Source organism: Paenibacillus sp. YSY-4.3 (assembly GCF_054767475.1).
Genome location: NZ_BAABMC010000002.1, coordinates 228,641 through 690,013, shown reverse-complemented (window position 1 = coordinate 690,013; position 461,373 = coordinate 228,641). Strand labels below are relative to the sequence as shown.

The 461,373-nt window shown below is 49.8% G+C and carries 357 protein-coding genes, 1 pseudogene and 1 riboswitch (3 of these 359 cut by a window edge); of the genes and pseudogenes, 270 read left to right on the top strand and 88 right to left on the bottom strand.

Annotated features, from left to right (window positions below; translation table 11 throughout):
• The 8 genes in view from ACYUJT_RS09770 to ACYUJT_RS09735 are tightly spaced (at most 51 nt apart) and all read right to left on the bottom strand, a layout consistent with a single transcriptional unit that may run on beyond the window.
• On the bottom strand, positions 1 to 426 hold the beginning of the coding sequence (locus ACYUJT_RS09770) for a glycosyltransferase family 2 protein (protein ID WP_460321114.1). It extends 738 nt beyond the left edge of the window; 426 of the gene's 1,164 nt are visible here — the first part of the coding sequence; the start codon lies at positions 424 to 426; its stop codon lies beyond the left edge, outside the window.
• Positions 423 to 1,517, bottom strand: a complete 1,095-nt coding sequence (locus ACYUJT_RS09765) for a hypothetical protein (RefSeq protein ID WP_460321111.1) — start codon at positions 1,515 to 1,517, stop codon at positions 423 to 425. The genes ACYUJT_RS09770 and ACYUJT_RS09765 overlap by 4 nt, the downstream gene beginning before the upstream one ends.
• Positions 1,514 to 2,344 carry an HAD family hydrolase gene (locus tag ACYUJT_RS09760; RefSeq protein WP_460321109.1) on the bottom strand — a complete coding sequence of 277 codons (831 nt, stop codon included), beginning with the start codon at positions 2,342 to 2,344 and terminating at the stop codon, positions 1,514 to 1,516. The genes ACYUJT_RS09765 and ACYUJT_RS09760 overlap by 4 nt, the downstream gene beginning before the upstream one ends.
• Positions 2,345 to 2,358: 14 nt before the next feature.
• Complete coding sequence (locus ACYUJT_RS09755) at positions 2,359 to 3,975, bottom strand: amino acid adenylation domain-containing protein (RefSeq protein WP_460321107.1); 1,617 nt, start codon at positions 3,973 to 3,975, stop codon at positions 2,359 to 2,361.
• 49 nt (positions 3,976 to 4,024) lie between these two features.
• Positions 4,025 to 5,080, bottom strand: coding sequence for an iron-containing redox enzyme family protein (locus tag ACYUJT_RS09750; RefSeq protein ID WP_460321105.1), 1,056 nt, complete (start codon positions 5,078 to 5,080; stop codon positions 4,025 to 4,027).
• Between the two features lie 51 nt (positions 5,081 to 5,131).
• Positions 5,132 to 6,277, bottom strand: coding sequence for an acyl-CoA dehydrogenase family protein (locus ACYUJT_RS09745; RefSeq protein ID WP_460321102.1), 1,146 nt, complete (start codon positions 6,275 to 6,277; stop codon positions 5,132 to 5,134).
• A 19-nt stretch (positions 6,278 to 6,296) separates the two neighbouring features.
• The gene (locus ACYUJT_RS09740) at positions 6,297 to 7,463 is read right to left on the bottom strand and encodes an acyl-CoA dehydrogenase family protein (RefSeq protein WP_460321100.1); all 1,167 of its coding nucleotides are present in this window, start codon (positions 7,461 to 7,463) and stop codon (positions 6,297 to 6,299) included.
• A gap of 26 nt (positions 7,464 to 7,489) precedes the next feature.
• Positions 7,490 to 7,756 (bottom strand): acyl carrier protein, encoded by a 267-nt coding sequence (locus ACYUJT_RS09735; RefSeq protein WP_460321098.1) that lies wholly within the window; start codon positions 7,754 to 7,756, stop codon positions 7,490 to 7,492.
• Between the two features lie 189 nt (positions 7,757 to 7,945).
• On the opposite strand from ACYUJT_RS09735, the gene ACYUJT_RS09730 reads away from it, so the two are divergent.
• The 5 genes from ACYUJT_RS09730 (at position 7,946) to ACYUJT_RS09710 (ending at position 11,908) form a co-directional block, all read left to right on the top strand.
• Positions 7,946 to 8,203, top strand: coding sequence for a prolipoprotein diacylglyceryl transferase family protein (locus ACYUJT_RS09730; RefSeq protein WP_460321096.1), 258 nt, complete (start codon positions 7,946 to 7,948; stop codon positions 8,201 to 8,203).
• A gap of 84 nt (positions 8,204 to 8,287) precedes the next feature.
• Entirely contained in the window at positions 8,288 to 9,019 is a 732-nt protein-coding gene (locus ACYUJT_RS09725) for a PspA/IM30 family protein (RefSeq protein WP_460321094.1), read from the top strand.
• A 34-nt stretch (positions 9,020 to 9,053) separates the two neighbouring features.
• Positions 9,054 to 10,085, top strand: a complete 1,032-nt coding sequence (locus ACYUJT_RS09720) for a TFIIB-type zinc ribbon-containing protein (protein ID WP_460321092.1) — start codon at positions 9,054 to 9,056, stop codon at positions 10,083 to 10,085.
• The gene (locus ACYUJT_RS09715; protein ID WP_460321090.1) at positions 10,082 to 10,873 is read left to right on the top strand and encodes a TPM domain-containing protein; all 792 of its coding nucleotides are present in this window, start codon (positions 10,082 to 10,084) and stop codon (positions 10,871 to 10,873) included. The genes ACYUJT_RS09720 and ACYUJT_RS09715 overlap by 4 nt, the downstream gene beginning before the upstream one ends.
• A 21-nt stretch (positions 10,874 to 10,894) precedes the next feature.
• A complete protein-coding gene (locus ACYUJT_RS09710; RefSeq protein WP_460321087.1) occupies positions 10,895 to 11,908 on the top strand; it encodes an SPFH domain-containing protein in 1,014 nt (337 codons plus the stop codon).
• Positions 11,909 to 12,732: 824 nt separating this feature from the next.
• Here the strand turns inward: ACYUJT_RS09710 and ACYUJT_RS09705 are convergent.
• Positions 12,733 to 12,930, bottom strand: a complete 198-nt coding sequence (locus ACYUJT_RS09705) for a hypothetical protein (protein WP_460321085.1) — start codon at positions 12,928 to 12,930, stop codon at positions 12,733 to 12,735.
• A 382-nt stretch (positions 12,931 to 13,312) separates the two neighbouring features.
• Positions 13,313 to 13,480, top strand: a riboswitch (cyclic di-AMP (ydaO/yuaA leader).
• A 167-nt stretch (positions 13,481 to 13,647) separates the two neighbouring features.
• Here ACYUJT_RS09705 and ACYUJT_RS09700 point away from each other — a divergent pair.
• The gene (locus tag ACYUJT_RS09700; protein ID WP_460321083.1) at positions 13,648 to 15,468 is read left to right on the top strand and encodes an APC family permease; all 1,821 of its coding nucleotides are present in this window, start codon (positions 13,648 to 13,650) and stop codon (positions 15,466 to 15,468) included.
• A gap of 23 nt (positions 15,469 to 15,491) precedes the next feature.
• On the opposite strand, the gene ACYUJT_RS09695 is transcribed toward ACYUJT_RS09700, so the two are convergent.
• The 3 genes from ACYUJT_RS09695 to ACYUJT_RS09685 form a co-directional block, all read right to left on the bottom strand.
• Complete coding sequence (locus ACYUJT_RS09695; RefSeq protein ID WP_460321080.1) at positions 15,492 to 16,766, bottom strand: MFS transporter; 1,275 nt, start codon at positions 16,764 to 16,766, stop codon at positions 15,492 to 15,494.
• Positions 16,767 to 16,803: 37 nt separating this feature from the next.
• Positions 16,804 to 17,418, bottom strand: a complete 615-nt coding sequence (locus ACYUJT_RS09690) for a TetR family transcriptional regulator (protein WP_460321078.1) — start codon at positions 17,416 to 17,418, stop codon at positions 16,804 to 16,806.
• A gap of 216 nt (positions 17,419 to 17,634) precedes the next feature.
• On the bottom strand, positions 17,635 to 18,282 hold the full coding sequence (locus tag ACYUJT_RS09685) for an SGNH/GDSL hydrolase family protein (protein ID WP_460321076.1): 648 nt from the start codon (positions 18,280 to 18,282) through the stop codon (positions 17,635 to 17,637).
• A 326-nt stretch (positions 18,283 to 18,608) separates the two neighbouring features.
• Between ACYUJT_RS09685 and ACYUJT_RS09680 the strand changes: the two genes are divergently transcribed.
• From ACYUJT_RS09680 to ACYUJT_RS09630, 11 genes are all read left to right on the top strand, one after another.
• Positions 18,609 to 20,144: a sodium:solute symporter family protein gene (locus ACYUJT_RS09680; protein WP_460321073.1), complete on the top strand. Its 1,536-nt coding sequence runs from the start codon at positions 18,609 to 18,611 to the stop codon at positions 20,142 to 20,144.
• A 5-nt stretch (positions 20,145 to 20,149) separates the two neighbouring features.
• Positions 20,150 to 20,473: a hypothetical protein gene (locus ACYUJT_RS09675; RefSeq protein WP_460321071.1), complete on the top strand. Its 324-nt coding sequence runs from the start codon at positions 20,150 to 20,152 to the stop codon at positions 20,471 to 20,473.
• A 46-nt stretch (positions 20,474 to 20,519) separates the two neighbouring features.
• Positions 20,520 to 21,848: an LLM class flavin-dependent oxidoreductase gene (locus tag ACYUJT_RS09670; protein ID WP_460321068.1), complete on the top strand. Its 1,329-nt coding sequence runs from the start codon at positions 20,520 to 20,522 to the stop codon at positions 21,846 to 21,848.
• 215 nt (positions 21,849 to 22,063) lie between these two features.
• Complete coding sequence (locus ACYUJT_RS09665) at positions 22,064 to 23,119, top strand: sulfonate ABC transporter substrate-binding protein (RefSeq protein WP_460321066.1); 1,056 nt, start codon at positions 22,064 to 22,066, stop codon at positions 23,117 to 23,119.
• Between the two features lie 30 nt (positions 23,120 to 23,149).
• Positions 23,150 to 24,295 (top strand): FMNH2-dependent alkanesulfonate monooxygenase, encoded by a 1,146-nt coding sequence (gene ssuD, locus ACYUJT_RS09660; RefSeq protein ID WP_460321608.1) that lies wholly within the window; start codon positions 23,150 to 23,152, stop codon positions 24,293 to 24,295.
• A gap of 15 nt (positions 24,296 to 24,310) precedes the next feature.
• A complete protein-coding gene (ssuC, locus tag ACYUJT_RS09655; RefSeq protein WP_460321064.1) occupies positions 24,311 to 25,105 on the top strand; it encodes an aliphatic sulfonate ABC transporter permease SsuC in 795 nt (264 codons plus the stop codon).
• Positions 25,057 to 25,986, top strand: coding sequence for an ATP-binding cassette domain-containing protein (locus tag ACYUJT_RS09650; RefSeq protein ID WP_460321062.1), 930 nt, complete (start codon positions 25,057 to 25,059; stop codon positions 25,984 to 25,986). The genes ssuC and ACYUJT_RS09650 overlap by 49 nt, the downstream gene beginning before the upstream one ends.
• 171 nt (positions 25,987 to 26,157) lie before the next feature.
• Entirely contained in the window at positions 26,158 to 27,471 is a 1,314-nt protein-coding gene (locus ACYUJT_RS09645; protein ID WP_460321060.1) for an MFS transporter, read from the top strand.
• Positions 27,464 to 28,378: a polysaccharide deacetylase family protein gene (locus tag ACYUJT_RS09640; protein WP_460321058.1), complete on the top strand. Its 915-nt coding sequence runs from the start codon at positions 27,464 to 27,466 to the stop codon at positions 28,376 to 28,378. The genes ACYUJT_RS09645 and ACYUJT_RS09640 overlap by 8 nt, the downstream gene beginning before the upstream one ends.
• 342 nt (positions 28,379 to 28,720) lie before the next feature.
• Entirely contained in the window at positions 28,721 to 30,991 is a 2,271-nt protein-coding gene (locus ACYUJT_RS09635; RefSeq protein ID WP_460321606.1) for an EndoU domain-containing protein, read from the top strand.
• 19 nt (positions 30,992 to 31,010) lie between these two features.
• Entirely contained in the window at positions 31,011 to 31,466 is a 456-nt protein-coding gene (locus ACYUJT_RS09630) for a hypothetical protein (RefSeq protein ID WP_460321056.1), read from the top strand.
• A 154-nt stretch (positions 31,467 to 31,620) separates the two neighbouring features.
• On the opposite strand, the gene ACYUJT_RS09625 is transcribed toward ACYUJT_RS09630, so the two are convergent.
• Positions 31,621 to 32,226: a pentapeptide repeat-containing protein gene (locus tag ACYUJT_RS09625; protein WP_460321054.1), complete on the bottom strand. Its 606-nt coding sequence runs from the start codon at positions 32,224 to 32,226 to the stop codon at positions 31,621 to 31,623.
• A gap of 267 nt (positions 32,227 to 32,493) precedes the next feature.
• Between ACYUJT_RS09625 and ACYUJT_RS09620 the strand changes: the two genes are divergently transcribed.
• The 7 genes from ACYUJT_RS09620 to ACYUJT_RS09590 all read left to right on the top strand — a co-directional run bounded on the left by ACYUJT_RS09620 (position 32,494) and on the right by ACYUJT_RS09590 (position 42,227).
• Positions 32,494 to 34,296 carry a cache domain-containing sensor histidine kinase gene (locus tag ACYUJT_RS09620; protein ID WP_460321052.1) on the top strand — a complete coding sequence of 601 codons (1,803 nt, stop codon included), beginning with the start codon at positions 32,494 to 32,496 and terminating at the stop codon, positions 34,294 to 34,296.
• On the top strand, positions 34,293 to 35,930 hold the full coding sequence (locus ACYUJT_RS09615; protein ID WP_460321050.1) for a response regulator: 1,638 nt from the start codon (positions 34,293 to 34,295) through the stop codon (positions 35,928 to 35,930). Before ACYUJT_RS09620 ends, ACYUJT_RS09615 begins: the two co-directional genes overlap by 4 nt.
• A 222-nt stretch (positions 35,931 to 36,152) precedes the next feature.
• Positions 36,153 to 37,457 (top strand): ABC transporter substrate-binding protein, encoded by a 1,305-nt coding sequence (locus tag ACYUJT_RS09610; RefSeq protein ID WP_460321047.1) that lies wholly within the window; start codon positions 36,153 to 36,155, stop codon positions 37,455 to 37,457.
• A gap of 96 nt (positions 37,458 to 37,553) precedes the next feature.
• Positions 37,554 to 38,483 carry a carbohydrate ABC transporter permease gene (locus tag ACYUJT_RS09605; RefSeq protein ID WP_460321043.1) on the top strand — a complete coding sequence of 310 codons (930 nt, stop codon included), beginning with the start codon at positions 37,554 to 37,556 and terminating at the stop codon, positions 38,481 to 38,483.
• Between the two features lie 9 nt (positions 38,484 to 38,492).
• Positions 38,493 to 39,368, top strand: a complete 876-nt coding sequence (locus ACYUJT_RS09600) for a carbohydrate ABC transporter permease (RefSeq protein ID WP_460321041.1) — start codon at positions 38,493 to 38,495, stop codon at positions 39,366 to 39,368.
• Positions 39,369 to 39,383: 15 nt separating this feature from the next.
• Positions 39,384 to 40,862, top strand: a complete 1,479-nt coding sequence (locus tag ACYUJT_RS09595; RefSeq protein WP_460321038.1) for a sulfatase — start codon at positions 39,384 to 39,386, stop codon at positions 40,860 to 40,862.
• Between the two features lie 108 nt (positions 40,863 to 40,970).
• Positions 40,971 to 42,227: an anaerobic sulfatase maturase gene (locus ACYUJT_RS09590; protein ID WP_460321036.1), complete on the top strand. Its 1,257-nt coding sequence runs from the start codon at positions 40,971 to 40,973 to the stop codon at positions 42,225 to 42,227.
• A 23-nt stretch (positions 42,228 to 42,250) separates the two neighbouring features.
• Here ACYUJT_RS09590 and ACYUJT_RS09585 read toward each other — a convergent pair whose 3' ends face one another.
• Both ACYUJT_RS09585 and ACYUJT_RS09580 read right to left on the bottom strand, forming a co-directional pair.
• Positions 42,251 to 42,787 (bottom strand): chromate transporter, encoded by a 537-nt coding sequence (locus tag ACYUJT_RS09585; RefSeq protein ID WP_460321034.1) that lies wholly within the window; start codon positions 42,785 to 42,787, stop codon positions 42,251 to 42,253.
• Between the two features lie 25 nt (positions 42,788 to 42,812).
• On the bottom strand, positions 42,813 to 43,448 hold the full coding sequence (locus ACYUJT_RS09580; RefSeq protein WP_460321032.1) for a chromate transporter: 636 nt from the start codon (positions 43,446 to 43,448) through the stop codon (positions 42,813 to 42,815).
• A gap of 314 nt (positions 43,449 to 43,762) precedes the next feature.
• Here ACYUJT_RS09580 and ACYUJT_RS09575 point away from each other — a divergent pair, with 314 nt between their 5' ends.
• The 12 genes from ACYUJT_RS09575 to ACYUJT_RS09520 all read left to right on the top strand — a co-directional run bounded on the left by ACYUJT_RS09575 (position 43,763) and on the right by ACYUJT_RS09520 (position 64,681).
• The gene (locus tag ACYUJT_RS09575) at positions 43,763 to 44,962 is read left to right on the top strand and encodes an ROK family protein (protein WP_460321030.1); all 1,200 of its coding nucleotides are present in this window, start codon (positions 43,763 to 43,765) and stop codon (positions 44,960 to 44,962) included.
• A gap of 958 nt (positions 44,963 to 45,920) precedes the next feature.
• Complete coding sequence (locus ACYUJT_RS09570) at positions 45,921 to 46,235, top strand: SunI/YnzG family protein (protein WP_460321028.1); 315 nt, start codon at positions 45,921 to 45,923, stop codon at positions 46,233 to 46,235.
• Between the two features lie 126 nt (positions 46,236 to 46,361).
• Positions 46,362 to 47,345, top strand: coding sequence for an aldo/keto reductase (locus ACYUJT_RS09565; RefSeq protein ID WP_460321025.1), 984 nt, complete (start codon positions 46,362 to 46,364; stop codon positions 47,343 to 47,345).
• Between the two features lie 190 nt (positions 47,346 to 47,535).
• Positions 47,536 to 49,056, top strand: coding sequence for a glycoside hydrolase family 30 protein (locus tag ACYUJT_RS09560; protein WP_460321023.1), 1,521 nt, complete (start codon positions 47,536 to 47,538; stop codon positions 49,054 to 49,056).
• A 593-nt stretch (positions 49,057 to 49,649) separates the two neighbouring features.
• Positions 49,650 to 50,570: an ABC transporter permease gene (locus tag ACYUJT_RS09555; RefSeq protein ID WP_460321020.1), complete on the top strand. Its 921-nt coding sequence runs from the start codon at positions 49,650 to 49,652 to the stop codon at positions 50,568 to 50,570.
• A 15-nt stretch (positions 50,571 to 50,585) separates the two neighbouring features.
• Positions 50,586 to 51,524: a carbohydrate ABC transporter permease gene (locus tag ACYUJT_RS09550; protein WP_460321018.1), complete on the top strand. Its 939-nt coding sequence runs from the start codon at positions 50,586 to 50,588 to the stop codon at positions 51,522 to 51,524.
• A 74-nt stretch (positions 51,525 to 51,598) separates the two neighbouring features.
• Complete coding sequence (locus ACYUJT_RS09545; RefSeq protein WP_460321015.1) at positions 51,599 to 53,161, top strand: extracellular solute-binding protein; 1,563 nt, start codon at positions 51,599 to 51,601, stop codon at positions 53,159 to 53,161.
• Between the two features lie 89 nt (positions 53,162 to 53,250).
• Entirely contained in the window at positions 53,251 to 54,642 is a 1,392-nt protein-coding gene (locus ACYUJT_RS09540; RefSeq protein ID WP_460321013.1) for a glycoside hydrolase family 30 protein, read from the top strand.
• 78 nt (positions 54,643 to 54,720) lie between these two features.
• Positions 54,721 to 60,405: an S-layer homology domain-containing protein gene (locus tag ACYUJT_RS09535; protein WP_460321011.1), complete on the top strand. Its 5,685-nt coding sequence runs from the start codon at positions 54,721 to 54,723 to the stop codon at positions 60,403 to 60,405.
• A gap of 138 nt (positions 60,406 to 60,543) precedes the next feature.
• The gene (locus ACYUJT_RS09530) at positions 60,544 to 61,251 is read left to right on the top strand and encodes a DinB family protein (RefSeq protein ID WP_460321010.1); all 708 of its coding nucleotides are present in this window, start codon (positions 60,544 to 60,546) and stop codon (positions 61,249 to 61,251) included.
• A gap of 97 nt (positions 61,252 to 61,348) precedes the next feature.
• Complete coding sequence (locus ACYUJT_RS09525; protein ID WP_460321008.1) at positions 61,349 to 62,386, top strand: LacI family DNA-binding transcriptional regulator; 1,038 nt, start codon at positions 61,349 to 61,351, stop codon at positions 62,384 to 62,386.
• A 12-nt stretch (positions 62,387 to 62,398) separates the two neighbouring features.
• The gene (locus ACYUJT_RS09520) at positions 62,399 to 64,681 is read left to right on the top strand and encodes a helix-turn-helix domain-containing protein (protein WP_460321006.1); all 2,283 of its coding nucleotides are present in this window, start codon (positions 62,399 to 62,401) and stop codon (positions 64,679 to 64,681) included.
• Between the two features lie 92 nt (positions 64,682 to 64,773).
• Here the strand turns inward: ACYUJT_RS09520 and ACYUJT_RS09515 are convergent, their stop codons facing one another.
• Positions 64,774 to 65,211, bottom strand: a complete 438-nt coding sequence (locus tag ACYUJT_RS09515; RefSeq protein WP_460321003.1) for a MarR family winged helix-turn-helix transcriptional regulator — start codon at positions 65,209 to 65,211, stop codon at positions 64,774 to 64,776.
• 45 nt (positions 65,212 to 65,256) lie between these two features.
• Complete coding sequence (locus tag ACYUJT_RS09510; protein WP_460321001.1) at positions 65,257 to 65,733, bottom strand: glutathione peroxidase; 477 nt, start codon at positions 65,731 to 65,733, stop codon at positions 65,257 to 65,259.
• 175 nt (positions 65,734 to 65,908) lie between these two features.
• Between ACYUJT_RS09510 and ACYUJT_RS09505 the strand changes: the two genes are divergently transcribed.
• The 10 genes from ACYUJT_RS09505 to ACYUJT_RS09460 all read left to right on the top strand — a co-directional run bounded on the left by ACYUJT_RS09505 (position 65,909) and on the right by ACYUJT_RS09460 (position 76,700).
• Complete coding sequence (locus ACYUJT_RS09505) at positions 65,909 to 66,505, top strand: LysE family transporter (RefSeq protein WP_460320998.1); 597 nt, start codon at positions 65,909 to 65,911, stop codon at positions 66,503 to 66,505.
• A gap of 5 nt (positions 66,506 to 66,510) precedes the next feature.
• On the top strand, positions 66,511 to 67,302 hold the full coding sequence (locus ACYUJT_RS09500) for a helix-turn-helix domain-containing protein (protein ID WP_460320996.1): 792 nt from the start codon (positions 66,511 to 66,513) through the stop codon (positions 67,300 to 67,302).
• An 85-nt stretch (positions 67,303 to 67,387) separates the two neighbouring features.
• On the top strand, positions 67,388 to 68,275 hold the full coding sequence (locus ACYUJT_RS09495) for a lysostaphin resistance A-like protein (RefSeq protein ID WP_460320994.1): 888 nt from the start codon (positions 67,388 to 67,390) through the stop codon (positions 68,273 to 68,275).
• Positions 68,276 to 68,413: 138 nt separating this feature from the next.
• Complete coding sequence (locus tag ACYUJT_RS09490) at positions 68,414 to 69,391, top strand: LacI family DNA-binding transcriptional regulator (RefSeq protein ID WP_460320992.1); 978 nt, start codon at positions 68,414 to 68,416, stop codon at positions 69,389 to 69,391.
• Between the two features lie 265 nt (positions 69,392 to 69,656).
• On the top strand, positions 69,657 to 71,003 hold the full coding sequence (locus ACYUJT_RS09485) for an ABC transporter substrate-binding protein (protein WP_460320990.1): 1,347 nt from the start codon (positions 69,657 to 69,659) through the stop codon (positions 71,001 to 71,003).
• Positions 71,004 to 71,104: 101 nt separating this feature from the next.
• Positions 71,105 to 71,989 (top strand): carbohydrate ABC transporter permease, encoded by an 885-nt coding sequence (locus ACYUJT_RS09480; protein WP_460320987.1) that lies wholly within the window; start codon positions 71,105 to 71,107, stop codon positions 71,987 to 71,989.
• Positions 71,989 to 72,819, top strand: coding sequence for a carbohydrate ABC transporter permease (locus tag ACYUJT_RS09475; RefSeq protein ID WP_460320985.1), 831 nt, complete (start codon positions 71,989 to 71,991; stop codon positions 72,817 to 72,819). Before ACYUJT_RS09480 ends, ACYUJT_RS09475 begins: the two co-directional genes overlap by 1 nt.
• 21 nt (positions 72,820 to 72,840) lie before the next feature.
• Positions 72,841 to 74,322: a glycoside hydrolase family 32 protein gene (locus tag ACYUJT_RS09470; RefSeq protein WP_460320983.1), complete on the top strand. Its 1,482-nt coding sequence runs from the start codon at positions 72,841 to 72,843 to the stop codon at positions 74,320 to 74,322.
• Positions 74,323 to 74,349: 27 nt separating this feature from the next.
• Positions 74,350 to 75,330, top strand: a complete 981-nt coding sequence (locus ACYUJT_RS09465; RefSeq protein ID WP_460320981.1) for a carbohydrate kinase family protein — start codon at positions 74,350 to 74,352, stop codon at positions 75,328 to 75,330.
• Positions 75,331 to 75,470: 140 nt separating this feature from the next.
• Positions 75,471 to 76,700, top strand: a complete 1,230-nt coding sequence (locus ACYUJT_RS09460) for a CynX/NimT family MFS transporter (RefSeq protein WP_460320979.1) — start codon at positions 75,471 to 75,473, stop codon at positions 76,698 to 76,700.
• A 75-nt stretch (positions 76,701 to 76,775) separates the two neighbouring features.
• Here the strand turns inward: ACYUJT_RS09460 and ACYUJT_RS09455 are convergent, their stop codons facing one another.
• From ACYUJT_RS09455 to ACYUJT_RS09445, 3 genes are read right to left on the bottom strand one after another with little or no spacing between them, the layout of a single operon-like run.
• Positions 76,776 to 77,417 carry a DUF1266 domain-containing protein gene (locus ACYUJT_RS09455; RefSeq protein ID WP_460320976.1) on the bottom strand — a complete coding sequence of 214 codons (642 nt, stop codon included), beginning with the start codon at positions 77,415 to 77,417 and terminating at the stop codon, positions 76,776 to 76,778.
• Positions 77,418 to 77,436: 19 nt separating this feature from the next.
• Complete coding sequence (locus ACYUJT_RS09450; RefSeq protein WP_460320974.1) at positions 77,437 to 79,560, bottom strand: tetratricopeptide repeat protein; 2,124 nt, start codon at positions 79,558 to 79,560, stop codon at positions 77,437 to 77,439.
• Positions 79,557 to 81,263 carry a molecular chaperone HscC gene (locus ACYUJT_RS09445; RefSeq protein ID WP_460320972.1) on the bottom strand — a complete coding sequence of 569 codons (1,707 nt, stop codon included), beginning with the start codon at positions 81,261 to 81,263 and terminating at the stop codon, positions 79,557 to 79,559. Before ACYUJT_RS09445 ends, ACYUJT_RS09450 begins: the two co-directional genes overlap by 4 nt.
• A gap of 236 nt (positions 81,264 to 81,499) precedes the next feature.
• Here ACYUJT_RS09445 and ACYUJT_RS09440 point away from each other — a divergent pair, with 236 nt between their 5' ends.
• Entirely contained in the window at positions 81,500 to 82,846 is a 1,347-nt protein-coding gene (locus tag ACYUJT_RS09440; protein WP_460320970.1) for a sodium-dependent transporter, read from the top strand.
• Between the two features lie 73 nt (positions 82,847 to 82,919).
• Here the strand turns inward: ACYUJT_RS09440 and ACYUJT_RS09435 are convergent, their stop codons facing one another.
• A complete protein-coding gene (locus tag ACYUJT_RS09435; protein WP_460320968.1) occupies positions 82,920 to 83,933 on the bottom strand; it encodes a DMT family transporter in 1,014 nt (337 codons plus the stop codon).
• Between the two features lie 144 nt (positions 83,934 to 84,077).
• Between ACYUJT_RS09435 and ACYUJT_RS09430 the strand changes: the two genes are divergently transcribed.
• From ACYUJT_RS09430 to ACYUJT_RS09420, 3 genes are all read left to right on the top strand, one after another.
• Positions 84,078 to 84,947, top strand: coding sequence for a LysR family transcriptional regulator (locus ACYUJT_RS09430; protein WP_460320966.1), 870 nt, complete (start codon positions 84,078 to 84,080; stop codon positions 84,945 to 84,947).
• Positions 84,948 to 85,114: 167 nt separating this feature from the next.
• A complete protein-coding gene (gene ald, locus ACYUJT_RS09425) occupies positions 85,115 to 86,233 on the top strand; it encodes an alanine dehydrogenase (RefSeq protein ID WP_460320964.1) in 1,119 nt (372 codons plus the stop codon).
• A gap of 152 nt (positions 86,234 to 86,385) precedes the next feature.
• Positions 86,386 to 86,562: a hypothetical protein gene (locus ACYUJT_RS09420; RefSeq protein ID WP_460320961.1), complete on the top strand. Its 177-nt coding sequence runs from the start codon at positions 86,386 to 86,388 to the stop codon at positions 86,560 to 86,562.
• Here the strand turns inward: ACYUJT_RS09420 and ACYUJT_RS09415 are convergent.
• Complete coding sequence (locus ACYUJT_RS09415; RefSeq protein WP_460320958.1) at positions 86,559 to 87,353, bottom strand: DUF6597 domain-containing transcriptional factor; 795 nt, start codon at positions 87,351 to 87,353, stop codon at positions 86,559 to 86,561. The genes ACYUJT_RS09420 and ACYUJT_RS09415 overlap by 4 nt on opposite strands.
• 147 nt (positions 87,354 to 87,500) lie before the next feature.
• Here ACYUJT_RS09415 and ACYUJT_RS09410 point away from each other — a divergent pair, with 147 nt between their 5' ends.
• Positions 87,501 to 87,950 (top strand): SRPBCC family protein, encoded by a 450-nt coding sequence (locus tag ACYUJT_RS09410; protein ID WP_460320956.1) that lies wholly within the window; start codon positions 87,501 to 87,503, stop codon positions 87,948 to 87,950.
• A gap of 56 nt (positions 87,951 to 88,006) precedes the next feature.
• Here ACYUJT_RS09410 and ACYUJT_RS09405 read toward each other — a convergent pair whose 3' ends face one another.
• Positions 88,007 to 88,219 carry a helix-turn-helix transcriptional regulator gene (locus tag ACYUJT_RS09405; protein ID WP_460320954.1) on the bottom strand — a complete coding sequence of 71 codons (213 nt, stop codon included), beginning with the start codon at positions 88,217 to 88,219 and terminating at the stop codon, positions 88,007 to 88,009.
• 223 nt (positions 88,220 to 88,442) lie between these two features.
• Between ACYUJT_RS09405 and ACYUJT_RS09400 the strand changes: the two genes are divergently transcribed.
• The 9 genes from ACYUJT_RS09400 (at position 88,443) to ACYUJT_RS09360 (ending at position 98,120) form a co-directional block, all read left to right on the top strand.
• On the top strand, positions 88,443 to 89,819 hold the full coding sequence (locus ACYUJT_RS09400) for a helix-turn-helix domain-containing protein (protein ID WP_460320952.1): 1,377 nt from the start codon (positions 88,443 to 88,445) through the stop codon (positions 89,817 to 89,819).
• 252 nt (positions 89,820 to 90,071) lie between these two features.
• On the top strand, positions 90,072 to 90,281 hold the full coding sequence (locus tag ACYUJT_RS09395) for a Spo0E family sporulation regulatory protein-aspartic acid phosphatase (RefSeq protein WP_460320950.1): 210 nt from the start codon (positions 90,072 to 90,074) through the stop codon (positions 90,279 to 90,281).
• 96 nt (positions 90,282 to 90,377) lie between these two features.
• The gene (locus tag ACYUJT_RS09390) at positions 90,378 to 91,430 is read left to right on the top strand and encodes an RDD family protein (protein ID WP_460320948.1); all 1,053 of its coding nucleotides are present in this window, start codon (positions 90,378 to 90,380) and stop codon (positions 91,428 to 91,430) included.
• 140 nt (positions 91,431 to 91,570) lie between these two features.
• Positions 91,571 to 93,322: a cache domain-containing sensor histidine kinase gene (locus tag ACYUJT_RS09385; RefSeq protein WP_460320946.1), complete on the top strand. Its 1,752-nt coding sequence runs from the start codon at positions 91,571 to 91,573 to the stop codon at positions 93,320 to 93,322.
• Entirely contained in the window at positions 93,319 to 94,107 is a 789-nt protein-coding gene (locus ACYUJT_RS09380) for a response regulator transcription factor (protein ID WP_460320944.1), read from the top strand. The genes ACYUJT_RS09385 and ACYUJT_RS09380 overlap by 4 nt, the downstream gene beginning before the upstream one ends.
• Positions 94,108 to 94,216: 109 nt before the next feature.
• Positions 94,217 to 95,539: an extracellular solute-binding protein gene (locus ACYUJT_RS09375; RefSeq protein WP_460320942.1), complete on the top strand. Its 1,323-nt coding sequence runs from the start codon at positions 94,217 to 94,219 to the stop codon at positions 95,537 to 95,539.
• A gap of 119 nt (positions 95,540 to 95,658) precedes the next feature.
• Positions 95,659 to 96,540: a carbohydrate ABC transporter permease gene (locus tag ACYUJT_RS09370; RefSeq protein ID WP_460320940.1), complete on the top strand. Its 882-nt coding sequence runs from the start codon at positions 95,659 to 95,661 to the stop codon at positions 96,538 to 96,540.
• Positions 96,541 to 96,553: 13 nt separating this feature from the next.
• Entirely contained in the window at positions 96,554 to 97,438 is an 885-nt protein-coding gene (locus ACYUJT_RS09365; RefSeq protein WP_460320938.1) for a carbohydrate ABC transporter permease, read from the top strand.
• A 553-nt stretch (positions 97,439 to 97,991) separates the two neighbouring features.
• A complete protein-coding gene (locus tag ACYUJT_RS09360; RefSeq protein ID WP_460320936.1) occupies positions 97,992 to 98,120 on the top strand; it encodes a hypothetical protein in 129 nt (42 codons plus the stop codon).
• A 144-nt stretch (positions 98,121 to 98,264) separates the two neighbouring features.
• Here ACYUJT_RS09360 and ACYUJT_RS09355 read toward each other — a convergent pair whose 3' ends face one another.
• The gene (locus ACYUJT_RS09355; protein ID WP_460320934.1) at positions 98,265 to 99,872 is read right to left on the bottom strand and encodes a glycoside hydrolase family 43 protein; all 1,608 of its coding nucleotides are present in this window, start codon (positions 99,870 to 99,872) and stop codon (positions 98,265 to 98,267) included.
• 229 nt (positions 99,873 to 100,101) lie between these two features.
• Between ACYUJT_RS09355 and ACYUJT_RS09350 the strand changes: the two genes are divergently transcribed.
• On the top strand, positions 100,102 to 100,986 hold the full coding sequence (locus ACYUJT_RS09350) for a helix-turn-helix transcriptional regulator (RefSeq protein WP_460320932.1): 885 nt from the start codon (positions 100,102 to 100,104) through the stop codon (positions 100,984 to 100,986).
• Positions 100,987 to 101,104: 118 nt separating this feature from the next.
• Complete coding sequence (locus ACYUJT_RS09345) at positions 101,105 to 102,223, top strand: RDD family protein (protein ID WP_460320929.1); 1,119 nt, start codon at positions 101,105 to 101,107, stop codon at positions 102,221 to 102,223.
• Positions 102,224 to 102,284: 61 nt separating this feature from the next.
• On the opposite strand, the gene ACYUJT_RS09340 is transcribed toward ACYUJT_RS09345, so the two are convergent.
• Entirely contained in the window at positions 102,285 to 103,130 is an 846-nt protein-coding gene (locus ACYUJT_RS09340; protein WP_460320927.1) for an AraC family transcriptional regulator, read from the bottom strand.
• A 255-nt stretch (positions 103,131 to 103,385) separates the two neighbouring features.
• On the opposite strand from ACYUJT_RS09340, the gene melA reads away from it, so the two are divergent.
• Positions 103,386 to 104,684, top strand: a complete 1,299-nt coding sequence (gene melA / locus ACYUJT_RS09335; RefSeq protein WP_460320925.1) for an alpha-galactosidase — start codon at positions 103,386 to 103,388, stop codon at positions 104,682 to 104,684.
• Positions 104,685 to 104,941: 257 nt separating this feature from the next.
• Complete coding sequence (locus tag ACYUJT_RS09330; protein ID WP_460320923.1) at positions 104,942 to 105,628, top strand: hypothetical protein; 687 nt, start codon at positions 104,942 to 104,944, stop codon at positions 105,626 to 105,628.
• A gap of 742 nt (positions 105,629 to 106,370) precedes the next feature.
• Here the strand turns inward: ACYUJT_RS09330 and ACYUJT_RS09325 are convergent.
• Genes ACYUJT_RS09325 through ACYUJT_RS09315 form a run of 3 tightly spaced genes read right to left on the bottom strand, consistent with a single transcriptional unit; the run spans position 106,371 to position 108,921 of the window.
• Positions 106,371 to 106,556, bottom strand: a complete 186-nt coding sequence (locus ACYUJT_RS09325; protein ID WP_460320920.1) for a hypothetical protein — start codon at positions 106,554 to 106,556, stop codon at positions 106,371 to 106,373.
• Positions 106,537 to 107,682, bottom strand: coding sequence for a hypothetical protein (locus ACYUJT_RS09320; protein WP_460320918.1), 1,146 nt, complete (start codon positions 107,680 to 107,682; stop codon positions 106,537 to 106,539). The genes ACYUJT_RS09325 and ACYUJT_RS09320 overlap by 20 nt, the downstream gene beginning before the upstream one ends.
• 45 nt (positions 107,683 to 107,727) lie before the next feature.
• Positions 107,728 to 108,921, bottom strand: coding sequence for an MBOAT family O-acyltransferase (locus ACYUJT_RS09315; protein WP_460320915.1), 1,194 nt, complete (start codon positions 108,919 to 108,921; stop codon positions 107,728 to 107,730).
• 331 nt (positions 108,922 to 109,252) lie between these two features.
• Between ACYUJT_RS09315 and ACYUJT_RS09310 the strand changes: the two genes are divergently transcribed.
• Both ACYUJT_RS09310 and ACYUJT_RS09305 read left to right on the top strand, forming a co-directional pair.
• Positions 109,253 to 109,987, top strand: a complete 735-nt coding sequence (locus tag ACYUJT_RS09310) for a protein-glutamine gamma-glutamyltransferase (protein ID WP_460320913.1) — start codon at positions 109,253 to 109,255, stop codon at positions 109,985 to 109,987.
• Positions 109,988 to 110,137: 150 nt separating this feature from the next.
• Positions 110,138 to 110,350: a TM2 domain-containing protein gene (locus ACYUJT_RS09305; RefSeq protein WP_460320911.1), complete on the top strand. Its 213-nt coding sequence runs from the start codon at positions 110,138 to 110,140 to the stop codon at positions 110,348 to 110,350.
• 128 nt (positions 110,351 to 110,478) lie between these two features.
• Here the strand turns inward: ACYUJT_RS09305 and ACYUJT_RS09300 are convergent, their stop codons facing one another.
• Positions 110,479 to 111,144, bottom strand: coding sequence for an oxidoreductase (locus ACYUJT_RS09300; RefSeq protein ID WP_460320908.1), 666 nt, complete (start codon positions 111,142 to 111,144; stop codon positions 110,479 to 110,481).
• 187 nt (positions 111,145 to 111,331) lie between these two features.
• Between ACYUJT_RS09300 and ACYUJT_RS09295 the strand changes: the two genes are divergently transcribed.
• The gene (locus ACYUJT_RS09295) at positions 111,332 to 112,225 is read left to right on the top strand and encodes an aldo/keto reductase (protein WP_460320906.1); all 894 of its coding nucleotides are present in this window, start codon (positions 111,332 to 111,334) and stop codon (positions 112,223 to 112,225) included.
• 68 nt (positions 112,226 to 112,293) lie between these two features.
• Here ACYUJT_RS09295 and fabF read toward each other — a convergent pair whose 3' ends face one another.
• Entirely contained in the window at positions 112,294 to 113,532 is a 1,239-nt protein-coding gene (fabF, locus tag ACYUJT_RS09290) for a beta-ketoacyl-ACP synthase II (RefSeq protein ID WP_460320903.1), read from the bottom strand.
• Between the two features lie 121 nt (positions 113,533 to 113,653).
• On the opposite strand from fabF, the gene ACYUJT_RS09285 reads away from it, so the two are divergent.
• From ACYUJT_RS09285 to ACYUJT_RS09275, 3 genes are all read left to right on the top strand, one after another.
• The gene (locus ACYUJT_RS09285; RefSeq protein WP_460320901.1) at positions 113,654 to 114,508 is read left to right on the top strand and encodes a helix-turn-helix transcriptional regulator; all 855 of its coding nucleotides are present in this window, start codon (positions 113,654 to 113,656) and stop codon (positions 114,506 to 114,508) included.
• Between the two features lie 130 nt (positions 114,509 to 114,638).
• Positions 114,639 to 116,552: an LTA synthase family protein gene (locus ACYUJT_RS09280; protein ID WP_460321604.1), complete on the top strand. Its 1,914-nt coding sequence runs from the start codon at positions 114,639 to 114,641 to the stop codon at positions 116,550 to 116,552.
• A 279-nt stretch (positions 116,553 to 116,831) separates the two neighbouring features.
• A complete protein-coding gene (locus tag ACYUJT_RS09275) occupies positions 116,832 to 119,915 on the top strand; it encodes a copper amine oxidase N-terminal domain-containing protein (protein ID WP_460320899.1) in 3,084 nt (1,027 codons plus the stop codon).
• Between the two features lie 181 nt (positions 119,916 to 120,096).
• On the opposite strand, the gene ACYUJT_RS09270 is transcribed toward ACYUJT_RS09275, so the two are convergent.
• Entirely contained in the window at positions 120,097 to 120,711 is a 615-nt protein-coding gene (locus ACYUJT_RS09270; RefSeq protein ID WP_460320897.1) for a GNAT family N-acetyltransferase, read from the bottom strand.
• Between the two features lie 194 nt (positions 120,712 to 120,905).
• On the opposite strand from ACYUJT_RS09270, the gene ACYUJT_RS09265 reads away from it, so the two are divergent.
• Both ACYUJT_RS09265 and ACYUJT_RS09260 read left to right on the top strand, forming a co-directional pair.
• Entirely contained in the window at positions 120,906 to 121,934 is a 1,029-nt protein-coding gene (locus ACYUJT_RS09265; RefSeq protein WP_460320895.1) for a phosphotransferase, read from the top strand.
• Positions 121,906 to 122,904: a glycosyltransferase gene (locus ACYUJT_RS09260; RefSeq protein ID WP_460320893.1), complete on the top strand. Its 999-nt coding sequence runs from the start codon at positions 121,906 to 121,908 to the stop codon at positions 122,902 to 122,904. The genes ACYUJT_RS09265 and ACYUJT_RS09260 overlap by 29 nt, the downstream gene beginning before the upstream one ends.
• 42 nt (positions 122,905 to 122,946) lie before the next feature.
• On the opposite strand, the gene ACYUJT_RS09255 is transcribed toward ACYUJT_RS09260, so the two are convergent.
• The 4 genes from ACYUJT_RS09255 to ACYUJT_RS09240 all read right to left on the bottom strand — a co-directional run bounded on the left by ACYUJT_RS09255 (position 122,947) and on the right by ACYUJT_RS09240 (position 128,136).
• The gene (locus ACYUJT_RS09255; RefSeq protein WP_460320891.1) at positions 122,947 to 124,119 is read right to left on the bottom strand and encodes an ABC transporter permease; all 1,173 of its coding nucleotides are present in this window, start codon (positions 124,117 to 124,119) and stop codon (positions 122,947 to 122,949) included.
• A complete protein-coding gene (locus tag ACYUJT_RS09250) occupies positions 124,116 to 124,826 on the bottom strand; it encodes an ABC transporter ATP-binding protein (protein WP_460320888.1) in 711 nt (236 codons plus the stop codon). Before ACYUJT_RS09250 ends, ACYUJT_RS09255 begins: the two co-directional genes overlap by 4 nt.
• The gene (locus ACYUJT_RS09245; protein ID WP_460320886.1) at positions 124,823 to 126,169 is read right to left on the bottom strand and encodes an efflux RND transporter periplasmic adaptor subunit; all 1,347 of its coding nucleotides are present in this window, start codon (positions 126,167 to 126,169) and stop codon (positions 124,823 to 124,825) included. Before ACYUJT_RS09245 ends, ACYUJT_RS09250 begins: the two co-directional genes overlap by 4 nt.
• Before the next feature lie 233 nt (positions 126,170 to 126,402).
• The gene (locus ACYUJT_RS09240; protein ID WP_460320883.1) at positions 126,403 to 128,136 is read right to left on the bottom strand and encodes a putative bifunctional diguanylate cyclase/phosphodiesterase; all 1,734 of its coding nucleotides are present in this window, start codon (positions 128,134 to 128,136) and stop codon (positions 126,403 to 126,405) included.
• Between the two features lie 383 nt (positions 128,137 to 128,519).
• Between ACYUJT_RS09240 and ACYUJT_RS09235 the strand changes: the two genes are divergently transcribed.
• From ACYUJT_RS09235 to ACYUJT_RS09210, 6 genes are all read left to right on the top strand, one after another.
• A complete protein-coding gene (locus ACYUJT_RS09235; protein ID WP_460320880.1) occupies positions 128,520 to 129,869 on the top strand; it encodes a glycoside hydrolase family 30 protein in 1,350 nt (449 codons plus the stop codon).
• A gap of 260 nt (positions 129,870 to 130,129) precedes the next feature.
• Complete coding sequence (locus ACYUJT_RS09230) at positions 130,130 to 131,065, top strand: ABC transporter permease (protein WP_460321602.1); 936 nt, start codon at positions 130,130 to 130,132, stop codon at positions 131,063 to 131,065.
• An 18-nt stretch (positions 131,066 to 131,083) separates the two neighbouring features.
• Positions 131,084 to 131,971, top strand: coding sequence for a carbohydrate ABC transporter permease (locus ACYUJT_RS09225; RefSeq protein ID WP_460320877.1), 888 nt, complete (start codon positions 131,084 to 131,086; stop codon positions 131,969 to 131,971).
• A 140-nt stretch (positions 131,972 to 132,111) separates the two neighbouring features.
• Entirely contained in the window at positions 132,112 to 133,782 is a 1,671-nt protein-coding gene (locus tag ACYUJT_RS09220) for an extracellular solute-binding protein (protein WP_460321600.1), read from the top strand.
• Positions 133,783 to 134,301: 519 nt separating this feature from the next.
• Positions 134,302 to 136,218, top strand: coding sequence for a cache domain-containing sensor histidine kinase (locus ACYUJT_RS09215; protein WP_460320874.1), 1,917 nt, complete (start codon positions 134,302 to 134,304; stop codon positions 136,216 to 136,218).
• The gene (locus tag ACYUJT_RS09210) at positions 136,193 to 137,791 is read left to right on the top strand and encodes a response regulator (protein ID WP_460320871.1); all 1,599 of its coding nucleotides are present in this window, start codon (positions 136,193 to 136,195) and stop codon (positions 137,789 to 137,791) included. The genes ACYUJT_RS09215 and ACYUJT_RS09210 overlap by 26 nt, the downstream gene beginning before the upstream one ends.
• Before the next feature lie 18 nt (positions 137,792 to 137,809).
• Here the strand turns inward: ACYUJT_RS09210 and ACYUJT_RS09205 are convergent, their stop codons facing one another.
• Positions 137,810 to 138,643 (bottom strand): hypothetical protein, encoded by an 834-nt coding sequence (locus ACYUJT_RS09205; RefSeq protein ID WP_460320868.1) that lies wholly within the window; start codon positions 138,641 to 138,643, stop codon positions 137,810 to 137,812.
• Positions 138,644 to 138,837: 194 nt separating this feature from the next.
• A complete protein-coding gene (locus ACYUJT_RS09200; RefSeq protein WP_460320865.1) occupies positions 138,838 to 138,990 on the bottom strand; it encodes a hypothetical protein in 153 nt (50 codons plus the stop codon).
• 232 nt (positions 138,991 to 139,222) lie between these two features.
• On the opposite strand from ACYUJT_RS09200, the gene ACYUJT_RS09195 reads away from it, so the two are divergent.
• A complete protein-coding gene (locus tag ACYUJT_RS09195) occupies positions 139,223 to 140,053 on the top strand; it encodes a formate/nitrite transporter family protein (RefSeq protein WP_460320862.1) in 831 nt (276 codons plus the stop codon).
• A 74-nt stretch (positions 140,054 to 140,127) separates the two neighbouring features.
• Here ACYUJT_RS09195 and ACYUJT_RS09190 read toward each other — a convergent pair whose 3' ends face one another.
• Both ACYUJT_RS09190 and ACYUJT_RS09185 read right to left on the bottom strand, forming a co-directional pair.
• Positions 140,128 to 141,783, bottom strand: a complete 1,656-nt coding sequence (locus tag ACYUJT_RS09190) for an FAD-dependent oxidoreductase (RefSeq protein WP_460320860.1) — start codon at positions 141,781 to 141,783, stop codon at positions 140,128 to 140,130.
• The gene (locus ACYUJT_RS09185) at positions 141,780 to 142,070 is read right to left on the bottom strand and encodes an ArsR/SmtB family transcription factor (protein WP_460320857.1); all 291 of its coding nucleotides are present in this window, start codon (positions 142,068 to 142,070) and stop codon (positions 141,780 to 141,782) included. The genes ACYUJT_RS09190 and ACYUJT_RS09185 overlap by 4 nt, the downstream gene beginning before the upstream one ends.
• Before the next feature lie 261 nt (positions 142,071 to 142,331).
• Between ACYUJT_RS09185 and ACYUJT_RS09180 the strand changes: the two genes are divergently transcribed.
• The 13 genes from ACYUJT_RS09180 (at position 142,332) to ACYUJT_RS09120 (ending at position 158,413) form a co-directional block, all read left to right on the top strand.
• Positions 142,332 to 145,100 (top strand): sensor domain-containing protein, encoded by a 2,769-nt coding sequence (locus ACYUJT_RS09180; protein ID WP_460320854.1) that lies wholly within the window; start codon positions 142,332 to 142,334, stop codon positions 145,098 to 145,100.
• Between the two features lie 37 nt (positions 145,101 to 145,137).
• Positions 145,138 to 146,052 (top strand): nucleoside hydrolase, encoded by a 915-nt coding sequence (locus tag ACYUJT_RS09175; RefSeq protein WP_460320851.1) that lies wholly within the window; start codon positions 145,138 to 145,140, stop codon positions 146,050 to 146,052.
• A gap of 186 nt (positions 146,053 to 146,238) precedes the next feature.
• Entirely contained in the window at positions 146,239 to 147,612 is a 1,374-nt protein-coding gene (locus ACYUJT_RS09170; RefSeq protein WP_460320848.1) for an ABC transporter substrate-binding protein, read from the top strand.
• Between the two features lie 93 nt (positions 147,613 to 147,705).
• A complete protein-coding gene (locus ACYUJT_RS09165; RefSeq protein WP_155611640.1) occupies positions 147,706 to 148,587 on the top strand; it encodes a carbohydrate ABC transporter permease in 882 nt (293 codons plus the stop codon).
• Entirely contained in the window at positions 148,587 to 149,411 is an 825-nt protein-coding gene (locus ACYUJT_RS09160; RefSeq protein ID WP_460320844.1) for a carbohydrate ABC transporter permease, read from the top strand. The genes ACYUJT_RS09165 and ACYUJT_RS09160 overlap by 1 nt, the downstream gene beginning before the upstream one ends.
• Before the next feature lie 71 nt (positions 149,412 to 149,482).
• Complete coding sequence (locus ACYUJT_RS09155) at positions 149,483 to 150,472, top strand: LacI family DNA-binding transcriptional regulator (protein WP_460320841.1); 990 nt, start codon at positions 149,483 to 149,485, stop codon at positions 150,470 to 150,472.
• A gap of 111 nt (positions 150,473 to 150,583) precedes the next feature.
• Complete coding sequence (locus tag ACYUJT_RS09150; protein WP_460320839.1) at positions 150,584 to 151,525, top strand: alpha/beta hydrolase; 942 nt, start codon at positions 150,584 to 150,586, stop codon at positions 151,523 to 151,525.
• A gap of 41 nt (positions 151,526 to 151,566) precedes the next feature.
• Positions 151,567 to 152,526, top strand: a complete 960-nt coding sequence (locus ACYUJT_RS09145) for a carbohydrate kinase family protein (RefSeq protein WP_460320837.1) — start codon at positions 151,567 to 151,569, stop codon at positions 152,524 to 152,526.
• Between the two features lie 11 nt (positions 152,527 to 152,537).
• Entirely contained in the window at positions 152,538 to 154,007 is a 1,470-nt protein-coding gene (gtfA, locus tag ACYUJT_RS09140; RefSeq protein ID WP_460320834.1) for a sucrose phosphorylase, read from the top strand.
• A 29-nt stretch (positions 154,008 to 154,036) separates the two neighbouring features.
• The gene (locus ACYUJT_RS09135) at positions 154,037 to 154,849 is read left to right on the top strand and encodes an alpha/beta hydrolase (protein ID WP_460320832.1); all 813 of its coding nucleotides are present in this window, start codon (positions 154,037 to 154,039) and stop codon (positions 154,847 to 154,849) included.
• Between the two features lie 396 nt (positions 154,850 to 155,245).
• A complete protein-coding gene (locus ACYUJT_RS09130) occupies positions 155,246 to 156,544 on the top strand; it encodes an ABC transporter substrate-binding protein (RefSeq protein ID WP_460321597.1) in 1,299 nt (432 codons plus the stop codon).
• Positions 156,545 to 156,645: 101 nt separating this feature from the next.
• Entirely contained in the window at positions 156,646 to 157,539 is an 894-nt protein-coding gene (locus tag ACYUJT_RS09125) for a carbohydrate ABC transporter permease (RefSeq protein ID WP_460320830.1), read from the top strand.
• Between the two features lie 16 nt (positions 157,540 to 157,555).
• Positions 157,556 to 158,413 (top strand): carbohydrate ABC transporter permease, encoded by an 858-nt coding sequence (locus tag ACYUJT_RS09120; RefSeq protein ID WP_244996406.1) that lies wholly within the window; start codon positions 157,556 to 157,558, stop codon positions 158,411 to 158,413.
• On the opposite strand, the gene ACYUJT_RS09115 is transcribed toward ACYUJT_RS09120, so the two are convergent.
• Complete coding sequence (locus ACYUJT_RS09115) at positions 158,345 to 159,199, bottom strand: helix-turn-helix transcriptional regulator (protein ID WP_460320827.1); 855 nt, start codon at positions 159,197 to 159,199, stop codon at positions 158,345 to 158,347. The genes ACYUJT_RS09120 and ACYUJT_RS09115 overlap by 69 nt on opposite strands.
• 520 nt (positions 159,200 to 159,719) lie before the next feature.
• Here ACYUJT_RS09115 and ACYUJT_RS09110 point away from each other — a divergent pair.
• The 11 genes from ACYUJT_RS09110 to ACYUJT_RS09060 all read left to right on the top strand — a co-directional run bounded on the left by ACYUJT_RS09110 (position 159,720) and on the right by ACYUJT_RS09060 (position 174,698).
• Entirely contained in the window at positions 159,720 to 160,703 is a 984-nt protein-coding gene (locus ACYUJT_RS09110; protein WP_460320824.1) for an ABC transporter permease, read from the top strand.
• 17 nt (positions 160,704 to 160,720) lie between these two features.
• On the top strand, positions 160,721 to 161,602 hold the full coding sequence (locus tag ACYUJT_RS09105; protein WP_460320822.1) for a carbohydrate ABC transporter permease: 882 nt from the start codon (positions 160,721 to 160,723) through the stop codon (positions 161,600 to 161,602).
• A gap of 58 nt (positions 161,603 to 161,660) precedes the next feature.
• Positions 161,661 to 163,226: an extracellular solute-binding protein gene (locus ACYUJT_RS09100; RefSeq protein ID WP_460320820.1), complete on the top strand. Its 1,566-nt coding sequence runs from the start codon at positions 161,661 to 161,663 to the stop codon at positions 163,224 to 163,226.
• A gap of 104 nt (positions 163,227 to 163,330) precedes the next feature.
• The gene (locus ACYUJT_RS09095) at positions 163,331 to 164,755 is read left to right on the top strand and encodes a family 43 glycosylhydrolase (RefSeq protein ID WP_460321595.1); all 1,425 of its coding nucleotides are present in this window, start codon (positions 163,331 to 163,333) and stop codon (positions 164,753 to 164,755) included.
• A 108-nt stretch (positions 164,756 to 164,863) separates the two neighbouring features.
• Positions 164,864 to 166,600, top strand: coding sequence for a sensor histidine kinase (locus ACYUJT_RS09090; RefSeq protein ID WP_460320818.1), 1,737 nt, complete (start codon positions 164,864 to 164,866; stop codon positions 166,598 to 166,600).
• A 2-nt stretch (positions 166,601 to 166,602) separates the two neighbouring features.
• Positions 166,603 to 167,337: a response regulator transcription factor gene (locus tag ACYUJT_RS09085; protein ID WP_460320816.1), complete on the top strand. Its 735-nt coding sequence runs from the start codon at positions 166,603 to 166,605 to the stop codon at positions 167,335 to 167,337.
• A gap of 62 nt (positions 167,338 to 167,399) precedes the next feature.
• Positions 167,400 to 169,508 carry a glycoside hydrolase family 36 protein gene (locus ACYUJT_RS09080; RefSeq protein ID WP_460320814.1) on the top strand — a complete coding sequence of 703 codons (2,109 nt, stop codon included), beginning with the start codon at positions 167,400 to 167,402 and terminating at the stop codon, positions 169,506 to 169,508.
• A gap of 49 nt (positions 169,509 to 169,557) precedes the next feature.
• The gene (locus ACYUJT_RS09075) at positions 169,558 to 170,397 is read left to right on the top strand and encodes an amidohydrolase family protein (protein ID WP_460320811.1); all 840 of its coding nucleotides are present in this window, start codon (positions 169,558 to 169,560) and stop codon (positions 170,395 to 170,397) included.
• 19 nt (positions 170,398 to 170,416) lie between these two features.
• Positions 170,417 to 171,379 carry an aldo/keto reductase gene (locus tag ACYUJT_RS09070; protein WP_460320809.1) on the top strand — a complete coding sequence of 321 codons (963 nt, stop codon included), beginning with the start codon at positions 170,417 to 170,419 and terminating at the stop codon, positions 171,377 to 171,379.
• A complete protein-coding gene (locus ACYUJT_RS09065; RefSeq protein WP_460321593.1) occupies positions 171,379 to 172,398 on the top strand; it encodes a zinc-binding alcohol dehydrogenase family protein in 1,020 nt (339 codons plus the stop codon). Before ACYUJT_RS09070 ends, ACYUJT_RS09065 begins: the two co-directional genes overlap by 1 nt.
• Before the next feature lie 50 nt (positions 172,399 to 172,448).
• Positions 172,449 to 174,698 carry a glycoside hydrolase family 95 protein gene (locus tag ACYUJT_RS09060; protein WP_460320806.1) on the top strand — a complete coding sequence of 750 codons (2,250 nt, stop codon included), beginning with the start codon at positions 172,449 to 172,451 and terminating at the stop codon, positions 174,696 to 174,698.
• Positions 174,699 to 174,785: 87 nt separating this feature from the next.
• Here the strand turns inward: ACYUJT_RS09060 and ACYUJT_RS09055 are convergent, their stop codons facing one another.
• From ACYUJT_RS09055 to ACYUJT_RS09035, 5 genes are all read right to left on the bottom strand, one after another.
• Positions 174,786 to 175,763: a DUF4179 domain-containing protein gene (locus ACYUJT_RS09055; protein WP_460320804.1), complete on the bottom strand. Its 978-nt coding sequence runs from the start codon at positions 175,761 to 175,763 to the stop codon at positions 174,786 to 174,788.
• 26 nt (positions 175,764 to 175,789) lie between these two features.
• Positions 175,790 to 176,995: a DUF4179 domain-containing protein gene (locus ACYUJT_RS09050; RefSeq protein ID WP_460320802.1), complete on the bottom strand. Its 1,206-nt coding sequence runs from the start codon at positions 176,993 to 176,995 to the stop codon at positions 175,790 to 175,792.
• Positions 176,982 to 177,530 (bottom strand): sigma-70 family RNA polymerase sigma factor, encoded by a 549-nt coding sequence (locus ACYUJT_RS09045; RefSeq protein ID WP_460320800.1) that lies wholly within the window; start codon positions 177,528 to 177,530, stop codon positions 176,982 to 176,984. The genes ACYUJT_RS09050 and ACYUJT_RS09045 overlap by 14 nt, the downstream gene beginning before the upstream one ends.
• 203 nt (positions 177,531 to 177,733) lie before the next feature.
• Entirely contained in the window at positions 177,734 to 178,342 is a 609-nt protein-coding gene (locus ACYUJT_RS09040) for an ATP-binding cassette domain-containing protein (protein ID WP_460320797.1), read from the bottom strand.
• A gap of 48 nt (positions 178,343 to 178,390) precedes the next feature.
• Positions 178,391 to 179,590 carry an ROK family protein gene (locus ACYUJT_RS09035; protein ID WP_460320795.1) on the bottom strand — a complete coding sequence of 400 codons (1,200 nt, stop codon included), beginning with the start codon at positions 179,588 to 179,590 and terminating at the stop codon, positions 178,391 to 178,393.
• A 227-nt stretch (positions 179,591 to 179,817) separates the two neighbouring features.
• On the opposite strand from ACYUJT_RS09035, the gene xylA reads away from it, so the two are divergent.
• From xylA to ectB, 23 genes are all read left to right on the top strand, one after another.
• Positions 179,818 to 181,134: a xylose isomerase gene (gene xylA, locus ACYUJT_RS09030; protein WP_460320793.1), complete on the top strand. Its 1,317-nt coding sequence runs from the start codon at positions 179,818 to 179,820 to the stop codon at positions 181,132 to 181,134.
• Positions 181,135 to 181,525: 391 nt separating this feature from the next.
• On the top strand, positions 181,526 to 183,025 hold the full coding sequence (gene xylB / locus ACYUJT_RS09025; protein ID WP_460320791.1) for a xylulokinase: 1,500 nt from the start codon (positions 181,526 to 181,528) through the stop codon (positions 183,023 to 183,025).
• Positions 183,026 to 183,195: 170 nt separating this feature from the next.
• Positions 183,196 to 185,019 carry a sensor histidine kinase gene (locus ACYUJT_RS09020; RefSeq protein ID WP_460320788.1) on the top strand — a complete coding sequence of 608 codons (1,824 nt, stop codon included), beginning with the start codon at positions 183,196 to 183,198 and terminating at the stop codon, positions 185,017 to 185,019.
• Positions 185,012 to 186,532, top strand: a complete 1,521-nt coding sequence (locus tag ACYUJT_RS09015) for a response regulator (protein ID WP_460320785.1) — start codon at positions 185,012 to 185,014, stop codon at positions 186,530 to 186,532. Before ACYUJT_RS09020 ends, ACYUJT_RS09015 begins: the two co-directional genes overlap by 8 nt.
• 259 nt (positions 186,533 to 186,791) lie before the next feature.
• Positions 186,792 to 188,282, top strand: a complete 1,491-nt coding sequence (locus ACYUJT_RS09010) for an ABC transporter substrate-binding protein (protein ID WP_460320782.1) — start codon at positions 186,792 to 186,794, stop codon at positions 188,280 to 188,282.
• A gap of 121 nt (positions 188,283 to 188,403) precedes the next feature.
• Positions 188,404 to 189,294, top strand: a complete 891-nt coding sequence (locus tag ACYUJT_RS09005; RefSeq protein ID WP_460321590.1) for an ABC transporter permease — start codon at positions 188,404 to 188,406, stop codon at positions 189,292 to 189,294.
• A gap of 18 nt (positions 189,295 to 189,312) precedes the next feature.
• Positions 189,313 to 190,230 carry a carbohydrate ABC transporter permease gene (locus tag ACYUJT_RS09000; protein ID WP_460320779.1) on the top strand — a complete coding sequence of 306 codons (918 nt, stop codon included), beginning with the start codon at positions 189,313 to 189,315 and terminating at the stop codon, positions 190,228 to 190,230.
• A 31-nt stretch (positions 190,231 to 190,261) separates the two neighbouring features.
• On the top strand, positions 190,262 to 192,568 hold the full coding sequence (locus ACYUJT_RS08995) for a glycoside hydrolase family 3 N-terminal domain-containing protein (RefSeq protein ID WP_460320777.1): 2,307 nt from the start codon (positions 190,262 to 190,264) through the stop codon (positions 192,566 to 192,568).
• 2 nt (positions 192,569 to 192,570) lie between these two features.
• Complete coding sequence (locus tag ACYUJT_RS08990; RefSeq protein WP_460320775.1) at positions 192,571 to 195,912, top strand: alpha-mannosidase; 3,342 nt, start codon at positions 192,571 to 192,573, stop codon at positions 195,910 to 195,912.
• A 127-nt stretch (positions 195,913 to 196,039) separates the two neighbouring features.
• Positions 196,040 to 197,359: a glycoside hydrolase family 125 protein gene (locus ACYUJT_RS08985; RefSeq protein WP_460320773.1), complete on the top strand. Its 1,320-nt coding sequence runs from the start codon at positions 196,040 to 196,042 to the stop codon at positions 197,357 to 197,359.
• Entirely contained in the window at positions 197,356 to 200,505 is a 3,150-nt protein-coding gene (locus tag ACYUJT_RS08980; RefSeq protein ID WP_460320770.1) for a beta-galactosidase, read from the top strand. The genes ACYUJT_RS08985 and ACYUJT_RS08980 overlap by 4 nt, the downstream gene beginning before the upstream one ends.
• Before the next feature lie 24 nt (positions 200,506 to 200,529).
• A complete protein-coding gene (locus ACYUJT_RS08975; protein WP_460320767.1) occupies positions 200,530 to 203,295 on the top strand; it encodes an alpha-mannosidase in 2,766 nt (921 codons plus the stop codon).
• Positions 203,296 to 203,525: 230 nt separating this feature from the next.
• On the top strand, positions 203,526 to 203,843 hold the full coding sequence (locus ACYUJT_RS08970) for a PadR family transcriptional regulator (RefSeq protein WP_460320764.1): 318 nt from the start codon (positions 203,526 to 203,528) through the stop codon (positions 203,841 to 203,843).
• On the top strand, positions 203,840 to 204,382 hold the full coding sequence (locus ACYUJT_RS08965; protein WP_460320762.1) for an HAAS signaling domain-containing protein: 543 nt from the start codon (positions 203,840 to 203,842) through the stop codon (positions 204,380 to 204,382). Before ACYUJT_RS08970 ends, ACYUJT_RS08965 begins: the two co-directional genes overlap by 4 nt.
• A gap of 6 nt (positions 204,383 to 204,388) precedes the next feature.
• Positions 204,389 to 205,150, top strand: a complete 762-nt coding sequence (locus tag ACYUJT_RS08960; protein WP_460320759.1) for a DUF4097 family beta strand repeat-containing protein — start codon at positions 204,389 to 204,391, stop codon at positions 205,148 to 205,150.
• 167 nt (positions 205,151 to 205,317) lie between these two features.
• The gene (locus ACYUJT_RS08955) at positions 205,318 to 206,094 is read left to right on the top strand and encodes an ABC transporter ATP-binding protein (RefSeq protein WP_460320756.1); all 777 of its coding nucleotides are present in this window, start codon (positions 205,318 to 205,320) and stop codon (positions 206,092 to 206,094) included.
• A 3-nt stretch (positions 206,095 to 206,097) separates the two neighbouring features.
• Positions 206,098 to 208,509, top strand: a complete 2,412-nt coding sequence (locus ACYUJT_RS08950) for an ABC transporter permease (protein ID WP_460320754.1) — start codon at positions 206,098 to 206,100, stop codon at positions 208,507 to 208,509.
• A 411-nt stretch (positions 208,510 to 208,920) separates the two neighbouring features.
• Positions 208,921 to 210,156 carry an ACP S-malonyltransferase gene (gene fabD, locus ACYUJT_RS08945; RefSeq protein ID WP_460320752.1) on the top strand — a complete coding sequence of 412 codons (1,236 nt, stop codon included), beginning with the start codon at positions 208,921 to 208,923 and terminating at the stop codon, positions 210,154 to 210,156.
• 31 nt (positions 210,157 to 210,187) lie between these two features.
• Positions 210,188 to 226,129 carry an amino acid adenylation domain-containing protein gene (locus tag ACYUJT_RS08940; RefSeq protein WP_460320750.1) on the top strand — a complete coding sequence of 5,314 codons (15,942 nt, stop codon included), beginning with the start codon at positions 210,188 to 210,190 and terminating at the stop codon, positions 226,127 to 226,129.
• Between the two features lie 74 nt (positions 226,130 to 226,203).
• Positions 226,204 to 233,979, top strand: coding sequence for an amino acid adenylation domain-containing protein (locus tag ACYUJT_RS08935; RefSeq protein WP_460320748.1), 7,776 nt, complete (start codon positions 226,204 to 226,206; stop codon positions 233,977 to 233,979).
• A 26-nt stretch (positions 233,980 to 234,005) separates the two neighbouring features.
• Complete coding sequence (locus ACYUJT_RS08930; protein WP_460320745.1) at positions 234,006 to 245,171, top strand: amino acid adenylation domain-containing protein; 11,166 nt, start codon at positions 234,006 to 234,008, stop codon at positions 245,169 to 245,171.
• Positions 245,168 to 246,445 carry an MFS transporter gene (locus ACYUJT_RS08925; protein ID WP_460320743.1) on the top strand — a complete coding sequence of 426 codons (1,278 nt, stop codon included), beginning with the start codon at positions 245,168 to 245,170 and terminating at the stop codon, positions 246,443 to 246,445. Before ACYUJT_RS08930 ends, ACYUJT_RS08925 begins: the two co-directional genes overlap by 4 nt.
• Positions 246,446 to 246,490: 45 nt before the next feature.
• On the top strand, positions 246,491 to 247,750 hold the full coding sequence (ectB, locus tag ACYUJT_RS08920; protein WP_460320741.1) for a diaminobutyrate--2-oxoglutarate transaminase: 1,260 nt from the start codon (positions 246,491 to 246,493) through the stop codon (positions 247,748 to 247,750).
• 179 nt (positions 247,751 to 247,929) lie between these two features.
• Here ectB and ACYUJT_RS08915 read toward each other — a convergent pair whose 3' ends face one another.
• The 3 genes from ACYUJT_RS08915 to ACYUJT_RS08905 all read right to left on the bottom strand — a co-directional run bounded on the left by ACYUJT_RS08915 (position 247,930) and on the right by ACYUJT_RS08905 (position 250,861).
• On the bottom strand, positions 247,930 to 248,796 hold the full coding sequence (locus ACYUJT_RS08915) for a sugar phosphate isomerase/epimerase family protein (protein ID WP_460320739.1): 867 nt from the start codon (positions 248,794 to 248,796) through the stop codon (positions 247,930 to 247,932).
• Positions 248,797 to 248,850: 54 nt separating this feature from the next.
• On the bottom strand, positions 248,851 to 249,729 hold the full coding sequence (locus ACYUJT_RS08910; RefSeq protein ID WP_460320737.1) for a sugar phosphate isomerase/epimerase family protein: 879 nt from the start codon (positions 249,727 to 249,729) through the stop codon (positions 248,851 to 248,853).
• Positions 249,730 to 249,802: 73 nt separating this feature from the next.
• Entirely contained in the window at positions 249,803 to 250,861 is a 1,059-nt protein-coding gene (locus ACYUJT_RS08905) for a Gfo/Idh/MocA family protein (RefSeq protein ID WP_460320735.1), read from the bottom strand.
• Positions 250,862 to 251,003: 142 nt separating this feature from the next.
• Here ACYUJT_RS08905 and ACYUJT_RS08900 point away from each other — a divergent pair, with 142 nt between their 5' ends.
• A complete protein-coding gene (locus tag ACYUJT_RS08900; protein ID WP_460320733.1) occupies positions 251,004 to 251,864 on the top strand; it encodes an AraC family transcriptional regulator in 861 nt (286 codons plus the stop codon).
• 939 nt (positions 251,865 to 252,803) lie between these two features.
• The gene (locus ACYUJT_RS08895) at positions 252,804 to 253,118 is read left to right on the top strand and encodes a thioredoxin family protein (RefSeq protein ID WP_460320730.1); all 315 of its coding nucleotides are present in this window, start codon (positions 252,804 to 252,806) and stop codon (positions 253,116 to 253,118) included.
• On the opposite strand, the gene ACYUJT_RS08890 is transcribed toward ACYUJT_RS08895, so the two are convergent.
• Entirely contained in the window at positions 253,115 to 253,243 is a 129-nt protein-coding gene (locus tag ACYUJT_RS08890) for a hypothetical protein (RefSeq protein ID WP_460320728.1), read from the bottom strand. The genes ACYUJT_RS08895 and ACYUJT_RS08890 overlap by 4 nt on opposite strands.
• 248 nt (positions 253,244 to 253,491) lie before the next feature.
• Here ACYUJT_RS08890 and ACYUJT_RS08885 point away from each other — a divergent pair, with 248 nt between their 5' ends.
• The 10 genes from ACYUJT_RS08885 to ACYUJT_RS08840 all read left to right on the top strand — a co-directional run bounded on the left by ACYUJT_RS08885 (position 253,492) and on the right by ACYUJT_RS08840 (position 267,187).
• Positions 253,492 to 254,661, top strand: a complete 1,170-nt coding sequence (locus ACYUJT_RS08885; protein ID WP_460320725.1) for a hypothetical protein — start codon at positions 253,492 to 253,494, stop codon at positions 254,659 to 254,661.
• Between the two features lie 181 nt (positions 254,662 to 254,842).
• Positions 254,843 to 256,939, top strand: a complete 2,097-nt coding sequence (locus tag ACYUJT_RS08880) for a BglG family transcription antiterminator (RefSeq protein WP_460320723.1) — start codon at positions 254,843 to 254,845, stop codon at positions 256,937 to 256,939.
• A complete protein-coding gene (locus ACYUJT_RS08875) occupies positions 256,936 to 257,229 on the top strand; it encodes a PTS sugar transporter subunit IIB (protein ID WP_460320720.1) in 294 nt (97 codons plus the stop codon). Before ACYUJT_RS08880 ends, ACYUJT_RS08875 begins: the two co-directional genes overlap by 4 nt.
• Positions 257,230 to 257,502: 273 nt before the next feature.
• On the top strand, positions 257,503 to 258,768 hold the full coding sequence (locus tag ACYUJT_RS08870) for a PTS ascorbate transporter subunit IIC (protein ID WP_460320718.1): 1,266 nt from the start codon (positions 257,503 to 257,505) through the stop codon (positions 258,766 to 258,768).
• Between the two features lie 173 nt (positions 258,769 to 258,941).
• Positions 258,942 to 260,015: an ABC transporter substrate-binding protein gene (locus ACYUJT_RS08865; RefSeq protein ID WP_460320715.1), complete on the top strand. Its 1,074-nt coding sequence runs from the start codon at positions 258,942 to 258,944 to the stop codon at positions 260,013 to 260,015.
• Between the two features lie 35 nt (positions 260,016 to 260,050).
• Complete coding sequence (locus ACYUJT_RS08860; protein ID WP_460320712.1) at positions 260,051 to 261,706, top strand: ABC transporter permease; 1,656 nt, start codon at positions 260,051 to 260,053, stop codon at positions 261,704 to 261,706.
• Between the two features lie 104 nt (positions 261,707 to 261,810).
• Entirely contained in the window at positions 261,811 to 262,872 is a 1,062-nt protein-coding gene (locus ACYUJT_RS08855) for an ABC transporter ATP-binding protein (RefSeq protein ID WP_460320709.1), read from the top strand.
• 30 nt (positions 262,873 to 262,902) lie between these two features.
• Positions 262,903 to 263,955: an ABC transporter substrate-binding protein gene (locus tag ACYUJT_RS08850; RefSeq protein WP_460320706.1), complete on the top strand. Its 1,053-nt coding sequence runs from the start codon at positions 262,903 to 262,905 to the stop codon at positions 263,953 to 263,955.
• A 256-nt stretch (positions 263,956 to 264,211) separates the two neighbouring features.
• A complete protein-coding gene (locus ACYUJT_RS08845) occupies positions 264,212 to 265,276 on the top strand; it encodes a hypothetical protein (RefSeq protein WP_460320704.1) in 1,065 nt (354 codons plus the stop codon).
• 765 nt (positions 265,277 to 266,041) lie between these two features.
• On the top strand, positions 266,042 to 267,187 hold the full coding sequence (locus tag ACYUJT_RS08840) for a hypothetical protein (protein WP_460320702.1): 1,146 nt from the start codon (positions 266,042 to 266,044) through the stop codon (positions 267,185 to 267,187).
• Between the two features lie 280 nt (positions 267,188 to 267,467).
• Here ACYUJT_RS08840 and ACYUJT_RS08835 read toward each other — a convergent pair whose 3' ends face one another.
• Positions 267,468 to 267,740: a hypothetical protein gene (locus tag ACYUJT_RS08835; protein ID WP_460320699.1), complete on the bottom strand. Its 273-nt coding sequence runs from the start codon at positions 267,738 to 267,740 to the stop codon at positions 267,468 to 267,470.
• A 155-nt stretch (positions 267,741 to 267,895) separates the two neighbouring features.
• Here ACYUJT_RS08835 and ACYUJT_RS08830 point away from each other — a divergent pair, with 155 nt between their 5' ends.
• The 5 genes from ACYUJT_RS08830 (at position 267,896) to ACYUJT_RS08810 (ending at position 272,425) form a co-directional block, all read left to right on the top strand.
• Positions 267,896 to 268,108: a helix-turn-helix domain-containing protein gene (locus tag ACYUJT_RS08830; RefSeq protein WP_460320697.1), complete on the top strand. Its 213-nt coding sequence runs from the start codon at positions 267,896 to 267,898 to the stop codon at positions 268,106 to 268,108.
• Positions 268,109 to 268,323: 215 nt separating this feature from the next.
• Positions 268,324 to 269,571, top strand: coding sequence for a DUF5677 domain-containing protein (locus ACYUJT_RS08825; protein WP_460320695.1), 1,248 nt, complete (start codon positions 268,324 to 268,326; stop codon positions 269,569 to 269,571).
• A 153-nt stretch (positions 269,572 to 269,724) separates the two neighbouring features.
• The gene (locus ACYUJT_RS08820) at positions 269,725 to 270,219 is read left to right on the top strand and encodes a hypothetical protein (protein ID WP_460320692.1); all 495 of its coding nucleotides are present in this window, start codon (positions 269,725 to 269,727) and stop codon (positions 270,217 to 270,219) included.
• Positions 270,220 to 270,560: 341 nt separating this feature from the next.
• Positions 270,561 to 271,475 carry a toll/interleukin-1 receptor domain-containing protein gene (locus ACYUJT_RS08815; protein ID WP_460320690.1) on the top strand — a complete coding sequence of 305 codons (915 nt, stop codon included), beginning with the start codon at positions 270,561 to 270,563 and terminating at the stop codon, positions 271,473 to 271,475.
• 596 nt (positions 271,476 to 272,071) lie between these two features.
• A complete protein-coding gene (locus ACYUJT_RS08810) occupies positions 272,072 to 272,425 on the top strand; it encodes a hypothetical protein (RefSeq protein WP_460320688.1) in 354 nt (117 codons plus the stop codon).
• Between the two features lie 73 nt (positions 272,426 to 272,498).
• On the opposite strand, the gene ACYUJT_RS08805 is transcribed toward ACYUJT_RS08810, so the two are convergent.
• Both ACYUJT_RS08805 and ACYUJT_RS08800 read right to left on the bottom strand, forming a co-directional pair.
• Positions 272,499 to 272,762 carry a type II toxin-antitoxin system RelE family toxin gene (locus tag ACYUJT_RS08805; protein WP_460320686.1) on the bottom strand — a complete coding sequence of 88 codons (264 nt, stop codon included), beginning with the start codon at positions 272,760 to 272,762 and terminating at the stop codon, positions 272,499 to 272,501.
• Positions 272,746 to 272,982 carry a hypothetical protein gene (locus ACYUJT_RS08800; protein WP_460320683.1) on the bottom strand — a complete coding sequence of 79 codons (237 nt, stop codon included), beginning with the start codon at positions 272,980 to 272,982 and terminating at the stop codon, positions 272,746 to 272,748. The genes ACYUJT_RS08805 and ACYUJT_RS08800 overlap by 17 nt, the downstream gene beginning before the upstream one ends.
• Before the next feature lie 181 nt (positions 272,983 to 273,163).
• Here ACYUJT_RS08800 and ACYUJT_RS08795 point away from each other — a divergent pair, with 181 nt between their 5' ends.
• The 5 genes from ACYUJT_RS08795 to ACYUJT_RS08775 all read left to right on the top strand — a co-directional run bounded on the left by ACYUJT_RS08795 (position 273,164) and on the right by ACYUJT_RS08775 (position 276,110).
• Positions 273,164 to 273,733 carry a hypothetical protein gene (locus tag ACYUJT_RS08795; RefSeq protein ID WP_460320681.1) on the top strand — a complete coding sequence of 190 codons (570 nt, stop codon included), beginning with the start codon at positions 273,164 to 273,166 and terminating at the stop codon, positions 273,731 to 273,733.
• A gap of 117 nt (positions 273,734 to 273,850) precedes the next feature.
• Positions 273,851 to 274,234 carry a hypothetical protein gene (locus tag ACYUJT_RS08790; protein WP_460320679.1) on the top strand — a complete coding sequence of 128 codons (384 nt, stop codon included), beginning with the start codon at positions 273,851 to 273,853 and terminating at the stop codon, positions 274,232 to 274,234.
• An 86-nt stretch (positions 274,235 to 274,320) separates the two neighbouring features.
• A complete protein-coding gene (locus ACYUJT_RS08785) occupies positions 274,321 to 275,004 on the top strand; it encodes a metallophosphoesterase family protein (protein ID WP_460320676.1) in 684 nt (227 codons plus the stop codon).
• 103 nt (positions 275,005 to 275,107) lie between these two features.
• Positions 275,108 to 275,575 (top strand): hypothetical protein, encoded by a 468-nt coding sequence (locus tag ACYUJT_RS08780; RefSeq protein WP_460320674.1) that lies wholly within the window; start codon positions 275,108 to 275,110, stop codon positions 275,573 to 275,575.
• Positions 275,576 to 275,630: 55 nt separating this feature from the next.
• Positions 275,631 to 276,110 carry a hypothetical protein gene (locus ACYUJT_RS08775; RefSeq protein ID WP_460320671.1) on the top strand — a complete coding sequence of 160 codons (480 nt, stop codon included), beginning with the start codon at positions 275,631 to 275,633 and terminating at the stop codon, positions 276,108 to 276,110.
• 171 nt (positions 276,111 to 276,281) lie between these two features.
• Here the strand turns inward: ACYUJT_RS08775 and ACYUJT_RS08770 are convergent, their stop codons facing one another.
• Positions 276,282 to 276,710, bottom strand: a complete 429-nt coding sequence (locus ACYUJT_RS08770) for a tautomerase family protein (protein WP_460320669.1) — start codon at positions 276,708 to 276,710, stop codon at positions 276,282 to 276,284.
• Positions 276,711 to 276,809: 99 nt separating this feature from the next.
• The gene (locus ACYUJT_RS08765) at positions 276,810 to 277,565 is read right to left on the bottom strand and encodes an SDR family NAD(P)-dependent oxidoreductase (RefSeq protein WP_055106872.1); all 756 of its coding nucleotides are present in this window, start codon (positions 277,563 to 277,565) and stop codon (positions 276,810 to 276,812) included.
• 234 nt (positions 277,566 to 277,799) lie between these two features.
• Between ACYUJT_RS08765 and ACYUJT_RS08760 the strand changes: the two genes are divergently transcribed.
• Positions 277,800 to 278,183, top strand: a complete 384-nt coding sequence (locus tag ACYUJT_RS08760) for a MerR family transcriptional regulator (protein WP_460320667.1) — start codon at positions 277,800 to 277,802, stop codon at positions 278,181 to 278,183.
• Positions 278,184 to 278,534: 351 nt separating this feature from the next.
• Here the strand turns inward: ACYUJT_RS08760 and ACYUJT_RS08755 are convergent, their stop codons facing one another.
• A complete protein-coding gene (locus ACYUJT_RS08755; RefSeq protein WP_460320665.1) occupies positions 278,535 to 278,864 on the bottom strand; it encodes a DUF3221 domain-containing protein in 330 nt (109 codons plus the stop codon).
• Between the two features lie 608 nt (positions 278,865 to 279,472).
• Here ACYUJT_RS08755 and ACYUJT_RS08750 point away from each other — a divergent pair.
• The 11 genes from ACYUJT_RS08750 (at position 279,473) to ACYUJT_RS08700 (ending at position 289,612) form a co-directional block, all read left to right on the top strand.
• Entirely contained in the window at positions 279,473 to 280,324 is an 852-nt protein-coding gene (locus tag ACYUJT_RS08750; protein WP_460320663.1) for an SDR family oxidoreductase, read from the top strand.
• 90 nt (positions 280,325 to 280,414) lie between these two features.
• A complete protein-coding gene (locus tag ACYUJT_RS08745) occupies positions 280,415 to 280,675 on the top strand; it encodes a hypothetical protein (RefSeq protein ID WP_460320661.1) in 261 nt (86 codons plus the stop codon).
• A gap of 307 nt (positions 280,676 to 280,982) precedes the next feature.
• A complete protein-coding gene (locus ACYUJT_RS08740; RefSeq protein WP_460320658.1) occupies positions 280,983 to 284,105 on the top strand; it encodes an Ig-like domain-containing protein in 3,123 nt (1,040 codons plus the stop codon).
• Positions 284,106 to 284,738: 633 nt separating this feature from the next.
• The gene (locus tag ACYUJT_RS08735) at positions 284,739 to 285,353 is read left to right on the top strand and encodes a hypothetical protein (RefSeq protein ID WP_460320655.1); all 615 of its coding nucleotides are present in this window, start codon (positions 284,739 to 284,741) and stop codon (positions 285,351 to 285,353) included.
• A 76-nt stretch (positions 285,354 to 285,429) separates the two neighbouring features.
• Positions 285,430 to 286,095 carry a hypothetical protein gene (locus ACYUJT_RS08730; protein WP_460320652.1) on the top strand — a complete coding sequence of 222 codons (666 nt, stop codon included), beginning with the start codon at positions 285,430 to 285,432 and terminating at the stop codon, positions 286,093 to 286,095.
• Between the two features lie 167 nt (positions 286,096 to 286,262).
• A complete protein-coding gene (locus tag ACYUJT_RS08725) occupies positions 286,263 to 286,742 on the top strand; it encodes a hypothetical protein (protein WP_460320649.1) in 480 nt (159 codons plus the stop codon).
• Positions 286,743 to 286,825: 83 nt separating this feature from the next.
• Positions 286,826 to 287,332 (top strand): NUDIX hydrolase, encoded by a 507-nt coding sequence (locus ACYUJT_RS08720; protein WP_460320646.1) that lies wholly within the window; start codon positions 286,826 to 286,828, stop codon positions 287,330 to 287,332.
• Between the two features lie 45 nt (positions 287,333 to 287,377).
• Positions 287,378 to 287,866, top strand: coding sequence for a hypothetical protein (locus ACYUJT_RS08715; RefSeq protein WP_460320643.1), 489 nt, complete (start codon positions 287,378 to 287,380; stop codon positions 287,864 to 287,866).
• 204 nt (positions 287,867 to 288,070) lie between these two features.
• A complete protein-coding gene (locus ACYUJT_RS08710; RefSeq protein ID WP_460320640.1) occupies positions 288,071 to 288,661 on the top strand; it encodes a TetR/AcrR family transcriptional regulator in 591 nt (196 codons plus the stop codon).
• Between the two features lie 27 nt (positions 288,662 to 288,688).
• Positions 288,689 to 289,150: a DUF2269 family protein gene (locus tag ACYUJT_RS08705; RefSeq protein WP_460320638.1), complete on the top strand. Its 462-nt coding sequence runs from the start codon at positions 288,689 to 288,691 to the stop codon at positions 289,148 to 289,150.
• Positions 289,151 to 289,162: 12 nt separating this feature from the next.
• Positions 289,163 to 289,612, top strand: coding sequence for a DoxX family protein (locus ACYUJT_RS08700; RefSeq protein WP_460320635.1), 450 nt, complete (start codon positions 289,163 to 289,165; stop codon positions 289,610 to 289,612).
• Between the two features lie 49 nt (positions 289,613 to 289,661).
• On the opposite strand, the gene ACYUJT_RS08695 is transcribed toward ACYUJT_RS08700, so the two are convergent.
• Positions 289,662 to 290,150, bottom strand: a complete 489-nt coding sequence (locus ACYUJT_RS08695; RefSeq protein WP_460320632.1) for a hypothetical protein — start codon at positions 290,148 to 290,150, stop codon at positions 289,662 to 289,664.
• Between the two features lie 394 nt (positions 290,151 to 290,544).
• On the opposite strand from ACYUJT_RS08695, the gene ACYUJT_RS08690 reads away from it, so the two are divergent.
• Complete coding sequence (locus tag ACYUJT_RS08690; RefSeq protein WP_460320629.1) at positions 290,545 to 291,759, top strand: hypothetical protein; 1,215 nt, start codon at positions 290,545 to 290,547, stop codon at positions 291,757 to 291,759.
• A 128-nt stretch (positions 291,760 to 291,887) separates the two neighbouring features.
• Here the strand turns inward: ACYUJT_RS08690 and ACYUJT_RS08685 are convergent, their stop codons facing one another.
• On the bottom strand, positions 291,888 to 292,145 hold the full coding sequence (locus ACYUJT_RS08685; RefSeq protein ID WP_460320627.1) for a hypothetical protein: 258 nt from the start codon (positions 292,143 to 292,145) through the stop codon (positions 291,888 to 291,890).
• Positions 292,146 to 292,147: 2 nt separating this feature from the next.
• Between ACYUJT_RS08685 and ACYUJT_RS08680 the strand changes: the two genes are divergently transcribed.
• Positions 292,148 to 292,642: a DUF2628 domain-containing protein gene (locus tag ACYUJT_RS08680; RefSeq protein WP_460320625.1), complete on the top strand. Its 495-nt coding sequence runs from the start codon at positions 292,148 to 292,150 to the stop codon at positions 292,640 to 292,642.
• 19 nt (positions 292,643 to 292,661) lie between these two features.
• Here the strand turns inward: ACYUJT_RS08680 and ACYUJT_RS08675 are convergent, their stop codons facing one another.
• The gene (locus ACYUJT_RS08675; protein WP_460320623.1) at positions 292,662 to 294,260 is read right to left on the bottom strand and encodes a GMC family oxidoreductase; all 1,599 of its coding nucleotides are present in this window, start codon (positions 294,258 to 294,260) and stop codon (positions 292,662 to 292,664) included.
• A 668-nt stretch (positions 294,261 to 294,928) separates the two neighbouring features.
• Between ACYUJT_RS08675 and ACYUJT_RS08670 the strand changes: the two genes are divergently transcribed.
• From ACYUJT_RS08670 to ACYUJT_RS08660, 3 genes are read left to right on the top strand one after another with little or no spacing between them, the layout of a single operon-like run.
• On the top strand, positions 294,929 to 295,465 hold the full coding sequence (locus ACYUJT_RS08670) for a hypothetical protein (RefSeq protein WP_460320621.1): 537 nt from the start codon (positions 294,929 to 294,931) through the stop codon (positions 295,463 to 295,465).
• 5 nt (positions 295,466 to 295,470) lie between these two features.
• Positions 295,471 to 296,034: an NUDIX hydrolase gene (locus ACYUJT_RS08665; protein WP_460320619.1), complete on the top strand. Its 564-nt coding sequence runs from the start codon at positions 295,471 to 295,473 to the stop codon at positions 296,032 to 296,034.
• A gap of 44 nt (positions 296,035 to 296,078) precedes the next feature.
• Positions 296,079 to 297,200 carry a DUF1835 domain-containing protein gene (locus ACYUJT_RS08660; protein WP_460320617.1) on the top strand — a complete coding sequence of 374 codons (1,122 nt, stop codon included), beginning with the start codon at positions 296,079 to 296,081 and terminating at the stop codon, positions 297,198 to 297,200.
• A gap of 79 nt (positions 297,201 to 297,279) precedes the next feature.
• On the opposite strand, the gene ACYUJT_RS08655 is transcribed toward ACYUJT_RS08660, so the two are convergent.
• Entirely contained in the window at positions 297,280 to 298,023 is a 744-nt protein-coding gene (locus ACYUJT_RS08655) for a GTP cyclohydrolase II (RefSeq protein WP_460320614.1), read from the bottom strand.
• Between the two features lie 33 nt (positions 298,024 to 298,056).
• Positions 298,057 to 299,151 (bottom strand): LLM class flavin-dependent oxidoreductase, encoded by a 1,095-nt coding sequence (locus tag ACYUJT_RS08650; RefSeq protein WP_460320612.1) that lies wholly within the window; start codon positions 299,149 to 299,151, stop codon positions 298,057 to 298,059.
• A gap of 410 nt (positions 299,152 to 299,561) precedes the next feature.
• On the opposite strand from ACYUJT_RS08650, the gene ACYUJT_RS08645 reads away from it, so the two are divergent.
• Complete coding sequence (locus tag ACYUJT_RS08645) at positions 299,562 to 299,882, top strand: hypothetical protein (RefSeq protein WP_460320609.1); 321 nt, start codon at positions 299,562 to 299,564, stop codon at positions 299,880 to 299,882.
• Entirely contained in the window at positions 299,879 to 300,622 is a 744-nt protein-coding gene (locus tag ACYUJT_RS08640) for an ATP-grasp domain-containing protein (protein ID WP_460320607.1), read from the top strand. The genes ACYUJT_RS08645 and ACYUJT_RS08640 overlap by 4 nt, the downstream gene beginning before the upstream one ends.
• A 77-nt stretch (positions 300,623 to 300,699) precedes the next feature.
• Here ACYUJT_RS08640 and ACYUJT_RS08635 read toward each other — a convergent pair whose 3' ends face one another.
• Positions 300,700 to 301,842: a glycosyl hydrolase family 8 gene (locus ACYUJT_RS08635; RefSeq protein WP_460320604.1), complete on the bottom strand. Its 1,143-nt coding sequence runs from the start codon at positions 301,840 to 301,842 to the stop codon at positions 300,700 to 300,702.
• Positions 301,843 to 302,153: 311 nt separating this feature from the next.
• Here ACYUJT_RS08635 and ACYUJT_RS08630 point away from each other — a divergent pair, with 311 nt between their 5' ends.
• The 7 genes from ACYUJT_RS08630 (at position 302,154) to ACYUJT_RS08600 (ending at position 310,489) form a co-directional block, all read left to right on the top strand.
• Positions 302,154 to 304,193 carry an RICIN domain-containing protein gene (locus ACYUJT_RS08630; protein ID WP_460320601.1) on the top strand — a complete coding sequence of 680 codons (2,040 nt, stop codon included), beginning with the start codon at positions 302,154 to 302,156 and terminating at the stop codon, positions 304,191 to 304,193.
• 120 nt (positions 304,194 to 304,313) lie between these two features.
• On the top strand, positions 304,314 to 306,248 hold the full coding sequence (locus ACYUJT_RS08625; RefSeq protein WP_460321588.1) for a carbohydrate-binding protein: 1,935 nt from the start codon (positions 304,314 to 304,316) through the stop codon (positions 306,246 to 306,248).
• A gap of 127 nt (positions 306,249 to 306,375) precedes the next feature.
• Positions 306,376 to 307,170 carry a hypothetical protein gene (locus ACYUJT_RS08620; RefSeq protein ID WP_460320599.1) on the top strand — a complete coding sequence of 265 codons (795 nt, stop codon included), beginning with the start codon at positions 306,376 to 306,378 and terminating at the stop codon, positions 307,168 to 307,170.
• A gap of 25 nt (positions 307,171 to 307,195) precedes the next feature.
• A complete protein-coding gene (locus ACYUJT_RS08615; protein WP_460320597.1) occupies positions 307,196 to 307,471 on the top strand; it encodes a hypothetical protein in 276 nt (91 codons plus the stop codon).
• A 43-nt stretch (positions 307,472 to 307,514) separates the two neighbouring features.
• Positions 307,515 to 307,913, top strand: coding sequence for a hypothetical protein (locus tag ACYUJT_RS08610; RefSeq protein WP_460320595.1), 399 nt, complete (start codon positions 307,515 to 307,517; stop codon positions 307,911 to 307,913).
• Positions 307,914 to 308,076: 163 nt separating this feature from the next.
• Entirely contained in the window at positions 308,077 to 309,240 is a 1,164-nt protein-coding gene (locus ACYUJT_RS08605) for an ankyrin repeat domain-containing protein (RefSeq protein ID WP_460320592.1), read from the top strand.
• Between the two features lie 7 nt (positions 309,241 to 309,247).
• Positions 309,248 to 310,489: an allantoate amidohydrolase gene (locus ACYUJT_RS08600; protein WP_460320590.1), complete on the top strand. Its 1,242-nt coding sequence runs from the start codon at positions 309,248 to 309,250 to the stop codon at positions 310,487 to 310,489.
• Positions 310,490 to 310,553: 64 nt separating this feature from the next.
• Here ACYUJT_RS08600 and ACYUJT_RS08595 read toward each other — a convergent pair whose 3' ends face one another.
• Together ACYUJT_RS08595 and ACYUJT_RS08590 are read right to left on the bottom strand one after the other, a co-directional pair.
• Entirely contained in the window at positions 310,554 to 312,176 is a 1,623-nt protein-coding gene (locus tag ACYUJT_RS08595) for a response regulator (RefSeq protein WP_460320588.1), read from the bottom strand.
• Between the two features lie 30 nt (positions 312,177 to 312,206).
• A complete protein-coding gene (locus ACYUJT_RS08590) occupies positions 312,207 to 314,003 on the bottom strand; it encodes a sensor histidine kinase (protein WP_460320585.1) in 1,797 nt (598 codons plus the stop codon).
• A gap of 284 nt (positions 314,004 to 314,287) precedes the next feature.
• Between ACYUJT_RS08590 and ACYUJT_RS08585 the strand changes: the two genes are divergently transcribed.
• The 7 genes from ACYUJT_RS08585 (at position 314,288) to ACYUJT_RS08555 (ending at position 324,236) form a co-directional block, all read left to right on the top strand.
• Entirely contained in the window at positions 314,288 to 315,631 is a 1,344-nt protein-coding gene (locus tag ACYUJT_RS08585) for an ABC transporter substrate-binding protein (protein WP_460320583.1), read from the top strand.
• A 99-nt stretch (positions 315,632 to 315,730) separates the two neighbouring features.
• Positions 315,731 to 316,669 carry a carbohydrate ABC transporter permease gene (locus ACYUJT_RS08580; protein WP_460320581.1) on the top strand — a complete coding sequence of 313 codons (939 nt, stop codon included), beginning with the start codon at positions 315,731 to 315,733 and terminating at the stop codon, positions 316,667 to 316,669.
• A gap of 14 nt (positions 316,670 to 316,683) precedes the next feature.
• The gene (locus ACYUJT_RS08575; RefSeq protein WP_460320579.1) at positions 316,684 to 317,523 is read left to right on the top strand and encodes a carbohydrate ABC transporter permease; all 840 of its coding nucleotides are present in this window, start codon (positions 316,684 to 316,686) and stop codon (positions 317,521 to 317,523) included.
• 109 nt (positions 317,524 to 317,632) lie between these two features.
• Complete coding sequence (locus ACYUJT_RS08570) at positions 317,633 to 319,645, top strand: DUF2264 domain-containing protein (RefSeq protein ID WP_460321586.1); 2,013 nt, start codon at positions 317,633 to 317,635, stop codon at positions 319,643 to 319,645.
• Positions 319,646 to 320,158: 513 nt separating this feature from the next.
• On the top strand, positions 320,159 to 322,171 hold the full coding sequence (locus ACYUJT_RS08565; RefSeq protein WP_460320576.1) for a heparinase II/III family protein: 2,013 nt from the start codon (positions 320,159 to 320,161) through the stop codon (positions 322,169 to 322,171).
• A gap of 33 nt (positions 322,172 to 322,204) precedes the next feature.
• Positions 322,205 to 323,335 (top strand): glycoside hydrolase family 88 protein, encoded by a 1,131-nt coding sequence (locus ACYUJT_RS08560; RefSeq protein ID WP_460320574.1) that lies wholly within the window; start codon positions 322,205 to 322,207, stop codon positions 323,333 to 323,335.
• Positions 323,336 to 323,636: 301 nt separating this feature from the next.
• Positions 323,637 to 324,236, top strand: coding sequence for a hypothetical protein (locus tag ACYUJT_RS08555; RefSeq protein WP_460320572.1), 600 nt, complete (start codon positions 323,637 to 323,639; stop codon positions 324,234 to 324,236).
• Between the two features lie 228 nt (positions 324,237 to 324,464).
• Here the strand turns inward: ACYUJT_RS08555 and ACYUJT_RS08550 are convergent, their stop codons facing one another.
• The gene (locus ACYUJT_RS08550) at positions 324,465 to 325,397 is read right to left on the bottom strand and encodes a macrolide 2'-phosphotransferase (RefSeq protein ID WP_460320569.1); all 933 of its coding nucleotides are present in this window, start codon (positions 325,395 to 325,397) and stop codon (positions 324,465 to 324,467) included.
• A gap of 478 nt (positions 325,398 to 325,875) precedes the next feature.
• On the opposite strand from ACYUJT_RS08550, the gene ACYUJT_RS08545 reads away from it, so the two are divergent.
• The 22 genes from ACYUJT_RS08545 to ACYUJT_RS08440 all read left to right on the top strand — a co-directional run bounded on the left by ACYUJT_RS08545 (position 325,876) and on the right by ACYUJT_RS08440 (position 348,135).
• On the top strand, positions 325,876 to 326,334 hold the full coding sequence (locus ACYUJT_RS08545) for a GyrI-like domain-containing protein (RefSeq protein WP_460320566.1): 459 nt from the start codon (positions 325,876 to 325,878) through the stop codon (positions 326,332 to 326,334).
• Between the two features lie 40 nt (positions 326,335 to 326,374).
• A complete protein-coding gene (locus ACYUJT_RS08540) occupies positions 326,375 to 326,857 on the top strand; it encodes a DinB family protein (RefSeq protein WP_460320565.1) in 483 nt (160 codons plus the stop codon).
• Between the two features lie 86 nt (positions 326,858 to 326,943).
• Positions 326,944 to 327,633, top strand: a complete 690-nt coding sequence (locus ACYUJT_RS08535) for an MOSC domain-containing protein (protein WP_460320563.1) — start codon at positions 326,944 to 326,946, stop codon at positions 327,631 to 327,633.
• 159 nt (positions 327,634 to 327,792) lie between these two features.
• The gene (locus ACYUJT_RS08530; RefSeq protein ID WP_460320561.1) at positions 327,793 to 328,599 is read left to right on the top strand and encodes an aminoglycoside phosphotransferase family protein; all 807 of its coding nucleotides are present in this window, start codon (positions 327,793 to 327,795) and stop codon (positions 328,597 to 328,599) included.
• Between the two features lie 33 nt (positions 328,600 to 328,632).
• Complete coding sequence (locus ACYUJT_RS08525; RefSeq protein ID WP_460320559.1) at positions 328,633 to 329,016, top strand: VOC family protein; 384 nt, start codon at positions 328,633 to 328,635, stop codon at positions 329,014 to 329,016.
• A 17-nt stretch (positions 329,017 to 329,033) separates the two neighbouring features.
• Positions 329,034 to 330,053, top strand: a complete 1,020-nt coding sequence (locus ACYUJT_RS08520) for a 5'-nucleotidase (RefSeq protein WP_460320556.1) — start codon at positions 329,034 to 329,036, stop codon at positions 330,051 to 330,053.
• Between the two features lie 581 nt (positions 330,054 to 330,634).
• Positions 330,635 to 331,579, top strand: a complete 945-nt coding sequence (locus ACYUJT_RS08515) for a serine/threonine-protein kinase (protein WP_460320554.1) — start codon at positions 330,635 to 330,637, stop codon at positions 331,577 to 331,579.
• Between the two features lie 534 nt (positions 331,580 to 332,113).
• Entirely contained in the window at positions 332,114 to 333,172 is a 1,059-nt protein-coding gene (locus tag ACYUJT_RS08510) for a carbohydrate ABC transporter permease (protein ID WP_460320551.1), read from the top strand.
• An 11-nt stretch (positions 333,173 to 333,183) separates the two neighbouring features.
• Positions 333,184 to 334,086: a carbohydrate ABC transporter permease gene (locus tag ACYUJT_RS08505; protein WP_460320548.1), complete on the top strand. Its 903-nt coding sequence runs from the start codon at positions 333,184 to 333,186 to the stop codon at positions 334,084 to 334,086.
• Positions 334,087 to 334,107: 21 nt separating this feature from the next.
• A complete protein-coding gene (locus tag ACYUJT_RS08500; RefSeq protein ID WP_460320546.1) occupies positions 334,108 to 334,953 on the top strand; it encodes an HAD family hydrolase in 846 nt (281 codons plus the stop codon).
• Positions 334,954 to 334,973: 20 nt separating this feature from the next.
• Positions 334,974 to 336,389: an MBL fold metallo-hydrolase gene (locus ACYUJT_RS08495; RefSeq protein WP_460320544.1), complete on the top strand. Its 1,416-nt coding sequence runs from the start codon at positions 334,974 to 334,976 to the stop codon at positions 336,387 to 336,389.
• Positions 336,390 to 336,403: 14 nt separating this feature from the next.
• Positions 336,404 to 337,807: an ABC transporter substrate-binding protein gene (locus ACYUJT_RS08490; protein WP_460320542.1), complete on the top strand. Its 1,404-nt coding sequence runs from the start codon at positions 336,404 to 336,406 to the stop codon at positions 337,805 to 337,807.
• A gap of 24 nt (positions 337,808 to 337,831) precedes the next feature.
• Entirely contained in the window at positions 337,832 to 338,614 is a 783-nt protein-coding gene (locus ACYUJT_RS08485; RefSeq protein ID WP_460320539.1) for a DeoR/GlpR family DNA-binding transcription regulator, read from the top strand.
• A 24-nt stretch (positions 338,615 to 338,638) separates the two neighbouring features.
• Positions 338,639 to 339,934, top strand: a complete 1,296-nt coding sequence (locus ACYUJT_RS08480; protein ID WP_460320537.1) for an alkaline phosphatase family protein — start codon at positions 338,639 to 338,641, stop codon at positions 339,932 to 339,934.
• Positions 339,935 to 340,047: 113 nt separating this feature from the next.
• On the top strand, positions 340,048 to 340,797 hold the full coding sequence (locus ACYUJT_RS08475; RefSeq protein WP_460320535.1) for an SDR family NAD(P)-dependent oxidoreductase: 750 nt from the start codon (positions 340,048 to 340,050) through the stop codon (positions 340,795 to 340,797).
• Positions 340,798 to 341,057: 260 nt separating this feature from the next.
• Positions 341,058 to 341,771 (top strand): ABC transporter ATP-binding protein, encoded by a 714-nt coding sequence (locus ACYUJT_RS08470; RefSeq protein WP_460320533.1) that lies wholly within the window; start codon positions 341,058 to 341,060, stop codon positions 341,769 to 341,771.
• Entirely contained in the window at positions 341,768 to 343,129 is a 1,362-nt protein-coding gene (locus ACYUJT_RS08465; RefSeq protein ID WP_460320531.1) for an ABC transporter permease, read from the top strand. Before ACYUJT_RS08470 ends, ACYUJT_RS08465 begins: the two co-directional genes overlap by 4 nt.
• 34 nt (positions 343,130 to 343,163) lie before the next feature.
• Entirely contained in the window at positions 343,164 to 344,246 is a 1,083-nt protein-coding gene (locus ACYUJT_RS08460; RefSeq protein ID WP_460320529.1) for an efflux RND transporter periplasmic adaptor subunit, read from the top strand.
• A 363-nt stretch (positions 344,247 to 344,609) separates the two neighbouring features.
• Positions 344,610 to 345,458 (top strand): MBL fold metallo-hydrolase, encoded by an 849-nt coding sequence (locus ACYUJT_RS08455; RefSeq protein WP_460320526.1) that lies wholly within the window; start codon positions 344,610 to 344,612, stop codon positions 345,456 to 345,458.
• 817 nt (positions 345,459 to 346,275) lie between these two features.
• The gene (locus ACYUJT_RS08450; protein ID WP_460321583.1) at positions 346,276 to 347,226 is read left to right on the top strand and encodes a helix-turn-helix transcriptional regulator; all 951 of its coding nucleotides are present in this window, start codon (positions 346,276 to 346,278) and stop codon (positions 347,224 to 347,226) included.
• A gap of 51 nt (positions 347,227 to 347,277) precedes the next feature.
• A complete protein-coding gene (locus tag ACYUJT_RS08445; RefSeq protein WP_460320523.1) occupies positions 347,278 to 347,790 on the top strand; it encodes a hypothetical protein in 513 nt (170 codons plus the stop codon).
• Positions 347,791 to 347,814: 24 nt separating this feature from the next.
• Positions 347,815 to 348,135 carry a hypothetical protein gene (locus tag ACYUJT_RS08440; protein ID WP_460320520.1) on the top strand — a complete coding sequence of 107 codons (321 nt, stop codon included), beginning with the start codon at positions 347,815 to 347,817 and terminating at the stop codon, positions 348,133 to 348,135.
• 123 nt (positions 348,136 to 348,258) lie between these two features.
• Here the strand turns inward: ACYUJT_RS08440 and ACYUJT_RS08435 are convergent, their stop codons facing one another.
• Positions 348,259 to 349,140 carry a DMT family transporter gene (locus ACYUJT_RS08435; protein WP_460320517.1) on the bottom strand — a complete coding sequence of 294 codons (882 nt, stop codon included), beginning with the start codon at positions 349,138 to 349,140 and terminating at the stop codon, positions 348,259 to 348,261.
• A gap of 136 nt (positions 349,141 to 349,276) precedes the next feature.
• Between ACYUJT_RS08435 and ACYUJT_RS08430 the strand changes: the two genes are divergently transcribed.
• Complete coding sequence (locus ACYUJT_RS08430) at positions 349,277 to 349,663, top strand: VOC family protein (protein ID WP_460320514.1); 387 nt, start codon at positions 349,277 to 349,279, stop codon at positions 349,661 to 349,663.
• A gap of 61 nt (positions 349,664 to 349,724) precedes the next feature.
• The gene (locus tag ACYUJT_RS08425; RefSeq protein ID WP_460320512.1) at positions 349,725 to 350,303 is read left to right on the top strand and encodes a nitroreductase family protein; all 579 of its coding nucleotides are present in this window, start codon (positions 349,725 to 349,727) and stop codon (positions 350,301 to 350,303) included.
• Between the two features lie 86 nt (positions 350,304 to 350,389).
• On the opposite strand, the gene ACYUJT_RS08420 is transcribed toward ACYUJT_RS08425, so the two are convergent.
• Complete coding sequence (locus ACYUJT_RS08420) at positions 350,390 to 351,715, bottom strand: hemolysin family protein (RefSeq protein WP_460320510.1); 1,326 nt, start codon at positions 351,713 to 351,715, stop codon at positions 350,390 to 350,392.
• A gap of 206 nt (positions 351,716 to 351,921) precedes the next feature.
• On the opposite strand from ACYUJT_RS08420, the gene ACYUJT_RS08415 reads away from it, so the two are divergent.
• The 4 genes from ACYUJT_RS08415 (at position 351,922) to ACYUJT_RS08400 (ending at position 358,606) form a co-directional block, all read left to right on the top strand.
• On the top strand, positions 351,922 to 354,042 hold the full coding sequence (locus tag ACYUJT_RS08415; protein WP_460320508.1) for a DUF6359 domain-containing protein: 2,121 nt from the start codon (positions 351,922 to 351,924) through the stop codon (positions 354,040 to 354,042).
• A gap of 192 nt (positions 354,043 to 354,234) precedes the next feature.
• Entirely contained in the window at positions 354,235 to 355,173 is a 939-nt protein-coding gene (locus ACYUJT_RS08410) for a LacI family DNA-binding transcriptional regulator (protein WP_460320506.1), read from the top strand.
• A gap of 94 nt (positions 355,174 to 355,267) precedes the next feature.
• Positions 355,268 to 357,232 carry a type I pullulanase gene (pulA, locus tag ACYUJT_RS08405; RefSeq protein ID WP_460320504.1) on the top strand — a complete coding sequence of 655 codons (1,965 nt, stop codon included), beginning with the start codon at positions 355,268 to 355,270 and terminating at the stop codon, positions 357,230 to 357,232.
• A 795-nt stretch (positions 357,233 to 358,027) separates the two neighbouring features.
• Entirely contained in the window at positions 358,028 to 358,606 is a 579-nt protein-coding gene (locus ACYUJT_RS08400; RefSeq protein WP_460320502.1) for an LOG family protein, read from the top strand.
• 232 nt (positions 358,607 to 358,838) lie between these two features.
• Here the strand turns inward: ACYUJT_RS08400 and ACYUJT_RS08395 are convergent, their stop codons facing one another.
• From ACYUJT_RS08395 to ACYUJT_RS08385, 3 genes are all read right to left on the bottom strand, one after another.
• Entirely contained in the window at positions 358,839 to 361,157 is a 2,319-nt protein-coding gene (locus tag ACYUJT_RS08395; RefSeq protein WP_460320500.1) for a glycoside hydrolase family 65 protein, read from the bottom strand.
• 89 nt (positions 361,158 to 361,246) lie between these two features.
• A complete protein-coding gene (gene pgmB / locus ACYUJT_RS08390) occupies positions 361,247 to 361,909 on the bottom strand; it encodes a beta-phosphoglucomutase (RefSeq protein ID WP_460320498.1) in 663 nt (220 codons plus the stop codon).
• 92 nt (positions 361,910 to 362,001) lie between these two features.
• On the bottom strand, positions 362,002 to 363,033 hold the full coding sequence (locus tag ACYUJT_RS08385) for a LacI family DNA-binding transcriptional regulator (RefSeq protein WP_460320496.1): 1,032 nt from the start codon (positions 363,031 to 363,033) through the stop codon (positions 362,002 to 362,004).
• 468 nt (positions 363,034 to 363,501) lie between these two features.
• Between ACYUJT_RS08385 and pulA (ACYUJT_RS08380) the strand changes: the two genes are divergently transcribed.
• Positions 363,502 to 371,796, top strand: coding sequence for a type I pullulanase (gene pulA / locus ACYUJT_RS08380; protein ID WP_460320494.1), 8,295 nt, complete (start codon positions 363,502 to 363,504; stop codon positions 371,794 to 371,796).
• Between the two features lie 1,316 nt (positions 371,797 to 373,112).
• Here the strand turns inward: pulA (ACYUJT_RS08380) and ACYUJT_RS08375 are convergent.
• Positions 373,113 to 374,860: pseudogene (locus ACYUJT_RS08375) on the bottom strand (alpha-glycosidase).
• Between the two features lie 707 nt (positions 374,861 to 375,567).
• Between ACYUJT_RS08375 and ACYUJT_RS08370 the strand changes: the two are divergent.
• From ACYUJT_RS08370 to ACYUJT_RS08350, 5 genes are all read left to right on the top strand, one after another.
• Positions 375,568 to 376,899: a sugar ABC transporter substrate-binding protein gene (locus ACYUJT_RS08370; RefSeq protein WP_460320491.1), complete on the top strand. Its 1,332-nt coding sequence runs from the start codon at positions 375,568 to 375,570 to the stop codon at positions 376,897 to 376,899.
• Between the two features lie 90 nt (positions 376,900 to 376,989).
• Positions 376,990 to 378,291, top strand: a complete 1,302-nt coding sequence (locus tag ACYUJT_RS08365) for a carbohydrate ABC transporter permease (RefSeq protein ID WP_460320489.1) — start codon at positions 376,990 to 376,992, stop codon at positions 378,289 to 378,291.
• Positions 378,288 to 379,133, top strand: coding sequence for a sugar ABC transporter permease (locus tag ACYUJT_RS08360; protein ID WP_460320486.1), 846 nt, complete (start codon positions 378,288 to 378,290; stop codon positions 379,131 to 379,133). Before ACYUJT_RS08365 ends, ACYUJT_RS08360 begins: the two co-directional genes overlap by 4 nt.
• Positions 379,134 to 379,247: 114 nt before the next feature.
• A complete protein-coding gene (locus ACYUJT_RS08355; protein WP_460320483.1) occupies positions 379,248 to 379,592 on the top strand; it encodes a hypothetical protein in 345 nt (114 codons plus the stop codon).
• Between the two features lie 103 nt (positions 379,593 to 379,695).
• On the top strand, positions 379,696 to 381,120 hold the full coding sequence (locus ACYUJT_RS08350) for a methyl-accepting chemotaxis protein (protein WP_460320481.1): 1,425 nt from the start codon (positions 379,696 to 379,698) through the stop codon (positions 381,118 to 381,120).
• Between the two features lie 100 nt (positions 381,121 to 381,220).
• Here ACYUJT_RS08350 and ACYUJT_RS08345 read toward each other — a convergent pair whose 3' ends face one another.
• Positions 381,221 to 381,535, bottom strand: coding sequence for a helix-turn-helix transcriptional regulator (locus ACYUJT_RS08345; protein ID WP_460320480.1), 315 nt, complete (start codon positions 381,533 to 381,535; stop codon positions 381,221 to 381,223).
• Positions 381,536 to 381,902: 367 nt separating this feature from the next.
• Here ACYUJT_RS08345 and ACYUJT_RS08340 point away from each other — a divergent pair, with 367 nt between their 5' ends.
• The 3 genes from ACYUJT_RS08340 to ACYUJT_RS08330 all read left to right on the top strand — a co-directional run bounded on the left by ACYUJT_RS08340 (position 381,903) and on the right by ACYUJT_RS08330 (position 384,147).
• A complete protein-coding gene (locus ACYUJT_RS08340) occupies positions 381,903 to 382,589 on the top strand; it encodes a MerR family transcriptional regulator (protein WP_460320478.1) in 687 nt (228 codons plus the stop codon).
• 182 nt (positions 382,590 to 382,771) lie between these two features.
• A complete protein-coding gene (locus tag ACYUJT_RS08335) occupies positions 382,772 to 383,602 on the top strand; it encodes an SDR family NAD(P)-dependent oxidoreductase (protein WP_460320475.1) in 831 nt (276 codons plus the stop codon).
• Between the two features lie 23 nt (positions 383,603 to 383,625).
• The gene (locus ACYUJT_RS08330; protein ID WP_460320473.1) at positions 383,626 to 384,147 is read left to right on the top strand and encodes a hypothetical protein; all 522 of its coding nucleotides are present in this window, start codon (positions 383,626 to 383,628) and stop codon (positions 384,145 to 384,147) included.
• Positions 384,148 to 384,428: 281 nt separating this feature from the next.
• Here the strand turns inward: ACYUJT_RS08330 and ACYUJT_RS08325 are convergent, their stop codons facing one another.
• Complete coding sequence (locus ACYUJT_RS08325) at positions 384,429 to 384,614, bottom strand: GrpB family protein (RefSeq protein WP_460321581.1); 186 nt, start codon at positions 384,612 to 384,614, stop codon at positions 384,429 to 384,431.
• 149 nt (positions 384,615 to 384,763) lie between these two features.
• Here ACYUJT_RS08325 and ACYUJT_RS08320 point away from each other — a divergent pair, with 149 nt between their 5' ends.
• From ACYUJT_RS08320 to ACYUJT_RS08305, 4 genes are all read left to right on the top strand, one after another.
• On the top strand, positions 384,764 to 384,889 hold the full coding sequence (locus ACYUJT_RS08320; protein WP_460320471.1) for a hypothetical protein: 126 nt from the start codon (positions 384,764 to 384,766) through the stop codon (positions 384,887 to 384,889).
• A gap of 450 nt (positions 384,890 to 385,339) precedes the next feature.
• Positions 385,340 to 386,731: an L-cystine transporter gene (locus ACYUJT_RS08315; RefSeq protein ID WP_460320469.1), complete on the top strand. Its 1,392-nt coding sequence runs from the start codon at positions 385,340 to 385,342 to the stop codon at positions 386,729 to 386,731.
• A 280-nt stretch (positions 386,732 to 387,011) separates the two neighbouring features.
• The gene (locus ACYUJT_RS08310) at positions 387,012 to 387,446 is read left to right on the top strand and encodes an NfeD family protein (RefSeq protein WP_460320467.1); all 435 of its coding nucleotides are present in this window, start codon (positions 387,012 to 387,014) and stop codon (positions 387,444 to 387,446) included.
• Positions 387,446 to 388,381 carry an SPFH domain-containing protein gene (locus tag ACYUJT_RS08305; protein WP_460320464.1) on the top strand — a complete coding sequence of 312 codons (936 nt, stop codon included), beginning with the start codon at positions 387,446 to 387,448 and terminating at the stop codon, positions 388,379 to 388,381. Before ACYUJT_RS08310 ends, ACYUJT_RS08305 begins: the two co-directional genes overlap by 1 nt.
• Positions 388,382 to 389,055: 674 nt before the next feature.
• On the opposite strand, the gene ACYUJT_RS08300 is transcribed toward ACYUJT_RS08305, so the two are convergent.
• Positions 389,056 to 389,721 (bottom strand): PspA/IM30 family protein, encoded by a 666-nt coding sequence (locus ACYUJT_RS08300; RefSeq protein WP_460320461.1) that lies wholly within the window; start codon positions 389,719 to 389,721, stop codon positions 389,056 to 389,058.
• 62 nt (positions 389,722 to 389,783) lie between these two features.
• Positions 389,784 to 390,029: a PspC domain-containing protein gene (locus ACYUJT_RS08295; protein ID WP_460320459.1), complete on the bottom strand. Its 246-nt coding sequence runs from the start codon at positions 390,027 to 390,029 to the stop codon at positions 389,784 to 389,786.
• A 192-nt stretch (positions 390,030 to 390,221) separates the two neighbouring features.
• Here ACYUJT_RS08295 and ACYUJT_RS08290 point away from each other — a divergent pair, with 192 nt between their 5' ends.
• The 3 genes from ACYUJT_RS08290 to ACYUJT_RS08280 all read left to right on the top strand — a co-directional run bounded on the left by ACYUJT_RS08290 (position 390,222) and on the right by ACYUJT_RS08280 (position 393,034).
• The gene (locus ACYUJT_RS08290) at positions 390,222 to 390,773 is read left to right on the top strand and encodes a flavodoxin family protein (RefSeq protein WP_460320457.1); all 552 of its coding nucleotides are present in this window, start codon (positions 390,222 to 390,224) and stop codon (positions 390,771 to 390,773) included.
• A 274-nt stretch (positions 390,774 to 391,047) separates the two neighbouring features.
• Complete coding sequence (locus ACYUJT_RS08285) at positions 391,048 to 391,785, top strand: glycerophosphodiester phosphodiesterase (protein WP_460320455.1); 738 nt, start codon at positions 391,048 to 391,050, stop codon at positions 391,783 to 391,785.
• Positions 391,786 to 391,789: 4 nt separating this feature from the next.
• Entirely contained in the window at positions 391,790 to 393,034 is a 1,245-nt protein-coding gene (locus ACYUJT_RS08280) for an SLC45 family MFS transporter (RefSeq protein WP_460320452.1), read from the top strand.
• 80 nt (positions 393,035 to 393,114) lie between these two features.
• Here the strand turns inward: ACYUJT_RS08280 and ACYUJT_RS08275 are convergent, their stop codons facing one another.
• On the bottom strand, positions 393,115 to 393,891 hold the full coding sequence (locus ACYUJT_RS08275; RefSeq protein WP_460320449.1) for a YcnI family copper-binding membrane protein: 777 nt from the start codon (positions 393,889 to 393,891) through the stop codon (positions 393,115 to 393,117).
• Between the two features lie 49 nt (positions 393,892 to 393,940).
• Entirely contained in the window at positions 393,941 to 395,767 is a 1,827-nt protein-coding gene (locus ACYUJT_RS08270) for a copper resistance CopC/CopD family protein (RefSeq protein WP_460320446.1), read from the bottom strand.
• A gap of 264 nt (positions 395,768 to 396,031) precedes the next feature.
• On the opposite strand from ACYUJT_RS08270, the gene ACYUJT_RS08265 reads away from it, so the two are divergent.
• The 13 genes from ACYUJT_RS08265 to ACYUJT_RS08205 all read left to right on the top strand — a co-directional run bounded on the left by ACYUJT_RS08265 (position 396,032) and on the right by ACYUJT_RS08205 (position 409,976).
• Positions 396,032 to 397,009, top strand: coding sequence for a diaminopimelate dehydrogenase (locus ACYUJT_RS08265; RefSeq protein ID WP_460320443.1), 978 nt, complete (start codon positions 396,032 to 396,034; stop codon positions 397,007 to 397,009).
• Positions 397,010 to 397,077: 68 nt separating this feature from the next.
• Complete coding sequence (locus tag ACYUJT_RS08260) at positions 397,078 to 397,200, top strand: hypothetical protein (protein WP_460320441.1); 123 nt, start codon at positions 397,078 to 397,080, stop codon at positions 397,198 to 397,200.
• Between the two features lie 1,163 nt (positions 397,201 to 398,363).
• On the top strand, positions 398,364 to 399,311 hold the full coding sequence (gene qoxA / locus ACYUJT_RS08255; protein WP_460320438.1) for a cytochrome aa3 quinol oxidase subunit II: 948 nt from the start codon (positions 398,364 to 398,366) through the stop codon (positions 399,309 to 399,311).
• Between the two features lie 58 nt (positions 399,312 to 399,369).
• Entirely contained in the window at positions 399,370 to 401,313 is a 1,944-nt protein-coding gene (qoxB, locus tag ACYUJT_RS08250; RefSeq protein ID WP_460320435.1) for a cytochrome aa3 quinol oxidase subunit I, read from the top strand.
• Complete coding sequence (gene qoxC, locus ACYUJT_RS08245; protein ID WP_213591001.1) at positions 401,310 to 401,906, top strand: cytochrome aa3 quinol oxidase subunit III; 597 nt, start codon at positions 401,310 to 401,312, stop codon at positions 401,904 to 401,906. Before qoxB ends, qoxC begins: the two co-directional genes overlap by 4 nt.
• Before the next feature lies 1 nt (position 401,907).
• Positions 401,908 to 402,192 carry a cytochrome aa3 quinol oxidase subunit IV gene (gene qoxD / locus ACYUJT_RS08240; protein ID WP_460320431.1) on the top strand — a complete coding sequence of 95 codons (285 nt, stop codon included), beginning with the start codon at positions 401,908 to 401,910 and terminating at the stop codon, positions 402,190 to 402,192.
• A 235-nt stretch (positions 402,193 to 402,427) separates the two neighbouring features.
• Positions 402,428 to 403,096 carry a hypothetical protein gene (locus ACYUJT_RS08235; protein WP_460320429.1) on the top strand — a complete coding sequence of 223 codons (669 nt, stop codon included), beginning with the start codon at positions 402,428 to 402,430 and terminating at the stop codon, positions 403,094 to 403,096.
• Positions 403,093 to 404,508 (top strand): contractile injection system protein, VgrG/Pvc8 family, encoded by a 1,416-nt coding sequence (locus ACYUJT_RS08230; protein WP_460320427.1) that lies wholly within the window; start codon positions 403,093 to 403,095, stop codon positions 404,506 to 404,508. The genes ACYUJT_RS08235 and ACYUJT_RS08230 overlap by 4 nt, the downstream gene beginning before the upstream one ends.
• Positions 404,509 to 404,536: 28 nt before the next feature.
• Positions 404,537 to 405,751: a pentapeptide repeat-containing protein gene (locus tag ACYUJT_RS08225; protein ID WP_460320425.1), complete on the top strand. Its 1,215-nt coding sequence runs from the start codon at positions 404,537 to 404,539 to the stop codon at positions 405,749 to 405,751.
• Positions 405,752 to 405,763: 12 nt separating this feature from the next.
• A complete protein-coding gene (locus ACYUJT_RS08220) occupies positions 405,764 to 406,300 on the top strand; it encodes a hypothetical protein (protein WP_460320422.1) in 537 nt (178 codons plus the stop codon).
• A complete protein-coding gene (locus tag ACYUJT_RS08215) occupies positions 406,300 to 406,716 on the top strand; it encodes a DUF4280 domain-containing protein (RefSeq protein WP_460320420.1) in 417 nt (138 codons plus the stop codon). Before ACYUJT_RS08220 ends, ACYUJT_RS08215 begins: the two co-directional genes overlap by 1 nt.
• A gap of 42 nt (positions 406,717 to 406,758) precedes the next feature.
• Entirely contained in the window at positions 406,759 to 409,527 is a 2,769-nt protein-coding gene (locus tag ACYUJT_RS08210; protein ID WP_460320418.1) for a hypothetical protein, read from the top strand.
• A 65-nt stretch (positions 409,528 to 409,592) separates the two neighbouring features.
• The gene (locus ACYUJT_RS08205; RefSeq protein ID WP_460320416.1) at positions 409,593 to 409,976 is read left to right on the top strand and encodes a hypothetical protein; all 384 of its coding nucleotides are present in this window, start codon (positions 409,593 to 409,595) and stop codon (positions 409,974 to 409,976) included.
• Positions 409,977 to 411,183: 1,207 nt separating this feature from the next.
• On the opposite strand, the gene ACYUJT_RS08200 is transcribed toward ACYUJT_RS08205, so the two are convergent.
• The gene (locus ACYUJT_RS08200) at positions 411,184 to 411,543 is read right to left on the bottom strand and encodes a helix-turn-helix domain-containing protein (RefSeq protein WP_460320415.1); all 360 of its coding nucleotides are present in this window, start codon (positions 411,541 to 411,543) and stop codon (positions 411,184 to 411,186) included.
• An 803-nt stretch (positions 411,544 to 412,346) separates the two neighbouring features.
• Between ACYUJT_RS08200 and ACYUJT_RS08195 the strand changes: the two genes are divergently transcribed.
• Together ACYUJT_RS08195 and copZ are read left to right on the top strand one after the other, a co-directional pair.
• Positions 412,347 to 412,697 carry a metal-sensitive transcriptional regulator gene (locus ACYUJT_RS08195; protein WP_460320413.1) on the top strand — a complete coding sequence of 117 codons (351 nt, stop codon included), beginning with the start codon at positions 412,347 to 412,349 and terminating at the stop codon, positions 412,695 to 412,697.
• A 237-nt stretch (positions 412,698 to 412,934) separates the two neighbouring features.
• Positions 412,935 to 413,135 carry a copper chaperone CopZ gene (copZ, locus tag ACYUJT_RS08190; protein ID WP_460320411.1) on the top strand — a complete coding sequence of 67 codons (201 nt, stop codon included), beginning with the start codon at positions 412,935 to 412,937 and terminating at the stop codon, positions 413,133 to 413,135.
• An 82-nt stretch (positions 413,136 to 413,217) separates the two neighbouring features.
• Here copZ and ACYUJT_RS08185 read toward each other — a convergent pair whose 3' ends face one another.
• Together ACYUJT_RS08185 and ACYUJT_RS08180 are read right to left on the bottom strand one after the other, a co-directional pair.
• Positions 413,218 to 413,889, bottom strand: coding sequence for a hypothetical protein (locus tag ACYUJT_RS08185; RefSeq protein ID WP_460320408.1), 672 nt, complete (start codon positions 413,887 to 413,889; stop codon positions 413,218 to 413,220).
• Positions 413,890 to 413,983: 94 nt separating this feature from the next.
• Complete coding sequence (locus ACYUJT_RS08180) at positions 413,984 to 415,435, bottom strand: aminotransferase-like domain-containing protein (RefSeq protein ID WP_460320406.1); 1,452 nt, start codon at positions 415,433 to 415,435, stop codon at positions 413,984 to 413,986.
• Between the two features lie 138 nt (positions 415,436 to 415,573).
• On the opposite strand from ACYUJT_RS08180, the gene ACYUJT_RS08175 reads away from it, so the two are divergent.
• Both ACYUJT_RS08175 and nfsA read left to right on the top strand, forming a co-directional pair.
• Positions 415,574 to 416,182, top strand: a complete 609-nt coding sequence (locus ACYUJT_RS08175) for a LysE/ArgO family amino acid transporter (protein ID WP_460320403.1) — start codon at positions 415,574 to 415,576, stop codon at positions 416,180 to 416,182.
• A gap of 45 nt (positions 416,183 to 416,227) precedes the next feature.
• Positions 416,228 to 417,007 (top strand): oxygen-insensitive NADPH nitroreductase, encoded by a 780-nt coding sequence (gene nfsA, locus ACYUJT_RS08170; protein WP_460320402.1) that lies wholly within the window; start codon positions 416,228 to 416,230, stop codon positions 417,005 to 417,007.
• Positions 417,008 to 417,017: 10 nt separating this feature from the next.
• Here nfsA and ACYUJT_RS08165 read toward each other — a convergent pair whose 3' ends face one another.
• Positions 417,018 to 417,797 (bottom strand): TatD family hydrolase, encoded by a 780-nt coding sequence (locus ACYUJT_RS08165; protein ID WP_460321579.1) that lies wholly within the window; start codon positions 417,795 to 417,797, stop codon positions 417,018 to 417,020.
• Between the two features lie 188 nt (positions 417,798 to 417,985).
• Between ACYUJT_RS08165 and ACYUJT_RS08160 the strand changes: the two genes are divergently transcribed.
• The 3 genes from ACYUJT_RS08160 (at position 417,986) to ACYUJT_RS08150 (ending at position 419,746) form a co-directional block, all read left to right on the top strand.
• Complete coding sequence (locus ACYUJT_RS08160) at positions 417,986 to 419,002, top strand: EAL domain-containing protein (protein WP_460320400.1); 1,017 nt, start codon at positions 417,986 to 417,988, stop codon at positions 419,000 to 419,002.
• A 211-nt stretch (positions 419,003 to 419,213) separates the two neighbouring features.
• Complete coding sequence (locus ACYUJT_RS08155; RefSeq protein WP_460320398.1) at positions 419,214 to 419,414, top strand: cold-shock protein; 201 nt, start codon at positions 419,214 to 419,216, stop codon at positions 419,412 to 419,414.
• 101 nt (positions 419,415 to 419,515) lie between these two features.
• Positions 419,516 to 419,746, top strand: a complete 231-nt coding sequence (locus ACYUJT_RS08150; RefSeq protein WP_460320397.1) for a cold-shock protein — start codon at positions 419,516 to 419,518, stop codon at positions 419,744 to 419,746.
• A gap of 635 nt (positions 419,747 to 420,381) precedes the next feature.
• Here the strand turns inward: ACYUJT_RS08150 and ACYUJT_RS08145 are convergent.
• Both ACYUJT_RS08145 and ACYUJT_RS08140 read right to left on the bottom strand, forming a co-directional pair.
• On the bottom strand, positions 420,382 to 421,191 hold the full coding sequence (locus ACYUJT_RS08145) for a response regulator (RefSeq protein WP_460320394.1): 810 nt from the start codon (positions 421,189 to 421,191) through the stop codon (positions 420,382 to 420,384).
• Positions 421,192 to 421,216: 25 nt separating this feature from the next.
• Entirely contained in the window at positions 421,217 to 422,347 is a 1,131-nt protein-coding gene (locus ACYUJT_RS08140; protein ID WP_460320393.1) for a sensor histidine kinase, read from the bottom strand.
• 209 nt (positions 422,348 to 422,556) lie between these two features.
• Between ACYUJT_RS08140 and ACYUJT_RS08135 the strand changes: the two genes are divergently transcribed.
• Genes ACYUJT_RS08135 through ACYUJT_RS08125 form a run of 3 tightly spaced genes read left to right on the top strand, consistent with a single transcriptional unit; the run spans position 422,557 to position 425,854 of the window.
• A complete protein-coding gene (locus tag ACYUJT_RS08135) occupies positions 422,557 to 423,492 on the top strand; it encodes an ABC transporter ATP-binding protein (protein WP_460320390.1) in 936 nt (311 codons plus the stop codon).
• 18 nt (positions 423,493 to 423,510) lie between these two features.
• Positions 423,511 to 424,704: an ABC transporter permease gene (locus ACYUJT_RS08130; RefSeq protein ID WP_460320389.1), complete on the top strand. Its 1,194-nt coding sequence runs from the start codon at positions 423,511 to 423,513 to the stop codon at positions 424,702 to 424,704.
• Positions 424,697 to 425,854, top strand: coding sequence for an ABC transporter permease (locus ACYUJT_RS08125; protein ID WP_460320387.1), 1,158 nt, complete (start codon positions 424,697 to 424,699; stop codon positions 425,852 to 425,854). Before ACYUJT_RS08130 ends, ACYUJT_RS08125 begins: the two co-directional genes overlap by 8 nt.
• Positions 425,855 to 426,019: 165 nt before the next feature.
• Here ACYUJT_RS08125 and ACYUJT_RS08120 read toward each other — a convergent pair whose 3' ends face one another.
• Positions 426,020 to 426,511 (bottom strand): CcdC family protein, encoded by a 492-nt coding sequence (locus ACYUJT_RS08120; RefSeq protein ID WP_460320384.1) that lies wholly within the window; start codon positions 426,509 to 426,511, stop codon positions 426,020 to 426,022.
• 140 nt (positions 426,512 to 426,651) lie between these two features.
• Between ACYUJT_RS08120 and ACYUJT_RS08115 the strand changes: the two genes are divergently transcribed.
• From ACYUJT_RS08115 to ACYUJT_RS08090, 6 genes are all read left to right on the top strand, one after another.
• On the top strand, positions 426,652 to 427,086 hold the full coding sequence (locus ACYUJT_RS08115) for an Rrf2 family transcriptional regulator (RefSeq protein ID WP_460320382.1): 435 nt from the start codon (positions 426,652 to 426,654) through the stop codon (positions 427,084 to 427,086).
• A gap of 28 nt (positions 427,087 to 427,114) precedes the next feature.
• Positions 427,115 to 428,272 (top strand): lactonase family protein, encoded by a 1,158-nt coding sequence (locus ACYUJT_RS08110; protein WP_460320380.1) that lies wholly within the window; start codon positions 427,115 to 427,117, stop codon positions 428,270 to 428,272.
• A gap of 1,289 nt (positions 428,273 to 429,561) precedes the next feature.
• On the top strand, positions 429,562 to 430,590 hold the full coding sequence (locus ACYUJT_RS08105; protein WP_460320378.1) for a sulfate ABC transporter substrate-binding protein: 1,029 nt from the start codon (positions 429,562 to 429,564) through the stop codon (positions 430,588 to 430,590).
• A 73-nt stretch (positions 430,591 to 430,663) separates the two neighbouring features.
• The gene (gene cysT, locus ACYUJT_RS08100) at positions 430,664 to 431,494 is read left to right on the top strand and encodes a sulfate ABC transporter permease subunit CysT (RefSeq protein ID WP_460320375.1); all 831 of its coding nucleotides are present in this window, start codon (positions 430,664 to 430,666) and stop codon (positions 431,492 to 431,494) included.
• A gap of 135 nt (positions 431,495 to 431,629) precedes the next feature.
• A complete protein-coding gene (gene cysW, locus ACYUJT_RS08095) occupies positions 431,630 to 432,490 on the top strand; it encodes a sulfate ABC transporter permease subunit CysW (protein WP_460320373.1) in 861 nt (286 codons plus the stop codon).
• A 58-nt stretch (positions 432,491 to 432,548) separates the two neighbouring features.
• A complete protein-coding gene (locus tag ACYUJT_RS08090) occupies positions 432,549 to 432,773 on the top strand; it encodes a YezD family protein (protein ID WP_460320370.1) in 225 nt (74 codons plus the stop codon).
• Positions 432,774 to 432,895: 122 nt separating this feature from the next.
• On the opposite strand, the gene ACYUJT_RS08085 is transcribed toward ACYUJT_RS08090, so the two are convergent.
• Positions 432,896 to 433,852, bottom strand: a complete 957-nt coding sequence (locus ACYUJT_RS08085) for a hypothetical protein (RefSeq protein WP_460320369.1) — start codon at positions 433,850 to 433,852, stop codon at positions 432,896 to 432,898.
• A gap of 132 nt (positions 433,853 to 433,984) precedes the next feature.
• Here ACYUJT_RS08085 and ACYUJT_RS08080 point away from each other — a divergent pair, with 132 nt between their 5' ends.
• From ACYUJT_RS08080 to ACYUJT_RS08055, 6 genes are all read left to right on the top strand, one after another.
• A complete protein-coding gene (locus tag ACYUJT_RS08080) occupies positions 433,985 to 434,686 on the top strand; it encodes a DUF421 domain-containing protein (RefSeq protein WP_460320367.1) in 702 nt (233 codons plus the stop codon).
• A gap of 1 nt (position 434,687) precedes the next feature.
• Entirely contained in the window at positions 434,688 to 435,107 is a 420-nt protein-coding gene (locus ACYUJT_RS08075) for a GNAT family N-acetyltransferase (protein WP_460320365.1), read from the top strand.
• A gap of 61 nt (positions 435,108 to 435,168) precedes the next feature.
• Complete coding sequence (locus tag ACYUJT_RS08070; RefSeq protein WP_460320362.1) at positions 435,169 to 436,002, top strand: sulfite exporter TauE/SafE family protein; 834 nt, start codon at positions 435,169 to 435,171, stop codon at positions 436,000 to 436,002.
• 3 nt (positions 436,003 to 436,005) lie between these two features.
• A complete protein-coding gene (locus tag ACYUJT_RS08065; RefSeq protein WP_460320359.1) occupies positions 436,006 to 436,389 on the top strand; it encodes a DUF1634 domain-containing protein in 384 nt (127 codons plus the stop codon).
• A gap of 403 nt (positions 436,390 to 436,792) precedes the next feature.
• Positions 436,793 to 437,431 carry an NAD(P)-dependent oxidoreductase gene (locus ACYUJT_RS08060; RefSeq protein WP_460320356.1) on the top strand — a complete coding sequence of 213 codons (639 nt, stop codon included), beginning with the start codon at positions 436,793 to 436,795 and terminating at the stop codon, positions 437,429 to 437,431.
• Between the two features lie 147 nt (positions 437,432 to 437,578).
• Complete coding sequence (locus ACYUJT_RS08055; protein WP_460320353.1) at positions 437,579 to 439,264, top strand: NAD(P)H-hydrate dehydratase; 1,686 nt, start codon at positions 437,579 to 437,581, stop codon at positions 439,262 to 439,264.
• Between the two features lie 167 nt (positions 439,265 to 439,431).
• On the opposite strand, the gene ACYUJT_RS08050 is transcribed toward ACYUJT_RS08055, so the two are convergent.
• Positions 439,432 to 440,355, bottom strand: a complete 924-nt coding sequence (locus ACYUJT_RS08050; RefSeq protein WP_460321577.1) for an SDR family oxidoreductase — start codon at positions 440,353 to 440,355, stop codon at positions 439,432 to 439,434.
• Positions 440,356 to 440,808: 453 nt separating this feature from the next.
• Here ACYUJT_RS08050 and ssuE point away from each other — a divergent pair, with 453 nt between their 5' ends.
• Entirely contained in the window at positions 440,809 to 441,363 is a 555-nt protein-coding gene (gene ssuE, locus ACYUJT_RS08045; RefSeq protein WP_460320350.1) for an NADPH-dependent FMN reductase, read from the top strand.
• 1,071 nt (positions 441,364 to 442,434) lie between these two features.
• Here the strand turns inward: ssuE and ACYUJT_RS08040 are convergent.
• The gene (locus ACYUJT_RS08040; protein ID WP_460320348.1) at positions 442,435 to 444,252 is read right to left on the bottom strand and encodes a hypothetical protein; all 1,818 of its coding nucleotides are present in this window, start codon (positions 444,250 to 444,252) and stop codon (positions 442,435 to 442,437) included.
• The gene (locus ACYUJT_RS08035) at positions 444,242 to 445,192 is read right to left on the bottom strand and encodes a hypothetical protein (protein WP_460320345.1); all 951 of its coding nucleotides are present in this window, start codon (positions 445,190 to 445,192) and stop codon (positions 444,242 to 444,244) included. The genes ACYUJT_RS08040 and ACYUJT_RS08035 overlap by 11 nt, the downstream gene beginning before the upstream one ends.
• Positions 445,193 to 445,635: 443 nt before the next feature.
• Between ACYUJT_RS08035 and ACYUJT_RS08030 the strand changes: the two genes are divergently transcribed.
• The 9 genes from ACYUJT_RS08030 to ACYUJT_RS07990 all read left to right on the top strand — a co-directional run.
• A complete protein-coding gene (locus tag ACYUJT_RS08030; RefSeq protein WP_460320342.1) occupies positions 445,636 to 447,447 on the top strand; it encodes a VWA domain-containing protein in 1,812 nt (603 codons plus the stop codon).
• Between the two features lie 19 nt (positions 447,448 to 447,466).
• Positions 447,467 to 450,856: a tubulin-like doman-containing protein gene (locus tag ACYUJT_RS08025; RefSeq protein WP_460320339.1), complete on the top strand. Its 3,390-nt coding sequence runs from the start codon at positions 447,467 to 447,469 to the stop codon at positions 450,854 to 450,856.
• Positions 450,856 to 453,279 carry a transcription initiation factor TFIID gene (locus ACYUJT_RS08020; protein WP_460320336.1) on the top strand — a complete coding sequence of 808 codons (2,424 nt, stop codon included), beginning with the start codon at positions 450,856 to 450,858 and terminating at the stop codon, positions 453,277 to 453,279. The genes ACYUJT_RS08025 and ACYUJT_RS08020 overlap by 1 nt, the downstream gene beginning before the upstream one ends.
• 98 nt (positions 453,280 to 453,377) lie before the next feature.
• Positions 453,378 to 454,664, top strand: a complete 1,287-nt coding sequence (locus ACYUJT_RS08015) for a vWA domain-containing protein (protein WP_460320333.1) — start codon at positions 453,378 to 453,380, stop codon at positions 454,662 to 454,664.
• 20 nt (positions 454,665 to 454,684) lie between these two features.
• Positions 454,685 to 455,332, top strand: a complete 648-nt coding sequence (locus ACYUJT_RS08010) for a beta-mannanase (protein WP_460320331.1) — start codon at positions 454,685 to 454,687, stop codon at positions 455,330 to 455,332.
• Positions 455,333 to 455,358: 26 nt separating this feature from the next.
• On the top strand, positions 455,359 to 456,621 hold the full coding sequence (locus ACYUJT_RS08005; RefSeq protein WP_460320328.1) for a TRAFAC clade GTPase domain-containing protein: 1,263 nt from the start codon (positions 455,359 to 455,361) through the stop codon (positions 456,619 to 456,621).
• Between the two features lie 2 nt (positions 456,622 to 456,623).
• Positions 456,624 to 459,920 carry a GAP1-N2 domain-containing protein gene (locus tag ACYUJT_RS08000; RefSeq protein WP_460321574.1) on the top strand — a complete coding sequence of 1,099 codons (3,297 nt, stop codon included), beginning with the start codon at positions 456,624 to 456,626 and terminating at the stop codon, positions 459,918 to 459,920.
• Between the two features lie 177 nt (positions 459,921 to 460,097).
• A complete protein-coding gene (locus ACYUJT_RS07995; RefSeq protein WP_460320325.1) occupies positions 460,098 to 460,694 on the top strand; it encodes an AAA family ATPase in 597 nt (198 codons plus the stop codon).
• Between the two features lie 238 nt (positions 460,695 to 460,932).
• Positions 460,933 to 461,373, top strand: the 5' portion of a protein-coding gene (locus ACYUJT_RS07990; RefSeq protein WP_460320323.1) for a copper amine oxidase N-terminal domain-containing protein. 90 nt of this gene lie beyond the right edge of the window; only the first 441 of its 531 coding nucleotides appear in the window; the start codon lies at positions 460,933 to 460,935; its stop codon lies off the right edge, out of view.
• Positions 461,346 to 461,373, bottom strand: partial view of an ammonium transporter gene (locus tag ACYUJT_RS07985; protein WP_460320321.1) — the 3' end only. The gene runs 1,328 nt beyond the window's last position; only the last 28 of its 1,356 coding nucleotides appear in the window; its start codon lies off the right edge, out of view; it ends in the stop codon at positions 461,346 to 461,348. The two genes, ACYUJT_RS07990 and ACYUJT_RS07985, sit on opposite strands and share 118 nt — an antisense overlap.

Below are 461,373 nucleotides of genomic sequence, written 5' to 3'. Positions count from 1 at the left end.
ATCCTCATGGAATCCCGCCTTCAGCTTCTCCAGATCGAAATCATTCGACGTTAAGTAATTTCGGAAGCCGATTACCACGAGATCATCCCGCTCCCGATGATACTTCAAATGCTCTTGGACAAAATGCGGAGGCACCAAATGGTCGCCGTCCAAAAATATAATGACCTCGCCTTCCGCCTCCGTAAGGCCAAGGTTCCGGGCCGCAGCCCGGGATGAGGCGAGAGACCTGTCGCTATAGAAGTATTTCAGCGCATATTCGGGGACGAGTTCATGTATGGCTTCGCCCGTTCCGTCGTTTGAGCCGTCATCCACGACAATAACCTCGAAGCTGTCCCCCTCCTCCAGAACCTGATGGCTTAATGAGATCAGGCAGGGAATAATTAATTCTACGCTATTGTAAGTCGGCATAATAATGCTGGCTTTCATCTTATTCCCCCTTTAAAATGCGCATCGGAAGAGCTCATCACAGCCAGCATCCGTTCGAGCAAGCTTTTTTCCAGTGGCGCCGTTTCTTGAAGAGTCGCAATCATCTTGGAAATTAGCGCAGGATCCTGGTTCTGTTGATACATCATGAGCATGAAGCGTACCGTTCTTATCCCCTTCTCGATCTGGGCGTATTCGGCGGCGATATCCCGCAAATCCTCAAGCCCCAATCTGGTGATCAGATGATCCAGCCTTGCCTGCATGCAGGTTTTGTGCTCCCACATAATATGGAACGGGCGTATGTCGAAGGTGATGCGGTCCTGCCTCAACTCCTCGAGGTAACGCTCCAAGCAGCGATAGGATTCCATACCGTATGCCAGATCGATGGGCGGCTGCATATTTCGCATGTCGTGATATGAATTCTCGGAATTCACGTAAGCGGAGAGCTGACGACAGGCGTGCTGCAGATCGAATGGATAAACGGTATGAGGCCTGTAACGCAGCAAGTAGGTATACTGGCGATGCTCTCCGGCCAATTCGACTTGGCTGAATCCCTGGGCCATATGTTCATAGGGCACGTCAAATTGGGTATACTTCGTCTGGTTCCTGTCTTGTATGAAATCCGCTACCTGAAAAGTCCCGGCCTGGTCGTCATAGCCGAATATCAAAACTTGATGTGCGAAACGATTCTTCTGATAGAAAGGAGTGTGGGGGATAAAAAACTCATCGATGTAGGTGAAAACGTAACATTCCGCATGAATGCATTCTTTTAAGAAAGAGACGCAATCCCGTCCCATTTGGAGTATCCTCTGCCTGGATATTTTCTCCGCGCTCAGCCAGGGAATGGAATTCAGATAATGGCTTAATCCCGTCGTATAACGCTGCTTGCTGGCTTCATAGATGAGTTCGTCGTAAATGAAGAAGTTGAAAGGTACGCTGCTATCCTTAAAATTTCGATGGCAATATAATTGAATATAATTGCTGTAGAGCCAGTCCGAGCTCTCAGGATAATGGGCCAGGATGCTAAGCACATGGCCATGATGGACGTAACCAGTGATCATCGGCGGCTTTATGGGCAATAGGACCGCGCTCAACTGATTAACTCTCCCAAATATTTAGCAACGCCGTCCTCGTCGTTGCTGAGAATAGATTCGTCAGCGATCTGCATGACGCTTTCATGTGCATTGCCTACAGCGATCTTACGCCCAGCTACAGCAAACATAGAGAGATCGTTCACATGGTCACCGAATACAGTCGTTGCGGATAAAGGAATTCCTAAGAAAGCAGCCAGTTCCTGAACCATATGTCCCTTATTCCCCCTTGGATTGGAGATTTGGAGATTGAAGAATCCTTTATTATAGGAATCTTCGAATATGAGCACATCTACGCTGTCTCTATAGGTGGAATCGATCCATTCTTGAAAGGGAAGCAATTGTTCGTAGGGAGCGATGAAGAATAAATTCAACAAGGTGTCGGAAGGCATAAGCTTCGATTGCTGGGAAACGGGGTGATGCCACGCTTTCAATTGCTTTATTAAATTGCATTGGGCATTATTCTGCAGCCCGAAATGCATCACAGTCTCTTGTATATTATCATAATTTAGGACTATTGGTAACAAATTATAATTCTTTCCTTTATCTATGATATCCCTCGCGATTTCGAATGCGAGATTATTGCAAATGATAGGTTTATGCTCGATGGGATCTATCATTATGGCGCCATTTAATAAAATGGCAGGGAGGCGAAAATGGATTCCGTTCAATAAGCTTTTGGCTGCCGTATACGTGCGAGCCGTACAGTACGTCAAATTTACCCCCTCATGAATCGCTCTGTTCATGACCGTTCGGGTGTAATCGGATAATTTCAAATCTGAGCGGAGCAAGGTACCATCCAAATCCGTTATATATAAAGGCTTCAACATATCAATCCCTCCAGTTATGGCCAATCTGCGGCCTGCAAAAGCAAGGACGCTTTGTTATGTTTGATCTGTTCCTCGATATACCGGGCGATTCTCTTTGCGTCCGTTTTGCCGGACGGCAGCTTGGGAAAGCAAGTGCATAGCAGCAAGTAACGCGGAACCATGTAATCTAAAAGCTTGTCTTTAAGCATCTCCTGAATATCGGCGAGCTTGCCGAGTTCCGTGGCACCGTCTTTCAGAGTGATTGCAGCCGCTAATACTTTGCCCCGGCCTTCCTCATGAATGATGCTCAGGATGAAATCCTTCACTAAGGGAATTTCTCCGAGCGCTCCCCTGATTTCATTTAGATTAATGCGGTAGCCGAGTATTTTGACCTCGTCATCGCCTCTGCCGATAAAGTGATATAAGCCCTGTTCATCCTGCTGACAAATGTCCCCGGTCCGGTAATAAACCTCCCCATGGATTTCGACGAGCCGGGACTTGGTTTCCTCAGGATTCGACCAGTAACCGCGCATGAGCTGATCTCCGGCAACCAGCAGCTCTCCGCTGCCCCCCGGAGTCTCTATGATCTCTCCCGCTTGATCTATCAATAATGCTGTTATGCCGGTCAAAGGCCGGCCGATCGGAAATAAATGATGGTCGTCCGCATTGGCGGCTGTAATCGGATGAGCTAGGCACACGCATGTAGCCTCTGTCGGCCCATATCCGTTGATGATCGTTAAGGATGGAACCTCCTGGAGCCATTTTTGTATCGATTTGACGTTCAACACCTCTGCTCCCGTCATGATCCGTTTTAGGCTGGATAAATCCTCCCGCCCGAAATGGGGATCCTCGGAGAGCAACGATAGAATCGGCGCTACTGCCGCAAAGTGGGTAATCCTCCGTCTGGCGATATATTGGAGAACCAGGGAGGGAATCATGAATTCGTCGTACAAGTATACGCTTGCCCCGCAATACAGCGGCAACAGGGTATCTACGATGGATACATCGAAATAAAAAGGGGAGGTGTTCATGCAAACCGATTCCTCGGCAATGTTCATGAATTCATTGACCGCTGCAAAGAAGGCCAGCATGCTTCGATGCTCAATCACCACCCCTTTGGGTGTGCCCGTCGATCCTGACGTATACATGCAATAAGCCATATCGGAGATATCTATATCAGGCCATGCTTGGCCTGATATAGATTCTTCCGTTGGATGGTAAGGTCCTGCGTGGAGAGGGGAGAGCGATTCAATGGTAATCCGCCTGATCTCCGGGTCCAGCCCGGCCGCCTCTGCCAGCATTTTTTCCGGTAGAATTACAGCCTTAGGGGCGATTTCCCGAGCGATGTGCTGCAAGCGGCCCGGCGGGTTTTTAGGGTCTACAGGGACATATCCCACCCCGAGACGCAGGCAGCCGATGATTGCGGCCACCAGAGAGACTTCCTTTTGGGCAAAGCATATGACCCGATCCCCGCGGGTTATTCCCCATCGGGATAGAGCGGCAGCGCAAGCCAAGCTGTGCTTGTCCAATTCGGCATAAGTCAATGAATGCCGGCTGCCCTCGACTGCCATTTTATTCGGATGCTTCCTGGCATAGTAAGAAATGCGGCTGCCCAGCGAATCTACAGGCTTCCCTGTCAATGCATCGAGCATGGAAGAGACCTCCCACCTTAATAGAATGGATGCTAATATAAGTTATCCTTTATACGCTTACTTTTGAGAATTGGTCATAAATTTTATTGCAGTAGTCCATTGAAGTGTTTAAGCGCAAGAAGGCGCCCTTCACGATCTCGATTCTGGCTTCTGGATTGTCCTTAATGATCGGAATAATCGCGTTTTTGACCCATCCATGCCCATGACGGGTGTCAATTTGGATATGCAGAGTATGGTATTCCCGGCCCTTTTCGCTGATTCCGAGGCGCTTGAATCCCTTGACCAGTCTGCTGAAGCGTTTTGGCGCAACTAGCTCGACCGCCCCCAGGCAGCCCAGGGCACGATACAGATTTTTGCGGTACAAGGCGGAATACAGCAGGGTATTGCCTACAGCCAGGGACTGCCAGCCTGCTCCTTCCACTAAAGACAATGTGTTCGTGTCATTTAGGAGCCCCAATTCGTCCAGCAAATAGTTGAACATGACGGTGTGGACTTTATCCATTTCGCCATTGCCCATTTCATCCCAGTAATTCTCGGCAAGCTCCATCTTGATCACATCGCTGGTGCCGACCTGTGCAAGGGCAACGAGATCGTCAAAACGGCTGTCTACCGTAATCTCTTGAGAGAAGAAGTAACTCATTTCCTCTCTTGAGCAGCGTTCCTCCAAATAGGCATACAATTGATGGTTGGCTGCTTCATGATCCAGGATCGTCCTCATGAACCAGCGCTGAAACTCCTTGGTGTCCGTCGGAATATCGATGTCGGGAAAACGGCTGTCCTCGTAAGCCTCCCAAGCTTCTTCCAATTCTTTTTGGATGCGCATAAGCGTAGGATCATACTGGTTGAACACCGGCTTTTGCTCCATCGGGTGAATATTTATGCTGTATAGGAGATCCAGAGCCCGGTGCAGGCTATAGTAAGCAGCTTCCTTGCCTGCTTTGTAATCCTCCACGGTTTGCAAAGTAAGCTTTACAACTACACTTGCATTCTCGGGATTTTGTTTCATATGCGGATACAATTCTGGCCACTCAATCAATGCATGGATAAGATCATGAAATTGGACGCTCGAATCGAAGATCATTTCAGGCAAATTGCGGTTAGACATATGGATTATCCCTCACTATTCTTTTGATTTTTTTTGGATGAATAACATATCCTAGCACTCAACCCTGGCAATCATATTCAGCATCATTTCATCCGTTCCCCCAGCCAATGACAGGGCTCTGGCATCGCGGAAAAACAGCGAAATAGGATGGTCGTCCAAATAGCCTTCCCCTCCGAACAATTGCAGGCACTGGTCGGCGACTTTCCTTACCAGCTTCCCGCCGGCGTATTTGGCCATCGCGGCATCGGCCATATTCTCGTTTGGCGTTGACATTTTTCGAATGCATCCATAGCTGAATTGTTTGACTAATTCGATTTCGGTGATTAATTGTGCGAGAGTGAACTGAACATGCTGGTTGGAGCTGAGAGGCTTGCCAAATGTGCGGCGCTTCTTGGAGTGTTCGATGGAGAGGTCAACATGGTAACGTGCCATAGCGGCCATCCGGATCGCTATTATCGTGCGTTCCTGGAAAAACTGCTTCATTTGAATAAAAAGGCCGAATCCCAATCCGCCTATAATCTGCTGCTGGGTAACCTTAACCCGATCAAATTCAATTTCTGCGATATCCCCCTGATTGCCTAAGGTCGGCAGGTTCCTGACTACGGCAACGCCGAGCGAGGATTTAGGCACAAAAAACAAAGTAAGCGCGTGATCTCCTTGTTTATTGGCCGTTTTGGCAAGGACACAGTAAGCGTCTGCCGATACGCCATTGCTGATGAAGGTCTTGCGGCCTTGAAGGACGTAGCCGTCCCCTTCTTGCACGGCAGTCGTCAGCACACTGTTCAGATCCGATCCGGCATTCTCTTCCGTCAGGGCCAGGGCCAATAACGATTCGCCTTGAATAGCGGAAGGGACCCATTCCGCTGCCAATTCTTTATGGGCGTACTTGGCTACTAGGCTTGTCGCTATATCCAAGTGGCTGGCAACGGACATCCCGATCGCCCCATTAGGCAATCTGGCCAATTCTTCGTGTAAAATGACGTTATACCAGTAATTCAGCGCTGCCCCGCCATATTGTTCGGGGAACGTTGCTGACAAATAACCTGCTTCGCCTAATTTGCGAAGGATATTTTTGATTGGGGGAGGATGGCCAGCGGTTCTCCATTCGCTTAAATGGGGCCTGATCTCTTGATCGAGAAATTGGCGAAGGCCGTTTCGGTACGATTCATGCTCGTGAGTAAACGGATTTATACTCATTTTATCCACCACCTGCAGTTCAGCTTATTTTGCTTATTTTTGCAATTTTGGTAAGCATCATTTCATCAGAACCGGTAGAAATGGAGAACAGGCGGCTGTCCCGATAGAATCTCCCTATGACATGGTCATCGAGATAAGCGTTCTTACCGAACAGCTGCAGGCATTCGTCGGCGACCTTGCGAACCAATCTGCTAGATTGCAATTTGGCCATTGCGGATAACAAGGAGATGTCTCCCTGCTCCTGCCAAATGGATGCCGCGACATAGTTGCACTGGCGGCTTAGCTCGATTTCCGTGCGCAATTCCGCTATCTTGAATTGGATCCATTGATTCTTGATGAGGGGCTCGCCGAAGGTGACTCTGGAGCGGCAGTGCTGAACGGTTAAACGAAGCACCTCGTCGGCCATCGCGGTAGCCCGGCAGGAGGAGATAATATGCTCTTGCGCGAACTGGTTCAATTGGGCGAGAAATCCTCCGCCTTCGTTACCGATCCGATAAGACGTGGGAACTTTGACCTCCTGAAACGAGACGCTGGCAACATTGGCGGTACGGTGGCCCATCATGCCGATTTCTTCGCTAATTTCGATGCCGGGCAGGGAGCGGGGCACGAATAACAGCACCATCCCCGTCAACGGGTTGCGGTCCGGCATGGCCGCAAGCACGCAGTACACATCCGCGTCCGGTCCGTTCGTGACAAAGTTCTTGACGCCGTTCAGTACATAGTATTCGCCTTCGCGAACCGCTGTGGCTTGGATTGCGGCCACATCCGATCCGGCGGAAGCCTCTGACACAGCATGGCCAAAAACCAAATCGCCCCTAAGTGCAGGGGATAGCAGCTCTTCGCATTGCGCGGCAGTTCCATAGTCGGCTACTAACGGTGCGACCATGTCGTTATGAATGATGATGGCCATGCTGATCCCGGCGGAGGGGATTTTGCCCAGCTCTTCAGCAAATACGATATGCGAGAATATATCTTGATCTTGTCCGCCATATTGTGAGGGATAGCGCAGGCCTAGTAAATCCTGTTGCCCTAGCTTCTTGAGAATGCTTCTTAGCGGGAACCGGCGTTGCTGTTCCCAATCTTCTACGTTGGGGAGAATTTCTTCCTTCATGAAGGTGTGCAGTTTTTGCCGAATCAGCAGGTGATCTTCCGAGAAGAAGGAATTTGTGTTTTTTTGTGGATTCAATATTGGGGACTTTTCCGTAGCGGGACTCATAGCTCACTCCCTAACGTCGACTGAACTGCATTTTGCTTAATGTAGTCAGTCAGTCTTCCAAATTCATTCAAGATGTCGATATCGATTTGATTACCAAAGAAATCAAGGCTGAATTCATGCTGTATCGCAACGATAACTTGAATGATATCCATGGAATCCATGCTCAGCTTTTCAATAAAATTGTCTTCGGCACAGAATTCGGCGTCGGTACCTTTAACTTGATTGATAATTTGACTCAGCTTGTACTCGATTTCATGATCCACAACATAGCTCCCTCCTTTAAAAAATACATTATTAATTCAAATTTTTGAATTTTATGTTATTTAATATAATACTTACTAGAATCATGGTTGGCAACGACTATATTTGTCGTTTTTTGGTAAATATTCACTCCATTCCTGTTAGTATGAATCCTTTTATTTTCATGTAATTGGGTGGATAATTATGCTAATATGTGTCACAGGGATACCACTTCGGCTATTGCCAAAAGGGTGCGCCAGACCGGGCTCATAGCCAGTTTGTATCTGCTCTTGTATAGTGCGGGGAGATTCGTCATTGAGTTCTATAGAGGGGATATCATCCGGGGGAGTGTCGGTGTTCTGTCAACCTCGCAGTGGATTGCGATCGTTGTATTTATATTTACTTGTGTTGTCTTGCTGCCGATGTTATTTAAATCTATGAAAGCCGCCCGTCAATCCACAACCGAATGAGGTTGTGGATTTTGCGTTAAATGAAACCTTTTGGCCAGAATTCAAGTATTATAGGTAAATGCAACATCGAGGGGGGAGCTCTATATGGGAATCTTGTCGAGGTTTCGGGATATTATGAGAGCCAACGTCAACTCGTTCGTCGATCGGGCGGAGGATCCGGCGAAGGCCATGGATGAATATATGCGGACCCTGCTCAGCGATCTGGGCAAGGTGAAGGCGGAAGCTGCAGCGGTGCTTGCGGATGAGCGAAGGGCCAAGGCATCCTTGGATGAATGCCAGGCCGAGATCAAGAAGCTGCAGCGTTACGCCGAGAAGGCCGTGGAAGCGGGCAGCGAGGACGACGCCCTGAAATTCCTGGATCACAAAGCACAGCAGGCCGCGAAATTGAACGAGCTGCAACAGGCGCATGAGCTGGCTGCCGCCAAGGCGGTAAGCATGCAGCAACTGCAGGAGAAGCTGACGTCCGACCTCGGGCAGTTGGAGGCCCGGCATTCCGAGGTGAAGGAGAAGCTTGCCCTTTCCAGGGTACAGCAAGATTTCGGTATGGGCAGCAGCTCATCATCCGGCTCATTCGAGGAACTGGAGGAGAAAGCGTATTTTGCCGCAGAAGAAGCGTTGGCTTTAGCCGAGCTTCGGGCCGGAGAAACGCTGGACAATGCTGCCGATCCGGCGGCACATTTGGAGCAGGACGTTAGCGTGAAGCCGGGTGTGAATTCTAGCACGAACTCTAGCACGAACTCTAGCGCCAGCACTCCTGCGAGCGTCGAAGATGAATTAGCAGCAATCAAAGCAAGATTGAACAAGAAAGAATCATAATGCAAGTTATTTATTAGGTACCTGAGGTGAGCAAATGGCGATAATCGACTACAAATGTCCCAATTGCGGCAGCGGTATGGTCTTTAACGGAAGAACCGGAGCATTGACCTGCCAAGGCTGCGGCAGACAAGACAATATTGAACAGCTTCCTGATCCACTTATGCAGCAGTCATTTTCCGAGCATCGGGAGAGAGGGTATAACTGCAACAGCTGCGGTGCGGAGGTTATGGCCGATGCGGAGACGACCGCGACGGTGTGCAGCTTCTGCGGTACGGCCGTCGTTCTCGGTGACCGTCTAACCGGAAATCTGGCCCCGGCGAAGGTGCTTCCTTTTCTGATCAGCAAAGAAGAGGCGATGGCGGCTTTCCGGAAATGGTGCAGGAACGGCCTGCTTACTCCCGACGGATTTATGACCGCGGATCGCGTCAAGGGAATCACCGGAGTTTATGTCCCCTTCTGGCTATATGATCTGCACAATCGGGTTGAGGTTCATGGCCATGCCACAAAGGTAAGGAGCTATACTCGGGGCGACTACCAGTATACGGAAACACAGCATTTTGCGATATACCGCAAGCTCCGCCTGAATTACGTCAATTTGCCGGTCGATGCTTCGGAGAAGATGAGCGATAAACTGATGGATAAGCTGGAGCCTTTTCCGTACGAGCGGCTGAAGGGCTTCAAGAGTCCCTACCTTGCCGGTTATATTGCGGATAAATACAGCTATGATGATCGGGAGCTGCTTCCGCGGGCCAAGGAGAAGATCCAAAGCTATATCGAATCCTCCATTTCATCCGCTGTGACCGGCTATACATCTGTCAGCTTCACCAATAAGCAGATTGAAACGACCCAGAAGCGGGCTGATTATTGCTTGATTCCGGTATGGATGGTGAAGTACGACTATAACCGGTCGGAGTATCTGTTCGCGATGAACGGCCAAACAGGGAAGGTGGTCGGCAAGCCGCCGCTCAGCAAAGCAAAGGTCACCGCCTGGTTTGCTGGCGTTTCGGGCGTAACCCTGCTGTCCCTGAAGCTGATCTCCTGGATGATGGGGGGAGGGTTCCTGTGAAAAAGCATTATGCGATATTAACCGTTCTATTTTTCCTCGCCGCATATCTCGCTATTCCCTATGGGACGACCGCGGCAGCGGAAGCGAAAAAGCTGATCTATGACGAAGCAAACCTGCTCAGCGAAGAGGAATATATAGAGCTGAATGCGATGGCGAATGAGTACGGAGCCAAGCGGGAAACGGATATTATCATTATTACTTCTAACAATGTGGACAATGTCGATGTCGTGCTAATGACGGAGGACTTTTACGATGAGCAGGCCCCGGGTTACGATAAACCCCATGGCAACGCGGTGATCCTGACGCTGGACATGCAGAACCGGGACGTCTATTTGGCAGGGTTCTACAAGGCGGAGGAGTACCTGGATGACGGCAGGCTCGATCGGATACGCGAGAAAATTACGCCGAATTTATCAAATGGAGACTATAAGCTGGCTTTTGAAAAATATATTAAAACCGCCCATAAATATATGGGCATTAAACCGGGCGTAAACCCCGACAACCCGCTGTTCAACACTGGTTTTCAGCTGATTGCGGCCATAGTCGTCGGAGGGATCGTCGTGGGAATTATGACTTACCGCTCCGGCGGCCGCGTCACAGTCAACAAGCGCACCTATGAGGATGCCAGCACTTCAGGGGTCGTGGATCGACAGGATAATTATCTGCGGACGACGACTACGAAGCGGAAGATCGAGCGGAGCACGAGCAGCAGTTCGCGCGGCGGTGGCGGTGGCGGTGGTATTACCGGCGGCGGCCATTCGCACAGCGGCAGCAGAGGGAAATTCTAATCGAAGGGACGGGAGAGCAAGATGGGATTCTTAAGAAATCAATTCGCCAACGTCGTAGAATGGGAAGAGTTCAGAGACGATATGATCTTCTGGAAGTGGAGCAACCGGGAGATCAAGAAAGGCAGTAAACTAATCATCCGCGCTGGCCAGGACGCGATTTTCGTGAATAATGGCAAGGTCGAGGGGATTTTTAAGGATGAAGGCTCATACAACATCGAGTCGGAGATCATCCCTTTCTTATCCACGTTAAAAGGCTTCAAATTCGGCTTCAACAGCGGCATGCGTGTAGAGGTTCTATTCGTCAATACGAAGGAATTTACGGTTAGATGGGGAACACAGAATCCGATTCTGATACCGACGCCTCAGCTGCCGGGCGGCATGCCGATTCGCGCCAACGGAACATTCCACTTTAAAGTCAGCGATTACGTGTCGCTGATCGATAATATCGCCGGAATGAAAGGCAGCTACCTCGTGGAGGATGTCAAAATCCGCATCACTTCCGTACTGGATCAGCTGCTCATGAAATGGATTAGCCGGGAAGGCAAGGACATGTTCAATCTGCAGGCAAATGCCTCGGAAATTGCCAAAGGTATTCGCGAAGACCTGGATATGGAAATGCTGGGCAACGGAATGACGATTACCGGCTTCCAGGTGATGAGCTTCAACTATCCTCAGGAAATTCAGGACATGATCACGAAGACGGCATCCCATGAAATGATCGGCAATCTGCAGAAATACCAGCAGGTCAGTATGACGGACGGCATCGCTTCCGGCAAAGTACAGGGCGGCGGCATGGCCTCGGACATGGCGGGCATGATGATGGGCATGACCATGGCGAACGAAATGATGAAGAATATGAATATGAACATGAATCAAAACCAGAATCCAGGCCAGAATCAGCACCAGCAGCAAAACCAACAGCCTCCGGCGGCTCCTTCCTCCGAAGGCGGCAAGCGCCCTAACTTCTGCCCGAACTGCGGCGCTAAGAACGAAGGTGCAAACTTCTGCCCGAATTGCGGCCAGAAGCTGAACTAAATAATTTTTATGGCATACAAAGAATTAGACGATGGACAGTGATGATGGCTCATGCGTTTATGAAAAAATTGAGAAAAGTACATTGCTATATTTGCAAGAGAATAACATAACTAATGTTGAAGAAATATGGATTAAACGTACTCAGATTAAATAAAGAGATATTACCCTACCGAGAGACTTTTTTAAAGTGTCTACTCGATAGGGTAATTTTGCTTTAATCGAGTCTGTAATGTGTAAACTCCTAAACCCATTAAAATGGAAGTTATAGAAAGGTTGGGAGAACACATGGGACTTTGGTAAAAAGAACAACTGCGGGCTTTCATTAAGGAAAATCAGCTGGTTACTGCCCAGGAGGTTGTGGGTGGAAGTGAGCGGAAATCCTGATGGTTGTGAGCGGCAAATTCTAACGGTTGTGAGCGACGTTATTTGGGCAAAAACGGGGTTTAACAAAATGTAACGGTTGCCAGCGAGCCTATTTCCGTTTTTTCGTAGGCAGAGGGGCAATTTCGTCCAAATAAGCGCTCATACAAACGTTAGAAAAGCCCCCCCTTTTTTTAGGGACGATTAAGCACAATGACAACCGTTAGCGTAGCCTCTTCCAAAGTCATCGTCGTATTACTGACTGCTTGAATACTAGGTTTCTCGTCGTACGACGATTACTAGGTCGAGTCCAAAACTGGGGACAGATGCGCTGGAGTTCTCCGTCTTTTTCCCGGAACGCATCGGTAACCATTTACGTTAAGCAGGCTAATCCCCCTCGGGAGATTACTTGAAATGAGTTTACACAAAAATCTTGATAGACCCCTTTAATCTGACTTACCGTCCTACAATTCCGTCCATGTCACGTTTAGCTCAATGACCCCTTCACTCGAGGACAATCGTCCGCCAATCATGGACCAGCTTTCATTTTTATCGGGATTATCGCCTTGAATAATAATGTTCTTATCGTCAATGGTCTGACCGGAATCATCCAAGTTTTGCGTTTTGAAATACTCCTTGTACAGCTTGGTAATCGTCACCATGTCTTCTTCAGTTGAGAAAATAAGCAGCACCGATTTCTTGCCGTCATTGAATTCAGAGTGAGATGTGCTGATCTTGGCATCGTTTATTATGTTTTGGCATTTTCTCCTACGGTTGATAGGCCCATTTATGAATCGGGTTCAGGGTTTTGGGGGTATACTTTAGACCCGTGTGTAAGCTTCCTTCCTCCTAGTCTACGTGAAATCTACCTCACGATGCGAAACGCAGAAAAAAAACGAGCCAGTCAAAGAGCGCGGGTAATGTAAGCGTACTCTTGGCACAGAAGGGGTTATTTTTGCGTCAAATCCGAATTCTTTATTTGTTTACAGATACTTTTTTTGGGAGTAAGATTTCATTCATGACGAACTGGTTTATGAAATGAATAATCCTTTATCGCTGAATTCTGCAGTCAGGAACGGGGGAACCAAAGGGATGAGCTTGTATCCGTCCCAGGGGTGAATCGCTTGATTTGAACTAGGTAATATCAAGTGTAGGGCTACTTTCAGGCCCGAATCCGTCAGCTAACCTCGTAAGCGTTACGAAAGAGGAATTTGTCGCGTGCCCACGTTTTTTTGAGCTGCCGCGGGAAAGGCCAACTTTCCTGCGGCTTTTTTTGCGCTAATGGAGTCACAGGGATTGCCGGTTTGTACGGATAATGGTTAAACCAAGAGGGTACGATACAAAATGTCCCATATCTCAAACTGGTGGTGGAAATTAGGATGACTGTAAAAAGACTGTTGATTGGGCGGCCGTTGAAATCGACGGAATTAGGGGAGCAAAAGCTGAATAAGAAGAAGGCGCTGGCCATTCTTTCTTCCGATGCTTTATCGTCCGTGGCTTATGGGCCGGAGCAAATTTTGCTCGTGCTGGTGACCGTCAGCACAGCGGCGTTTTGGTATTCGATTCCGATTGGGATCGGCGTATTGGTATTATTGACCGCTCTTATTTTATCCTATCGGCAGATTATTTTTGCTTACCCGCAAGGCGGGGGAGCTTATGTGGTTTCCAAGCAGAACCTGGGGATTTTCCCCGGCCTGGTTGCGGGAGGCTCCTTGCTGGTCGACTATATTCTAACCGTTGCCGTCAGCGTGTCTGCGGGTACGGATGCGATCACGTCGGCCATTCCGAGCTTCCACGAGCATAAAGTCATCATCGCAGTCATTTTTGTCATTCTCCTGACCTTGCTGAATTTGCGGGGTATTACTGAATCCGCGACGATTCTAGCTTATCCTGTGTATTTATTCGTTGTCGCTTTATTCATTCTGATTGCCGTAGGGCTTTACGATATTGCGATGGGCCATGTCTCGCCAAGTTTACATGTACCGGTCGGTACGCCAGTGGCGGGGATGACGCTATTCTTGGTGTTACGGGCTTTTGCCTCGGGAAGCTCGGCTTTGACCGGGGTGGAGGCGATCTCCAATGCGATTCCGAACTTCAAGAATCCCGCGCCGAATAATGCAGCCAAGACGTTGATGGCGATGGGCATCTTGCTTGCGATCCTGTTCTCGGGCATTGTATTTCTGGCTTATTATTACGGGATTGTGCCTTCCCCGGAGAAGACGGTGGTCTCGCAAATCGCCGAGCATACCTTCGGCAGAAATGCCGTGTACTATTTTATCCAAGGCACGACGGCCTTGATTCTGATATTGGCGGCTAATACGGGTTATTCGGCATTTCCGCTGCTGGCTGTAAACCTGGCTAACGACCGGTTCATTCCAAGAATGTTCACGGTACGGGGTGACCGGTTGGGTTACTCCAATGGCATCATCAGTCTGGGGTTGCTATCGATCATCCTGATTATCGCGTTCCAAGGGCAGACGGAGCAGCTGATCCCGTTGTACGCGGTCGGCGTGTTCATTCCGTTTACGCTATCGCAGACGGGGATTATGATGAAATGGATTCGTGAGAAGCCGACGGGCTGGGTGCCTAAGCTGATCATCAACTCCATCGGCGCTTTGATTTCCTTAACCGTCTCGTTGGTGTTCTTCCTGACGAAATTTACGCGGGTCTGGCCGGTACTGATCTTTTTGCCGTTGATCGTTTGGCTGTTTTATCGGATCAAGAAGCATTATGAAGCGGTTGGCGAACAGCTGCGGCTGACGACCTGCGAGCCGGCGGTGCCGATTACGGGGAACGTCATTATTTTGCCTGTGTCAGGGATTACGCATGTCGTCGACCATTCCTTGAATTACGCCAAATCCTTGTCACCAGATCAGATTATTGCCGTGTATATTCCGTTTGAGAGAGAAGATATTGCCCGCTTTGAGGAGAAGTGGAATAAATGGAGACCTGATGTACGGCTGGTGGTGTTATATTCCCACTATCGAAGCATTATCACTCCGCTCGGCAAGTTCATCGATACGGTGCACCGGAAAGCGAGCGAGAAGAATTACCAGGTGACGGTCATCATTCCCCAATTCATTCCGAAGAAGGGCTGGCATAACTTCCTGCATAACCAAACCAGCTTAATGATCCGCACCTACTTGCTTTATCGCAAGGACGTCATTATCACGACAGTTCCTTACCATTTGAAAAAATAATACTCTAGGCGCGGCGGTTCGTATCAGCTATGAGATGTTGCTGCATCTTGCTCCTGCTCCTGCTTGGAGCGTTTGCGCACGAGGGCGGGCAGAGCAAGCAGATAGTAGGCGCTCACGCCGAGCGTACAAACGCCAAGAAGATAGTGCAGCCAGGTAATGGAGACCCAGGCTGGGAAGGCTAAGGCGACGAACCCTAACGCTAATGAGTGTCCGAACATCATGACAGGTTCGATTAGGGCGTTTACCCTACCCATATTTTGCGGGGGAACGAGTTCCGGCATCCAGCTGCCGAGAGCAATGTTGATGGGGGCGATGGCGATCCCTTCTATAAACACAAGCAGAAGATAGATCTCGATCCGGTCGGTGAAACCCAGCCCTCCAATAAGTGCACTAGAGATGAACAGCCCTGCAATGAGGATGGGGGTTCTTGTATAGCGACGGATCAGCTTGGGGCCGATGATGCTGCCGATTAGGAAGCCCACGCCGAGAAATATCGTAGTTAATGAAGAATGGATAACATAATTGTCTGGACTAAGCTTATATTTCATGGAGAAAATCGGCAGGATGGCGAACACGCCGTTGACGATGCCAAAGAATAGAAAACCAGAGATGAGAACTAGTAGCAGCCTGTGGCCCATAATATAACGGAGCCCTAGCCAAAAGTCCTTGAGAAGTAGGGGGATCCGGATGTCGCGGATGCGGTTTCGGCCGTTAGGCATGCGGGCATGTTCGGGAAAATCGCCTTTGGTAATTAGAAGACCGGAGAAGATAAAGCTTGCACCATCAATCATGATCGCTCCTTCGATTCCGATGAAATGATAAGCCGCTGCGCCGAGACTCATGCCGAAGAGCATAAACATGCCCATCATCATCTGGTTCAGGCCTGAGGCCTGCACATATTGATCCTGGGAGATGCTGCCTTGCAGCAATCCCATTTCTGCCGGTCCGAAGAACTTGGATATCGAGCTGCGCAGAAACAGAATTAAAAAGCAAACGAACAATACATCGTAATGGACGAATACAAGCAGCAGCAGCGTTAATCCAGCTCGAATCCAGTCACTGTAGGCGGCGATGAATTTGCGGTCGATCCGATCGGCAATGACGCCGACGATCCAGAATACCGCGAGAGTCGGCAGGGAATACATTAGCTCCGCCGTGGTTGCCAAGGCCGGCCGGTCGCTGTACCGGTCTATCAAATAGTAGGCGAAGGCCATGTTGCCCACAACGGTGCCGAGCTGCGAGGCAAATGCGGCAAGGAATAGCTTGGTGAATGTTCCGTTCCGAAAGAGTGAGATCATCACATCAATCCTCCTAAATATGGTCTTATTTCAGGCATTAGGAATGCAGCAATCGGTGCAGGTACTGAATCAGCGCCTCTTGCTGCATTTGCGTATTGGCCGTCTCCGGTCCTACGGTGATCGTATGAGTCAGAATGCCTTCCTGGAAAGAGGCGGCAAGCTTTGCGATGTCCAATACGCTCATGACGGGCGAAAATTCTCCTTGATTTACTCCCTTTTGCAGCAGCGCCGTGAACCGGGCAATTCCTTCTTCGTAACGCCGCAGCAGCAGTTCGCTGCGCTCCGTATCCCGCCAGCCGATCAGAAAATACTCGTAGAAGGCAGGCAGCAGCCCGCCCTTAGGAGGCTTCATCAGTTCCTCTTGCTGCTGTGAATATAAGGTTGTGATGACATCCCAGACGCTAGCCGAACTCTCGAGTAATTCCTCGATGTACTGTTCATGCTCCGCATCCTGATGGTCTAGCAAGGCTTCGAAGATCTCTTCCTTCGTCTGGAAATATAAATAGATCCAGCCCCGGCTCATCCCGGTTTCCTCGATAATGTCCTTCAGTGTCGCTGCTCCGTAACCTTTTTCTGAAAACACTCGTTTGGCAGCATCGAGAATTTGCTGCTTGCGCCGTTCTCTTTGGCTGTCTGAAATTTTAGGTGACATCAATCCTGCTCCTTTACAATAAAATGAACCTCATGTCATTTATTTTATAATAATGACACGAGGTTCATTTTGCAAGGGCGAATATCCGGGCTGAGAAGATTTATGTTTGAAGATGAGGATGATCATTAGTCTTTTGAGTTGCAAACATATGAAAAAAACGCCGAGGGAAACCGGCGTTTAGTTAGAATATATACCTTTATCAGGTGTTTTTCCTTATTACTTCCCTGCCGCAAGATAAGGAGCCAAACCCTTTGCGATAACCTGATGGCCCCGGTCATTGGGATGGATGGGCAGAGAGCCCCCCAAGGCATCCTCAATCTTCCCTTTGCGGTATCCATAGATCAGTTGGCCTTGCTTGCCTTCAAACCAAAGATGGACGGGAGCAACTTTCGCATTGTAGCTGTGAGCGACTTCTTTCGTCATTTGATTCAGGCCGGTGATCGCTTCGGCAGAAAGCGGGCTGTTCGGAAAAGGATTATATTGCGTACAGCAGATGATTCGAGCATGGCTAGTATTTTTAATCTGAGCCAGGATCGCATGCAAATTTCGTTTATAGCGCGCTATAAATTGTTTTGCATCTAGAGTTTGCTTGCTGGCAAGCGTAGATAGAGCTGCATTTGCCAAATCCACGCCTCCAATCCAGACCGAGACGACGGCAGACCGGCTGATTACGGAAGAGCCCTGCCATACCACGGCATCCAGCAGATCATAGGTGGTCCAGCCAGGCTGGGCCAGGATAAGTCCAACCATCTTGCCGGAGCCTGAAGCATTGGCCATCGACGTAGCTAATTGCGGATAAGCTTTCGCGAAAGAGGAAGCATTCTCCCCGAATGTAATCGAATCGCCAAGAGCGGTATAGATCATAGGAAGATATCCCTTTCTTTATTTATAATTGCGTATCTTATAGATATAATATGGCGTTCGCATATGGGGTGTGTGCACGAAGATGCATACGCTTCACGACACCTTATGACATGATTCCAGAAGAAAAGACAAAACTCACACGAAAGACGTTGACATAAAAAAGGGATAAGACTATGATGAAAATCATAGTAATTATATATACTTACTAAGTTTAACGCATAGCGCGTCCACTGGACCACCAGAGACAAAGACTATCCTGCTTGAGGATTGTCTTTTTTTGTTGCCTAAAATAGCGCATCATCATTTCACTGTATTGGAGGTCTACTATGCTGCAAGCAAATCATATTCCAGCCTATATCGGATATGTCCTGATGGCGGGACTCGGTTTGGCTATGCTGTTCATCGCCTTATCCGTGCGGCGCTCCCTCGTGCGCAACACGCATGATTACATTATCGCGGACCGCAAGATCGGTCTGGGGTTCGGGGTCGGGTCGGTCATTGCCGTCTGGACCTGGGCCATGGCGGTTATGATGTCCTCGGGGCAAGCCTACACCTGGGGGCTGTCGGGATTATTCTGGTTTACTGTGCCCAACGGCATCGCGGTCATGGCGATGGTTCCTTTCGCGGTCAAGCTGCGGAAGGTGATTCCGAACGGTTATACGATAACGGATTTCATCCGTTCTCGGTTCCAGAACCGTCCCGCACTGGTCATTGCCGTTATGGGCATGATCTTCGGCATTTTTCTCGAAATCATCATTAATCTGAAGGGCGCAGTGCTGCTTATTCAGACAATTTTCGGCATCAAGGAAATCATCATTCTTGCCGTAATCATATTCATCGTCACCGTGTATTCATATTTCGGCGGAATTTGGACGTCGGCGATTACCGCGACGATCAACACCTTGTTTATTACGGTTCCGGCTGCGGTAGTTACGCTGTACGTGCTGCATCAGGTCGGCGGGGCAGGCTTCATCTTCGAGTCGATCGAGCGGCAGGATCCGCAGCTGCTATCCATATTTCGCCCAGAAGCCGCGGCAGGCTTCGGTGTTACCTTAGCACTTGGTCTGCTTGCCTCTACGGTTGCCGATCAGACGTTTTGGCAGAAGGTATGGGCCATCAAGCCGAATCACGTTAAGCGAACCTTTATTTGGGGCGGAGCCTGGTTCTATCCCATTCCTATTGCCCTCGGTTTGCTTGGTCTGGTAGCGCTAGGACTCGGGCTGAATCTGGACGAGATCGGCGGCGATGCCGCGGCGGTTGGGCCCTACCTTATATCCCACTTAGGCTTGCCGCTGATTATTGTCATCCTGTACGTGCTGCTCGTCTTGAACGCTTGTTATTCGACGATCGATGGCGCGTTCTCGGCCCTGTCATCGCTTGTGGCTGTGGATATCGTCAAGCCGCTGTGGCCGAACCTGCCGGAGAAACGGTTATTTGCGGTTACTAAACTTAGCATTATTGCCTGCGCCCTTGTAGCTGGACTGATTGTCATGTCAGGCGTGGACTTTGTCAGTCTCGTTCTGACGACATACGCGATTAAGACGTCGCTGTTGATTCCTTTGATTTTAGCTATATTTTGGCGTAGATTAACGAGCCGAGGCTTTCTTTGGGGCATTGTGCTAAGTATTGTCATCGGCCTGCCGGTGCGCATCATTTATGACGAGCTGATTGGAACGCTGGTGATTTTCGGAATTAGTGCAGCGGTTCCTGTCGTGTTAAGCCTGCTGTCCAGGGAAAGACCGTTTGATTATTCCGCTTTGAAAAATACAAGGCAGCTGATAGACGATGCTGCAGATCATACAGTGTCTGCTGGCGTTGGATCAACGGTTGGTCCAAATCAGCCCGTTCAAGGGGAGGCGTGATTCACATGGCATATGTTATTGCGGCTTCGTTTATTTCTCTTGTAGTGAGCCTGATCTATTTGGGGTATGTCGGAGCTTCGTTTCGGCAGGTCAAGAACGACAGGAGAAGGGAGCTGCCGGCTGCTGCGGCTTCAACCGAAGATGCCTCCGAATGGGAGAGCGAAGCGCCCTTTAGCTGGAAGGCGATGATCAGCATCCTTTTATCCAGCGTTATCCTTTTCTTGATGGGCAAGTCGGCGGCGTTCTGGAACTATGTACCTTTTATCGCGATTGGTTCGGCGGTAGCGGTAATCTTCGCATTTACAATCGATCTGCGCAAGAAGGTTTAGATGCGGGTCAGACCTTATATAACAATAGAGAGGAAGTAACATTCAAATGAATACCTCATCATCCAAAAAACATGCGCATTTGTTAGGATTTATTCAGCATGGCGTAAACAGTCACGCCATCGGCATGTGGCGGCATGCCAGGGATAAAGTGAATTGGGACTGGAGCCGGCCGGCCTACTGGCAGCATATGGCCCGGACGATGGAGCGCGGCTTGTTCGATGCAATGTTCATCGCCGATGAATTAGCGCCCTATAACACTTATCAGGGCAGCTCGGACGCCATCGTTAAATATGCCGTGCAGTGCCCTACGCATGAGCCGTCTACAATTGTCCCGATTATTACGGCAGCAACCGAGAAACTAGGCGTCGGAGTTACGCTATCAACGGCGTTTGAACATCCGTATTCGATGGCGCGGCGGTTGTCCAGCCTGGACCATCTATCCGGAGGAAGGATCGCCTGGAACATTGTCAGCTCCTATTCCAAGAGCGAGTGGGATGCCTACGGCCAGGAGATGACGATGCGTTCGGATCGCTACGACCGTATGGAGGAATACGTGGACTTGTGCTGCCAATTATGGGATTCCTGGGAGCCGGATGCCATCGTTGCGGATCGATCCAGCGGCATATTTGCCGATCCGTCAAAGGTGAAAGTGATAGATTTTGAAGGGAAGTATTTTAAAAGCAAAGGTCGGCATTTCTGTGCGCCCTCTCCGCAGGGGCGTCCAGTGTTCTGGCAGGCCGGCTCGTCCGACCGGGGCCGGGACTTTGCGGCTCAATATGCTGAGGCCATTTTCGCGGTACATCCGAATGTGGAGCGGATGAGGCAGTATAGCGACGATATAAACGCCAGGCTTATGAAGTTTGGCCGCCCTGAAAATTCCGTGGTGCGCATCTATGGCCTGCAAACCGTCGTAGGAATGAGCCGCAGCGAGGCGGAGGAGAAATATGAGCGCATGAAAGCTTGCATTCATCCCGAGGCGGCTCTGGCTTGGATATCGGGACATTTCGGGTTGGATTTTTCCCAGTATAGTCCGGACGAGTACATTCAGAATATTGAGGTTCCCGGCATTCAAGGCCTCTTTGAATCCGTCATTTACGCCAAGGGTGGAGCCCCGGTGACGATTCGCGAAGCCGCGCTTCACTATGCCCAGGGTATGGGAATGCCTGTCGCGATAGGAACCCCGGAGGATATTGCTGATCAGATGGAGCACTACATGGATGAAGGCGGAGCAGACGGCTTCATGCTGATTGCGACGAATACGCCGGGCTGCTTCGAGGAGTTTGTGGACCTTGTAGTGCCGGAGCTGCAGCGGCGTGGACGTTATCGTACATCCTATCCGGGCACGACATTGAGGGAGAATCTTTTGAACGATTAAAAATCCTTGACACCATTATGCCCTGATGATATCATACAAAATAATCCAAGTTAATTGATGTGAATTAACAGAATTAAATCGACTTTACCGGACCGCCGGAGGGTCTCTCTTATCGAATAGAGGCATGTATTATGCCTTTCGATCAGGGGGACCTTTGTGTTTTTTTAGGGATTTTTTGAGGATCTGGGAGAGGAAGAGAAGGGGGAGAGTTTTATATGGAAAAGAGAAAGTCTAAACGGGCAGCACAGGGAGTTATCGCGGCGGCTTCGGCCTTGCTGCTGGCGGTGGCATTGTCCGCTTGCAGCGCAAACGGCAGCGGCGGCCAGGCAGGGGGCCAGTCGGCTTCGGGGGAAGTGCCAGCCACGGCATCATCAGATGCAGCGGCGGCGGATGCGCCGTCCGAGACGAGGGATATTACGATCCGCATCGGATATCAGAAATACGGGACGATCAATATTCTGAAGGCGGACGGAGCACTGGATCGCCGGCTGGAGGAAGATCGCAACATTAAGATTGAATGGACAGAGTTCCCGGGAGGACCGCAATTGCTCGAGGCATTGAATGTGGGGAGTATCGATGTTGGGCATACGGGAGAAGCGCCGCCGATCTTTGCCCAGGCTGCCGGCGCCAAGCTGGTCTATCTGGCGCATGAACCGGCCAGTCCCCGCAGCGAGGGAATCATCGTGCCGAAGGATTCGCCGCTTCAATCCGTCGCCGAGCTGAAAGGGAAGACTGTTGTGCTGAATAAGGGCTCCAATGTTCATTATCTGCTAGTGGAGCAGTTGGAGAAGAACGGCGTGGCCTATAAGGATGTCGATGTAAAATACCTGCCACCCGCTGATGCGCGCGCCGCATTCGAGAAGGGGAGCGTAGATGCTTGGGTGATTTGGGATCCGTTCCTCGCCGCTGCGGAGACCGCCACGGGGGGCAGGGTCATTGCCAACGGGGAGAGCGTCGTCTCCAATCATGAATTCTATCTGGCCACCCGCGAATTTGCCGAGAAGTATCCGGATCTTGTAGAGATTTTGCTGGAAGAGGCAGATAAGATCGACGCCTGGTCCAAAGACCATCCGCGGGAGCTCGCGGAGAAGCTATCACCCCAGCTTGGCATTGACGTTGCATCGCTTGAGCTGGCCGCGGGCCGTAGAGCCTACGGTATTCAGCGGATCGACGAGGAGTTGGTCCAGGCCCAGCAGTCGATTGCCGATACTTTTTATGAGCTAGGGCTGATCCCGGCCAAGCTGGATATCCATGATGCGATTTTAAAATAAACAAGTGAACGGACTAGGAGGGGAAGAATGATGAAAGTATTTTGGTTCATACCGACCCATGGGGATGGGCGTTATTTAGGTACCAGCCAAGGCGCGCGTGCGGTGGATCTTCATTATATGCAGCAGATTGCCGTCGCGGCCGACCGGCTCGGATATGAGGGCGTATTGATCCCGACAGGCAGCTCCTGCGAGGATCCGTGGGTAGTCGCTTCTTCGCTAGTGCCTGTTACGCAGCGGCTGAAGTTCCTCGTCGCGCTTCGCCCGGGGCTGACTTCGCCGACGCTCGCGGCACGGATGGCCGCGACATTGGATCGTATTTCGAACGGCAGGCTGCTGTTGAACGTCGTGGCCGGGGGTGATCCCGTAGAGCTGGCCGGGGACGGCTTGTTCCTGGATCACTCCGCCCGCTATGAGCTGACGAGTGAATTTCTCGATATTTGGCGCCGGGAACTTTCCGGAGAGACTGTTGATTATGAAGGGAAGCATCTGCGGGTCGAGGGCGGGCATATTCTGTATCCTGGCATTCAGCAGCCTTATCCGCCGCTCTGGTTCGGCGGCTCGTCGGAGGCGGCGCAGCAGGTTGCCGCGGATCATGTCGACGTCTACTTGACCTGGGGCGAACCGCCAGCCGAAGTCGCGAAGAAGATCGCCGAGATGCGCAGGCTGGCCGAAGCCCGGGGGCGCACGATCCGGTTCGGCATCCGCCTTCATGTCATCGTTCGCGAGACGGAGGACGAGGCCTGGGCTGCGGCCCATGATCTCATCAAGCATTTGGATGAGGAGACGATCGCGGCGGCGCAGAAAATTTTTGCCCGCTTCGACTCGGTCGGACAGAAGCGGATGTCCACGCTGCATGGCGGCAGCAAGGAGCAGTTGGAGATCAGCCCGAATCTATGGTCAGGGATCGGCCTCGTTCGCGGCGGCGCAGGCACGGCACTAGTCGGCAGCCCGGAAATCGTCGCTGAGCGGATGCAGGAATATGCGGATCTCGGGATCGAGACATTTATTTTCTCGGGATATCCGCACTTGGAGGAGGCCTACCGTGTGGCGGAGCTGCTGTTCCCGCTGCTGCCGCTGCAGCAAAGAAGCGAGGCGGCAGGACCGTCCTCCATCAGCCCGTTCGGTGAGCTTATAGCAAACAATGTGCGGCCAACGCCGAAGGCATCCGCGCACTAAAAGGAGTCGTTAGGAATGGGAAAGAAGAAATGGCATTTGCAGGCCCTGCCTTGGTATATCCCTCTGCTCATTCTGATCGTCTGGCAGGTGCTCGGCAGCACGGGTCTTATGCCCGAACGCACGCTGCCGTCGCCGGTTGAGGTGTTCCAGGCCGGCTGGAAGCTCACGACGAACGGGGAATTGGCGGCGGCGATCGGCATCAGTACATGGAGAGCGCTGATCGGTTTTATCATCGGCGGCTTGCTGGGTTTCATATTGGGATTGTTGAACGGAGTTATCCCGCTGGCAGAGAAGCTGACGGATTCCACGATCCAGATGATCCGGAACGTTCCGCATTTAGCGATGATTCCGCTCGTGATCGCCTGGTTCGGCATCGGGGAAGAGGGCAGAGTTTTTCTCGTCGCGCTGGGCGTGTTCTTCCCGATCTACATTAATACGCTGCATGGCATCCGCTCAGTCGATCCAAGCCTGATCGAAATGGGGCAGGTGTATGGGCTGCGCCATTGGGAGCTGTACCGGCGGGTTATTCTGCCAGGCGCGCTGCCGTCGATTCTGGTGGGCTTCCGCTTCGCTCTCGGCATCATGTGGCTGACGCTGATCGTGGCTGAGACGATCGCGGCCAATTCCGGCATCGGATATATGGCGATGAACGCGCGGGAGTTCTTCCAGATGGACGTTGTGGTGCTCAGCATTTTGCTGTATGCGCTGCTTGGCAAATTATCGGATCTGATGGCTAAAGGGTTTGAAAGGAGGTGGCTGAGATGGCATCCGCACTTCGCCAAAGAAGGCTCGCCATTCAAGAGCGTTTAAGAAAGGACGCGGGCCGGGAGCCATATCTCGACGCGCCGCAGGGGGAGCTCTCCCGGCAGGCCGAAGTGAACGAGAGGCGAGAGAGTATTGCACAGCAGGATAGCGCGTCGACTAGCGGCGTATCGATCGAGCTGGATGCGGTGTCCAAGCAATTCGGCAGCAAGCAGGTGCTGCGGAACATTCAACTCTCGGTGCAGCCCGGCAGCTTCGTCGCCATCGTCGGCCAGAGCGGCTGCGGCAAAAGCACGCTGCTTCGCCTTCTATCGGGGCTCGACCAGGCGAGCGGCGGCTCGTTGAAGCTACAGGGGCAGGAGGTTCAGGGTATTCACCCCGCTACGAGGTTTATGTTCCAGGATTCGCGCCTGCTGCCGTGGAATACCGTGCTGGACAACGTGAAGCTGGGCCTGACCGGCTCGGGTTCGGACGATCCACGGAGGAGAGCCTATGAAGCCCTTGAACTAGTCGGGCTGGCAGACCGTGCGGGGGAGTGGCCATCCGTCCTGTCCGGTGGCCAGCGGCAGCGGGTTGCTCTGGCCCGGGCCTTGGTGGGGAAACCGCGCCTGCTGTTGTTCGATGAGCCGCTCGGCGCACTGGACGCGTTGACCCGGATCGAGATGCAGCGCCTGATCGAGCATTTATGGAAGCGGCGGGGTTTCACGGCCGTCATGGTTACGCATGACGTGAGCGAGGCGGTGGCTCTGGCGGACCGGGTCATACTAATTGAGCAGGGGCAGATTGCGCTGGATCTGCAAATTACGCTGGCTCGACCGCGCAATCGGGATGCGGGCTTTGCTCATTTTGAACAGATCATTCTCGACCGGGTATTGGCCCGGGATGATCGGGAACTGCACAACTCTCAAGTTCCTTTATACGATATTTGATGCAAATTTCATTCCCGGCTTGTCCGGTTCTAAAAATAAACTAGCACGCATAGAAATGAAGCATGCTCCATACGGAATCATTCATCAATCAAGCGATCCTGTCCAGGATCGCTTGATTGATTTCTAAAGATACAATCACGGGGCGATTTGCTCTGCGGGAGTGTGGGGGACATGCGCGACAAAGGAAAATGGATCAACTCGCCGTACACGTATGCGCTGGGGATGTTCGCGATGATGGTGCCGAGTCAGGCCTTCAGCTCGTTTTACAGCTATTTCTATGTGGAGAAGCTGGGGCTGGGCATTTGGCTGGCTACTTTGGCGCGGACGATTTTTCTCATCTGGGATGCCGTGAACAATCCGCTATTCGGGTATTGGTCGGACCGGACGCATACCCGTTACGGCCGCCGCAGGCCATGGGTGTTCGGGGCGATGCCTTTTTTCATGCTGTGCTTTGTACTGGTGTTCTCCCCTCCAAGTGGACTAACGGAGCAAGGGCTGTTCATCTGGTTTCTTACTATGCTTGTTCTCTTCGAGGCCGTAGCTACGGTGCTGTGGGTGAACTACGGGGCCCTGTTCCCGGAGCTGTTTCGCGGAGACCGCCTTCGTGCCAAAGCCTCTGCGATCCAGCAGGGTTACCAGGTTGCGGCGCTGCTTGTCGGCACGGCATTAACGCCTGTTATTTTCACGGCGAGGGGCTTTTCCGATATGGCTATCCTGTATGCCGGTGTATTCGCTGTATTTATGTTCCTCTGTATGCTAGGTGTGCGGGAAAGAGAGGAAGCGGGCGAAGGGGAGCCGCTGCGGCTGATGGCCGCTTTTCGGGAAACGCTGCGGAATACGAAGTTCTGGGTGTTCAATATAGCCAATTCATTTGCCCAAACGGTGAATGGGCTGGTCAGTTCGATCATTCCTTTCTATGCTAAATACGTCCTGCGGATTCCAGAGGCATCCGTATCTATTCTGCTGGCCTCCGTGTTCGTATCGGTCATTCCGATGGTGTTCTTATGGTACTGGATCATTCGCAGCATGGACGGTGTCAAGGCTTGGCGGTTATCGCTGATTGCATACGGCATATCCGTCATCCCTCTCTGGTTTGGCCATAACTTGATCAGCGGCATGCTGGCCGGCATCGTGTTTGGCTTCGGGCTGGCCGGCTTCCTGGTGACCCCGGCACTGGTCGGAGGCCGAATTATTGATGAGGATGCCGTCAAAACCGGCTTAAGGAGAGAAGGCATATATACCGCGGTGAGTGGGTTCATAACGCGTTCGAGCGGGCTGATTTCGGCGTTGGCTTTTTTCGTGGTCGGGCTCATTTTCGGTTATGAGAGCGGAGAGCGTCCGGGGCCTGAACCGGCGCTGGCGTTTCAATGCTTAATCAGCGTCGTACCGCTATGTCTGCTGATGATTTCCATTATCATATCTTATACGGTGAAATTCGATTTTCGGGAAAATCGCACGGAGGGGGAGCGCGGCAGTCATGAGTAGAAAATTGATCATTAACTGCGACGATTTTGGGCAAAGCCCGGCTATGAATCAGGCGATCATGCACCTGTTGGAGGAAGGCAAGGTGTCATCGGCGACGATGATGGCCGTGGCTCCCGGCTTTGAAGAAGCCGCAGCATGGAGCGCGCGCCGGAGGCAGCCCAATGTCGGGCTTCATTTAACATTGACGAGCGAATTCGAGGCGCTGCGCTGGGGAAGCTTAACCGGCGATATCTCGCTCCAGGATGAGAGCGGCCATTTGTATAAGACCGTAAGGGAGTTTGAGCAAAAGGCGCGAACCAGAGCGGTGGCCAAAGAGCTCGATGCTCAGTACGAACGGGTCAAGAAGGCGGGGATCACGATCAGCCATGTCGATAACCATATGGGCAGCCTATACGGCATAGCAACGGGACGCAGTATGCTGCCGCTCCTGTTCTGGAAGGCATCGCGTTGGAAAGTGCCGGCGCGGTTCTTTCGCTGCATTGTTCCTGATGACCCGCTGCTAAGTTCGTTGTCCGGCATTGAGCGTCCGGTCGCACGTGCTTCCGCGCTGGCGGATGCGCTGGGAGTGCCGATTCCGGATTATCTGTTGTCGCATCCCTTTGGCTTGCAATCCGGGGAGACGTACGACAGCTTCAAGCGATCGATTATTGACAAGCTCTACAGGCTTCCATCCGGGGTAAGCGAGATGTATTTTCACCCGGGGAGAGAGGATGCGTGGATGATGGCGTATATTCCCGATTGGCAGAAGCGGGTATGGGAGTTTCGCTTGCTGCTTGACGATGATTTTGCCTACGCGATGCAGGATGCCCGAGTGGAAATGGTGGACTATCGCTACGTACGGAAGAAGCTGCGGCGTCCCTGGATCAGGTCAGGGATCAAGCTTGTGCGGGAGCTTGCGAGGAAATGATGCTGATTCTGGCTTGCTGTTGATCATGGGGTGGAATTTTGCTGAGGCTTGAACATGGCTTTGGCATGTCTGTGGTTGGAAGAATCGCCTAATTCTTAAGGCCTAAAGTTGGAAATGTTCATAGGGGGCTTTTAGGAAATTCATAGGCAGATTATGATTAAAGACACCTTTCGTGGCTCCCCTCTACCATTTATTTCATATTAGTGATTTATATAGATTTCATTAGCCTATTGCCATCCTGTCCCTTATAGGTATACCGGTTTATTCCTTAAAAGTAGGCATTTTGGTAAAATATCAGACACTAATATTTTCCTGAAATGAGGTTGGACAAGCTTGAATAAAGTGGATCCTGGCCGAGTCGGGGGCTTGGCACGCGACCTGGAGCGTTTGGAGCGCACGATGGAGAATGGAATCACGGGAATGTCCAGGGAACTAACCCGGCTCATAAGCGATGTGGAGGCGGCCTATTCCGATCCGTCCGAGCATTACGTGCGATCTGCGGCACGCGAAGCCAGCGGCTTGTTGCGGGAAATCGGCAAGCTGGCCGAGCGGATTGACGAGCAGATGAGGAAGAAGGTTCAGGCCTTACGTTATGCGGAGAATGAATACATAAAGGCAGAGAAGGATTCAGCAAGGGCGACCGTCGTGAAGAAATCGACGACGTTTACGCTCAAGGGGACGATCCAGAGCTGGTTTCAGCGATTTTTGGAAAAGGGGAGGCAGAATGTCGCTGATCCAGGCGCGGTTTCGTCTGCGGAGTCGCGGCCATCGCTGGTGCAATGGATCAAGGGAAACTTGCTGGAGCTTCAGGACGCCTCTTTGGTACAGCGTCTAGACCTGGTGAAGGAGGATGAGCGAATCGCCTCACTTCTACAAATTTTAGACACCGGGACAGCGAAGGATCAGGCGTGGGCGCGTGAGGAGCTCGAGGCGATCGCCTCAAGCTTCAAGGAAATTGCCCGCAACCAAGCGGCCTATAAAATATATGCCATTTACAATAATGAACTGTACATGGGATACGCGCATCGGTCCGCTCAGCAGCAAAGAGAGCGGCTGGCGAAGCTCGGCGTCGCTGAGGAATGGTATAAATCTGGGGTCAGTTTGGCCGTGTTCTATAAAGGCTCTCCGCTAGATGCCTGTGAATATAATCCACTGAAGCAGAATCTATCCGCGATGCCGAAAGAGAGCGAGCTGCGCTTGATTATCGCGGCTGGTATGATCAATCCCTTCTACCGGGAGTGGGCGAGACTCAACTATGACACTATTGCGGCGGCGGTTCATCAAGCAGCAGAGCGGCGCAGGGAAATGCAGGCGCTGCTGGATGAGTACAACCAGGCGATTCCAGCGGAGGATATCCGCAACATGCAGCAATATTTGAAGGACATGAACATCTACCAAGGAGAGATTACGGGCGAATATAATCAGGAATTCCTGATCGCCGTAGCCGGCTACCAGCATATCGCGAACACGGTAAGCGCCATGGCGGCGGTTAGGCGCGAGTGGTTCGGATGGGAGATGTTCGAGGTAGATGGGAAGATCACGAAGGAGCTGCTGGATTTGGCCCGTTCGGAAAGAGGCTCGGGCATGCGCAACAATCCGAACCTGAAAACCGGCGGATTGACGGCTGCCGTAACGATCGTAGGCGTAGGGGATGGCATTGTCAGTCAATTGTTTGAAGACGTAAAGGACTTAGCTGAATTCGCCATCAATTCCAATCCGGCAAACCTGGGATTCTGGACAGATACGGTGCCCGGATATTACGCTATAGGTGAAGCGATTGCGAACGGCGAACTGACGATTGACGATATGAGGAAATTGCTCGGCGACGCAGTGGCAGAGGAATTCGTTGTTCCTTTCCAGAATATCATCGAGCTGCAGCCTAAGGTTCTTTCCGGAAAAGCGACCTATGAGGAGAGCGTAAAATACGGACGAGCCGTAACGAAGGCCTTCTTCGCGATCACGGTAGTAGAAGGCGCCGCCAGAGCGGGAGCCAAATTCTCCGGCAAGACCGTGAAGGAGCTCGTGAAGAATGTGAAGGAAGCGGCGCAAACGCGGCCGCAAGCCTCTTTGACAACACCCGATGGCCTTACAGTCCCTGTTCGGGATTTGGACATGCCGAAGACAGAGCCGCAATTTTCCCAATCTAAGCCTGATTCGGGATCGGGCGGCGGGAAGTTGGATTCTGTTGAGGGGAAGAGTAATAATAGTTGGAAACTAGAGGATTTAAACAATACAGATAACTTTAAAAAAGGAACGACTAGTAATGCGGTGGATCATATTTTCGAGGGTGAAATTATTAAAGGACAAGCAGTTGGATTTCATTATGAAGGTATGCCAAGCAGTAAGGGAAAGGTTATTGGAAATATCGACCCTCCTAATGAGTTTGGTGTGTACAGAGCAAATATAGAGGTAGATGGAATACCAAAAGGTGCAAGGTCTACTTTTTTTCCTAAGGATTGGACACCGCAACAAGTTATTGACGAAATAAATATTGCCTTCAACAACAAGGTTGTTCACAAGAATAATAGATATAGAGGAACTGCTAGTACAGGAATGAAGATTGAGTTTATTATAAAAAATGGGAAAATTACATCGGCATATCCGTTGTATTAAGGAGAGTGGAGTTAATAACATGATTAAGTATTTTTATACAACTGAATATAGTGAGGAATATACTGAAGTCATTTTGGATTTTGGTGTGGACAAGTCATTGAAGAATGGTTATCTGATCAATAATTCTTTGGGTTCGGATATTTTTGGGGATTTCGCTATTATTAAAGAAGAAGTGGGTAAACTGCTCGAATTGCTAAAAGGAAAAATAACTTCATATGAAGGTGGAGGAAATGTAAATTTAATAAACGCTGACAAGCATTTTACAACTATTGAAGATATTTTTGCTGAAGAGGGTGAGGAGGACGGTATATGCAAAATTGAAACGGTAGAATTTGTAAAGATAATATTAGTCTGGGCAAGGGAGAACTTTCAGTACAAAAGTCAGTGCGGTGTTCTAACAGGAGAAGAAACAGAAATAGCAATTAACTGGATCAATGAAAAATGCAATGAGATATCCAGATTTAGACTTGAATAGACATATTCAAATCGCTGAAAGTTATATAGATTAAACTTTATTTGGATTGTCAACTGACAGGCGTTCGACCTAGCAACAAATGGATTCAAATACTTGATAAACTATCAAAAGCTCTTCCCCACTTGAACTATGAAGTAGGAAAGAGCTTTTTCATTTAACCTATCTTGGCTCCATGAGAACGCGCAAATAGCACAGACTGCTCTTTATCCATTCGCATGCCTGTAATGGTGAATGTCGTGAAATCCACGCCTTCCATGTTCGCTCCTCTTATATCTGTCCCTTGCAGCTTCGCTTTTGCCAGTAACGCCATAGTCAGCTCGCAATCCCTTAAATCGGCATTTTCTAAATTGGCTCCTGACAGGTCCGCTTCATAAAATTTAATCCCACGTAAACTCTGTTTAACTAATCTAGCATATCTCAAATTGGTATATGACCAATCGCCTTGAAAAATGGTGATCCCGTCCATATTTGTGCTGGAAAAATCCGAACCCGTCATTTTGCAATTTTCAAATTTCGAGACAAAAAGATTTGCTCCGCTAAAATTACAATTCTCAAACGCAGATTCTTTATGAATGGAACCGTTTAACAACGCTCCGCGAAAATCACACTCTATGAAACGACAGTTGTTGGACGTAATCTCCTCTAGGGATACGTTGGAAAACGAGCAATGGCTAAATGTACAACTTATTAGTTCGCCATACCTTAAATCTTGAGTGCCAAAGTCTATTTCTGTAAAATTTTGATTGATGTGCTGAAACATTAGATCCTCCCATGCATGGTTATTATCCCCGCAATATATGAAGCGACAATCGCCTCATTAAACCTTAATATAGCACACGGCTGTCAAGTACCCGCTTAACCTCAGTCAAAAGTCAAGCATTTAATTTTTTGTAATCCATGCCGATCCAAACCAACAAATGAAAGCGGAATCACCATGGACAGACGAATTCAATCCTAGCTATAATAGATAAAATAATTTGGCCTACCGCGAAGCGGGAGGTTTCTAAGCATGAGGATGTGAGCGGGAATGTTCCGGAAATGGTTTATTCGCAACAGCAGTGTACAGAATAAGTTTCTGCTCTCGACCCTGTGTCTGATTATTATTCCACTGGGGCTATTCGGGATTATCTCGTTTCAGGTTTCCAAGCAATCGATCGAGTCGCAGGTCAGCCAATTGAATTTAAGAATATTAGGGCAGATTTCCGAAAAAGCGGATATGCTGCTGGACGACGTCATCTCGCTTTCCAACACTTTTTACTTGAATAGAGAGGTCAATTATGGCTTCACAGCGCAAATTTCCCCGAACAGCTATGAAGAGGTTGAAATCCGCTCCGAGTTTGACCGGCTGCTGACGAGCTCGATTTATTCCTTCGCCAATTTGAAACCCGACATTACCTTACTAGGGTTGAATGGCCTTACGCTATCGACGAATCCGCTGGATACCAAGCCGAGTATGCAAATCATGGAGCAGCAGGATTGGTACCACGCGGCGACGGAGGCCAAGGGGCAAATTCTATGGATCACAGAGCCGATCCCGGGTCTGGTGACAAAGGGACATGACGATCGTTCGGTCTACGCGGTGCGGTCGAGCAATCGGTTCGAGAGCTGGGCTCCTATCGGACTGGTCATTATTCGCATCGATGAATCCACCTTGAAAAATTTATACGCCGGTTCACTGGACGAGAATCAGGAGATCATCATTGTGAATGATGGCAAAGTCATTTCCTCGAATAACCTGGATTTTGCGAGCGAAGATCTCAAGACGCGCGGATATTATGAGAAAATCGATCAATATGAATCCGGTTTTTTCGTGGACCACGAAATGGGGACGGATCAGCTGATCGCGTTCCAGACCATCGGTAAAACCGGCTGGAAGCTGGTCTCCTATACGCCGACCCGGACGGTGCTTGCTAACATAAACAAAATTCAGACGGTAGTGATCATTGTTTTTGCCATCGTTGTCCTGCTCTCTTTTGCCGCTTCTTATTTCATGGCCCGCCGCCTGGCGATTCCGATCAAACGCTTGTCTAAGGATTTCGGCCGCGTCGAGGATGGGGATCTGACAGTCCGGTCGCCCGTGTACAGCGAAGATGAAATCGGTCTGCTAACGCAGAAGTTCAACCAGATGGTGGAGAAGCTCAAAGCCTCGATGGAGGATGTGAAGCGCGAGCAGCAAAATAAGCGGCAAGCTGAAATTCAGACGCTGCAATCCCAGATCAATCCGCATTTCCTGTACAACACGCTGGCCTCGATTCGGTTTATGCTGTACAAGCACGAGCAGGAGACGGTCGATTCCGTTATCGTGGCTCTCGTTCGGCTGCTGAAGCAGTCCATCTCCAAGGAGGATGAATGGATTCCTGTCGAAGAGGAGCTGGATATTCTGAAGAACTATATCTATATTCAGCAAATCCGCCAGGGTGATATGCTAGAGGTGCGATATGAGGTCGAGGACAATATTCTGGCTTACCGGACGATTAAATTAATTTTGCAGCCACTGGTGGAGAATGCGATTTTTCATGGTATCGAGCCGAAAAGAGGCAAAGGGACGATCGTGATCAAAGGATATCTTCAGGACAGGGACATCATCTTTGAGGTGATAGACGACGGCGTCGGGATGGATCAAAGCGCTTTGCAGCCATTTCCAAAGGAGCAGTCCTTCGGTCATACAGCCCTGTCACATGGCGGAGGATTATTTAATGTGCATGAGCGCATTCAGCTCCATTTCGGACGGCAATACGGGGTGACCCTGGAATCCGCGGTGAATGACGGGACGAAGGTCACGCTGCGCATTCCGGCATTTTACAAACGGGAGGACATACAGCAGCTATGAATATTCTCATTGTCGATGACGAACGGATTATCCGCGAGTGGTTTCGGATGACGGTGGACAAGCTGGGCGGGGACTGCCGGATCATTGGGGAGGCCGCCAGCGGCGAAGAAGCTCTGGAATTTTGCCATCAGCACCCGGTAGATCTCGTCGTTACGGATGTAAAGATGCCGGGGATGGATGGGCTGGAGCTGATCAAACGGCTGAAAGAGGAGCGGCCAACCGTGCGATCGGTTATTTTCAGCTCCTATAGCGAATTTCATTTTGCAGCCGAAGCGCTAAAGCTGGGAGCTAACGAATATATTCTCAAAGCCGAGGTTACCTTGCCCGGACTTGAGGAGATTTTGAAGAAAATCAAAAGGGATATTGAATTGGAGCGTAGTAAAGCGGTTGAACTCAATTCTCTGCGCCATGTGTTGAATCAGAACGAACAGGTGCTGCGGACGGCTTATTTTCGTGAACTGCTTCAGGGCAGTGGGCAAGCCGCGCAACAATTTGTGTCAAAGATGTCTTACTTCGGCATAGGGCTGAAGGAGAAGAATCTTGCCTTGATGGCTTTCGGCATCATTCCCGAACCGGAGAAGAATCAGCGAATCAGTGATCCCGATTTGCTTCAGCAAGCGATAATTAATATTATCAACGAAACGCTGTTAACCGAGACGGGCGGAGGATGTTCTTTTCTATACATGAATGAGGTCTACATGCTGCTCGTGAACGCTTCCGCATCAGGCATGAAGTCGCAGCGTGAGCTGCTCCTGCTGACGGCGAGCCGGGTGGCGGAGAATGCAAGGCGCTTCCTTGGCGTCGAGTCGGCGATTGGCATCAGCATGACCTACAGCAGCCTCTCCTATCTTCCCGAGCAGGCGCGCGAGGCGCTGGAAGCACTCGATCGAAAAAGATTCTACGGCGACAGAAGTGTCGCATATTTCCAGGATTCGGACAACTTGAGCCTTCACCCCGATCACCGGACTCAACCGCTTAAGCCGCACGTCGATTCCTTTCATCGCTTATTGGGGGACGGGAAGCCGCAAGAGGCGCTGCAGCAATTCGGCCATGTACTGACGAAGGCGGGAGAGGAAAAGTCTCTATCCCCTAAGCAAATGAAGGCCATTGTATTAGAGCTGATCTACTCGGCAATCAATTGGGCACGCAGTTTGCAGGTGCCGGTGGACAGGCTTGAAGCGTTGTCGGCGGAGGTCACGGGGCAGATCGTGCAGCAGGAGAACTATCATCAGCTTGCAGCTTGGGCAACCGGAGCAATTCGCGATCTGATGGACTGGCTGGAGGCGTCTCGCCCGCGGTACGCGGAACCGGTGGAAAAGGCGTGCGAGTACATTCGTTTGAATTATGCCGGGGAAATCACGCTAAAGGAAGTCTCCATGCATGTCCATCTCAGCCGGACTTATTTCAGTGAATTATTCAAGAAAGAGACCGGTCTGAACTTCAACGAATATGTGATGCAGGTCCGTATGGAACAGGCGAAGAATATCCTCAAGCACCAGCAGATGCGAATTTCCGATGTCGCGGCACAGGTGGGGTACGCCAATCCTAGCTATTTCATCAAATTGTTTAAAAAATATGCCGGAGTCTCTCCTTATGAGTACATGGAGTCTTATAGCAGCTTCCGGGCTCGCTAAACACTTCGAACACCTCGCCTTGCGGGGTGTTTTTGCTTATATCCGAATAATTTGCTATGTGGCAGAAATATTTTGCTATTCCTTTTAGAGCGGATTATTTAGATTAATAGAGAAGGCGTTTTTTGTTGAAAAAAAGCGGAATTACGTGTCACTGGGCAGTAAGGCCTTTTTCTATAATGAAATCAGCAACAACAAGAAGATAGGAAACAGGGAGGTCTGAACATGAAGAAGAAATGGCTGGCGACCGTGCTGGTGACCGTTCTGGCCGCTTCCGTGCTAAGCGCTTGCGGAGGGAGCAGCGGAACGGAGCAGTTGAACAAGAAGAAGGCGGACGGCAGCGGAGAGACGACGCTTACCTTCTGGAGAGCAGGTACCGATGCGCAGGAGAATGCGTATTGGAAACGGGTGATCAGCGAATTTGAAGCCAGTCATCCTGGAGTCAAGATCGAGCTGAGCGAAGCGCCATTCGGCAATGATATGGAGACGAAGCTGAATGCGGCTTATGCCAGCGGCACGTCCCCTGACGTTCTGTCCTATACGCTGGCTTCGGTAGCGCAGCGGGCCAGCTTAGGCCAATATGAGCCGCTTGATGGATATCTGTCCACTTGGGACGGCAGAAGCGACATGATGGAGAATATTTTGGATACCGGAACGTATAACGGCAGTCTGTACGGGGTGGGTTTCATCCCGGATCCACGCGTCCTGCTGTGGCGCAAAGATCTGTTCAAAGAAGCGGGTCTTGATCCAGAGAAGCCGCCAGGAAGCTGGGAGGAACTGGCGGATTATGCCCGCAAGCTGACGAAGAAAGACGGCAATACCACGACACTGGCTGGATTCGCGATTCCGACGGCATCGGCATGGACGCTGTGGCAATCCTTTGTTTTGCAAAACGGTGGACAGATCATCGACGAGCAGACGAACACACCGTTGTTTGATTCGCCGGAAGCGATTGAGGCAACAGAATATTTGGCGGAGCTTGTATTAGATGGCATCACGATTCCTAACAATTCCGACAAATCGAATGAGAACCTGTTCCCTAACGGCAAGGCGGCGATCGCCTATGACAGTCCGGCAGCCTACACGAACCTGCAGAAAGAGAATCCTGAACTGGTCGGACAAATCGGCGTTTCCGGACCGATCGCAAGGAAAGAGAAGGCAACCTTTGCGGGCATGCGCTTGCTGTTCATGAGCTCGCAGAGCAAGAATAAGGAACTCGCAGCGGAGTTCATCCAGCACATCATGTCCAAGGAAGAGACGTGGAAGCGGTATACGGAGCTGGGAACTCCGGTGGTCCTGAAATCGCTGGAGCAGGATTATATCAATGACAAGCCAGAGATTAACCAAGCGATCTTCGATGCGGTTTCGTACGGTAAAGGCGCTGCGAAGGTAACTTATGCCGGGAAGCTGAGCGAGATTATTAGCCAGAACCTGGAGGGCGCCTTCTACGGGAAAATTTCGGCTGAGGCAGCGATGAAGCAGGGAGTAGAGCAGTTGAATCGGGAGCTCCCTAACTTGATCGGAAAATAGAGAGATTTATGGAACGAAACGCCTGTTTGCTTCATTGACGCACAGGCGTTTCGTATAGGATGAAGAAAACCAGACTTCAGCGAGGTGGTTAAACCTATGAAATCAACGCTATCCCGTTCTATGGAGACGAATGGGAAGATGAGATCCAAGCAGCGGCTGAGCATCGACTATGTAGGTTACGCGATGATCGCGCCCGGCTATTTAATTTATTTTCTATTTATTTTCATTCCCTTGGTAGTCGGCATATATTACAGCTTTACGAATTATAACTTCTATAGTACGCCGGAGTTTGTCGGTTTGCAGAATTATGCCCGGCTCCTGCAGGATGAACTGTTCGGCAAGGCGATGTATAACACGTTCATCTATGCATTATTTACGATTGTACCCCAATTGTTTCTCGGCTTGATTCTTGCTGTTTTGTTGAACGGCAAGCTCTTTGGCCGCGTATTCTCCCGGGCCAGCATTTATATTCCTAACGTCACCTCGATGGTGGCCGTTTCGATGATCTGGCTGTGGATTTATGACCCGGCCCTCGGTATTTTGAATCGGATGATCAAGGTGTTTGGCATTGATCCGATTCAGTGGCTATACAATCCGAACACGGCGATGATGGCCGTCGTCATTATGAGTATCTGGAAATCGCTGGGTTATACGATGATCGTTTACCTGGCGGGCCTGCAGTCGATTCCGTCCAGCCTGTACGAGGCGGCGCATATGGACGGGGCATCGAAGATCCGGCAATTTTTCTCGATCACGATTCCAATGCTGAAGCCAACTACATTTTTTATTCTGGTCATGTCTTGCATTAACTCGTTTATGGTATTTGAACAGGTCAATATTATGACGGCCGGCGGACCGTTAAATTCGACAACGACCGTCGTGCATCAAATCTACCTCCGCGGCTTTCAGGACTTCCAAATGGGGTATGCTTCGGCAATGGCCATTGTCCTCTTTCTCATCACGCTGGTCATTACCTTGATTAATTTCAAGTACGGCAATCAGGGGGATGATTTGGATGTGGATTAATCGATGGGGGTGGGCAAATTGAGAAGCAAAAATGTTGGCTTGGTAGTGATGTCCGTCGTTTTGTTGGCGGTATCGCTGGTGATGCTGCTGCCTTTCTTAATCATGGTGCTGACCTCGTTCAAAACGATGGGGGAGATCCAGTCACCGACCTTTTCTTTGTTTCCGAAGGTATGGCATTTTGACAATTATGCCGAAGCGCTGTCGCGGGGCGATTGGCTGAAGTATTTCTATAATTCCTTTGTCGTCACGATCATTACGGTTGTGGTTAGTCTGGTGCTGAACTCCATGGCGGGATACTCCTTCGCACGGCTGAGATTCCCTGGAAGAGACCTTCTGTTCTTCTCGGTGCTGATCGGGATCATGGTGCCGGCCCAGACGACGATGATTCCTACCTTTCTGATGATGAAGCAGTTCCCGCTGGCAGGCGGCAATAATCTGCTTGGTCAGGACGGGATCGGATTCATTAACAGCTATACAGGGCTAATTCTGCCGTTTATCGCAGGCTCGTTCGGTATTTTTCTGTGCCGGCAGTTTTTCCTCAATTTCCCTCGAGCTTTGGACGAAGCTTCGCAAATTGACGGGGCCTCCAAGTTCCGGGTGTTTTATCAAATATATTTGCCGCTGAGTAAGCCTATTTTGGCGACGCTGGCTATTTTTAAAACGACCTCGGCCTGGAATGATTATATGTGGCCTTTGATTATGACGAATACCGAAGGAATGAGAACGGTTCAGCTCGGGTTAACGATATTTCGTGGAGAGACGAACGTGGAATGGAACTTGCTGATGGCGGCGACTACTCTTGTCGTTTTGCCGCTTGTAGTGCTATTTTTGGCGGCGCAGAAATATTTTGTACAGGGTATCGTGACGACAGGGTTAAAAGCTTAAGTAGGAGGTGTTGGCATGAAGACCATTATGGTGTTGTTGGATACGCTGAATCGGCGCAGCCTTCCGGCATATGGCGGTGAAGCGAGTACGCCGAATATTGACCGTGCCGCAGAGAAATCCGTCGTATTCGGGCAGCATTGGTCCGGATCGCTTCCTTGCATGCCGGCAAGAAGGGATCTGCTGACGGGACGGGCATCGTTTCTGGAGAAAGGCTGGGGCGGCATCGAGCCGTTTGACCGGACTTTGCCGGAAGTACTGCGCGAGGCCGGAATATTCAGTCACATCATTACCGATCACTATCATTATTTCTCCCGGGGCGGGGAGAATTACTGTCAGGCGTTTACCACCTGGGATTTTCACCGGGGACAGGAGGGGGATCCTTGGCATTCCGTCATTGCGGAGCCGCCTAGGCCGGAGAAGTATTATGGCCGAACCGAGGATCAGTATGAGCATAATCGCAGCCGCTTTGAGAAAGAGGAAGATTATCCGGGACCGCGGACATTGTCTGCAGCATGCGATTGGCTGGAGCGCAACAAGGATGAGGACAACTACTTCCTGTGGGTTGAGGCCTTTGACCCTCATGAGCCGTTTGATTGCCCGCAGCATTATTTGGAGCAGTATAAAGATGCTTATAACGGACCGAGATTTGACTGGCCGATTTATGGGGATGCTGATGTTCCCGAGGATGCGCTTCGTCATCTAAATGCAAGATATGCCGCCAACCTGACGATGATCGATCATTGGTTCGGCAAGCTGCTGGACACGATGGATCGTCTCCATTTATGGGAGGATACCTTGTTCATCTTTACAACTGATCACGGCTTTTTGCTCGGCGAGCATGAGCTGCTCGGAAAGAACCAGATGCACGTCTACAATGAATTGGCCCATATTCCGCTGATGATCCGCCCGCCGGGCGGTCAGGGAGAGGCCATGCGAGTCAATGCTTTATCGCAAAATATCGATTTAATGCCGACGATTCTTGATTATATGGGCGTCCAGGTTCCCGAAGATGTGAAGGGCTACTCTCTTCGAGGGCTGCTGGAAGGACAAGAGGATCAGGTGCGCGAAGCGGCGATCTATGGATATCATGGCATGGCGGTTAACGTGACCGATGGCCGTCATACTTACATGCGCTCTCCTAAGTCAGTGGATAATCATCCGTGTAATATTTACACGGCGATGCCGACGACGTTCCGTTCGTTTCTTGGCGGCGGCCAAGAGAAAGAGATCGAATGCGGCCGTTATTTAGAGCGTACGGATTATCCTTTATTCAAAATTCCGCTGACCGCGGAAGGGAAGCCTTATACGGGCAATCGGCGGGTGATGCAATCGCAGCTATTCAGTCTTGAAGAAGATTATGCCCAGCAGCATCTTTTGCAGGATGAGGCGGTGGAAGAGCGTATGATCGACTTGCTTCGGACGGAGATGGAGCGGGTCGATGCGCCGGAAGAGCAATACATCCGGTTAGGGCTGGAGAAGAGAGTGGACGATTAATATGATTTCGCTTGGAAATCGGCGATTCGGCCGGTTTCCAGGCCTATTTTTATTTACTGGCCCTAGCATAACTGCTACGGAAACGGGATACCCGTGAAGGAGGACATGATGAATCAATCTTGTGCAGCGGCCGCCTATGGCGATGTCGGCGTCATGTGGAAGACGGTTTCGGAGGACTGCAATCTCGCCTGCGACTATTGCTACTATAGTACTTGTGCCGGTAAACCAGGTCCTAAAATTAATAGAATAGATTCTTCCGTTCTGGAGAAATTCATTCAAGAGTATATGAGCATCAGCAAGGGAAGGGCTTCATTTACTTGGCAGGGCGGCGAACCATTGCTGGCAGGCCTGTCTTTTTTTGAAGAGGTGGTGGAGCTGCAGGTCAAGCATGCGCCCCCGCGCACCTCGATCAGCAATTCCTTGCAAACGAACGGGACGATGATCAACGAGAAGTGGGCCGCCTTTTTTAAGACGTATCAGTTCCTAATTGGTGTCAGTCTGGACGGTCCGCAGCCGATTCATGACGCCAGAAGAGTGGATTCCCGGGGAGCAGGCAGCTTCGATCGCGTGATGAAGGGGATTGGATATTTACGAGAGCATGATGTCGATTTCAATATTCTTACGGTTGTGCATAAAGGAAATGTCGGCAAGGCGCAGGAGCTGATGCGCTTTTACGAGGAGCAGGGCTTTGCGTATATCCAGTTCATTCCCTGCATGTCTTTCCGCTCCCAGCAGATCGGCATGCCAGGTGTTTATGAAATCACGCCTGAAGAGTACGGCAACTTCCTGTGCGAGGCATTTGATTATTGGTATAACGAAGGGAAGCCGCGTACATCCATCCGCTTCTTCGATAATATGCTGAGCTCCTATCTGTACCGGGACCCGGAGCTATGCATTCTCAGTGCCGGATGCAGCACGATGCTTGTACTCGAGCAGAACGGGGACGTATATCCTTGCGATTTCTATATTCACGAGGATTGGAAGCTGGGGAATGCGGCCACGCATAGCATTGGTGAGCTGTTGTCACACCCTTTGCGCGATAAGTTTCTCGGCATGAAGCCTACACTTCCCGAGATGTGCCGAACTTGCGAATATCAGCGGCTGTGTCATGGGGGCTGCCCTCGTAACCGAAAATGGACAGAGGATTTAAGCTCTTCCGAAGTTGATTATTTCTGTGCGAGCTACAAGCAGATTTACGGGTACGCGGAAGAACGGATGAAGAAGCTTGGAGCTGAATTAAGACAGCAGCTGTTTGAACGGAACCTGAAGCTCTACTTCAAAGGAAAACTGCCGGGACGAAATGATCTCTGCGCCTGCGGCAGCACCAGAAAATATAAGCATTGCTGCGGGGAAAATGCAGTATAGCCGGACCTAAGGCCGTGTAGATATCAAAACAACACAATCCCTGCACAGGCAGACAAGCCGATCACCATGAGCGGGTGGACTTTGTATCTTACGATAGACAGGAAAGCTGCGCCTCCGATCAACAGGGTTGCGAGCGTCGTCCAATTGAGCAGACTGCTCGTCAGGCTGGGGAAGCCGAGGTGAATCGCGGCATAGATGATGAGCCCGATAATAATCGGACGCAAGCCGTAGAGGGAATATTGTACCCAGGACTTGGTATGAATCTTGTAAAAAAATTTTGCAGCCAGCACGATAATAATTAACGATGGCAAAATAATTCCTGCAATAGCGGCAATCGCCCCCGGCATTCCAGCCGTGTCCAGGCCGATCAGCATGGCGGCATTTACGGCGATGGAGCCGGGGGACATGCCTGCCAAAGCAACAATATGCTGAAAACGTTCCGGAGTAATCCAGCCGTACTGGCTCACTTCATAATGGATCATGGAGATGACGGCATAGCCGCCTCCAAAAGACGCAAAGCCAATTTTTATGAAAGTAAGAAACAATTTCCACAGCAGCACGCAATTCACCTCCTATCAAAAGTCATTAAATATAATACTCTATGAATTCCGTCCCAGAGCTTGTGGCCTGGGATTCTTTGTCTGTATGAAGCGGCAATCCGAGCGCCTTCTTGACACCCATAATGACGTTGCCCGCAACAAGTCCGATCAAGATCAGGAATATCGGGTTCAACCCGGTGAACAGCAGCAGCAGAAGCGAAGCGATGGTCACCAGTTTGGTCGAAAGGTCGAACAAGGAGGTCTTGCTCATTCTGTAGGCAGCGACAGCAATCAAGCCGATGACCGCGCCGTTGATGCCTTTGAAGGCGGAAATCATTTTCGGCTCATTTTGCAGCAGGGCGTACCCGGCGCTTAAGCCGATTAAGATCAGAAAGGTAGGCAGCGTGATGCCTAGAACCGCCGCCACCGCTCCGGGGATTTTGCCCAGCCGGTAGCCGATAAAGGCCGAGGAATTGACGCCGACCCCACCGGGAGCCGATCCGGCAATGGAGAAAATATCGCTCATTTCCCGTTCATCCATCCACTGTCGCTTCTCCACTACTTCATGTTCAATCGTCGAAATCATCGCATAGCCCCCGCCAAAGGTAGAAGGCCCGATTTTAAAAAATGTCCAAAACAAATCCCGCAGTATGATCAACTTACCTATAAATCCGGTTCGCATGCTTCATTCTCTCCCTAATTGCTTGATGTCACAGCATACTTGTGGTGAATTCGTTGTATCCTAATTCAATTATAACAACTTTTTATCAAAATGGAATTAAGTTTTTCGGATTTATTCAAAAAATGTTTGTGATCGATGTAATATAATAGTGATAACCGAAAAATCGACATTTTTCTCATAGTAATCCTATAGGGTATTAAATACTTTTTGTCTAATTGGATAAAAGTCTGGAACTGGAAAATTTACAAGCAAGTAGATATAATGATTAATAGATATCCGATAAGAATAATATGAATAAAACGAGGCGACTCTTGATGAATAAACTAAGCCAAGCAGCCCTAAGTGTAAAAAGAGCGGTGTTTGAGCGAATCGCCGGGCAGAATCATGTCTCTAAAGCCGAGCTGTTGGATGAATTCAGCTTGACCAGCAGCAGTCTGACGAGACTGCTTGATGAACTGACGAATGAGGGATGGCTGGCGGAGGCAGGCTTCGGAGAGTCTACGGGCGGCAGAAAGCCGATTCTGTATCAGGTCAACCCTACGCATAAAGTTATTTTCGGATTGGAAATATCCCGGCTCTATTCTGCGCTGGGTTTGTTCGATTTGAATATGAAGGCCCTCTCCTATTGCCGTTGGACGATGGATGAAACGATGACACCGGAGACGCTGGTGCGCCATGTCAGCGGGAAGATCGATGCCATGCTGCAGGAGAACGGCTTGGATAAAGATAAGGTGGCGGGAATCGGAGTAGGAGCCGTAGGGCCGTTGGACAGGCATCGCGGGGTTATTTTGGAGCCGCGGTATTTTTCCGCTGCGGGCTGGGCCCATGTCCCGATTTGCGAGCAGTTGGAGAAGGAGACGGGCATTCCGGCCACCCTGGAGAATGGAGCGAATACGGCGCTGATCGGTGAGCACTGGGCTTTGCGCGGCGAGAACGTCCAGCACATGCTGTATATTCACGCCGGGTCGGGGCTGCGGTCTGCCATGATGTCAGGCGGCTCCCTGGTCCATGGGGCGATGGATATGGAGGGCTCCATTGGGCAAATGATTATCCAGACGGATGGGCCGAGATTGCATAATGAGGGGAATTACGGAGCGCTGGAAGCATTTGTTTCGGTGCAAGCTTTGGAGAAGCAGGTCAGAGAGCAGCGCAAAATGGGTAGGAACCAGCTGGCCGGAGCCGAGAATTTTCAGCCGGACGGCATTCATTTCGATATGCTGGTAGAGGCGCTTAACGAGGGAGATTCGTTTATCCGCGAGCTATTTACGCAATCCGCTGTTTATATGGGGATCGGCCTAGCTAACTTGATTAACATTCTCCACCCGGAAACGGTCATATTGGGGGGAGCGCTCATCAACGCCCACGGGCTTTATTATGATACCGCGATTTCCGTCGCACAGAAGAATATCTACTATTATCCGGAATATCAGCCTGTTTTCTCGAAAGGTGTCCTCCAGGAAAATGCCGTTTCCACGGGCGCTGCGGTCATGATGTTCAAGCAACTATCGTTGTGAGGGGAATGGCCGGGGAAGGAGTTCCTAGCGTGCGATCGACGGCCAGCGTGTGCTAGACCGCTGTCGTGTGCTGGGTGACCGTCATGCGATTGAGCGCTGTCGTGTGCTGGGTGACCGTCATGCGATTGAGCACTGTCGTATGTTGGGTGACCGTCATGCGATTGACAATCACCGTGTGCTAGACCGCCGCCGTCGTGTGATTGGCGACCAGCGTGTGATTGCCGACCAGCATGTAATCGGCGGCCATCAATGTGCTGGCCACCGTCATGCGACACCAAACACCGGTTAAGCGCTGGGAGCGCTGTTGTAAGGTTGTAAGAATGCTGCAATAGTACAGGAATTATCACACGTTACCCGACTTATTAGCTACATTGATGCAAATGTGCAGGATTTTCTCTCGTATGAGGGCAAAACCAGCAGTTACGTTGGTAAAATACTGTACTTTCGCAGCAATATCAACTCTGAGGACTTAGGCTAGTTAAAAATGATGTACTTTCGCAGCAATTTCCTAATAAAAGCGGAGTCCTTCCCTCCAATAATTAAACTGCTGATTTATGCCTGTTCCTAGATGGTCTGGCTAAGGTAACTAGATGTATTTCCTGCAGTTAGTTCAGCGGTTTTGGCCGTGTTAGAGGGGACTAACTGCAAAACCTACATTTACTTTTAAGCCATTTCGGCGATTTCGCTCTATTCAGGCAAACTAACTGCATGTTTTGCATTTAGCGCATGTATTTTTGATAAAAGAGCTTAACTAGTTGTATAAAATACATTTAGGTTATAAATAATCCATGAATGGTTCCTTGAGCTTTTGGAAGCGCGAAACCCTCAATTTGTGAATGATTTATTTGGTGAGATATGCGAGAGGTTGGGCGATGCAATTAAGGAATGTAGGATTTTCTCACAGGTTCTGGCCTTGCCCGGCTTTTTGTTATATTGTTGAAAAAAGGGGAGATGCCAGATGTATATCGTTCTGTCTTTAGGGATTGCGGCCGCTGTCATTTTCATTTTCGCCTGGTTATTCAGCGTAAGTGTCTCGTTCCAAGGAGAGCATATCGTCATAAGACATATATTTAATAAGCTTGCCTTCAGCAAGCAGGAGATTGACCGGGTAGAGATCACGGATCAATATTTGCCGGACAATGTCACGCCGGTCGGTTTTAACCGCTCAGCGGATAAGATCATCATCCATACTAAAAGCCAGCGATACCTGGTTCCCGTCCAGAGCATCGAAGCGTTTATGGAGAAGTATGAACAATTTGCTGCAGCTAAGTAGGATTCATAGGGGATAAAATAACAAAATCGTTTAATATTCAGTGCTTTTCCGCCGTTCAGGTTGCGGGAAAGCGCTTTTTTGACTATTCTCATATTGAGAGATTAGTGGTACTAAGGAGGATGGACGATGAATTATCGGCAATTAGGAGATACAGAATTACGAGTTAGCGAGCTGAGCTTTGGAACATGGGCGATCGGCGGCAGCTGGGGGCATTCCGATGACCAGGAAGCATTGCGCGGTCTGGCGACGGCGATGGAGCAAGGCGTTAATTTTTTTGATACAGCGGATGTATACGGCTCAGGCCATGCGGAAGAGCTGCTGGCGAAAGCGACTAAAGGCAAAGAAGATGAGATCCACATCGCCACCAAGTTTTGCCGGGCGGGGGACATCCATGATCTGAATACGTATTCAGAGGAATCGGTTCGCGCCTACTGCGAAGGCAGCTTAAAACGGCTGCAGCGCGAGCGCATCGATCTGTACCAAATCCACTGTCCGCCGCTTGCGGTGCTGAAGGACGGCAAGGTGTTCGAGGTGCTGGATAAGCTGAAAGCGGAAGGCAAAATCCGCCACTACGGCGTCAGCGTGGAGACGGTGGAGGAAGGATTATTCTGTCTAAGTGTGCCTGGCGTTAAAGCGCTGCAGGTCATCTTTAATATATTCCGCCAGAAGCCGGCCGAGGAATTGTTCGCAGAGGCCAAGGCGGCAGGAGTCGGAATCCTGGCAAGGCTGCCGCTGGCGAGCGGTTTGTTGACAGGTAAATTTACGAAGGATACGAAATTCAGCGAGGACGACCATCGGAATTTCAATGCCAACGGGGAGCAATTCAACGTAGGCGAGACATTCGCAGGTTTGCCTTTCACCAAAGGCGTCGAATTAGCTTCCCAGCTGTCCTGGATCGCCGAGGGGCGCGGGGATATGGCCCGGGCTTCGATGCGCTGGATTCTCGATCATCCGGAAGTGACCTGTGTCATTCCAGGATTCAAAAATGTCCGCCAAGTGGAAGACAACCTGGGAACACTGCAGATCCCGGCGTTTCGTCCCGAGGAGTTGGAGCGCCTTCAAGCGTTTTACCGCAGCGATGTAGCTCAGCATATCCGCGGAGCGTATTAATCGTTGCAACTTTGAAAAAAAGAGCGATACCTTCGGTTCATTCCGGACCGGGGGTATCGCTTTTTTGCGCGAATATCAAAGCTAGTCGTTTAGACTCAATTTAGCCGACCCGAAATTTTGTTCCTTTTAAAGCGGAAATAAACATGCTATCATCCAAATGAAATCGATTTCAAAGGGAGGAATTGGAAATATGTCAATCGCGGTTTTGTCGAGGAAAGTAGTTAAAAGGAGTTTATGCATCGCTTTGGTAGGTGGACTGGCATTATCTTCCCTGCTGGCCTCAACGCAGGTACACGCAGCCGGGGAAGCGGTAGAAGTATGGATCTCCACGTCCGATCCTTCGCAAGCAGATTCGGGTCTCAGCACCTCAGCCAGACTTACTCGTAAAGGGGATGTATCCTTTGGCGCCGATACGGGCAGCGTGACTTACAGCATCCGCATCGACGAGAATGCGACCAGGCAGCAAATGGACGGCTTCGGCGTTTCGATTACTGACGCTTCGGCCTGGCTGCTGAACTACAAGCTGGATTCCTCCAAGCGCGCGGAGGTCATGGAGAGATTGTTCGGCCAAACCGGCATCGGATTGAGTGTGCTCCGCCAGCCGATCGGGGCCTCCGATTTTAACTGGGAAGCCTACACATATGCGGATACCCCGAACGATAACAACTTGAACAACTTCTCCATCGCCAGGGACAAGCCGTACATCATCCCGATGGTGAAGCAGTCCTTGGCCACGAACCCGAACATCAAAGTGTTCGCCTCCACATGGAGCGCCCCGGCCTGGATGAAGTATTCGGGCACGCTGAACGGCGGCAAGCTGAAGGCGGAGAATTACCAGACTTTTGCTGATTATTTGAAAAAGTTCGTGCAAGCCTATCAAAACGAAGGCATTCCAATTTACGCAATTACGGTGCAAAATGAGCCGTTGCATGAAACGAACACCTATCCGACGATGAAAATGAGCGAGCAGGATCAAGTCGGTGCGATTGGCGATTTCATTGGCCCAACGTTCCGAAACGCCGGACTGAACACGAAGATCATTGCGTTTGACCATAACTATCTGGATTGGAACTTCCCTAACAAAGTGATCACGGATTTGAAAAATGCCGGGAAAGGCCAGTTTGTTTCTGGAAGCGCTTTCCACCATTATGACAGCGGAGACGGCTCGCAAATGACGAGTCTTCATAATGCCCACCCGGATAAGGACATCTGGTTCACCGAGGGCGGCTTTGGTACGTGGAATGATCCGGAGAACGGCACTCATTCCGGCTTCGATAACATGGCCAACGAATTCATCAACATTACCCGCAACTGGTCGAAATCGATCATTACGTGGAATCTCGCACTGGATCAGCGAAGCGGCCCGACGCTGCTAGCGCCGAACAACAGCAACCGCGGCATGATCACGATTCAAAATTCGGACAACCGCAACGATCGGCCGGAGAATGCCGTCACTTACAAGAAGCAGTACTATCTGTTGGGGCATTACAGCAAATTCGTCGTTCCGGGCTCGTACCGGGTTGAATCCAATACCTATGGGGACATGAAGAACGTGGCGTTCAAAAATCCGGACGGCTCCAAAGTCGTTGTCGTCTATAACCCGCAGTCCTCAAATCAGAACATTAAAATCCAATGGGGCAAACAAGCCTTCACCTATAATATCCCGGGTAAATCGGTCATGACCTTCAAGTGGCACGGCACGGTATCCTAAAATAGGAAATCGATCAAAGCAATATTGATAACCAATCCAGTTAAACCTCCGCAACTAGTTGCGGAGGTATTCTTATTTATTCCATGGAATTAAATGAGGATTTAACTGCATTTGTAGTCATTAATTATTGCAAATTCATGAGAGGAATCGGTTTAAATGCATTTATGGTAATTAAAATAATCCGTTACTGGGCTCGATAAGAAAAAGTAAGTTTTAAATACATGATTTACAGTTTTTTTTCTAAAACGGAGAATTGCTATGAAATAGATACATGAAATGCATTAATTTTGCTAAGTAAGTTCAACAAAACAAATGAATGAGAGCCGGATAAATATATGGTTTTGGTTACCCAAAACCCTTGATATGACTGGGCTGTGACGGAAAAAGAGAGTTAGTGCGGAATTGCATAGTCCCCGCTTAAAGGCAAAAGTGAGTCGATATCGGGGATAGTTAGTTGTCAGTATAAGGATGATGGCCTAACATGAGCAATGCAACCAAGGCGCGCCGGATATGCTGCGGCGACATATACGGCGACATATACATGACGAGCTGATCACAGCTCGATAAACAAAATGAGGGAGGGGGCCGCTACCATGTCAGAAAAACGCAGCTTTCTTAAAGAGTTAAACAAAAATAGGACGTTGTTTCTGATGATTGCTCCTACGCTGCTGTTTTTTATCATCTTCAGCTACATTCCGATGATCGGCGTGTATTACGCGTTCACGAACTTCGACTTTGAGGGCGGATTGTTCGGAAGCGAATTCGTCGGCTTTAAGAACTTCGAGTTTCTGTATAAGTCAGGCATCCTGTGGAATCTGACGAAGAATACAGTGCTGTACAACCTGGCGTTCCTAATTATCGGCAATATTATGCAGATCGTCAGCGCGATTTTCCTGGCTCAGTTAGCCAGCAAATGGTTCAAGAAGACGGCACAATCGCTGATGTTCCTGCCGTACTTCCTGTCCTGGGTACTCGTTGGGGCGTTTGTGTTCAATATGTTCTCCGACCTGGGGGTCGTGAACACGCTGCTGAAGCAGATCGGCTTGCAGCCGTACGATTTCTATCTGAATTCGGCACCGTGGAAGTACATCATCGTCTTCTTTAACGTATGGAAAGGCATCGGATACGGGACGATCATTTATTTGGCGGCCATCATGGGCATCAGCGATGAGCTGTACGAAGCGGCCAAGATCGACGGGGCGAATATTTTTCAACAAATCCGCAGCATCACGCTGCCGCTGCTTAAGCCGACATTCATCCTGCTGATTCTGTTCAGCCTGGGCGGCATTCTGAAGGGGCAATTCGACTTGTTCTATCAAATTATCGGCAACAACGGCTTACTCTACGATGCAACGGATATCATTGATACGTTTGTGTTCCGGTCACTCACCGTCAATTTCGATATCGGTATGGGAACGGCAGCGGGATTATACCAATCCTTCTTTGGCTTCGTCCTGATCATGACGGTCAACTACATCATTAAGAAAACCCGCGAGGAGTACGCACTGTTCTAAAGGAGGGGAAGTAGCATGAACGTTCAAGCAGAGGAGCTGCCGATAGTTCGAAAGACGAACAAGGGTACCAAAATCAAACCAGATAAAGCGACCATTGCATTCAATGTGATTGGATATACGCTGCTTACAGCGATTTCTATAGTTTGTCTTATTCCATTCTGGCTCATTGTCGCCGGCTCGTTTACGGATGAGATGGAGATTATTGCCGAAGGCTTTAAGCTGTTTCCGAGCACGATTTCATTCGAGGCTTACAAGTCGGTATTCGCCACGCCGGAGCAAATTTACCGCGCTTATGGGGTGACCATCGGAGTTACGGTTGTCGGCTCATTGCTCGGCCTGCTGCTGACGTCGATGGCTGGTTATGTCCTGTCCCGCAAGGACTTCATTTACCGCAACAGCTTGTCGTTCTTCATTTACTTCACGACGCTGTTCAGCGGAGGACTGATTCCGTGGTACATCATGATGACCAAGTATTTGGGGCTGAAGGACAGCTATTGGGCTTTGATATTGCCGCCGCTGATTAGCGCCTGGAATATCATCCTGATGCGAAACTTCATGAAATCGATTCCAGATTCGGTCATCGAATCGGCGAAGATCGACGGGGCCGGAGATTTCCTAATCTACCGGAAGATTATCCTTCCGCTGTCTACACCGGGCCTAGCCACCATCGGACTGTTCCTGGCTCTCGGTTACTGGAACGACTGGTTCAACGCCAACGTGTTTATAACGTCGGATTATAAATATCCGCTGCAATTTTTGCTCTATAAAATATTGTCCAGCGCCGCGGTGCTGCGCACCCAAACGGGAGCCTACCTGGCAGCCAACGTCGTCCCGCCGACCGAAACGCTTAAAATGGCGGTGGCGGTCGTCGCCACGGGACCGATCATTCTGCTCTATCCTTTCGTCCAGAAGTACTTCGTGAAGGGTTTGACGATTGGAGCCGTCAAAGGTTAGAACCGGGATACCGGCTAACATAGATTCTCAGCTTGAAGGAATTACAGATTAGGTAACCAAAAGGAGGAGTCAACATGTTAAAAACCAAGAAACGCTTGTCGCTGCTGCTGGTGCTGTCATTAATGATCACTTTGCTGGCGGCCTGCGGCGGGGGCACAGCGTCCGATTCGCCAGGAAATAAAGGTACAGAGAAAGCGGCGAATGGGGAAGGAGCGGCTGGAGAGAAGCTGGAAAAGGTAAAGCTGTCCTGGTATCTCGTCGGTGATGCGCATAAAGATCAGAGCAAAATCGTCGCCGAATGGAACAAAATGCTGGAAAGAGATCTTAATACAACCGTTGATCTTAAGTTTACAACCTGGAACGATTGGAAGACAAAATACAATCTGCTGCTTACTTCTGGCGAGAAAATTGACATGATATTTGCATCGAGCTGGGCCGATTTCTATAAGTTGTCCAAACAAGGGGCCTTCCTCGATTTGAAAGATCTTCTGCCGGAGTATGCTCCAACGACTTGGGGGAACGTGCCGCAGGAGGATTGGGACTCGGTAACCGTCAGCGGCGGAATCTACGCGGTTCCGAATACCAATCCGGAATATACGCCGCTTGGCTACGTGTATCGTGAAGATTGGCGCAAGGAATTTGGCCTCCCTGAATTTACGGATCTGGATTCCATCGAGGCTTATCTGGATGCGGTGAAGACGCAGAAGAAGGTCATCCCGATTAACGGCGCGGCCTATGAGAATATAAACAGCTTGTATAGATTCTGGAATGACTTTCAACTGATTGGCGGCGACGTCATCGGCGCAACGTCCTATGATAATCCGCGTGATATTCAGATTCTGCCATACACCGAGGAATTTGAAGTCTGGGTGAAGAGAATGAAAACTTGGGAGCAAAAAGGCTACTGGAACAAAAACGCTCTTTCCTCCAATCAGGAAGCGGGCGACTTCATTAAAACGGGTCAAGGCGCGATTTACTGGCGCAACCCATCCAGTGCGGGTGGATTTATCAATGAAGTAAAAGCGAAAAATCTCGACATGGAAATCGGTTATTTCCCATTCAGCCGCTTCCATAACTACGTTATTCCGACGCTGCCAAGCTCCAACGCAATGGCAATTCCAAAGAGCTCGGCCAATCCGGAGCGTTCACTGATGGTGCTGGATAAGCTGCGCAATGATCCGGAATATTTCAACCTGATGACGTATGGCATCGAGGGTACGCACTGGGCGAAAGGCGAGGACGATAAAACGATCGTTATTCCGGCCCCAGGTGTGAATTTGGATGAAACACCACGCTATGATATTACCAGCTGGGGATGGCGTTATGAGCCGAACATGAAGAAAGAGAAAGGCGGCTGGGACGGTCTTGATATTCTGAAGGAAGAATTCAAGCCGATCAGCAAGCCGGATATTTTCGGACCGATTTATCTCGATTATGCACCTGTTAAGGCAGAGCTGGCAGCCGTAAACCAAGTCTTCGAACAATACGGCAAACCGCTTATGCTTGGACTGACCTCGGATGTGGACGCTTCCCTGAAGACGTACCGCGAGAAGCTGAAGACAGCAGGCGTCGACAAGCTGCTGGAGTATATCCAGGAGGAAGCGAACAAGTATTTTGACGAAAGAGGCATCGAGTAATTGAAGTTGGAGGAAGCGGCGATTATTCGTCGCTTCTTTATTACCGGGAAGCGATAGATCGAAACGAAAGAGAGAGGAGAACACCTGCAATGCCTAACACAAAACAACCCTCCGATGTCGTTGAAGTATGGTGGAGCTCAGAGGTGGAGCCAGGGAAATTGAAATGGTTTGAAGGCCCGCTCGATAATCTCTACAGATTGAGCCGGCAGCCGGATATTACCTTAACGGCGCCGCAGGTCATGGAGACGGCCCGTATTACGGTCACGCCAAGTCATGTTGGTCAGCAAATGCTGGGCATGGGTACCTCGATAGAGGATACGACGATCAGCAATCTCGCGAAAATGAACCCCGCCCAGCGGGAGGAAGTTTTGCGGCTATTGGTCGATAAGGAAGTTGGTATTGGTCTCAATTTGCTGCGGATTACGCTGGGGACCTCGGATTTCACTGGACAGGCCTTTTATACGTATAATGATATGCCCGAGGGGGTAACCGATTTTGAGCAGCGGTATTTTTCTATACAAAAGGATGTTGAGCTCGGGATCGTAGAGACTGTTCAGCAACTGATCGCGCTGGCACCTGAGGTTAAAATTTTTGCCTCCTCCTGGAGTCCGCCGGCCTGGATGAAGACGAGCGGCAGCCTGAAGCGGGGCAGCTTGAAGGAGGGGGCGGAGTATACTGCAGCCTTGGCTAGGTATTATCGGTTGGCGATTCAAGCGTACCGGGAGCACGGGATTCCGATCTATGCGATGACCCTGCAGAACGAGCCGTTGTTCGAGACGGACTATCCGAGCTGCTATATGCCGCCCGAGAGGCAGAGAGAGCTGGCTATCGCTTTGCGGCAGGAGCTGGATCACCATGGGCTGGATACGAAAATATGGATTTTCGATCATAATTTCAGCGATGCTTGGGCGTACGTCACGCCTATTCTGAACGATGAGGCCGGATACAGCGTCGCCGACGGCATTGCGCTGCACGACTATGAAGGCTCGCCGGAGGTGATGAGCGAAATCCATGCCGCTTATCCGGACAAGCCGATCTATTTGACGGAGCGCTCCTTGTGGGGAACGGCCGGCGTTGACCGGATGGCCCAGTATTTCCGCAACTATGCTTGCAGCTACAATGCATGGGTGACGATGCTGGACAGCAATATCAGTCCGCATCAATGGCTCGGAACGCCGGGACCTACGATGATGATCCAGGATGCGGCCGATGTCGATCACTATTGGATCATCCCGGAATATTACTTGCTGGGGCAGTACACCCGGTTCGTGGAGCCGGGGGCGTATAGAGTGGCGAGTGATTACGGCTCCAAGGAGACCGTGACGAACGTCGTCTTCCGCAATCCGGGCGGCGATCTCGTTGCCGTCGTGATCAATCAGAGCGAATCGGAGCAGGAATTCTGCGTCCTTTGCGAAGGGCAGCAGTGGACGGCGAAGCTTCCGGCGAAGACAGTAGGAACGTACCGTTGGCAAGCAGGCTAGCATTGATTAAGGGAAGGAACAGCTTTTGCTGGACCTGGAATGTAAGCGTTATTATTCTGAGGGGAGCTGAGGATTCGCATGAAAAGCATGAGGATTACGAAACAGAGCAAGTTTGTCTTATCCATCATCTTAAGTACTTCACTCGTCTTGTCGATGTTGTCAGGGTTGTACGCCAGTTCTGCCGGAGCGGCGGCAGAGCCGGTCGAGGTATGGGTTACGACGGGCGACAAGTCCAAGTTGCTCAGTAAAGAGCCGGATATCGCATTTGGTCCGGCGGGCGGGGCAAGCCCGTATACGATTCATGTGGACGAGAATACGACTTATCAGGAAATCGACGGCTTTGGAGCGGCGTTAACCGACTCATCAGCCTGGCTATTGGGGGAGGTACTGACCGACGCAGCGCGTAATGAAGTGATGGAGCAGCTGTTCGATGTCAACCAGGGCATCGGCTTCAGCTATATTCGGCTGCCGATGGGCTCCAGCGACTTCGCCCGCTCGCACTATACGTACAACGATACGGCGGGAAATGCGGAGGATCTTCCATTAAGCCAGTTTTCAATCGATCATGACCGGCAGTATATTATTCCGGTATTAAAGCAGGCTCTGGCGATCAATCCTGAAATCAAGATCATGGGCTCTCCATGGAGCGCCCCGGCCTGGATGAAGGATAATAAGTCGCTGGCTAAAGGCAAGCTGAAACTGGAGTATTACGATGCATACGCCCGATACTTCGTAAAATTCATCCAAGCTTATGCCGCGGAAGGCATCGAGATCGATGCGGTCACGATTCAGAATGAGCCGCATCACGAAGCCGACAACTATGCCAGCATGCGCATGGAGGCGGCGGAACAGGCCGAGTTCATTAAGAACCATTTGGGCCCGGCGTTTGCGGCGGCAAATATTGATACGAAAATTGTGATTTGGGACCATAACTGGAGCGACCCGGATTATCCGATCGAGGTGCTGAACGACCCGGAGGCAAAGCGGTACATTGCGGGTTCAGCCTTTCACGGATATGCGGGAAAAGTAGAAAATCAGGCCCAGGTGCATGATTTGCATCCCGACAAAGGCATTTATTTTACGGAGAGCTCCGGCGGAGATTTCGCGCCTGTCTTCGGCGATAACTTGGCCTGGGATGTGCAGAACCTGATCATCGGCTCGACCCGCAATTGGGCGAAGACGGTGCTCAAATGGAATCTGGCTCTCGATGAGGATTACGGTCCGCGGGTGGGCGGCTGCAAGGACTGCCGCGGCGTGGTGACGGCGGATAAGCCGTCGAAGACGATAACCTCTTTGAACGAAGAATATTATGCGTTCGGGCATGCCAGCAAATTTGTGCGGCCAGGCGCGGTTCGCATCAAATCGAATACGCTCGGCAGCGGCAGCATTGAGAACGTGGCTTTTAAGAATAAAGATGGCTCTAAGGCGCTGCTCGTGCTCAATTCCGCCAAGTCACAGCGGGAGTTCACAGTGCAGTGGGGCGCGCAGAGCTTCACGTATACTCTTCCAGCTGGGGCAGTAGCTACCTTTACGTGGAACGGGGCACCGACCGGAAGCGCTGGAGTGAACCCTTACGGCCGAATCGAAGCCGAGGACTACGTGAATGCCAGCGGCATCCAGACTGGAGTGGCCGCCGATGCGGGTGGAGGCTCCTACGTGGCGCCTGCGGGCAGTGAAGGCTATATCGCCTTCGACGATGTGCAGTTCGTGGACGGAACGGCAACCGTGAAGGTCCGGGCTACGGCGGAGCAGGATGCCGCGATCGAATTCCGGCTCGGCTCGCCGCAAGGGCAGCTGCTGGGCGAGGTGCGCCTGGCGAATACCGGAGGATTGCAGAAGTGGGTGACGAAGAGCGCCGCGATTGAGCACGCTGCTGGTACCCATCCGCTGTATGTGGTGCTCAAAGGACAGGTGAATTTGAATTGGTTCCAGTTCTCATTCGAGCATAATCGCGATACGCTGAACTATTTGTCCTTTAATGGAGGCTTTGAGGAAGGCTCGCTGGAGGGCTGGGAGGAATGGATGCCGGCCGGTCAGGAAGCTGCGCATAAGGTTGAAATGGGCGATGCCCGCAGCGGCGAATACAAGCTCACCCACTGGGCGGGCCAAGCTTACGAGCAGAAAACCTACCGCACGGTGCAGGTTCCGAACGGAACTTATAAAGCCTCGGTGTGGCTCCGCAAGGGGGATAACATCGAAATTCAGCTTCAAGCGAAAAATTACGGCGGATCAGACCGCTCTGTGACGGCGAATACGGGATTCATCGGCGACTACAGGCAGTATGTGCTAGACGATATCCGAGTCACGAATGGCCAGCTGGAAATCGGTGTCCATTCGAAAGCTACGGTGGGCGAATGGGCGACCTTCGATGATTTCGAGCTGATGCCCGTGACGACGAACGCGCCTGCTGCGGGAGCGGGCTCCGGTGCCCCGGCGGTACCGGGCCAGGTCAGCGCAGGGGTGACGGGAGGATTCAATGCTGAGCTGCGGTGGGATTCCGCGGGCAGCGACGTTGCCGGCTATAAAATTTATCGTTCCGTTAAGGATATCGCTGGCGCGACAGTCATCGACGGCGCGTATGTCGATTTCGTTGAAGCGGGCATGACGGGAGCGGCCAGCCTGACCTTTACGGATCAAGGCCTTAGAGGAGACACAACGTATTATTATGTTGTGACGGCTTTTAATGATCATGGCGAATCTGGCGTGTCGCAGCAGGTCAGCATCACTACGGCTTCAGGCGCCGACACCATTCCGCCTGCTGTGCCTACGGGCCTCAAGGCGGAAGCCGGGGTAGAGCAAGTTTCCTTAAGGTGGAATTATAATCTGGACGGCGACTTCGCGAGATACCATGTGTATCAAAATGGTACCAGAATCGCATCCGTCGAGCCGGCCACTGAGTCGAGATTTGTGGCAAAAGGCTTGCAGCCTGGAGCGGAATACCGATTCGCGGTGACGGCGGTTGACCAGGCCGGCAATGAATCGGCGAAGTCCGCCGAGGTTGCGGTAATCGCGTTGTCCGCCGGCACATTAGTCCCATTCGAGAATATGGACTTCGAGCTCGGCACCTTTGCAGGATGGTCGGAGTGGCACCCGGATCAGCAGCCGATCGCTCAGTTCGTCGACAATGACAGCCCAAGAGGACAATACAAATTAACGCATTGGGGCTCAGGGAACTACATCCAATCCACATACCGCACGCTTGAGGTGCCAAACGGCAAGTACAAGGTGCAAGTATGGGCCCGCACGGGCGGAGGCCAGAACAAATTCCAGCTGGAGGTTAAAAATTACGGCGGGGAGAGTCTGGCCAGAGATATGCGCAAAGCCGACGGGGGAAGCTGGACGCCGTTCTTCCTCGACAACATCCAAGTCACGAACGGTCAGCTGGAAATCGGCGTATATTCGGACGCTAAAGGTAGCAATTGGGCCGCAATCGATGATTTCCAAGTATTCAGCTATGCGCCGTCCGCGCCAACGGGAATCAAAGCAATCGGCGGCGATCAAAGCGCTTCGCTGCAGTGGACGCGGAACACGGAATTCGACATGGCATCCTATAATGTGTATCAGGACGGCAGATTGGTGCACAATGTAACTTCGCCTACCGTAGTGATCGACGGTCTGACGAACGAACAAGCTTACATCTTTGCAGTGCGGGCGGTAGATACAGACGGAAACGAGTCGCTATCGTCCCGTTCTGTCACTGTAACGCCACGGGTCCCCGTGCCTGTGGAGAATGCGGGCTTCGAGCATGGCGACACGACGGGGTGGGACAGCTGGAACCCCGGCGGAAATGCCCAATTTGTCGATAGCGACAATCCGCGTACGGGAAATTATAAGCTCACGCATTGGGCGGGAGCCGATTACATGCAGAATACGTATCGAACGATCGGCTTGGCCAGCGCGACAGATGATACCTATCAAGCATCGATCTGGGTGAGAACCGGGGCTGACCTAAATGCCCTCCGTATGGAAATCAAGAAATACGGCGGCCCGGATTTGGAGATTGACTTAAGCTCGGCCAGTTCTTCCGATTGGGCGCTGTTCATCAGCGAACCATTTAAAATAACGAGCGGGGAAGTGGAAATCGGCTTGTTCACAGACGCCAAGGGCGGCAATTGGACGACGTTCGATGATTTCCAACTGATCCAGGTCAATCATGAGGATAGCGTACCGGTGACCGGAATTACGCTCGTCCCTAGAGAACTGACGCTGAATCTTGCGAATCATCGGACGCAGGCGCTAACGGCCGTTATTACGCCGGACAACGCTACCCACCGGGAGGTAGAGTGGAGCAGCGATAACGAGGCGGTTGCAGTCGTGAACGGCGGCGTAGTCACGGCGGTAGGCGCCGGAGTGGCGACCGTTACGGCGGCCACGGTAGATGGCGGCTATTCGGCCAGCGCAAGGGTTACGGTGGTCGCAGGCACGGTTAATCCTGATCCGTCGCCAAGTCCGACTCCGGGTTCGTCCGGGGGCAGCTCGGGAAGCTCCGTAAGCTCCGGGCAGTCCACTGGGCAGCCTGCAGACAAGGAGAGCAAGCCAACCATTAACCAGATTGGCCGTACTGCAGTGATCGGGAACTTCCCTAACCAGGCGTCATCCATCCAGGTTAGCGGAGAGCTGTTGAAGGAAGCGGCTTCCGGCGATGGGGTAATGAGACTGCTGTTGGATCTGACCGGGGCGTCCGAGTCCGGGACGCTCGACATTGAGCTGCCAGTGCAGGCGCTCTATGAGATCGCCGCGGCAACAAGCAGCCTGTCTCTCGCGTTCCAAACGAGACACGCGGAATACGAGGCGAGCTTGTCCGCCATGCTGCCAGCCGTTCAACCGGCAGACGATCAGGCTGTACTGCGGATTGAAATCGGACAAGCTGGGGATATCGCCAATTTGTTGAGCGATTCCGTAAGAAGCTCGCTGATCGCAGCTGTTCCAGCATTTAATATCCAGCTGCAATCCGGCGGGGTCAGCACCGAGGTTAACCGCTTCGGCAAGGCTTATCTCTCCCGGACATTAAAGCTGGATTCTAAGGTTGATCCGTCTAGAATGACGGGGATCGCCCTTGATCCTGCTACGGGACAAATGAGCTTTGTTCCGCTGACCGTGCTGCATACGGAAGATGGCCAGGTGCAGGCGGTGTTGAAGACGAATTATGCCGATCACCGGATCATCGCCATCCTTGCCGTTCAGGCCAAGACCTTTGCCGACGTTCAGGAGCATTGGGCTAAGGCGGATATTGAGGCTCTCTCGACGAGATTCATTATTCACGGTACGGCAAGCGGCACTTTCGATCCCCAGCAGCAGGTAACCCGCGCGGAATGGGTCTCCATGCTTGTTCGGGCGCTAGGATTGGCGCAAGAGGGAACGCAAAGCACGCATTCGTTCACCGATGTACCGGAGGCGGCATGGTATAGCGGCTCTATCCAAGCTGCCGTCGAAGCGGGTTTGATTCAAGGCTTCGCGGACGGTACCTTTAGAGCGAATGAGGCAGTCACCCGAGAGCAAATGGCGGTTACCCTGCTCAAAGCGATGGAGCTTGCGGGCGGGCCGCACAATGAGACTGCTAGCAGACTCTCGCAGCTGGCCACATTCAAGGACGTGGAGAACGTCTCTGGATGGGCTGTAGAAGCCATGTCCAAGCTGACAGGAGTGGGAATTTTTACGGGAGATGACCAGGGTCTGCTGCAGCCAAGCCGGCAAGCCTCCCGGGCGGAATCGGCTGTGGTGTTTCACAAGCTGCTGCAGGAATTAAAGTTCATAACCGAATAAATGATTTGCACTAAAAGAGCGGGTGGATGAAAATCCATCCGCTTCTTTTTTATCAGGCTTTGTTGCAGCAAGGAATATGACAATACAGCATCGAATTAGAAATATAGGTTTGGTACTTTTATTTTGGAGATGATTTCAATGGATTTAGAGCAAAGAAGGCTTTGGAATGAAAACCATAAGAAGTTAACTGAAGTCATATTAAATCCAAACGAACATGATCGAGCGATTGAGCTATTTCTCAATCACCATGCTTTGTTGTACTCAGCGAAAATGAGTAACGACTGCATAAATACTTTGGAGGATTTCGTTCTGGAGAGTTTGGAGGAAGGCACACTAAGGAAGTACCCAGTAAATGCTCCAGATACAAAGAATTCAATCGCATGGCATCTCTGGCATATTGCGAGAGTCGAGGACATGACGATGAATATTTTAGTTGCAGACAGTCAGCAGGTACTTCATTCTGATCGTTGGCTTCAAAAAATGAACATCGGATTTCCCTATAGCGGAAACAGCATGAGTGATGACGATATCGCAGAACTAAGTTCAGTTATTAATATAGACTCACTATTAGAATATAGAACAGCTGTGGGAAAACAAACCCGGCAAATAGTTTCGTCACTGCAACCAGGCGAGTTCAGAAATAAAGTTCAAAATTGTAGAGTCAAAAGGTTGTTTGATGAAAATGCCATTCTTCAAGAAGCAAGCGGTATTGCCGATTATTGGAGTAAAAAGACTATTGCCGGACTTGTGCTAATGCCAGCAACGAGACATAATTTTTTGCACTTGAATAAATGTGCCCGTATAAAGGATAAGCTGCAAAAGGAAATGAAGAAATCAAACGAATAGGCTCAACAAACTGAATACGTTAGCCTTTATTAGAATTAGAATAGACCTATAAAAGTGATTGAAATCGATTTCATTAAATTTTATAATAGAGTTAATAATGATCGAAAGTTGGGAGCTCGCGGTTATGAAGGAGAGCAAAATCATTGATGTGGCCAAGAGAGCCAATGTGTCGCCTGCTACGGTATCACGCGTGCTGAACGGCAGCAATCTCGTGAATGCAAAGACGGAGGAAAGGGTGCTGCAGGCTATCCGGGAGCTGGACTATATCCCCAATAATATGGGAAAGCAGCTTCGTTCCCGCAAAACGATGAACCTGGCGGTCGTCGTCTCCGATGTGCGCGTATCTTATTATGCGGAAATCATCAAAGGCATCGAGAACATGGCGAATTCGCTCCATTACAACGTCCTTATTTGCGATGCACAGAACGAGAAGGCGAAGGAGCGGGAGTTCCTCTCTCTGTTGATGAACCGGACGGTGGACGCTCTAATCCTTGTGACGCCGAATTTGTCGGATGAGGAGATCGCGGTCTATGCCGATAACGGGTACATGGTAGGCCTGATTGGACGGAGAATCGAGCACGCGCGCATTCCTTGTTCTTTTACGGACAATATCAAGCTAGCCCAGGAGGTGGTATTCCATCTTGTGGAGCAGGGGCATCGGAAAATCGCTTTTCTTAGCGGATATGCGGATGCGACGGACAGCATCGAACGCTTGGAGGGATATGTGAAAGCGCTTAAAACTTGCGAGATCCCGTTTGAACCCGCTTTGGTCGAGAACGGCAATTTCTCGGAGGAGGGAGGCAGCGAGGCCTTCCACAGATTGCGCAGCAGCGGGGCCGATTTTACGGCAGTGTTCGCTGCAAACGACGAGATGGCGCTTGGGGTGTATAAAGCTTGCGCCGAACTGGGTATATCCATTCCCGATCAATTGGCAGTCGCCGGGGTGGATAACATCAGGCTGACCAACTATGTTACGCCGAGGATCAGCTCGGTGGAGCAGCCGCTTTATGCCATGGGAGCCGTGCTGGCCGAGAAGCTGATCGATCAGATGAACGACAATGTGTGGGCAGAGAAACGGTGTTTTAAAGTTGATGCGAAGCTAGTGGTGAAGGAGTCTTCCAAAGGGTCGGAATAAGGGGGAATAGGATTGCTCAGTAGAAAAGATACGGGCTACTATGGGAAAATTTTTCTGGGGATGACTTTGTCGATCGTAGTTACCATCACGGTTCTTTCCGGTATTCTCTACATCAGTTTTGAACGGATTGCGCTTCAGCAGTCCTACGATCAGACGATGAACAGCCTCTCCCAGACGACGCAGGAGGCCTCGGTGATGGCGGTCACGGCTTCCACATTCGCCAAGCAAATATACAGTGATCAGCATATTGCCAATCTGTTGAATTTTGCCGATGTCAATCCGATGGAGATCTCTACGGCCGTCAGACAGCTGACCAATTACCGGGAGACTTCGCCGTTCATTGATTCGATTTACGTCTACAATGCTAAGGCGCATACGTTTTATGTCAGCACGGATATGAGTGTAGCTACGGTATTCGATGAGTCCGAGTTTTACGATCGTGAAATGCAGGAGATGCTTAGCAATCTGGAGGCCTATGAATCCTTGATGCCGATTCCCCGCAAGCTCAGCATTGAAGGGCTCGCTGGAAATATTGCCGAGAAGCAGCGGGACGTATACAGCTTCCTGTTATACGATACATTGATGCCGAAGGCGAACAGGAATGCCATTGTCGTCAATATTAAAGAAACTCAATTACATAAACATATCGATGGATCGCTGACGAGCGACCCGGCGAACACTTTCTTGCTGGATAAGGGCGGTTATCTCGTCTCCAGCAGCTGGAAATACCCTATGCTCACGGATATGAAGGGAACCTCGTATATCGACCGGGTTCTGGCCGATCCGGATTCCTCGGGCTATTTCGCCGAAGAAGTGGATGGCGTGAAATCTTTGGTTACTTACACGGAGCCGGACTACTTGGGATGGCGGTATGTCCGTATTCTCCCTTATACGGTCATCTCTGAACGCATCGACAGCCTGCGGGGGAAGACGATTGTTATTACGGTCTCCATTCTGCTTGTCGGGTTGGGCATTTCGCATTTCGTATCGCGGCGATTGTTCTCCGGGCTTAGCAAGAAGCTGTCCCGCCTAGGCAATTTAGAGGCCGAGCAGCGAAACAGCCTGCAGTCGATGAAATACGAATATTTGCGCAGGCTGCTGCACGGGGATGCCGACCGGAACCCGGATCGCGTCCAAGCCGGCTTTGCCCGTTACGGGATTGAGCTCGATCCGTACTCCCCGGTCCGCGTGCTGCTGATGACGGTGGATGACTACCGCTCCTTCATCGAAGCTTATACTGTGGAGGATCGGCAGCTGCTGCGGTTCGGCGTGCTTAATATCGCCCAGGAGATGCTGAACGAGGCCGGGTTCACGGCTGCCGCCGTCGTGCTTGGGGATGATCGCATTGCTGTTATCGTGCAATCCCGGGCCGAGGGAGCAGAGAATGAACGGGAAGCGATTCTTGAGCACGCTGGGCGGATACAAGCGGCGGTCACCCAATACTTGAAGCTGTCGATCACGGTTTCTACCAGCATGATCGGCGAGGATATCCAGTCCGTTCACGGGCTATGCCTGCAGGCGATCGAGGCATCTTTCTCCCGCGTATTCCATGGCTCAGGCAGCATTATCGATTCGGAGACCGTAGAGCTGAAGAAAGCAAAGCCTTATGAATATCCTCTGGATAAGGAGAAGCAGCTGATCGATGAGCTGTATCTCGAACGGATTTCTGCCGTAAAGGAGTTGTTCAGTGACATTATCAGGGATACGGAGAATTACTCCTATATGTCGTTCCAGCTTGCGGTATCGCATTTATCCTTCGCGCTGCAGAACGCGATTCGCACGATGGGACGGCGCCTCTCCGTTGCTGGAGAGCTGGCGATTCCTTCGATGCCGCTGTATCAGCATGAATGGAACGAGACGCTGGAGGAGTTCATGGAGCGGTACATGCATTTATTCGACCGCCTGGAGAAGCACATGGAAGAGAACAAGGGAAGAACGAGGCAGGAGGATGTTTCGGAACGGATCATGATGTTGATCGACGAGAAGTATATGGAATCAAGCCTGTCGCTGGATTTGCTTGCGGATGAGCTCGGGCTGTCGGCCGATTATATCGGGCGGATTTTCAAGCAGACGACGTCGAAGACGATTCTCAGCTATATTCAAGAGGTCCGGATGAATAAGGTGCGGGAGCTGCTGGTCGAGACTGAGGATCCGATCGGGGAAATTGCTGAACAGGCCGGATTTTCCAACAATCCGTATTTTTATAAAGCCTTCAAGAAGCATAATGGTGTAACTCCGGCCGAGTACCGCAGAATTAACGGCTGGCAGGCCGAGCAGGAGCAGGAACTGGTTTGATGGCAGTGATTGCGAATGATAGTGCAAATACAGTATGCAAAAAAAGACGCTAACCGTGGGGTTGGCGTCTTTGTCATTTCGAGCTCCCAAATTTATGACTTTCGCTCCTTCAGTTTCTGGTGCAGATCGTTCAGCTGCCGCATCAACTGCTCGTATTCCTCCAACCCGATTTGGCAGGAACGAATTTCTTCGCTGATCCTCAGCGTAATATGCGGCTTCTCCTCGAAGGCTTTGGGCTGAAGGTGGATAAATACTTTCCTTTCATCGACCTGGGAGCGCCGTTTCTGCAGCCAGCCGTTCGCCTCCATTCGGGTTAGCATAGGGGTCAATGTGCCGGTTCCGAGATCGAGCTTCTCGCCAAGCTCTTTTACGGTAATCCCATCGGTCTCCCATAGAGACAGCAGCACCAGATATTGAGGGTAGGTTAACCCGAAGGGCTGAAGCACACCGGCATAGAGCTTGTTGAATTCACTGGCTGTTTCGTATACAGCGAAGCAGAGCTGTTTTTTGAGCGTCAAAAAATCTTCCACAATGTTCACCCTGTTTATGCGTAAGTTTTATAATCTAGCGAATTGTTACAGCAAAGCGACTAAGTCCTCTTCGATTTTGCTTGGCGGGGTCGTAGGGCCGTATCTTTTGACGACGTTCCCTTCGCGGTCAACGAGGAATTTGGTGAAATTCCATTTGATCTTGCTGGATAGCATGCCCTTCTGCTGCTCCTTCAGAAACGTGAATAATGCGTCCTCGTGCTTTCCATTGACATCGACTTTGGCGAAAATCGGAAAGGTTACGCCATAGTTGATCTGGCAGAATTGCGTGGTTTCCTCGATATTATCGTATTCCTGGTTGTTGAATTGATCGCTGGGGAAGCCCAGAATGACCAATCCCTGTTCCTTGTACTTGTTGTATAACTCCTGAAGTCCGCCAAATTGAGGGGTAAACCCGCATTTACTTGCCGTGTTCACAATAATTAAAGGCCGGCCTTGGTACTCTTGAAGCGATTGTTGCTCCCCATTCGTCATTTTAACCTGGAAATCATACACGGTATTCACGGCGAATCCTCCTTAACTTAATCGTACACGATTTAATCGTACAAGATTTAGCTAGGTTTGGCAAGAGGAGAACCGTCGGGGAGTACAGGTGCAATAATATACTATGCCGAATGTCATATGCAGCTCTATAATGCAAGGTAATTTCCCTTGTAAAGGAGCTAAGGAGCGGCGCTTTATGAACATGACCTCATTTCTTATTTACTGTGCTATCGTTACGTTTACGCCCGGGCCAACCAATATTCTCATCCTGGCTGCGGTTAACCACTATGGAACGAGAAAAACGATGAAATATATCGCCGGGGCATCTCTCGCCTTTTTCCTGCTAGTTGCGGCGTCTGTTATACTGAACCATGTGCTGGCAGCGAGCTTGCCGCCATTTCTGTCCGTGGTGCGGGTGGTCGGCAGCTTATTTATGCTCTATCTCGCTTACCAAATATATAGAATGGATGTATCCAACGAAGCGGCTGGGCAGGCCATAACGTTTGCCTCCGGCTTTGCGATGCAGTTCGCCAACCCGAAGGTCGTCCTGTTTACGCTGACCGTGATTCCGGCCTATGTGATGCCTTATTATACATCGAGCCTGGTGCTGTCCGTTTTTGTCGTGATCGTATCGCTCATCGGGGTAGCAGCTTATGTCACTTGGGCGGTATTCGGTACTCTTTTCAAAAAATACATGCAAAAATATCAGAAAGCGGCGAATATCATAACAGCTTTGTTTCTAGTCTACTCTGCGTTCTTGGTGTCCGGGATCGCTGAGTTTGCAAAGGGGTGAAGGAAGTGGAGCGGTTTATATACAGGAAATCGGCGGGGATTACCGTATTATCGGCCAGCATTGCCGATTTTCAATATAAGAAGCACAGTCACGAGGAGTATGCCCTTGGCGTAACCTTGCGCGGCATTCAGGAGTATCATCTGGACGGCAGCCTGCAGTCCTCTTACCAAAACGGCGTGATGCTGTTCAACCCGGAGCAGAATCATGACGGGCGGTCACAGGAAAGGTCGGGGATTGATTATGTGATGGTTTACATTCATCCCACACTTTTTCTGGACATGTTGGGAAAAAAGGAGGTTGTCCTGTTTGATAAGCCGATCGTGTACCATGCCGGATTGCGCCAAAGCATTCTGAATTTGACGAGCGCGATTTTTAACGGCGGGCCGGAGGCGCTTTGCCATGAATTGCTGCTGGGGCTGGCGGGTCATTTTTCCGAGGTGGAAATGCGGACGGTAGCCCAGCAAGATCATGCGTTTGCTCGTAAGGCCAAAGAAGTGATCCAGAGTAATGTGGCCCAAGTATTGAAGCTGGATGATGTCAGTATGCTGTTCGGCATGTCGAAGTATCAATTCATTCGCGCGTTCAAGGCGAGTACGGGAACGTCCCCGTATCAGTATTATTTGAACTGCAAGGTGGAGCATGCCAAGCAGCTGATCGAGAAGAGCAAGGACATTTATTTGGCGGTAAGCGAGTGCGGATTCGTGGATCTAGCCCATTTAAACAGGCACTTCAAGAACATTTACGGGACGACAGCCTTCGAGTACATGTCGCATTTGGTCCCCCATAATTTGGATTGACAGCATAAAGCACCCAAGGATATAGTTGTATCGAAAAAAAATTTGCAGCGATCCTTGGATTGCTGGGTGCTAAGGAAGGTGGCGTATGAAAACTCATGCCTCTGTAGCAGGCAAGATTGCATTAAGCTTCGTCATGGTCATGGTTGTTATGCTGTTCATCTCTTTTATTTATGGGGTCATAGGCGTAGCTAGAGGGATGAACCTGGCTGAGCTGGAGGGTTCGATCGGCGAGAGCCTGCTTGTTCAGTTTATGCAAATGATTTTGTTTATAGCGAGCTCTTATGCGATGTATGCGTTCTTTGAACGGAAGAAGGGATGGGCGATCGGGCTCAGGCAACGGCGGGGAGCAGCGTATGCTCTGCATGGTGCCGTGGCGGGCGTTATTCTTATTTCAGCCTCTGCTGTCCTGATTTGGGCTTTCGGCGGGGTTTCCTGGCAGCCGTCCGAATGGGATCAGGAAATGCTGGTTCCTATGCTCAAAGGAGTCTTCCTTTTCGTCGGCGTCGCAGTCTCCGAGGAAATCTACTCCCGCGGATATATTCAAGGGCTGCTGCGCTATCATTACGGAAGCACGGCAGCTATCGTGGTGAGTTCCATTCTATTTGCGCTTCTTCATAGCCTGAATCCGGGTGTGTTCAGTTCGCCGCTGCCGCTCATCAACCTGATTATGGCTGGCGTCATTATGGCGGTGGCTCGCGAGGTTACGGGCGGTTTATGGTGGCCGATTGGACTGCACTTAACCTGGAATTACTTCCAAGGCTACATTTATGGCTTCAATGTCTCGGGTACAACACGGGATTACTCCCTGCTCCATACAGTTGATCAAGGTCCGGCTTGGCTGTCGGGAGGGAGCTTCGGCATAGAGGGGAGCGCGTTGTCTATCGTTCTATTAATCCTTGGCACCATCGCTGTGTACATGTTGTATAGGAACAAGAATAAGAAATTTGATGCAAATTCCGTAACTTCGTTATAATTTATACCTTGAAGCAGCCCTGTTTCTCTAAGAAACAGGGCTTGTTGACGCTTGGAATAGGAGCATTTTCTTGTCCGCGCGTAACCCTTCGGTTATAGTTGAGTATAGACGAATACGGTTAGACGAAAGAGGAAGATCATGGCAACAATTCACGATGTAGCACTAAGGGCGGGGGTATCGGTCACGACGGTATCTCGCGTGATGAATAACAGGGGATATATTAGCGAAACCACCCGCAGCAAAGTATTTGCCGCTATGGATGAGCTGGGATACCAGCCGAATGAGATCGCTCGTTCCTTGCTTCGCAAGCAGTCGAATATTTTAGGCCTTATTGTGCCCAGCGTATCTCATCCGTTCTTTAGCGAATTGGCGGATCGCATTGAATATTACGCCTATCTGAAGGGCTATAAAGTGCTGCTGTGCAATTCTCAGCTTGATCCTGTCAAGGAACGGGACTATATTGAAATGCTGCGCCGCAATCGAGTGGACGGGATCATTATGGGAAGCCATACGCTGGAGGTCGATGAATACCGCAATCTCCGTTCGCCGATCGTTACGTTTGATCGCCAGATCGGGGAGGATATTCCTTATATAAGCTCGGATAACTATGAAGGAGGCAGGCTGGCGACTGAAAGGCTCATCAGCCAGGGCTGTCGCAAGATTGCCCACATATGCGGCAATTTGCAGCTTGATTTGCTGGCAAATCGCAGGACGGATGCATTCAGGGATGTTGTTACGCGGCATGGTGTCGAGCATCTTATTATCCAGACGGATATGAACGTATTTGACCAAGCAAGATATGGGCAGCTGCTGCGTGAGCTGTTGATGGAGCACCCCGAAATTGACGGGATATTCGCGACAAGTGATATTATTGGGGCTTTCGCGATGAAAGAATGCGAGATTGCAGGCAAACGGGTGCCAGAGGATGTCAGAATCATCGGCTACGATGATGTGAACGCGGCGAGCTGGCTGATGCCGGAGCTGACTACCATCCGGCAGCCGATCGACGAGTTCGGAAGGATGGCGGTAGAAGTTCTTAGCAGGCAGGTAGAAGGGGAGGCGGTGGAGATCGCCAATTCACTGCCCGTGGAATTGATTGTGCGAGGTACAGCATAATATTGGATCTTAATAAACGCGTTCATTTGGCATCATCAAATGGATGCGTTTTTTTGTGGCATTCATAATCGCGAACGGGACTTTCGACAAAATCAGATAAATTTCTATAAAAGTTTATGTCAAACGATTGACATATGTTAAACGTTTGACATACAATCTTAATTGCAAGCATGCTGCAAGCGATTACAATGCGGCAAGTGATTCAAGCACCTGCCAACACCAAACACCATTTAATTGCTATTAACTTAAAAACGGGGGGAAAGCAATGAAACGATTGAATTGGTTGAGCGTGACAGTGATTTTTGTACTTATGGCAATGATTGTGTCAGCCTGTGGAGGGAGTGGCGGCAATTCTGGCAGCGGCGGTGAGGCCAGTTCCACAAGCACTAACGGAGCTAACGCATCAGGCAAAGCCGTTAAAATCTCACTACTGAACTCAAAAGGTGAAATCCAGACTCAGCTTGAAGAAGCGGCAAAGGCGTTCCATGAAGATAACCCGAATATCACCTTGGAAATCATGGCTGCTCCGGCAGGCACCTCTCCATTTGAACGGGCTTCTACCTTGTATGCTTCCGGGAATCCGCCAACGATGATGATGCTGGATACGGGAGATGTAGATAAGTTTAAGGATCGCATTCTCGACTTGAGCGAGGAGAAGTGGAATGCGGATGCGGTTGAGAACGCTACCAACTTGACGACATTTGACGGCAAGAACTATGGCTTCCCGCTAGCGATCGAAGGCTATGGGTTCATTTACAACAAAGCTGTTCTTGATGAAGCGGTTGGCGGAAGCTTTGATCCGTCTACGATCAAGACCAGAGATGATCTGGAGAACTTGTTTAAGCAGATTGAAGCGTCCGGCAAAAAGGCGCTGATCATCTCTCCAATGGATTGGTCGCTCGGCGCTCACTTCCTGCCTCTGGCTTATGCCGGACAAAATAAAGATATGGCTGAAGTAAACCAATTCATGGATTCACTGAAAGCTGGCACGGAGGATCTATCGGGTAATGCCGTACTGAATGGGCTCTTGGATACGTTCGATATGATGAGAAACTACAACATCGACAAGAAATCCCCGCTAGCGGGTGTCTATGAGCGCGGCCCTGAAGTACTTGGCAAAGGTGAAGTCGGCATTTGGTTCCAAGGCAACTGGGCATGGCCGCAAATTAAAGATTTTGACACCGCGAACGAAGCATACGGTTTCCTGCCGGTACCGATTAGCAACAACTCGGATGACTACGGCAACCAGGAAATTTCATCTGCCGTTTCCAAGCGGATCATTGTAGACAAAGAGAAGAGTACGCCTGAACAGCAGGAAGCTGCGAAGAAGTTCCTGGATTGGATCGTATATGAGGAGAAAGGTCAGGACTTCCTAGTCAACCAAGCGAGCATTATTCCGGCGTTTAAGAACATCACGATTCCGGCCGCTGATCCGCTCGGCCAGTCCATTCAGGACTACATCGCCAGAGGAAAATCCCAAGAGTCCATGAGTACTCTTCCCGCGGATCACTGGGCCAAGGTCGGTGCTTCGATGCAGAAATATTTAAATGATTCCGGCGATCGGGCTACATTGATTAAAGAAATCGAAGTGTATTGGACAAGCGTGAAGTAATCTATTTACATCAGATGACAAGATGATAGTGATGGGTAAGAGCACATCGTGTATCTTATCCATCACTATCTTCACAATGACAGAGGAAAAGAGGAATCGTTATGATCAAAGAAAAGGAATGGTGGCCACGGCTTCGGACGAGATTGCTGTTTACCGGTCCGACCTTATTCGCTTTTCTTACCGTAATGATCGTTCCATTTATATACGGTATTTATCTGACATTCACAAATTGGGACGGCATTGCGACGACGCATGCGCTGGTAGGGTTCGAAAACTATGGAAAAGTGTTTCAAGACAAGGTCTTCTGGAAGTCTTTCGGATTAACGTTGAAATATGTACTGTTTACTGTCATTTTGGTCAACGCCGTTGCCTTCTCTCTCGCCTTCGGTCTGACGAGGGGTTTGAAAGGCCAGAATATATTCCGGGCCGGATTCTTTATACCGAATCTGGTTGGCGGCATCGTGCTCGGCCTGATCTGGCAGTTTATATTTTCGAATGTTCTGGTATACGCGGGAGAGAAGGCGGGGATTCCGCTATTCAGCACAAGCTGGCTGGCTGATCCGCAGAAGGCCTTCTGGGCTCTCATCATTGTGACGATTTGGCAGTACGCCGGATATATGATGGTGATTTATATCGCTGGACTCATGAGTGTACCTAACGATATATTGGAGGCAGCGAGCATCGATGGTGCTAACGGTTGGACGAAGCTGCGGACGATGACTTTGCCGCTGATGGTTCCTTCGTTTATCGTTTGTGTATTTTTAACGCTGCAGCGCGGTTTTATGGTCTATGACGTGAACCTGTCCCTAACGAAGGGCGGCCCTTTCAAAAGCACGGAGATGGTGTCGATGCATGTCTATGAAAAAGCGTTCCTATCCCGTGATTATGGTTTGGGGCAAGCGGAAGCATTAGTCCTTTTCCTCCTTGTCGCAGTCATTACACTGCTTCAGGTGTACTTTGGGAAGAAGCTGGAGGTGGAGGCATAATGGAAACCGCTCGCAGTTCGACGTCGGTATGGATTAAGACTCTCGGATTGACATTGGTGCTGGCGCTGTTCATCTTCCCCTTTGTCTTCTTGCTTATAAATTCGTTCAAGGCCAATACGGCGATTACTTCAAATCCGCTGTCCCTGCCGCAGAACTTGGATTGGACGAACTATCGCAACGCATTTGAGAAAATGAATTATACTGCTTCGTTCATGAACTCACTGACCGTAACTATTCTAGGCGTCGCGTTAATTTCGCTTTTTGCGGCAATGACAGCGCATTACTTCGTGCGCAATCAGACTAAATTTAATCAGTATACCTTTATGATGATGGTTGCTGCGATGATTATTCCTTTCCAGGCGATTATGATTCCACTGGTCAAAATTTATGGAACGCTAAACATGCTGGACAACAAGTGGGCTCTCATCTACATGTACTTAGGATTTGGCAGCCCGCTGGCGGTGTTCATCTATCATGGATTCGTAAAGGGCGTACCCGCAGAGCTGGAGGAAGCGGCTTTGATCGATGGCTGCACGCGCACGCAAACATTTTTTCGGATCGTATTCCCGGTGCTGGCGCCGACAACCGCGACGATTTCAATCTTGAACGTGTTGTGGATCTGGAATGACTTTCTTCTGCCGTCCCTTATTCTCGTATCTCCGCATAATCGGACGCTCCCGCTGTCGACGTTCAGCTTCTACGGGACGTATTCCGTGGATTACGGGCCGTTGATGGCCGGATTGGTGCTTACTATATTACCGGTAATGCTCGTTTATCTATTCGCTCAGAGATATATCATTCAAGGGGTTATGCAGGGCTCTATTAAATAAAGGATTTGTATGGGAGGAACTATGACTACTCAGAGGACGTATTCGTTGGATCGCGCTAACGAGTTCATCAGGGATTCGAAGCATCTGCTGAAGGAAGATTACCGATTGAACTACCACCTTATGGCGGAATTCGGCTGGATGAATGATCCGAACGGATTTATTCATTATAATGGGGAATATCACTTGTTCTATCAGCATTATCCCTATAAACCGGTATGGGGACCGATGCATTGGGGCCATGCCGTCAGCCGGGATCTTGTGCACTGGAAGTATCATCCCGTGGCATTAGCGCCGGATCAAGAATATGACCGTGATGGCTGCTTCTCGGGCAGCGCGATTGTCAAGGACGGAAAGCTTGCGCTCTTGTATACGGGTCATGTAGTGACCGGTCCGAACCAGGATCAGGACTATGAGCAGGTTCAGGCACTGGCGATCTCGGAGGATGGGGTACATTTTCAGAAATATGAGGGAAATCCCATCATTGGCCGTGATCAAATTCCGGAAGGGGTTAGTCTTAAGGACTTCCGTGATCCTAAGGTGATGGAGTACAATAACCAGTACTATATGGTTCTAGGCTCGAATGATGCGCAGGGCAATGGGCTCGTACTGCTATATCGTTCGGATGATTTGCTGGGCTGGTCGTATGTTAACATATTAGCCAAAAGCGATGGCACCTTTGGCGACAACTGGGAATGCCCAGATTTGTTTCTGCTTGGGGACAAGGCTATTCTAATGATGTCTCCGCAGCGCATGCCGGCGCAGGGCGAGCAATACAACAATCTTCATTCCAATATGTATATGGTGGGTGAATTCGACTCCGCGGCTGGGACGTTCACGTTCGAGTGTTATGCCCAGGTCGACCATGGTTTCGACTTCTATGCATCCCAGTCTACGGTCGATGACCGGGGAAGACGTATTGTGATTGGCTGGATGGATATGTGGGAGCAGGACATGCCGACTCAGCAAGGCCATCATTGGGCTGGCGCGATGAGCTTGCCGCGCGTTGCAGTGCTGGATGGCGACCGGATCTTGTTCAGTCCGGTGGAAGAGATCGAGACGATGCGCAGCAATGCGTATGAGGTGGAGAATATTGGATTGAACGGGGAGCAGCAATTAGGAATATCCGGCGACAGCTATGAGCTGCAAGTCGAGTTCGACGCAGGAAACGCCGAGGAATTTGGTCTTAAGCTCCGGACGGATGCGGCAGGCCAAGAAGAGACGGTCATAGCTTATCATAAGGAAGACGGAATGCTGCTGCTCGATCGGGAGCGGGCAGGCATTGGACCTGGCGGCCAGCGTAAAGCGGCTGTACCTCTTCAGGAGGGCAAGCTATCTCTGCGGATTTTCGTGGATAAATCCTCGGTGGAGGTATTTGCTGGGGATGGGGAAGTAGTAATGACGGCACGGATTTATCCAGGCGCCGATTCCCAGGGCATTAAGCTGTTCTCGACAGGAGAGAGCAGAGTAAACATGCTCCGCAAGTGGGATATTAATCCGGTTTAGAGCATGACATTAAGGAGGCACTTGCAAATGGCGACAGTGTATACGATCGGGGAAGCTTTAATCGACTTCATTCCTGACAGGAAGGGAGTAGAGTTGAAGCAAGTGGAGAGCTTCTCGAAGGCGGCTGGCGGAGCGCCGGCAAATGTGGCGTGCGCGGTAGCCAAGCTTGGCGGCCATTCGGCGTTCATCGGCAAGCTGGGAGCGGACGCCTTCGGCGACTTTCTCGTCGAGAAGCTGGCGGCTAGCGGCGTGGATGTATCTCGCGTGCTGCGCACGAGCGAAGCAAACACTGCGCTGGCATTCGTCAGCCTCAAGGAGGACGGGGATCGGGACTTCTCCTTCTATCGCAATCCAAGCGCCGATATGCTGCTGAATGAGGAGGAGATTGGCAGCGGCTGGTTCGCGGCTGGAGACCTTCTGCACTTTTGTTCCGTGGATTTAATTGAGGCTCCGGTGAAGTATGCGCATCGAAAAGCGATTGAACTGGCAAGGCAAGCGGGCACAGTCATCAGCTTTGACCCCAATGTCAGGCTGCCTCTGTGGTCTGATGCGGAGTCATGCCGCCGGGCCATCCATGAATTTCTTTCGCTAAGCCATATCGTTAAGATCAGCGACGAGGAGCTATCCTTCATCACTGGACATGAGGATGAGAAGGAGGCGATTGCCTCGCTGTTCGTCGGAGATGTGCAGCATGTCATCTATACGCGCGGTGCTGCGGGTGCAACATGGTTCTCGCGCAACGGCCTGGAGGTGTCCGTGCCCGGTAATCGTGTGGAAGTCGCGGATACGACCGGAGCCGGCGATTCCTTCATCGGAGGTGTGCTGTATCAACTGCAGTCGGTACCGCAGCTTTTGACGCAGCTGGAGCAGCTGAGCCATGAACAGACCGAGGACGTGCTAAGGTTCGCTAATGCTGCTGCGGCCCTTACGGCGAGCCGCCCTGGAGCGATCGATGCGCTGCCGTCTTTGCAGGATGTCGAAACGTTCCTATCAAGCGCAGAAAACTAACTAGACCATGAAGACCCTGACCAATCCGGCAGGGTCTTTAAACGTCGATAGACAGACAAGGTCCCCTAAGTGTAGTATAATAATCCGTTATTGAATGCATCCATGAACAGCAGATGCACCAAGATGGAGGACATAACGTAATGAAAAAATCCATAGAAACTCATTCCCGCAACCATCTGGACTCTGATTCCCGAGTATGGCTGCTGGTTTTGGGCATTATTTTTATCGCCACAAATTTGCGAGCTCCTATCACCTCTATAGGTCCCCTAGTTGAGACCATCCGTACCGACCTAAGCATATCCAACACGCTGGCCGGATTGATCACTACGCTGCCGCTGATCGGCTTTGCACTGTTATCACCTATAGCTCCAAAGCTGGCTCGGCGTTACGGCATGCCGCTCGTTCTCTTCATTTCTGTTATACTGCTTGGCGTTGGCATCCTCATAAGATCGTCGTGGGGCATCGGGACGCTTCTGATTGGAACGGTAATTCTCGGGCTGGCTATATCCGTCTGCAACGTTCTTATGCCCAGTCTGATCAAAGAGAAATTTCCACTGCGCACCGGGCTTATGATCGGCCTATATTCGGTTTCCATGAATCTGTCAGGCGCGATCGCATCCGGGGTCAGCGTACCTGTTGCCGAAGGAGCCGGCTTGGGGTGGAAGGGTGCGCTGGCGATTTGGGCCGTGCTGGCCTTGATCGCTTCCGTGTTCTGGGCACCCCAGCTGCGGCGCGAGCGCCAGCAGGCGCATATTTCAAGGCAGCGGGACAAGCCAACCAACGTGTGGAAATCCGCACTGGCCTGGTACGTCACTTTATATATGGGATTACAATCCTTGTTATTCTACGTCGTGGTGACCTGGCTGCCAGATATCTTGAAAAGCCAAGGCATGTCAGCCGATTCGGCGGGCTGGACGCTCTCGTTCATGCAGTTGTCCGTGCTGCCGATTACCTTCATTATGCCGATTGTCGCAGGGCGCATGAAGAGCCAGGTCGGCTTGATGATCATAACGGTATCTTTTTTCTTTATAGGCATGGGCGGAATTTTGTACGGCAGCGACCGGTTGACGATGCTCTGGGTAATCATGATTGGCATTAGCTTAGGGAGTTCCTTTAGCCTGGCGATGATGCTATTCGGCCTTAGAACGAGCAATGCTTACGACGCGGCTGAATTATCCGGAATGGCCCAATCGGTCGGATACCTGCTGGCTGCAATAGGTCCAACATTCGTGGGCTACTTACATGATGCAACCCAAGGATGGCGGTGGCCAATGTTTTTCCTGATGGGGGTAGCCGTACTTGTACTTATATTCGGCGTAGCTTCCGGACGGAATCGGCTCATTGGACGGCCGCCCGTGGGTGAATCTTGATTTTAGCGCATAAGAGCGTCCCTATGTCGATGGGGACGCTCTTTAATATGGATTGAGGTTGTACGATGGCAGTAATTACAGTTTTAGTTGATGCATTGGATTTTGGTTGCTGTTCATCATCTGCATAATAATTTTACGGTTCCTGCTCACAAAGTTTAAGGAACTTTCCTGCGGGAAATACTGCTGGCCAGCGGCATAGCTGGTAACATAGGTTTCCCAGTCCGAGAAATCTGCCTTAATCGAAGAAATGACTTGACCGATATAATCCCACATTTCATTTTCCGATAAATAGCCTGCCTCTTTGCCGGCAAAGCAATTCAACATCGTCCATGAGTAGTCGTACGCTCCGATCCCTGCGGTGGAGAGGCTCCATAAATAACGGTTGACGACCATGAACTGGCGTTTTCTTCGCTCGTCCGTCAAAAGCTCGATATATCGGCTGCGCTCGTTGGCGGACAGTGTCGAAAGCTGGCAGTAATCGCGGTAATATTCGCTGCGGCGGCCCGTCTCAAGGAACCACTCGATTGTGGCGGCGAGCTTTTCTTTATCGTGAATATCCTGCTGTTTCAGGAAGCCGCGCATGCGCCCCCACATGCGATAATGCATCTTCGGGTTCATGACGAAGTAGCCGACCTCCTGGCCGATGGCGCAAAGGGAGATTACGGCGTTCACGTAAGGCATCCAGGCTTTGCGTTCCTCTGGCTTATCCATGTTCATTGGCCCAAACCCCCTGTAATCAGTTGTAGCGCATGTATCTCCATTGTCTCCGTGCCTCCTGGATGAACGGAATGTAGAACAGGATCAGGAGGACCGTCGGGAACATGACTGTTGACGGCAGCTTGTCTGCCGGAGCGGTTGTCCTGATCATATCGTCTGCGACGATATAATAATCGGATAGAGGGTGGTCGCTCAAATAATTGTCCGACATTCGGTTTAACTGTATTAATTGATCCATCTTCTGCTCGAGCTCCTGCGGATGAGATATCCTCATTTCACCCGAGATTTCCACGGTTTTTCCATTGAATACTTCCATAGCTTGCTTGTAACTTCCGATCATCATCACGGAAGCATTACCCGAATATCCGATGCAGACATACCCGCTTAGCCGATCCATTAGCCCGAGCTCCCTCGCTTCTTCCGCGTGTAGGTACCGATATGAGGAGGAGCCCTTGGCATCCTTGTCCTCGATTTCCAAAATACCCGTATATAAGGCGTTCGTTAGCTTTATTCGCACGTAATGCGTCCCAACCGGGAGACTATCCATGGCAGCGGCATCATGAACGGTGATGATCTGCGGAGGAACGAACATCGATTGCACATAAGCCCAGGCAGATTGCCCGGTATGCTTGACGATGGACTGGTTAATGATGAGATGAAGAATAACAATGATGGTCAAGACATGCCATCTCCGGGAAAAAAGCAGAACCGCGGCTCTTTTCAATCGGCTAAGCAATGGCAGCCGACCCAGCTCCATGTTGATTTCCCATCGCGCTTGCTTACGGGCAGAGCCTTTCAGATGATTAAAGGTACTCTCGGTATGGCGGTGAACTTCGGCTAGTCCAAGAACGGCCTCGATATCTTCCCCGTCAATCGCCAGCACCTGGTTGAAGTTTGTTTTAGCCTGATCCATGTTCCCCAGTCTCATTTGACATTGTCCTGCCAAGGCGAGGGCCTCGGCATGCTCCGGAGTTTGGTCCAGAACCTGATGCACATCTTCTAACGCCTCGGAAAATCTATTCATGCCGAACAGCAAACGGGCTCTCATCAGGAGCGCTTCACTATTCGCAGGGGCGAGCCGCATATAATCGTTGCAGGAAGCAAGGGCTTCCTCGCCATTTCCGGTTCGGCGATAGAATTCGGTTTGCAGCCGGAGCAAATCTTTATCGTCCTTAAAAATATCCAGTGCCTTGATGAGATTAACATGGGCGGTGCGTCTGTCGTCTTCGATAAGCGCAATGGCGACGGCCTCACGATAACGGAGAAAGTCCTCACGGCGCTCGTCCGCCATGTCCTGCGCTTGCAGGATGGCCGAGTAATCCATATGGAGTCCGGGAAAGTCCATGATGGCATAAGTATCTATTTTATGATAATCCTCGGCAAAATCCTCATCCTCCATGCTTCGTTCGCGCCAGCGGAAGTGCTCTTCAAGGATTCTCCAGACATCTCTTGGCAAAAAGTAATTTTGCTCGCAATAATCGAGCATTCTCTCGGCAACCGCCCGCTGGTAATCGATGTTCCACAGCACATCCGAGCCAAGGAGCTCCAGCCAGCGATGGGTGTCCATTCGGGCGGTGAAGTCCGAATATAATGCATGAACATCCGCCATGAATTCATCTACCGGATAGGCAGGCTCCTCGTATTCTTCATCAAAATCAAAATCATGGTCGGCATCAAGATCCTCATCAGGATCCTCATCATCGTCATCCCAATAGTTATCTTCGTTATGCTCTTCAGGCTGCTCGTCGCGGCCAAGGGTATCCCACTTTGGAAGGCGTGGAATGCGGAGGGGCTCCACATCCAACTCTTCAATGCTTTCTGAAGGATCCTCTTCCTTTGTGTCATCGGGATGGTCTTCTTCCTCTGAATTATGGGGAATCTCACTGAAAATCGGCCCTTCAAAAGAGAAGGAATCCGCATTCTGCTCCAATTCCTCATCATCATCGTCATCTTCTTCATATAGAATCTGTTCCTGCTGATGCTGTTTCGCCAGCTTCATGGCCCGGTCATAGGCCTCCCTTAGCCGCTGGTAGCCTTCGGGGTCATCTTCAGGGTGATGAATCTTCAACTGCTTGGCATAGGCTCGTCGAATGATGGTAGTGTCATAGGTTTGCTCAATGCCGAGAATTCCCCAGATGCTCAAAAGTAGTCACTCCACTTCTCCAGATGATCAAGCTGCTTTCTGAGCTTCGCAGCAGCTTTCTTGACCTCTTGTTCATTCTGGGAAGTAAGCACCCTCTCGAACTCCAGGAGTAGAAAAGCAATTTCTTCTCTTTTCTCGCCAAGCGCCTCTTCATACAGACGTTCGCCCCTGGCGAGCAGCAGCCGGTTTTCGCTGCGCTCGCGCGGATGGATTTTAATCCCCTTCAATTCATCCAATCGTCTGGCGATATCCTCCGGCGTAAGAACCCCCGGGTTCTTCTCGATGATCATTGTTTTCTTCATTCCGGTGCTCTGTGTCGTTACCTCAACCTCTAAAATTCCGTTAATATCGTATGTAAAACGTACGTCAATGGATTGCTCCCCGGCCTTATCGGGCGGGACATCGACTTCCAGCTCTCCCAGCTTGATGTTATTGGAGACTAGACGGCTTTCTCCTTGGTAGATATCTACGGCAATGATTTTTTGCTGATCATAAAGGGTGCAGTAGGATTCCACTTTACTAACCGGGATAGGCGTATTTCGCTCAATAATCGGCGAGAAATGACCATGCTCGAATTGATTGTTCCCGCCCATTCGTTTGGAGGTCTCGATCCCAAGCGTATATGGGCATACGTCCGTCAACACTACTTCCTTCAGGCTCTCGTTTCGCTCCTTGAGTGCGACCTGGATGGCCGCTCCAAGGGCAACGGTCTCATCGGGATTCACGCCGGCAAAAGGCAGACGCCCGAACATTTTCGACACGATCGACTTGATGACAGGCATTCGGGTCGCGCCCCCGATCAGAATGACAGCATCCATATCCCGTGGCGAAAGAGCTGCATCCCGCAGCGCGCGTTCGATAGGGTGGCGCAGACGCAGCATGAGCTGGGCGGCGATTTTCTCGTATTCGTTGCGATCGAGGGTGGTTTCATAGGTCGCATCCTCAATGGTAAAGGTCATTGTTCCGGTCGGATCTTGGCCAAGCGCCCGCTTGCACATCTCCGCCTGCTTGAACAGCGCGGAACGGGCTTTGAGATCCAGGGAGGTATAGTCGAGGCCCTGCTTTTGCACGAAATAAGAGACGAGCAGTTCTGTGAAATCCTCGCCGCCTAAATAGTTGTCTCCCGCAATGGACTTGACCTCCATGACGCCCTCAAAAAATTCGAGGATCGACACGTCAAAGGTGCCGCCCCCAAGGTCAAAGACCAGGAATTTGGTCTCCGATTCTTCCTGGTGCAAGCCATAGGCAATCGCCGCCGCCGTTGGTTCGCTGATCAGTCGCTCTACCTTCAAGCCTGCGAATTCAGCGGCGCGCTTCGTCGCTTTTCGCTGGGTGTCGTTGAAGTATGCCGGCACGCTGATGACGGCCTCGGTCACCTCTTCGCCAAAGAAAGCTTCGGCATCGGCCTTGAGCGATTTGATGACAAACGAAGAGAGCTCTTCCGGGCTAAAGGTATACTTGCCCAGCCGGTACAGCTTCTCTGTGCCCATATAGCGTTTAAAAGTCGAGGCAGTCAGATCAGGGTGTGTCATTAGCCGTTCTTTGGCGATTTGTCCGATTAGGATCTCGCCGTTATCGTCTACCCCGACGACGGAGGGAGTCAGATGCTCTCCGTAAACATTCGGTATTATTTTTGGACCTTCTTCCGTCCAATAGGCCACCAGACTATGGGTGGTTCCTAAATCGATCCCAATCATTGTCATTTAGGAAACCTCTTTCTTTAATAATATGTATTAATCTATAGGTATATATCGACAGATTTTATCATAAATTTCATAATTTGCTGATAGAAGAATTGTGCCGTTGGGATCATGTCCCCGGCACCTTAAATGTGGTAGTATTCAGATTCAGTATATAAATTGGAGAAATATATTATATGACCAAAGCGAAATAATGATATATAATGATCTGGAAATTATAGATAGATGGAGTCGATATGATGAGTGTTCAAAGTAATAATAACGAACGGAAGAAAGACCGATTTTCTTCTACCGGGTTTATAATGGCCGCGATCGGGAGCTCCGTGGGCCTGGGGAACATGTGGAAATTCCCTTACATTACCGGTGAAAACGGCGGGGCTGCATTTTTCCTGCTCTTTATTATCTGTTTGTTGATTATAGGGCTGCCAGTGCTTCTAGCTGAGCTGGCGATCGGCCGCAGCGGCCGGGGCAGCGCTGCAACGGCCTTCGTAAGGGTCGGCGGGAAGCCTGGATGGAAGGGCCTGGGTATTCTGCAGGTCATCGCTCCCTTTATGATTTTGTCGTTCTACATCATCGTTGCAGGCTGGACGCTGCACTATGCGGTGACGGCTTTTAGCGGGAATTTGTTCAGCGATACGGATTTTGCCGGGCAATTCTCCCATTTCGTATCCGGTTATATGCCGCTCTTCTGGCAATTCGTTGCTCTGCTGATCACAGGCGGCGTTGTTATTCTCGGGATTTCCGGGGGGATTGAGAAATTCAATAAAATCCTGATCCCGAGTCTCGTTGTTCTGTTGATCGTCCTAATGATTCGGGCAGTGACCCTTCCGGGAGCTGAGGCTGGGGTATCCTTCTTCCTCAAACCGGATTTCTCCCAATTGACCGCGGAATCGGCATTGGTGGCGCTGGGCCATGCATTCTTCTCTTTGTCGCTCGGGATGGGTATACTGTTGACGTATGGTTCCTATGTGCGGAAGGAGCAGTCCCTTGGCTCAGCGACGCTGGCTATCGGAGCGGGCGATTTGATCTACGCGTTCATTGCCGGGCTGATCATTTTCCCGACGACCTTCTCGTTTGGGATCGCTCCGGATCAGGGGCCGTCGCTCGTATTTATTGCGTTGCCGGCTGCGTTCTCGGCTATGCCGTTTGGAGCGTTCTTCGGGGGATTGTTCTTCGTCCTGCTGGCCATCGCTGCCTTGACGTCGGCAGTATCCCTGCTGGAGGTTCCTGTATCATATACGATGGAGCGCTTCGGCTGGAGCCGCAAACGGTCGGTCTGGATTCTTATCCTGCTACTCTTCCTGCTTGGGGTGCCTTCTTCGTTGTCTCTGGGCATGGTTCCTGAGCTTACGTTTGGCGGGAAAGCCTTCTTTGATTGGGTGGATTTCATAACATCCAACATCATGCTGCCGATCGGCGGGCTGGCGATTACGATCTTCGCAGGGTACTTCTGGAAGGGGGCGGCGGAAGCTTCCGGCCTGCGTGCTGGCTGGTTCCGGGTGTGGCTGTTCATGCTGCGCTACATCGCGCCGATTCTTGTATTCCTAGTGCTGCTGCATACTTCGGGCATTATCAAGTTTAAATAAGAAAGAAGCTCTCCCTGCAAACCATTCATTCTTGGTTTCGGGAGAGCCTTTTTTTAATTTGAGAGGTTTACAATTAGAGAGCGTTTAGGTTGGAGTCTTTCTGGCGGCCGGGCCGACTCGCGACAGCTCGGGTGGTTGCCTTCGGCTCTGCGGGTTGCCTGCGTTCCTTCTGACCTTTGCGCTGAACCAGATTGTTGCGCACGATGGCAAAAATGACAAGCAGTGTACCGCAGATTTCGAACATCGAAACATGATACCCCTGGAAGGCCATAATGACCAAGGTGGTAACCGGAACGAAGTTGATATACAGAATTCCGTTCAGCGGCGTCAGCATCTTCAATCCTGCGTTCCAGCTTAAGAGAGCCACGATGCCCGGCAGCAGGATCATAAAGGCCATTTCCCATTTAACGGCGTCCAGTGTCTGCATGGAAGGAGCAGGCAGCAAGCCTGACAGCGTAGCGAAGAATACGATAACCAGCGATACCAAGCTGCCCAAGATACAGGTCAAGGTTGAGTACCGTAGAACCGACCATTCCTTAAAGCGGCTTCCTCCCATCGAATACAGCACCCATCCTGTAACCCCGAGCAGAATAAGCAGCAGCGGGAACAGCGATTTGCCAGCTGCCGCAAAGAAGGCAAGTTTGCCGTTGGTAATAACGAGCACGGCACCTGCTAGACATAGGAGCATACTGACGATTGTATACCCGGGCGGTTTCTCCTTCGCGGTAATCCAGACGAATAGGACTGAAATCATCGGCATGAGTACTTCGATTAATGAGGCGGTGATCGTGCCGGTATCCCCCATTAGATGCTGCCCCGTGAAGACGAGCATATTATATACGACAAAAGCCATTATGCCGTAAAAGAGGAGAGCCTTCCCCTTTCCCTCCAGGCGAAAAGCTGCTTTTCCCTCCTTCATCCACAGAATGGCTGTGAGAATGACGGCAACGACGCCATAACGGATAAAAGAGAAATAGAATGGATCAATTTTCTGCAAAGCGACATGCGCGACGGGGAACATCGCTCCCCAGGACATACTTGCGATAAGACATAGGGCCGATCCCATGATGACTTGCTTCTTATTCATTTCATCGTTCTCCTTAACCATTTCCGGACTAGTATTTATTACAAATGATAAATTAATCACAGACAGCAGTAAAATGATTGTAAATCAATTTATCCATCATTTATAATGATATCTAAATAGGGAGTCAGATGGAGGAGAACGGGAATGGACTTGAATGACTTGCGGATATTCCAGTGTGTTGCGCTTCACGGCAGCATCAGCAAAGCCGCACAGGAGCTAAGTTATGTGCAGTCTAATGTCACGGCCAGAATCAAGCTGCTGGAGCGTGAGCTGCATACCGAACTATTTTACCGGCATAACCGGGGAATGATTCTTAATACGGAAGGGAAGCGGCTGCTGGAGTATGCGAATGATATTCTAGCTAAATTCGATGAGATGAGGAAAGTATTTCAGGGCTCGGCCACACCGTCCGGCATACTAGAGATCGGCATCGTGGAGACGGTAATCGCGCTGCCGGAGCTGTTATCCTCTTATTTGCAAAATTACCCCAACGTTGATCTGTCTCTGAAGGCGGGCGTCACCGAGCAGCTGCTTCAGGAAGTGATTGACTTCAAGCTGGACGGCGCGTTTGTGACAGGCCCTATCCAGCATCCGCTGATTGAGCAGTACGAGGTGTTCCAGGAGGAGCTGGTGATCGTCTCTAAGGGAACGAAGTTTTCAATCGACGATATTACCGCTAAACCTCTCCTGCTATACAATAAAGGCTGCAGCTACCGCGAAAGATTGGAGAGCTGGCTTAGGGAAGAGGGCATCGTTCCGAAGAAAATCATGGAATTCGGCACGTTCGACACGATTATCGGCAGCGTGGCCGCCGGCATCGGACTGACGATCGTACCGGAATCCACAGTCGGATACGTGGTTGCGCAGGGAACGCTCCACTGCCATCGGGTGCCGGACCCTTATCGTGAGGTTACCACAGTTTTTATTCGCCGGAAGGACTCTCACATCACGAGCTCGATCCAGGCTTTTATCGATGAAATTATTAAAGTGGGAAACGCGCTGCCGATGGTTTGATAGGCCATGGAACTCGGCAGCGGATTTTTGTGCATATAAAATACATGGATTTTGATGCTTTTGGAGCATTTGTGAACTTTAATTAGGTAAAGTCAGTAATTATGCATTATAATTTAGTAATTATACATTCGGCGCTTGCTGATATAAAAATAAAGGATGGTGTATATATGATTGTAGGGGTGCCTAAAGAGATTAAAAACAATGAGCATCGCGTTGGCATGACGCCTGCTTCGGTATTGTCCTACGTCCAGGCTGGGCATCAGGTATGGATCGAGAGCGGGGCAGGACTTAGCGTCGGATTCACGGATGAGGATTATGGGGCCGCAGGCGCTAAAATCGTGCCCACGGCAGCCGATGCCTGGTCGGCAGAGATGATCGTCAAAGTGAAGGAGCCGGTAGCCGAGGAGTTTCAGTACCTCCGTGAAGGCCTCATTTTGTTTGCTTACCTCCACCTGGCTCCCGAGCCTTCGCTAACCAAGGAGCTTACCGACCGCGGCGTGACCGCTATCGCTTACGAGACGATTCAGCTAGAGACGGGCGCATTGCCGCTCCTGTCGCCGATGAGCGAGGTTGCGGGACGGATGGCGATACAGATCGGCTCTCATTTCCTGGAGAAATCCAATGGCGGCAAAGGCGTTCTGCTCAGCGGTGTGCCTGGCGTGGAGCCCGGCAGGGTAACGATTATCGGCGGAGGCATGGTCGGCGTTAACGCGGCCAAAGTCGCGCTTGGCCTTGGGGCCGACGTGCGCATTATCGACTTGAATCTCGACCGGTTGCGCCAGTTGGATGATTTGTTCCAGGGCCGGGTCAAGACGCTCGTTTCCAATCCGTTCAGCATTGCCGACGCTGTCAAGCAGGCCGATCTTCTGATCGGAGCCGTTCTGATTCCGGGAGCGCGTACGCCAAGGCTCGTTAGCGAAGAGATGGTGAAGACGATGTCTCCGGGCTCCGTTATTGTCGATGTGGCCGTAGATCAAGGCGGTTCCATTGAGACGATCGACCGGATTACGACGCATGATCAACCGACTTACGTCAAGCATGGGGTAATCCACTATGCTGTGGCGAACATGCCTGGGGCGGTAGCACGCACCTCGACATTGGCATTGACGAATGTGACCACGCCGTATGGCTTGCAAATTGCCAACAAGGGATATGCACAAGCAGCTCTGGACAACACCGCATTGGCAAAGGGCATTAACGTCCTAAGCGGCCACGTGACCTACAAGGCTGTAGCCGACGCGCAGAATCTGTCTTATACAGACGTATACAGCTTACTGAATGCGTAGACTGCACAACTTAAGATTTATGTAAGATATGCGTAAGGAAAATGAGAACACCCCTCTCTATGATGGTTTCATAAGAGGGGTGTTTGTTGTTTATACGGCAGCGGCAGCCTCAAATAAATACGGATGAGTGATGAGGGGAGGAGCGTATTATTATGAGGAAGCATCAGGTCTTGAAGTGGATTTTTTATATTTGCGTCGCTTCATTTCTTTTAAACGGCATGATTTATTTGGCGACAAAATCAAATGATTCGCTAATCAGCTTGCTGTGTGCGACGGGGCTCGGACTGATTATGGGGATCGGCGCGCTGCTGACGCGCAAATCGAATTAGAGGGATTCCCGGTTTTGGCGTCGTCGCCGGATATATTCCTCAGGCGTGCTGCCGATGATCGCCTTGAAGTCCCGGATGAAATGAGATTGGTCGAAATAACCCAGCTCGGCAGCAAGCTCGGGGAGCGGCGAGGCATAGCCGTAATCAAGCAGCTCGGCGGCATTTTGCAGACGATACAATTGAATGACCCATTTCGGATGTACGCCCACGTATTGGTTGAACAATCGCTGCAGTGTGCGGATGCTCATTTGCGCGTGCTCGGAAAGCTGCTTCACCGCCGTAAGTTCGCGATGATGGTTAATGTGATCGATCAGATCGTTAAGCAGCGTAACATTAGGATCCTGCTGTGGCAGACGCTCCAGCAATAAGGCGTCCATGGCGCCAATCATGTCAGCGGTGCCTGGAAGCTGGAGGAGGCTGTCCTCCAATTGCCGCGGGGCAATTCCGAGAATATCCAGCGTGCTCATGCCTCCTCCGCTCAGTTTGGACACAGGGCTCTTCATAAAGGGGTAGAATCCGCCCGGCTTGAATTTAACCCCGAGCACCTTGCCTTTCCCTTCGAGCAGATGGGAGTATTTCACTGTAGAGACGCCGAAGATCGCGGTCTTCCGATGCTCTACCACCATATTGACGCATGGATTGGGGAGCACATCCTGCTGGTAGGAGGGTTGTCCGCTCAAGTCCCATTCAATGATCCAGTAATGCTTCACGAAGTAGCGAAGCGCTTCTGCCGGGGCATGGCGTGTCAGCTGGAACTTCTTCTCTCCTTCTGGCAGATTTAATACTCCCATACTGGGCCTTGGCGGTTTAGAAACCTGCTGCATCGTATCACTCCTGACATTTGGGTTGCTGTGTCGCGTTTTTACAATACCTGGTTGTCTACCATGATTATAATAACGTTAGCCGTGGCGCAACAAGCTAAAAAGGAGTGATTTACATTGGAATTGAAATACGAGTTTTATATCAACGCCGAGCCGGGGAAAGTGTGGGATGCGCTGATTCAGCCGGGAGGAACCAAGGCTGCCTTTTTTGATTGCACTCTGCGTTCTACCTTCGAAGAGGGGGCTTCTTTCGCTTACGTAGGGCCTGGAGCTGAGGGGGAGGAGACAGTCCATCTATACGGGGAGGTGCTGGCCTTCGAACCGCATAAAGTATTCAGCTGCAGAGAGCATCCTGGTCCCGCCTATTATGACAATCATGCTGAGTTGGAATCGCGGTTTACCTTTACGCTTGACGCTGTGGGCAAATGCACGAAGCTGACTTTGGTCAATGACCAGTTTACTCCGAACCATCCTAGTTTCCAGAAGGCAGAACAGAGCTGGTGGATGATTTTGAGCAGCATTAAAACCTATGTGGAAACAGGAAACACACTTGATTTTGGCTGGTAGTTTGGCCTAAAGCGGCATAATGATGAAGAGAGAAGGGCGTCCCTTGAGGGGCGCCCTTAGTTTTTTGATTTCAATTTCCACTCATCTATATCTTTAGCATCAATATGGAGTATACTGCAAATCAGCAACGCCAGCGTTACGGAAGGAATACCTACTCCATATTCAATATTTTGATAATTCCGCAACGTACAACTCATGCTTTCATTGATTTTGTACACCAATGATTCTTGAGTGTAACCGGCTGCTTCTCTAGCATCTCTAAGCTTCAATTCATTGGCTCCTTAATTAGTATCACTTTGTAAAATTTATGATACCTAAGAAAGGAAAAATATATCACGTAAATTAAAACATGTATTATAATTGACGTAGTATATTTCACGAAATAAAATTCGTTTAAACAATTGACCATTGTAAAATTTAAACTTATTATTACATATAAGAGGTTAATTTTCCTTAATTTTGTATTTTAATGATTTGATAGGTGGGTTTGATATGAAAGCTACAACCACAATTCAAATTGAATTGGATAATTATCTGAAAAGAAATGGTTATACGTTACAGTATTTTTCTGAACAATCGGGAATCAATGTTGGTACATTAAGCCGCATTGTAAACGGTAACCGCCCGATTTCTATGGAACAATTGGATCGCTTAACAGCAGGTATGGGTCTTGAAGAAGGTACCCTATATGATTTGTTCGTTGATGATTTCTTTGTACATCATTCACTTAATTGGCGACGGTTGCGGCCATTTTTACTTCGGTGTGCAGAGTTAAAGAAGTATGGTTGTATTCAAAAAATATTATCCTATTTACTGGATGACTTGAAGCAAATACCTAATTTATTTATTACAGCGGAGATCATGTATGAGAATGGCTGGAAAGAGGCCGCCGCGATTCTTTACTCCTGTGTCGTTGAGACTGAAAAATATCAGCATGCAGAGCGATTGGCAATTAGTCAGTATAGGTTGTTTCAATTGTCACTAGGATCAGATACAACAATAAATCTTCGAGCAGCTATAAAATTTGAGCCGTATAAAGATAGAATACCTTTAAACTTACGACTTGATGCGTTATTGCTATTGGCTAACATAGCTTTTACGTTGCAGGACTGGGCTAAAATGGAGTATATTGCTGATGAACTTCTTGCTCTTGCTCAATTCGTGTATTCTGATAGGGAGTTAAAAGAAGAGCAGACATTTAAAACTGAACGTCATTTGGTAGTTTATTATGGTCAAGGCTATCTAATAAAAAGCTCCGCTTTAGAACACCAGGGCCGCTACGAAGAAGCAAAAGAATTTATTTATGGTTATGCTGACCTTAGCTGGTTTGAGGGCTTAGATGATGAGGGGGTAAAGGAAGTTGAAAAATTTAAATTGTTCGCTGAGGCTAATTTACATAATATAAATTTACTAATGGGTAATTTTGAGGGTTTAAAAGATTATCTTACATTTCTAACAAAGTATCCTCATGAAGTTCTTCCAAGCTCTGTTATTATACTTATGGCTGCTAATAAATATCATGTTCGGATTGATAAAGTACTTGATCAATTACTTGGGTTAATTAGGGCACATAAGAATAATTATTACCACGAAGCGAATTATACGAACCGGTATATTAACTTTTACTATCAGCTAGCACTATACCAATTAAATGGGATGGAAGAAGACGGGATTGATAATATTCTTCGTAGTCTTCAAATTTCGATTAAAGTAAATAATACAGGTCGAATATTGGATTGCATTTCATTATATGAGAAGCATAAAAGGTTTTGTACAAATGAGCAGAGACTAACATATGAAAAGATGGTCAAGGAGGCAAATCATAATGAGAAGGTTAATAGTTTCATTGATGTTACTAGTCAGTCTTAGTGTTGTTGCAAATGTTGCATTAAATCCACCAGTTAGTAGTAGTATTACTGCTTTAGATAACGGCATTGGAAGTTAACAATCAAAAAAATTTAAGAGCAATGCTTTGTCGTTGTAACTCAAATAGCATGTAGAAGGTAATCCCAATTTTAGGGCTTACCTTTTTTGTTTTTAAATAAATAAAACTATGTGTTGATGATCAATCTGTAAAATACGACATAACCTTCTAGAATATTACAGTAGGAGGTGTGGATTATGGCGCAACCTGTAATAATTCTTAAAAAAAGAATTGAAGAGGCAAGGCAAAAGTTGCATCGCTTAGAATTACTGTATGGAGGATTGCAGCATCCTAAGGTACTAGAGCAATCCATACTATTGGATGAACTTATTAATAAATATAATAGAATAACATACCGAAATCGTGTGAAGGCGAATTGTGAACAAGATATACAGGTCGTTCCATGATCGCGAACAAATTTGCACAAAATGATAGGATGGCATATACTTTGAATGTTCTGAAATGGGAATATACGGAAAAGGAAATAGGGAGTGTCGATATCCTTGAAGCAGGGTCTTGAAGAATTGCCAGTGCCGCCCTATCGGCCTGTATCGATGTTGCTGAGGCGCGCAGGGGCAACCCTAATCGATTATATACTGTTCGCCGCACTGGTTCGTTCGGCGATGAATATAGATCAGCTATTTATGATGCAGCACACGCATACTTTTATTGTACAACTGGGTGTTATCGTTCTGATATTGTCTTACTATGTACTGCTTGAAGGCTTGACGGGCTGTACGATCGGCAAACGCGTTATGCGCATCCGCGTGGTCGACCGATACGGGGAGCCACCGGGGCTGTCAAAAGCGTTCATCCGCAGCGTGCTCCGCGTGCTTGACTGTAATCCGCTGCTGCTTGGCGGTCTGCCCGCTGCTCTAGGTATTGTTATGACGGAACGGGGACAACGGCTTGGGGATGTGGCAGCGCGGACCTATGTGGTCAAGGCGGGGGATTTGCCCGCATATGCCATGAACCGCAGCAAGGAGGTTATTGCCATCACCTTTGCGGCAGCACCGATTGTGCTGGCGGCGGTGCTCCCGATGATCGTCCGGTTCAATCCGCTTTCGGAAGGGAACGGGTTTAAAAAAGAAGCAAACTACAGCAATGAGAAAATACATATCAGTCATAATGGAAAGTTCAAAATTACGACGAGCCCCGACTGGCTCTTCGATCCTAATCTGGACAATGAGGCGGAGATTTCGATTTCCAACCGGTTCTCCAATAAATATTTAGCCCTTTTCTCTGAGTCTAAGAAGCGCTTCAAGGGTGACTGTACGCTGGAGCAATATCAGAAATACGCCGAGCAAAGTTTTGCTTCAGGCCTTGCCCATTCGCCAATATATAAGCCGCGGGCTACTGTAATTAACGGATATCCAGCTTATCAGTTTGCCGTTGAACAGGAAGTGAACGGGGTAAAGGTTGCATATATTGTGACCACGATTGAGACGAAGCAGTATTATCATTGGATCACAGTATGGACGGATGCCGCAAAATATAAGGAATATCAGCAGGAGCTGCATTCTGTGATCAGAACTTTTAACAATTTCACTACTTAGTTCCGTCGTTTAACCTGAGGTTGGACGAGCGGAACTATTTTTTTGGCTTTCTCAAAAGCTTGCCTTGACTTTTTGAACCTACATTTTTAGATAATTGTGTATAGTAAATACTAGAACGCTATGGCGAAGGATGTGTAGTCTTGTCAAAACTTTTGCGGATTAATACGCTGCGTAACCAAATTTTACTCGGCTTCATGCTGGTCATGATCATCGTGTTGGCTTCTGTAGGCTATATTACGTTCGGTCAAGTCTCCGTCCTGCTGCGCAACAATGCGGAGAAGCATATTCAGCAAACCGCAGTTCAAGCTACGGGCAAGCTGGATGCTCTTCTGCAGCAAATCAATACGCTGACTGCCCAGGTGGCGATGAGTGCAACGACCCAGCGGCTGCTCTCCGATGAGATGGCAGGGATGCCGATCAGCTTCGCAGATCGCCAGCTTCTCCAGCAGGAGGTGCGCAAATATGAAGCTTATGCGACAGGCATACGCTCGCTTGAGTTATACACGGCCGATTACCAGAGGCTGCTTCCGCTAGATGACTTTAGATTAACCGAGCGGGTGTCCAGCGGGTGGATTGACCAGGTCGATGAGCAAATGGGCCGGCTGGTGTGGTTTGGACTCGATCCCCAGAATCCGGATGGAGTCATTGCGATTCGCAGTATCCGGCTGATCGACAAGTCGTTCTCGCATGCCGGGTATTTAATGGTTCATATTGAGAAAAGCTACTTCGAGCTCGCCGAGGCGACGGAGCGCGAAATGCGCGAGTCGATGGGGCTCTTCGACAAAAACGGACGAACGATTTTCTCCGATTTCCCCCAAGAGGTGGATTCGAGGGCGCTGCTCAGCCATGTAGGGGAAAATATTACGATTGACGGCAAAGCCTATATCGCTATTCAGAAGCAGTCTGAAGCCACGGGTTGGACGCTAGCGATTCTGACTCCGATGGGTTACGTCACCGAGGGAATTTCGGTGCTTCGTACTACGATTCTCGTATCGGGTATGGTTGGCGGCTTGCTCTTTCTGATTTTTACCCTTATTCTATCCACGATGATTACACGTCCTATTCTGAATCTGATCAAGGCGATGCGCGGTGCTCGCTTCGGTACGTTGAAGCCCAGCCCGATTACGTCTACGACGATGGAGATCCATGAGCTGAACAACTCTTACAATCAAATGGTTGTCGATCTGAACGAACTGATTGAAGTCGTCTATGAGAAGGAAATCATCCAGAGCCGGACGGAGCTGAAGGCGCTCCAGGCTCAGATCAACCCGCATTTTCTGTTTAACACGCTCGAGGCGTTCTACTGGGAGCTGGAGGATAAAGGGGAAGAAGAGCTGGCCCAGATCATTGTGGCGATGTCCGGACTATTCCGCTACGTCATTAATAAGACGGATGAGGATGAGTGGGTAACGCTCGGCGATGAGCTGGATCATGCGGAAAGATATTTGAAAATTATGGCCATGCGTATGATGGACAGGCTGTCGTGGCGAATTGAAGCCGATGAGGACTGCCGCCGGGTACCTGTACCGAAGCTGCTGATTCAGCCGCTTGTTGAAAATGCCATATTGCACGGCGTAGAGCAGCGAGTAGGACCGGGCACGGTCGTTTTGCGGGTAGAGCAAGCCAGCCGACCCGGATTTACCAGGGTAATCGTACAGGACGACGGCCCAGGCATGGATCAGGAGAAGCTCCGCTCCTTGTACGCCGTGATGCGAAAGGGGCATGTGAGCGCCACGAAGGGACATGGCATCGGCATGGTTAACGTAGAGCGGAGGCTGCGGCTCAGCTTTGACTCCAACACGGATGGACTTGAGATTAAGAGTGAGAAGGGACAGGGGACGACGGTGTCCTTTGAAATACCGACTGAATATGGGAGTGACAATGAGTCATGAAGACGATACTTATCGTAGATGATGAACCAAGGACAAGGGACGGCGTCCGCAAAACATTGGAGGCCTGGTCCTCAGGCCGTTACCGGATCGAGACCGCATCCAGCGGCGTGGAAGCTTTGGAGTGGCTGCAGGAGGACGAAGCCAATCTGCTCGTGACTGATATACGGATGCCGGAAATCGGGGGTCTTGATCTTATTGAGCGGCTGGAGAATTTGAAGAATCCGCCCGTCGTTATCGTCATCTCCGGTCATCCAGAGTTTGACTATGCGCAGAAGGCGCTCAAATTCGGCGTAATCGAATATTTATTGAAGCCGCTGGATAAAGTAAAACTCATTCAGGCTGTCGAGCTCGCTCTGCAGCGGGAGGAGAATATTCACCGGATCGAGCGGATGGAGAAGCTGGTCGATCCGAAGCTCATGGAGACCATGGAGCATGAGAATGCATACAGCACCCCGGTGCGCGATGCGATCCGTTATTTGGACGAGCATTTGCACGAATCTGTATCCATGCGCGACCTGGCGGATCACCTTCATATGAACGCCAGCTATTTCAGCGTGCTGTTCAAGGACCAGACGGGCCTTACATTCAGCGAATATTTGACAAAGCAAAGAATCCAGAGGGCGAAGGTGCTGCTTACCACAACGGCTCTTCCTATCGCCGAGATTGCGGAGAGGGTCGGATACCAGACGGCCAGATATTTCGTCAAAGTCTTCCGCGAGACGGAGCTGGTAAGCCCTGGGCAATATAGAAGCAGCGTGAAAGACTCGGACGGCACAATCCAATAATAGTGGCATAAATCCCAATCCCTCTATCATTACGGCATGATCCTACCATTGTTACAATTTAATTAAGCGGAATGAAACCGCTAGCATTCGTAGAAAAGGGGTTGTAAACGTGTTCAAGAAAAAATGGACGATGCTGCTATTAACATCATTGTGTTTGGCTTTAGTTTTGGGAGGCTGCGGTGCAAAAGGCAATAGCGGTGCATCTCAGGGCGGTGGCGAAGCCAAGGGTGATCAAGTCACAGTTACCTTTATGCACCTCTGGCCTGAAGGCGTATCTGCCGGTCAGAACAAAATCGTGAACCAAATCATTACCGAATATCAGAACGAGAACCCTAACGTTAAAATCAAGCAAGAGGTATTGGATAACGAGCAGTACAAAAACAAACTAAAAGTACTGTCCGCATCCAATGAACTTCCGGATGTTGGTGTAACCTGGGCGGCGGGATTCCTGAAACCTTATGTTGAAGGCAATCTGTTTGCTCCAGTAGATGATCTGCTAAGCGGCGAGCTGAACGGTAAATTCGTTGCCGGCACGACCGAGGCATACAATATTGACGGAAAAACGTATGCGCTTCCACTTGAGTTCAATATCGCGCCTGTATATTACAATAAAGCGATTTTTGCAAAATACAATCTTGAGATTCCCCAAACGTACGAGCAATTTAAACAAGTTGTGAAAACGCTGTCCGACAACGGCGTAGCGCCGATTGCACTGGGCAACAAAGACCGTTGGACTGGTTCCCTGTGGTACATGTACATGGCTGACCGGATCGCGGGACAACAAACGCTGGCTAATGCGATCAGCGGATCGGCATCCTTCAAGGACGAAGGGCTGCTTAAGGCAGGAACCGAAATTGAAGCACTCGTAGACAGCAACGCTTTTGTCAAAGGCTTCAACGGCTTGTCCAATGAAGAAGCGAAATCCGAGTTCCTGAATGACAAAGCAGCAATGTACATGATGGGCTCTTGGGATCTTCCGAACTTTACGACGAACGAAGAAATTCCACTGGAGTTCCGTAATAATGTTGGCTTCTTTAAGTTCCCGACTGTGGAAGGCGGCAAAGGCGACATCAACAGCTGGGTTGGCGGTCCGGGCGTAGGCTTGTTCGTGGGTGAGAACTCCAAAGTGAAGGATGAAGCTAAGAAATTCGTAGAATACTTCGTCACCAAATGGGGCGAGCAATCCGTAACTGGCGCAGGCGTTATTCCAGCTACGAAGGTAGATACAACCAACCTAGAGCTGCCTCAACTGTATATTGATCTGTTCAACGAAATGAACCAAGCAAGCAGCGTCACATTGTTCGCAGACGTACAAATGCCTGCGAATGCGGCAGAGACACACCTTAACATGATCCAGGCTCTCTTTGGCAAGGCGGTAACGCCGGAGAAATTCTCGGAAGAGCATGACGCGGCAATCGCCAAAGGTCAATAATAGCTGTTCTTTAAAGGTACTTGTGCAGCAAGATGAAGAGATCTATCCGGCGGTAATGCCGGATAGACTTTTCTTAACAGCGGCTTAGAAACGACTATGGAGGAAAGGAGTCGGACAACGTGGATAAGGTGCTCTCAAATAAAAAGATAATCGCACTCTATGTACTGCCATCACTGCTTCTCATTTTGGGCGTCGTGTACATTCCAATCATACTTACCGGCTACTACGGCTTAAACAAATGGAATGGCATCAGCGCCATGAGTTACATCGGCTTTGAAAACTATCTGGCTCTAGCGAAAGATAGCGCTTTTTGGAGCAGTGCCTGGCACTCGCTTCTGCTGGCTTTGTTCTCTACGCTCAGCCTTGTGATTTATTTGGCTGTAGCTATGGTTCTTGCTACCCGCATTAAGGGGGCGAACCTGTTCCGTAAAATTTATTTGATCCCGATGCTGTTATCGTCGGTTGCGATTGCGCAATTGTGGTTGAAAATTTACCACCCGACCAACGGGATCGTAAACAGCTTTTTGGAATCTATCGGTTTTGCTAATCCTCCTGCATGGCTTGCAGACACATCGTTGGTATTGCCTGCACTGTTCATTCCGATACTGTGGCAATATGCGGGTTTCTATATTCTGATCTACTACGCAGCTCTGAAGAATATTCCGGCTTCCCTGGAGGAAGCGGCAAAGATCGACGGTGCGAATGCACTGCAAATCGCCTGGAAAATAAAGCTTCCGCTTGCGATGGAAGTGATCAAGGTTACGATCGTTCTTGCTGTTGTCGGGTCGCTGAAATATTTTGACCTGATCTACGTCATGACCGATGGTGGACCGAACGGAGCCAGTGAGGTTATGGCCTCGTACATGTATCGCGTAGCTTTCCGGGCCCATGATTTCGGCTACGGCAGCGCGATCGGATTTTTCCTGCTCGTCATTTGTCTTGTGATTACGTGGGGTATTCGCAAATTAACCGCTACGAAAGATACCATTCAATATTCCTAAGGAGGGACGCTTCATGATGTCTGGAACCGCAGGACAGCTTCAGAGCGGGCCGGCTAGCCCGGGGGCAGCCCTTGTACGCAAATTAGGCTATGGCCTTTTGTATATCATTTTGATTCTGGTGGCTGTTCTTCAATTGCTGCCGCTCGTATGGCTGCTGTTCTTCTCGCTAAAAAACAATCAGGAAGTGTTCAACCTTCCGCCGTTCTCGCTCCCTATGGACCCTAAATGGGCGAACTATACCAAGGTATGGAACGCGGGGAATATTAATGTGTACTTCTTGAATAGCGTATGGGTTACCGTACTGGCGACCGCGCTGACGGTCATTCTGGCCAGTCTGGTCACATATGCCGTGACGAGAATGAAATGGAAGGGAAGCTCCTTCGTGCTTGGCTTGTTCATGGTCGCGATGATGATTCCCGTCCACTCGACGTTGATTCCTTTGTTTAGCGTATATAACAAAATCGGTTTGACGGATCATCCATTATCACTCATATTCTCGTATGTTGCGTTCAATATGCCGATTACGATCATGATCTTGCTTGGCTTCTACTATGCGCTGCCGCGCGAGGTAGAAGAAGCCGCCGTCATCGACGGCTGCTCCGTGAACCGGATGTTCGCGCAAATCGTATTCCCGATGACCAGCTCCGTGCTGGCCACGACAGCGATTATCAACATGATCTATAACTGGAATGAGTTTATTTTCGTGAATACGTTCATCAGCTCCGATATCTACAAGACTTTGACGGTCGGCGTTCAGAACTTCATCGGTCAATATACGACCGACTGGGGTGCTATCGGTGCTACCCTGATGATCAGTATTCTGCCGATCCTCATTACCTTCCTGTTCCTTAGCGACAAGATCGTCGAAGGGATTGCGGCTGGTTCGGTTAAGGGTTAAGTTGAAGTAGTAAGAAGTCGTGAATAAAGTATTGTTATAGCTGCATTTGATAAAGAATCTGGGCGAGCCCAGGTTCTTTATTCATTTTGGAGAGCGAGGGTAAGTTTGGGGATGAGGGCGTGGAAGCAGTGTGTAGGTAGATGGGCGATGAGGCGTAAGTAAGTACTATAGCATGACCAGCCAGGCAACATGTGCGAACGTAACGGTGGCACGGGGGGCGAAGTGAGTAGCGGGGTAAGTGAGTGAATGAGTAACAAAATAGCTGAGTAGCAGGGTGAAGTAACTAATTGTCTGGCGACAGGATTGCATAAATAAGGTGGGGTAGCATGCTAACGGACATTGGTTCCGCTATAGCTCCAAAATTGGCGGATTTGCAGATCTAGCGGACACAGGGGGCCCTCTTTGAGCCCAAATACCTCAAAATGAGGGCGATTAAGGGCAAATAACGTCCCTGGTGTCCGTTAAGGTTGGCAAAAGTACCACTTTTGCGGAAATAGCGTCTCCTGTGTCCGTTAGGATTCAAGGTTAGAGAGTTATCCACGTGTTCTTCGCGGTGCATTCAGTACACATTGTTATCGCACTGTCTGATGGTGAGGTCGTGGTCGATTGTACGAGCAAGCTGCTGGCAAACAATGATCAAGCGCCGGACGAGCAACGTACAAACATCGAGCAGGCCTCATAGCGTCGAATGAGCCGCGGACAAGCCACATCCAGACCGCATCCAAACCACTGCCAAATCGCAAACCAACTGCGGGCTAGCCACCCTCAACCACAAAACAAGCCGCCCCAGGATAAAGTTATCCTTGGGCGGCTTGTTGTTCATATATTAATTGTTCTTGTAGATAAAGTAGTCGAAGTCTGCCGGTTCGTTCTGGCCGGAGGTGTCCTGGCACTGCATGCCCACGAACGCTCCTGTGAAGAAGCCTCCGCCTTGGATGTAGTCGTCCGACAGCTTGTAGGAGTAGAAGTTGATCGGAATGACGGTCCAGTTGGCTCCATCGAAAGAATAGGAGTAACGGTACACGTCAGTCTCTACGTCTACGCGCAGGTATACGTACTGGACGTCCTCGGGAATCGCGATTTCGTTGCCTTGCAGCGGTGCGGAGAACGTAAAGTTGTCGCATGCCACGATCTCCAGAATTCTGCCCTTGTCCTCATTCCAGGAGATTTGGCAGGAAGTCCAGTTCTGGGTGTTGTAGTAATTGACTAATCCAGCAGACTGCTGGAATGTCGTCGGATTGAACGCGACTTTGGTTTCCGCGGTGAATTCGAAATGCTGCCAACGTCTGGCGATGAACGCCTGTGTAAATTTAGACGTCAGCGATTCCTTACCGTACAGGCGCAGATGACCTGGCTTGTCGGTAAGCGATACGATGTTGTCTCCGAGCGGAATCCGCAGGCTCTGGAAGTGCAGATTCAGCTTATCGCTGTCGAAATCATCCTTTTCCGGGAAATCGGGTTCCCATTTCACTTCCGGAATGTTAGGCCCTTCGATTTGCAGGGAAGGCTGATTGCCGCCAACGACGTAAGGCCAATCGTTCTTCCACTCCAAGCGCTGAATAGCCGTCTCTCTTCCCAACGGGCAGTAGCCGCGAGGGTCAAGCAATGGCTGCCCTTCCCGGGACAACGGTCTTCCCGTCAGGTGAACGAGGAACCATTCGTCGGTATGCGTCTGTACGATTGAGGCATGTCCTGCCTTTTGCAGTGGGTTGCGCGGTACGGCAAACGATGAGATCAGCGGGTTGTCCGGATGCACCTCGTAAGGGCCGCGCAGGTTTTTGGATCGTGCAAGGGTAGCACAGTGATCGTACTTGGTACCGCCTTCGGCCGTCAGCAAGTAATAGTAGCCGTTGATTTTGTATAAGTGCGGCGCTTCTGTCAGCTTGATGTCGGTTCCTTTGAAAATAACTTCCCGTTTGCCTACCAGCTTTTTCTCACTGGCGTTATACTCTTGCAGCACGATGCCATAGAAATTGTGATGGCCGAGACGTTGATCCCACAGCATGTTGACGAGATATTTCTTGCCGTCCTCATCATGGAACAACGATGGATCGAAGCCGGAGCTGTTCAAGTAAATCGGCTCAGACCATTCGCCGTCGATGGTGTCGCAGGTCACGAGATAGTTGTGGCAGTCTTTCCATTGGCCTTCGGTCACTTTCACATCCGTGTAGATGAGCCAGAATTGACCGTCCGCAAAGGACAATTGAGGCGCCCAGATTCCGCCGGAATCCGGATTGCCCATCATGTTGAGCTGGCTTAAGCGGTTCAGAGGTCTCGTCACCAGCCGCCAGTTTTTCAAATCCTTCGAGTGGTAGATGCCTACGCCAGGGAACCATTCGAAAGTGGATACGGCAATATAGTAGTCTTCTCCAACGCGACAAATGCTCGGGTCCGGGTTGAAGCCCGTCAAAATCGGGTTTTGAATGATAGCCATGCCTATTGCTCCTTTATAGGTTATTTGGAAAAGATGGGAGTCGAATATTGAAGTTAACACAGATAAATTACCCATTTCTTCGAAATGCTTTTACGGGCCATATCTATGCTACAATAACTATATTGTAACAATTATATACGGGGCGTCCCATATCCATTGCATGATGGTTTTTACCCAAATCGATCAACTTTGTTGGCTGTGATGAATATTTGCAAAGGAGTTAGGAGTTATGGAGGTCAAAACGGATCGGATGAGAAGAGAAATGATGCTGCCCGATATGGAATCCACCTTCCGCGTATTCGCTGCCCACTGGCGTACCGTCGATCGGGATTGGAAATATCCTTCCCATAAACATCCGCTATTCGAGGTCAATCTGGTTCTGTCTGGCACGCAGGAAATGAAGGTCAATCGAACGGTATATGTGCAGCAGCCGGGCGATTTACTCTTGCTTGGACCGGATGACTTGCATGAAAGCCGGGTGCTTGGCGAGGAGGAAATGACGTATTATTGCGTGCACTTTGACGTGGATGAACGAGCCTTCCGCGAACTGCTGTACCGCAATAAAGCCTGCTATCATGCTGCGGAAAGCGAACTAGCGACCGTGATCCGGCCTGCGCTGGACAAGCTGATTGCTCTGACGTCGGAGGAGGCCGTTGTCCGCGTAGAATCCCGCATGGCAGCGTTGTCTGCGTTGTTCGAGCTGTTTGCGGGAATTAGCGGCACGCTCGGCAGGCGGGATGGAGATGCTTCGCCATCGCGGATGTCCCATACCGCTTCTCAAGTTGCTGCCCTACTGGAGCAAGCTGTGGATGAAACAGCCGAAGGCAACCACGACGGGCGGGACATAGAAACGATCGAATCGATCGCTGCGGCGGTAGGCTATAGCCCATCTTCAGTGAACCGCATGTTTACATCGGTTTTCGGCATGTCGCCGCGGCAGTACATGTCCAACTTAATGCTCAAGAAGTCCAAGCTGCTGCTGATGGATCCCGAGCTAACGATCGAAGACGTTTCGCAAAGGCTGGGCTACAAGAATATCGCCCATTTCAGCCGTCAGTTTAAGCGCTGGACTGGAGAATCGCCAAGCCGTTTCCGGGGGCGTTTTCATAATTAGGGCTTTTATGTCTGATTCAGGAATTAATATTTACAGAAGTAAGAAAATAACATATACTCCTTACTGTTTGGCACTACATAAGAAATGACCTACAAATGGGTAAGGAGTGATTTTTTCGTTGGATCAAAACCAAATACCTAGTCCGAGTCCCAGTTCGGACCCGAATTTCAAAGCCCCAGTTCCTGGGCCGCCGCCATGGGGTAATTACAACGGTCCCCCGGTTCCTCCGGAGCCGCAGTATTCGCGGGTAGAAGCAACCGCTCGCAGCTATGGATCTAACATCGTTTTTAGACGTTGGGCCGCTACGATGATAGATCTGGTTACTTTTGTGGGGGTACTCTTTACGATGCTTTCTTTTAACAATCCGAATTTGGCCCCGGTCTTTATTGGTTTCTTGCTGCTGTATCATCTTTTGCTTGAAGGCTTTACAGGTTTTACGGTGGGAAAATTTATTGTACGCATTCAGGTTGTTAGAGAGGATGGAAGGACGCCGGGATTGCTTAAGTCCTTGATACGGACGCTGCTCCGCCTGGTCGAGACGAATTCTGTGTTATTTGGGGCAATACCTGCGGGAATAACCGCCCTGGCCACAAAGAAGAAGCAGCGTCTAGGGGATATAGCCGCCAATACATATGTGTTAAAAGTGTCGGATTTAAAGTTTAAGGAGCCGAGCCGCAGGGCCAAAATTACGCATACGGTCATATTCTCCGTCATTATTTGTCTGGCGGTAATACCGAACGTAATCGCCTTGACTGTAACCGGTTATCCAGATTCCGAGCCGCAAAGTGTTGTACATAGAAGTGAGGATGGTAGATTTCAAATGACGGATGAAGCAGGGTTAAAGCGTGATTCTTCGACAATCAAAGAGATTGACGCGAACATGGCATTATCCGATTATCTGGACAGAAAAGGTATCGTTGTATTTACATATCCAAAAGAGGAATTCGATTCTGATGTCACACTAGAGGATTTTTACTTCGGCATGAAGGAGGAAGGGTTGGATGCAACATCGACCGTTATCCAGGACCGGATGGTTCGAATAAATGGGGATTGGGCTTACGAATTGACCTACCGTGGGAAGGTCGACAGAGATGAATACATTTATATCGCGACAGTTGTGGACACGTCGGAACATTTTCATGAAGTCATCGGCATTACGGAAAAGCGGTATTACGAGGAAGATGGGGCTAAGCTTCGAGCAACCATAGCTACCTTTACAGAAACGAAGGACGAATAAATTTTACGGCAACCAGGCTGTCCCAGGGTCAAGATAAAGACCCATTGGGGCAGCTGTTTTTTTAACCTATAGGTTTGTTCCCTTCACGTTTCCTGGAGGCACGGGGCGAATGGCCGGTCACCTTCTTGAACATTTTCGAGAATAGAAACGGGTCGGTATAACCCACGGAGCGCGATACGTCGCTGACGGTAAGGTCGGGATTTCGGAGCAGTTCGATGGCCCGATTCATACGATATTCCAGCAAAAAGGTCTGCAGAGAGATGCCGAATTGCGCCCTGAACAGCCCGGATAAATAAGTCCGGTCGAGCCCGACGGAACGGGCGATATCCATGACGGTTATTTTCTGGCTATAGCTCAGCTCAATCCATTCAATCGCTTTGCGGACATAGACCTCTTTGGAGTAAGAGGCCTTTGGTTCTAGCGCTGCATCTGGTGAGCAGGAGATCAAATCGGCCATTATACGGTAAACGATACTCTGAATCAGCACGTCCCCGCCGCGGTTCGAGCGGGCTGCTGCGAGATCGTCGTAAAAGGTTTTGAATAGGCGGCTGCTTGATTGAAAGACGGGACTGGCCGCAGAGAGGCTTGCTCGCTGCAGCAATGATTTGACATGAAGTCCCCTAAAGCCGATCCAGGAATAAGTCCATGGGCTGACCGTGTCAGCTTCATAGTGGACAAGGGTATCGGGAGGAATAAGGAAGCCGTGGCCGGATTGCAGGTCATAGGTTTGTTCGCCGATATGAAACCGCCCCGCGCCCTCATGGACGTAGTGGATAATGTAGCAATCGCGCAGTCCAGGCCCCCAGGCATGGCCGGACAGGCATTCCTCCATGCCGAAGAACAGCAGGCTGAGATCCATTTGGCTCTGGAACGTTTCGTTAAAGTGGACGATGTTAATACGGCTCATTTTTGCTGTTTCTCCTCTTTTTATACCGACTCGCCGTTTCCAACGCATAGTATTGCGCTGCATGATGGTGGCCAGCCGGCTGATCCATATAACGTGTTACATGCATTATAACAGGTGTGATATTGAATATAAATGCAGTAACTGCATTAGGAAATGGGATTATGACATGTTTAAACAGGAATGAACCATGTTCAGCCTGCCGCCTTCGCGCATATAGTTAAGTTACATTTAACGAATGATGGAGGCGATGGGGCAATGGCTAAAATTACATTTTTGGGCGCGGGAAGCACAGTGTTTGTCAAGAACGTCCTCGGTGACGTTATGCTGACCGAATCGCTACAGGGCTTTGAACTCGCATTATTTGATATCGATATGGAGCGGCTGAAGGATTCAGAGAACCTGCTCAACAGCATGAAGCAGTCACTTGGCAGCACCTGTGTTGTGAAGGCTTACAGTGATCGGAAGGAAGCGCTCCGGGGCGCAAAATATGTCATTAACGCAATTCAGGTGGGCGGATACGATCCTTGTACGATTACCGATTTTGAAATTCCGAAGAAATATGGACTGCGGCAGACGATTGCCGATACGCTTGGGATTGGCGGCATATTCCGCAACTTGCGGACGATTCCAGTCATGCTCGACTTCGCCAGGGATATGCGGGAGGTATGTCCGGATGCTTGGTTCCTGAATTATACGAACCCGATGGCGGTATTGACGAATGTTATGAATACGGTAGGCGGAATTCAGACCGTCGGCTTGTGTCATAGCGTGCAGAAATGTATTCCGGAGCTGTTCGGAGCGCTTGGCTTGAGCGAGGAGGGTCTGGAGACGAAGATTGCTGGGATCAATCATATGGCCTGGCTGCTCGAAGTGAAGCGGGACGGCAAGGATCTGTATCCGGAAATTCGCAGGCTCGCCGCCGAGAAGCAGAAGGAGAGCCACCATGATATGGTGCGTTTCGAGCTGATGCTGCGTTTCGGCTACTACGTTACGGAATCCTCGGAGCATAATGCCGAATATCATCCGTATTTTATTAAACGCAATTATCCAGAGCTGATTGAACGCTATAATATTCCGCTAGATGAGTATCCGCGGCGCTGCATAGCCCAGATCGAAGGTTGGAAGGAGCAGCGGGAGAGGCTGTTTGCTAGCGAAAGTATCGAGCATGCCCGCAGCTTGGAATACGCTTCGTATATTTTGGAGGCAATGGAGACGAACCGGCCTTACAAAATCGGGGGCAATGTCATGAACACGGGCTTGATTACCAACCTGCCGCAAGAAGCTTGCGTGGAAGTCCCGTGCCTGGTCGATGCTTCGGGCGTTACGCCGACCTATGTTGGGGCGCTGCCGCCACAGCTTGCTGCCTTGAACAGGACGAATATCAATACGCAGCTGTTGACGATTGAAGCGGCTGTTACCGGGAAGAAGGAGCATATCTATCATGCGGCGCTGCTTGATCCGCACACGGCCGCAGAGCTCTCGATCGATGATATCGTGGCGATGTGCGACGATTTGATCGAAGCCCATGGAAGCTGGCTGCCAAAGTTTCAATAGTAGCCTGCCAAGGCGGGTAGGTGTGTATGGGATAGGGTGAGATCCTGCATAGAGCTTGCACAGACCCAACATAGACCAACATAGACCCAACATAGGCCAACATAGAGCCTCTGCATATTCACCTTTAACTATTGACGCTGCCAGACAACAGCTGGTATTATCTGGTTGATTGGCGAAGAACGTCCTCAATCACCTTTGGGTGGTTTGAGGGCGTTTTTATTTTTAATAGCTCGGTGAATAGAAGGAGTTGTCTGAGAATGATGAGTTTTAAGGAAGCGCACGCAGCTTTTATTCAAGATCATTTGTGTCGTCGGACGGGTGAGCGAAGGAGCAGGTTGGAAAGAGGGCATGGACATGGGGAAGTCCTTTTTGCGGAAAATGTATGGTGGCCCTTAAAAGGAGAATTTGAAGGTCTTCATCCTGAATACGAAGTGCTCGATTGGCGCGGGAGGTCGTATTTTGCCGATTATGTCTTTGATCCAGCGATAAGCAGGCTGTTGATCGAAATTAAGGGATTCGGCGAGCATGTCACCAATATGGATCGGCAAAAATATTGCAACGAACTCAATCGTGAAGCTTTTTTGGCCGGTATGGGATTTCAAGTAATTTCTTTCGCTTATGATGATGTTGCACATCGGCCGGATGTCTGCATCTACTTGCTGCGTATGGTACTCAGCCGATTCGAGTCGGCCAATAAGCAAGTGGAGCGAATTTTTTTCGCGGATCAAGAGATCATTCGCTACGTGATCTTTCTAGCTCGACCGGTTCGTCCCATCGATATTGCAAAGTATTTCTCGATCAATCATCGCACCGCGATCGTCCATTTGAAGCGGTTATGCCAGAAGGGTTGGTTAAAGCCAGTCTATCGTGGGACAGGACAACGCATTTTGTACTATGAATTAACGAGGCAAGGGTTCGAAGGGTTGGATAAGGGACTAATATAGTCTGGTAGGTGTCATTACGCTAGGGTATACTCTTGTACCGAGCATATAGTACATGAGGGATGCTTGTGCATGTGGCATGCTTGTACTGAGGATACTTGTATATAAGAGGTGCTGTGCTGGTATATGGGTTGCTCGTATGGCTATCCTCCTACATGAGGCATGATAATTATTTGAATAACTTAGTCCAGTCGCCGGGTTTTAGGATGGGATCGAGTACTAAATGCATTTTATACAACTAGTTAGCCTCATTTGTTAAAAAGTATAGGTGCTAAATGTAGATCATGCAGTTAGTTTGGCTGAATTTGGGTTGAATCGCCATAGTAACCCCAAACTAACTGTAGGTTCTACAGTTAGTTGCCGCCGACTCGGCAAAAATCGGTGAACTAGCTGTATGAAATGCATCTAGATACCTCGCCATTAACGCCGTCACGCCATCCTAGCTCTACTGGTCTTACTCGCCATTAACGCCATCACGCCATTCTAGCGAGCTAGTCGTACTCGCCGTATTCACCATCATCGTCATACTACCCAAACTACTGACTTGGCACATCCCCATAATGCCAATATTGCTGATGCCTACTTTACTTGCAATATTTGCGATAGAGCAGCGGCTAAGTGATGGCCAAACTAAACTATAATAAATAAAAAAAAGGGCTCCCGCACTCTACAAACGAGCGAGGAAGCCCTTATCCCTATGATAATAACGTATGAACGTGAGCGAAATGTACTCCTAATCTTTCATTTAGAAATTCATATAGATGAATTCCTGCGTCTCGCCGGAGAAGAACAAAATGCCTATCACGATAGCTATGATGACAATGGCTCCGCCGACCGCTGTTCCCAGCATCATCAGTGCTCGGCCGATCCGATGGCTGAGGCGGTTGGCTTTGGTTTTGGCGAGCTTGGCGCTACGAGTTTGTAATTCCATATTGCGTCAACTTCTTATATAGGATTTCGCCGAACATTTTGTTGCCTTCATCCAGCATATGGGACGGATCGCGATAAAATTTATGCGGAATCGTATTGTCCTTCCCGTTGTTGAATTCGATGTAGGAATAGCCTCTGGACTCGATCAGCCCTTGATAGGCCCCCATCACTTTGTTGTAGTCTTCCCAATTCAGCAGCTTCTTCTTCGTAATATGCTCCTTATCCAGCGGAGCCGAGTAGAAGACGGCCTTCTTATTATGCTCTTGCAGCAGATCCAGCGTCTTCTCAATCATGAACAAGCCGAAGCTGTCATCTTTATTGAACGGTTTGTTCCATGTGTATAGCTTTTTGAAGTGCTCTTCGATTTCCTCTTTGTGTTTGTCCTGCATTTTATCGAATGCCGTGTACATCGGAGCATAGCTTGGCGTCACGCCGTTTTTCTTGTCCAGCTCGCTTTTGACTTCCCGGCGAACCTTCTCCATCGGAGTACGCGTCTTGAACAGCTTGTAGCTGATGACGTCGCGATCGTGGTACAGCGTCCAATTGCTCAGGAAGTGGGACGTTGCCCAGTTATGGATGTCGCTTGGAAGCGACTGCCGGTTCTTATCGGGAAAATCGTTCAGCCAGCTCCGCGGAATGTTCTGATTCAATTTCGTAATGAGAGACGGGTATACCGTTACGCTAGGCTCATTATCTGAGACGGTAACAATCCCGTAGTTGATTTCATAGACGACATAATCGACTTTGTCGATAATGGAGGCCAGCACGGCGTAGGTCTCTGTAAATCTGCCGCCTGTAAGGCCAAAATTGAGCACATGTTGGTCCTTGAGATGAACCTGCATCACGCCGGCGGAGGTATTGGCTCCCTTCATGACGGTCGTGCCGTAAACGGTAGACGGACCGAAAATGCCGACCACTTGCTTGCCGTCGTCCGGCTGCTCATTCAAATATTCGATCCATAGCGGGGTATAGACGATGGAGTCGTAAGCCGGTACGCGCAGTTCCTTCTTCGCGTGAGTCACGACGTCTTCCTTCATATGGTCGACAATCGGGCTCGCTCCGTCGCTGATTCCGATCAAGCCCGCGATCGCAAGCGAGACCATCATGACGGTAACCGTCTTGTTCATGAATAAATTAGTCATTGGTAATCCTCACTTTCATTCTAAGCTATTTTAGCGCAAGCCCAGCAGCCGCAGCATGAGATCCCATCCGTCAACGATCGGCAGAATGAAGAACACCCGGCTGATCGTCACGCCAAAGAAGGTGATCAGAATAGCGATTACCGTCGTTCCCGGCTTCAGCCACTTAGGAACGGGCTTTAATTTCGGCTTGATTTGCTTCACGTGGAAGCGATGGATGCATAGCATGACGCCATGGAACATTCCCCAGACGACGAAATTCCAGGCTGCCCCGTGCCAGAGTCCTGACACGGTCATCGTGGCCATCAGGTTCAGATAGACCCTCGGAGCTGATACGCGGCTGCCCCCCAGCGGGAAGTACACATAGCGTGTGAGCCAGGAGCCAAGGGAGATATGCCACCGGTTCCAGAACTCGGCGACGCTGCGGGCCAGATATGGAAACCGGAAGTTCTCGGGAATGACAATCCCGAACAAGCGCGCCGTACCGATAGCGATGTCTGAATATCCCGAGAAATCGAAATAGATGACAAATGTATAGGCGATCAGCGAAATCCATAGCGTTCCGGTATCGGCACCGGCAATCCCGGCTTTAGAGTATACCGGCTGGGCGAGCAGATCGATCGTTCCGGCCAGCACAAGCTTCTTGAACATACCGAATCCGATTCGGGTAATTCCGATCAGAATATGGTCGATATGGAACTTCGCTTTGATCTGCGGGTAGAACACCTGGAATTGCTTGATCGGTCCGGCCACCATCGTCGGGAAGAAGAAGATGAATGACAGCAATCCTTCCGGTCTGTGCTCCGGCAAATTTCCGCGTTTGCGTTCCACCAAATAGTGAATGAGCTCAAAAGTGAAATATGAAATTCCTAAAGGGAGAACGATTTGCTCGGCCTTCGGGAAAAAAGGTTGCTGCATAAAGGCGAACAGGTCATTCAGTGTATCCAACAGCATGTTCGTATATTTGAAGTAACCGAGCACGAGAATGACCCCGATGATCGCAGCGGGGTAAATCCAGCGTTTACTCCACTTGGCTGCGGCCTTGACGATGAGAATCGCGATGACAACCTCTGCCAGCAGCAGGAACAGGTAGGAGCCTGCGTAGTAGTAATAAAAGGTGACGCCTGCGGCGAACAGCACCCAGGGTCTGATTCGATGCGGCATAATGTGATACGTGACGACAGCCACGAGCACGAACAGCCAGTATATCCAGTCCGTATAAATCATAATGTTTTGATTCCACCATCCAAGTTATATGCTGTCTCTACTATTACTGCTTGTTCATGATAGCACAACATCAGTGCATCCGGTTATATCAAAATTCGCTAAATGCTCCAAATACCTGAAAGATGAACGCACCCTAGCATACAAAATTCGCCAATTTGCAAGGGGATTCCTTCTTTTTTGATAGAAAAAGATGGCTCTTGCGTTTGGTCTATAAATTAGACGCTTTTTCGGAATAAAAGTTTCCAATATTTGCGGGCTGCTATGGGAGGTATGTGCACGAAAACGTGCCGCCCCGCATACAATACGAGTATTACGCCTAGGAGGTGGGGCCGTGATTATTACGTTCAATATGAGGGCTGGCCGGCTCGACCAGCTTGCATCGTCGGAATTGTACCGGAGCATTATTGCCCAAAAGAGACTGAATCAGGCCGTGTATACGTATCGCTCGCCGGAGGCGCTGGATTTCGAGCTGGCATTAAGAGGAGCGATCGTACAGGCCGCAAAGGATTTTTACTCGGGAGGGGCAAAATTCGCGACCTTCAAAAATTCAAGGGGCAATGAGAGCTTTTGGACTCGTATGCCGAATGGCGGCCTTCGGCTCAGGGAGGAGGTGCTGCCATCAGACGCGATTAAGGATATTTTTAATAACGGCTCGAGATACGCCATGGAGTGCGCAACGGCGATGGTTGTAATTCTCTATAAAGGCGTGCTGGATACAATCAGCGCTACAGCTTTCAATAACCATTTTAATAATTTGGTGCTTTACGATTGGCAATACGACAGCGATCTGCAGTTGACCCGTACGCCGCAGGCCGCAGCCGGGGACGTCGTCTATTTCGAAAATCCGGATTTCAATCCGGAAACCCCTGAATGGCAGGGAGAGAACGCGATATTATTGGATAATAACCTTTATTTCGGCCATGGGCTGGGCATTAAATCGGCTGACGCCATAATCAATGCTTTGAACGGGAGGAGAAAGTCTGGAAGCGCGACCTCTGCCTATCTGTCCGATTTAGTTGTCCATCCGGATTTTGAATATATTCAGCGGCTTAAAGAACGGACATAGAAGTTCGACCTTAATCGACAAAAAATTAAGAAATTATTAACAAATATGAAAATAAAGTTCATTATATGAAATGTTTTTCTAGACCGAACAAGAGTGTTATGTTATACCCATAATAAGTCAAGAAAACTTATAGTTGTAGGGGGAAGTATCGTGGAAAAAAGTGATAAATCGTTTGTGGCTGCACTGCTATTAGCGTTCTTTCTGGGTTCTTTGGGAGTTCACCGTTTCTATGTAGGTAAGGTTGGAACGGGAATCATCATGCTGCTTACTTTGGGCGGGCTTGGAATTTGGACATTAGTTGACTTCATTGTCATCGCTGTAGGCAGCTTCAAAGATAGCGAAGGCAGAGCGATCAAGGCCTAGGTTCATACATAGGACAGTCTGTACGGGCTTATAAAGCGCCGGCTGCTTGGATGCGGCACTTTATAGGACATTCGTACACGCAGAGCGACCGCACTTTGGCATACAGCCGAGGTGCGGTCGCTCTGGCTTCAGGCCCCTCCGGCGTATTGCTCGATTTGCCGGGAGGAATATACGGTCGTCCCGTGGGAGCCGTTTACGGCCAGAAGGTACATGGCACGGGCTACGGTTCTGGCTTCGATCGCTCTATATTTGCTTAGAGGGCCCGTGAACAGAAAGGGAAGCGCTCGGAATATGGCTCCCGCTGAGCGTTCACCCAATCGATATTCCCGGCGGTCGCCGAGCAGCAAGGACGGACGAAGAATGGATAGGCTGCCGTAAGCCATTTGGCGAAGCTCCCGCTCGGCAATACCTTTGATCCGGGAATAGAAAATGCGGGAGTCCGGATTGGCGCCCAGTGAGCTGATGAATAGAAAATGCCGCGCACCTTGCCGGAGCGCCAGTTTGGCGGCCGTCAGCGGGTATTCGACATCGATTTTGTACATAGCATCCTGCGTCTTGGCTTTTTTGATCGTAGTGCCGAGGCAGCAAAATACGTCATCCACGCTGAAGGTTCGCTCGTATTGCTCCAACTGATCAAAGTCGATGATGAGCTCCGTGAGCTTGGGATGCTCTAGATGAAGAGGGGCGCGAACCACCGCTACCACGGCTTCGTAATGCTCCCCATTCAGCAGCATATTGAGCAGCTTGCGGCCAACGAGGCCGCTGCCTCCGATGATCAAGGCTCTTTTTCCCATGGAAATGCTCCTCTCCTATAGAATGATTGCGGTCATCTTGCATGCATATAGTTTACTATAGTTGCAATTGTTTTATTGGATTTGTTTTGCAGCGCTGGCAAGTGTACAATGTGGACGAAAGAAGGTTGGACTGGCCCATTGCAAGGCAATGTGGATCAGCCGCCAGTTATTTCAAGGAGGGATCAGGTTGAAGTATCGGAGACTAGGCAAAACAGAATTGAACGTATCCGTCATCGGCATCGGAACATGGCAGTTTGGCGGTGAGTGGGGAATGCAGTTCAATCAGGATGAGGTTGATGCCATCCTCGATAAAGGCCAGGAATGCGGCATCAATCTTATCGATACGGCAGAATGCTATGGCGACCATCTCTCGGAGTCGTTTATCGGCGATTATATCAGCCGGCGCAAGCGGGAGGACTGGGTTATCGCGACGAAATTCGGCCATCACTTCCATGAGCGGTTTACCCGCACGGACGTATTTGATGCCGACGATGTGCTGAAGCAGTTGGACGCTTCGCTCAAAGCGCTGAAAACGGATTATATTGATTTATACCAATTCCACTCGGGGCCCGATGCAGTATTCGACAACGATCAACTGTGGACGATGCTGGACAAACAGGTTCAAGCCGGCAAAATACGGCATCTGGGTACCTCGATCGGCAGCAATGACAATCTGCACCAGACCGATGCGTCAAGCCAGGTGAACTCCAAGGTGATCCAAGTCGTGTATAACCGTCTGGACCGCGAGCCGGAGAAGCGCGTCTTCCCATCCTGTGAACGTCAGGATCTCGGGGTGCTAGCCCGCGTTCCGCTGGCCAGCGGCTTCTTGAGCGGCAAATATAAGCCTGGCGCTCAATTCGATGCAACGGATGTGCGGCATCGTAAGGATGCAGAGGACGTTCGCCGCAAGCTGGAGGAGGTCGAGCGGATTCAACGGGAGGAAGTTCCGGCGGGCGTGGATATGGCGCAATGGGCGTTGGCCTGGTGCCTCAAGAACCCGATCGTAAGCTCGGTCATTCCCGGCTGCAAAAACCCGGAACAAGTGGCATCCAATGCGGGTGCAGCCGATTTAGTAGAATAACGATCTATGCTATAAGCCCCGCTGGCCTTTGTGCTGGCGGGGCTCCTTTATTTTAAGTGTAGCTAAAGCTATTCCTCATAGGCCTTCAAGACGATCACCGCATTATGGCCGCCAAATCCGAAGGAGTTGGATATTCCGATGCGCAGCTTGGCCTGCCGCGCCACATGGGGCACGTAATCCAGGTCGCAAGCCGGGTCGGGATTGTCCAGATTGATCGTTGGCGGAATGATGCCCTGCTCCAGCGATTTGACAAGGGCTACGGCTTCCACGGCGCTGGCCGCACCAAGCATATGTCCGGTCATCGATTTGTTGGCCGTTACCGGAATATGGCCGGCATGCTCGCCGAACAGCTTCTTGATCGCCTTCGTCTCCGACCAGTCGCCGACCTCGGTGCTTGTGGCATGGGCGCTAATCACGTCCACATCCTGAGGCTCGATACCCGCTTCCTTGAGCGCAAGCTTCATCGCCCGATAAGCCCCGATGCCTTCCGGATGGGTTGCGACGATATGGTAGGCATCCGAGGTAGCCCCGTAGCCGATCACTTCAGAGTAGATATGTGCATTTCTCCGCTTGGCATGGCTGAACGACTCCAGAATGAGGATGCCGGCGCCTTCTGCCATGACGAAACCGTCCCGATCCTTATCAAACGGCCTGCTTGCCTTGGCCGGCTCGTCATTGCGCGTCGAGAGCGCGGTGGCATTGCCGAAGCTGGCGACGGAAATGTCCGTGATCGCAGCCTCCGTCCCTCCGGCAATGACGAGATCGGCACCGCCGGAGGCGATGAGGCGATAGGCTTCCCCGATCGACGTATTCCCGATCGAGCAAGCAGTGACCGGCGATAGCGTGGGTCCGGCGGCCCCGTATTTAATGCTGATCATCGCCGCGGCCATATTCGAAATCATCATCGGAACGAGCACCGGGCTAATTCGTTCAGGCCCCCGTTCCTGCAGCAGCCTGCTCTGTTCGAGAAGGGTGCCGATTCCTCCTGTGCCGGAGCCGACATATACCCCCATGCGCTCCTTGTCGATTTGCTCCAAATCTAGCCCAGCATCGGCAATGGCTTGATCGGCAGCAGCCAGCGCAAATTGGCAGAAGCGGTCCATTCGCCGGGCCTCCTTGCGGCCGAACAGCGCTTCGGCATCGAAGTCCTGTACCAGCCCGGCGATCTTCGTTTTATGTCTGGATGTATCGAAAGTATCAATGCTGGAAATGCCTGATTCCCCATGAATCAGGCGATTCCAGAACAACTCCGCCTGATTGCCGAGCGGTGAGATCACACCCAGCCCCGTAATTGCAACTCTTTCCATGAGAACCTCCTTTAGAGCTGTTATGGGAGCTATTGTGTCATACGAGTTATCCTATTACAAGTTGTTGTTTATTATAGTATAATCAGTACCACTTTAAGTTTTCGGCAAAGGAGGAGCAGGGGTGAAGCAGGAGACGAGACTACAGGAGCTATCCGCATTTTTGAAGACGCAGCGGGCCAAGATCGTTCCCCAGATGGTAGGGCTGCCGGCAGGAACGCGGCGCAGAACACCCGGATTGCGCAGGGAGGAGGTTGCCCAGCTCGCTGGTGTGAGCACGACCTGGTATACCTGGCTGGAGCAGGGAAGGGACATTAAAGTTTCCGCTTCCGTCCTGGATAACATTGCGGCAGCATTGCAACTGACCCGGGATGAGCGCAATTATTTGTATGCTTTAGCGATGGACACCGGAGGAGGGCCGATCACGGCGGGCCAGCTGCTGCAAGAAGGGCAACCGGAAATAAGTCCCTCTTTGCAGACGATTTTGCATGAGCTAAAATACTGTCCTACAATTATTTCTGACCGAAGATGCCAGATTGTCGGCTGGAACGAGGCGGCCTCGCATGTGTTCCTCGACTTCGAACAGATTCCGGTGGAGCAGAGGAACATGATTTCCCTACTGTTCACGAGGCAGGAATTTCGCAGGTTGGCCGTCAATTGGGAGCAGTTTGTACGGGGGTTCCTGGCGATTTTTCGCGCCTATTATGGCCAGTACGTGGAAGATGAATGGTATGAACACTTCTTGAGGGAGATGAAGTCGGCTCATCCGGACTTCAATCAGCTGTGGGAGCAAAGCGAGGTCAGCTCAGCCCCGGAGGTTATTCTGGAGTTCAGGCACGCGAAAGGGGGCAAAATGCATTTTCAGCTCACGTCGCTGCAGGTGCACGGAAATGTGGATTTACGCTGCAGTATTTATACTCCTGCTCCGGACACTTCTACGGAGTATAAACTGCGCCAAATGATGGAGAAACAGGAATAAGCGCTCAGTTCCGTAATAGCCCATTAATTACCAAATTTTTTAGGCTAATGTTATAATGTTCAGTGCACTGTTTAGATAAGTATAGGCAAGTAGTTTTTTAGACATATCAGGCAAGGGGAAAGGAATGAATATGGACCGAATTAACGTATGGTATAAATCGAAGCTGGTCATGGCCGGTACGCTGCTGATTCTCAAGCTGCTGCTGCTGCGGACTTTCTTTTTTGGCACAATCGAATGGAGCGGTCTGCCCGGGGAATTGTTGTCCGTCCTGGGGCTGTTATGTCTTGTTGAACTGGTAACGCCGGCCCGAGGCAAAAGAGTTGTATTTTGGAGCCTGAATGCGGTATTTTCTTTTCTGTTCTTCTCATCGGCTCTGTATTACGCCCATTTCGGTACGGTGCCTACGTACGCCGTCCTTAGCGGATTAAACCAGGTTCCCCAGGTACGGGCCAGCGTTGGCGCACTGCTAAGGCCAGAGCAGTTTTTGTTTTTTGCGGATTTTGTATTTGCCGCATGCTGGCAGATCGTCCGAATGGTTAACCGCCGCCGAAGAGGTGTGGTATATACGTTCTTTACCGAGCAGCGAAAGAGCCGGAATTGGATTTGGAATACGGCCGTGTCCGGGCTGCTGCTGATCAGCGCAGTCTGTTCCGCATACTATGTACTGCAGGGCAGGCTGATCGACAATGAGCTCGTCCGGGCGGAGAAGATTGGATTCCTGAATTATCAGGTCGTCGCCGCTGTCAACAATCGGGAAGAGGACCGGATGATCACGGAGGGAAACATCAAAGAGACGCGGGCCAATATCGCCAAGCTGCAGAGCAGCTATCCTTATCGAACCAAGGCGGATGCTGCTAAAACTCCCGAATATTTCGGGATCGCCCACGAGATGAATCTAATCGTCATCCAGATGGAATCCTTTCAAAATTTCCCGATTAACTTAAAGCTGAATAACGGGGCAGAGATTACGCCGGTATTGAATAAGCTGGCGGAAGAAGGCATTTATTTCCCGCACATGTATCAGCAAATCGGACAAGGCAATACGTCGGATGCCGAATTTATGTTCAACACCTCCATTTATCCGACGGCGGCGGTAGCGATGTCTACCGGCTATGGCAACCGTGAGCTGCCCAGCCTGCCTAGATTGCTGCAAGAGCGGGGGTATTCGGCCAATACGTTCCACGTTAACAAGGTCACGTTCTGGGATCGGAATAAGCTGTATCCTGCGCTCAACTTTAACCAATATTACGACAAGCCTGCATTTAATAATGATCATTTCAATGACTACGGGGCTTCGGATGAGGAGATGTACCGGGTCGGCGTGGAGAAGCTGGCGGATCTGCATGCGCGGAACAAGCCGTTCTATGCCCAGTTCATAACGACCTCAAGCCATTCGCCGTTCACTGTTCCGGAATCGTTCCAGCAAATTGAGCTGCCGGACGAGCTGAAGGGAACAAATTTGGGGAATTACATCAATGCTATTCATTATACCGATTATGCCATCGGCCAACTGATCGAGCAGCTGAAGGAAACCGATTTATGGGACAGCACAATGCTCGTGTTCTATGGTGACCATTTCGGGCTTCAGCCTCACGAGACGAGTAAGGAGGAAATTACGGCAAGCCTGGGTATCCCTTATGATGATACGGTCAGCCGGTTCAACATTCCTCTGATCATCCATGTGCCCGGCAAGGAGCTCGGCATTGTGTCTGAGCGGGCGGGAGGCCAGGTCGATATGCTGCCGACCGTTGCCAACTTGCTTGGGGTCTCCTTGGCTAAAGAGCAATTTACGGCTATGGGCCAGGATTTGCTGAACATTGACCGCAATGTGTTCGGTGTCCGCTACTATTTGCCAACGGGCTCCTTCTTCAATGATGAAATCATGTTTACCCCTGGACAAGGCTTTGAGGACGGACAAGCCGTATCGATCAAGACGCTGGAGCCGGTTGCGGATTTTGCCCGGTATCGCCAGGATTATGAGTACGTGACCTCGCTTATGAAGCTGTCGGACGAATACGTGAAGCTGCTGCCGAAGCGTCGCTAAATGAAATGTATATACGCTTTTTTGAAAAAGCGCCTTTCGGGACTGTTGACCCGGAAGGCGTTTTATTTTTGACGGGGATTGGAGCGAATTATCGCTTATGGGCGGCCTGCAGGCGCCTATTTAAGCAGGGGCAAATGTCTTGTCCCGATAGGCGATTTATGCATTTACAAGAAAAAAATAGACATCCTAAGAAACTTTTGCTCGTCTAGACACGTCAAATAGTCAAGGCAATGCCAACATGGGTAAGAAATATATACCAAGACATAGGAGGTTAAGCATGTGAGGAAATTTTGGGCTACTATACTATCAGCACTCTTAATTTTTCCATTAGTACTACAGACACCAGCTCAAGCAGCGCAAGCAATCAGCATTTATATTAACGGGGTCAAACTGCCGACGGATCAAGCACCGGTTCTAGTTGGCAGTCGGGCAATGCTGCCTCTGCGCGCCATATTCGAGGCGCTGGATGCAGAGGTGGATTGGAACAATAAGACGAAGACTGTGTCCGCGTGGAAAGACGGCACGACCGTCGTACTGAAGATCAATGCCAAGACGGCTACGGTCAACAACCAAACGTTGAGCCTTGACGTACCGGCGCAAATTCTGCAGGGAAGAACGTTGGTTCCGGTCCGTTTCGTCAGTGAGGCTCTAGGCGAAGATGTCGTATGGGATGCTCCCAGCAAAACCGTGTATATAACGACGAACAGCAATCCGGTGGCAGCCGATCCGGTCACATACGTATCGGCGAGTGATGTCGCCGATAACGGGGACGGCCGCGATCTGCAGATTAGCTTCTCGCGGGCTTCGAATCAGTCCTCCATCGATCATTACCGGGTAATGGTCGTTAAGGCGAACAAAACGTCCGGGTTTAACCTGGCCGCCGCCCTGAAGGTACCTTCCGCCAACTATACGAGCGCAGCGGTCGGAAGCATCGATCCGACAATGACGTTAACGGCACAGTCCCGCGATGTCGAAGGGGATTTGATCAAGGCGGGCCAATCTTACGTAGTCTACGTGGTTTCGGTCGGCAAGGGCAACTTGGCTAGCGCCCTGTCTTACCCATCGTCTTCCATCACGCTGGGCACCAAGAATTCAGTGGAGGCGGTATCGAACGTGAGGGTCACTGACGTCAGCGACCATGGAGACGGCAGAGATCTGTACGTAACTTTTACGAGACCTTCCAAGGATAGCGATATTTCCAGCTACCGCATCTTTGTCGTCAAGACGAAGGATGCAAGCAAGTTCGATCTTGCAACGGCCAACGGGCTGTCCAGCCAGTATTACAGCGTCGTCAACAAAACATCAAACAGCACGTTGTCGACAGCGTTAAGCTCAAGCACAAGAGATACTTCCGGAGACTATATCAAGAACGGCGTGCCTTATACCGTATTTGTACAGTCGATCAGCAACAATACGGGTAACGCAGCGCATAAGCTGTCTTCCGCATCATCTTCGATTACGCTGAGCACGGGCTCAGTTGCGGCACCAGTCATTACGCAGGTACTTGACGAAAGCGATTATGGGGATGGCCGTGACCTGCGCATTAGCTTCACGAGACTGTCGGATGAATCCAAAATTAGCGGATACCGCGTGTTCGTCGTGAAAGCCAGCGATTACGGTTCCTTTAATCTGACGAAAGCAAACAATGTATCCAGCGCGAATTATACCGAATGGAACAAAGACGGTTATAACTTTAATCGCAACTTGCCTTCGGGGGCGAGGGATGTAGACGGTGCGACTATCCGCAATGGGGTCAACTACCGGGTATTCGTGATGGCGGTAGGCAGCGGCGCTTATGCAGGCAACAATGCGCTGTCCAGCCCGTCCTACTCGGTTACACTGCTTAACAATTACAGCGTAGGCAAGGTTTCGAATCTGAACGTCAGCGATGTCAGCGACTATAACGACGGCCGCGACCTACTGGTGTCGTTCAACCGGGCTTCGGATGAATCCAATCTGAGCCATTACCGCGTTCTTGTTGTCAAAGCTTCCAATGCGGGCAACTTCGATTTGAAGAAAGCGAATGCCGTATCCAAAGAGAACTACACACAAATTAACAAAGGTAGCAATAGCTATGTAACGCAGGCGTTGTCTTCCAATGCGAAGGACGTCGACGGTGCGGCTATCCGCAACGGGGTCAGCTACCGGGTGTTCGTGCTCTCGGTAGGCAGCGGCAATTATGCGGGCAGTAACGCTCTGTCTGCAGCATCCTCCGCGATCACGCTGAGCAACAACTATAACATTGGCGCTGTCAGCGGCCTGGATGTAAAAGATGTGAATGACAATAACGATGGCCGGGATTTGCAGGTCTCGTTCACCCGCGCTTCTGATGAATCGAATATTAGCCATTACCGCGTATTTGTAGTGAAAGCCGCGAATACGGGCAGCTTTAATGCTTCTAAGGCGCTCGGGGTTTCCGCTGCAAACTATACCCGCGTCGACAAAGCCGGCTCCTACTTGAGCTTTACGCTTCCTTATAACGCGCGGGATGTGGACGGAGCGGCCATTCGCAACGGTGTAAGCTATCGCGTATTCGTGCTCTCCGTAGGCTATGACGGCTCCGCAAGCCCAAGCGCATTATCCGCTGCTTCCGCGGCAATTTCGCTTAGCGGCAACAGTGCAGTAACGCCTGTCGGGAATTTGACGGCGACAGTCAACGGGAATAATGGCGACGGACGGGATATCGTCGTTAACTTCACAAGATCTGCCGCCGAGAACAATATCTCCGAGCATCGCATCCTGGTTGTGCCGACAAGCCAATTTTTCGGCAAGGAAGAAGCCAACGCAGTGAGATCGCCTAACTATACAGTGGTCGCGGCAGGCAGAGATGTCTCCCAGGCTTTGACGGCTTCTACGCGTGACGTGAACGGTAATGGACTGAAGACGGGCGAAGCCTACCGGGTGTACGTTCTGTCCGTTTCCAAGAGCAACACGGCTTCATTGAATGCCCTGGCCGGTCCGTCCGGCGAAATCCGCTTAACGGTTGTTGATCCTGCTGCCCCTACAACAACAGGCGTCAGCGTCTCGGCTGACGGCAACTCGGCAAGCCTCATCGTCAGCTTTACCAAGCCGGCGAACGAGAACGGCGTTTCCTCTTATGCGGTTTTGCTTGTGCCTGCAGGCGAGGGAATGAACGAAGTACGGGCAAGCGGATTGGAGTCGCGGTTGTATAGAACCGTCGGCAAGGGCGGAACGCCTATCGTGACGTTCACCGAGGCCGATGTGGACGCCTCCGGCAATGCGATCACAGCAGGCACGGCTTACCAGGCCTACGTGCTGTCCATTGCTGACGGAACGAACGCGACTGTGAACCGGTTGTCCGATCCGTCCAACTCCGCAGCCCTGACGATTGCCAATCCTTAAGCAGATAGGAACGGCTGCGCGAGGATGACCAGGCCAACAGTAGTAGGCAGGAGTGCCGAAAGTGTTGGGCGCAGCCACCGAAAACATTAGAGCATAATATTAGCTGTAACTCACCCATACAAAGAAAGAACCTGAGGCGTTGCCTCAGGTTCTTTGCGTTTATGTCGATTTGGAAGGCTCTTCATTTGACGAGATGCACAGGCGGCGGGCCATCGCTCTTTAGCAGGCTGAAGCAGGCGATATCGATGAATTCGCCGTCCTCGAATTCGGCCTCCCGTTCGATGCCCTCGTGGCGGAAGCCTAATGATAACAGCGTGCGATGGGCGGCCTGGTTGCTGCCCTCAACCCGTGCTTCGATCCGGTTCAGCTTCATAGTATCGAAGCCAAAATTAAAGAGGGCGTTTAGCGCTTCTTTGAGCAGGCCCCGCTTACGGAATTCGGGATGAAGCTCAAATACAAGCTCTGCCTTATAATGAGCTTTGTTCCAATGGCAAAAGCCGCAGGAACCGATCAGCCGATTGCTGTGTTTAAGATAAATGCCGAAGCGAATTCCCCGCTGTTCCTGGTGGGGGGTCATAAACCATTCCTGTATGCGGTGTGCAGCGGCCTCCCGTTCCGGGACTGACGTTCTGCGGGTTTCCTTGCTCGGCTGAATGTCCAGGTGCTTCTCATGTCCCTGGAAAGTCTTAATCATCATGGAATTTCCATAAAGCTCTGCAGCCGCGTCCATATCCTGCAGCGTCACTTCTCGCAATTGAAGGCGCGCGGTGGATAGGGCGGGGAAGCGGTCAAACATGTTGATCCTCCTTGGCAAATCATAATTCTCAGGGTCTAGTATCCATATCCTATATATTATAACCCATGATTGCCATAATCGCTTCTTGAGACGGATTGAAAACCCCCTCTTTTCCAGAACAATTCTCTTGTTTGACAATCAATCTCAGGGTTAGTACCCTTACAATAATAAACTTGTACCCGAAAGGTAACATGATGAACGATATGCAAGAGACGAACGATGTCCTTAAATATGTATCCGAGAGCGGCGAGCTGAATGACCGCTATGTGTGGAGAAGGGAAAAACTTTATCAGGGTATGAACGGCAAGTTCGTGGAGCGCTTCTATGCCTCCCCCGAACGAAGCTACGTATTCAAGCCGGTCACCCACGAGGGGAGCGGGGATCGCGAGGCCTGGGTGCATGAGCATATCCTATCCTCCTTCCCGCCTATATATCCGCAGTTGATTGCGTGTTCTGAACCTGGCCAAGGCGAGGCGGGCTGGGGGATCTTTGAGGATTTGGGAGCGATCAGCCATTGCTTCGACGTCAGGCACGCCCTGCTTGTGGCCAAACAGATTGCTTGGTGGCACTCTTATCCCGCAGAGCATTGGGGTGATGTCCCGGATACGGGGCAGAAGCCGGGATTGCGGCAGTTGGCCGCTGACCTGCGCTTGCGAAGCGAAGAGACGGAGCTTGCCTTGGAAGCAGCGGGGCTGCCTTGCAGGTGGGCCGAGGATATTTTGAGCGAGCTGGACCAAGCGGGCTTTGGCCTGTTGACGGAGGAAGCGAAGGTATTGTCGCACGGGGATTTGCATCTTGGCAATTACACGGTAACGGAGAGCGGCAAGTTGTACATCCTGGACTGGGAGCACGCTCATTTGAACGTTCCTTATTGGGATTTGTATTATTTGATCGATATGGCGCATCCTCGGTACCCCAAGCAGATGACGCTGGCCTATCGTGAGCAGATATTGCGGCATTACTTGAAGCAGTCTGCTTATTACGGCAAACCGTGGGAGGACGAGGAGGCATTCATAGAAGCCTACAGCTTGTTTGCGGTGGTATTCTCGCTATGGATGCTAATGCTGATCGCGAATGATCTGCGGCAGGGCGGAGGCGTTTGGTCCGAAGCGGAGCTTTTGGCTCAACGCGGTGAGGTAAAGGCCAGCTTGCACGATTGCTGGAACAGAATTACACGGAAAGGACGGCAAGCCAGTGAAAAAGATCGGACTAATTATGCGTAAAATCCAATTTGCCGAAGCCCAGGGGCCGCGCGTGTTTGCTGAGCGCCTTAAGGCTCTGGCGGCTGAGCTTGGAGTAGAAATCATCTTTATTTCGCCGGAGCGCCATGTCAGCGGTCATGACTGGATTCCGGGTTACGAGCATGAAAAAGGGGATTTGGTCAATTACGATATCGTACTTGACCAAATTTACGCCCAGGGAATCGAGCATGTCATCTTCACGGTATCCGGATTTACTTATTTGAAGATGTTTATCAAGAATAGCGTCCTGTTTCCGCACAGCTTTCCGGATCCGGCCCTGACGGGGTACGAAATGATGAAGCCCTTCTACAGCATCGTAGACAAGGCCATCGTACAGACCGAGTTCCTGAAAAAGCAGCTGGACAGCGTGTTCGGCGTAACCGACGTCGATGTGATTCCGATTGGCTTCAGCGAGGAGCTGGCGCATCGTTATTTCGATCCGGATGCGATCGTGCATAACCGCGTGCTGTGGATCGGCCGGGATGAGGAGAACCGCCGGCCGGATTTGGTGCTGGAATATGCCCGGCGCAATCCGGACCGGGAGGTGTACATGGTATTTGGCGGCGAACGCTACCGGGAGAGCATGAAGAAATATGATATTCCGGGCAACGTCAAGCTGCAGTTTGCCTTGTCGCAGGCCGAGATTTTTCAGCTGATGAATTCAGCCAAAGTATATTGGAGCTGCTCCAAGTTCGATACGTTTGCGATGCCGCTGACCGAAGCACTGGCCATGGGCAAAATCGTGGTGAAGCCGGAGCATCCCTGCTATGACCATATCAGCTCGCGGCATGCCTTCGCCGGGAATGAGCGCAATTGGTTTGAACTGGTCAATATGGCGCTGGACTCGCCGTTCTCCCATTCCTTGGATAACCGGGAATATGCTTTTGGCAAATTCTCGAGCACGGTGATGAAGGAAGGGTATCGTAAGTTTTTTGATGGATGGTTAAAGTAGTCTATTACAATAATCTTCTTGTGAGCTGGATCGAAATGCAGCTTAGTCGGTGCGCAAAGCGTAAATAGGCCGCAGCTTGGCCGCTTTGTTGGCCGGAATCACGCCGAATACGATGCCGATGAATAGCGAGAAGCTGAAGGAGACGGCCACAATCGACATGGATACTTCGGTATTTAAGGTGGACATGCCGGCGATCAGGGCGCTGGCTCCATAGCCGAGCGCGACGCCGATCAGGCCGCCGAAGCCGCTCAGCGCGGTAGATTCGATCAGAAATTGGAGCAGAATGTCTCGCTTCTTGGCCCCGATCGCTTTGCGCACACCGATTTCCCGCGTTCGTTCGCTGACGGACACAAGCATGATATTCATGATGCCAATTCCGCCGACGAGCAGGGAAATGCCTGCGATCCCTCCCAAGGCCAGCGAAAGCATCTGCGTGGTCGAATTCAGCGTGTCCATCATCTCCTGAGCGCTAAAGACGCTATACGCATTGTCGGTATACATGAACTTTTCGTCCAGCCAGGCCTTCAGCCGCTCCTGCGTGCTTGGGACGAGATCAGTCGAAGCAGCCTGTACGGTGAAAGAACGAATGCCCCGGCTCTGCAGGAATCGTTCGGCCGTCGAAATCGGGATGAGGATTTTATCGTCATTGGAGCCCGTCGCGCTGGTACCGATCGTCTCCAGCAGGCCGACGATTTTGAAGCTTACCCCGTTCAATTGCAGCGTCTGACCTACGGGATCGTTAGTTCCAAAAAAATCACTGGCGACCTCGGAGCCGATTACAGCTACCTTCATCCGGTATTCATTATCGATATCCAGAATGTAGCGCCCGGATTGGACGTGGAAATTCTTTACCTCTTCGTAGGCCGGCGTAATACCTTCCACGGAATACGTATCATTAACGGTTCCTTTCTTCACTGTTGCATTCCCGGAAATGACCGGGGAGACGGTTTTCACCCCGCTGATCTCCTTCAATTCCATAACCTCTTCATAGCTCAGCGAAGTGGTCGCCCCGCGGCCCATAATATTAACGGTGAGCAGATCGGTGCCGAGCCCTTGGAGCTGCTTGGTGATGGAGGACGTCGTGCCTTGGCCGACAGAAACCAGCGTGATCACGGAGGATACGCCGATAATGATGCCCAGCATCGTCAGGAAAGAGCGTGTTTTGTTGCCTGTTATGCTTTTAAAGGCCATTTTGATGCATTGGTAAATGTTCAAGGCTCATTCCCCCGATCTTCGACGATTTTGCCGTCCATGATCCGGATGATGCGTTTGGCCTGCTCGGCAATGCTCAGGTCGTGAGTGATGATGATAATTGTATGGCCCAGCCGGTTGAGCTCCTGCATTGTGGCCATCACCTCGGCGCCCGTCTTACTGTCGAGCGCTCCCGTCGGCTCATCGGCCAGCAGCATCGGCGGCTTGCCCGCGATGGCCCGGGCGATCGCCACGCGCTGCTGCTGACCGCCGGATAATGCCGAAGGGCGGTTGTGCATACGGCCCTCGAGTCCGACGAGCCGCAGAGAATCCTCGGCGGCCTTGCGCCGTTCCTTGTGGGGAACGTTGCGGTAAATGAGCGGCAGCTCTACATTCTCGAAAGCGGATAATTTGGGCAGCAGGTTGTACTGCTGAAAGATGAAGCCGATTTTTTCATTGCGGATTTGCGCCAGCTTATTGTCGGATAGTTCGCGGACATCCAGGCCATCCAGCAGGTAGCGGCCCTCATTCGCGATGTCGAGACAGCCGAGCATATTCATCAGGGTGGATTTACCCGAGCCGGAGGGCCCGATGATGGCGACAAATTCTCCATGATGGATAGTAAAAGTAATATTTTGCAGCACCGGCATCATTTCTCCAGCCATGATGTAGCCGTGGCCAAGCTCCTTAACCTCGATTAACGGTTGCGGCGATTGCGCGGTCAATGTCATTGGAAGCCGCCTCCGCTTCTGCGCATAACTCCTCCGCCGGACATGCCGCCGCCCGTACTTCCGCCACCCATATCTCCGCCCATTCCGCCGAAGCCACCGCCCGGCATGCCACCGCCAGGCATCATTTGCTGTCCGGCTTGATTGTTGGAAGCAGCGGCTCTTCGAACCGTCGGGATGACGACCTCATCGCCTTCCTGCAGCCCGCTCACAATTTCGATGCGTGTCTCGTCGTGAACTCCGACCTCCACCTTCTGCATCTGCCTTCCAGCCGGGTTCCCGCTGCTTCCTTGCTGTCCCTGCTGTCCTTGGCGGCTTTGCCGTCCTTGCTGCCCTGATTCAGGCGACGATGCATTCGAATTCGGCATGTTCCGTCCAGTGCTTGCCGGTGCTTCCGGGTTGGAATCCGTCTTGTCAGTGGAAGGAAGGATAACCATATAGTCTTCTCCGAACTGCTGTACGGCCTCGATAGGCAGGGTCAGCACATCCGTTTTCTCTTCCAGGATAATCGTGACCTCCGCCGACATGCCTACGCGGATGCCCTCGGACTCATCAAGCTTTACCGTTACATCAAATAGCGACACCCCTCCTGAGGCTTTTCCTTCATTGGCAATGTCGGTAACGACGCCAGCAAATGTCTGGTTGGGGATCGCATCGAGTTTGACCTCGGCCCGCATTCCCGTCTGCACCTTGGGGATATCCAGTTCATCGATGCTGACGGTCGCGCTTAGTGCTTGATAATCAATAAGAGTGAAGAGCTCGTTCCCTTCCTTTGCCCGCTCGCCGGAAGAAATATTGACCTTCGTTATCGTCCCGCCGATCGGTGCGGTTAACGGGTCCGGGGCGACCATATCTTCTTTTAGTGAGGCGATCTCATCCCTAATTGTCTGGATGCTCTTCTCCTGTTTGGTTATGGACAGTTTGATGGAGGAGAGCGATTCTTCGTTTCCTCCGTTGTAAACTTCGCGTTTGTACTTGTCCTGCAATTCCTCCAGATTCAGCTGCTCAGTTTCTAGGGAGGATTCCTTGGCGGCAATGTTGTCGCCGAGATCATTGTCCTCAAAGGTCAGCAGCGTTTGTCCCTTTTGGACGACATCGCCCTCCTTGACCTTCACTTCGGCAACGACGCCTTCGTCTTTTGTACGAACCGTCTCTTCTTCCGTGGAAATAATGCTGCCGGCTCCGGAGACGCTGACGACGATATCTCCTTTGGCAACCCGGGTTGTGTTCTGCTCCATAACTGGCTGCTGCGCCTGCTTGTCCTTCGCCAATATCATGTAAAGCGAGGAAGCGATGATCAGGATGGCAGCTACTCCAAGACCGAGCCATAGCCATTTTTTCTTCATCAGGCCATTCCAACTTTCTTTAAAGTTATGTATATCCTAAAATTAAACAGCTTCAAGAATAGTTTACAGAGCGTAAATTAAACAAAGCTGAAATCAAACTGAACGTTTGCTGAAAGTATAGTGAGCGGCTGCATGCCACAAGTCAGCGCAAAAAGGCCTATCGCGAAATCGCTTGAACGATTTCGCAATAAGCCGTCTTAAGCCCTTGGGGCGTTTATTTGCTATGTTGCTTCCTAAAGCGCCAGTTCTTCTCTGCCGTTTGCTGACTTCAGCAACTGCTCGGCAGCCTGTTCTTCCAGTGGCCGACTGTAATAGAAGCCTTGAATTTGATCGCAGCCGATTTCCTGCAGGAATTTGAATTGCTCTTCAGTCTCGACGCCTTCCGCCAGTACGGTCATACCTAAAGATTTGCCCAGCTCGATAATCGAGCGGAGCAGCGAGCTGTCCCGCTGGGAGGAGGGTGTTTCTTGAACGAACGTGCGATCGATCTTTAACACCTGCAAAGGCAACGTCTTTAAATAATAAATGGAGGAGTAGCCTGTACCGAAGTCGTCCAGTGATAAGCTGATGCCTTTTTCCTTAAGGGAATCGAGCTTTTCCTTAATCATCATCGGGTTGTTGATAAGCGATTCCGTCAGTTCCAGCTCCAAATACTGCGGGTCTAGTCCCGTCTGCTCCAGCACATGCGTGACCATATGAACAAAATGGGGATGCCGGAACTGGACCGCGGAGACGTTGACCGAGATCGGCAGCTTCGGATATCCGGCGTTCTGCCACTTTTTGTTCGTGTGGCAAGCTTCCCACAGCACCCATTCTCCCAATTGCACGATAAAGCCGGTATCTTCGGCGATCGGAATAAACGAGGCGGGGGAAATACGCCCTAGTTCGGGATCATTCCAGCGGATCAGTGCCTCTAGTCCGGTAAGCGCCCGGGTGGCCGCATCGATTTTCGGCTGATAATGGAGCTCGAATTCCCCCTCAGCCAGTGCCCGCGGCAGCTTTTTCTCAATATTGACCCGCTCTAGCAGCTTGTCCAGCAAGTAATAATCGAAATAATGCGGTCCGTTGAGCACCTCTATTTTGGCTTCCTTCATCGCAAGCTCGGCGTGCTTAAGCAGAATGGCCGATTCGCATCCGTCATCGGGATAAAGGCTGATCCCCATCCCGAATCCCAGCGTGATTTCCTCATCAGAGAGAAAATACGGCCGTCTTAGGACGTCGTTCAGCTGAATTGCGATCTCATGAACCTGCAGCGGGTCGGTAATGCTGGAGAGCAGGACGATGAAATCATCCGCGAAGCTGCGGCAAATCGACGTTCCTTCCGTCAAGGTATTCTTAAGTCTCCGCGCTACTTCCTTAAGCAACTCGTTGCCAGTGCCTTCACCGTAGCTTTCATTGATGTAGCGGAACCGGTTTAGGTTCAAGCGGATAACAGCGGCAGTACGGGCATTCATTTCCGATGCCTGGAATTCCCTCTTCATCGCTTCCCGGAAGCCATTATTGTTCAGAAGTCCGGTGAGAGGATCGAAATTAGAGAGCATTTTGATTCTTTGCTCGGAGGCGTCCCGTTCTTCCATCTCCTTGGTGACATCGAATTGCAGGCCGATGAAATAGGTCGGCTCGCCCTCCGAATTGATGACAGGGCAAATAATAAACTGATTCCAGAACGTGCTTCCATCTTTTTTGTAGTTTTTAATCGTCACAGTATCGGTCCGGCCTTCCTTGATCGCCTGCCGGATAACCTTCAAATGAGCTTCATCCGTCTCTTCGCCTTGCAGAAACCGGCTATTTCGCATGAGCACTTCTTCGCGAGTATATCCGGTTATCATTTCAAAGCCCTGATTGACGTAGACGAGCGGGTTATCCTTTAAATTAGGATCGGTAATGGCTAGGCCGATCCCCATCTTATCAATGGATCGCAGCAGTGTGGCCGAATCGATCAGTGATTCGATACCGGAATGACTCAAAATATTAGCCCCCTCAAGTTGACCGCGAATTAATGTAGGACTTATGGAATAAGTAATATGGATTATGTCTTAAAAATATCATATTGCGGAAGTTGCAGGAAATCAATGGATAGTGTATATGAAAATCAGGAAAAATGGAGCTTTTTGTCGAATTTTTTCAATCTCTTTGGATAATTGAGGAAGGCCGGGCCATTTATAGCTGCCGGGCAGACCGAAATTTCGTTTGAGGTCACTAAATTTTGTATTGGTTTGACGGGGTAATTCGCTTCATTTTAAGATTTAAGCAAGTTTCTGAGCTTCAAGGCGAAAGCGCATACGAAAGGGCCCCCTATCCCTGGAGTAGGCGCTTTTCTCCATGATATTAAACAAGGAGTGGATAGAGCATGACCAGACAAGCAAAATGCATTGTGACCTCCAAGCAAACGAATGATCGTCTCAGGGATCAGGGCAGGGTGTCATTTCAACCGAAGGCTGAAGGACTGAGCGCCGATTTAGAGCTTCAGCCTAGTGTCCGCCACCAGCGGATTCTTGGGTTCGGTGGGGCGTTTACGGAGGCGGCAGCTTATACGCTGTCCCGCATGAGCCCGGATAAACGGGAGGAGGTCATTCGCAGCTATTATGATCCGCAAGAGGGAATCGGTTATACGATTGGCCGCGTGCACATTCATAGCTGCGACTTCGCTCTGGAGAACTATACTTACGTGGCGGATTACGATACCGAGCTGAAGACGTTCGACATTTCCAGGGATCGCAAATGGGTTCTTCCCTTGGTCAAGGATGCGGCCCGTACCCGAGGTGGGGATATTACGATGCTGGCCTCACCATGGAGTCCGCCGGCCTGGATGAAGACGAACGGGGATATGAATCATGGAGGAGCGCTTAAGCCGGAATACCGCGAGGCATGGGCGCGTTACTATACGAAGTTTATCGAAGCCTACCGCGCGGAAGGCGTGCCGATCTGGGGCATCACCGTTCAGAACGAGCCTGCGGCGGTTCAGACCTGGGATTCCTGCATTTACAGCGCCGAGGAGGAGCGGGACTTTATTAAGGATCATTTAGGTCCTGCGATGCATGCTGCCGGCATGAAGGACGTGAACATTCTCATTTGGGATCACAACCGGGATATCATGGTGGAGCGTGCCAGCGTAGTGCTATCCGATCCGGAGGCGGCGAAGTACGTCTGGGGGACGGGCTTCCACTGGTATGTCAGTGAAGATTTTGACAATGTCGGCAAGGTACATGATCTGTTCCCGGACAAAGGCCTCCTCTTCACGGAAGGCTGTCAGGAGGGCGGCGTGAAGCTGGGCGAGTGGTTTACCGGCGAACGGTATGGACGGAATATGATTGGGGATTTGAACAATTGGACGGAGGGGTATCTCGACTGGAATATCGTGCTGGACGAGACGGGCGGACCGAACCATGTGAACAATCTATGCGACGCACCGATCATCGCCGACACCGTCACGAATACGCTCCATTATAACAGCTCCTATTATTACATCGGCCATTTCAGCAGATACATCGCCCCGGGGGCGGTACGCATCGGCCTGGAGACGCGGGTGGCAGGCGTCCTCTCCACAGCGTTTGCAAATCCGGACGGGACGATCGCCGTCGTTGTCATGAATGAGGGTGAGGAGCAGCGAAGCTTCACGCTCGGCCTGCAAGCCGATGTGCTGGAGGTCCGGCTCGAGCCGCGCTCTATCATCACTTATGTCATCGATCATCATGAGTAGATAGAACTCAAATCCCTCTTTGCAGTGGCCTGTCGAGGAACAGGCCTTGTAAGCACAAAGGGGGATTTTTTCTTTTTTGACGGCCGAAATTTAGGGCCCCTCATACGAAATCTGAAGCCTTACGGCTTAGCGAGATAGATCGTACAATAAATTCAAACAGATGAAAATGCTTTCATGAATGCACATGGGAACGAAACGAACAGCTTGGAGGTCAAACTATGGAACTAGAGCAGAGTGCCGAATCGGCCGCATTGTCAAAGATGGAGAATATGCGCCCCGAGCCGCCGCGCCGGGACTGGCTGAGGAAGCTGCACAGGCAAAGGCATATTCAGGTGATGGCTCTGCTGGGCATCGCCTGGATCATTCTTTTCAATTACGTACCGATGTACGGTATCATTATCGCCTTTAAGGACTACAGGATTATCAAATCCATTGCCGAGGCGTCCTGGGTAGGGCTCGAGCATTTCAAAGCTTTCTTCGAGGACGATAATTTCGTGAACGTCATGAAGAACACATTGGGTATCAGCTTGATTAAGCTGATTATTGGTTTTCCACTGCCGATCATTTTTGCCTTATTTTTGAATGAAATACGTTCGCTTCGATACAAGAAGGCGATCCAGACGATATCTTACTTGCCGCATTTCTTGTCCTGGGTCGTTCTGGGCGGGATATTGGCGACATGGCTGGCGGACGTGGGCATCATCAACAATTTGTTGATGGCGCTGAACCTGATTAAAGAGCCAATTTCGTATCTTGCCGAGCCGGACTATTTCTGGGGGATCATCATTACATCCGATATCTGGAAGGAATTGGGTTGGTCGGCGATTATTTATCTGGCGGCAATCTCCAGTGTATCACCCGATTTGTATGAAGCCGCGACGATTGACGGTGCGGGAAGGTTCCAGAAAATGTGGTACGTCACGCTGCCATCGATCAAGGGAACGATTTCGATCCTGTTCATTCTGGCTGTCAGCGGCGTGCTGAATTCCAACTTTGATCAAATCCTGGTACTGCGCAACGCTCTGAACGAGAGCGCCAGCAATGTCATCGATATTTATGTGTACCAGACAGGGATGCTGTCCGGGCGCTTTTCCTACTCCACTGCGGTTGGTCTGTTCAAATCGGTGATAGCCCTGTTCCTGCTGCTGATGGCGAACAGCGTAACCAAGAAGCTGAATAATACATCACTCTTCTAGAGAAGGAGCCGAGCGGACATGCTGAGTCTCAATCGAAAGACCAAGGGAGAAGCCCTCTTCGACCTGTTGAACAATATTGGAATGCTGTTGATATGCTTCGTGACTTTATATCCGATCTGGTATGTCCTTGTAAACTCGCTGAACGAGGGCATGGACGGCATGCGCGGTGGGATCTACTGGTGGCCCCGGATATTCAGCTTCGAGAATTATACGGCTGTCTTCCGGAACCCCGGCATCATGACGGCGATGGGCGTTACGGTCGCGAAGACGCTGCTGGGCACGATACTTCACGTGTTCTTTACAGCAATGGTCGCTTACGCCTTCTCCAGGCGGGAGCTGATCGGGGGTAAAATTTATATTTTTATCGGCACGGTCACGCTGTTCTTTGGTGGGGGATTGATACCTACCTACCTGCTGATGAAGGATTTACACCTGCTGGACAATTTCCTAATATATATTATTCCGGTCATGTTCAGCTTCTTTGACCTTATCATCTTCATGACCTTCTTTCGGGAAATTCCAGATGGTCTGGAGGAAGCGGCAGAAATTGACGGGGCCAACGATTGGTCGATCTTCGTCAGAATCATCATTCCGGTGTCGATGCCGGTTATCGCTACGATCTCGCTGTTTCACGGCGTGTATCAATGGAATGATTACTTCACCGGAGTCATTTACATGAACAATATGGATCTGCAGCCGATCCAGACCTATTTGTACCGGGTCGTGGCCCAGTCGAGCTCAAGCCAGATGGTGGCTCAAATCCCGGGTGGCGTTGGCAAAACCGTAACGACGCAATCGATTAAGCTAGCGACGATGGTCGTCACCACGCTGCCGATCGTCTTCGTCTATCCATTCCTGCAGCGCTATTTTGTTAAGGGAATGATGATCGGTTCGATCAAAGGGTAAGGCTGAAGGCGGGAGGCAGCTTACGGATGTCAGAAGCCTTCCGCTTCCAAGTGGTAGTCCCTCTTGCTGAATTATAGTGATCCATTAGCGAGAGTCATATTATACTTATTTCTAACGAAGAAAAGGGGTAATTTTACATGATGGCGAAGCCTAAGACAAAGAGTTTTGCAATGCTTCTCTGTGCGCTGCTGCTAGTTTTGTCGACAGCCTGTTCCAGCGGAGGCGGAAGCAAGAACGGGAACGGCGCCCAGCCGAGCGGGGAGCAGCCGGCAGAGGAAGTGAAATTAACGGAAAATGATCCGGGCTGGAAGGTAGATACGTCGCCGATTACGTTTGATTGGTATATTAACTTTGCCTGGTTCCCGAACAAATGGGGCGTAGACATTACGAGCCAATATGTGACGGAGAAGACGGGAGTCAACGTGAACTTCATCGTTCCGGCCGGTAATGAGGCGGAGAAGATGAATACGATGATCGCTTCCGGCAACCTTCCGGACTTCATTACGCTGGGCTGGTATGAAGACGCTGTCAAGCAAATGATCGAAGGCGGTCTGGTGCTGCCGCTCAATGAGCTGGCCGATCAATATGATCCTTATTTCTACAAGGTAACGGATCCGGCGAAGGTTTCATGGTATACGCAGGATGACGGCAATGTTTATGGATATCCGAATTCGTCCTCCTCGCCTGAGGACTATAAGAAGTTCGGAGATAACCTGACTTCGACGCAGACATTCTTGGTGCGCAAGGATATGTATGAAGCGCTGGGCAGCCCGGATATGCGGACACCGGAAGGATTCCTGAAGGCGCTTGATGATGCGAAGAAGATGTTCCCGAACATTAACGGGCAGCCGCTGATTCCGCTAGGCCTGTACGATTTCCACGAAAAGGGCAACGCTTCTTTTGAACATTATATTCAGAACTTCCTGGCGGTGCCTCACGAGAAGGACGGCCAATTGAACGACAGATTCACCGATCCTGATTATGTAAAATGGCTGAAGACGATCCGCAAAGCCAATGAAATGGGACTGCTGGCTAAGGATGTCTTCATCGATAAGCGTCCGCAAATGGAGGAAAAGATTGCTCAAGGCCGTTACTTTGCGATGCTGTACGCGAGAACGGACTTAGCGGCCCAACAAAACGCATTGTATGCTGAAGATCCAAATTCCGTATATATTGCGGTAGACGGACCGGCCAACTCTAACTTGGATCAGCCTACGCTGGCGGGGCCATCAATTTCTGGATGGACGGTCACTTTGATTTCCAAGAACGTGAAGGACAAAGCTCGTGCCATCCGTTTCCTTGATTACATGATTTCGGAGGAAGGCCAGCGGGATACGTTTCTCGGGAAGCAAGGCGTAACCTGGGATACGATCGATGGCAAGGATCAGTTCCTGCCGGAAGTCGAGGATATGCTGAACAACGACCGCAGCGCATTCGATAAGAAATATGGGGCTTCCCACACGTTCTGGATGCTGATGGATACGAACATGACTCCGGCCTGGGCACCGCCTGCGGTTGATCCGTTCAAGCAAATGGAAGACTGGACTCGCGGTAAGACGGTGAGCCTCTCGCAATATGACCAGATCGATCCGCTCGGCAACTCCGACGAAGGCATAATGAATACGAAAATTTTGCAGGAGTGGGGCAAGGTATTGCCTAAATTGCTGCTAGCCAAATCGGATGAGGAGTTCGATAAAATCTGGGAGGCCTACTTGAAGAAGCGCGACGAGCTTGGCTTTGCTAAGGTTCAGGCATACAAGCAGCAGAAATTCGAAGAGAATGTGAAGAAACTTGCCGAATTTATTCAATAATTGCATAGCTTATTTTGCTACGGGGTACCCCATGTCCGGCTTGGCCGGATGGGGGCCCCTTTGGCCGTATTTTCGAGTATTATAGCTTTTGGCAAAAAGCTGCTTTATGAACCTGTATCATCCAAGGAGAATCAGCCTTTTTATTAGTTCAACTTATATAAATGGATTTATAGTAGTTAGTTTTTGGGGCAGAGAAGAGAAGGTAGATTTAAATGTATTTCATGTCGTTAGAAGTGGGGAAATTACCAATCATGGGCTGGATTCTTGATTTTAGTGCGTGGAATCCATCTAATTTCCTGAAACATTCGCGTAGGGCGTAATTAGATACATGAATTCCATTTAGTGCACGACAGTTTGGTATACGCATTGTATTGTACGACATAGCTAAATACACTCAGCTTATATTAAGATGAACTAAAGACCGGATTACTGCCACTTATAAACCTATATCATCCCGAAACAAACGGGGCAACAGTTATCTTATATAGCGTATTTTGCGAAGAACAGGAAGTGCAGGGGATGAAGCAGCGTATGATTTCGGCTTGGCAGCAGAGCATATATTGGCTCAAGCGCAGGTCGATGCAAAGCCGTTTGGTAACCGCGTATATTGTCATTATTTTGATTCCGAGCATTATTATCTCCAATTATTTCTTTAATGAAATCAGCAAGACGTATACCCGGGATGCGGTGAAGCAGAGCCAATTTATGCTGGAGCTGGAGAAATTCCATATCCAGAAGCAGATCGAGGTGATGGAGTCCGCTGCACAGATCACGATACTGGACCAGGACTTGATCGATTATTTAAATCTGAGCGAGGAGCTGGGAACGATTGAATTGATGGAGCTTTCGCGGGGAACTTTTGCCGACTTTAGCCGGATTCAATTTAATAATCCCAGTATTCTGCATTGGCGGCTGTTCGGCAACAATTCTCTGATCCAAGAAATATGGCCGATTGTGTTCCAGGAGACACGGATTGAGAATGAAGCCTGGTTTGCCGAGGCGAGCGCGTTGGGCGGGGCGGAAATGTGGGTATTCCAGAACGGCGATCGGGACATTATGAAGCGCTATACGTCCGAGCCGAACGTCGATCAGCCGAAAATTTCCTTGCTGCGGGAAATCAATGAAGGAGGCAGGCATGTCGGCATCATCAGCATTGAAATGCTGCTGAAGGAATTTTCTCCGAAGACGTTTGCGGGCATCGGCGATGTCGATTATCAGATGATGATCATGGACGATAGCGGAACGCTGTTCATGGATCAACGGCGCAGCATCTCCAGCGATAATGAGGCGTTCGTAAAGGAAGTGCACCGGCAGTTTGGCGAGCTGCAGCAAAGCGGCGAGGAGACCAGCAGGTTCAATATCGATGACCGGTCGTATTTGATTACGGCCTCCCCGGTAGAACGGGTCGGGGCTCATTTGATCAACGTGATCTCTATGGAGGAGCCGATCAACCACATTTCGCAATTGAAGAAGCAAATTATCGCCGCCAATATTGTCCTTATTCTTGTATTGTCGATCATTACATATTTTTTGAATTCTATGATTCTAAAAGGCTTAAGACGACTGACGGACGCGATGAAAAAGGTGCGCAGGGGCGAGCTCAATACGACAGCCCCACGCCTTGAAGAGAGCGGAGAGGTCGGGGAACTGGCGCATCATTTCAATAAATTGCTGCAAACGATCAACGAATTGATCGCTCAGGGCGTACGGAAGCAGGCGATTACGAAAGAGGCGGAACTGCGGACGCTGTACAGCCAGATCGATTCGCATTTTCTGTACAATACGCTGGAGAACATCAAGATGCTGGCCGAGATCGAGAATCAGCGGACGATTTCCGATGTGCTGACTTCCCTGGGCGGGATGATGCGCTACAACTTTAAATGGACGGGAGAATATGTCAAACTTAAAGACGAAATTCGTCATATTGAGAACTACATCGAAATTATGAATATCCGTTTTGATGAGCCTGTAGCATTGTCATTGGACATACCGCCGTATTTTATGGAGTTGGAAGTGCTGAAGATGTCGCTGCAGCCACTCGTAGAGAACTGCGTTAAATATTCTTGGCCTGACGGAGGAAGCCAGAAGCGGGAAATTAAGATTACGGTGAAGGATTGGGAGGATAGCGGAGTTGTCATCAAAGTGGCTGATAACGGAATCGGCATTGATGAAATCCTTGTCAGCCGGATTAACGCCAGCATCGTGGACGCCGGACTGCAGGAAAGGGAGCGGGTAGGCTTTGAGCGGGGCGAGGAGAAGACGGAAGGGATTGGGCTCAGAAACGTCCATGAGCGGATCTTGCTCTACTACGGCAAACCGTATGGCCTGGAGGTCTTCAGCGTGCAGGGACAATATACCGAGGTCGTCATGAGAATCCCGAAGGTGCTGCTAACAGGAAGGGGGATGGACATTGAGAAAGCTGTTGATCGTGGATGACGAGAAGAATATCCGGTTAGGATTGAAATTGATGATTGAGCGCGAGTTCCCAGGCTCATATGCTATCATGATGGCCAACCAGGGTGAGGAAGCCCTCGCGCTGTACCGCAGCGAAGGAGCGGATATCGTCATTACGGATATCCGTATGCCAGTCATGGACGGCATCGCATTGATCGAGAAACTGAGCGACACTAACGCGCAGGGGGAGGAACGTCTCAAGCCGAATATTATCATTCTTAGCGGTTATGAGGATTTCGAATATGCGCGGGCCGCAATAAAATATCAGGCGCAGGAATATTTGCTGAAGCCGATCCGGCGGGATGAGCTGTTTGTGGCGCTGCGCAAATGCGAGGAGGATCTTGGCCGGCGCTCCCGGTTAGCCGAGACGATTGCCGGGGCGGAGTCTTATCGCCGCAAGCTGCAGTCCAGCCGCTTGCAGGAGCTGCTGCTTCAATGCGAGCTTGCCGATCATGAGCGGCAGGAGCTGGAGCGGGAAATTGATTTTGCGAGTTATGCGACTCCTTTTCATGTCGCCGTCGCAGCTTATAAGTATGAGAATGGGCGTGAGATGAAGCGCGGCGAATTGATGGCGCTGGCCGAGGAACTGCTGCAATGCGGGGTTGGCCTGACACTGAACGCGGTCTTCCATGACCGGGAGGGCCGGGTCGTGCTGATCGGCAGCTCCGGGGAGAAATTCGCTGAGCTGGCGCAAATGGCGGAGGGCAAGGGTCTCAGCGGCATGCTATTCGGGCTAAGCGAGGAAGGGGTGCGTCTGGAGGACATCCCGAAATGCTATGGCCAAGCGCTGGAGGCTTTGCAGTATTCCTTCATTTACCCCCATGTCCAGTTGATCCGGCATCAGGACATTCAAGAGCCACGACTGAACTATGCCGTGCCGGAGGAGGAGATCCGCAAGCTGGGCAATATTCTGGGGACGAACCGCGAGAAGGAGATTAGTCCTCTGCTGCATACCATCTTCCATAGCGAGCAGCTGGCCGAGCTGGATATTCATTATATCGAGCGGATTAGCCAAAGGATCAATGAGCAGGTGCTGGATGAAGTGTTCCGCGTATACGGAGAAGCATCTGTGGAGGTGCTTAAGCTGTACCGCAAGGTCGGGACGATGAGTCGTTTTCGCCACTTTCATGATTATTTCAGATCATTGGAGCAGCTGTTGTTCAGCTTGCATGATTACATTAAGGGCATTCGCTCGGCCCACTCTGAGCATGGCGACATGAAGGAAGCGGTGGCCTATATCGAAGATAACTATCATCGCTCCCTGAATATGGCCATCGTCAGCAATCACGTGTCCTTGAACTATTCCTACTTCAGCGAGGCTTTCAAGGCCTATACCGGAGAGAGCTTCGTCGTATATTTGAAAAAAGTAAGAATTCGCAAGGCCAAGCAATTGCTGCACGACCATACGCTCAAGCTTGCGGAGATCAGCACGGCAATAGGCTTCGAGACAGCGAAGCAATTCTCCCGCGTGTTCAAGGAACTGGAAGGAATTTCGCCGTTCGAATACCGGGCAAAATTGCTGTCATGTCAGGATCAGCCGCACTGTCAAGTATGAGGAGAACGCGACAGGCGTTCATTTATTTGAATTTATCTTGGCGGCTGCCTTTGTAATAATGTCGGAAATTTGAGTCTCCAGCTTATACATGCTCTGTTTATGAGCCAGTATCTGATTCGATAGGGTGAGTAAGCGGTTCAAGGTATCCGAAGCCCGGCCGGCGTCTTTATTTTTCAAGGCTGTCTTGAAATTTTTCCATTCCGTGGCTATGCTCTTATTTTTGCTGCTGACTGCGCTTCGTTCTGCCTTTATTTTGATTTTGACGGCGTCGATTTGGGAGAGTACGTCACGAATTTCTTTCGTTTTTCTCGTCTTCTCGCTCTTAGCAGCCTTTAGCTCTGCTTCCCGGTTGCGAATGTGGAGACGGGCAAGCTCGATCGCCGGCTTCATTGCGTCGGCCTGCTGCTTCAGCGACTTATGCAAGCTCTTGTCCTTGAGCGATTTGACCGCTGCGGCCTGCTTGTTCAGGGAGCTGTGCAAATCTAGCAGCGGCTGCAGCTTGCTCCGCGCCGACTTGGCTTGATTGTCCAGCTTGAGGATTTTGTCCGCGTCGATATTAGCAATTTGCTTACGGGTCTGGATGAGCCGGGCCTCATTGTTGAGCCGAAGGCTGTTGGTCTTGGTATCCTGGGCTGTTAGCTGCTTATCGAGAGCCGCTAAGTCGTTATACAGCTTCTTCAGGCGTGTTTCCGTGCTGCCGCCCGCAGCCTCCGCCGTTTTATTTAGGGCGGCTTTCACGGAATCCGTAAATTCCATGGAAGCTGCCTTGGCAGAAGGTGAGGGAATGATAACACCTTGAATAAGAGCTGCAGTAAACAACAAAGCCAACCATCTGGTACTGCGAATAACCAACTTTCATCATCTCCTTCTTCATTAAGTCATGCGAACGACAAAAAAAGCACCCGCAAGAATAGGCGCTGGCGCCTGCTCTTACGGGTGCTTCCGTCGTAAGCCGCTGCTTATGAATGATTTCTGTCCAATATACACGATACAGGATAGAAATGTCAATAAGTTCCTTTTTTTTCGTGTATCTTGGGTCTCTATATTTAATGCTTCATTTCCGCCACGGTATGCCGCATGTACTCCAGCTTGCGTAAAATCTCCTTTTGCCATTTCACGTCGCCCAGACGTGTGGCCAGATTCAGCAAATCCAGGTAGTCGTCGACTTGGAGCGAAGCTTTGCGCACTGATAGATTCATAATCGTTACTCTCCTTATGTTAACGTAAATCATATATCATTCTAAGATGCCGACATAACAATAATGATAATCATTATCATATACTCTATTCTCATTATGCACAATTACCCGCCAAAAGTAAATAAGAGAGCAAGGATATCGTACAAAAAAATCGGCAGCGCATCCCAGTCATTTCCTTGACAAGGACCGGGATATATGGAGAATGAGTAAATATCATGATTCGGGAGGCACTATGGAAACAGAATCGCTATATAAAGTGGAGGAGCTGGCGCTCAAGAAGCATAAGATTTACAAGCAGAACCCGCTTCATTACATCGCCAGATCCATGCTCGCCAGTATGTTCATCGGATTCGGGGTCATTGTCGCTTTTAAAACGGGGAATTTCTTTTATATGGAGCATTCGCCACTGACTTATCCGATGGCCGCGATTACGTTTGGTGCGGCTATTATTCTGATCGCTTATGGCGGAGGGGACCTCTTCACGGGAAATACGTTCTACTATTCATTTGCTGCGCTGCGGAAGCGGTTGAAGTGGGTGGAGGCGGCCAAGCTGTGGGTGCTTAGCTACGCAGGCAATATTATGGGAGCGGGAGCTTTTGCACTTCTGATCTTCTTGACCGGATTATTCACCGATTCGTCGGTAAACAGCTTCCTGCTCAATGTGGTCGAGCATAAGATGACGACGTCAACATCCGAGCTGTTTTTCCGGGCCATACTATGTAACTGGCTCGTCTGCCTCGCCTTTTTCATTCCAATGTCGTTGAAGGGCGACGGGGCCAAAATGTTCGCGATGATGTTGTTCGTGTTCTGCTTCTTCATCTCTGGGTATGAGCACAGCATCGCCAATATGTGTACTTTTGCGATTGCGCTCGTCTTGAACCAGTCGGTTACGATTTCCTTTGCCGGCGTGCTGCACAACCTGATTCCGGTTACAATTGGCAACCTGATCGGCGGCGTCATATTCATGGGGTTCATGTATTATTACGTGAATAAACCGTACCTGGACGCGGAGGATAAAGAGAAGCTATTGATGAAGGGCCCAAAAGACGGCAAGCAGAAGTAATAGATCGTTTGAGTGAAAAATAAACCGGCCTTGCCTCCGATAACGGAGGGAAAGGCCGGTTTTTGTTCGAGCCGTTACTGTCCGGGCTGGTACGTGTACGTTTGGTAGGTTACATAGCCGCCCGTCAGATTCCGGGTCCGGAATCCGCTTTGGTTCAGGATACGGGAAGCGGTATAGCCGCGAAGGCCAACCTGGCAATACACCCAGATTTCCTTGCTTGCATCCAGCTCGCCCAGACGCTCGCGCAGCTCATCGACAGGAATGTTGATGGAGCCCGGAATATGCCCGCGTGCATGCTCGGTTTCCGTTCTCACGTCGACGAGCAAAGTGCTGCTTTCATCCCGGTCCTCCAGTTCTCTTGGCAGGAATACATGCGTCTTGCCGGTCAACACGTTCTCGGCTGCGTAGCCGGCCATGTTGACCGGGTCTTTCGCGGACGAATACGGAGGCGCATAGGTCAGCTCGAGCTCGGTCAGATCCGCTACGCTTCCTTTGAAGCGAATGGCCGAGGCAAGGACGTCCATCCGTTTGTCTACGCCGCTTTTGCCGACGGCTTGTGCGCCAAGCACGCGGCCTTCAGGGCTGAACAGCAGCTTGATCGTCAGCGGCGAGGCGCCCGGATAGTAGGTGGCATGCGAGCTTGGATGCACATAGATCGCATGATAAGGCGTGCCGAGGCGCTGCAGCGTCTTCTCGTTATTGCCGGTGGATGCACCGGTCAGGCTGAACACTTTAATAACGGAAGTGCCTTGAGCCCCTTTATATGTCGTTCCCAGCCCGCAGATGTTATCCGCAGCAATTCTGCCCTGCTTGTTAGCGGGACCGGCCAAGGGAGCTGCCGTTTTCGCGCCGCTGACGAAGTCCGTTGTCTCGACCGCGTCGCCGACCGCATAGACATCCTCCAGATTCGTCCGCATATGCTCGTTGACAAAGATATGCCCTTTCGGGCCGAGCTCAATGCCGCTGGATTGCAGGAAGCGGGTGTCGGGTGCTACGCCAATCGCTAAAATGACGAGGCCTGCCTGGACTTCCGTACCGCTGGCCAGCATCACTTTGACCTCGCCGTCTGCGTCCGCGAAGGCCGTTACGCTGTCGCCAAGATGCAGCTTGATGCCCTGCTGCTCCATTTCCTTCGCCAGCATATTCGACATTTCGCCGTCAAATGGCGCCAGAATTTGTTGACCCGCTTCGACGAGAGCAACGTCCAGACCGAGCTCCCGCAAATTCTCCGCCATTTCGACGCCGATGAATCCACCGCCGATGACGACAGCGGAGCGCCGGTCTGCCGATGTAACCTGCTCTTTGATCCGGTCGGTATCTGGAATATTGCGCAGCGTATAAATTTGCGGATGATCGATCCCTGGCAGCGCCGGCCGGACTGGCTTCGCTCCCGGCGAGAGAATGACCGCGTCGTAGGACTCCTCGTATTCTCCGCGCTCTTCGCTCCGCACTTTGATTGTCCGTGCGGCCGGATCGAGAGAGAGCACCTCGCTGCCTGTACGGACATCGATATTGAAGCGCCGGCGCATCGCCTCCGGCGTCTGCACGATCAGCTTCGAACGCTCTTTAATCGTATCGCCGATGTAGTACGGCAGCCCGCAATTGGCAAAGGATATATACGGATCGCGCTCGAACAGCACGATATGGGCTTCTTCATCCAGCCGGCGGAGCCGGGCAGCCGCTGACGCGCCGCCTGCTACGCCGCCGACGATCAAAATTTTTCTCTTCATGATGATTCCTCCCCGAATAATGTAAGTATGAGCTGCTTGACCACTTCATTTTCGATGGTGTAATGAACTTCATGCCTGTGGCGCTCAGCCTTCACGATACCGCTGGTTCTCATCTTCTGCAGATGCTGTGAGACCGTGGATTGCGGAATTTCCAGGCAATCCTGCATGTATGAGACATTGCAAGGACCATGCTTCAGCAGCCCGCGGGCAATACAGAGGCGGACCGGATGGGCCAGTGCTTTAAGCATTTCGGCAGCATCTTCGTAAGCTTTGAAGTTGTTATCCATAAGCAACCTCCAAATTCGACAATATCATAATATCGTAATATTACGATATTATGATATTAATTGCAAGGTTGTGATTTTGTACACAGGACTAGAGAAAAGGATAGGTAAAAATTGCCCCTGGTTCCATATATCATATGTTAATATTAGTCAATATAGGGAGAAATTCTACATAGGTACAATGGTCATAGCTCTATTTTCCCCATTATATATCCTCTCCTTGTAGTGATTAGACATTTTATGCAGCATAAAGGAGGAGCCCGGGTGCTAGAATTACATATGTTATTTTTACTCGGCATAACAACGCTCGGCATGGTTTGTTCGCTCGTGCTAACGCATCAATTCAGAAAAAAAATGGTGGCTGAAAGAGCCTTGTTCCATGATGTTTTTGACCATGCCCATGTGTGTATTTGGACGGTCAAGCTGGACAAGACCATCGTCAGGCTTAACAGCTACGCGGAAAGGCTGATCGGGGTCAACGACAGCGAGGTCATCGGCCGCAAATATGATGAGATCGCTGTACTTCGCAACGGCTGGCAGGAGGTCATTGCGCTATTGAATGATGCGCTTGCGAATAAATTCGTTCACGATAAGGAGGTTATGATCAGCTTCGAGAGCGGGGAGCGGTTTAGGACGTTCTCGTTCAGGACTTCGACGATCGGCGGTGGGAGCAACTCCGCCGATCCGAGCCGCATCGTATTAATAGGAATGGATATACATGAACGCAGAATGTCCCAGGACAAGCTGCAGAGCAGCTACCAGGAGCTGGAGGCAACCTATGAGACGCTGACGGCCACGCAGGAGGAAATGCAGCGCCAGTTCGACGAACTGGTGATGAACCAGGAGAGGCTTAGAGTCAGCGAGGAAAGATTCCGGCTGGCAACCCGCGGATCGGGTGCCGTGATCTGGGATATCGATCCGGCGGTAGGCGTGTATTTCGTCTCGGACCGGTTCTATGATTTGACGGGCTATGACCGCAGCGATATGGATTTGACGGTTCATGGTTTGAATAAGGTTATACATCCTGACGACTGGGCGAACATGGAGCGTGCGCGGCAGGCTTGCTTAAACGGATATACGCCCGTGTACGAGAGCGAGTATCGGATCAGGAAGAAGGATGGAGCCTATTTATGGATACAGGCGAGGGGGATTACAAGAAGGAACGGCGAGGGTCAGGTCGTTCGCTTTGCCGGCTCCATGATCAATATTACGGAACGGAAAAAGTATGAGCTAAAGCTCGAGGAGAGCTGCCGCGAGCTGGAAGCGGCATTCGAAGAGTTGAAGAGCACCCAGAAGCAATTGCTCGAAAACTATGAGAAGCTGGTTGAAAACCAGGATATGCTTAGCCGGAATGAAAAACAGCACCGGCTTGTGATCGAGGCCTCAAACGCCGGCATATGGGAAATGGATCTGCTCCGTAACAAGAGATTTTATTCGGCCCGTTGGTTTGAACTGCTGGGTTATACGAAGGATGATCATGTCTCTAGCGATATTCTGGACAATCTCACCCATCCGGACGATCACGAGGCGGTGCAGAAGGCGATGGAGGCAGCGACGAAAGGGGAGACGGAGCTGTTTGAGTGCCGGTACAGGCTGCGGGTAAAGAGCGGAGAATACCGCTGGTTCCTGGGGCGGGGCAAAGCGCTGTTCGACAGGCGGGGACGGGCATACCGCATGGCCGGAACGCTTGAGGATATCCACGAATTGAAGCTTTCTCAGGAGAAGCTGCATCAGTTGGCGTATTATGACACTTTGAGCGGCTTGCCGAACCGGCTGTATCTGTTGAAGGAGCTGGAAGATTATTTTGCTGTATCGGAAGAGAGGGCGGCAGTGTTTTTTGTTGATACGGATAATTTCAAATACGTCAATGATACGATGGGACATAAGTTCGGCGATCAATTACTCATTGAAGCTAGCCGAAGGCTGTCTGCCATGGTCGGCCAAAGAGCCATGCTGTTTCGCCTTGGCGGCGATGAGTTTGTCGTGTTCATGCGCGGTATTAAGGATGAAGCGGAGGCGATCGCTGCGGCGGAAAGGGTAATCACAGGCTTCAAGGAGCCGTTCAGGATCAATGGAACCGATTTGCAGGTATCGGTAAGCGTGGGAATTTCCTTCTATCCGAAGGATGGCCGCACGCTGGAGGAAATATTGAGAAATGCGGATGTGGCGATGTATAATGCCAAGGAAGCGGGTAAAGGTAAATATGTGTTGTTCGATCCGGCTTATCTTCGGACATTCAACAAGCGGGTTCAGCTGGAGACGCAGCTTCGCCATGGCATTGAAAATAAGGAGTTCATCCTGCATTATCAGCCCAAAATCAACCTCAAAACAGGCCGGATTATGGGCTTTGAGGCCTTGATACGCTGGAACAGCTCGGCGCTTGGTTTACTCTCGCCGCTGGCTTTCATCCGAGTCGCAGAAGACAGCAGATTAATCGTTCCGATTGGGGAATGGGTACTGGCGGAATCCTGCAGATTCGCGGCACAATTACAGATCGAAGCTTATGGCCAGCTGCGGATATCGGTGAACATTTCCATTGTCCAGCTCGTACAGGAGGATTTCGTCGAAATGGTGCTGCGCATCTTGAAGAATACGGGATTGGCTCCGGAGCATCTGGAGCTCGAAATTACGGAATCCGTGTCCGTGGGCATAATAGCGCCCGACGTACTGATCGCGAAGCTGGAAAGGCTGCAGGCAGCAGGGGTGCATCTTGCCCTGGACGATTTCGGGACGGGGGCCATTTCCCTCAGTTACTTGCAGCAGTTGCCTCTCACGACGTTGAAGGTCAGCCGTTCATTTATTGCGCAAATATCGGATCAAGGGGACGAGCGTCCGCTGGCCCGGGCTATGGTGCTGATTGGCAGGCGGATGGGCTTGAATGTCGTGGCCGAAGGCGTAGAGACGATGAAGCAGCTGGAGCATGCGAAGCAGTCAAAGTACGATCTTATTCAAGGCTTTTACATAAGCAGGCCTTTGCCTGAAGAGGAAGCGTTGTCGCTGATCAGAAGCAATAAAGTATATAACATGTGTTGAATTTAGCCACTTCAACTTAGCGAAGGGGGAAGATGAAATGAAACCGATCATCATGGATGTAGACACAGGCATCGACGATGCCCTGGCTATAGCCTACGCAGCACATTCTCCTGAATTGGAGCTCATCGCTCTCACGACCTGTTTCGGGAATATTTCCGCTCAGGAGGCTACCCGTAATTCTCTGTACGTACTGGAGAAGCTGGGCAAGTCTGTTCCTGTATACGAAGGGGCGGAAGTACCGATAAGCGGCAATCTGAAAAAGGCCTACGCCAGGCATATTCATGGGCAGGACGGGCTAGGCAATGCGCTCCGGGAGGAGCCCCATGGCCATAAAGCCAGTCTGGGAGCGCCCGACTATATCATTCGGCAAGTAAAGGAACGGCCGCATGAAATAACGATCATCGCCGTAGGGCCGCTGACCAACCTGGCGCTGGCGATCGAGAAGGCGCCTGATATCATCCCGCTGATCGGCGAGGTTGTCGTCATGGGCGGAGCGGTGACTGTCCCCGGCAACGCTACGCCGTACGGTGAGGCGAATATCGTGGCCGATCCGGAGGCGGCTGCTGCCGTCTTCGCATCAGGCGTACGGCTGACGCTGGTCGGGCTGGACGTGACGATGCAGACGCTGCTGTCCAGTGAACATTTGCAGAATTGGCGCAATTCCGGTGATGAGCTGGGACGGCTGCTTGCGGAGATGACGGAGTTCTACATCGGCGCATATGAATCGCGTTTTCCCGGCATCGGCGGCTGCGGGTTGCATGACCCGCTTGCGGTAGGTGTGGCGATAGATCGGAGTTTTGTGTCATCCGAACGAATGCGGGTTGCTGTTGTAACCGAAGGAGAGGCCGCAGGCCAAACGGTAGGATCGGCTGATGGTGAACTGAGAATCGAAGTATGTACGAAGGTAGACGCTGACCGCTTCCTGCAGCATTTTTTAAGTCGTGTTATATAAGCTATAGAAGAACCCATAGAAGAACAACCCTCGTGATCATAAGCATGGGGGCTGTTCTTGATTCATGGTAATTAACCTGTGCTTTTATTTGTGACAACCGGTTGACACAATGTATGTCAATCGTTTATCATAAAATCGAAACATGCATGAATGCGCATTCAATTCTAGGCTAAGGGGGAAATGATTTTGAAGAAATTTAAGGGTGTCAGATGGACAGCAATGCTATGCTTCGTCCTGGTTATTTCTTTATTAACGGCTTGTTCCTCGGGCAATACGTCCAAGAATCAACAGTCCACCGGCAACAGTCAACAGGAAGGGGGACCAAGTTCTCAAGCCGCTAAAAATGTTAAGCTTACGTTTTTTAACACCTCAGCTGAAGTAAATACGGTGTTTGAGGAATTGTTCAAGAAATATCACGAACTAAATCCAAATGTAACGATTGAATTGATTCCGACGCCAATCGGCGGCGCCCAAATTCAGAAATTCCAATCTTTGCTGGCGTCCGGCAACCCGGCAACCATTGCCAACCTGGATGCGGGAACGATTTTGCAATATAAAGATAAGTTCCTGGATTTAGAGCCGGAGAAAGCGAAATACGAAGAGTTGACGAAAGAAGGAGCTGTAGAAGGAGCTCTGCTGGAGGGAAAATTCCTTGGTATTCCTTGGTCAGCTCAAGGTTATGGACTACTGTATAATAAGCGGGTCGTTGAAGAAGTGATCGGTGGACCATTCGATCCATCTACGATCCAAACGCGGGATGCACTGGAAGATCTGTTTAAGAAAATTGAAGCAGCCGGTAAAGCGCCAGTTATGGTCCATGGGGCAGATTGGTCTTTGGGCGCTCATTATCTAGGTCTGACTTATTCGTTGCAATCTGATAACGTAGACGAAAATCGCAAGTATGTGGATAGCCTGATGGATGGCTCTGTTACGCTTGCGGACAACCCGCAATTCAATGGTCTGATCGATACCTTTGATTTGTTAAAGAAATACAATGCAAGAAAGAACGACCCGCTTGTTGCAGACTACAATAAAGATAGCGCTGACTTCGCCAAAGGGGATGCAGCTTTCTATTTCATGGGAGACTGGACTTGGGCGGTTATCGGAACGCTGGAGAATCGTGATGAAGAATTCGGCTTAATTCCAGTCCCAATCAGCAATAACCCCGAAGATTTCGGAAACACTCAAGTAGCGTACAGCCAGCCTAAATTGTTCGCGATTGATGATTCTGGTTCTTCCGTAGAGCAGCAAGAAGCAGCGAAAGCATTTCTTGAGTGGCTGGTTACCAGCCAAGAGGGTCAAGAAGCTATTGTCAGTCAAATGGGATTAGCCCTGCCTTACAAGGATGTAAAAGTAACAAGCACAAATGTGATCTCCAATGCGGTTGAGCAATACGTGGACCAAGGAAAAGTGATCAACATTGGAGTAATCAACTATCTGCCGCAAGATTATTGGTCTATGACTGGAGCATCGATGCAGAAATATCTGTCTGACATCATTGACCGCAACGCGCTTGCAGGGGAAGTACAGGCTTATTGGACAGATCAAGCTCGTAAATAAGAAGTCTATTCACAAAGGAGGACGGGACTGGGGTTTACTTTGGCCCGTCCTTCATCTAAAAGGCTAAACATGGACATATAAAGGGGCAGCAACATGATTAAAAAAAATTTTCTAAGGAATACGGGCACGTTTCTAGTTTTTGGGGGACCCTCCATCTTCGCCTTTATCGCTGTCATTGTAATTCCTTTCTTTGTTGGAATGTATCTGACGTTCACCAACTGGGATGTTCGATCGGCTGACACTGCATTTATTGGGCTTGCCAATTACATTGAAGTGTTTAAAGATAAAGTATTTCTCGGCCAGTTATGGTTTACGCTGAAATACGTTTTTTTTACGGTGTTGATTGCTAACGGCTTTGCCTTCTTTATTGCACTTTTGCTTACAAGCGGGGGAAGAGGAGAGCAGTGGCTGCGCACCGGATTTTTCACCCCGAATCTGATCGGCGGTATCGTTCTCGGATATTTGTGGCAGACGCTGTTTTCACAGGTGCTTCCTTATATGGGGCAAAAATACGGCTGGTCCTTGTTCCAGACTTCGTGGTTAACAAGTACAAACACGGCGTTTTGGGCGTTGGTCATTGCAACGGCCTGGCAATTGATCGGTTATTTGATGATTATTTATATCGCGGGCTTCTCTGGTGTTCCTACGGATGTGCTGGAAGCAGCATCCATCGACGGAGCCAGCCGGAAGGCGACGATTCAGAAGGTCATTCTGCCTCTAACGATCCCGGCGATTGTCATCTGTGTTTTCATCTCATTATCTCGCTCCTTCCTAACCTACGACATCAACCTTGCCTTAACTAAAGGTGGTCCGTTTGCCTCGACGGAGCTGGCTACCTATCATATTGTGCAAAAGGCATTTTTGTCGAACCAATATGGAGTCGGTCAGGCGGAAGCAGTTGTATTGTTTGCCGTAGTGGCGATTATTGCACTTACGCAATCATACCTGCTTAAGAGATTGGAGGTCGAATCTTAATGGATACGCATCGCAGAGGTTCAACGGTTAAAAACATACTATTGTATTTGCTGCTGCTCGTTTTTTTAACTCCATTTTTGATGATTATCATGAACTCTTTCAAAACGACGCAGCAGTTCGTTGAAAATCCGTTATCCTTCCCGAAAAGCTTGAAATTCGAAAACTATGTCAGTGCTTATCATAATATGGATTTTCTGAGCAGTTTTTTGAACTCCATGATTATTACAGTTGTTGCTGTGCTGTTGATCTTGTTTTTTTCGGCGATGACCGGATATCTGTTCGTTCGGTTTAATTGGAAGATTAACGCTATTATATTTTTTGCGATGCTGGCCTCAATGGCTCTGCCATTTCAGGTCATTATGATTCCGCTCGTAATGTTGTACGGCAATATGAATCTGCTGGATATGAAAACAACGTTGTTTTTCATGTATTTAGGTTTTGGAGTTCCATTTGGCGTGTTTACTTTCCATGGTTTCATCAAAGGGGTTCCTTTTGAGCTGGAGGAGTCAGCATTCATCGAGGGCAGCTCCAGGCTTCGGACCTTTTTTCAAATTGTTTTGCCGCTGTTAAAGCCTGTTTTCGTAACGCTAATGGTGCTCGATGTGCTGTGGATCTGGAACGACTACTTGCTGCCAAGCCTGGTTCTTTTATCGCCGTCACAGAAGACGCTGCCTCTCTCTACGTATAATTTCTTCTCGTCGTATGCTGTGGATTTTGCTCCTTTGATGGCAGGGTTAATTATGACAATTATTCCAGTTCTTATATTGTATCTATTCCTGCAGAAGCATATCATTAAAGGGATTACGGAGGGTGCTTTGAAGTAATTATACTAGCGATGTTTGCTGAAATAGAGATGGACTATTTATAATGGTTGTAAAAAACAAGGTGGTATTTCATGCCTAAAATTGAAGATGTGGCTAAAAAGGCAGGAGTGTCTGTCACGACGGTTTCCCGAGTGCTTAATAATAGAGGCTATATTAGCGAGAAGACAAGAGCTAAGGTAAATCAGGCCATAGAGGAGCTTAATTATCAGCCTAATGAAATGGCTCGGGCTTTGTTTAGAAGAAAATCGAATATGATCGGCCTTATTATTCCTGCTGTATCGCATCCTTTTTTTAGCGAGCTGACCTATCATCTTGAGCACTATGCCGATCAGCAGGGATACAAATTGTTATTGTGCAATTCGAACCGGGACGTCGCTAAAGAGCTTCAATATATCGATATGCTGAAGAAGAACCAGGTCGATGCCATTATTATGGGAAGCGCAGTATTGGATGTCCAGCACTATTTGAATTTGAATCTACCAATCATTTCATTTGACCGCACCATAGCTGATGATATACCCATTGTAGCCTCTGATAACTTCATGGGAGGCAAGCTTGCGGCAAGATTACTTCTGGACAATGGCTGCCAGAATCCGGCCTACCTTTATCGAGGGATTGATGGGCCGCATCACCAAGCTTTGTTGGCTAGCGAAAGAGCGAAGGGTTTTGAAGAAGAATTTCTCGCCATTGGAACGAAAACTGTCCATTTGCAATTGGAGGTAAATAGGGGGGAGGATTCCGAACCCGACAATGAAATCATTCGTTTCTTGCAGCAGCATCCGGAAGTGGATGGTATATTTGCCAGCAGTGACTTTATTGCCGCCGAGGTGCTCCAGGTCTGCCATCAATTAAAAAGGAGCATTCCAGACGAAATTAAAATCATTGGATACGATGATGTTAAAATAGCCTCGTTAGTTTATCCCCGGCTCAGTACGATCCGGCAGCCGATTAGGGAAATGAGCAAATGTAGTATTGATTTGATCGTTAGGCAAATTAACGGGGAAGTCGTGCCTAAGATCAATGTGTTTCCCGTTTCCTTGATAGAGAGAGAAACGACTTAAAATAAGTCAGGTATGGCAGAGTAATTTTAGAACCAAACATGTCAACCGGTTGTCATATTGATTGGACTTCATCGGGTTTTCATACAGGAAGGAATCAGGAGGAATAGTCATATGGATTTTATCAATAGAGTAGCTCCGGAGTTGCGGAAGGGATTGGAAAGTGTTCCTGTCTTCAGACTCCCCGAAGATTTGCAAATGATGAGAGAACAACCTCGGAAGCCCGTACAATCCGAGCATGTCCACATCAAGAAACGCTGGATAACCGGTGCGGATCATCAAGAGATGCTTGTAAATATATATGAGCCGATTCACAGAGCCAGCAAGGAATTGCCTGCGCTTCTTTGGCTTCATGGCGGGGGATATGTCATGGGACATCCGGATATAGATGACATCATTTGTATCAGCTTTGCTGAGAAGACCGGTTGCGTCGTCGTATGCCCGGATTATCGGCTTGCCCCCGAGCATCCATTTCCGGCGGGGATCAATGATTGTTACAAGACATTGGTCTGGATGGTACAAGCAGCAGAAGAATTGAGCATCGACACCTCCCGTATCGCGGTCGCCGGCGCTAGTGCTGGTGGAGGCTTGACGGCGGCGCTAACCCTGATGGCACGTGATAAAGGAGGTCCGGCCATTTGCTTCCAAATGCCGTTATACCCGATGATAGACCATCGGAACGAGACTCCTTCGAGTTATGAAATTACCCATCCCATGGTGTGGAATAGACACAATAATTTGGAAGCATGGAAAATGTATCTTGGTGATGAGCAAACCGATGAGGAGAAAATATCGCCATATGCCGCCCCGTTTTGGGCGACAAGCTTCGAAGGCTTGCCTCCGACCTATACATGCGTAGGGCAGCTGGATCCATTTCGCGATGAGACCATCCAATATGTTGCGCGGCTTGCCCAGGCTGGCATTGATGTGGAATTTCAACTCTATCCAGGAGGCTATCATGCCTTTGAATATACCGCTCCGGACGCGGAGATCAGCCGGCGTACAAAAGATGGGTATATTCAGGCACTGGCGAGGGCATTTAACGCTACCAAATAATCTTTTCCCTTAATTTAAATATAAATATCGGAGGGAAACGCATGTTTGAATTAGACGATATCATTCCGCTCGGAGATAAACCCAATGATTTGCTAGCAGTAGGGGAACTGCTTGTTGATATGATTTCCAATGAATACGACGATGGCAGCTTCGAATGCGATGGATATACCAAGTTTTCCGGAGGAGCTCCCTCCAACATCGCGATGAATGTCAATCGGTTAGGTATTCGTTCCGAAATCGTCTCGGCGGTAGGGAATGATGGATTTGGAACATACCTTCTGCGGCGATTGCAGCAAGAAGGTATGGACACAAAAGGCATACAGAGGGTAGATGTTTCCACGAGCCTGGTGGTGGTTACAAAAAGCAGGACAACCCCAATCCCTATATTTTATCGCGACGCCGATTATCAAATGACATTCGATGCCTCGTTGGAGCAAAGGATAGCCAACTCTAAAGTCGTTCACTTTTCCTGTTGGCCCATCTCCCGAACGCCGGCTCGGCACACGCTTGAAAGGGTAATCGAAGAAGCCCGCTCTCAAGGTCTGCTCATCGGCTTTGATCCGAATTATCATCCGATGATTTGGCAGCGGGGCGAGGATGGGGCGCAATATGTTAAATCCATCATATCTAAGGTGGATGTGATTAAGCCATCGGAGGATGATGCTGAACGCTTGTTTGGCAAAGATGAACCCGTCAAACAATTGGAGAAATTTCTTGAATTAGGCGCGAAGCTTGTCATTATGACTTTGGGTAAGGATGGGGCCATTGTATCCAATGGCAAGGAGACGCTCTCCTTCGACTCTTTAGCTACCGAGGTCGTGGACACGACAGGAGCCGGGGATGCGTTCTGGTCTGGATTTTATGCGGCATTAATCAAGGGCCACAGCATCAGGGAGGCGCTTCATCTTGGATTTGCAGTCAGTGCGTACAAGTTAAGATTTACGGGTGCAGTGGTGCATTTGCCGAGGCTGGATGTTATTAAAGAACAATTTAGTTTGTAGGAGGTCTAGAAATGGCAATTAAGAACCAAGTACAACTTATTACGTATCCGGATTCCATGGGCGGGGATTTAAAAACACTGAATCAGATGTTAAACAAGCACTTTTCAGATATTTTTGAGGGTGGCATTCACATCCTTCCTCCATTTCCCTCCTCTGGGGACCGGGGCTTTGCCCCGTTGACCTATTTGGAAATCGAGCCGAGCTTTGGCACGTGGGACGAGATTCGGGAGATCGGGGAGAAGTTTGATGTGTTGCTTGATCTAATGGTCAATCATATATCAAGGCAGTCGCCCTATTTTCAAGACTTCCTCGCCAAGGGGCGCGACTCGCAGTATGCCGATCTCTTTCTGACTCTCGACAAGGTTTGGGAGGACGGCGAACCGGTACAGGCTGATATTGATCAAATGTTTTTGCGCCGCCCGCAGCCCTACTCGACCTTCCAAATCGGGAAGGATGGCAAGGAAGAAAAGGTATGGACGACGTTTGGTAAAACAGATCCTTCCGAGCAAATCGATCTGGATATCCAGTCCCCACTGACGCGGCGGCTTTTTGAAGAGTTTTTTGAAAATTTCAAGAAACAAAACGTCAAGATTGTCAGGCTGGACGCTGTCGGCTATGTCATTAAGAAGCTGGGAACCAGCTGCTTTTTCGTTGAGCCGGAAATCTATAAGTTCCTCGACTGGGTCAAGGAGCTCGCTGATTCGTATGACATTGAATTGCTGCCGGAAGTGCATGCGCATTACTCCACCCAATTCAAGCTTGCTGAGCATGGCTGCTGGATTTACGATTTTATTCTGCCTTATCGGGTTCTAGAGGCTTTGATCAACCGCTCGAGCGCGGAACTTAACCAATACCTGAAGATTCGTCCGCATAAGCAGTTCACGATGCTAGATTGCCATGACGGCATTCCTGTAAAGCCGGACTTGGATGATCTTATCGATACAACGGAAGCAAGAAAGCTGGTGGACGTCTGTCTTGAAAGAGGCTCCAATCTAAGCCTGATTCTATCGGATGAGCATAAAGCGGCAGATGGGTTTGATGTTCATCAAATTCGCTGCAGCTATTATAGTGTCCTTAATCATGATGATGACGCCTATATGGCGGCAAGAGCCATTCAATTTTTCGCACCGGGCATTCCGCAGGTATATTATGTAGGATTGCTGGCTGGCGAAAACGATATGGAGCGCGTTCAAGAGACTGGCGAAGGGCGCGAAATCAACCGGCACAATTATACCGAGGAGGAAATTGAACAGGCTTTGGAGAAAGATGTTGTTCAACGATTGCTGAAGCTGATTCGTTTCCGTAATTCGTTTGATGCCTTCAACGGGGAGTTCCGTGTGCTGGATTCGCCAGATGATGAAATTCGTCTTCAATGGCAAAAGGGCGAGAAAAGCTGTGAGCTGGCGATTAACCTGAAAACCTACCGCTCCGTGATCAAGTACGCAGATGACAAGAATCATATAGTTGAGTACATTGTCTAAGTTCACTTCATGAGGAAGGAGTTAGATCCATGGCGACGATACAAGTTAACTTTTTCTCCAAGTGTCTGCGCAGAGAAGTGACATTTAATGCTCTATTGCCGTTGGATTCCCCGGTTATTCCTGGGCAGACGGAGGAAGAGCACAGAATCAAGCCGCTCAAGACGTTGTATCTGCTTCATGGGTATTCAGGCAGTCATGGGGACTGGCTAAGCTATTCGAGAATCCGTGAGCTGTCGGACAAACATAAAATCGCTGTGATTATGCCGTCTGGGGAAAACCACTTTTATGTAGACGACGAAGATCTGGGCGCGCTTTACGGGGAGTTTGTAGGCAAGGAGCTGGTAGAGTTTACGCGAACGATGCTTCCGCTTTCTACTGACCGGGAAGATACCTATATCGGCGGCTTGTCGATGGGCGGTTACGGAGCTATTCGAAACGGCTTGAAATATGCTAGCCATTTCAGTAGAATCATTGCGCTGTCATCGGCGATTCTACCTTATAAAATCGCAAATGCGGCTCCAGATTTTAAGGACGGTATTGCTGATTATAAATATTTCAGACGGGTGTTCGGCGACTTGGATCAACTCCTAGGAAGCGATAAAGATCCCGAAGCGCTTGTTATGGGCTTGAAGGAATCGGGAGAGCCTATTCCTCAAATTTATATGGCTTGCGGCACGGAAGACTTCTTGTTGGATGTCAACCAGCGATTCCGCGATTTTCTAGTTCGGGAGAATGTTCCGCTAACTTACGTGGAAAGAGCCGGTGCCCACACCTGGGATTATTGGAGTGAATATATCGTGTATGCCATAGAATGGGCTTTGGGGAATAAGTCCAACACATAATTTAATGATTACACAGCCATGCCTCTACAGAGCGAATCGCTCTTGTAGGGGCTTTTTTTGACTTGGTTATGTAAACGAGGGGAGACATACGATATTAGAATAAATCAATATTAAATTAGAATATGTCATTGAATCAAATCGTTCAAAGTTTTAATGTTAGAATATAATGAAAACGCTAACAATCGAGGTATCATATGGAAAGGGGGATTGTCTAGGGAGTTTGCTGATTGACAAACGAACACTAGCATATTTCCAAAGAACGACATGAAATAAGAATATATCAATAATGATCTCGGTTTTTGTCCTTAGTCAGAAGATTATGTTAACTCATCGATTCACGACACTTTGATCAGCGTGCAATAGAAGAGGGGGATGCATATGAGAAGATTTTTGGCAATGTTGTTGGTCGGGATTGTAATTATGACCCTCGTGGCATGTGGAGGGAATAACACACAGACGAATAGCCAGCCGGCCGATCCGGACAAGAAGGGTCAGGAGATTTCTGGGGAAATCACGGTATTTGGATGGGGTGGCGGGGAAGAGCTTCAGAGCCGGAAGGAAGCCACCAAAATTTTCAAAAAGCTGTATCCAAGGGTGAAAGTGAATGAAATTTGGCTGCCGGCGGATAACATTGACGTGAAGCTGGATGCGGCTTTGGCCGCAGGGAATGCAGGCGATGTCATCATGATGTCTCCTGACTGGAAGGGGCTTCGCTCTAAATGGTTTGAAGATTTGAATCCTTATATCGAGCGGGATAACCTGGATCTCGAGGCTCTGCTCACGCAAGGGGTTGACGGGGGATATGTAGATTCCGATGGAAAAAGGGAAGGAATGCCAACCACAGCCTCCGATTTTATGATTGCATATAACAAGGGAATTTTCGATAAAGCCGGTGTACCGTATCCGACAAATGAATGGACCTGGGATGATTTCGCCGAGATTTCCAAACAAGTTTCTTCAGGCGAAGGGGCAAACCGGGTTTACGGCATCGTGTCACACTGGATTCTGCAGAGCTTGGCCCCGTTTGTGTACGGTGGAGCGCCGTATAACGAAGATTGGACGAAGCAGACATTAGATGACCCGAATACGATTAAAGGTTACCAATTGTTTGGCGACCTCGTTAAGGCCGGGGCGATGCCGGATGATGCCGCCGCCAAGAGCATGCCGATGGACCAGATGTTCGCGGCTGGAAAAGCAGCCATGTACCCGATGGGCTTGTTTGAAGCATCGACGATCGCAAAAAATGTCGGAAACAACTTTGAATGGGGGATCGTGATGCCTCCGAAAGACCCGTCGGGGAAAACCGTGAACATTAAATTTCAAACGGGATTCGCGATGAACAAGGCCTCCAAGAACAAAGAAGCGGCGTGGGCTTATATTAAGACGGTGTCCCTGAATAAAGAAGTAGGCGATTTGTACAGCAAAGTAAACCTTCCTGCAGCCAAGGAAGCAGCCGAAAGCACCTTTGTAAACATGAAGATTGAAAATACAGATATCTCCATGGTGGATTTTGTGACAGGGCTGCAAGATGCCATTACCTTCCCTTGGGGAGGCGCGATATCCAAAGCGGGAGACCTGTATGCGCAAATGTGGCAGCAGGTGACGATTCAGGGCAAATCGGCTGAAGAAGCGGCGAAGGAATATGCATCGCAAATTCAATCCGCCTTTGATTCCATCCATCAGAACAGGAAGTAAATGGGTATGACAGCTAGAGTTGCGGGAGGGTATTTACCTCAAGTATCCTCCCAAGCTTTACAATTCAGAGTCTCCTAGGGAGGCTTCAGGGAGGCGAAATAATGAAGGCGCGAAAAAACAGCATTGCAAAAAGAGAAGAAAGGCATTTTTTCTTCTTTATCTCGCCATGGCTTTTGGGCTTTTTGATATTTACCCTGTATCCCATGATCTTTTCGGTCATATTGGTCTTTACGAATATGGATATGACAGGCACTGGAAAATTCATCGGCTTTGCCAATATCATCCGGGCTTTTGTGCAGGATCCGCTGTTCTATAAGTCTCTGCTGAATACGCTGTACTTCGTGCTCGTTTCCGTCCCGATCAGTCTGATATTAGCCTTCCTGATCGCACTACTGCTCAATCAAAAGATCAGAGGAGTAGGATTTTTCAGAACCAGCTTTTATATCCCGTATATCACTTCCGGCGTTGCAGTTACGTTATTGTGGGGATGGATTTTTAACGCGCAATATGGACTTATTAATTATTTCCTATCCCTGTTTGGAATCTCGGGACCAAGCTGGTTGAGCGACACCAAGTGGGCGATGCCTGCGATCATCATCATGGGGGTCTGGACGATCGGTAATTCGATTATCATCACCCTCGCGGGGCTGCAGGATATTCCGGAGCAATTATATGAAAGTGCTGAAATAGATGGGGCAAATGGTTTGGTGAAGGTCATGCGCATAACGCTGCCGTTGGTAACCCCCACGCTGTATTTCAACTTGATCATGGGGATTATCGGCGGATTTCAAATCTTCATGCAGCCTTACATTCTGACAGAGGGCGGCCCGAGTTACGCCACATACACCTACATGATGCACATTTATAACAATGGGTTCAAATATAGTGAGATGGGCTATGCATCCACCTTGGCATGGTTATTGTTCATTGTCATTATGATCATAACCCAGATTGTAAACCGGACCTCCAAATACTGGGTCTACTACGACAATTAAGTTGGGAGGTATTACTGTGGACACTTACTATAAGAGTAAAAGAACCGGCGATTTAATTCGATACAGTCTGAGTTATGTGGTCTTGATCATTTGTGCGGGTATCTTCATTTTTCCATTCCTATGGATGCTTTCCACGGCCTTTAAAATACCGTCCGAGGCTTATACCTTGCCTCCGAAGTTGTTTCCCAAGACCTTCACACTGGATAACTTCATCGAGGGGTGGAAGTATGCGGACTTCACGCGTTATACATTAAATACGTTAACCGTAACCCTACTCGCCACGCTGGGAACGGTCCTCTCCGCATCCTTCGTGGCCTATGGGTTTGCTAGATTCAAATCACGGTACAACAACCTGCTGTTTACTGCCGTGCTCGCCACATTGATGCTGCCCAGTCAAGTTACCCTAGTTCCTACTTACCTCTTGTTTACCAAAATGGGCTGGCTGGATACACTGAAGCCGCTTATCGTACCTTCCTTTTTTGGCGGAGGCGCGTTTAATATTTTTCTGCTGCGGCAATTCTTTAGATCGATTCCGAAGGATTTGGATGAAGCTGCATATATTGATGGCGCAAACGCCTTCCAGATCTATTATAAAATTCTGCTGCCGGCTATCAAGCCTGCTTTGATTACGGTTGCCCTCATGTCTATAACGTTTCATTGGAATGACTATATGTCGCCGTTGATTTACCTGAACAGCGATCAGAACTTCACCTTGGCGATCGGTTTGCAGTTCTTCCAGAATTCCTTTGGTTCGTCGCAAATTCAGATGCTGATGGCCGTCTCCTTAATTACGGTGATTCCCGTACTAATTCTGTTCTTCGTGGGGCAGCGGCATTTTGTTCAGGGCATTACGATGACGGGAATTAAGGGATGACACCTCTGCTTTGCCGGTCAGACTGCGGGCATGCTTGTGAAAGTTTTTTGGGGTGTACCCGGTTATCTGTTTAAACTGCCGGCAGAAGTGCTCCACATTGTGGTACCCGCATCGATCGGCAATTTCGGCAACTGTGTGTGTACCATGGATCAGATATTCTTTAGCAAGGCGAATACGGCTACTGATGACATCGTCCATACAGGAAATCCCGAAGTTTTTTTTGTAAATCCATTGAAGATAACCCGGGCTGATGCGAAGAATCTCCGCCATTTTTGGAACCGACCAATGTTGGCCGGGGTCATTGTGAATGGTGGCCCGGAGCTTTAACAGGCTATAGTGCTGCGGAGTAATCTCATCCTGGAAGTAAGACTCCAGAAGTTTATTGAACAGCGTTCGAAGTAAGCAGTCGATAGACGATTCTCTATAATCATTGCTGAATGAATTTTCACTTACGAGCAGTTGAAATAACTTGTGACAATACTCCGGGTCATCTAAAGCGAAGGGAACACCGAAGGGAAGCGCTGTTTCGGTCACATAGGGCTCGTCGGATTCGAAACGAATCCAATTGTTGATGTATTGCTGGGAACAGGCCCGGTAGTAAATTTTCTGCTTCGGCTGATAGAGCACAGCGCTGTGAGCCGGGTATTCCTTCAGTTCGCCGTCCACCCAAAATTGAGCCGGAGTTTGCGTAATCACTAAAAGCCAGCAGTCATGTCCTTCGGGAATATCAAAAATAAACTTGCTATTGTGTGCCGCATCATATTCCACATAGAAAATCTTGGTCATGCTCCTCACCTCAGTCAAAGGGAATAAAAGGTCTACCGCGATTAGCAGCAGCAAGAGGCCTTTCAAGCTCATCTCATATGCTGGTGACCCGTGCTCATAGGTGATCAGGGGCCGTCGTATGCAGTCCAGTACTGTGGAAAGGGTCTCGGGACAGGGACAACAAGGCGGGAAGTCTAGCATATGCGTGATACATGGTAGATATTGCGCTAGAAACGATAATATCATTATATTTGATCAACCCCAATAGGTAACAAGTCTGCATCCATGATCGTCGCTTCTCCTCATGGCCGAGCGATGCCGAACGATCGCTTCTCAGCTGAGCTCTCGGCAATAGTTGGTTAAAGGCTGGGGCCTCCCGTCCATTTACGGCGATTGGGAGACCCCAGCCTTTTATAAGCTGCAATTAAAGGCATGGCATGCATAACCGAGCAATATTAAAAAATGACAACACATTCTTAAGAATGTTGGCTTACCGAGGCTCTTCCCAAGAGTGTAAACTCAAAACAAGGGAGGGACATGTATGGATCTTGATACACGAATTACAGGCCCAGCCGCAATGAGCGAGCGTAAATCACAATTTTGGAAGCGGTTTAAAAAGCAGAAAGTCCTCCATCTTTTTGTTGGACTGGGTATGGTCTTCTTGCTAATTTTCTCTTACACGCCGATGTTCGGCATTATCATGGCGTTCAAGGACTACTCTATCTCCACCGGCATCAAAGGAATTTTCACAAGCGATTGGGTTGGGATCAAACATTTCGATGAGTTCGTGAACGACTACCAGTTTGGCACCATTGTCCGCAACACGCTGGTTCTGAGCTTTCTTAAAGTGATCTTTGCCTTTCCGGCTCCAATACTGCTGGCAATCTTGTTGAATGAAATGAAGAATTTGCGGTTCAAGCGAATTGTCCAAACCATCAGTTATCTGCCGCACTTTATTTCGTGGGTCGTGGTAGTTGGTATCGCTTTCTCTTTTCTGTCTGCTGATATTGGACTTGTTAACAAGGCGCTAATGGGCCTTGGGATTGTTGACAAACCGCTGGATATCCTTACGAATCCCGACTATTTCTGGGGATTGGCTGTCGGAAGCGCTGTGTGGAAGGAGATGGGCTGGTGGACGATCATTTTCCTGGCTGCCATCGCAGGGATCGACCCTACCCTGTACGAGGCTGCACAAATTGACGGTGCCGGAAGGCTGGGGCGCATTCGTCATATTACATTTCAAGGCATGAAAGGAACGATCGTCGTGGTGCTTATCCTCACGATTGGAAGCATCTTGGGCGGAGGATTGGTAGGCTCGAATTTCGAACAGGCTTACTTGTTCGGGAACAGCATCAACAATCCGACCTCGGAGATCGTGCAGACTTATGCATTTAAGGTTGGCTTGAGGGACGGGCGGTTCTCTTATGCAGCGGCCATTGACCTGATCCAGTCCGTCATCTCGGTCGTACTGATCTTCTCCAGTAATTTCATCGCCAAGCGAACGTCGGGATCAAGCTTATTCTAGGAAAGGAGAGATCGGTAATGACGCTGAGCCAACGGCAAAAGGACCGAATTATGGATAGCCTCATCACGGTCATATTATTCGTAATCATGTTGTCTATGCTCTATCCGTTCTATTACGTTTTGATCTTATCGTTTAATAAAGGAACCGATTCACTTCTTGGGGGAATCTATTTCTGGCCTCGAAATTTTACATTGGAGAACTATGTGCAGTTTCTGAGCGACCCGCATTGGTATCAAGCATTTCTGGTGACGATCGTGAGAACGGTAACGGGTACCGTGTTGGGCGTCCTATTCACTTGTCTTGTTGCGTACGGACTGTCGCACCGTGACCTGCTATTCCATAAAACGTATTTTACAATCATCATTTTCGCGATGTACTTCTCTGGGGGCTTAATTCCTTACTATGTGGTGCTGCGTTCGATTGGGCTGCTTAATACGTTCAGCGTATATATCATTCCTTCCATGCTCAGCACGTTTTTTCTGCTGATCGCCATCTCGTTCTTCCGCGAAATACCCGGGGAGTTGAAGGAATCGGCCTACATCGACGGGGCAAACGAATTCGTCATTTTCTACCGGGTCATTCTTCCAGTTTCAATGCCGGTGATTGCCACCATGGCACTATTTATGGGTGTCGGCCAATGGAATTCCTGGCTGGATTCCGCTTACTTCGTGCAATCCGAGAGCTTGCGGACGCTTGCGTTTCGGATGATGGAAGTCATCAACAAGAGCAATGCACCGATGGACGCTATCGCCATTGCGAATAGCGCGTCGGCAGGCGTGACGAGCTATTCGCTTCAAGTCGCGGCCATGGTTATATCCATTGCACCAATCGTATGCGTATATCCGTTTCTGCAGAAATATTTTATTCAAGGAATCATGTTGGGTTCCGTAAAAGGCTGATCACCATGATATTAAAGTGCCTGCTTTAATATAAAACATTATTCGTGGAGGGGTTAGTATGAACAGAAACAGGAGAAAGAAGGCATTGCTTTTATCGCTGGCTGTTGTGCTGGTGCTGGCGTTATTGTCGGCATGCGGTAAAGACAATGCCGGCCAGAAGGAAAGCACCGGAAACGGAAATAATACACCGGCAAAGAGTGGAGAGGTTAAGGAGCTCTCGTTATTCATAGACGCGCCTTGGTATCCGGTTAATGAATGGAAGGGCCCGGTGGCCGAGAAAATCACGGAAAAAACGGGCGTTAAGCTGAAGGTTACCGTCGCTGCCGACGATAAGCAGCTTCCACTGATGATTTCCTCTGGAGATCTTCCTGACCTTGTCTTCACCTATGCCCATATTGATCGGATGTCGGATTCGAAGCTGTCCTATCCCTGGAATGAGCTGATTGAGAAATATGTGCCGAATTTTAAAATCGATAAGACAAGAATTGCAATTCATACGATGGATGACGGCAATTTCTATACCGTGCGAAATGCCTTCGCGACGAAGGAGGAAATGGCTCAAAACAAATACGCGATCGGCAATGACGGCAATCCCGGTATTGCCGTGCGGGAAGATATTCTGGAGGAACTCGGCAATCCGACAATCCATTCGCTAGACGATTTCGTGAAGGTCCTGGGCATGGTTAAGGCTAAGTATCCCGATATGATACCTCTTATCATGGACAAAGAATGGATTGAACAATATTTTCTGCAGCAGTTAGGAGTTGAAGCCCTGTTAGATGGCTGGTACGAACAAGATGGAAAGATAGATTATGCCATCAGACAGCCGGAGATGCTGGAATTTTTCAAGTTTATGAACAACCTATATCGCAAGGGATACATTCTGGCGGAAAATTTCGCGTACACGAACGACCAGATTGACGATCAATACGCAACAAGTGGAAAGGCGTTCGCTCATAGCCATACAGTCAGCACGGCGGACACGGACAACATCAAAGTTAAAAACAGCGGAGAATCATTCACGTTCAAAATGCTGCCCAGCGGCTTGTCAAAAGACGCGAAGGTCGTCAGTACAGGGCTTGGCTTTGCAGGCACTTTTATTACCAAGAAAAACAAGGATCCGGAAGCGTCGATCAAATTCATTGAATACCTGGCAAGCGATGAAGGTAAAAAATTGACCATGTTCGGTGTCGAGGGGGAGCATTGGACATGGAACGAAGAAGGGTATCCGAATCTGAAATACGATCCGTCTGATGCCGATTTCATTAACAGCAACGGCATCAAGTGGTGGTATCTGTATAACGATGGAGTCATGGAAGGCATGCAGGGATATGTTCCTGGTACGCAGAAGACGCAGGCGTTGATGGAAAGGAAAGACATTACAGTCTATAAGCCTGAGATCGGCCTGATCCAGACGCAGCCGGATTCTCAAGAGAAGACGATCAAGACCAAAATTGACGAGATGGTTAAAAATGAGAAGGTCAAAATTTACTTGGCGAATTCGGAAGAGGAGGCCGTTGTAAATTATGAGAACATGATAAAGACCGCCGAGAAAATGGATTTGCAGAAGTTGGTCGATTGGGCAAACGAAACGTATCAGAAGAAGAAGGTCCTGTTTGAGTAAGGGGGACAATCCGGTAGAGACGCCAGCGCCTTTACCGGACTTTGCTGGCTTAAGGTATACAGTTCTTTGAAACATCGAGTGGACAAGGAGTGAATAAAATGAATATGAAAAAACAAGGGTTGAATCCTTACCTTCCATCATGGGAATACATTCCTGATGGAGAACCGCATGTCTTTAATGACAGAATTTATGTTTATGGCTCTCATGACCGTTTTAACGGACATGTTTTTTGTTTGAACGACTATGTATGCTGGTCGGCACCTCTGGCGGATCTGGCTGACTGGCGGTATGAGGGTATAATTTACAAAAAAATAGATGATCCGCTTAATTCTGACGGCAGCATGTGTCTCTACGCACCGGATGTCACTGTGGGATCGGATGGACGGTACTATCTGTACTATGTCCTTGATAAGGTTCCCATCGTTTCGGTTGCCGTCTGTGATTCTCCGGCTGGCAAATATAAGTTTTATGGCTACGTAAGATATCCCGATGGAACGCGTCTGGGAGAAAGAGAGGGCGATGAGCCTCAATTTGATCCGGCCGTGATGACAGAAGGGGGGCGAACTTATCTGTATACCGGCTTTTGTGCAGTTGGGGACAAATCAAGAAAAGGTGCCATGGCTACGGTGCTCGGTCCAGATATGCTCACGATAGTGGAAGAACCGGTGTTTGTTGCCCCAAGTGAACCTTACAGCAAGGGCAGCGGATTTGAAGGACATGAGTTTTTTGAAGCGCCATCCATTAGGAAGAGAGATGATACTTATTATCTGATCTATTCCTCGGTCGTCATGCATGAATTGTGTTACGCCACCAGCCAATTTCCGACGAGAGGTTTCGTATACCAGGGGGTTATTGTAAGCAATAATGATCTTCATATTGATTCCTATAAACCGGCAGACAAACCTATGTATTACGGCGGCAATAATCACGGCAGTGCGGTTGAAGTTAATGGGGAATGGTACATTTTTTATCACAGACATACCAATGGCATCGCTTTTAGCCGACAGGGCTGCATCGAGCCCATTTCATTCCGGGAGGACGGAACCATCCCCCAGGTGGAGATGACCTCCTGTGGCCCGAACGGGGGGCCGCTTGTAGGGCGCGGTGAATATCCTTCATATCTGGCATGCAACCTGTTCTGTAAAGACGAAGAGCTGTATACAGGAGGTTTTGGTGCTTCTGGTGCCTGGATGGACAGCCGGTTTCCGAAAATAACCCAGGATGGAAAAGACGGAGATGAGGAGATTGGCTATATCGCCAATATGACGGATTCGGCCACAGCCGGGTTTAAATACTTTCAATGCAGCGGAATCCGGAAGGTTACAATCAAGGTGCGCGGATATTGCCACGGTGCCTTTGAAGTAAAAACCACATGGGACGGCCCGGCTATTGGAAAGATCCCGGTTGAATTTTCGAATATATGGAAAGAGTACTCTGCCGAGCTCGTCATTCCCGATGGCATCCAAGCACTGTATTTTACGTATACGGGCACGGGAGGCGCAAGTCTAGCTTCATTTACACTGGAATAAGGTAAAGGCAAAAAGCCTGGTAGAGATGCCTGGCGTCTCTACTAGACATTGCTTGCTCATGGTAAGGTATGTATACAGTTCTAGTGATCGGGGGAGGGAATTGTAGCCATGAGCATCATGCGTAAAATTATTCTGGGATATGTAATTCTCATATTCATCCCTTTCATCGCTTTTGGTTACCACTACTATACGCAGATCTACGGTAACCTGACCAAACAGTTCATAGAAAGCCGGCAGAAAATTCTGGAACAGGCATACGCCAATTTGAAAACGGACTTTGCCCGAATCCAATCGGTGCACCGGATGCTGCAATACAATCCATACATTACCGATTATCTGGATGGTGAATATCAGTTGGAGTCGGATAGCATCTATGCATTTATTCGTTACATCCGGCCGTTATTCGCGCAATCGTCGTTTGCCCATCCGGAGATCGAATCCCTCGTCATTTACAAGATGAAGGACCAGGTGCTTCCAATTACGGATCAATTTCTGGACTGGTCATTGCTGGATTCTCGACTGGAGGAAGCTATCCGACCCTTGAAGCCCGGCCGAGGGGTGTGGGTTCGTTCTGATCCCGAGGTGTCTGATCCGGAGTTAATTTATTACCAGTATATTTACAACACTCAGATCACGGAGAAAATCGGACTCCTCGAGATACGGATTAGCAGCAACCTGATCAAGAAATTTTACGAGGCTGCAGGAGTGGAAGATAACTGGAAGGCATTTCTTCTGTCAGAGCAAGGCAAACCTCTGATTGCCGAGGAGGCCGGGGCCGAGCTTGACGATAAGACGCTGCGACTCTTGCAATCGCAGGAAAACACGTTTTTTATTAACCGAAAAACCATCGTGAACCAGTTGAATCTTGAAGAGTTGGGCGTTCGCGTAATTGTGACCGGGCAGGTTGGAGATGTATTTCATTCCATCAAGCAGAGAGAGATCGTCCTGGTGACGATAATCATTCTGCTATTGGCCGGATTATCTATTGCGTATTATGTGATGGCTTCCACGATCACGAAGCGTATCCTTAGGCTAGCCAGACATATGCGTACTTTAAACGACGACAATCTGAGACAGCACATCATCAAGCACGACAGGCTGAACGAAAAAGATGAAATTGGCTTCCTGACCACAACTTACAATTCGATGCTCCAACGCATGGACGAACTTATCAACAATGTCCATCGCGCCGAGCTGCGCAATAAAGAAGCCGCTTACAAAGTGCTGCAGGCTCAGATCAAACCGCATTTTCTCTATAATACACTCGAAACGATACGGATGGTTGCTGAATCCAACAACGACAAGGAAGTTGCCGATATTTCCTTCTGGTTCGGGAAGCTCATGCGCTACAGCCTTTCGTCAGAGCAGGATGAAACCGTTCTGGCGAGGGAGATCGAAATGATCACCTTCTACCTCAACATTCATAAGATGCGGCTTCAGAGCAGACTAACCTATGAAATTCACGTTGCCGTCGACGCGGAGCGCATAGCCTGCCCCCGCTTCATACTGCAGCCGCTCGTTGAGAACTGCGTTGTCCATGGAGCATCTGCTGTTCTCCGCCCGGTTCATATTCGTCTTCAGGCGGCGGAGTCGGAACAGGAAATCCGTATTGCCGTCTCTGACAATGGAAACGGCATCCCCCCGGAGGAGCTTCTTGTCATACAGTCCCGGCTCATGGGGTTCGTTGAGACAAGGGAAGCAAAATCTGGAGGCGGTGTAGGGCTGATTAATGTGAACGAAAGGATTAAAGCATTCTTCGGTGGAGCATCCCGGCTGGAGATTACAAGCGAACAGGGCAAGGGAACGAGTCTGTGCATCATCATCACGAAAAGGATGGGGAGCTGACGATGAGGGTAATGATTGTAGACGATGAACCGTTAATCCTGAGCGGACTGGTTAAGATTGTCAGGGAAGTCGCGCCAGTAGGAACCGAGGTTAGTGAAGCGTTGAATACCTTTGAAGCGCTCGAAGCCATGAAGGACTGTATGCCGGATGTTACGATCACGGATCTCAATATGCCCGAGAAGAACGGATTCGAGCTAATCGGGGATGCCAGACGGGGCGGATGGTGTGATCGCTTCATCATCTTGACCGGTTATGATGAATTCGAGTATGTGCGAAAAGCGCTGCGTGTCGGTGTGGTGGACTATCTATTAAAGCCGATCGACAAGGATGAGATCGCTTCGCTGCTCGAACGTATCAGAGAGGAGCTCCCGTCCGTATCCGATTCGGAATACACCCGGCATGCCCGGCGCATTCTCACTTACATGCAAGCCAATTTCCAGAAAGATCTTTCATTGGATCACCTCGCTGATTTGATGAATCTTCATCCGAATTACATCTGCAGTTTATTTAAGAAAGAAATAGGCGACACCTTCGTCAACTACCTGAATATGATGCGAATTCAGGAGGCACAGAAGCTGCTGATGACGCAGAGCGATATTCCCGTCAGCGCGATTGGGCAGCAGGTCGGCTATGACAATAAGCATTACTTTACGAAAGTATTTAAGAAATATACGGGCACGACGCCAGGCGCCTACCGGAACAGCGATCATGTGGCGGAACGAGAATTGGCGTTTTAGGTGCCGATGTCATGCGGAATTGAAAGTGGGGGTAATAACGGATGATCAAAGGTAGGGATTAAATGAAGGTATGGACAGACTATAGCTTCGACGATATGATTGCGCGCTACATTAAAGACTCCCGAACTGGGCAACTAGGTTTGGTCTTATTGCCGAAATCCATGGTATCCCGCGTCTGTGAGAAGACATTCAAAGTGGATTCTTTAGTGCAACTCAAACTGGTTGGGAGTGCGTATCCTGGCGGATTCGCGCATGGTCATTCCATGCGTAATAACGGAACTGTTGATACTCTGAAATTTGATGAGCAGTACAAAATTCAGCGCGATGGTACCGTAACGGTAGTATCAGTATGGCGCAATTCAAGTTCATGCAGGATAGAACATCATTTAACCTGGTTTTCGGGTTATCAAGCATTGGAATCTTCCGTAAACATTAGTAATGAAGGTGATATACCCGTTACGGCAGAAATGATATCATCCTTCTCTTTAACGGGACTCACCCCGTTTGCTGAGGATGATGCTCCCGACTCGCTAGTCCTCCATCGTATCCATAGTGCATGGTCCGCGGAAGGACGCTTGGTTTCTAGTAAAATAGAAGATCTACACCTTGAACCAGCCTGGGCGCCCTATGGAACACGAAGCTTGCGATTTGGGCAAGTTGGATCCATGCCGGTTCGGGGATTTTTCCCGACGGTATATTTGGAGGATGCACGCCATGGTGTATTATGGGGAATTCAAATCGCCCACCCCGCATCGTGGCAGATTGAGATTGGAAGACAGGATGACGCCCTGTACATGTCAGGCGGATTGGCGGACAGAGAATTCGGCCATTGGACCAAGATTATTAGGCCTGGAGAGTCATTTCAAACACCTAGTGCTTACCTCACTACAGTAATGGGGGATGTTGATTGTGCAGCGAGTCGATTAACCGGAATGCAGAAACGTCCCCTATTACATGGACCAGCTATAGAAGAAGATTTGCCCATTATTTTTAACGAGTATTGTACAACATGGGGGGCACCATCGGCTTCGAGTCTTTACGCGATAGCTGAACGGCTCAGAGACAAGGGAGTACGCTATCTTGTCATAGATTGCGGATGGTATAGGCGTGAAGGGACGAACTGGTTTACCAGTATGGGCGATTGGGAAATTAGCCAAAATGATTTTCCTGAAGGTCTGAGGCAAACACTCGAACATATAAGAAAATGCGGTATGATTCCCGGTATTTGGTTCGAAATGGAAGTATGCGGCGTAGAATCCACGGCATTTCACATGGTTAATCATCTTTTAAAACGGGATGGTCTGCCAATTACGAGCGGTAACCGACGATTCTGGGACTTTTGTGATCCCTTTGTTATCAACTATTTAAAAGAGAAAGTGATATCCTTTTTGAAAACCCATGGATTCGGATATTTAAAAATTGATTATAACGATAATTTAGGCATCGGTTGTGATGGCGCAGAATCGCTCGGAGAAGGATTGCGCAGACAAATGCAGGCGGTTCAGGAATTTATCAGGCTAATTCAACAAGAAGTGCCCGATATCGTAATTGAAAATTGCGCATCTGGCGGACATCGCTTAGAACCCTCTATGGTTACACTCACGAGTATGTCATCATTTTCAGATGCGCATGAGTGTGAGGAAGTTCCAATTATTGCTGCGAATCTTCATAGAGTCATTCTGCCAAGGCAAAGTCAGATTTGGGCCGTGCTTAGAAAGGATGACTCCTTGCAGCGTATGGTCTACTCACTAGCGAGCACGATGCTTGGCAGGATGTGCTTGTCCGGTGATATCCATGAGTTGAGTGAAGAACAGTGGGGAATTGTTGGGGAAGCTATTGCCTTCTATCAACTTGTTTCTCCGATTATTAAGGATGGCAAGACAAATAGATTCGGAAGTCCGATACAGAGTTATCGTCATCCAAAGGGATGGCAGGGAATTATACGCACATCCAGAGATGGATCGCAGATGATGATCGTTGTACATAAATTTGGAGGTGACGCTAGCGATATTATAAAACTGCCGCTACCTGCATTTGGATGTTACGAAATTGTTCAAGTGTTTTCGGATCACACCGTTGATGTACGCTTGGAACATGATCACTTTTTATGTGTGTTGGAGAAACCATTTTCGGCAGTGTGCATTCTTCTTCGAATAACTATGCTGATTTAAGCCATTTTTATTCTTGTCGAATGTTAACTATGTTAACGGAGGTGACTCAATGCGTATTGACGCTCATCAACATTTTTGGAAAATCGGCAGAAACGATTACGGTTGGATTGCGCCTGAAATTCCGGTGCTTTTCCGCGACTATTTGCCTTCTGACCTTGAGCCGCATTTGAACAATCATGGAATCGGCAAAACAATTCTGGTACAGGCGGCACCAACGATTGAGGAGACCGAATTTATTCTTGAATTAAGCGAAACAGCTGATTTTGTCGCCGGTGTGGTCGGGTGGCTGGATCTTGAAGACCCTTCATTTAAGCAACAGTATGAGCGGTTCTGCAAGCATCGAAAATTTATCGGATTTCGCGTGATGATACAGGAAATGGAGAATCCAACAGCCGTTTTATCGCCCGCTTATATAGAAGCGCTTTCATATTTTGCAGAACAGGACGTACCAGTTGACTTGCTTGTGCTGGCTGACCAGCTTCCGCAGCTTGTTCAATTATTGGAGCGGATTCCGCGGCTGAGAGGCGCTGTCGACCATTTGGCGAAGCCGCCGATCGCTTCGGGCATCATGGAGCCATGGAGAAGCCATATGGCTGAAATTGCACAATTTCCGAACATATATTGCAAGCTGTCGGGGATGGTGACGGAGGCCAAGCATCAGGACTGGATTAAGGAAGATTTCACGGCATATGTCCATGAAACGCTTGATCTATTTAGTCCTGAAAGGGTGATGTTTGGAAGCGATTGGCCAGTGTGTCTTCTGGCGGCAACATATGATGAAGTCGTTGACGTATTGCGGCATACACTTAATGACCGGCTTCCGCCGGAAGCGATAGAGCGTATTTTCGGCGCCAACGCCGCGAGATTTTATAAGTTGAATACACAATAAAAAATGGGGGCTCGAGTCGATGAAATACAGAAGGTTGGGAAATACGGGACTGGATGTATCAGCGTTAAGTTTCGGCGCGTCTTCGCTCGGAGGTGTATTCCGGGACGTTCCAAAGGCTGAAGGGATTCGTACGGTTCATACCGCCATCGACATGGGAATTAATTTGCTCGATGTTTCGCCCTATTACGGCCTGACGAAAGCGGAAACGATGCTGGGTGAAGCGCTGCGGACAGTTTCGCGGGATCGGTATATTCTATCCACGAAAGCAGGACGTTACGGGCAGGAGGAATTCGATTTTTCGAAGGATCGGGTGATTCGGAGTGCGGAAGAAAGCATGCGGCGGCTGGGAACAGATTACCTCGATATTTTGCTGCTTCACGATATCGAATTCAGTTCCTTAGAGCAGGTGTTAGAGGAAGGAATTCCGGCGCTTGAGCAGTTGAAAAAATCCGGGAAAATCCGTTTCTTCGGCGTATCCGGCTTACCATTAGATATCTTCGAATCCGTGCTGTCCCGGACTGCTCTGGATATCGCTTTATCGTACTGTCATTACTCTCTCAATGATACATCGCTGCTCGGCCTCCTTCCGTTAATGGAGTGGCGAGGAGCAGGGTTGATCAACGCATCGCCGCTGTCCATGGGTCTGCTGAGCGGCAGTGACGTGCCAGGTTGGCATCCTGCTGGCGAGGATATCAGGGCAGCTTGCCGGCTTGCCGCCGAACATTGCAGAAGCAGAGGAGCGGATATAGCAAAGCTGGCGATCCAGTTCTCTACAGCGAATGAGCGCATTCCAACGACGCTGGTCAGCACGGCGACTCCAGAAAACATTCGCAATAACATTCTGTGGATGGAGGAACCGCTGGACGAACAATTGCTGCAGGAAGTACTGGAGATCCTCAAGCCGATAGAAGGCAAAACGTGGCCGAGCGGAAGGCCCGAATGGAGCGGTGCGTGGACCGGGCAGAATGGGGGGCAATCCTGATGAAGGGCATCATTTGCGAGGACATCGGGCGTTTCGTTTTTCGTGAGGATTTGCGGGAGCCCCAAATGCAGGAGGGCGAAGCCATAGTAAGGATTCGGCGGATTGGCATTTGCGGCACCGATTTGCACGCTTATCGTGGTCATCAACCTTATTTTACATACCCTCGTGTGCTGGGGCACGAACTCTCGGGGGTCATCGAGCGAATTGAGGACAATGGTGAGGGGCTTCAGATTGGCGATCGGGTCAGTGTGATTCCCTATATTCATTGTGGTAATTGTAGGGCCTGCAGCAGCGGTAAAACCAACTGCTGCCAGAGCATGAGGGTGCTTGGCGTACATGTGGACGGGGGAATGCGGGAGCGAGTGGCCATTCCTATTTCGAATCTCATCAAGGCGGCGGAGCTTACATTAGACCAGGCGGCGATGCTGGAGCCCCTGGCGATTGGCGCGCACGCCGTCCAGCGCTCGGGGCTGAACGCTGGTGATCAGGCACTGATTATCGGGGCCGGACCGATCGGGCTTGGCGTTATGGCGATGGCCAGCTACGCCGGAGCCAAAGTGATCGCGATGGATGTGAATGATGAGCGTTTGGATTTCTGCAAGGTATGGGCCAAGGTTGAGCATACGGTGAACGCGCTCCGGGAACCTAAGCATCAACTAGCCGCACTAACGGACGACAACTTTCCGGCAATCGTCATCGATGCTACCGGCAACGTTTCGTCGATGGAAAGCGCCTTTGGATTTGTCGGTCATGGCGGATCTTTGACCTACGTCGGATTAGTAAAAGGTGCCATCACTTTCAACGATCCTGATTTTCATGCGCGCGAGATGACGCTTCATGGCAGCAGAAATGCTACGCGAGAGGACTTTGAGAGAGTGCTGGCGGTTATTAAGGAAGGTTGTATCGATGTTGGCAGTTACATTACTCACCGCTGCTCGTTCGAAGATATGATTGGTAACTTCGATAGTTGGCTCAAACCTGAATCGAAGGTGATCAAGGCTTTGGTGGAACTGAATTAGCTACTAGCTAATATATATTCGTGATCAATCTAACAGATTGGAGGAGAAGCATGACTGCGATGGAACAGAAGCATGGTTTGTGGTATAGAGAACCGGCTGCGGAATGGAACGAAGCTCTGCCTATCGGAAACGGTCGGCTTGGAGCAATGATCTTCGGGGGTACGGCCGAAGAGAAGCTGCAGCTCAACGAGGATTCGGTATGGTACGGCGGTCCGCGTGATCGCAACAATGAAGATGCGCTGCCTCATTTGTCCCAAATACGCGAACTGATTATGGACGGACGGCTGCGGGAGGCGGAGGATCTGGCAGCGATGACGCTGACGGGGCTGCCCGAAGCGCAGCGCCACTATTTGCCGCTAGGCGACCTATTACTGGCGTTCGCGGATCATGAGCGGCCTGCGGAAGACTACATCCGGGAGCTTGATCTCGAGCACGGCGTATCTCGCGTGAGCTATCGGATTGGCCAGGTGCGATACAGCCGCGAGATGTTCGCCAGCTATCCGGACCAGGCGATCGTCATCCGGATTTCCGCCGACAAGGAGAAAGCTATATCCTTCAGAGCCCGGTTCAACCGACAGAACTGGAGGTATTTGGAGAAGTCGGAGAAATGGGGGCAAAGCGGACTGGTTATGCGAGGGGAATGCGGGGGGAAGGGGGGCAGTTCCTTTTGCGCCGTACTGAAGGCGATCCCGGAAGGCGGCGACAGCCGCACTCTTGGCGAGCATCTGGTAGTGAGCGGAGCGGATGCAGTTACGCTGCTGCTCGTTGCCGGTACAACCTTCCGGCATCCAGATCCAGAGCTTTACAGCAAGCGGCAGGTGACGGCGATAAGCAAGTCCTCTTATAGCGAGCAATTGGCCCGCCACATTGCCGACTACCGGGAGCTGTACGGGCGGGTTGACATCGAGCTGCCGAAAAACCCAGACAGAACCACACTCCCGACCAATGAACGGCTAGCGCTAATCCGGAAGGGAGAAGAGGATCATGGCTTGATAGCAACTTATTTTCAATTTGGCCGCTATCTGCTCATTTCTTCCAGCCGCCCTGGCTCCTTGCCTGCAAATTTGCAGGGGATATGGAACGATAGCTTTTTGCCGCCGTGGGACAGCAAATTCACGATCAATATCAATGCCCAAATGAATTATTGGCCCGCGGAAAACTGCAATCTGAACGAGTGCCACGAGCCATTATTCGATTTGATCGAGCGGATGCGGGAGCCTGGCCGGGTAACGGCCAGGGTGATGTACGGCTGCCGGGGCTTCACGGCGCACCATAACACGGATATATGGGCGGATACGGCCCCGCAGGATATGTATCTCCCGGCTTCCTACTGGCCGATGGGTGCGGCCTGGTTATGTCTGCACTTGTGGGAGCATTACCGGTTCAGTCAGGATCGCTATTTCTTGCATCGGGCGTATGAGACTATGAAGGAAGCTGCACAGTTCCTTCTCGACTATTTGATCGAGGACGGGGAGGGCCGTTTGATTACTTGCCCGTCCGTCTCTCCCGAGAACAGCTATAAGCTTCCCAATGGGGAGACGGGCGTGCTGTGTGCTGGGGCTTCCATGGATTTTCAGATTATCGAGGCGCTATTTAGCGCCTGCATCCGCAGTGCGGAGATCATCGGACGGGATGAGGCGTTCCGGGAGGAACTTGCCACTGCCCTGAGGCGGCTTCCTAAGCCGCAGATCGGCAAATACGGCCAGATCCAAGAGTGGATGGAGGATTATGAAGAGGTGGAGCCGGGACACCGCCATATTTCTCATCTATTCGCGTTATTCCCGGGCGAAGCTTTTTGTGTAGAGCGCACGCCGGAGCTGGCCGAAGCCGCTCGGACGACGCTGGAGCGCAGGCTGGCGAATGGCGGCGGCCACACCGGCTGGAGCCGGGCGTGGATTATCAATTTCTGGGCCAGGCTGCAGGATGGATCTAAGGCTTATGAGAATGTGAAGGAACTGCTCAGTCACTCCACGTTGCCCAACCTTTTTGACAACCATCCGCCGTTTCAGATCGACGGAAATTTCGGCGGGACGGCAGGTATTGCCGAGATGCTGCTACAAAGCCATACCGGAATGATTCGATTGCTCCCCGCTTTGCCTGAAGGGTGGAGCGAAGGGAGGGTCAAAGGGCTGCGAGCCCGGGGCGGGTACACCGTCGATTTCTCTTGGGCGGAGGGCCTTCTTACGGAGGTTGTCGTGAGCTGCGCGGTTGCCGGACCCTGTCGGTTGGAGGGGCCAGGGATCGGCATCATTTCGTTTGATGGTGAGGCCGGAGGCTCCTATACGTTTGGCCAATCCTAGTTCCAATGTTGTCGTATAAGAACTTAAATATAAAAAAACCTTGCTCCGCGCCCAGAATACAAGGCGCGGGGCAAGGCTTACAAAGGGTTACTTTACCTTTACAGTCATTTCGAGATTTTTGATATAATTTTTCACCAAATCGCCGTTTGCATCTCGTTTAAAGCTGCCTGATGTTGCTCCTGGTGTTTCCATTTCAGGAGTAAAAGCTTTGACCGTGATCGACTCGGTATTTTTACTCAGGGCATCGATCACGAAATTGTGGTACCAGTGCCCATTTTTGTTGTTGTCGTTTGTTCCAAAGCTGGAGATTTGTTCGATCATGTTGCCTTCGTCATCTACGAACTCATAAATGATGCCCGAATGCTTGTCTTTGTCTAAGCCTTTCTCAATCAATTGAATACGGGAAGAATCTGAGGTTAGATTAAGCTTGCTCAAGGTGACGCTTAGGTTTCCGTGTTTTTTGGTCATATTTGGCTTCAAGGCCGTCGCTTTCTCTACGCTTTGCTGGATCGGCATTTCTAAGGTATACGGATTGTCTACACCTTCCAGCGTGATCTTGACGGTAAGCTTGAATTTATTTGAAAAAGCGAGCTCGTTGAGATGATCCCCCAGCCAGGATGGATCGACAATCTTAATTTCCGCTGTATCCGGATTGGAGCCTTGCGCCCAACCGAGACTAGGTCTTTTATGCAGCTTTCCGTCGCCCATGTCATAAATATTTTTGCCATTCATGAAAATTTGAATGTCCTTAATGGCTCCTTTTGCCCATACATAATCCTCGGCCTGTTGATCAAAATGCCCTTCGGTTATTCCTGAAGTCAATCCTCCGCCGCTTCGATTTACGGTAATACCGATATAGTTGCCGTCATACAGCGCCTTACTTACGCTCAGCGTAATGCCGTTGTGGGTTACACTAGGATTTTGCACCGACGCTTGTGCCGCCACGCTCGTAGGGGTAAGCAGGGGGGTATGGGATACATTCGCTGTCGCTGTTCCTAAAGCCGCTCCACCCAAAATCAAACTTGCTAAAGCTGCTGTTGTCATCACTTTATATACCTTTTTCATTTTAAACTCCTCCATATATGGTTTTATTATTTAGATAGGTTGTACAGTTTCTCTATTTCGTTCTGATTTACTTGTACGCTCATTTCAAGCTCTTTCAGATAGTGTTTGATAGGTTCTCCATTCTGATCAAGCTTGAACAAGCCCGTTTTGGCTGAAGGGTCGGCCATTTGTGGGACAAATGCTTTCAGTGTTACTGTACTTGGAGCTTCCTTGAAGCGGTCAAATAACAGTTCACTCCGGCTTTCTCCAGCTTCTCCGAGCGCCCCCATGCCGCCGACAAAATTCAAGAGATTTCCTTGCCCATCCCATAGCTCGAATTTTAAGTTCTGATAAGCTTCTCTCGACCCATCCTCTGGTTCCAGATTTAAAGTCACCTTCGTTGTCAGGGGGGTAAATTGAATTTCGTCCAGTGTGACGGTAACATTTCTCCAGTTTCTCGTTTCTCTAGGGGAGAGACTCGTTGTCTTTGTCTGCTTGCGAACAGGCAGCTCGAATACAAATGGTTCCTTGGTACCCTCCAGCCAAAATTGAGCTGTCAGTGTAAATTGATCTGGTAGAAAATATGCCGATTCCCCCGGACCGGAATGGGCAGTTAACCGGAAAATCGCTGAATGAGGATCTTCTGTCGGCAGCCCGCTCAAACCGATGCGTTGGTTTCCCTTATATTCGTGGGTAGGTTTGCCGTTAATGAACATTTTGAAATCTCTGATTTCGCCTCTTTGGTGGATCACTTTCGCATTCTCCCCTTCTCCGACGACCTCGGAATCCAGAATAGCGCTGGGAAAATGATCGCCTTCTCGCTGAACCGCCAGAGATAAGCGAAGTCCGTCAAAGATGACCTGGGGCACATGCAGAGTAACTCCCTCATGGGTCACACTGGCTTTTGTTTCCTCGACCAGTCCTTGCTCCTCCGCTGTTTGTAGTCCCAAATCGTCAACCAGTTTGAAGATATTGCTGATGAGCGGCAGGTTTTTCAATGAATTTGCCAACGCTGGAGACATCATTACACCGCTGAGTCCCCCGATAAAGACAAGGATGACGGCAGCGGCTGTCGCGACGATAAATTTGCGCATGATCCGGCTGCGAATGTTATGCCCGGTTTTGTTCTCTATCGGATGATGGGGCAGGGAAGCGTAAACTTGATCCTGACGTTGACGAATGATCTCCGGTACTTCGTTTAGTTCTTCTCTGCCGATTTCCCGAAGCTTTTTATCGAGATCATATGCTTTCATAAGTCAGCTTCCCCTCCTGTTTCCGCTTTATTTCATCGGCTAATATCCCGCGAGCCCGGTGCAGACGCGTTCGGACGGCTCCTTCGGAAATGTCCAGCACACTCGAGATTTGTTTAATTGACAAGTCTTGAAAATAAAACAAATGGATGACGATGCGCAATGACTCGTCCAGATGATCCACGGCCTCATGCAGATCCAGCTTGCTGCTGTCCTCGTAGTAATGGAACGGAGGCTCCGCTTCCGGGAGTTCTGCCATAACCACCGTCTTACTGCGCAAACGAAGCAACTGATTGCATTCATTGATCAGAATCCGGATGACCCAGGTTTTAAAATATTTTGGCTGTTGTAATGTGGCTAAGCCTTTGTACGCTTTAAGCGTAGTTTCCTGAAATGCGTCCGCACAGTCTTCGTCACGTCTGACAATGGACTTGGCCAAGCTATATAACTGAGGCTCCAGCATCCGGAAGAGCCGGATGAACGCTTCCCGGTCACCTTGCTGCGCCCGCTTGACGTCCAGTACTATATCTTGCTGCAAGAATTTCAACTCCTTTTGAGGGCCCTCTATAGAATTAGATCGGGGAGTGGGCGAAAAGGTTACAGGCTATGACCGACTTATTTGGAATAGGATGGATTGCAGTGATGTTTGGATTTTTCCATAAAAGTACCCTGACCAGGATTTGTGCCCTGGTCAGGGTCATTTGTTTTTTCTAGGTTTACTATGATGGGAGCGTGTATCAATCACGGGGGGCTGTTCGCGATAAAAGATATGCATCCTGCAATCTCCGGGATCACCTCTTCTTCGTCGAGCTCAATCTCAACATAAGGGGTTTTACACTGCACGGCACCAGCCATCTGCTGCAACCGATCCAGCCATAGGCTTTCTTGAGATTGATCGCTGGCTTGGTATTTGATAGTTATGTTTATGCTGCGGGTATGTGCCTCGCGAAGCTGTTCCAAGGTTCCTATTTTTTCAATTTTTCCATGGTTCAGAATAGCCACCCGATCACAGATGCGCTCAATTTCTTCGAGGTTATGGGACGTCATAAATATAGTAATGCCTTTGGATGCTAGCGTACCGATCAATTGACGAATTTGCAGTGCGGACTCGACGTCCAGCATCGAGGTGGGCTCATCTAGAAAGATTAGCTCGGGAGAGCCGATCAAAGCTTGAGCGATGCCTAATTTTTTTCTCATACCAAGTGAGAATTGCCCGACCTTTCGGCCTAAATCCTCTCCTAGACCTACCGATTCAAGCAGGTCAACAAGCGAGTCCTTTCGGGCAGAAACCCCTTTAACTCGAGCGAAAAATTTCATATGCTGTATTTGCAAAAATATGGATTGAAACAATAAAAAGCCCTGACCGGGTTGAGTGTCCTGGTCAGGGTTTTATGAGGTTTAAGGCTGGGTTTTCACCGAAGTGACATCCGGATCGGCCAGAAAGGAAGTGATTGGCATCGAGGCTGCGCCAAGGGCGGTGCTGCGAATGCCCAACTCAGCGAAGGCGACCTGTGTCTTCTTCATATGATAGGACAAGCTGCGGCTCTCCAGCGTGTGCAGCATCGGCTCCTGAAGCAGATCTCCAGCCATCGACAGACGGTTGCCGATGACAATCAATTCAGGGTTCAGAATATTTACGAGGTTCGCTAGGCCGACGCCCAGATGCTTCCCCGTCTCTTCCAGCAGGGAGAGCGCATCGGGATCGCCTGCCCGGGCAAGGTTTAGCAGGCGATCCAGCCCTTCCTCATCGGAAGCGGCCGAGCTGTCCTTCCAGCGCTGGGCTGCACGATCAAGCAGCGCCTTCTCCGAAGCGAGCGTCTCCCAGCAGCCGCGGTTGCCGCAGCGGCAAAGGGGGCCGTTCTCGCTCACCGTCATGTGGCCCACTTCGCCGGAGAAATTGGAAATGCCGCGGTATAGCTCGCCGCCGACGATCATGCCGGAGCCGATTCCGACGCCGATGCTGATATAAATCAAATTGGCGGCATCGCGTCCGGCTCCGTAGAGCTTCTCGCCGATCGCTCCCGCGTTGGCTTCATTGTCTATATGAATATTATCTCCGAATTCGGAGATGAGCAGTTTCTGTACAGCGACATTGTTCCAGCCCAGGTTCGGGGCGGAGACGATTCGGCTTTTCTCATCGACCAGCCCCGGAACGCCAATTCCAATGCCGACGACGCCGTAAGGCGATTCAGGCGCCTTCTTGCTGAGCCAATGGATCATTTTGCGGATCTGGTCAAGCGCGTGATCAGGCGACGAATCCTCCAGGGGAACCGTTCGTTCCTTAATGACGTTCCCTTCCAGGTCTACGAGCAGCGCAAACAGATCATTGACGCGGATATCGATCCCGACGGCATATCCGGCGCCACGGTTGAACAGCAGCAGCGTAGGCTTCCGCCCGCCGCTCGATTCGCCGGGGCCGATCTCGGTCACCAGTTGGCTCTCGATCAGCTCGGAGACGAGCGAAGATACAGTGGCTTTATTCAGGCCCAGCGTAGCGGCGATGTCGGCACGGGACAAGGGCTGCTGCTGGCGGATCGTATCCAGGACGAGCGTTTTGTTCATTTTCTTGATCAGTTGCTGATCGCCCGTAATTTTCATGATGAGTACCCCACAATTCTACGAAAAGATAATTACATCATACACATAACGATGATGCTAAATCAATAACTTAGTTAGTTTACTAGACAAACTAAGTCGGCCGTGTTAGGATAAATATATCAAGCAGCATGGCTCGTCTAAATTTAGGTCATGCTACTAATAATCATCATGATGTAAAGGCTTACTTTCCACAAGTAATTCTAAATCAGACTGGGAGGATTTCAAGCATGAGTTATTTCAAAAACATTAACAAAATCCAGTACGAAGGTTCAGGCTCCAACAATCCGCTGGCATTCAAACATTATAACGAGAACGAAGTCGTTCTTGGCAAAACAATGAAAGAGCATCTTCGTTTTGCGGTTGCTTACTGGCATACCCTGACGATGGACGGAAGTGATCCATTCGGTCAAGCAACTATGATCCGTCCATGGGAGACTCGCACAGGTCTTGATCTTGCGAAGGACCGCGTGGAAGTAAACTTCGAATTCCTGGAGAAGCTCGGCGCTCCTTACTTCGCGTTCCATGACCGCGACATTGCTCCTGAAGGCGCAAACCTGAAAGAGACGAACGAAAACCTGGACGTTATCGTTGCTAAAATCAAAGAAGGCATGAAAGCTACAGGCACGAAATTGCTCTGGAACACAGCGAACATGTTCTCCAACCCGCGTTTTGTTCACGGCGCTGCGACGACTTCCAATGCTGACGTATTTGCTTATGCAGCTGCACAAGTGAAGAAAGGTCTGGAAACAGGTCTTGAGCTTGGTTCTGAAAACTATGTATTCTGGGGCGGCCGTGAAGGCTACGAGTCTCTATTGAATACAGATATGGGTCTTGAGCTTGACAACCTGGCAAGATTCTTCCAAATGGCTCTGGATTATGCAAAAGAAATCGGCTATACAGGTCAATTCCTGATCGAGCCTAAGCCGAAAGAGCCTTCCAAGCACCAATACGACTTCGATGCGGCTACAACGATCGCATTCCTGCAAAAATACGGCTTGCAAGACCACTTCAAGCTGAACCTGGAAGCGAACCATGCTACGCTTGCTGGACATACGTTCGAGCATGAGCTGCGCGTTGCACGCCTCAACAACATGCTGGGTTCCATCGATGCCAACCAAGGCGACTTGCTGCTTGGCTGGGATACGGATGAATTCCCGACAGATCTGTATGCAGTTACGCTTGCTATGTACGAAATCCTTGAGAACGGCGGACTTGGCGCCGGCGGTGTGAACTTCGACGCGAAGGTAAGAAGAAGCTCCTTCGAGCCGGAAGATCTGTTCTACTCTCACATTGCAGGTATGGATACATTTGCAAAAGGATTAAAAGTTGCAGCTAAATTGATCGAGGACAAATTCTTCGACAACTTGCTGGATGAGCGTTATGGCAGCTTCAAGAGCGGAATCGGAGCCGACATCGTATCCGGTAAAGCTAACTTCAAGACGCTTGAAGCTTATGCGCTGCAAAACAGCGAGATCCGCAACAAATCCAGCCATCTGGAATTGGTTAAAGCTCGCTTGAACGAATATATTTTCGGTACTAAATAAGATCACTACGAAATAAAAGCAATAATACAAGGGGACGCTGGACGTCCCCTTTTGAATATGAGAAGTAGTTCAAAAAGTCAATCTTTGATCACGAAGTAGCACAGGTGGTTCATTCGACATCGAATCTTGAATTCAGCCGAGCTGAGCCTATGCTTTCGAAGCATGTTTCCTTCGGAAACATTTTAGGTGCTCACGTAGGTTTTGCCAAGCATATGCTTTTGGAGTCGTTTTCTTCGAAAACGTGCGGCTCCGCTCCTCAGTCTCTAGCTTCATTCGACCTAAGGCGTTTTGAAAAAACGCACATCGGAAGCATACGCCTCGGTGCTGAAAGATTTACTTTTTGAACACTTATTATAAGAAAAACTTCTAATTGGTGAAGGGAGAGTCACGGATGAAATACGTAATCGGTATCGATCTGGGTACAAGCTCGGTAAAGACGCTGCTAGTAGGCCAAGACGGGGAGATCAAGGGAGAGGCAACTGCAGCTTATCCGCTTATTCACGAGCGTCCCGGGTACAGTGAACAAGATCCTGAAGAATGGGTAAAAGGCACGATCACCTGCCTCAAAGAGCTAATGAAGAGCAGCGGCATCGCTGCTGAGGATATTGAAGGCGTTTCGTTCTCCGGCCAAATGCACGGCCTTGTGCTGCTGGACGACAAGAATGAAGTGCTGCGCCATGCCATTCTGTGGAATGATACCCGCACAACGAAGCAATGCCGGGAGATTGAAGCCAAGCTCGGCGACAAACTGCTGGACATTACAAGAAACGCTGCATTGGAAGGCTTCACATTGCCGAAAGTCCTTTGGGTGCAGGAGAACGAGCCGGAACTGTTCGCCAAAGCGGCCCGCTTCGTACTGCCGAAGGACTATTTGCGTTACCGTATGACAGGGAACGTAGCGATGGAACTGTCCGATGCCGCAGGCACGCTGATGCTGAACGTACCGGAAGCGAAATGGAGCGAGGAAATTCTGGAGGCATTCGGGCTGTCCAGCAATTTTGCGCCTCCGCTGGTCGGAAGCACCGAAGAGACGGGAACTTTGCTGCCGGAATTCGCGGAGCTGACGGGCCTTTCCACGAGCACGAAGGTGTTCGGCGGCGGAGCGGACAACGCTTGCGGCGCAGTTGGAGCCGGGATCGTGCGTCAAGGCGATGCGCTGTGCAGCATCGGGACGTCTGGCGTTATTTTGTCATATGAGGAAGATAAAAACAAAGATTTCGCTGGTAAAGTGCACTTCTTCAATCACTCCCATCCGGGAGCGTTCTATGCAATGGGAGTTACGCTGGCGGCAGGCTACAGCATGAGTTGGTTCAAGGATTCACTGGCGCCGGAGATGAGCTTCGACGAGCTCTTGAAGCCGGTGGCGGATATCGCTCCTGGAGCGGAAGGGCTGCTGTTCACTCCGTATCTGGTCGGCGAGCGTACGCCGCATGCGGACAGCGTAATCCGCGGCAGCTTCATTGGGCTGTCTGGCACGCATCGCCGCGAGCACCTTGCTCGTGCCGTAATGGAGGGCATCACGTTCTCGCTGGCGGAATCGCTGGAGCTGTTCCGTCAAGCGGGAATTACCGTGGAGCGCATCATCTCGATCGGCGGCGGTGCCAAGAATCCGGTATGGCTGCAAATGCAGGCGGATATTTTCGGTACGCCGGTCGTCGCGCTGAACAATGAGCAAGGTCCAGCCATGGGTGCAGCCATGATGGCAGCAGTCGGCAGCGGCTGGTTCGACAGCCTGAAAGACTGCGCAGATAAATTCATCGGATACCGTGCTACGTACGAGCCGAATGCAGCGAATGTTGAGAAATACGGGCGGTTGTTCAAGCTGTATCAACAAGTGTATTCGGCAACCCGTTCCCTGAACGAAGGCTTGCAGGAGTTTAGAGAGCAGTAAGAGAAGCGATAGTGGAGGAGAGCACCTGAGAGGTGCTCTCTTTTGCGTGAAATGAAAAAAATTAATCCAGTCCATCCGCGTATTTTGACAGTAGTATAGATCAACGGAGCCCCCTATGAGAAATTTGCCTGCAGCCGTGTTATAATAAGCGATATTCTGAGGAGGTTACCATGATCATCGGCAATGTGTATCGAAAATATTTCAAGAACAATCTGTTTTTGAAAATGATTCTGTTCTTTTCGATTATCATGATTGTGACAATTATAACGTTCTCGTACTTGATGTTCTTATCCATGTCGGAGGCTGCGGTGCAGCGCCAGATGAACATCCAGAAGCGGGCAGTTGAAAGCGTTAGCAGCTATGTCAGCGGGAAATACGAATCGGTGCAAAATATGATGCGCGATGTTTACCGGGACAGCGAGCTGGCCAGCAACACCTCTTTTTTTATGGAGCATCCTTATGAAGAGTATGTCCGATTCAGATTGGATAAGTTCTACAGTGATATCGGGGCAACGACCGATGCGGTTCAGTTCTTCCGCAATAAGATGGAGGATGACCCCGACATTCGCAGCTTGATGCTGTACAGTGCGGATCTGCAGCAATTATATGTCTACAATCAGCATAAGCAGTTCAAAATCATCCCGACGAACGCGGCCCGTTCCTTCGTGCCGGATGCGATGTACCTGGACGAAGAGGCCCAGGTGTCGATCCCGAACATTTGGGTGCGGAAAATCGTTAATTTGCCGGAGCAGCCGATGTATTCGCTTCGCGTCCCGGTGAACAACAAGCAATCGCTGCGGAATGTCGGGCAGCTGCTCGTTTATTTTGACGGGGAGAAAATTTGGGAGAGCCTGGGGAATTACCGCGACGATTTCAAAGGGACGATCGTCGTGCTATCTGCGGACGGCGACGTCTTGTTCGACACTTCAAATACGTTGTATGGCCGCAAGTATCCGTATTCAGAGCAGATCAGCTCCATTTATGACACCGGGGTGATCGGTGAAGGGATGACCATCACGAAGCTGACCCAGAGTCAGGGAGGATATACTGTGCTCAGCGCGGTTCCCAAGGAGGAGCTTGCCGCCACCTACCGGGGAGTGCGGAATTCGATCATCACGATCGCCTCGATTTGCATACTGGTCGCCATTATCGTTCCGTCCTTGTTCATCGGCAACTTTGCTAGACGGATCTATAACATCATTCGTTTGATGCGAAAAGTGAAGAAGGGCGACCTGAAAGCGCGTATCGTCGATCCCCGGGAAGACGAGCTTGGACAAATTTCCAAGAGCTTTAACGATATGCTCGACGAACTGAATTTGTATATCGACCGCGGACTCAAGGCGGAAATCAAGCAGAAGCACGCGGAGCTCGCCGCGCTGGAAGCGCGGGTGAATCCCCACTTCTTGTACAATACGCTTGAAGTCATCCGCATGCGGTCCATATCTCACGGAGCCAACGATGTTGCGGAGATGATCTACAGCTTGTCGGTGCTGTTCAAGAGCTATGTCCAGCAGAAAAGCAACTATACGCTGAAGGACGAGCTGGAGGCTTGCCGATTGTATCTGGAGCTGTTTCGCATACGGTATAAGGATAAGTTTTCCTACAGCATCCGATGCGATAAGCCGCTCGAGAGCATTCCGATTTTCAAAATGTCGCTGCAGCCGATCATTGAAAATTACATCCTGCATGGCATGAGGGCGGACAGGAATGACAATCATATAGAAATATCCGTACAGCCCAGCGGCGAGGATTGCATCGTTCAGGTCAGGGACAATGGCAAAGGCATTGCGCCGGAGCGGCTGGAGCAAATCATAATAGGGCTGTACCATCCGGACAAGAATGCGGAATCGTTTGGGCTGCGCAGCATACATGAAAGACTGGAGCTGCTCTTTGGCGACCGTTACGGCCTCGAAATAGACAGCGAGGAAGGGCAGGGTACCACACTCACCATTCGTTTTCCCCGGCAGGGAGAGGGGGTAATCAAGCATGTTTAAAGTGTTTATCGTAGATGATGAGCCGTTTATTATCGAGGGGCTTTACGATATCGTGGATTGGGCCAAGCTTGGCATGGAAATTGTAGGCTATGCGGAGAATGGCGCACTTGCGCTCGAAGCGATGAAGGTAACGCCGGCCGATATTCTGATCACGGATATCTCCATGCCCGTAATGAACGGATTAGACCTGATTCGCAATGTCCGGGCCATCCACCCTGAGCTCAAGGTCATCGTCCTTAGCGGGTATAATGAGTTTGATTATTTGAAAGAAGGCATGTCGCTCGGGATTGAGAATTATCTGTTGAAGCCGATCAATTTGGATGAATTCAAGGGAACCTTGAGAACGGTTGCGCAGAAATTGAATGTGAACCAATCGGAGCTTGCCTTGACGGAGCAGAGCAAGCGAATATTGAGGGACAACGTGATGTATCGCTGGCTGCAGGATCAGATCAGTCCGAAGGAGTTCCGGGAGCGCGCCGACCTGCTGGGCATTGAGCTCGATCAGCGGTATGTGCAGGTATCGGTATTGCGGGCCGAGCATTCCATGGCAGAGGTGTTCGATTCTGTGACGAATCAGCTGAGTTCGTCGGAGAATGTTGTGCCCTTCCGGGATATGGACGGCGACATCGTGCTGGTGTTCAATGCGGATGATGTATCGTCGTGCAGGGAGGATGCGGAACGAATCAGCGACAATCTGCGCCTGCTCCTGTCCCCCCATAACAAAATTTGCGCATCGCTCGGCAGCGCGGTGAACGTAGAGGATGCCTCGCAAAGCTACAGCCATGCCAAACGGGCGCAGGAATATTTCATGGTCAGATCAGCCGACCGGATTTTGCGTTATGAGGATTTGGCCAGCCGGCAGCAGGAGGCGCGGGTCGGAGATTGGCCGATCGATTGGAATGAATACAAGAAAGAGGTTATGGCGAAGGATACGAAGGCGCTGTTGCTTCGCATTGAGGAGGACTTCGCCTATTTGCAGCAATTGGAGGGCATGACGCCGGATCTGCTCCAGGAGATTGCGATGGAATGGCTGATTCGCTTCAAGATGCTGCTGCAGGAAATAACCCATACCGATGATCCGGAGCCGTACAAGGGAGGGCTTAGCCAGATTCGGAAGGCGACGACCTCGGCCCGGCTGATGGAGATGATCAAGGAAGCGGCGGCCATGACGGTGGATCTGCTTGAACGCGACGTGAAGAGTCCGGTCGTCCAGCAGGTGCTTAATTATATTCATGAAGCGTACAATCAGGATTTGTCGCTGAAGGTGCTCGGCTCGATGTACAATATCCATCCGGTGTATCTGGGACAATTATTCCATAAAGAAGTCAATGAGACGTTTACCGAGCATATTAACCGATACCGGATCGAGAAAGCGAAGGAACTGCTGCGGACGACGAACATGAAGGTGCAGGAAATCGCACGGAATGTCGGGTATTGGGAGACGGGTTATTTTTATAAACAATTCAAAAAATACGTCGGCATATCGCCGACTGAATTCAAAGGGCTTAGCTAGCGGAAGATGCCGCTGGAAGTCCTTTTCTTTATTTTATACATGATTTATTTAATTTCGCTTCTATTTGAAAATGCTTTCATAAATTACAGTAAAGATAGTCCTACTAAGGAATTCAAGGCGAAAAGCCAGCCGCGAATGACAGTCCGGCCGCTTCCTCCATCAGTGATCGCATCATGAATAATTTGGAAGCCCGGAGGAACGATAGCGTAGTTATGCTGCAGATCATTCGGAGGCTACACCAAAGGGAGGTTCATAAGTAATGGCTAAACAAAGAAAAAGATTTTCTCTGCTTCTCGCATCCCTGATGGCGCTTACACTTGTGGTGAGCGCGTGCGGAGGCGGCAAGACGAGCGACAATGGAGCGGCTTCGGGCGCTGGAGGCAGTTCCGGCAAGCCGGTTGAATTGATTTGGTACACGATCGGTACACCGCAGAAAGATGTCGACAAAGTCATGGAGGAAGTCAACAAATACACCACGGAAAAAATCAATGCGACAATCAAAATGAAAATGCTCGACTTCGGTGATTATACGCAAAAAATGCAGGTTATGGCCGCATCCGGCGAGCCGATGGACATTTTGTTCACCAGCTCATGGGCTTTTGATTACGTGCAAAATGCGCGCAAAGGCGCATTTATGGAAATCGACGATCTGCTAGAGACGCATGGCCAAGGCATCAAAGAAGTACTGGATCCTGCTTTCCTGGAGGGCTCCAAGGTTGACGGACATAACTATGCGGTTCCTGCCAACAAGGAATTGCCAGCTCAGGAAGCGTACCGTTTCAACCAAGATTTTCTTGATAAATACAACTTAGACATTTCGAGCGTTCGCTCTCTTGAGAGCCTTGAGCCTCTGCTGAAGGTCATCAAGGAGAATGAGCCGGGCATCACGCCGTATGCTATCGTGAATGACCATGTGCCGCTTATGCCGTTCGACTATGTCATTGAAAAAATGCCGATGGCTGTCTACATCGATACTCAGGACTATAAAGTCGTGAACATCCTGGAAACGGAGGAAACCAAGGCCATATTGAAGACGATGCGTAAGTTCTATCAAGCCGGCTATATTTCTCCAGAGGCAGCAACCACGACTTCAGTAGATGATTTGTATAAATCCGGAAAATGGTTCTCGGACCGTGCTGCTACACAGCCGATGGCTAATAACCTTTGGTCTGCAAGCTATGGTTATCCTGTAACTTCAACGGCGGCTGGCGATGCTTATGTATATAACTGGTCCGTCATGGGTTCGATGCAGGCGATTTCCGCAAACTCGAAATACCCTGAGAAAGCTATGGAATTCTTGAACCTGCTCAACACAGACCCTGTGCTTCGCAACATGATCGATTCCGGTATTGAAGGCGTCCATTATGAGAAAGTCGGCGACAACGTCATGAGAAACCTGGAGGAATCCAAAAACTATGACATGCCTACCTTCTCCTTGGGTAACATCCTGATTACGTACTTGAACGAGAACGATCCTGCCGACAAATGGGAGCAATTCAAGGAGTTCAACGCTCAGGGTAAAAACGCGCCGCTGCTAGGCTTCAACTTCGATGCGACGAATGTAGCCAGTGAAATTGCCGCTGTTCAGAACGTGAAAGATGAATTCTGGGCATCTCTTATGACCGGTACAGTAGATCCGGAAGAGTACCTGCCAAAAGCAAACGAGAAATTCAAAGCCGCAGGTCTGGATAAGATTATCGCGGAAGCTCAAAAACAGATTGACGAGTGGAGAGCTGCAAACAACAAGTAGGAACGAATCGAAGATCGGGCGGGTGAATGGCCCTCCCGGTCTTTTTTTACAATAACCAACAGGAGGGGTAAGCGTGAGAAAAATCGGCAGCTTTTTTAAAGACATTGCGAAAAATAAAGTAATGCTGCTCATGGTTTTGCCGGGTGCATTGTGGTTTCTCTTCTTCTCCTATCTGCCGATGCTGGGTACCGTCATTGCCTTTAAGCAGTATCGTTTCCATAGAGACGGCTTCTGGGCGAGTATCGTGAACAGTAAATGGGTCGGATGGGACAATTTCAAGTTTCTGTTCAGCACGAACGACGCTTTCGTAATTACGCGCAACACGCTGCTGTATAATCTAGCCTTTATTTTTATCGGTTTAGCATTGTCTGTTTTATTGGCCATCGTACTATCTGAAATCGTAAACAAACGCTTAGCGAAAATATATCAAACCGGCATGTTCCTCCCGTATTTTTTGTCCTGGGTCATCGTCGGCTATTTTGCATTCAGCTTCCTGAGCTCCGAGCGCGGGCTGCTGAATCAGGTGTTCAAAGGTCTTGGCATGGATCCTGTCCAATGGTACGCCGATCCGAAATATTGGCCGTTCATCATTATTTTGGTCTACCTGTGGAAGGCGGTCGGCTACAACAGCGTCGTCTATCTGGCGGCGATTATGGGGATCGACAGGTCGCTATATGAAGCAGCGATGATCGACGGTGCGAACAAATGGCAGCAAATTCGCCGTATCACGATACCGATGCTTGCTCCGATCATTACGATTATGACGCTGCTTGCGGTCGGAAAAATATTCTACGCGGACTTCGGTCTCTTCTACCAGGTGCCGAGAAACTCCGGAAGCCTGTATGCCGTCACGAATGTCATCGATACGTATGTATACCGTGGTCTGAAGACGACAGGCGAAATCGGCATGAGTACCGCAGCTGGCCTGTATCAGTCGATCGTCGGCTTTACGCTCGTTATGACGTCAAACTACATCGTGCGCAAGTTCGATAAGGACAACGCATTGTTCTAGAAGGGAGTGAGAAGCAATATGGCTCAAAGTGCTATAAAAACAAGGGATTTTCACCATTTATCCAAGCCTTGGAATTTCATATTCAATCTGGTTGCCGGCATTTTTTCCTTTGTATGCGTATTTCCATTTCTATTCGTAGTCATCATTTCCTTCACGGATGAAGGAGCATTGGCGCGTGACGGTTATCGTCTTCTGCCTGCCAAATGGAGTTTAGGAGCCTACAAATACGTGTTTCAGACGGGGGATACGCTGCTTCGTTCATACGGAGTAACGATATTCGTCACCGTCGTAGGGACGATTATCAGTTTATTGTTTATCGCATTTTATGCTTATGCCATCTCGCGCAAAAGCTTTAAATACCGCAATTTTTTCTCTTTCTTTGCTTTCTTTACCATGCTGTTCAACGGCGGACTCGTTCCGACATATATCGTTACGACGCAGCTGCTAGGCCTGAAAGATACGGTTTGGGCGCTGATTCTGCCGCTGGCCGTTAATGCGTTCTATATTATGATTCTGCGCACCTTCTATAGTACGAGTGTTCCGGATGCGATTCTGGAATCGGGAAAAATCGACGGCGCAGGCGAATTCCGTATTTTCCTTAAGCTTGTATTGCCGCTGTCTCTGCCGGGCTTGGCTACGATCGGGCTGTTCAGCACGCTGGGCTACTGGAATGACTGGTTTAACGCCTTGCTCTATATCGACAATCCTAATCTGGTTCCGCTGCAGTCGATGCTGATGCGGATCGAGACAAGCATGCAATTCATTATGCAAAACTCTCAGAATAGCTCACTTAGCCTGGAGGCACTGCGTTCGATGCCGCAGGATACATCCCGTATGGCGATGGTTGTTCTCGCGACGGGGCCGATTATTTTCGCTTATCCCTTCTTCCAGCGCTATTTCATTCAAGGTCTGACCATCGGCGCTGTTAAAGAATAAGATCATCGAGATAGAGGAGAGAGTGGAGACGATGACCAAGATCTATAAAGATATCAGCAAACCAACGGAAGAACGGGTAGAGCATCTGCTCGGGCTTATGACTTTGGAAGAGAAGGCAGGACAGCTGATTCAAAATTTCGGCTGGCATGCCTATGAGAATATAGATGGAGAAATCAGTCTTGCGGAATCCTTTAAGGAACAGGTGAAAAACGGAGGGATTGGCTCTCTCTATGGTACGCTTCGGGCCGACCCATGGACAGGGGTTACGCTGGAAACGGGGCTGTCTCCCCGGGAAGGTGCCGAGGCAGTGAACGAAATTCAGCGATACGCCATTGAGAATTCCCGGCTTGGCATCCCGATTCTGATCGGGGAGGAATGCTCTCACGGACATATGGCGATTGGCGCGACGGTGTTCCCTGTGCCGCTGTCCCTCGGCAGCACTTGGAATGTGGAGCTGTATCGTGAGATGTGCCGGGCTGTCGCATTGGAGACAAGAAGCCAAGGCGGCGCGGTCACTTATTCTCCCGTGCTGGATGTCGTTCGCGATCCGCGCTGGGGCCGGACAGAGGAATGCTTCGGAGAAGATCCGCACCTTATTAGTGAAATGGCGGTCGCTTCGGTGGAAGGGCTGCAAGGAGATTCGGTAGATCGGGAAGACGCCGTTGCAGCTACCCTCAAGCACTTTGTCGGATATGGCAGCTCCGAAGGCGGAAGAAATGCCGGGCCTGTACACATCGGCATGCGGGAGCTGCTGGAAGTAGATATGCTGCCGTTTAAGAAGGCGGTTGAAGCGGGCGCCTTGTCGATTATGCCAGCTTACAATGAAATTGACGGTGTGCCTTGCACGACGAATCGGGAGCTGCTGGATGATGTGCTTCGCTCGGAGTGGGGCTTCGATGGCATGGTCATTACCGATTGCGGGGCGATCGATATGCTTGCGGCGGGGCATGATGTGGCTGAAGACGGAATGGATGCCGCGATTCAGGCTATTATCGCAGGCATTGATATGGAAATGTCCGGCGAAATGTTCGGCAAGTATTTGGTGGAAGCGGTACGCCAAGGCAAGCTGGATGAGGAAGTGGTCAATACGGCCGTGCGCCGGGTGCTGACGCTGAAGTTCAAGCTGGGCTTGTTCGAGCGGCCGTATGCCGACCCGGAGCGGGCGGCGGAGGTGATCGGCAGCGATAAGCATAAAGAACTGGCGCGCCAGATCGCCGGCGAAGGCATCGTGCTGCTGAAGAACGAGGGCGGCATTCTGCCGCTGTCGACAACGGCAGGCAAGGTCGCTGTCATCGGGCCGAATGCTGACGTGGGTTATAACCAGCTCGGGGATTATACGTCCCCTCAGCCGAAGGATAAGGTGGTCACCGTGCTGGACGGCATTCGCAGCAAGCTTGCCAGCCAGCCGGAGCGAGTGCTGTATGCGCCAGGATGCCGTATTAAGGGAGATTCAAAGGAAGGCTTCGAGTATGCATTATCTTGTGCGGAGCAGGCCGATACGGTCGTTATGGTCGTTGGAGGCTCCAGTGCCCGCGATTTTGGCGAAGGCACGATTGATCTGCGGACGGGAGCGTCCAAGGTGACGGAAAGTTCATGGAGCGACATGGACTGCGGCGAAGGGATTGACCGCGTCTCCCTGCAATTGTCGGGCGTTCAGCTGGAGCTTGTTCAAGAGATTCACAAGCTGGGCAAGCCGGTCATCGTTGTCTACATTAACGGACGTCCGATAGCCGAGCCATGGATCGAAGATCATGCTCATGCCGTCGTAGAGGCTTGGTATCCGGGACAGGAGGGCGGCCATGCGGTCGCGGACGTGCTGTTCGGCGACGTGAACCCGTCAGGTCGTCTGACGATATCGATTCCTAAGCATGTCGGTCAGCTTCCGATCTACTATAACGGCAAGCGCTCGCGGGGCAAACGCTATTTGGAGGAGGACTCCCAGCCGCGTTATCCGTTTGGCTACGGGCTAAGTTACACGGAATTTGCGTATTCTGATTTGCGCGTAGAGCCAGCGGTCATTTCGGCGGATGAAGAAGCTGTCGTCAGCGTCACCGTGACGAATGCCGGTCAGCTTGCGGGAGCAGAAGTCGTGCAGATGTATGTTTCCGATGTGGCGAGCAAAGTAACAAGACCGGCCAAGGAACTGAAGGGCTTCGAGAAAATCCGGCTCGCTCCGGGAGAAAGCCGGGAAGTAAGCTTCAAGGTTGGCCGGGAACAGCTGGAGTACATCGGGCTTGATCATAAACCGGTCGTGGAGCCGGGGCAATTCAAAATTTATGTCGGCAAGCATGTGAACGACGGGGAGAGCGTCGATCTGAGAGTACGGGAGGAGGAATAGCGATGGAGCGGATCAGGAGATTCATTCGCGAGCTGTCTGAGCGTCAGTGGCTGGAGTCTCGCGAGCTGGCGAATTGGGATATTTCCTATGCGACGTATCATTTGCCTGGCCAGTACGAGCATTTTGGAGCGTATGCTGAAGGGCAGAATTTGCAGCGGTTCCCGAGTACGCAGGGGACGACGTATTTTTTTCGGCAGCGGCTTGAAATTCCTGCTGCCTGGCTTAGCGGGGATAACGACCATAATGGGCGTACCGCGCCTGGCGGACGTAAAGAGGATATCGAGCTGACTGGGATTGACGAGCATCATCCGCGGAATGGACATAACGGGCAGAGCACGCACATCGGCCTCGTCTTCGAGTCGGGCGGGGAAGGGTTGCTCCGGGTAAACGGCGCCTCTTATCAGGGGCTGGATCGCAACCATACATTCGTTACGCTGCGGCCGGAGCGGGATGGCAGCGTCCTCAATCTGGAAATTGAGCTATTCGATCCGATCCCCGAGCCGGTAGATCCGTTGAATCAGCAGGCGGTCATCCAACCGCCGATTACGTCGATCCGCAGCAGTCTAGTTCTGGTAAATCGCGCGGTGCAAAGTCTGATGTATACGGCTGTGATTGTCCGTGATTCCATGCTGCTACTGCCGGAGCAGGATTTCCGCCGCACCCGGCTAATCGAGGCGCTGTATCGGGCGATGGATCAGTTCGTCGCTTTGCGTGAGGCGGAGATTCGTGACGGCGCAGCTATAGAACATATAGAGCAACAATTAAGGGAAAGAATTCGGGAAATCGGCGGCAATGCGGAAGGTACGCTGCATATGGTCGGGCAATCGCATATCGATATTGCTTGGCTGTGGCCGGCACGAGAGACGGTCCGCAAGACGAGCCGTACGTTCTCTACTGTAGACGCCTTGATGGACGAATATCCACAGTATCAATATGCACAGAGCCAGCCGCTATTGTTTGCTTATTTGAAGGACAATGACCCGGAGCTCTACGAACGAGTCAAGGCTAGAATCCGGGAAGGGCGTTGGGAGCTGGTTGGCGGCATGTGGGTCGAACCGGATTTGAACATTCCGAGCGGCGAATCGCTGATGCGGCAAATGCTGTATGGCCAGCGGTTCTATCAGGAGGAATTCGGGATGACCTCGGATATCGAATGGCTGCCGGATACGTTTGGATATTGCGCCTCGCTGCCCCAAATTTTGCAGCACGGCGGCATACGTTACTTCATGACTACGAAGCTCGGCTGGAACGATACGAATGTGTTCCCATATGATCTGTTCAACTGGGTTGGCATAGACGGTACGGCGATGCTGTCCTATCTTAACCATGGCGTGAACGAGAATACGCTGCCGAAGGATGTCCATGAACACTGGCAGTCCTACCGGGAAAAGGCCAAGCATAATGAGCAGATGCTGCTCTACGGACATGGGGACGGCGGGGGCGGAGTGACCCGCGAAATGCTGGAGTATAACGACCGCGCAGAGCTGATGGTTGGCCAGCCGGCCAGCCGCTACAGCACGGCGAAGGAATTTTTCGCCGGGATCGCGGGGGCTCAGCCGACGCTGCCGGAATGGCATGGCGACTTGTATTTGGAGCTGCACCGCGGAACGTATACGACCCATGGCCGGAACAAGCTGAACAATCGCAAGGCGGAGATATTATACCGCGAGGCGGAATTGTGGAATGCGCTGGCGGCCCAGGCCATGAAGCCGGAGCTGCGGCAAGAAGCGGATCAGCGCCTCCATGACGGCTGGAAGCTCATCCTGTTGAACCAGTTCCATGATATTATTCCGGGTTCGGCGATTACCGAGAGCTACGTCACGTCGATGAAGGAATACGCCGAAGTCTTCGAGCACGGCGAGACTGCGCTGGAGCATGGAATCCATGCGCTGGCAGAAATGATTACGACCCTGCCGGTTGATGGTACAGACTATGGCATAGGTTCAGGCGCAGGCATAGGCAAGCCTTACGTCATATTTAACAGCCTGGGCTGGAGCCGCAGTGAGGTCGTTGCCATTGAATTAGAGGAAAGCGATTCGGAGGGCACTCCACTTTCTGCCGGGATGGCTGCTTATGATGCGGCAGGACATCGCCTTACGGTTGATGTCTGTACCGATGAACAAGGCAAGCGAACGGCATGGGTCTCGGTGAAGAACATTCCCGCTTTTGGTTATACGACGATTTGGCTTGAGGCTGAGCTGGATACGGCTGCGGGTGCTGATGTGGCTTCACCAGGCCAAGATGAGCGCCAAGATTCAGCGGCGCATGAAAGTAAGCTGCAAGACGATGTGCTGCATGAAACCGGACTACAAACGTGGGAGACAGGGTATTACCTTGTCCGTTTCAATGATCGGGGAGAAATCGTCAGCCTGTTCGACAAGCTGGCGAGCCGAGAGATCGTTAAGCCAGGGGAAGCGGCCAACCGATTCCACTTCTTCCATGACCGTCCGACATTATGGGATGCGTGGGATATCGATGAACGCTATGAGCAGCAGCCGGCAGGAGAAGCCGTGCTGCTGGAGAAGCGCATCCTGTGGACGGGTGCGACCAAGGACGTGCTTCGATTCCGCTGGAGCATGAGCCAGTCGGTCATTACGCAGGATGTAATTTTCTATCACGATAATCCGCGCGTTGACTTCAAGACGCATGTCGACTGGAATGAAGCCCATAAGCTCCTTAAGGTCGGCTTCCCGATCGATGTCGTCACCGACAAAGCGACCTATGAAATTCCCTTCGGGGCTCTGGAGCGCACAACCCATCGCAATACAAGCTGGGAGCAGGCCCAGTACGAGGTGTGCGGCCATCGTTTCGCTGATGTGTCCGAGCGGGGCTACGGCGTAAGCCTGCTTAACGATTGCAAATACGGCTACGACGTTCAGGGCAGCACGATCCGCCTGTCCTTGCTGCGGGCGCCAAAATGGCCGGATATTAGCGCGGATCTTGGCGAGCATGAGTTTACCTACTCGCTCTACCCTCACCAGGGGGACTGGCAGTCTGCGCACACGGTAAGGCAGGCGTCCGAACTGAATCATGCTTCCGTCGTTGCGGCCGCAGAGCCGAGACAAGGGAAGCTTCCTGCGGAGCATTCATTCATCTCTTTTATGGGACAGCATGTCATTGTTGATACCGTCAAGCCGGCAGAGGATGGGAGCGGGACGGTTCTGCGTTTTTACGAATCTTCCGGAGGCCGGGAGGACGTGGAGCTCCGCTGGGTGCAGCCTGCGCAGGACGTCTGGCTGTCTAACGCGCTGGAAGAAGAAACGGAACGGATGAACCATGACAATGGGGTCATTGCTCTGTCTTTTGCGCCATATGAAATCAAGACTATCAAGATCAAGCATTAATTTAATAACATCAGCAACAACATATGAATAAGCAGCCGCCATAAAGCATTCACGGCTTTATTCCGTTCATAGTTCTGATCACACTCATGAAGCCTATATTATTCGACATTTGAAGGAGAGAAACGACATGGAACAATTCAGATTACCGAAAATTCCAATGCCGAAGCTGGAGCTGCCAAGGGCTGTGCTGGAGGTATTGCAGGAAGCCGAGGAGAAGCTGGCACACCGTCCTAAGCTGCTGAAGCTGTTCAAGAATACTTTTCCGAATACGCTGGAGACGACAACGAAGCTGATGGACGACGGCACGACCTTTGTGATTACGGGGGATATCCCGGCCTTGTGGCTGCGCGACTCCGTGGAGCAGGTTATTCATTATGTGCCGCTGGCCAAAGATGACGCTGATTTGCAGCGGATTATCGGCGGGCTGATCAAGCGCCACATTCAATATGTCCATATTGATCCGTACGCCAACGCGTTTAACGAGACTGCCAACGACTGGCACTGGAATACGACGGACGTTACGGAAATGTCGCCATGGGTGTGGGAGCGGAAATTCGAAATTGACTCGTTATGCTTCGTGGTACGGCTCGCTTATATGTATTGGAAAGAGACCGAGCGCACCGATATTTTCGATGCCGGGTTCAAGGCCGCGATGCGGAAGATCGTCGATGTATTCAAAACAGAGCAGCGCCATTTCGAGCAGTCTCCTTATCGCTTTACCCGCAATAACGGGATACCGGAGGATTCCCTTCGCAACAATGGGCTGGGAATGCCAGTCAACTACACGGGGATGATCTGGTCCGGCTTCCGTTCCAGCGACGATGCCTGCGATTTCCACTACAACATTCCGGGCAATATGTTTGCGGTCGTCGCGTTGCGCCAGATGCAGGAGTTTGCGGAGTGGGTGTTCCGGGATATGGACTTTCTCGCGGAGCTTAAAGAGCTGGAGTTCGAGGTCGATCACGGGATCAAGCTGTACGGCATTTACCGCCATCCGGAGTTCGGGCCGATTTATGCTTACGAAACCGATGGCTACGGCAACTACTGCCTGATGGATGATGCGGGCACGCCGGGATTGATGTCGATCCCGTATCTCGGTTATGTGACGGCAGACGATGAAATTTATCAAAATACACGCCGCTTCGCGCTGAGCAAAGAGAATCCGTTCTACTTCGAAGGCAAGGCGGCCCGCGGAATCGGCAGCCCGCATACGCCGAAGGATTATATCTGGCATATGGCGCTGTCTATGCAGGGCATTACCGCTCTGACGAAGGAAGAGAAGCTGGAGATGATTGCCATGCTGGAGGCGACCGATGCGGATACAGGATTCATGCATGAAGGCTTCCATGCGGATGATCCAACCATCTTTACGCGGAGCTGGTTCGCCTGGTCGAACAGCCTGTTCTCCCAGCTCGTGTACCGTGCGATGAAGGAGGAGATTTTGTGAGCAAGCTGAAGCAGGTCATCCTATTCGGTGACCCTGCGTTCCCTGGCGGGGCCTCATTGCCAAGCACTGAGGCCGCTATGGCCGGGCTGAAAGGCCTGGGCCGCCTGGTAGGCGCGGGCGAGCTGACTGAGGCGCTGGATGCTGCGGAAGGCGGATGCTTCGTCAACATGCACGCGCCTTATTTTCCTAAAGAGGCTTGGGGCGCGATTCTCGGCTTTTTGCAGCGCGGGGGGAGCCTGGTAAGCATCGGCGGCGCGCCATTCAAGCATCCGGTTCGCCAAGCGGCTGGAACATGGCTCATCGAGCCGGAGCAGACCGCTTATCATCGGCAGATTCACATTCATGAAGCACTGCGAGTCGATGGGGGCCGGGTGCAGCGGTATAGCGCTTTTACGGATATTCCGCTCTTCGAGGGCGATGAATCGTTATTTGCTGTCGCCGATACTTGGAATTTGGTGCCGCATGTGACGAAAAGCAGTGATCTGCCGGAGCAAATGGGCTCGGCTGGGCCGATGGATACGCGCATTTATCCGTTGCTTAAAGGGATTTCAGCGGAAGACCGCGAGTTGTCGGCTCCCGTCGTGCTGTGGGAGCAGGTCGGCGGGCCGTTTAAAGGAAGCCGCTGGCTGTTCATCGGCCAACCGCTGGACGCGGGATTTTGGGACAAGGGCGGGGCGGCTGCGCTTCGCCGCTGGGTTTCTTTCTCTGTGAGAGGTGTCACCGAGCTATGGATCAAGCCAGGGTATGCATCGTATGAGTCCGATGAGCGAGCTATGTTGACGCTGCAGTTTCAGCGCCTTTTGCCGGAAAGCGTGTCATACAAGCCGGAAGCGGCGGTTAAAGCGAAGTGGACGTTCAACTTGACCGTAGAGCGGAAGGACGGGCGGGGCCAAGCATACACGCATCGTTTTCATGAAGAGGTTACGCCGGAACTGAACATCGTTCGCCTGCCTGTTCCTCTGGAGCTGCAGCCGGGATTGTACAAGCTCGCTTGCCGGGCAGAGTCTGCCGATGGCGAGGTGCGCGTGCTTCGTCAAGGCTTCTGGGCTCATGATGCCGAGATGCTGGCCCAAGGCAGTCTGCTTGAAGTGGACAGAGACTATTTCCGCAAGGACGGCAAGCCGCTTCCGGTCGTGGGCATGACCTATATGACATCGGATGTAGCCCGTAAATTTTTGTTTCTGCCGAACGTAAGCGTATGGGACCGTGATATGGCTGCGATGAAAAAAGCAGGAATCAACTGGATTCGCACCGGAATCTGGACGGCGTACCGTAACATTATGCAGGTTGACAGCCATGCCTCGGAGGAAGTGCTGCGCGCCATCGATGCGTTCATTCAGACCGCGAAGCGTCATGATTTGCAGTTGACGTTTACGTTTTTCTCCTTCACCCCGGAGACATGGGAAGGAAGCAATCCTTATCTCGATCCGCGGAGCGTGGAGGCGCAGAAACGCTTCATTCGCTCGATCGTGTCCCGTCACAAGGCGACGACGAACATCGATTGGGATCTCATCAACGAGCCGTCGATGTTTGATCCGCCGCGCATTTTCTCGGACGGGCCGCGTTCGGCACGTGATCCGTTTGAGCGGAAGGCGTTCAGCGAATGGCTGAAGGCTCGCCACGGCTCGATTACCGTGCTGCAGGAGCGCTGGAACATGACGCCTGACGAACTGCCGGACTTTGCTGCGGCGGAGCCGCTGGAGCCGGAGGATATCAACTTTAGCGTACAGGATATCCATACTGGCAAGCGCGGTACGCGCTGGCTGGATTATGTCCTGTTCTCGATGGATATGCATAACCGCTGGGCGGAGCAGTTAGTTGGGACGATCAAGGAAATGTGCCCGCAGCATACAGTTACGGTCGGGCAGGATGAAGCGCTTGGTGCGCAGCGTCCATCGCCGTACTTCTATGAAAAAGAAGTGGATTACACGACGGTTCACTCCTGGTGGCTCAATGATGATCTCGTATGGGACGGAATTTTTGCCAAGACGGCGAACAAGCCGAACCTTGTGCAGGAGACCGGGATTATGTATGTCGAGACGCCGGACGGCCGGGCGAAGCGGAGCGAGGAAGAGCTGCGCTCCATATTGGAGCGCAAGTATGCCTACGCCTTCTCGACGGGCGGCGCTGGGGCGATTCAATGGATTTGGAATACGAACTTCTATATGAACAATGCCAATGAATCGCAAATCGGAGCGCTGCGCGCCGATGGCACGGAGAAGCCGGAGGCGGATGTGTCTTACGATTTCGGCCGGTTCATGGGCGGAATCCGTGAGCTGTTCGAGGGCCGGGAGCTGGAGGAGGTTGCTGTGGTGTTCCCTTACAGCAACGACTTCTCGAACCGGAAGCTCGCCTATGACGCCACGACGCGGTTGACGCGCGCGCTGGCGTACGACTTGAAACTCCCGTTCCGCGGAGTTTCCGAGTACCACCTGGATGCGCTGGAGCAGCATCCAGCGAAGCTCATTGTGCTGCCGAGCGCGCACAATGTAGACGATGCCGCGCTGGCGAAGCTGCTCGGCATCGTGGAGCGGACCGGGGCGACGCTGGTCGCCACCGGGCCGCTGGGCATTGATGCGTACTGGCGGCCGACGGCGCGCCTGGACGCATTGCTGGGCCGCCGCGAGCTGCGCAATGTGCGGCGGGAGGAGCGGCTGTGCATCGGCGGGCAGGAGCTGCCGGTGTCCTTCGGACGCCGGCGGATCGCCGAGGTCGCCAAGGAAGTGCCGGCCGTGGCCGCCGCAAATGCTCACGCCGACACGCTGCTCGAGCTCCCGCTGGGGCGCGGCCGCCTGATCTGGACGGCGCTGCCGCTGGAGCTGAATGAGCGGGACGAGCCGATTCACGCCTTGTATCGCTACGCGGCGGAAGCGGCGGGCGTAAGCACTGAACTGGAGTGGCGCGCTGGCGGCGACCTGCCGGGCATTTATGGGCGGAAGCTGAGCTTTAAGGAAGGTTCGCTGTTTGTGTTCGTGTCCGAATATGCATGGGACAGCAAGATTGAAGTGAGAGATCCGCAGACGGACTCACTTTACTCTTTTGAAATAGAGAAGGAGCGTTCCGTGCTGTTCGCAGCGGATAAAGCGGGACGTGTAACGGCGGTATACCGTCCGAATGAAGTTGAGATTTCCTGTCACCAGGAATAAACGAATAGAAGGGAGTGCCTTGGATTGGCGACGACAAAAAAAACAGCGCACATCATTTCCCACACCCACTGGGACCGGGAATGGTATTTGCCTTATGAGAAGCATCATGTAAGACTGGTGCAGCTTATCGATGCCTTGTTGGATAAGTTGGACGGAGACAGCGAATTTCGCAGTTTCTATCTCGATGGACAGACGATTATTCTGGAGGACTACCTCCAGGTTCGCCCGGAAAATCAAGAGCGGCTGCAGCGGCATATTACCGACGGACGCCTGTTGATTGGTCCTTGGTATATTTTGCAGGATGCGTTCCTGACGAGCGGGGAAGCCAACGTGCGGAACATGCAGATTGGACATCAGGATGCCAAGCGTTACGGAGAGGTAGCCAAAATCGGCTACTTCCCGGATACGTTCGGGCTGGTGGGCCAGACGCCGCAGCTAATGCAGCAGTCCGGGATTACGAATGTGTTCTTCGGCCGCGGTGTAAAGCCGACCGGATTCAACAATACGGTGTCGGACGACGGTTATGAGTCCTCCTTCTCGGAGCTGATCTGGGAAGGGCCGGACGGCTCCAAGGTGCTCGGCATTTTATTTGCGAACTGGTACTCGAACGGAAATGAAGTGCCGGTAGACGAAGCGGAAGCAAGAGCGTTCTGGGACCGCAAGCTGGCGGATGCGGAGAAATACGCCTCGACGAGCGAGCTGCTGTTCATGAACGGCTGCGACCATCAGCCAGTGCAGTTGGACCTACCGGAGGCGATCGAAACGGCGCGGAAGCTGCACCCGGATACGGAGTTCATTCATTCGAATTTCCCGGATTACTTGCAGGCGGTGGAGCAGGCGATAGATAACGACAGTCTGTCGACCGTAAAAGGCGAGCTTCGAAGTCAACGCACGGACGGATGGGGCACGCTGGTCAATACAGCGTCGGCCCGCATCTACTTGAAGCAGATGAACCAGGCAGGTCAGGCGCTGCTGGAGAAGGTCGCAGAACCGCTCGCTTCGTTCGCCCAGGTGTTAGGCCAGGACTATCCGCATCACTTGTTCACCTACGCTTGGAAGACGCTGATGCAGAACCATCCGCATGACAGCATTTGCGGCTGCAGCGTAGATGAGGTTCACCGGGAAATGGTGACGCGATTCGATAAGAGCCGCCATGTTGCCGAAGCGATCATCGACGATAGCAAGCAGGCGATTGCGTCTAAGGTGGATACTTCAGTGTTCGCATCCTTTGGCGAAGATGCGCTGCCGCTTGTAGCGATGAACACGACAGGCTGGACCCGCAGCGGTACGATCAGTGTAGAGCTTGACGCAGCGCGCCTGTATTTGCGGGAAGGCTTCACGCTGGAGGAGACGGCTCGCCGGATGAAAGAGGTCGACCTCTCTGGCCGCGTACTCGTGGATGATCAAGGGAATACGCTGGATGTGACGGTAGAGGATCTTGGTCTTCTGTTCGGCTACGATTTGCCGGATGACAGGTTCCGTCAGCCTTATATGTGCCGCCGGGTGAAGCTGACTTTCCTAGCAGAGCAAGTGCCTGCGCTTGGGCTGCGTGCGTATGCTTGGGTACGCCGAGCTGAGTCTGCAACTTCTAGTTCAGGCGCTGCAGATTCCCGCGTCGGCTCGTCCCTACTACGCGGCGAACGCATTGTGGAGAACGAGCTGCTTCATGTCGAAATTGCTGACGACGGTTCGTTCTCGCTCACCGACAAGGCGACAGGCCGTGTCTACCGCGATCTTGGCGTGTACGAGAACACCGGAGATATCGGGAATGAGTACATGTACAAGCAGCCAGAAGGAGAAGCGGCGTTGACGACGAAAGGACTTCCGGCTCGTATTTCCGTATTGGAGGATACGCCGTATCGCGCCTCCATCGAGATTGCGCATGATTGGGCAATTCCAGCTTCGGCGGATGCTAAGCTGGATGAGGAGCAGCGTGCGCTTGTGTATTATCCAGAGCGTAAAGCACAGCGGAGCCGTGAGACGGTAATCCTGAAGCTGCGGACGATCGTGTCCATGGAGCGCGGCGGCAAAGGAGTTCATATCGAGACAACGCTCGATAACCAGGCCAAAGATCACCGGGTGCGGGCCTTGTTCCCGACGGATTTGTCAGCGTCTGTGCACCATGTCGATTCGATGTTCGAAATCCCAGTACGGGATAACGAGCCGGCTCTGGAATGGGCCAACCCGAGCAATACTCAGCATCAGCAAGCGTTCGTGGACGTGAGCGATACAGAGGCTGGAGCAGGACTAACCGTGGCTAACCTTGGCTTGAATGAATACGAGGTGCTGCGTGATGGCCGCAACACGATTGCGATTACATTGCTGCGCAGCGTAGGTGAGCTTGGTGACTGGGGCTTGTTCCCGACGCCGGAAGCGCAGTGCCTTGGGGAGCATACGGTACGGATGGAGCTGATCCCGCATTCCGGGGATGGCATGACGTCTGGCGCGTATGCGGAAGCATACCAGTTCCAGATTCCATGGACAGTGTGCCAGACTGACGTGCATGATGGAGTGATTGCGCCGAATTATACGCCGTTCCAATGGGAAAGCACGGAGCTTGCGTTCTCTTCACTGAAAATGAATGAGGAGACAGGAGATCTGCTGCTGCGCTGGTACAATATGGGGCATCAGCATGCAGAGCTTGCGATGACATGTGAAATTCCCCATCAGTATTTCTATAAGACGACGATTCTGGAAGAACCGCAGGGGCCGATTTCCGGCAATACTGGGGGAGGATTGTCCATGCTGGTGTTCCCAAGTGAGATTGTGACTGTGGGCATACGCCGATAAGTGAAGCTAGGTTTGTCTGATAAGACTGTCTTCAAGGCCGTTGGGCTAAGGGGGCAGTCTTTTTTTAGATGCTGCTTGTCAGCACTTCAGCCCGTTATTCTAGATTTGGGCTTAAAATGGGAAAAAATATAATAACAGGTATCTTGCAATATACAGTACTGAATGTTAATATATGTATATCCTAACTACTGTTCATTGAGTAGTACTGAGTAAAGCGGTGGTGAGAAACGATGAATATCCAATTCAAGAAAGGTGTCTTGGAGCTTTGTGTTCTCGTCTTGACGGCTAAGAAGGATCGTTATGGTTATGAGCTGGTGGAGCAGATCTCACGCAGATTCGAAATTGCGGAAGGAACTATTTATCCCCTGCTTAGAAGGCTCGCCTCAGAAGGCTTATTTTCAACCTATCTTCATGAATCATTGGAAGGCCCTCCAAGAAAGTACTATAAGATTACGGAACAAGGAAGGGAAGTCATGAATGAGCTTGTATCGGAATGGAGCAAATTTGCTGTAGGAGTACAAGAGATGATCGAGGAGGGCTTAGAATGAATAAAGAGGCGTATTTAAACGAACTGCTTCAATATTTAAAGCCGCTTCCTCCAGCCGAAAGAGAGGATATCTTGGCCGACTACATGGAGCATTTTGAGCAAGCCGAGCTCAGCGGACGATCCGAAGAGGAAGTGATTCTTAGGCTAGGGGAGCCGCGATTGGTTGCCCGCGAGGTGCTTGCCCAGTCCCAAATCCAGAAGGCGGGAAAATCTCCTTCGCTCCCCAATGTGACTAGAGCGGTTATGGCAACGGTGAGCTTAGGTTTGTTCAATTTAATCATTGTATTTCTGCCATTTATCGCTTCCTTAACTGTGCTTGCCGGATTGTATGGATTTTCCCTCTTCTTGATCATATCTCCCATCCTGCTCATTATTCAGCATCAATCGGTTTCGATCCTCATCAATGATTTCTTCCTTATGCTTGGCCTAGTCGGTGCAGGACTATTATTCATGATTGGAGCGTTAAAGATTACCCGTCTTTATTACAAGCTGGTAATCCGGTATTTATGGTATAACTTGAAAGTTATAGGGAGGTTATGATTTATTTTGACTAAAAACATGCGAAATATATTAAGACTTTCGATTATTCTGATTGCTGTTGCGGTAATAGGTAATGTAGTGATGTATTTGATGGGGAATTCCCCATTCAACGTAGAGAAGTTTGACATTCAAAGATCCGTTAGTACGGAGCAAGTCAAAGAGCTGTATATTCGTGCAGAGACTGGGACTGTGAAGATAATCCCGATTGAAGGAAATGAGATTAAGGCGACTTTGGAGGGAACAACAACGAAGAAATGGCTGAAGGACTATCACTTAGTCGTGGAGGAGGAAGGGGAGCGGACCCGGATTGAAATCGTACAGGACAGCAGAATGCGCTTGTTCGACCTCTACACGAAGCTTGAGTTAACGGTAGGCATACCCGCTGTTAAGCTGGATCAACTGCAGGCCGTTACGGATACGGCGAGTATCCATGTAGATTCGGTGCAGGCGAATGAATATGAGCTGGCTAGCGATACAGGCGCTATAGGCATGAATATAGCCGAGGGTCTCCTGAACGTAAAGTCGGACACCGGGGCAATCGATATAGCCCTTGAACGAATTAACCATGACATTAAGGCTGTAACAGATTCGGGCGACATCACAATACAAACGGCTGAGGCACCTGAAGCACTTCGCACCAAACTAGAAGCAGATTCCGGACAAATCAACGTCACATTACCCCACTACGCAGATGGTTATATCGGCGAAGGAGGACCATTAGTGCATCTTTTCTCCGACACCGGCAACCTCATTATTGAACATAAATAAACATCCCTCTCGTTATACACCTGCCTACTAGATATGCAAAATAACCATTCACCATGATCATAACAATAATTTTGTCAAATGAGATGAACCCGTTGGCCACTTGCGCGCTTTGAATGTAAAAAAATGATATTTAAAATATAAAATGTAATTTTGAAGGAGGAGTACTTATGATTACGGCCAATGCCAAAAAGGTTGCTATGATCGAGGCGGTTAATTTGTGTAAATCCTATTCCACGGGAACTGAACAGTTTCATGCGGCCAAAGGCGTAAATCTTGAATTGTATGAGGGGGATTTCACGGTCATTATGGGCAGCTCGGGTTCAGGTAAATCAACGCTGCTATATCTGCTAAGCGGTCTGGATACGCTAACTTCCGGAGAGGTATATTTCAAAGGCCAGCGAATCGACCAATATTCGGAGAAGGAAATCACGGATTTTCGATCCAACAAAATCGGCTATGTGTATCAGTCTATCAACTTAATCCCGGATTTCACCTTGCTGGAAAATGTCGCTTTTCCAGGATATGTGGCCGGTCGAGGCAAGAGTGAAATTAATATCCAGGCCATGAATCTGCTGCAAATGATGGGCATTGCAGAGCAGGCGGACCGACTGCCGTCTCAGGTATCCGGCGGACAGCAGCAGCGGGCAGCCATCGCCCGGGCGTTGATCAACTCCCCTGAGGTTATTTTTGCCGATGAGCCAACGGGGGCACTTAGTCAGGAGCAAGGCACGATCATTCTGGATATTTTGACGCAGATGAACCAAAAATCCCAATCCATTGTTATGGTCACTCATGATATTAAGGCAGCCTGCAGAGCGGATCGCCTGATTCTGGTGAAGGACGGAAACATAGACGGGATTCTGGACCTTGGCAAGTATTCTCCGGATCAATTGAAAGCGAGGGAAAACCAAATCTTTATGTTTATGTCAGGAAAGGGGCGGTAACGGATGTATGCGATATGGAAGCTATGCTGGTCGAATCTAAAAAATAAAAAAGTACAAAACAGCTTCATGGCCATCATCATCATGTTATCTGCCCTGCTTCTCTCCACGGCAATATTGGTCATCAACAACACGAACCGGGTATATGAGGATATGCATGCCAAGGTTCATGGCGCCCATCAGATTCTGCGCCTAGAGAACGGTATTCATGACCCTAATCAGGTTCATCAGTGGTGGGCGGAACAAAAGGGAGTTACGGCCTCGGAGATGATGCGGTACCGCTATCTTTCCAGCATGTCTCATGCCGGTGAAGAAATTCCTAATGTCGATTTGTTTATGATGGATACGCCGGATGGTCCTTTTCCTGTCGATAAGCTCTTGTTTGTGCAAGGGAGAGAGACGCAGGCTCCTAAGCCTGGAACGGCCTGGATTCCGACATCTCTCGCTTATTCCAACGATATACAGGTAGGCGATCCGATCGAATTCAAGACGGACAAAGAAACCTTCAGCCTGCAGGTCGCTGCGGTAGTTGTGGACATCTCGTACTGTTCACCATTTGCGACCAGCGGGAGAATATGGATGAATGGCCAGGATTACAATACCCATATGTCCTCGCTGCAAGGCAACAACATGTACATGACAGGGCTGCGTTTTGATGATTATAGCCAAAATCGTGCTTACTGGGAAAGTTTCGAGAAGTTCCTGGGCACGCCTTACCTGGAGTCGGTGAAAGACTTCGAGAGCATCTCCTCCTATTACATGATCGCCAATCAAGTCATCAGCTTTATTATGGTCTTTCTTGCGGTAGTCATGATATCGGTTGCTCTGTACACGCTTGGATTTACGATTTCAGATGCGATTTTGTCGAGCTATAAGACGATTGGTATTATCAAATCTGTTGGCTTATCTTCTCGCAAGGTGGTTGCAGCTTATGTGACGCAATATACGCTGCTGGCAATCGTCTCGGTCATTCCGGGAATTTTGCTAAGTTACATCTTCTCGAACAAAATCGTTAGCAGCTCGATGGCCTATCTCAATACAGGCACAGCGGATATGAATGTTCAATTTTCGGCCATTGCGATATGGGTCGGTTTAGCGGTGATCGCGGTCATATACCTCTCAGCCCTGCTGTTCTCGTATAAAGCCCGCGGTATTGAGCCGGCACAGGCGATTCGTTACGGCATGTCGGAGAAGGATAGTTCTAGACAATCAAGCCGAGGAGGCATTTGGAAGAAGAAGCTGCTGAAGTTGGGTTTCCTCCCCACGGAGATGATTATCGGACTAAGGGGCGTGACGAAAAATATACGGGGTTCTGTACTGATCATTTTGATCTCAGCGTTGTCTACTTCGGTGCTCGTTTTCGGATTTTTGTTCGTGTACAGCATCTCCTCCATTCATGGCACGATTGCGAAATGGGGGTATGATTCGGCTGACCTATCGGTAAGAATTGATAATCCAGTAAAATTGACCTATGAACAGCTTCGCGAAGAAGTGCTATTGGATCAAAGGGTCAAGAACTATAGCCGATACGGAGACGCCAATGCCGTATTGCCGATCAACAAAGAATTGGCGGCCGGAATGGAGCAGGATACGATGGGGATTTTGCTTACGGTTGCTGAGGGAAACTATGATGAGATTGGTTATGAGAACGTTAAAGGGCGCAATCCGATGAACGACCAAGAAATTTCAATCGGCGTCAATATCGCTAAAAGTTTGAACATCGATGTAGGCGATCCGCTCGACATTTACATTGAAGGCGCAAAGCATACGCTTACCGTGACGGGGATCTATCAGGCAATCGCGAACATGTCCTATACGGGACGAATAACGGCTGACGTTGTTAGAGAGGTTAACCCCGACTATGGGGCCGTAATGAATACGACCTTCATCAACCTGCAGGACGGCGTCTCCATCGATCAATTCGTAAGCGAACTGCACGATAAATACGGCAGCGCAATCTGGACGGCAAGCCAAGCGACGCTCGTTGATGAAGTGTTCTCTCAGGCAGTTACAATATTGATATTGCCGATGTCTGTTATGGCTCTGTTGTTCATCGTAATTACGTTCGTCATTATCTATAGCATCTGCCGTATCAACATGAAGAAGGAGAGCCGAACCTATGGCATTTACAAATCGATTGGCATGACTTCCAGGCAAATTCGCATGTCGGTGACTGCTGGAATATTAGTAGTTTCGGCGATTGGGGCTTTAGTGGGAGTTCCCCTCGGATTAATAGGTCTTCCTCCTCTGCTTAACTTCATTCTGGCCGATTACGGTATTGTCGAAGTACCGTTGATTATGAATGGGGGAGGGATTGCCGCGATGATTCCTCTGAGTATCGTGGCTGCATGTCTGGGATCATGGTTCGCCTCCAGATCTGTTCAAACGACATCGCCGCGAATCTTGACGGTCGAATAAATAAATTTTTTTACTAGTCCAAAATTCATGAAAATAAATGTTTGCAAAAAACGGCTTGCTGGCCTGTCCAGCGGCCTTTTTGCTTCTTCTGAAAAAAATCATAATACAACATTTTTAACATGAAACTTACAAAATTCTTACATTATTTGGATTGACTTTGAAAAAGAACATGGTTAATGTTATTTTATGGGAAGCAAACTCAATTATGTATTTATGTAATTTTAAAGGTTAAATGACATTAAAACCCTCAACTTTAGAACTCTGTTTTCTAACCACTTTGATACACCCACGACTCAACATTAATCGCTAAAACAACCTACTCGAAATGCAAGTAACTCTCTAACTCACAATTCAATTCACTCACAAAATTTGGAAAAATGTCAAAAAACAATAGGGAATTGAGGTCTGCTTATGACAAAAACGGCCTTTTTGTTTCCGGGGCAAGGATCCCAATATGTCGGTATGGGAAAAAAATTGCGGGATCAATTCACTACAGCAAGACATCTGTTTGAGGAAGCAAATGATACATTAGGCTTCGATCTGGCAAAACTATGCTTCGAAGGCAGTCCATTAGAACTTATGCAGACGATGAACACGCAGCCGGCTATTATGGCGGTTAGTGTCGTCGCCTTTGAGATCGGCAGACGGGAGTTAGGCTGGGAGCCCTATTTGCTGGCTGGACACAGCCTTGGCGAGTATTCCGCTCTTGTGTGCAGCGGCGTCATTTCGTTCTCGGACGGGCTTCGTATCGTCAGAAAACGCGGAATGCTGATGCAAGCAGCAGTATCTTCCGGTCTTGGGGCCATGGCAGCCGTGATCCGTGCCTCTCGAGAGGAATTGGAGCTTTTGTGCCGTCAGGTTTCAACGGAAACGAAGCAGGTTGTCGTTGCCTGCTGCAATTCACGGTATCAGCATGTGATAGCCGGCCATCAGGAGGCGGTCCGTACCGTTGTTGAGAGGCTGGAAACCGTGCCAGGCGTTAGCGTGAAGTATTTAAATGTCAGCGCTCCGTTCCACAGCCCGCTAATGCAGTCGGCGGCGGATCAGCTGATTATTGAATTGGAGCAATATAAAACCCAAGATGGGAAATGGCCCATTGTTTCCAACGTCACTGCTCGGCCCTACCAACGGCAGGAGCTGAATGGGCTGCTTTATCGCCAGATGACCCACCCGGTTCGCTGGCTTGAGACGATGGAGTATATGTATCGCAATGGAGTCGACCGGACGGTCGAAATCGGACCGCGCCAGGTTCTGACTCAGCTTATGAATGAGAGCTATCCTACCATAGAAACCCACCATTTTGACAATCCACTAGAAATAGAGCATTTAAGTTCCGTGTTCAGCGCAGAGAATAACCGTACAGCAATTATCACCAGCCTCCAGGGGGCTTTGACGGCAGCTATCATTGCCCGGAGCCGCAATGAAGATGCCGATCAGCATATGAAGGGCGTTATTTCGCCAATCCACCAAGTTAGAAAACTTATAGAACAGATTGACCGTGATCGAGGCCTGAATATGTCTCAGGCGATACAACAGATCAATGAGCAGCTGCAACTGATCTTGACGACCAAGCGATTATCGTTGGATGAACAGATAAGGATTACTAGAAAAATACCATCAAGCTGTACGGAAGCGGCAGTAAATTAATCGATAATACTTTTTTTCTGGGGGGAAGAATGTGTTTACGAAGCAATTTACAACACTTATTGACGTAATTCAGGAGCGAGGCAAGTCAGAGGACAGGGGCATTATCTTTATTGAGGGAGATGAGCAAGAGGCTCGATTGACCTATAAGGAACTGTATGAGGAAGCTTGCGGATTTTTAGGCTATCTCCAATCACAGGGCGTAAGTCAGGGGCAGGAAGTCGTGTTTCAAATCGAGGACAATCGACATTTTGTCATTGCCTTCTGGGCCTGCATTTTAGGTGGGATGATTCCGGTACCCGTCAGTACGGGGAACAACGATGAGCATAAGATAAAGGTGTTTAGAATTTGGGGGGTGCTGCACCGGCCTTATCTCATAACAGAATCAAAAATATTGCTAGATTTAGAGAAATATACGGGGAAGAGCGGGCAAACCCATTTATATGACTTAATTCGTGACAACGTTACACTCGTTGACAATAACGAGGTATTCATGCGGCAGCATAATCCGCAAATACATAGTGCCAGGGCTGAGGATATCGCGTTTATTCAATTCTCATCAGGCTCCACGGGCGATCCGAAGGGAGTCATGCTGACGCACAGAAACCTGATTTATAACACCAATGGCATAATCAACGGTTCGAAAATCACCGCCGAGGATTCCTATTTGCAATGGATGCCCTTGACGCATGATATGGGACTGATCTGCAATCATTTGACTCCGCTAGTAGCTGAGCTAGAGCAGTATATCATGCCTACGTCCTTATTTATTCGACAGCCTGTCTTGTGGATCAAAAAGGCTAGCGAACATCGTGTTAGTGTTCTTTCGTCGCCGAACTTTGGTTATAAATATTTCCTGCAATTTTTCAAAACAGAAAAGGCCAGCGAATGGGATTTATCGCGAATTCGCATCATCTATAACGGTGCAGAGCCGATATCGACCGACTTATGTGACTCTTTTTTGAATACGCTCGCGCCTTACGGATTGAAGCGAACCGCCATGTGCACCGTTTATGGTCTGGCCGAAGCCTCTGTAGGAGTTGCTATTCCCCCGGTTGAGGATGAATTTGTGACCCTTTACGTTGATCGCGAGCAATTAAACATCGGCAGCCGGGTTGTTGAAGTGGACAAGCACTTTGCTGGAGGACTGTCCTTTGTCGAGGTGGGGGTCCCTCTTGATTACTGCCAATTCCGGATTTGCGATGAGGCGGATCATGAACTAGACGATGGTATCGTTGGTCATATACATATCAAGGGGCATAACGTTACCCAGGGATATTACAACAACCCTGAGGCGACGCGGAATATATTGACGGATGACGGCTGGGTGCGGACGGGGGACTTAGGGTTTCTACGTAACGGCCAGCTGGTTATTACGGGGCGGGCTAAGGATATTATTTTTGTAAATGGGCAGAACGTATATCCTCATGACTTGGAGCGGATCGCCGAGGAAGTAGAAGGAGTAGAGCTTGGCAGGGTGGCTGCAAGCGGGGTTTACAATGCGGAGCTCAAGAAAGAAGAGATCGTTTTATTTGTCGTATCCAAGAAAAAAATCGAGAAGTTCTACCCGACTATGCTGGAATTGAAGCGGTTGTTGAATCAACGAGGCGGTTGGGAAATCGCCGATATCGTTCCTATAAAACGGATGCCCAAAACAACCAGCGGCAAGGTGCAGCGCTACAAGCTAGCGCAGCAATATAAGGACGGTGAATACACCGAGGTATCGCAGGAATTAAGGGAGATAGCCCGCACAATTGAAGCGTCAAAGCTGGAGATGGCAGAAAAGACTGAAAAGCCGGAGAGAACTGAGGATCTGGGGAAACAGGAGCATGTGAACAAGCAGGATGGGCCCCTGCCGAAGACCCAGGCTCTGCCTGGCAATACGCTGCTTACGCAAAGCGAGATTGAGCGAACAATTCAGCGAATTTGCCGGGAAGTGTTGGAGAAGGACGGAATTGGCATTCGGGACAGTTATTTCGATATGGGGGCAAACTCTCTTCATTTAGTGCAAATTGCCGACCGGATCGAGAAGCAGTTTTCGATTCAACTGGAGGTCGCCGATTTATTCGCCTACCCCTCGATTGCTGAACTCGCCAAGTATCTTAAAACAGAAGCGAACGTGCAGAGCAGTAAAGATGTGGAAGAAGGCGAATCAGCTCAATACGGGAGGGACATTGCCATTATCGGAATGTCCGTGTATTTGCCAGGCGCTGAGACCCTTCAAGAATATTGGAGCAATTTGACGGCGGGCCGGGATCAGATCGGTGAATACCAGGCCAACAGACGGGAGGATGCCAAAGATTATTTGTCAGTTATCGGCTGGAATAAGAATGAAGCCGATTTTAGGGTCGGCGGCTATTTGGACGAAATCGATAAGTTCGACTATGCCTTCTTCAAGCTGACTCCAAATGAAGCCAAGCTAATGGATCCGAACCAGCGGCTATTTACACAGCAAGCTTGGCATACGCTCGAGGATGCAGGATATGCGGGGAATCAGCTGCGCGGTCGCAATGTAGGGGTGTATGCCGGGTTTTCCAAGGTAGGCTATGATTATGAGCGTTTGATTTCCAAACATGAACCAGAGCGGATTTCGAATTATGTCGTTGGGAATTTACCGTCGGTTCTAGCTAGCCGAATCGCGTATTTTCTCGATTTGAAAGGGCCAGCGGTCACAATCGATACAGCCTGCTCCTCCTCCTTGGTCGCCGTACATATGGCGTGCCAAGCGATTCGCAGTGGCGAATGCGAAATGGCACTCGCCGGCGGTGTCAGAACATCGCTGCTGCCATTATCGCTGGGACTCGATATGGAATCGGAGGACGGATATACCCGTGCCTTTGATGCGGCTTCCGATGGAACGGGAGTTAGTGAAGGTGTAGCATCGGTGCTGTTAAAGCCGCTTCATCAAGCAATTCAGGACGGGGACCATGTCTACGCCGTCATTAAAGGCAGTGCGATAAATCAGGATGGTACGACGGTAGGCATTACCGCTCCTAACCCTGCTTCGCAGACGGAGGTCATTCAAGCTGCCTGGAAGGACGCCGGGCTTGATCCGAATACGCTCGCCTTTATCGAAGCTCATGGAACGGGGACAAAGCTCGGCGATCCTGTCGAATTTTCTGCTTTGGAGAAAGCATTTGCCAGATATACGGATAAGAAGCAATATTGTGCGCTTGGTTCGGTGAAGGCGAACATCGGGCATACCTTTGAAGCGTCCGGTATCGCCAGCTTGATTAAATCGGCATTGATGCTGAAACATCGGCAAAACCCGCCGTTGGTTCACTTCCGGGAACCAAATAACAACATCAAATTGGAACAATCCCCTTTTTATATCAATACAGAGCTTGCATCATTCGATGATACCCGGCAGCCTCTGCGCTCCGGCGTGAGCTCCTTCGGCTTCAGCGGCACGAATTGCCACGTCGTTATGGAAGAGTACGTGGATCAGCTGCCGCAGACAGCAGATCTCGACAATGGACAGTCTTATATTTTCGCTCTGTCGGCGAAGAATGAAGCTTCGCTTCAGCAACTGGTTCACAGGTATATTAGCCACTTAGCCATGACACCACATCAGTTAATCGGAGATATTTGCTATACGGCAGCTGCCGGGCGGGCTCATTTGGAGCATCGAATTGCCTTTGTATGCGCATCGCGGGAGGAGTTGTCCCGCAAGCTGGAGAGTATTGCCGCAGACAGCGCAAAGGACGGAATATTCAGGGGTGTGTACCGGGTAGTTCCGGAGTCGGGAAGGCAGCGCATGTTAGGTGAGATCACGGAGGACGAACTGAACGCAATCAGCGAAGAAGCGGCTGAGAAACTGCTGGATATCTCCACCACCGGTTTGGCAGTCCAGGATCGGTTAGAGCACATATGCGAGCTGTATGTTCAAGGCGCCCGCCTGAACTGGGAGGCACTGTACCTGCAGCAATCCGTCCGTAGAATACCTTTACCGTTATATCCTTTTGAACGGAAACGCTGCTGGATAGAAATTGAACGTATCGATAATCAAGAAGTGGAGGAGAATTCGATGTCTAATCCCGGTGAACTGCTGGTGACGGCTGTTGAAGCCTCTGATCTGTCGGCTGAGGTACAAAATACGATTACGAAAATGGTAAGCGAAGCTTCAGGTTTGGATGAAGCTGAAATCGACGAGCATGCTCATTTCCTTGAGATGGGACTGGATTCTATCATGCTTGTGCGAATCCGTAAGGAAATAGAAGAGATTTATAGCTTGGATATTGCGATAGAGCGCTTTTTCGACTCGATTACAAATGTGTATAGCTTGACTCAATATATTCTCGAGAATGCCGCTGTCCGCCAGACGACAGCTGTGACGGCGGTAGCCGAAGCCAATCTCCTTGAAGAGGCATCACAGCAGCATTCGATGCTGCAAGGGGCGGAAGAGCAGCAGCGGCAAGCGGCGGCGACGGCAACCCTAGAGCTGGAGAGAGTGAGATCCCCGCAGGTGGGAGAATTAATAACTCCGCTCGTCGGCAGTTCGGCGATGGAACGGATAATAGCTCGGCAAATTGAGCTTATGAGCCTTCAGCAGCAAAGTGTATCCGATATTCTTGGGCGCCAGCTTGATCTGCTAAGCGGAACGAAGGATGCCGCCGAAGGTACTCATGCTGTAGCAGGCGTTCAAGCAGCGGCAAGCGTTCAAACTGCCGTGCGGCCTACTCAAGCGGCGCAATCCGCTCAAGCGATCCAAGTTGTTAAAGCCAATAAGCCTTCACAGGACGAACCTAAGCCGTTCATTCCTTATCAGCCGATGATCATCGGAGAAGACGGTAATTTTACTGCGCAGCAGCAGGCATATTTAGACCGTTTCTTTATCGAATACATGAGCCGTACCCGGGGCTCCAAAGCTTATACCCAGCAAACTCGTGATGTACATGCCAATAACCGCAATGTTTCGGGGTTCCGCTCTTACTGGAAAGAAGCAATTTATCCGATCGTGGCGGAGCGATCCTCCGGGTCGAAGATGTGGGACGTGGACGGTAATGAATATATCGATTTGACGATGGGATTCGGTGTTAACCTATTGGGTCATAATCCTGATTTCATCGTAGAGGAGATGAAGGCTCAATCGTCCTCTTCGCTGCCGCCTTTAGGGCCCATGTCCGATCTGGCCGGCGCAGTGGCAGAGCGCATTAGCCGGATGACGGGGGTCGATCGAGTAGCTTTCTACAATTCGGGCACGGAGGCCGTTATGGTGGCCTTGCGTACGGCGAGGGCAGCTACGGGGCGTTCGAAAGTCGTGATTTTCTCCGGTTCTTATCACGGTACTTTTGATGGGGTATTAGGAGTAGCTAATCCGGAGTCCGATGAGGCATCCGCGCTTCCGATGGCGCCAGGCATCCAAGGGAATTACGTTCGCGACGTATTGATGTTGAATTACAATAAGCCGGAATCATTGGAGATTATCCGCAAGCATGCCCATGAGCTTGCCGCGGTAATCGTGGAGCCTGTGCAAAGCCGCAGGCCGGATTTGCAGCCGCGCAAGTTTTTGCAGCAACTCAGGGAAATTACCTCTCAATCAGGCACCGCGCTTATTTTTGACGAAGTAATTACTGGTTTTCGCATCGGTCTAGGCGGAGCTCAAGCTTGGTTTGGCGTGCAGGCGGATCTGGTCGTTTACGGCAAGGTGGTAGGTGGAGGCCTGCCGATTGGCATCGTTGCGGGCAAGGAGCAATTTATGGATCCGATCGACGGCGGAAAGTGGAATTTTGGCGATGCTTCCTACCCGACGAAGGCCGCGCAAAAGACGTTTGTAGGTGGCACCTTCTGTACACATCCGTTAACGATGCGCGTAGCTCTGAAGACGATCGAATATTTGGAATCACAAGGTGCTGCTCTTTACGAGGAGCTGAATCGCAAAACGGATTATTTGGTACGGGAATTGAACTCTTTCTTTAAGGAAAGAAGCATTCCGATTTATCTGGTCAATTACGGTTCGTTGTTCCGCTTCGTGTCCTTCGGGGACATCGAATTGTTCTTCTATCATTTGATCCATAAAGGGCTTTACGTTTGGGAAGGCCGCAATTGCTTCTTGTCTACAGCACATACGTTGGAGGATATAGACACGATTATTCGTATCGTCAAAGAAAGCGTCGGCGATTTGCAGCGCGGCGGGTTCCTGCCGGGCACGCCGCAACCGCCGGACGATGATGACGGGAAGAGGACGTCGAAATTGTCCAATGAGCAGAAGCAGCTATGGATTTCCTCGGTCTCCAGCAGCCCGGCTTCCGCGTCATTAAACGAATCTGTTCTGCTCAAAATGGAAGGTGCGCTAGACGTACAGATATTACGGCAAGCAGTAAGTGTATTGATGCGGCGGCATGAGGCTTTGCGAACAGTGATTGATCCTAGCGGAGAGTTTCAAACGATTCTGCCGGAGCTCCCGGCTCCGGTTGCCGTGGAAGATCTTCGTTCTCGCTCCACGAGCGAGAGCAAGGCTAAGCTGGACAATTGGCTGGCCGCGGATGCTTCCAGAGCATTCAATCTGCATGCCGAGCAGCCGTTGTTTCGTATAACGGTGCTCCACATGGCCGATGAAGATTATGTTTTGGCGCTTGCCTTCCATCATATCGTCGTGGACGGCTGGTCGATCGCGGTATTTGTAGGTGAGCTGGAGGAGGTATACTCGGCCATTTGCGTTCAGCGTGCTCCTGGGCTGCCGCAGCCGGTTCCGTTCCACAAATATTTGCAATGGCAGGAGCGGCTGCAGCATGAGCCCGAGGCCGATGAGGCCGCGGCATTCTGGTTGGAACGCTTCTCCGAACCTATCTCGACCCTGCAATTGCCTTCGCCGGACGGGCATTTGGCGAGGAAGACGTTCAGCGGGGACAGGCAGACATTGAAGCTGGATCGCGCGCTCACGAAGGAATTACGAGCCTTGAGCATAAGGAGCAAGAACAGCTTGTTCATTACAATGCTTGCTGCCTATGGCCTGTTCCTGCATCGGCTTGCCGGGCAGAGGCAAATTGTTGTCGGCATTCCAACGGCCGGACAGTCTCATATGGGCGAGACCCATCTCGTGGGAAATTGTGTGAACATGCTTCCGGTATATACAGAAATTCATGGCAGCGACTCGGCGGCGGATTATCTTCTTACCGTGAAAACGGCGATGCAGCAATTGGATCGATACCAGAACTATTCTCTGGCGAGTTTGGCCGAACGGATACCCGGGGCGCATATGCCGGCTATGAACATTTTGTTCAATATGGATCGACCTGTTCGAAAGCTGAATTTCAGCGGGCTGGATACGGAGCTCGTGCCGTACCCGGTTCAGCATTTGCATTATGATTTATTCCTGAACATAACGGAGGTTCAGCAGGAGTTGTGGCTTGACTTTGATTACAGCACGGATTTGATCAAGCCGGAGGTTATGCAGCACTGGGTGGAGGGATATCGTCGATTATTGCTCTCGATAGTTCAGGATTCCTCTATGAAAGTTTCCCGGCTTTCGGTCATTACGGATGAGCAGGCTCATTTCTTAGCGAAGCTTGAAAATAGCCACGGGGGAAAGTGTATTCTGGATAATTACGGGGAGCGAGTCCCCCTTGGCGTTACAGGTGAACTACATATACCGGAGACGGAGGGTATGGTCCTGACGGGACAATTAGCGATGTTCATGCCGTCCGGAGAACTGAAAATTTGTGGTGATGCAGACCGCATTGCCGAGCATCGAGGATACCGTATCAATTTAGTGCAGCTGGAGGAAGCGCTGCTGGAGCTGCCGAGCTTAAGGCATACCCAAGCAGTTGTACGAATGGTCGCCGGACATCACGCCCCGGAGCTCGCAGCATATATTGCTGCGCCAGCCAAGACGATCGATGAGTCGCTGGTCAGGGCCGAAATGACAGAGCGCCTGCCGGATTATGCGATGCCAACTCATGTTATTGTGCTGGAATCGTTTACGCTGCTGGAGGACGGGTCGATTGACGAGAGTTCGCTCCCGGTTCCGGATATAATGCGGCAGAAGCAGGGGCCTTTAAGTGAGACGGAGGCTGGGCTTGTTCGACTTTGGAGCGAGCTCCTGGGAATAGAGAGGATCGGCGTCCATGACCATTTTGCCTCGCTAGGAGGCAACTCACTGAAAGCGACGGTCATGCTGTCGCGAATCTATCAGGAATTCGGCATTCAAATTCCAATCGGGCAATGGTTCCAATACCCGACGATCCGCAAGCTAGCCGGACTTATTGATGGCGGGTCGGCAGAATCATTCCAGCCGATTCCGGTGCAAGAGCCGCGGGATACTTATGAGATCTCGGCGGCGCAGAGGCGCATTTATATTTTGGAGCAGCTGGATGCTGGTACGCTAGTTCACAACATTCCTGGACAAATCTCGCTTCGAGGCATGCTTGACGTTGAGCGGCTGATCGCGGCTCTTCGGCATATCGTTAGTAGACATCAGGTGTTCAGAACGTCGTTTGAAATCGAGGGACATGAAATCGTTCAACGTATAGGCGAGGAGGTTGTATTGAACGTACCGTGTACCGAGCTGTCTCGTCCGGAGGAAGCGGAACAGAGATTCCAGCATTTCGTGCAGCCGTTCGATCTGACCAAAGCGCCGTTGTTCCGGGCTGAGCTTGTGAAGCTGTCGGCTGTTGAGCATATTTTGTTTGTCGATATGCATCATCTGATCTCGGATGGCTATTCTATGGCCGTGTTTATGAAGGAGCTTGTGGAGTTGTACGAAGGGCATGCGCTGCCGGAGTTAAAAGTACAGTATGCCGATTTTTCTGTCTGGCAGAATCAGACTGTGAATGATCTGACAATAAGTGAGCAGGAAGCATACTGGCTTCACCAATTCGAAGGAGACTTGCCTGTCCTAAATTTACCGACCGATTATCCGAGACCCAGTCAACTTAGCATGGAAGGACAGCGGCTGTCTGCCCGCTTGGACGAGCGGTTGACGAAGCGGCTCCGCCGGTTGGCGAACGAGACCGATACAACCTTGTTCATGGTTATGCTGTCCGCTTATAAAATTTTGCTTCATAAATATACCGGGCAGGACGATCTGGTCGTAGGGACGCCGGTATCGGGACGCAATCATCCAGACATTGAGCCGCTGATCGGTGTGTTTATCAATACAGTCGCTATTCGCAGTTATCCTGCCAAGGATAAGGCGTACCGCGAGTACTTGGAGGAAGTACGGCGCAGCAGCATCGAAGCATTCGACAATCAGGATTACCCGTTCGAGCTGCTCGTTGATCGGTTGAATATTCAGAGGAATCTCAGCCGCAATCCGCTGTTTGATACGATGTTTATTTTACAGAACATGGATATGGAGACGGTGTCCGGAGCAGGCGTTATTTTCAGGCCGGAAGAACGTAATCCCGGAGTGTCGCCCTATGATTTAACTTTGAGCGCAGAGGATTGGAGCGAGGAGTCCATTGCGGTGAACCTCGATTACAGCACGAAGCTGTTCAAGCGGGACAAAGCCGAGCAGATGTTAGCCCACTATGTGAACATTTTGAGTATCGTCGCAGAGAACGCAGATGTCCTTTTGTCCCGGATTGATCTGTTATCCCCAGAAGAGCGGCAGCGTCTGCTTATTGAATTCAACGCAACAGATTTGCGCTATGACAAGCAGTTGACGATTGACGAGCTGTTCCAGCGTCAGGCCGAGCGTACACCCGATGACATTGCCGCGGTATGGGCTAACAAGTCCTACACCTACAAGGAACTCGACGTGAAATCCAGCCGGCTCGCGGCTGCTCTCCGCAAGAAAGGGGTAACGCCAGGAACGATTGCAGGCGTGATGGTTAAGCGCTCGATCGATATGATCATCGCTTTGTTAGGAGTATTGAAAGCGGGAGCAGCCTATCTGCCGATTGATCCCGATTATCCGGCGAAGCGCATCGAATATATGCTGACAGACAGCGGCTCGCAAATTTTGCTGACCGAAGCGGAGTTGGCGAATCACGTCAATTGCGAAGCGGCGACGATATTCGTCAATGATGAGAGCCTCTACCTGGAGGAGAACGACGAGCGGGAATTTCGCAGTCATACAGCCGATCATAATGCCTATGTCATTTACACATCCGGCTCCACAGGCAATCCCAAAGGCGTCATGATTACTCATCAAGCCGTTCACAACTTCATTGAAGCGATGGCTCAAGAAATAGATTTTACCCCCGGGAAAAACATACTGAGCCTGACGACGATTTCTTTCGATATTTTTGTCCTGGAAACATGGGTGCCGTTAACGAAAGGATTAACCATCGTCATAGCAAACGAAAACGAGCAGCTTGATCCTAAAGCTCTGCACCAGCTTATTACAGCTCATAACGTGCAAATGCTGCAAATTACCCCGTCCCGTTTGAAAATGCTGATGTCCGGCGATCCGGAAATGGCTTTTCTTGAAAAAGTGACCGACATTATGCTCGGCGGAGAACCTATGCCGATTCATTTACTACATCAGCTGCAAGGCTTCGCCCATTTACGGATTTACAATATGTACGGCCCGACGGAGACGACGGTCTGGTCCTGTGTAAGCGATCTGACGCGCAACCATAACGTGGACATCGGTCGGCCTATTGCCAACACACAGGTTTATATCGTGGATGCGGATGATATGCTCGTCCCAGTCGGAGTGCCTGGGGAGCTGTGTATTGCGGGAGACGGCTTGGCGGCGGGCTATTGGCAGCGGGAAGATTTGACGGAACAGAAGTTCATCGACAATCCGCATGTCCCAGGCCACAAAATGTACCGCACGGGCGATTTGGCGAAGTGGAGAGAGGACGGCTGCCTTGAATATATCGGCAGAACCGACTTCCAGGTTAAAATCCGCGGGTACCGGATCGAGCTGGAAGAAATCGAGAAAACCATGATCTCACACTTGCCGGTGGTGGAGGCCGTTGTCGTAGCCAAGGAGGATGAAGGGGGCAACTACTATTTATGTGCCTATTTCGTGCCCGAAGATAGCGGGGCTGAGCTTGGATCTATTCGGGAGAAGCTGCTTAACACGCTGCCCGAATATATGGTGCCATCCTACTTTATTGCGCTGGAGCAGATGCCGCTAACGCCCAATGGCAAAATCGATAAGAAAGCCTTGCCGAACCCGGAAACCAGCCATTCCGCTATGGCTTCCTATGCACCGCCGAGCAATGAGGTAGAAGAACGACTGGTTCATATATGGAAAGAGGAGCTCGGCCTTGAGCAAATCGGCATCCACGACAACTTTTTTGAACGAGGAGGACATTCCTTAAAGGCGACGATTTTAATCTCGAGAATGAACAAAGAGTTCGGCGTGGACATTCCTGTGCGCGGCATTTTTCAATATCCTACGATTCAGGGCGTAGCAGAGCTTATTCAGAAATCTGTTCATAAGTCATTCGCTGAGATACCGGTCATAGAGACGAAGAGCCATTATGCCGTGTCGGCAGCGCAGAGACGCTTGTTCATTCTGAATCAGATGAACGGGCCGAATACGTCGTATAACATGACGGCTGCTTTTGAAATTCAAGGAGAATTGGACACGGAAAAGCTGGAGGATGCCTTCCGCGCCATGATGCAGCGGCACGAAGCATTCCGTACCTCGTTTGAACTCGTAGAAGGGGAGCCGGTACAGGTCGTCCATCCGGAAGCCGAGTTCAAGCTTGAAAATTACGGGAAGGCAAGCGATGCCGAATTGGAGCATATAGCCGCGCAATTTGTCGCCCCCTTTGATTTAAGCAGCGCGCCTTTATTCCGGGCAGGCCTCGTGCAGAGGAACGAGAACGACTACGTACTGTTGATCGACATGCATCATATTATTTCCGACGGCACGTCTGTTGGGGTATTCATGGAGGAGTTTAATGCATTATACAGCGGGGCAGATCTGCCGGAGCTGCGCATTCAGTATAAGGATTATGCTGCTTGGCATAACGGGCAGCTAGCGGAAGGAGCTTACGAAAGTTATAAGCAATATTGGTTAGATCAGTTTGCGGGAGAGCTGCCGGTGTTAGACCTGCCAACCGATTTCCCGCGGCCGCAGCAGCATAGCTATGAGGGGACCAAGTTGGAGCATGCTGTCGGCCGGGAGTTGACGGCTCAATTACAGCGATTAGCCAAGGAGACGGGAACGACGCTGTACATGATTCTGCTGGCCGGCTACAGCATCTTGCTGTCGAAATACGCCGGACAGGAGGATGTCATTGTTGGTTCTGCGGTAGCAGGCCGGGATCATGCAGATGTACAGCAGGTGATGGGAATCTTCGTCAATACGCTGGCTATGCGGAGTAAGCCGGAGGGGCAGAAGAGCTTCCGCACCTACCTGGAGGAAGTGAAGGAAATCTGCTTGAACGCTTATGAGCACCAGCAGTATCCATTTGAGAGCCTGGTGGAGGCGCTGGCGATTCCGCGGGATTTAAGCCGCAGCCCACTGTTTGACGTCATGCTGACGATGCAGAATGCAAGTGAAGATGATTTTCAAATGGAGGGTTTGACGGTCAAGCCTTATTCGCTTGAGCAGCAATCGACCAAATTTGATATTTCCCTGCTTGCGGAAGTGACGGACGATGACATTATTCTGGAGTTCGTCTACTGTACGCAGCTGTTTACCAACGACACGATGCTGCGCTTTGCCCGGCACTTCGTTCATATTCTGCAAACGGGCGTGGAGCAGCCGGAGCTGGAACTGGCGAAGCTATCTCTTCTAACCGCTGAGGAGAAGCTGGCGCAGTCAATTAGCCGTAGAAGTCCAGTTCAAAGTAATAGTTACAGCCCAGGTCAAGGAGACAGCCACACGCAAACTCAAACTGCTGCAAGCACCGAAGAGCAGCCTGAATTCCGCACCATTGTTGAATGGTTCGAAGCTCAGGCGGAGCGCACGCCTGATCATACGGCCCTCGTCTTTGGAAATGAAAGATGGAGCTTCTCTGAACTGAACGCCAAAGCTAACCGGTTGGCGAGAATGATGTTAGAGAGTGGCTTTGCGGCTAGTGGCGGCCTTGCTGGAATCGTCATGGAGAATCGGCCGGAGACCATTGCAGCCCTGATGGCTGTCCTAAAGGCGGGAGGAGCTTATCTGCCGATCGATCCCGAGTTCCCGGCTGGCCGGGTGGATTATATGTTAACCAACAGCGGCGCTCAGTTCCTGCTGACTTATGCCGATCACTTGCATGGAACGGAGAGCGTGACCGAGGTATTTTTGCTGGATCACCTTAGCACGTATGAAGGACAAGGGCAGAACTTAAATATTCAAGTAAGCGAGCACGATCTGGCTTATGTCATTTACACCTCTGGCACAACCGGAACACCTAAGGGCGTCATGCTTGAACATCGCAATTTGACGAACTATGTGCACTGGTTTACGACTTCTCAGCGGATTGCTGGAAGCGACAAGACGATGCTGCTCTCCTCGGCCAGCTTTGACCTGTGCTATACAGCTTTGTATCCTGCCCTTGTTAGTGGCTGCGAGCTGCATTTGCTCGACCGCCATGATTACGTCGATCCCGAATATGTGCTGGATTATATTGCGACGAACGGTATCAGCTTCATTAAGGCGACGCCTTCCTTATTCCATATTATGGTGAACCATGAACGTTTCGAGACGAGAAATCTGCTGAGTTCATTGAAGCTGATCGTGCTTGGCGGAGAAAAAATGAAGGTGCAGGACATCGAGCGATACTACGAGCGGTACCCGGATGTCAGGTTCGTGAATCATTATGGTCCTACGGAAGCGACTATCGGCTGTATAGCCTACCCTATGAAGCGGGCTGACTTCCAGGCATTCTGCAAGCAGCCGGTCATCGGCAAGCCGATCTTTAATGCTGAGGCGTATATTATGGATGCCTATGGAAATTTGCTGCCGGACGGGGTCCCAGGAGAGCTGGCCATTGCAGGCGGCGGCTTGGGGCGCGGCTATTTGAATGACCCGGAACTGACAGCGCAGAAGTTCGTTCCTCATCCGCTCGACCTTGGGCAAAGGCTATATAAAACGGGAGACCGAGCCAAAAGATTGCCAAACGGCGATATTGAGTTCATCGGCAGAATGGATCATCAGCTAAAGATTAGAGGCTATCGCGTCGAGCTGGCCGAGATCGAGGCGCAGCTTATGGAGCATTCCGATGTGCAGGAAGTGGCGCTTACCGTCAAGGAGAGCGCTGAAGATACGAAATATTTGTGCGCGTATATTGTGACACAGCAAGGGTTGACAGCATCTGATATGCGGGGTCATTTATCCGATCGGCTGCCTTCTTATATGCTCCCTGCGGCTTATGTATTTCTTGATCACATGCCTTTGAATGAGAACGGCAAGCTGGACTATAAAGCGCTGCCTGAGCCGCTTATCGAAATTGAGCCTGCAGATGTATATTCGGCTCCGGCGAATGAGATCGAGGAAGCAATGGTACGGGTGTGGGAGGATACGTTAGGTATTAAAGGCATTGGGACGGATCATCATTTCTTTGAATGCGGCGGAGATTCGATCAAGGCGCTGCAGGTATCGTCCAGGCTCATGACGCATGGCCTGAAGATGGAAATGAGGGATTTATTCAAATATCCGACGATCCGGGAACTGAGCAGGTATGTGCAGATTTCCGCCCGCAAAATCAGCCAGGAACCGGTGGTGGGGGAAATAGGGCTTACCCCGATTCAACATCGGCTGTTCGAACAGAAATGGGAGCATGTTCATCATTACAATCATTCTGTCATGTTGTACAGGCGGGAAGGATTTGAGGCTGAGCTGGTTGCGGAGGCCTTCGATCGAATGGCAGAGCATCATGATGCGCTACGCATGAGGTTCAGCTTGGGAGATAGCGGAGTCGTCCAGTTCAATCAAGGCATTGAAGGGCAAACTTTCCACCGATTAAATGTCTTCGATGTGACGGCAAGTGGAGATCCGCATGCGGAGATCGAGCGGCAATCGGCCAAACTGCAGGCTGAGTTGAACATCGAGAAGGGACCGCTGATTCAATTGGCCGTCTATCATACCGCACTGGGTGATTATTTGCTGATCATTATTCATCATCTGGTCGTTGACGGTGTATCCTGGCGCTTTATTCTGGAGGATTTCGCTGCCGTTTATGAACAATTGCTGGATCAGACAGCGGTTATGCTTCCGGAGAAGACTCACTCCTTCCAAGAGTGGTCACAAGGGCTGGCGCAGTATGCCTCCAGCAAAGGGTTGTTGAAGGAAGCTAGATATTGGGAAGCCGTCGAACAGGCGTCAACGGCTGAGCTGCCCGTCGATCATAAGATCGACTTCAATGAAGCCGGGGATCATGCCACGGTGAAGCTGGCATTGGATGCCGAGTTAACCCGAAGCCTGTTAACGGATGTCCACCATGCTTACAGCACGGAAATCAATGATATTCTGCTGGCAGCCTTAAGCCGTACGCTCCAGGAATGGGCAGGCGCCGCCTCCGTGCTGATTCAACTTGAGGGACATGGGCGGGAAGCAATCGCGAAAGGGCTGGATGTATCAAGAACTGTGGGGTGGTTCACCTCGATATTCCCATTCGTGCTTGGTGCTGAAGGAACGAAGGATTTAGACGAGGTCATTAAGCGAACCAAAGATGCTTTACGGCGGATTCCAGGCAAAGGGCTGGGCTACGAAATTCTCAAATATTTAACGGCCAGCAATCCAGACATTGAGCTCCCGCTGCATTTCCAGCTTAAGCCGGAAATTGTGTTCAACTATTTGGGACAATTCGGCGGTACTGCCGCTCAGACCAAGCTGTTTGAGCTAAGCGATATACCTGCAGGGCCTGAAGTGGGGGCGCAGATCATGAGAGCTCATAAGCTCGAATTGAATGGAATGGTGGTCGGAGATCAATTCACCTTGGATATTCACTACAACAAATACCAGTATCGTCCGGAAACGATACAAGGGCTGGCCCATCTTTATCAAGAGCATTTAACTCAGATCATTCGGTATTGCTGCACAAAGCAAGTCAAGGAAATCACGCCTACAGACTATCAATACAACAAACTTTCGCAAAAACAATTGGATGCGATATCCCAGCGGCTGAAGAAGAAGTAATGCTGCCGAAAGTGGAAGCGACCGAATCAGCAACAAAGGTTCGGTCGCTAAAGTAGAGGGAGAGTGAATCAAATTTGAGCAGCCATGAAATCGAAAAAATATACCCGCTGACGCCAACGCAAGAGGGGATTTTGTTCCATTCGCTGGTTGACCCCGATTCCGCAGCGTATTTTGAACATGTGTCTTTCACGATCAAAGGGAAGTTGTGTTCCCGAACGATGGAACAGAGCTTCGCGAAATTGGTTGAACGATACGATGTGTTAAGAACGGTATTCATCTATACAGAGGTTGAACAGCCGCTGCAACTCGTACTAAGTCAATGTGAGCCGCGCATCGATTATAGGGATATATCCGCTTATTCCAGCGATGAGCGGCAGCGCTCGATAGAAGCATATAAAATCCAGGATCAAAAGCAGAGATTCGACTTGGAGACGGGATCATTGATTCGAATGGCTATCTTCAGAATCGACGAACGCACCCATCAAATTATTTGGAGATTTCATCATATTATTATGGACGGCTGGTGTCTTGGCATTCTTGCCCAGGATTTATTCCATATTTATGAGTCTATGGCTGCCAATGTCCCGATTCAGCTGTCCCCGCCGTATCCTTACAGCGATTATATCCAGTGGCTGGGTGAGCAGGATCAGGACGAGGCTTTGCAGTACTGGAGAGACTATTTGGACGATTATGAGCTGCAGGCGGCGATCCCTCCTTCCACAGGGACTGCAGAGAAGGGTTTTGATCATCGCAAATACCAGTTCAAATGGGATGCCGAGACGACGCGCAGACTTCACAAGCTGGCAGTCGACAATCAGGTTACGTTTAGTACGGTATTCCATACGCTGTGGGGAATTTTGCTGCAGCAATACAATCATAGCGAGGATGTCGTATTCGGTTCGGTCGTATCGGGAAGACCTCCGGAGCTGCCCGGAATCGAGAGCATGGTTGGCCTGTTCATTAATACGGTTCCTTTGCGGGTCAAGAGCGATGAACATACCTCCTTCCGGGAGCTGCTTCATAAGGTGCATGATTCAATCTTGGAGGCCAATCGGTACAACTATGTTTCGCTTGCAGATATTCAATCGGGAACGGTGCTTAAGCAGCATCTGATCAACCATATCGTCGTTTTCGAGAATTATCCGCTGGAGACGGCAGCCTACGGAGATGGGGAACAGCATCTTGCTATTACCGACAGCGAAATGCTGGAGCATACGAACTATGATTTGGACGTTACGGTGTTTCCCGAGGATGAGCTGGAAGTGTTGCTCACCTATAACGGAACAATATACGATGAGGATTTTCTACGAAGATTGGAAGGTCATTTGAAGCAAGTCACGGCGGCAGTATTAGGCAATGAGCAAATCCTTGTCCGGGATATCGAAATGATTACCGAAGAGGAAAAACAAACGTTATTATTCGAGTTTAACCGGACGGATAAGGGCTATCGATTCGATAAGCCTGCGCATCAGCTGTTTGAAGAACAAACACGCCTTCATCCCCATAAAATTGCGCTGCTCTATCAAGGAGAGCAAATCACCTACGACCAGTTAAACCGCAGTGCGAATCGTCTGGCCCGGGTATTTCAGGAACGAGGGCTCGGACAAGGCGATTTCGCGGCGGTCATGCTGGATCGCTCGCCGCTTATGGTTGAGAGCATACTGGCTATATGGAAATTGGGAGCGGCTTACATACCGGTAGATGCCCATTATCCCGAGGACAGGAAGGCAGGGATCATCGCCGACTCGGACGCCCAAATCGTCGTCACGTTATCGAAGTATGTGGAAGACGGGCTGCGTGCCGATTACTTGGGCCGTTTTGTGGAGATGGATAAACTCATCGTTCCGGCGGGGGAAGCGGACGGCCGTGATCTCGATCTCCCGGTGGCGATTACCGACATGGCTTATACGCTTTTTACCTCGGGATCGACGGGTAAACCTAAAGGGGTTATGATCGAGCATTTGGGCATGCTGAACCATATTTGGGCTGAAGCGGACGATCTTGGCTTGTCCGAGCACATTGTATTTGCCCAAACGGCGAATCATTGCTTCGATATTTCGGTATGGCAGTTCTTCGGCGCTTTGGTGCTTGGAGGAACGACGGCGATATACCCAGAGGAGCTGATCCTTGCACCCGAGCAGTTCATAAATCAAGTGATTCACGATCAAGTGACACTGCTTGAGGTCGTGCCTTCATATTTGGCGGTTTTGCTGGATTTGGTGGAGGAGCGTTCGCTTCGCTTTGAACACTTGCAGCATTTGCTGATTACCGGGGAAGCAGCCACTCCGGCATTGGTTGCACGCTGGTTTGAGCTATGTCCCGGAATCAAAATGGTCAATGCATACGGACCGGCGGAAGCCTCAGACGATATTTGCCAATATGTGATGGAGCAGACGCCGGAGAACAGAGAGTATATTCCGGTTGGCAAACCATTGTCCAACATTCAGATATATATCGTGAACCGGCAAATGCATTTATGCCCTGTGGGGATTATCGGTGAAATTTGCGTGGCTGGCATTGCGGTCGGCAGAGGCTACCTTAATGACCCGCAGCGGACGGAGGAGGCCTTCATGGAGGATCCTTTTGCGTTGCAGCCGGGCGTTAGATTGTATAAAACGGGCGATTTGGGCAGATGGCTTCCGGACGGCAACATCGAATTCGTCGGCCGTAAGGATCATCAGGTCAAAATTAGAGGGTTCCGCATTGAGCTTGGGGAAATCGAGCATCGGCTGGCCGAGCATGAACAGGTTCGGGAGGCCGCGGTGCTCGTGAAGGGAAGCGGCGAAGCCGAGAAGTATTTATGCGCTTATTACACCGCGAACATAGATCTGAGCATATCCGAAATAAAGGAGTATTTAAGCGCTTGTGTGCCGGAATATATGATTCCCTCCGTTTTTATGCAGCTCGAAGAAATGCCGCATAATGCCAATGGGAAGATTAACCGCAGCCAGCTTCCGGAACCCGTCCATCATCGTCTTGACGCCCCGTTTGTGCCTGCCCGGAACGCCGTAGAAGAAGCGCTGGTGTCGATTTGGGCGGAGGTTCTGGACGTAAGGCGGGTAAGTGTTCAGGATGACTTTTTCGCCTTGGGCGGCCATTCCTTGAAAGCAACTGTCATCGTCTCCAGAATACATGGGGAGCTTGGTGCGGATGTGAGAGTGAAAGACATTTTCCAATATCCAACCGTAGCGCAGCTGGCAGAGCACATTGAGGAGCTTGGCGGCAGACCGTGCAGCACGTCCGCTATCACACCAGCCCCGGTTCAAGATTACTACCCGGTGAGTCCAGCGCAAAGAAGGATGTATGTGCTCCATACGCTGGAAGAATCGGGATCAACGGCGTATAACATGCCGTTTGCTTATCGTATTCAAGGCCGTCTGGACATAGCGCAATTCCAGCAGATCGTAACCCGGTTGATCGAGCGTCACGAGTGTTTCAGAACGTCCTTTCACGCGGTGGATGGGCAGCTTGTGCAAATCGTGCATCCCGAGGCGGAATGCAGACTGGAAGTGGTGGAGTTGAGGGGCGCTGCAAAGGAGGAAGTAAATCAGCGGATATCGTCGTTTATCCAGCCTTTCGATTTAGAGGCAGCACCACTAATACGGATGGAATTGCTCCAGCTTGCTCAGGAGGAGCACGTGCTGCTTATTGATATGCATCATATTATTTCGGACGGCCTGTCGGGAGCTATCATGCTGCATGAACTGGAGCAGTTGTACCGTGGCGACACGTTGGCGCCGCTTGAGATTCATTATAAGGATTATGCGGTCTGGCTGAACGAACGGCTTGCCGGTGAAGAAATGAAGGAGCATGAAGCTTACTGGCTGGAGCATTATCACGGCGAGCTGCCTGTGCTGAACATGCCCCTTGATTATAGAAGACCGCCGATGCAGACCTTTAACGGCTGTACGCTGCAATTTGTGCTTCCGCATGAACTTTCCAAGTCGCTGCGGGCGCTGGCCAATGACACGGGCTCCACATTATACGCAGTGCTGTTAGCGGCCTATAATATCCTGCTGTCGAAATATACGGGGCAAGAGGACATCGTCGTTGGCTCGCCCGTGGCCGGACGCACGCATCAGGATGTGCAGCAAATGCTGGGCATGTTCATCAATACGGTCGCGCTTCGCAGCTTTCCAAAGCGGCATAAGACATTCCGTCAATTCATTCATGAGGTGAAGGATCATACTTTATCGGCGATCGACCATCAGGATTTACCGTTCGAACGATTGGTGGAGCTTTTGGATGTCGAGCGGGATACGAGCCGCAACCCTCTCTTTGACACGATGTTCAACTTGACGGACCGGGAGCAGCAAGAAATTCATATCGGCGAAATGCTGCTTACTCCTTACGAACTGCAGAACGATATTTCCAAATTCGATCTTATGCTGGACGTATACACGGATGCCTCGGAGATTCACTTCGACTTGCAATACAATACGGATTTATTTACTGCCTTTACCGCAGAGCAGCTTGGTCAGCATTATATGGCGCTCCTGCATAATATCGCTGCTGATCCAGAAGTGCCGCTCATGAAGCTGGATATGCTTACAGCGGATGAACGCAAGGAAATACTGGCGATCGGTCAAGGCAAGGTCGTCAATTATGATTTCGACCGTACCGTGCCATTACGATTTGAGCAGTTCGCCTTGGAGCAGCCGGAGGAGCCGGCCGTCCGTATTGCTGGAGAGGTGCTGACCTATGCGGAGCTGAATGCTCGAGCGAACCGGCTTGGGCGTTATTTGCAAAGACGATTAGGCGGTATCCCGGCGGATACGGTAGCGGCGGTGATGCTGGAGCGTTCGCCCGATTTCATCCAAAGTGTGCTTGCCATTTGGAAGGCCGGCGGGGCTTACGTTCCGATCGACATAGAATACGGCGTTGAACGCAAAGCGGGCATATTGGAGGATTCCGCCGCGCGGGTGCTCATTACCCGCTCCGAATATTTACAGGACGGTTTAGAGGAAAGGTATACAGGCGTAATTGTGTGTCTTGACAGAATTGCGGCGGAAGTAATGGAAGACAGTCCGGAAAACTTAGGTATTGTGCCGGCTGCTGACAGTTTGGCTTATATTTTGTTCACCTCTGGATCAACGGGCAAGCCCAAAGGCGTAATGATCGAGCACAAAGGTCTGCTGAATCACATTCTAGCGGAGGCCGATGAACTCGGCTTGGATCAACGTCTCGTATTCGCTCAAAACGCCAATATCTGTTTTGATATTTCAGTTTGGCAATGTTTTGGCGCGCTGGCCCTGGGAGGGACGACGGCAATTTATTCGCAAGAGCTTGTACTGGAGGTGGAGCGGTTCCTTGAGGGGGTCATCGAGGACGGGGTAACGCTCCTAGAGGTTGTTCCATCGTACTTGGCGGTGATGCTGGATGTCTTGGAAAAGACAAGGGCACAGCTGCCTTCACTCCGTCATTTGTTGATTACGGGCGAAACGATCAAGCCGGATTTGGCTCAGAGATGGTTGGAGCTCTACCCCGGAATTCAAATCGTAAACGCCTATGGGCCGGCGGAGGCAGCGGATGATATCAGCCAATACGTAGCTGAGCAGCTGACAGAAGGGATGGAGACTGTCCCGATCGGCAAACCGCTTGCTAATTTTAATCTCTATGTAGTGGACGAGCAGATGGAGTTATGTCCAGTCGGTGTATATGGAGAGATTTGCGTGTCCGGCATCGGGGTAGGCCGGGGATATATTCATGATCCGGAACGAACGAGCCAAGCTTTCATGCAAGATCCTTTCATACAGAAGCCAGACGCCAGCTTACGTCTATATCGAACCGGGGATTTAGGGCGCTGGCTTCCTGACGGAAACCTGGAATTCCTCGGACGCAAGGACTTTCAGGTGAAAATCAGGGGCTTCCGCATTGAGCTGGAGGAGATTGAGATCCGCATTTTGCAAGTTCCGCAGATCAAGCAAGCAGTTGTGCTGGCTAGAGAGGATGAGAGCGGAAGCAAATATTTATGCGCTTATCTGGTGCTGGACGTACTTGCCCCGAATCAAGAGGAGGCCTGTCTCTGCGAGCTTAAGGATCATTTGGAAAAGACACTGCCGAACTATATGATCCCTGCTTATTTCGTCACGCTGGAGCAAATGCCGCTGTTGATCAGCGGCAAGATTGATCGGGCGGCACTGCCGGCTCCGGATCGGAGCACAGCGATGGCGGGAGATTATGCCGCGCCGCGCAATGATCTGGAACAAGTATTGGCAGCGATTTGGGAAGAGGTGCTTGGCGTCAACCAGATCGGGATCGACCATAATTTCTTTGAGCTTGGCGGAGATTCGATCCGGGCTATCCAAATTTCCTCTAAATTAAGCAACTACGGCTACACGCTGAAAATGAAAGATTTATTTCAAAATCCGGAGATTCGCAAATTGTCCAAGTACGTCCAGCAGGACCATCGCGAAATTGATCAAGGCCCAATTGAGGGACAGGTTGAGCTTACGCCGATTCAGAAGTGGTTCTTCGACTGCGGATTTACACCGGTAAATCATTGGAACCAGGCAGTCGTTCTATATAAACGGGATGGGTTCCAGATCGAACTGTTGTCCCAAGTCCTTACGGAGCTGACCCGCCATCATGACGCGTTAAGAATGGTATTCAAGCGGGATGATGGAGGATGGACACAGTATAACGAGGGACTGGATGGGCAGGCAGAACGTACCTGGTTCGATCTTGTTGCTATGACGGTGCCGGATGGGGATGAGGGCAGGCTGGAGATCTCCCGCAAGATTGACATGCTTCACGGCAGCATCGACCTAGAGCGGGGTCCTTTAGTTAAGGCAGGCCTGTTCAATACGAACAACGGCGACCATCTGGCGATCATTATTCACCATCTGGTGATTGACGGCATTTCCTGGCGCATTTTATTTGAAGATTTAACACTGGCTTACGAGCAGGCTGCAAGCGGCAAGCCGATCCAGCTTCCCGCCAAAACGGATTCCTTCCAGACATGGGCGAAACGCTTGAAGGAGCATGCTGCAAGCAAAGTCATGCAAAAGGAGCTGGCCTACTGGCAGCAAATCGAATCTGCGGAGGTCAAGGCATTGCCTAAATCAGGCCGCCGGGTAGGGCCGTTGAAGGTGCTTGATAATATGACGCATTCCTTCCAGTTGACCAAGCCTGAGACAGAGCAATTGCTCGGCAAGGTTCACGGAGCGTACAACACGGAAATTAACGACATACTTCTCACCGCTTTGGGACGGGCCGTCCGGCAGTGGACAGGCGAGGAGAAAGTGCTGATTTGTCTTGAAGGCCACGGCCGTGAAGAGATTCTTAAAAATGTGAACATCAGCCGAACCGTCGGTTGGTTTACATCCATATATCCCGTGGTGCTGGACGTGCCCGGCACAGCGGAGCTTTCTTATCAGATCAAGTCGGTCAAGGAGAGTATCCGGCGCATTCCGAACAAGGGTGTCGGCCACGGGCTGCTCAAATATCTTGCTGCCGAACAAGGGGATGACAGCATCCATTTCCGATTGGAGCCCGAAATCAAGTTCAACTACTTAGGCCAATTCGATAATGATGTGAATACGGGCGTGTTCCAGGTATCCGATGTTTCTTACGGTCAAACCGTCAGTCCGGAGGCTGAGAGGGAAATTGCCTTGAATATCGGAGGACTCGTGGAGGACGGGCAGCTGACGATGTCTATCGAGTATAACCTTCAGGAATATGCGGAGGCAGACATCCGGATCTTCGGAAATCACTTCAAATCGCAGCTGACCGAGATTATTAAGCACTGCGTAGACAAAGAGTCGCAGGAGCTGACGCCTTCCGATGTGGCTGGAGACGATTTATCGATCGAAGAACTGGAAGCCATTATGGATTTTTACAATAGTTAAAAAATAGATTCAGAGGTGGGATGGTCATGAACGAAAAGCTGTCTATCGCTGGGGTATGCAACCTAACGCCGATGCAAGAGGGAATGCTCTTCCATTCCTATTTGAATCCAGAGTCCACGGCTTATTTTGAACAGTTTGCCTGTACCGTCACGGGGCATCTGGATGTCGGATTGCTGGAGAGAAGTTTTAACGCTCTGATCGACAAGTACGATGTGCTAAGGCTGAACTTCCTTCACGAAAATATGAAAAATCCGAAGCAAATTATATTCAAGAAGCGGAGTATGTCCGTCTTTTACGAAGATATATCCCGAATGGACAAAGCAGAGCAGGAGCAATATATACAACGCTTTATCCAGGCCGATCAGAAGAAGGGCTTCGATTTGGCGAAGGATATGCTGCTGCGGGCGGCTGTGCTGCATACGGATCAGCCAATGGATCAATACACGGAGCATCACCGCTATAAGCTGATTTGGAGCTATCATCATATCATTATGGATGGATGGTGCTTGAAAACGATCGTGCAGGAACTGTTCGATGTATATAAAGCGCTGAGCCAGGGCGTGTCCCTGGAGCTGGATGAGGCTCCTCCCTTCGCCAGCTACATCCAGTGGCTGGATCGCCAGGATCGCGAAGAGGCCCGCCGCTATTGGGGCGATTATCTGCAAGGTTATGATTCGGCGGTTGAGCTTCCTTCCTTCGGGACTAGCCTCCAGGACGGCAAGGAACATCATGACCAAGGCATGGCGCGCCAGAAGGCGAATGATCAAATTGATCGCAGCTATAAAATATGCGAGGAGACGGCTCAGCGGCTGGAGCAGTTGGCCAAAGCCCATCAAGTGACGCTGAATACGGTGCTCCAGTCGGCTTGGGCGCTGCTGTTAGGCCGTTACAACGGAACCGAGGATGTAGTCTTCGGTTCCGTCACCTCAGGCCGGCCGGCCGAGGTAGAGGGGGTCGAGCAAATGCTCGGGCTGTTCATCAACACCGTTCCGATCAGGATTACCTTCCATGGCGGCCAAACCTTCTCTTCTCTCATACAACAAGTTCAACTCACCTCCCTAGAAACGCAAAACTACGATTTTTATCCACTTGCAGAAATTCAGTCCCTATCAACGAAGAAACAGCACCTAATCGATCATATTTACGCGTTTCAGAACTATCCGGTTAGTGCTGACCCGCTGGACGAATCAGAAGCGGAAGAACCTTTTGCCATTAGTGAGCTTGAGGATTTCGAACAGACGCATTATGATTTCAATCTTATTTTGATGCCGAACGAAGGCCTCGAGGTCAAATTCAAATATAATGCAGCACGCTATAAGCAGGCGGCGATGGATCGCTTGTTCCAGCATTATGAGCAAGTGCTGATTACAGTCAGCCAGAACGCGAATGTGCTGCTACGGGATATTTCAGTAATTACGAGCGAAGAACGAGAGCTAATCTTACACAGGTTTAACGATACGGCAGGTGAGTATCCGCGGGACCAAACCATCGTGCAATTGTTCGAGCGTCAGGTCGAGCGAGTTCCTGAAAATCTTGCCATCGTTCATTACGATGAAAATCTGACGTATACAGAATTGAATGATAAAGCCAATCAGCTTGCAGCCAGGCTCATAAGCAGAGGAGTCGGCCCTGATCAGATCGTCGGCTTAGTTGGGGAACGTTCCGTGGATACGGTAATCGGCATGCTGGGTATTTTGAAGGCAGGGGGCGCTTATTTGCCCATCGATCCGGAATACCCGACCGACCGCATTGAATATATGCTTCTCGACAGTCAGGCGAAATGGATCGTTACTCCGCGGTGCTACGCGGAACGCCTGGCGAGTGAAGCCGAGGTGATCATCCTTGACGAGATAGAGCCGCAATGGGAGCTCTCCTCCTTCCAGGCGCAGCCGCTCCAAGAGAGGCAGTACCCTGTGAATCCTGCAAATTTGGCCTACGTCATGTATACGTCAGGTTCTACGGGACGGCCTAAAGGGGTTATGATCGAGCATCAAAATGTGGTTCGTCTTGTCCAGAATACGAACTACGTACCGTTTCAGCCGGGGGATCGCATCCTGCAAACGGGGGCTCCCGTGTTCGATGCGTGCACGTTTGAAATATGGGGCGCGCTGCTAAACGGGCTGGAGCTGTATATCATCGATAAGACATCGATATTGGAGCCAGAGAAGCTGGGACAAGCGCTTCGCGAATACAGCATAACGACGATGTGGCTCACCTCCCCGCTGTTTAATCAACTGGCCCAGCAGGAGCCGGCGTTGTTCCAGCCGCTTCGCTATCTGATCGTCGGCGGAGATGCTCTCTCGCCCAAGCATATTCAGCGGGTGGCGGAGCAGTGCGAGGGAACGACGCTGATCAATGGGTATGGACCGACCGAGAATACGACCTTCTCCTGCTGCTATACGATTACTTCGCATGAGGAGAAGAGCATCCCGATCGGCGGGCCGATTGCTCATTCTACGGCTTATGTCGTTGACTTATACGGGCACTTATGCCCCGTCGGTGTGCCGGGAGAATTATGGGTTGGGGGCGAAGGTGTGGCTCGGGGCTACATCAATAACGAGGCTCTGACCTCGGAGAAGTTCATGGTCAGTCCGTTTGCGGAAGGTGAGCGCATTTACCGTACGGGAGATGCAGCAAGCTGGCTGCCGGACGGCACGATTGAGTTCATCGGCCGGCTGGATCATCAGGTGAAAATCAGAGGATTCCGCATTGAAATCGGGGAGATTGAAAGCCGGATCCAACTGCACAAGGCCGTGAAGGAAGCCATCGTCACAGTATGGGACAAAGGCGAAGGCAGCAAGGCCTTATGTGCTTACCTGGTTTGTGAGGGCGAATTGAGTGCAGCAGAAATCAGGGGATATTTGTCAGAATATCTTCCCGATTACATGATCCCTTCCCATTGGGTATTCATGGATCAGCTGCCGCTAACAGCGAACGGCAAGGTTCATCGCCAAGCTCTGCCCGAGCCGGAGGAGAGCTTGGCATATGAAGGGGTCTACGTTGCGCCGCGCAATGAGGTTGAGCAGAAGCTCGCTGACCTATGGAGCGATGTGCTGGGCGTGCCTGCCGCTGGCGTGAATGATCATTTCTTTGAGCTGGGAGGCCACTCTTTGACGGCTTTGAAGCTGGTCTCGGAAGTGAAGAAGCAATTTCAGGTTCAGCTGCCGCTGGCGGATGTGTTCCAGGCACCCGTACTTGCAGAAATGGCGGCCCGTATTGGGGGGAATGCAGCAGGGGAGGATGCCGCCGTCGACATTGCCATTGAGCCTGCTCCGGCGGCTGAATATTATCCGGTATCCTCAGCACAGAAACGGCTGTTTATTTTGAATGGAATGACAGGCATGGATACCGCATACAACATGCCGTTTATGATGCAGATCGAGGGCAGGCTTGATGTAAAGCGGCTGGAACAGGCGTTTCAAGCGCTGATTGCGCGTCATGAGTCCTTGCGGACATCCTTCGCCCTCCTTCAGGGCGAGCCAGTTCAGCGAATCCATGAGAGCGTTGATTTTGCCATTGAGCAGCTGGACGTTCATCCTGATCGGAATATAGAGGACATCGTCGAAAAATTTGTCACGCCATTCGATCTCGGCCAGGCTCCTTTGCTGCGAGCCGCTCTCGCTAAACGCCAGGAGGAGCAATATGTGCTCGTCATCGATATCCATCATATTGTCGCTGACGGCTCTTCCATCAGTGTCATCGTGAAGGAATTCAGCGAGCTATACAACGGTCAAGGCTTGGAGCATTTAGGTGCTCAGCGCATTCAATATAAAGATTTTGCCGTCTGGCAAAATAAGCAGCTCGGCTCCGGGGGCTTGCAGCAGCATGAGCGCTACTGGCTTGAACAGTTCGCCGAGGAGCCTCCGGTACTGAATATGCTGACCGATTATCCGCGTCCGCAAATTCAAAGCTTCGAGGGAGCGGTGGCCTCCGTAGAAATCGGCCAAGAACTGTCATCCCGGCTGAAGCAGCTTGCTAATGAAACGGGAACCACCTTGTACATGGTTTTGCTTGCCGCTTACGGTGTATTGCTGTCTAAGTATTCGGCTCAGGAGGATATCGTGATCGGTTCTCCAACGGCGGGCAGAACCCATGCAGACGTGCTTCAAACGGTCGGTATGTTCGTCAATACGCTGGCTTTGCGACTGAAGCCGGGAGCGCAGAAGACATTCGGGGATTTCCTGAATGAGGTGAAGCAAACGGCGCTGCAGGCTTTCGAGCATCAGGACTACCAATACGAAGATCTCATCGAGCAGCTTGGCTTAAGGCGGGATATGAGCCGCAATCCGCTGTTTGATACGGTATTTACCTTGCAGAACATCGATATTCAAGAGGCCAATTTATCCGGACTGACCGTGCAATCCTGCTCTTGGGAAGGCCAAATGTCCAAGTTCGATTTGACCTTGACGGTGGTCGAGCGGGAGCAAGGGATGTTCATCGACGCAGAGTATGCGGTCAAATTGTTTAAGGGCGCTACGATTGAGCGGCTGCTGAAGCATTTTGTCCAGGTGCTGCGAGTCATTGCCGCGGGTAAAGAGCTGAAGCTCGCAGATATCGAACTGTTGTCGCTAGAGGAGCGGCAGCAAGTCATGGTGGATTTCAACGGTTCCCGCGCAGACTTCGCGCACAACCGGACGGTTTATGAACTGTTTGCGGAACAGGTCGAGCGGACGCCGGAGCATACCGCCATCGTATTCAAGGAGGAGCGGTTGACTTATCGGGAACTGGACGAGATGGTGAGCCGTCTTGCCCATATGCTTCGGGGGTGTGGCGTTAAGCCGGGCGAGGTTACGGCTATTATGGCTGAGCACTCGATCGAAATGATCGTTGCCGTACTGGCAGTGTTAAAGGCTGGAGGAGCCTATCTTCCGATCGATCATGAATATCCGGCCGACCGTATAACTTATATTTTGGAAGATAGCAATGCAGGGTTGCTTCTAACTAAAAGCCGGTTGCTGCAAGCGAAAGATATGCTTGCTCAAGATATGAAGGTTCCAATGGCCGGAAGGAATATTCAAGCGATTGATTTGGAGGATGCGCTAGCCCTGTCAATGGAAACGGAGCAGCCGCTGCTTTCGTCAACATCGCCATCATCGTCATCGTCATCGCTGCCATCCGTGGATGCCTCGCCATCCGACCTGGCCTATATCATCTACACCTCCGGTTCGACGGGGAAACCGAAGGGCGTTATGATCGAGCATCGTTCCTTGCTGAATATGACCGGTTGGTACCAAACGTATTACAAGCTGACGGCCTCGGATAAATGTACGAAATACGCCGGATTCGGCTTCGACGCTTCGGTGTGGGAGATTTTCCCGGCCCTCTTGTCTGGCAGTGAGCTGCATATCATTCCGGAAGAAATTCGTTACGATGTACGATTATTAGCGGAATATTACAACAACAGCCGTATTTCAATCAGCTTCTTGCCGACGGCGGTTTGCGAGCAGTTCATCCAGCTCGACAACGACTCGCTGCGCATGCTGATTACGGGGGGAGATAAACTCAGGGTATATCGTTCGACGCCTTATGAGCTTATCAATAACTATGGCCCGACGGAGAACACCATAGTGACGTCGGCATTCAAGGTCAAGGGAGAGTACGACAATATTCCGATCGGCAAGCCGATCGACAATGTGCGGGTCTATATACTGGATGCCAATGACAAGCTGCTCCCGGTCGGGGTGCCTGGAGAGCTATGCGTTGCCGGAGACAGCTTGGCTCGAGGGTATATGAACCGGCCTGATTTAACGGCAGAGAAATTTACGAATGATCCTTTCTATCCCGGCGAAAAAATGTACCGAACTGGAGATTTGGCCAGGTGGCTGCCGGAAGGGGATCTGGAGTATCTAGGCCGGATGGATGAACAGGTTAAAATCCGCGGTTACCGCATCGAGCTGGGCGAGGTAGAGAACGTCCTCCTGAAGCAGGAGGGGATCCGGGAGGCTGTTGTCCTGGCGATAGAGAACCTGCGGCAAGAAACAGAGTTATGCGCATATATCGCCGCTTCTCAAGAATGGCCGGTGCGGGAGCTAAGAGAGTGCTTGGCCCAGGAATTGCCGGAATATATGATTCCTGTTCATTATGTGTTCCTTGCGGAATTACCGCTAACTGCGAACGGCAAAGTGAACCGCCGTGCGCTGCCGCAGCCTGACTTCAATTCAGTCGCAACGGATAATGACGTTCCACCGCGCAATAAAACCGAACAGAGACTGGCTGAGATCTGGTCCAATGTGCTCGGCGTTGAGCAGGTCGGGGCGCATAGCCATTTCTTCGAGCTTGGCGGTCACTCCTTGAAGGCCGCGGCACTGACAGCTGGCATTAAGGAAACTTTTCATGTTGATCTGCCGTTAAGCGGCGTCTTCCGCCATCCGATTCTGGAGCAGATGGCCGCTGGTATTGATGCGCTGGAGCGGCAGGCTTACGAGTATATTGAACGCACTCAGGAACAGGAGGCTTACCCGGTATCGTCTGCGCAAAAACGTCTGCTGATTTTGAACGAGCTGGAGGGTGCCGGAACGACGTATAATATGCCTTTTGTCTTGCAGTTGTCTGGAAGTCTGGATCGCTCCAAGCTGCAGCAGGCATTCGCTGCCTTGATTCGCAGGCATGAAGCCTTCCGAACCTCGTTCCAGCTTAGAGAAGGCGAACTGGTGCAAATCGTGCATCCGGAAGTCGCATTTGCGATCCGGGAGATGGCCATTGCGGATGAGCCTGCTCGAATCAAGGAGGCCATCCGGCAATTTGTTCAGCCTTTCAACCTGCAGCAGGCGCCGTTAATTCGCGCTGGATTGGCAAGTCTCGGCGCGGACAAGCATATCTTGATGATCGACATGCACCATATCGTCTCCGATGGAGAATCTGTTCGCCTGCTGGTAGAGGAGCTAAGTCTGTTGTACAGCGGCAAAGAGCGGGGCGATATGGAACCGCGGGTGGAATATAAGGATTATGCGGTATGGCAAAGCAAAATGCTTCAATCGGAAGCCTATGGCCGGCAGGAGCAATATTGGCTGGAGCGCTTCGCGGGAGAATTGCCGGTGCTGACGCTCCCTACCGATTATGCGCGTCCGCAATTGCAGAGCTTCGAAGGGGACAGCGTAACGGTTAGGATCGATAGCGATTTAAGCTCGCGGATACTCGGAGCGGCTGCGCGGACAGGGACTACCTTGTATATGTTCCTGCTTGCCGCGTACAACATCCTCTTATCCAAATATGCGAACCAGGAGGATATTATCGTTGGTACGCCGACCGCGGGCAGGTCGCGGAAGGAGCTGGAGGGCGTTATAGGGATGTTCGTGAACACCCTTGCGATCCGTACTCAGCCCGAAGGGCATAAACGCTTCGAAGATTTTCTGGGGGAAGTGAAGGAGTATTCACTGCAGGCGTTCGAGAATCAACTCATTCAGTACGAGGATCTGCTGGAGAAGTTGGAGGTCGCGCGGGATGTAAGCCGCAATCCGCTGTTTGACACGATGTTTGCCGTGGATAATGTCGGGGTAGAGGAGATTCGGCTGGATGGTCTGCATATGGATCCGTACCCGTTTGATAACGGCACATCCAAATTCGATTTGATGGTTACAGCGGCAGAAGAGGGAGCGGAGATCCGTTTGGACGTCGAATATGCCGTCAAGCTCTTCCGCAAAGATACGATTGAGCGCTTGATTGCGCACTATGTTCAAATCTTGCGGGCTGTTACGGCAGACATAGAAATTAGACTGTGCGACATCGGTCTGCTGCTGGAAGAGGAGCGGCGGCAAATTATCGCAGACTTCAATGATACGGCAACTTATTATCCACGCCAAACGATCCATGAGCTGTTCGAGGAGCAGGCTGAACAGCAGGCAGATCGTATCGCGGTTGTCTATGGCGATACCGAGCTGACTTACCGTGAGCTTAATGCCAAGGCGAATCAACTTGCCGCAATTTTGCGGGGCAAAGGAGTTGGCCCTGACCGAATCGTGGCGATTATCGGGGATCGGACATTGGAAATGATCATCGGTATGCTGGCGATTCTGAAGGCAGGGGGCGCTTATCTTCCGATCGATCCGGATTATCCGATGGATCGGGTCGAATATTTCCTTAGAAATAGCGAAGCCAAAATTCTGCTTGCCCGCAGCTGTTACGCAGATAGAGCGATAGACGGCGTAGAAGCCGTCGTATTGGAGCACGAGCATCTGGACGATCTTGATGCGCCTAATCTTCTCCATGAGACTAACCCCAGCCATCTAGCTTATGTCATGTATACTTCAGGATCTACGGGGCTGCCCAAGGGGGTCATGGTCGAGCACCTTGGCGTCGCCCGGCTGGTTAGGAATACGAATTATGTGCGCTTCACGAAAGAGGATCGCGTGCTGCAGACGGCGGCTCCCGTATTCGACGTTAGCGTATTTGATATTTGGGGAGCATTGCTGAATGGCGCGCGTCTGTACTTGGTCGATAAATTTACTCTGTTGGATCCGATCCGGGTTGAATCCGTGCTTCAGCAGCATCGCATCACGACGCTATGGCTGACATCGCCGCTATTTACCCAGTTCGCTCAGCAAAAGCCGGATATGTTCCGTACGGTTAGTTACTTGATCGTCGGCGGAGATATTCTCTCTCCGAAGCATATCCAGCTTGTGAGGGAGCACTGTGGGCAGTTGACCGTTGTAAACGGGTACGGGCCCACGGAGAACACTTCGTTCTCCTGCTGCTTCATTATCGAAGAGGCTTATGAGAAAAGCGTGCCGATCGGGCCGCCGATCAGCAATTCAACGGCATATATCGTCGACAAATACGGGAACCTCAATCCGGTCGGCGTACCTGGCGAGCTCTGGGTCGGCGGAGACGGCGTGGCCCGCGGATATATGAACAATGAAGAGCTGACCAGGCAAAAATTCATTCCGAGTCCTTTTGTCCCGGGGGATCGGGTATATCGGACCGGGGATGCGGCAAGATGGCTTCCTGACGGTTCCATCGAATTTATTGGCAGAATGGACAATCAGGTTAAGATCAGAGGGTTTCGTGTTGAAATTGGCGAGATCGAAAGTGTTCTTCTTAACCATCCGGCAGTCAAAGAAGTCGTCATTCTCGTTAAGGACTATGAAGAAACGAACAAGTTCCTCAGTGCTTATGTGGTAGCCGACGGGGAGTTGACCACTCCGTCTGTTAAGGAATATATGGCCCAGCAGTTGCCTGACTATATGATCCCGTCCGCATTCGTCTTCATGGAGCAGCTTCCGCTGAACGTTAACGGCAAGGTCGATCGCAAAGCGCTTCCTGAACCGGAATACCAGGGAGGCGATGTGGAATATACCGCTCCCCGAGATGAGTACGAGCAAATGGTCGTTCAGGTCTGGTCGGAAATTATGGGCATCGAGCGGATCAGTGTCCATGATAATTTCTTTGCGCTCGGAGGTCATTCATTAAAGGCGATGCAAATGGTATCGAAGCTGGTCGAGCGTGGATGGAACATCAGCATCAACCAGGTATTTGCCCATCAGACCCCAGCCGAATTAGCGGCTTATGTGCAGCGGTTGGCTCCTGCCGCGAAGCAGCGGATTACGGATGTTCAGAAGGCGGAGCAGTGGCTTAGCGGCCGACTGCAGCGTTCATGCGAGTGGAAGACCTACTTTGTCGAGAACGAGGAATATTTCATCGTTCATATATTCGGTCTGGATGAAGCGCTGAAGCGGGAAGCTGAGACGTTGATCGCTGAGCATTTGGATGAGTGTCTACACCCGCATTACTTGATCGATGCTGGGGAGCTGAATGAGGATACAAAACATCCGAGCATGAGCCGGGAGGAACTGAACGCACGGCTTCAATTGCAGCAGATAGGAGCCGCTGCTTGGGTGGAAGGCATGCTCGAGCCGATCGCGCGCATGCAGGAGCTCTATGCGCAGGGAATCACGGGCGGGCAGGCCGTGAAGGAATACGGAATATCGCCTTCACAAATGTATCATTTCAAGCACAAAGACGTATCGGGAACGATGGTGAAATGGAATCAAGCGATTCAGCCGGAACTGCTGCGTCAGACGCTCCAGCAGATTGTATCCGCTGAAGAAGTGATGCGCAGCGTACTCGTTCAAGGAAATGGAAATCAGGAGGGATTCTGGCGGCTGCATGAGTGCCCGCAACAGCTTGAATTGCCAATGATCGATATTTCCCAATTCGAGCAGGGCACACAGCTGGATATTCTGAGGTTGCTCATGGACAAATTTTTTATTACGCCATATTCGGACAAAGATCCTCTCATGTACCGCGTGCTGCTGGTCAAGCAGAATGTGAAGGAATATTTACTGCTGCTCCCGTTCTCTCACACGATTTTCGATTACATGAGTAATGAGGTTCTCCGCAGCCAAGTGATCGAAGGCTATGAGCTGCTTCGTCAAGGGAAGACAGCCGAGCCGAAACAGAGTGCGACGTTTACGGACTTCATAGCCCAAATTAGGCGAGGCCCTGAAGGGATATCGGCCAAGGAACTTCATGAGCTCTATGACCTTCGGAGTTTCGGGACGGCGGCAAGACAGATCGCTGCGACAATGCAAGCGCGAAGCGAAGATGACCCTGCGAAGATAACGATTGTCAACCACCGCGTCGATCTTGACTTGCAAGCGAATGGGCATAAGGATGCGGAGAGCAAGTGGAAGCTGGCGATGGGCATTTTTGTTGAATTTTTTAGCGCATATCTGGGTGTGGAGCAGATTCCGATGTGGATGACCCATTTCGGAAGACAGTACGGGGAGGCTGCTTATTTTGACATCGTCGGTGAATGTATCGACTACATTCCCATGCTGCTGCATCGGAACCAGGATATGGACATGCAAAGCCAAATGATTAGCAAGAAGCTGCAATCTGCCTCGGACTACAACATTCATTTTGCGAATCTGCTGTATAACGAGTCGATGGATCCAGCTTTTATGGAAGCGAGAAATGCTTTGCTCGCCGTCTTTGAGGAGATGCCCGTCAATTTCAACTATCTGGGCGAACTGAGCGAAGAAGCAGATTTAGAATACTTGGATGCAGAAGGCGTGAATTGCGACAATCCAAACCGGATTCTCTATATGACCTGGCATCAGGGCAGTCATATTCATATTACGCTGGCGCTCCCCGTAGAAGAGAGCTGCGAATCCATCCAGAGCATGCTGGATGAGGCCGCCCGGAAACAGATCAAGGGACATGCTTCTGCACGACTGAAAGGTATAAACATATGAGAGACACAAGAAATATTGCAATCTTCAGTTTAAGCCGCTTAATTACGGAGTTGGGAACGTCCATTTTTCGCTTTGCGCTCAGTCTGTATATTTTGGATCTTACCGGTTCAGCGAGCATGTTCGCTCTGGTATTGAGTTTTACTTATATTCCGGGCATCTTCGTGAATATTTTTGCCGGCGTGTTCGTGGATCGCAGCAATAAAAAGCGGATTATGGTCACTACCGACTTTCTAAGCGGCACATCGATTTTACTGTTAATGTTTATGTTTCAATTTTTTCACGACAGCATCCTGCTCTTTATCGTGTATGCGATGATAATGAGCACGCTCCAGGCCTTCTTTACATTGACGATCAATTCGTCAGTGCCGAACATCGTTGCTCCTGAACGGGTAGCTACGGTGAATTCCAGCAACCAGAGCATCGGCGCCCTGATCAGTATTTTGGGGCCCGTGCTCGGGGCTGTCGCCTATAGTAAATTCGGCCTGGAGAAAATCTTCTTGATCGAAGGGGTTGCGTTTATCCTTTCAGGATTTCTTAATATGGCGCTGAAATTCTCATCCCGCAAGGAGCAACTGGGAGAGATCAAGCCTTATGTGGAAAGTTTGAAGGAGGTGTACCAGTACATCAGGCAGCGTGCTGCGATCAAGTACTTATTATCGATATTCGTCGTGGTCAACTTTGTTATCGCGCCGGCAGTTTCACTGATCCTTCCCTTTATTGTCTATCAAGCGCTGGATATGACGCCTCAGCAGCTATCGTTTATTGAAGCCGCATTAGCGGTAGGTGTTATTATTGGTGCCGTCATTGTTTCGGTGCCGAAGGTCAATCGATTTATTACCAACAAAATTTTCATTCTGATTCAATTGCAAGGATTCGTCATCGCCCTGTGGATGTTCCCGAAATGGCCGATCTTCGATATGAACGCAAAGATTATGTTTATGGCCGGTTATATGATCGTCTTGGCGCTGACGGGTGCGCTAAATACGATGGGCAATATCCCTATGCTCTCTTACGTGCAAATCTATATTCCTGAGCGGATCAGAGCTAGTATTCTTGGGGTGGTCAATACGGTGACAACTATTGCAGTGCCTGTCGGCATGTGGGTATACGGTGCTGCATTGGAGGCGATTGACTGGTCTTATATCGCTGTAATTTCTGGTGCAGGTCTATTCGTTGTTGGTTTTATAGCCTATCGTAACCGCGAGCTAAGAGAGTTCTTCACTCAGGATGCTGAGCCAGAGCAGGTGAGAGTAGCGGAAGTGCACGAAGCCTGAGGTAGAAAATAAGAAAACGATAATTGATGAGGAGGATGAAGGAAGATGAAAACGTTCGAAATGCTGGAGTCCAATGTTAGGTCGTATTGCAGAAGTTTCCCGGTTGTATTCGATAAAGCGAAGGGCGAACAATTGTATGCCGACACCGGAGAAGCCTATATCGATTTTTTTGCAGGTGCTGGGGCGCTCAATTACGGGCATAACAATGAATTTATGAAGTCGAAAATTATGGAATATGTATCCCAGGACCGGATTATGCATGGGCTCGATATGTATACGAAGGCGAAGGAAGATTTCATCGTTTCATTCTCGGAGCATATTCTGAAGCCTCAGTCATTGGATTATAAGCTGCAATTTTGCGGTCCGACGGGAACGAATGCGGTGGAGGCCGCTTTGAAGCTGGCCCGGAAGGTCAAGGGCAGAACTGGCGTCTTCGCTTTTATGGGCGGATTTCACGGGATGTCCCTGGGAAGCCTGTCGATCACGAGCAGCAATTCGATGCGCGAAAGCGCGGGAATGCCGCTGAACAATGTGACATTCATTCCTTATGGGCAGTCATTTGAGGGGCTGGATACGATTCGTTACATGGAGCATATTTTGTCCGATACGCACTCCGGGGTGGGCAAGCCGGCCGCGATCATATTGGAGACCGTACAAGCAGAGGGCGGAATTCATGTAGCCGAGATTGAGTGGCTGCAAAGCCTGCGTCAGCTATGCGACGAGCACGATATTCTGTTAATCATCGATGATATCCAGGTAGGCTGCGGCAGAACGGGGCCGTTCTTCTCATTCGAGCGCGCTGGGATCGTGCCAGACATCGTCATTTTATCCAAATCGATCAGCGGATACGGCCTGCCAATGTCATTGCTGCTGATCAAACCGGAGCTGGACATCTGGAGTCCGGGCGAGCATAACGGAACGTTCCGTGGAAATCAGCTCGCTTTCGTTACCGCCAAGGCGGCACTGGAATTTAGGTCGGCGGAGAGGCTGGGCGAGCAGGTACGGGAAAAAGAAGCTTTTATCAAGCATTATTTGCAAAATGTGATCGCGCCTTTAGATGCGGATCTGAAGTTCCGGGGCATCGGCATGATTTGGGGCATCGATGTCTCTCATCTGGGCGAGGAGGTCGCCAGGGAAATTACGGCGAATTGCTTTAAGAATGGCCTTATTCTAGAGCGGGCCGGCCGAAATGATACGGTGATCAAGATCATGCCTCCGCTGACGATCAGCATAGAGAACTTGAAGCGGGGCTGCGAAATTATTGCAGAGAGCTTTAGCCGGGTTTGCCATACTTTTAATCATTAATCATTTATGCACTGAAGTAAAAAAACACCGGCCAAGTCCAATGGAGGAATTTCCTATCTAGCTATGAGTAACAAAGCCACTATAGCAGCAGCGGCAACATATCTGTGATCAGTTTAGATGCTTTCACAGGTATGTTGTTCCGCTGCTGCTTAAGTGGCGTGATGTGGAAGTTAATTACGTTAAATGTGAACTTCGTTCCAAATGCGTGTTACGTTGTCGAAGGCGATTCTGGTACCTTGCCGGCAATCTTCCATGCCTTCATATTCGATAGACATGTAACCATCGTATCCGGACGCCTTGATCAAACGCAGAATCTCGTATAAGTCGAGATCGCCGTGCCCGGCAATGGCTCCGCGCAGGTAATCACCGCTTGCGCTTCTGAACCAGCCTTCGCCCGGATTGTGATAGGATGGACGGATGTAGAAATCCTTGATATGAATCATGGAGGCGTATGGCAGGTTGTTTTTTACAGCGGCAACCGGATTTTCGTCCACACAGACGAAGTTGCCAACGTCCAGCGTCGTCTTGAAGTTCGGACGGTTTACCGTATGGATGAGCGTCTGCACCCGATCGCTGGCTTGGACGTAGTAGCCGTGATTTTCCACGCTTGTCGTGATCTCGTACTGCTTCGCATGGTCGGCAATGCGCTGACAGGCCGTGGATATTCTGTCCAGGTCTTCATGGAAGCGGGCGATGGAGGTATCCGGGCGGGACGCCACGTCATGGCGCATCAGCTTCGCGCCCAGCCGATGGACGCGGTCCACCTCGCTCATGACGCGGGCGATTTCCGTCTCGTATTGCTCCTCCGTTTCCGTGAGGAAGTTGGCTCCAATCGCATAGTTGGAAATGTCGATGCCTACGGCAGCTGCTTTCTCTTTGATTTGCCCCTCCAATTCAGGATTGGCCTCAAAGTCAAAGCCGAGGCCCGGCACGATTTCGATATGGCTGGCGCCGATGCCGGCGACCCATTCGATAACCTCTCCAATGGTCATGCTGCCGTCGCGCATCACTTGATATAAGCTATAAGAGCTGATTCCTAATTTCATAAGGATAACTCCTTTTCGGTAGGTTTGGTAAGGTAAGTTTCCCTCATTGTGTTGTTAGCCCCGGTAAGCGCGAATGAATTCTACGGCCTTGCGGATATCCTCCGCAGGATTGTCCCCGACCTCACGCTCAATTGTCAAATAACCCTTGTAGCCGATTTCCTGCAGTGCGGCGAAATAAGCCGGGAAATCGACGGTGCCTGCGCCCAGCGGCAGCTCCTCAAAGGCTGCTCCAGAGGACGCCATCTTAGCGATTTTCTCGTGAGTCATTTCGTCGTAGCCAAGATAGCCGTATACATCTCTCGGATCGACGGGGCGGAGTCTGCGTCCGTCTTTGACATGGGTGTGGACGAGGTAGTCCTTGAGCAGCTTTACGCCTTCCACGGGATCATCACCCGTCACCATGACCATGTTCGCCGGGTCAAAGTTGACCGAGACGCCGTTCGTGCTCAGTGTGTCCAGGAAGCTTTTTAAATGTGCTGCCGGCTCCGGGCCGGTCTCGATGGCGAAATAAGCATTCATGCTCTTCGCGTATACGCCCAGCTCTTCGCACGCCTCCTGCATTGCATTGTAAATGCGTCCGTTCCTGTCGTCCGGTACGATGCCGATATGCGTCGTTACGACGGAGGTTCCAAGCTCCACGGCTAGGTCGAGGATGCGCTTTGACTTCTCGATTTTCTCGGGATTGGCGTCTGCATCCTGGAAGCCGTGTCCGGCCAAATCGCCGCAAAGGGCAGAGATTTCCAGTCCCAGCCCATCGATATAGCTGCGCAGCTCCTTGCGTTTAGCCGGTGTCAGCGCGGCGGGATCCATCTCACCAGCTACGGCGTAAATTTGCACGCCTTCTGCGCCGACTTCCTTCGCTTTCTTCAGCCCTTCCATCACGCCAACGCCAAAGCTATCTACAATGACTCCAATTTTATTGGTCAATTTCATTTTTGCATGCCTCCTTTAAATTGCTTTCGATGTCGGACTGCCTCTTCGGGATGCTTCGTGATAAATTGTCGACCTAGAAGTGGATTTCGCGGCCTTCTGCGGCGGATTGATAAATCGCGTTCAAGATTTTGATCATTTCCACGCCGTCCTCGACCGGGCTGTTCGTTTCGGTCAAGCCGAGGCAGCTGTCGACGAAATGGTTGATTTCGCGGTCGAAGGCGCCTTGGAAATCAAAGCCTGGCGTGCTGATCTGCGGAGCGATGTTAATGATCGTGTCATGTCGCTCCGTAACGATCGATAATTCCGGTTCGATCTCCGCACCGCCCTTGTCGCCGTAAATGTTGATCAGCGCAGAGTTCTCCTTGGCGTGCAGGGCAAAGCTGACGTCGACCATGAGGGAGGCGCCGTTCTCAAAGCGAATGAGGGCATTAGCCATGTCCTCGACCGTGTTATGCGCCGCATCGTAATCGGCAGCCTGGTAGAACTCGTAGTTTTGGATGTTCGAGCGGTTGCCGAGCTTGTGATAGGTGTTGCCGCTCACGGATTTGACCTTCGGCTTGCCCATGAGGTACCAGCACAGGTCAATGGCATGCACGCCGATGTCGATGAGCGGCCCGCCTCCGGAGCGTGCGCGGTCTGCGAACCATCCGCCCGGGTTGCCGAGACGCCGGATCAGGCTGGCTTTGGCATAGTAGATCTCGCCAAGGTCGCCGGCATCGATAAACTTCTTCAGCACGGCGATATTCGAAGCATGGCGGCGAACATAGCCGACTTGGAGCAGCTTGCCGCTCTCGCGCACGGCCTGTTCGATTTGCAGCGCCTCGTCAACGGTTTTGCAGAGCGGCTTCTCGCAGAGCACATGCTTGCCCGCCTGCAGCGCGGCTATGCTGATTTCGGCATGAGAGTTGTTCCAGGTGCAGATGCTGACCGCATCCACCTCCGGGCTGGCCAGCAGTTCCCGGTAATCGGTGTATACGTTAGGAATATGGTATTTATTTGCGGTTTCACGCGCTCTGTCCTCATTCAAATCACAGACAGCGACCAGCTGCACTTTCGGATTGGCTTGATAAGCTTGCAGATGGGATTCGGAGATCGATCCGGTGCCGATAAGGCCGATTTTCAGCTCACTCATAAGTACGCTTACACCCTTTCTTGTATCTGTGCGGATTGATGTAGATCGGACAGGACGCTTCAACACAGATATGTTATATTTATTCATATTTGTTCAGGCACAACTAATTTAACATAGTTGTTTTAGAGGGAGAATGCATAGGATGACAAAATACATGGACTATATGATCAGTTCGCATCCGATCCGTATTTTCAACCCGATGGTGGATTCCAGCCGGCAAAAAGTCCAATCCCTGCGCCTGGTCAATGCCGGGCATTTGCCGGGAAGAACGCTGCAGCGGAGCCAGGCGAAGTTCAAACATTGGGCCTTCGTGATGATAACCGGCGGAAGCGGTTATTACCAGGTAGAGGGCGGGGAAATGCAGCAGGTTGAGGCGGGCAGCTGGTTTTGTCTTTTTCCCGGCGCCGTGTTCAACTATGGCCCTCATGCGGACGGTTATTGGGATGAGTACTACTATACCGTTGATGGCGGCCGGGTCGCGGAGTGGCTGGAGCAGTGGCTGTCCAATCCAGGTGTGGTGAAAAAAGCCGACTTGGATGACTCGCTCATCCATCGCATGGAGATGATGTTCATGCTGATCGACAGCGGGGTACCGACCAATCTGGACCGGGCTGCGCTCATGCTGGAATCCTTTCTTTTTGATGTGGCCTCGCAATCGGACCGCCGGGAGGCGGGCAACCGGGAACGCTTCGTGCTGAAGGTGATCGAGGATCTGTCGCAGTCGCTGCGCGCCCCTTTTGAGCCGGCGCAAATGGCTGCGCGGCATCACATCTCCGTATCTACGCTCCGGCGTATCGTGCACGATTACTCCGGCTATCCGCTGAATGAGTTCCTCCATCGGCTGAAGGTCGCGGAGGCGAGAAATATTTTGCTGAATACGGAGCTTACGGTGAAGGAAATCGGCGAGGCTTTAGGGTATAAGGATACGTTTTATTTTTCCCGGGTATTCAAGAGAATTACCGGCCTCTCGCCAAGAAGCTACCGTAACAGGGGTGGGCAATAGTCTGTCCCAAAAGCCTCGCGGCCCCTTAATTGAACTGGAGTCTTTCTCTCCAATATAATGAAACTACTGATTTATAACTGTTCCTAGATGGTCAGGATAAGATAGGGATAAGGTAAGGATAAGGTAAGGATAAGGTAAGGATAAGGTACGGATAAGGATGAGGTAGGGATAAGGTAGGGATAAGATAAGGATAAGATAAGGTGACATAAGGTGACTAGATGTATTTCATGCAGTTAGATCAGCGGTTTTGGCCGTGTTAAAGGGGACTAACTGTAAAACCTACATTTAGTTTTAAGTTATTTCGACGAATGAGCTCCATTCAGGCAAACTAACTGCATGTTTTGCATTTAGCACATGTATTTTTGATAAAAGAGCTTAACTAACTGTATAAAATACATTCCGCTTCTAAGGTGATCCATGAATGGTTACTTGGGCTACTGTATAGGTTACTGTGCTGGTGGCTTATTATGTTCTACATGCTGAGTTTGTCTGGAGGATTGCTGCAAAAATACAGGAAATTTCTCTATGTATGAGCGTTTTAAAGCACATTGCTGCAAAAGTGCAGGAATAATCCAGCAACTCGCTGAGATTGGTCGTATTTTCGAAAAAATGATGCACAATTGCAGTAATCCATGCTCTAGGAGAGGTGGGTGCGCCAATTGATGTATTTTTGCAGCAATCCATGCTCTAGGGAAGATCTATGCTCTAGGGGAGATGGGGGCACTAAATGATGTAGTTTTGCAGCATTCTAGCGGCAGAGAAGGTGGGGAAGGGCAGAGAAATTCGGGAGTTACCCCGCGTATAGCCAGTTACTGAACGAACAAAGCAGAAAATATGCTATAGTAGTTAAGTTATTCGTTAGAACGAGCAGTTTGGGAAATAAGATAGACTGTACCTTTTGAGTAAAAGAGTTAGCAAAGATGGGAGTGGGGCGTCGGCATGACGATCCGTGAAGCTGTAGAAAATGAATTCGTGGACGCTTCGATTGCCAGAATCGGCAAGGAAGCTTTATATCTATATACGCCTTTGTGCGGAACGTGCAAGCTGGGGGAGACGATGCTGGACATCGCTCTGCAATCGGGCGGCAACATGATGCCTGTATCGAAGCTGAATATCAACTTCGCGCCCCGGCTGCGGAATGATTGGCAAATTACGAGCGTGCCGTGCCTGGTTTTGCTGGAGCAGGGCAAGCCGGTGGCGAAGGAGTACGCGCTTCGTTCGGTCGTGGATTTGCATCAGTGGCTGCAGATTTAGCATTGGCCTTGTATCAGGCGGGCGGATAGACCCGCAAGGTCTGCAAAAGTAGCAAGCCCCGCAAGCCCCGCAAGTTCTGCAAGAGTAGCAAGCCCCGCAAGCCCCGCAAGCCCCCAAGCCCCCAAGCCCCCAAGCCCCCAAGCCCCGAAAATCCCGCAAAGTCCCCAGGCTCCACAAAGTCCGCTGGGCCCTCGAGTCCCTCAACGCATTCCCCGGCTAATCCTCAGCAGCAGCTACTCGTCCTATGGACTATTTTGACCATTCCATGGATGAACTTCCCTATTCGGGCATAGGCTAAACACACGGCGGAACTCCACCGCATAGGGTGTAGCATCACTTTAAACTCGAAGGTTAGGGAAGGGAGCATAACGAGATGGCAGGAAGAGAACGTCACTATTTTGCGCGGGGCAATACGGCCGAAGGCTTGGTCAGTTTGGTGGATTCTATCTATTATAAATTGGATGCGGTATATGTGCTGGAGGGCGACTCGCAGGAGATCGGCACGATTCTGGCCCGGCTGGCGAACGGGTGGGGTCGCAGAGATTGGAATCTGCATTTGATTCACCAGCCGCTGCAAAGCGATTTACTGGAAGGGATCATCATCGAGGACGCCCGGATTGGACTGATCGCTGACCAAGCGTGGCCGAAGGAAGGAAGTCCGGAAGGCATCGAGGTGCGCCGTTTTGATTTCGGGAGCGACCCCAGCGGGGAGCGATTGGCGGATCACCGGGAGCATATTGCCGCGCTGGAGCACAATATAGCGGAGGATTACACGAAAGCGTATGAGACTTTTCAACGCACATTGCGCATTCACGACGACTGGGAGAAAATCTACATCGATACCCTGGATCGAGCCTTCATGAATCAGCTGGCCGTCGATTGGGCCGATCAGTATCTCGTTGCGGTAGAGGGAGACGGTTATGGGCAGGCTGCGGGGGAAGGCGTAGACACAGGTGCGGGTGCGGGTGCAGGGTTAGGCGCAGACGCAGGCAGCCAAGAGCCTGGCACGGTGACCCGGCGTTTTCTGGGCGCGGCAACCTGGCGGGGAGCGGTTGATTTCGTGCTCAATTTGACGGAGGATGTACCGACGAGAATTTTCGTGAAGGGCCGACCCGGATCAGGAAAATCGACCTTGTTCAAAAAGATCGCAGCCACCGCGGCGGAGCGCGGCATCGATACTGAGGTGTACCACTGCGGCTTCGATCCGAACAGCCTAGATATGCTCGTGTTTCGCTCGCTCGGCGTAGCGATCTTCGACAGTACGGCGCCGCATGAGCATTTTCCGCTGCGCGACGGGGACAGCATTCTCGATATTTACGAGCTGGCTATCGCCCCGTACACGGATGAGAAGCATGCCGAGGAGATCGCCGAGGTCAGATCCCGCTACACTACATCGATGCAAATCGCCATTTCCTACTTGGCCGAAGTGAAACAAAATCAGGACCGCTTAAGCGCGATTTACCGCAGCGCTGCGGATGAGGAAGCCATCTCCAGGCAGGAGCGGCTGCTGGCTGAGGATATCGAAGCGCGGGTGGGGAATTAAGCATACGAGAGCCAAATGGACGGTGACGGAGCCGGGAACGGGAATAAACGTGAAGATCAGACGGGCGCTCTGCGGGGGGCGTGCGTCTTTTTTTCCATGAATGATCTATATCTTGCATTTTAAATGTGTAATAATCTAGTTATGATAACGCATACAAAACTATGAATGATCGGGTGACATTATGATATCTAGCAGACAACAGCGAATGGTCAAGCAGTTGATGGAGAGTGACCAATATATCCCTTTGCAGCAGCTGGCTGATGAATACGGGATATCCCTGCGGACGGTGCGGGGCGATTTGCTGCAGCTGGAGGACTGGCTTCGCGCGCGGGGCGTGCGCCTGGATCGCGACCGCTCTGCCGGCGTTCGTCTGCGGCTGGAGACTGGCCAGTCGGAGCAGCTTGCGGTGCAAATGGGCGAGCGGCCGGATTATATGGATGCCGAGCAGCGGATCAGCCTGCTGCTGAAGCAACTGCTCCAAGAGACCAAGTTGTCGGTGAAGGCGGTCATGGAGGAGTTCGGCATCAGCAAAAATACGCTGCTGCAGGATTTGACCGAAATCAAGCAGCGGCTCCTGAGCTGGGAGCTGGTACTGGTACGGGATCGCGGCCAGCTGCATATCGAAGGCTCGGAGAAGCGCAGGCGCAGAGCGTATTTGAACCTGCTTCGCTCCGAGATTACGGACGATAAGCTGCTGCGCTATATCCTCGATCAGCGGGGAGATGCGTATTCGCCGATGACGCCGTGGAAGGACTGGTTCGAGACAGAGGATGCGGCGATGCTGTTCGATACGATTCAACGGCTTGAGGAGAAGATGGGCGTACAGTTTACGGACGCGGGTTACTCTACGCTCATTCTGCATCTGCTGATGGCGATGGAGCGGCTGAAGGGCACGCATGCGATCGAGATGGACCACGAGTCGTTGTCCGAGCTGCAGAGCCATGAGGTGTATGAGCTCGTCGCAGCTGAGGTCGTGCCGCAGATTGAGCAGCATTTTGGCGTGAAGCTGCCCGCTTCGGAGATCGGCTATATTACGCAACATATTCTGGGCGCGCAGAAACAGAGCCTGCCGGCCGAAGAGCTGATCATCGCCGATCTCGCCAAGCAGATCATCCTGCGTACTGAGCAGGAGCTGGGCCGCCCGCTGCAAATGATCGACCAGATCGTGCAGGGCTTGGTCATCCATTTGAAACCGGCCATTTACCGGGCGAAGTTCGGCCTGCAGTCCAAGAATCCGCTGATGGAACAGCTTGAGGCGCAGTATGGTTTGCTGCTCAATTTACTGGAGCGGGTCGTCAACGAAGTGATGGAGCCGTGGTCGGTCGTGTTCGACCGGGACGAGGTCGGCTACATCATGTTCCATATCGGCAGCGGGCTGATCCCGCCGAAGGCCCCGGTGCGCAAGCGCGTGGCGATCGTATGCGGCTCGGGGCTCGGCACTTCGGCGATGCTGAAGCGGCGGGTGGCGGCGATTTTTCCGCAGGTTGATATTGTGGGTACTTATTCGTATAAGGAATCGGCGGAGATTACTTTGCAGGCGGCGGATGCGATCCTCAGCACGATGGAGATCAGCCAAGCCCTGCAGGTGCCGTGGATCAAAGTATCGCCGCTGCTAGATCAGCAGGATCAGAAGCAGATCACGGGCTTTCTCGGCGTGGCGCCTTCGGGTGAGTCGGCTGCGGCTGCGGCGGCGGTGCAGGCGGTGAACGATATTTTTCAGGTGGTGGAGCGGAATGCACATATCCATAACCGGAATCGGCTTCTGGAGGAGCTGCTGCATTTGTTCCAGGGCGGAAGCCGGCCGGGGGAACAGCAGGAGAATGATTACAGCTTGACCGCACTGCTGCCGCCGGAATCGATCCAGCTTGGGGCTGAGGCGATGCAGTGGGAGAATGCGGTGCGTGAGGGGAACCGACTGCTTATGGATCGCGGCGTCACGGACGCCAAGTATGCGGATAAGCTGATCGAGATCATTCAATCCAACAAGCATCCGTTTATTATCCGCGCGGGGGTGGCTTTTCCCCACGTGTACATGCCGGAGTGCGTGAAGCGCACGGGCTTTAGCGTGATGACCTTCCGCGAGGAGCTGGCATTCGGGCCGTCCGGTCAGCCGGTCTGGCTGATGATCACGCTGGCGGCGGTGGATAAGGAGCGGCATGTTGCCGCGCTGGGAACGCTGCTGGATGCGCTGAACGATGAAGCGTTCATGGCGGAATTGCGGCATGCGCAGGATGCCCGGACGATATGGCAAAAACTGCGGGAGAAGGAGAGCTTATGAAAAAAATCATTGTAGCTTGCAACAGCGGGCTCGGCACCAGCCTGATGATCCGGCTGAACGTGGAGGCGCTCCTGCGGGAGTGGGGGCTGAAGGCCTGGGTCGAGCATACGGACATTTCGTCGGTCGAGACTTTCGATGCGGATCTGATCATAGGCTCCAATTATGTTATGGAATCGCTGCAGCTCGCCCAGGATGTCGAGATCATTGGTCTGGACGATATTACGAACCGCCAGTACTTGAAATCGCGGCTGCTGGACAACGAGACGTTTAAGCAGTGGCTGGCCATGTAGGCATTTATATTTTTATAGGTCAAAAAAAACAGATTTTCAGCACCAAGAAGGTTGGATGAAGGTGAAACTGAGGAGTGGAGCGTAGGAGAAGCCTACGTGAGCACCTAAAATGTTTCCTTCGGCAACATGCTTCGAAAGCATAGGCTCAGTTCGACTGAATTCAAGATTCGATGTCGAATTCACTTCTTGAAGTACTTCGTGATCAAAAGATGTTTTTTTGACTTCCTATACAGACATAGACAAAGACAAATATGACAAAAGCGGGGGTTGCCCATGAACGCAACGCAAATGATCAGCAAAGGGCTGCTCGGGGAACCTGCCCTGCTGCTCGGGTTAATCGCGTTCGTCGGATTGCTGCTGCAGAAGCAGCCGTTCCAAAGGCTGATCCACGGCACGATCAAGACGATGCTCGGATACACGTTACTGCAAATCGGGGCGAACGCCGCCGGGTCTTCCCTTTCCAATTTATCGGCGGTCATCCAGAAGGGCTTCCAGATTATTGGGATCATTCCCCATAATGAGACGATTACCGCGCTGGCGCAAATCAATTATGGCGAGGAAATTGCGCTCATTATGCTGGTCGGCATGATCGTCCACCTGATGATCGCCCGTTTTACGCGGATTAAATATATTTTTCTGACCGGGCACCATATGCTGTTCATGGCTTCGCTGCTGGCGGGGGTGCTGGTATCGATGTCAATGCCGCTATGGCAGGTGATGGTCGCGGGGGGAATCGTGCTGGCCTTCAGCATGTCCTTTGCTCCGCTGATCACGCAGCCGTATGTGCGGCGGGTCACGGGGAACGATGATTTTGCGATGGGGCACTTCAACAGTGTCGGCTATGTGCTGAGCGGGTTCGTCGCTTCCTGGTTCAAAAAAGGGCCGGAGCCGCCGGAGTCGAAGGGGCTGCAGAAACTGCGCTCTTTTTTCCAGGATCATATGGTCGTCATTACGGTGTTTACTTTCGTGCTGTTTCTCTTCTCGGGATTGTTCATCTCGCCCGGCGGAATTCAAGAGATGTTCTCGGGGCGGCATATTCTGGTCGTGTCCTTAATTCAGGCGACCTGGTTCGCGGGGGGCTGCTACGTTATTCTGGCGGGGGTTCGCATGCTGCTGTCGGAAATTGTACCCGCCTTCAAAGGGATTGCCGACCGGGTCGTGCCGGGCGCGATTCCTGCGCTGGATTGTCCGGTGCTGTTCAAGTTCTCGCCGTTTGCAGCGATGATCGGATTCCTGCTCAGCTTCACCGGAGGGCTGGTGGCGATGGTCGTGCTCCTGCAGGTGCAGTATACCGTCATCATTCCCGGGGTAATCCCGCATTTCTTCTCCGGCGGGGCCGCTGGCGTCATCGCTTATAAAATCGGCGGGCGCAAGGGGCTGATCGTATCGTCGTTAATCCACGGGTTTGCGATTACGATGCTGCCGACTGTTCTTATACCATTGTTGTCGAATCTGGGCTATTTGCGCGCGACTTTTGCCGACAGCGACTTCTCGGTGATCGGGGTGCTCGTGCATGAGCTGTTTAGTTGGTTCAAGTGACGCAGATCAAGGGCGGTCATTAGGAAGCCTGATTCCATTTCTTAAGTGAAGTGGGGTCAGGCTTTTTTGGTGTCTATTTTTTTGCCGGAAGAAGTGGCAGAGACTTGGACTCACAGTATTGTAAGCGCGACCAATATAATTAAGCCATAAACAACAAAGGGGGATTTACAATTATGGGTATGAAAAAATGGATGAGCTCGATCACCGCGCTGACGATGGCCGCCTTGCTCTTCACGGGCTGCGGATCTACGGGCGGCAACAGCGCCGCACCTGCGAATGGCGGAGGCAAGGATGCCGAACCAGCGAAGCCGCAAGGCAAGCTGACGGTATACATCGGATTCCAGGAAGACCATGCGGTAGCTGCGATCAAGAAGTTTACGGAAGATACAGGCATTGAAGCAAGCATGATCCGGATGTCAGCAGGCGAAATCCTCGCGAAGGTCCGGGCCGAGCAAGGCAACCCGCAAGCCGATGTGTGGTACGGCGGACCAGCGGACACGTTCGTGCAAGCTACGACGGAAGGGCTGCTGCAGCCGTATAAATCGCCGGTAGCTGAGAAGATCGACGCGAAATATAAAGATCCGGACGGCAACTGGACGGGCGTATATGTAGGAGCGGTCGGTTTTGCCTCTAATAAGGAGTTTTTGGCGAAAAAGGGCTTAGAAGCTCCGAAGACATGGGAAGACCTGCTCAACCCGGCGTTTAAAGGCGAAGTCGTCATGGCGGACCCTGCTTCCTCCGGTACAGCTTACACCGCGATGTATACCGTACTGAAAGTTATGGGCAGTGAAGAAAAAGGCTTCGAGTACCTCAGCAAACTGCACCCGCAAGTACAACAATATACGACAAGCGGCGCAGCACCAGGCCGGATGGTCGGTATGGGTGAAGCTGGCGTAGGCATCCTGTTCGCGCATGACATTATCAAGTACCAAGAAGAAGGCTTCGACAGCCTGGTAATGACGATTCCTGAAGACGGAACAGGTTATGAGACAGGATCGATTGGCATTATCAAAAATACGAAAAAAGAAGAGCTGGCTCAGAAATTCGTGGATTGGGCGTTGTCACCAGCAGCTCAAGAGCTGGGTAAAACCGTGGGCAGCTTCCAAAACGTGACGAACCCGGATGCGGTAGGTCCAGAGCAAGCCGTCAATCTGTCCGAAATCAACACGATCGACTACGACGTCGTTGAAGCTGGGAAAGAGCGTCAACGCTTGATCGACAAATGGAGTGTCGAGGTAAAGAAATAACTATCAGTTTGATATTCAGAGAGGAGAGAGCTTGAATGAGCGCCATGTTCAAGAGATTCAAGCGCGAGCCGCTCCTGCCGATTCTCATCGTGTTGGTCATGCTCTGCTTACTCGTATTTATCGTCTATCCATTATTCCAAATTGCAAAATCCAGCTTCGTCGGGTCTACCGGCGAAGTTGGACTAGAGGGATATGTAAGAGTTCTGTCCGGGGGCGGGTTATTCCACGCCCTGGTCAACTCCCTGGTGCTGGCCGTTCTGACGGCGACGTTGTCCACAGCGATTGCGTATGTTTTTGCCTACACGTTCGCTTATGTAAAGGTACCGTTCAAAAAGCTCTTTAACGGCATTGCCATTTTGCCGGTCATTTCACCGCCGTTTGTCATTGCACTATCCGCCATGCTGCTTCTCGGAAAGCAGGGGCTGATCACCAAGAATTTGCTAGGTCTTGAAAATGCGAATATTTACGGGCTGCACGGCCTGGTGCTTGTTCAGACGCTATCTTTTTTCCCGATTGCCTTCCTGACGTTGTCCGGGCTGCTGCGTTCCATTAGCCCTTCTCTGGAAGAGGCCAGCCAGAACATGGGGGCCAGCCGGCTGAAGACGTTCCTTAGCGTCACGCTGCCGCTGTCCGTGCCGGGAATCGCCAACGCGTTCCTGCTCGTGTTCGTTCAATCGCTTGCTGACTTCGGGAACCCGATGACGATCGGGGGGAACTACTCCACGGTTGCGAGAGAGATCTACTTGCAGGCGGTCGGAAGCTATAACTTGCAGGCTGGTGCCGCTTTGGCGATGGTACTGCTGACGGTCACGATTATCGTCTATATTTTGCAAAACTTCTGGGTTGGCAAGAAAAGCTATGTTACTGTAACGGGCAAGCCTACCGGACAGCGGAGAATGATAGAGTCCGGGGCTATTAAACATGGACTATTCACATTTTGTATGATCATGTCGCTTGCTGTTATCGCGTTCTATGCACTCGTACCGATCGGTTCGTTCATCAAGCTGTGGGGCATTAACAACAGCCTGACGCTGGATCATTACAAATATGTATTCTCTATAGGACAGAAGGCAATCAAGGATACGCTGATGCTTGCCATCGTCGCGACGCCGATCGCGGGATTGCTGGGCATGATTATCGCTTTCCTGATCGTCCGCAAACGGTTTTTCGGCAAAAGAGCGCTGGAAGTCATCAGTATGCTGTCGATTGCGGTGCCGGGTACGGTTATCGGGATCGGGTATATTCTCGCTTTCAACAAAGCGCCATTAGCACTGACCGGCACAGGGATTATTATCGTCGCCGCATTCGTTGTACGCTCCATGCCGGTGGGCATTCGCTCCGGGGTAGCCGCCCTGCAGCAAATCGATCCGAGCATCGAGGAGGCCGCGACGAATCTGGGAGCGAGTGGATCTAAAGTGTTCACGAGCGTCGTGCTGCCGCTGATCAAATCCGCCTTCTTCAGCGGTCTTGTAAACAGCTTCGTCAAGAGCATGACCGCGATGAGCGCCGTTATTTTCCTCATCTCGGCCAAGTACAACCTCATTACCGCGTCGATTCTGGCGCAGGTCGAGGCGGGCCGGATCGGCGTCGCCAGCGCCTATTGTACGATCCTGATCCTGATCATGGTCGTGGCGCTCATCTTGTTAAACTTGCTTGTGAAATGGATGGGCGGCAAAGAGCGGTCTGCTTGATGAGGGGAGGGGGAGGGTTAGGGTCGATCACTCGGCCCCTTATCCTACTTCGCGGCTATGCTCGCCATTGCCGATTGGGTTCATCCTTAAGGAGGTATGTTAATATGGCTAAATCAGTCACACTTAAAAATATATCCAAAGCCTTCATGAACGATAAAGGCGAGAAATCCTACGCGGTCACCGGGGTCAACCTGGAGATCGGGCAGGGAGAGTTCGTAACTCTCCTCGGCCCGTCCGGCTGCGGCAAAACGACCACACTGCGCATGATCGCCGGATTCGAGGACATCACCGAGGGGCATATTTACTTCGGGGACGAAGCGGTGGATCAGATTCCACCGAACAAAAGGGACTGCACGATGGTGTTCCAATCTTACGCCTTGTTCCCGCATCTGAACGTATTCGACAACATTGCCTACGGGCTCAAGATCAAAAAAATGACCAAGCCGGAAATTAGCTCGAAAGTTGAATCCGTCTTGGATATAATGAATCTACAGGATTATCGGGATCGGATGCCGAACCAGCTGTCGGGCGGTCAGCAGCAGCGGGTCGCGTTGGCCCGGGCGCTCGTCATGGAGCCGGGCGTGCTGCTGTTCGATGAGCCGCTGTCCAACCTCGACGCGAAGCTGCGCCTTGTGATGCGGGATGAAATCCGCCGCATTCAGCAGCAGATCGGCATCACCGCCGTGTACGTTACGCATGACCAGAGCGAAGCGATGAGCATGAGCGATAAGGTCATCGTCATGAATAAAGGAAAGATCGAGCAGGTTGGTACGCCAATGGAGATTTACCAGCGTCCGAAGACGAGGTTCGTCGCCGATTTCATCGGAACTGCCAACTTTATGGAAGGCACAGTTAAGGGCTTGGAAGACGGCAGGCTGCTCGTGGAGACATCTTCGGGAGTGCTGCGGATTCGCCGTGACGGATACAAAACGGGTGACAAGGTGACTGTGGTGATTCGCCCTGAAGCCGTCTCTTTGGCCAAAGGCTCGCAGCACCAGGGCGTCGTGAAGAAAAGCGTGTTCATGGGGCAAACGCAGGAATACGAAGTAATGTTCGACGGCCAGCTGTTCCAGATTACCGAGCACAACCCGATCCAGGAGAAGGTCTACTCGGTTGGCACCTCTGTATCGCTGCAGTTTGCGGAGGACGCCCTTCATGTAATTTAACTTCAGCCTGCATCTAGAATCGTTGACATCATGCCACAGAAAGAAGGGGATTGCATGAAAAAAATAGCCATAGGCGGTTTGCTGCTCTCCCTGCTGATGTCATTATTTCTGTCCGCCTGCGGCAAGGAGAGTTCGGGAACGCTGACGGTATATGCCGGACTGTACGAAGACCATGCGATTAAGGCGATCGAGACCTTTCAGAAACAAACCGGTATCAAGGTGAATTACGTCAGGATGTCGAACGGAGAGATTTTGTCGAGGATTAGGGCAGAGCGCAATTCACCCAAGGCCAGCATCTGGTTTGGCGGGCCGGCAGATACGTTCATCCAGGCCAAGGCCGAAGGTCTCCTGGAGCCGTATGTTTCTAAAAATGTCGAAGCCATTCCTCAGGAATATCGCGACCCGGAAGGGTATTGGACGGGCATTTACGTAGGCTCGATCGCCTTCGTCTCTAACAAGACCTGGCTGCAGGAGGTCGGGCTGCAGGCTCCGCAGTCGTGGGAGGATCTGCTGAAGCCGGAATACCGGGGCATGATCTCCATGGCTGATCCCCGTTCCTCTGGGACAGCCTACACCACGTTGGCTACGCTGGTGCAGCTGTTCGGCGAAGACAAGGCTTTTGACTACTTGCGCCAGCTGCATCAGCAGAATGTCATCTACACCACCTCCGGCAGTGTTCCCGGACGTACCGTAGGCATGGGAGAAGTCGGGACCGCCGTCATGTTCTCCCATGATGCGCTGAAGTTCTACAAAGAAGGCTTCCAAAACCTCATCATCGGCTTCCCGACCGAAGGCACGGGCTACGAGATCGGCGCCGTCGGCATCATCAAGGGCGGCCCGCACCAGGAGGAAGCCCGCCAATTCGTCGACTGGGCGCTGACCAAGCAAGCCCAGGAGCTCGGCAAGCAGGTCGGCAACTACCAGCAGCTCACCAACCGCGACGCCGTCGCGCCCGAGGAAGCGATCCCGCTGGAGAAGCTGAACGTCATCCCCTACGACCTCGACTGGGCCGGCCAAAACCGCGAGCGGTTGATTAATAAATGGACGACCGAGGTGCTGGGAGTGGGCAAGGGGAAGGATTGAGGGACGTTTTGGGTGAGTCTGGATATGGTGAGGGAATGAGAGGCTTAAAGAGCCTAACTACAATGGTGTAGTTAGGCTCTTTTTGTCGTTTCCTTGATTTTACAAATGGGCTATAATCTTGGGTAATGATGGATGGGGTTGGGACGTTTGGGATTAAGGGCATGAAGGACTTCCCTGTTGCGTGTTAGTGAAGTTTGCTAAAAAGGAGCTATAAGAAATCCCAGTAAAATCAGCAAAATCTAAAGGAGGTAAGAAAGTGGAAAGATGTATATATCTTAAACAAAGTAAAATCGATCTTACATATAAATCCGAAGAGCATATATTTCCAGCTGGAATTGGTGGTATTCAGAAATTACCACGAGGATATGTAAGTGATCAATTTAACACAGACATTTTTTCTAAAATTGAGTTGGATTTTATGAGAAATTCTATTATCTCCTTACCCCGTATGTTTCAAGGTCCTGGTAAAAGAGGTAACTTATCTGAAAAATCTGCAACTAAGTCCAACATAACTTTAATGGAATCGACATTGCCTTCCGAAAAGGCAATTCATTTTGGCTATATCAAACTAGGTAAACCTTATTTAATACCCCAGATTCTTTTTCAAGAAAGTGGATTAGGGCGTATAAGTTTAAATCCAGAAGATGGGGAATATTCAATGCAGCTAAATGTTTTTTATGATGCCTTAAATAGTTTTTCGGGAAGTTATTATGAATTTTTTGATGATAAATTTGATGAGCACGAGTTATTATTAGGGTACTTTAATAAAAAATGGTACTTAGGGAGTAGGAAAAAAATACAAAGGAACAAATTAATAGACTTTGTAAAAGAAGTTAGTGAACAAAGACCAGATGCTAATTTGGAACCTGAGAAAAATCAAGCTCAACAATTTGTAAAACAGAAGATAGGCTTTGATATTAATAACTATTTTAGAACATGTGCGAAAATATCTTTTAATTTCTTAGCAAGCTTGAAAGGACAAGAATTTATTCTTCATGATCGTTTTGACCCATTAAGAAATTGGATTGTCGGAGGGGGGAATAATGAGTTTGCATTCTTAATTGATCGAAAAACTGAGGGGGAGCTATTTCATAATCTATCTTTTCCAAAAGAGTCACATAAAATAATAATATCAAAAATTCCTGGTAATAGATTGGTTGCTAATGTAAGTTTCTATGGTTCTAATTTTGAAACGGGTATTTACTTGTGTGATGATTTTTATGAAAGCTTTGAACTCGAAGGATTGATTTGTGATTGGTTACAAAGAAGAGAGATATATTTGAATGATTTAATTCTATATCTAACTAGATATGACTATTAATATGATTTTATGATAAATGCTTCGAAGGCAGGGGCATCTTATAACAAATTGTTCATGCATCAGGCATTTGCTCTCTTGTTTCAGACGCCGATTCGAAGATGTGTGAGCTACGGACACATCCAGTCCCCTGAGATAAGAGTTATCTAAGGGGACCGGATGTTGTGAACACAAGAACCTTATGCGAAATGATCCTTGTAGAAAAATGTTGAACTGGTTATTATAAAGATATTAAAAACCAAATATTGGGGTATAGAAGTGTTTGAAATTGACTATTCATATTATGTAATCACTTGGCTTGGTTCTCTTGCTCTATATTTGAAACTGCGAACCAGTGGCCAAACGGTAATATCGTTTATGGAGCACGTTATTGGTTAGAAGAACAGTCGATTAACAAGCTTGGGTTATGGAAATTTTTTGTGTCAGAAAAAGCAATCACCAATATTATTTCAACTATTAAAGACACTATATTGTACACAGTGAAAAGTAATAAGTACTAATTAGTAAGACGATCATTTTATTTAACCACGGTTAAAGTGATCGTCTTACTGGTATATGCGTTTCAAGGAAGTTTCATTTCGTATAACACTGTATTCAAGCCAGGCCCGTTCGGCTCTCGTTCCAAGAGGCATTTCGAGGGAGCTTTAACAGTTGGGCAGCTCAGCTAACCGCGTCGCAGTGGCCCAATTGGGGCTTAAGGTTCTGTGATTCGTGAATACTAGAACGTTATGTACATAAGAGCAAACATTAAATAAATGAGGGCATTCGATGATGAAAAACAGAAAAAATTATCTTAATGAAATGTTAAATGATCGTGGAAATGTAATCCGATTTATATGTATTACCATTTTATTATCTTTTGGACTTAATATCATTGCTGGGAGTGTAACCTTAACCAATGGTTTTAAAGCACAGACGGGCTTTTGGCTTGGAGGCGTTGTTTCATTACTCGTGTTATGCTACCTTATTTGGTTCGTATTGAAGAGCTTGAAGAAGATTATTTCTATTGAAAGTTTTATCATTCATGATAGAACTGAAAATAAGCTTCTGGATATTGATAGGTATAAGTTTTCAAAAAAAATTAATGAATATTTAGAAGCTGCAATATCAGAGGATAAAGATATAATGGCAGTTTGGGATCGTGAACCATTAGGTTGTTTCCACACAGTAGGTGATTGGATACATGGTAGAATAAGTAAGTCCAGAATTGTTATTGGTGAGCTTGTTGAGTATTTTATTATCGAAGAGTTGTCAAAGCATTTATCGGATTATTTTAATGATGACAGATATAATCAGAAATACCTTAAAGAAATAGGACGAAATGAAATACCCGAAGTACTATTCCAGAATCGATTTTTAAATTTGTTTTCAAAACCAATGGAAGAAAGAGCCTCATTTGAAATTCAAAAACATAAAGTAGAAGAACCACCTAAGGAATATGTCGTAAATGGCAAAAAGGTAGTTATCAAGATTGGTGAAACGGTATTTGCATCTGGTAAGGATGGGGCAAGGTTCAATCGATTTGATTTAGTTTTACCTAGAAATAGTAAAGTAAAAAGAATTGATAAGAATACAATTCGAATAGCAACTGATAGATTCGATTTTGATATTTTTGTAAAATTTGAGGAGGATAGTTACTATCCGCCAGACGGATTTATTGAGCATTATTTATGCCCTGAGATAGATAGAAGTGGTAGTTTTTTTCGTTTCGAAGGTTATAGAATTGAAATTGAATTACGCATTAAATTTAAAATATTAAAATTTCTATTTAATGGAAAATGGGAATTCTTTTACTGGCTTGACTCATACATAGATAAGATCAACAAGGATATGTCATCCGGTTTATATTTTGAAAGGATAAATTGGGAGTCAACGTATACGATGCTTGAAACAATAAAAAAGAATAAAGTTTAGTATGCATTTCGCGGAAAGTTCTTACGTTACATCACAAAATATTCACGCATCGGGATAATTGTCCAAGGGCGAACATTGGAGTTCTTTAACTAGGCCCTTAGTCGCGCCTTTCGGGTTCGTAAATGCAATCGCGGACTTTGCCCCTTGGTTATTAGATGTAATGAATCTGACAACATACGACCCGATGTAAAATATAAGCTACCTAAGGTCAAATCGCGTTTTGAATACAAAAACGTTACAATAAGGATAAAAAAATAAAAAGAAGAGGGCCGCAGGGCCCTTATTTTAATTGAATATGTAATTCATTAAAAAGTAATAATGCGTCTTTAAACCCTCGTAGATATATTTTTCTTTCCAAAACAGTTTGTAATGAAGTTAAGGCATCTTCATAAAGAAATAGGGTATGTTGAAGGTTATCGGGAAGTGATACTCGAATTAGTTTTAGATACTGCTCACATTCAGAAGAAAAATGTTCAATGTCTGAATTTGAGTATAGCGTTTTTAGACGATTGCGAATTAAAGGATCAGCTAAAACTTCTAAGGATTCAATCAATGATTTCCCTCCCTTCATTAACTCTATAAGGTTATTATATACCTCTTTAGAGTGAATTGTAAAGGTGATTTTTTACTCTGTAAGGTGAAATGATAATCATTAATTGAAAAAAATGATTTTGAGAGATAATATATTGAGCATAGGAGGGAGTCTGTTTGATAAAGTGTAATATTAGAGTTCTAATGGCTGAGCACCGAATCGATGATATAGCAGAATTGATGGAAAAATCAGGACTGAGCAGAAATTCGATTAACAAACTATATAAAGAAATAAATATGGAAACGACCAAATTAGAAACATTATTAAAGCTGTGCGATACATTTGAGTGCAAACTATCAGACTTAATTGAATACACACCTGATAGTTAAGGACATTAAATGGATGTGGGTATACTCATAGAAGAGAACCCCGTCGTATACAATGTATCTACGCTGCGGGGCATTCGCCCCTTGGTTGTCAGATGTGAAAGCATAGAAGAATATTCAGACAACACACGACCCAGCCTAAGATAGAGCTATCTAAGGCTGGGTCGTTTCGTGAATACAAGAAAGCTAAACCAAATTCATTGAAAAGGAGATATTTAATGACTAAGACCAAACTTTCCCGTAATAGTATTTGTCCTTGTGGAAGTGGTGAAAAGTATAAAAAATGCTGTATTGATAAAGAGTTTTCTTGGATGGAAGATTCGGATGGTAGGATATATAGATCAGTACCAATGAATGAAGAGTTAAAACTACTACTCGAAGAGCAATTACAAAGGTTCAAAGATACATTTGGCCGTGATCCAGGGCCAAATGATCCCGTATTTTTCGACCAATATTATATGCACGAACCACCTGAGTATATTGACGATGTGATGCTAGAAATAATGGATCGAGCTAATTTTGATGAAGCATACAAATATGCATATAAAAAAACAGGGAGAATTATTTTATCAATTAATAAATCGCTAATACCAGACATAGAGATTGAAGAATGGATGGATGCATTGAATGAATATTATGCTTTGCAAGATTCTGAAGTAAACTTTGATGAAATAAATACAGTGATTGACAGATTACTTAGGGAGTTGAATACATGCGTTTTGAATCTTGGCATGATAGTAAAAAGAAGCGGTAGTTTTGACGAAGAGTACGAACGAGATTTTACACAGAAAGAATATACTCTATTTTGTGTGACAAAATCATTTAAAACAATGAAGTCAGTGTTAGGCCATATTAATAGTGGAAATATTGAAGATTCACTTGTATTACTACGAACAGTCTACGAGAATTACATAAATTTGCTTTACATTGCTAGAAATCCATTAGCTTTAGAAAATTTAATTGCAATACAAATAGGCATTATATCGGGAACTCATGAATATGGGATTAACAAAAAAGGGCAAATAGATAAAAGAATAATTATTGATAGACAAACCGGAAAAGAGTATTTGGGGCATATTAGTAATTACAATATGATTAAATCAAGTGTGTATAAAATAGATGTTGATATATTTGACAAGTTGTATGAACTTCTTTCAAGTTTTACTCATCCAAACCTTAAAACAGCTATTCACTATATGAATGATGATGGATTTGATCCTAACAGTAGTCACCTTTCAGTTGAAGATATTATTATCTTAAGTTTATTTATTTGTTCATTTATTTTTGATGAACTTGTTTTAGTTAGTAGTATAGGAAGGGAGTTAGTTATTGATATAGCGACATACCTCAATAAATTAAAAGCTCAGCTACTCACCTTAGAAGAAATTAATTTGAATAGTTCAATATCAACTATGCTAATCGAAAGAGCAAGATTTATTCTCGAGCGTTACGCGGAAAGTCAATAAAAAACTGCACCTAACACTATTTCACGCTTCTAACTGTTCGACCCTCGGGCAGACAGAAGTGATGGAAAGTGGAAGTAGCAGGACACATCCGATTTCGTCGGACGTCGTGGAATAGGAAATCAGCGCTTACTAAAAATAGAAAGGAGCAATCAAGTGAGCAGCACTCTATGTTTGTACATTAGCCAAGAACAAAAAGTATATAAAATTCCAAAACCTAAAAATCATATGTATAAGCCAGTAAAAGAATTAGCTGGTCAAGAAGTGTTGAAAATTCTATTGTATTATGATACAGCTGAAAGAAAACCCTCAAACTTAAATCATATAGAATATGAAAGAATAACATTAGACAGCGAAGGAGTACATCAGATCAAAGGCAAGCGAATCAGTAGTGAGATGTATAACTTTTTTGCATTTGGTCTTGCCACAGCTGAAGAACTTGCCGATAGAGAATCCCCTCCTGTGATACCAAGAGCTCCTGTTGTTCTAAAATCAGACGAAAAGAAAGCCCTTTATAATTATCTTCAAAAATCTTACAAGTCATTATTCGCTGATGCACCATTTATACTAGAAGCTAGAATTACAACGCTTAATGAAAAGTATAAAGAGCACCTTGAGTTATTAAAACTATCACAAAAACTAATGAAATAAAAAAAAGAGAGTATTTCAAAGTAGGCACTGACTTCCTATAACACCGTATGAATAACTTATAAGTTTGTGCGATGATCTGAGGATTGGATTAGTCGAAGTGATAGCAGGAAGTGTATATGGTGATTTTAAAAATCAATTGTCGAAGTTAGTACAAAGCAGTCTAGGAGATGGTCGATTCAGTGATGCGAAGATATCGATTCAATCGCCTAACATCGTATTCACGTATTAGGCATACGGCGTCGGTCACTGGTGATGTGTTTTACAGAGTATAGATTCATGTGACAACCTTGCATACGTAAGGTTCGTGAATACAAGAACGTTAGCCAAAATTCTTGCAGATTATGGGGGATAATATGCCTAGTATATTTTTGAGTCATACTAGTATTGATAAGCCATTTGTCGAAAAACTTGCAAGAGACTTGAAAAGAATTGGTGTAAATGTTTGGTTCGATAAATGGGAAATAAAAATTGGAGACTCAATCACTTGGAAAATTGAAGAAGGTATTCGTGAAAATGAATACCTTGGCCTTGTTTTATCACCAGAAGCTTTAAATTCGGAATGGGTAAAAAGTGAAATCGGAGCAGCGTGGGTAAAACAAATGCAGTCAAAGAAAGTTTTTGTACTTCCTATCTACTATAGGGATTGTAACATTCCTTTATTTTTAGCAGATAGAAAATTTGTAGATTTTAGGTTCGAATACGAAGATGGCTTTAGTGAGTTAGCGAGTATTTTCGGAATAGAAGAAACCGAAGCAATTACTCAAGATAACTGGAGAAAGTTTTCTAAGAGTAGGAAGGTTAATTGGAAGGAATTTAGAATTAGAGAATTCGAAACTCTTGTTACTACACTTGTTGATCGGGCTATTGAATATAATTGGTCATCTTGGGTTGGTGGTACAGCAAATGAATTTTCAATAACGCTAAGCGCCCGTGCAGGTGATAAACGAATATCCATCTCTTTAAAGTTGACACCCAAAACAAATGCCTATATGGCAACATTTAAAGATGCGTATAATCCGAATCACTTAAAGGCCAGTGACTTTGATCAATATGTGGGTAATTCCGTAAATGCTTGTGATGAGTTTGTATGGAGGCAGATGGAGGAATTTCAAAGTAATCATGGGCGTCCAAACGATAATGCAGAACAAACAACATTCAGATTCTCGAGGGGCAATGAGCTAGTTGATACAGCAATAGAAGTGGCAGGGCAAGTGAGGGATAAATTCAACTGGTACAAGGGAGATAAATTATTCTAGAGAATCATAGGTGGAAAGACTTCAGCCAACACTGTATTCATGCTGCTAGGCTATCTCTCCCTTGGTTATCAGATGAATAATCGTGGAAGAAACTCAGACAACGAACGCCCCCTAAGATAAAAGCAATTTAGGGCTAGGGCGTTTCGTGAATTATTCCAAATTAACAGTAAACATTAAATCTATTAGGAGAATTGAAGAGTAATCAAGAAAGATGAAAATGGGAAATTAAGTGAGTTGTCTCATGAAACATTTGAACTAATTCATCTAATAGGTTTTTTCTTTAATTTATTAAATAGCTCATTAATTAATATGAAACAATATTGTATTGATGAAGGAATTAATCCATATGAAAACTTTAAGTTCGGTTCAGAGTGGGTTGATTCTTAGAAGTAGGGAACCATATCTACGCTGTGGGCTACGCCCTTGGAGAGGAGGTAGGCTGAGAAGCGGAATCAGCTCACAACCCTGCGAGGCAAAGTCCGTCGGATCTGGTCGCATGCGCTCCCTTAAGCCTCTCGGGTTCGTAGATACAAGAACGTTAGGTAAAATCCTCGAGTGATTCTATAACATCATATAACAAAACAGGTGATGAAAAATTGAACAAATCAATAAGTAGAGAAGAAAGAGAAGATTTAAAAAAGAACTGTCCTAAGTATTTTATGCTAGTTAGAGCAATCATAAATGAATTAGATCCACTTTCATTAGTTAGTGGAGGTGCCCCTGATGATGAACATGACACCTTAACTGCTTTGACATTAAAATTAATAGTTAATGATAAAACAGAAGAAATACGGCAGCTTATTATAGATTCATTTGAATGGTATGGTTATGGTGAAAGTACAGTTCTAGATGAATACAAAGAAAAGTTTTATAAAAAAATTGATGAAGCAACTAAAAAGATAATTAATTTACGCAAAGAATATATTGAAGAAATGTCAGGCGATTCATAGATGTCGAGGACATCATTTTTAAGGTACACGATTACTCTAAGAGATAAAAAAACCGCACAAGTACTTATTCAGGTTATTTATAAACATCGCCCCTAGAGCCAATCGTTACAACATATACAACAAGAAAATTATCTTTAATACTATAGAGGATGCGATAAGTACCGACTCTTAGACGGTAGAGATTAGTTTTTCCTTGTAATTTCTTTATGTCAAGTTCTGTATGCCTGGGGTTTATCCTAAGAATGTCTAAGTGGTTTAGAATGCGTAGTCTACTTGGTTTGTCTAATTTACGAAGATATTTTGCCGATTCGGTGCTTAATTCAATTTCGTAATTCATGTTCAATATCCTTTAGGCGGATCGTTTTACCTTGTTTGAATTCTAACTCTGCTTGCTCAATTGCTTTCAGGTCATTTTCACTTAATTCCTCATCATCATAAGGAATGTTTGCATCTAGGGGATTGCTTATGAGACGTTTTAAAAAGTCAGCCACTAAAGGTATATCCTTATCTGGTAATTGGTGGATTAATTTAGCGAGATCTTTCTTGGATACAGCCATTTTCAACAGCCCCTTTCATTACGAATGTAGCCAATGAAATTCAAGAATATACATTTATAATAACACACACTTGAAGTTGTCGGTAATTTCAAAGAAGCTAGTAACTGCGTATAACACAGCATTAGGGAGAAGAACATTTTGTTGATTAGATAAAAGGCTTTGGGGAGGCAGTGAAATTGCTATGACCGCTCAAATTTCTGATGAGATTATATATCAAGGGCATTCTTTTTCACTAATTGGAATTGAGAAGGAATGGCCATTTAATCCCAAGAAACATGGTTTTAAGCCAATTATGATAAGTACAGCATGTTGGAGAGGTTATTATTCGAAATATGCTATTGTAGATGTGGATTTGCTTTTATCAGAATTTACTACTGGTTTGGAAGATGAGCCACCAATATGGAGAGAAATTAGAGCTGAGAAGGTTGATAGAGTAGGAGATGCCTGGACATATAAAAACGTGAATCTCGAGCTAGATTATTCAGGAGGAATTATTATCGGTAGGAATTTTATTCGAGAGTTTTATGTTCATATGGGCTTTCAGCGTCCACATTGTTATGAAATTGTTTATGAGCTTTTGTTTGAAAAGGGAAAACTTGTTAGAGTAAATGATTTTAATGAAGAAGTTAAGAGTATAAGGGAACAAATTAGAGAAATAAGAAAATCTGAAACTCAGAATTATTCTGAAAAGACAATAGAAGAGCTGGTTCGACAGTCATTCTCATTGACGTATGACGATAAGTGGAAATAATAGCTTGTTGGAACACAAAAAAGGCTTAATAATGAAAAACTAATATAGAAGACTACTGTATCTACAATTACTCTATCAGATGCCGAGTATCAAGTGGATCGAAGAGGTTTAACAACAATGAAGAAAAAAACTAGAGAGATATTTATAAATGGTAAAAAGTACTCATATGTTATAAATATAAAGTATTTTCAACATAAGAGCCAAATTACATTAAGGATTTCAGTAGAGGGTTCGAAAAATAATACCTGTACATATAGATTTGTTACATGGGACGATGCAATTACAGGGAGTCCTTTATTAGTAGGTGTAACGATAAAGAATAAAGACACAAATGAAATCGCAAAATTCAATCTACATCATCCCAAAGAAATTAGAAGGTTTATACTGTTTGCTTTAGATAATGGCTGGAACGGTGAAAGTATTATGGAGTATCACGATGGGCTTGAAATTATGAGCAAGATGGGGTTTGATGTTGTATGGCTTAGGCCTGTTAGTACATAACTAAGTGAAGCATAATGGATAGGTGAATAGAGAGAAGCGGATTTAGCTCAACCCTACGAGGCTATGAGATTTAAGGAAGTGAGCAAATGTATATTACTGGGGATCTGCATGGATATATTGATATTAGTAAGTTGAACTCAAAACGATTCCCACAGAACAGTAGGCTAACTAAAGAAGACTTCGTTATCATAGCAGGGGACTTTGGATTAGTGTGGGATAATAAAAATGATGAAAAATACTGGCGGAAGTGGTTAAATAATAAGAATTTCACGACCCTTTTTATTGATGGAAATCATGAGAACCATGACATGTTGGATTCCTACCCAGTAAAATATTGGAATGGCGGTAAAGTACATATTATTAATGATAGCATTATTCATTTAATGAGAGGTCAAGTCTTTACTATTAACGGGTATAAAATATTCACATTCGGTGGTGCCAAATCACATGATAAGGAACACAGAAGAGAAAATTTTAATTGGTGGGCGAGAGAAATGCCATCCAATGAGGAGTATTCAGAAGGTCTGAAAAATCTTGATAAACATAATTGGGAAGTGGATATAGTAATTACACATACATGTCCATCTTCAACGGTTCGTTTTTTGAATAAAGCATTGGATAATAGCTCCGAAGTTGATGAATTGAACAATTATTTAGAGAGTATTAAGGAACGATTAACCTATCAGAAATGGTACTTTGGCCACTTTCATAATGATCTTAAATTACCAGAAAAACAGCGGTTGATATATAACAGCATTGAAGAACTGTGATTGTATATCGATGAGGATTGACCCTCTTCCTAACACGGCGTCCACGTATCGTGGCCATACGCCCTGTCAATTAAATTCTAACCATGAAAAAGGTGAGATTATTGTGATACATCCTGTTTTTATTAAAGGAGATTTAGTCGAAAAATTTCGTGACCATTTGATAGAGTACCCTTATTATCATATTGTCCATGAAGGAATAAGCAATCTAGAATCTCCAATTAAGAAATTTTCCAATATTGAGATTGAAGGGGTTATTAATAGTTTTGAGAAATCTGATTTCCCTTTAGCTTGTCATGCGGGAAGCAAAAGTACTGAGAAATTTTTTGATTATCATATAGCGTTACGATATGGGAAGGACAAGAAAGAAGTCTTTGTTTATGAATTAATAGTTCGTGAGGAAAAAGACAGGAATATTATTAATGGAGTACTCATGGCATTTTATTTGCTAACATTAAGCAGATTCGGGATTGAAAAAATGCTAGTTCCCTATAACCTAGGAGATTTAGGGAGCATTGATGATATTAATCTTGAATCTATAGGTGATAATTTAACCCTCCTAACACGTCATTAAGAACGCGTCGCAGATGCTCGAATGTTATTAGAAATCGAGGAAAAGGAAGATCTTCATGAAGCTAATGCCAGAATATGCACAAATCTTAATTGTGGGAGTAGTATTTCAGAATTCATGGACTTGGTATATTACTGAAAGAGAGTATTGGTTTTTGAACATAGAAATGGAAGAGAGATTTGGGATTGAAGTTCTTGATGAATCAACTGCGGAGACTTTTTTACATAAAATAGAAGAATATAAAGTATCAACCTTAGAACTGACTGATATGATCGTGGAGCTTAAAAATGTATTCCAGTATTACGACGAAGTGTTAGAATTTTTACCTACAATTTATGTCGATTTTGATAAGAGAGAATTCTATTCGTCATTTCCAGAGCCTATGTCATTTGAAGATTATGTTCCAGAAGGTTGGATAGGCGAGTATAAAAGCTTCTATGAATTAGTGCCGGTTGAGGAAAGATATTGGCTCGTTGACAATGAAAATTTATTTGAAAAATTATACAAAGACCTGAGGAAAACTTGGTTTGATATTTAATTCAGGAATCTCGACTTCTGATAAACTCTGCAATGTATTGCGACACCAATTCTAGTGTAAGCGTCCATTTGTCGGCTCCGGAAAGAACAATCAGAAAATTGGACATTTATCTTCACAACTGGTGCATTGTTAGTGGGGCCGCAATTGAAGTTGTTATGGCTGCTCAAATAATTACAGAGCAGCCGCGTCAAGTGGTGATGTTCGGAAAGCTGCTAAATCCGCTTTCTGGCCAAATATCCCCCAATTTTCTTCGGGGACTTCGTGAATGATGATATAGACGGGGATGAGATCAGAAGTGCCGAGTTGCCGTCCGAAAATTGTGCTAGCTCCTTCGACCAGCCTCATTTTGGCATCGCTGTCTAAACCGCCCTCAATGACGAAGATCTGCACACTGACAACATTCGTTGTCGCTTCTTTTTCTCCCATAAAAACGGTATCCTGATCGTAAAGATTAAAATAGGTCCAAACCGTACTTTTGACGAAGGGTGATTTTGGCAAGGATTCGCATTCAAGCGCAAAATCTGTAAGTTCTCCGACAATTGATCGCCGTGCCTTCAAATCGAACGCAGCTTCAGGCGCGTGAACAATAATCATTGGCATTGTATTTTCCTTTCCTTAGACATATTATGAGGCCGCCGCGTCTCTGCTCAGCGGCCTCCGACAATAAGAAGGAAGGTGCTTTGCGGCCATTACTAGCGATCAGATGTTCTGGCCACCCGAGACCTCGATTCTCTGCGCATTAACCCAGCGATTGTCGGAACCGAGTAAGCTGGCGACTGCGGGACCAATGTCGTCGGGTACGCCGACACGACCAAGGGCAACCATCGCGGCAAATGCGTCATTGTAAGCAGGCGTGTCGCGTACAGCACCGCCTAGAAAATCGGTTTCGATTGCACCAGGTGCAATGGTATTAGCGGTGATACCGCGATGACCGAGTTCCTTGGCCATATAGATGGTTAGAATCTCGACCGCTCCCTTCGCCGCAGAGTAGGCGGAGAATCCGGGATAAGATACCCGAGTGAGACCTGATGAGAAATTCACAATACGGCCACCATCTGCAAGAAGCGGCAGAAGGGTCTGAGTTAAGAAAAACACGCCTTTGACGTGCACATTGAACAGGCCGTCGAACTGAGCTTCTGTTGTTTCGGCGAAGTCTATCATTTCTCCGTGGCCGGCATTGTTCACCAGATGATTGAAAGTGGGGCTATCCCAAGTAGAATGCAAGGTCGAACGGACTGTCTCAGCAAAGGCCGCAAAGCTGGCGATGTTTCCAACGTCGAGTTGTAGAGCGACTGCTTTTCGCCCCAGAGCTTCGATTTCAGCAACAACAGACTTTGCTTCTTCTGCTTGGCTGCGATAGGTCAGGATGACATCACCGCCATGACGCGCAATACTGATGGCAGTATTGCGACCAAGTCCGCGGCTGCCGCCAGTGACGATTGAGATATTTGTCATTGTCAACTTCATCCTCTCAATAAACGTTATTAAATACACTGTTATCATAAGAGATAAAGTTCGCTTGAAGTCAAGAGTTTTTTGATGAGATAATAAGTATATAATTGAACAGAGAAATTCTTTGTTTTAATCGTATTTATATCACTATTCACAGCAAAAATACGGCGAATTTAATTAGAAAAGCCAAGAAATTACTTAAAGTATACTTTAACAGAAGGGGTTGAAGGTTTATTTATGTTGTCAATAAGAGAAGTAACTGAATTGACAGGAATAGCGGCTCCCACACTTCGATATTACGAGAAGGAGGGGCTGCTTCCACATGTGAAGAGAAATGAAAATGGGAAGCGGTTATATGACGAAGAAGATTTAAGCTGGATACACTTTGTTACTGCACTTCGGGCAACAGGAATGCCGATTGCCCAAATTCAGAAGTATGTATACTTATATAATGAAGGGGACTCGACGATTTCGGAACGAAAAGGGATGATGCTTCATCATAAAAAAGAAATTGAGAAGAGTATAAGGGAACTATATTTTAATTTGGACAAAATAAACTATAAACTTGCTCTATATGATGTATTAGAATCACAGATTGAACGGACTAACATAAAGATTTGACTTAAGCCTGTTTCCGAAACGCATACGGTATCAGCTTAGCGTAAACGTCGAGACTCCACTTTCGTGGAGTCTCGACGTTTACGCTATTTTACAAATGGGCTATAGTCTTGGGTAGTGATGGAGGGGGTTGGGGGAGAGATATCATAGTTATAAAAGATGACTAGAAGGTTCGCGAGTCACGCGAAAGTCGAGGGCTGGGCGAAGTTCGCGAAGGGCTATCCCTTTGCTGATCTAGTCTGCAAGGGGATAGCCCTTCTTTTGGCACGTCTGGTAGCATTCTTTTTATTTCCTATAGGTTCAAATCTATACCTTGTTACAAACTGTAGATATGAAGCAAACGTATAGATTCTTTTATTCCATTTTGGTAACTTTCCCTTTTGTCTGAGCAGGGTAGGATTGAAGAACAGTCCCTATATCCTTTATTTTTACATGATCACCAATTAAAACCGAATCATATGTTGCTCTATCTGTAGTAATCCAAATTGCATTAGGATCTGCTTCTTCTATAATTTTTTCAATTGATGTATTCTTTAAATCGGTAACATGATTTTTCACCACTAAGATCATTAAATTAGCCTCATCTTTCGCAACAACATATCCATCATCATAGTTCCAAATTTTATTCGTACTGTTCTTTTCAATATTACATCCGAACAGAGGAATAAGAAATAGGATAAGCATGAGACTGACAATGGATTTATTGATAGTATATTCCTCCCTATGCTGGATTTACTAAATTAGACGTTTTAAAGAGCACTTTGTTGCTATTCGTTATAATTTTTTTTGTTTTCATTTTATAAATGAACAATGGGACTATTCCAAATCTCTCGCGCCAATTCCAGATGGCTGGCAAAATTATACCTGTGAGATCCGCTGCCCTAGTGAATGCATGTGCTTGATTTCTTCGACAAATCTTGAAGGACAAGAACGGGGGCTTACTTAAAGGATGATGCCGTGTTAGGTTATTTTTGCCGCAACGGAATCATGACTACCCCCTTGTTTCGGGTACGATCTTTCTATGCCTATAGAAATGGGTTTGTATCGGATGTTGTCTGCACTTTTATTCCACATTGCTCGGGAGAACGGTCATTTATTAAACGAAAGTTCTGGCGCTGCTCAATTCAAAAGGAATCGAGGGGCTGCGGCTGAGATCGAGTACTCGGCTGTTTACGATGCGCATTTACCGTTTCCAAGGCGGCTTTGCTGGTCATTCTTGCAAACCGTCATTAACCAAATCGGGATTCCTTTGATCCGAAAATATAAGTTCTAAATAAAGGAGGCTGCAGGGCATGAGGCAAAACAGACCGATTGCTTTGGTGACGGGAACATCCAGCGGTTTTGGTTTACTGATCACACTGGCATTAGCTGGTAGAGGCTATCATGTCATAGCCACGATGCGTAATATCACGAAGCAGGATGCATTGATGCAAGCTGCTGAACAAAACGGTCTAAGCCAACATATAGAGTGCTATTCCCTTGATGTGAGCGATCAGCAAGCGATTCGCCAGACCGTGAATGAACTGATGAAGCGTTATGGACGCATTGATGTGCTTGTGAATAATGCCGGCATCTCACTTGGCGGCTTTGCGGAAGAAGTTCCACTAGAGGACTGGGTCCATGCCATGGACACCAATTTTTTCGGTCTTGTTGCTCTAACCCAAGAAGTATTGCCACATATGCGATCGAGAAAATACGGGAAAATTATTAACATTAGCAGCATCAGCGGCAGACTTGGCTTTCCAGGGTACGGGCCTTATGCTGCCTCAAAATTTGCAGTGGAAGGATTCAGTGAATCGCTTCGTTTGGAAATGCTGCCATACGGCGTTTATGTGTCTTTAGTTGAGCCTGGCGCATACAAAACCGCGATTTGGTCCAAAGGCTTCGATTATATTTCGATGAGAGCCAAGAAAGATTCACCCTATCAGGAGCCTCTTGCAGCCATTCTGGCCTACAGCAACAACGTAGCTAACAACGCCAGCGATCCGCAAGATGTGGCTAGGACGGTGGTGCGAATCGCCCAAGCTCGCTATCCCAAATTGCGTTACGTGTTAGGAAAGGGAGCATGGACTGCGATATGGGGGAAGGCGCTTCTCCCTTGGAAATGGTTCGAACAAATTGTATTGCGCCAGCTCCGCAAATAAGAAATGAAAAGCATCGGCGAAATAGTTAAAATACGTAAAGTATATTGAGAACGTTCGGCTATAAGAGCGAATTTGTAGGAGGTAGAACGAATGAAATGGCAAGAGGTAAGAGAACTGTTTCCTGATCAATTTGTTCTGGTTTCCATACTTAATTATCACGAGGAAGGCAACAAAAAAGTAGTAGATGAAGTTACACCAATTCGCACAGTACTAGATGAAGATGCTAATAAAGAGTTTTTTCAAGTAAAGCCAGGGAATGTAGTGTACCATACATCAAATCAAGACTTTGTAATTCATCTTCGCCGTGATCCACTAATAAGAGTGAGACGTAATACTGGTATTAATGCATAAGTAAGTAGGCAGGGTCCATTCGGGCCCTGCCTATTTTAATTTATCAATTTACCTCCCCTACCCGGTCTCCGAATTTGAATTTGGTAACATGAGGGCGAATATTCCCTGTAGTTATTCTCTTCGCAGCTGGGAACAAGCAGTCCCAAAAGAGGTGGTCCTTTTCCCCTAATTTTTAACTGTAAAATTTATGCAATTAGTTGGATATCTTATCCCTTCAACTTAATAAATAATCAGGGTAGAGTTTACTATCCAGACATCCTCATCACCAAAACAATGGAGGGAGTGTCCAAGCTTGTTAAGTTCCATTATGCGTAAAGCCAGTTTTGCTCTTCTCAGCCTGACCCTAGTATCGGGAATCGCGTCTAGTCACGGGTATGCATCTTCCGAAGCCGGGAAACCTGTGATTGAATGGTCCCGCCAGTACGGCGTGGATGAAAAGGTGACCGGGCAAAATATTACCTCTACCTCGGATGGAGGCTATGTTGTTACAGGCACTGTCATTGAAAAGGAGTCAGGAATTAGAAAGGCAAACATTTTGAAGCTCAATTCTTCCGGGACACTACAATGGGAACAAAAAATTCAGCATAATAACACTAGCAGAACTGAAGTTGATGTGACCATTGAAACGAAAGACGGCGGATATCTTTCCTGTGGAAGCATTCTAAAAGAAAATGGAAAATATGACATCTTACTCATCAAACTAAATGCTCAGGGCGCTGTGGAATGGATGAAGGAATACAACTATGGCTTTACTATGTATTCGTTGTCCGTGGCAGAAACCAAGGATAATGACTTTGTGATTACGGGTAGAAGCTATGGGGGGGCAGATATTAACTACGCTTATGTATTAAAAATAAATGCTCAGGGACAGGAACTTTGGCTGAAAAAGCTAAAATTTAGCTATGATCAGGACTTTGAGGATATCATTGCAACTCCGGATGGCGGCTCGATCGCGGTAGGCAGCCAGGTTGACCGATTTTTCAACGATCCGAATAGAGGAGCTGTGATCAGCAAATTAAATGCGGACGGGGAGGAAGTTTGGACCCGAAAACTGTCCGCAGCCCCCAAATTAAGGACAGCATATTCAATCGCTCCCTCCGATGATGGGTACGTGATCTTCGGTGAAGATTCGGATTGGGAAGATGCATATTTTTTAACCAAAATAGACACGAATGGCAAAGTACTATGGGAAAAGAAATTCAAACTACCAATCGACCGGAGATATTTCAAGAAAGTCGTACGTACTAACGAAGGATATACCCTCTTAGCGGAAATTGATAAAAATTCCCATAATGATAAGGAAAGAAGATATGAATTATCGAAATTTGATAACCATGGAGAGCTTTTGAACCAGAACGAATTTACAGTCAAAGATTTTAGCGAGATGACGGGTCTAACCGCATCGTCGGATGGTGGTTACGCGTTGCTCGGTCAAGTATCAGACATAAAAAGTTACTGCATGCAGGTGACTAAGCTGGCAGGACCTAACAGCCAGCCTGGAGAACGTATGTTGGAGAGAATCAGCTTTACGGATAACGGGAAAAAGATGGCTGTCGGGGAACATACACCTACTGCAGTAATTGCGCATTATTCGGATGGCTCCAAAGAAACACTCAAGGACTCCTTATCCTTTTCCTCTGATGATGAGGAGATCGCCAACGTTGATTTCAAAGGAATCATTAAAGGAATCAAGGCGGGCAGCACCACCATTCATGCGTTCTACCAAAATCATCAAGCCCAGTTAGAAGTCGAGGTATTTGAGGTTCCAAATCATGGGGATGCTGACCATTGGTCCTACCAATATGGAATAGATCATTCCTACATTTATGTACGAAGCATAGTCCCTGCGTCTGACGGAGGATATATTATAACTGGTGACATGCGGTATGAAATGTACGGGATTAGAGACGCGTATGTTCTAAAGCTGAATGCTTCAGGCATAATCGAATGGCAGCAAGTGATTAGACATGGCTTGTCTGGTCATGCTGAGGCTCATAAGGCTATTGAGACGAAAGATGGCGGAATTCTCATCAGCGGAACCACTAGTAACCATGACTACAGTCGCAATACACGTGATGTCGTCTTCATGGCCAAGCTCAGTGCTCAAGGTATTCTAGAATGGGAGAAGGAGTTTCCCGGGGTCGATCGTGCGGGGAACGCTGTAGACGAAACGGATGATGGCGGATTCGTTGTGACAGGTGCTAATCCTGAAGATGGCCCGGCCTATGTACTGAAGACAGATTCCCAGGGACAAGTCATGTGGAATAGAACGTACAGCTTTGGCTACTATCAGAACTATAATGATATTTTAGCTACACCGGATGGCGGTTCCATTGCTGTCGGTGTCGTCGATACCTACGAAGGCAATAATGACGAGGCTATAGTGACAAAATTGAATCCTAACGGAGATGTAGTGTGGAACAAGAACTTGCTCCCGATTGGACGCAGCGCATACTCGATCATTTCAACAGATGAAGGCGATTATCTGATTGCCAGCAATACGAAAGGTGGTGTTAACTACCTGACCAGAATTAATGATGGTGGTGAAGTGATTTGGGAAAGAACTTACGAGGCTCAAAAGGATCAAGAATTCTATAAAATTGTTCGGGATAGCCAAGGATACGTATTGTTAGGAAGAAATGCAGCAGGCGGATATGCTAATAGTGAATCCCAGTTCGTAGCGCTAGAGCTTGGCAGAGACGGTCAAATTATAGGCAAACACAATTTCAATGAACCGAATTTGACAGGACTATATCATGGAACCGTAACACCGGATGGCAAATTTGTACTTACTGGAACCGTTGAAGTAAACGGGAAGTCCATCCTGCAAGTCACCAAAACCGCTGGATCAGGAAACCCTCCGGTAGATCCAGTCTTAGACGGAATCTCGTTCAAAGATTCTAGCGTTAAGATTGCCGCCGGTGAGAAAAAAGCAGTTCTTGTAAAGACACATTACTCCGATGGAACAGAACAATTACTCACGGACACGGATTCCATATCTTTTTTCTCGGAAGATGAGAATACGGCTACTGTAGACGCCAAGGGTTTGATTACCGGCGTTAATCCGGGCAGCACCGTCATCCAGGCCGTCTATCAAAATCAATCAGCACAGCTTCAAGTTGAAGTAACGATGCCTGGCAGCGAGAATCCTGAACCAGTTGAAGGCATTTTCTATCTGGATTCCGAAGAATACTCCTTAACAGAGGGAACTTCGATTGACACCGTTGCTTTCTTCAAGGATAAAGACGGGAACATTCATAATGTCACCAAGATGTCCACCTTCAAGAGCGACAACCCGGCGATCGTCGATTATGATCAGGATGGGAACATTAACGGCGTTCGTGCAGGTATAACCTATATCACCGCCGAGTATCAGGGCAAGACCTATAGAGCGCTCGTGCAGGTTGTTCGCGCCTCTGTTCCCAAATAACTTTTGCTGATTTTAATTCCAAAATTCATATCGATTGCAATGATTGGATTGGAGACGCCACTTGGGTGGCGTCTCTTTTGTCGTTTCCTCTATTTTACAAATGAGCTATAATCTTGGGTGAAGATAAGCGGTGTTGGCCGTCACGAATGGATAGGAGAGAAACTGTATTCACGCTTGAGGGCCATCGCTCTTTGGTTGTCAGATGTATAATCATGGACGAATATCAAGCAACAAGGAAACAGATAAAAAATTCTAGAATGGAGTGATTTTGTGTTATTTATTAATTTTAGTTCCGGACTGACTATTCTAGCTATCGTAGCTATCGTTCTTATTTTGACGTTCTTTTTCAAAAGGGATAATAAAAAAAGTACAGTATTTAAGGACATGGGAAGTTTAATTCAATCTTTCGCAATCGCGATAGCCGTTGGTTATAGTCTGGTGTTTTTATCGGAAATCGGTAGTGTCCAGGATTTTAGCGGGAAGCTTCATTACAGTCTTGTTCTAATATTCTATGGAGTTCTTATTAATTTAATTGCAAATATATATGCCCGGATCGTAAACAAAACTATCTGAAACCAGTGCAAATGAAAATATGATGAAGAGGGATATGAAGACCAAACATCAAGTACATAAATGGAACAACAGATTTATTTATACACCAGAAGGGAAATTGCTATGACAGCTCAAATTTCTGATGAGATTATATATCAAGGTCATTCTTATTCCCTTATTGGAATTGAAAAAGAATGGCCATTTGATCCCAAGAAACATGGTTTTAAGCCAATTATGATAAGTACAGCATGTTGGAGAGGTTATTATTCGAAATATGCTATTGTAGGTATGGATTTGCTTCTGTCAGAATTTACTACTGGATTGGAGGATGACCCACCAGTATGGAGAGATATTAGAGCTAAGAAGGTTGATAGAGTAGGAGAAGCCTGGACGTATAATAATGTGAATCTGGAGCTAGATTATTCAGGAGGAATTATTATCGCTAGGAATTTTATTCGAGAGTTTTATCTTCATATGGGCTTTCACTGTCCACATTGTTATGAAATTGTTTGTGAACTTATTTTTGAAAAGGGAAAACTCGTTAGAGTAAAAGATTTTAATGAAAAAGTTAAGAGTATAAGGGAACGAATTAGAGAAATAAGAAAATCTAATACTCAGAATTATTCTGGTAAGAAAATAGAAGAGCTTATCCGACAGTCATTCTCATTGACGTATGACGATAAGTGGAAACATTAGCTTGTCGGAGCACTTTGAAGAGACATATTGTTGAAAAAATAATACTTTAGTGAATCTTAAGAGGAGGAAAAAAACAGTGAGTGAGGTTCTAAACAAGACGGAAATGTACATAGAGAGAGCAAGATTTCAAGAATTAATTCATAAAAATATTGGAGAAATGAGGCTAGATAAAAATATCTTTAAAAATGTGGCGAATTTTATATATTCAACATTAATTATTGGCTTTTTCTTTTCTTGGGCAAGTGCATCAGACACTAGTAATATTTTTGTGTTTTTGGATAATTTTCTTGGGAGCAGAGTAAGGGTTCGTTATTTTTTTGATGTTATATTGTTCGTATTACTTATGATTCCGTTAATAGCAGTTGTCCTACAAGCTCGTGATATAAAGCGTGCTGTGATCATTAATTCATTGACCCACGGAAAAATATACAGAAAATTCTATAAGGACTTTATTGCAAAAAAGCTTACAAATAAGAGATATTCAGAATTAACACTTGACGAAGTGAGAGATTTATTTCTTTCTCATCAAGGAATAAATATAGAGTTTCAATATTATGAGTTTGAAAATTATATAAATGAAAGATTAAGTGAGTCAAATTACAAAATTTCAGGCTTTTTTGCCTCGAATTATACGAATTTTATACTGTTAAATGAGTGTATTGATGGAACATTAATAATGGTAAGCCATGGATATTCAGGAAAATACGGAGAGATAATTGATGGGAACTACGGTTTAATATAAAGGAATGTCAAAAGTTCTAATAAGTTTATTTTTCATGAGAGATATAACTGGATAATAAATAAAATTCAGACAGCACATGACCCAACCTAAGATAAGAGCTATCTAAGGCCGGGTTGCGTCGTAGATGCGAGAACATTATTAGAAATCGAGGAAAAGGAAGTATCTTCATGAAGCTAATGCCAGAATACGCACAAACCTTAATTGTGGGAGTAGTATTTCAGAATTCATGGACTTGGTATATTACTGAAAGAGAGTTCTGGTTTTTGAACGTAGAAATGGAAGACAGATTTGGGATTGAAATTCTTGATGAATCAACTGCTGAGACTTTTTTACATAAAATAGAGGAATATAAAGTATCAACCTCAGAACTAACCGATATGATCGTAGAGCTTAAAAATGTATTCCAGTATTACGACCAAGTGCTAGAGTTTTTACCTACGATTTATGTCGATTTTGATAAGAGAGAATTCTTTTCGTCATTTCCAGAGCCTATGTCTTTTGAGGATTATGTTCCAGAAGGCTGGATAGGTGAATATAAGGTTTTTTATGAGTTAGTACCGATAGTGGAAAGATATTGGCTCGTTGACAATGAAAATTTATTTAAAAAATTATACAAAGACCTAAGGGAAGCTTGGTTTGATATTTAATTCAGAAATCTCGACTTCTGATAAACTCTGCAAATGAAAAGGAAGTGAAATCATAGAAGGTGAGTGTAGAAAAGGAGTTAGTTATGAAAGACTTAACTGTTTTATCACGCAAGAATGGAAACATGATAGTAGAAGATGAATTCGGAAAGGTTTATACCCTTAGTGAGAATAACCAAGCTGTCGTGATGTTAGCGAAACAATCCGATTCTTTTATTTTTGTAAAACAATTTAGAAGGGCAGTAAATGATTTTGTAATTCAACTTCCAGGAGGAATGGTTGAGTTAGGTGAGGATCTGGAAACAGCCATTCGTAGAGAGTTTCTGGAGGAGGTTGGTGGTCAATGCGGAGCGATACAATATCTGGGCAGCCTGACTCCAGCTAGTTGGATAAGTAACGTAGTTACACATGTGTTTTATACGGATGATGTAATAGATATTGCTGAACAGAACCTTGAAGAATATGAAATTATTGAAGTTCTAAAAATAAGTGTTGAAGAGACATTAAATATGATTAAAGATAGCAGGATTAATGATTCGGAAGTAACTTATGCAATTCTGCAAGGAATTCTTAAAGGGCTAATTAAAGTGTAGGAATCTCAAAAAATCTCACCAAGCCACTGATATTTGATTCAGGGAATGGCGAGAATTTTTAGGTACGGCAATGAGAGCACAGTTAAGGCTTCGGACCAATTCTCTCTACAGGGTGAAGTGATCCATGTGCAGAAAATGCCGATAATCATTGAAAATAAACAGCTTATGCTTCTGGAAGTCATGATTTCTAGAGGGACGGACCGAATCCGTAAAGTGAATAGTATCTTTGCGCCAGAAAACCTATCCGTAAATGTGGGTACAGTCATTCCAGTTACCATGGAAATAGACGATTTACAAAAGGAAACCCGATTACTTCAAGGTAAGCAGGGCGCAGCTAAAGTGCTCTCCGTTCATTTTGACGGAACAAAGGGAGAGCGCCCACTAGCCAATATTATCGCAGAAAAGGACGGAATAACCTACCGCATTAAACAAACTATTGAACCAGTCTATGGCGTAGTTGTTGGAGACGAGTTGTGGATCGCTTACGATGAAGGTACGCAAGAAGCCATAATTATGAACTATTCTTCAAAGTAGTAAGATAACTTGAAAACTAGAGCTATATAGAGACCTTCTCATAATTCAGGTTTATAGCCAGAACGAGCCCTTGCCTGCAGGCAGGGGTTTATTTCACTCCATAATTATTTTGAAATTTATATTTACAAACCAACGGTCGGTTTGTATAATTGGCAATAAGCGCCTTGGAAAAATATGGACCACAAATAAACTGGAGGAATTACCATGAAAAATGAGGATAGAAGGAAACAAACAATACAGCAATTACTTGATGCAACCAAAGAGTTGTTACGGGAGAAAAACTGCCACACGATTACGATGAAGGACATTATGGAGAAATCGGAATTGTCCAAGGGAGCTATTTTCCATTATGTGAAGAACAAAGACGAAATTTTTGCTTGGGTATTGCAGGAACGGCTTGAAGAAATCAATGATCGATTCATGAAAGAAGTGGAGCAAGGGAAGAAAACATTCGACGGACCGATGCTGGCAATATCGAGTAATTTAGCAGCATTGGAAGATGCAAATGAAGTAACCAATAAAGTTCTGATGTATCTGCTTGGTAAGGAAGATGAACCTGCTGTCGAGGAAGTACTCCATCATTTTTATCAGAGGTCTGTTCATTTATCGAAACAATGGATTGTGATCGGCCAACAGCATGGGGTTATTCAAGAATCGGTTGACCCGGAGAGGACGGCTGAAATGTTTGTTCTGTTATCGTTTGGCCTTCGCGTCCGCTCTTCGTTCCTAAAGATTCCGGTATCTTATACTGCTCAAGATTTATCATCATTTATGGCCGCTACTTTGAAAAATTAGTCCTAATAAAGAAAGGAAGACTGTCTCATGAATGTATGGCTGCTTCTTCATCTGGCGGGAGTTATCTTATTTGTAGGAAATATTATTACGGCGGCGTTTTGGAAAGTTCGGGCGGATTTGCAGAAGAACCCGGTAGTTATTCATCACACTGTGAAAAACGTTATGCTCGCTGATATAGTATTCACACTGCCTGGGCTACTTTTTGTCATCATTTCAGGAATCGTCATGGCTGTTCAAGCGAAGATATCCATGCATGGGTTAAATTGGCTTACGCTATCGCTCGTATTGTTTTCAATTACAGGTGTTGTCTGGCTAGCGATTCTCCTTCCCTTGCAGCGTGCAATGATTCGTCATAGCGCTGACTGCATTGAGATCGGGAATATCTCCAAAGCGTATGCTCATGCGTCACGTTTGTGGGCTGTTTTTGGTATTATTGCAACTTTGCTGCCGGTTGTTATTCTTTACCTCATGATTATTAAAAGTGTCTAAGGAGGGATCATTATGGCTCCATTCATTGCCCTTGTTGCATCTTTTTTGTTATTCCGAATCTTCGGCCTGTTTGGTTGGTCCTATTTCGACGATTGGCATACCTCACTGAAAGTAGCAGTGACTGTTATGCTGCTGCTTACTGCTTCCGCTCATTGGGGAAAAAGGCGGCCTGACCTGATCCGGATGGTTCCTCCTGTTTTTCCAAGGAAAGAATGGATCGTGTCAGTAACCGGGTGGCTTGAAATTGCAGGAGCTATCGGTATTTTGCTGCCTAAATTCTCTCTTGCCGCCTCAATATGTTTGACCGTGCTGCTGATCGCGATGTTTCCTGCAAATGTATATGCTGCTCGAGAACAACTGACGATTGGCGGCAAGCCTGTTCCAAAACTGTTTGTCCGGGTGTTGCTTCAGATTGTATTTATCGGGGCAATCCTGTTGGCGTCCCCGTTGTTCGGGCAATGAAAAACTAACAATGGCGGTACCTGAGGTTTAAAAAGTCAACATTAAAGTCTCAATTCGCTTCTAAATTCACATTCTTAGTTTTAGAAATACCGAGGTATTTATACTTGATACTTATACTTTCAATATCTTCCTTGTTTATGATAAGTACACCGTAATGTAATGGTAATCCTTTTTCATTATGATTTATTAATTCCTTCAGCTCATTTTCAGATAATTTGGGGTGAATAAATCCTTCGTCAATCCCAACAAACCGTGCTTGCGTATCATCCTCGATTCCAGCAGAAACTAATTGTCCAGTATAACTCATAACCAAATTAAGTTGCTCTGGTTGTTTTTCGTTATTTACAGTCACTTTTTCTATCTTTATTTTAGTTGATCCATTATTTACAAGTGATAGATATATTCGTTTTTGTTCATTATTATAGTTGGACCAGCCATCTGCCTTTAACGGATCAGATATCCATACATACAAATAAAAGGAGAGAATTAAAATTATAAAAGATGACGCCAATATTTTAACTATCTTTTGTTTCCACATTGAACAACACCTCGTATTTAATTCGTGTATTGATTTTGGTTCACAAACCGATTAATCCCAGTTGCCTAAATAGGAATAATTTTCCTCCTGTATAACGTTATCACGCCCACACTGTTTCAGTCAATTATGCAACACATTGATTATTCCCGCTTGTAAATACCCCTCAATTCAATTACATAGTATTCCAAATTTGACTCATTAAGTAATTTTTGTGTTTACATACATAACACAATATTATACTATTAAAATTGAAATAATTTACTTTTTATCTATATATAACCTATTAAATGAGGTGATTAATGTAAATTTGTACCATCGTCAAGACGTTCTGAATGAATTTTAATGATCAATTGCAAGACATGAAGCTTATATTAATAACCGAGAGGATGAGATTATGAAAAAATTCTCGATATCAGCATTATTGCTTTCCGTGGCATTTTCGATACTATGTTTACCAATGTCTGTTGCTGCTGAAAATAGTAATTTCCCATCTACTATACCGTCTGTTACTATTGAGGCTCTTAATAACAAAGGGGAGTCTGTTGAAGGCTTTCTTACATTAAGAGTGATTTCCGGTGGCGAAAGTAAGGTTATATACAATGGAAGTCTTAACTCGGATGGAAAATATTCTTTTAATTCAACAGCTCCTGAGCAACTTGAAACAGCCGGAGACGTTTTTGATGTAGTCTATGAAGCTATAGTCTCATCACCGGATGGGGAATTTGCTGTTGAGCATTTTGCAGTCTCACATGTCAAAAATGGAGCAATAAATTCATTCTCAGCAAAAGCTAATTTAAATGAAGAACAGATCGTATCAATTGCTTTCTCTGGAGAAAATAACGCTAATAGTTACAGCACACCTTCAAGTCAATTTAGTACTAACGCAGCGATAAGTAACTGGGGGCCTAACTGTACAGGGGATCCTATCGGAAATTATAATTGTGTTGATCAAGAAGTCTACTATACCCGACCCACTAAAATTGGTACTGTAAATGTATCAAGTGGTGAAACGGTTACTTTTTCATTATCTTCCAGTGCTAGAGTAAGTATTCAAAAAGGTGTTAAGGCTTCGCCTTCTTCAAGCTGGTCCAGTAATGGTAGTCTTACATTAGCGACCGATTCAGGAACGACAGTGGAATATACGATCCCGGGGCAATGTCAAATTTTTTGGGGTAGCACTGAATGCAATCTCCAACGTGATATCTATGCAAACTATCAGTATCGGTATAGTAAAGTAAGTTTTTATAACCAGTTTGGATATGCATTTACTGAATATTATGTGGTACCAACTAATGTAGTTGGTCCAAGCCCGCAACAAGGCAATGAATGGGTATATAATTCATCAAATGGTTACTCCGTTGCGAGTGCCAAAAATCAACCGCAGTGGTTTACTGTTTATAGTGGTGCTAGTAACACCAAAAGTTATGGAAGCGAAAGGACTTTTTCTGCTGGGTTTGATGTTTCTACTCCAGTGGGAAGTTTTGGTGGGTCAGTAACAACAGCGTATAAGAATGCTCATTCAATTAAATGGTCAACGACACAATCTAATACTACTTTTTATCATTATTCACTGGATTCTTCTGGTACCATGTTCTATGTAACTAAATAACATCATTATTACAGCCATTTCAATTTTGAAATGGCTTTTTATATTTGAAACAACGAAACTACTGTTTAGAGAAAATAAATTCAAAGCAATGCTAGTTCCATCCTCCCAGCCAATTTGGTATGATTTTACTATATACATATTGATGTTTCAAAAGGAAGGACTGAACGGATTGGATTACAAATTTTGTTCTTCATGTGGGAGACGACTAAATGCAGCGGCTCGATTCTGTGAGCATTGTGGGGTGAATCTTGTGCCACAGGCGGTAGGGCAGGTACCATCGCAACCATCACAAGTACCGCCACCACCACCGCGAGTGCCTGCATCAGGGCCACCGCCATTACCACGAATGCCAGGATCGCCACCAGTACCGTCATCAGCACCATCATACATGCAGCCTCCGCCGCCGCCATATGGTACTTACCAGCAATCCAGCGAGGATGAGCTAACTCATCTTCTGCGATTACATACCAATAATGATAAATATTTTGAAAAAGTGATGAGGAAATCGAAATGGAACTGGCCTATGTTCCTGTTCGGTCCCATTTGGATGGGTTATCGAAAAATGTATGCGGAGTGCGCAATGTATATTGGAACTTTATCTGTGATATCCATTTTTTTAATGCTGCTAGGTTCAGAGTCGAGTAGTGGATATGCAGGATTGGGTATTGGGATGGCGATCCTGGCTAATCAAATGTATTACAAAAAGTCTAAAAAAGCGGTTGATAAGATCATGCAATATCACAGTGACCCTGAAGTACGTCGTAATCTAGTCATCCAAAAAGGTGGAACCTCAGGATGGGGAATTGTGTATGCCATTGCAATTTTACTTGTATCGATTACTATAGAAATCGTTGTTGGGGACTCGTTATTGTATTTTGATTGATGGGGCTTGCCTATAATTATTATTCTTCGTCCCGTTCCGCACTTCTAGAACGATTGCGAAGTTGATTAGCAATCGTATATCCGATAAGGTACGCAGCGGCAGAAGTGTTGCCGTCGACCGTAAATGGAATGAGGGAGGCGTCGGCTACGATTAAATCTTTTACTCCGTATACCTTTCCTAGCCGATCGACGACTCCGCCCTTATTTCTTGGGGCCATTCGAAGGAAGCTCTGCTGATGATGATTATGATCGAAGTTTTCCTTTATAAACTGCTCTAGTTGTAAATCATCATCTATAACATCCAAAGTCGGTGTTACGAGACGAATAGAAGAATCTATTCTTGCCAGTTCGGCTGCAATTTTTTTGATATATATTTTATAGATATTTTTAACTGCTTCCATATCTCTTGGATCTGAAAGAAATCCTTCATTGCCCAATACAATATTTAGCGGATCATTACTTTGAATTGTAATTGATCCCCGGCTCTTGGGCAGCAAATATAGAATCGCTATGGATAACATTCCATCCGAACCGATTCCAATCAGTTGTACGGCTCTACGATCAGGATTTTTTCCAGTGGGGTCAGGCAAAAAGGCTCCACCTGTGTATAGCGCATCAGGGTCATTGGAAGGCAGGGCAGCATCGTCGGGGTTCGTTGTAAACACAGCGAAGTTTAATGTGTGATTTGTTAATCTCTTCCCTACGTTCGGATTATGAGCAATTACAGGTATTCCTGCCGTTTTCAGCGTTTTGGCCGGCCCTATTCCCGATAGCATTAACAATTGGGCACTATTGATTCCTGCTGAAATGATCACTTTTTTTCGTGAAAATACTCTGATGAGTTTCCCTTCCTTTAATAACTCCACGCCTATAGCACGTTTGCGGTTAAAAAGCACGCGAAGGGCTGTTGTTTTATAATAAACGGTTAATTTACGTCCATTCTTGCCTCGGCCAGCTGGCGTCACGATATCGGGGGACAGAAAAGCGGTTGACGAACTTTCCCGATCTCCATCTGGCTTTTGATACAATTGCCAGCGAGTGAATGGACCGAGTGGAGTTTCAGGATCATTGTAGTCAAGAATGCTAGGAAATCCGGTAGCTTGCTCAATGGCGAGGGTTAGCTTATCCGCCAGAGGCGTTGGAACCGAAGGTGCTTGCCTGATATCTATTCTCCCGTGAAATCCGCGTGCCTCAGCGTTATTGGTTTCACCATTATAATTTTCTAGTCGTTTAAACCGCTGGATGGCTTTATCTGGGGACCAAATGGGGCCGAGTAATTGCTCCCACTCTCTAAGCACAGCTGTTGTTGGACGTACATACTGTTCTCCGTTAATGGAAGAGCCACCGCCCGAGAGGCGGCCGGTTGTCCATTCAAAAGATCGATCATCCAGGCTCTCTTGAGGGACGCCTTCTCCTTGCCAGAAGTAATTGGGGAAAAAGCTCTCCTCCAGTTCCAGAGCAAAGCTTGAGTCCATAATGGGTTCGTCTTTATCACGATTTTCGCCCGCTTCGATAACGAGTACAGAAGTTTTCTTATCATCTGTAAGCGTTTTGGCGATGACCGCGCCTGCCGGTCCTGTACCTATAACGATATAATCAAAAGATGAATTCCCTTTCATCGGAGCACTCCTTTATAAAATAGACTATTGTAGAGTATTACGTTGTTCCATGCTGTGTGCTAGTCTAATTTGGAAAGGTCCGACAGAAACTTAGGCAATAAATGACCCAGCCTCGGATAAGAGATATCCAGGGCTGGGTCATTTATACTGTAGTACAGATTCTTCTCGCTGACGGGGGAGCCTATGGCTAGGAAGTAAGTTAACGCTGCCAGAATTAATAGGAGAAGTGTAAATCCTTACAATTGAACTTAATATTTTGGTTCGTTCTGAGCCTAGCGGAACTGTGTAAAATACCATGGGGACTATTTCCCTATGATGATTAAATGTATAATCATGGAATAAGCTGAAACCTTGAAGGAGTGGGTGGTTGAACGCTTAGAACAATTCAAGTTAATGATTAATGTCTTCGATGAAAAAAATATTAATATAACTAGTTACTTAGAATGGGCTGAAATTGATGAGGAGGATGAAAGTCCTGCAATACCCGTTGGTTATCCGAAATGTCAGAAGCATGGTACGTACTTATCCTGTCATGGCTGTATTCTGTGTAATAACGAAAGCTAATATATATTAAAGTGCCTAGCCTTGATTAATACACGACCTGACCCTAAAGGCCGGGTTGTTTCACGGTTCGTTATAACATATGTGTCTCAGATGAGGGTGGAAATATGAAGAGTTGTTCAGTCTGTCAAAGTGTTCATGTTCGACAAAAAGCTTCTATTTTTGCGAGACTCATTTTTTCAATTTACATGGTGTTGGCTGTTTACTTTTTTACTGGCGATGTGGGTTACGGTGCGTTGATTGTATTGATTCCTCTTATTTTACCCTATAGGCATGCTTGCAGTGACTGCAATAGATCGCTTTTTGGAATGCCTAGAGTTCATTTGAATAGCTTTTGGGTGGGGAATCATCTAGAAAAATACTTACTAGCGTTATTACCTTCAATACTTACGATTACTTCGCTGATACTTAACTTCCCCAATACAGGTTTAGAGCGAATTGTGTATTTGCCAGCGATTTTTTTTATGAACAGTTTGATTATCGTTATTTATTTGTATCAATTTAAAAGGCTAAAAAAAGCACAGAAGCTTTTTTTGTGGGCGGTAACCTTAATTATTACTGTAGTTCTATCAGTATTGATGTACCCGCAAGAGCATGGAGCGGATATTCTGGAGTTGTTATTTTCTAAAGTAAGCGGAGGGTGAATTCAATGGAACAACACATAATAGAGCCTATGAATGATATCGCTAGTTATCTGGATAACGTACCTGCATTGAAGAAGCCCATTCAATGGGGGCAAGTATCGAACCAATTCAAATTAGGGAAGATTTTCGATGAAGCTTTGGTGAGCAATATAAGCATGATTCCGTTTATTGGCTCAGAGTGTGTGGTCATGCAATTGGATGATGGAAGATGGGAGCTGCCGGGCGGAACGATGGAACCTGGGGAGAGCTATCTAGAGTGTTTAAGAAGGGAAATGCTTGAGGAGTTAGGCGCAGAGATAAGCAACTTTGAAGTGTTTGGGCATTATTATTGTTTTTCCAGTGCAGAGGAGCCATATCGGCCCCATATCCCTCACCCCAATTTTATTAGATTGATTTGCTTGGGAGAAGTAAGGATCGTTTCCGAACCATTAAATCCGGCTGACGGTGAGAAGGTTGTGGCTGTGGAAGCGGTAAGTATAGATGAAGCGGTCAAAAGATTTGAAGCAATCGGTCGATTCGACATCGCTGATTTGTATAGGCTTGCTAATAGCATAAAAACAGGTTTCTGATCTTAGCCACCTTCGAGATTTAAGTTCAGGGAGAGGAAACAGGAATGAAAGACTTACAATCTATTAAGAAGGCCATAGATTTCTTGGGACACGCAGAACTGCGGTCGTATTTGAGTTTTATACTGGCGGAAATCAAGCGGCTGCGGGACCAGGACGAGTCGCGTGAAGACTCGATCACGAAGCTGCTTGAGCTTTATGATGGATTGATGGGGCTTCAGCAGCAAAGAGGCTTCTGGGATCCTGTGCCGACCTGCACCCATGTTCATATCGTGATCGGTGATTCTTTTGCGGGAAGTATGAAATATGCGCTGAAAGAGCTTGGTTGGGCAGAGACGCATAAGGTGATTACCTTTAGCGAGAATTACTCCATTGGCCCTCTGGGCGAATTGGACTCCCCGGAAGGCAGGGCGGCCCGCAGTGACTGGTTTCGGAACCATATAACGGACTCCTTCGAGGACGATATGGAAGTTGAAGAAGAGTACAGCGTGCTTGTAGACAAGCTGGCGCATATCCCTGAACGAGCGAGAATCATTGTCTGGGCCAGCGGCAATGCATGCGAGCAGGCGGGAATGCGGCATGCGATTCATCTGCTGCAGAGCAAACGTAATACGTTAACGGTGTGCGACGCTTGCACTATTTGTGAAGAGCTCTATAACCGGCCAGATGCCAGAATTGAATACAGGCATTCGGGGGAAATCCCGTCTGACAAGATTCAAGAAGCACTCCGCCGCATGGAAGAAAGCAGCCCACTGAGCAATGCTGATCTGATACAGTTGGTGCAGGAATGGCAGGTTATTTCGGAGCAAACCCCAACGTTGCGCATTTGGCGTGAAGGTGTGGTGCTTGGGGTTCCTGCGAATTATTTTGACTCATATCTACTGGACAAGCTGGACAAGTTGAAGCCCCCTGCTGACGATCATGGCTTTGTTAAAGCAGCCCGCCTGATCGGAGAGGTGATAGGTTATTGCGATCAATATGTGGGGGATTCTTATTTCGAATACCGGCTGAGAGAGCTGATGAAATCTAAGGGGAACTTCTCGAGGCTGATAAAATTTGAGGGTTTAGGGCATGGCTTTTTTAACTATGGGAACTATGATAATCAACCCTATCAAAAAACATTGCTGGATACAGAAGAATTTCTAAGAGAAGTTAGCTTTCTGAGGTGACTAAGGCAAAGTGAAAAAGATGACCCGATCTTAGAAGAATCTAAGGCCGGGTCTTTTTATATCTACTACGTATGTGGCGTTATGAACCCTCTTCCTCTAAGTGCCCCGAACGCTGCACCTTGGTCTGTAGGTAGAACTCGTTAAAGGCTGACTCGCCGCCCCAAATCGGTTCTCTTCCAGATAAGGTAAGGCCGGCTTTCTGTAGGGCTTCAAGCTTCTTCGGATTGTTGGTCATGAGCGTCACCGGCTTGGTGCGAAGGGTTCGCAGCACGTTTAGCGCATCGGTGTAGTTTCTGGAATCGTCGACGAATCCGAGGCTTAAGTTAGCCTCGACGGTGTCGTACCCGTTCTCTTGCAGCACGTAAGCCATCGCTTTGCTGAATAATCCAATGCCGCGCCCTTCGTGGTTAGCCAGGTAGAACAGCGCACCTGTGCCGTGTTCCACGATGTTTTTCATGGACTTCTTCAGTTGGAAGCCGCAATCGCATTTTTGGCTGCCAAAGATATCGCCTGTGTGGCAGATTGAATGCATGCGAATCAGCGCTTCGTCGGCATTTTTGAAATCACCGTACACAAGCACGCTCGATTGTTGGTACTCTGCTAAGCTTGCGGATGACAACTGGTCGATGATTTCTTGAAAGTTATCTGTAACCTGGCAGCGGCTAAGCCAGCAATACCATTGGAAAATGACGGTTTCTCCGTCCAGGTCGACAGGCAGCTTGATCGGTCCAACGAGGTAAATGCCGCCTTCCTCGGTTTGGATTAATTGGATTTTATCTTTTAAAATATCCAGTGCTTTAGAATCTAGTTTTGTATCCGGCATCGAAATCATTCCTTTATGACATAGTGTAGTAGGTCAGACGTTTGGCTCTGCAACTGCCTTGCTTGTTTGTTGGCGAACGGCTGGTGCAACCTTTGTTGCCAGCAATTCTATGCTTCGTGCAACCCTAGAAAAGGGGATGGCGCCCACGTCAAGCTGCAGCATAAACCGTTGATGGCCAAACAGCTCGTATTGGTACATGATTTTATCGATGATTAATTGCGGATCACCTACAAATAAGGCCGTTTCCGGGCTGGTCATTCGTTCGAAATCCTCACGAGACAGGTTTGCGCTGGTTTTTCCAAGCTGCTGATCTACGTATTGCCGATAATTGGCGTAGTATGGATAATATTCGTCTTTGGCCTGCTGCGTTGTAGTGGAAATGTAACCATGGCCTGTAATGGCGACCTTCAAATCGGATGGCTTGTGGCCTGCTGCGATTCCAGCTGCACGGTAAGCTTCCACCAAGGCTTGAAAACGATTAGGAGCACCGCCAAGGATCGCCAATGCCATGCCGGTTCCGAGCTTACCAGCCCGGTCCGCGCTGACAAGTGACCCCCCTGAACCGATCCACATAGGAATTTGCGGCTGGACGGGGCGTGGTGCAATTTCCGCATCTTGAAGTGGAGCACGAAACTTGCCTTGCCAAGAAACTCTCTCCTGTTGATTTAACTGCTGGAACAGCTCAAAGTTCTCCATGAACAGTTCGTCATAGTCATTCAGGTCATAGCCGAACAGAGGAAAAGACTCCAGGAAAGCGCCGCGCCCAGCAATAATTTCAGCCCGTCCGTTCGATAATAAGTCTAGCGTAGCATACTCTTCAAATAGGCGCACAGGATCTGTTGTCGTCAGGACGGTTGTCGCGCTGGTTAATTTGATTTGCTTTGTAGTTTGTGCGATTGCTGCTAAAATAACCGAGGTTGACGATGCCGCATAATCTAGACGATGATGCTCGCCAACTCCGAATATATCTAGTCCGGCCTCATCGGCCAGCTTCGCCGCTTCGATCATATCCAACAGCCGCTGCCGGCTGCTAATGGTTTCACCACGATGCGGATCAGGAACAAGATCGCCGAGGGTATAAACTCCAATTTCAATGCCTTGATGCTTGTTCTGTATGCTGTCGTTCATTGTTGTAACCCCTTCTTCATTATAATTACCGTGTTTAAGCAAATTATTTGTAATCTATTGTTTGTTAATTCATAAACGCATACTTCTATAATAATATAAAGAAGTTAATATAGGAACTAACAACTAGAAAGTTCCTTTCTATGAGTATTATACCTGGATGTTGAAGGAGAAATTGGCCTTATGTTGTAAGTAAGTTCTAAGTTCGCTGTGTTCTTGCTGCGGATAACATCCTTTGGTTATAAGATGTATAATTATGGAAGGAAGTCATCTGAAAAACCAGCGGAACTAAAGGAGTTGAAATTTTCGCCGCAAGAGATAATTTCTTGGAATACATACTAAGAATATAGAGGGAACACAACGAAAGGGCGAAAGAGCTTTACTTATTTTAATTAAATATAGAGAGGGATCGCATGACAAAATTTAGATTTAATAAGGCGACTGAAATAGGGTTCTTATTTATTGTTCTAGGATCATGTATTAAGTTTGCTAATCATTTGTATGCTGTATTAGTGAGTATTGGATTCACAGAAGGTGTAATCACAAATGTAGAATTCAATATGTATCGTTTTAAAATCTTTACAAGAACAGAGCAGTATGAGGTACACATTTTACCAACATATGCAATTTCGGTGCTTCTGATTATATATCTTACACAACTAGTAATAGATTATTTAAAACACCGTAAGCAAGAAAATAGGTTTTATGGAGATGAGGAGAGGGAAGGATCATGAGAGCGTATATACAGGCCGATAAGAATGGGGACTTCTACAATGTAAATGCGTTTGTAGCTAATGAAGGCTTCGTATCATTAGGATGGGAAACAATTAAGTATCATGACATTAGAGAAATCAAAGATAATTACCCAGAGGATTTAGTGGTTGGCGGAATTGGAAACGTAAGAAAACGTCTTGAAATATTGGGAATAGAGAGAGATCAAGGAGAAATAGATTATCCTGCCTCGCTGTCTCATTATTTTGGCAGAAAAATATGGTCTACAACGATTCGCGAACTTTTCGAACATAACCAGAACAATTGGAATGTTTTTATAAAGCCAAGGGACATCACGAAAAAGTTTGCTGGGAAGGTCGTCAAAGAGTATAAAGATTTTATAGGGCTAATCGAAGAAAATAAAGATACGAATATTTGGTGTTCAGAAGTAGTTGATTTCGTAACAGAATGGCGCTGCTTTATACGGTATGGGCAAATACTTAATATTAGGCCTTATAAAGGCGCTTGGGATTCAAAATTGGATTTAAGTGTTGTAGAGAGCGCGGTTAGGGACTTTATTGATGCGCCAATGGCATATGGCATGGATTTTGGAATTGATCAAGAAGGAAATATGAAGCTGGTGGAAATTAATGATGGCCATTCTCTAGGAACTTACGGAACTAGCCCCTTGAACTATGCAAAATTTCTTTCAGCTAGATGGGCAGAGTTAACAGGGACTACAGACTATTTAAGAAACCTATGAACGTATTATTAAAGGCAGGACAACGCGAAGTTGTCCTGCCTTTTCATACTTGCGCGCGCTACCACCAGCCACCGCAATTAGTAAATCCGATAATTCCCGCTCAATGCCAGCAAACTAAAGAAGTACAGGCAGTTGTCGTAATAGCGGCGGTCGCCGGTACGCAGCGGCGTGTTCCAGAACAGGCGGACGAAATGCTCTGCGTCTGGGCCGTCGGCGGCGAGGGAAGCTGCCGCGTTGGTTGCCAGAAGTCCGATTGGATGTAGCGCCGGCTCGTCGAACGGTTTCCCGTCAATGGTATACCGGCGATAGTCGGATACCTCGATGTCCCGGAAAAATGCCTGAATCCGGTTGGATTGCTCGACCTGCCAAGGGTCCTGACGGAACCATATCCAATCCAGGGCGATATTGGAGGCCACCCGGTAAGCGTCGCTGTAGAAATGACGGAAGTCGCCATGCGGTTGTGGCGGTGCAGGTGTTCCATCATAATTCGCGTACTCCGGAGAGAGGCCGGTTTCCGGATGGCATGCCGTATGCAGGTAAGCGCGGCTGGCCTTGGCGGCCTTCCGCCAAAACTTCGTATCCCGCTCGTCGGCCACCAGGGCGAACAAATCGTAAAAATGAGGGAGATGATAGGACGGATCGCTAAACGTAGATTCCGGTACGAACTTGATCAGCTTCGTTTCCGGGTCCCACATCGGATCGCCTTCACCGTTTTCACCCTGATGCAAACATGCGCTCAATATCGTTCGGGCTTGCTTGGAATAGTTATAGGGCTCCGGCCCGTCCCCCCAACGGCTGGCCGCAAAGAAAAGGGCCATCGCGAAAAATTCCTCCCCGTCCGGCGCAGGACCCTGGGAGATGCGGGTGCCGTCCGGTTTGCAATGCCAGGCGAAGTAATTGGCGTAATGGCCGTCTTTGTGCTGCATAAACGTCTTCGAGAAGTTCCACAGTCGGTCAAACTCTTCCTTTTTGTTCATTTGCACAGCCATCATCATTCCGTAGGACATACCTTCCGACCGTACGTCTAGGTTGCCGGTATCGAGAAAATAGCCCATATCATCGCCCATCGGATAATAGATCCGCACATCCGGATCTCCATAGAACAGATCAGTCCACGCCTGTTCCAGCTTGGCTTCGATGTCCGCTTCGGAATAGCCGAGCTCCTTGAACAGGTTCCTGTATTCTTTGGTATAAAAAGCGCCAAGTTGGCTCGCAGACATATGAACAACCTCCAATTGTATGAGTTGGCTCTATCATAGCACAACAGAAGGTGAGTAAATTAAAGCGCTTTCCCCAGAAATATTAGTATTTCTCTTAAAGTAAGAAAGTACAATAAATTCACAAGAAATTCCATTTAGATTTCGGAGAAATAATCATAAAATTAACTTGAAAAAATGTAATTTATTGCTAGATTCGATCTGAATGGAGGCAGATCACGCGAACTTCTTTTCGAAAGGGGAGGATTAGGATTTGGAGAAATTGGGGCATGTAAATGTCCATTTATATGTTACAAGAAAGGAGTTGATCAGAGATGAGGCGAAAAGTTTGCTTGGTTTTGGCAACGCTTACATTAATGACAGTGTTCATGTCCCCTGGTTTGCAAGCTGCGCAGGATCAGAATTCATTTGAGAATCCTATTCTATGGGCGGATGTACCGGACCCGGATGTCATTAGAGTAGGAAATGCTTTTTATATGACAAGTACGACGATGCATATGAACCCGGGGGTGCCGATTATGAAATCCTATGATCTTGTCCATTGGGAAATCGTCAATTATGTTTACGATACGCTAGGGGATTTGGACGCACAGACGCTCAGGAATGGTCAGAATGAGTATGGCAAAGGCTCATGGGCCAGCAGTTTGAGATACCACAACGGCACCTATTATGTGGTTTTTTCCTCCAGCACAGCGGGCCAAACCTTCATCTACAAGACCCGGGATATTGAAAAAGGGCCATGGACTCGCTCCACCATCGGCTTCTACCATGACATGTCCCTGCTGTTTGATGATGACGGCAGAGTATACCTTGTTCACGGCGGTGGCGATATTCGCCTTACAGAGCTCACTTCGGATGCCAGTGCCGTAAAGCCGGGCGGGTTGAACCAAGTTATCATCCCCAATGCCAGCCTGGTGGCAGGTCCTAATGTCGGACTTCCGGCCGAGGGGGCGCATATTCAAAAAATTAACGGAAAATATTATATTTTCCTGATTACCTGGCCGCAGGGAAAAGGCCGTACGCAATTGGTTTTTAGAGCGGATCGCATTACGGGGCCTTATGAAGGGCGGGTTGCTCTGGACTTTGCTGGCGTCGCTCAAGGCGGAATCATTGATACGCCGGATGGCAAATGGTACGGCATGCTCTTCCAGGATCATGGATCTGTGGGGCGCACGCCCTTCCTTGTTCCAGTTTCCTGGCAAAATGCTTGGCCGGTATTCGGCGTGAATGGCCAGATCCCCGCGCAAATGCCAATGCCTGTTCCCGGCGTGAATTCCAATAATAAGATCGTGGCCTCCGATGAATTCGACCAGACCCGGCTTCCGCTCGTATGGCAGTGGAACCACAATCCCGACAACAGTCTTTGGTCTCTGACGGAGCGTTCGGGATTTATACGGCTGAAGACCGGGCGAACCAGCACCAGCATTTTGGATGCGCGCAACTCACTGACGCAGAGAAGCATCGGGCCGGAAAGCTCCGGACGGATTGCTATGGATGTAAGCCGAATGAAGAGCGGGGACTATGCAGGGCTGGCTGCTTTGCAGAAAAACTATGGATTCGTCGGTGTAAAAATGTCCGGCAATTCCAAATCCATCGTGATGGTCAACGGAAGCGGGACAGCCCCTGTGGAAGTCGCGAGTGTACCTCTTGCACAGAACAATGTTTACTTCAAAGTGGAAATGGATTTTAAAAATAATACGGACAAAGCCTATTTCTATTACAGCCTGGACGGCAACCGCTGGACAGCTATTGGCAACACGCTGCAAATGAGCTACACCCTGCCGCATTTTATGGGATACCGGTTTGCCTTATTTAACTATGCAACGCAATCGGCTGGCGGGTATGTGGATTTCGATTATTTTAGAATCGAGAACCGGCTGACGGGGACAGGGGGATCGGGTGAGTCGCCGCAGTCACCTGTACAAAGCGGATCGGTGTATAAGCTGAAGAATGCGCACAGCAGTATGGTTATCGGTATTTCCGGCATGTCCACGGCGAACGGAGGACAAGCCGTCCAATGGAACGATAATGGCAGTGCGGATCATCAGTGGCGGTTTGACCGCTTAAGCAGCGGCTACTACAAGCTGACGAATATCCATAGCGGCAAGGTGTTGGGGGTTGAGAACATGTCCACGGCGAATGGCGCTTCCGCCATACAATGGGATGACAACGGCACGGCGGATCATGAATGGCAGCTCGCCCCTGTAGGCGACGGCAGCTATAAATTGTTGAACCGTCATAGCGGCAAGGTGCTTGGCGTGGACGGCATGTCCAAGACGGCAGGCGCAAAAATCGTGCAGTGGGACGATAATGGCACGGCCGATCACAACTGGACATTTTTGTTCGTTCGATAACGAATCTATGAAATGCGGATGCACACACATTTTATTTTGAATAATGGGGAGGAAATGGTAATGAAAACAAACCAAAGAATCATGGCTGTGTTATTAACCTTTGTGCTGCTGGGAATAGGGATGTTCCAAGGCCAGGCCGCGCACGCAGAAACGCCGGCGATCGCCAAAACCCCTGGCAACGGCAACCCGCTGATGGATCATAAGCTTGGGGCTGACCCGTTTGCGATGACCTATAATGGCAGGGTCTATCTATACATGTCCAGCGATGCTTACGAATACGATAGCGGCGGAAAAATTAAATCGAATTCGTTCAGCAATTTAAACAAAGTCCATGTCATTTCTTCAGACGATATGGTGAACTGGACGGACCATGGCGCTATTCCTGTCGCGGGACCAAACGGGATTGCCAAGTGGGCCAATGGTTCCTGGGCACCGGCAGCCGCTCATAAGAAGATCAACGGACAGGACAAGTTCTTTCTCTACTTCTCCAATAGTGCAGGAGGGCTTGGCGTACTCACCGCGGATAGCCCGATTGGGCCGTGGACAGATCCGCGGGGACAAGCGCTGGTGACTCTGAACACACCTGGCGTTGCGGGCGTTGTCTGGCTGTTTGATCCGGCCGTACTAGTCGATGATAATGGCACGGGTTATCTGTATTTCGGCGGGGGAATTCCTGGCGGCAACAATCCTACCCAGCAGCAATGGGCAAGTCCCAAGACGGCCCGCGTCATCAAGCTAAGCCCTGATATGATTCATACGGAGGGCAGCGCACAGGTTATCGATGCTCCGTTCTTTTTTGAAGACTCGGGTATCCACAAATACAACGGCAAATACTATTATTCCTACTGCTCCAACTTTGGCGGAACTCACCCGGCGGGCAGCCCGCCTCCTGGAGAAATCGCCTATATGGTGAGCGACAACCCGATGGGTCCGTTTACTTATGTAAAATCGATTTTGAAAAATCCAAGCGTATTTTTCGGTGTCGGCGGCAATAATCACCATTCCGTCTTCTCATTCAATAATAAGTGGTATATGGCCTACCATGCCCAGACTGTGAGCAAAGCCGTACTTGGCGATGGACTTGGATACCGCTCTCCTCATATTAATGAGCTGACGTATGCGGGGAATGGGGAAATTAATCCGGTTCAGGGAACAATGAAAGGCGTTCCGCAGATCAAAAATCTAAATCCGTATCTACGGACTGAGGCCGAGACGATTGCTTGGCAGGGCGGCATTTTGACAGAGGTTGCTCAGGCGCCAGGCGGCGTGGTGCCAAGCGTAAACATGAACGTGACCGATATTCACAACGGCGACTGGATCGCCGTCGCCAATGCCGACTTTGGCTCCAGCGGCGCGACGAGCTTCAAAGCGAATGTAGCCTCAACAGTGGGAGGACAAATCGAAATTCGGCTTGGCAGTCCGACAGGCCAAGTCATCGGAACGCTACAGGTTAACCCGACAGGGGGCAATCAAACTTGGAGCCTCAGAGAGACTACGGTAAACCGCGTGACGGGCGTTCATAATGTATACTTTATGTTTAAAGGTGCAAATAATCAGCGTCTGTTCAACTTGGATTACTGGCAGTTTGGTACTTCTACGGGCGGGGGGCAGCCGTCTGATATTGAGAACGGCCGCGTGTACACACTGAGGAACGAGCATAGCGGCCTGATGATCGGCATAGCAGGCGCATCTACAGCCGACGGCGCACAGGCCCTGCAATCGAACAATTTTGGTGCGACGGATCACGAATGGCGGGTGGACAGTTTGAATAATGGCTATTATAAGCTGACGAATATGCGCAGCGGTAAGGTGCTCGGCATCGAGAACATGTCCACCGCCAATGGGGCCAAAGCCGTACAGTGGAACGACAACGGCACGGCAGACCATGATTGGCAATTCGTCCCTGTGGGCAATGGCAGCTATAAGATCGTCAACCGCCATAGTGGCAAGGTGCTCGGCGTGGATGGCATGTCCACGACATCAGGCGCAAACATTGTACAATGGGATGATAACGGTACGGCAGACCATAATTGGAAATTCGTTTTTGTAAGGTAAGGACAATAAGAACCCACCCAGGTTACCGCCAGGGGTGGGTTCTTATCCTAGTTTTATGAAAATCAAATACATTTTTGCCGATGTAATCAATATGAAGTGGGAGTCTTATTAGATAGAAGGAATGAATATGGGTCTGGATGCTTATGTGATATGTAATTGCGTGAAACAAGGAAGAGTTAAACCGCCTCCCTTTGATATAGGATTGCTGGAATGGACAGAGTATGGAATTGATTTACCGGATTCTGTAGATGATGAGACCTGCGATCTTTTCTCGGAATGGCGGGAGCATGCATGTGAGCATGAAGATTTTTATTATTACTATGATCGAGTCTACAATATTTCCGGGGGCAATCTTTTTTATGGAATCATGGAACAACTGGGACAAGAGAATTTTCCGTTATTAAAATCGATTGGGGAAAAAACATTTACGGCAAACCAGGCAAGAAAGGCACTGGAAGAACTGGATATTCTAGAATCACAGATAAGTAAGATTCAAGGAGTTTTTCTAATTGAGTCAAAAACTCAAGAAGAGTATATGAGGGCCGTGTTTGATAACGACCGATGGAATTACTCCTCTAGCGGTAATTTTACTTACGAGCTTAATGAGAGAGGATTCTGTATCGTTGATCAGAATAAGGGAGAGCTATTCCAGTCGACGGAATTTTCCCAAGAATTGGTTCGCCCGGAAAAAGGAAATAAAGGACGCCGGCTTGTGCGTTTCCGTGATTTCGAGACTGGACGAGTTTATGAGTCAACCTATCCTCTCAGCAAAAAAATCTGGGGAGTTGAAGAGCTCTATTATCCTAAATCCCTACAGGTCTTGATGAGAAAACTTAGAGGCTCTGATCTCCGGTTCATAAGAGTAATGCGGGAGTTATGTGAGGCTTCGATTCAGACAGGGAACCCCATAATGTGGGCATAAGTAATTAAGAAAAGAGTGTTCAATCATGGCTATATGTATTGAATTCGAACTGGTAGAAGTGAAAGGGACTGTTGCTCAATATAGATTTGGAGATTGCGTAAAGGAGTTAACCGGACTTTTTGAAGTTGATCTTTATAAGCTTTCGAACGGGGAAACTTCGTGGGATACTGCAATGGATAAGGTTGTCGTTTTATTAAATCATGGACATAGCCAGGCAAAGGCTAACAGGGCATTTAGTAAGATATTCAAGTACTACAAAGAAACTGGCGAGTATTTATCCATGGGAGGATATTACGCCTAACAAAACTTCAGCATAGAATGAGTGATCATTAAGTGATATCATAATGAATCACTGTGGGAAATACATAGAAAAAAATTCACAGCAGTATGTATCTTCCGCATATTCAGCCTTGAAGAAAGTTAATATAAGACTAAGCTATGACTACGCTGAAATAAAAAACATGGAATACCCGGAATTGTTAGAAGTAAGCTATGATGACGGGAGATATGCAGTAAAAGCCGGTCTGCCATATATTCTCGACTTATGGAAGAGAGAAGATTTGTTAGGTTATATTAATGCTTATGCAGAAGCAGTTGTAATATTTCAACTTGATGGATTAATCTATTCCGCTACCGATACTCCTGACAACTTAAGTGAAGCCATATTGAGAGATGTAAAGTTATTGAACTTTCAGATTGAAGAGGTTAGGAACGTTGAGGAGTATTTTGACATGTATTTATAACATCTTTTTCTTTTAGGAAGGCTAGCGTTCTGCCGGGGATAATGCCGTTCGTATGGGTGTATCTTATGATTGCTGCGATCTTTGCATATAAGTACTTTACGGATCGCAATACTCCGAAGCTCGAAGAATCGGCTAATGCGAAGTAAAAAGGAGTGAGTACGACATGAATCGATCATTGAATGAAAAGCTTATTGCTGCCAGCGAACACGGTGATTTGCCAGCCGTCGAACAGCTTATAAATGAAGGGGCGAGCGTGGAATATAGAGATGCGGGCGGTCGAACTGCGCTGATGGCTGCCGTGCAAAAAAACCAAATCCCTGTCGCGAAGCGGCTAATTGAAGCGAACAGCGATGTCAACACCAGAGACGTCACCCAGTTGACCCCGTATTTGTGTGCGGGCGCCAACGGGTTTCATGAAATTTTGAAGCTGACGATAGCAGCAGGGGCCGATATCAAAAGCGTAAACCGTTTCGGAGGAACCGCCTTGCTGCCCTCCAGCGAGAAGGGATACTTAAGAACTGTTCGGGTTTGCCTAGACAGCGGCATCGCGGTGAATCACGTGAACGACCTGGGCTGGTCGGCCTTGCTGGAAGCAATCATTCTCGGCAATGGCGGCCGCTTGTACTCTGATATCATTGAACTGTTGGTCGCAGCGGGAGCTGATCCTTATTTAGAGGATCGGGATGGAAAGTCATCACTGGAGTATGCGCAAGCTATGGGCCAGACGGAAGTCATCAAGATCTTGAAGAACGAAAGCAGAGGGCAGCATGAGGCGATTCTACAAGCAAAATCGCTGATCAGGACGGATAACTATGAGGAAGCGTTAAGACTCATGGATGAGGCTCTCGGCAAGGAAAGCAACCATGCTGATTTGATCTATTATAAAGCCTACTTCTTAAGCGAGCTGGAACGTTACGGCGAAGCGCTTGAACAGTACCGCAAAGGACTTGCGCTGAATCCGAACGATCTTGACTTTTATTTCTACACCGCGAATACGTTGCGGATGATGAGGAAACCGGAAGAAGCCCTTGCCGAATACGATAAAGCTGTAGAGCTCGACCCCAAGGAAACCTTCTACAGATACCACAAGTCCAATTACTTAAGAGAATTGGGGAGACACGAAGCTGCTGTCATAGAAATGGACAAGCTATTGGCTCAGCAGCCGCATCGTTACGATTTCGCTTTTCACAAAGCAAACAGCCTGCGTTCCTTGGGCAGACATCAAGAAGCGATCGATGCGATCGAGAATGCCATTAAGCACGATCCGACGAACCCGCTATATCAAAAGCATAAGGCCCAGTCGCAAGAGCTGCTGGACAAGGTGTAAGGCGAAGATGGCTAACATTCAAAGGCTGCTAGCTACTTTGTCCAGAATCAATCAGTTTGGAGCTGATCCACAGGGAAAGGGAATTACCAGACTTGCCTATTCTAAAACCTACGAGGAAGCGCTGGCTGATTTCAAGAAGATATGCGAGGCTGAACGGATGGCGGTACGTGTGGACGCGTTCGGCAATCTGATTGCTAGGCGGGAAGGCAAGAATCCTGATCTCCCCGTCGTCGCTCTTGGTTCTCATATGGATACTGTCATTCACGGCGGGGAATATGATGGCACATTAGGCGTAGCCGCTGCCCTGGAAGTGATCAGGAGCCTAAACGAGGAGCAGGTAGAAACCGTTCACCCCATTGAGCTCATTGCGTTCGCTTGTGAAGAATCCGCCCGATTCGGGGCTTCTACGCTCGGAAGCAAAGCCATGACGGGCCTCCTGGATACTTATGCCGTGTCTAATTTACGGGATAAGAACGGCATTACCATTCAACAGGCATTCCATGAATGTTCCTTGGACTTTCACAAGATTGGCGAAGCCCTAAGAAGACGTGAGGAGTTCAAGGTATTCCTTGAACTCCATATCGAGCAGGGGCCCTTGTTGGAAACCCAACGCAAGCAAATAGGCATTGTTACCGGCATTGCATCCCCTACCCGTCTTCAGGTGCATGTGAGTGGGAAAGCATCACACTCCGGTACGACCCCGATGAACGATAGACAGGATGCATTGGCGGCTGCCGCAGAAATTATCCTGGAGGTGGAGAGTGCGGCGAAGCAGGAAGCCGCATTTGGAACCGTGGGAACAGTCGGAGTATGCATGGTTCAACCTGGGGCTATGAATGTGATTCCGGATTCCGTTACGCTTCAACTGGAGGTGCGCGGCACGTCGGAGCAATCGAAAAATAACGTGCTCGATTCCCTGTTCCGATTGTTCCGCGAACTGGAGAATCAGCGCGGAGTCATTATCAATCCAGCAGTGATCAATGTTGAGCGTCCCGTGCTTCTCTCCGAGGAGGTTGTTGCGAAGTTAACCGAACGCTCTGAATCACTGGACTTAAGTTATATTCGTATGACCAGTGGCGCGGGTCATGATGCGATGAGCATGGCGCATATATGCCCGACAGGGCTCATTTTTATCCCTTGCAGGGAGGGATTGAGTCATCATCCCGACGAGTTTGCAGCAGTCGAGGATATCGAGGCAGGACTGCGACTGTTGAAAGAAGCAGTGTTGTCTTTTGCCATCCCATCCTAAATAAGACGAGCCGAGCGGTATTGGATACTGAACCCCAAAGCCTGCTCGGCTTTTCCATGTATATTTACTTGGACTCCGCCCGCTGCATAAATTCGCGAGGGGAGATGCCCTCGACCTTCTTGAACACTTTGCTGAAATAGAAGGCGCTGTCGTAGCCGAGCTTGTGGGAGATTTCGTTGATCCGTCCCTCGCCGCGAAGCATCATTTCTTTGGACGCCGCGATTTTGGTGTCAGTGACATATTTGACGAAATTGACCTTGGCCGTCCTGGAGAACAGGTGGCTGAGGTAATTGGGGCTGAAGTTAAAAATATCCGCGACCTGGTTCAAGGACAGCTTGCTGTCGAGGTTGCGCTTGATGTAATCCTGGACATGCCGGATGACCTGCTCCTTGTAGCTCTGCTTCTTGGAGGACAGAAGCTCGCAGCACCCGTCGCGAAATTGCACGAGCCAGCCAATCACGCCGTCGATGGAGCTCTGCTGGTAGATGGCTCGGTATCCCTCCGGCTCATGCTCGAAAATCTGCTCCACTAGATTCTCCCCATCAGCAAGCAGGGATGTGGCCATATAGAGCACGCTGCAGGCGGCATCCGTCGCTGCCACGAGGAGATCGGTCCGCCCCTCGAAAGCTTCGATCATACTGGTAATAATGCTGTGGAGCGCATCGGTGTCCATTTCTTCGAACGCCCGGCGGATTTCCGAGCGGGAAGCTGAGTAGTCGAAAAGAGGCTGCTCCAGACTTGAGCCCTTTTTATCCTCCGCATATAAGACAAAGGCTTGCTGCTCCAATGCGGCGGGTAAAGCACGGCGTGCGGCGAGATAGCTCTCATGAATCATGTACGGGTCGTCAACGGCATGGCCGATGCCGCCCATAATCCTGACGTTGAAATAATTATGCAGCACCTGGGCCATATCAGAGAGCAGCCGCTCTGTGTCTGGCTTCCAATGCAGCGAATGAGCGTCATCGACCGGCAGAATGATGGCAAAATTGCGCAAATCGAGGCTGGTCACATAGCAGGGCTTGACCGAAGTCAGCCGGTCTCTCGCCATCTTCACGGTGCTGGTGCACAGGGTGACGAGCTTGTCGCCGCTCGGCGGAACAGTGTCCGGGGCCATGATGCGGCAGGTGCATACGAGGTAGGCCGGGGCGGACAGCTCCAGTTCCAAATCCTCTTTTTGAAGGAGGTACTGGTTCTTGTTCTCGAACAGATTGTTGAACAACCGGACAAAGAACTTCTCGCGCAGCTCGTGCAGGTTGCTGCGATGGATGAGCTCCGGGTAGCTTTCCACCGTTTTATGCTCCTCCAGCTGCTTCATTGCCTTCCTGATCGCGGTCTCCAACGCCTCAGGCGTCAGTTCCAGCTTCACCAGATAATCGACCGCCTGCATCTCGATGGCCGTGCGCGCATATTCAAACTCCTCATAGCTGGTCAAAATAATGAAGAGCGGAACGCGCCCGTATTTGCGGCGAACCGACTCGGCGACCTGCAGGCCGGTTTTGACCGGCATTTTAATATCAGTGATCACGATATCCGGGCGGCAAGCTTCGATCATTTCCTCGGCCTGTCCTCCGTTATAGGCGACCCCAACAACTTCGATTCCGTACTGCTCCCATTTCAGCATGGACTGCAGGCCAATGCAGACCAAGGCTTCATCATCGGCAATCAGCAATTTGATCAATGCAATCACTTCCTTACAAGTTTGCGATATAGGCCAGCATCATTCCGTGGTTCGGTAAGGCAGCAGAATAAACATCTTCGTATATTGCTCCTGCACGCTTTCGATCGATAATCCGTATTGCTCTCCGAAGGTAAGCTTCAGCCGTTCATTGACATTGCGCAGTCCCATCCCCTCCAGCAATCCCTTCGCGGCGGGTTCCTGATGGGGCCCCTGCTCCCCGGTCGCCAGAATCCCGGCAATCTGCTCTTCGCTAATCCCGATTCCGTCATCCTCCAGGGTGATCAGAATGTCGTTCCATCCGCTGCGTTCAATGCTCAGCCTTAGGTGGCCATGGCCCCTCGGCTCAATACCGTGAAATATCGCGTTTTCCGCCAGAGGCTGCAGGGTAAACCTCGGAATGAGTCCCGTCAGCAGCTGTTCGTCACGGACAGTCGTTTCCATCGTAATGTTGCTGCCATAGCGGTACTTTTGGATGAGAAAGTAATCCTCCAGCAGGCTTAATTCCTCCCGCAGGGGCACCAGCTTGCGCCCATCCTTGGCAATGCTTCGCAGCAGGCGCGACAGCGAGGTGGTCATCTCCGCAATGCCCGTAGCATTCTGGATCGTCGCCATCCATTTGATTGAATTCAACGTGTTGTACAGGAAATGCGGGTTAATCTGGCTCTGCAGCATCCGGTATTCCAGCTCCTGCCGCTGCTTCTCGTCTGCGACCCGGGTTTCCATCAGGGTGAGAATGTCCTGGGACAAGCGGTTGATTCCACGCCCGACATCACCAAGCTCGCTGTTCCACTCCATGTTCCGGTCGATGAGGAAGTTGCCTTGGGCAATTTTATCGATACGTTTTTTGAGTTTCTCGACAGGCAGGCTGATCGTCTTGGTCAAATAGACCGTAATCACACCGCTGGAGGTAATCACGAGCACGCAGACGCCGAGCATGAGCAGCAGCCAGAGATTGAATTGCGGAGCAAACTGCTTCTCCGACAGCGTCTGGGATAGCGTCACCCCTTTGCGCACCGGGTACGACACGGAAATGAGTTTCTCGCCTTCGTTCATCTCCAGCCAGGACAATGACGTGACGCTGCCGCTAGCAGCTTCCTCATCATAAGGGGTTACCTTATATTCCGCAGGCAGAGGAACAATCCGATCCCCCTGGATTTCATATGGCTGCTCCCCAAGTGTGAGCAGCAGCTTCGCATCCGCAGGCAGGCCGTAGCCCTTCAGCTTGTCGGTAATGACGGAGATGTTGGCCAGCAGGTACACGGTTCCGATCCGGTTGGCGTTGTCCCCGTAAATCGGCATGACAAAGGGGATCGTTTTGGTCAGGGACAGTGGGTCCTGGATGACCCGTGCCCATTCCTCGTTCGCATCCGCGGCCATGCCGGGCAGCTGATTAATGTTATGAATTGTTAATGGGATGGATGTGCTGACAGAGTTATCCACCTGAAAAAATTTATGCTTATTATCGGTCACGATCAGCCGGCGCACATACCCGTTGGAGCGGTTCATCCGGAAATCCTCCTGCAGCGAGGTGAAGACATGAATCGCCTCCATGGAGCTCGGCTGATCGGATTTAAAATAATCATTCAGCATGCGATTGGTCGAGGAGTTGGTGCTGCAGGTCATCGCCAGAACCGACAGGTTCATCAGATCCTGCTCAATGATATGGGATACGAGCTGCAAATTGAACTCGGTAGCCTGGATCGTTGTTTTCCTCTGAAAATAGGAAATGAGCTCATAGCTGAAAAAAGACAGCAGAGACGCGATCAGCAGGGCGAACACCGTCATGATCAGGATGATCCGGCTTTTGATGGTCGCCTTTCGTTTCGTAGAAACCACCTCTTTTCCGCAGGGGTATAAAGCGCTTTCAATCCGAGTTGGTAAACCTACCATAACATGAACACAGGTCCGCAGACAGAGCGGGTTAGGCAGGAACAACGATTTTTACAGGTTTTTATGAGAATTTTACAGCTTTCTGCGCTCCATGCAAAGAATTGAACAGAAAAGTGAATGAACTGTGATTAAAAATGTATGCCCTTTCATTTTAAAATCCACTAGGATAAATGTAGAGCTTCGAAATGCCGAATCCGGCATCTTAAACCAGAGGAAAAGGGGACAAAAACATGAGAATGCGAAAATGGTTAGGGATCACTCTGGCTGCTGTGCTCTTGCTCAGCATGCTTGCCGGCTGCTCCGGGAACAGCGGAGGCAAGAACGCCAACGCAACTGAGCCGCCTGCTGCGAACAATAATGGAACCGCTGCCAAGGAACCATCCGCTAATCCCGTTACGCTGAAGTGGGCTTTATGGGATTGGGAAGCAACCGCTTATTACCAGCCGCTGATTGATGCTTACAAAGCGAAGAATCCAAACGTGACAATCGAGTACGTGGATTTGGGCTCGACCGACTATATGACCATGCTCAGCACGCAGCTTTCCGGCGGAGCGGATCTCGATATTCTTACAGTAAAAGATATCCCGGGATATGCCAACCTCGTGAAGCAGAACCATTTGGAGCCGCTGAAAAAATACATGAGCGAGCAAGGTATCGACGCATCGCTATATGGCGGCACGGTGGAGCAAATTCAAATGAACGATGAAGTGTATGCGCTTCCTTTCCGCAGTGACTTCTGGGTGATTTATTACAACAAGGATCTATTCGATAAAGCCGGCGTTCCTTATCCGACCAACGACATGACGCTGGAGCAGTACGATGAGCTGGCGCGGACAATGACGTCCGGAAGCGGCTCTAATAAAGTATACGGTGCCCACTATCACACATGGCGCAGTGCGGTACAGCTGTTCGGCATTCTGGATGGCCAGCATACCGTCGTTGACGGCGAATACGATTTCCTGAAGCTGACCTACGAGCGCATTCTCAAGCAGCAACAGGACGGAATCGTCATGGATTACGCCACTTTGAAGACGTCCAGCACGCACTACTCCGGCGTATTCTACAACAACTCCGTTGCTATGATGAATATGGGCAGCTGGTTCATTGCGACGCAAATCGAGAAGGTCAAGAGCGGCGAATCACAAGCGACGAACTGGGGTATCGTGAAATACCCGCATCCGGAAGGAGTAGAACCAGGCACTACGCTGGGTACCATCACCTCATTGGCGGTGAACAAGAAGTCGGCTAACAAGGAAGCCGCGCTGGACTTCATGAAATTCGTCACAGGCGAAGAAGGCGCAGCCGTTATTGCCGCTACAGGCACCATTCCGGCGATCAAAAACGATGAAGTCGTCAATTCCATTGCTTCCGTCGAGGGATTCCCTGCGGATGACGCCAGCAAAGAAGCGCTGACGACGGCGAAGACGTATTTGGAAATGCCGCTGCATGAGAAGAGTGCGGACATCGAGGTTATCTTGAACGAGGCGCATGACAGCATCATGACCAAAAATGCGACGATTGACAAAGGTCTGGCCGATATGAACACGCGCGTACAGCTTATTTTGAACAATTAATAATATTAAGAATAGATCCATGAATATCAGGGGGCGGGCTAATGGCCTGCCCTTTGCAAATCAATAGAAAGCTAGCAGGTTAGGAGGAGGAGCGATGCTATGCAGAACGAAACCGTGATCAGAAACAATACGGCGAAGAAAAGCGGTCTGAACAAAAAAGCAAAGGAGCATCTAGTGGCCTACAGCTTTATCGCGCCCAATTTTATCGGCTTTGCTGTTTTTACGCTGGTGCCGATGGTCTTTGCTCTCGTACTTGCCTTCGTGAAGTGGGATGGGGCCAATCCGATGGAATATGTCGGGATGAACAATTTTATTCGTCTTTGGAAGGATCCCACCTTTCATAAATCGTTATGGAATACGGTGATCTACACCGTGGGTGTCGTGCCGCTGACGATGGCGTGCGCGCTGGGTCTCGCCATTCTGCTTAATCAGAAAATATTCGGGCGGAATCTGATGAGGACGGTGTTCTTTTTCCCGTATGTGGCTTCGCTCGTAGCGGTGGCTGCCGTTTGGAACTTTATTTTTAGCCCGACGATGGGGCCCGTTAATAATATTCTCCACGCGCTGACAGGCGTTCCGATCGAACAACTGCCGCGCTGGGCCGCGGATAAAGACTGGGCAATGTTCACAGTCGTGCTGTTTACCGTATGGAAGAACATGGGGTATTACATGGTGATTTATTTGGCCGGGCTTCAGGGCGTGAACCCCGAATTGTACGAAGCCGCCGAACTCGACGGCGCGAACGCCTGGCAAAGATTCCGCAACGTGACGATTCCGCAGCTTGCGCCTACGACTTTCTTTGTGCTGATGATCCTGGTCATTAACTCGTTTAAGGTGTACGACATTTTCATCAACCTGTTTGCTGGCGCGGATAACCAATTGAATGACTCGACAAGGGTGCTCGTCTATCAAATTTACAACACGGCCTTCCGCTCCTTGGATTATGGGTATGCCAGTGCGATGGCGATCGTATTATTCCTGCTCGTCCTCGGCATTACGCTGGTCCAGTTCCAGGGCGAGAAGAAGTATGGACAATAGGGGGATTTACGGATATGGTAGGAGCAAATAAAGGGATTCAAATCGCTGCCAAAGCGTTGGCCTATGCCGTGTTGATCATCGTCGTGCTGTGCATGCTTGTGCCGTACTTGTGGATGCTCTCATCCTCGCTCAAGCTGAACAAGGACGTGTTCACCTTTCCGATGCAGTGGATTCCGGAGCTGCCGCGCTGGAGCAACTATCAGGAAATCTGGACGCGGATACCGCTCGGCACGTTCATTTACAATACTGCCAAGCTGTCGGTTATAGTCACCGTTTTGCAGATCCTGACTTCAAGCTTTGCCGCCTATGCTTTCTCGAAGCTGAATTTTACCGGCAAAAAAACGCTGTTCCTCGGGTACATTGCCACGATCGCGATCCCTTGGCAGGCTTACATGGTGCCGCAGTTCATTATGATGCGCTCGATGGGGCTGAACAACACTCACCTTGCGATCATCCTGCTTCAGGCGTTCTCTGCCTTCGGCGTCTTCCTGATGCGGCAGTTCTACCAGAGCATCCCGGATGAGCTGTGCGAAGCGGCCCGGATCGATGGCCTTAGCGAATACGGCATCTGGGCGCGGATCATGCTGCCGCTGTCGAAGCCGGCATTGTCTACCTTGACGATTTTTACCTTTGTATCGACGTGGAATGACTTCCTGGGACCGATGATTTATTTGACCAAAACCGAGCTGAAGACGATTCAGATCGGCCTGCGGATGTTCATCTCCCAGTACTCGGCGGAGTACGGCCTGATTATGGCCGCGAGCGTCGTGTCGATTATTCCGGTGCTGGTGGTGTTCCTGGCGCTGCAGAAATATTTCGTGCAGGGGGTCGCCTCTTCAGGCATTAAAGGATGACGTGATTGTAAGCGAATTCAACCGTATTCGAGTGATGTAAGTGAATACAAATACAAACGAATACAAGCGAATACAAGCGAATACAAGCGGAACGAAGGAGAAGATTGCGATGGGGAACGTCTTTCTTGGATATGAAAAGCTGGCGGACAATCCGCTGAAGACCCGGGGCGATCTGGCCAACGTCCTGCAGCAGCTGCTTGCGCCGCTTCGCCCTTACTACAGCAAGGGAAAAGCCAGATTGGAGATTGGCGCAACCGGAGCGAGTTATCCGGCTGCTGTCGCTGGGATGGAGGGGTTCTCTCGGGTGTTATGGGGACTGGTTCCGTTGCTCGCCGGCGGGGGTTCAAGCGATTTATGGAACACCGTGCTTGAGGGGATTAGGAACGGGACGGACCCAGAGCATGAGGAGTACTGGGGCAAGGTGGATGATTATGACCAGCGGCTTGTGGAAATGGCTGTGTTCGGCTACGCGCTGGCGCTAATCCCGGACAGAATCTGGGTGCCGCTTGAGGCAGAGGCAAGGAATAATCTCTACGCTTGGCTGAACCAGATCAACTCGCATCCTTGTTATGACTGCAACTGGCTGTTCTTTAACGTACTTGTGAATATCGGATTCCGTAAAGCGGGGCTGCCGTATGACGCTGGGCAGTTAGAGAAGAACTTGAACCGGCTTGATGCCTTCTATCTGGAGGAGGGCTGGTACAGCGATGGGGTAGAGGGGCATTGCGATTATTATGTACCGTTTGCTTTCCATTACTATGGTCTGCTCTATGCCAAGCTGATGGAACAGGAAGACCCCGATCGCTCTCACAAGTTCAAGCAGCGTGCGAATGAATTCGCGTCCAGCTTCCTGGCCTGGTTCTCTCCTGATGGTTCCTCGATTCCTTACGGACGGAGCCTGGCCTACCGTTTCTCGCAGTCGGCTTTCTGGGGGGCGATGGCTTTTGCCGGGACGGATGGCCTCCCAATGGGCGTATTGAAGGGGCTCCTGCTGCGCAATTTACGCTGGTGGTATAGCCAGAGGATGGTGGATGAGGGCGGCATTCTAACGATCGGCTATGCTTATCCGAACCTCGTGATGGCGGAGAACTACAATTCGCCAGGCTCGCCGTATTGGGCGTTTAAGACTTTCCTGCCGCTGGCCCTGCTTGCTGATCATCCATTCTGGACGGCTGAAGAGCTGCCGCTGCCGGCCATGGATGCGTTGTCCGTTCAGAAGCCGGCGCATCTTGTGCTGGCTCGGGACGAGGCATCCGGGCATGTGGCTGCCTTTAACAGCGGCCATCGGGACACGAACGAGCATACCCATACCTCGGCCAAATACGAGAAGTTTGTGTATTCCACCTGGTTCGGGTTCAGCGTGCCGCGTTCCGAGTGGGGATTGTCCCAAGGGGCCTTTGACTCCATGCTGGCGTTGAGCGAAGCTGGGGACAACCTATACCGGGTCAGACGCCGCAACGTGGAGACGAAGATCCAGGACAATGTGCTCCATGCCGTGTGGAAGCCTTGGGCGGATGTCGAGGTTAGCACCTGGCTGGTAGCCGGGCTTCCGTGGCATATCCGGATTCACCGGATTGAGACGCCGCGCAGCCTGGATGTTGCCGAGGGAGGGTTCGCCCTCGGTATCGAAGCGCCGCCACTGCAACGCGTGGGGGCGAGCGAGGCTGTTGCTGCCAGCCCTTGGGGCGTTAGCGGTGTGCGCAGCCTGCTGGGTTATGATTCGGCAGGGTTGGTATGGCCGAATGCCAACACGAATGTGCTGCGGCCGCGCACGGTGATTCCGACGCTGCCGGCTTCGCTTGCGCCGGGGGTGCACTGGCTCGCAGCGGCGGTGTATGGGGAGCCGTGTCAGGCGGGCGCCGCAGGGGATCAAGGAAGTCCAGGCGGCTCAAGTCACCCAAGCAACAAGGACCCAAGCAACAATGACCTAAGTGGAAGAGACATAGGTAAGAGTGACCGTAACACAAGTAAAAGTGCTCTGATCAGTTTAAGCGACTCTAGCGATTCGGCTGACGCAAGCTTGGGCGACCTTCCGGAGATCGGACTGAACGTCACAATAGGAGAAGAGGTTATAACCATTCAGAGCTGCCGAGGGGAAGAGATCATAATTCCTCGTACTTGAGGGTAGCCCAGCGGCTAGACCGCGAAGTTTGGGTAAAGAGGATTTTATGATGCTATATAAGATGAACTAAAGAATGGGATGATGAATCTATCAGCCAAGGAGCAACAGCGATTGCAGGAACATTTTACGTACTTGCCCTAGCATTCATTTCAATAGTTTAACTTATTTAAATGGATTTTTAGCGGTTAGTTTCTGCGGCAAGGAAGGGAAAGCAGATTTAAATGTATTTCATGTCCTTAGAAGAACGGTGATGGCTATCATGGGCTGGATTCTTGATTTTAGGTGCATAAAATCCATCTAATCCCCTGAAACATTCGTTTAGAGCGTAATTAGATACATGAATTCCATTTAGTGTATGGCATTCTAGTGTATGGCAGCTTAATGTACAAGAGCTTAGTGGCCCGTAGCTTATATAAAATGAGCTTAAGAATGACGCAGGCAAGGGGGAAAAATGAATCCGAGAAACGTTCATCTTATATAAATCTTAAATCCGTATGATGGAAAGGAAAAGCGATGAATGAAGCGGATGAGAAGATAACCAAACCATTGCCAGAAGAGGGAGAACTCCCAGGGAACGCAGAGATTACGAAGAACCCAAAGAACACGAAGAACACGAAGAGCACGAAGAGCCCAAAGACCGCAAAAAGCATAGACTTCGTAAAAACGGTAAAGGATTTAAAGGCTGTAGATAACTCAGAGGCATCTGAAATTATAAAGGGTCCAGAGATGACAGAAACCGTAAGCAGGATGTCCCCAATTGGACTATATTTATACTACCCAGATGGCGACGCCTCGCTATTTTGGCGCACCGTGCGAAGCAGCGAGGAATATGCGGCCGACCTAGTCGAGATCAGGGCGGAAGGGGAAAGGTTGTGGGGGCAGGCACCGCCAAGCCTCACGTATTCGCTCTTCTCTCAGTTTGCCCAGACAGGCTCCAGGCTGGAATATGAGCGGGTTTATTTTGAGCGCAGAAGATGGTTGAACACATTTGCCCTTCTATCGCTGCTGGAGCCGGATTGCGAAGAGCACTATGAGGAGCTGCTGGAGGTTGTCTGGGCCATATGCGGCGAAGTGACTTGGTGCCTGCCGGCGCATGTCAGCCTGGAGCGGCCCCTTGCAGAGACGATTGACCTGTTCGCGGCCGAAACAGGGTTCACGCTGACAGAGCTGAGGCTGCTGCTGGGCGACAGGCTGCCGGAACTGCTGCGGACGCATATCGCTGAGCTCGTACATGTGCGGCTTCTGAAGCCCTTCCTCGAGAAGGGCCCCTATGAATGGGAAGAGGCGGAACATAACTGGTCGGCGGTTTGCGCCGGCTCCATCGGTTCGGCCGCTCTGCTGCTGCTGGATAAAGATCGGGATCAGGAGCTGCTGGCCCGGATTTTGGAGAAGACGCAGCATAGCATGACCTGTTACCTGAAGGGCTTTGGAGATGACGGCGCTTGTTTGGAAGGGCTCGGTTATTGGAATTATGGCTTCGGCTATTTCGTATATTATGCCGACCTGCTGTATAAGCGAAGCAAGGGGGAGTTGGACTGGTTCGCGCAGGAAAAGGTTAAGGCGATTGCCGGCTTCCAGCAGAAATGCTTCCTAGGCGGCAGTGCAGTAGTCAACTTTTCTGACACATTACCCTACGGAAGCGTGCATATCGGTCTCTCGCGCTATATCTCCAGCAAATATGAAAGCGTTCCACCGCCGCCATCTCGCTTGCGAGCAGAATACCGCGAGGATCATTGCAGCAGATGGGCGCCCGCGCTGCGGAATCTGCTCTGGCGAGGGATGGCGGGAAATGCGCAGGATTGGGAGCAGGGGGATTTCCTGTTGGAGGATGCAGGCTGGCTGATCTCACGTACCGCCTCGCCGGAGAGCGTCTTTGGTTTTGCCGCCAAGGGCGGCCATAACGATGAGCCGCATAACCATAACGACCTCGGCCAGTTCATGTTGGTTGGAGACGGAGAGTTTTTTTTGTCCGACCTTGGCTGTGGGGAATACACGAAAGACTATTTTGGCCCGGCTCGCTATATGTATGATTGCAATGGCTCGCAGGGTCACTCTGTTCCCATCATCAACGGCGGCCTGCAGACAGAGGGAAGCGCTAGAGCCGCATTCGTACTGGAGCAGGTGAGCAGCGCATCGGAAAGCCGGATGACCGTAGAGCTGTCGAGGGCATATGACAGCCAGGAGCTCCAGTCTTTCATGCGCTCCTGGCTGTGGCGCAAGGAAATGCTGCCGAGTCTGGAGCTGCGGGATAAGTTCTCTTTTTCGAAAATGCCGGATACGTTAGTAGAACGCTTTGTTACGCTGATTCAGCCTGAAGAGCCTTTGGAGCAGGGCCGTCTGCTGCTGGTTCGGGGCAATCTTACTCTGGAGCTGGTGTATGACGGCAGGCAGCTGCGGCCGGAGGTAACGGAACGAACTTATCGGGATCATTTCGGGAAGGATCAGGTATGGTATACGCTGGATTTTCACGTATTGCAGCCGCAGGAGCAGCCTGAGCTTTGCTTCCTATTTCGATTCATACAATGAACATTTAATCATATTAGGAGAGGGGAGATTCTGATGAACACTGAGCTAAGCTGGGTGAATGAGGCTTGGAATAAGTCGCTCGAAAAAACACTGCATAACACGGCCAGAATCGGGTCTGGGTTCCCGCATGCAAGTCAAAATGGGGTATATCAGTTGGAGGCGCCGAATTGGTGGACGGCCGGCTTCTGGCCGGGGATGCTTTGGCTTTTATATCAGGAGAGCGGACAGGAACAGCTGAAGGCGCTGGCTGAGGAATGCGAGGCTAAGTTGGATGAAGTGCTGGATGGGTTCGAGAGGCTGGATCATGATATGGGCTTTATGTGGATTTTGACCAGCGTGGCGAACTACAAGCTGCATGGGAATGAGGCTTCGCGGGTCAGAGCTCTGAAGGCTGCGAACTATCTTGCTGCTCGCTTTAATTTGAAGGGGCAATATATCCGGGCATGGAATCCTTGGACGGAAGGAGAACGCAACGATGGACTTGCGATCATCGACTGCTGCATGAATATGCCGCTCCTGTTCTGGGCTTCCCGGATCAGCGGCGATCCTCGCTATGCCCACATTGCCGAGGCGCACACGGACACTGTACTGAAGCATTTCATCCGGGCGGACGGCTCTGTGTATCATATCGTCAATTTTGATCCGCATACGGGAGAGATGCTGGAGGGATTGGGCGGTCAGGGATATGCCCCGGAATCCGCCTGGTCGCGGGGCGCTGCCTGGGCCTTGTATGGCTTGACGCTGGCGTATCATCATACCGGTAAGGACGATTATTATCAGGCTGCCAAGCGTGTGGCGAACTTCTTCCTCAGCAGACTGCCGGAGGACAGCGTGCCCGCTTGGGATTTCCGGGCTCCTGGCGAGCTGCGCGATTTGCGTGATAGTTCCGCCGGTTCCTGTGCGGCAAGTGGTCTTCTGCTGCTCGCGGATAAGAGCGAGGGCGGGGATGCAGATGTTTACCGCGCAGGCGGCATACGGATCTTGAAGTCTTTGTACGAAAATTACGGCACCTGGAATCTCCCTGACGAGGAAGGGCTGCTGCTGCATGGTACGAGCAACTACCCGCAGGGAACCAATATTGATGTTCCATTAATATACGGTGACTTCTTCTTTGTGGAAGGCTTGGCTCGGCTGAAGGGCCGGGGGCCGTCATACTGGGAGTGATAATGTTAGTTGACCAAGAATAAGTAAACTATTAAGATAATGTATAATTATGGAATACGCTCCGACAACGATCGCCCCAGCCTTAGATTAGAGCAATCTTAAGGCTGGGGCTTTTTGCTGGGTAGGAGCCAATAAAGCATGCAAGGAGAAGATATCTATGGATACTGCTGCGGGTATTGGTCTATTTAGTATTACTATTGAATCCTACTATCACCGCAAAAAAAATTATACGCAGTAAATAGCCATATGATGTCTGAAGAGATTGTGACACAATCAAAAAAATAAAAAAAGAGCGTGAAATATGAAAAAAATAGTATTGGTTTGTATTATGATCATGTTGATGCTAGCATCGGCTTGTGGAAATGTTGAAATGACATCAAATCCAAATACTTCAAGTGAGCCTAAACCTGAAACGGATGAGTCTATTATTCCAAAAAACACATCCGATTGTTTTAATGCAGAAAATATAAATTTGGATAGTGAAACTGAAAAATATTTCTATGGAACTTGGAAAGTTGAGAAGCTTTTAGGATTTGCAAATTCATATAATGATGCTTCTGAATATCCAACAGGGCAGAAATTTATTGGAGATGAAATTATAATCAAAAAAGATTTTTTTTCATCAAAAGGACTTAAAAACTATAATGATTATCAATATGAACTAAAAAATCCATTATATGAGGTTACAGCGACATGCTATAACTCTCTCTCTTTTTATAGATTATATAAAATAGATATCCCAGACTTAAATGAAAATGATGTAGTAAAAGTAATAGATATAAGTGACCCTTCTACAAAAATGAGCATACCTGTAAGTGTAAGTTTTTTTGTTGTTAGTAACGATAGGCTTATCTTGTTATCAGAGGCAACTATTTTTGAGCTTAAAAAAATTACTGATTAAATGAATTAAGGTTATGTAATAAGCCTGGGTTTTGGAAAATATATTACGGGATCGCTCTGATTTTTTTCCATCTAAATAACTGAAAGTTATTTAGATGGAATTGTTAAAAATATTGAAAAGTCTAATCGGAATCCGGCTCAGCGAAACTTCAATCCAAACCAAATAACCGCCTTCCTCCAGAAGACGGTTATTTGTGTAGAATTATTCTTGTAGCTTAACTTAATCCAGTTAATCCGCGTTCCAGTTAGCCATCATACCTTGGGCCATTTCCATATCGGCCTCTTTCCCTGTGATAAGCGCGAACTTAGCAACGATAGCCGGATAAGCCGCCCATTGCTCAGCGATGTGCTCATGCATGCGGGGCCAAGTTTTGCCTCCTGCTTTTTCATAACGCCCCAATAAGTCTCGCAATCCTTCTTGGCCAAAAAGGGCGTATAGAATGACAAAATCTTTGCCGGGATCGGCGATCTCAGCTTCTGTCCAGTCGATTAAACCCGTGACCCGCTGATGATCGTCAACGATAATATGAGGCGGATGCAAATCGCCGTGATGAAGCACGGAATGATCAGGCCAGTAGGAATCGGTAGACAGCCACTCCGTCCAACGGTCGTATAGCTTGGCAGGGATGTTGAACGATTCTTTTACTTCCTCGATGTTTGCGGCAAAAGCTTCCCGCGTTTCCTTCGGTGTTTTGTAACGAACGCCACCCTGGATCGCTTCACTGTGTTCGATGTTATGCAAGGCCGCTATTGCCCCGGCCAGAGAATCAAAGAACTCATCGGTTAATGAATCCTGTGGGAACCTCCAGGCATAACCGCTGCCAGCAGGGTCAACCGTCGCAATGGGATGCCCGTTTAGCAATGGATATGCTATAAGCTCGGGCGTGAAAATGCGCCAGTCCGGCACCTCAACAGGCAGACGCTGACCGACGACCAGCAGCACCTTCTGCTCATTTTCCGCGCGCTCCCAAACGTCTGAGCGTCTAGGTTTTCGAAGCACCCATGTCTCACCTTGTGTATCCTTGGCAAATGCAACAAGGAAGTCCATACCGGACTCGTTGATCTCCATTTGATCTGAGGCCAAGTGCAGACCGTTTTGCTGAGCATGGCTAAGGAACTCTTGAATGATATTTTGCTCATCGCTTGAATATTGTCTTGTCATAAAGGCATTCTCCTCTTCGGCATAAAATAAAAAACACAGACATCCTCATGTCCGTGCAGCCGTAATCGAATATAGATATGCCTTAACGCTTCAGCTCCCGCGCTGAAGCAAATACGTGATTAGGTACGCAAATAGAAGCACCCCAAAAAATGAGTGACCATTACGGAAGGCGGCTCACGTTAAAAAGGCAGACTTATCCCGATTACTCTGCACGAGACAGAGCAGAAACAGCAGTCGCAATTATTTGCATTGCTTTCTCAAACGGGAATAAATTAGCACACGTGACCCTCCAATCTGTAATATATTGTCATGATATCATACCGGGTATAAACAATCCATATCATTTCTCGGGGCTATCGCTCCTTGGATGATAAATGTATAATCATGGAATAAGCTCAGCTAACCTGCACCCCGGCCCACAGACAAGAGTGATCTAAGGCCGGGGTGTTCGTGTTTTAAAAGGAGGGAATGAGTCAAGATGAAGATAGTTGAACTAAATGCAAAGAAGCTAGTTGGAATACGAGTAGTATGTCCAGGTGATGAGTATGTCAGCGAGATTCCCAGAGCTGCGGTACAGCTCAAAGAGAGACTAAGCGAGATTAAGGAAGTAGTTCATCCCGCTAGACTGATCGGCGCTTTCGTAGCTGGAGACTTTTCCGAGGAAGAGGATGGCTACTGGGTCTGTGTTGAGGTTAATGACATTCAGGAAGTCCCTGCCGGTATGGTTTCCATTGTAGTTCCCGGACAAAAATATGTGGTGTTGAGGCATACGGGACCTAATACGGAAATAAGAAACTCTTATGAACAGTTGCATCGATGGATAGCAGAGAATCAGCTGGAGAGGCTTCCTAGAGCATGGCATCTGGAGATCACCGAGGAATGGGGTCAAGAAGGGACAATTGACGTCGTGACAGATTTGTATGACACGATTAAATAATGTCTGGGCTTAGCAGTTCAGGCTGTGAGGAGAGATTACGATGAGTGGACAAATCGTTCAAGGGTATGATTACAACATATGGGCGAACGAGAGAATGATTCAGCATCTTCGAGCGCTGCCGGAGGAATTATTCTTAAGAGAAGTGAATCTGGGCTTCAAATCGATTGCAGAAGTCTTTGGCCACCTTGCCTCGGCCGACGAAGTCTGGTTTGCCCGGATCAAAGAAGAAAATCCTCCGTCCACAGCTGCAAAATCCTTCATAACTATCGAGGAAGCCAGCAATCACATAACCGGGCTGCAGTCGCGGATTCGCCAGCATTTGGGCTCGATCAGCAATTTCGAGAAGAATGTGGCTTATAGAAATACAAGGGGGCAAGAGTTCCAGAATTCGATATCAGAAATCATTCAACATGTCGTGAACCATGGAACGTATCATAGGGGCAATGTCACTACAATACTAAGATACTTAGGGCATAGTGGGACAACGACGGATTATATTTCTTTTTTAAGGAAGGATGATTAGCGCCTCCCAGTGAAGATCGTAAGAACCTGTTTAAGGTAGACGAGGATTACAGTATAATAGGATTCAACCAAAATTGAGGTGATCCTATGGGACAGGGCGATATTATATCAATTAATGTGGGCAAGCCGATGCAGGTGCAGTTCAACAATAAGGAGATTTCGACAGGTATCTTCAAGAGGCCAAGCGATGAGCCGCTGTTCTTGTCCTGGTTCAACTTTGAGGGGGACGGTCAGGCTGATCTTGTTCACCACGGAGGCAGGGAGAAGGCCGTCTGCGTGTATCCTTACGAGCATTATCCTTATTGGGAGAAGGAATTGGATCGTGCGCTAGAGTATAGCGCATTCGGCGAAAATTTAACGACGCGGGGTTTGCTGGAGACGGAGGTTTGCATCGGCGATATTTTTCAGTTGGGAGAAGCGGTGGTGCAGGTGAGCCAGCCAAGACAGCCTTGCTTTAAATTATCCGTAAAATACGGGGCGCCTGACATGCCGCTAAAGGTGCAGAATACCGGGTATACCGGCTTTTATTTTCGCGTGCTTCAGGAAGGGCTCGTATCGAAGGCGGATGGACTGCATATCATCGACAGGCATCCAAGCGCAATTACGGTATCTTACGCCAATGAGATCATGCATCGTGAAAAGGATAATCTTGAAGGAATAGCAAAGATTCTTGAAGTCGAAGAACTCTCGGATAGCTGGAGAAAGACACTGACCAAGCGACTTGGAGGAAGCGAGACGGATACCAAGGAACGATTGACCGGCCATAAAGAAGAGTAGCTGATGAGCGAGCTCGATTCTTTATACATATCAGGGCTATCGCCCCGGGAGGATCGGATATATAATCATGAAAAGAAGCTCACATAACAACGCCTCAGCCTAAGACAAGAGCGATCTTAAGGCTGGGGCGTTTTTGCGATGATGATGAGGTGATTGTTATTGGAACAGTTGGGCCAGGGAAGAACAGCCGATATATTCGTTGCCGATGATAACAAGGTTCTAAAGCTTTATAAGAAGGGCTTCCCTATAGAAGCGATTCATGAAGAATACTTGGTCAGCCAGTATGTGCATGACCTGGGCCTCAAAGTCCCGAGGCCCTTTGAGATGATCGAGAAGGAGGGAAGGCAGGGGATTATATTTGAACGAGTTCCAGGCATCCCATTGCTTCATTTAATGACACAGAGACCTCTACGAATTAAGCGGTTTTCAAGGACGTTAGCCGCCCTTCATCATCATGTGCATTCGCATTCCGCTGCGGACTTGAGCAGGAATCACAAAGAGATACTCAGCAATAATATTAAATCTACCCCGTTCTTAACCGATGCAGAGAAGTCGAAGATCATTCATCACCTGCAAAGCTTGCCCGAGGATCGTCAGCTCTGCCACGGAGATTATCATCCCGACAATGTATTAGTAACAGATCAAAATAATAGCTGCGTAATTGATTGGATGACTGGAATGGCCGGCCACCCGCTGGGCGATCTCGCCAGATCGGTGATTCTGCTGACCTATGGCACATTGCCAGAAGGGACTCCAAAAACCAAAGGCCTCCTTATCAATTTCTTTAGAAAACGCATCAAGAATGAATATGTCAGGCAATATTTGAAGCTCGCGAACAAAGACTTTGCCGAGGTAGATCCATGGATACTGCCGGTAGCTGCCGCGAGACTTGCCGACTGGGTGCCTGATGCAGAGAAAAACGCATTATTGCAAGAAATCAGAGCAAGATTGAAGACAATTTCATAGAAGATTTCATAGAGAATGGGGGAGTATAATGCCATGGCCAAGCCAATACATAATCGCGTAGATACTATCTTTATTCATGTAAGCGATTTAAAGAGAGCAGTTCAGTGGTACAGCAAGCTTTTGGGTGTCGTAGTTGAGGACGGGGAGTTTCCAGGACCGATTTATTCGTTTCATGTGGGAGGGGGGGCTCCGGCTTTAACTCTAGATAATCATTGTCTGGATGAAGACTATCAATTTACGCCATCCAATCAGCCTTTATTTAATTTTAGCTGCGAGAATATTCATGAGGCTTATCAGCATGTACAGAGCTTAGGCGCGGAGATCGTTACCGAAATTCAGACCTTTCCCGATCTGTCGGAATTTTCATTCAAAGATCCTGACGGGAATATCATCATGGTCTGTACTTGTTTTAGTTGAGGAGAAAGGATAGAATCATGCCCTATAATATTGAGGACAAGTTTGTAATTGCAGTCGCTTCGAGTGCGTTATTTGATTTAAGCGAATCGGATCGCGTATTTCAGGAACACGGGGAAGGTGCCTATAGAAAATATCAGCGGGAAAATGAACATATCGTACTCGATACCGGTGTCGCCTATCCTCTAATAAAAAGATTGCTTAGCATCAATACGGATGAGCCAGATGATCAGCCGGTTGAAGTCGTGTTGCTGTCCCGTAATGATCCGGATACCGGGCTTCGCGTGTTTAAATCGATAGAACATTACCAGCTGCCTATTAGCCGAGCAGTATTCATCGCAGGCAGTAATCCTTTCGAATACATGGAGGCCTTCAACGCGTCGATTTTCTTATCGGGTAATCCTGATGATGTAAAGGAAGCGGTCGAACAAGGCTTTCCAGCAGGCTGCATTTATCCGACGGACTACATTGACGATGACGAGGATCAAGAGCTTAGAATCGCATTTGATTTTGATGGAATTATCGCTGACGATTCGGCGGAATCCGTCTTCCAGCAGGGCGGACAATTGGCGTTGTTTCATGATCACGAACGATTAAATGCCGGGGAATCGCTTCCTCCGGGGCCGTTGTTGAAGTTTTTCCAAGAGATATCCAAATTGCAAAAAAGAATTTTAGAGAGATATCCAACTAACGCGAAAGACAAGCCTCGAATAAGAATCGCGATTGCCACGGCTAGGAATGCCCCTGCTCATGAGAGAGTGATTACGACACTGAGAAAATTGGATATTAGGGTGGATGAGGCCTTCTTTCTAGGTGGAATCGATAAAGGCAGAGTATTGCGAATATTTAGACCGCATATATTCTTTGATGACCAGGTCGGTCATATCGAAGGCGTTGCCAGAATTGTGCCGTCCGTTCATGTCCCGTTTGGTATAACGAATATAAAAAGGGAGAGCGTTTCGAAGAAGAGCCTGCATTGTAAAACAACAGCTAAACAAGGAGCAGAAAATAACGAAGCTCCCAGATCCTTGGGTCAATGAAGTCATTACAGCTGCCTCAGGCGTAGATGCCTGTGGAAGGGACCATGAAGAAAATATCGTACTGATTAGCAGCTCCGGCTACAGCATTACTCAGTCTGTAACAGGTTTGCAGATGCATAGAGATTGAGATGCACAGCTGACCGATGATAATATAAGCGAGGACAATCTCACCTCTAGATTTCCTTTTAACATCTTTACCTCGCTAGCGGTGGAATTCAGTTTATATCGAATAGTACACTTCCAACTTTATGCAGGCAGCTGTATAATCATGGAACAAGCATTGGGGCAGGGATAGAAGTAAAGTTAACTGTATTTCATACATTAAGTTTGGTGTCCATTGGAACGTTTTTTCGAACTAAATGCATTTCATGCAGCTAAAACCTCCCCTTTCACCTTCAAAACCTGTAATTGTTCATTTTAAATGTAAGAAATACAGTTAGTCATAGCGCCCGTAGTAGAAAGCCTAATTTTAACTGCAACAAATACAGTTAGCGTGCCAGAAAATTTGACAGCGAACGGCCTGACCCTATGAGAAGCATTAACCTAGGAGCAGGCCGTATTTTTTTATAGGGGGAATTCGGGTGGCGGTAACCGTTCGTCTTCAAAGTCAGTCCTTCCCGTTACGGGCCTCTCATGACTTTTCTTGGTTGGACAGCATGGGGGAGGTGTTCACAGTATTCGATGAGCAGGATTCCGGCAACATTTCATTTGGGGTTAGGCAGGAAGATGGCCGTAAATTTTTCGTGAAGTATGCCGGGGCAGAAACGATGCAATACCAGGGGGATATTAAGGAGGCCGCTCAGCGGCTGCAGCAGGCGATGACAGTCTATGCAGATTTGACGCACCAAAGTTTGATTAAGCTGGTGAACCATTTTGCCACGGGAGCTGGATATGCTGCTGTGTTTGATTGGATTGAGGGGGAGAATCTTCACCCGCATTGGTCCTTCCCGCCGCCGGCGAAGTACACGAACCCTGCGTCGCCGTATTACCAATACAGACAGCTTCCGGTAGAACAGCGAATGGCCTCCTTGGATGAGATTTATGCCTTTCATGCCGCCGTTGAGCAGAAGGGATACGTGGCTGTTGATTTTTATGATGGGAGTATCATGTATGATTTCGAGTCAGGCTCTACTCAGATTTGCGATATTGATTTTTATCGGAAAGGGCCTTTTACCAATCACATGGGCAGAATGTGGGGGTCTTCCAGATTCATGTCCCCGGAGGAATTTGTAAAAGGGGCTACGATCGACGGAATAACCAACGTGTTCAACATGGGGGCCGCGGCTTTTGTGCTGCTTGGCGGAGAGCTGGATCGAGCTTTTTCGAAATGGGAGGCTAGTCCAGAGCTTTATGAGGTAGCCTTAAAGGCCGTTGAGCCGGATCGGCAGCAGCGGTACTCATCCGTGGCAGAGTTTTACGAAGCTTGGAGGCGTTTTTTTTTGAAATATAGGATAACTATGAAGCAAGGAATTCTAACGGTTGCCACAGTCGTTAATCCGTCGAAAAAGAGCGCTAAGGAATTCTAACGATTGTAATCCACGTTATTCAAGCCGAAATCGTCGCAACATTTAAAAAGTGTTAGAATAGCCGCATATACAACCGTTAGATTCTCAAACAAAGGAATATTCCGCGAAATAACATCGATAGCAATCGTTAGATAACGTCAAACGGCCAAGTGGAAATCGTTAATCGTTAATCGTTAGGTATCATCGGTATCATCGGTATCATCAACCAACAGGCGATAGCCGAATATGGCAGAGCTTAACGACTGGGAGACCGGGGAGTGGCTAGTCGTAAATGGGGGAAGAGTGCGAGGCCTTGATTCGGCCTAATCGAACAGCATAATTTAGTATGGCGCCGGTACTTACCGGCGTCATTTTTGTGTTGCTGCGATATGCCCGTTGAAGTAGTTTACTGATTTACCCGGGATAAATTACCGTTTCATTATCGGAACGACAAATGAAGATTAAAACACGACATGAATTAAACAAATAATTAATCTCAATCTAATATTCTACGCATACTCGCCGCCTATACTGATTCTAGAAGGAGGGAAGCCAATGGAATTGGTGTCAAGCATGAAGCAAATAAGGCAGCAGATTACGATCAAGCAAAAAACATCTAAATTTACGCGAAGACAAGCATGGGTCGGAATAGCTTACGCACTGCCAGCCTTGCTGCTGTTATTCATCTTTCGCTTTTGGCCGCTTGCATTCGGGGCTTGGATCAGCTTATGGAAATGGGGATTCGTACCGGAGAAGTTCATTGGCCTGGACAACTTTGCCAAGATTTTCACGGAAGGCTTGATATATAAGGATATGCTGCTGGGATGGCAGCTTGGTCCGGTTGGCAATAGCTTGATGGTCACGATCTATTACGCGATAGGAACGATCCCGATATCTATTTTCCTATCCTTTCTTTTAGCTTTTTATTTATTTCAAAAAATCAAAGGCAAGGGCATATTGCGGACGATTTTCTTCATCCCCTATATTACCTCTCAGGTCGCCGCCGGGTTTGTGTTCAAATGGATTTTTCATTCGAATGTCGGCATTGCGAATGCCGGTTTGGAACGCGTTGGATTACAGCCGCAGAACTGGCTATCGGATCCGGACCCATTGCTGGTTCACATCGCCCGGATGTTCGGTGGACAATGGCCGGCATATATTCCGACGGGGTTTGCGGGACCCTCTTATGCACTGATTGTCATTATGCTGTTTACGATATGGTCGAGCGTGGGATTCAACATCGTCATCTTTCTAGCCGGAATGAGCAACGTTTCGCCGGAATTGTACGAAGCCGCCAACATCGACGGTGCCGGAACGCTAAAAATTATGCGCCATGTGACATGGCCTCTATTGTCTCCTATGGTGTTCCTCCTTTCGATCATCTCGGTTATCGGCTCTTTCGAAGCGTTTAACGCCTTTTACGTCATTAGTGGCGGGGATGGCGGCCCGCTTGGTACAACGATGTCTTTGCCGTTATATATTTTTAGAACCTTCTATGTACATGGCCAGGTCGGCTATGCCTCGGCGGTATCTATGTTCCTGTTCGTCATCATATTATCGCTGACTTGGGTTCAATACAAATACGGGGAGAAAAGAGTGCACTACCTGCGCTAAAGGAGGGCAGCATGATGAAAGTTGAACGGTTCAATTACGCCCGGCTCTATTCCCGGATATCCTGGACGATCGTTACGATCATTGTCCTGGCCATAGCTGCGCTTGCGCTGTTTCCGTTCGTATGGATGATTTTAACCTCGTTTAAGAGCGCAGAAGAGATTAATATGATGCCGCCGGTTATTTTTCCGAAGGAGCTGATGTTCAGCAATTATGAGACGGCTTGGATGAAGCCGGAATCAACCTTCGGCCGGTACTTCTGGAATACGATCATTGTCGCTGTTTTAGGGACAGCGCTTCAGCTGATCATATGCATTCCAATTGCCTATTCTATTTCGCATTTCTCGTTCAAAGGCAGAGGACTCATCTTCATACTCGTAGTAGCGACGATGATGATTCCCTACGATATCACCTTAGTTCCGAATTTCGTTACGCTGCGGCATATTCCGTTTGCGGGTGGCAATGATTGGATGGGCTCGGGAGGAAAAGGGTTCTATGACAGTTACATGGGAATCATGGTGCCTTTCTTGGCCGATGCGTTTTCTATTTTCTTGCTCAGGCAAGCTTTCCTGTCCGTCCCGAAAGACTATTGGGAAGCTTCGCAAGTCGATGGAATGTCCAGCTTTCGCTATTTATATTCCGTCCTTCTGCCGCTCTCGAGCTCCAGCTTGATTACCGCAGGCTTGCTTGGCTTTATTGGCAAATGGAATGCTGTCTCCTGGCCGCTGATCATTACTTCTACGGAGGCGATTCGTCCGCTGCAGGTAGGGCTGCTCTACTTTGTCAGCGAGAACGGGTCCAATTATCATCAATTGATGGCCGCCGCGACATTTACCGTATTGCCGATCGTATTGTTGTATTTTGCAGCTCAGAAGTGGTTCCATTCGGGGATTGCAGCTTCAGGAATCAAAGGTTGAACAGAGGAGGAGACGACAGCGTTGGAATGGATAAACAACATTGAAGTACTCGTGCTGGATATGGACGGCACTTTATATCAGGATGAGAGCTTCATCGAACCCTACCTATCCTATTTGTTTCAAGGTCATGGCGGCAATGCTGATCTGTCGATGTGGCAGCGTGAGGCGGAGTCGATTTTGAACGGCAAGCATGCTCTAAAGATCGGCCATTTCTTCAGCAAATCTTTTAAATCAGGTGTAGAGTACCGCAATGGAGAAATCATCCGTTTATATGACTGGGAAGGAAGAGATTTAGAACGGTCGGCCGCTGCGTCCCCGACTATTTTTCGCGATATCCACTATATCGGAGATGCCTGGGGGGTTGTGGGAGCCATAGCCGACTATGCCGATGTGCCGGCTTCCGTACGAACGCAAGCCTTTATGAGCATTCGCCGCGATATGATCTCGACATTAAATTGCGTCAAACCCCACGATGGAGTAGCTGCCGCTCTGCGAGGGCTAAAGTCGGTTCACCATAAACTGCTGATGACCAATTCTCCTGAAGAGGCTGCTCTGGATTTTGTCGGCAGGCTTGGTCTGGACAATGCTTTCGATGCGGTCATCTATGGCGGGAATAAGCCCCAGGGATTAGCTGATTATTTGCAGGAATACATCAACGGGCACGGGATTTCCCCCGACCAAATCGTTTCCATTGGCGATAATGCCTGGAACGATCTGTATCCAGTTAAGAAATTGGGGGGCCGCACAATATGGATATCGCCATACGAAACCTATGATGAGGAGAAATGGGATCTGCGGCTGCGCACGTTGGATGACTTGGAGGATTTTCTATTGAAATTAGAGGAACGTTTGGCAGTTCATCCATAAAGATGAAGGAGGCACTAAACTTGAACGATCAGGATAAAATCACGTTTTACAGCGGCATGAACACGATAGGCGGCGTTCAAATCGTATACGGCTATAAAGAGTTAGGATTCGTGTTCGACCTGGGACTTTCCATGGGAGGGTTGTTCAATGAATACGTGAAGACGACGCCGCCCCTAGGAGCGCGCCATTATATGCTGACCCGTTCGGCTCCGCCTCTGCTCAATTTATATTCCTCTGAGGCGATGCAGGATGTGACGATAGAGCAGCTTCAGGAAATATGGAAACGTCAAGAGCTGCCGCAATATAACAATCTGAAGATATTTATCAGCCATATTCATCAAGACCATATGGCGCTGCTGCCCTATGTTGCGGAGGGCACGCCCATCTATATGAGCAAAGATGCTTATGCCGTGTATCGGGCCGTCGTCGCTTCAGGCGAATACGGAGATACCCAGGGCCGCATCATTGCACTGGAAGATCTTCAAGAGATTGCGCTGGACGAAGAAGGAAAAGTGCGGCTGAAAATCATCGAGGTAGATCATGATACACCGGGATGTTCGGGTTTCATCTTGAAGACCGCTTCCGGAACGAAGATCGGCTTCACAGCGGATTGGCGCCGCCATGGCAGACATTCGTACCGTATGGATCGCTTTATCGAGCTGTGCCGGAATGAAGGGGTCGAAGTGCTGATTACCGAAGGCACACGGCTGCGCCCAAACACCCTGTTTCGCCAGCCCGAGGATCGGCTTGAAGCGGATGTGGCCGTCCGTTACCGGGAAGTGACCGAGCAGGCAGCAGGTCTCGTCTACGTTAATATTCTAGGGAGAAATGTGGAGCGGGTAGCCGATATCATTCTCGCGACGAAGGAGGCAGGACGTACGCTCGTCATGGATGCAAGTACTGCTGCGCTGTGGTATGAGGCCACTCGCATTGGCATTTCGGCATTGGCAGGGAACGCTGCGTTAACCCTAGCTGAAGAGGTGATTCGTGTATTGCCGACGTTGAACTCGCTATCCGTAGACAGCAGTATCACTCTCCCGTATAGAACGATTTCGCTATCCGAAGTTACTGCTAACAAGGCGCTATACTGCGTGTATCTTCCGTATAATCAGCTGCCGCTGATGGCTGAATTGGAATGTCTGGGCGACCGGTCGCAAACCTCGCATTACGTCCATGCTGACGGCAATCCGTTAACATCAAATGATGAGACGCTGCACCGCTGGCTGACGGAGTTCGGTGTTCAATATCATTATTTCGCGACAGGCGGCCATGCTGCTCCGCAGGAAATCAGTGATTTGACGGCAAGGATCCGGCCGAAGGTTGTTATTCCGCTTCACAGTGTTCATCCGACATTATTCGATAGCAGAAGCATCCCCCGTTTTTACCCGGTTTACGGAGAGACGGTTCAAATAGACAAGCTGTTAGACCACAAATAGGAGGAATAGAGAACATGCCGTTCAACCATACGATCCAAAGATTTATATCTGTAGTGGCGGTTATTCTTGTGATGTCTATATTCACGGTAGCTTGCGGAGGGAACCAAGCAAGCAATGCGAGCTCAGGAGGTTCGACTGCTGCTGGCGCCAATGCTAGTTCAGCGGAGAAGCCGGCAGGCAATGACATTGAGCTGGGCAAGAACGGGCCGGTAAAAATTGATTTTTGGCATATTCAAGCTAGCATCTACGGGGATGCGGTCAAAGAAATCGTTGCCCAATTTAATAAAGAGTATGAAGGAAAGATTATCGTCAATGAAGTCTTTCAGGGTTCTTATACGGAATTGAATCAGAAGCTGCGCGCCGCGCTCCAAGGTGGCGGGCTGCCGGCGGTAGCTATGGCTAACGAAGGCGATGTGCTGCAATATATGAAGGCTGACCAAATCGTTCCGCTGGACACCTACATCAACGATCCCCAGTACGGATTAACACAAACGGAAATCGATGACATTCTCCCGGCGGTCCTGGATCGTCAACGCATTCCGGCTTATGAAGGCAAGACGATGAGCTGGCCTCATGGCAATAGCTCAACTGGAATCTACTACAACGTCGACATTCTGAAGCAAGCGGGTTATGACGCTCCAGCCAAATCGTGGAAAGAATTCGAGCAGCAGGCCCTCGACATCTATAAGAAAACCGGCGTTCCGGCGCTCGTCATCGGTAATGGCACAGGTTATGGTTCCCATGGCTTTAACTTCATGACCTCTCTGAGCACATACGGAATCGACCCGATACATCCTGATCTGTCCGGCGTCAATTTCGATAATCCTCAAGCGGTGGAATTGCTGACTGTATATAAAAACCTGCTCGATCAAAAAGCAATCCTGGTCGCCGAGGATACGGAACAAGAATTTACGAATGGCCGCGCGGCCATGGAAATCGGCACTACAGCCAGAACGACCTCCAAGCTGGAATTGATCGCGGATAAGTTCGGATGGGGTATCACAAATATCCCGCAAGGCGACCCAAGCCATCCAACAACGAATATTGGCGGCGGAAATCAGGTTCTGTTCAAAACCAAACCTGAGCAGGAGCTTGCCGGCTGGTTGTTCCTGAAATATTTTGCAGGTCCGGAAGGCCAAGCGATCTATGGGGCAAAAACCGGATATTTCCCGGCAACTCTGTCTTCCCGGGATGTCGATGTATTGAAGCAGGATTACGAGGCCAATCCTCAGAAGGAACAAGCCTTCACAGAGGTGTTTCCTCACGGGCAAGCTCCTGTCGCCACGGCTGCAGGAAGTATGATCCAGGACGCGGTGAATACGGCCATTATGAACGTCTACTCGAACAAAGTCTCACCGGCCGACGCTATGAAGAGTCTTCAGGCAGAAGCCACGAAGCTATTGGCAGAGAACAAATAAGATCGCTCTAAAAGGAGTGATTTCATGAATTCCAGAAGAAGACGGAACGAAATTTTGGAAGAAGTCCGCCGCAACGGCAGTGTTCTTGTCGAAAATTTAGTGGATCACTATCAATTGTCCGTCGAAACGATCCGCAGGGATTTACGCATTTTGCATGAAAAAGGACTAGTCCGAAGAAATTATGGCGGTGCCGAGCGAAGGGAAAAAACAACTTGGGAAATGCCGTACACGCAGCGGATTAATTATAATCTCGAGCAGAAAGAGGCTATCGCCAGAGAGGCGATCAATCTCTTGGAAGACGGCGACAGCGTTTTTTTGGACGGGAATACGACAGGACTGGCCGTCTCCCGGCTGATCCCTGCGCACAAAGAACTGGTCATCGTGACGAACTCGATTATGGTTGCCTTTAATCTGCTGCAGAAGAATAGCCGGTCTCAAGTGTTTATGGCAGGCGGCGAAGTAGACCAGAGCGGATTGACATCAGGGCATAGGCTTCATCAGGAGCTGAAGCAGTATCGTTTCGACAAAGCTTTGTTTTCATGCGCTGGGGTTATGCAGCAAGGCTTGTATTTTTCCAAGGTGGAACCGCAGAGTGTTGCTCAGAGGCTCTCGGATCAAGCTCGCCAGCTCATTCTTTTGGCCGATTCCTCAAAAATGAATCAGAGCGCTTTTTTATTCGGGATGGAAGTCAAGCGAATCAGCGTACTTATTACCGACGACGGTATTTCGCTCCCGTTCCTGGAGAAGCTGCGTGAAATGATTAAGAAAGTGATCGTCGTGAAAACGGAGGAGCAGAATCAGGTGTAATGATATACACAGAAAGGAATTGACATGACAAAGAAAAAGCTGTTTGTCTTTTGCCTGGATGCGCTATGTTCCATGGATATTGAATTGATGAGAACGATGCCGAACTTTAAATTCATGTTTGAGCAAGGCTCTTGGGTAACTCATATGCATTCCATTTATCCTTCCGTTACTTACCCATGCCACTGCTCCATTATTACAGGCAATTATGTCGAGAAGCACGGCGTTCCCCACAATGAGATCGTCAAAGCAGGTGACCAGAATGCTCCGTGGTACAACATGAGGCATGATGTTAAATCCAAGACGATGTTGGATTACGCCAAAGAAAATGGATATTCGACCTGCTCTTTAAGCTGGCCTGTATCGGGTGGGGCGGATTACGATCTCAACATGCCGATGATTGTGCCGATTGGCTATAATGGCCCTAACCCGGAGCAGTTTTTTGAAAGCACAGCCACGGCGGAGCTGGTGGAACGCTATTTCCCCCAATACGGGCATCATTTAATCGGCGAAGAACGCAGCCTGGATAGATACACGATGGGCTTGGCTGCCGAAATTATTAAAGACTACTGCCAGCCGGACGTCATGCTGGTCAAAATGTGTGATCTCGATACGGTACGTCATCGATACGGCGTTATGAATGATCATGTCATCGAGCAACTGCATAAGCATGATGCGGAGTTTGGAGTTTTGCTGGAGCAGATCAGAAAGTATGGGGACTTTGAGAACACTAATTTCGTTATTCTGGGCGATCACGGCCAAACGGATATCGATCACGTATTGAACTTCAATATTCTATTAAAGCAGGCCGGATTCATTTCCGTGGATGAGAACGATCAATTGCTCGACTATGACGCCTATTGCCATTCCGTCGGCATGTCGGCATGGATTAGCCTCAAAGATCCGTCCGATGAAAATATGAAGCAGAAGGTTCATGAATTTCTTCTTTCCATTAAGGCGGATCCCAAATACGGCCTAGGCCATGTATTTACGAAGGAAGAGGTTCGCGAACAATATAAATTAACGGGACCCTTTGAATTCGTGATAGAAGGTGAAGCGGCCATCTCCTTTGGGAACACACTGTCGGGCGACGATGCATTCTCGGAAACGAGAGTCGGAGATTATAAGACGGCCAAAGCCTCGCACGGAGGATTGCCCTACAAGGAGCAGCAGACGACATTCATTGCTTGCGGCCCTAGCGTGAAGCAGGGCGTCGTCATCGACCAAGCCAGCTTGGTGGATATGGCTCCTACCATGGCGGCGATGCTGCAGTTCAAGATGCAAGATGTGGATGGCATTATACTTGAACAATTATTGAGATAACTGAATCGTAAAGAGAGGCTCTTCCGAATGGGGAGGCCTCTTTTTATTTTCCAAAATATAGGCTTTCTGATAAGATAGGGTACAACTAAACGGTCATGGAGGTATGATGCGGTATGGCGAGAGGTCATTTTATTATTACGGGAGCATCCAAAGGAATCGGCGAGCAGCTGGCGGGCATGCTGCTTGATCTCGGACACCAGGTAATCGGTATCGCGCGAGGAACCTCGGAACGCCTGCGGGGTTATAGCAACTACACCCATCGAAGCTTTGATTTAAGCGAAATCATGGGAGTCGATGCCCTGCTTAGAGAGATTATTAATGACGTAAATATAGATGACTCGAAAATATTTTGCCTGATTAATAATGCGGCCGTTCTAGAGCCGTTAAAGCCGATCGAACGATGTACCGCCCAGGAAATCCAACAACATCTGCAAGTGAGCCTGGCTGCTCCAATGGTCGTATCCTCCAGTTTTATCCGCCATACCGAACACTTCGACATCAGAAGAAAAATCATCAACATCACTTCCGGTTCAGGAATGTACCCCGCACCGGGCATGAGCGTGTATTGCACGGCCAAAGCCGGGATCAATATGTTCACCCAGTGCGTCGGAGCGGAGCAAGCGAGTCAGCCACGGCCCGTGGAGATCATTGCCGTAGACCCGGGAATGGTGGAAACGCAGCTGCAAGCGGCTGCCCGTGGCAAAGATGAGCAGGACTTCGGGATGGCGAAATACTTCAGGCAAGCTTACGAGACAGGCCAGGTTCAGTCGGCGGAAGAGCTCGGCAGGTATTTGTTGAAAATAATTGAGAACGAGTATCCCACTGGAAAGCTTGTTCACTATTCTAAGATGGACGAGAGCTAATATGGAATCCAAGCAACACGGATTTAATAAGGAAATGGTCCAAAATGGAAATCTACTATAATGAATTTATAATATCGGGTTTTATCGTATAACATGCAGGGGCAGACACCGAATGCATCGTCTATTTATTGATATATAAGAATTTATAAGTTTCACCCTTATACAAGGCGCATATATTTCTATGCGAAACGTTGTTGTGCCGTTCATGGGCGGCGTCAGCCGTTTACGCTTGAGAGATTCATATAAAAGGAGTGGAGAACTTGCTTCGTGTAGAGGGCTTGTCCCATGCTTTCAAGAATGGCGGCGAGACCACGCCTGTTCTGCAGAACATCAATTTTCATGTCCGCAAGGGCGAGATGATTGCGCTGCTGGGCAGCTCGGGCTCAGGAAAGTCGACCCTGCTCAATCTAATGGCGGGGCTGATGAAGCCGACCGAAGGCGAAATTTATATCGCCGATCATAACATTGTGAAGATGAACGAGAACAAGCTGGCCGAGTTCCGCCGCGAGCATATCGGTTTTATATTTCAAGCTTATGAGCTGCTGCCGAACTTGACTGTGCGTGAAAATATTGAGATGCCGCTTATTTTTCAATCTACCCGCCCCTCCGTCCGCAAGCAAAAAGCGTTGCAGTTACTCGAGCAGGTCGGCATCCCGGACAAGGCCGAACTGTTCCCGTCCCAGCTGTCGGGCGGACAGCAGCAGCGGGTTAGCATTGCCCGGTCGCTGATTACTGAGCCTTCGGTCATCTTCGCCGACGAGCCGACCGGGAATTTGGATACGAAGACGGAGGAAGAAATTTTGGCGATCCTCAAGCGGCTTAACCAGACGATGAATACCACCTTTATTATTGTTACGCATGAGCGCGAAGTGGCGCAGCAAACGCAGAAGATCATTACGCTGCGGGATGGGCAGCTCCAGACATCACAGCCGGCTGTAAATCTGCAAGCGGAAGCAGAGGAGGTACAAGCTTGAGAATCAGCGATCTGACAAGGCTGTCTTGGGATCAGGTGCGGCGGCGCAAAGTCGTGACCATGCTGTGCGCAGCCGGCTTGTCCATAGGCTGTGCCGCAATTATATTGGCGATGAGCATCGGCGAATCGACACAACAGATCGTCGAATCCGAGCTGAACAGCTATCTGAAGATGGATGAGATTACGGTCATGCCCAATTCTGGCGCCATGCCGGGCCAGGGCAATCCCGACCAGGTCAGCGAAGAGGCGATTAACCGCGGGCTGCTGACGGATCAGAAGCTCGAGGTTATGCGCAATATGAAATATGTAACGGCTGTCGCGCCGTATCAGACATTTGATCATCTGGAAATGACGACAGCGGACAGCAAGGAGGGCTACGTCGAAGTGGTCGCTACGGATCTGACCCGGCTTAAGGACTTTGGGGAGACCTTCGAGCAGGGTAAGGCCGACAGCGTTGATATCAATTCAGTTGTGCTCAGTTACGGGGCCACGATGGGCCTGATGGATGAGGAGACTAGAAACAAACTGTATGAAGCAATGGAACGTTCAGGATATGATCGAAACTCGCAGGAGCAATACCGCAATATGATGGTCATTCCGACAGCCATGTACCAGACGCAAATTCAGCTCGTGAAGTATGATGAAAATGGCAAACAGTTAACGAGCACTCCCTTGCAGGTCGTTGGCGTGCTGAAGAAGCCCAAGGGCCGCAGCGATATTTCCATCGCCCAGGACAGCAAGGTTTACATCTCGATCGAAACGGCCGAGCAGCTGCGAAAAGAGCTGATGCCTTCCGCGGTGCAGAACAGCACAACTACATACAACTCGGTTAAGGTGAAGGTGGACGCGGAGCAGAACGTAAGGCACGTCGAGGAGCAGCTGCAGCGGCTTACCGTATCGACACAGTCGAATCTGCTGCAAAAGGAGCAACTGGAGGAGCAATTCGCCGTGTTCAAGGCGATTGCGATCGGTGCGGGTGTCTTTATTTTGATCATTGCCTCGATCTCCATTATTGTCGCCATGACGATGTCGACCTATCAGCGCCGCCGGCAGATCGGCATTATGAAGGTGCTGGGGGCCAATCTGTCCCAGATTCGCAATATGTTCATTGTTGAAGCGGCCTTGCTTGGCTTCCTGGGAGGGCTGCTGGGCATTATGTTTTCCTACTGGATCGTATGGGGAATTAACGCGCTCATTTTGTCATTGAATAGCGGGGAGTCGGACATTTCGATTTTTATCCCGTATACAGCCATTCCGGTCGGGTTGGCCTTTGCGATCATGACAGGCATTATATCGGGCATTTATCCGGCGGTCAGCGCATCGCGGACTGATGCGTTAACCGCGATCAAGCGGGATTAGAGATTCGATATCCGAGAGAAGGAGAGCAGGGAAAGTGAAGAAAAAAATAAAATGGATCATTATCGCCATCATTCTTGCCGGAATCAGCTATTTGCTGTATTCCATGTCGAAGCCTGCCCAGGTCGCCGATCCGGGAATGGAGTCCCAAGCCATCACATTCCAGGCAACGAAAGAGACACTGGTTCACACGATACGGGTCAAGGGAAAATCGCTGTATGAGCAGGAGACGTCGGTCTATGCTCCGTTCAGCTCCAAAGTAACGGAATGGAAGATCGAGGACGGCCAGCAGGTCAATAAAGACGATGTGCTATTCAGGCTGGATCAGACCGAGCTGCAGAACCAGATTACACGTGAGGAAGCGGAGCTTCGCAAAGCCGAGCTGGAAATCCAACTGCAGTCTTTTGTCGCAGAGCTCGACACCGAGACGGCAGGAAGCGAACTGACCGATGAGAACCGCAAGAAACTGCTCGCCAATCGGGAGAGTGCACGACTGACGAAGGAGCTGGAGGACGTACGCAAATCGATTCAGCGTCAGGAGCTGCAGCAGAAAAAGCTGAAGCTGCAGGATTCCGAATTCCGCGCTCCGGCTGCGGGCATCTTCCTGTTCGATTCGGCAGGGAAGAAGCCGCAAGCGCTTAGCGACAATCAATATATTGGCAAGATCGTCGATCTGAGTAAGTTGCAATTTACCGCCCTCGTCGGGGAGCAGGATGTATTCCGGATCAAGCCGGATATGAATGTGAAAGTGACAATGAGCGCGATGAAGGATGTGCCGCTGACCGGAACTGTGAAGCATGTCTCCAAATTCGCCAAGACGGGAACCGACCAGGACAGCTTGAATAAAGCAGCGCAATTCGAGGTCACCATCTCTCTTGAACCAAGCGAGTATCTGATTGCCGGGTTATCGCTCACCGGCGATATCGAGACTAGCCGTAAGGAAAATGTGTTAGCTCTTCCGTCGATCGCCGTCATGCGCGATCAGATCTCCGCCTATGTCATGTTGGATAAAGGATCGGGTCAATACGAACGCAGAGATATCAAGACAGGCCTGGAGACGACGGAGAAAACCGAGGTGTTGGAAGGATTGAAGGAAGGCGATACGGTCGCCCTGCAATAGTGCTGGGCAGCTGTCTGGTTTATACTATATATAAGTTGAACTAAAGAAGCAGCAGTGACTGGCCAGGGTGCGACATATTCTGGAGAAGCGAAGCGTTCGTCTTTGTTCACGGATTTCTACCCCTAATAGAGCGTGTTTTCAAACCTAATTTAGCTATATCAAAATAGCAGCCAGTGATAAAAAGGCAGCAAATGTACATGTTAGTTTATCGTAACGAGCAGCTAGTCTGCGATAATGTTTGAGCTTGTTGAATAAACATTCCACTAGATGGCGTTCTTTTGTTGAGGAGTCTAATTCATATGCGTTAAATAGAGGACGAACGAAGATCATTGACAATCATCAGAATCGACAGGAGGATTAATCATGACTAAGCATCACAGACAAGGAGCAACATTGATTCAAGAGGTCAACCGCACCGAGGTTCCCTTCGGGACGCTGGCGATTTGGTTTCTTGGGCAAGAGAGCGTAATTATCAAGGGTGACGGAGTAACGGTGTATGTCGATCCTTATGTATCGGATCACCTGGATTTACCTCGTACTTACCCTGCGCCGATCACCCCTGAGGATATTATCGGGGCTGACCTTTGCTTGATTACGCATGGGCATGTAGATCATATGGATGCAGGCACGCTGCCTATTTTTCACCGGCAAAACAAAGAGGCGCTCATCATGGCTCCGGCTTGCTGCAGATCGGATTTGCTCGATATGGGCGTAGGGGCATCACAGATTTTAGAGGCAGATGATAGCCGATCAGCCGAGCTTTTCTCTAAAATCAAAATAACGACTATTCCCGCGGCCCACGAAGAGCTGGACAAGGATGCAGAAGGGAAACCACGCTACGTGGGATATGTCATAGAGTTGAATGGAGTCACGCTGTATCATGCTGGCGACACGGTGCTGTTCCCTGAATTGGTCGAGCGGTTGAGCACTATTCAGCCAGATGTCGCCCTGCTTCCGATCAATGGTGCTGATTTTTTCCGTCGGGAACGTGGAATTGTCGGCAACATGAACTATAGGGAAGCGGCCGAGTTCGCGGTAAGAATCGGCGCAGAGACGGTTATTCCGCTGCATTATGACGTGTTTGCGGGGAATGCGGAGAAGCCCGGCCACTTCGTGGACTATCTCTATGAGCACTTCCCTGAGCAGAAATGCCATGTCATGGCTCGCGGCGAGCGGTATGTGTATGTGAAGGGCAGCGCCTTCCTTCGGTAGCGTTGTACGTGTAGGGCTGCGTCTTCCTCAGTTTTGTGTACGTGAAAGGAGCCCCTTTCTTCGGCGTAAGGTTGGTCTGGGGATTGAGCAGAACATAGATCAAGTGGATCGCCGATCCATTTGGTATGTTGACTCATGGACGCTCAATCCAAGCTCATTGTCGAGTAAATGCACTGTAGGTTCAAGCAGGCCGTCAGGTCAAGTATATTGTTGGGTCGGGGCACGCTGTTGACTAAGTACGACGTCGGTCAAGCGTGATGTCTGGCTATGTACACTGCAGGCGAAGCGTACAATGTCCACCGCGTCCAAGCACATTCGTCCTGGCCCATTCATCCAAGCGCCTGTTGATTTCAAGCACACGATGAATTATTTCCTGTGACTTGAGATTCCCGGCAATCTAGCGGACCCTAGATCCGCTATTTCTCCAAATACGCGTAAATATCTAAGCCAACGGACCGTAGTTCCGCTATTAGGTGAAAAGTGGGGCAAAACGTGCTCATTTTGAGCGAATAGCGGAACCAGGGTCCGTTCGCATTATCAAATTCGGTCAAAAAGGCGAAATAGCGTCCTCTGTGTCCGTTAGAATTCCATTTGGGCAGATCATAGCTTCATATGTGGTGCGGATCATCCTCTCTAATAGCGCAGCATAGTGTATGTATTACATTGCAGTGTCTATGGCAATTGTCATGGTGAACAACTTGATCCCAAGTGATATTTAAGGCCGCTTTTCGCGCCTTATATGACAATCCATGTCATATATCCATGCTACAATGAAGCCCAAATGTCACTAGGGAAACTTACGAAGGAGGAAATCAGTTTGCGGGCGGATCGGCTTATTTCGATATTGTTGCTGCTGCAAAATCACGGACAGCTCACGACGCGGGAACTGGCGGCTAGGCTGGAGGTATCCGAGCGGACAATACACCGCGATATGGAGGCCTTAAGCTCCTCGGGAGTTCCGGTATATGCGGAGCGGGGAACAAACGGGGGCTGGGTGTTGTCGGAAGGCTATCGCACCGATCTGACAGGAATGAAGCCCGAAGAGATGCAGGCGCTGCTTCTGGCTCATTCATCTTCGTTGCTCGGAGACCTTGGACTTGGCAGCGTGTTTGAGCATGCTTTTCAGAAAATGCTGGCTGCATTTCCCGAACGGCTTCGAGGCGAAGCCGAAAGAGTGCGTCAGCGCATTCATATTGACGGTGCCGGCTGGCATCAGTCTGCCGATCGGCTGCCCGATTTGCCGGCGATCCAGGAAGCGGTCTGGCAGGACCGCAAGCTCCGCTTCGATTACCGCCGCGAAGAGTCAGCCGTGGAACGTATCGTCGAGCCGCTGGGATTGGTCGCCAAGAGCAGCATCTGGTATCTTGCAGCCAGAGTGGAAGGGGAAATGCGCACCTACCGAATCTCCCGTATCAGGAACGCCAAAGTGCTGGAGGAATTTTTTCAGCGTCCGGATTCTTTTGACCTTGCACGATATTGGGAGCGCTCGACAGAAGAGTTTAAAGCGAATCTTCCGCGCTATCCCGCACGGCTCAGGTTTCAGGAAGCAGCTTTACCGCGTCTAGCCCAGCAGCGATATCTTAAGCTGATCCATATGATGCCCGTAGAACAAGGATGGATCGAAGCGGATGCTGAGTTCAATACGCTGGAGTCGGCATGTGAAATACTGCTTGGCTATGGATCGCTTGCCAAGGTACTGGAGCCATTGGAGCTGCGTGACCGAGTATTATTAGAAGCAGAGGCAATGGTTGAGCTGTATAGAGGGTAGGTGAAATGTTTGAGAAGATTGTATTTTATTATCATTAGTAGTGTCTTTCTATTGTTTGCAGCTTATTATGTCTACAATGAATGGGATAAAAATGAAACAGTTCCGGAAGATATCTTTATCGAGGCTGTATTAAAGCCCAACTCTAACCCGAACATGGACTACAAAGATTATTTGCTTGAGGTTTATATCGACAAAAGAAAGTACAGTCAGCATATGATATATCCATATATTTCAGGATTGCACTCCATGTCTTTTGATGCTAAAGAGGATGAGGGCTTTTTTAGACCGGGCAGTATAGGGAGTTCAGGGGAAGACGAGGTAAAGGTTGCAGATGCGCTGCATAAACACAATATTTCTCAGATGAATTATGATAATAATTACTTGGATTTCATCGGGTTTTGGAGCCCTCCAGAACAAGGGAAACACAAATTAAAAATGTATTTTGAAGCAAATGATAATTTTAATTCTTTCGAAGATATGTACCTGGTATATGTTCATAAAGAGAAAGGAATATTTGGACAGGATTTGGGCTGGACTAAAGTAGTAAAAGTCCAGGAGGAATAAGTTGTATTATCTTATGAGAGAAGGATGGAACCAGAAACAGATATGAACCTAAACAAGCTGAACAAGCGAGCACTCATTGAATCTATGATCGTTGTCATCGTTATTATGGTAGGCGTTGTCGGCTTTAAGGTCGTGCAAGGCGCGCTGTTGACCAGAAATTACGTGCCAGATGTTATTAATAACTATGCATCAGTAGAGCATTTGCAGCAGCAGGTGGCATTTGGAACCATAGTCCGCACAGACGGGCTAACCTTAGCTTTAGAGATAAGCGGTTTACTGCTGCTGGCCGCGGCATACTATATGCTGCGAACGAGGCTGGTCGGATTAAGGAAGCGCAAGAAATGAATAGCAGTCTCTTACATCAAAGCGTCCCGGTCTTAGAGGTGATTAAACTAGAACCAGGACGCTTTTTGGATATGGATTAGATATGATGTTCAATTCAGAGGTATCCTATCAAAGTCAGATAGGTCAACTCGCTTGCCGATGGCGCATGAAGACCCAGACGCCGGCTATGATGATCATTCCGGAAAATAGCTGCAATCCTGTCAGCATTTCGCCCAGGAGCACCCAAGCGAGCAGGGAGGCGCAGATCGGTTCGCCCAGAATAGCCATGGAAACCGTGGTGGCATTCATGTATTTGAGCAGCCAGTTAAACAGATAGTGGCCGAACAAGGTGGATACGACGGATAATAGGAAGAAAATTCCCCATTCTTTCGCGGGATAGCCAGTGAAGGGATAACCCATTGCAAGGTTGTAGCAGCCCAAGGAACAGGCGGCCATGAAGAACATCCAGAAGTTATACGGCAGGGCAGCTAAATCCTTGCGCAGATGCTGGCCGACCAGCATATTGACGGATATCGTCAGCGTGCCTAGCAGTGACAAGACATCCCCGTACAGAGCTGATCCCGACAGGCGGAAGTCTCCTGATCCGATTAAGATGGAGCCGACGACCGCTATGCCCATGCCGAGCAGCATCATTCGGTTGATCCTGTCCTTGAACAGCCAGATGGAGCCGAGCAAGACGAGCACAGGCTGCAGCGTAAGGATGACCGTGGAGCTTGCCACGCTAGTATATCGCAGCGAATTCATCCACAGCAGGAAATGAAGTCCCAGCAGCAAGCCTGAGGCGGCGAGCAGTCCCCATTGTTTCGGCTTCAGCCGCAGCATTTCATGCCTGTGTCGCCAGGCGAAAGGCAGCAGGATCAAATTGGTAATAAACAAGCGGTACATCGCAATGACGGATGCCTCCGCATTCGACCAGCGAATAAAGATGGCCGAGAAAGAGATAGCGATGATGCCGAGGATAAAGAAGATTTCATAGGTTCCCCCGGCACGTTGACGGCCAGACATGCTTTTAACTCCCTTCTAAGATGCGAAAATGCTAGGTATTGGTTGGAGTCGCTATTTTGTTGAGCGTAGTTCCACAACAATCTATTATACGAGCATTTGTGAGAATTGATAGATTTTTATTAGGAGCTGATTTTATATGAGCAAAGGTTTTGCCTGTTGTTTGCAAATTTTTCCGACGCCTGATATACACAAGACCGCCCGGTTCTATGAGGGACTTGGCTTTAGGTCCGTGTATTATTTAGAATCCCAGGAGCCCCATGTTTGTTTATACCGGGATGCGATCGAGATTGTACTTACCCAGTCGAACCGCGAGGTTTTTTTGCCGAACCGGGCAGTGCATGGCTATGGATATGATGCATATTTCATCACTGCGGAGCAGGAAGAAATTCAGCGAGAATTTATGGACTTAGGAGTAAATATCGTCCGTCCTCTATCAACCACGGATTATGCTAATAAAGAATTTGTCTTTGAAGATGTGGATGGCAGATGGATCGCAGTTGGGAAAAAAGTGACCGGAGAGTAAAGTTTTCCCCCGACAGTCTATAATGTTAGAATGGAAATTAAAAGGAGGAGGGAAACGAGCAATGGACGTAATAGAGGCTATTCATACGAGAAGAAGTATTGGAAAGGTCAAGCAGGACAAAATTCCTGTAGCGACGATTGAGCAAATCTTAGAGGCTGGAGCCTGGGCGCCAAATCATAGACATACCGAGCCGTGGAAATTTTTCGTACTCAGGGGCAAGGGCCGGGATCAGCTGGGTCAGGCGCTGGCCGACATTATGCGGGAGGGCATGGAGAACCCCGATTCGCCTGAATCTCAGGAGGCGTTGGATAAAGCCTTTGCCAAGGCATTTCGTGCTCCCGTCATCATTGCCGCAGCCGTGACTCCTACCGATAAGCCGGGCGTAATCGAGCTGGAGGAATACGGAGCGGTATTTGCCGCAATACAGAACATGCTGCTCGCTACGCACAGTTTAGGGCTGGGAGCGGTATGGAGAACCGGCGAGCCTTGTTACCACCGCATCGTGAACGAAGCCTTTGGTCTCCGTGAGCAGGACAAAATGCTGGGCTTCATTTATCTCGGCGTTTCCGATATGGGTGAGCTGAAAGGGAAGAGAGAGGATTTCCGCAGCAAGACTGTCTGGATCGGCGAAGAAGAGTAGGCGAGGGAAGTATCCTGCTGTGGCTCATTTACAAACATCAAAAGAACCTCAATCTCCGAAAGGATTCGGGATTGAGGTTCTTTTTCTTACTCTTGAACTTCCTGGGGTTCAGCGACTTGCTTGATGATTTCCAGCTTTCTGAAGCGGTGCGGCTCTTTCTCCAGCAGCTTGAAGATCAGCCCCTGATGTTCGAACGTCTCGTCTTCATTCATTTCCGGATTCATACCGTATAACCAGCCGCCGATCGTATCGACATCCTCGGTATTCAGCTCGGTCATCATAATGTCGTTAATCTGATTAATCGTTACTTTGCCGTCGACTACTACATGATATTCATCCAGATGGACGATCGGCTGTTCTTCTTCCTTATCGAATTCGTCTCGGATTTCGCCGACGATTTCCTCGAGAATATCCTCGATGGTGATTAATCCGGCCGTGCCGCCGTACTCATCGATTAATATGGCGATATGAGTACCTTCGTGCTGCATTCTTTTTAACAGCTCATTGACCGGCGTTACCTCGGATACTGCCATGACTGGCTGCAGGATCGAGGAAATTTCCAGATCGGGATTATCCTCGTAAGCTAGGAAAAACTGCTTCGTATTAATGATTCCCACGATATTATCCTTATGCCCCTCGACGACAGGAAAGCGGGTATATTGCTGCTCCTTGATCGTCTCCAGGTTCTCTTCGCGGGACTTGTCTGTATATAAGCACACCATATCGGTGCGCGGAACCATAATTTCTTTGACAAGCATATTGTCAAAAGCAAAAATCCGGTTCACGTACCCGTATTCGCTTTGATTGATTTTACCGCTTTCGAAGCTCTCGTTAATGATAATCTGCAGCTCTTCCTCGGAGTGAGCCTCTTCACCTTCACTGGCGGGCTTGATTCCGAACAGGCGTACAAGCTGGAGTGCAGACCCGTTTAGCACCCAGATGAAAGGATGCATAACCTTGGTGAAAATAATCAGTGGTTTTGCTGTAAGCAAAGCAACCTGCTCGGCTCTGCGGATGGCGATCGTCTTCGGAGCCAATTCTCCGACCACGACGTGTAGGTAAGTAATCGCGGCAAAAGCGATGAAAAATGAAATAAATTTGCCTACTGCTTCAGGTACATGCAAACTGTGGAGCAGCGGATGAAGAATTTTCTCCACTGTCGGCTCCCCTAACCAACCAAGTCCGAGCGCCGTGATCGTGATTCCCAATTGGCAGGCCGACAAGTATCCGTCCAGATTGCTGGTTACTTGCTTAACGGCAAGAGCATTTTTGCTTCCCTCAGCTATCAATTGATCCACCCGACTTGCCCGTACTCGCACAATTGCGAATTCAACGGCTACGAAAAACGCTGTAAACCCGATTAGTATGGCGACCAGCACCAAGTTTAGTACCAAAAGCCTGTCACTATCCATTCGATTCATCTACTCCTTCATGAAATAAAATATATGAAATACTATTAATTATATAGCATGCTCAAATGGAAAGCTAATATAGAAAACAATTTAGCCATAATGATATTTTACAATAATTTTACAATAAACCCATCGTAAGGAATTCCTTCGTGTTTATGATGAGGAAGTAATCCATGAACTTAAGGTGAAGGAGGAATCGATTACGAATGAGTAAAAAGTGGGCAAAGAAGTGGCTGAATTGGGCAGTGACGGGTGCGCTTGCGGCAACAATGCTGGTTGGCTTTACGCCTGCAGGAGCAAATGCACAGGAATATCGGCTTCAGGCCAGCCAGGAGCAAAGCGCTTGGAATGCTGAAGTAACCGCGCGCGTTGATTTGCAGGCAGCAGCTGCTGCGCCGCTTGCCGTAGCGGACGCGATTGCCAAAGGAAACAACGGGGAGTCCGTACAGGTTGCCGGCTATATTGTTGGACATGCTACCGGTTCGCTGACGGCAAAGTTCCAGAGTCCTTTCGCGAATGACTACAATTTGTTGATCGCCGATAGTCCGGATGAGCGCAGTTCGGCCAAGCTGGTCGATGTGCAAATTCCTGCTGGCCTCAGAGACCAGTTCGGGCTGCAAAGCAATCCGGGCTTGATCGGGCAGCGCGTAAATGTAACGGGAGCCCTTGCGGCTTATAATAACTTTGCTGGGCTTAAGAGCGTGTCCGCAATTCAGCTGGCGGATGCTGAGCAGCCGAATCCAGGCGAAGAACAGCCAGGCCAGCCTGGGGGTGGAACAAATCCTACGCTGCCGGACGGCACGGGCAAAAGAGTGCTCTTCGACAACGCCCACGCCCAGACAGCAGGGGCCGCCGATTGGGTCGTCGACGGGGCGTTCTCCGATTTCGCCGACGGGCTGCGGGCGGCAGGGTTTGCAGTAGAGTCGCTGGAGCGCACAGCCCCTCATCGATTCGATACTCCAGCCATTACGTACAATGGGCTAAAAGATTATGACGTCTTCGTCATTCCCGAAGCGAATATTCCTTTCAAATCCGCTGAGCAGGACGCGATCGTTCAGTACGTTCAAGGGGGAGGCGCTGTATTCTTTATCTCGGATCACTATAATGCGGATCGCAATAAGAACCGCTGGGATTCCTCCGAGGTATTCAACGGCTACCGCCGCGGCGCCTACGTGCTGCCGACCAAGGGCATGAGCGCGGAAGAAGCGTCCTCCCCGGCGATGCAGAATGTGACAAGCTCGGACTGGCTTGCCGATCATTTTGGCGTGCGCTTCCGCTATAATGCGCTCGGCGACGTGAACGCGACCGACATTGTCGCTCCGTCCCAATCGTTCGGGATTACGTCGGGCGTAAGCGCAGTCGCCATGCATGCCGGTTCGACGCTGGCGATCATCGATCCGGCGAAGGCCAAGGGGATCGTATACGTTCCATCCGGTGCGCCGAAGTGGGGAAGCGCCGTGGATAGCGGCGTCTATAACGGCGGCGGCCGGGCTGAAGGACCGTATGCGGCCATCGCCAAGATTGGACGCGGCAAAGCGGCGTTCATCGGCGACTCTTCGCCCGTTGAGGACGCTACGCCGAAGTACGTCCGCGAGGAGACCGGAGCGAAAAAGACGACGTATGACGGCTTCAAGGAAGTGGATGACGGGCTGTTTCTCGTTCAGACCGTGAAATGGCTCGCCCATAAGGAAAACTACACTTCACTGAGTGAAGTATCTGGACTTGCGCTTGATACGCCGACATTACTGCGCGCGGACGAGACCCCTGCGGCTTCAACGGAGCCGATGCCCGAGCCTTGGGCAGCGCCCGCTGCGGGCTACAAGTGGTATGATCCGTCCACCTTCAAGCCGGGCTCTTACGGCTCTTCACAGCTGCCGGCGGTCGAGCCAGTATATGCCTTCGTGCACCAATCCCAGCTGCCCAGCGCGCAGGAATTTACGATCCGCTTGACCGCCGATGGCCTGAACCCGGGGCAGACGGTAACCGGTCTTGCGGTTGGAATATATCTTAGCGGCGGCGAGCAGATCGCCCGGTTCAAAAATAGTGATGGCTCGTGGTCCGCTTACGGCTACAGCCCGAGCTTTTCTCTGACGGCCAATGCTCAGGGCAAGGCTTCGAAAGATCTTATCGTCCAGCTCAAGCCAAATCAGGCGGGAGCGGCGAATTTGCGCTTGAAGCAGGATAGCGCCAACGTGATCACGAAGACGGTGACGATCGCTAATGTAAGCGCGGAGCCGCTTCCTCAGACGAGTGTCCTTCCGGTCACTGCGCACCGGATAGTATTTTCCGATCGTTTGCTCGACAATATTGCGCTGCATGCTGCTTAATGTTCGTTCATTCTTGGACATACAGTAGCATGAAAATGGACATGGCAAGCAAAGGACAGACCCTGCGAGGGGCTGTCCTTTTTTTCGTGCTAAATTGAGGATATCTCCTTTCCACTTTGTGCCTGGTACGCCGTTCGGATATGATAGGAATAATAAGCAACAGCCAACAGCGATCTGGTGGGGGAACGAGAAATGAACAAGGTAACGATGAAGGATATCGCCGAGGCAGCCAATGTCTCCTTGGCTACGGTATCCTATGTGCTCAACAATAATACGAAGCAAAAAATAAGCGAAGAAACCCGGCAGCGGATTCTCGATATAGCCAACCAGCTTCAATATGTTCCCAACATGGCTGCGCGCAGCCTGGTAGGGAATACATCTTCCAAGCTCGTCGCGATCGTCACGCTTAAAGATTATAATGATCAGCCGTGGCATAAGAGCAGGTATCACGATTTGACGATGCGGCTGCAGGAGCTGCTGAATGAGCAGGGTTACGACGTGATCGTGGCAGGTACGGACAGCGTGCAAGTAGAGCTGGATATTATTCTAAAAAGAACGCTCGACGCGCTGTTTCTCATCGATGTGCCGGAAGAGCGTTTTTTCAACATTTCACGCAAATTTACCGTACCGATTATCGTTATCGACAGCTATATCGAGGATACGATGTTCCGGAAGGTAGTCCCCGATTATCGATCCGCGATCAGGCAAGCAGCAGGAATGATAGGCGAGCGAACCGTCGGTGGGGAGCCATTCCTCGTGACAGGGAAGTTCAATAATTTCGGAATGGAACAGGCATTAACGGAAACTTTTCGCCCGGACAATGTATATCGGATGGATACGCGGGAAGGACTGGAGCAGTACATTCTAGCCCGTCCGGGGCAGCCTGGGATTTTTGCAAATGAGTTATTGGCAGTCATGGCCGCGCCCTACATGCGGGCTGAGGATATGATTGTGATTGCAAATGCCGGCGCGGAGTATTTATTGCCAAACGGAGTGCGGCGCATCGTGTTAGATAACGGGGTTAAAGCCCAAATGGCGATTGCCGTTATGGAGAAGCTGCTCCGCAAGGAATATGATGAAATTGAGGATTATAGTTATGTAACCCCTGCGATGAGCGAATTCACCGGCTGATTGACACTTGTAAATGAACGGTGATATAATCCCGCTCATATAGTCGCTTAAGCGCTTAAGTTAAGCACGATATTTCGCGATTGGAGTGAATACATTGGCGGTACAACGGAAGCACGACGTAGTCGTCGATTATGGCGACCTTGCGGTAACTGGAGGAATATCCGTCTTCAATAAACGGTTTGATGAAATGTTCTATTACGGCGGGGATGATCTGGGTGCCACCTACACGCTGAAGGAGAGCAGGTTCCGGCTCTGGGCGCCGACAGCTTCGGAGGCGGAGGTTGTTTTCTATGAGTCATGGAACGACGAGAAGCCTGCGCAGGTGCTGCCTATGAATCGCGATGTTCAGGGCACCTGGTTGTTGGTCGTGGAGGGAGATCACCAGGGGCGTTACTATACGTACCGCGTCAAGATCGGGCAGGACTGGAACGAAGCAGCCGACCCATATGCAAAAGCCGTCGGTGTAAATGGGGACCGCGGTGTTGTGATCGATTTGCAGAGCACGAACCCGGAGCGGTGGGGAGATGATAGTAGACCGCCTTTCGAGGCTGCGGTTGATGCGGTCATTTACGAGCTGCATGTCAAGGATCTGTCCAGCCACCCCCACAGCGGAATTAAGCATAAGGGGAAATTTCTTGGACTTGCGGAGAGCGGGACCCGGGGACCCAGCGGTATTTTAACAGGTCTGGATCATATTGCTGCGCTTGGCGTGACGCATGTTCAGCTTCTCCCCGTCTACGACTATGCCACCGAGAGCGTGGACGAGACGAAGCTCGATCAGCCGCAGTACAATTGGGGATATGACCCCAAGAACTACAACGTTCCCGAGGGCTCTTATGCTACCGATCCCTATGTACCGGGTTTGCGCATAACCGAGCTGAAGCGGGCCATACAAGCTCTGCACGAGCGGGGGCTCCGGGTTATTATGGACGTCGTCTACAATCATGTCTTTGATTGGTATTTGATCAACTTCACCAAGCTTGTGCCGGGATACTATCTGCGCTACAAGGAGGATGGCACGCTGTCGGACGGTTCGTTCTGCGGCAACGAATGCGCTTCGGAACGGCCCATGATGCGGAAATTCATCGTGGATTCGGTGCTGCACTGGGCAGCGGAATATCATATGGACGGCTTCCGGTTCGATCTCATGGGTTTGATGGACATAGAAACGATGAACGAGATTCGGAGGCGGCTGGATGAACTCGATCCTACGATCATCACGATCGGGGAGGGCTGGATTATGGGCACAGTTCTGCCGGATGAGCAAAGAGCACATCAGAACAATGCCGCCAAGTTCCCAGGAATCGGACACTTCAACGATGATTACCGTGACGCGATTAAAGGGAGTATATTTTATTTTGCTCAGAGAGGCTTTATCAGCGGCGGTGCCGGCTACGAGGGACTCATTCGGGAGGGAATCGTCGGTGCCATTGACTATGACGGGGGTATCCGCAATTTTGCCATTGAGCCAGGCCAATCCGTAAATTACGTCGAATGTCATGATAACCATACCTTATGGGATAAAATCGTCCTTTCTGCCGTCATCGAGTCTGAAGAGCACCGCAGTGGCATGCATCGGCTGGCTTCGGCAATGATCCTGACGAGCCAAGGCATTCCATTCCTTCATGCGGGACAGGAATTCATGAGAACGAAGGGCGGGGAAGAGAACAGCTACAGATCCCCGATAGAGGTGAACTGGCTTGACTGGGAACGCTGCGCCGCACGCCAAAACGACGTAGCCTATATGATGGAGCTGATTGCGCTGCGTAAGAGCCATCCGGCGTTTCGTCTGCGTACGGCGGAGCAGATTCGCGAGCATTTGCGTTTTGAGCCGGTGCCGGAGCATTGCGTAGCTTATACGCTGCGCAACCATGCGGGCGGGGATGTCGCCAAGCATATTTATGTGCTGTACAAGAGCACGCAGGAATCCATTCTGTTGAACTTGCCCGAGCTCGGGGACTGGGCGATTCGCTTCGGAGGCGAGCATGTCGCCGCGCTGGAAGACCGCCGCTTAGAGGTAAATGGCCTCGGCATGGTTGTTCTTACGGTTACGGAGTAATTGTGGGAACAGTACAGCCGAAAGCTTCTTTTATATAGAGATGTTGCAATAATGCAATAATGCAGGAAATTTCTCTTAATGATGCTGATGTCCGAATTGATGCGAAAGTGCAGAAGATTTCCCGGGATCCAGTCCATTTTGATGAATTTACGAAGAAAATGCTGCGCTTTCCTCATTGCTCCTTAATTGAATTGAACTAGAGTCTTTCTCTCCAAGTGATTAGACTACTGATATATGACTGTTCCTAGATGGTCAGGATAAGGTAAGGTAAGGTAAGGTAAGGTAAGGTAACTAGATGTATTTCCTGCAGTTAGTTCATCGTTTTTAGCAATGTTAGAGGGAACTAGCTGCAAAACCTACATTTAGTTTTAAGTTATTTCCACGAATTAGCCCCATTCAGGCAAACTAACTGCATGTATTGCATTTAGCGCATGTATTTTTTATAAAAGAGCTTAACTAGCTGTATAAAATACATTTAGTTTTTAAATGACCTAGTAAAACCAGGGGCTGGATGGCCGCCACCCACCAACGATCTAACAATCTCTAACAAACCACTCCCGAATAGACTCCATATTCAATGGGCCGAGTCGCTTTTGCATCATATCTCTGATGTTACAGACTAATTGGGTAAAAGTGCGGTTTGCTTGATTTCACGCAATGTCACCAAACACCACTAACTTTAACAGTACGTTATTAACCCGGCATCATATTGAAAATAATTGTTGTGCAAAATATAGTAATAAAGATGATTGCAATTCATATAAGTTGCGCATTCAGAAATTAGGAGATGATGGAATGAAAACGATCTGTGTCTTTGCAGGTTCGAATTTAGGTTCGCATGAAGACTATAAGCAGGCTGCCGGACAGCTGGGGCGTCATTTGGCGGAGCACCAGTACCGTCTGGTGTATGGCGGATCGAGGATCGGGCTGATGGGAGAAGCGGCCAATGCCGCAATGGCTGCCGGCGGAGAGGTGATCGGCGTCATGCCATCGGGATTGTTTTCGGGCGAGATGGTGCACCGGGAGTTGACCGAACTGATCGAAGTGGACGGCATGCATGCGCGAAAAGCGAAAATGGGGGAGTTGGCCGACGGATTCGTCGCTCTGCCCGGCGGTTTTGGCACGTACGAGGAATTGTTCGAGGTGCTGTGCTGGTCCCAAATTGGCATCCATAAGAAGCCGATCGGTCTTCTGAATGTTCGTGGCTTCTACGATCCGCTGCTTCATATGGTCGAGCATAGCATTCAAGAGGGCTTCTCCAATTCTTCTCACCTGAGCTTGATCAACATCTCCCCGGACCCTGCCGAATTATTGCAATTGATGGAGTCCTACCAGCCACAGGTACTGGAGAAGAAGTGGAAGGAACTCGTCTAAGCCGCTGACAATTAACAATGGATTACGGCAATCTGCTGCGCAAGCTTTAACGAAGTTCGCTGGCAGATTGTTTGGCTTATTAATGGAGTCATCCTTCCGGATATTACGAACCCATTCCTTTCCGAGGCCATTTCCGGCGCGGCACAGCTGCAGTAGGCCTTATGATCCGTTAATAAGTAAAAAGAGTGCCCCTACCGCATTGCGTTTAGGGACACTCTTTTTTGCTTGATGCTTATATTTTCACAGACGATCTTGCATACTGCACTTCGCCTAGGCCGCTGATCGTGTAGCTCCGGTCGTAAATGACGATCGATGCCGGCGTCTCGGTCTCGTTGGTGACCGTAATGCTGTCTTCGGTTACGCTGACGTTCAGGCGGGCTCCCCGGAACATCACTTTGAACGAGAAGGCGGTCCAATGGGAAGGGACGAACGGATGCAACTGCAACGCTCCGTCTTTGACCTTCAATCCGCCGAAGCCTTGAACTACGGACATCCAGGTGCCAGCCATGCTCGTGATGTGCAGGCCGTCCTCGGTATCGTTATTGTAGTTGTCGAGATCCAGGCGCGCCGTGCGCAGGTACATTTCGTACGCCTTCTCCTGATAGCCCAGTTCACAAGCGATGATCGCATGAAGACATGGGGACAGGGAGGACTCGTGTACCGTCAGCGGCTCATAGAAATCGAAGTTGCGTTTCTTGGTCTCCAGGTCGAACTGGTCGCCCAGGAAGTAAATCCCCTGCAGCACGTCGGCCTGCTTGATGAAGCAGGAGCGGAGAATCCGGTCCCAGGACCAGTTCTGGTTCAGCGGCAGGTGCTCGGACTTCAGGTCTTTGACCGGTATAATGTCCTTGTCGAGGAAGCCGTCCTGCTGCAGGAAGACGTCGCGCTCCTCATCGTACGGATAGTACATATTGCCGATAATCTCGTTCCACTTGGCGAGCTCCTCGTCCTTCAGCTCCAGCTTGTCGACGAGTTCAGCATAACGGGCTTGCTCATGCTCCTTCAGGTAGCTCATGACTTCCTGCGTATACTCCAGCGTCCAGACAGCAATCCTGTTCGTGTACCAGTTGTTGTTGACGTTGTTCTCGTATTCGTTTGGCCCCGTAACGCCAAGCATGACGTACTTGCCTTTATCCTTGGAGAAGTTGACGCGCTCTTCCCAGAAGCGGGAAATTTCTACGAGCACCTCAAGGCCGTATTGGCCGAGATACGACTTATCCCCGGTATAGTTAACGTAGTTGTAGATGGCGTACGCGATAGCCCCGTTGCGGTGGATTTCCTCGAACGTAATTTCCCACTCGTTATGACATTCCTCGCCATTCATCGTCACCATCGGATAGAGGGCGCCTTTGGCAAAGCCGAGCTTGCGGGCATTCTCCTTCGCCTTCTCCAGATGCTTGTAGCGATAGATGAGCAGGTTGCGGGCAATGCTGGAATCCGCGGTGCTGAGGTAGAACGGCAGACAGTAGGCTTCTGTATCCCAATAGGTACTGCCGCCGTATTTTTCGCCTGTAAAGCCTTTTGGCCCGATATTGAGACGGTCGTCATCACCGGTATAAGTCTGATTCAATTGGAAAATATTGAAGCGAATCGCCTGCTGCGCGGACTCGTCTCCTTCGATAATAATGTCGCTCTCGCTCCATTTCGCGGCCCAGGTATCGACTTGTTCGCGAAGCAGCGTGTCAAACCCGGCTTCTTTCGCTTCGGTCAGCGATTTTGTGCCGGCCTCTACTAATTGGCCTAGACCATGGTTGCGGGATGTAACGTTAGCTACATATTTGTACAGAGTTACCTGCTCGCCGGAGGCTGCTTCGACAGCCACTTCACTGGAAACAAATTTGTCGTGCTCCTTCAGGGACGGGGTGAGATTCAGCTTGCTTCCGTCTTTGAAAACATCAAACGTCATCACCGAGGTGACATGGAAATCAAGCTTCTTCGTCTTCAGCGTCAGGTAGGAAATGTCCGCCGCCGCCGCTTTCTCCACTTCCAGCCAGAACTTCTCGTCATAGTTCGAATCCTTATTGTGCACATCCCCGTCCAGGTAAGGAACGAGGCGGATCGTCCCGCTGAAGTTCAGCGGTGTAATCGCGTAGCGGATCGCTCCGATTTCATGGCGGGCCATGCTGACGAATCGCAGCGCCTCCACCTGAACTTGCTTGCCATCCTCGAGCTCCGCCTTGAAGCGGCGGGACAAGGTGCCTTCCTTCATGTTCAACTCGCGAACGAAGTCGCTGACTTTACATTTAGCAAGATCGAGCTCGGTGCCATCAAGGAATACGTTGATTCCGATCCAGTTCGTGCTGTTCAGCACTTTGGCGAAATATTCGGGATATCCGTTCTTCCACCAGCCGACGCGCGTTTTGTCCGGGTAATAGACCCCGGCCATGTAGCTGCCTTGTAGGGACGAACCGCTGTATTTCTCTTCGAAGTTGGCGCGTTGGCCCATAAATCCGTTGCCGATGCTGAATATGCTTTCGGATATTTCATGCGTCGACGGGTCGAAGGATTCTTCGATGATCGACCATTCATTGATTTTCAGATATTGTCTCACGATAACCAGACTCCTTTAATCATATGATGAAGTAATAACTGCACTTTCATACGGACGAGTAAGCGCCAAGGTGGCTGAAGCAGGCCAGCCTAACGAACCTGGTTCAGTTCCTTAAGGCGTTCTACCGTCATTTCCTGCAGCGAAGGCACGACCAGCTCGGCCTGGCCCAGCGTCGCGGGCGAGCCAACACCGACACAGCTCATGCCGGCTCGATGCGCCGCTTCAACCCCGGCCTCGGCATCTTCGAACACGACGCATTGCCCTGGGGGGATAGAGAGGGCTGCCGCTCCGAGAAGGAATACCTCCGGATCGGGTTTGGCATTCGCCGTATGGGTCCCGTCGATGATGGCATCAAAGTAGGGGGTGAGGCCGGTATTGTTGAGAATGGTCATCGCGTTCTTGCTGGCTGACCCGAGCGCTGTCTTCAGCCCGTTCTCCTGGCAGGCTTTAAGGAAATCCAGGGCACCTGGCAATATTTCCGTATGATCCATTTTGGAAATGGATTCGAAGTACCAGTTATTTTTCCGCTCGGCGAGCTCATGTTTTTTGGCGTCATCGAACTGCAGGCCGCCAACGCTGAGCAGAATGTCCAGGGATGCCATGCGGCTGACACCCTTGAGCTTCTCGTTATCCTGTTCGGTGAACGCGAACCCGAGCTCGTCCGCGAGCCGCTTCCAGGCCAGGTAATGATATTTGGCCGTATCGACGAGGACGCCGTCCAGGTCGAAAAGACATGCTTTGATTGAGGTCATAACCTCTCCTCCTTTAGCGCAAACGTTTGAACAAAAAGTTAAAAAATAAATGAAGCAGCAACGCTTCAATTATTTCTTCATCATTCCTCCGTTTAGGAGCGGACGGAATGGATGGACGATTCACGGATCATTAATCGATGCGGAATGATCTGGCGCTTCTGATAGGAAGTGTCCTGATTATTCTTGATCGACTGGATAAGTATCTGGGAAGCGGTATATCCCAAGTTGTAGATGCCGATATCCACACTGCTCAGCGGCGGGGTCGATAATTCGGACAAAGGTATGTTGTTAAAGCTCACCAGGCACAAATCTTCGGGCACTTTATAGTTAAGCTCATGCAGGCCGCGCAAGATACCGAAGGCGACGACATCATCGATCAGTACGAGGGCGGTCGGCCGATTCGGAAGATTCATAAAGAACGACATGGCCCGGTAGCCGCTTTCCTGTAGAAATTCTCCTTCAACGATCCATTCGGGACGGGATTCCAGTCCAGCATCAGCGAGAGCTTTCAAGTAGCCCTTCAGCCGGTCCTTCGAGACGACAAGCTCCGGTGGGCCGCTGACAAAGCCGATTCGTTCATGTCCGAGCGAAATCAGGTGCTTCGTCGCATCATAGGATGCCTGAACGTTATCGGTGTCTACGGACAGAATGTCGGGGTATTTGTCGCTCCGCCCAATAAGGACGAAAGGATGGTCATGCTCTTCCAGGAAATCGATAACCGGATCATCCGTTCTGGAATAGAGCAGGATGACTCCATCGACTCTGCGTCCGTTAAGCAATCTGGACACGCTTTCGACCTCTTCCTTCTCATTGGCTCCAGAGCTGATAAGTACATCATATCCCAAACGGCTTGCCTGGGTGACGATGCCGCGGATCAATTCCATAAAGAAATAATTCGAGAACAATTCTTCGGCTGATTTCGGGAGCATGATGCATATGCTGTTCGTTGTCTTGGATACCAGGCTCTTCGCCATAATGTTGGGATGGTAGCCAAGCTGCTCCATAATGGCCCTTACTTTCTGGGAAGTCTCCGTGCTGATTCTTGGATGATTGGACAGCACCCGGGACACGGTGGAGGGAGATACTCCGGCCTTTCTTGCAACGTCTTTAATGGTTACAGCCATAATTACCTCCTGTGGAACCGTTTGCTTTACACTGTAATCTTAATCCAAAGGTTAGTGAAAGTAAATAGATAATCCCCGACAAAATACCGTATTGAGGGGCATATTTATTAAAAATGATGTGTTTTTCAAAAGTTCAGGCGTAAAAAATGACGGTTTTGAATATGAAAGGAAATAGGAGTAATCAAGAGAATAGGTAAGATAAAAACATGATTTCTAGGAGAAATGGCTAATGCAAACGTTTTAATTAAGTTAAACGCTTAAGTTATATTGTTACTGCGGATATAGCGCTTACATAAATCTTGGAAGTCTTACAGAGAAATTTTTCGATCATTCGTGGTAACGTTTGCGCATTGACGCTTGGATTGTGTTGAGAGAAATGGCGCAGAAAGGGGGGCGTTTTCCAGCTGTAGGTTCGAGGCATCATCCGGTTCGTAAAATTCTATAGGGGAAAGGGGTCTATTGCTTACTATGGATTATAAAAAGTCATTTCGCGTCGTTGCATTAAGCCTAGTCGTGCTGATGTTGGTTAATTTGCTTGGGATTAGCCAAGCGTTCGGTCAAGCTGATTCGCGGTTATTGCCGGCCTCACAGCAAGGAGTACAGAGCCAAGAACCAAGCCCGCTGTTCCATTCAGACGGATCCGTGACCGTAACTGGAATCACGGAAGCGGGCAAACTGTACGTGGTTGGGAATTTTACCGCATCTAGTTGGACTCATTTTATAGAAATGGCGGCAGTAAGCTCTTACACCGAGAATGGAACCCGAATGAATGTGTATTCATACACTATTCCGAAAACGGATTTTATCGCGAATAAAGGTGTCGTCGAATATAAATTTTCGACTGCAGATGGAGATTGGAATGCTTCCTACGCCGATCCTCGCAACGTCTCCAGAATTAGCGTGAACTCTGCAATCCATAGCCTAAGCATGCGGGATCATTCAGGGCATCTGCCTGGAGGAGAAGTCGTCAAAGGGCAGGTCCTGGACCTTCGGGCAGTCCGAATTCTTGCGGATGGCACGGCTCTGGATTTAACAGACTATGCAGTTTGGCAGTCCAGCCAACCGGGAGAAATTTCAGTTGCTGGCGGCAAAGTGAAGGTTGCCGATCACGCGGCGGCTGGAGCGAGCACAGTCATATCGGCCGTATATGAGGATATCGTAACTGAACTCGACTTGAAGGTTGTCGATCGGATTTTGGCTAGCCCAATCATTAACGGGGATGGGACCGTGACCTTCAATAACAATACCTATGCAGGGAACGAGCTGTATGTCGTCGGATCGATGAACGGCTGGTCCCCGGATCAGAGCGAGGCCATGGCGAAGGACGGGGCAGGGGTATTCTCGGCCACGCTGGCCTTGGCGCCGGGCTCTTATCCATACAAATTCAATTCGAGCCGCCTGCAGTGGGGGGATAATTTTGCAGATCCGTTAAATCCTCTGCAGCTTGACGGCAACTCCGTCGTTCATGTTCCTGGCATCCAAATCGGGGTTCCGGACACGGTTGCCAAGGGAAGCTCGCTGGAGCTGAAGGCTGCGCTTGTCGGGCCCGATGGGACGACGGCAGGCGTGTCGCCGCAATGGTCCTTAAAGGAGAGCGGCTTGGCCGGAGTTGCGATCTCCGGGGGCAAGCTGGTCATCGCGGATGATGCGGTGGCGGCGAAAGTTACGATCGTTGCTGAGCATGCAGGGAACCGCAGCGAGAAGGAGATTACGGTAGCTTCTGGCCTCTACACCTTCAACCTGCATTACTTCCGTTTCGATGGCAAGCAGAGCGAATGGAATATGTGGATTTGGCCAGAAGGGAAAGATGGCAGCGGCTATTCGTTTACAGACGTGGATGCTGACGGATTTGCGGTAGGTACGTATGCTTCTATCTCACCGAAAATCGGCGTCCTGACGCGTTTGAGCATACCGGGCAATGACTGGAGCGCACAGGAAATGGACCGCAAGGTGGAAATGCCTGCCGGCCAGAGCACCGTTGATGTGTACATGGTCGAGAACGACCCGAAGGTATATTTCGCAAAGCCGGATACTTCTCCGAAGTTCAGTGCCGTTATGGCCGACGGTCTGGATACATTGATCGCTGAAGCCAGCAGTGCAATAGCGGATGCGGATGTAGGTACAGTACAGCTGACGGATATTTCGGATAGCAACCGCAAGCTGCCCGTAAGTGCCGCCAAGCTAAGCGACCGCAAACTCAAAATTACATTGAGCGATCCGCAGGAATTCGACGTGACGCATCAATATACACTAGAGATGGCTAATTTAGCACCTACTTTGGTTACGATGCGCAAAATTTTGGACGATCCGTCCTTTTATTACGCCGGAAGCGACCTCGGGTTAACCTATACGCAATCAGGCAGCACGTTCAAAGTATGGGCGCCTACTGCGGCCAAAGTCAGCGTATCGCTGTACAGCAGCGCGGGCGTTTATAACGGGAACGGCCTCGTCACCGATCATACGGGCGGGACGGAGCGTGAGCTCAGTCGTGCAGCAAACGGTGTATGGTCGGGCTCGGTGTCCGGCGATTTGAAAGGGCAATTTTATATGTACAAAATCGAGTTCGCGGACGGAACGGTCAACTATGCGGTAGATCCGTATGCGGTGGCCGTGTCGGCGAACGGGCAGCGTACCGCCATTATCGATCTTAAAGATGCGAATCCCGCGGCGTGGACGCCTGAGAAGAAGCCGCAGCTCGTCGAGCCTACCGATGCGGTGCTGTATGAGCTGCATATTCGCGACTTCTCGATCAGCCCGGATTCGGGAATGGCGCATCAAGGCAAATACAAGGCTTTTACAGAACGAGGAACGACAACGTCCCAGGGACTTCCTACAGGGATCGATCACTTAAAAGCGCTCGGAGTCACGCATGTGCACCTGCTGCCGGCCTATGACTTCAAGACGGTGGATGAGCTGGCGGTGGACGATCCGTCCTCCAATGCTCCGAAATACAATTGGGGTTATGACCCGCAAAACTATAATGTCCCGGAAGGGTCTTATTCCAGCGATCCTAGTGATCCTGCGGCGAGAATCCGCGAGTTCAAGGAGATGGTGCAGAGTCTGCATGACGAAGGCATCGGGGTCGTAATGGACGTCGTATACAATCATACTTACTCAATTGAAGACGGTCCTTTCAACAAAATCGTCCCAGGCTACTATTATCGGACGACGGACACAGGGACGTATTCCAATGCAACGGGCGTCGGCAATGAAATTGCCTCGGAGCGCCCAATGGTCAGCAAGTACATTCGTGATTCCGTGAAGTATTGGGCCGAGGAGTACGCGGTAGATGGCTTCCGGTTCGATCTCATGGGCCTGATCGATATCGATACGATGAAGGGCGTGACAAGCGAGCTGCATCAAGAGGTCGGTCCCGGCCTGATCGTATACGGCGAACCATGGGATATGGGGCCGACTCCGCTGCCACAGAGCATGAAGACGATCAAGGGAGCGCAACGGGGTCAAGGTTTCGCGGTGTTTAACGATGATGTCCGCGGCGCGATCAAAGGGGATAGCGACGGAGCGGGCAAAGGCTTCGCGACGGGCGAGCCCGGCCAAGAAGCGGCCGTTGTTGCAGGAGTTAAGGGGGCGACAGATTCTTTTGCGGCTAAGCCTTCGGAAGCGATCAACTATGTTACCGCCCATGACAATTTGAATCTTTGGGATAAAATCGTCAGAACGCAGGGGCTGGACGCTGACCTCGGCATGCTGGACATTCGGGACGGCGTACTGGAAGGCGGGGGCAGTATCAAGGATGCGGTAGCCGCCGCGCAGCCGCATAAGTACGTCGGAACGGGAGAGGATGTATTCGACAATGAGACCGTTCGTCGCTCGCTGCTCGCAAACGGGATCGTCCTTACCTCGCAGGGCGTGCCGTTCCTGCATGCGGGAGATGAGCTGCTGCGCTCCAAATACGGCGATCATAACAGCTATCGCAGCCCGGATGCGATCAATCAGATCCGCTGGGACAACAAGGATGATTTCAATCGGATATTCGATTACTATCAGGGCTTGATCGAGCTTCGCAAGAGCCATCCGGCCTTCCGGATGAACTCGAAGGAAGCTATTGCGAAGCATTTGCAGGTGACGAAGAGCGATGGCAGCATCGTGACCTTTCAATTGAAGGATTATGCAAACGGTGACACCTGGAACAATATCGTCGTCATTTACAATGCCAACAAGACGGCTCAGACCATCAAGCTTCCCGGCGGCTCAGCCTGGAACATCGTTGTCAATGACAGGGCGGCAGGAACGGCGAAGCTGGGAGCTCCAGTAAGCGGCAGCGTTCAGGTTGCCGGATTGTCGATGATGGTGCTGTACGATGAAGAGACGGCGTACACGCCGGAGGCAAGCAAGATTGACCTGACTCCCGCTACCTTAGGGCTGGAACCAGGCATGAACCGCTCGTTGACGGCCATCGTCCGCGACCAGAAGGGCAACCCGATGACCGGAGCAAGCATTAGCTGGAGCACTTCGGATAGCGGGGTTGCTGCGGTAAACGACAGAGGCTTGATTAGCGCCAAGGCGGAGGGGACGGCAACGATTACCGCCGCTGCCGGTCAAATAACGGCTGCCGCTACGGTGCAGGTCGGCGTTTTACAGCCTACAACGCTGGCATTGACGGGGGCGGATGAGGTTTATGCTACCCAGTCAACGATTGTAAACGCGACGCTGAAGGATCAATTCGGCCAGATATTGAAGGGCAAGACGTTGGCTTGGAGCAGCTCGGATGCCTCCATCGCAACTGTAAGCGTGACCGGGGAAGTAAAGGGACTGAAACCGGGAACCGCAACGATCACCGCACGGATCGGCGGGCTTAAGGCCGAGAAGCAGATTAAAGTTCTGCCTTTTGAGAAGAAAACGGTACAGCTGCGTTATACACGCCCCGATCAAAAGTATGAAGATTGGAACATGTGGGTTTGGGGTACTGGCGGCATCAGCGACGGGCAAGTGAATTTCACAGTCCGGGACGGCGTTGCGATCGCAAATATCGAGACCGCGCCGGACAGCAGTTCTGTTGGCTTTCTCATCCGCAAAGGCACGGACTGGAACACGGCGAAGCAGGATATTCCCGATGACCGGAGTATTCCGCTTGGAACCGGACAGATCTTTGTTAAGGTGAATGTGCAGAGTATGGTCATGGAGATTGATATTTTGCCGGAGGTGAGCGGGCCGGCGTTGAACGAAGGAAATATTATTTTCTATTACCGGGATGACAATCTGTATCGGCAAGATGCCATGCATACGATAGCAGGGGTGAAGCTGAATGTGTCTTCGGGGCATAGTGCGCATGATGCACACAGTTATGACATGGTCTATGATCCGAAAAACGAATATTTTGTCTATACGCTGGAAAATGTGGAACAGGGCAAATATTATTATGATTTTACGGTCACGCGCAATGGCAAGGACACTGTCGTCTTAGACTACAAAAATCCACTGCGCGAAGGGGGCCGCTCCGTTATCGAGTTCCTGAAGCCGGAGCTGCATATTCAGGCAGGGATATCTCCCGCAGGCCTGGACGGAGCGATCGCTTATCATGAAAATGCAGTATTGACGCTGAAAGTAACCGGGGATGAAGGCGTCAAACTGCGTGAGGCTTATGTAGATTTACGACAGCTCGGGGGCGGTGAGAAAGAAGTTATTGACCCGCAGCTGCTGGAACGGACGATCTCCGTTTCCGATCATATAGCAGCTGGTACTAAGACGATCGGACTTACGGTAATTGATGAATACGGCAACAAGCATCAAGGTCACGCAGAAGTTACAGTGAAAGCGAGAACGGGGAACTCGCCGCTGGATTTCGACTGGGATGAGGCGAGGATTTATTTTCTGCTGACAGACCGTTTCTATAACGGCGACCCAACCAATGACAATCCAAACCAAATTCCGGGAAGCTACGATCCGGCTCAGCCAGAAGCCTATCATGGCGGTGATATTCGCGGAGTCATCCAAAAGCTCGATTATTTGGAGAAGCTAGGGGTCAATACGATCTGGATTACACCGATCGTGGACAATATCGATTTTGATGTCCGCGATGGCAAAAATGGATCGCAATATGGCTATCACGGTTATTGGGCCAAAAACTTCGAGACGATGGATGAGCATCTTGGCGATATCGACGATTTCAAGGAGCTGATCGACAAGGCTCATGACCGCGGCATTAAAATCATGGTCGACGTGGTGTTGAACCATGCTGGTTACGGTATGAAGCAAGGCGATCAGGCTGCTGGAGTTCCGGGTTATCCGACAGCGGAGGATCAGGAGAGGTTTGCGGGCATGCTGCGCGACGGCGGCACGGACACGGTTCGCGGGGAATTGGCGGGACTGCCGGACTTTAAGACGGAGGAAGCCGGGGTCAGGGATAAGCTGATCGAATGGCAGGTTGATTGGCTGAACAAGGCGCGTACCGATCGCGGCGACACGATTGACTATTTCCGCGTGGATACGGTGAAGCATGTCGAAGAGACGACATGGATGGCTTTCAAGAACGAGCTGACGAAGGTTAAGCCGGATTTCAAGCTGATCGGCGAGTACTTCGGGGCATCGCCGGGCAATACCAGCGGATTTTTGGGGAACGGACAGATGGATTCTTTATTGGATTTTCAGTTTAAAGACAAGGCCAGGGATTTCGTGAACGGCCAGATCGACAGCGTGGAGTCTTACTTGCAACTGCGGAACGGATTGCTGACGAGCGATAAGACGTTTGGGCAATTTTTAAGCAGCCATGATGAGAGCGGGTTCCTGTCCCACTATGTGGACGGCGATATCGGCAAGCTGAAGGTGGCGGCAGCACTGCAAATGACGAGCAAGGGCCAGCCGGTAATCTACTACGGTGAGGAATTGGGGCAATCGGGCGGCACGGCGGGCGACATGGATCTAGGCGAATTTAACGAGAATCGGGATGATATGCCTTGGGATAAAATTGACGGCCTTGATGCCGAGGCGATGGATATCCATGCTCATTACACGAAGCTGCTGCAAATTCGCGCGAAGCATTCGAAGGTGTTCTCCAAAGGAACACGGGCGAAGCTCGGCGGATCGGACGCAAGCGGGTATGTCGTATTCTCCAGGACGCATGGGGATGAGACGGTCATCGTCGGATTGAATACGAAAGCAGAGGCGGCTGCGGCCGAGATCAAGGTGCCTTTTGCAGCGGGGACGATCTTGACGGATGAATACGGCCAGGCCAAGTATACGGTGGCGAATGGCGGCAAAGTGTCCGTGGTCATTCCTGGCAAGGATCAAGGCGGAACCATAATGCTGTCTGCTCCTAACAAAGGAAAGCCGCAAGAGCCTGGAAACGGGGATTCCGGTTCTTCGCCATCTCCTTCGACGCCGGGCAGCAGTGGCAGCGGCGGCAGTGGGGCAGGGGACGGTGCCGATAAGGGCAAGGGTGACCTGCCTGCGGACGTACAGTTTGTAAGCGCTCCGGTTGCGGAGAATGGTGTAGTCACGATCGTGGCCGAGCCGGGGAAACGCATCATCCGTCTGCCCGCAAATGCCGCCGCGCTGGACGGCAACAACGGACTGAGATTTAAGACGGAACCGTTCACGCTAGACGTGCCGGCCTCCGTCGTGAAGCAGCTGATCGAGTTGATTTCGGGCGATATGCAGAGTGGTGATTTGGCCGGTGCAGTGGATCGTGGCTTGGATAGTGCCCAAATCGTTTTCTCGTTCCAGCCTTTAGCGGATGAGGAAGGGCGAAGACTGTTGAAGCTGGCTGAGCAGGGGCAAGGAGCTGTTCTGACAATGCAAGGAAAAGTGTATGAAGTGGCGCTATATGTTGTGACAGGGGACGGGAGAACACAGGTGCTCGATAAGTATTCCGCCCCGCTGCATATCCATTTTAATACGGATGCGACAGCATCAGCCGGCTCCATGTCAAGATTGCACGGAGTATTGGGCATATACCGCTTTACGGATAACGGTCCGCTCCAATATGCTGGGGCTCGCTGGTCGGGGACAGGATTGTGGGCTAAACTCAACGCGCTTGGTAAGCTTGCACTCGTAAGCTATGATAAAACGTTCAGCGACGTTCTATCGGAGCATTGGGCTAATGATGTAATCAAGCAACTGGCCGCCCGGCAGATTGTCATGGGCGTGTCAGAGGATACGTTCGCACCCTCCACGAGCGTAACGCGGGCGGAATTTACCGCGATGCTCATTAGAGCGTTGGCGGCGGAACAGCAACTGGAGGCGAAGCAACAGCCGGAGCGGCAACATGAGCAACAGTCAGGGCTTGAGCAGAAGCAGTCGTCTGGATTTGAACCCGTGCTGGCGCCGCAAGGACTGGAACCTTCCGCTAACCTGAGCTATCGTGATGTCCCTGCTTCCGCATGGTATGCAGATACGGTCGCGATGGCTAGTGCAGCAGGTATCATTAAGGGACGTGCGGACGGCACGTTTGGCGGTAACGATGCTATTACCCGGGAGGAAATGGCCGTTATGCTCATTAGAACCTACGCCGTGATGAATGGCGCTAAAGACAATGCCAGTGCTGATGGCGCTGAGGATCTTAAAGCTGCTGATAATGCGAATAGCATAGGAGAGGGGCGCGGTACGGCTGAGGAAACTGCCCTCTCAGTACTTGCCGCGTTCAAAGATAGCGATAGCGTTGCTTCTTGGGCGCAGCAGGCAGTGTCGGAAGCAGCAGCTCTAGGTATGCTGAATGGCAAGGGGAATGGCTTTTTTGCACCGAAGGAGCAGTTAACCCGTGCGGAAAGCGCGCAAGTGATATGGAAGCTGCTGCAGCTTAATTAAAAATAACACAAGAGACCCTTGAGCGTGGATTGTCCCGCCCGAGGGTCTCTATAATTTTATGGAAGTCACTTCACCGTATTTAATGTTACTCACCCTGGCAAAGTTACCTCGCGGCACTAATGTTACTCATCCTACGCAAAGTCACTTCACCCCATAAAGTTACTCAATCGTACGCAAAGTTACTACACCGCATCTAATGTTACTCATCCTACGCACAGTTACTTCACTGCCAATGTTACTTCATCGTACTCAAGTTTCTTTTTAGCGCACCATAGTTCCCTCAACTCAAAGTAGTACCCGTTTGGAGCATGAGCTTGTTACTATTGGCTTGCCACTAGGAGTGGACTTGTTGCCGTGGATAGATTCTTGTGTGTTTCTAACGGACTCAGATGCCGCTATTTTGCCTGAAGCATGGTTTGTTGGAGTCTAACGGACCCTGGTTCCGCTATTGTGGTGAAATGGCGGTCAAAGGCATGAAAAAAAGCCCAATAAGGGCTTTTGTGTCCGTTAGTATCAAAAAAAGGCATGTTTTTTGCAAATAGCGGAACCTCTGTCCGTTAAGTCAACCTAGCAAACCAAATTGTACCCAACCCAATAATAAGTAGTCATCAACGTAACAAAGTCACTTTAATCGGGCCAAGTCACTTCACCCCATAAAGTTACTCAATCGTACGCAAAGTTACTACACCGCATCTGATGTTACTCACCCTGTGCAAAGTTATTTCACTGCCAATGTTACTTGATCGTACTCAAGTTACTTTTTAGCGTACCATAGTTCCCTCTACTCAAAGTAGTACCCGTTTGGAGAATGAGCTTGTTACTATTGGCTTGCCACTAGGAGTGACTTGTTGCCGTGGATAGATTCTTGTGTGTTTCTAACGGACTCAGATGCCGCTATATTGCCTGAAACATGGTTTGCTGGAGGTCTAACGGACCTTGGTTCCACTATTGTGGTGAAATGGCGGCCAAAGGCATGAAAAAAAGCCCAATAAGGGCTTTTGTGTCCGTTAGTATTAGAAAAACTCGAATATATTGCGAATAGCGGAACCTCAGTCCGTTAACCATACAAAACTTTTGGGAGAAGCGATGCATGAGCAGCCCTTGGCGCAGCCATCAAAGGTCAGTGCTGCAATACAGCACTGACCACAGCAGCCCAAGCAGCGCCGTCTCCGGCCCTGCGGCGTCTCGCCCTGCCGCGCGCTAACGCACGCCAACAAGGCCGCGTACGGCTCTGCCATCGCGAGCAGCGCTGCGCCGGACCCGGCTCCGCCATCGCTAGCAACGCCGCGCGATTCGCGCCCCGCCAAGCGCGCCTGCTACACTCTCGTCAAGATCGCATAGCCGTAGGCTGGCAGCTTGACGGAGAGCATACCGCGCTCCACCGGCCATTCGCCGCCACCTGCGGCGTCCGCCCAGATCTCGCCATCGGCTGCGACTTGGATCGTCTGGCCGACGCTGTCATTGTTCAGCAGCACGAGCACGGATTGCTCACCCAAGCGGCGCTCAAAGGCCAGCTTGCTTCCATTCGCCTCCGCAACGCGGAAGTGGATGGAGCCGGTGCGAAGCGCCGGCAGATCCTTCCGAATAGCGATCAGCTTCTGGTAAAAGGCGAACAGATCGCGATCCTGCTTGGCAGGGTCCCATTCCATGCACTTGCGGCAATCGGGATCCTGGCCGCCGTCGATGCCGATCTCATCGCCGTAATAGATGCACGGCGTGCCGCTGTAAGTAAGCAGAAGAACCGCGGCCAGCTTCATCAGGTCTTTGTTGCCTCCGCAGAGCGTTAGAAGGCGCGGCGTGTCGTGGCTGTCCAGCAAGTTAAAGGCCACTTCGCTTGCCTGCTGCGGGTAGCGGGACAACTGCTTGCCAATTGCATTCGCATATCCGGCTGAATCCAGAGAACGGCGGACGACGAAATCCAGCACTGCTTCAGTGAAGGGATAGTTCATGACGGCGTCGAATTGGTCGCCCTGCAGCCAGCCAGATGATTCATGCCAAATTTCGCCTAGAATGTAAGCGTCCGGGTTGGCTTTTTTCACGACCTTACGGAAATCCCGCCAGAACTGGTGGTCGACTTCATTGGCCACATCCAGACGCCAGCCGTCGATCCCGACCTCCTTGATCCAGAACTCCGCAACGCTCAGCAAGTATTCTTTAACTTCAGGGTTCTCCGTGTTCAGCTTCGGCATATGGGGCTCAAAGGCGAACGTATCGTAAGTCGGTACCCCGTCCTTAACCTGCAGCGGGAACTCGCGCACGACGAACCAGTCCTTGTAACGGGATTGCTCGCCATTTTCCAGAACGTCGACGAACGGGGCAAACGTCTTGCCCGAATGGTTGAAGACCGCGTCAAGCAGGACGCGAATACCGCGTTCATGGCAAGCCTCGACGAGTTTTTTTAGCGTCTCCGTATCTCCGAACTGCGGATCGACCTTCATGTAATCGGCCGTGTCGTATTTATGATTGGTAGTCGCCTCAAAAATAGGCGTGAAATAAATGGCGTTAATCCCCAGATCGCTTAAATGATCAAGGTGATCGATGACCCCCTGCAGATCCCCTCCAAAAAAATTATGCCGCTCCGGCTCGCCGCCCCATGGAAGGACATTGGCCGGATCCAAGCTGGGATCGCCATTGGCGAAGCGCTCGGGGAAAATTTGATAGAAAATCGCGTCCTTCACCCATTCTGGTACAGTGAATATGTCCGCCGGATTAATGTATGGGTAATCGAACAGACGATCAGGAACGGCCGGACGCTCTTTTGAGAACTCGCTTTCCGTCATCCACATTTGCTCCTCGCCTTTTTGCAGCAGGAAGCCATATTTCAAACGGCGGTAAGGCGGCTTGACGGTACGGTACAGGCCCAGTAGTCAAACAACTCGTCGGAGGCCATTTTGGACATCGGAATCAATTCTTTACTTTGATCCCATATGTATTTGTCGCCGGTAAAGGCATAAACATGGGTAAGGTCATCTTTTTTGGCCCGCAGGCGAAGGTGGATCGTCTCCCGATCGTACGCATAGGACCAGTTCAGTTTGGGGCGGTGATAGACAGCTTCGAGCAGCATGCATGATTCCTCCTAGTCAATGAGTGATATGAGTACGGAAATTGCACGGAATTAATAGATTAAGTATGGATCGAAATACGGCAATTCTATACTCTTAGGCGGATGAATCTCCTATTATGCTGGCGCTTGGATAAGCAATTAGGAAGGCTATGCTAGCTAAAAAAGGCACACCAGGGCCAAATAGCAGCAGCCGAGGATGTACCTTTACGATAACAGCGCCTTCAGTTTTTATGCGTAAAACGCAACACCAGCAATGAGTTAACCGCATTCATGGATGGATTATAGCATTGTTCAAACCATTGCACAAGTCGGAAAAATATCACCTAAAATTTAGAATGGAATCCCAATGCGCATGATGCGTAATAAATCGCTAAAACACTGATACATATGGATTTATAGACCGGAGTATGCGGACAGTTACCATGAATGAATTGGATAATTTTAAGTTATTGTGTGAAAACGGGAGATATCAAGAGATATACGTACTAAATTAAAAATAATATGGCATAAACGATTAGTGCAAACGTTTTTACAAAGGAATTGTTGTGTTGTATGATGTGGGCGAGGATAAAGCGCTTTCCAATTGGGAATTTGGTCATGATTTCAAAATATACATACCAAACAACCACGAGAACCGAGAAATTTGAAATCGTTTGCGCATTTTCCGCATTTGTAAGCGAAATAAATTTTTAGGAGGGGTTAGCTTTATGAATTTCAGAAAACCATTTAGAAAAGCGCTGATGCTGGTCGCTGTACTGACTTTGACAGCTTCCATGACCGCCTGCGGCACCAAGAGCAGCGGCGGCGGCAATGGCGCAAATACTCCGGCGCCGTCAAATGCAGCAAATAACAAGGGGAATAATACCGCTGTGCAGGACGGAGAGCTGGTGCCGGAGGAAGGGGCAGAGCTCCTCGTTTGGGAGAGTAGAGAAGAGGTTCCCTTTACCGAGGAAATCGCCAGACAGTTCGAGGAGAAGTACGGCGTTAAGGTGAAAATTGAAGAAGTGGCCACTACTGATCAAGTGGGTAAATTAACGACGGACGGACCTTCGGGATTAGGCGCGGACGTGATCATCATTCCGCATGATCATCTGGGCAATGCCGCAGCATCGGGATTGATTCTGGAAAATGACGTCTTTGCAGAGGAGACGAAGAAGAACAACACCGAAGCTTCGATTATCGGCGCTACGTTCGAGGGAACGCTTTATGGTTATCCGAGAGCAGCTGAAACGACAGCTCTCTTCTATAACAAATCGCTCGTTCCTGAACCGCCAAAGTCCTTTGAGGATTTGATTGCATTCGGCAAGACGTTCACGGATAAATCTAAAAAGAAATACGCCCTGATGTGGGAAGCGGGAAATATGTACTTCAACTATCCGTTTATCGCTAGCGGAGGCGGTTATCTCTATGGCGACAACGGCACGAATAAGGATGATATCGGCCTTGCCCATGAAGGCGTAGCCGAGAGCATGAAGGTGTATCAAAGCCTGGCTGAAATTTTGCCGATCAAGAGCGGAGATATTAACCCGGATATCAAACGCGGCTTGTTTGGTGCAGGCGATGTAGCCATGGACATCAATGGTCCATGGGAGGTTGCCGGCTACAAAGAGGCTCTGGGCGACAATCTGGCGATCGCTCCGGTACCTACAGTGAACGGTAAACCGGCGATTACCTTCTCGGGTATTAAAATCTACACCGTAAGCTCCTTTGCGAAATATCCGAATGCGGCTAAATTGTACGCGGAGTTTGCTACGACCAAAGAAGCTCAGCTGCTGCTAAACGAGACGATCGGTTCGGTGCCTACGAACCTGGAAGCTCTGGAGAGCGACCAAATCAAGAACGATCCGATCGTATCCGGTTTCGCCGAGCAGGCCAAAAACTCGGAGCCGATGCCTTCCATTCCGGAAATGGCTAACGTATGGGCGCCTGTAAACGCGGCAATGGCCGACATTTGGGACAATAAAACGGATCCTAAGGTTGCCATGGAGAAGGCGATCACGCAAATCAAAGATTTGAACAACGGACTGGCTGCGGATTAATTGCATGGCCTGAAACGGAATTGAATTCACCCGTCGCGGTCTGCGGCGGGTAATTCCTTTGATGATCAAGGGAGAGGAGAAGGAGGAGAAATGAGCCGACACCGAACACGGGCAACAGTACTGTCGTCACTCTTGATGGGCCTCGGCCAGATCTATAACAGACAATACATTAAAGGCGCGCTGATGATTGCGTTTGAAGCTGTGTCCGTCATGTATTTCATCCTGAACCTGGGATATGCGTTTTGGGGAATCGTTACCCTGGGAGAAACGCCGCGAACCGCTGCGAATATGCAGCACGGGCAATATGATCATTCCATCTTTATTTTGATTCAAAGCTTGATTACGCTTCTGTACCTCATCGTCTTCCTGATCGTTTATTACTTCAACATTCGGGACGCGAGAAAAATAGGCGCGCAGCGCGATGAAGGCAAATCGGTTCATAGCTTCCGGCAATCGGTTCGTTATGTTCTCGATTATAAATTTGCGCAGGCGTTCCTGAGCATTCCCGCGATGGGTATTCTGTTCTTCACGATCATGCCGATTATATTCATGGTCATGATCGCCTTTACGAACTATTCCGCGCCGAACCACATACCGCCAGGCAAACTGGTCGATTGGGTAGGCTTCGAAACGTTCAAAAATCTGCTCGCCCTTAAAACCTGGAGCCATACCTTTTACGGAGTGCTGACCTGGACGATCATCTGGGCCATTTTGTCCACGGTGACGACTTATTTCGGCGGCCTGCTTGTCGCACTCTTGATTAATCAGAAGGGCATTCGTTTCAAAGGCTTCTGGAGAACGATTCTGATCCTCCCGTACGCGATTCCGCAGCTGATTTCACTGCTGGTGATGAGAAACATGTTTAACGGCGAGTTCGGCCCGATCAACCAGTATCTCGGCTATTTCGGTTTATCCGGATTGCCGTGGCTTACGGATCCGTTCTGGGCTAAGGTAACGGTTATTATCGTCAATATGTGGGTGGGCATTCCGGTATCGATGCTTTTGATCATGGGTGTGCTGACGACGATTCCGCGCGATATGTACGAAGCTGCCGAGGTGGATGGAGCAAGCGGCTACCAGAAGTTCCGCATCATTACTTTGCCGATGATCCTGTTTACGACGGCGCCTACGCTTATTGCGCAGTTTGCCGGCAATATCAATAACTTCAATATGATCTTCCTGCTGACGGGAGGAGATCCGGTCAAAGGGGATTACCAATACGCCGGGGCTACCGATTTGCTCGTGACCTGGCTCTACAAATTGACTTTGAACCAGAACAGATACAATATGGCATCCGCAGTTGGCATTATTATTTTCCTGATCATCGCCTCATTCTCGATCTATAACTATCGCAGAACGAAATCGTTTAAAGAGGAGGATATGATCCAATGAGCAGGCGAAAAATTCGTAATTACATACGATTGACGGCTAGTTATATTACGCTGGCGATACTGGCGATCTGTGCCATCTATCCCGCGCTCTGGATCGTGTTCGGCTCGCTGCGTCCAGGGACGTCGCTCTACAGCAAGACCTTGCTGCCAGAGACGCTTACGCTCAAGCATTATGTTGCGCTGTTCAACTCCAGGACGATCCTGTTCCCGCAGTGGTACATGAATACGCTGAAGGTATCCGTTTTCTCCATGCTGCTTGGCGTAACGCTGACGCTGCTAACTAGTTATGCCGTATCGCGTTTTCGCTTTAAAGGGCGGCAAAATGCGCTATCCGTCATTTTAGTGCTAGGGATGTTCCCGGGCTTCATGAGCATGATTGCGATCTTCCTGCTGCTGAAAGAGATGCAGCTGCTCGATACGCATCTGGCTCTAATTATGGTATATGCCGCGGGGGCTCCGCTAGGGATGACGCTAATTGCCAAGGGCTTCTTCGACACCATTCCGCGTTCGCTGGATGAGGCGGCCCGGATTGACGGGGCCAGCAACTTCCGGATATTCACATCGATTATTCTGCCGCTTTCCAAGCCGATTTTGACCTATATGGCCTTGCTGCAGTTTGTTGGTCCGTGGGTGGACTTTATTTTTGCCAGACTGATCTTGCGGAGCAAGGATAAATGGACGGTCGCGGTCGGGATGTGGGATATGGTTCAGGCCAATCAGAACTCCAACTTTACGATGTTTGCTGCCGGAGCGGTGCTTATTGCCGTGCCGATTACGATTCTATTTATGTTCATGCAGCGGCTGCTTGTGGACGGACTTACTTCCGGGGCGAGCAAAGGCTAATGATGCCGTTACGCTGGGAATAGCAGACTTATATAGCAGACAGAAGGTATAGACTCGTTCATTCGGAGACTATACCTTTTTTTGAGAATTAAGAAGTGGTGGGGTGACAACATAATGATGCGTTGGGGTCGAATTCAGTTTCAGTCGGTAGGCGTGAAAATATTTATTGTTGTATTTGCTACGGTCGTGACTGTATCCACTGTGCTTGGCATTAGCTCCTATCTCATGTCCAAACAGATTATTCGCGGGCAAGTGGGACTCGCGTCGTCACAGGCGATCGAGCAGGCGGCGGACAAGCTGGATTTTTTGTTTGCGGAGTATGAATCCATCTCGCGGCAGCTTGCCGTCGACCAAGGTCTGCGGACGGATTTGGAGACCGTCACCAAGCAGAATGCTGATATCGTCAAGAAGACCGAGGCGGAGACGCGGATTCGCAATAAGCTGGAGGGGCTCGGATGAGCGTTTGGTAGGCATCCGGCTTATTTCGTCTGGGAATTTCTCGAATACATATGCCAGTTCGGGCGCAAGTCCTCCAAGTAATGAGGAAGGAGTACAGGCTAGGATGAAGGCGATTCTGGATGCGCAGGGAAAACCGCTCTGGATTCCCGGACAGAAACAAGGCTTCTTCGAGACTTTCGCGAAGCCGTCAGTAACGATGGGCAGATTGCTGCAAAACCTGAAGCATCCGGAAGCCGAATACATACTGCTTATCGAGGTTAAAGATGAGGTGCTAAGGCAAACCCTATCCAATTTAAAAATGGGCTCTTCTGGCGAGGTTCGCATACTGACAGCCGATAATATCATCGTTCATGCGGCGGATCAGGAGTTGATCGAGACAACCTCCTATATTGGCTTAAATGAACAGCAGCTGCTAAGCGGGGAGGCCTTCTTCACAGCGGAGAATGACGACGGAGTAGAGCAGCTCGTTGCGTACCGGCAGCTCCAGTCCGTGGATTGGCGAATTATCGGGTACGCTCCGGAAAGCGACTTCCTTAGCGCCGCGGACAAGCTGATATGGATGACGGCATTCGTTCTATGCTTCGCCATATTGGTTGCTTTGGCCATCGGGTATTATTTGTTCCGAATGGTCGGAAAACCGCTGATGAAGCTGTGCAGATTAATGGAGGAAGGGGAGCGGGGGAACCTGCGGGTAAGGACGAATTTTCAGAGCCGGGACGAGATAGGACGGTTGGGGCAGAGCTTCAACAGCATGCTGGAGCAGATATCTCTGCTGGTAGAGAAGACGAATACGTCTACTGGGGAGCTCTTGAGCAATGCGGAGCATTTGGCTAGGGCTTCAAAGGACACGTCCCAATTTGCCGGCGAAATCGCCTCGGCTACGGGGGAGTTCGCTGCTGGGGCAGCGAATTTGGCGATGGAAGCGGAGAAGGGCGTAGATATTGCCGACGAAATCGGACAGCAAATGGATAACGTGATGAGCTTGAACGCGGCCATGGACGCATCTGCCGGAAGAGTCATTGAAGTCAGTCGGCAGGGCCGGGAATATATGGACAGCCTCGTCGAGAAGACGGAATCGGTATCCCAAATGACCGGGCTGATCGAGGCAAATTCGGCGAGACTGAGTGAAAGCACCCATTCGATCCGGAACATACTGGCGCCGATGGTGGAAATGACGAAGCAGACAAACATTCTCTCCCTGAATGCGTCCATCGAGGCTTCCAGAGCCGGTGCGGCAGGCAAAGGCTTCGTGGTCATCGCGGAGGAGATCCGCAAGCTGGCGGCTGAATCTAATGAATCCATTCAGACGGTGTCAGCCATGACCGAGGAAATTCAGGCGGCGATCGAGGATACAGTGAACGTACTGATGCAGGTGACTCCTATGTACGGGGAGCAGCTGCTGTCGGTAAAGGATGCCTCTTCGATATTTCAGAGGGTTGTCCAGGAAATGGAGCAGTTCGTGTCCGAACATGGTAACTGGTTTCCTGATTATTTTTTGCGTATTGAATCCTACAGATGCTCTCATTGATAATGCTTTTTAGAATTTTATCTAAAAAACGACTCACATGATGATGCTGAGACATTTCAAATTGCAGGACTTTTTTCATGTTGTGAATCTGTTTGATTTGTTATTTAGAAAGACAGTTTTCAAACTTCTCATTTAGTTGATTGACACATAAATGAAATGGCGTTGATTGATAAGCCTCTAACGTCAACATGGCAAAATACAGGGCATACACTTCATCAATCGTAAAAATAATGGGTGATAACAATCTGTTTTTTAAAATACCATATCGTCCATGTCTGCCTTGTTCCGAATAAATGGGCATACCCAATTGCTCTAATGAACTAATATCACGTAAGGCCGTGCTTTTTGAAATATTGTATTTATCCATTAAGTCACTTAAATTAAAGAATTCCCGGCCGTTTAAATATCTGATCATGTCATTTAGTGTCAGCTCGTCATATGTGGAATTGGTGGCATGGATGGTGCGGAAAGATAATTAAATCGGAGATGTATTGACGGAATTAGAAAGAGGGGCGGAGAGCCCCTCTTTTTTGTTGGGTATTTTATTTTAGTTTTATAGAGTAGCTTGTTTCTTCTTTATCTGTGTAGAACTTACCGATTTGTATTGTGACGGCGGATTTATTTGTAGAAGCATATACCATGAGAATTATAGTTCATCTCATTGTGGTCGAAAGTACTTGCTAACGACGTTACGTCACGTGTTACGATTACCTCAGACGATGAAAGGTAATAAAAAACAGATCAATTTGAACGCAGATGAGTTCTTATGAGGTGGCAATGGAATGAAAAACGATGTCGAACATATATTTACAATTGGGGAATTAGCAAAGCTAGTTGGTGTATCTGTGAGAACATTGCAGTATTATGATCAGAAAAACCTGCTGGATGCAACTTATAACGACAGCCATAAACGTGTTTATACCCGCGAGGATTTATTGAGAATTCTGCAGATTTTATTTCTGAAATCATTGGGAATGACGCTCCAGGAGATAGACGATAAGCTAGGGAAATGTAAGGACTCCACAGGTATCTTAGAGATATTTACACAGCAGCGTGAAATTTTGCTGGATCAAATTGTGAATCTGAATAAAATCGTCAATACATTAGATTTTGCTATTTCCGAGGCAAAAAGCGGACAAGAAATCGGTTTGGACAGACTGATCGCTATTGTAGAATTGATGAAGCATGGCAAGCCGGTATTTGACAAATTGCGGGAGTTTGACGATAGGGGGATTGATCCCGCAGGAAAGGAAGCACAGGAGTTTGCGAAGCAATGGTGGAGTTTACTGAGCGGATTTGCCGACGGAGACGCCAGCTTACTTAAATCGCTGGCACTTGCAGACAGGGATATCGAAAACTTGCCAGATGAAGTCAGATATCTAAGGAAATCCGCTGAGATATTTCTTGAAAGATCCATTGGGATTTATTTACGAAATAAAAATCAAACAGACACGGAAGAACACACGTAGTCACTGCTGTGGATTCAAAATTTGCTGGTTTTGATCGTATTGAAATTCATGGACACGGAGGGTATCTCCTTGATATTTTCATGAATTGGCGATGGAAGGAAAAGAAGTATCGATCTTTAGGGTGTAAAAATTACTTAATAGTTAAGCAATTTAAAATAAATATATAAAAAGGAGAAAATTATATGACGGACATTAAAGGACGCACTGCATTTATTACTGGCGGTGCCAACGGTATTGGATTGGGCATAGCCCGCAGACTTGCGCGCGAAGGCGTCAAGCTGGCACTGGTAGATTTGGAAGTCGACGCTCTTGAACGGGCGAAGGCAGAATTGCAGAACATTACTCAAGTCGAGACATTTGTACTCGATGTACGTGATCGCGCAGCATACGCGATCACGGCAGAGGCGGCGGAACGCGCACTGGGACCGGTAACGCTCCTGTTCAACAACGCTGGCGTCGCTGGCGGTGATTCTGTGAAGAAACTCACTTATGAACAATGGGATTTCTACATCAATGTAAATCTCTACGGCGTCATCAACGGCCTAATGGCATTTCTGCCGAAGATGATCGAACGCGGACTGGGTGGCCATATCGTGAACACAGCCTCGGGCGCGGGACTTGTGGCAACAGGCGCCGGGATTTTGTACACAACATCAAAATACGCGGTGGTCGGACTGTCGGAGGAACTAAGAATTAACCCCGATCTGATTGATTCTGGGATCGGTGTCAGCGTGCTTTGCCCCGCTCGCGTAGCGACCAACATCGTAAAACGATCGATGGATGCATCTCCCAAAGCTAAGATGCAGTTGACGGAGGAGCAGGAAAGGAAGATCGCTGAGGCAATAGAGACGGCAGGCCAGATGATTCTTCAGCATGGCGTCAGCATCGACGTTGTCGGTGAGATGGTCCTTAAGGCAGTGCAGGAAAACGCAATGTACATTATTACTGATCGCGAAGTGGAAGGGCTGATCAAGGCTCGGTCCAAGGCGCTGCTAGAAGCCCTGCCGGATTAGGCCGGCGCAGAGAGAGGTACAATATGTCAAATGAAAATAAAACGAAAAAGCCCAGTATTATAAAAAGTATTTTAATATCCGTTGTTGTTTTGGCAGTAATTATAGGAATTGCTGTATTGGGATTCCCGTTGTTAAAGCTACCCGGATGGCCGTTTACCTTTTTTCTTTTCTACTTCGTGAGCATTGAGCGCATGGTAAAAGATAAGCTGTTGACTACTGCAATCGGCGGATTTATTGGAATGACGGTGAGTTTTTCTCCAAAGCTGCTCACCGTTTTGACAGGCAGTGAAGGGATAGCTTGGTTAGGCTTCCTGGTCTTGTTAATCGCGCTGCTTACCATGGTGGTAGATGGCAGAGTAAAGGTAATCAACTATCTGTGTATGCTTATGGTAACCGTCCTGCTGCCTCCCGGTCTCGAACTCAACCTAATGCCAGAGGCCTATCTCCCAGCTGTAGCCTCATATACGATAGCGGTTGCCATATTTGCGATCCTGGTGAACATAATACCCAAACGATCTAAGAAAGAGTCAGTCACAGAGGTTTAAAGGGGTGTTTCAATTTCTGTGATCAAGGAAATTTCCGTTTATTATATTCGAAATATCGAATACATTTTCACCAGAGTAACGAGATAACACATGAATCAACAGAATGTGATCCATCTGGACGTAATGAGAGTTTGGAATTCATGTTTCCAAGGAGAAGTGATAATTACATTAAGGGAAGACCTCAAGTTGGCAAAAGAGGGGTGAGTACCCCTCTTTTTGTTTGAATATGTACTATAAAATAACATTAGTATCTATCAATGTTATTAATAACCTCAATCTGCTCATCTGCGGTTCGTTTGCTTGGCTAAGTGTATTTTCAATTCCCCGTATGTTTTAGCTTCATCAGGATGATTCATTAGGTATTCTTTGAAGCTCAGATGATACTCAATGTTGATATTTCCGACCTCGTAAATATGTACATGGTGAGTTCTATGATCTCCACCCTTTGAAAAATATCGACGACCAATAATTCCTTGTTCCCCTCAAATGAAACATCCGGAGCTCCTCCGATTCCGTTCATGAACTGAGATCATCCCAACAGGTACTGTCCGAATTCATTGCCAGCGTAAGCTCTGTCGTTCAGCAAACGACGGCATCGACGGAGGAAGTCGCTTCGATGTCCTCGGAGCAGTTCAAAATCAGTGAGGAGCTGGTCAAGCTGTCCAACCGATTGGAAGGATTGTCCGAGACGCTGAAGCAATCACTCGGTTCCTTTCAAATGGATGCTGAAGAAGCGGTTTAATTACCGCTAGGGACCAATAGGAATGAACCGGAAGAAAGACCAGGCCAGGCAGGTTATTGCCTGGCTTTTTTGCCGCTTGGCAGGAGTGAGCTCGGGGCCGGCAGATGAATAGTCTGATTGTGTCAGGCCCTCACGGACGGGTTAAAAAGGTTGCAAAGGCATGCGTGTTTTAGGGGTGGTGGATATTGTTTCCAGTTTATATACTGAATCATACGCGACCGTCCATGAGATATTAACCGAGAAATGGCAGTGCATTCATGCCCTTTACAGGACAGGGAGTATTTAGGTTAGAGGCTTGTTCCGTAAAAGGAAACTGGGTAAAAGTATACGGAAATTATAAAATAAATTAATCCTACCCATTTAGTCGAGTTTGTGATAATATTACGTCTGTAAATGAACTTAATACTGACAACCAGTGGTCAAATATTAAGGAAAAAGGGGAGTTTAACCATGGAAACTTTGCAAATCATACTTAACATAGCGGTTATGCTCGTGCTGCTTGGTCTTCTTTTCTGGATGCAGAAGAAGCATATCTCATTCACGAAACGGGTGTTCACGGGGCTGGGGCTGGGCATACTATTCGGTATTGCCCTGCAGTTGCTCTTCCCGTCCGAATCAGCGGTCATCGGGAAATCGACGGACTGGTTCAACATCGTTGGACGCGGTTATGTTGGCTTGCTGCAAATGATTGTTATCCCGCTCATTATGGTATCTATTATTTCAGCCATTATGAAATTGAAGGGGAAACAAAATCTGGGGAAAATTAGCGGTCTTATTATCGCCGTACTGCTCATTACGACAGCGATTGCCGCATCAGTCAGTATTGTCACTACCCTTAGCTTCGATCTGCAGGCGCTGGAGATTCCGGCAGGGGATCGTGAAATTGCCCGTGGGGAGACGCTGGAGCAGCGTCTAGGGGACGTGGCGGATAAGACGATTCCGCAGCAAATTCTTGATTTCGTTCCGAAGAATCCATTTGCGGATATGACGGGGGCGCGCAGTACCTCAACCCTGGCTGTCGTTATCTTCTCTGCATTTATTGGAGTCGCCGTGCTTGGGCTGGATCGTAAAAAGCCGGAGCAAGCAGAGACGTTCCGTAAAATAATCGATGCATTGTATGCCGTTGTCATGCGTATTGTAACGATAGTCTTAAGGCTGACGCCATACGGAATTCTTGCGCTAATTACGAATACAATCGCAACAACGAATCCGCAGGAAATTTTGAAGCTGATCAAATTCGTAGGCGCATCCTATGTAGCGCTGATCGTCATGTTCATTATTCATCTGATCCTGCTGGCCATATTCGGATACAATCCAGTGCAGTATGTTAGAAAAGTACTGCCGACACTTGTGTTCGCCTTCACATCGCGTTCGAGTGCCGCTTCGATCCCATTAAACGTCGAGACGCAAACGAAGCGGCTTGGGGTACCAGACGGTATCGCTAACTTGTCAGCTTCCTTCGGGGCGACGATTGGCCAGAACGGCTGCGCCGGCGTTTATCCGGCCATGTTGGCCGTCATGATCGCACCGACGGTAGGCATAAATCCGGCAAGCTGGGATTTCATTCTGACGCTGATTCTTGTCGTCATGATCAGTTCCTTCGGAGTAGCCGGCGTTGGCGGGGGAGCGACCTTCGCCTCGCTGATCGTTCTGTCAACGATGAACCTGCCGGTCGCGCTCGCTGGTCTTTTAATTTCCGTTGAGCCGCTGATCGACATGGGGCGCACGGCGCTGAACGTGAATGATTCCATTGCGGCTGGTGTAATAACCGGTAAAGTCCTAGGCGAGAATGATCTGGAGGTCTTCAAAAGCAATGTCGATATCGATGTTGCCCAGGCATAAGGCTTAAACTTGAATATATTCGATTGAATTGAAAAAGACAGCTTGGGGGGATACTCTCTCAGGCTGTCTTTTTATGATGAACATAACCGAGGCGGGAAACAGGAAGAAATTAACTGTGAAATCGGCTTGATTTTGGTATTCTTGAGAATAAGGGTAAATGGGGAGAGCGTTATCTTATTGCTTGCTAAGTATTTGCACAATAGGGTTTTAATTCTTGATACTTTTTGCCTGGAACGCCGTATATAATATTATCATTGCGGAAAGGTGGTGTATCGGTAGGATGCATGCATGGGTTATTTGGCTGATTGCCGCCGGAGTATTGTTAGTGCTTGAAATGATGACTTTGACCTTTTATCTCCTTTGGATAAGTGTCGGGGCGGGGGCGGCTGCATTGGTTGCTTGGATTGCTCCGGATGCTTTCCTGATTCAGGTCATTACAGGTTGCGTAGTCGCTCTCGTGCTGACGGCATTTACGAAACCGCTGGCGAAGAGACTACGGGCGTCAAAGGGGTATGAGGATGCCGGTACTGAACTCGTCGGGAAACAGGGAGTTGTGGTTGAAGCGATTGAACCGGGCCAGTATGGCATCGTAAAAATCGGTGGAGATACGTGGAGCGCCACATCCACACAGCAAATTGCCAAGGATGAGCTGGTACGGGTTATGAAACGGGGAACCAGCATTATCGAAGTAGAACGATGGGAGGAATTCATTTAATGGAATGGGCGATTATCGTCGTTATTGTCGTCGTCGTATTTGTCTTTATTTCACTTACAGTCAAAATCGTACCTCAACAGCGTGTCGGTGTCGTAGAGCGGCTCGGTAAATTCCACCGCTTGCTGACGCCGGGTCTTAATATCCTGATTCCGGTCATCGACCATGTTCGGCTCTATCACGACCTGCGGATCCAACAGGCTAACGTGCCTCCGCAAACCGTTATTACGAAGGACAACGTTCAGGTACAAATCGATACGATCATTTTCTATCAGGTCGTCGGACCAGAGCAAGCGACGTATGGCATCTCTGATTACGTATACGGCGTTCGCAACATTACGACGGCAACAATGCGTCAAATCATCGGTAAGATGGAGCTCGACGAGACGCTGTCCGGGCGGGAGAAGATCTCCTCGGATATCCGGATTGCCCTCGACGAAGCAACTGAGAAGTGGGGCGTACGGATCGAACGCGTAGAGGTTATCGACATTAAGCCTCCGCTGGATATCCAGGACGCGATGGATAAGCAAATGAAGGCCGAGCGGAACAAGCGTGCTATCGTTCTCGAGGCAGAAGCAGCGAAGCAAGACATGATCCTTCGCGCTGAAGGGGATAAACAAAGTAAAATCCTTAAGGCTGAGGGTGACAAGGAAGCGCGTATTAACGAAGCGGAAGGTTTCCGTCAAGCTCAAGAGCTGGAAGCGCTTGGGGAAGCTAAGGCGATTGAAGCGGTTGCCGCGGCTGAGAAGGTAAGAATCCAGATGCTGCGTGATGCTGGCCTGGATGAGCAGGTGCTTGCGTACCGTTCCTTCGAGGCATTGACCGAAGTGTCCAAGGGAGCTGCGAACAAAGTGTTCATCCCTTCGAACGCGATCGAAACGTTGGGCAGCATCGGCGCGATCGGCGAAATGTTCAAGGGCAAGGATGGCAAGAAATAATCGGTGCCTAAATAGATAAATTAAAGGATGGGGTTGTCCCAAAAGTCATCATAGATGACTGAGGGGCGCCCCTTTCTTTATCCTATCTTATATAAGCAGTCGAACACTAAATGGAATTCATGTATCTAATTATGCTCTAAACAAATACTTCAAGGAATTAGATGGATTTTATGCACCTACAATCAAGAATTCAGTCCAAGATGGACATCTTCCTTCTTCTAACGACATGAAATACATTTAAATCTACTTTCCTTTCTTAGCCGCAGAAACTAACTACTTTAAATCCACTTAGATAAGTTGAACAATTAAAATGGGTACTGGAGGTAGGGAGAGCTGGATGACCGTTTAGTTTGCCCGATGGCCGGTACGTTCTGGTTTAAGAAGACAGTTACTTAGTGAGAAAAGAGGATATATGTTCATATATTGAACATATATCCTCTTATTAGTTTAGTCTATCTTAAGTCAGTTGTTTTTATTTTATAAGTTGAACTAAAGAATAGGATGCAGGCAAGGGAGGAAAATGATTCCGAAGAAACGGCAGTGGTCGCCTTTGTGACCGGATTTCCACCTCTTATGAATCTATATAATCCAAGAAATCTGGGAACAACAGCGATCGTAGGAACATTTTACGTACTTGCCCAATCCATTTCAATAGTTCAACTTATCTCTAGCAATTATTTCTTTTTCTCGGACAACTGATCCTTCATACGCTGCAACTCCTCATTTACGGCCGGGTCGTTTTTAGGATTTATTGTGTCGGCGGAGAAGGGGCTGTATCCCGATTTTGCCATGCTTGCTTCCCATTCGGTGATTTTCTCCTCCATGCGCTCGAAGCCTCTTGCCGCTGCACCGCTGTAGGTGCCGTAGCTGAAGTTCGGACTTTCCGCACTGCTCGATTGCTCCACTTTGCGTGCGCGCTCTGCCAGCTCTTTGCGCTTTTCTTTTAAGCGGGCCAGTTCTTCCTTTGCTTCCTTCAAACGAAGCTCCAGCTCGAACACCTGGCTCTCGGCTTGCTTGGCGTTAGCTGCACTTTGTTCAGCTTCGTCTTGATAGTTGATTTTAGCTACAGCGGCACGGCGGGCAGCATCTTCATTGCCGGCGGTTAGTGCTTCCAGCGCCTTTTGTTCTTGCAGCTGGGCATTGCGCGTGGCTTCAAGGCTCTTCTGCTCGCTCACTTTAGCGGCGGTTTTGCGTTCGCGAAGCAAATTCTCTTTCGCGGCAATATCCTCTTCCAGGTTTCTTAAGTACTGGCCTGTCATCAGGATCGGATCCTCCAATTTATTCAGTACCTCGTGAATCGTTGCTTTCGTTAAGTTGGACAGTCTGTTCAATATGCTCATGTTCAGGACTCCTTTTATTGTATATTTTTAACAACTTGAATTATTTATTGGGTTAAACAGTGTTAGAATTTCGAGTAATGCTCATCATAACCGTAATCGTTGTAGTCGTAATGCGCGCCAGCAGGTTCTTTAGGGACGATCAGGCTGGCGATCAGGTAAATGGCCACGACAGTGCCGAAGCTGCAAATTGCTGCGATCAAGGCAATCAGACGAACTACAGTCGAATCTATGTTGAAATAGCGGGCGATACCTCCGCAAAGACCGGTAATTTGCTTATCCGTTCTTGAACGGTACAATTTTTTCATCATACTTCACTCACTTTCATATATTGTCATCGGGATGGTGCAATCCGTTGTTTATGACTTTATTTTATCGGTTTTTCGGGAGAGGCATAACGGGCTGGGGACGGTTTTTGACCCCGACCATAGTCGGGCTGGCTCCTCGCCAGAAGGTGGGGGCTGCAGCAGCAACAAATATATATACGTGAAGGAGTGGACAGCATGAGGATCGCAGTTTTGCATGGAAGTACACGGGAAGAGGGCAATACGGAAGCGCTGACGGAAGTTGTGTTGGAAGGGCTGGATCGAACGGATATTTATTTGCGGGAGAAGACGATATTGCCGATTCATGACCAGAGGCATGAGGAGGGCGGATTCGACCCGGTCGACGACGATTATGACGACATCATTCATGAAGTGCTGGAGCACGATATTCTTGTGTTCGCTACGCCGGTGTATTGGTATGGACCATCGGGAATATTGAAAAGCTTCATCGACCGCTGGTCGCAAAGCCTTCGCGACACCCGGTATGATTTCAAAGAAACCATGTCGAGGAAGAAGGCTTATGTCATCGTCGTGGGGGGAGACAATCCGCGAATCAAGGCACTTCCGCTCATCCAGCAGCTTAAATACACTTTCGATTTCGTGGGCATGCCGCTGGAAGGGTATGTCATCGGCAAGGCCAGCCGGCCCGGCGATATCAGCGGGGATTCACGGGCGTTGGCAGAGGCGCAGTGGCTGAATGGGGAACTGAGGAGAGAGGCCGGCTGTTAAAGGAAAACAAGTGATCATTTTGTAACCTCTGTAGCTTGACTCCTGGGAGGAGAGGCGCTTGGGCCGGCCGGTTTCCGCACCGCGCGTGGCTCCCGACGTGCGGTGCTTGGCGTTCTAAGATTCGGCCGAGTTTATGTTCTCGCATTATACAGCTTTTACATTGCAGGATTATGATATGCGTATGGTTAATTATATTTTGTGAAAGTCCGCAGAAGAGAAGCTTACAGGGTAACAGGCAAGTATAACAGAGAGGACGTAGGGAGGACGGTTTAACATGGCCAAAGTGATTAATTTTGCGCATCGAGGCGCGGCGGGGCATTGTCCTGAGAATACGCTGGTCGCTTTCAAGCGCGCCTTAGAGCTTGGGGCGAGCGGGATTGAGACGGATGTGCAAATGACGAAAGACGGGCATCTGGTGCTGATCCACGATGAGACGCTGCACCGTACGGCCGGTTCGCCGGAATGGGTCAAGGATGTAACGCTGGCGGAGCTGTCGGCGAAGGATGCGGGTTCATGGTTTCATGAAGATTATCGCGGAGAGAGAATCCCGACGCTGGAGCAGCTGCTTGAGCTTGTTGTGCCGTTGGACACGATCATTAATTTGGAGCTGAAGAATGGGGTCGTCCGGTATCCGGAGCTCGAAAACAAAGTGATTGAAGTGGTTCGCCGTTACGGATTGTCTGAGCGTGTCATCATATCCAGCTTTAATCACTATTCCCTCGTGGAGTGCAAGCGGATCGCCCCGGAAATTCGCACGGGGATTTTGTATATGGAGGGGCTGTACGAGCCATGGGATTATGCGAAGCGCATTGGCGCAGACGCCTTGCACGCTTTCCAGTACGCTGTCATTCCGGAGCTTGTAGCTGCTGCCTCGGAGCACGGCATTCCCTATCATCCGTTCACCGTCAATGAGAAGGCCGAGATGCAAGCGTTGATCCGTGCAGGTGTTGGCGGCATCATCACCGATTATCCCGATCGTTTGGCCGAGCTGTTGACGGCTGAAGGAGGTTAACGGGATGAAAAAAACGTGGCTGCTCGGACTCGGCTTTTTCAGCATCAGCATGACGTGGGCGCTATATAATGCGTTCGTGCCGCTCTTTTTGGCCAACTATTTAAAAAGCGCGGCCATGATCGGATTCATGATGACGATCGATAATTATTTTGCCATGTTCCTGCAGCCGTGGATCGGCCACCGCAGTGACAAGACGCGCAGCAAGTATGGGAGGCGGATGCCTTATTTGCTGATCGGCATGCCGCTTGGCGCCGTGTTTGCCACGTTGATCCCGCTACATACCGGTTTTGTGACCTTGGTGCTGTTTATGGTGCTGATGAACCTGTCCATGAGCGTTTTCCGTTCGCCTACGGTGGCGCTCATGCCGGATATTACGCCAGAGAGCAAGCGCACCAAAGCTAATGGGATTATTAATTTCATGGGAGGTCTCGGCTCGATCCTGGCCTTTGGCCTCGGCTCGTCCCTTTACAAGCAGGCTCCGTATTTACCGTTTCTGTTCGCCGGACTGGTTATGCTGGTTTCGCTGGCCGTCCTGAAGAAATTCATTAAGGAGCCTGTGCTTCTAGAGGGTTACGGCGACGGAAGCGGCAATCCGTTCCGGGCCAAGGGAGAGTCCCGCAACCCGATCAGGATCAAAGACCAGCTCGACCGTACGACGTTGTTCATTTTAGCGGCAATCTTTTTCTGGTTCGTTGCTTATCAAGGGGTGGAAGCGCTGTTTACGCTCTATGGGACAAAATACATCGGCATGAGCGATAACGACGCGGCCTTCTCACTAACGTTCTTCTCGCTGGCATTTCTAGCATTTGCGCTGCCCAGCGGATGGCTTGGCGCCAAATACGGCAAGAAGAGAATTATTGCGCTTGGCGTGCTGGGCTTGTTCGTCATTTTCGGCTCACTCGTTTTCGTACAGTCCGTGTGGCTGCTTCGTGCGCTGCTTATCGTCGGCGGGTTGTTCTGGGCCTGCATCAATATCAACTCATACCCGTGGATCGTTGCGACGGGGCGGGAGGAGAGCATCGGGACACGTACCGGGATTTATTACTTCGTGTCCTCGCTTGCGGCCATCAGTTCCCCGCCTATGCTCGGCTGGATCATCGATCTGTTCGGTTATCCGGCGCTATTCGCAAGCGCATCGCTTGGAATGTTGCTGGCCGCGCTCTGCTTGATCGGCGCCAAGAATGACAACCACTCAGCAGGTACGGGGGCTATCGCTCAAGCGGATCAGGCGCCTCCGGCGATTCAATAAATTTATGGCATGAAAAAAACTCGGCACTCGCGTCATTTGACGTCCGTGTCCGAGTTTTTTGAGTTTATGGAATTTAGGGATTAGGCGGATTTCTTTTTGCCGCTAATCGCAAGGCCTAAGGCAATTAGCGAAATCAACAGCGCGGCTGACGAGAGCACAATGGTCCATGTGTTCGCCGGGCTTGCGCTTTCTGCTGCTGCCGATACGGGTGCAGCGCTAGCCTCCGCCGCGTTTGTACTGCCTTGGGCTGTTGTATTTTCTGCGGATGAATTTCCTGCATGATCGGAGTTGCTGCCGCTTGCCTGATCATGGTCGTGGCTGTGCGAGTGGCTTGCGCTGTCTGCGGCCGAGCCTGTATCTGGGCTTGAGGCGACTACCGTGATGGAATGAGGCTTCTCGCTGCCTTCGCCGCCCGTCCACTCGACAATGCTGCCATCGTTATAATACTGGAAAGCATCCCATGCCAATTCGGCATCTGTGTCTGGATTTTTGGCTACGAAATCGAATTGCTGGAACTCGCCGGGCAAAATGCCCTCGCCCTCCGATGTCCAAGTGACGACCGTAACTTTGTCCGAGCTGTCTTTCGTTAGTTCTACCTTCCAGTCCGGAATGGAGCGATATTGCTTGAAATCCAGGCCTTCGGGAATTTTCAGGGACACTTTAACCGTAGGAATGTCTTTCTCAACCGGAACCTTGATCGTGTAGCTCTCCCAGGCTCCTGGAGCCGTGGTGCCCGGTTTAACGGTGACGTGCGCGCTGGCGATGCCGGCAAATAGCAGCAGGCATGCAGCCACAGCAGGAGCTAGAGCCATAGATTTTGTAAGCATGGCGGAAAGAGATTGAAATTTTTGTTTCATAATACTGAAAATCTCCTTTGCAATTTTTTATTTATGTTGATGTGAGAAATCACTTGTTGCCGACTTGAAATGTGAAGCTGCTATCGATCGTATCCAGCGATGACAGCAGAATATGAACGTTAAGTCTCCAACTGCCGCCCATTGTCACGATCGTGTTGCCGCTAAGCGGGATGGAATCGCCACCTCCCGGAATCGCGAGTTCGATGGTTCCCATATCCATGTCGAGGGAGGCTAGCGTGAGCGTTATTTGTTCGATGCTGTTAAGCGGCTTTTGCTCACTATCCAGGGCGGTCACCTCAAAGCGGTTCTCACCGACGGTATTAGGCGATATTAATACGGCGATGTGATAGCCGTCCGCGGTTACGGCTTTCAACTGAATCGGGCCCGGGCTGGATAGAGCCGTTGGCATGTTTGATAGAACAGCAGCTAGGACGAGTACGATCAATCCGGTCACGAACTCGATCCATACCCCACGGCTCAGGGGACGGGTCTGCTTGCGGCCGCGCAAGAATGCGGAGAAGCCTAGAGCCAGCATGACTAGTGTTAGTCCACTCTTCGCAAGGAGAATGAAGCCGTAATTGCTGTGCAGCAGCGCATACCATGTTGGTACATGGAGCAAGCTGGCGTAGATCCCGGAACAGAGCAGGATAGCGACGCAGCCCGCGGCGAGAATAGAGAAGCGCCGGATCGTTTCCCAGTATATAAGGCTCTTGGAGCCGGGCGAATTCCGCAATGGACCTGTGGCAGCAGGCAGTAGAAATGCGAGTGAGAGCAGCCCTCCCAGCCATAGGAAGGAGGAAGCCTGATGCAGAAAGTTCATGGCGATCGCCATGCTTCTTCCGTTCGCGGCTGCGGCGTGGCCGATAAACGATTTGGCGAGCAGAATACCGAGACTGGTCAGGAGCGCGGCTGCGCCGGTCAAATCTGCTGCCAAGCGGTTTTGTCTTTTTGCGAAAATAACAAGTGCGGCGGTAAGTCCTGCCAGCATGAGCAGCAGTATCATTTCGGCAGTCCAGGCTTTGCCAAACGAAGTAAGGTTCAGCGTATCCTTAATCCATGCTGGATTCCAGGCTTGGTTCCAGGGAACTCCGGCATCGCTCGCCGTCTGCTGCGGCAGGCTCAGTACGATCCCGGCCGCAGCCAGAATGAGAGACAAAATGAGAAGACGTTTGGTTCGCTGCCATAATGATGATTTTGTATATGTTTCAAGATGATTTTGGAGTCGTCCGATTTGGTGCTCATTAGTCCTTGTAGCGCCTTTGTTATGCTCTTGCGAGATATCTACCGAAGCGGTTTTGTTATCTATATGGGCAGCAGTTTCGGCTTCCAGTCTGCGGCGCGGCAAGAGCAGCAAATGAAAGAGGAGCACGCCTATATATATGGCCAATCCGCTGTACTGAAGCCAGCGCACAAGAAGAAGAGCGAGCTTGGGCCAAACGTGTTCTTGGCTGCTGCCGGATTCATTTGCTGCGGCTGGGTTTTGCGCGGCTGCGGCATCCCCGATGATGAAAGGAAACGTTCCGGTGACCGTATGTCCATCGCTGGACAACACTTTGTAATTCACGGTATAAATCCCGTTCGGCAAATCCGGCTTCAGGTCCGCGATTAATCTAGCTGAATTCGCGTCATCGATCCTGGACTCTCCATTGGCGGCTTGCTGGCCTGAAGGATCGGTAACTTGAATGGAGTGAAACGCCTTTTCGATCGGCTCGTTAAAGGTAATGCTGACCGAAGCGGGAGCGCCCTCCAGCACTTCATTTTCTCCAGGAGACGACGCCACAACATAGGCGTGGGCGGATACGGATGCAGGTAGGGAGAACAGAAGGCAGCAGAGCATAAGTGCGGTTAGCGCCTTGGTTGCATACCGGTTTTTCAATACAAGGATCACTCCTTTTTACTGATTTACAATGACATTTTTCATAACGAACCTTATTTTACAGTTATTTTTTTAGGAGGAATATGACCTCATCGGGCTATATTTGGGGACTAAAAACGGAAAAATTGACATTTTTGTGAAATTTATTGCGGGGCAGCCGTAACGACGGAAGAAGTAATGCCTAACTTATGAGGCTAAAGATTTAAAAATGACCCATAGTAAGATAAAATAATTAAGATCTAATTTTGAAGGAGGATACGTAAAGTGGCATCGAACATCAAAGTGGGTATCGTAGGTTATGGGAATCTAGGACGCGGCGTGGAAAAAGCAATCAAGCAAAATCCGGATCTTGAGCTCCGTGCAATTTTTTCGAGAAGAAACCCGGATGAGGTGGCGGCAGCTAGCGGCGTCGTGCATATTTCCGAGTTGGAGAAGTATAAGGGCGATATCGACGTGTTGATTCTTTGTGGAGGTTCGGCCACGGATCTTCCGCAGCAAGGGCCCGAGTTGTCCGCAATGTTCAATACGGTGGACAGCTTTGACACACATGCGAAAATTCCTGAGTATTTCGACAAAGTAAACGCATCGGCTTCCACGGGCGGAAACGTGAGCGTTATTTCCACCGGCTGGGATCCAGGCTTGTTCTCTTTGAACCGCTTGCTTGGACAAGCTATTCTTCCTGAGGGCAATGAGTATACCTTCTGGGGTAAAGGCGTTAGCCAAGGCCACTCCGATGCGATTCGTCGCGTGGAAGGTGTGAAGGGCGGCGTGCAGTATACGATTCCGGTTGAGTCCGCTGTAGACCGGGTGCGCAACGGGGAGAACCCGCAGCTGTCCACGAGAGAGAAGCATATGCGGGAATGCTACATTGTTGCTGAAGAGGGTGCCGATGTTGCGCGGATCGAACGCGAAATCAAGGAAATGCCGAACTACTTTGCTGACTACGATACGACGGTACATTTTATAAGTGAAGAAGAGCTGAAGGCGAAGCACTCCGCTATGCCGCATGGAGGCAACGTGCTGAGAAGCGGCCGCACGGGAGAGAACAACACGCAAATTATCGAATTCGGCTTGAAGCTCGACAGCAATCCCGAATTTACGGCAAGCGTGCTTGTGGCCTACGCGCGCGCAGCCTACAAGCTGTCCCAAGCAGGCGAATCCGGGGCGAGAACGGTATTTGACATTCCGTTTGGCCTGCTGTCGCCTAAATCGCCGGAACAGCTTCGCAAAGAATTGCTGTAAGGCTAGCACTTTTGTGGCCGCCTGGGAGAGTGAATCTCCCGGGTGGCCTTTGTTTTGTTGAGGAGGGCGTGCTAGCTGAATTGCTGTTTGAGTTGTCCCCGATAGTTGCTAGGCGGAGCGTGAAGGTGGGGCTATTAGGGGGGATCGTGGAGGTTAACGGAGCGGCTAACGGGGTGGCTAACGGACCGTAGTTCCGTTATTTGTCCAAAATCGCCGAATTTGTTGTACTAACGGACCCAGGTTCCGCTATTGCTGCTAAAGTTGGCTTAATCAAGGTGTTTATAGGCAAATAACGACCTCTGTGTCCGTAATGGTGCGAAATATCGAGTAAATCGCGAAATAGCGGATCTGGTGTCCGTAAAGGTTGGTAAGTTACTCTAATAAATCAAAACTGCCGCAAACGCTAAGCGGAGTCCTTCTACTGAAGAAATCGCCGTGTATCACAATCATCCCCTCGTAGTGACTCCGTGTGCCCCCCAGCTACTATCCCTCGTAGTGACTCCGTGCGCTCCCCCAGCTACTATCCCTCGTAGTGACTCCGTGTGCCATCCAGCTACTATCCCTCGTAGTGACTCCGTGCGCTCCCCCAGCTACTATCCCTCGTAGTGACTCCGTGTGCCCCCCAGCTACTATCCCTCGTAGTGACTCCGTGCGCTCCCCCAGCTACTATCCCTCGTAGTGACTCTGTGTGCCCCCCCAGCTACTATCCCTTGTAGTGACTCCGTGTGCCATCCGGCTACTATTCCCCTCGTAGTGACTCCGTGTTCCCCCGAGCTACTATCCCTCGTAGTGACTCAATGTGCCAGCTAACCAATCTACTAATCCCTCATAGCAACCCATTCCAGCGCCGCGAGTTTATTCTGATTTACTTCTACCATCGACGCACCTATTCACCTACATATCCAACCACACAATCTCACAAACCTCATACTGACGAGACCCAAATTGCCAGTAAAATGACCCGAGGATTAAGCAACTTAGCAAGCTTTTCCACAGGGATAGGGAACTGATAAGGACTCAAATGTATGTGATTTTAATTACAACCCCCTCAATCTATTATGACAATTCTGCGAACTCGGGCGCTTCAAACGTTCATTGTGAACAATTATCAAAATCGCTGAATTTGACGTTTTTTGGGCGAATACAGCCGAATATCGACTTTTGGGGTGGGGAGATAAGCGGTGGACAGGCATACATTTGTAAATATATTACATAATTGCCTTTCTCTATGGTTTGTTTTTGTTTTTAACGAATCCTAACATTGTTCTTAGTTGTAATACTTAAGTTCACGTGACTGTTTATCAACCTGTATCACATCGTGGAACTTACTGCTTAGAAAGGGGTAACGGAATCTATGAAAAGAAGAGGGCTGCTGTTAATCGCATTTTCAGCGCTGCTTGTTTTCCTGTCCGGCTGCAATACTCTGACGGTATTGGATCCGAAAGGACCTGTAGCCAAGACTCAATCCGACGTCATTATTTTCTCCATCATCACGATGGCGCTTATATTGCTCGTCGTTTACGTGCTTTATGTTTACATGCTTACCAAATACCGCGCTTCTAAGGCAGCTCCGGACTACGAGCCGCCACATGACGAGGGAAAGACCTGGATGGAAATTACCTGGACCGCGATTCCGCTAGTGATCGTCATCATACTATCTGTGGTTACGATTCGTAGTACGAACGAGGTTGAGGCTGTACCTAAAGATTATCAAGATCAGAAGCCAATGGTTATTTATGCTTCTTCCTCCAACTGGAAATGGCATTTTAGCTATCCAGAGGAAGGAATCGAGACAGTAAACTACGTAAATATCCCGACTCATCGTCCTATCGAGTTCCGTCTGTATGCGTACGGGCCGATTACAAGCTTCTGGGTACCCCAGCTGGGCGGCCAGAAATACGCGATGAGCGATATGGTCACGAAGCTGAATCTCGTTGCCGAGCATGAAGGCTCCTTAGTGGGCAAGAATGCGAACTTCTCGGGTGAAGGCTTTGCCCACATGGAATTCGAGGTACTGGCGATGAACCAGAAAGAGTACGACAAATGGGTGGATGAAGTAAAAGACACGGCTCCCGATTTGACACAAGACGAATTCCAAACGCTGCTGGATACGAAATTTGTCGGCAGAAAAACCTACTCCTCTACTCACCTGACGTTCTTACCGCCGCCTGAGGGTGAGCACGCTGGGCATAATCACGGCGACTCCGCCGCGAAATCCGAGCTCGATCAGTTCCAAATCGATCAACTCGGTTCAGAGAACAGCGGAGGCGGAGAGACGGATCACTCCGGGCACAATCATTAATCAGGTAAGAAGAGCAGAATGCTCGCAAGGCAACTAGAACTGGAAAGGAGTAAGCTAAATGAAATGGGACGAATTTTTCGTCACGGGCGAACCGATGATTTACGGCGCGATGGTCAGTATTGTCCTTGTGTCCATTGCAATTGTTGTCGGGCTCACCTATTTTAAGAAATGGGGCTACCTGTGGCGTGAATGGTTAACGACCGTTGATCATAAAAAAATCGGTATCATGTATATCATTTCTGCACTCATCATGCTATTTCGGGGCGGCGTAGACGGCCTCCTGATGCGTGCGCAGCTTGCTGTCCCAGAGAACGGACTACTGGACAGCCAGCACTATAACGAAATCTTTACGACGCACGGGGTCATCATGATCCTCTTCATGGCAATGCCGTTTATTATCGGCTTGATGAACGTCGTCGTTCCGCTGCAAATCGGAGCACGGGACGTTGCGTTCCCGCGCCTGAACGCCGTCAGCTTCTGGCTGTTCTTCGCGGGAGCGATGCTGTTCAACATTTCATTCGTCATCGGCGGATCGCCGGATGCCGGATGGACGGCTTACTTCCCGCTGTCGAGCATTGAGTTCAGCCCGACGGTAGGCAATAACTATTACTCCATTGCGCTGCAGATTGCCGGGCTTGGTACGCTCATGACCGGGGTTAACTTTATCGTTACCATTCTCAAAATGCGCGCGCCTGGAATGAAACTGATGCGTATGCCGATGTTTACATGGTCGATTCTGGTCACTTCCGTCATCATCGTATTCGCGTTCCCGGTATTGACGATCGCGCTGCTGTTGATGATGCTGGACCGGCAGTTCGGCTCGCAGTTCTTCACGATGGCCAATGGCGGGATGGATATGCTCTGGGCCAACCTGTTCTGGGTATGGGGGCATCCTGAGGTATACATCGTTATTTTGCCCGCATTCGGTATTTTTAGTGAAGTTATCTCGACGTTTTCACGCAAAAACCTGTACGGTTACAAATCGATGGTGTTCAGTATGGTCATCATCTCGGTCCTGTCCTTTCTCGTGTGGGCTCACCACTTCTATACAATGGGACACGGCGCGATGGTTAACGGCTTCTTCTCCGTGACGACGATGGCGATTGCCATTCCGACCGGGATCAAAATCTTCAACTGGCTATTTACGATGCAAAAAGGCCGAATTGAATTTACGACACCGATGCTGTATGCTCTTGGCTTTATTCCGATCTTTACGATTGGTGGAGTTACCGGTGTTATGCTTGCCATGGCAAGTGCGGATTACCAGTACCACAACACGATGTTCCTGGTAGCCCACTTCCACTACGTATTGATCCCAGGGACAGTCTTTGGGGTTCTAGCGGGAATGTACTACTGGTTCCCGAAATTGTTCGGCTTCCGTCTGAACGACAAGCAAGGCAAACTGGCTTTCTGGATTATTGTGGTGAGCTTTAACGTAACGTTCCTACCGCTCTTCGCCCTTGGATTGAATGGGATGACGCGGCGGATGTACACGTATTCTGCAGAAACAGGCTTCGGGCCGCTGAATCTTATAGCGTCTATCGGTTCGGTCGGTCTAGCTATTGGATTTGCAGTACTCGTATACAACATTTACTGGAGCTTCCGCTATGCGCCGAGAGAGACAAATGGCGATCCATGGAATGCACGCACCTTGGAATGGAGCACGCCAAGCCCGATTCCTCATTACAACTTTGCGCGTATGCCTGACATTGAGAATCGTGATGCGTTCTGGTTTGCGAAGAAGTCCGGCAAATCCCTGTATACTGAGGAATACAGCGACATTCATATGCCTAACAACAGCGGCCAGCCGTTTATTCTCGGTATGATCTTTATGATCTTCGGATTCTTCATGGTCTTTAACTGGTGGGTAGGGGCTGTGATTGGAGCCATAGGCATCTTCGTTATGTTGATAGTCAGATCCTTTGAACGCGATCGCGGACATTATATTCCTGTGAAGGAAGTTGTGGCGACCGAAGAACGATTGCGGGGTGAACAGGTATGAAAATAGATCATTCAGTACCGCTGGAATATAGCACGGAAGAGAACAAAAACCGCATCTTCGGCTTCTGGGTATTTCTCGGAGCAGAGATCGTCATGTTCTCCACGCTCTTCGCCGTATATTTCACCTTGTGGAACCGGACCGGCAACGGTCCTACGGCGAAAGAGATTTTTGAAATCGGACCGGTGCTTATCGAGACCTTCCTGCTTCTGACGAGCAGCTTTACGATCGGTCTGGCGATCAACAGTATGCGGCAAGGCTTGATGAAAGCGACGTTAGGATTTTTTGCAGTCACTCTATTGCTTGGCCTCGGATTCCTAGGCGTCGAGATTTATGAATTCGTTACGTATGTAGGCGAAGGCGCGACGCTGCAAACGAACGCGTTCATGTCCAGCTTATTCACGCTGCTGGGCCTCCACGGGGCGCACGTTACGCTCGGATTGGTGTGGGGCGGCGGATTGATGCTGCAAATGAAACGTGAAGGCTTCACGCCGGATACGGCGAACAAGTCGTTTATCTTCTCGTTGTACTGGCACTTCCTAGATGTCGTCTGGATTTTCATCTTTAGCTTTGTATACTTGAAAGGATTGATGTGACATGAAAAAACTGTTCCCGCTTCAACACGTCATGGGATATGTCTCTTCGCTGATCCTTTCGATCGTTGCGCTGACCGTTCTGTTCTTCGATATGTCCTACGGGATGCAATTGACGGTTCTGCTCGTCTGCGCGATCATTCAAATGTCAGTTCAGCTGTTCGTCTTCATGCACATCGGCGAGACGGGTTCGAAGACATCGCTTTATACGAATATCGCTTACGCGCTGTTCGTAGGTTTGGTGACGATTTTCGGTACACTGTTTACGATGATCTGGGGATATCAATAAGCGAATAGGCAAGTTTGATAAAGCTAGATTTATATAGAAATGACAATCACTCTGATCTAAGGGCGAAAGCCCGAGGTCAGGGTGATTTTTTTGCAGCAACTCGCGTCGATGGATGTCTTTCTTGTGAAATAAGTAGGATTATGGGTTAACTTTTATAAGTATGCGTCCGAAATATAGGTATGGATGGGTTTCATTTACATAAATTATAATTCGGAGGAAGAAGAGACTGCATACTATGAATTACTTGGATGAACAGATCCTTAGTATTAGACAGGAATTAATAACTAAGGATGACGAAGCAAAATCGAGCCAGCTTCAACCAACAGGTTCTGAGAAAGACAGCTTAGTGACCGACAAGAGTATGGTGCTGCGCATAAAAAATGAGATTGTAACTCTCACCCCAGTGATCGTACTGGATGGAAAAATCGAGGTGAAAATTCCGAAAGTTTTTCATCTCATGCCCCTGGAGCAAGCTAAATTCAAGTATCCTTCGGAGCATCGCCCGAAGGTTATTTACACTTCTTCTGAAGGGACCATCAATATTACTTTTAATCCGACAGAGGCGAATTTGGAGCTTGGGGAGCTTCCTGATTTTATCGAGCGAATGGCAGACGTGCTGCGCTCTGTTCAACCGATCCGTAATTGGATGGGTACGGAGTTGGTCGTTAATGAATATGGCCTTTCTATTGGAAGCATTCGCTTCGTAACAGCAGGGGTAGACGGTAACCTGTATAACGAAATGCTGCTGTTTATTCTGGAAGGATGCGTAGTTATCGGTGCCTTCAACTGTATGGAGTCCGACATGGATGCGTGGCTGCCTGTAGCCGGAAATATGGTGCAATCGCTTAGAATTGTCCCTGATCCCTCCGAATTGCTGTTCAAGGAAGGAGGGGCTTCAAGATGAGCTTGGGCTACGATAACATTCTAATTCACCCATTTGAAAGAATTAATCTGGAACAGCTTACCTTAACGAAGAAAATTAATGAGCATACCCGGCTGTATTTTACAGGCGTGATTCCAGAAGAGATGCAGGACAGCTATGTAGAAACAACGCACAGCTATACGGTCATTGAGGTGAGCCAAAAGGATGAGTCTGGCGACACCAAGCCGTTATTTAGCGGGATTGCGCTCTCGGTAGAGGTGAGAGTTGTACGTGATGTGTACTATTTGGAGGTCGAGGCCATTTCCCATACCTACCGAATGGACATTAAGCAGCGCACGCGTTCTTTCCAGAATATTAAAATGACGATTCCTCAATTGCTGGAGCAGATTGGCAAAGATTACGTGGGGCTTGATGTGATTGACGGAGCTACTGACGGGGCCCAGATCGGGCGCATTGCCGTCCAGTACCAAGAGACGGATTGGGCATTTTTAAGACGTTTGGCTTCCCGCTATCATACAAGCTTAATGCCTGTCGCTCGCTTTGATAGTCCGAAGTTTTATTTTGGGATTGAGGATATTCCTGCACATGTGGTGCTGGATAGTAGCCGGTACACCGTCCGCAAACAAATGCTGCCATTCCGTTATTTTCAGGAGAATGATCAGGCCAAGCTAACAGAGAACGACTTTATCTTTTATGAGGTAGAGACGGATGAGGTGCTGGATTTAGGCGCACAACTGGCCTTTCAAGGGCACAGCCTATTTGTGATGGAAGCTTATGCCGAAATGAGACAGGGGCAGTTGAGACACCAGTATGTTCTGGGATCTTACCAGGGATTCCGGCAAAAAAGCTACTATCAGGAAAAGCTGGCCGGTGCATCTTTAAGTGGCGTCGTCGTGGACGTGCGCCAGGATCAGGTACGCATTCATTTGGACTGCGATGAGAGGCAGGAAGTAGATGAGGCGCACTGGTTCAACTACTCTACGGCCTATAGCGCTGAGGGGCATACGGGCTGGTATGTGATGCCTGAAATAGGCGATCCCGTTTCACTCTATTTTCCGGGAAGCCGAGAAGAAGATGGCATTGCAGGGAGTTCTGTCAGACGAAATACAAAAGGAAGCGCCCATAATAAAATTTCTGATCCTCAGAAGAAAATATGGCGAACCCCTCATGGCAAAGAAATTTGCCTGGGGCCGGATGAACTGGTCATCACGGGAAAAGAAGGGGCTATTTATATCAAGTTGAACGACAAGGAAGGCATACATATTGTGAGCAATAATGCCGTAAGCATCTCGGCAGGGGGAGATATGAGCCTAACGGCTGGGAAAACGATGTCACTCTCAGCAGGCAGCGAGCTGCGCATGGATTGCAACGGCAGTCATATTGAACTTAGCGGTTCAGCCAAAATGAAGGGCAGCGAAGTGAAATCTAACTAACATAAGCGTACCGGGTGGTGTAGACACAATGGACAAGCCTCTGGAAGGGCTGGAACAGCAAGTAAGTCATAACGAGGTATGGCCCTTTATTCGTAAGGATTGGGCAGCGGCGCTAAAGGCTACGTTAGAACAACGCATTGAGGAATGCGTACAGGAATTTAGAGAATATTGCCGCGACATTCGTCAAAGGCAGGTTCAGGGACAAAAAGGCAGCATAAGTTACATCACCTACTCTATGCTGCGGACGGCATGGCTGGAGCAGCATCCGGTCTATCTAGTCGAGGCCGCCGATGAGTATTGGGTATTTGATACTGCTCCAGTCCAATTTGAATGGGATATCAGCTGGGCCTTCTCCTATTGGAGTCATCTGCAGGAGCAACGGCAGACCGAAGCAATAGAGCAGCCGTCAGAGGTCGGATTGGAGCAAATGATGCTGGACGCAGCGACGGAATTCCATGGATTCATGGTGAATATGCTTCGTCTGGCGATGAAACGGGCTGTGCATACACCCGAGTTTCAGGAGCTGGAGCGTGGAGAAATATTTGAAATCCGTGTCGGGGAGTATTTGGATCAAAGCCTCTCCGTTTATAAGGAAGATCGCCGGAAGCGGGATGTTCAAGAGGTCAAAGCATGGCTGGATTTGAAAGAACCGCAGGAGTACGGCTATCAAGCCTTGACGGAGCTTGACCTATCGGAGGGGGATTACAGCCGCCTGGATTTTCGCTATACGGCCTTCCGCGGAATGCAGATGGAAAATAGCCATTTGCAATATTGCGTACTGGTGGGTACCGAGTGGCGGGATAGTCTGCTTCAAGGTGCTGACTTCACCTTCAGTCTGATATATGGAGCTGATTTTAGCGGCTGCTCTCTAAGAAACGCTGTAATGGACAGGGTGATGGGCAGCGTAAACGACTCCGATTCATGGCTAGAGTGGGAGCCATTAGGACTCAGCGGGGTGAATTTTACGGGGGCGAGTCTGCAGGGGGCTTCTTTTAGAGAAGCTCAGCTTCAAGGCGCTGTATTCCGAGATGCTTTGCTGCAGCAAGCCTCATTCATCAATGCTGATCTAGCGGCAGTTTGCTTCGAGAATGCTGATCTGACAGGTGCCAGCTTTGCCGGGACTGATCTGACGGACGCATCTTTTGTCGGCGCGCAGTTGGCTGGAGCTAATTTTACAGGCGCCAAGCTGCAAGGCGTGAATTTTACGGAAGAACAACTCCGGGAAGTTAACTCAATCATTTAGGGGGCGAATTACGTGAGATATTTTCGGCTTATGATGGACGATCGGATCAAGCATCGTATAGAACCTGTGCCGCTGTCCTCATTATCAATGAAGAGCGGCATGCAGATGACCCTGTCTCAGGAGGAAGATGCGCCTTTGTTTTTAGCAGTACATATTCACTCGCAATCCATGTTTCCGGACTTTCTGGAATATCCCGTGCCGCTGGTATCCAATCGCATGAAGGTGTTATTGGAAAAATACAGGCCTGGCATGGAATGGAGAGCAGCGATACTTACCGATTTGAAGCAATCCAGGCAAGAGGTGTACTGGGTGCTGCGCCCTCCTGCGGAGGAATGTTTGTCTGACAGCACCGAACGGTATCCCGATCATACGTTGAAGCATTTGGTACTTCAATACGGGAAGGCCACGTCTCCTATTTTTCAAATCGCAGATTTGATAGAGCCGTACATATTTATCGATTTAGCGCTGGCAGAGAGTCTTCTGCGTCGTCCATTTATAGGGATAAGACTTGAAAGAGTAGAGATGGAAAGCAAGGAGAGAACAGTCTGATGAAGGAAGCAAAGGTGCAGCCAGGAGCTGGCGGGGCCAAAAGCTATGTCGTAGCAGGCGCGATTTTGAGCTGCAGCTATGGCACTCAGCCTACCCGGTTAAAGCGTCCTTTCAGCCATGGGGTATACGTCAAAAATAAAGCGATGATGAACATAGCAGATTACGTGCCAGGGGAGAACATTCAGTCCTTTGGCAACTGCTTCAGCCCTCATAATCCTGCTGTGCAGACCAGCGAAATGGTTGATATTTATGGGGTGAAGAAGGCTCCGTGCATCCCCGTTCTTACGATGCCATGGCTGAATGGGAAAAGCGATATGCTGATCGAGGGCCAGCCCGCTTTAACGCAGGACTGCACTCATCACTGTTTATTTTGCGGGCATATTCGTATAGAGAATGACGGTCAGGAACTGGACTAACGGCCGGAGCCGGGACAAAGTCAGGAGAGAGGATGTACATACTTGAGTTTACTTACAGAGGGGATCGGCTATGAAAGTATACGTTTTTACGGTCCCTTTCAGCCACAGCATATTCAGCAGTTACATATTCATAGAGCTATTAACGAACATGCGTACTTACAGATGACTGGCATTCTTCTCGAAGAACAAGGGGCTGCATGGATCGGGCAAAACATCGATCAGGAGCCGATCGTTATTCGCCAGTTGGACGAGCAAGGGCAAACGGTAAGAAGATTATTTCACGGGATGGCCACCCGCCTGTCTATACACTGTATAAGGGGAGTCTACACTTTTGAACTGGAGGCTGCCTCGCATTCGTATCAATTGGACGTGAAGTTAAAAAAACGTTCTTATCAAGAACCTCAGCGGACTTATGATGATCTGGTCACGGCACTGGTGCGTAAGTATAAGTACGGGGACGCCATTGATACCGTCACGGACGGCGCCAAGCTGGATACCTTCCTGCTGCAATATCAGGAGACGGATTGGGCATTTTTAAAGCGTCTCGCCTCCCGATTCGGGTCGGTGCTCGTACCTGAAGTGACGGCAGCATCACCCAAGATCTTTTTTGGGCTGCCGATAGGCAAGCTGCATAAGCTGGAGCGGGATGTATTCTACCGGGTACGGAAAACGTTTCATGAGTTGGCTGCCGGGGACCCGGGAGAGCGGGCTGGTTCGTACGTCACTTACACCATTGACAGCCTTGAGTATTATGCCTTAGGAGATGTGATTGAACTCCCCATTGGACAAGGTAAAGAACTTATCGTGGTTCGGGCTGAGACACGTCTTGAGGATGGAATGCTCCGTACGCGATATGACCTTCAAGCCGAACAGGAGATTCGCTACGCTCGGTATGAGAATGATCAGATTACGGGGGTTTCTCTACTAGGAAAGGTGCTGCAAATAGAGCAGGATCGTGTGCAGCTCCAACTGAAGATTGACCCCGAGCAGCATCCCGCCGCCTGCTGGTTTCCTGTAGCCACCCGTTATGTGGCAGAAGATCATAGCGGGTGGTATAATATGCCGGAAATCGGGGACCAGATCGAGCTGTATATGCCTACAAACCGCGAGCAGGATGCTTATGTCACCGATGCATTTCGCCAGCAGCGTACTCATGGAGAACCTAATGTGAAGGTGTGGCAGCATGCGAAGGGAAGCGGTGTAGGCTTAGCTGAGCAAGAGCTAACGCTTCACTCCTCAGGTAAAGTATCTATTAAGCTTCATGAAACTAGCGGCGTTACCATCAGCAGTCCGGGGAATGTACAAATTCAAGGTGGCAGCGTTAAGCTGAAGGCAGGGAAGGGGCTATCGCTAAAAGCCGGCACAGCGCTGTATCTCAAAGGCGGAGCCAGCAGCATGGTGCTGGATGGTGAAACAGACCTCAAAGCCCCGGTTGTAGAGCAGGAAGGGACCGTAAAGGCCCCGGTATTTGTGACCGACCTGCCCCCTGTCCCGGAGCCAGAGCTAATCAGTGTACAGGCATATGAGGCAGCCCAATCATCTGCTGCATCTAATACTTCATCGGGTAGTGGAAATACCCCTACAGCGAAAATAACAAGTCCGGCTGCAGAAGCAGCGGCCAATAGCATGTTGGCTACGGAGTCGAAGCTGGTGGGTTCGATTCCAGCGATGACGGGTGTTCTATTAGGTGCGATGGGGGGACCTGCGAATACGGCTGTAGGCGTGACGCTGCAGGCAGGTGTATTACAAGCAACTGCGGGAGTTCCTGTTCGAGGAAGGATTCTTGCTATGCCTGCTTTGGGGTCGTTGCATCCTATAAAGCAAATAGCTGCTCTGCTAGCACAAGGTATGATCAATATACAAATTTACGAAGAGATGAGATCGGCATACTACAGCAATTGGATTTTAGGAAAGATGATGACAAGTGCGCGTCAGTTGTCTTTTACTGGTGGTCCAAAGGATATGATACTGGGGTTATTGAGACATTCCACGGAAGTAATGCATTTATACCGTCAGATTCCTGAAGATGTACTACTTCACTGGGAATTGCAAAATATACCAGATTATTTGACTGAGAAAAACTGGAGAACAAATCTAGTTATTCATGAAGTGAAAAAATCCTTAGAATGGTCTGACGAATTAACTGAAGATGTGGCAATGCGTGTTTTACAGAGACGAAGCACGGATGATATTGTAAAAGAAATGAAAGAGAAGTACGGTATAAGTGTGCTCCATGGCCTGGCGATGATTTATACGAGCTATAATGCTGAAGGGGCAGGAATGTCTATCAATGAACTCTTTACGGGCTACACCTATAAATCTAGTGAAGTTCCATACATAAGAGGTGGCGGGTTCAATGTCAGGAATCCTAACCTAAACCGTAAAAAGCCTGAGTTTAAGACCATGACTCGAGCAGAGTTAGATAAGTTCACCAAGTCTGTTAAAGATAGACGTTCTAAGGATGATCCTAGGAATACTACAGTGGAGAAACCTAAGGAGACTCCAGAACCGCCGAATACGAGTAATTCTACTAAGAGTAATGGGAATTCTAGTGCTATTACTTTAAGGGAACAGGGCGAACCTTATTCGAATCATAAAGTTGTAACCGGAAGGAATCTAAATCCAAAAGGTGACCCAAATACATCAGTAGATTTATATAATCAGAAGGGCGTTCTAACACAAAGAAGATATTATGGTCCTGATGGGAAGGCGCAATTAGATATAGATTATGATCATTCTAATGCAGATGGAACTCATACTTTTCCACATAGACATGAATGGGATTGGAGTCAGAAAAATCCTAGGCAATAGTAATGAAATAATAAAAATTAGCCCAACGAGTAGTATCTAGTACAATAAAGTAGGAGGTTGAATAAATGTCCAATATCCATGATAATGAAATAATTTCTTATGAAGTTGACTTGAAAAATCATAAGATTATTATTCATACTATTCAAAATCCAGGTTCAACATCAACAGAAATAGTTTTTTGTGATGTATTAGCTCACTTGTTTGAAACTCAATTAGAAGGTAGTATAATTTTTGATGTTAATGAATATGAATTGAGTTATTTTTTCAAAGATAACCATGAGTTGTTAGAGAAACAAAAAAATTCTTGTTGGCCAATGGAATATGATACCATTGAAGAACTAACAGAAAAGCTGGTAAAAGAGCAATACACTTATTATGTTGTTACTTCTTCGTACGGTCTAAATGGATGGGTTTTAGCTAAAAAATATGAAATAATGAGCGGTAAGTAATAACTAAATAATTTAGTGTCGTACCATTGGTTTAGTATCTTCAAGGTTTCTTCTTTGGTAGGCTACCAATAGCCGAATGAACTCATCATTGAACCAATAACACATCTACCCCAGGGAATCCTACATAAAGATATCTTCATTTCGTTTGTACGCGCGCAACGCTTAAGGCGTTACTTAAAACAGGTTGATTATGGTCAGATACTACCATAATCAACCTGTTTGTTGTTATCTTTGTTTCTTGCGTTTTTTCAAAAAGAATCGCAACAATGGACATTATTGAAACGACAGAAACGGTGAAAGAACTGATCGCAACTATATTACAAGATAGTCCGAGTACTTATATTGTTAGGATTTAATTAAGCATCTACAATGGGAAGGTCATGTATCAAAGGCTTGCCGTCTTCCTGATTTCATAGCCGCTGAGTGGCATAGCAATCACAGATTAACGAAGGTAGGAATCGAAATGACAACGAGAGCTAATGGTTTATTTCTAGACCGCCAAGACGCTTAATGGGTACATGAACAAGGTAAGTCAAGAGAGCGAGTTTACGTCACAGCATAAGGGATTACCAAAGTACCACATAAAATACATCGTTGTTACGGCTTGAGCTAGTATGAGAAGTGAATATTGATTGGCCTTATGAGCGACAAGACTCAGTGTTACCCGACCCACGAATGATTGCCTGAAATGTAGGGAGAAGTTCAAAGACGATAGAACGTCACATCAAAGAATTGGTTAATAAGAAGCTGGTTCTAGTCAATCAGGGGAAGGACAATACGTATTACCTACCGAACTATCTACATTGTCATCCGTATTTGCTGATTAGCGAGAAAACACATGAATTTATCGTTAATGTGAAAATGAAAGAGAACTGATGCTGTGGTTCAGGACATCATCAAGTGTGAGGAGTACAAGACGTTTATTACAAGACTTCAAGAACTCAATGAACCATCAACCCTAACCTGGCTGTTCAACAAATCCAAGCGGTGGCTAAAGGTGATCTTATAAATATATTAATAATGCGGATTATTGTTATGAAGTGCAGAGATTTTCGGTTTGTTGTGATGGTTGAATCCTGCTCTAAAAATTGTGTTAGGATTTATACTATAGTAATACATGGACTGCATAATAGTATACTATAAGCCTGTGTGCGCTTACCCATGAATATCATGAAATAAAAAGGTCGTAAATTCCTGCCTTAGGAATCTACGACCTTTTCTCTTTACTCTCATATCTCTCGAAAATTTCAATCAAAATACGCTTAGCCATCTCCGCATCCTCAGGATCACGCTCTCTTAGCATGGATATGATTTCCTTTATCGTCGAATCCTCAACTGTGAGATGTTCTTGTTCTTCAATGTATGTGAAAAGTTGATGTATTCCAACATTTAATGCGGCAGCTATTTTATCCAAGTTTTTTAAAGAAATATTCCTCTCAGCTCTTTCAATAAATCCAATATAACTGGCATTGAAACCAGCCTTTTCAGCTAATGCCTCTTGTGATAAGCCCTTCGATTTTCGAATATCTCTAATTCTTGTACCGACTAACTTTAAGGTTTCTGACATGGTTACACCTCTCTTACTTAGAAGTGTAGTGAATAAAATGCTTTCTAATAATGTATAGATAATATGTTATTTACAATAAAAACTACTATATAGTAATATTATGTATATATTTTACTCTTTAGTTAAAAATTTATACGTATTTACAAAGAAAATGTAGGTTCTATTACACAAACCGAGATTGGAGCGGATATTGATGAATAATTTACACTATTCAGGCAGAAGTCCGTCTGAAGTATTCGAGGCGGTAAGAGGATTGAGAAATTCTCGTATTTTTCCTACACCGTGCCAAATACATAAGCTCTCACAAACCTACATGAATCTTACCCCGATCTTTTTTCACCATAATCTCCCCAAGCCCTGTTTCATCCTCAGTGATTGGTCATTGGAAGTCATGCTAAAGTCTTTGTATATTAAACATAGGGAGAGTATTTTTCCACCATACACGCTGTCTCTGGAAATATTGATCGATTTAACACGAAGCGAGAGGGGAATGGACTTTGACTCTGTGAGTTTAATCCAATCCGTAAAATATCTAGCGAATTACCCAAGTGCATCTGCATTACAGAGTATGAGCACCGAACATCTTCAGCGGCTTATACGCAAAGTAGACGGACTATTGTGTCGACTTTCTTATAAAGTTAGTGATACCTTGGCAGAACAATATACCTCTATATTCTTGAAGGAAATGTAATGAGATAAGCGGAGTAAATAATTTTGAGTTGGAGGCTGCTCCGCATTCAATACATCTTTACATACCCCATAGGGGTATAATATAATAATTACAGGAAAGGAGTGATAGCCGCATGACAGAACCTAAGGAGACCGGAGATCACTGTGCGGAGAATGCTTGTCATTCAGCAGATTCAGGCTCAGCAGAGAGGCACAGTCATCATTCTGATGAGCTGAAGAATAATCTGACCCGGCGCCTGAACCGGATTGAAGGGCAAATACGGGGGATTAAGGGAATGATCGACAAGGATACGTACTGCGACGATGTGCTTAACCAAATTGCGGCTGTACAGTCGGCACTGAACAGTGTCGGCAGGCTGCTGCTGGAAGGCCATATGAAGAGCTGCGTCATTGAACGCATCCAGGCCGGAGAGACCGAAGTGGTGGATGAGCTCCTGGTTACGGTGAATAAGCTGATGAAATAAAATTTATCAGGAATACCAAACATTTATGCAAGATTCGAAGTCGAATTACATCTTGAAATACAGTGTGATCAAAAGTTAACTTTTCAGCACCGAGAAGGTTGTATAAACCCGAAGAAAGAGGGAGCGGGGTGTAGGGAAACCTACATGAGCACCGGATTTCAAGGGTGAATGCAAGATTCGAAGCCGAGCTGCATCTTGAATTATCTTCGTGATCAAAAGTTAAGAGGAGGAATTGAAATGCAAACTGTTACATTGAACGTAGAAGGAATGTCCTGCAATCATTGTGTGAACTCGGTCGAGGGCGCGGTATCCAAGCTGGGAGCGAGCGCCAAGGTCGATTTGCCGGCCAAAAGCGTCACGGTCAGCTATGACGAGAACAAGGTTGGCGTAGAGGCGATCAAGGAAGCGATCGAAGATCAAGGCTACGACGTAGTATAAAATGCAGTGCAGAACTGCCCGGGAGTACAAGAAATCTTGTGCATCCCGGGCAGTTTTTTTATGAAAAATTAGATACTCCAATTCAGCTAATCCAATTGCTTGCCGCCTCAATAACTTTCCAGGCCCCGTCCTTCAATTCCAGCTGGATGACTACACCGACGGCTCCGTTACCGGACCGGTACTTCATGCCTTCAATGACAGCCCCGTTCTCGCTGATTTCCACTTTGTCGATTTGGAGCAGCACGCCGCTTAGTACCATTCCGTTATCGGTAAAATCGTCGCCCTCGCTTTCCTTCAGCTGTTCGAAGGTAGCGTCCTTGACCGGGGCGGCAAACCTGCTGCTGATGTACTCCCTAATGTACTGCTTATCTTCCTCCGCCAAATGCGACAGCACGCTGAAATCGATCGCAATATATTTCATGTCCTCATTCAAGGCTTCATCTATCGGCATCATCGCTTCAAAAGCTAGTCCGTACAGCTGCCCCGCGCTCCCATCGACTTCGGGATTCGCTGCCGTGTCCCGATCGTTCTCCGGCTCCCCAGGTTCTCCAGCTTCCGCTTCGCGATCCCCTGTTGCTGCCGAATCGTTCCCGCTATTAGCGCCAGCATTGACAGGCTCAGGGGGCTGTTCGACGGCGGCGGGTTGCGGCACGCTTGGCTCGCTGCTAAGCTCCTTTGTATTTCTACACCCAGCAATGAGCAGGAATATCCCGATGGTGCAGGCAACGCTTTGTACAAAACGCATAGTACGCATGGTATGACCCCTCCCATCTATTTAAACGGCAATAGGATCACAATAGTTGCTTATATATTGGAATATTTTAGAAAAATATGATATGGATAATACATTAGGATAAAATGGACTTGATGATCTCCTCCAACTGGACAAGACTGCGCTCCATGTCATCTAGAGAAGCGAAGGCATATGACAGACGGATATACTGATTCGCGTCCCGATCGTACAGATGGCCGGGATTGATGAGAATGTTCCGGCGCAGCGCCTGATCGAACAGGGTTCGCGCGGGGAGCGGGGAATGCAGCTTAAGCCAGACATAAAAGCCGCCGGCAGGCTCATTCCAGCTTGCGATACCAGAGAAATGCCTGCCCAGGCAGCCTAGCATGACGGCACGGCGCTCCCTTAGCCGTTCGCGAATCTGCTCTATATGCTGCTCGTACATTCCGCTGCCAAGCCACTCGGCGGCTGCTTGCTGGGACAATGCGCTGGAGCCGTAGTCGCTTTGCATTTTAATGTCGGCGAGCCGTTCCAACACGGGCTGGGGGCCAGCGATCCAGCCGATGCGCAGGCCGGGGCTGACCGTCTTGGACAGGCTGCCGAGATAGAGGACGTTTCCGCTGGCATCCCGGGCTTTGAGCGGGCGGGGAGGCGGCCCGTCCAGCCATAAGTCGCGATACACGTCGTCTTCAATCACCGGCAGGCCCCCGGCCTCCGCAACCTTCATCAACTGCGTGCGGCGTTCCTCGCTCATCGTCGTGCCCGACGGGTTATGGAACGTCGGGATCGTGTACAGCAAAGAAGCGTTGTACTGTCTCGCGTAGGCGCCGACCAAATCGGCCCGCAGGCCGTTCTCATCCATCGGGACGCCGCGCAGCTTCATGCCTGCGGATTGAAATACGGGAACGGAGTACAGATAGGAGGGACGCTCTACCAGTACGGCCGATCCCGGCTCGAGCAATCCAACGGAGATGAGCTGCAGCGCCTGCAGCGCCCCGGAGACGATGAGCACGGAAGCGGGAGAAGCCACGATGCCGAGCTTCTGGAGCCGGGCTGCGAGCAGCTCGCGAAGCTGCGGGTCTCCCATTGGTTCCCCATATCCCAGAAGGGGAGTCCGATCCGCGACGCGGCGCAGCACGGTGCTCATCTCTAGGTGCGGAAGCAGCTCGGGCGACAGTTCTCCCGTTCCGAGCCGGATAATACCGGGATGGAACTCGGCGCGGTTGATCTCCTGGACGGCGGGCAGGTTGGGCCGGTGGATGCCGGACTTGACGTAGTCGTTCCAATTTGTCGGCGGCGTTGCAGCGAGCGCTCCCCACGTATGATTGACCACTCGGGTACCGCCGCCCTTGCTGCCCTCCAGCATTCCGGCCGCCGTAAGCTCGTCCAAGGCAGTCACAATCGTGCTGCGGTTCACCTGGAAGGCCTCGGCCAATTTGCGCTGCGAGGGGATGCGGGTGCCTACGGGCCATTCGCCGCCGACGATTTTGTCCCGGATGTACTGCGTAATTTGCATATGCAGCGGGGTAGCCGATTGCCGGCTGGGCTGCCAATGGGATTGCTCCATAATAAACCTCCGATCCAATTTAAGATCTATTATATAATTTGGTTGGTTTGCAATCCATCCAAATGGCTGGAGCCAAATCCGATCCTTATTGCTTACAATGAGAACAGCATCATTTGTAGAAAACGGAGGAATCATTGTATGTGGGAAGCTTCAATTTATGGATTGGTTCTGGCATTTGGACTGATACTGCCGCTTGGCGTGCAGAATGTATTCGTATTTAACCAGGGAGCGGGGCATCACAAATTTCGGCATGCGCTGCCTGCGGTCATTACGGCGGGATTATGCGATACGCTGCTGATTGTGCTTGCCGTTGCCGGAGTCTCCCTGATCGTTCTGACGATTTCCTGGCTGAAAATATTGCTATTCATCATCGGCGCTCTTTTCATGCTGTACATGGGCTGGTCGATTTGGCGGAGCCGTCCGGATTTGCCTGCGGCTGGTGAAGCCAGCCTCCCGGCGGGTAAACAAATTGTATTCGCTCTTTCCGTATCGCTTCTGAATCCCCATGCCATTATGGATACGATCGGCGTGATCGGTACGAGCTCGCTCCGCTTCGAGGGATTGGATAAAGCGCTGTTTGCCGGCGCAGCCATCGCGGTATCCTGGGTCTGGTTCCTAGGGCTGTGCTGGGCGGGACGCCTCATTGGCGGCATGGATCCGAGCGGGAGGATGCTGCGTCATATCAATAAGCTGTCGGCGCTTATCGTCTGGGCTATGGCGGGGTATATTATTATTCAATTATTTTGAGAAGAAAGTCTGGATAAATGGATAGAAAAAGGAGAGATCAAAGCGATGCATAACCAAAATATAACCGATGCGATGAAATCTGCGAACGAGACGATCGCCTTGCTGCTTAACCACCGCTCCATCCGCAAATTTACGGATCAAGCAGTGACGCGGGAACAGGTCGAAACGATCATTGCCGCCGGACAAGCGGCTTCGTCCTCAAGCCATGTCCAGGCCTATAGCGTCATCGCCGTAACCGAAGCGGATCTCAAAGAGGAGCTGGCCCGTCTCAGCGGCAATCAAGCGTATGTATACAGTTGTCCCGTATTTTTAGTGTGGTGTGCCGATTTGTCGCGATTGAAGGCAGCGGCGCTGAAACACCGGGCCGGCCAGGAAACCTACGAAGGCTCCATGGAAAACCTAATCGTAGCGACCGTGGATGCCGCTTTAGCGGCCCAGAACGCAGCGGTTGCCGCCGAGTCATTGGGCCTCGGCATCGTGTATATCGGCGGTATCCGCAACCAGATCGCCGAAGTCGCCAGCCTGCTCGGCTTGCCAGAGCTTGTCTATCCCGTGTTTGGCATGTGTATCGGCTATCCGGATCAACAGCCTGTTCTTCGCCCAAGGCTGCCGCAGGACGCGGTTCTGCATTGGAACGGCTATGACGCATCCGGTTCAGAGAAGGGCGTCGAACGATATGACGAGATTATGTCGTCGTATTTGCGCGAAAGAACCGGCGGAGCGAAAAGCACACCATGGTCGGAACTGATGGCGGACAAGCTCGCTCAGCCTTCGCGAATGCATATGGCCGCCTTTCTACGTGAACGGGGGTTTGGCAAGAAGTAGAGAAACTCCCCTATATGCCGTAAAAACGCCTCGTATTCTCGCGCAGCCGGCAACGCGCCTCCTCTGGGGCGATTCCCTGAATGGCGGCCCAAGCTTCGGCCACCTCCAGCACCATGGCTGGCTGGGTAAGCTGGCCTGCAAAAGGCCCCTCGAAAGGCCAGGGACCATCCGTCTCTGCCATCACCTGATCGATGGGATAGCTGTGGGCAAGCTCGATAATTTCTGCTTCATACAGCAGATCCGGGGTAAATGAAATATAGTAGCCGCGATCAGCCATTCTCTGCACCGTATGCTTCGCGCCTTTGAACCAGTGGAAATGGGCCTTGCGAATACGGTAGCGCTCCAATAAATCGCACACAAGGTCGGCATCCTCGTAAACCGCATGGAGCACGACAGGTTTGCTGTACCGCTCGGCGAAGCTGAGGAACCGCTCCAACAGCTGCACATAGGCGTTCGAATCGAGGGAGCGGCCTTCCTTGGCCATTTGCCGGCGGAGATAGTAAGGCAGGCCAACTTCCCCTACGGCGATCATACGATCGGCTTTGCGCTCCATCCAGGACAGCAGCCCGCTGATCTCTTCCGCAGCAGGCAGGGGACTCTCCGGATGAAAGCCAAAGGCGGGGTGAACGAATCCCGGGTACCGCTCGGCGAGAGCCAGGTTAGCCGTCGAAGACTCCAGGTTCGTGGATACGCACACAAGCCCCTCGATACCGCCGGGCTGCATATTTTTCACAATATGCTCGATCTCGGCCTGCTTATATTGATCCAGGTGAATATGGGCATCGATCATGTTCAGCATTTCCCTCCTCATTCGTCTGCTTATCTTCACTTACTTCATTATATCTGTTCATCCCATGAACCACAGCATCGCCCGAACTTATCAAGTCCCATTAATGGCCATAATAGAGATGAAGGTCACGCTGGATGAATAAGGGGGCATGGTATAATTTTCATGTATGAAATTAGGGGAGGATTGCTATGATCTTCAGCAAAGGCAGTGCCTCATCGGCGCTTGAAGACTTAGGGAGCGTGAGGTTTCGTCCATTCTCAGCCGCATTTATAGCCCATATGCAGCAAATGGGATACCGCTCGCAGCGGGGCTTCCCGGACTGTCAGTTTTCGTATCGATCGAAGGATGAATTACTGCTTATGCTGGAGTGTACCCGCAGGTATATGATGATGTACGGTGAGAATTTGATGGTGTCTCTGGCGACTGAAGGGAATAAGCAATCGTCGCTGTGGCTCAAGGCATGCCAAATGGAGAGCCGCGTGAAAAATAATGATGTGCTGGGCGTTATTGTTGATAAGCTGTTTGAGAACCATATCCAACCGATCGTCAACGCTGAGGAGAAGGTGATTGGCTATGAATTTCTGTTGCGGCCGGCCTCCGAGAGAAGACCATTCAGCCCGCTTGAATTGTTTGCGGCGGCCCGAGAGAGCGGGCTCCATTCCTTATTGGACCAGGCGGCAAGGCTATCGGCCATCGAGACGAGCGCGCGCCATCTGCCCCTGGGGATCAAAAGGTTCATCAACTTCTTGCCTTCTTCCATCGAGCACCCTTGTCAATGCTTGAACGATACGTTCAAGACCATCGAGCAGCTTGCCTTGGATACGCGCGATTTTGTATTCGAAGTGGTGGAGACGGAACGGATTCGGCATATTGCTCATTTGCAGTATATATTTACGGTCTGCCGCGGACGCGGTATATCCATGGCGCTTGACGATGTAGGGGCAGGCTTCTCCTTGGTGGAGGAAATGGTCCGGCTCCAGCCGGATTATGTGAAAATTGACCGCAGCATCGTAAACGGCTGCCGAAACGATGCCTACAAACAGCGGCAGATCAAGGATATCATCCAGCGTGCCATGGATTTTGGCGGCAAAGTACTTGTGGAGGGTGTCGAGCGGCGGGAGGACTTTGAGTTTTGCCTCGAGAATGGCGCCGTGCTTGCGCAAGGATATTTGTTCGGCCGTCCCCGGAAAGCGGTGAAGCTATGATGAAGAGGGCGAAACGCCCTCCTGCCGTATTTTTACAAATCATTTGCTTTTCTACTTCGTTCAGGATATAATAAGTAATGGTCGATTCAAGTGATGCAGTACATTAAATTCACCCGTTGAAAAGAGTGTCACCTTGTGAGATGGAGCTTTTTTCAATGTGTGAATTTTTTTTGTAAAAATGAACATGTTAATACTTTTAGGAGGTACCCTAATGGAAACTGGAACAGTAAAATGGTTTAACGCTGAGAAAGGCTTTGGCTTTATCGAAGTGGAAGGCGGAAATGACGTATTCGTACATTTCAGCGCGATTACTGGCGATGGCTTCAAGACTTTGGATGAAGGCCAACGCGTACAATTTAACGTAGTTCAAGGCAACCGCGGACCGCAAGCCGAAAACGTAGTAAAACTTTAATAACAGGCTCAACTGCTCTTAACGGATTCGTTAAGGGCAGTTCTGTTAAAAATGTGGATAGTGGTCTGTCTACCGTGAAATTATGTCCAAGGAGGAAGAACATGAATTACCGTAAAAAAACGTTAGAAGAAATTCCTGAGGAGAATACGCCGGTCTGGTCTTGTACGAGCGAGAGCTGCAACGGATGGATGAGGGATAATTTTGCGTTTGATTACACTCCGGCATGTCCTCTGTGTTCCTCTGAGATGGAAAAAGGGATGCGTATGCTCCCTCAGCTGGTGAACACGAACTTGGATCAGAAGTCGCTCCCAAAAGGCGTAAAGATCGAATAGCTAGTCACTAATCGACAAACAGAAGCAGTTGCAGCTCCAAACAATGGGGCGCAGCTGCTTTTTTTACATACTACAGAGGACCGAGAAACACTTTGGAGAGAGAATGGTGCATTGCATTGTCTTTCCTAATCGACGAAAACTACGGTTTTTTATATCGCAGCGCTTTGTTTCGGTTAATTTAGCACTTTGATTGTTGGGACGGTGGTCTGTTAGAGATTGTTAGATCGTTGGTGGGTGGCGGCCATCCAGCCCCTGGTTTTACTAGGTCATTTAAAAGCGGAATGTATTTTATACATCTAGTTAAGCACTTTTCATCAAAAATGCATGCGCTAAATGCAAAACATGCAGTTAGTTTGCCTGAATGGAGCTCATTCGTCGAAATAGCTTAAAACTAGATGTAGGTTTTGCAGTTAGTTCCCGCCAACACGGCCAAAACCGCTGAACTAACTGCAGGAAATACATTTACATCCACAACCACATTCACATCCACACCACAACCACAACCACATTCACATCCACACCACAACCACAACCACATTCACATCCACACCACAACCACAACCACAACCACATCCACAACCACAACCACATCTACATCTACATCCAATTACCTTATCCAGTCATAAATCAGTAGTTCACCCCAACTGGTTATAACTTTTCCAATATAAAATAGCGATTTGCGTCCGGTCGCGGACCTGCAGCTTGGCGAGAATGTCGGTAATGTAGTTTTTGACGGTGCCCTCGCTAAGGAAGAGCTTCTGGGCAATCTCCTTGTTGGACATGCCATCCGCAATCAGGGCCACGACATTTTGTTCGGCCGCGGTTAGCCCTGCCGCCCGTAATTTGCTCTGCACGGAATCGGTATGCGCATCGGAAGCCCCGCCGGGAGAAGCCGAGCTTGGGCTCTGGCCGGATCGCCCTGCCGCGGTCGCGTCGTCAGCACTTTGCCCGGCCTCGTTCGCAGCATTGAGCGCATCAGTCCGGAGGAATCCAGTCAGCTTGCGGGCGATGTCGGGATGGATGAGCATGCTGCCGCTATGTACGGTTTTGATCCCCTCGATAATGCGGCTGGGCGGAATATTTTTGAGTAGATACCCGCTGGCACCGCTTTGCAAGGCTTCGATAATGAACTCGTCATCATCGAAGGTGGTCAGGATGAGCACGGAGATTTGCGGAAAAATCGCCTTGATCCGCTTCGTTCCTTCTACGCCGTCGCATTCCGGCATCCGAATATCCATGAGCACTACATCCGGCACGGGCATTCCGCCGCTCTCTAGCTGATTTACGGCCTCCAATCCATGAGACGCAGTCCCGGCGACCTCAATTTGGGGATCCATGCCAATCAGTAAAGACAAGCTCTCCCGTATGAACGGATCGTCGTCCACGATCAATACGGATAGACGCTCTCCTGCAGCCGTGTTTGCACTCGTTGTCGTGTTTATCATGGTAGCCTACTCACGCTCCCGCTTCTTATAAAATTTCTCCTTGATGCGTCACGGGAAGCCTGGTCGTTACGGTAAAACAAGGTTCTACCTCGACCTCAAGCCTTCCTCCCGCAATCTGGCATCGTTCCCGCATTCCCGACATCCCTAAGCCGGCAGCTCTGCTGTTATACCAGTGAGGCGGCGGCACGGCCCCATCATTGCTGACGGCCATACGAATCTCGTCCGCTTCGTAGACCAGCCGGACTTCGACTGCGCCGGGCTGACCGTGCTTTAACGCATTGGTCAGGGCTTCCCGCGCATTTTTATATAGAATGATCTCTAGACTCGGATATAACGGATAAGGCTGTCCCTCTACAGACAGCGTCGTTCGAATGCCGTTCTCCCGGCCGATATCCTCGAGCATCAGGCTCAGCGCCTGGATTCCGGTCGTCTCGGAGGGCGGCTTCAATCGGCGCACCGTAGCGCGCAGCTGATCCAGGCCGGCAGAGAGCTGATCCCGAATTTGCCCGAGCAGGGCCATTCCTTTGTCAGGATCGGCAGGAACGACATGCAGTGCGGCTTCCATCATCATTTTGGCGCGGATGAGGCGATGCCCGAGATCATCGTGAAGCTCCCTGGAAATCCGTGTCCGCTCCTCGGCTTGGGCCGCGCCTTCCACCTGTTTGTTGAACAGCATTAAGCGGCGATGGGTCTCGTCGAGCTCGTAATGCCGTCTGCGCAGGTCGTCATATTTTTGCTGGATTGCGCCTTGCTTGGCCGTGAACAGCTGAAGGTAGGCAAGAATGCCGGCGATAAACCATAGAAACAGCAGTACGCTGAATCTCCAGGTTAGTGGCTCGGACAGCATGGTGAAGTAGAGCGCGCCAGTGTGAAGCGCGAACAGACTGATTCTTACGAGCCTGCCGGGCATGGACGAATAGACGAACACCGGCGCCAGGGCCGACAGGCTTGCCAGTCCGCCGTAAATGTGGCAAAGCCACGCTGAATAAGTGATCAGCACAAGGCACCAAGCCGTTACATGGCTGCTCTCCTTCGCGAAGCGCCCCAGCACAGCCAAAGCAAACAAGGCCAGCATATGGATGACGTACCGGTCGTAGGGAGGGTTTTGCAGCAGGAAAATATGAAAAAATCCCGGGAGCAGAATCATCCCGTACATAAAAGGAAGAAGCGAAGGCCTCTTCATCATTCTCAACCCTTTGCCTCGAAATAAGATGCAATTATTATAGCATAATCCCTATGAGGGTTAGGGTGCTGCAAATGGTGACTTTCGTCATTTTTTATTGGTGACTATCGATACCTTACGGGGGAAGCGAGGCCTGATACAATGGCTATAGAGTCAGAGATGTGCGGGAGGGTGAAGGCAGGATGGCATTCGTAGAAGTAAACAATGTCGTAAAAAGATACGGGGACAAATTGTCCGTGGATCATTTGAACATGAAAATCGAAGCCGGGGAAATATTCGGGCTCCTCGGCCCGAATGGAGCAGGGAAGAGCACGACCATGAACATGATCGTTGGGCTGCTGCCGATGGATCAAGGCAGTATTACGGTTGACGGGATCCCTGTCAAGGAGCGGCCGCTCGATGTAAAGAGAAGAATCGGTCTCGTTCCCCAGGAACTGGCTTTATATGAAAATATGTCTGCTGCGGACAACGTGACGTTTTTTGGCCGATTGTACGGTCTGCGGGGATGGGAGCTGAAGGAGCGGGTAAAGGAGGCACTGCGGTTCGTTGGACTGGAGGAACGGGCTAAGCAGCTGCCGCATACGTTTTCCGGGGGGATGAAGCGGCGCCTCAATATCGCCTGCTCGATCGTGCATCGCCCCAAACTGATCATTATGGATGAGCCGACCGTCGGGATCGACCCTCAGTCGCGGAATCATATTTTGGAATCGGTCCGGGAACTAAACCGCATGGGCTCCACGGTAATCTATACGAGCCATTACATGGAGGAGGTTGCCTCCTTATGCGACAGGGTAGCGATTGTCGATCAAGGCCATGTGATTGCCTGCGGAACGGAGCAGGAGCTTCGGGAACGGGTTGCCGGCGAGGAGAAAATCGTTATGTCGGCCACCGGTATAGGGGAAGACGTATTGTCCGAGCTGAAGCAGCACCCGCGGATCAACCGGATTCTGGAGACCGAGCACGGGCTGGAGCTGTATACATCTTCTTCGCAGAACGAGCTGCAGGACATTTTATACATTTGCGCCAAGCACGACGCCGTAATTCATTCCGTAGTCTGCGAGCAGCCGACGCTGGAGACGCTGTTCCTCAATCTGACCGGGCGTACGCTGCGGGATTAGGGCTAGGGGGGATACGTTGTGAAGTTATGGACAATCGCCTGGTTTGAGCTGCGGATGCTTACGCGGACGCGCGCCGTGTTATTGAACTTATTTTTGCTGCCGATGGTGCTTATTTTCATTTTGGGCAACGCCCTCTCCAGCAACTTTAAAGACGAGGCGGAAGCTTCGGTGGAGCAGGCCAGGGTAATGATCGTAGAGCCGAATACAGAGAGAATGCTAGCAAATGGAGAGCTTGAAGCGGGTTTAGGGTTTCGGGAGTTTTTGAACAGTCCGGAAATTAAACAAAGAATGCAAGTTGAGAAAACCGTGAGCCGCGAAGAAGCGGTTGAAGCTTTAACGCGGGGCGAAGCGGATTTCGCTGTCGTTATTCCACCTGATTTCGAGGAGCGGGTAATGGCGGGAAAGGAAGCGCAGTGGGAGCTCATTCCCGGAAAAGACAGCATGAAGAATTACGTCGCCCAGACGGTATTCCATGCCTATTTGGATGAGGTCAACCGGGTGCAGGCAGCGATCATCGCCTTAGGACCGCAGGGTTTTGGAGAGGCCAACGGAATGATGAGCGGTCTGGAGGCTTCGTATGTAGAAACGGCATCGTTGAATGAAGGGGGCGAGACGTACTCCGCATTTCAATACTACGCCGCTGCCATGCTGATCATGTTCCTCCTGTACTCGGGACTGTCGGCCAGCATCAGCTTATCCGAAGAGAAGCGCAAGAAGACGCTGTACCGTTTAAATTCCATGCCCGTAAGCACGCTGGAGATATTTATGGGGAAAATCGCCGGGAATAGCCTGGTCGCTTTTTTACAGGCTGCCGTCATTATTTGCGGAACGTCATGGTTCTACGATGTGGACTGGGGCCCTCATCTGTGGATGCTGGCGCTGACCTGTCTGCTCGTAGTGATCGCCTCCATGATGCTGGCCGTGATTATTACCTTGTTAACCAAATCATCCGCGGTTGCCCGTTCGGTCGTTGTGACGGTCATCGTCGTCATGACTTTTCTGAGCGGCGGGTTCCAGCCGCTGCCGATAGAGATCATTCAACGGATGGGCGAATTCACGGTGAACCACTGGGCACTGCAGGCCATATTGCGTTTGATGCTCGGGGCAGATCCGGCCGAAGTGATGCATTACTTGATGATGTTGGGTTTAGGCTGCGCCCTGCTGCTTGCAGCTGGCATCGTTTCATATCGGAAGGTGGGTTATCATGAGTAGCTTGACGATTGCCTGGAATGTCATAAGACGAACGATCGGCACCCCAAAAGGGCTGCTTGGCTACATCCTGCTACCGTGCGTCGTCATTGCTCTCGTTATCGCCCTGTTGGGGCAGGAAGAAATGACGCTATCCCAAATCGCGTATGTGGATCGGGATCAGGGGGTGGCTAGCGCCTTCTTGCTGAAGGAGCTGGCTAGCAAGCCCGGCTATGCCTTGAAGGAATATGAGGATGATGCGGCTATGAGGGATGCGTTGCTGTCCAAGAAAGCCGTGATCGGCTTTGCCGTCCCTGCCGGGTTCACCGAAGGAGTCCGCTCTGGACGCGTCCCCAAGCTTCAGGTATATGATTTGGCGACGAGCGAGGCGACCTTTACGCTTAGAATTAATTTGGATGGGCTTGTACGGGGAATGGCGGCCTCCGCAGGGATGGTTAAGACCGCTTCCGGAGAGGGCGGGCAGGACAGCGAAGTGCTGGCCGATGTGTTCCGGGAGACGGGAAAACACCGCGTAACCGCCGTCGATCAGGACCTGCGGCTCTATCCGAAGAAGGGGCTCAGCACAGTCACCGGCTTTACGTTGTTGTTCCTGATGAGCTTAATCAGCAGCTCGGTGACGCAAATCGTCGAAGACCGCAGCAAGCGGACGATGGCCCGCATCTATAGCGCACCGGTCAGGGCTTGGGAGATCGCCGCGGGCAATTTCCTCGGCAGCTTCTTTGTCGGCGTGATCCAGATTGCGGTCGTATTGATGCTCAGCCGCTGGGTGCTGCGGTATGATGCCGGCATCCCGCTGCATCTGCACTTCATCGTGCTGGCCGCGTTCATGCTCGTCGCGATGGGCATTGCGAGTGCGGCGGCCGGATTGATTCGCAATCCGCAGAACGCCGGGATGCTGAACAACCTGATCATCACCCCGACCTGCATGATCGGGGGCTGCTTCTGGCCGATCTCCTTCATGCCGGAATACATGCAGAAGGCGGCTAATTTCGTGCCGCAGAAATGGACAATCCAGGCCGTCGAGCTGCTCTCCTCGGGAAGCAGTCTGAAGGGAGTCGTTACTCCGCTGCTCATTCTGGTGCTCATGGCGTTCGTGCTGCTGATCATCGGTTCGGCGATCCTGCGCCCTAGCGAGGGGCAGTCAAGGGCATAAGAGATGGGGGGAGTATTTGCGGCATCAAAAAACAGGTTATCCGGTGACGGTTGGCGTCATCTGGATAACCTGTTTGCCATTCAAGGGCTCAGCAGAGAAAATATAGTGGAAAAAGATTGCATCCCTATATAAAATTTAATATGTTGGAAAGAAGCTTGGGTTTGGTTAGCCCGCATGAATTTGTCCCGTTATGCGGCGGTATTCCTTAAGCATGAATAGCCGCCAGCGGAGGATCATTCCGTAGGCCAGCAGGAAAAATACGGAGCCCGTCTGGAGCACCGAGATATATTGTTCCACGACTTCATGCAGGACGAGCCTTAGCGCAAGCAAGCCGATCAGGATATAGGCAAAGCCGCGGGTCCGTTTGGCGTATACCTCGCCGTCGATCAGTTCGAATTGGGTGCTGCGATTCAGCGGGTAAGAGAAGAAAAACCAGCCTACGGCAAAGGCGATGGCGCCCCAAAGAACCGGGATATGAAAATCAGGAACGATGAACATCCCGAAGCCGGTAGTCATGCCTAGCGGCGGAATAATGATCTTCTTGACCGTTACGGGTCTGCGGCTGGCTTTTAACCGGATAAACAATGCGAGTGCAGCCATGATGATGGCTCCGACGGTTACAAAAACCTGCATATAAGAAGGAATGGTAATATTCATGAAATGTCCCTTTCTTGAACATGTGTAGTTGGCGAGATCATTATAACATAAATCACTTACGGAAAATAAAAATGAGCCAAGGCTCCCGGATTCAACGGCATGCCCGTGTTTCAAGGATATGACGGAAAGGGGAAAGGAATATGAACAGCGAGTTTACGGTGGCCCTGCATTGCCTTCTTTTTCTGCAGATGAATGCCCATTGCATCGCCAACAGCGAGAAAATCGCAGCGAGCGTGGCCACGCATCCTGCCCGAGTCCGCAAAGTATTGAGCCTGCTGCGAAAGCAAGGGTATGTGTCGACGAAAGAAGGCGTGGGCGGCGGCTACTTGCTTAGCGCCGATTTGAATGCCATCAGCCTTGGCGATTTGTACCGCCTGTTCGCCAGAGGAACTCTCCAGCCGGTATGGTGCTCGGGCAGCCAGGAATCGCCCTGTCAGGTATCCTCGAAGATGCATGAGGTGATGGATCGGATTTTTGCCGGGGGCGAGGATCAGTTGGAACGTTATTTTGACGAAATCAAGGTATCCCGTGTGAAGGGACTGCTTCAGGAGCTGCGGGCTGAGGCAGGTTCGTAATTCAATAAACTGATAAGGGGAAAAGTCTATGCGTATCTTTGAGCAAGAGGAGCAGTATTTCTACGTTGGGGGTTACTCTTCCGGAGAAGAACCGGGAATCCATCTTTGCAGCTTAAATACGGGCAGCGGCGAGCTTCGTCTTATTCACAGCACCTCAGGCATCGAGAACCCGTCCTTTCTTATCGTAGCGGATAAACAACATGCGGGGGGCCAGGCGATTCAGCGCGGCGTGCAGAAAAATGAAAGCGATACCGCGGCGGGTTCGGATAGTAATGCCAGCCCGGCAGCTGAGGGCGCAGGAACAATGCAGCTGTATGCCGTTCTGGAATGCGAGAGAGGTGAGGTCGCTGCCTATGGTATTGACCCACAGAACGGCAAGCTGCACTTGATTAAAACGGCACGTACGGATGGTGCAAGTCCGTGTCATTTGTCGCTGTCTCCTTCTGGGCACCTGCTTGTCGCCAATTATTCCAGCGGCCATGTTAACAGCTTTGAATTAGACGGCGAGGGGAGCTTAGCCCAAATGGCGGCAGCTATTCAGCATGTCGGCAGCGGTTTTCGCCAGGATCGCCAGGAGTCGGCTCATGCCCACAGTGTAGTCCCGTCCAAAGATGGCAAATATGCCTTCGTATCCGACCTGGGTCTTGACCGGATCATTATTTACAGGCTGGAAGACGGCAAGCTTGTTACGCACCGCGAAGTGGCACTGCAGCCCGGGGCGGGGCCAAGGCATTTCATTATCCATCCGTCTGATAAAATTGCATACGGCATCAATGAGCTGGATAACACGGTGACCGTGTTTGCGTACAATCCGACCCATGGCATATTGGAAATTATTCAGCATATAAGCACATTGCCCGAGGACTTCGCCGAAGAGAGTTATGCAGCGGACATTCATTTGGCACCAGACGGGAAATATGTATATGCATCGAACCGCGGCCACGACAGCATCGTCCGCTTTAAGCTGGACGCTTCGACCGGACAGCTCAGCGACCCGGAGTGGACTACCGTCGGCGGAAAGTGGCCGCGCAACTTTGCCGTCCTGGACGACTATGTGCTCATGGCGAACCAGTTCAGCAACAGCATCACCCTGCTCCGCCGTAACCGGGCCACCGGCAGCCTTTCGCCTGCCGACAGCGTGCTTGAGGTGAAGGAGCCTTCCTGCATCGCGGTTGTTCCGCGGTAGCATGCCCATTTCTGGGGGCAATGGAGCTCGGTGAAGCGACCTGGTTAGTATGTGGTGGTTGGTTCGAGGTAGTTAGTGAGACGTAGCTGGCTGGCGGCGGTGTGACGGTATGGGCTGGATGGCTGGCTTGAGGAGTTAGTTTGGGGTAGTTAGTGTGACGTGGTCGGTGCGAGATAGTTGGTAGGAGATAGTTAGTGTGACGTGGTTGGTGCGAGGTAGCTGGTACGAGGTAGTTAGTGTGTCGTAGTTGGCTGACGGCGGTGTGGCGGTATGGGGTGGGTAGCTGAGTGGCGGGGTGCTGGGTAGCTGAGTAGCGGGGTGCTGGGTAGCTGAGTAGTTGAGTGGTGAGTAGTGTAGTGAGTAGTGAGTAGTGAGTAACGAGTAGCTGAATAGCTGAATAGCCGGTGGCAGAGTGCTGAGTGACTGGGTGGCCGAACGGTGGATTAGCTGAGTAGTCTAAATAGCTGAATAGTGAGTGGCTTGGTGGCAGATTGACCGGGTGGTTGAGGCTGGCACTAGGTAACTGGCTGGGCATATGCGACCCTAACGGACACAGGGGACGCTATTTGCGAATAACGGGGGAATTTTGAAGGCTAACGGACCTACGTTCCGCTATTGCCTCCAAAAACATGGTTGTTGCAGCCAATTTGGCCAAATAGCGGAACCATTGTCCGTAGGCATAGCGAAAGAGGGGCTATTTCCACAATTAGCGGATCTCCTGTCCGTTAGAAGGTGGCCAACCCACCAACCCACCAACCCACCAACCCACCAACCCACCAACCCACCAACCCACCAACCCACGAACCACCGCAACCACCGCAACCACCGCAACCCCAGACCCACCGTTCGCACCATCTCACCAATCCCAAACCACCCTCGAAGATCAAGGACAAAACCAAGGACAAGGCCTGCAGGCCTTGTCCTTTTTTTGCATAACTTAGCCAACCATGTGCCTTCAAATATGCTCCACAAGGGAATATAAGCATCACTTATAGATTTTTAATACATTTCCAATAAAAGTGTTTGACAAGAAAACCCAGCGCATATAGAATACAATCATAGCATACTAAACAGGTAGGAATAATAAATAAAATAATGTTCTCACCGTACGGACGGAGGAACGCTCTACTTGCCTTGGCAGACACGGTAGCAGTTCGGTCTGACCGTAGGGATAGGGCGTTTCTCTTTCTATTTTGCTAGGCAGTTGACATGAGAAGTTTAAGGCGCATGAAGCATTTTGCAGAAATATTGACAGAGTTTCTAAAGAGAGATGGGGAGAGTGAGTAGTTATGAAAAAGGTGTTGAAGCAAGGGTTCGTGGCAGGTCTCGTATTGGCAGTGACATTGGTTGCCGCGGCTTGCGGAACTTCGGGAAGCGGGGCTAAAGAGATCAGCTTGCTGAACGTATCCTACGATCCGACCCGTGAGCTGTATACCGCGTATAACAAAGCTTTTGCTGCTCATTGGGAGAAAGAGACGGGCGAGAAGATATCGATCAAGCAATCGCATGGCGGGTCAGGGAAGCAGGGCCGGGCGGTGATCGACGGGCTTGATGCGGATGTCGTAACGCTGGCTCTCGGTTATGACATCGACGCGATCCAGCAGGCTGGACTAATCAATGAAGGCTGGCAGCAGAAATACGATCATAACAGTTCGCCGTACACGTCGACGATTGTGTTCCTCGTTCGCAAAGGAAATCCGAAAGGCATCAAGGATTGGGACGATTTGATCAAGGACGGGATCGAGGTCATCACGCCTAACCCGCAAACCTCTGGCGGAGCGCGCTGGAATTACCTAGCAGCATGGGGCTATGCGCTGCATCAGAACAACAATGACGAGGCCAAGGCTCAGGAATTCGTAAAGAAACTGTATGAGCATGTTCCGGTACTGGACAGCGGTGCCCGCGGGGCAACCACGACGTTCGTGGAACGCGGACTGGGGGATGTGCTGCTGGCTTGGGAGAACGAGGCTTGGCTGTCCGTAGAGGAGCTTGGCCCGGATAAGTTCGATATCGTCTACCCGTCGGAAAGTATTTTGGCTGAACCGCCTGTAGCGGTAGTAGATAAAAATGCCGACAAAAAGGGTACCCGTGAAGTGGCCGAGGCATATTTGCAGTATCTGTACTCGGAGGAAGGCCAGACGATTGCAGCGGAGAATTATTACCGCCCTACGCTGGACAGCGTAAAAAGCAAATATAAAGATGCTTTCCCGGAAATCAAGCTGTTTACGATAGACGAGGAATTTGGCGGGTGGGCCGAGGCACAACAGAAGCATTTTAGCGACGGCGGCATATTCACGCAAATTTATGCGCCGAAATAAACCGACCGGACAAACGGAGGGGCATTCCTGCGGTGATCAAGCGGGATGCAACGGATGGAAAGGATGAACATGCATGCACAGTAGCACTTCAAAGCGCGGAGTGCTTCCCGGCTTCGGGATCACGATGGGTTACAGCGTACTATATATCAGTTTGGTCGTATTGATTCCGTTATCTGCGCTGTTGCTGAACTCTACGGGTCTAACCTGGGAGAAGTTCTGGGATGTTGCGACAGATTCGCGCGTACTTGCTTCATATAAAGTCAGCTTCCTGACCGCGGCAGCGGCGGGACTGATTGATACCGTACTCGGTCTGCTGATCGCGTGGGTGCTTGTTCGATATGAATTTCCCGGCAAGGGACTGTTCGATGCGATGATTGATCTTCCTTTTGCCCTGCCTACTGCGGTTGCGGGGGTATCACTGACCGCGATTTATTCGGCGAACGGCTGGATCGGCTCCTTGTTTGAACCGTTGGGGATCAAAATCGCTTTTACGCCGATCGGCATTACCTTGGCGCTGATGTTCATCGGGATTCCCTTTGTCGTCAGAACCGTTCAGCCGGTGCTTCAGGAGCTGGATGCCGAGGTTGAGGAAGCGGCCTCCACTCTAGGTGCAAGCCGTTTCCGGACGTTTCGTTCCGTCGTTCTGCCGGAGCTGATACCTCCGCTGATGACGGGGTTTGCCCTGGCATTCGCCCGGGGGATCGGGGAATACGGCTCGGTCGTCTTCATTTCCGGCAATATGCCGATGAAGACCGAGATTGCCCCGCTGCTCATCATGTCGAAGCTGGAGCAGTTCGATTACGCGGGGGCTACAGCCGTGGCTCTTATGCTCCTAATCATTTCTTTCGTGCTGCTGCTGCTCATCAACTCTTTGCAGCGGAAAGTACGCAAGACGGCAAAATAGCGGTTGTAGGCATGAATCGTTAAGGATTTTATGATCAGGCGACGAAGCAATCACGCAATTATCAAGCAATTATCTAGTAATTAATCAAGTGATCATCGAGCATCCAGTATTCAGTATTCGGGGAGGTATCAGGAAATGGCTGGCTCTGTACCGCTATCTGCCAAGAAGCCATCCACGGTCAGGCAGCGCAAAGTGAATGAATCAAGCGCTGTGAAGTGGATTCTGATCGGGGCGGCAGTCTTGGTGCTGCTGTGGCTTATCGTTCTGCCATTGGTTGTTGTTCTTACCGAAGCCCTGAAGAAGGGCTGGGAAGTATATATTGAGGCTATCCGCGACCCGGATGCGCTGTCGGCCTTGAAGCTAACGCTTCTTGTCGCCGTCATTACCGTACCGTTGAATACGATTTTTGGCGTCGCTGCGGCTTGGGCCGTGACGAAGTTCAAATTCCGCGGGAAGCAGCTGCTCGTTACACTGATCGATCTACCATTTGCCGTATCACCGGTAATCGGCGGTTTGATCTACGTTCTGGTCTACGGTGCCAACGGCTGGTTTGGCCCGTGGCTGCAGGAGCATGATTTGAAAATTATTTTTGCCCTGCCGGGGATTATTCTGGCCACCTTATTCGTTACCTTTCCTTTTGTCGCCCGCGAGCTTATTCCGCTAATGGAGGATCAAGGACAGCAGGAGGAAGAGGCGGCGGTCATGCTGGGGGCACGGGGCTTCAAAATCTTCTGGAAAGTAACGCTGCCGAACATCAAATGGGGATTGCTGTACGGCATCATTTTATGTAATGCCAGAGCGATGGGGGAATTCGGCGCGGTGTCCGTCGTCTCCGGGCATATCCGGGGCGAGACCAACACGCTTCCCCTGCACGTGGAAATTTTGTATAACGAGTATCAGTTCTCCGCGTCGTTTGCCGTAGCTTCTTTGCTGCTGTTACTGGCGCTCGTGACCCTGTTATTCAAAAGCTGGTTTACCCGCAAAAGTCAGCATTAATGCTTCATCGAACGAAATATTCATAGGCTGAATTGCCGAGGAGAGGGAGGCAGTAAGTATGGCAAAACCATTGAAGGTTGACGATGTATGGTTGGATCGGATTGCAGGATTGTTAGACGAGATGGAATTCGGGTCGCTCAACATTGTCGTCCATGAAGGACAGATCGTTCAGGTGGAGCGTACAGAGCGCAAACGGTATGAAATAGGAGCCTCCGGCGCTGCCAAGTCCCCCGGGAGCCAGCGCAATGCGGCTCGGCCCTTGCGTCAGTCAGGAACTAGATAAATTAATTACAGCGATATGAACAAGAGAAAACCCCGATTCCGGTGGCTTCGAGGTCGGCAGACCTCGGGACAGCAGATATCGGGGTTTATTTTTTTGCTTGCGCGATCCGCGAAGCGGCTGCATTAAGGCGATGGCGAGTTTTTGGACCTTGATGCAGCATCCGCGCCCTCATCAGGCAAATCCGTAAGCTGCTCCTGTAGCAAGGACAGTTCGTCCTCTTCGAAGTAGTGGCCGACGAAGGGCCGCGACTTGCGCGGCCTGTTGTGGCTGAAGCGGAATCCGGTCAGAAAAAGCAACAGCTGCAGTGTAAGAACATACGGTGCCCAGGTTAAACCTATGAAATGGAGCAATGCAGCTAGACCGATCGCCACGGCTAGCCAGCGCTGCAGCAATGAACTGGACGACTCCCTGCGTCCGCCTCTGAGAAACGGATACATAACGAGCAGCGAGAACAGGCAAGAGAGGAAACGTGACCAGACATACAGCACGGCCCAACGTTCTTCTTCCATTTGGCTGGCCTGATCCAGCGAACCCAGAAACCAGAGGAGCAAGATAAAGAGGCCCGCGGTAAAAGCGAACGGCAGCGCATGCTGGATCTGCTGCCATATCGTCCAGCCCCAGCCTGGCTTCTCCGAGCGGCGCAGCAGCGTGCTGCGCTCCTCCATGAGGCGTTCGGTCTCGCGCTCAAGCGTTCTAAGCAGCAGCGTAAGGCGCGTGCTGTCTCGTTCCTCCATCATATAGGCTGCGATTTGCGTGAGTAAATCTTCAGTGACATAGGGCGCAGCTTTGCAAGCCAGCAGCTTATCGACCAGCGCGGCATGCTCGGCAGCGGACAATCCGCGCTGGCTGCCTGCTTCCCGGAGGAGCGCTCCCGTGGCTGCGGTGTATAGCTCCAAGCTTCGGTGCAAGCGGTCAAGCCGAACGTTAACCCGGTAGGCCGATCTTCGCTTGGAAGCGCCATATTGCCACGCGAACATGACGATCGCCGGGGCAATAATAATGGCTGCCGGGGTATACAATTGAAGCCACGCGATCCAATCCCAAAGAAACACCCGCACCACCCTTTCGATATTCCTCATTCCACTATTGCACACGTCAGGTGCGTTTTTCAAGCGCCAGAATTGGAAAATAACGAAGCGCTTATTTTTGCAAATCAAGTTCCTCCTAAAGTGGGTATATAGAGATCACTATCGTAATTTGGAGGGATTCTCATGGTTATGGGAAAAATCGCGCTGAAAATTTTTATCGGCTTCGTTGGGCTCTGGGTGCTGACGCGCCTGCTCGGGAAGAAGGAGATTTCCCAGCTTACGCCGTTCGATTTCGTTTCTTCCGTCATGCTGAGCGACCTGGTCGGTGAGACGGTATATGCCGAAGACATCAAATATTCGGAATTGATCTTTGCGTTGTTTTTATGGGGAGCATTGTCCTTCGTTTTTGAGAAAATATCGCAGAAGCTGAAGCGGGCGCGAGGCTTCCTGGACGGGAAGCGGTCCATCATCATCCGCGACGGCAAGGTAGATCTTCAGCATATGCGCCAAAACGGATTGGACTTCGATCAACTGCGCATGCTGCTCAGACAGCATGAAGTCTTCTTCATAAGCGAGGTGGCTTATGCTATATTTGAACCTAACGGAACGCTTAGCGTGATGAAGAGGCCGCAAGAGGAAGCGATCAAGCGTAAGGATCTCGGCTTGGACACTTTCAACGAGCAGGCAAGCTTGTCCTACTGCCTGGTAGAGAACGGCGTAATCGACCGCACAAGCCTGCAAATGATCGGCAAAGACGAAGCCTGGCTGCAGCGGCTGCTGCAGAACAGTGGTTATGAGCGGCTGGAGGACGTGGCCTATGCCGAGTGGAAGGAAGATGAGGATCTTTACGTAGTGCCGCAGCAGCGGAACAGAAGGGAGAATTAGAGTGGAGCGGGAGCAAGTTCGTGTAGTGAGGGAAATTCCGGATGCTGAAGATTATACGGCCCTAAGAAGCCAAGCGGGGTTAAGCCCGCGGAGCGAACGGGGAATCAGGATCGGCCTGGGCAACTCTCTTTTTGCGGTATGTTTGTATGCTGGAAATGAGCTCATCGGCATGGGGAGAGTTGTGGGTGATGGCGGCTGTTTTCTGCAAGTCGTGGATATCGCCGTGCGTCCGGATTATCAGGGGCAAGGGCTTGGAAAGCTCGTCATGGACGAGATTATGGACTATCTGGCTAGAGAGGCGCCGCCTGAAGCCTATGTCAGCCTCATCGCCGATCAGCCGGCAGACAAGCTGTATTCGAAATATGGCTTTCAGTACACGGCGCCAGCGTCTCTCGGCATGTATTTGAGGATATCGAAATAGCGCAGCGCTAGCTGAGCTTGGTGCATGATCCCCTGAACTGATAAATAAAGGAGATGTCTGTTTGACTGCCACTGTGATTGAAATTTTCTTGATTGCCATCCTGGCGGGAATCGTGGGCTCTGTTCTCGGTCTCGGCGGTGGAATCGTCGTTACTCCGGCACTGACACTGCTGTTCGGAGTAGAAATCAGCCATGCGATCGGAGCCAGCTTGATTTCGGTTATTGCGACTTCCAGCGGCTCGGCCGTAGCCTACATAAGAGATCGAATCACGAATGTGAGGGTAGGCATGTTCCTGGAAATTGCCACGACGATAGGGGCGATTACGGGAGCATTTCTCGCGGCGTTGATTGCGCCGAATTTCTTGTATTATATTTTCGCCCTGCTGCTATTGTATTCGGCTTATGCGATGGTGAAGAAGGGCAAGGAGGAAATCCCTGTGAACGTTCCGCAGCATCCCGTGGCGGAGAAGCTGGGGCTGGGCGGGGAGTATTATGATAAAGCGCTTGGCAAAAATATTACCTATAACGTAGATAAGGTGTACGAAGGTTTTGGCGTCATGTACGGCGCCGGCGTAGTTTCCGGGCTGCTTGGCATCGGCAGCGGAAGCTTTAAGGTGATGGCGATGGACGTTTTCATGAAGATGCCGCTCAAAGTATCGACGGCGACGAGCAACTTCATGATGGGCGTCACCGCTGCGGCCAGTGCGGGAATCTATTTCATGCGCGGTGATATCATTCCTGTAATTTCGGCCCCGGTGGCTCTCGGCGTGCTGATTGGGGCAACCATCGGAGCTAGGATCATGCAGCGAATGAAAAGCAAAACGATTCGCAAGCTGTTCATTCCGATTATGATCTACGTAGCTTGTCAAATGATCTACCAAGGATGGGGGGCATAACCTATGGCGGAGCAACAACAAGCAAGCCGTCAGAATCGTGCGGCAGAGGTCGAAATCGCCATCAGCAAAATGCTGCGCATCGGCATCGTGCTGGCGGGCCTCGTGATCGTCATCGGCCTGGTTCTGTTTCTCGTTACCGGGGACAGCGGCTATCCCGGGGATACATTCCCGACGAGCCTGCCGGAAATTTTCCGAGGCATGGTGGAACTGAAGTCCGTAGCCATTATCGAAGTCGGCTTGATTCTGCTCATTCTGACCCCGGTATTCCGCGTCTTTGTTTCGATGTTCGCGTTCATTCATGAGAAAGATTACCGCTTCGTGCTGATTTCGGTACTTGTCCTGGTCATTCTGGTCCTCAGCTTTGCGCTCGGCAAGGCTGGAGCCTAGTTGGGGCTGGAGCAACCTTAACATCTTTATCTAGCGCAGGGCATAACCTTTTGGTATAGTGCCAGCTTTAACTTACTGATCTAGCACAGCTTAACTTCTTGACCTAGGTCGGTTTAACTTTTTAGTTTAGCGCATTAGCTTTATGCACACCAGCTCTAAGCTCACCAGCTCTAAGCACATTAGCTTTATGCATACCAACTCTAAGCACAAAGCCTTTTCGCAAAGCCTTTTCCGCAAAGTCGGGGACTGACTTTATCTCGCAATCGAGGGCGTGGTCAGCTCCTATGCACCTGGAAGAGGCTTTTTTTGTTGTCCAGGATCGCCTGCGACGTTTGATCCGAGGCGGTTTGTGATAATTATAATAAAAAGCATCATCAAAATCAGAAGAGAGAAGGCGTTCGGAATGAAAATCGTCATTTACGGCAGTACAGGTACGATCGGCAAGGCTATTTTGGCGGAGGCGCTGCGGCGCGGGCATGAGGTGAGCGCCGTCGTTCGCAATACATCCAAGCTTGAGGGTGAAGCGGGGCAGGAGAGGCTTCATCTGTTGACCGGGGATATTTTGATGCCTGAATCGATTGCACAGGCCGTAGAGGGGAAAGATCTTGTCATTAGCGCTTACGGCCCGCAGTTCGGCCAGGAGGACGAGCTGCCGGAAGCGGCCCGGTCCTTGGTAGAGGGTGTAAAGCGGGGAGGAGTCCGCCGTTTGATCGTCGTGGGCGGAGCCGGAGGGCTGGAAACGGAGCAGGGCGTCCAGTTGATGGCTACCCCGGAATTTCCGGAGGAGATCCGTCCTTTAGCGAGAGCGCATGAGGAAGCCTATCACGTATACAAAGCCTCCGATCTGCTGTGGACGGTATTAAGTCCGGCAGCTGTCATCGAGCCGGGAAAACGAACAGGGCAATTCCGGATTGGCTTGAACCGTTTGGTTACGGACGAAAGGGATCAGAGCCACATCTCGGTCGAGGACTATGCTGTAGCTTTGCTGGATGAAGCCGAAGACCCGCAGTTCCCCGAGGCAAGATTTACAGTAGCGTATTAGTTCAGATTAGTGAAGCGAAATGAACAAGAATTAGGGATTGGCAGGGAGGCGTGTGGGTGCCTATGATGTAAGCAATAAAGCAGGATGTTGCGGAGAAGCCTATGATGAAAAGTAATAAGGCAGGCTAGCAGGCGGGGGGAATATGCAATGCAACTGGTTACTTCGGAACAGATGAGGGAGATCGATCAGTACACGATAAATATGCTGGGCATTCCAGCGATGGTATTAATGGAAAACGCCGGGCGAGCCATTGCCGAGGAGGTGCTGGCTTATTGCCGGGACAAAAGCCTGCGTACAACCGATAGCTGTCAACCGGTGCAGCACGCCGCATGGGGGTGGAATGGGCAGAAGCAACCGGCGGATGCTAAGGATGCCACGCTAGCTTACCAAACCTTCCAGGAGGCGGTGCGCTCGGATTTAGGTGGTGGAGAGACGCTGGCGGGGGAGCGTTGGCTGATCCTGATTGGCAAAGGCAACAACGGGGGCGACGGGTTGGTCTGTGCCCGTCACTTGGCGGACGCGGGTCTGGACGTCCGCCTGCTCTATGCGGAGCCGCCAGAATCGCTTCGCGGGGATGCGGCGGCGCAGCATGCGATTGCGGAGAGGCTGGGCCTGCCGCGATCGGTGTACACGCCCGGTGAGGCCGGGACTTTCTCCGGCTGCACCGGGATCGTCGACGCGCTGCTCGGCACGGGCGCAAAAGGGGCTCCGCGAGGGGCTTACGCTTCCCTGATCCGCGAAGCGAATGGAAGCGGTCTGCCGATCATCGCGGCAGACATCCCGAGCGGTATGGACGCCGATACGGGCGGCTTGCACGACCCATGCATCCTGGCCCGGAAGACGGTTAGCCTGGCCTTTATGAAGGCGGGGCTGACTCAATATCCGGGAGCGGAGGCGGCCGGGGAGGTCGTGGTGCGCTATATCGGCATCCCGGCTGCATTGCCGCCGCATGTGCCCGGGGCGGGGCAGCTGTTGACCGCGGCCTCGCTGCAGAGCGAGCTCGGCGTTAGCGTGGACCGTCCCCGCCGGGCGGACGGCCACAAGGGCACGTACGGGCACGTGCTGCTGGCCGCAGGCAGCCTGCCGATGAGCGGCGCGGCGCTGCTCTCGGCCAAGGCCGCGCTGCGCGCCGGCTGCGGGCTGGCCACGTGGGCGCTGCCGGCGACGCTGCTGCCGCACGCGGCAGGCGCCGTGCCCGAGCTCATGACCGCCCCGGTTCCCGATGACGGGAACGGGGCGTGGAGCGAGGCCGCCGCAGACGAAGTGCTGCGGCTCATGCAGGCGCGCGATGTGCTCGCCGTCGGCCCGGGGCTTGGCCGCTTCCCGGGCGAGGCGGGCTTCCTGCGCGCCCTGTGGGAGGGCATCCCCCGTCCACTTGTCGTGGACGCGGATGCCCTGAACATCCTCGCTGCGGCCGGAGGCCTGGCAGCGTGGCAGCGCCGGGACGCGGCGACGGTGCTGACGCCGCATCCCGGCGAAATGGCCCGGCTCGCCGGGCTGAGCACGGCCGAGGTCCAGCGGGACCGCCTCGGCCTGGCGCGCCGCTTCGCCGCGCAGTACGGCGTGACGCTGGTGCTCAAAGGGGCCCGCACGGTCGTTGCGGACCCTGGCGGCCGCGTCTACGTCAACACCACCGGTCACCCCGGGATGGCGACCGGAGGCAGCGGCGATGTGCTCACCGGCATCATCGCCTCACTGCTGGCCCAAGGCCTGAGCGGGATTCAAGCCGCTGCGCTGGGCGTCTACCTGCACGGCCTGGCCGGAGAGCGCGCCGCCTTGGCGCGATGGACATCCGGCTCCCTGCTTGCCGGAGACATCATCGAGGCGTTGTAGCGCTTGTTGGCACTGCTATATGCACAGGTATACGCACCGGAAGGATCTCGCGTAACGCGGATGCCAGAGCTTTTCGCTCGGGGGAAGTCCGACTTATGAAGTACCCCTGCTCGCAGTCAATTGGCGCCACATGAGGGTGGTCAGCCACATTGGGGAATGCCGCAATTTTACGTCGTAACCATCGCTCCGCCGTTCACGTGCACGACTTCTCCGGTGACGAAGCTGGAATCGCTGCTGGCGAGGTATACATAGGCGGGAGCCAGCTCATACGGCTGAGCCGCACGTTTGATGGGCGCATCCGTACCGAAGACGGAGACCTCCTCTGCGCTGAAGCTGGAGGCAATGAGCGGCGTCCAGGTCGAGCCCGGGGCCACGGCGTTAACGCGAATGCCGCAGTCGATCAGCGAGAGCGACAGGGAGCGCGTGAACGAGACGATCGCTCCTTTGGTCGATGAATAATCGATCAATGTCTTATGGCCTTGATAAGCCGTGATGGAGGCGGTGTTAATAATCGAGCTGCCTCGGCACAAATGGGGCAATGCGGCCTGAACCATAAAGAAAAACGGAAAAATATTCGTTTGAAAAGTCTGATAAAGCTGCTGCTCTGAAATATCAGCAATGCTTTGCTGAGGATATTGTACGCCGTGATTGTTGACCAGAATATCGAGCCGGCCAAAGGTAGAGATCGTGTCACGGACGACGGCTTCGCAATTTTGCTTGAATCGCAGATCGATTTTGATGGGGAGACAGCATTGGCCGAGCGCTTCAACACGGGCTTTGGTCTCCAGGGCGTCCGAGGTTTCCCACAAGTAGGGGATCACGACGTCCGCTCCTTCTTTGGCAAAAGCGATCGCGACGGCCCGGCCGATGCCGCTGTCACCGCCAGTGATAATGGCAACTTTGCCCTTCAGCTTGCAGCTGCCGTGGTAGTTCGGATTTTCCGAGATCGGGCGGGGATGCATCAAGCTTTCCAGGCCAGGCTGAAACGGCTGATGCTGGGGCGGGAAGGCGATGGGTTGTTCTTTGCATACCGTTTCCTTGGCATAATACGGATAAACGGGGTTGCCGTTGTCTCCCGGGTAAGGATGCATGTGGTGTCCTGGCATCGTGGAAAGCTCATGGCCTGCGGGATGCACAAAGTCTTTGTGACCGTGCGACGGGCCGTGCAACGCTATGGGGGCGTTCGGATGCATAGGGAAAACCGGGTTTACTGGGCTTATGGGATTTATTGAACTCATTGGATGCATTGGGTGCATTGAATGCGCTGAATGCATGGAGCTCGTTGGATTCATCGGGTTCAACCGCAAAACCTCCAAAAATTAATCATAATAATTCCTCTGGAGTATGAGTATGCATATGCCTAGATAAGAGTGCCGATGATTGACTTTTGACGTAAAAATTGATAGCATTTTTCATAAAGTGGAGTTGTTTGGTCGGAATTAGATCAATTGAAGCTCGCAACGGCAGATTAGATCGCAACGGAAAAATTAGCTATGATAGTATATAGCGAGTGACAATGAACCTAAGCAAAGGAGAATATAGATATGCCAAAGGTAACGATTATTAACGGCAGCCCCACGCCCGGCTCACGTCTAACGGCGATGATCGGACTGGCGGATGAGCTGCTGCGCAAGCAGGATTTTGAAGTTAATCATGTCAATGTGGGCGAGCTTCCTCCGGAAGATCTCATCCATACGAAGTTCGAGAGCGAAGCGATCGTGAAGGCGAACGGGCTTGTGGCCGAAGCGGACGCCGTCATTATCGCCAGCCCGGTGTACAAGGCGTCCTACACGGGAGTGCTGAAGACATTCCTGGACCTTGTCCCGGAAAAAGGCCTGGCCGGCAAAATCATCCTGCCGCTCTTTATCGGCGGAAGCCTTGCGCATCTGCTGTCGATCGACTATTCGCTTAAGCCGGTGTTATCGGCCCTGGGCGCGCGCCATATTTTGGGCGGAGTATACGCAGTTGATGCCTACATCGCCCGCACGGATCAAGGCGGCTTCAACATCAACGAGGAACTGGTTACGCGGTTGGAGGACAACGTAGCCGAATTGGTCGAGGAGACCAAGCGGCGCATCCAATACGCAGCCTTGAAGTAGGCCAAGCAAGCTAAAGTTAAAAAAGCTCTAAATCATTCGTAATGAACGATTTAGAGTTTTTTTTGGTTTGTTGAAACCGCAAAAATGATGCAAAAGTGCAGGATTTTTTTCATCAGAGGAGGAAAATAGGGAAGATTCCTGCAATAGTGCAGTATTTTCCTTCGTTATTGGCCGATATGAAGCAAATTCGGAGGAATTCCTGTACTATCGCATCAATTTTTATCAATTAAGGAAGAATCCTTTTGAAATGATGTACTTTAAGCAAACCAGGCCACTCCGCGTATATTCCAACAGTCCCGAGCATACAGTTACCACTTCGAATAACTGATAACTCCGAACATACTGTCCCGCCTCGAGCATGCTGACTCACTCCAAGCATACAGCTCCGCCTCGAGCATGCTGACTCACTCCAAGCATACAGCTCCGCCTCGAGCATGCTAACTCACTCCGAACATACTGTCCCGCCTCGAGCATGCTGACTCACTCAGGCATACAGCCCCACCTCAAGAATAGTGACCGAACTAATCGAGGAGACTAAACGGCGCATCCAACATGCATCCCTAAAGTAAAATTCCAGCAAGCTAAAGTTAAAAAAGCTCTAAATCATTAGTAATGAACGATTTAGAGCTCTTTTTGAGTTTGTTGAAATTGCAAAAATGATGCAATAGTGCAGGATTTTTTTCACCGGAGGAGGAAAATAGGGAAGATTCCTGCAATAGTGCAGTATTTTCCTTCATTATTGGCCGATATGAAGCAAATTCGGAGGAATTCCTGCATTTTCGCATCAATCTTGATCAACATAAGAAGAATCCATCTAAACTGATGTACTTTTGCAGCAAACCAGGCACTCCGCGTATATTCCAACAGTCCCAAGCATACAGTAACCACTTCGAATAACTGATTACTCCGAGCATACAGCCCCACTCCGAGCATACAGCCCCATCTCGAGCATCCTGCCTACTTCAAGCCACCCCGAGCAATTTGACTGTTCTGAAGATACTGAGCCTTGCCAGCATACTGCACACTATTAGCACGCTAACCACCTCGAGCTCCCACATTCTATTCACCCTCTTACTGCTTCACGGACTCCACCTTGACGACGGGAATACGTATATATCGTCCTGCAGGCTGGCCTACGATGATGGAGTCATCAGGCGAACTGATGAACTGCTCTTCGACTGTCCCGCTCTCCTGGGATTCCATATAATGCTCGGTGTAATGCGTGAATCGTCCAGTGACTGTGGCTTCTCCTTCATAGAAGGTGAAATCGCCCTGCAGGATGAGATAGCTATTCTCGCCGAAGGCGAGAACTTCTCCGGTTCCTGGGGAAGTGACGGTGCTGGTGAAACGGACAAGGGCGCCGGGATAGTAGGCGACGTTATCGGCGGAAATATCTACGTAAGTTTGCTTGACTCCGGTAAACTCAAAGTGATCACCGTAACGGACATATATGGCCGTTTCGCCCTCGCCTTCACCAAACGGATTCACGACATGCAGCGTGTCGTCATACTGAACGATCAAGTCGTCCGCTTCGATTGAAAACATCAGTTTGATGCGATCCTCCAGCACTTCGAAAGCGGTATAAAGCGTTTCGCGCGCAGCCGAGTCCGATTCGATAACCACGACAGGGGTGCTAGAGGTGCTTAAAACCGGGTCGATGCGCAGACTGCGGATTTCTGCATGGGTGGGCAAGTCGGGATTTGATAAGATTTGCACGCTTTCTTCGCTGTTCATCCGGCCGAAAAATAACTGGTTGCCCGCGTCGATCGCGGCGACGTAAACGCTCGAGCCGAACTTTTTCGTGCCGCCCGCGACGTGCTTATAGCTCTCCCCGTCGCCGGAAACCGGCAGAAGCCGAACAGGTTCGGCGGCTACCCAGGCCAGCTCGGTCGCACGGATTTCCGCTTTGGTATTCTGGTAATTGCCGAGCGCCGTATACAGGTCGATCGCTTCCTGATAATTTCCGCTGGCCGTGCTTTTTTTAGCGGAGCGGAGCAGCTTGTCGATCCCGTTCTTGGCATAGGCAAGCACCTTGGAACGCGGGCTCGCGGAGCTGGCGAATGTCTCGAATTGGCGGGAGTGCAGGGCAAAGGCGGCGTAATCGTTGTTGTCCCAATCTTTTTTCAGCAGGGAATCCATCAATCCGTCCGTCTTGGCTATAACCCACGGTGCATCATGCTGATGGGCTTCGTATTGCTCCACCATGGACGAAGCGTTCTGCAGCATGGCCTCGATATAACCGCTCGATGTGATCCGCTCCAGTTTGGTTTCATCATATTGCTGGAATAGCTCATTCAGTTGAGCAAGCCAATCCTGCTCCGTTCCGAAAAAGTGGGCGGGCATGCGCAGCAGCTTCCACTTGAACGATTCATCATCATAATTGCCATGCTCTAAATTACGTTTAGGCTCCTCCAGCAGAGCTGTGCGGAATTGTTTGAAATAATCCATGAAGCTTTGCGAAATGCCGTAATGCTCAGAGACCTGTTTATAGTAATCGCTGTAAGGTCCTTCGGGTGTCATATAGCTGCTGCGGACCTGTTGAAGGCCGGCATAGGCGTCCATTAGGTGTTCGAAATCGTCTGCCCGTGCCGCCGAGGATGCTTGGCTTAGGATGTCAGACAGGATTTCCTTCATAGCCGTGATCGGCGCCAGCTCTTCGAGCCGGGAGGAGATGAGTTCCTCTTTATATCGAATCGTCTTATTGCTCCAAGCCTTCTGATACAAGGTCTCGGAGTCGATCAGATTTTTTTCCTCATATAAGGCTTCCGCTTGATCGATCGTACTGAGCTTCTGGGAAATTCCAATTCCTTTGTATATTAGCAACGGAATCATTAATACACATAATAAAATGAGCAGATGATGCAGGGTTAACCATTTTTTATACGTCATGGATGTTAGACCTCGGCTTTATTTGTTGAAAATCGGCATCCCACTGGTATTTCTCCTCATAGATCCGTGCTGTCTCCGCTTTTAAGGCTCCCCAGTTTAAATCAGGATTCTCCGTGACGATGCGGTACAGTCGGAGAAACCGGTCCTTGGGCAGCTTGCGGGCGTAACGGGCCAAGAATCCGGCATAGGCCAGCACGTAGCGCTTCATTCTTACCGCTGCACCCGCTACTCCGGCGAGGATGTCAGCCCCGTGCTCCATCGCCGTAATTTGCTGTTCGTATTTGATAACATATTGGAAGGTCCGGTCTTTAATAAGCTCTCGCTTGATTTTGGCCAGCTCGCCGATGTAGGAAGCCAGCTCGGGGTCGAAATCCTCGAGCAGCAGCGACTCCAGCTCCAGATCCATATCCTTGCGCAGCACAAGGGATTGCAGGAGAAAGATTTGCAGCTTGCGAATATGGTCGTTGCGAATGAGGACGGCGACTTCACGCATCAATTCATAGGAACGCGCCTCGTTCTCCTGCGCGGCAGCGATGTCCAGATTGCGTACGAGACCGTTTGTGATGCGATCCCGATCGCGGACGAACATTTTGCTTAGCTCGATGGAAGTTCGGCTCGCCAGCGCCTTGCGCCGCACGAATAGGAGAAGGGCCATAAGCGCAGCTCCGGAGACCGCCGAAATCGCGATAAACTGAAAAGTAGGGCTGAATACGACCGCGATCAACGTCAGCAGGAGGGTGAGCAGCAGATCATTGCTCAAGGAGCGCTTCGCCGCGCGCAGCGCCAGTTCCTGAACGGGAAGCAGCGCCGATTTGCCGCAGATCGTGCAGTTCTCTTCCATAAGTGCGGTATAGTTATGGCAATTTTTGCAGCATCTTAACTTTTCATAGGCATATTTCGTTTTTATTGGAGGGCGCAGTACAATATTTTTCTTTTTCATGACACTCTCTCTTCATGGTTAATAAGCTGCAGCAATTGTGCGTCAAGTTCTTGGGGGGCAACGATATGACCCCTGCGCGTGTAATAGAGTACGGACTTAACGATGGCAAATAGAAACAAAAGGGTCAGGCATCCGTATGTAACCATATGCGGCTTCCTTTCGTAATTGAATTATGAAGGTATTAATTATATCATATGGACAACGCTAGGCTTGGTAGATTTTGACGAAACATAGGGAAGAATCTTCTCAACCTCTTAACCTTTTTTTAAGGAATATTGATTACAATAAGAAAAATGATCGATGTAGTTCAAGGTGGCCAGACCGCGATTAGCGGTAATTTTTCTTGCGATTATAGAATTATTCAGCTCCGCTTGAAAACTATACATCGTAGATAAAGCTCTAGTACAATTATACTATTGAAACCAGAATAAAGGAGCACGATTATGCAAAAGCGTTATAAGCAGTCTTTACGTATATTAACGGCTTTCATGGTCTTTTGGTTACTCGTTTCTACGCTGGGCTCCGAGATTTACGGGGCGGCGCCGTCAGCGCAGGGGAGTCAGCCCGGCTCGCGAATCGATGCGGTGCTCGTCATTGACGTCAGCAACTCCATGAAGACGAGCGACTCGAATAAAGTCGGCAACGAAGCGATGAAGATGTTCATCGACATGCTGTCCGCGAAGGGGGATAAAGTAGGTATTATCGCCTATACGGACAAAATCCAGCGGGAGAAGGCGCTGCTTGAGATCAAAGCCCCCGAGGATAAGCAGGATTTAAAGGATTTCATCGACGGACTCGACAGGGGGCCGTACACCGATATCGCAGTGGGAATTAAGGAAGCGGTCAAGGTGCTGCAAAAAGGCTCCGACCCGAGCCACGAGCCGATGATCGTCCTGCTTGCGGACGGCAACAATGATTTCAACAAAAGCTCCGGGCGTACGCAGAGCGCATCCGACAAAGAGCTGAATCAAGCGGTCGAGGAAGCGAAGGCAGCCGGCATTCCGATCTATACGATCGGGCTGAATGCCGATGGCAAGCTGAACAAAGCGCCGCTAGAAGACCTGGCGAACCAGACAGCCGCCAAGTCCTTCTCGACCAGCACAGCGGATGACCTTCCGCGTATACTTAGCGAAATATTCGCCAGCCACCTGAAGCTGAAGATCGTCCCGATCCAGAGCATGACGGGCACGGGCAGTTTCCAGGAGGTTACGGTCAACGTGCCGAATGCGAACGTGCTCGAAGCCAACATTTCGATCATGTCGTCGCAGCCGGTTGAGACGGAGCTGGTGAACCCTGCAGGGGACAAAATAGCGGTTCCGTCGGATGATGTCCTGCTGTCCAAGTCGAAGAGCTATTCCCTCATTAAGCTGCTGAGTCCGGCCGAGGGCGATTGGAAGCTGCGAGTCAAGGGAGCGTCCAAGGATAAAATCGACATCAATCTCGTCTTCAACTACGATTTGGAGCTGGAGATGGAGCCGATTTCGGCGGGAAGCCATAAGCCCGGCGACAAGGTGCAGATCGGAGCATACCTGACGAGCAACGGCCAGAAGCTTCAAACTGCCGAGCTGTACAAGAACATGAACGCCGTGCTGCTTGCGAAGGATCTGGACAGCGGCAAGACGGAGGAAATCAAGCTGAACAACACGGGCGATAAATTCGAGGGAACGTTCGAAATTCCCGAAGCCCATGATTATGAGCTGAAGGTGCGCGCCGAGGAGCGCAGCTTCTACCGGGAGTCTGAGCCGGTGACGATCAGCGCCAAAGCTGCTTCCGGGGGAGCGGCGGCGACGAAGCCGACAGCGCCAGCGGCCCCTGAGGAAGAGAAGCCGTTTCCGTGGCTTACCGTCGTCATCTCAGCCATAGCCGCAGCTGTTCTCGCGGCAGCCGCTTATTTCATTACTACAGCCGTGAAAAAAGCGAACCGCGGTTTCGTCGGGCAAATCGTCATCGAAATCCGCGATGAGAATACGCACGAGAAGTCGTTCCCACAATATAAGAAATTGACGGCCTTCAAGGGCAAGTTCAATTTGCATCAGTTGCTGCAGCTTGCGCCGGAGCTGAAGGAGACGGAGAAAATCGTCTTCACCCCGGCGAAGGGAGACCGGATTACTCTGCGCAACGGTTCGGCTGCCACGGTCGAGAAGTCCGGACGGGTCGTAGATGCGAGCGCGGGACTGGAGCTGAAGAGCGGAGACCGAATTACGCTGCCGCTGCAGCATATGGATAAGACAATTTTCATAGAGTACCTGGTATAAATTTGAGGGGGAAACGTATATGAAACCGATAGTCAGAGAGCATATTCAGCAATTAGACGTATCGCTAGGCGGAGGCATCGTCAGCGATAAAATCCGCGTCGATACGATCGACAATCCAATCCTCATCATCGGCCTGGGCGGCACGGGGATCGATGCTTTGCTTCGCTTGAAATATCAGATTAACCGCCGCTTCAAGCTGCCGGAGGACCCGTTGTCCAAGAAGAAGCGCGAGAAGCCCGACAACGTGGAATTCCTGGCGTTCGAGACGAACGAGCAGGATCGTACGAAACGTTATAAAGGAATCGGGCTCGACCCGATTAATGAATTCGTCCTGCTGTCCAACCCGGAAATCGGCGGGCTGCTGCAGAACCGGAGCATTTTGGAGCCGTATATTACCGATTGGCTGTCCCCGGAGCTCAGCATCACCGACGGCATGAACGGGGCGGCGGGCGTGCGGCAGGCCGGGCGGCTGCTGTTGTTCACCAAGATCAATCAGGTCGTGCAGGCGATCGATAAGAAAATCAAAACGCTGTCAGTAGGCACGAACAAGAAGCTGATGGTATTCCTGCTGACCGGCTTGTCCGGCGGAACGGGAAGCGGCTGCTTCCTCGACATCGCCTATATCGTGCGCGGCATCATCGAGCGCGATCACGGTTCGGCCGGGATCGACCGGGTGAATACGCTTGGTTACTTGTTCACGCCAGATATCAACCTGTCCAACAAGAGCTTAAGCGAGCATACGCGCGAGTACATCAAGAAGAACGGCTATGCGGCGCTGAAAGAGCTCGATTACTGGATGAACGTGGACAGCCGCGGAGAGCGGTTCAAGCAGCAGTACGGCAACATTCTGACCGTTAATTCCCCGCTGCCGCCGTTCAATCTGTGCCACTTGATCTCAGCGACGAATACCGAGGGCAAGCTGCTGGAAAACGCTTATGACTACTGCATGAACGTAACCGCCGAGAACATTACGAACTTTATGGCGAGCGAAGAGAAGCAGTCCGGCGAGGAATTCGCGATCCATGACTATATCAGCAATATTCGTACGAACATCGCGCAAATGAACAAGATGTACCCGGCGAACTATGAATACAACATTATCGGGGCGTCCTCCGCGGTGCTGCCGATCGAGGAAATGACGACGTATTTGGCATACCGGCTGTTCGGCAAAATGGAGAAAATGTTCCAGCATGCGCCGAGCCAGGAGAACGTCGAGACGTTTGCCCGCAAGCTGGGCATCGACCTCGAGAGTATGATCAAGACGTTCGAGTCCCGCGTTCCCGAGCCGCTGCCTGGCTACGAGAACAGTGAGCGGCTGAGCTTCGCCAACGTGGTGAAATCCCAGGTCGTGAACATGGACACGGAGCTGGAGCAGACCTTCCTGGCCCGGGCGAGGGAGGAATACATCAAGGCGAAGAAACAACTGCCTGGCGAGGTGTTAGAGCAGTTCAGCGAGCAGATCCGCCGCTTGTTCCTCCATCCGGAGCAAGGTCCGTTCTATGTGTCCCGTTTGATATACACGGAAAAAGGCTTCTGCCTGCTGAAAATGCTTCTGTCCTACATCGAGACGCTGCGTGAGAACCTGCTGCGCATTCCGCGCGACATCGAGGCGGCGCAGGATCAGGCGCACGAGAAGCTGGGCGACGCGAAGAGCGCATTCGTCTCCAAGGAGAAGAAGAAGAACGCTTATATCGAAGCGAAAATTCATGAATATTGGCTGCATGCGGACGTTGAGCGCACGGAGCAAATGATTGAATTCTACGAGGACTTGTACCAGCTGCTGAATCAGGAGAATAACCGGATTTACAGCGTGTTTACGGAAATTCTGAACGCGCTGAGCTCGATTTTTGCCAAAAACGGGGACATCCTGACAAGCGGCGAGGAGCAGATCGATCATAAAGGAAACAAAACGTACTACTGGAATATTGTCAGCGTGCCGGATATTTCCAAGGTCGTTAGCAGCATCATGGACAAAAAAGATGTCGACGACCTGATCCGCGACTTCTCACTTGAGCTGCTGAACAATTCGAACCAATGGGTGAAGGAGCAGGAGATCGATATCGTCAGCTCCATCTCCGACTTCCTGAGCGAGAAATTCGGCGATCTGATTACAAAGTCGATGGAGGATTTCCTGGTCATCAAATACGGGCAGGACGAGTCGATTGAGAAGTTCGTCGAGCGCTTTATTGCTAACAAGCTGGATGAGGAAGCTGTTCCGGTCTTCCATCTATCGAACAGCACGGGCAATCTGCATTTCCCGTCCTGGGGCTTCGTATCGGTTCCGGTGCAGGCGCCGAGCATTCTCAAAGGGATCCGCAACTACCAGAACAACGCGGTTGGCAAATCGCATTTCACGGTCAAGGAAAGCGAAGTGAAGAACCGGATTTTCTGGCTGAACACGCGCAACGGGGTGCCATTGTTCGTCTATACGCCGCTGAAGGTGTACGAGGAGAGCTATGAGCGGACGATTCTCGACAAGGAAGGAATCGGGCGCCATCTGGTGCAGACGGACAAGAACAACTGGACGTACCTGCCTTCGCCGATCCCGGAGAAATCATGGGGCGATACGTACTTCAACTCGCGGGTGCAGAGCTATAACTCGCGCGTGCGCGAGGAGTTTGCCAAGGCGCTTGAGCTGAAGGTTATCGTGGAAAAAGACGTTGATCACAATACGAGCAACCGCTATTCCGCGGTGTTTACGAAGCCGTTCGATTTGGAGAGCACGCTGGCTGCCTATGATATGCGCCTGGACGCACCGAAGCCGAATTTGGGCGAAGTGAAGCGTGCCGTGGTCGAGCTCAGACGCCTGCTGGCCGAAGGGCTGCCGCAAGAGAACGACAAGGACATTTTCGGCAGCATCAACGAGGATCTGGCCAAGGAGAACCTGATCCGCACGCCGGAGCTGATCGCTCGCGTGCGGCAGGAGATCGCCAAGTACGACGGGATTGCGGCGATGGCCGCGAAGCTCGATGCGGTGCTGGAGCAGCATCAGGACGAGGAGAAGTGGCTGGAGCAGTTCATTGAGGCGATCTACACCAGCACGATTACGAAAAAAGGCGCACTCTACGTCTACGACCGCGATCCAGAGGAAGAGGCGTGGGAGCCGTTCGCTAATTTGATGAAGAGCCGCAATTATGTGGAATTCGAAGTGTTCACTCATTTCCGCGGCTTGGATGAGAAGAACCGCAGCACCTTGATGCGCAAGGCATCGCGCCGCGACGCGGAGCTGACGGCGAGCGAGGATATCCAGCCGCTGCTGGAGACGCTGGATGAGCTGGCCGAACGATTCCAGGAGGGGCGGGACTCGCTGGAATACGAGAAGGTGGAGCTGGCTAACGGGGAAGAGATGTACCAGTTCTACAGACAGGTCGCCGCGAAGCTGAACGACATTCGCAGAAGGTTGAAATAATGATCAGGCAGAAGCTGGAGCAATTCGCCGCTGCCTATGACCGGGCGGAGGAGCGCAGCACAGGCCTGGGCGACGACCAGAGCAGTATTCATTATCCCGCGGTATTTCTATTTATAGGCGACAAAAGCAAAGAGGCCATTGAGCCAATCATGCTGATGAACGAGAAGAAATGGGAGAACAGCGAGGGCCTGATCTACATTCACGTTGGGGCGGAGGGTGATCCTGCCGCCGGTACGGCGGGGATACAGGGAGGGGCCGGCTCGAACGAGCCCGGCGCTCCTTCCTCGGCCCGCATGCTTCACTACCGCGTCCCGGTCACGGTAGAGGAGGGCTCGGCTGCGCCTGCCGCGCGCCGCGACATCTATCGGCAGTTCTATGAGGAGGCCGGGAGCCTGCCGGCGCTGAACCGGGTGTTGCGGCAGGCCAGCGGTGCTCTCGCCGAGTATGGGAGGCTGTACCCGTCCTTTGACCGGGTTCGCCTCTCGATCATTACGCGGGTCGATGACCCGCTTAATGTGTTTGTCCCGGAAATCACGCTTCTTGCTGAAGCGATATTCCGGCAGTCGTTCAAGGCGGTGCAGCTTGATCTATATGCCTTGATTAGCGAGCGCGAGGGTGCGGAGGCTTTCGGTTACAGCAGTTCGCTGGGCGTAGCGTTTCTCCGCGAGCTGGAGCTGATGCAGGATTCGAATTACGAGTTCAGCGCACCGCTACACGTGACGGAAGACGGCATCTCGATTCCGGTAACCCATTCGCCGTCCCCGCTGTTCGATCTCGTCTATTTGCTCTCGGATCGGGATGAGCGGGGAATCGCTTCATTGAACGGCATGCAGAGCTGCTACGAGATCATCTCGCATATCAGCCTGCTGAAGAACAGGCATCAGAAGGAACAGGCCTGGGGGGCGAACAACCCGGCTTACAATAATACTTCGTTCAAGAACAATATCATGACGGAATCGGGGCGCCAGGGCTTAGTTTCCGCCGGGTTATCCCGAGTGAAACGGCCGAACCAGTCCATCGCCCTTGCCGTACTCTATCACTTCTACCGCGGTTTGCTGGAACGGATGAAGCAGGAGCCGCCGCTGACTGCCGCCGAGAAGCTGAACTTCTTCGGCCTGGATGGGTCCGCCCTGGAGCGGGCAACGGCGAGCATGCTGCCTTCCGGAGAAGGCCTTGGCGAAATGCACGGCCTGATGACGAACGATGTCAGCTACGGGGCTGTGCGCAAGCTGTCGCTGAAGGAGGCGGAGGAGACGCTGTTCGGTGGCGGGGGCGAGGCGTTCTTCCGCCGCAATTTCGAGGAGGAGGCAGCTCGCCACTTGAAAGAATTCGAGGCTGCCAAATGGCTCGATCAGGCGGTGACGCGTTCGCTTGAACAGCGGCCGGACGTGCAAATCTATGCTTTGGCCGCCTGGACGGGCGACAGCGACGAGGATGCTGGTGTTGCCGCCCATCTGCGCAACAGCCGCCGTGAGGCGGAGCTCCTGCTGGCTTCGGCGAAGGCCGAATTGGAGCAGTTCCGCCTGGGTCGGGTGGAGGAGCAGTCTTTTCCGCGCGTTCCGCTCATGGACCGGCATAATTTGCGCAGCCTGATCCGCTATTTATTCGACAATGTGTATTCCCGCAGGCGGGACATTCTGCTGCTGGAGACGCAGCTGAAGCTTATCGCTAAGCTTGAGGATGTGCTGCAGGCGCTGCACGGCCGTTACCGTGCGGAGATTGCGCAGCTGGAGTCGCTGGAGCGGGAACTGTGTGATACGGCGATTGGAAGCATTAAGACGGCGGACGATTATATCGGTCAGAACATCATGGAGTATTATGAGCGGGTGACCGCCGACTTGATGGAGCAGTGGGAAGCGAAGCGGGGACGCCATGCGTTCTTTGCCGAGGGAGCTCTCGGCGACTCGCGCCGGCTGATGGAGAACGGTCCGGAAGGGCTGACGGATCGGCTGATCGAGGTCTGCAAGCAGACGATTCTGGCCTCGCCGCTATTCAAGCGGACATTCGAGGAAGAGCTGCTGCAGCGGGCCAATGTGACGGTCGAATACGGCAACAAAACGGTTCTGACCAAGGAGGAGCTGTTCAAGAAGCTGTACCGCATTCTGGAGGATAACGCCGCGATCCAGGTTCGCTTGTACGATTACACGCAGGAGCACCGCTACGAGGAGAAGTACGTGTTCGGCGATTATACGAGCGAGCTCGTGCGCCATATTTTCCAGGCAGACGAGACGTCGCGGATTTACAAGCTGGGCTGCGTGCATGAACAAAGAAGCAGCGGCCTGGAGAAGCTCAATCTGATGGGCGGCTTCCATATTGAGGACTTGATGTATTACCTGAATGGAAAAGTCTATTATGAAACTTATTCGCAGAACGGTTATGAATTTCACGGAATAGACCGGGCTTTGCTGCCCAAGCTGCGTTAATCGCCTGCGTAGACTTGCTGTGTTCCCTCGGATGGCGATATAGCCGTGCCGGAGGGGGTCTGGCATATATATAAAAATTGTGGGAAGGAAGTACGTGTATGCAGCGTAAAATTAACTGGCTGTTGGTGCTGTTCAGCCTCATTGGCGGGGCTGTCGGATTCGTAATCGGCGAGGTGCTGCTGGGCAGTCTGTCCGGCCGGCTGCCGGGGATTCTGCTCATCGGGCTCTATTTCGGCATTCTCGCTCTTTCGATCGGCCTGTTCTGCTTGATTGCGGAAATCATATCTCCGCGGCTGAACGGCGCATCCTGGCGGCAAAGATATATGGGCACTTCATGGAAGCTGCTCGTTCCGGCTACACTCGTGATGCTGCTTCTGGCAGGAACAGCGTTTGAATTCATTTATGAGCTGAATGTCGGCCGCGCTAAGACAGTGAAGGATATCGTGCTCATCATCGACAACTCCGGAAGCATGATGGAGACGGACCCGGACGATCTGCGCTATGAGGCGGCTAAATCGTTCGTGGATCAGATGGACAGCAGCAAGCAGGTGGCGGTCCTTGTGTTCAATGACCAGCCCGAGCTGATCCAGCCCTTTGTCCGCGTTCGCGACCAAGGGGTGAAGAGCGAGGTGCACGCCGCGATCGACGCGCTGGAGCCGACGAATTTCGGCACGGATATTGCTCTGGCTCTGGAATCCGGGATGGAGCAGATCAAAGGACTGAACAGTTCCAACGGCGCGATGGCGATTCTGCTATCCGACGGCTTCAGCGACGTGAACACGGCGAAAGTGCTGGCCGATTATCGGAGCCGGGGAGTCGCTGTGAATACAGTGGGCCTGGGATTAAGCCGATATGGCAATTCCCAGGGAGCAACCCTGCTCAAAGAGATCGCGAGTCAAACAGGCGGTCGGTATTATGATGAAGCGGATGCGGCCAACCTATCCTTCGTCTTCCAGCAAATTTACGACAATCTGGACGAACGTATGCTGGTGACAGAGCGCACCGGATTGATGGCGCATAGCGCATATTACATGATCTTGAGAATCGTGCTGATTCTGGCGCTCGGTGCGCTAATGGGCTTGTCACTTGGCCTCATGTTCGATAACCGTTATTTAGCCAAAAGCTTCACGATCGGCGGTGCTGTTGCCGGTGTTCTGGCCGGTCTGCTGCTGGAGTTCGGCCTGAACGGCTCGTCTGTCGGCGATGCACTGCTGCGGCTGCTGGCCTGCCTGATCCTGGCTGCGGTGATGACGGTGTTCACGGTCGTCGTGCCGATGCGCGAGAACGGAGCACGCACCGGCATTCGCCGGAGAGGCGCCGCTGTCCGGGATGCGGCTGCGGGATATACGGAGCCGGCGCGGGATCGGCGCAGCAGAGGATTTTAAAGGCATAAGGGGGCATAGCAATGCGTTTTATTGAAGCAGAGGAAGGCTTGCCGCTGATCACACAGCTGAGCTATAAGCTCGATGAGGATCAATGCCTGCTCCGCTGGCAATGGCCCGAGGGCCTGCAGGCGGTCTATATCGACGAGAGAGCGGCGGACCGGGGTCTGTACGGGGAGAGCGATCAATCCCCGCAGTCCGGGGAGATGAGACTGTATACCCGTGAGGAGTACAAGGCGGCAGGTGGGTACCGCGACCGGATTGACCTGGTCGGTCTGGTGCGCTATACCGTGTATGCTTGCGTCATGGAGCACGGGGAGAAGCTGCTCATTCGTCAGCCGGGAGCGGAGAATACGGTGGAGATCAGTACCGGACGGGCGAAGATCCGCTATTCGATCCGGCAGAAGAGCAGCCTGCTGCGCAAATACAAGACGGTGCAAATTTCGGTGCTCGCCGAGGTAGAGATCCCTAAGGAAGCTTTATGTTATGTGAAAAAGCAGGACAGCTATCCGGCCAGCATCGAGGACGGGACGGTGTACCCTTTTCTCCGGGATTTCCCGGCGGGCAGAAGCACGCTGCCAGTCATTGAGGTCGGCAAGAACGATTACGTGCGGCTGTTCTTTACGGACGGCCGCAAGTATGGCCGATTTTTCGAGCTGATTCCCGAATAAGCACCGCAAGCGAGGAGGAATGAACGATGGGCTTGTTTGATTTGTTCAAGAGAAAACCGCAGGCCGAGCCGCGGCCGTTGTTTTACGATATTGTTTGCCCTTACTGCTTCAGCAAGTTCGCGCCGGACGAGGTCGTCTTCCGGGCGACCCATTACCGCGAGGACGATGAGGATTATGCGCTGCGCGAGGACGAAGTGCTGAACAGATACCGGGAGCGCTTCGGGCTGGACATCGTCTATGACATGGAGGCGGTGCTGCGTCCGCAGGACGTTCCGCCGGAGCATCTGATTTATTCCGATCATGTCCTAATTGGACTGAACGACCGCTATGGCGAGGTGACCCGGCGCAGGCTGTGCCCGAGCTGCCATAACGAGCTGCCGGTGACGGCGGGCAAAGTGCCGAGCAACATCATTTCGATCGTCGGTGCCTCCCAAGTGGGGAAATCCGTATACATGACCGCATTGATCCATACGTTGCAAAATACGACCGCCGACCATTTCGACGCGGCCTGCATGCCGCTGAATGCGGAGATCAGCCGCAAATTCCGTACGATGTACGAGGAGCCGCTGTTCGAGCGCGGTGATTTGCTGGCTTCTACGCAGAAGGAAAAAATGCAGGAGCCGTTTATTTTCCAATTCGTGTTTAAGGATGAATCGAAGCCGCCGCTGACGCTGGTTTTTTTCGACGTCGCTGGGGAAGGCATGGTCGATCAGGACTATCTGGGCCTGCAAGGACAGCATATTAAAAATTCCTCGGCGCTGCTGTTCATGGTCGATCCGCTGCAAATCCGCTCGATTCGCGAGAAAATCCGCATCAATGTCGGCGACAAGCCGGGCGAATGGGTGTCGCAATACGATGAACCGCGGGATGTCGTGCTGACGATGTTCGGGGACTTTATCGCCTACGAGGATCAGGGCAAGACGGATATCCCTACAGCCGTTGTGCTGACCAAGAGCGACATGCTGCACTCCCTGAAAGACGAAGAGGGAGAGTATATCAAGTCGAACAGCAATATTTTTAACAATGCGGTGCATCGCAAATATTTCAATTTGACCGAGTTCGAGAACATCGACGGGGAAATTCGCCGTTTCATCGAGAAGGTCGATCGCCCATTCAAGGGTACAATGGACGTGTATTTCAAGGACACGGGCTATTTTGCGGTATCTGCGCTGGGCAGCAATCCGGTGGATCAGAAGCTGCAGGACGTGGTACAGCCGATCCGCGTGGACGAACCGTTCATTTGGCTGCTGTATAAGCTGAAGTATATTGAGGGGAGAGAAATGTCTTGAGCATGAAGCGATCATCTCCCGATTTGATTCAGCAGCAGATTTATACCCGGGAGCGCAGCGGGATTTTCCGGGCGACGGAAGGGTTTGACACGGTAGCAGCCTCAGACGGGCTGGATGCGGTTTTTATCAAAAAGCAGCTGCATCCGTTCTGCGGCTACGATGCGCCCGCGGAGCTCGTCTCCCGGGGTGAGAAGGACGATGCCAGCTATCCGCCCGCGATCCATCTATTCCATACGGAGGGCGGCGATACGGTGCTGGGGCGCAGCGTGTATCAGTCGGCGGATTTCACCGGCCTGCGTAGCGCCTTTTTAACGCATAACTACATCATTCCTGCTGCGCGCCAGGATGAGATCGTCACTCGTTACCGCGATTATATTGAAGCGGCTTTCGCGGAGAGATACGTCACGGAGATCGGCCGGCAGCTGCCGGAGCTTGAGCACATTCCGCAGAACCCGCGTTATGCGCAGGAAGGTCTTCCGCGCCTGATGGCCGAAAAGCTGCTGCATGAGCTGAAGCTGGACGAGAAGACCTTCAAGCGGCTGTTGTTCGCGGTCATGACCGCGGTAGGGGAGGGCCGGAAGAAGGTTTATGTCGCCCTGGACGTACCGGCGGATCAAATTTCGGCAGCGGCCTCCGCGCTGGTTCAGGTGCTGTATGCCTGCCTGCCATTCGAGCAGCGCCGCCGCCTCGGCTTTATTACGTATGCGAAGGAGCCGCAAAGCCGTAAATTCATCCACCTGCAATTTGTGGAGCGCGGCAGCATTCGGCCGAACGACCGCGAGATCGAGAAGGACTATGTGTTTGATCTCGCTACCGGCCGCGCGCCGCAGGATGAGCTGGAGGAAGGAAGACAGCCGTATCTCGAGATGGTCTGGAAGGCGATCGGCGATCTGGAGCGGCTTCAGGAATTCCACCGCTTCGCGGATGAGATGCTGGCGGGCATGGAGCCGCAGCGGCGCCTGCAGCTGTCCAGCTATCATGAGCTGGCCGTGTTCTATCAGATCGAGGCCGGAAATTGGGACTTGTACGAGGCTCATAAAATTACCGTGCTGCGGGGCTTGCTCAGTTATTTGGAGCCTGCAGGCGCTTTGGAATCGCGAATCCGGCTGAACGATATTTTCCTTGCTGCGTTTGACCGGGAATTCGATGCTGTGAAGCAGCGGAGTATGCCCGACTTGGCCGTCGTGGAATGCTTCCGGGACTACTATCGCCTGGAGAGCAGAAGCTACGGCATCAAGCTGCTCAATTATTTGATCCATGCGATCGGCAATGCGGTTATGGGGGACAAACCCGAACTGGCTCGTTCGTTGTACGCTCTGGTTGAGAGTCAGCCGGAGCTGAGCAAGGCCTTTTTTGACCATGTTCTAAAAAATAGCGATCTGGAAGACTCATTATTCGAGCCTTACATTCGTGATAAATTCGAAGCAGCACTCGCCTCGCGGGAGGTGCTGAACGTGGTGCATGGTTGGGCCGTTGCCCATCCAGGCGTGCTGCGGAACGAGGCCTTCAAGGAATACGCGGTTGCGGCTATGGCGGACAAGCTGAAGAAGGAGCAGCCGCTGCTCCCGGCGGTACATATGGCGCTGGAGCATATTCGCAAGTGGGGAAGAACTCCGGTGACGGATCGCGGCATGACCTTAGCGGACTCCGTGCTGGCGGAGAATCTGTCGCTTGCGGCTAAGCGGGTACTGCTGGATGAGCTGGAGGTGGAACAGCTGACCCGGGAGCAGGTTACCGGAGCGGAGTTTCTGGCCCGGCCGGACGCCTTTGCTGAACTGTTGTTCGAGGGCAAGCAGCGCAATCATGTCGATATACTGCAGGCGTTGTACGAATGGTTTGCGCAGCGCGAGGCTTCTGAGGATATTTTCGACGGCCTGCCTTCGGCGGACGTGGAACGGCTGCAGCAGTTAAGCAAAAAATGGCTGCAATCCACGGTTGAGCTGGCCCAGTTCGGAAAAATCGTACTGGCCTTCTATGACACCAAGGCCGGGCAGGTTGATTACAAGGCACTGCTGGATTATCTGCAGCGGAATGCGAAGGACCCGGAGCGGATTTACGAGTTCATGCTCTGGTCGCAGGGTCAACCTTTGTTTGCCCATGCCCGCGGCATCGTACCCGGTTACACAGCGGCGCTGCTGAATTATTTCAAAACGCATGACCGGAACGCCTTCAAGAACAGGGACTACCGGACCCGCTATTTCGATAAAGCGGGAGCGCCGCTGGCTGCCGTATTCGCCAAAATACGCCTGGAGCTGTCCTCGCCGTTCAAGCGATTTCTGGCACAGAACGGGAAAAAAGTGAGAATGAGCGCGATGATTCTGCTGGCTGGTCTAGTGGTCATTGCAGGCATTCTAATCGTCATGCAGCAGCAAGGCATGCTTGGCGGCGCTAAACCGCCGACGGAGGCCACTCCTCCGCCAGCTCCAGTTGAGCCCGAAGTGCTTGTCTATGCCGACCAGGTGATAGGCGCCGACGGCGCGGAGACGACCTCGCTTGTCTTTCTGTTCGCAGGGGCAGAGAAATGCAAAACGTTCGATCCTGCCGCATTATCGATTGTAGCGCCGGATCAGACCGTTCAGCAATTTGCGAATTTGAAATTCGACGCTTACTGTGTCGATGGAACCGGCTCTGCCGGAGACTCGGCTGGGAATGGTGCGAGCAACGGGGCTGACGGTGCGGATTCGAGCAGCAGTGGTGATGGAAGCGGAACTGAGGGGGCCGGGACTAGTGGCTATGACGGTTCGGCAGCAGGCAGCACGGGCTCGGAGAGCAACGTAGGAACTGGCAGCGGTGCTGCGAATGGTGCAGCAGACAGTACCGGAGCGGGCAATAGTGCGGTTGGCAATGATGCTGTAGACAATACCGTGACAAGCAATGGTGCAGCAGGCTCTGGAGATTCGCCGGAAAGATTGGATGGCCCTGCTGGGAATGTTGAAGGACAAGGAGCTGAGGCTCCGCATAACGGCCAAGGCTCAGATCAAGCTGGTCAAGGAGCTGGAACAAGCGGCCAAGCCGGGACATCGGGAACGGATGCATCGGGGAACGGACAAGCTGGTGATCCGAATGCAACGCAACTAGGTGGAACTGCTAGCGGTACTCCTAATGGCGAAACGAAGCTCGTATACTCTTCCCGAGTTACGGTCTCCCTAGGTCAGAAGGTGGATGTTCCTGTGGGTAGCGTGATAAAGGTAGGCGATCAGCAACTTACAGTTATTACGCGCCAGGAGGCAGAGACTAAGGCGGGACAGAACAGCCAGATGGAGTCAGTGAAGCCGGAGTCTGAAGCAGTTCAGCCTTAGTCTGGGTAAATCCGTCTTATTGATGGAGTAAATCAGCCTAAGCATGAAAGAACGAAGAGTAGGCGAAGTAACGACTTAGGAATAACGTGCAGAGGACAAATCCAGTGCCTCAAGGCCGTTGTCTGTACAACTGAGCAATGGTACACTGTTTTTATCTAAAAGTTAGGGGGACTTGGAGTGCAGAAGCTTGTTTTTTTTGTAGGGGTAGCTGGTACAGGGAAAACTACAGTTGCCCGCAAGATCGCTGACCGGATTCCGGCGGCTTTCCTGGATCGGGACACCGTAGGCGGAAGATTTGTTGAGAAAATTTTGGAGATGAACGGCCTGGACGTGAACGACCGTGACTCCGATTTCTATAAGAAGCATCTCCGCGATCTGGAGTACGACACCACCAAGGATATTTGCATCGAGAATCTGGCCGCAGGGCAGAACGTGTTCATGATCTCTCCCTTTACGGCTGAATTGAAGAACAAGCAGTGGATCGAAGACGTCATCTCCGCAGCAGGCCTAACGAAAAACGAGGTTGACGTGAAGGTTATCGTTGTCACGCTAAGCGATATGGAAACGCAGAAGCAACGCATCATCGACCGTCAAACCGAACGCGACACCTGGAAGTTGGAGCACTGGGACGACTTCAAACATCGCGTTCAGTTCGTACCTGAAGTCAATTGGGACATCCCAAAGTCCTCGGTTCTTGTGTTCGATAACAGCGGCGATTTGACCTCGGAGAAAGTTGAATCGGTGTATGAATTTGTGAAGGCTACTAACCGTTAAGCAGGATAACGCTGCCCCCTTGGGGGTGGCGTTTTTTGTTGGGGCAAGGGATAAGCAGTCTGTTTCCGAATTTTATAAAGAAAGAGAAAGCCCACTCTATCACAAAATCTAGGAAGAGAGGGCTTTCAGATTATTTAAGTTTACAAGTCACATTAACTCCGATACCTGTCCATGTGTTTTGCATTTCAGGAACTCCACCAGCTTCTTTACAGTCCGTTGCTAGTTTATCTCCAAACGCTTGGTTCTTAATACACCCGTAGAAATTGTTGTAAATGGGGAATTTATTTCTATTGATGCATCGCCTGTTTTTGATAAATCGTATTTATTGGTCCCAATTCGTGCTCTTTCTTCTCTGGGTTTATCTTATGAATGGCATCCTTCGACAGGAAAGGTCAGGATTTACAACCATTTACAAGGTGTTTTTTTGGAAATTACCCAAGACAGCCGAACCGCGCTTAGGGACGGAAAAACTCTCGAAATGACAATTCCGGCTCAAAACCGAAATGGTCGTACAATGGTTCCCCTTCGTTTTATTTCTGAAGCTTTCGACTACAAGGTACAGTATGAAACGATTCGCAAAATGGTTTTCATCTCCTCGCCGAGGTATGAGTTTAAAAAAGAGGGCCGCAGCCCTCTCGCACATCCCATCGCTCACTCCATCGCCGCAGGTCGCGTTACT

Coding starts and splice junctions, on each gene's coding strand:
- ACYUJT_RS09015 (WP_460320785.1), top strand. CDS start 185,012: ATGTTTAAAGTGTTTATCGTAGATGATGAGCCGTTTATTATCGAGGGG.
- ACYUJT_RS08105 (WP_460320378.1), top strand. CDS start 429,562: ATGAAAAAGGTGTTGAAGCAAGGGTTCGTGGCAGGTCTCGTATTGGCA.
- ACYUJT_RS08340 (WP_460320478.1), top strand. CDS start 381,903: ATGAAAAACGATGTCGAACATATATTTACAATTGGGGAATTAGCAAAG.
- qoxB (WP_460320435.1), top strand. CDS start 399,370: ATGAAATGGGACGAATTTTTCGTCACGGGCGAACCGATGATTTACGGC.
- ACYUJT_RS08455 (WP_460320526.1), top strand. CDS start 344,610: ATGACTAAGCATCACAGACAAGGAGCAACATTGATTCAAGAGGTCAAC.
- ACYUJT_RS09280 (WP_460321604.1), top strand. CDS start 114,639: ATGGACCGAATTAACGTATGGTATAAATCGAAGCTGGTCATGGCCGGT.
- ACYUJT_RS09710 (WP_460321087.1), top strand. CDS start 10,895: ATGGGATTCTTAAGAAATCAATTCGCCAACGTCGTAGAATGGGAAGAG.
- ACYUJT_RS09700 (WP_460321083.1), top strand. CDS start 13,648: ATGACTGTAAAAAGACTGTTGATTGGGCGGCCGTTGAAATCGACGGAA.
- ACYUJT_RS08650 (WP_460320612.1), bottom strand. CDS start 299,151: ATGAACGACAGCATACAGAACAAGCATCAAGGCATTGAAATTGGAGTT.
- ACYUJT_RS09745 (WP_460321102.1), bottom strand. CDS start 6,277: ATGAGTATAAATCCGTTTACTCACGAGCATGAATCGTACCGAAACGGC.
- ACYUJT_RS09095 (WP_460321595.1), top strand. CDS start 163,331: ATGAAAAAACAAGGGTTGAATCCTTACCTTCCATCATGGGAATACATT.
- ACYUJT_RS08745 (WP_460320661.1), top strand. CDS start 280,415: ATGAAATGGCAAGAGGTAAGAGAACTGTTTCCTGATCAATTTGTTCTG.
- ACYUJT_RS08090 (WP_460320370.1), top strand. CDS start 432,549: ATGGCAAAACCATTGAAGGTTGACGATGTATGGTTGGATCGGATTGCA.
- ssuD (WP_460321608.1), top strand. CDS start 23,150: ATGAAAGTATTTTGGTTCATACCGACCCATGGGGATGGGCGTTATTTA.
- ACYUJT_RS08735 (WP_460320655.1), top strand. CDS start 284,739: ATGGAACAACAGATTTATTTATACACCAGAAGGGAAATTGCTATGACA.
- ACYUJT_RS08800 (WP_460320683.1), bottom strand. CDS start 272,982: ATGGCTGTATCCAAGAAAGATCTCGCTAAATTAATCCACCAATTACCA.
- ACYUJT_RS09750 (WP_460321105.1), bottom strand. CDS start 5,080: ATGTCTAACCGCAATTTGCCTGAAATGATCTTCGATTCGAGCGTCCAA.
- ACYUJT_RS08725 (WP_460320649.1), top strand. CDS start 286,263: ATGAAGCTAATGCCAGAATACGCACAAACCTTAATTGTGGGAGTAGTA.
- ACYUJT_RS08370 (WP_460320491.1), top strand. CDS start 375,568: ATGAATTTCAGAAAACCATTTAGAAAAGCGCTGATGCTGGTCGCTGTA.
- ACYUJT_RS08135 (WP_460320390.1), top strand. CDS start 422,557: ATGGCATTCGTAGAAGTAAACAATGTCGTAAAAAGATACGGGGACAAA.
- ACYUJT_RS09245 (WP_460320886.1), bottom strand. CDS start 126,169: ATGAAGAAAAAATGGCTATGGCTCGGTCTTGGAGTAGCTGCCATCCTG.
- ACYUJT_RS08895 (WP_460320730.1), top strand. CDS start 252,804: ATGACGATCCGTGAAGCTGTAGAAAATGAATTCGTGGACGCTTCGATT.
- ACYUJT_RS08195 (WP_460320413.1), top strand. CDS start 412,347: ATGACAGAACCTAAGGAGACCGGAGATCACTGTGCGGAGAATGCTTGT.
- ACYUJT_RS09575 (WP_460321030.1), top strand. CDS start 43,763: ATGAATAAACTAAGCCAAGCAGCCCTAAGTGTAAAAAGAGCGGTGTTT.
- ACYUJT_RS09565 (WP_460321025.1), top strand. CDS start 46,362: ATGAATTATCGGCAATTAGGAGATACAGAATTACGAGTTAGCGAGCTG.
- ACYUJT_RS08000 (WP_460321574.1), top strand. CDS start 456,624: ATGAAGCGATCATCTCCCGATTTGATTCAGCAGCAGATTTATACCCGG.
- ACYUJT_RS08400 (WP_460320502.1), top strand. CDS start 358,028: ATGAAAACGATCTGTGTCTTTGCAGGTTCGAATTTAGGTTCGCATGAA.
- ACYUJT_RS09100 (WP_460320820.1), top strand. CDS start 161,661: ATGAACAGAAACAGGAGAAAGAAGGCATTGCTTTTATCGCTGGCTGTT.
- ACYUJT_RS08695 (WP_460320632.1), bottom strand. CDS start 290,150: ATGTGGAAACAAAAGATAGTTAAAATATTGGCGTCATCTTTTATAATT.
- ACYUJT_RS09065 (WP_460321593.1), top strand. CDS start 171,379: ATGAAGGGCATCATTTGCGAGGACATCGGGCGTTTCGTTTTTCGTGAG.
- ACYUJT_RS09225 (WP_460320877.1), top strand. CDS start 131,084: ATGCTGAGTCTCAATCGAAAGACCAAGGGAGAAGCCCTCTTCGACCTG.
- ACYUJT_RS09590 (WP_460321036.1), top strand. CDS start 40,971: ATGAATCAATCTTGTGCAGCGGCCGCCTATGGCGATGTCGGCGTCATG.
- ACYUJT_RS08520 (WP_460320556.1), top strand. CDS start 329,034: ATGCCCTATAATATTGAGGACAAGTTTGTAATTGCAGTCGCTTCGAGT.
- ACYUJT_RS09000 (WP_460320779.1), top strand. CDS start 189,313: ATGGCTCAAAGTGCTATAAAAACAAGGGATTTTCACCATTTATCCAAG.
- ACYUJT_RS08165 (WP_460321579.1), bottom strand. CDS start 417,797: ATGATCGATGCCCATATTCACCTGGATCAATATAAGCAGGCCGAGATC.
- ACYUJT_RS08140 (WP_460320393.1), bottom strand. CDS start 422,347: ATGTACGGGATGATTCTGCTCCCGGGATTTTTTCATATTTTCCTGCTG.
- ACYUJT_RS08290 (WP_460320457.1), top strand. CDS start 390,222: ATGAGGATCGCAGTTTTGCATGGAAGTACACGGGAAGAGGGCAATACG.
- ACYUJT_RS08365 (WP_460320489.1), top strand. CDS start 376,990: ATGAGCCGACACCGAACACGGGCAACAGTACTGTCGTCACTCTTGATG.
- ACYUJT_RS08545 (WP_460320566.1), top strand. CDS start 325,876: ATGAAGATAGTTGAACTAAATGCAAAGAAGCTAGTTGGAATACGAGTA.
- ACYUJT_RS08910 (WP_460320737.1), bottom strand. CDS start 249,729: ATGAAATTGACCAATAAAATTGGAGTCATTGTAGATAGCTTTGGCGTT.
- ACYUJT_RS08175 (WP_460320403.1), top strand. CDS start 415,574: ATGTGGGAAGCTTCAATTTATGGATTGGTTCTGGCATTTGGACTGATA.
- qoxA (WP_460320438.1), top strand. CDS start 398,364: ATGAAAAGAAGAGGGCTGCTGTTAATCGCATTTTCAGCGCTGCTTGTT.
- ACYUJT_RS09195 (WP_460320862.1), top strand. CDS start 139,223: ATGGAAACAGAATCGCTATATAAAGTGGAGGAGCTGGCGCTCAAGAAG.
- ACYUJT_RS08310 (WP_460320467.1), top strand. CDS start 387,012: ATGCATGCATGGGTTATTTGGCTGATTGCCGCCGGAGTATTGTTAGTG.
- ACYUJT_RS09490 (WP_460320992.1), top strand. CDS start 68,414: ATGGCAACAATTCACGATGTAGCACTAAGGGCGGGGGTATCGGTCACG.
- ACYUJT_RS08585 (WP_460320583.1), top strand. CDS start 314,288: ATGAGAATGCGAAAATGGTTAGGGATCACTCTGGCTGCTGTGCTCTTG.
- ACYUJT_RS09680 (WP_460321073.1), top strand. CDS start 18,609: ATGCTGCAAGCAAATCATATTCCAGCCTATATCGGATATGTCCTGATG.
- ACYUJT_RS09060 (WP_460320806.1), top strand. CDS start 172,449: ATGACTGCGATGGAACAGAAGCATGGTTTGTGGTATAGAGAACCGGCT.
- ACYUJT_RS08740 (WP_460320658.1), top strand. CDS start 280,983: ATGCGTAAAGCCAGTTTTGCTCTTCTCAGCCTGACCCTAGTATCGGGA.
- ACYUJT_RS09200 (WP_460320865.1), bottom strand. CDS start 138,990: ATGAATCTATCAGTGCGCAAAGCTTCGCTCCAAGTCGACGACTACCTG.
- ACYUJT_RS09505 (WP_460320998.1), top strand. CDS start 65,909: ATGAACATGACCTCATTTCTTATTTACTGTGCTATCGTTACGTTTACG.
- ACYUJT_RS08600 (WP_460320590.1), top strand. CDS start 309,248: ATGGCTAACATTCAAAGGCTGCTAGCTACTTTGTCCAGAATCAATCAG.
- ACYUJT_RS09165 (WP_155611640.1), top strand. CDS start 147,706: ATGATTAAAAAAAATTTTCTAAGGAATACGGGCACGTTTCTAGTTTTT.
- ACYUJT_RS09440 (WP_460320970.1), top strand. CDS start 81,500: ATGAGTGTTCAAAGTAATAATAACGAACGGAAGAAAGACCGATTTTCT.
- ACYUJT_RS08805 (WP_460320686.1), bottom strand. CDS start 272,762: ATGAATTACGAAATTGAATTAAGCACCGAATCGGCAAAATATCTTCGT.
- ACYUJT_RS08015 (WP_460320333.1), top strand. CDS start 453,378: ATGCAGCGTAAAATTAACTGGCTGTTGGTGCTGTTCAGCCTCATTGGC.
- ACYUJT_RS08385 (WP_460320496.1), bottom strand. CDS start 363,033: ATGGCTGTAACCATTAAAGACGTTGCAAGAAAGGCCGGAGTATCTCCC.
- ACYUJT_RS09130 (WP_460321597.1), top strand. CDS start 155,246: ATGTTGTTGGTCGGGATTGTAATTATGACCCTCGTGGCATGTGGAGGG.
- ACYUJT_RS08145 (WP_460320394.1), bottom strand. CDS start 421,191: ATGATAAACACGACAACGAGTGCAAACACGGCTGCAGGAGAGCGTCTA.
- ACYUJT_RS08040 (WP_460320348.1), bottom strand. CDS start 444,252: ATGACGTATAAAAAATGGTTAACCCTGCATCATCTGCTCATTTTATTA.
- ACYUJT_RS08330 (WP_460320473.1), top strand. CDS start 383,626: ATGTCAAATGAAAATAAAACGAAAAAGCCCAGTATTATAAAAAGTATT.
- ACYUJT_RS09620 (WP_460321052.1), top strand. CDS start 32,494: ATGTTCCGGAAATGGTTTATTCGCAACAGCAGTGTACAGAATAAGTTT.
- ACYUJT_RS09445 (WP_460320972.1), bottom strand. CDS start 81,263: ATGACAATGATTGGGATCGATTTAGGAACCACCCATAGTCTGGTGGCC.
- ACYUJT_RS09685 (WP_460321076.1), bottom strand. CDS start 18,282: ATGATCTATACCGCTCTTGGCGATTCGATTACATTCGGGGAGAATGCT.
- ACYUJT_RS09625 (WP_460321054.1), bottom strand. CDS start 32,226: ATGTTTCAGCACATCAATCAAAATTTTACAGAAATAGACTTTGGCACT.
- ACYUJT_RS08525 (WP_460320559.1), top strand. CDS start 328,633: ATGGCCAAGCCAATACATAATCGCGTAGATACTATCTTTATTCATGTA.
- ACYUJT_RS08050 (WP_460321577.1), bottom strand. CDS start 440,355: ATGCATCCTTACCCGGGAGACAACGGCAACCCCGTTTATCCGTATTAT.
- ACYUJT_RS09670 (WP_460321068.1), top strand. CDS start 20,520: ATGAATACCTCATCATCCAAAAAACATGCGCATTTGTTAGGATTTATT.
- ACYUJT_RS09365 (WP_460320938.1), top strand. CDS start 96,554: ATGATGTCTGGAACCGCAGGACAGCTTCAGAGCGGGCCGGCTAGCCCG.
- ACYUJT_RS08060 (WP_460320356.1), top strand. CDS start 436,793: ATGAAAATCGTCATTTACGGCAGTACAGGTACGATCGGCAAGGCTATT.
- ACYUJT_RS08860 (WP_460320712.1), top strand. CDS start 260,051: ATGAGCGCCATGTTCAAGAGATTCAAGCGCGAGCCGCTCCTGCCGATT.
- ACYUJT_RS08785 (WP_460320676.1), top strand. CDS start 274,321: ATGTATATTACTGGGGATCTGCATGGATATATTGATATTAGTAAGTTG.
- ACYUJT_RS09175 (WP_460320851.1), top strand. CDS start 145,138: ATGAAACCGATCATCATGGATGTAGACACAGGCATCGACGATGCCCTG.
- ACYUJT_RS08760 (WP_460320667.1), top strand. CDS start 277,800: ATGTTGTCAATAAGAGAAGTAACTGAATTGACAGGAATAGCGGCTCCC.
- ald (WP_460320964.1), top strand. CDS start 85,115: ATGATTGTAGGGGTGCCTAAAGAGATTAAAAACAATGAGCATCGCGTT.
- ACYUJT_RS09320 (WP_460320918.1), bottom strand. CDS start 107,682: ATGAACAAGACGGTTACCGTCATGATGGTCTCGCTTGCGATCGCGGGC.
- ACYUJT_RS09265 (WP_460320895.1), top strand. CDS start 120,906: ATGAACGATATGCAAGAGACGAACGATGTCCTTAAATATGTATCCGAG.
- ACYUJT_RS09080 (WP_460320814.1), top strand. CDS start 167,400: ATGAAGGTATGGACAGACTATAGCTTCGACGATATGATTGCGCGCTAC.
- ACYUJT_RS08880 (WP_460320723.1), top strand. CDS start 254,843: ATGATATCTAGCAGACAACAGCGAATGGTCAAGCAGTTGATGGAGAGT.
- ACYUJT_RS09380 (WP_460320944.1), top strand. CDS start 93,319: ATGAAGACGATACTTATCGTAGATGATGAACCAAGGACAAGGGACGGC.
- ACYUJT_RS08150 (WP_460320397.1), top strand. CDS start 419,516: ATGAATTACCGTAAAAAAACGTTAGAAGAAATTCCTGAGGAGAATACG.
- ACYUJT_RS08205 (WP_460320416.1), top strand. CDS start 409,593: ATGTCCAATATCCATGATAATGAAATAATTTCTTATGAAGTTGACTTG.
- cysW (WP_460320373.1), top strand. CDS start 431,630: ATGGCTGGCTCTGTACCGCTATCTGCCAAGAAGCCATCCACGGTCAGG.
- ACYUJT_RS09435 (WP_460320968.1), bottom strand. CDS start 83,933: ATGAATAAGAAGCAAGTCATCATGGGATCGGCCCTATGTCTTATCGCA.
- ACYUJT_RS09075 (WP_460320811.1), top strand. CDS start 169,558: ATGCGTATTGACGCTCATCAACATTTTTGGAAAATCGGCAGAAACGAT.
- ACYUJT_RS08115 (WP_460320382.1), top strand. CDS start 426,652: ATGAACAGCGAGTTTACGGTGGCCCTGCATTGCCTTCTTTTTCTGCAG.
- ACYUJT_RS08950 (WP_460320754.1), top strand. CDS start 206,098: ATGTATGCGATATGGAAGCTATGCTGGTCGAATCTAAAAAATAAAAAA.
- ACYUJT_RS09115 (WP_460320827.1), bottom strand. CDS start 159,199: ATGACCAAGATTTTCTATGTGGAATATGATGCGGCACACAATAGCAAG.
- ACYUJT_RS08300 (WP_460320461.1), bottom strand. CDS start 389,721: ATGAGCATATTGAACAGACTGTCCAACTTAACGAAAGCAACGATTCAC.
- ACYUJT_RS08200 (WP_460320415.1), bottom strand. CDS start 411,543: ATGTCAGAAACCTTAAAGTTAGTCGGTACAAGAATTAGAGATATTCGA.
- ACYUJT_RS08955 (WP_460320756.1), top strand. CDS start 205,318: ATGATTACGGCCAATGCCAAAAAGGTTGCTATGATCGAGGCGGTTAAT.
- qoxD (WP_460320431.1), top strand. CDS start 401,908: ATGAAAAAACTGTTCCCGCTTCAACACGTCATGGGATATGTCTCTTCG.
- ACYUJT_RS08355 (WP_460320483.1), top strand. CDS start 379,248: ATGATGCGTTGGGGTCGAATTCAGTTTCAGTCGGTAGGCGTGAAAATA.
- ACYUJT_RS09220 (WP_460321600.1), top strand. CDS start 132,112: ATGGCGAAGCCTAAGACAAAGAGTTTTGCAATGCTTCTCTGTGCGCTG.
- ACYUJT_RS09420 (WP_460320961.1), top strand. CDS start 86,386: ATGAGGAAGCATCAGGTCTTGAAGTGGATTTTTTATATTTGCGTCGCT.
- ACYUJT_RS08850 (WP_460320706.1), top strand. CDS start 262,903: ATGCCACAGAAAGAAGGGGATTGCATGAAAAAAATAGCCATAGGCGGT.
- ACYUJT_RS08990 (WP_460320775.1), top strand. CDS start 192,571: ATGGAGCGGATCAGGAGATTCATTCGCGAGCTGTCTGAGCGTCAGTGG.
- ACYUJT_RS09415 (WP_460320958.1), bottom strand. CDS start 87,353: ATGGGAGTATTAAATCTGCCAGAAGGAGAGAAGAAGTTCCAGCTGACA.
- ACYUJT_RS09595 (WP_460321038.1), top strand. CDS start 39,384: ATGAAGACCATTATGGTGTTGTTGGATACGCTGAATCGGCGCAGCCTT.
- ACYUJT_RS08415 (WP_460320508.1), top strand. CDS start 351,922: ATGAGTAAAAAGTGGGCAAAGAAGTGGCTGAATTGGGCAGTGACGGGT.
- ACYUJT_RS09185 (WP_460320857.1), bottom strand. CDS start 142,070: ATGGATAACAACTTCAAAGCTTACGAAGATGCTGCCGAAATGCTTAAA.
- ACYUJT_RS08705 (WP_460320638.1), top strand. CDS start 288,689: ATGAATGTATGGCTGCTTCTTCATCTGGCGGGAGTTATCTTATTTGTA.
- ACYUJT_RS08900 (WP_460320733.1), top strand. CDS start 251,004: ATGACAAAATACATGGACTATATGATCAGTTCGCATCCGATCCGTATT.
- ACYUJT_RS08535 (WP_460320563.1), top strand. CDS start 326,944: ATGGGACAGGGCGATATTATATCAATTAATGTGGGCAAGCCGATGCAG.
- ACYUJT_RS09020 (WP_460320788.1), top strand. CDS start 183,196: ATGATCATCGGCAATGTGTATCGAAAATATTTCAAGAACAATCTGTTT.
- ACYUJT_RS08870 (WP_460320718.1), top strand. CDS start 257,503: ATGAACGCAACGCAAATGATCAGCAAAGGGCTGCTCGGGGAACCTGCC.
- ACYUJT_RS09705 (WP_460321085.1), bottom strand. CDS start 12,930: ATGGTGACGATTACCAAGCTGTACAAGGAGTATTTCAAAACGCAAAAC.
- ACYUJT_RS08005 (WP_460320328.1), top strand. CDS start 455,359: ATGGGCTTGTTTGATTTGTTCAAGAGAAAACCGCAGGCCGAGCCGCGG.
- ACYUJT_RS08335 (WP_460320475.1), top strand. CDS start 382,772: ATGACGGACATTAAAGGACGCACTGCATTTATTACTGGCGGTGCCAAC.
- ACYUJT_RS09475 (WP_460320985.1), top strand. CDS start 71,989: ATGGAAACCGCTCGCAGTTCGACGTCGGTATGGATTAAGACTCTCGGA.
- ACYUJT_RS08180 (WP_460320406.1), bottom strand. CDS start 415,435: ATGGAGCAATCCCATTGGCAGCCCAGCCGGCAATCGGCTACCCCGCTG.
- ACYUJT_RS09105 (WP_460320822.1), top strand. CDS start 160,721: ATGACGCTGAGCCAACGGCAAAAGGACCGAATTATGGATAGCCTCATC.
- ACYUJT_RS09350 (WP_460320932.1), top strand. CDS start 100,102: ATGGAGGTCAAAACGGATCGGATGAGAAGAGAAATGATGCTGCCCGAT.
- ACYUJT_RS08160 (WP_460320400.1), top strand. CDS start 417,986: ATGATCTTCAGCAAAGGCAGTGCCTCATCGGCGCTTGAAGACTTAGGG.
- ACYUJT_RS08580 (WP_460320581.1), top strand. CDS start 315,731: ATGCAGAACGAAACCGTGATCAGAAACAATACGGCGAAGAAAAGCGGT.
- ACYUJT_RS09610 (WP_460321047.1), top strand. CDS start 36,153: ATGAAGAAGAAATGGCTGGCGACCGTGCTGGTGACCGTTCTGGCCGCT.
- ACYUJT_RS08665 (WP_460320619.1), top strand. CDS start 295,471: ATGGAACAACACATAATAGAGCCTATGAATGATATCGCTAGTTATCTG.
- ACYUJT_RS09650 (WP_460321062.1), top strand. CDS start 25,057: ATGGCATCCGCACTTCGCCAAAGAAGGCTCGCCATTCAAGAGCGTTTA.
- ACYUJT_RS08550 (WP_460320569.1), bottom strand. CDS start 325,397: ATGACAAGACAATATTCAAGCGATGAGCAAAATATCATTCAAGAGTTC.
- ACYUJT_RS08475 (WP_460320535.1), top strand. CDS start 340,048: ATGGCGAGAGGTCATTTTATTATTACGGGAGCATCCAAAGGAATCGGC.
- ACYUJT_RS08055 (WP_460320353.1), top strand. CDS start 437,579: ATGCAACTGGTTACTTCGGAACAGATGAGGGAGATCGATCAGTACACG.
- ACYUJT_RS08010 (WP_460320331.1), top strand. CDS start 454,685: ATGCGTTTTATTGAAGCAGAGGAAGGCTTGCCGCTGATCACACAGCTG.
- ACYUJT_RS08790 (WP_460320679.1), top strand. CDS start 273,851: ATGAAGAAAAAAACTAGAGAGATATTTATAAATGGTAAAAAGTACTCA.
- ACYUJT_RS08765 (WP_055106872.1), bottom strand. CDS start 277,565: ATGACAAATATCTCAATCGTCACTGGCGGCAGCCGCGGACTTGGTCGC.
- ACYUJT_RS08655 (WP_460320614.1), bottom strand. CDS start 298,023: ATGCCGGATACAAAACTAGATTCTAAAGCACTGGATATTTTAAAAGAT.
- ACYUJT_RS09695 (WP_460321080.1), bottom strand. CDS start 16,766: ATGATCTCACTCTTTCGGAACGGAACATTCACCAAGCTATTCCTTGCC.
- ACYUJT_RS09430 (WP_460320966.1), top strand. CDS start 84,078: ATGGACTTGAATGACTTGCGGATATTCCAGTGTGTTGCGCTTCACGGC.
- ACYUJT_RS08625 (WP_460321588.1), top strand. CDS start 304,314: ATGTTCCAAGGCCAGGCCGCGCACGCAGAAACGCCGGCGATCGCCAAA.
- ACYUJT_RS09055 (WP_460320804.1), bottom strand. CDS start 175,763: ATGAAAAAGGTATATAAAGTGATGACAACAGCAGCTTTAGCAAGTTTG.
- ACYUJT_RS08360 (WP_460320486.1), top strand. CDS start 378,288: ATGAGCAGGCGAAAAATTCGTAATTACATACGATTGACGGCTAGTTAT.
- ACYUJT_RS08350 (WP_460320481.1), top strand. CDS start 379,696: ATGAAGGCGATTCTGGATGCGCAGGGAAAACCGCTCTGGATTCCCGGA.
- ACYUJT_RS09605 (WP_460321043.1), top strand. CDS start 37,554: ATGAAATCAACGCTATCCCGTTCTATGGAGACGAATGGGAAGATGAGA.
- ACYUJT_RS09560 (WP_460321023.1), top strand. CDS start 47,536: ATGTCAATCGCGGTTTTGTCGAGGAAAGTAGTTAAAAGGAGTTTATGC.
- ACYUJT_RS09005 (WP_460321590.1), top strand. CDS start 188,404: ATGCTGCTCATGGTTTTGCCGGGTGCATTGTGGTTTCTCTTCTTCTCC.
- ACYUJT_RS09315 (WP_460320915.1), bottom strand. CDS start 108,921: ATGATTTATACGGACTGGATATACTGGCTGTTCGTGCTCGTGGCTGTC.
- ACYUJT_RS09485 (WP_460320990.1), top strand. CDS start 69,657: ATGAAACGATTGAATTGGTTGAGCGTGACAGTGATTTTTGTACTTATG.
- ACYUJT_RS08315 (WP_460320469.1), top strand. CDS start 385,340: ATGGAAACTTTGCAAATCATACTTAACATAGCGGTTATGCTCGTGCTG.
- ACYUJT_RS08840 (WP_460320702.1), top strand. CDS start 266,042: ATGATGAAAAACAGAAAAAATTATCTTAATGAAATGTTAAATGATCGT.
- ACYUJT_RS08570 (WP_460321586.1), top strand. CDS start 317,633: ATGGGGAACGTCTTTCTTGGATATGAAAAGCTGGCGGACAATCCGCTG.
- ACYUJT_RS09470 (WP_460320983.1), top strand. CDS start 72,841: ATGACTACTCAGAGGACGTATTCGTTGGATCGCGCTAACGAGTTCATC.
- ACYUJT_RS09550 (WP_460321018.1), top strand. CDS start 50,586: ATGAACGTTCAAGCAGAGGAGCTGCCGATAGTTCGAAAGACGAACAAG.
- ACYUJT_RS08965 (WP_460320762.1), top strand. CDS start 203,840: ATGAATAAAGAGGCGTATTTAAACGAACTGCTTCAATATTTAAAGCCG.
- ACYUJT_RS08510 (WP_460320551.1), top strand. CDS start 332,114: ATGGAATTGGTGTCAAGCATGAAGCAAATAAGGCAGCAGATTACGATC.
- ACYUJT_RS09215 (WP_460320874.1), top strand. CDS start 134,302: ATGAAGCAGCGTATGATTTCGGCTTGGCAGCAGAGCATATATTGGCTC.
- ACYUJT_RS08905 (WP_460320735.1), bottom strand. CDS start 250,861: ATGAGTGAGCTGAAAATCGGCCTTATCGGCACCGGATCGATCTCCGAA.
- ACYUJT_RS08710 (WP_460320640.1), top strand. CDS start 288,071: ATGAAAAATGAGGATAGAAGGAAACAAACAATACAGCAATTACTTGAT.
- ACYUJT_RS08345 (WP_460320480.1), bottom strand. CDS start 381,535: ATGATCAGATATTTAAACGGCCGGGAATTCTTTAATTTAAGTGACTTA.
- ACYUJT_RS09330 (WP_460320923.1), top strand. CDS start 104,942: ATGATGAGTTTTAAGGAAGCGCACGCAGCTTTTATTCAAGATCATTTG.
- ACYUJT_RS09690 (WP_460321078.1), bottom strand. CDS start 17,418: ATGTCACCTAAAATTTCAGACAGCCAAAGAGAACGGCGCAAGCAGCAA.
- ACYUJT_RS09755 (WP_460321107.1), bottom strand. CDS start 3,975: ATGCTCGATGCATTGACAGGGAAGCCTGTAGATTCGCTGGGCAGCCGC.
- ACYUJT_RS09300 (WP_460320908.1), bottom strand. CDS start 111,144: ATGGGAAAAAGAGCCTTGATCATCGGAGGCAGCGGCCTCGTTGGCCGC.
- ACYUJT_RS09250 (WP_460320888.1), bottom strand. CDS start 124,826: ATGACATTGACCGCGCAATCGCCGCAACCGTTAATCGAGGTTAAGGAG.
- ACYUJT_RS09480 (WP_460320987.1), top strand. CDS start 71,105: ATGATCAAAGAAAAGGAATGGTGGCCACGGCTTCGGACGAGATTGCTG.
- ACYUJT_RS08030 (WP_460320342.1), top strand. CDS start 445,636: ATGCAAAAGCGTTATAAGCAGTCTTTACGTATATTAACGGCTTTCATG.
- ACYUJT_RS08680 (WP_460320625.1), top strand. CDS start 292,148: ATGCAGCCTCCGCCGCCGCCATATGGTACTTACCAGCAATCCAGCGAG.
- ACYUJT_RS09675 (WP_460321071.1), top strand. CDS start 20,150: ATGGCATATGTTATTGCGGCTTCGTTTATTTCTCTTGTAGTGAGCCTG.
- ACYUJT_RS09615 (WP_460321050.1), top strand. CDS start 34,293: ATGAATATTCTCATTGTCGATGACGAACGGATTATCCGCGAGTGGTTT.
- ACYUJT_RS08480 (WP_460320537.1), top strand. CDS start 338,639: ATGACAAAGAAAAAGCTGTTTGTCTTTTGCCTGGATGCGCTATGTTCC.
- ACYUJT_RS09035 (WP_460320795.1), bottom strand. CDS start 179,590: ATGAAAATTACGGGCGATCAGCAACTGATCAAGAAAATGAACAAAACG.
- ACYUJT_RS08995 (WP_460320777.1), top strand. CDS start 190,262: ATGACCAAGATCTATAAAGATATCAGCAAACCAACGGAAGAACGGGTA.
- ACYUJT_RS08635 (WP_460320604.1), bottom strand. CDS start 301,842: ATGTCTGCGAGCCAACTTGGCGCTTTTTATACCAAAGAATACAGGAAC.
- copZ (WP_460320411.1), top strand. CDS start 412,935: ATGCAAACTGTTACATTGAACGTAGAAGGAATGTCCTGCAATCATTGT.
- ACYUJT_RS08120 (WP_460320384.1), bottom strand. CDS start 426,511: ATGAATATTACCATTCCTTCTTATATGCAGGTTTTTGTAACCGTCGGA.
- ACYUJT_RS08285 (WP_460320455.1), top strand. CDS start 391,048: ATGGCCAAAGTGATTAATTTTGCGCATCGAGGCGCGGCGGGGCATTGT.
- ACYUJT_RS08775 (WP_460320671.1), top strand. CDS start 275,631: ATGAAGCTAATGCCAGAATATGCACAAATCTTAATTGTGGGAGTAGTA.
- ACYUJT_RS08855 (WP_460320709.1), top strand. CDS start 261,811: ATGGCTAAATCAGTCACACTTAAAAATATATCCAAAGCCTTCATGAAC.
- ACYUJT_RS08440 (WP_460320520.1), top strand. CDS start 347,815: ATGGAACCAGAAACAGATATGAACCTAAACAAGCTGAACAAGCGAGCA.
- ACYUJT_RS08755 (WP_460320665.1), bottom strand. CDS start 278,864: ATGCTTATCCTATTTCTTATTCCTCTGTTCGGATGTAATATTGAAAAG.
- ACYUJT_RS08035 (WP_460320345.1), bottom strand. CDS start 445,192: ATGAAAAAGAAAAATATTGTACTGCGCCCTCCAATAAAAACGAAATAT.
- ACYUJT_RS09400 (WP_460320952.1), top strand. CDS start 88,443: ATGAAAGCTACAACCACAATTCAAATTGAATTGGATAATTATCTGAAA.
- ACYUJT_RS09190 (WP_460320860.1), bottom strand. CDS start 141,783: ATGAAGAGAAAAATTTTGATCGTCGGCGGCGTAGCAGGCGGCGCGTCA.
- fabF (WP_460320903.1), bottom strand. CDS start 113,532: ATGGAAAGAGTTGCAATTACGGGGCTGGGTGTGATCTCACCGCTCGGC.
- ACYUJT_RS08410 (WP_460320506.1), top strand. CDS start 354,235: ATGAACAAGGTAACGATGAAGGATATCGCCGAGGCAGCCAATGTCTCC.
- ACYUJT_RS08430 (WP_460320514.1), top strand. CDS start 349,277: ATGAGCAAAGGTTTTGCCTGTTGTTTGCAAATTTTTCCGACGCCTGAT.
- ACYUJT_RS08795 (WP_460320681.1), top strand. CDS start 273,164: ATGACCGCTCAAATTTCTGATGAGATTATATATCAAGGGCATTCTTTT.
- ACYUJT_RS08485 (WP_460320539.1), top strand. CDS start 337,832: ATGAATTCCAGAAGAAGACGGAACGAAATTTTGGAAGAAGTCCGCCGC.
- ACYUJT_RS08110 (WP_460320380.1), top strand. CDS start 427,115: ATGCGTATCTTTGAGCAAGAGGAGCAGTATTTCTACGTTGGGGGTTAC.
- pgmB (WP_460320498.1), bottom strand. CDS start 361,909: ATGACCTCAATCAAAGCATGTCTTTTCGACCTGGACGGCGTCCTCGTC.
- ACYUJT_RS08685 (WP_460320627.1), bottom strand. CDS start 292,145: ATGATGGTGCTGATGACGGTACTGGTGGCGATCCTGGCATTCGTGGTA.
- ACYUJT_RS08280 (WP_460320452.1), top strand. CDS start 391,790: ATGAAAAAAACGTGGCTGCTCGGACTCGGCTTTTTCAGCATCAGCATG.
- ACYUJT_RS08770 (WP_460320669.1), bottom strand. CDS start 276,710: ATGCCAATGATTATTGTTCACGCGCCTGAAGCTGCGTTCGATTTGAAG.
- ACYUJT_RS08540 (WP_460320565.1), top strand. CDS start 326,375: ATGAGTGGACAAATCGTTCAAGGGTATGATTACAACATATGGGCGAAC.
- ACYUJT_RS09720 (WP_460321092.1), top strand. CDS start 9,054: ATGGCGATAATCGACTACAAATGTCCCAATTGCGGCAGCGGTATGGTC.
- ACYUJT_RS09230 (WP_460321602.1), top strand. CDS start 130,130: ATGGAGAATATGCGCCCCGAGCCGCCGCGCCGGGACTGGCTGAGGAAG.
- ACYUJT_RS09155 (WP_460320841.1), top strand. CDS start 149,483: ATGCCTAAAATTGAAGATGTGGCTAAAAAGGCAGGAGTGTCTGTCACG.
- ACYUJT_RS08025 (WP_460320339.1), top strand. CDS start 447,467: ATGAAACCGATAGTCAGAGAGCATATTCAGCAATTAGACGTATCGCTA.
- ssuE (WP_460320350.1), top strand. CDS start 440,809: ATGCCAAAGGTAACGATTATTAACGGCAGCCCCACGCCCGGCTCACGT.
- ACYUJT_RS09145 (WP_460320837.1), top strand. CDS start 151,567: ATGTTTGAATTAGACGATATCATTCCGCTCGGAGATAAACCCAATGAT.
- ACYUJT_RS09555 (WP_460321020.1), top strand. CDS start 49,650: ATGTCAGAAAAACGCAGCTTTCTTAAAGAGTTAAACAAAAATAGGACG.
- ACYUJT_RS08815 (WP_460320690.1), top strand. CDS start 270,561: ATGGGGGATAATATGCCTAGTATATTTTTGAGTCATACTAGTATTGAT.
- ACYUJT_RS08155 (WP_460320398.1), top strand. CDS start 419,214: ATGGAAACTGGAACAGTAAAATGGTTTAACGCTGAGAAAGGCTTTGGC.
- ACYUJT_RS08865 (WP_460320715.1), top strand. CDS start 258,942: ATGGGTATGAAAAAATGGATGAGCTCGATCACCGCGCTGACGATGGCC.
- ACYUJT_RS09570 (WP_460321028.1), top strand. CDS start 45,921: ATGTATATCGTTCTGTCTTTAGGGATTGCGGCCGCTGTCATTTTCATT.
- ACYUJT_RS09525 (WP_460321008.1), top strand. CDS start 61,349: ATGATCGAAAGTTGGGAGCTCGCGGTTATGAAGGAGAGCAAAATCATT.
- ACYUJT_RS08420 (WP_460320510.1), bottom strand. CDS start 351,715: ATGGATAGTGACAGGCTTTTGGTACTAAACTTGGTGCTGGTCGCCATA.
- ACYUJT_RS09110 (WP_460320824.1), top strand. CDS start 159,720: ATGGATCTTGATACACGAATTACAGGCCCAGCCGCAATGAGCGAGCGT.
- ACYUJT_RS09395 (WP_460320950.1), top strand. CDS start 90,072: ATGGCGCAACCTGTAATAATTCTTAAAAAAAGAATTGAAGAGGCAAGG.
- ACYUJT_RS08825 (WP_460320695.1), top strand. CDS start 268,324: ATGACTAAGACCAAACTTTCCCGTAATAGTATTTGTCCTTGTGGAAGT.
- ACYUJT_RS08670 (WP_460320621.1), top strand. CDS start 294,929: ATGAAGAGTTGTTCAGTCTGTCAAAGTGTTCATGTTCGACAAAAAGCT.
- ACYUJT_RS08620 (WP_460320599.1), top strand. CDS start 306,376: ATGGGTCTGGATGCTTATGTGATATGTAATTGCGTGAAACAAGGAAGA.
- ACYUJT_RS09630 (WP_460321056.1), top strand. CDS start 31,011: ATGATTAAGTATTTTTATACAACTGAATATAGTGAGGAATATACTGAA.
- ACYUJT_RS08215 (WP_460320420.1), top strand. CDS start 406,300: ATGAAGGAAGCAAAGGTGCAGCCAGGAGCTGGCGGGGCCAAAAGCTAT.
- ACYUJT_RS09135 (WP_460320832.1), top strand. CDS start 154,037: ATGGCGACGATACAAGTTAACTTTTTCTCCAAGTGTCTGCGCAGAGAA.
- ACYUJT_RS08560 (WP_460320574.1), top strand. CDS start 322,205: ATGAACACTGAGCTAAGCTGGGTGAATGAGGCTTGGAATAAGTCGCTC.
- ACYUJT_RS08230 (WP_460320427.1), top strand. CDS start 403,093: ATGAGCTTGGGCTACGATAACATTCTAATTCACCCATTTGAAAGAATT.
- ACYUJT_RS09580 (WP_460321032.1), bottom strand. CDS start 43,448: ATGCGAACCGGATTTATAGGTAAGTTGATCATACTGCGGGATTTGTTT.
- ACYUJT_RS08675 (WP_460320623.1), bottom strand. CDS start 294,260: ATGAAAGGGAATTCATCTTTTGATTATATCGTTATAGGTACAGGACCG.
- ACYUJT_RS09760 (WP_460321109.1), bottom strand. CDS start 2,344: ATGTTGAAGCCTTTATATATAACGGATTTGGATGGTACCTTGCTCCGC.
- ACYUJT_RS08615 (WP_460320597.1), top strand. CDS start 307,196: ATGGCTATATGTATTGAATTCGAACTGGTAGAAGTGAAAGGGACTGTT.
- ACYUJT_RS08930 (WP_460320745.1), top strand. CDS start 234,006: ATGAACGAAAAGCTGTCTATCGCTGGGGTATGCAACCTAACGCCGATG.
- ACYUJT_RS09665 (WP_460321066.1), top strand. CDS start 22,064: ATGGAAAAGAGAAAGTCTAAACGGGCAGCACAGGGAGTTATCGCGGCG.
- ACYUJT_RS08320 (WP_460320471.1), top strand. CDS start 384,764: ATGTCCTCGGAGCAGTTCAAAATCAGTGAGGAGCTGGTCAAGCTGTCC.
- melA (WP_460320925.1), top strand. CDS start 103,386: ATGGCTAAAATTACATTTTTGGGCGCGGGAAGCACAGTGTTTGTCAAG.
- ACYUJT_RS08720 (WP_460320646.1), top strand. CDS start 286,826: ATGAAAGACTTAACTGTTTTATCACGCAAGAATGGAAACATGATAGTA.
- ACYUJT_RS09150 (WP_460320839.1), top strand. CDS start 150,584: ATGGATTTTATCAATAGAGTAGCTCCGGAGTTGCGGAAGGGATTGGAA.
- xylA (WP_460320793.1), top strand. CDS start 179,818: ATGAGTTATTTCAAAAACATTAACAAAATCCAGTACGAAGGTTCAGGC.
- ACYUJT_RS08630 (WP_460320601.1), top strand. CDS start 302,154: ATGAGGCGAAAAGTTTGCTTGGTTTTGGCAACGCTTACATTAATGACA.
- ectB (WP_460320741.1), top strand. CDS start 246,491: ATGAAAACGTTCGAAATGCTGGAGTCCAATGTTAGGTCGTATTGCAGA.
- ACYUJT_RS09125 (WP_460320830.1), top strand. CDS start 156,646: ATGAAGGCGCGAAAAAACAGCATTGCAAAAAGAGAAGAAAGGCATTTT.
- ACYUJT_RS09730 (WP_460321096.1), top strand. CDS start 7,946: ATGTGTCACAGGGATACCACTTCGGCTATTGCCAAAAGGGTGCGCCAG.
- ACYUJT_RS09725 (WP_460321094.1), top strand. CDS start 8,288: ATGGGAATCTTGTCGAGGTTTCGGGATATTATGAGAGCCAACGTCAAC.
- ACYUJT_RS08750 (WP_460320663.1), top strand. CDS start 279,473: ATGAGGCAAAACAGACCGATTGCTTTGGTGACGGGAACATCCAGCGGT.
- ACYUJT_RS08435 (WP_460320517.1), bottom strand. CDS start 349,140: ATGTCTGGCCGTCAACGTGCCGGGGGAACCTATGAAATCTTCTTTATC.
- ACYUJT_RS08065 (WP_460320359.1), top strand. CDS start 436,006: ATGGCGGAGCAACAACAAGCAAGCCGTCAGAATCGTGCGGCAGAGGTC.
- ACYUJT_RS08915 (WP_460320739.1), bottom strand. CDS start 248,796: ATGAAATTAGGAATCAGCTCTTATAGCTTATATCAAGTGATGCGCGAC.
- ACYUJT_RS08610 (WP_460320595.1), top strand. CDS start 307,515: ATGAATCACTGTGGGAAATACATAGAAAAAAATTCACAGCAGTATGTA.
- ACYUJT_RS09270 (WP_460320897.1), bottom strand. CDS start 120,711: ATGTTTGACCGCTTCCCCGCCCTATCCACCGCGCGCCTTCAATTGCGA.
- ACYUJT_RS09085 (WP_460320816.1), top strand. CDS start 166,603: ATGAGGGTAATGATTGTAGACGATGAACCGTTAATCCTGAGCGGACTG.
- ACYUJT_RS08235 (WP_460320429.1), top strand. CDS start 402,428: ATGAATTACTTGGATGAACAGATCCTTAGTATTAGACAGGAATTAATA.
- qoxC (WP_213591001.1), top strand. CDS start 401,310: ATGAAAATAGATCATTCAGTACCGCTGGAATATAGCACGGAAGAGAAC.
- ACYUJT_RS09355 (WP_460320934.1), bottom strand. CDS start 99,872: ATGGCTATCATTCAAAACCCGATTTTGACGGGCTTCAACCCGGACCCG.
- ACYUJT_RS08640 (WP_460320607.1), top strand. CDS start 299,879: ATGAGAGCGTATATACAGGCCGATAAGAATGGGGACTTCTACAATGTA.
- ACYUJT_RS08925 (WP_460320743.1), top strand. CDS start 245,168: ATGAGAGACACAAGAAATATTGCAATCTTCAGTTTAAGCCGCTTAATT.
- ACYUJT_RS08660 (WP_460320617.1), top strand. CDS start 296,079: ATGAAAGACTTACAATCTATTAAGAAGGCCATAGATTTCTTGGGACAC.
- xylB (WP_460320791.1), top strand. CDS start 181,526: ATGAAATACGTAATCGGTATCGATCTGGGTACAAGCTCGGTAAAGACG.
- ACYUJT_RS09160 (WP_460320844.1), top strand. CDS start 148,587: ATGGATACGCATCGCAGAGGTTCAACGGTTAAAAACATACTATTGTAT.
- ACYUJT_RS08645 (WP_460320609.1), top strand. CDS start 299,562: ATGACAAAATTTAGATTTAATAAGGCGACTGAAATAGGGTTCTTATTT.
- ACYUJT_RS08305 (WP_460320464.1), top strand. CDS start 387,446: ATGGAATGGGCGATTATCGTCGTTATTGTCGTCGTCGTATTTGTCTTT.
- ACYUJT_RS08125 (WP_460320387.1), top strand. CDS start 424,697: ATGAGTAGCTTGACGATTGCCTGGAATGTCATAAGACGAACGATCGGC.
- ACYUJT_RS08505 (WP_460320548.1), top strand. CDS start 333,184: ATGATGAAAGTTGAACGGTTCAATTACGCCCGGCTCTATTCCCGGATA.
- ACYUJT_RS08575 (WP_460320579.1), top strand. CDS start 316,684: ATGGTAGGAGCAAATAAAGGGATTCAAATCGCTGCCAAAGCGTTGGCC.
- ACYUJT_RS08295 (WP_460320459.1), bottom strand. CDS start 390,029: ATGATGAAAAAATTGTACCGTTCAAGAACGGATAAGCAAATTACCGGT.
- ACYUJT_RS08020 (WP_460320336.1), top strand. CDS start 450,856: ATGATCAGGCAGAAGCTGGAGCAATTCGCCGCTGCCTATGACCGGGCG.
- ACYUJT_RS08080 (WP_460320367.1), top strand. CDS start 433,985: ATGGTTATGGGAAAAATCGCGCTGAAAATTTTTATCGGCTTCGTTGGG.
- ACYUJT_RS08885 (WP_460320725.1), top strand. CDS start 253,492: ATGGCAGGAAGAGAACGTCACTATTTTGCGCGGGGCAATACGGCCGAA.
- ACYUJT_RS08605 (WP_460320592.1), top strand. CDS start 308,077: ATGAATCGATCATTGAATGAAAAGCTTATTGCTGCCAGCGAACACGGT.
- ACYUJT_RS08425 (WP_460320512.1), top strand. CDS start 349,725: ATGGACGTAATAGAGGCTATTCATACGAGAAGAAGTATTGGAAAGGTC.
- ACYUJT_RS09530 (WP_460321010.1), top strand. CDS start 60,544: ATGGATTTAGAGCAAAGAAGGCTTTGGAATGAAAACCATAAGAAGTTA.
- ACYUJT_RS08225 (WP_460320425.1), top strand. CDS start 404,537: ATGGACAAGCCTCTGGAAGGGCTGGAACAGCAAGTAAGTCATAACGAG.
- ACYUJT_RS08275 (WP_460320449.1), bottom strand. CDS start 393,891: ATGAAACAAAAATTTCAATCTCTTTCCGCCATGCTTACAAAATCTATG.
- ACYUJT_RS09460 (WP_460320979.1), top strand. CDS start 75,471: ATGAAAAAATCCATAGAAACTCATTCCCGCAACCATCTGGACTCTGAT.
- pulA (WP_460320494.1), top strand. CDS start 363,502: ATGGATTATAAAAAGTCATTTCGCGTCGTTGCATTAAGCCTAGTCGTG.
- ACYUJT_RS08715 (WP_460320643.1), top strand. CDS start 287,378: ATGGCGAGAATTTTTAGGTACGGCAATGAGAGCACAGTTAAGGCTTCG.
- ACYUJT_RS08970 (WP_460320764.1), top strand. CDS start 203,526: ATGAATATCCAATTCAAGAAAGGTGTCTTGGAGCTTTGTGTTCTCGTC.
- nfsA (WP_460320402.1), top strand. CDS start 416,228: ATGCATAACCAAAATATAACCGATGCGATGAAATCTGCGAACGAGACG.
- ACYUJT_RS08985 (WP_460320773.1), top strand. CDS start 196,040: ATGGAACAATTCAGATTACCGAAAATTCCAATGCCGAAGCTGGAGCTG.
- ACYUJT_RS08555 (WP_460320572.1), top strand. CDS start 323,637: ATGAAAAAAATAGTATTGGTTTGTATTATGATCATGTTGATGCTAGCA.
- ACYUJT_RS09070 (WP_460320809.1), top strand. CDS start 170,417: ATGAAATACAGAAGGTTGGGAAATACGGGACTGGATGTATCAGCGTTA.
- ACYUJT_RS08875 (WP_460320720.1), top strand. CDS start 256,936: ATGAAAAAAATCATTGTAGCTTGCAACAGCGGGCTCGGCACCAGCCTG.
- gtfA (WP_460320834.1), top strand. CDS start 152,538: ATGGCAATTAAGAACCAAGTACAACTTATTACGTATCCGGATTCCATG.
- ACYUJT_RS08565 (WP_460320576.1), top strand. CDS start 320,159: ATGAATGAAGCGGATGAGAAGATAACCAAACCATTGCCAGAAGAGGGA.
- ACYUJT_RS08490 (WP_460320542.1), top strand. CDS start 336,404: ATGCCGTTCAACCATACGATCCAAAGATTTATATCTGTAGTGGCGGTT.
- ACYUJT_RS09050 (WP_460320802.1), bottom strand. CDS start 176,995: ATGAAAGCATATGATCTCGATAAAAAGCTTCGGGAAATCGGCAGAGAA.
- ACYUJT_RS09545 (WP_460321015.1), top strand. CDS start 51,599: ATGTTAAAAACCAAGAAACGCTTGTCGCTGCTGCTGGTGCTGTCATTA.
- ACYUJT_RS09010 (WP_460320782.1), top strand. CDS start 186,792: ATGGCTAAACAAAGAAAAAGATTTTCTCTGCTTCTCGCATCCCTGATG.
- ACYUJT_RS08690 (WP_460320629.1), top strand. CDS start 290,545: ATGAAAAAATTCTCGATATCAGCATTATTGCTTTCCGTGGCATTTTCG.
- ACYUJT_RS09640 (WP_460321058.1), top strand. CDS start 27,464: ATGAGTAGAAAATTGATCATTAACTGCGACGATTTTGGGCAAAGCCCG.
- ACYUJT_RS08085 (WP_460320369.1), bottom strand. CDS start 433,852: ATGAGGAATATCGAAAGGGTGGTGCGGGTGTTTCTTTGGGATTGGATC.
- ACYUJT_RS08700 (WP_460320635.1), top strand. CDS start 289,163: ATGGCTCCATTCATTGCCCTTGTTGCATCTTTTTTGTTATTCCGAATC.
- ACYUJT_RS09340 (WP_460320927.1), bottom strand. CDS start 103,130: ATGAGCCGTATTAACATCGTCCACTTTAACGAAACGTTCCAGAGCCAA.
- ACYUJT_RS09090 (WP_460320818.1), top strand. CDS start 164,864: ATGAGCATCATGCGTAAAATTATTCTGGGATATGTAATTCTCATATTC.
- ACYUJT_RS09645 (WP_460321060.1), top strand. CDS start 26,158: ATGCGCGACAAAGGAAAATGGATCAACTCGCCGTACACGTATGCGCTG.
- ACYUJT_RS09540 (WP_460321013.1), top strand. CDS start 53,251: ATGCCTAACACAAAACAACCCTCCGATGTCGTTGAAGTATGGTGGAGC.
- ACYUJT_RS09535 (WP_460321011.1), top strand. CDS start 54,721: ATGAAAAGCATGAGGATTACGAAACAGAGCAAGTTTGTCTTATCCATC.
- ssuC (WP_460321064.1), top strand. CDS start 24,311: ATGGGAAAGAAGAAATGGCATTTGCAGGCCCTGCCTTGGTATATCCCT.
- fabD (WP_460320752.1), top strand. CDS start 208,921: ATGACAAAAACGGCCTTTTTGTTTCCGGGGCAAGGATCCCAATATGTC.
- ACYUJT_RS08185 (WP_460320408.1), bottom strand. CDS start 413,889: ATGCGTACTATGCGTTTTGTACAAAGCGTTGCCTGCACCATCGGGATA.
- ACYUJT_RS09465 (WP_460320981.1), top strand. CDS start 74,350: ATGGCGACAGTGTATACGATCGGGGAAGCTTTAATCGACTTCATTCCT.
- ACYUJT_RS09325 (WP_460320920.1), bottom strand. CDS start 106,556: ATGGAATTACAAACTCGTAGCGCCAAGCTCGCCAAAACCAAAGCCAAC.
- ACYUJT_RS09495 (WP_460320994.1), top strand. CDS start 67,388: ATGAAAACTCATGCCTCTGTAGCAGGCAAGATTGCATTAAGCTTCGTC.
- cysT (WP_460320375.1), top strand. CDS start 430,664: ATGCACAGTAGCACTTCAAAGCGCGGAGTGCTTCCCGGCTTCGGGATC.
- ACYUJT_RS09455 (WP_460320976.1), bottom strand. CDS start 77,417: ATGAACATGGATAAGCCAGAGGAACGCAAAGCCTGGATGCCTTACGTG.
- ACYUJT_RS09235 (WP_460320880.1), top strand. CDS start 128,520: ATGACCAGACAAGCAAAATGCATTGTGACCTCCAAGCAAACGAATGAT.